375 protein-coding genes, 6 tRNA genes, 1 riboswitch and 3 other annotated features (1 of these 385 cut by a window edge) are annotated in these 461,373 nt (G+C 36.2%); of the genes, 289 read left to right on the top strand and 92 right to left on the bottom strand.

Features of this window, described 5'->3' with window-relative positions; genetic code table 11:
• The 11 genes from addB to HZI73_RS21670 all read left to right on the top strand — a co-directional run.
• A protein-coding gene (addB, locus tag HZI73_RS21720; RefSeq protein ID WP_212695448.1) for a helicase-exonuclease AddAB subunit AddB crosses the window boundary here: on the top strand, positions 1-1,807 show its 3' portion. 1,604 nt of this gene lie to the left of the window's left edge; 1,807 of the gene's 3,411 nt are visible here — the last part of the coding sequence; the start codon falls outside the window, past its left edge; it ends in the stop codon at positions 1,805-1,807.
• A gap of 72 nt (positions 1,808-1,879) precedes the next feature.
• Positions 1,880-2,182 carry an AbrB/MazE/SpoVT family DNA-binding domain-containing protein gene (locus tag HZI73_RS21715; protein ID WP_212695447.1) on the top strand — a complete coding sequence of 101 codons (303 nt, stop codon included), beginning with the start codon at positions 1,880-1,882 and terminating at the stop codon, positions 2,180-2,182.
• A 227-nt stretch (positions 2,183-2,409) separates the two neighbouring features.
• Entirely contained in the window at positions 2,410-2,721 is a 312-nt protein-coding gene (locus tag HZI73_RS21710) for a hypothetical protein (protein WP_212695446.1), read from the top strand.
• Between the two features lie 4 nt (positions 2,722-2,725).
• Positions 2,726-3,766 (top strand): V-type ATPase subunit, encoded by a 1,041-nt coding sequence (locus HZI73_RS21705; RefSeq protein WP_212695445.1) that lies wholly within the window; start codon positions 2,726-2,728, stop codon positions 3,764-3,766.
• 14 nt (positions 3,767-3,780) lie between these two features.
• The gene (locus tag HZI73_RS21700; protein WP_212695444.1) at positions 3,781-5,709 is read left to right on the top strand and encodes a V-type ATP synthase subunit I; all 1,929 of its coding nucleotides are present in this window, start codon (positions 3,781-3,783) and stop codon (positions 5,707-5,709) included.
• Positions 5,710-5,904: 195 nt separating this feature from the next.
• Positions 5,905-6,330: an ATP synthase subunit C gene (locus HZI73_RS21695; RefSeq protein WP_212695443.1), complete on the top strand. Its 426-nt coding sequence runs from the start codon at positions 5,905-5,907 to the stop codon at positions 6,328-6,330.
• Between the two features lie 18 nt (positions 6,331-6,348).
• Positions 6,349-6,657, top strand: a complete 309-nt coding sequence (locus HZI73_RS21690) for a V-type ATP synthase subunit F (RefSeq protein ID WP_212695442.1) — start codon at positions 6,349-6,351, stop codon at positions 6,655-6,657.
• A gap of 19 nt (positions 6,658-6,676) precedes the next feature.
• The gene (locus HZI73_RS21685; protein WP_212695441.1) at positions 6,677-7,276 is read left to right on the top strand and encodes a V-type ATP synthase subunit E; all 600 of its coding nucleotides are present in this window, start codon (positions 6,677-6,679) and stop codon (positions 7,274-7,276) included.
• 14 nt (positions 7,277-7,290) lie between these two features.
• Positions 7,291-9,078, top strand: a complete 1,788-nt coding sequence (locus tag HZI73_RS21680) for a V-type ATP synthase subunit A (protein ID WP_212695440.1) — start codon at positions 7,291-7,293, stop codon at positions 9,076-9,078.
• A complete protein-coding gene (locus HZI73_RS21675) occupies positions 9,075-10,505 on the top strand; it encodes a V-type ATP synthase subunit B (protein WP_212695439.1) in 1,431 nt (476 codons plus the stop codon). Before HZI73_RS21680 ends, HZI73_RS21675 begins: the two co-directional genes overlap by 4 nt.
• A gap of 19 nt (positions 10,506-10,524) precedes the next feature.
• Positions 10,525-11,133, top strand: coding sequence for a V-type ATP synthase subunit D (locus HZI73_RS21670; RefSeq protein ID WP_212695438.1), 609 nt, complete (start codon positions 10,525-10,527; stop codon positions 11,131-11,133).
• Positions 11,134-11,260: 127 nt separating this feature from the next.
• On the opposite strand, the gene HZI73_RS21665 is transcribed toward HZI73_RS21670, so the two are convergent.
• Positions 11,261-12,214: an alpha/beta fold hydrolase gene (locus tag HZI73_RS21665; RefSeq protein ID WP_212695437.1), complete on the bottom strand. Its 954-nt coding sequence runs from the start codon at positions 12,212-12,214 to the stop codon at positions 11,261-11,263.
• A gap of 201 nt (positions 12,215-12,415) precedes the next feature.
• Here HZI73_RS21665 and HZI73_RS21660 point away from each other — a divergent pair, with 201 nt between their 5' ends.
• Both HZI73_RS21660 and HZI73_RS21655 read left to right on the top strand, forming a co-directional pair.
• Positions 12,416-12,952 (top strand): TetR/AcrR family transcriptional regulator, encoded by a 537-nt coding sequence (locus tag HZI73_RS21660; protein ID WP_212695436.1) that lies wholly within the window; start codon positions 12,416-12,418, stop codon positions 12,950-12,952.
• Between the two features lie 111 nt (positions 12,953-13,063).
• Entirely contained in the window at positions 13,064-13,924 is an 861-nt protein-coding gene (locus HZI73_RS21655; RefSeq protein WP_212695435.1) for an AraC family transcriptional regulator, read from the top strand.
• Between the two features lie 67 nt (positions 13,925-13,991).
• Here HZI73_RS21655 and HZI73_RS21650 read toward each other — a convergent pair whose 3' ends face one another.
• Both HZI73_RS21650 and HZI73_RS21645 read right to left on the bottom strand, forming a co-directional pair.
• The gene (locus HZI73_RS21650; RefSeq protein ID WP_212695434.1) at positions 13,992-15,065 is read right to left on the bottom strand and encodes a uroporphyrinogen decarboxylase/cobalamine-independent methonine synthase family protein; all 1,074 of its coding nucleotides are present in this window, start codon (positions 15,063-15,065) and stop codon (positions 13,992-13,994) included.
• Positions 15,066-15,207: 142 nt separating this feature from the next.
• Positions 15,208-16,062, bottom strand: a complete 855-nt coding sequence (locus HZI73_RS21645) for an AraC family transcriptional regulator (protein WP_212695433.1) — start codon at positions 16,060-16,062, stop codon at positions 15,208-15,210.
• Between the two features lie 138 nt (positions 16,063-16,200).
• Between HZI73_RS21645 and HZI73_RS21640 the strand changes: the two genes are divergently transcribed.
• From HZI73_RS21640 to HZI73_RS21625, 4 genes are all read left to right on the top strand, one after another.
• Complete coding sequence (locus HZI73_RS21640; RefSeq protein WP_212695432.1) at positions 16,201-17,448, top strand: uroporphyrinogen decarboxylase/cobalamine-independent methonine synthase family protein; 1,248 nt, start codon at positions 16,201-16,203, stop codon at positions 17,446-17,448.
• A gap of 253 nt (positions 17,449-17,701) precedes the next feature.
• Positions 17,702-19,057, top strand: a complete 1,356-nt coding sequence (locus tag HZI73_RS21635; protein WP_212695431.1) for a diguanylate cyclase domain-containing protein — start codon at positions 17,702-17,704, stop codon at positions 19,055-19,057.
• Positions 19,058-19,191: 134 nt separating this feature from the next.
• Positions 19,192-20,103 (top strand): CobW family GTP-binding protein, encoded by a 912-nt coding sequence (locus HZI73_RS21630; RefSeq protein ID WP_212695430.1) that lies wholly within the window; start codon positions 19,192-19,194, stop codon positions 20,101-20,103.
• Positions 20,104-20,220: 117 nt separating this feature from the next.
• A complete protein-coding gene (locus tag HZI73_RS21625) occupies positions 20,221-21,261 on the top strand; it encodes a uroporphyrinogen decarboxylase family protein (protein WP_212695429.1) in 1,041 nt (346 codons plus the stop codon).
• Positions 21,262-21,378: 117 nt separating this feature from the next.
• Here HZI73_RS21625 and HZI73_RS21620 read toward each other — a convergent pair whose 3' ends face one another.
• Positions 21,379-22,146, bottom strand: a complete 768-nt coding sequence (locus HZI73_RS21620; RefSeq protein WP_212695428.1) for a helix-turn-helix domain-containing protein — start codon at positions 22,144-22,146, stop codon at positions 21,379-21,381.
• 304 nt (positions 22,147-22,450) lie between these two features.
• On the opposite strand from HZI73_RS21620, the gene HZI73_RS21615 reads away from it, so the two are divergent.
• Positions 22,451-24,691, top strand: coding sequence for a glycoside hydrolase family 3 C-terminal domain-containing protein (locus HZI73_RS21615; RefSeq protein WP_212695427.1), 2,241 nt, complete (start codon positions 22,451-22,453; stop codon positions 24,689-24,691).
• A gap of 161 nt (positions 24,692-24,852) precedes the next feature.
• Here HZI73_RS21615 and HZI73_RS21610 read toward each other — a convergent pair whose 3' ends face one another.
• On the bottom strand, positions 24,853-25,353 hold the full coding sequence (locus HZI73_RS21610) for a flavin reductase family protein (protein ID WP_212695426.1): 501 nt from the start codon (positions 25,351-25,353) through the stop codon (positions 24,853-24,855).
• A gap of 465 nt (positions 25,354-25,818) precedes the next feature.
• Between HZI73_RS21610 and HZI73_RS21605 the strand changes: the two genes are divergently transcribed.
• The 9 genes from HZI73_RS21605 to HZI73_RS21565 all read left to right on the top strand — a co-directional run bounded on the left by HZI73_RS21605 (position 25,819) and on the right by HZI73_RS21565 (position 39,754).
• Positions 25,819-27,321, top strand: coding sequence for an ABC transporter substrate-binding protein (locus HZI73_RS21605; RefSeq protein WP_212695425.1), 1,503 nt, complete (start codon positions 25,819-25,821; stop codon positions 27,319-27,321).
• Positions 27,322-27,460: 139 nt separating this feature from the next.
• Positions 27,461-28,345, top strand: coding sequence for a carbohydrate ABC transporter permease (locus HZI73_RS21600; RefSeq protein ID WP_212695424.1), 885 nt, complete (start codon positions 27,461-27,463; stop codon positions 28,343-28,345).
• 14 nt (positions 28,346-28,359) lie between these two features.
• Positions 28,360-29,211, top strand: coding sequence for a carbohydrate ABC transporter permease (locus tag HZI73_RS21595; protein ID WP_212695423.1), 852 nt, complete (start codon positions 28,360-28,362; stop codon positions 29,209-29,211).
• 13 nt (positions 29,212-29,224) lie between these two features.
• Positions 29,225-30,307 (top strand): ABC transporter ATP-binding protein, encoded by a 1,083-nt coding sequence (locus HZI73_RS21590; protein WP_212695422.1) that lies wholly within the window; start codon positions 29,225-29,227, stop codon positions 30,305-30,307.
• Positions 30,308-30,345: 38 nt separating this feature from the next.
• Positions 30,346-31,407: a LacI family DNA-binding transcriptional regulator gene (locus tag HZI73_RS21585; RefSeq protein WP_212695421.1), complete on the top strand. Its 1,062-nt coding sequence runs from the start codon at positions 30,346-30,348 to the stop codon at positions 31,405-31,407.
• 151 nt (positions 31,408-31,558) lie between these two features.
• The gene (locus HZI73_RS21580) at positions 31,559-34,375 is read left to right on the top strand and encodes an alpha-mannosidase (protein WP_212695420.1); all 2,817 of its coding nucleotides are present in this window, start codon (positions 31,559-31,561) and stop codon (positions 34,373-34,375) included.
• Between the two features lie 457 nt (positions 34,376-34,832).
• Positions 34,833-35,399: a DUF1697 domain-containing protein gene (locus HZI73_RS21575; protein ID WP_212695419.1), complete on the top strand. Its 567-nt coding sequence runs from the start codon at positions 34,833-34,835 to the stop codon at positions 35,397-35,399.
• 337 nt (positions 35,400-35,736) lie between these two features.
• A complete protein-coding gene (gene addA / locus HZI73_RS21570; protein ID WP_212695418.1) occupies positions 35,737-39,444 on the top strand; it encodes a helicase-exonuclease AddAB subunit AddA in 3,708 nt (1,235 codons plus the stop codon).
• Positions 39,445-39,556: 112 nt separating this feature from the next.
• Positions 39,557-39,754 carry an alpha/beta-type small acid-soluble spore protein gene (locus tag HZI73_RS21565; protein WP_212695417.1) on the top strand — a complete coding sequence of 66 codons (198 nt, stop codon included), beginning with the start codon at positions 39,557-39,559 and terminating at the stop codon, positions 39,752-39,754.
• A 78-nt stretch (positions 39,755-39,832) separates the two neighbouring features.
• On the opposite strand, the gene HZI73_RS21560 is transcribed toward HZI73_RS21565, so the two are convergent.
• Positions 39,833-40,705: an AraC family transcriptional regulator gene (locus HZI73_RS21560; RefSeq protein ID WP_212695416.1), complete on the bottom strand. Its 873-nt coding sequence runs from the start codon at positions 40,703-40,705 to the stop codon at positions 39,833-39,835.
• 316 nt (positions 40,706-41,021) lie between these two features.
• On the opposite strand from HZI73_RS21560, the gene HZI73_RS21555 reads away from it, so the two are divergent.
• The 4 genes from HZI73_RS21555 (at position 41,022) to HZI73_RS21540 (ending at position 44,960) form a co-directional block, all read left to right on the top strand.
• The gene (locus HZI73_RS21555) at positions 41,022-42,074 is read left to right on the top strand and encodes a Gfo/Idh/MocA family protein (protein ID WP_212695415.1); all 1,053 of its coding nucleotides are present in this window, start codon (positions 41,022-41,024) and stop codon (positions 42,072-42,074) included.
• Positions 42,075-42,143: 69 nt separating this feature from the next.
• Positions 42,144-43,214 (top strand): Gfo/Idh/MocA family protein, encoded by a 1,071-nt coding sequence (locus tag HZI73_RS21550; RefSeq protein ID WP_212695414.1) that lies wholly within the window; start codon positions 42,144-42,146, stop codon positions 43,212-43,214.
• Positions 43,215-43,223: 9 nt separating this feature from the next.
• Positions 43,224-44,078, top strand: a complete 855-nt coding sequence (locus tag HZI73_RS21545) for a sugar phosphate isomerase/epimerase family protein (protein WP_212695413.1) — start codon at positions 43,224-43,226, stop codon at positions 44,076-44,078.
• Positions 44,079-44,087: 9 nt separating this feature from the next.
• Complete coding sequence (locus HZI73_RS21540) at positions 44,088-44,960, top strand: sugar phosphate isomerase/epimerase family protein (protein WP_212695412.1); 873 nt, start codon at positions 44,088-44,090, stop codon at positions 44,958-44,960.
• A gap of 158 nt (positions 44,961-45,118) precedes the next feature.
• Here HZI73_RS21540 and HZI73_RS21535 read toward each other — a convergent pair whose 3' ends face one another.
• Positions 45,119-46,501, bottom strand: a complete 1,383-nt coding sequence (locus tag HZI73_RS21535) for an S-layer homology domain-containing protein (protein ID WP_212695411.1) — start codon at positions 46,499-46,501, stop codon at positions 45,119-45,121.
• A gap of 251 nt (positions 46,502-46,752) precedes the next feature.
• On the opposite strand from HZI73_RS21535, the gene HZI73_RS21530 reads away from it, so the two are divergent.
• From HZI73_RS21530 to HZI73_RS21485, 10 genes are all read left to right on the top strand, one after another.
• A complete protein-coding gene (locus tag HZI73_RS21530) occupies positions 46,753-47,508 on the top strand; it encodes a class I SAM-dependent DNA methyltransferase (protein WP_212695410.1) in 756 nt (251 codons plus the stop codon).
• Between the two features lie 65 nt (positions 47,509-47,573).
• Positions 47,574-48,449 carry an Hsp33 family molecular chaperone HslO gene (hslO, locus tag HZI73_RS21525; RefSeq protein WP_212695409.1) on the top strand — a complete coding sequence of 292 codons (876 nt, stop codon included), beginning with the start codon at positions 47,574-47,576 and terminating at the stop codon, positions 48,447-48,449.
• A gap of 337 nt (positions 48,450-48,786) precedes the next feature.
• The gene (locus HZI73_RS21520) at positions 48,787-49,548 is read left to right on the top strand and encodes a YdcF family protein (protein WP_212695408.1); all 762 of its coding nucleotides are present in this window, start codon (positions 48,787-48,789) and stop codon (positions 49,546-49,548) included.
• A gap of 270 nt (positions 49,549-49,818) precedes the next feature.
• A complete protein-coding gene (locus HZI73_RS21515; protein WP_212695407.1) occupies positions 49,819-51,141 on the top strand; it encodes an ABC transporter substrate-binding protein in 1,323 nt (440 codons plus the stop codon).
• Positions 51,142-51,182: 41 nt separating this feature from the next.
• The gene (locus tag HZI73_RS21510) at positions 51,183-52,982 is read left to right on the top strand and encodes a sensor histidine kinase (RefSeq protein WP_212695406.1); all 1,800 of its coding nucleotides are present in this window, start codon (positions 51,183-51,185) and stop codon (positions 52,980-52,982) included.
• A gap of 1 nt (position 52,983) precedes the next feature.
• On the top strand, positions 52,984-54,594 hold the full coding sequence (locus HZI73_RS21505) for a response regulator transcription factor (protein WP_212695405.1): 1,611 nt from the start codon (positions 52,984-52,986) through the stop codon (positions 54,592-54,594).
• A gap of 568 nt (positions 54,595-55,162) precedes the next feature.
• Complete coding sequence (locus tag HZI73_RS21500) at positions 55,163-56,131, top strand: ABC transporter permease (protein WP_246552244.1); 969 nt, start codon at positions 55,163-55,165, stop codon at positions 56,129-56,131.
• Positions 56,132-56,142: 11 nt separating this feature from the next.
• Positions 56,143-57,054 carry a carbohydrate ABC transporter permease gene (locus HZI73_RS21495; protein WP_246552243.1) on the top strand — a complete coding sequence of 304 codons (912 nt, stop codon included), beginning with the start codon at positions 56,143-56,145 and terminating at the stop codon, positions 57,052-57,054.
• A gap of 34 nt (positions 57,055-57,088) precedes the next feature.
• Positions 57,089-58,642 (top strand): ABC transporter substrate-binding protein, encoded by a 1,554-nt coding sequence (locus HZI73_RS21490; protein ID WP_212695404.1) that lies wholly within the window; start codon positions 57,089-57,091, stop codon positions 58,640-58,642.
• Positions 58,643-58,831: 189 nt separating this feature from the next.
• The gene (locus HZI73_RS21485) at positions 58,832-61,267 is read left to right on the top strand and encodes a GH36-type glycosyl hydrolase domain-containing protein (protein WP_212695403.1); all 2,436 of its coding nucleotides are present in this window, start codon (positions 58,832-58,834) and stop codon (positions 61,265-61,267) included.
• A 110-nt stretch (positions 61,268-61,377) separates the two neighbouring features.
• Here the strand turns inward: HZI73_RS21485 and HZI73_RS21480 are convergent, their stop codons facing one another.
• The gene (locus HZI73_RS21480) at positions 61,378-61,632 is read right to left on the bottom strand and encodes a DUF3243 domain-containing protein (RefSeq protein WP_212695402.1); all 255 of its coding nucleotides are present in this window, start codon (positions 61,630-61,632) and stop codon (positions 61,378-61,380) included.
• A 237-nt stretch (positions 61,633-61,869) separates the two neighbouring features.
• Between HZI73_RS21480 and HZI73_RS21475 the strand changes: the two genes are divergently transcribed.
• Complete coding sequence (locus HZI73_RS21475) at positions 61,870-62,352, top strand: hypothetical protein (protein ID WP_212695401.1); 483 nt, start codon at positions 61,870-61,872, stop codon at positions 62,350-62,352.
• Entirely contained in the window at positions 62,330-63,334 is a 1,005-nt protein-coding gene (locus tag HZI73_RS21470) for a CehA/McbA family metallohydrolase (RefSeq protein ID WP_212695400.1), read from the top strand. The genes HZI73_RS21475 and HZI73_RS21470 overlap by 23 nt, the downstream gene beginning before the upstream one ends.
• A gap of 130 nt (positions 63,335-63,464) precedes the next feature.
• On the opposite strand, the gene HZI73_RS21465 is transcribed toward HZI73_RS21470, so the two are convergent.
• Genes HZI73_RS21465 through HZI73_RS21455 form a run of 3 tightly spaced genes read right to left on the bottom strand, consistent with a single transcriptional unit; the run spans position 63,465 to position 66,185 of the window.
• A complete protein-coding gene (locus tag HZI73_RS21465) occupies positions 63,465-64,883 on the bottom strand; it encodes a sulfatase (protein ID WP_212695399.1) in 1,419 nt (472 codons plus the stop codon).
• Positions 64,884-64,930: 47 nt separating this feature from the next.
• Positions 64,931-65,548: a hypothetical protein gene (locus tag HZI73_RS21460; protein WP_212695398.1), complete on the bottom strand. Its 618-nt coding sequence runs from the start codon at positions 65,546-65,548 to the stop codon at positions 64,931-64,933.
• 58 nt (positions 65,549-65,606) lie between these two features.
• Positions 65,607-66,185 (bottom strand): TetR/AcrR family transcriptional regulator, encoded by a 579-nt coding sequence (locus HZI73_RS21455; RefSeq protein ID WP_212695397.1) that lies wholly within the window; start codon positions 66,183-66,185, stop codon positions 65,607-65,609.
• 214 nt (positions 66,186-66,399) lie between these two features.
• Positions 66,400-66,602 (top strand) — a binding site (T-box leader).
• A 132-nt stretch (positions 66,603-66,734) separates the two neighbouring features.
• On the opposite strand from HZI73_RS21455, the gene HZI73_RS21450 reads away from it, so the two are divergent.
• The 9 genes from HZI73_RS21450 to HZI73_RS21410 all read left to right on the top strand — a co-directional run bounded on the left by HZI73_RS21450 (position 66,735) and on the right by HZI73_RS21410 (position 76,171).
• Positions 66,735-67,139, top strand: coding sequence for a bacteriohemerythrin (locus HZI73_RS21450; RefSeq protein ID WP_212695396.1), 405 nt, complete (start codon positions 66,735-66,737; stop codon positions 67,137-67,139).
• 98 nt (positions 67,140-67,237) lie between these two features.
• Entirely contained in the window at positions 67,238-69,196 is a 1,959-nt protein-coding gene (gene thrS, locus HZI73_RS21445; RefSeq protein WP_212695395.1) for a threonine--tRNA ligase, read from the top strand.
• Between the two features lie 222 nt (positions 69,197-69,418).
• Positions 69,419-71,347 (top strand): threonine--tRNA ligase, encoded by a 1,929-nt coding sequence (gene thrS, locus HZI73_RS21440; protein WP_212695394.1) that lies wholly within the window; start codon positions 69,419-69,421, stop codon positions 71,345-71,347.
• Between the two features lie 123 nt (positions 71,348-71,470).
• Complete coding sequence (locus tag HZI73_RS21435; RefSeq protein ID WP_212695393.1) at positions 71,471-72,475, top strand: LacI family DNA-binding transcriptional regulator; 1,005 nt, start codon at positions 71,471-71,473, stop codon at positions 72,473-72,475.
• Positions 72,476-72,540: 65 nt separating this feature from the next.
• Positions 72,541-73,452 (top strand): metallophosphoesterase family protein, encoded by a 912-nt coding sequence (locus HZI73_RS21430; RefSeq protein WP_212695392.1) that lies wholly within the window; start codon positions 72,541-72,543, stop codon positions 73,450-73,452.
• 154 nt (positions 73,453-73,606) lie between these two features.
• Positions 73,607-73,732 (top strand) — a sequence feature (ribosomal protein L20 leader region).
• A 71-nt stretch (positions 73,733-73,803) separates the two neighbouring features.
• Positions 73,804-74,298, top strand: coding sequence for a translation initiation factor IF-3 (gene infC / locus HZI73_RS21425; protein ID WP_212695391.1), 495 nt, complete (start codon positions 73,804-73,806; stop codon positions 74,296-74,298).
• 29 nt (positions 74,299-74,327) lie between these two features.
• Positions 74,328-74,525: a 50S ribosomal protein L35 gene (rpmI, locus tag HZI73_RS21420; protein ID WP_212695390.1), complete on the top strand. Its 198-nt coding sequence runs from the start codon at positions 74,328-74,330 to the stop codon at positions 74,523-74,525.
• A 26-nt stretch (positions 74,526-74,551) separates the two neighbouring features.
• Complete coding sequence (rplT, locus tag HZI73_RS21415) at positions 74,552-74,908, top strand: 50S ribosomal protein L20 (protein WP_212695389.1); 357 nt, start codon at positions 74,552-74,554, stop codon at positions 74,906-74,908.
• Between the two features lie 183 nt (positions 74,909-75,091).
• Positions 75,092-76,171 (top strand): M15 family metallopeptidase, encoded by a 1,080-nt coding sequence (locus HZI73_RS21410; RefSeq protein WP_212695388.1) that lies wholly within the window; start codon positions 75,092-75,094, stop codon positions 76,169-76,171.
• A gap of 27 nt (positions 76,172-76,198) precedes the next feature.
• Here HZI73_RS21410 and HZI73_RS21405 read toward each other — a convergent pair.
• Positions 76,199-76,270, bottom strand: a tRNA-Gly gene (locus HZI73_RS21405).
• 432 nt (positions 76,271-76,702) lie between these two features.
• Here HZI73_RS21405 and HZI73_RS21400 point away from each other — a divergent pair.
• Both HZI73_RS21400 and HZI73_RS21395 read left to right on the top strand, forming a co-directional pair.
• Positions 76,703-77,680: a phosphotransferase enzyme family protein gene (locus HZI73_RS21400; protein WP_212695387.1), complete on the top strand. Its 978-nt coding sequence runs from the start codon at positions 76,703-76,705 to the stop codon at positions 77,678-77,680.
• 92 nt (positions 77,681-77,772) lie between these two features.
• Positions 77,773-78,771: a hypothetical protein gene (locus tag HZI73_RS21395; protein ID WP_212695386.1), complete on the top strand. Its 999-nt coding sequence runs from the start codon at positions 77,773-77,775 to the stop codon at positions 78,769-78,771.
• 344 nt (positions 78,772-79,115) lie between these two features.
• Here the strand turns inward: HZI73_RS21395 and HZI73_RS21390 are convergent.
• From HZI73_RS21390 to HZI73_RS21380, 3 genes are all read right to left on the bottom strand, one after another.
• Positions 79,116-79,200: transfer RNA gene (locus HZI73_RS21390), tRNA-Leu, on the bottom strand.
• Positions 79,201-79,972: 772 nt separating this feature from the next.
• Positions 79,973-80,986 carry a cysteine peptidase family C39 domain-containing protein gene (locus HZI73_RS21385; RefSeq protein WP_212695385.1) on the bottom strand — a complete coding sequence of 338 codons (1,014 nt, stop codon included), beginning with the start codon at positions 80,984-80,986 and terminating at the stop codon, positions 79,973-79,975.
• 407 nt (positions 80,987-81,393) lie between these two features.
• Positions 81,394-82,455: a uroporphyrinogen decarboxylase family protein gene (locus HZI73_RS21380; RefSeq protein ID WP_212695384.1), complete on the bottom strand. Its 1,062-nt coding sequence runs from the start codon at positions 82,453-82,455 to the stop codon at positions 81,394-81,396.
• Positions 82,456-82,642: 187 nt separating this feature from the next.
• On the opposite strand from HZI73_RS21380, the gene HZI73_RS21375 reads away from it, so the two are divergent.
• The 8 genes from HZI73_RS21375 to HZI73_RS21340 all read left to right on the top strand — a co-directional run bounded on the left by HZI73_RS21375 (position 82,643) and on the right by HZI73_RS21340 (position 96,526).
• Positions 82,643-83,446 carry a helix-turn-helix domain-containing protein gene (locus HZI73_RS21375; protein ID WP_212695383.1) on the top strand — a complete coding sequence of 268 codons (804 nt, stop codon included), beginning with the start codon at positions 82,643-82,645 and terminating at the stop codon, positions 83,444-83,446.
• Positions 83,447-83,665: 219 nt separating this feature from the next.
• Positions 83,666-86,434 carry a glycoside hydrolase family 2 TIM barrel-domain containing protein gene (locus HZI73_RS21370; protein WP_212695382.1) on the top strand — a complete coding sequence of 923 codons (2,769 nt, stop codon included), beginning with the start codon at positions 83,666-83,668 and terminating at the stop codon, positions 86,432-86,434.
• A 234-nt stretch (positions 86,435-86,668) separates the two neighbouring features.
• Positions 86,669-88,864, top strand: a complete 2,196-nt coding sequence (locus HZI73_RS21365; protein ID WP_212695381.1) for a helix-turn-helix transcriptional regulator — start codon at positions 86,669-86,671, stop codon at positions 88,862-88,864.
• Positions 88,865-89,106: 242 nt separating this feature from the next.
• Positions 89,107-90,063 carry an ABC transporter permease gene (locus tag HZI73_RS21360; protein ID WP_246552242.1) on the top strand — a complete coding sequence of 319 codons (957 nt, stop codon included), beginning with the start codon at positions 89,107-89,109 and terminating at the stop codon, positions 90,061-90,063.
• An 11-nt stretch (positions 90,064-90,074) separates the two neighbouring features.
• Positions 90,075-90,968, top strand: a complete 894-nt coding sequence (locus HZI73_RS21355; protein ID WP_212695379.1) for a carbohydrate ABC transporter permease — start codon at positions 90,075-90,077, stop codon at positions 90,966-90,968.
• 81 nt (positions 90,969-91,049) lie between these two features.
• The gene (locus HZI73_RS21350) at positions 91,050-92,738 is read left to right on the top strand and encodes an extracellular solute-binding protein (RefSeq protein WP_212695378.1); all 1,689 of its coding nucleotides are present in this window, start codon (positions 91,050-91,052) and stop codon (positions 92,736-92,738) included.
• A 100-nt stretch (positions 92,739-92,838) separates the two neighbouring features.
• Positions 92,839-93,891, top strand: coding sequence for a glycoside hydrolase family protein (locus HZI73_RS21345; RefSeq protein ID WP_212695377.1), 1,053 nt, complete (start codon positions 92,839-92,841; stop codon positions 93,889-93,891).
• Between the two features lie 103 nt (positions 93,892-93,994).
• Positions 93,995-96,526 carry a glycoside hydrolase family 2 TIM barrel-domain containing protein gene (locus tag HZI73_RS21340; RefSeq protein ID WP_212695376.1) on the top strand — a complete coding sequence of 844 codons (2,532 nt, stop codon included), beginning with the start codon at positions 93,995-93,997 and terminating at the stop codon, positions 96,524-96,526.
• A gap of 47 nt (positions 96,527-96,573) precedes the next feature.
• On the opposite strand, the gene HZI73_RS21335 is transcribed toward HZI73_RS21340, so the two are convergent.
• Entirely contained in the window at positions 96,574-97,389 is an 816-nt protein-coding gene (locus tag HZI73_RS21335) for an AraC family transcriptional regulator (protein ID WP_212695375.1), read from the bottom strand.
• A 122-nt stretch (positions 97,390-97,511) separates the two neighbouring features.
• On the opposite strand from HZI73_RS21335, the gene HZI73_RS21330 reads away from it, so the two are divergent.
• Both HZI73_RS21330 and HZI73_RS21325 read left to right on the top strand, forming a co-directional pair.
• Positions 97,512-98,993: an alpha-L-fucosidase gene (locus HZI73_RS21330; protein WP_330619616.1), complete on the top strand. Its 1,482-nt coding sequence runs from the start codon at positions 97,512-97,514 to the stop codon at positions 98,991-98,993.
• A gap of 27 nt (positions 98,994-99,020) precedes the next feature.
• Positions 99,021-100,490, top strand: a complete 1,470-nt coding sequence (locus tag HZI73_RS21325; RefSeq protein ID WP_212695374.1) for a sulfatase family protein — start codon at positions 99,021-99,023, stop codon at positions 100,488-100,490.
• A 65-nt stretch (positions 100,491-100,555) separates the two neighbouring features.
• Here the strand turns inward: HZI73_RS21325 and HZI73_RS21320 are convergent, their stop codons facing one another.
• From HZI73_RS21320 to HZI73_RS21305, 4 genes are read right to left on the bottom strand one after another with little or no spacing between them, the layout of a single operon-like run.
• Positions 100,556-101,653, bottom strand: a complete 1,098-nt coding sequence (locus HZI73_RS21320) for a GerAB/ArcD/ProY family transporter (RefSeq protein ID WP_212695373.1) — start codon at positions 101,651-101,653, stop codon at positions 100,556-100,558.
• Between the two features lie 14 nt (positions 101,654-101,667).
• Positions 101,668-102,798, bottom strand: a complete 1,131-nt coding sequence (locus HZI73_RS21315) for a GerAB/ArcD/ProY family transporter (RefSeq protein ID WP_212695372.1) — start codon at positions 102,796-102,798, stop codon at positions 101,668-101,670.
• A gap of 22 nt (positions 102,799-102,820) precedes the next feature.
• Positions 102,821-104,065 carry a Ger(x)C family spore germination protein gene (locus HZI73_RS21310; protein WP_212695371.1) on the bottom strand — a complete coding sequence of 415 codons (1,245 nt, stop codon included), beginning with the start codon at positions 104,063-104,065 and terminating at the stop codon, positions 102,821-102,823.
• A 10-nt stretch (positions 104,066-104,075) separates the two neighbouring features.
• Positions 104,076-105,551 (bottom strand): spore germination protein, encoded by a 1,476-nt coding sequence (locus HZI73_RS21305; protein ID WP_212695370.1) that lies wholly within the window; start codon positions 105,549-105,551, stop codon positions 104,076-104,078.
• Between the two features lie 182 nt (positions 105,552-105,733).
• Between HZI73_RS21305 and HZI73_RS21300 the strand changes: the two genes are divergently transcribed.
• The 15 genes from HZI73_RS21300 to HZI73_RS21230 all read left to right on the top strand — a co-directional run bounded on the left by HZI73_RS21300 (position 105,734) and on the right by HZI73_RS21230 (position 120,639).
• Entirely contained in the window at positions 105,734-106,489 is a 756-nt protein-coding gene (locus HZI73_RS21300; protein ID WP_212695369.1) for an IclR family transcriptional regulator, read from the top strand.
• Positions 106,490-106,715: 226 nt separating this feature from the next.
• Positions 106,716-108,701, top strand: a complete 1,986-nt coding sequence (locus tag HZI73_RS21295; RefSeq protein WP_212695368.1) for a DUF4962 domain-containing protein — start codon at positions 106,716-106,718, stop codon at positions 108,699-108,701.
• Positions 108,698-109,270 carry a hypothetical protein gene (locus tag HZI73_RS21290; RefSeq protein ID WP_212695367.1) on the top strand — a complete coding sequence of 191 codons (573 nt, stop codon included), beginning with the start codon at positions 108,698-108,700 and terminating at the stop codon, positions 109,268-109,270. Before HZI73_RS21295 ends, HZI73_RS21290 begins: the two co-directional genes overlap by 4 nt.
• On the top strand, positions 109,263-110,225 hold the full coding sequence (locus HZI73_RS21285; RefSeq protein ID WP_212695366.1) for an ABC transporter permease: 963 nt from the start codon (positions 109,263-109,265) through the stop codon (positions 110,223-110,225). The genes HZI73_RS21290 and HZI73_RS21285 overlap by 8 nt, the downstream gene beginning before the upstream one ends.
• A 10-nt stretch (positions 110,226-110,235) precedes the next feature.
• Positions 110,236-111,099, top strand: coding sequence for a carbohydrate ABC transporter permease (locus HZI73_RS21280; RefSeq protein ID WP_212695365.1), 864 nt, complete (start codon positions 110,236-110,238; stop codon positions 111,097-111,099).
• 37 nt (positions 111,100-111,136) lie between these two features.
• Positions 111,137-113,140: a type 2 periplasmic-binding domain-containing protein gene (locus tag HZI73_RS21275; RefSeq protein ID WP_212695364.1), complete on the top strand. Its 2,004-nt coding sequence runs from the start codon at positions 111,137-111,139 to the stop codon at positions 113,138-113,140.
• 84 nt (positions 113,141-113,224) lie between these two features.
• Positions 113,225-113,758 carry a hypothetical protein gene (locus tag HZI73_RS21270; RefSeq protein ID WP_212695363.1) on the top strand — a complete coding sequence of 178 codons (534 nt, stop codon included), beginning with the start codon at positions 113,225-113,227 and terminating at the stop codon, positions 113,756-113,758.
• On the top strand, positions 113,748-114,173 hold the full coding sequence (locus tag HZI73_RS21265) for a hypothetical protein (protein ID WP_212695362.1): 426 nt from the start codon (positions 113,748-113,750) through the stop codon (positions 114,171-114,173). Before HZI73_RS21270 ends, HZI73_RS21265 begins: the two co-directional genes overlap by 11 nt.
• A 10-nt stretch (positions 114,174-114,183) precedes the next feature.
• Positions 114,184-115,278, top strand: coding sequence for an ABC transporter ATP-binding protein (locus HZI73_RS21260; protein ID WP_212695361.1), 1,095 nt, complete (start codon positions 114,184-114,186; stop codon positions 115,276-115,278).
• Between the two features lie 11 nt (positions 115,279-115,289).
• Positions 115,290-115,691, top strand: a complete 402-nt coding sequence (locus HZI73_RS21255; protein WP_212695360.1) for a hypothetical protein — start codon at positions 115,290-115,292, stop codon at positions 115,689-115,691.
• Positions 115,692-115,703: 12 nt separating this feature from the next.
• Positions 115,704-116,180: a hypothetical protein gene (locus tag HZI73_RS21250; RefSeq protein ID WP_212695359.1), complete on the top strand. Its 477-nt coding sequence runs from the start codon at positions 115,704-115,706 to the stop codon at positions 116,178-116,180.
• A 15-nt stretch (positions 116,181-116,195) separates the two neighbouring features.
• A complete protein-coding gene (locus HZI73_RS21245) occupies positions 116,196-118,094 on the top strand; it encodes a heparinase II/III domain-containing protein (protein WP_212695358.1) in 1,899 nt (632 codons plus the stop codon).
• Positions 118,095-118,451: a cupin domain-containing protein gene (locus HZI73_RS21240; RefSeq protein ID WP_212695357.1), complete on the top strand. Its 357-nt coding sequence runs from the start codon at positions 118,095-118,097 to the stop codon at positions 118,449-118,451.
• Positions 118,451-119,200: an SDR family NAD(P)-dependent oxidoreductase gene (locus HZI73_RS21235; RefSeq protein ID WP_212695356.1), complete on the top strand. Its 750-nt coding sequence runs from the start codon at positions 118,451-118,453 to the stop codon at positions 119,198-119,200. Before HZI73_RS21240 ends, HZI73_RS21235 begins: the two co-directional genes overlap by 1 nt.
• A gap of 74 nt (positions 119,201-119,274) precedes the next feature.
• A complete protein-coding gene (locus HZI73_RS21230) occupies positions 119,275-120,639 on the top strand; it encodes an MATE family efflux transporter (RefSeq protein ID WP_212695355.1) in 1,365 nt (454 codons plus the stop codon).
• Positions 120,640-120,760: 121 nt separating this feature from the next.
• On the opposite strand, the gene HZI73_RS21225 is transcribed toward HZI73_RS21230, so the two are convergent.
• The 4 genes from HZI73_RS21225 to HZI73_RS21210 all read right to left on the bottom strand — a co-directional run bounded on the left by HZI73_RS21225 (position 120,761) and on the right by HZI73_RS21210 (position 121,122).
• Positions 120,761-120,834, bottom strand: a tRNA-Lys gene (locus HZI73_RS21225).
• 20 nt (positions 120,835-120,854) lie between these two features.
• A tRNA-Arg gene (locus HZI73_RS21220) sits at positions 120,855-120,931 on the bottom strand.
• Between the two features lie 7 nt (positions 120,932-120,938).
• A tRNA-Pro gene (locus HZI73_RS21215) sits at positions 120,939-121,013 on the bottom strand.
• Between the two features lie 37 nt (positions 121,014-121,050).
• Positions 121,051-121,122, bottom strand: a tRNA-Asn gene (locus HZI73_RS21210).
• A gap of 348 nt (positions 121,123-121,470) precedes the next feature.
• Here HZI73_RS21210 and HZI73_RS21205 point away from each other — a divergent pair.
• The 3 genes from HZI73_RS21205 to HZI73_RS21195 all read left to right on the top strand — a co-directional run bounded on the left by HZI73_RS21205 (position 121,471) and on the right by HZI73_RS21195 (position 125,518).
• Positions 121,471-123,000: an FGGY-family carbohydrate kinase gene (locus tag HZI73_RS21205; protein ID WP_212695354.1), complete on the top strand. Its 1,530-nt coding sequence runs from the start codon at positions 121,471-121,473 to the stop codon at positions 122,998-123,000.
• A 61-nt stretch (positions 123,001-123,061) separates the two neighbouring features.
• Entirely contained in the window at positions 123,062-124,780 is a 1,719-nt protein-coding gene (locus HZI73_RS21200; RefSeq protein ID WP_212695353.1) for an FAD-binding oxidoreductase, read from the top strand.
• A 159-nt stretch (positions 124,781-124,939) separates the two neighbouring features.
• Positions 124,940-125,518 (top strand): class I SAM-dependent methyltransferase, encoded by a 579-nt coding sequence (locus HZI73_RS21195; protein WP_212695352.1) that lies wholly within the window; start codon positions 124,940-124,942, stop codon positions 125,516-125,518.
• A gap of 185 nt (positions 125,519-125,703) precedes the next feature.
• On the opposite strand, the gene HZI73_RS21190 is transcribed toward HZI73_RS21195, so the two are convergent.
• Positions 125,704-126,270 carry a manganese efflux pump MntP gene (locus tag HZI73_RS21190; protein ID WP_330619614.1) on the bottom strand — a complete coding sequence of 189 codons (567 nt, stop codon included), beginning with the start codon at positions 126,268-126,270 and terminating at the stop codon, positions 125,704-125,706.
• A gap of 317 nt (positions 126,271-126,587) precedes the next feature.
• Between HZI73_RS21190 and HZI73_RS21185 the strand changes: the two genes are divergently transcribed.
• A complete protein-coding gene (locus tag HZI73_RS21185; RefSeq protein WP_330619613.1) occupies positions 126,588-128,336 on the top strand; it encodes an ABC transporter ATP-binding protein in 1,749 nt (582 codons plus the stop codon).
• Positions 128,337-128,399: 63 nt separating this feature from the next.
• On the opposite strand, the gene HZI73_RS21180 is transcribed toward HZI73_RS21185, so the two are convergent.
• Positions 128,400-128,690 (bottom strand): hypothetical protein, encoded by a 291-nt coding sequence (locus HZI73_RS21180; protein WP_212695351.1) that lies wholly within the window; start codon positions 128,688-128,690, stop codon positions 128,400-128,402.
• Between the two features lie 169 nt (positions 128,691-128,859).
• Between HZI73_RS21180 and pfkB (HZI73_RS21175) the strand changes: the two genes are divergently transcribed.
• The 4 genes from pfkB (HZI73_RS21175) to HZI73_RS21160 all read left to right on the top strand — a co-directional run bounded on the left by pfkB (HZI73_RS21175) (position 128,860) and on the right by HZI73_RS21160 (position 133,020).
• The gene (gene pfkB, locus HZI73_RS21175; RefSeq protein ID WP_212695350.1) at positions 128,860-129,795 is read left to right on the top strand and encodes a 1-phosphofructokinase; all 936 of its coding nucleotides are present in this window, start codon (positions 128,860-128,862) and stop codon (positions 129,793-129,795) included.
• 598 nt (positions 129,796-130,393) lie between these two features.
• On the top strand, positions 130,394-131,221 hold the full coding sequence (locus HZI73_RS21170; RefSeq protein WP_212695349.1) for a sugar nucleotide-binding protein: 828 nt from the start codon (positions 130,394-130,396) through the stop codon (positions 131,219-131,221).
• A gap of 155 nt (positions 131,222-131,376) precedes the next feature.
• Positions 131,377-131,829, top strand: coding sequence for an RNA polymerase sigma factor (locus HZI73_RS21165; RefSeq protein WP_212695348.1), 453 nt, complete (start codon positions 131,377-131,379; stop codon positions 131,827-131,829).
• Positions 131,830-133,020, top strand: coding sequence for a hypothetical protein (locus tag HZI73_RS21160; RefSeq protein ID WP_212695347.1), 1,191 nt, complete (start codon positions 131,830-131,832; stop codon positions 133,018-133,020).
• 93 nt (positions 133,021-133,113) lie between these two features.
• On the opposite strand, the gene lysA is transcribed toward HZI73_RS21160, so the two are convergent.
• Together lysA and HZI73_RS21150 are read right to left on the bottom strand one after the other, a co-directional pair.
• Positions 133,114-134,370 (bottom strand): diaminopimelate decarboxylase, encoded by a 1,257-nt coding sequence (lysA, locus tag HZI73_RS21155; protein ID WP_212695346.1) that lies wholly within the window; start codon positions 134,368-134,370, stop codon positions 133,114-133,116.
• Between the two features lie 45 nt (positions 134,371-134,415).
• A complete protein-coding gene (locus HZI73_RS21150) occupies positions 134,416-135,096 on the bottom strand; it encodes a TrmB family transcriptional regulator (protein WP_212695345.1) in 681 nt (226 codons plus the stop codon).
• A gap of 312 nt (positions 135,097-135,408) precedes the next feature.
• On the opposite strand from HZI73_RS21150, the gene HZI73_RS21145 reads away from it, so the two are divergent.
• The 5 genes from HZI73_RS21145 (at position 135,409) to HZI73_RS21125 (ending at position 141,089) form a co-directional block, all read left to right on the top strand.
• Positions 135,409-136,731 (top strand): replication-associated recombination protein A, encoded by a 1,323-nt coding sequence (locus tag HZI73_RS21145; RefSeq protein ID WP_212695344.1) that lies wholly within the window; start codon positions 135,409-135,411, stop codon positions 136,729-136,731.
• Between the two features lie 106 nt (positions 136,732-136,837).
• Positions 136,838-137,016, top strand: a riboswitch (cobalamin riboswitch).
• Positions 137,017-137,182: 166 nt separating this feature from the next.
• Positions 137,183-138,235 (top strand): ABC transporter substrate-binding protein, encoded by a 1,053-nt coding sequence (locus HZI73_RS21140; RefSeq protein WP_212695343.1) that lies wholly within the window; start codon positions 137,183-137,185, stop codon positions 138,233-138,235.
• A 48-nt stretch (positions 138,236-138,283) separates the two neighbouring features.
• The gene (locus HZI73_RS21135) at positions 138,284-139,330 is read left to right on the top strand and encodes a FecCD family ABC transporter permease (protein ID WP_212695342.1); all 1,047 of its coding nucleotides are present in this window, start codon (positions 138,284-138,286) and stop codon (positions 139,328-139,330) included.
• 29 nt (positions 139,331-139,359) lie between these two features.
• Positions 139,360-140,136 carry an ABC transporter ATP-binding protein gene (locus HZI73_RS21130; protein ID WP_212695341.1) on the top strand — a complete coding sequence of 259 codons (777 nt, stop codon included), beginning with the start codon at positions 139,360-139,362 and terminating at the stop codon, positions 140,134-140,136.
• Positions 140,137-140,489: 353 nt separating this feature from the next.
• Positions 140,490-141,089 carry a hypothetical protein gene (locus tag HZI73_RS21125; RefSeq protein ID WP_212695340.1) on the top strand — a complete coding sequence of 200 codons (600 nt, stop codon included), beginning with the start codon at positions 140,490-140,492 and terminating at the stop codon, positions 141,087-141,089.
• Positions 141,090-141,244: 155 nt separating this feature from the next.
• Here the strand turns inward: HZI73_RS21125 and HZI73_RS21120 are convergent, their stop codons facing one another.
• A complete protein-coding gene (locus tag HZI73_RS21120; RefSeq protein WP_212695339.1) occupies positions 141,245-141,448 on the bottom strand; it encodes a hypothetical protein in 204 nt (67 codons plus the stop codon).
• A 340-nt stretch (positions 141,449-141,788) separates the two neighbouring features.
• Here HZI73_RS21120 and HZI73_RS21115 point away from each other — a divergent pair, with 340 nt between their 5' ends.
• From HZI73_RS21115 to HZI73_RS21100, 4 genes are all read left to right on the top strand, one after another.
• Complete coding sequence (locus HZI73_RS21115) at positions 141,789-145,355, top strand: S8 family peptidase (RefSeq protein ID WP_212695338.1); 3,567 nt, start codon at positions 141,789-141,791, stop codon at positions 145,353-145,355.
• Between the two features lie 122 nt (positions 145,356-145,477).
• Entirely contained in the window at positions 145,478-146,737 is a 1,260-nt protein-coding gene (locus HZI73_RS21110; protein ID WP_212695337.1) for a tetratricopeptide repeat protein, read from the top strand.
• 60 nt (positions 146,738-146,797) lie between these two features.
• Positions 146,798-148,069, top strand: coding sequence for a GTPase HflX (hflX, locus tag HZI73_RS21105; RefSeq protein WP_212695336.1), 1,272 nt, complete (start codon positions 146,798-146,800; stop codon positions 148,067-148,069).
• Positions 148,070-148,376: 307 nt separating this feature from the next.
• Positions 148,377-150,755, top strand: a complete 2,379-nt coding sequence (locus HZI73_RS21100) for a ribonucleoside triphosphate reductase (protein WP_212695335.1) — start codon at positions 148,377-148,379, stop codon at positions 150,753-150,755.
• A gap of 144 nt (positions 150,756-150,899) precedes the next feature.
• Here HZI73_RS21100 and HZI73_RS21095 read toward each other — a convergent pair whose 3' ends face one another.
• Positions 150,900-151,364, bottom strand: a complete 465-nt coding sequence (locus HZI73_RS21095) for an SRPBCC family protein (protein WP_212695334.1) — start codon at positions 151,362-151,364, stop codon at positions 150,900-150,902.
• 183 nt (positions 151,365-151,547) lie between these two features.
• Between HZI73_RS21095 and thyA the strand changes: the two genes are divergently transcribed.
• The 18 genes from thyA to HZI73_RS21005 all read left to right on the top strand — a co-directional run bounded on the left by thyA (position 151,548) and on the right by HZI73_RS21005 (position 175,977).
• The gene (gene thyA, locus HZI73_RS21090) at positions 151,548-152,378 is read left to right on the top strand and encodes a thymidylate synthase (RefSeq protein WP_212695333.1); all 831 of its coding nucleotides are present in this window, start codon (positions 151,548-151,550) and stop codon (positions 152,376-152,378) included.
• A 107-nt stretch (positions 152,379-152,485) separates the two neighbouring features.
• Positions 152,486-152,977, top strand: a complete 492-nt coding sequence (locus HZI73_RS21085; RefSeq protein WP_212695332.1) for a dihydrofolate reductase — start codon at positions 152,486-152,488, stop codon at positions 152,975-152,977.
• A 339-nt stretch (positions 152,978-153,316) separates the two neighbouring features.
• Entirely contained in the window at positions 153,317-154,228 is a 912-nt protein-coding gene (locus HZI73_RS21080) for an ABC transporter permease (RefSeq protein WP_212695331.1), read from the top strand.
• A gap of 11 nt (positions 154,229-154,239) precedes the next feature.
• Positions 154,240-155,136 carry a carbohydrate ABC transporter permease gene (locus HZI73_RS21075; RefSeq protein ID WP_212695330.1) on the top strand — a complete coding sequence of 299 codons (897 nt, stop codon included), beginning with the start codon at positions 154,240-154,242 and terminating at the stop codon, positions 155,134-155,136.
• Between the two features lie 41 nt (positions 155,137-155,177).
• Positions 155,178-156,866 (top strand): extracellular solute-binding protein, encoded by a 1,689-nt coding sequence (locus HZI73_RS21070; RefSeq protein WP_212695329.1) that lies wholly within the window; start codon positions 155,178-155,180, stop codon positions 156,864-156,866.
• A gap of 112 nt (positions 156,867-156,978) precedes the next feature.
• Positions 156,979-160,137, top strand: coding sequence for a cellobiose phosphorylase (locus HZI73_RS21065; RefSeq protein ID WP_212695328.1), 3,159 nt, complete (start codon positions 156,979-156,981; stop codon positions 160,135-160,137).
• A gap of 118 nt (positions 160,138-160,255) precedes the next feature.
• The gene (locus HZI73_RS21060; RefSeq protein WP_212695327.1) at positions 160,256-161,272 is read left to right on the top strand and encodes a LacI family DNA-binding transcriptional regulator; all 1,017 of its coding nucleotides are present in this window, start codon (positions 160,256-160,258) and stop codon (positions 161,270-161,272) included.
• A gap of 152 nt (positions 161,273-161,424) precedes the next feature.
• Positions 161,425-162,657 carry an MFS transporter gene (locus HZI73_RS21055; RefSeq protein WP_212695326.1) on the top strand — a complete coding sequence of 411 codons (1,233 nt, stop codon included), beginning with the start codon at positions 161,425-161,427 and terminating at the stop codon, positions 162,655-162,657.
• Between the two features lie 60 nt (positions 162,658-162,717).
• Positions 162,718-163,467 (top strand): helix-turn-helix domain-containing protein, encoded by a 750-nt coding sequence (locus tag HZI73_RS21050; protein WP_212695325.1) that lies wholly within the window; start codon positions 162,718-162,720, stop codon positions 163,465-163,467.
• Between the two features lie 231 nt (positions 163,468-163,698).
• Entirely contained in the window at positions 163,699-166,176 is a 2,478-nt protein-coding gene (locus HZI73_RS21045) for a hypothetical protein (protein WP_212695324.1), read from the top strand.
• Complete coding sequence (gene bglB / locus HZI73_RS21040; protein WP_212695323.1) at positions 166,166-167,272, top strand: beta-galactosidase BglB; 1,107 nt, start codon at positions 166,166-166,168, stop codon at positions 167,270-167,272. Before HZI73_RS21045 ends, bglB begins: the two co-directional genes overlap by 11 nt.
• 164 nt (positions 167,273-167,436) lie before the next feature.
• Positions 167,437-168,798, top strand: a complete 1,362-nt coding sequence (locus tag HZI73_RS21035; protein ID WP_212695322.1) for a glycoside hydrolase family 28 protein — start codon at positions 167,437-167,439, stop codon at positions 168,796-168,798.
• Positions 168,799-168,954: 156 nt separating this feature from the next.
• Positions 168,955-169,524 carry an HAD family hydrolase gene (locus HZI73_RS21030; RefSeq protein ID WP_246552241.1) on the top strand — a complete coding sequence of 190 codons (570 nt, stop codon included), beginning with the start codon at positions 168,955-168,957 and terminating at the stop codon, positions 169,522-169,524.
• A gap of 4 nt (positions 169,525-169,528) precedes the next feature.
• Complete coding sequence (locus tag HZI73_RS21025) at positions 169,529-171,526, top strand: ABC transporter substrate-binding protein (RefSeq protein ID WP_212695321.1); 1,998 nt, start codon at positions 169,529-169,531, stop codon at positions 171,524-171,526.
• 227 nt (positions 171,527-171,753) lie between these two features.
• Positions 171,754-172,776: an ABC transporter permease gene (locus HZI73_RS21020; protein WP_281418824.1), complete on the top strand. Its 1,023-nt coding sequence runs from the start codon at positions 171,754-171,756 to the stop codon at positions 172,774-172,776.
• Positions 172,777-172,779: 3 nt separating this feature from the next.
• Positions 172,780-173,922 (top strand): ABC transporter permease, encoded by a 1,143-nt coding sequence (locus HZI73_RS21015; protein ID WP_246552238.1) that lies wholly within the window; start codon positions 172,780-172,782, stop codon positions 173,920-173,922.
• A 23-nt stretch (positions 173,923-173,945) separates the two neighbouring features.
• On the top strand, positions 173,946-174,980 hold the full coding sequence (locus HZI73_RS21010; protein WP_212695320.1) for an ABC transporter ATP-binding protein: 1,035 nt from the start codon (positions 173,946-173,948) through the stop codon (positions 174,978-174,980).
• Positions 174,973-175,977: an ABC transporter ATP-binding protein gene (locus HZI73_RS21005; RefSeq protein ID WP_212695319.1), complete on the top strand. Its 1,005-nt coding sequence runs from the start codon at positions 174,973-174,975 to the stop codon at positions 175,975-175,977. Before HZI73_RS21010 ends, HZI73_RS21005 begins: the two co-directional genes overlap by 8 nt.
• Positions 175,978-176,112: 135 nt before the next feature.
• Here the strand turns inward: HZI73_RS21005 and HZI73_RS21000 are convergent, their stop codons facing one another.
• A complete protein-coding gene (locus tag HZI73_RS21000) occupies positions 176,113-177,003 on the bottom strand; it encodes an AraC family transcriptional regulator (RefSeq protein WP_212695318.1) in 891 nt (296 codons plus the stop codon).
• A gap of 185 nt (positions 177,004-177,188) precedes the next feature.
• Here HZI73_RS21000 and HZI73_RS20995 point away from each other — a divergent pair, with 185 nt between their 5' ends.
• From HZI73_RS20995 to HZI73_RS20975, 5 genes are all read left to right on the top strand, one after another.
• Positions 177,189-178,400 (top strand): oligogalacturonate lyase family protein, encoded by a 1,212-nt coding sequence (locus HZI73_RS20995; RefSeq protein ID WP_212695317.1) that lies wholly within the window; start codon positions 177,189-177,191, stop codon positions 178,398-178,400.
• Complete coding sequence (locus tag HZI73_RS20990) at positions 178,393-179,562, top strand: glycoside hydrolase family 88/105 protein (protein WP_212695316.1); 1,170 nt, start codon at positions 178,393-178,395, stop codon at positions 179,560-179,562. Before HZI73_RS20995 ends, HZI73_RS20990 begins: the two co-directional genes overlap by 8 nt.
• Positions 179,552-180,376 carry a sugar phosphate isomerase/epimerase family protein gene (locus HZI73_RS20985; protein ID WP_212695315.1) on the top strand — a complete coding sequence of 275 codons (825 nt, stop codon included), beginning with the start codon at positions 179,552-179,554 and terminating at the stop codon, positions 180,374-180,376. The genes HZI73_RS20990 and HZI73_RS20985 overlap by 11 nt, the downstream gene beginning before the upstream one ends.
• A gap of 110 nt (positions 180,377-180,486) precedes the next feature.
• The gene (locus HZI73_RS20980; RefSeq protein WP_212695314.1) at positions 180,487-182,595 is read left to right on the top strand and encodes a hypothetical protein; all 2,109 of its coding nucleotides are present in this window, start codon (positions 180,487-180,489) and stop codon (positions 182,593-182,595) included.
• 160 nt (positions 182,596-182,755) lie between these two features.
• Positions 182,756-183,925: a glycoside hydrolase family 88 protein gene (locus tag HZI73_RS20975; RefSeq protein WP_212695313.1), complete on the top strand. Its 1,170-nt coding sequence runs from the start codon at positions 182,756-182,758 to the stop codon at positions 183,923-183,925.
• A 120-nt stretch (positions 183,926-184,045) separates the two neighbouring features.
• On the opposite strand, the gene HZI73_RS20970 is transcribed toward HZI73_RS20975, so the two are convergent.
• Positions 184,046-185,299 carry an MFS transporter gene (locus HZI73_RS20970; RefSeq protein WP_212695312.1) on the bottom strand — a complete coding sequence of 418 codons (1,254 nt, stop codon included), beginning with the start codon at positions 185,297-185,299 and terminating at the stop codon, positions 184,046-184,048.
• Positions 185,300-185,754: 455 nt separating this feature from the next.
• On the opposite strand from HZI73_RS20970, the gene HZI73_RS20965 reads away from it, so the two are divergent.
• The 20 genes from HZI73_RS20965 to HZI73_RS20870 all read left to right on the top strand — a co-directional run bounded on the left by HZI73_RS20965 (position 185,755) and on the right by HZI73_RS20870 (position 212,179).
• Positions 185,755-189,192: a DUF5702 domain-containing protein gene (locus HZI73_RS20965; protein WP_212695311.1), complete on the top strand. Its 3,438-nt coding sequence runs from the start codon at positions 185,755-185,757 to the stop codon at positions 189,190-189,192.
• A gap of 36 nt (positions 189,193-189,228) precedes the next feature.
• Positions 189,229-190,419, top strand: coding sequence for a TadE/TadG family type IV pilus assembly protein (locus tag HZI73_RS20960; protein ID WP_212695310.1), 1,191 nt, complete (start codon positions 189,229-189,231; stop codon positions 190,417-190,419).
• Positions 190,416-191,027 (top strand): prepilin peptidase, encoded by a 612-nt coding sequence (locus HZI73_RS20955; protein WP_212695309.1) that lies wholly within the window; start codon positions 190,416-190,418, stop codon positions 191,025-191,027. Before HZI73_RS20960 ends, HZI73_RS20955 begins: the two co-directional genes overlap by 4 nt.
• A gap of 31 nt (positions 191,028-191,058) precedes the next feature.
• The gene (locus tag HZI73_RS20950; protein WP_212695308.1) at positions 191,059-191,673 is read left to right on the top strand and encodes a TadE family protein; all 615 of its coding nucleotides are present in this window, start codon (positions 191,059-191,061) and stop codon (positions 191,671-191,673) included.
• Between the two features lie 61 nt (positions 191,674-191,734).
• Positions 191,735-192,676, top strand: a complete 942-nt coding sequence (locus HZI73_RS20945) for a hypothetical protein (protein WP_212695307.1) — start codon at positions 191,735-191,737, stop codon at positions 192,674-192,676.
• 58 nt (positions 192,677-192,734) lie between these two features.
• Positions 192,735-194,870, top strand: a complete 2,136-nt coding sequence (gene recQ / locus HZI73_RS20940) for a DNA helicase RecQ (protein WP_212695306.1) — start codon at positions 192,735-192,737, stop codon at positions 194,868-194,870.
• 75 nt (positions 194,871-194,945) lie between these two features.
• The gene (locus tag HZI73_RS20935; protein WP_212695305.1) at positions 194,946-196,724 is read left to right on the top strand and encodes a sensor histidine kinase; all 1,779 of its coding nucleotides are present in this window, start codon (positions 194,946-194,948) and stop codon (positions 196,722-196,724) included.
• Positions 196,725-196,732: 8 nt separating this feature from the next.
• A complete protein-coding gene (locus HZI73_RS20930) occupies positions 196,733-198,250 on the top strand; it encodes a response regulator (protein ID WP_212695304.1) in 1,518 nt (505 codons plus the stop codon).
• A 168-nt stretch (positions 198,251-198,418) separates the two neighbouring features.
• Positions 198,419-199,747, top strand: coding sequence for an ABC transporter substrate-binding protein (locus HZI73_RS20925; RefSeq protein ID WP_212695303.1), 1,329 nt, complete (start codon positions 198,419-198,421; stop codon positions 199,745-199,747).
• An 87-nt stretch (positions 199,748-199,834) separates the two neighbouring features.
• A complete protein-coding gene (locus HZI73_RS20920; protein ID WP_212695302.1) occupies positions 199,835-200,716 on the top strand; it encodes a carbohydrate ABC transporter permease in 882 nt (293 codons plus the stop codon).
• Positions 200,717-200,731: 15 nt separating this feature from the next.
• The gene (locus HZI73_RS20915) at positions 200,732-201,559 is read left to right on the top strand and encodes a carbohydrate ABC transporter permease (RefSeq protein WP_212695301.1); all 828 of its coding nucleotides are present in this window, start codon (positions 200,732-200,734) and stop codon (positions 201,557-201,559) included.
• A gap of 117 nt (positions 201,560-201,676) precedes the next feature.
• On the top strand, positions 201,677-202,117 hold the full coding sequence (locus tag HZI73_RS20910; protein ID WP_212695300.1) for a DUF523 domain-containing protein: 441 nt from the start codon (positions 201,677-201,679) through the stop codon (positions 202,115-202,117).
• A 242-nt stretch (positions 202,118-202,359) separates the two neighbouring features.
• Entirely contained in the window at positions 202,360-202,788 is a 429-nt protein-coding gene (locus HZI73_RS20905; protein WP_212695299.1) for a MarR family winged helix-turn-helix transcriptional regulator, read from the top strand.
• An 18-nt stretch (positions 202,789-202,806) separates the two neighbouring features.
• Positions 202,807-204,534 (top strand): ABC transporter ATP-binding protein, encoded by a 1,728-nt coding sequence (locus tag HZI73_RS20900; protein ID WP_212695298.1) that lies wholly within the window; start codon positions 202,807-202,809, stop codon positions 204,532-204,534.
• Complete coding sequence (locus HZI73_RS20895; protein WP_281418823.1) at positions 204,534-206,396, top strand: ABC transporter ATP-binding protein; 1,863 nt, start codon at positions 204,534-204,536, stop codon at positions 206,394-206,396. Before HZI73_RS20900 ends, HZI73_RS20895 begins: the two co-directional genes overlap by 1 nt.
• 160 nt (positions 206,397-206,556) lie before the next feature.
• Positions 206,557-207,609: a GNAT family N-acetyltransferase gene (locus HZI73_RS20890; RefSeq protein ID WP_212695297.1), complete on the top strand. Its 1,053-nt coding sequence runs from the start codon at positions 206,557-206,559 to the stop codon at positions 207,607-207,609.
• Positions 207,610-207,828: 219 nt separating this feature from the next.
• Entirely contained in the window at positions 207,829-208,653 is an 825-nt protein-coding gene (locus HZI73_RS20885; protein WP_212695296.1) for an AraC family transcriptional regulator, read from the top strand.
• Positions 208,654-208,889: 236 nt separating this feature from the next.
• Positions 208,890-209,555, top strand: coding sequence for a response regulator transcription factor (locus tag HZI73_RS20880; RefSeq protein ID WP_212695295.1), 666 nt, complete (start codon positions 208,890-208,892; stop codon positions 209,553-209,555).
• Positions 209,552-211,063, top strand: coding sequence for a sensor histidine kinase (locus tag HZI73_RS20875; protein ID WP_212695294.1), 1,512 nt, complete (start codon positions 209,552-209,554; stop codon positions 211,061-211,063). Before HZI73_RS20880 ends, HZI73_RS20875 begins: the two co-directional genes overlap by 4 nt.
• Positions 211,064-211,441: 378 nt before the next feature.
• Positions 211,442-212,179: an MgtC/SapB family protein gene (locus HZI73_RS20870; protein WP_212695293.1), complete on the top strand. Its 738-nt coding sequence runs from the start codon at positions 211,442-211,444 to the stop codon at positions 212,177-212,179.
• 103 nt (positions 212,180-212,282) lie between these two features.
• On the opposite strand, the gene HZI73_RS20865 is transcribed toward HZI73_RS20870, so the two are convergent.
• Together HZI73_RS20865 and HZI73_RS20860 are read right to left on the bottom strand one after the other, a co-directional pair.
• A complete protein-coding gene (locus HZI73_RS20865; protein WP_212695292.1) occupies positions 212,283-212,777 on the bottom strand; it encodes a peptidase M56 in 495 nt (164 codons plus the stop codon).
• A gap of 99 nt (positions 212,778-212,876) precedes the next feature.
• A complete protein-coding gene (locus HZI73_RS20860) occupies positions 212,877-214,094 on the bottom strand; it encodes an MFS transporter (protein WP_212695291.1) in 1,218 nt (405 codons plus the stop codon).
• Between the two features lie 487 nt (positions 214,095-214,581).
• On the opposite strand from HZI73_RS20860, the gene HZI73_RS20855 reads away from it, so the two are divergent.
• Positions 214,582-215,010, top strand: a complete 429-nt coding sequence (locus HZI73_RS20855) for a hypothetical protein (RefSeq protein WP_212695290.1) — start codon at positions 214,582-214,584, stop codon at positions 215,008-215,010.
• 85 nt (positions 215,011-215,095) lie between these two features.
• Here HZI73_RS20855 and HZI73_RS20850 read toward each other — a convergent pair whose 3' ends face one another.
• Together HZI73_RS20850 and HZI73_RS20845 are read right to left on the bottom strand one after the other, a co-directional pair.
• Entirely contained in the window at positions 215,096-215,962 is an 867-nt protein-coding gene (locus tag HZI73_RS20850) for a polysaccharide deacetylase family protein (RefSeq protein ID WP_212695289.1), read from the bottom strand.
• Positions 215,962-217,296: an MFS transporter gene (locus tag HZI73_RS20845; protein WP_212695288.1), complete on the bottom strand. Its 1,335-nt coding sequence runs from the start codon at positions 217,294-217,296 to the stop codon at positions 215,962-215,964. Before HZI73_RS20845 ends, HZI73_RS20850 begins: the two co-directional genes overlap by 1 nt.
• 265 nt (positions 217,297-217,561) lie before the next feature.
• Between HZI73_RS20845 and HZI73_RS20840 the strand changes: the two genes are divergently transcribed.
• The 5 genes from HZI73_RS20840 to HZI73_RS20820 all read left to right on the top strand — a co-directional run bounded on the left by HZI73_RS20840 (position 217,562) and on the right by HZI73_RS20820 (position 222,619).
• A complete protein-coding gene (locus tag HZI73_RS20840) occupies positions 217,562-218,476 on the top strand; it encodes a hypothetical protein (RefSeq protein ID WP_212695287.1) in 915 nt (304 codons plus the stop codon).
• Position 218,477: 1 nt separating this feature from the next.
• Positions 218,478-219,035 carry a hypothetical protein gene (locus HZI73_RS20835; protein WP_212695286.1) on the top strand — a complete coding sequence of 186 codons (558 nt, stop codon included), beginning with the start codon at positions 218,478-218,480 and terminating at the stop codon, positions 219,033-219,035.
• A gap of 99 nt (positions 219,036-219,134) precedes the next feature.
• Positions 219,135-219,833 carry a L,D-transpeptidase family protein gene (locus tag HZI73_RS20830; protein WP_212695285.1) on the top strand — a complete coding sequence of 233 codons (699 nt, stop codon included), beginning with the start codon at positions 219,135-219,137 and terminating at the stop codon, positions 219,831-219,833.
• Between the two features lie 175 nt (positions 219,834-220,008).
• Positions 220,009-221,478, top strand: coding sequence for a rhamnulokinase (locus tag HZI73_RS20825; RefSeq protein ID WP_212695284.1), 1,470 nt, complete (start codon positions 220,009-220,011; stop codon positions 221,476-221,478).
• Between the two features lie 40 nt (positions 221,479-221,518).
• A complete protein-coding gene (locus tag HZI73_RS20820; RefSeq protein WP_212695283.1) occupies positions 221,519-222,619 on the top strand; it encodes a GntR family transcriptional regulator in 1,101 nt (366 codons plus the stop codon).
• Between the two features lie 266 nt (positions 222,620-222,885).
• On the opposite strand, the gene HZI73_RS20815 is transcribed toward HZI73_RS20820, so the two are convergent.
• The 5 genes from HZI73_RS20815 to HZI73_RS20795 form a co-directional block, all read right to left on the bottom strand.
• On the bottom strand, positions 222,886-223,314 hold the full coding sequence (locus tag HZI73_RS20815; RefSeq protein ID WP_212695282.1) for a hypothetical protein: 429 nt from the start codon (positions 223,312-223,314) through the stop codon (positions 222,886-222,888).
• A 78-nt stretch (positions 223,315-223,392) separates the two neighbouring features.
• Positions 223,393-224,499, bottom strand: coding sequence for a GerAB/ArcD/ProY family transporter (locus HZI73_RS20810; RefSeq protein ID WP_212695281.1), 1,107 nt, complete (start codon positions 224,497-224,499; stop codon positions 223,393-223,395).
• A 31-nt stretch (positions 224,500-224,530) separates the two neighbouring features.
• Positions 224,531-224,722, bottom strand: coding sequence for a hypothetical protein (locus HZI73_RS20805; RefSeq protein ID WP_212695280.1), 192 nt, complete (start codon positions 224,720-224,722; stop codon positions 224,531-224,533).
• Between the two features lie 4 nt (positions 224,723-224,726).
• On the bottom strand, positions 224,727-225,902 hold the full coding sequence (locus tag HZI73_RS20800) for a Ger(x)C family spore germination protein (RefSeq protein WP_212695279.1): 1,176 nt from the start codon (positions 225,900-225,902) through the stop codon (positions 224,727-224,729).
• The gene (locus HZI73_RS20795) at positions 225,899-227,344 is read right to left on the bottom strand and encodes a spore germination protein (RefSeq protein ID WP_212695278.1); all 1,446 of its coding nucleotides are present in this window, start codon (positions 227,342-227,344) and stop codon (positions 225,899-225,901) included. The genes HZI73_RS20800 and HZI73_RS20795 overlap by 4 nt, the downstream gene beginning before the upstream one ends.
• Positions 227,345-227,729: 385 nt before the next feature.
• Here HZI73_RS20795 and HZI73_RS20790 point away from each other — a divergent pair, with 385 nt between their 5' ends.
• The 4 genes from HZI73_RS20790 (at position 227,730) to HZI73_RS20775 (ending at position 235,081) form a co-directional block, all read left to right on the top strand.
• A complete protein-coding gene (locus HZI73_RS20790) occupies positions 227,730-230,312 on the top strand; it encodes an FAD-dependent oxidoreductase (protein ID WP_212695277.1) in 2,583 nt (860 codons plus the stop codon).
• Positions 230,313-230,514: 202 nt separating this feature from the next.
• The gene (locus HZI73_RS20785; protein WP_212695276.1) at positions 230,515-232,101 is read left to right on the top strand and encodes a MutS-related protein; all 1,587 of its coding nucleotides are present in this window, start codon (positions 230,515-230,517) and stop codon (positions 232,099-232,101) included.
• Positions 232,101-233,675 (top strand): MutS-related protein, encoded by a 1,575-nt coding sequence (locus HZI73_RS20780; protein ID WP_212695275.1) that lies wholly within the window; start codon positions 232,101-232,103, stop codon positions 233,673-233,675. The genes HZI73_RS20785 and HZI73_RS20780 overlap by 1 nt, the downstream gene beginning before the upstream one ends.
• A gap of 284 nt (positions 233,676-233,959) precedes the next feature.
• Positions 233,960-235,081, top strand: coding sequence for a TMEM165/GDT1 family protein (locus HZI73_RS20775; protein WP_212695274.1), 1,122 nt, complete (start codon positions 233,960-233,962; stop codon positions 235,079-235,081).
• A 45-nt stretch (positions 235,082-235,126) separates the two neighbouring features.
• Here HZI73_RS20775 and HZI73_RS20770 read toward each other — a convergent pair whose 3' ends face one another.
• A complete protein-coding gene (locus tag HZI73_RS20770) occupies positions 235,127-237,112 on the bottom strand; it encodes an elongation factor G (protein ID WP_212695273.1) in 1,986 nt (661 codons plus the stop codon).
• Complete coding sequence (locus HZI73_RS20765; RefSeq protein WP_212695272.1) at positions 237,105-237,959, bottom strand: AraC family transcriptional regulator; 855 nt, start codon at positions 237,957-237,959, stop codon at positions 237,105-237,107. The genes HZI73_RS20770 and HZI73_RS20765 overlap by 8 nt, the downstream gene beginning before the upstream one ends.
• Positions 237,960-238,204: 245 nt before the next feature.
• On the opposite strand from HZI73_RS20765, the gene HZI73_RS20760 reads away from it, so the two are divergent.
• Positions 238,205-240,385 (top strand): alpha-galactosidase, encoded by a 2,181-nt coding sequence (locus HZI73_RS20760; RefSeq protein ID WP_212695271.1) that lies wholly within the window; start codon positions 238,205-238,207, stop codon positions 240,383-240,385.
• Between the two features lie 177 nt (positions 240,386-240,562).
• Here HZI73_RS20760 and HZI73_RS20755 read toward each other — a convergent pair whose 3' ends face one another.
• Positions 240,563-241,627: an alpha/beta hydrolase family protein gene (locus HZI73_RS20755; protein WP_212695270.1), complete on the bottom strand. Its 1,065-nt coding sequence runs from the start codon at positions 241,625-241,627 to the stop codon at positions 240,563-240,565.
• A gap of 186 nt (positions 241,628-241,813) precedes the next feature.
• Here HZI73_RS20755 and HZI73_RS20750 point away from each other — a divergent pair, with 186 nt between their 5' ends.
• From HZI73_RS20750 to HZI73_RS20740, 3 genes are read left to right on the top strand one after another with little or no spacing between them, the layout of a single operon-like run.
• Complete coding sequence (locus tag HZI73_RS20750) at positions 241,814-242,434, top strand: TetR/AcrR family transcriptional regulator (protein ID WP_212695269.1); 621 nt, start codon at positions 241,814-241,816, stop codon at positions 242,432-242,434.
• Positions 242,435-242,492: 58 nt separating this feature from the next.
• Positions 242,493-243,566, top strand: a complete 1,074-nt coding sequence (locus tag HZI73_RS20745) for a hypothetical protein (RefSeq protein WP_212695268.1) — start codon at positions 242,493-242,495, stop codon at positions 243,564-243,566.
• A gap of 59 nt (positions 243,567-243,625) precedes the next feature.
• Complete coding sequence (locus tag HZI73_RS20740) at positions 243,626-244,372, top strand: DUF2161 domain-containing phosphodiesterase (RefSeq protein WP_246552236.1); 747 nt, start codon at positions 243,626-243,628, stop codon at positions 244,370-244,372.
• A gap of 257 nt (positions 244,373-244,629) precedes the next feature.
• Here the strand turns inward: HZI73_RS20740 and HZI73_RS20735 are convergent, their stop codons facing one another.
• On the bottom strand, positions 244,630-246,240 hold the full coding sequence (locus tag HZI73_RS20735; RefSeq protein ID WP_212695267.1) for a glucan 1,4-alpha-maltotetraohydrolase domain-containing protein: 1,611 nt from the start codon (positions 246,238-246,240) through the stop codon (positions 244,630-244,632).
• Between the two features lie 923 nt (positions 246,241-247,163).
• Here HZI73_RS20735 and HZI73_RS20730 point away from each other — a divergent pair.
• The 5 genes from HZI73_RS20730 (at position 247,164) to HZI73_RS20710 (ending at position 250,800) form a co-directional block, all read left to right on the top strand.
• The gene (locus tag HZI73_RS20730; RefSeq protein ID WP_212695266.1) at positions 247,164-247,523 is read left to right on the top strand and encodes a carboxymuconolactone decarboxylase family protein; all 360 of its coding nucleotides are present in this window, start codon (positions 247,164-247,166) and stop codon (positions 247,521-247,523) included.
• Between the two features lie 143 nt (positions 247,524-247,666).
• Positions 247,667-247,843, top strand: a complete 177-nt coding sequence (locus tag HZI73_RS20725) for a hypothetical protein (protein ID WP_212695265.1) — start codon at positions 247,667-247,669, stop codon at positions 247,841-247,843.
• 243 nt (positions 247,844-248,086) lie between these two features.
• Positions 248,087-249,115 carry a LacI family DNA-binding transcriptional regulator gene (locus HZI73_RS20720; protein WP_212695264.1) on the top strand — a complete coding sequence of 343 codons (1,029 nt, stop codon included), beginning with the start codon at positions 248,087-248,089 and terminating at the stop codon, positions 249,113-249,115.
• Positions 249,116-249,164: 49 nt separating this feature from the next.
• Complete coding sequence (gene deoC, locus HZI73_RS20715; protein WP_212695263.1) at positions 249,165-249,833, top strand: deoxyribose-phosphate aldolase; 669 nt, start codon at positions 249,165-249,167, stop codon at positions 249,831-249,833.
• A 151-nt stretch (positions 249,834-249,984) separates the two neighbouring features.
• Positions 249,985-250,800: a purine-nucleoside phosphorylase gene (locus tag HZI73_RS20710; RefSeq protein ID WP_212698888.1), complete on the top strand. Its 816-nt coding sequence runs from the start codon at positions 249,985-249,987 to the stop codon at positions 250,798-250,800.
• 40 nt (positions 250,801-250,840) lie between these two features.
• Here the strand turns inward: HZI73_RS20710 and HZI73_RS20705 are convergent, their stop codons facing one another.
• The gene (locus HZI73_RS20705) at positions 250,841-251,815 is read right to left on the bottom strand and encodes a YbgA family protein (protein ID WP_212695262.1); all 975 of its coding nucleotides are present in this window, start codon (positions 251,813-251,815) and stop codon (positions 250,841-250,843) included.
• Between the two features lie 38 nt (positions 251,816-251,853).
• Positions 251,854-253,044 carry a DNA polymerase IV gene (dinB, locus tag HZI73_RS20700; protein ID WP_212695261.1) on the bottom strand — a complete coding sequence of 397 codons (1,191 nt, stop codon included), beginning with the start codon at positions 253,042-253,044 and terminating at the stop codon, positions 251,854-251,856.
• 329 nt (positions 253,045-253,373) lie between these two features.
• On the opposite strand from dinB, the gene ptsP reads away from it, so the two are divergent.
• The 12 genes from ptsP to HZI73_RS20640 all read left to right on the top strand — a co-directional run bounded on the left by ptsP (position 253,374) and on the right by HZI73_RS20640 (position 267,426).
• Positions 253,374-255,092, top strand: a complete 1,719-nt coding sequence (ptsP, locus tag HZI73_RS20695) for a phosphoenolpyruvate--protein phosphotransferase (RefSeq protein ID WP_212695260.1) — start codon at positions 253,374-253,376, stop codon at positions 255,090-255,092.
• Entirely contained in the window at positions 255,073-255,336 is a 264-nt protein-coding gene (locus tag HZI73_RS20690) for an HPr family phosphocarrier protein (protein ID WP_212695259.1), read from the top strand. Before ptsP ends, HZI73_RS20690 begins: the two co-directional genes overlap by 20 nt.
• A 129-nt stretch (positions 255,337-255,465) precedes the next feature.
• A complete protein-coding gene (locus tag HZI73_RS20685) occupies positions 255,466-257,484 on the top strand; it encodes a BglG family transcription antiterminator (RefSeq protein WP_212695258.1) in 2,019 nt (672 codons plus the stop codon).
• 63 nt (positions 257,485-257,547) lie between these two features.
• Positions 257,548-257,838: a PTS sugar transporter subunit IIB gene (locus HZI73_RS20680; RefSeq protein ID WP_212695257.1), complete on the top strand. Its 291-nt coding sequence runs from the start codon at positions 257,548-257,550 to the stop codon at positions 257,836-257,838.
• Positions 257,839-257,908: 70 nt separating this feature from the next.
• The gene (locus HZI73_RS20675; RefSeq protein ID WP_212695256.1) at positions 257,909-259,216 is read left to right on the top strand and encodes a PTS ascorbate transporter subunit IIC; all 1,308 of its coding nucleotides are present in this window, start codon (positions 257,909-257,911) and stop codon (positions 259,214-259,216) included.
• Between the two features lie 305 nt (positions 259,217-259,521).
• Positions 259,522-260,364 carry a sugar phosphate isomerase/epimerase family protein gene (locus tag HZI73_RS20670; protein WP_212695255.1) on the top strand — a complete coding sequence of 281 codons (843 nt, stop codon included), beginning with the start codon at positions 259,522-259,524 and terminating at the stop codon, positions 260,362-260,364.
• 36 nt (positions 260,365-260,400) lie between these two features.
• Positions 260,401-261,039, top strand: a complete 639-nt coding sequence (gene dhaL, locus HZI73_RS20665; RefSeq protein WP_212695254.1) for a dihydroxyacetone kinase subunit DhaL — start codon at positions 260,401-260,403, stop codon at positions 261,037-261,039.
• Positions 261,040-261,174: 135 nt separating this feature from the next.
• Entirely contained in the window at positions 261,175-262,167 is a 993-nt protein-coding gene (locus HZI73_RS20660; protein ID WP_212695253.1) for a dihydroxyacetone kinase subunit DhaK, read from the top strand.
• A gap of 37 nt (positions 262,168-262,204) precedes the next feature.
• A complete protein-coding gene (locus HZI73_RS20655; RefSeq protein WP_212695252.1) occupies positions 262,205-263,044 on the top strand; it encodes a class II fructose-bisphosphate aldolase in 840 nt (279 codons plus the stop codon).
• Positions 263,029-264,378 carry an L-fucose/L-arabinose isomerase family protein gene (locus HZI73_RS20650; protein ID WP_212695251.1) on the top strand — a complete coding sequence of 450 codons (1,350 nt, stop codon included), beginning with the start codon at positions 263,029-263,031 and terminating at the stop codon, positions 264,376-264,378. The genes HZI73_RS20655 and HZI73_RS20650 overlap by 16 nt, the downstream gene beginning before the upstream one ends.
• Before the next feature lie 65 nt (positions 264,379-264,443).
• A complete protein-coding gene (locus HZI73_RS20645) occupies positions 264,444-266,615 on the top strand; it encodes a beta-galactosidase (RefSeq protein WP_212695250.1) in 2,172 nt (723 codons plus the stop codon).
• A 13-nt stretch (positions 266,616-266,628) separates the two neighbouring features.
• Positions 266,629-267,426: an HAD-IIA family hydrolase gene (locus HZI73_RS20640; protein WP_212695249.1), complete on the top strand. Its 798-nt coding sequence runs from the start codon at positions 266,629-266,631 to the stop codon at positions 267,424-267,426.
• Positions 267,427-267,685: 259 nt separating this feature from the next.
• Here the strand turns inward: HZI73_RS20640 and HZI73_RS20635 are convergent, their stop codons facing one another.
• Positions 267,686-268,411 (bottom strand): type II toxin-antitoxin system Phd/YefM family antitoxin, encoded by a 726-nt coding sequence (locus HZI73_RS20635; protein ID WP_212695248.1) that lies wholly within the window; start codon positions 268,409-268,411, stop codon positions 267,686-267,688.
• A gap of 518 nt (positions 268,412-268,929) precedes the next feature.
• Between HZI73_RS20635 and HZI73_RS20630 the strand changes: the two genes are divergently transcribed.
• From HZI73_RS20630 to HZI73_RS20560, 15 genes are all read left to right on the top strand, one after another.
• The gene (locus HZI73_RS20630) at positions 268,930-269,997 is read left to right on the top strand and encodes a branched-chain amino acid aminotransferase (RefSeq protein ID WP_246552234.1); all 1,068 of its coding nucleotides are present in this window, start codon (positions 268,930-268,932) and stop codon (positions 269,995-269,997) included.
• A 463-nt stretch (positions 269,998-270,460) separates the two neighbouring features.
• Positions 270,461-270,955: a cysteine hydrolase family protein gene (locus tag HZI73_RS20625; RefSeq protein WP_212695246.1), complete on the top strand. Its 495-nt coding sequence runs from the start codon at positions 270,461-270,463 to the stop codon at positions 270,953-270,955.
• Between the two features lie 397 nt (positions 270,956-271,352).
• On the top strand, positions 271,353-272,021 hold the full coding sequence (locus HZI73_RS20620; protein WP_212695245.1) for a tyrosine-protein kinase family protein: 669 nt from the start codon (positions 271,353-271,355) through the stop codon (positions 272,019-272,021).
• 128 nt (positions 272,022-272,149) lie between these two features.
• A complete protein-coding gene (locus HZI73_RS20615; RefSeq protein ID WP_212695244.1) occupies positions 272,150-272,356 on the top strand; it encodes a 4Fe-4S dicluster domain-containing protein in 207 nt (68 codons plus the stop codon).
• Between the two features lie 153 nt (positions 272,357-272,509).
• Positions 272,510-273,577, top strand: a complete 1,068-nt coding sequence (locus tag HZI73_RS20610) for a 3-methyl-2-oxobutanoate dehydrogenase subunit VorB (protein ID WP_212695243.1) — start codon at positions 272,510-272,512, stop codon at positions 273,575-273,577.
• Positions 273,577-274,320, top strand: coding sequence for a thiamine pyrophosphate-dependent enzyme (locus HZI73_RS20605; RefSeq protein WP_330619610.1), 744 nt, complete (start codon positions 273,577-273,579; stop codon positions 274,318-274,320). The genes HZI73_RS20610 and HZI73_RS20605 overlap by 1 nt, the downstream gene beginning before the upstream one ends.
• Positions 274,321-274,371: 51 nt before the next feature.
• Positions 274,372-274,908, top strand: coding sequence for a 2-oxoacid:acceptor oxidoreductase family protein (locus tag HZI73_RS20600; protein ID WP_212695242.1), 537 nt, complete (start codon positions 274,372-274,374; stop codon positions 274,906-274,908).
• Between the two features lie 351 nt (positions 274,909-275,259).
• Positions 275,260-279,561 (top strand): 2-hydroxyacyl-CoA dehydratase, encoded by a 4,302-nt coding sequence (locus tag HZI73_RS20595; RefSeq protein ID WP_212695241.1) that lies wholly within the window; start codon positions 275,260-275,262, stop codon positions 279,559-279,561.
• Between the two features lie 299 nt (positions 279,562-279,860).
• On the top strand, positions 279,861-280,490 hold the full coding sequence (locus HZI73_RS20590) for a hypothetical protein (protein WP_212695240.1): 630 nt from the start codon (positions 279,861-279,863) through the stop codon (positions 280,488-280,490).
• 140 nt (positions 280,491-280,630) lie between these two features.
• Positions 280,631-280,948, top strand: a complete 318-nt coding sequence (locus HZI73_RS20585; protein WP_212695239.1) for a transglutaminase-like domain-containing protein — start codon at positions 280,631-280,633, stop codon at positions 280,946-280,948.
• Between the two features lie 54 nt (positions 280,949-281,002).
• A complete protein-coding gene (locus tag HZI73_RS20580; protein WP_212695238.1) occupies positions 281,003-281,245 on the top strand; it encodes a hypothetical protein in 243 nt (80 codons plus the stop codon).
• A gap of 665 nt (positions 281,246-281,910) precedes the next feature.
• Positions 281,911-283,239, top strand: coding sequence for an MATE family efflux transporter (locus HZI73_RS20575; protein ID WP_212695237.1), 1,329 nt, complete (start codon positions 281,911-281,913; stop codon positions 283,237-283,239).
• Between the two features lie 265 nt (positions 283,240-283,504).
• The gene (locus HZI73_RS20570; RefSeq protein ID WP_246552232.1) at positions 283,505-283,957 is read left to right on the top strand and encodes a DUF3795 domain-containing protein; all 453 of its coding nucleotides are present in this window, start codon (positions 283,505-283,507) and stop codon (positions 283,955-283,957) included.
• Positions 283,958-284,272: 315 nt separating this feature from the next.
• Positions 284,273-285,172: a helix-turn-helix transcriptional regulator gene (locus tag HZI73_RS20565; protein ID WP_212695235.1), complete on the top strand. Its 900-nt coding sequence runs from the start codon at positions 284,273-284,275 to the stop codon at positions 285,170-285,172.
• 171 nt (positions 285,173-285,343) lie between these two features.
• Positions 285,344-286,420 carry a hypothetical protein gene (locus tag HZI73_RS20560; protein WP_212695234.1) on the top strand — a complete coding sequence of 359 codons (1,077 nt, stop codon included), beginning with the start codon at positions 285,344-285,346 and terminating at the stop codon, positions 286,418-286,420.
• On the opposite strand, the gene HZI73_RS20555 is transcribed toward HZI73_RS20560, so the two are convergent.
• The 4 genes from HZI73_RS20555 to HZI73_RS20540 all read right to left on the bottom strand — a co-directional run bounded on the left by HZI73_RS20555 (position 286,421) and on the right by HZI73_RS20540 (position 292,021).
• Positions 286,421-286,924, bottom strand: coding sequence for a MerR family transcriptional regulator (locus HZI73_RS20555; RefSeq protein ID WP_212695233.1), 504 nt, complete (start codon positions 286,922-286,924; stop codon positions 286,421-286,423).
• Positions 286,908-287,891: an ABC transporter transmembrane domain-containing protein gene (locus HZI73_RS20550; protein WP_212695232.1), complete on the bottom strand. Its 984-nt coding sequence runs from the start codon at positions 287,889-287,891 to the stop codon at positions 286,908-286,910. The genes HZI73_RS20555 and HZI73_RS20550 overlap by 17 nt, the downstream gene beginning before the upstream one ends.
• Entirely contained in the window at positions 287,866-289,608 is a 1,743-nt protein-coding gene (locus tag HZI73_RS20545; RefSeq protein WP_212695231.1) for an ABC transporter ATP-binding protein, read from the bottom strand. Before HZI73_RS20545 ends, HZI73_RS20550 begins: the two co-directional genes overlap by 26 nt.
• 121 nt (positions 289,609-289,729) lie before the next feature.
• Positions 289,730-292,021, bottom strand: coding sequence for an AraC family transcriptional regulator (locus tag HZI73_RS20540; protein WP_212695230.1), 2,292 nt, complete (start codon positions 292,019-292,021; stop codon positions 289,730-289,732).
• A 313-nt stretch (positions 292,022-292,334) separates the two neighbouring features.
• Between HZI73_RS20540 and HZI73_RS20535 the strand changes: the two genes are divergently transcribed.
• The 3 genes from HZI73_RS20535 to HZI73_RS20525 all read left to right on the top strand — a co-directional run bounded on the left by HZI73_RS20535 (position 292,335) and on the right by HZI73_RS20525 (position 295,547).
• Positions 292,335-293,678 (top strand): ABC transporter substrate-binding protein, encoded by a 1,344-nt coding sequence (locus HZI73_RS20535; protein WP_212695229.1) that lies wholly within the window; start codon positions 292,335-292,337, stop codon positions 293,676-293,678.
• Positions 293,679-293,798: 120 nt separating this feature from the next.
• Complete coding sequence (locus HZI73_RS20530; RefSeq protein WP_212695228.1) at positions 293,799-294,698, top strand: carbohydrate ABC transporter permease; 900 nt, start codon at positions 293,799-293,801, stop codon at positions 294,696-294,698.
• 21 nt (positions 294,699-294,719) lie between these two features.
• Positions 294,720-295,547 (top strand): carbohydrate ABC transporter permease, encoded by an 828-nt coding sequence (locus HZI73_RS20525; RefSeq protein ID WP_212698886.1) that lies wholly within the window; start codon positions 294,720-294,722, stop codon positions 295,545-295,547.
• 135 nt (positions 295,548-295,682) lie between these two features.
• Here the strand turns inward: HZI73_RS20525 and HZI73_RS20520 are convergent, their stop codons facing one another.
• The 3 genes from HZI73_RS20520 to HZI73_RS20510 all read right to left on the bottom strand — a co-directional run bounded on the left by HZI73_RS20520 (position 295,683) and on the right by HZI73_RS20510 (position 297,772).
• Entirely contained in the window at positions 295,683-296,810 is a 1,128-nt protein-coding gene (locus HZI73_RS20520) for a hypothetical protein (RefSeq protein ID WP_212695227.1), read from the bottom strand.
• Between the two features lie 265 nt (positions 296,811-297,075).
• Positions 297,076-297,471, bottom strand: a complete 396-nt coding sequence (locus HZI73_RS20515; protein WP_212695226.1) for a DUF2752 domain-containing protein — start codon at positions 297,469-297,471, stop codon at positions 297,076-297,078.
• 1 nt (position 297,472) lies between these two features.
• Positions 297,473-297,772, bottom strand: coding sequence for a DUF4190 domain-containing protein (locus HZI73_RS20510; RefSeq protein WP_212695225.1), 300 nt, complete (start codon positions 297,770-297,772; stop codon positions 297,473-297,475).
• 225 nt (positions 297,773-297,997) lie between these two features.
• Here HZI73_RS20510 and HZI73_RS20505 point away from each other — a divergent pair, with 225 nt between their 5' ends.
• The gene (locus HZI73_RS20505; protein ID WP_212695224.1) at positions 297,998-298,894 is read left to right on the top strand and encodes a DMT family transporter; all 897 of its coding nucleotides are present in this window, start codon (positions 297,998-298,000) and stop codon (positions 298,892-298,894) included.
• A 170-nt stretch (positions 298,895-299,064) separates the two neighbouring features.
• Here HZI73_RS20505 and HZI73_RS20500 read toward each other — a convergent pair whose 3' ends face one another.
• Positions 299,065-299,661, bottom strand: a complete 597-nt coding sequence (locus tag HZI73_RS20500; protein ID WP_212695223.1) for a TetR/AcrR family transcriptional regulator — start codon at positions 299,659-299,661, stop codon at positions 299,065-299,067.
• 200 nt (positions 299,662-299,861) lie between these two features.
• On the opposite strand from HZI73_RS20500, the gene HZI73_RS20495 reads away from it, so the two are divergent.
• Positions 299,862-301,592 carry an amidohydrolase family protein gene (locus tag HZI73_RS20495; protein WP_212695222.1) on the top strand — a complete coding sequence of 577 codons (1,731 nt, stop codon included), beginning with the start codon at positions 299,862-299,864 and terminating at the stop codon, positions 301,590-301,592.
• A 4-nt stretch (positions 301,593-301,596) separates the two neighbouring features.
• Here the strand turns inward: HZI73_RS20495 and HZI73_RS20490 are convergent, their stop codons facing one another.
• Positions 301,597-302,529: a sugar-binding transcriptional regulator gene (locus tag HZI73_RS20490; protein ID WP_212695221.1), complete on the bottom strand. Its 933-nt coding sequence runs from the start codon at positions 302,527-302,529 to the stop codon at positions 301,597-301,599.
• A gap of 959 nt (positions 302,530-303,488) precedes the next feature.
• Here HZI73_RS20490 and HZI73_RS20485 point away from each other — a divergent pair.
• The 22 genes from HZI73_RS20485 to HZI73_RS20380 all read left to right on the top strand — a co-directional run bounded on the left by HZI73_RS20485 (position 303,489) and on the right by HZI73_RS20380 (position 328,676).
• Positions 303,489-305,528 carry a molybdopterin-containing oxidoreductase family protein gene (locus HZI73_RS20485; protein WP_212695220.1) on the top strand — a complete coding sequence of 680 codons (2,040 nt, stop codon included), beginning with the start codon at positions 303,489-303,491 and terminating at the stop codon, positions 305,526-305,528.
• Positions 305,525-306,049 carry a 4Fe-4S dicluster domain-containing protein gene (locus HZI73_RS20480; RefSeq protein WP_212698885.1) on the top strand — a complete coding sequence of 175 codons (525 nt, stop codon included), beginning with the start codon at positions 305,525-305,527 and terminating at the stop codon, positions 306,047-306,049. The genes HZI73_RS20485 and HZI73_RS20480 overlap by 4 nt, the downstream gene beginning before the upstream one ends.
• Positions 306,039-307,037 carry a 4Fe-4S dicluster domain-containing protein gene (locus HZI73_RS20475; protein WP_212695219.1) on the top strand — a complete coding sequence of 333 codons (999 nt, stop codon included), beginning with the start codon at positions 306,039-306,041 and terminating at the stop codon, positions 307,035-307,037. The genes HZI73_RS20480 and HZI73_RS20475 overlap by 11 nt, the downstream gene beginning before the upstream one ends.
• A gap of 24 nt (positions 307,038-307,061) precedes the next feature.
• A complete protein-coding gene (locus HZI73_RS20470; RefSeq protein ID WP_212695218.1) occupies positions 307,062-307,874 on the top strand; it encodes an FAD/NAD(P)-binding protein in 813 nt (270 codons plus the stop codon).
• A complete protein-coding gene (locus HZI73_RS20465) occupies positions 307,871-308,455 on the top strand; it encodes a hypothetical protein (RefSeq protein ID WP_212695217.1) in 585 nt (194 codons plus the stop codon). The genes HZI73_RS20470 and HZI73_RS20465 overlap by 4 nt, the downstream gene beginning before the upstream one ends.
• Before the next feature lie 4 nt (positions 308,456-308,459).
• Positions 308,460-309,092, top strand: a complete 633-nt coding sequence (gene mobA / locus HZI73_RS20460) for a molybdenum cofactor guanylyltransferase (protein WP_212695216.1) — start codon at positions 308,460-308,462, stop codon at positions 309,090-309,092.
• Positions 309,089-309,598 carry a molybdopterin-guanine dinucleotide biosynthesis protein B gene (gene mobB / locus HZI73_RS20455; protein ID WP_212695215.1) on the top strand — a complete coding sequence of 170 codons (510 nt, stop codon included), beginning with the start codon at positions 309,089-309,091 and terminating at the stop codon, positions 309,596-309,598. Before mobA ends, mobB begins: the two co-directional genes overlap by 4 nt.
• Before the next feature lie 21 nt (positions 309,599-309,619).
• Complete coding sequence (locus tag HZI73_RS20450; protein ID WP_212695214.1) at positions 309,620-310,828, top strand: molybdopterin molybdotransferase MoeA; 1,209 nt, start codon at positions 309,620-309,622, stop codon at positions 310,826-310,828.
• 95 nt (positions 310,829-310,923) lie between these two features.
• On the top strand, positions 310,924-311,985 hold the full coding sequence (locus tag HZI73_RS20445) for a LacI family DNA-binding transcriptional regulator (protein ID WP_212695213.1): 1,062 nt from the start codon (positions 310,924-310,926) through the stop codon (positions 311,983-311,985).
• Positions 311,986-312,393: 408 nt separating this feature from the next.
• Positions 312,394-313,191 carry an SDR family NAD(P)-dependent oxidoreductase gene (locus HZI73_RS20440; RefSeq protein WP_212695212.1) on the top strand — a complete coding sequence of 266 codons (798 nt, stop codon included), beginning with the start codon at positions 312,394-312,396 and terminating at the stop codon, positions 313,189-313,191.
• Positions 313,192-313,309: 118 nt separating this feature from the next.
• Positions 313,310-314,218: a 1-deoxy-D-xylulose-5-phosphate synthase N-terminal domain-containing protein gene (locus HZI73_RS20435; protein ID WP_212695211.1), complete on the top strand. Its 909-nt coding sequence runs from the start codon at positions 313,310-313,312 to the stop codon at positions 314,216-314,218.
• Between the two features lie 18 nt (positions 314,219-314,236).
• On the top strand, positions 314,237-315,238 hold the full coding sequence (locus HZI73_RS20430) for a transketolase family protein (RefSeq protein WP_212695210.1): 1,002 nt from the start codon (positions 314,237-314,239) through the stop codon (positions 315,236-315,238).
• 125 nt (positions 315,239-315,363) lie between these two features.
• Positions 315,364-316,542, top strand: coding sequence for an ABC transporter substrate-binding protein (locus HZI73_RS20425; protein WP_212695209.1), 1,179 nt, complete (start codon positions 315,364-315,366; stop codon positions 316,540-316,542).
• A 140-nt stretch (positions 316,543-316,682) separates the two neighbouring features.
• Positions 316,683-317,486 carry an ABC transporter permease gene (locus HZI73_RS20420; protein ID WP_246552230.1) on the top strand — a complete coding sequence of 268 codons (804 nt, stop codon included), beginning with the start codon at positions 316,683-316,685 and terminating at the stop codon, positions 317,484-317,486.
• Complete coding sequence (locus HZI73_RS20415) at positions 317,476-318,261, top strand: ABC transporter permease (protein WP_212695208.1); 786 nt, start codon at positions 317,476-317,478, stop codon at positions 318,259-318,261. The genes HZI73_RS20420 and HZI73_RS20415 overlap by 11 nt, the downstream gene beginning before the upstream one ends.
• Complete coding sequence (locus HZI73_RS20410; protein WP_212695207.1) at positions 318,240-319,007, top strand: ABC transporter ATP-binding protein; 768 nt, start codon at positions 318,240-318,242, stop codon at positions 319,005-319,007. The genes HZI73_RS20415 and HZI73_RS20410 overlap by 22 nt, the downstream gene beginning before the upstream one ends.
• Positions 319,008-319,033: 26 nt before the next feature.
• Positions 319,034-319,774, top strand: coding sequence for an ABC transporter ATP-binding protein (locus tag HZI73_RS20405; RefSeq protein WP_212695206.1), 741 nt, complete (start codon positions 319,034-319,036; stop codon positions 319,772-319,774).
• A 78-nt stretch (positions 319,775-319,852) separates the two neighbouring features.
• Complete coding sequence (locus HZI73_RS20400; RefSeq protein WP_212695205.1) at positions 319,853-320,599, top strand: sulfite exporter TauE/SafE family protein; 747 nt, start codon at positions 319,853-319,855, stop codon at positions 320,597-320,599.
• An 82-nt stretch (positions 320,600-320,681) separates the two neighbouring features.
• Positions 320,682-321,167: a VOC family protein gene (locus HZI73_RS20395; RefSeq protein ID WP_212695204.1), complete on the top strand. Its 486-nt coding sequence runs from the start codon at positions 320,682-320,684 to the stop codon at positions 321,165-321,167.
• A 388-nt stretch (positions 321,168-321,555) separates the two neighbouring features.
• Positions 321,556-327,231 (top strand): DNRLRE domain-containing protein, encoded by a 5,676-nt coding sequence (locus tag HZI73_RS20390; RefSeq protein WP_212695203.1) that lies wholly within the window; start codon positions 321,556-321,558, stop codon positions 327,229-327,231.
• Positions 327,232-327,255: 24 nt separating this feature from the next.
• Positions 327,256-327,468 carry a hypothetical protein gene (locus HZI73_RS20385; protein WP_212695202.1) on the top strand — a complete coding sequence of 71 codons (213 nt, stop codon included), beginning with the start codon at positions 327,256-327,258 and terminating at the stop codon, positions 327,466-327,468.
• Between the two features lie 356 nt (positions 327,469-327,824).
• Positions 327,825-328,676, top strand: coding sequence for a P-loop NTPase family protein (locus tag HZI73_RS20380; protein ID WP_212695201.1), 852 nt, complete (start codon positions 327,825-327,827; stop codon positions 328,674-328,676).
• 111 nt (positions 328,677-328,787) lie between these two features.
• On the opposite strand, the gene HZI73_RS20375 is transcribed toward HZI73_RS20380, so the two are convergent.
• Genes HZI73_RS20375 through HZI73_RS20365 form a run of 3 tightly spaced genes read right to left on the bottom strand, consistent with a single transcriptional unit; the run spans position 328,788 to position 331,994 of the window.
• The gene (locus HZI73_RS20375) at positions 328,788-329,948 is read right to left on the bottom strand and encodes an ABC transporter permease (RefSeq protein WP_212695200.1); all 1,161 of its coding nucleotides are present in this window, start codon (positions 329,946-329,948) and stop codon (positions 328,788-328,790) included.
• Positions 329,935-331,050 carry an ABC transporter permease gene (locus tag HZI73_RS20370; RefSeq protein WP_212695199.1) on the bottom strand — a complete coding sequence of 372 codons (1,116 nt, stop codon included), beginning with the start codon at positions 331,048-331,050 and terminating at the stop codon, positions 329,935-329,937. Before HZI73_RS20370 ends, HZI73_RS20375 begins: the two co-directional genes overlap by 14 nt.
• Positions 331,051-331,061: 11 nt before the next feature.
• Positions 331,062-331,994, bottom strand: coding sequence for an ABC transporter ATP-binding protein (locus tag HZI73_RS20365; RefSeq protein ID WP_212695198.1), 933 nt, complete (start codon positions 331,992-331,994; stop codon positions 331,062-331,064).
• Positions 331,995-332,160: 166 nt separating this feature from the next.
• On the opposite strand from HZI73_RS20365, the gene HZI73_RS20360 reads away from it, so the two are divergent.
• The 3 genes from HZI73_RS20360 (at position 332,161) to HZI73_RS20350 (ending at position 335,024) form a co-directional block, all read left to right on the top strand.
• Complete coding sequence (locus HZI73_RS20360; protein ID WP_246552229.1) at positions 332,161-333,225, top strand: sensor histidine kinase; 1,065 nt, start codon at positions 332,161-332,163, stop codon at positions 333,223-333,225.
• A 72-nt stretch (positions 333,226-333,297) separates the two neighbouring features.
• Positions 333,298-333,921 carry a response regulator transcription factor gene (locus tag HZI73_RS20355; protein ID WP_212695197.1) on the top strand — a complete coding sequence of 208 codons (624 nt, stop codon included), beginning with the start codon at positions 333,298-333,300 and terminating at the stop codon, positions 333,919-333,921.
• 815 nt (positions 333,922-334,736) lie between these two features.
• Complete coding sequence (locus tag HZI73_RS20350) at positions 334,737-335,024, top strand: hypothetical protein (protein WP_212695196.1); 288 nt, start codon at positions 334,737-334,739, stop codon at positions 335,022-335,024.
• A 39-nt stretch (positions 335,025-335,063) separates the two neighbouring features.
• Here the strand turns inward: HZI73_RS20350 and HZI73_RS20345 are convergent, their stop codons facing one another.
• The 3 genes from HZI73_RS20345 to HZI73_RS20335 form a co-directional block, all read right to left on the bottom strand.
• The gene (locus tag HZI73_RS20345) at positions 335,064-335,876 is read right to left on the bottom strand and encodes a peptidoglycan-binding protein (protein ID WP_212695193.1); all 813 of its coding nucleotides are present in this window, start codon (positions 335,874-335,876) and stop codon (positions 335,064-335,066) included.
• Between the two features lie 474 nt (positions 335,877-336,350).
• On the bottom strand, positions 336,351-336,575 hold the full coding sequence (locus HZI73_RS20340; RefSeq protein WP_212695195.1) for a BhlA/UviB family holin-like peptide: 225 nt from the start codon (positions 336,573-336,575) through the stop codon (positions 336,351-336,353).
• A complete protein-coding gene (locus tag HZI73_RS20335) occupies positions 336,565-337,092 on the bottom strand; it encodes an RNA polymerase sigma factor (RefSeq protein ID WP_212695194.1) in 528 nt (175 codons plus the stop codon). The genes HZI73_RS20340 and HZI73_RS20335 overlap by 11 nt, the downstream gene beginning before the upstream one ends.
• A gap of 1,152 nt (positions 337,093-338,244) precedes the next feature.
• Here HZI73_RS20335 and HZI73_RS20330 point away from each other — a divergent pair.
• Positions 338,245-339,057 (top strand): peptidoglycan-binding protein, encoded by an 813-nt coding sequence (locus HZI73_RS20330; protein WP_212695193.1) that lies wholly within the window; start codon positions 338,245-338,247, stop codon positions 339,055-339,057.
• Positions 339,058-339,096: 39 nt separating this feature from the next.
• On the opposite strand, the gene HZI73_RS20325 is transcribed toward HZI73_RS20330, so the two are convergent.
• The 5 genes from HZI73_RS20325 to HZI73_RS20305 form a co-directional block, all read right to left on the bottom strand.
• Positions 339,097-339,738 (bottom strand): hypothetical protein, encoded by a 642-nt coding sequence (locus HZI73_RS20325; RefSeq protein ID WP_212695192.1) that lies wholly within the window; start codon positions 339,736-339,738, stop codon positions 339,097-339,099.
• A gap of 706 nt (positions 339,739-340,444) precedes the next feature.
• Complete coding sequence (locus HZI73_RS20320; protein ID WP_212695191.1) at positions 340,445-341,125, bottom strand: NAD(P)H-dependent oxidoreductase; 681 nt, start codon at positions 341,123-341,125, stop codon at positions 340,445-340,447.
• Positions 341,119-341,697: a flavodoxin family protein gene (locus HZI73_RS20315; protein WP_212695190.1), complete on the bottom strand. Its 579-nt coding sequence runs from the start codon at positions 341,695-341,697 to the stop codon at positions 341,119-341,121. The genes HZI73_RS20320 and HZI73_RS20315 overlap by 7 nt, the downstream gene beginning before the upstream one ends.
• A gap of 325 nt (positions 341,698-342,022) precedes the next feature.
• Positions 342,023-342,718 carry an HAD family hydrolase gene (locus tag HZI73_RS20310; protein WP_212695189.1) on the bottom strand — a complete coding sequence of 232 codons (696 nt, stop codon included), beginning with the start codon at positions 342,716-342,718 and terminating at the stop codon, positions 342,023-342,025.
• Positions 342,719-343,063: 345 nt separating this feature from the next.
• Positions 343,064-343,957, bottom strand: a complete 894-nt coding sequence (locus HZI73_RS20305) for an AraC family transcriptional regulator (RefSeq protein ID WP_212695188.1) — start codon at positions 343,955-343,957, stop codon at positions 343,064-343,066.
• 309 nt (positions 343,958-344,266) lie between these two features.
• Here HZI73_RS20305 and HZI73_RS20300 point away from each other — a divergent pair, with 309 nt between their 5' ends.
• The 9 genes from HZI73_RS20300 (at position 344,267) to HZI73_RS20260 (ending at position 356,578) form a co-directional block, all read left to right on the top strand.
• The gene (locus HZI73_RS20300) at positions 344,267-345,400 is read left to right on the top strand and encodes a uroporphyrinogen decarboxylase family protein (RefSeq protein ID WP_212695187.1); all 1,134 of its coding nucleotides are present in this window, start codon (positions 344,267-344,269) and stop codon (positions 345,398-345,400) included.
• Between the two features lie 161 nt (positions 345,401-345,561).
• Complete coding sequence (locus HZI73_RS20295) at positions 345,562-347,064, top strand: sugar ABC transporter ATP-binding protein (protein WP_212695186.1); 1,503 nt, start codon at positions 345,562-345,564, stop codon at positions 347,062-347,064.
• A 1-nt stretch (position 347,065) separates the two neighbouring features.
• Complete coding sequence (locus tag HZI73_RS20290) at positions 347,066-348,055, top strand: ABC transporter permease (RefSeq protein ID WP_212695185.1); 990 nt, start codon at positions 347,066-347,068, stop codon at positions 348,053-348,055.
• A gap of 108 nt (positions 348,056-348,163) precedes the next feature.
• A complete protein-coding gene (locus HZI73_RS20285) occupies positions 348,164-349,219 on the top strand; it encodes an arabinose ABC transporter substrate-binding protein (RefSeq protein ID WP_212695184.1) in 1,056 nt (351 codons plus the stop codon).
• 153 nt (positions 349,220-349,372) lie between these two features.
• Entirely contained in the window at positions 349,373-350,548 is a 1,176-nt protein-coding gene (locus HZI73_RS20280) for a uroporphyrinogen decarboxylase family protein (protein ID WP_212695183.1), read from the top strand.
• Between the two features lie 91 nt (positions 350,549-350,639).
• Entirely contained in the window at positions 350,640-351,572 is a 933-nt protein-coding gene (locus HZI73_RS20275) for a DUF5107 domain-containing protein (protein ID WP_212695182.1), read from the top strand.
• 184 nt (positions 351,573-351,756) lie between these two features.
• Positions 351,757-353,544 carry a cache domain-containing sensor histidine kinase gene (locus HZI73_RS20270; RefSeq protein ID WP_212695181.1) on the top strand — a complete coding sequence of 596 codons (1,788 nt, stop codon included), beginning with the start codon at positions 351,757-351,759 and terminating at the stop codon, positions 353,542-353,544.
• Between the two features lie 17 nt (positions 353,545-353,561).
• Positions 353,562-354,767, top strand: a complete 1,206-nt coding sequence (locus HZI73_RS20265; RefSeq protein ID WP_212695180.1) for a response regulator transcription factor — start codon at positions 353,562-353,564, stop codon at positions 354,765-354,767.
• Positions 354,764-356,578, top strand: a complete 1,815-nt coding sequence (locus HZI73_RS20260; RefSeq protein ID WP_212695179.1) for a substrate-binding domain-containing protein — start codon at positions 354,764-354,766, stop codon at positions 356,576-356,578. The genes HZI73_RS20265 and HZI73_RS20260 overlap by 4 nt, the downstream gene beginning before the upstream one ends.
• Positions 356,579-356,767: 189 nt before the next feature.
• Here the strand turns inward: HZI73_RS20260 and HZI73_RS20255 are convergent, their stop codons facing one another.
• Positions 356,768-360,100 (bottom strand): DUF5107 domain-containing protein, encoded by a 3,333-nt coding sequence (locus HZI73_RS20255; RefSeq protein WP_212698882.1) that lies wholly within the window; start codon positions 360,098-360,100, stop codon positions 356,768-356,770.
• A gap of 155 nt (positions 360,101-360,255) precedes the next feature.
• Here HZI73_RS20255 and HZI73_RS20250 point away from each other — a divergent pair, with 155 nt between their 5' ends.
• From HZI73_RS20250 to HZI73_RS20240, 3 genes are all read left to right on the top strand, one after another.
• Positions 360,256-361,146 (top strand): AraC family transcriptional regulator, encoded by an 891-nt coding sequence (locus HZI73_RS20250; RefSeq protein WP_212695178.1) that lies wholly within the window; start codon positions 360,256-360,258, stop codon positions 361,144-361,146.
• Positions 361,147-361,264: 118 nt separating this feature from the next.
• Positions 361,265-361,723: a hypothetical protein gene (locus HZI73_RS20245; RefSeq protein WP_212695177.1), complete on the top strand. Its 459-nt coding sequence runs from the start codon at positions 361,265-361,267 to the stop codon at positions 361,721-361,723.
• Positions 361,724-361,897: 174 nt separating this feature from the next.
• On the top strand, positions 361,898-363,247 hold the full coding sequence (locus HZI73_RS20240) for a hypothetical protein (protein WP_212695176.1): 1,350 nt from the start codon (positions 361,898-361,900) through the stop codon (positions 363,245-363,247).
• A 278-nt stretch (positions 363,248-363,525) separates the two neighbouring features.
• Here the strand turns inward: HZI73_RS20240 and HZI73_RS20235 are convergent, their stop codons facing one another.
• Positions 363,526-364,392: a M15 family metallopeptidase gene (locus HZI73_RS20235; protein ID WP_212695175.1), complete on the bottom strand. Its 867-nt coding sequence runs from the start codon at positions 364,390-364,392 to the stop codon at positions 363,526-363,528.
• Positions 364,393-364,947: 555 nt separating this feature from the next.
• Positions 364,948-366,105: a cation:proton antiporter gene (locus HZI73_RS20230; RefSeq protein WP_212695174.1), complete on the bottom strand. Its 1,158-nt coding sequence runs from the start codon at positions 366,103-366,105 to the stop codon at positions 364,948-364,950.
• Positions 366,106-366,195: 90 nt separating this feature from the next.
• On the opposite strand from HZI73_RS20230, the gene HZI73_RS20225 reads away from it, so the two are divergent.
• The 4 genes from HZI73_RS20225 (at position 366,196) to HZI73_RS20210 (ending at position 369,611) form a co-directional block, all read left to right on the top strand.
• On the top strand, positions 366,196-366,987 hold the full coding sequence (locus HZI73_RS20225) for a MerR family transcriptional regulator (protein ID WP_212695173.1): 792 nt from the start codon (positions 366,196-366,198) through the stop codon (positions 366,985-366,987).
• Positions 366,988-367,451: 464 nt separating this feature from the next.
• Positions 367,452-367,841, top strand: coding sequence for a hypothetical protein (locus tag HZI73_RS20220; RefSeq protein WP_212695172.1), 390 nt, complete (start codon positions 367,452-367,454; stop codon positions 367,839-367,841).
• Positions 367,842-368,032: 191 nt separating this feature from the next.
• On the top strand, positions 368,033-368,959 hold the full coding sequence (locus tag HZI73_RS20215) for a nucleoside hydrolase (RefSeq protein ID WP_212695171.1): 927 nt from the start codon (positions 368,033-368,035) through the stop codon (positions 368,957-368,959).
• 13 nt (positions 368,960-368,972) lie between these two features.
• Entirely contained in the window at positions 368,973-369,611 is a 639-nt protein-coding gene (locus HZI73_RS20210) for a Crp/Fnr family transcriptional regulator (RefSeq protein ID WP_212695170.1), read from the top strand.
• Positions 369,612-369,805: 194 nt separating this feature from the next.
• Here HZI73_RS20210 and HZI73_RS20205 read toward each other — a convergent pair whose 3' ends face one another.
• On the bottom strand, positions 369,806-370,669 hold the full coding sequence (locus HZI73_RS20205; RefSeq protein ID WP_212695169.1) for a DUF2268 domain-containing protein: 864 nt from the start codon (positions 370,667-370,669) through the stop codon (positions 369,806-369,808).
• Between the two features lie 278 nt (positions 370,670-370,947).
• On the opposite strand from HZI73_RS20205, the gene HZI73_RS20200 reads away from it, so the two are divergent.
• From HZI73_RS20200 to HZI73_RS20145, 12 genes are all read left to right on the top strand, one after another.
• Entirely contained in the window at positions 370,948-371,496 is a 549-nt protein-coding gene (locus tag HZI73_RS20200; protein WP_212695168.1) for a GNAT family N-acetyltransferase, read from the top strand.
• Positions 371,497-371,968: 472 nt separating this feature from the next.
• A complete protein-coding gene (locus HZI73_RS20195) occupies positions 371,969-372,412 on the top strand; it encodes a PTS sugar transporter subunit IIA (protein WP_212695167.1) in 444 nt (147 codons plus the stop codon).
• Between the two features lie 12 nt (positions 372,413-372,424).
• Positions 372,425-373,195: a DeoR/GlpR family DNA-binding transcription regulator gene (locus HZI73_RS20190; protein ID WP_212695166.1), complete on the top strand. Its 771-nt coding sequence runs from the start codon at positions 372,425-372,427 to the stop codon at positions 373,193-373,195.
• Positions 373,196-373,208: 13 nt separating this feature from the next.
• Entirely contained in the window at positions 373,209-374,159 is a 951-nt protein-coding gene (gene pfkB, locus HZI73_RS20185) for a 1-phosphofructokinase (RefSeq protein ID WP_212695165.1), read from the top strand.
• Between the two features lie 35 nt (positions 374,160-374,194).
• Positions 374,195-375,556, top strand: coding sequence for a PTS fructose transporter subunit IIC (locus tag HZI73_RS20180; protein ID WP_212695164.1), 1,362 nt, complete (start codon positions 374,195-374,197; stop codon positions 375,554-375,556).
• A 69-nt stretch (positions 375,557-375,625) separates the two neighbouring features.
• Positions 375,626-375,886, top strand: coding sequence for an HPr family phosphocarrier protein (locus HZI73_RS20175; RefSeq protein WP_212695163.1), 261 nt, complete (start codon positions 375,626-375,628; stop codon positions 375,884-375,886).
• Between the two features lie 394 nt (positions 375,887-376,280).
• Positions 376,281-377,156, top strand: a complete 876-nt coding sequence (locus tag HZI73_RS20170; protein WP_212695162.1) for a DUF2268 domain-containing putative Zn-dependent protease — start codon at positions 376,281-376,283, stop codon at positions 377,154-377,156.
• A gap of 114 nt (positions 377,157-377,270) precedes the next feature.
• A complete protein-coding gene (gene surE / locus HZI73_RS20165; RefSeq protein WP_212695161.1) occupies positions 377,271-378,023 on the top strand; it encodes a 5'/3'-nucleotidase SurE in 753 nt (250 codons plus the stop codon).
• Between the two features lie 509 nt (positions 378,024-378,532).
• On the top strand, positions 378,533-380,731 hold the full coding sequence (locus tag HZI73_RS20160; protein WP_212695160.1) for a helix-turn-helix domain-containing protein: 2,199 nt from the start codon (positions 378,533-378,535) through the stop codon (positions 380,729-380,731).
• Positions 380,732-380,995: 264 nt separating this feature from the next.
• Positions 380,996-381,949 carry an ABC transporter permease gene (locus HZI73_RS20155; RefSeq protein ID WP_212695159.1) on the top strand — a complete coding sequence of 318 codons (954 nt, stop codon included), beginning with the start codon at positions 380,996-380,998 and terminating at the stop codon, positions 381,947-381,949.
• Positions 381,950-381,961: 12 nt separating this feature from the next.
• Positions 381,962-382,855 carry a carbohydrate ABC transporter permease gene (locus HZI73_RS20150; RefSeq protein WP_212695158.1) on the top strand — a complete coding sequence of 298 codons (894 nt, stop codon included), beginning with the start codon at positions 381,962-381,964 and terminating at the stop codon, positions 382,853-382,855.
• Between the two features lie 82 nt (positions 382,856-382,937).
• Positions 382,938-384,629 (top strand): extracellular solute-binding protein, encoded by a 1,692-nt coding sequence (locus tag HZI73_RS20145; protein WP_212695157.1) that lies wholly within the window; start codon positions 382,938-382,940, stop codon positions 384,627-384,629.
• Between the two features lie 247 nt (positions 384,630-384,876).
• Here HZI73_RS20145 and HZI73_RS20140 read toward each other — a convergent pair whose 3' ends face one another.
• Complete coding sequence (locus tag HZI73_RS20140) at positions 384,877-385,686, bottom strand: helix-turn-helix domain-containing protein (protein ID WP_212695156.1); 810 nt, start codon at positions 385,684-385,686, stop codon at positions 384,877-384,879.
• 292 nt (positions 385,687-385,978) lie between these two features.
• Here HZI73_RS20140 and HZI73_RS20135 point away from each other — a divergent pair, with 292 nt between their 5' ends.
• The 12 genes from HZI73_RS20135 (at position 385,979) to HZI73_RS20080 (ending at position 403,269) form a co-directional block, all read left to right on the top strand.
• Positions 385,979-387,463, top strand: a complete 1,485-nt coding sequence (locus tag HZI73_RS20135) for an alpha-L-fucosidase (RefSeq protein WP_246552227.1) — start codon at positions 385,979-385,981, stop codon at positions 387,461-387,463.
• 387 nt (positions 387,464-387,850) lie between these two features.
• On the top strand, positions 387,851-389,221 hold the full coding sequence (locus tag HZI73_RS20130; protein WP_212695155.1) for an ABC transporter substrate-binding protein: 1,371 nt from the start codon (positions 387,851-387,853) through the stop codon (positions 389,219-389,221).
• A gap of 196 nt (positions 389,222-389,417) precedes the next feature.
• Positions 389,418-391,139, top strand: a complete 1,722-nt coding sequence (locus HZI73_RS20125; RefSeq protein WP_212695154.1) for a sensor histidine kinase — start codon at positions 389,418-389,420, stop codon at positions 391,137-391,139.
• Positions 391,132-392,730 (top strand): response regulator transcription factor, encoded by a 1,599-nt coding sequence (locus HZI73_RS20120; protein WP_212695153.1) that lies wholly within the window; start codon positions 391,132-391,134, stop codon positions 392,728-392,730. The genes HZI73_RS20125 and HZI73_RS20120 overlap by 8 nt, the downstream gene beginning before the upstream one ends.
• 142 nt (positions 392,731-392,872) lie before the next feature.
• Positions 392,873-393,760: a carbohydrate ABC transporter permease gene (locus HZI73_RS20115; RefSeq protein ID WP_212695152.1), complete on the top strand. Its 888-nt coding sequence runs from the start codon at positions 392,873-392,875 to the stop codon at positions 393,758-393,760.
• An 11-nt stretch (positions 393,761-393,771) separates the two neighbouring features.
• The gene (locus HZI73_RS20110; protein ID WP_212695151.1) at positions 393,772-394,605 is read left to right on the top strand and encodes a carbohydrate ABC transporter permease; all 834 of its coding nucleotides are present in this window, start codon (positions 393,772-393,774) and stop codon (positions 394,603-394,605) included.
• Positions 394,606-394,880: 275 nt separating this feature from the next.
• Positions 394,881-396,188 carry an ABC transporter substrate-binding protein gene (locus HZI73_RS20105; RefSeq protein WP_212695150.1) on the top strand — a complete coding sequence of 436 codons (1,308 nt, stop codon included), beginning with the start codon at positions 394,881-394,883 and terminating at the stop codon, positions 396,186-396,188.
• An 86-nt stretch (positions 396,189-396,274) separates the two neighbouring features.
• Positions 396,275-397,150, top strand: a complete 876-nt coding sequence (locus HZI73_RS20100) for a carbohydrate ABC transporter permease (RefSeq protein WP_212695149.1) — start codon at positions 396,275-396,277, stop codon at positions 397,148-397,150.
• 21 nt (positions 397,151-397,171) lie between these two features.
• Positions 397,172-398,011 carry a carbohydrate ABC transporter permease gene (locus tag HZI73_RS20095; protein WP_246552226.1) on the top strand — a complete coding sequence of 280 codons (840 nt, stop codon included), beginning with the start codon at positions 397,172-397,174 and terminating at the stop codon, positions 398,009-398,011.
• Positions 398,012-398,155: 144 nt separating this feature from the next.
• On the top strand, positions 398,156-398,956 hold the full coding sequence (locus HZI73_RS20090; RefSeq protein WP_212695148.1) for a response regulator transcription factor: 801 nt from the start codon (positions 398,156-398,158) through the stop codon (positions 398,954-398,956).
• A 1-nt stretch (position 398,957) separates the two neighbouring features.
• The gene (locus HZI73_RS20085) at positions 398,958-400,712 is read left to right on the top strand and encodes a cache domain-containing sensor histidine kinase (protein WP_330619607.1); all 1,755 of its coding nucleotides are present in this window, start codon (positions 398,958-398,960) and stop codon (positions 400,710-400,712) included.
• Positions 400,713-400,782: 70 nt separating this feature from the next.
• Positions 400,783-403,269 (top strand): glycoside hydrolase family 2 TIM barrel-domain containing protein, encoded by a 2,487-nt coding sequence (locus HZI73_RS20080; protein ID WP_212695146.1) that lies wholly within the window; start codon positions 400,783-400,785, stop codon positions 403,267-403,269.
• A gap of 127 nt (positions 403,270-403,396) precedes the next feature.
• Here the strand turns inward: HZI73_RS20080 and HZI73_RS20075 are convergent, their stop codons facing one another.
• Entirely contained in the window at positions 403,397-404,947 is a 1,551-nt protein-coding gene (locus tag HZI73_RS20075) for an alpha-L-fucosidase (RefSeq protein ID WP_212695145.1), read from the bottom strand.
• A gap of 437 nt (positions 404,948-405,384) precedes the next feature.
• Between HZI73_RS20075 and HZI73_RS20070 the strand changes: the two genes are divergently transcribed.
• The 9 genes from HZI73_RS20070 to HZI73_RS20030 all read left to right on the top strand — a co-directional run bounded on the left by HZI73_RS20070 (position 405,385) and on the right by HZI73_RS20030 (position 418,396).
• A complete protein-coding gene (locus HZI73_RS20070; protein ID WP_212695144.1) occupies positions 405,385-406,647 on the top strand; it encodes a uroporphyrinogen decarboxylase family protein in 1,263 nt (420 codons plus the stop codon).
• 631 nt (positions 406,648-407,278) lie between these two features.
• Positions 407,279-410,575 (top strand): hypothetical protein, encoded by a 3,297-nt coding sequence (locus HZI73_RS20065; protein WP_212695143.1) that lies wholly within the window; start codon positions 407,279-407,281, stop codon positions 410,573-410,575.
• A gap of 202 nt (positions 410,576-410,777) precedes the next feature.
• Positions 410,778-411,953 (top strand): ROK family transcriptional regulator, encoded by a 1,176-nt coding sequence (locus tag HZI73_RS20060; RefSeq protein ID WP_212695142.1) that lies wholly within the window; start codon positions 410,778-410,780, stop codon positions 411,951-411,953.
• A gap of 21 nt (positions 411,954-411,974) precedes the next feature.
• The gene (nagA, locus tag HZI73_RS20055) at positions 411,975-413,123 is read left to right on the top strand and encodes an N-acetylglucosamine-6-phosphate deacetylase (protein WP_212695141.1); all 1,149 of its coding nucleotides are present in this window, start codon (positions 411,975-411,977) and stop codon (positions 413,121-413,123) included.
• A gap of 4 nt (positions 413,124-413,127) precedes the next feature.
• A complete protein-coding gene (gene nagB, locus HZI73_RS20050) occupies positions 413,128-413,868 on the top strand; it encodes a glucosamine-6-phosphate deaminase (protein WP_212698879.1) in 741 nt (246 codons plus the stop codon).
• Positions 413,869-413,920: 52 nt separating this feature from the next.
• Positions 413,921-414,547 (top strand): carbohydrate-binding family 9-like protein, encoded by a 627-nt coding sequence (locus tag HZI73_RS20045; protein ID WP_212695140.1) that lies wholly within the window; start codon positions 413,921-413,923, stop codon positions 414,545-414,547.
• A gap of 139 nt (positions 414,548-414,686) precedes the next feature.
• Positions 414,687-416,153, top strand: coding sequence for a spore germination protein (locus HZI73_RS20040; protein WP_212695139.1), 1,467 nt, complete (start codon positions 414,687-414,689; stop codon positions 416,151-416,153).
• Between the two features lie 12 nt (positions 416,154-416,165).
• Positions 416,166-417,275 (top strand): Ger(x)C family spore germination C-terminal domain-containing protein, encoded by a 1,110-nt coding sequence (locus tag HZI73_RS20035; RefSeq protein WP_212695138.1) that lies wholly within the window; start codon positions 416,166-416,168, stop codon positions 417,273-417,275.
• Positions 417,276-417,277: 2 nt separating this feature from the next.
• Positions 417,278-418,396: a GerAB/ArcD/ProY family transporter gene (locus HZI73_RS20030; RefSeq protein ID WP_212695137.1), complete on the top strand. Its 1,119-nt coding sequence runs from the start codon at positions 417,278-417,280 to the stop codon at positions 418,394-418,396.
• A 46-nt stretch (positions 418,397-418,442) separates the two neighbouring features.
• Here the strand turns inward: HZI73_RS20030 and HZI73_RS20025 are convergent, their stop codons facing one another.
• The 8 genes from HZI73_RS20025 to HZI73_RS19990 form a co-directional block, all read right to left on the bottom strand.
• A complete protein-coding gene (locus HZI73_RS20025; RefSeq protein ID WP_212695136.1) occupies positions 418,443-419,459 on the bottom strand; it encodes a nucleoid-associated protein in 1,017 nt (338 codons plus the stop codon).
• 219 nt (positions 419,460-419,678) lie between these two features.
• Positions 419,679-421,106 (bottom strand): ABC transporter permease, encoded by a 1,428-nt coding sequence (locus HZI73_RS20020; protein WP_212695135.1) that lies wholly within the window; start codon positions 421,104-421,106, stop codon positions 419,679-419,681.
• Entirely contained in the window at positions 421,099-423,516 is a 2,418-nt protein-coding gene (locus tag HZI73_RS20015; protein WP_212695134.1) for a COG1361 S-layer family protein, read from the bottom strand. The genes HZI73_RS20020 and HZI73_RS20015 overlap by 8 nt, the downstream gene beginning before the upstream one ends.
• 4 nt (positions 423,517-423,520) lie before the next feature.
• Entirely contained in the window at positions 423,521-424,198 is a 678-nt protein-coding gene (locus tag HZI73_RS20010) for an ABC transporter ATP-binding protein (RefSeq protein ID WP_212698878.1), read from the bottom strand.
• A gap of 422 nt (positions 424,199-424,620) precedes the next feature.
• Entirely contained in the window at positions 424,621-425,214 is a 594-nt protein-coding gene (locus HZI73_RS20005) for a DUF4825 domain-containing protein (protein ID WP_212695133.1), read from the bottom strand.
• A gap of 41 nt (positions 425,215-425,255) precedes the next feature.
• Positions 425,256-426,272: an ABC-2 transporter permease gene (locus HZI73_RS20000; RefSeq protein WP_212695132.1), complete on the bottom strand. Its 1,017-nt coding sequence runs from the start codon at positions 426,270-426,272 to the stop codon at positions 425,256-425,258.
• The gene (locus tag HZI73_RS19995) at positions 426,262-427,143 is read right to left on the bottom strand and encodes an ABC transporter ATP-binding protein (protein WP_212695131.1); all 882 of its coding nucleotides are present in this window, start codon (positions 427,141-427,143) and stop codon (positions 426,262-426,264) included. Before HZI73_RS19995 ends, HZI73_RS20000 begins: the two co-directional genes overlap by 11 nt.
• The gene (locus tag HZI73_RS19990; RefSeq protein ID WP_212695130.1) at positions 427,137-427,526 is read right to left on the bottom strand and encodes a GntR family transcriptional regulator; all 390 of its coding nucleotides are present in this window, start codon (positions 427,524-427,526) and stop codon (positions 427,137-427,139) included. Before HZI73_RS19990 ends, HZI73_RS19995 begins: the two co-directional genes overlap by 7 nt.
• Before the next feature lie 276 nt (positions 427,527-427,802).
• Between HZI73_RS19990 and HZI73_RS19985 the strand changes: the two genes are divergently transcribed.
• A complete protein-coding gene (locus HZI73_RS19985) occupies positions 427,803-428,285 on the top strand; it encodes a hypothetical protein (protein WP_212695129.1) in 483 nt (160 codons plus the stop codon).
• Between the two features lie 53 nt (positions 428,286-428,338).
• On the opposite strand, the gene HZI73_RS19980 is transcribed toward HZI73_RS19985, so the two are convergent.
• From HZI73_RS19980 to HZI73_RS19960, 5 genes are all read right to left on the bottom strand, one after another.
• Positions 428,339-429,475, bottom strand: a complete 1,137-nt coding sequence (locus HZI73_RS19980; protein ID WP_212695128.1) for an ABC transporter permease — start codon at positions 429,473-429,475, stop codon at positions 428,339-428,341.
• Complete coding sequence (locus HZI73_RS19975; RefSeq protein ID WP_212695127.1) at positions 429,468-430,385, bottom strand: ABC transporter permease; 918 nt, start codon at positions 430,383-430,385, stop codon at positions 429,468-429,470. Before HZI73_RS19975 ends, HZI73_RS19980 begins: the two co-directional genes overlap by 8 nt.
• An 11-nt stretch (positions 430,386-430,396) precedes the next feature.
• On the bottom strand, positions 430,397-431,332 hold the full coding sequence (locus HZI73_RS19970) for an ABC transporter ATP-binding protein (protein WP_212695126.1): 936 nt from the start codon (positions 431,330-431,332) through the stop codon (positions 430,397-430,399).
• A 246-nt stretch (positions 431,333-431,578) separates the two neighbouring features.
• The gene (locus tag HZI73_RS19965; RefSeq protein WP_212695125.1) at positions 431,579-432,211 is read right to left on the bottom strand and encodes a response regulator transcription factor; all 633 of its coding nucleotides are present in this window, start codon (positions 432,209-432,211) and stop codon (positions 431,579-431,581) included.
• Between the two features lies 1 nt (position 432,212).
• The gene (locus HZI73_RS19960; protein ID WP_212695124.1) at positions 432,213-433,349 is read right to left on the bottom strand and encodes a sensor histidine kinase; all 1,137 of its coding nucleotides are present in this window, start codon (positions 433,347-433,349) and stop codon (positions 432,213-432,215) included.
• Between the two features lie 211 nt (positions 433,350-433,560).
• Here HZI73_RS19960 and HZI73_RS19955 point away from each other — a divergent pair, with 211 nt between their 5' ends.
• The 5 genes from HZI73_RS19955 (at position 433,561) to HZI73_RS19935 (ending at position 438,545) form a co-directional block, all read left to right on the top strand.
• On the top strand, positions 433,561-434,319 hold the full coding sequence (locus HZI73_RS19955; protein ID WP_212695123.1) for a tRNA threonylcarbamoyladenosine dehydratase: 759 nt from the start codon (positions 433,561-433,563) through the stop codon (positions 434,317-434,319).
• Positions 434,320-434,528: 209 nt separating this feature from the next.
• Complete coding sequence (locus HZI73_RS19950; RefSeq protein ID WP_212695122.1) at positions 434,529-434,843, top strand: rhodanese-like domain-containing protein; 315 nt, start codon at positions 434,529-434,531, stop codon at positions 434,841-434,843.
• A 184-nt stretch (positions 434,844-435,027) separates the two neighbouring features.
• Positions 435,028-436,086, top strand: coding sequence for a [FeFe] hydrogenase H-cluster radical SAM maturase HydE (hydE, locus tag HZI73_RS19945; RefSeq protein WP_330619604.1), 1,059 nt, complete (start codon positions 435,028-435,030; stop codon positions 436,084-436,086).
• Positions 436,087-436,126: 40 nt separating this feature from the next.
• On the top strand, positions 436,127-437,419 hold the full coding sequence (locus HZI73_RS19940; RefSeq protein ID WP_212695121.1) for a glycosyl hydrolase family 18 protein: 1,293 nt from the start codon (positions 436,127-436,129) through the stop codon (positions 437,417-437,419).
• A 472-nt stretch (positions 437,420-437,891) separates the two neighbouring features.
• Positions 437,892-438,545: a hypothetical protein gene (locus HZI73_RS19935; RefSeq protein ID WP_212695120.1), complete on the top strand. Its 654-nt coding sequence runs from the start codon at positions 437,892-437,894 to the stop codon at positions 438,543-438,545.
• Between the two features lie 93 nt (positions 438,546-438,638).
• On the opposite strand, the gene HZI73_RS19930 is transcribed toward HZI73_RS19935, so the two are convergent.
• Positions 438,639-439,259 (bottom strand): DUF4397 domain-containing protein, encoded by a 621-nt coding sequence (locus HZI73_RS19930; RefSeq protein WP_212695119.1) that lies wholly within the window; start codon positions 439,257-439,259, stop codon positions 438,639-438,641.
• A gap of 148 nt (positions 439,260-439,407) precedes the next feature.
• Between HZI73_RS19930 and HZI73_RS19925 the strand changes: the two genes are divergently transcribed.
• The 3 genes from HZI73_RS19925 to HZI73_RS19915 all read left to right on the top strand — a co-directional run bounded on the left by HZI73_RS19925 (position 439,408) and on the right by HZI73_RS19915 (position 440,960).
• Positions 439,408-439,569 (top strand): hypothetical protein, encoded by a 162-nt coding sequence (locus HZI73_RS19925; RefSeq protein ID WP_212695118.1) that lies wholly within the window; start codon positions 439,408-439,410, stop codon positions 439,567-439,569.
• 87 nt (positions 439,570-439,656) lie between these two features.
• Positions 439,657-440,379 (top strand): Ig-like domain-containing protein, encoded by a 723-nt coding sequence (locus tag HZI73_RS19920; protein WP_212695117.1) that lies wholly within the window; start codon positions 439,657-439,659, stop codon positions 440,377-440,379.
• Positions 440,380-440,729: 350 nt separating this feature from the next.
• Entirely contained in the window at positions 440,730-440,960 is a 231-nt protein-coding gene (locus tag HZI73_RS19915) for a hypothetical protein (RefSeq protein WP_212695116.1), read from the top strand.
• Between the two features lie 149 nt (positions 440,961-441,109).
• Here the strand turns inward: HZI73_RS19915 and HZI73_RS19910 are convergent, their stop codons facing one another.
• The 3 genes from HZI73_RS19910 to HZI73_RS19900 form a co-directional block, all read right to left on the bottom strand.
• The gene (locus HZI73_RS19910) at positions 441,110-441,508 is read right to left on the bottom strand and encodes a DUF2177 family protein (protein ID WP_212695115.1); all 399 of its coding nucleotides are present in this window, start codon (positions 441,506-441,508) and stop codon (positions 441,110-441,112) included.
• 84 nt (positions 441,509-441,592) lie between these two features.
• Positions 441,593-442,375, bottom strand: coding sequence for a DUF1295 domain-containing protein (locus HZI73_RS19905; RefSeq protein ID WP_212695114.1), 783 nt, complete (start codon positions 442,373-442,375; stop codon positions 441,593-441,595).
• A gap of 22 nt (positions 442,376-442,397) precedes the next feature.
• Positions 442,398-444,173, bottom strand: a complete 1,776-nt coding sequence (locus tag HZI73_RS19900) for a DAK2 domain-containing protein (RefSeq protein ID WP_212695113.1) — start codon at positions 444,171-444,173, stop codon at positions 442,398-442,400.
• Positions 444,174-444,439: 266 nt separating this feature from the next.
• Between HZI73_RS19900 and HZI73_RS19895 the strand changes: the two genes are divergently transcribed.
• The 9 genes from HZI73_RS19895 to HZI73_RS19855 all read left to right on the top strand — a co-directional run bounded on the left by HZI73_RS19895 (position 444,440) and on the right by HZI73_RS19855 (position 452,880).
• Positions 444,440-445,429: an aromatic ring-hydroxylating dioxygenase subunit alpha gene (locus tag HZI73_RS19895; protein WP_212695112.1), complete on the top strand. Its 990-nt coding sequence runs from the start codon at positions 444,440-444,442 to the stop codon at positions 445,427-445,429.
• A gap of 187 nt (positions 445,430-445,616) precedes the next feature.
• Complete coding sequence (locus tag HZI73_RS19890) at positions 445,617-446,783, top strand: Ger(x)C family spore germination protein (protein WP_212695111.1); 1,167 nt, start codon at positions 445,617-445,619, stop codon at positions 446,781-446,783.
• 14 nt (positions 446,784-446,797) lie between these two features.
• On the top strand, positions 446,798-448,276 hold the full coding sequence (locus tag HZI73_RS19885) for a spore germination protein (protein WP_212695110.1): 1,479 nt from the start codon (positions 446,798-446,800) through the stop codon (positions 448,274-448,276).
• 34 nt (positions 448,277-448,310) lie between these two features.
• Positions 448,311-448,538, top strand: coding sequence for a hypothetical protein (locus tag HZI73_RS19880; RefSeq protein WP_212695109.1), 228 nt, complete (start codon positions 448,311-448,313; stop codon positions 448,536-448,538).
• A gap of 16 nt (positions 448,539-448,554) precedes the next feature.
• Positions 448,555-449,658, top strand: a complete 1,104-nt coding sequence (locus HZI73_RS19875) for a GerAB/ArcD/ProY family transporter (RefSeq protein WP_212695108.1) — start codon at positions 448,555-448,557, stop codon at positions 449,656-449,658.
• Positions 449,659-449,686: 28 nt separating this feature from the next.
• The gene (locus HZI73_RS19870) at positions 449,687-450,793 is read left to right on the top strand and encodes a GerAB/ArcD/ProY family transporter (protein WP_212695107.1); all 1,107 of its coding nucleotides are present in this window, start codon (positions 449,687-449,689) and stop codon (positions 450,791-450,793) included.
• Positions 450,794-450,827: 34 nt separating this feature from the next.
• Positions 450,828-451,919: a GerAB/ArcD/ProY family transporter gene (locus HZI73_RS19865; RefSeq protein ID WP_212695106.1), complete on the top strand. Its 1,092-nt coding sequence runs from the start codon at positions 450,828-450,830 to the stop codon at positions 451,917-451,919.
• A gap of 119 nt (positions 451,920-452,038) precedes the next feature.
• Positions 452,039-452,500: a VanZ family protein gene (locus HZI73_RS19860; protein ID WP_212695105.1), complete on the top strand. Its 462-nt coding sequence runs from the start codon at positions 452,039-452,041 to the stop codon at positions 452,498-452,500.
• A gap of 47 nt (positions 452,501-452,547) precedes the next feature.
• Positions 452,548-452,880: a DUF6142 family protein gene (locus HZI73_RS19855; protein ID WP_212695104.1), complete on the top strand. Its 333-nt coding sequence runs from the start codon at positions 452,548-452,550 to the stop codon at positions 452,878-452,880.
• A gap of 627 nt (positions 452,881-453,507) precedes the next feature.
• Here HZI73_RS19855 and HZI73_RS19850 read toward each other — a convergent pair.
• A complete protein-coding gene (locus HZI73_RS19850; RefSeq protein WP_212695103.1) occupies positions 453,508-454,290 on the bottom strand; it encodes an ECF transporter S component in 783 nt (260 codons plus the stop codon).
• A 119-nt stretch (positions 454,291-454,409) separates the two neighbouring features.
• Here HZI73_RS19850 and pdxR point away from each other — a divergent pair, with 119 nt between their 5' ends.
• From pdxR to HZI73_RS19820, 6 genes are all read left to right on the top strand, one after another.
• On the top strand, positions 454,410-455,816 hold the full coding sequence (gene pdxR, locus HZI73_RS19845; RefSeq protein ID WP_212695102.1) for a MocR-like pyridoxine biosynthesis transcription factor PdxR: 1,407 nt from the start codon (positions 454,410-454,412) through the stop codon (positions 455,814-455,816).
• 109 nt (positions 455,817-455,925) lie between these two features.
• Positions 455,926-456,432 (top strand): response regulator, encoded by a 507-nt coding sequence (locus tag HZI73_RS19840; RefSeq protein ID WP_212695101.1) that lies wholly within the window; start codon positions 455,926-455,928, stop codon positions 456,430-456,432.
• 204 nt (positions 456,433-456,636) lie between these two features.
• Positions 456,637-457,323: a Bax inhibitor-1/YccA family protein gene (locus HZI73_RS19835; protein ID WP_212695100.1), complete on the top strand. Its 687-nt coding sequence runs from the start codon at positions 456,637-456,639 to the stop codon at positions 457,321-457,323.
• Positions 457,324-457,455: 132 nt separating this feature from the next.
• Positions 457,456-457,800 (top strand) — a binding site (T-box leader).
• Between the two features lie 110 nt (positions 457,801-457,910).
• Entirely contained in the window at positions 457,911-459,101 is a 1,191-nt protein-coding gene (gene trpB, locus HZI73_RS19830; protein WP_212695099.1) for a tryptophan synthase subunit beta, read from the top strand.
• A gap of 452 nt (positions 459,102-459,553) precedes the next feature.
• A complete protein-coding gene (gene trpS, locus HZI73_RS19825; RefSeq protein ID WP_212695098.1) occupies positions 459,554-460,549 on the top strand; it encodes a tryptophan--tRNA ligase in 996 nt (331 codons plus the stop codon).
• Positions 460,550-460,725: 176 nt separating this feature from the next.
• Positions 460,726-461,286, top strand: a complete 561-nt coding sequence (locus HZI73_RS19820) for a phosphatase PAP2 family protein (protein ID WP_246552551.1) — start codon at positions 460,726-460,728, stop codon at positions 461,284-461,286.
• The last annotated feature ends 87 nt before the right edge of the window (positions 461,287-461,373 follow it).

Raw genomic sequence — 461,373 nt, 5'->3', positions numbered from 1 at the left:
CATTGTGGACATACTTGGTGATGAAGTCATGGTTTTACAAGAATATGCCACCATTTTAGAGTCTGGCTTGTCCCAGTGTGAAATGGGATTGGTTCCCCCAGGGCTTGACCAAGTCGTTGTTGGCGACTTTGAACGTTCCAGAATGCATGAAGTCAAAGCATTGTTTATTTTAGGTTTAAATGAAGGTAAAATACCCAAGACATCTATAAAAGCCAATATTTTATCAGATACAGATAAAGATGAACTCCAAAAAAACGGTGTTGAATTGGCACCTACAGGAAGAAAAAAAGCCTTTGAAGAGCAATTTCTCATTTATATGGGCCTAACAAAGCCCAGTGAAAAACTGTATCTAAGCTTTGCAAGAACCGATATGGAAGGTAAATCCATGCGGCCATCCATACTGATTAGTCGTGTTCGGAAAATATTCCGTCACCTTAAGATGGTGGATATTGAAACACTAAAAGAAGAAGCCTTGATGATGCCTCAAAAACCAACCTTCAAAAAGTTATTGGAAAAACTAAGAGACTATGAAACCTATGGTCTGAATGATTACTGGAAAGATATCTATAGTTGGTTTTATCGTCATGAAAAGTGGCAGACATCGGTTCATGCAGCAGTGAGAAGTCTCTATCATCTGAATGCAGAAGACCCCCTCCCAGAAGAATTGGTGAGAAGCATCTATTCAGATATTTTAATTAATAGCGTTTCAAGACTTGAAGCTTTTGCAAAATGCCCCTTTGCTCATTTTCTAGACTATGGTTTGGAAGTGGAGGAAAGGCGTGTCAGAGAAATATCCATGCCGGATATAGGTATACTCTTTCACCGCTCTATCGATGTATTCTCTAAGAAGGTGCATAACAGACAGTTAGAATGGGGACAGCTGGAAGATGGTATCCGTGATCAATTGGTAGAAGAAACCGTTTATGAAGTGGCAGAGAAATATGCCAACAGTATTTTTTATAGTACCAGTCGCAATACATATCTCATAAGGCGACTCACACGTATTACCAAACGTGCCATCTGGGCACTGCAATATCATATACGTAAAGGTGAATTTGAACCCACAGATTATGAAGTTGCCTTTAGTGCGGACAAGGCAGAGCTTGCTACCTTAAAAATTGATTTTGATGATGAGCGCACCATGAAATTAAAAGGACGCATTGACCGAGTGGATAAATATGAGGATGATGATACCGTTTATGTGAAGGTGATTGATTATAAATCTGGCAACAAGAAATTTGATATAACGGCATTATATTATGGGTTACAATTACAGTTACTGGTGTATCTCAATGCCGTAACAGAACTTGAACACCAAAAAACCACCAAACAGGTTATACCCGCTGGGGTGTTCTACTATCACATTGATGACCCGATTATTAAAGCAGATGGTGAGTTGAGTATGGATATGTTAGAAGCCCATATTTTAAAAAGTCTTAAGATGAATGGACTGGTTTTAAATGACCTGCAAATTATTGAAAAAATGGATCAGGATATTGACGGTTATTCGAACATTATTCCCGTGCAAGTCACCAAGAAAGGAACACTATCCAAAAGGTCTTCTGTAGCCTCTATAGATCAATTTGAAAAACTTAAATCCTATACAAGACAGAAAACAGAAGAAATAGGTCGTATGATCATGGATGGTAATGTTGGTATAGAACCCTATAAGACCCATAAAGAAGAGGCATGTAAATACTGTGGGTATGCTTCAATCTGTCAATTTGATGAAAACAATGGGCATAATGCCTATCGTGTATTAAAGGAATTAAGTAAGGAAGATGTATGGAATAAGATTGACAGATGAAGCAAAACAATGTATGATTAGTATTACTTGTTATACTAATCATACAAATAATATTTTTGAGTGGGAGGAACTATGAGTAAAAATCAAGATCAATACATGAGTACCGTCAAGGTAGGAAAAAAAGGACAAATAGTGATACCAAAAGAGATAAGGGGTATGTTTGACATTGAATCGGAAGATACCCTTGTTATCATGGCGGATTTAAAAAGAGGTATTGCCATACAAAAGGCCAGTATTTTAAACACCATTGCTGATGCAATCTTTGATGGGAGAGGTCAAGAAGTAATGCCCTATGAAAAAGATGAAGAATTAGAAGCCTATGCAAAAGAGATTAAAAAAAGTATCAACGCAGAAGATAAAAGTACCAATGACTAGTAATATAGAGGGTTAAGGAGTATCTCATGTTTCTTTTTTTAAAGTAAAATTTATGGTAATTGGTTAGAGAAAAGTTGAGATTCATGCAGATTTTTGGTATGATATAAATTAGGGTAAAAATTAGGCCTTTAAGTTGAGGCCATAAAGCAGGTATAAATGGAACGTGAATTTTGTACACAGAAATGCTTCTATAAGCATTCAAAGAGCAGGAAAAGAGGTGCAAAAAGTTGGAGGCTATTATTAATAAAATCATATCCATTGAGAATAAAGCCAGAGAAGTACTCGATGCAACCGACAAAGAAAAACAGCAGAAACAGCAGGATATGTTATCGCGAGCAGAAGCACTAAAAGAAAAAATCCTGCATGATGCTAATCGTAAGGTGAAACAATTAAGAGAAAGAGAATTGAATGAGGCAAGAGCAAAAGCGGAATCGCATCAAGCTGAAACACGTGAACAGCTTGAACAGATGAAAGCGTTAGTTCATGCACACAGAAAGCAATGGAAAGACGAACTGGTTAATACAGTATTAGAGAGGTGAGTCCATGCTATCAACGTTCAAATATAGCCATCTTTCAACGAAGGTACGAGCCATGAAAGGTAAGATGCTAAAAAAAGATGACTATGAGCAACTCCTCTTACGCCGTAGTGTTGGTGAAGTGGCTTTGTATCTAAAAAACTATACGTATTATAATGATGCGTTGCAAGGACTGCACGATGGCAATATTCATAGAGGACAAGTGGAAAATTTGTTGGCTCAATCCAAGATAAAAGAAGCTTTAAAAATTAGTCGTTATTTAAAAGGAACTGATAAATCTGTTTTTCGATATATTTATCGAAGGCAGGAAATAGAAGATTTAAAAAAAATGTTAAGAACCCTACAGATGGGTGGTAACTTAGAACAGATAGACAAATCCTTATTCTTTATCAATAAATATAGTGTCATAAATTTTGATAAATTATTGCAAGCAAAAAATATAGAATCTTTTGTTAACGGATTGGAAGGTACCAACTTCTATCCCATTTTGAAGCCTTTAGTTATTGATAAGCAAAGAATTGACCTGTTTGCCGCAGAAATGACACTGGATATGTACTATTATAAAAAGTTATTAACTCAGCTGGAATTGGTTAGTGGCACAGATAAAAAAATAGCTACCCACATTGTGGGCTTAGAAGCAGACCTTAAAAACATTATGTGGGTCTATCGTGGCAAGCATTATTATCATATCTCCAAAGAAATTTTGTATCGGTATCATATACCCTTTCGCTATAAATTGTCAAAAGAAGATTTGAAAAAGCTGATTAATGCAAATGACGTGGATGACATTCTTCAGATTCTAAAAAAGACATCCTATAATGATATCTTATCATCCGATGAGCATTATTGGGAAAAAGAGTTTTATGAATATATCCTTGATACCCATGATAAAAATATAGGTATGTATCCCTTCTCTATAGCACCTATTATGGGCTTTATGTTTGCAAAAGAGGTAGAAATCATGAATATTACCACAATCATTGAGGGTATTCGGTATGCCGTTGAACAGAGTAAAATCAAGAAATTCTTAATAGGATATGGAAAATAGGGAGGAGGCATGACATGTCAATAGAAAAAATGTTTTTCATCAATGTAGCTGGCCCCATCAAAGCACTGGATTACTTTGTCATAAAAAATGTTTTGCCTTATGACGTAGAGCTGGTAAATGCCATTACTATACTGGATTCTGTGAAAGGCTTATCGCCATTTTCCACAACGAATCCATATGAAAATATTAGAAAAAAATTGACTCAATTATCAACAGATCTGAATATAAAGTTAACCCCGGTGAACCTTAACGATCAGCAAATCAATTGTGCATTAGATGCTCTACCCATCATTGAAGATCTAAGCAATGAGGTGACAGAGCTTAAGAAAAAATATGAAATTTTAGATGAAAGAATTAAGCTGAAACAAAGAATAAAGAAACAGATTATACCCATACAGAATGTGGATATTGAGATTGATAGACTTTTTAGTTTTGAGTTTATGAAATTCCGTTTTGGAAAAATGCCAAAAGAGGGTTATGAAAGACTGGTACACTATGTGGAAGACTTAGATGTAGTGGTTTTTAAAGTCTTTGAAGAAGATGATCATGTGTTTTTACTCTACTTCATGCCAGGTCTTGTACAAAAGAGCATTGATAGCTTATTTGCATCCCTGTATTTTGAGAGGATTCGTATCTCTGATGAAGTAAAAGGACATCCAAGTGAAGCGTTAAAGCATATTGATGAAGCCATTGTAGAATTAGAATGTGAAAAAGAGATGATAGAAGGTCAGATTGAAGAGTTCTACAATGAAAATTACTATAAAATTGTGGACATATACAACACCATTAATCAATTAGACCAGGTCTTTGAAGTCAGACGGCATGTGGTTCATTCCAAAGATGCTTTTTACCTGACAGGATGGATTCCAAAAAGTCAGTTAAAATCGTTCCTTAAGACCATTAAAGAGGATAAGGATATTACATGCATTGTCGAAGAGGATGATGCCATTAAGAAAACAAAACCACCGACAAAGCTTAAGAATAATCCCATATTCCAACCCTTTGAAGCCTTAGTGCATATGTATGGTACACCATCCTACAATGAAATTGATCCTACACCTTTTGTTGCCATCACCTATTTACTGATGTTTGGTATGATGTTTGGGGATCTTGGACAAGGATTGGTGATTGCTTCCCTTGGGTATTTATTCTATAAAAAGTCCGGTAACAGTATAGGGAAGATTGCCGTATATGCAGGTTTTGTATCCGCTATTTTTGGTATATTTTATGGCTCTGTCTTTGGTAATGAAGAAATCCTTAGAGAGTATTTGTCCTTCATACCCATGTTCAGTCCTATGCATAATAAACAGACCAGTTTAATCATAGCTGTAGGCTTTGGTACCCTATTGATTATTCTAGCCATACTATTAGGTATATGGAATGCAGGTCGTAGGAAAAAAATTGGTAAACTGGTATTTGACCGTAATGGTCTTGCAGGGCTGGTTTTTTATCTTTCAGTGATCTACCTTGTGCTTTCAAAGGTATTAAGAAGTGATTTTGAAATCGCTTCATGGCAGATTATCGTATTAATCATTCTACCATTACTTTTGATTTTTTTAGCACACCCATTAGGTCATCTGATTGAAAAAAGAAAACAGGTATTACCTGAAGATAGAGGCGGATTCTTTATTGAAGCATTTTTTGAGCTCATCGAGACGTTATTAGCTTTTCTCAGTAATACCATATCCTTTATCCGGGTTGGTGCATTTGCGCTTAACCATGTTGGTTTTTTCTTAGCTTTTCATATGATGGCTAAGATGGTTGGTGGAGCAGGCAGCATCATCGTTATGATTTTAGGTAACATCTTGATTATCTGTTTAGAGGGTTTGATTGTTGCTATTCAGGGATTAAGACTGGAATACTATGAATTATTTAGTCGATTCTTTAGTGGTGATGGAAAAACCTTTAAACCATTTAAGATACAAGATAAACAAGTAACGTAAAAACGATTACATAACGTGGGTGGATGGAGGAATGAATGAAACAATCATCACGTAATGGTTGATGAACGTATTGGCGTTTTACGTTACACAAGATTAATATGACATTTGTTAGGAAGCGTAAGCTTAACGCATGATTAATATAAATAAAAGAACAGCGCGTCAGAGAATGACGAGTAAACAAGGAGGAAACGAAGCATGGATATCGTTATGATTTTAGTATTACTATTAGTGGGAGTAACAATAGGAACTGGCGTTTATGCCATTAAGAAAGGCATATCAGGCAGTAGCGTTAGAACCATACTTGGCGTCAATATATTAAGTTTTTTTGGTGTATTAATTGTATCAACCGTCATCTTATTAACAGGTGGAACAACAGCTCTAGCAGCAGCGCCAGCAGAAGCTGTAGCAGCTAGTGGAGAAGGTCTTAGGTATATTGCAGCAGCCCTGTCAACTGGACTTGCAGCCATTGGTTCAGGAATTGCCGTTGCTGTATCAGGCTCAGCAGCTATTGGAGCTATTAGTGAAGACTCAAAATTACTCGGTAAGACGGTAATCTTTGTTGGTCTTGCAGAAGGTATTGCCATCTATGGACTTATTATTTCAATCTTAATTCTAGGATAATAGAAGGGGCATGATTGCATGAAAATGTTTCTAATCAGTGATAATGTAGATACCAAAACAGGTATGCGCCTTGCAGGTGTGAAAGGCGTTGTTGTTCACGAGAGAGAAGAAGTACGTGCTGCACTTGATACAGCTCTAAAAGACAAGGATATAGGTATTATCCTCATTACAGAAAAGTTAGGGAAGCTCATAGCAGACGACATTAAGAACATTAAGTTAAACTATCATACACCTCTAGTGGTTGAGATTCCAGACAGGCATGGAACGGGAAGAACACCGGATTCCATTACAAAATACGTAAGAGAGGCTATTGGATTAAGAATATAACGCATGCGGAAGAAGGTTAATGATGAGAATTGTTGATGAGAAAATCGATAAATTTGCTCATGATATCATGAATGATGTAAACAAGCAGAGAAATAAGGTCATGGAGCAAACAGAAAAAGAGCTTGAAGCGATATATGAGGAAAAAGAATTGAAATACTTATCAGAAGCCTATGAAATTATTCAAAATGGCTTGAAAAGTATTCATCAAGAAAAAAATGAAATTTTATCAAGAGCCATAATGACCAGTAAAAGAGAAATTTTAAAAGCTAGAAACGATATGATTAAAGAGATATTTGCAGATGCTGAAAAAGACCTTATAGCCCATACAAAAAATGAATCATATTACAGCGAACTGTGTCAGTTGATTGAAAAAGGAATTCAAGAGATAGGTGATGGAAATCTTAAGATTTATATCGCTTATACAGACAAAGTGCATGTACATGCTCTTGAAAAGACATTCAATCACGACATCGTTGTTGAAGATAAACACGAAAAGATGATTGGTGGTTACAAGCTTTTTAATCAATCCAAGAATATCTTTTTGGATAATTCATTCTATACGAAGCTATATGGGCAGAAGGAATCATTTTTGCATCACTGCAAACTAGAGATTGAGTAAAGAAGGTGACATATTTGAATAAGGACGATAGAGTAGTAGGCGTGAACGGACCTGTTGTTACTGTTCGGGGTAGCAGTCAGTTCAAAATACTGGAAATGGTCTATATTGGTAAGGAAAGATTAATTGGTGAAGTTATTCATATTGAAAACGAAGATGTCATCGTACAGGTCTATGAATCCACAACAGGTATTAAAGTTGGCGAGCCTGTACAGGCCACAGGTGAACCCTTATCCCTACAGTTAGGCCCTGGTATCATTGGTGGGGTTTTTGATGGTATCCAACGACCACTTAAGAAAATGGAAGAATTGTCAGGACCTTTTATTGGTAAAGGTTTAGATATAGAGTCCCTTAATACGGAGAAAGAATGGGTTGTTGAGGTCATTGTTAAGCCTGGTGATAGGGTAACAGGCGGGGATGTTATTGCCGAAATTAAAGAAACAGATTTAATTGTGCATAAAGTTATGGTTCACCCAGATATATCAGGGACAGTAGAATACGCTGTAGAGCACGGAAAGTACAAAGTACATGATATTATTGTAAAGGTAAGAACAGAACAAGATGATTTAATAGAAATGGACCTCATTCAACGATGGCCCGTTAGAATGGCTAGACCTTTCAAAGTAAGAAGAAGATTGGATACCCCTCTTATAACAGGACAAAGAGTTATCGATACGCTTTTTCCTATTGCAAAAGGTGGAACAGCTTCTATCCCAGGGGGATTTGGTACTGGTAAAACTATGACCCAGCATCAGTTAGCAAAATGGAGCGATGCGGATATTATTGTGTACATTGGCTGTGGTGAGCGTGGAAATGAGATAACAGAGGTTTTGGAAGACTTTCCAAAACTGATTGATCCCAAATCAGGTAAACCTCTTATGGAACGTACGATTTTGATTGCAAATACATCCAATATGCCTGTTGCTGCCAGAGAGGCATCGATTTACACAGGTATTACCTTAGCAGAGTATTACCGTGATATGGGCTATCATGTTGCCATTATGGCAGACTCCACATCAAGATGGGCAGAAGCCCTTCGTGAAATATCTGGTCGACTTGAAGAGATGCCTGCCGAAGAAGGATTCCCTGCATATTTACCATCAAGATTATCCCAGTTCTACGAGCGTGCAGGCTACGTGGATAACCTGAATGATACAGAGGGCTCCGTCAGTATTATTGGAGCAGTATCCCCACAAGGTGGTGACTTTTCTGAACCTGTTACCCAGAATACAAAGCGTTTTGTAAGATGCTTCTGGGCACTGGATAGGCAGTTAGCTTATTCAAGACATTACCCAGCCATTCATTGGTTAAACAGTTATAGTGAATACATTGATGACCTTGAAACATGGTATGAAGCCAAAGTAGCCCAGGATTTTTTCTATGTACGAAGAGATATTTTGCGTTTACTGCAAGAAGAAAGTAAACTCATGGAAATTGTTAAGCTCATTGGTGCGGATATCCTGCCAGAAGATCAGAAATTAACACTGGATATTGCAAAAGTCATTCGTTTAGGTTTCTTACAGCAGAATGCTTTTAATGCTATTGACACTTATGTACCTCTGAAAAAACAATACAAAATGATGGGCGTTATCCTATACCTTCATAAACATTCAAAAGAATTGATTGATAAGGGCATTCCCATGTCTCAGATAAGGCAAACGGGTATCTACGATGAACTGATTAAAATGAAATACAATATTAAAAATGAGGATTTAAAAGCATTTGATACCTTGTATAAGAAAATTGATCAAGTAGTAGATGACGTGAGGGAAAGCTATAAGCATTTCGAAAGGAAGAAGCTATGATAGAATATTTGGGATTAAAAGAAGTGACAGGATCCCTTGTTGTTCTACAAGGGGTAAAAGATGTAGCCTATGAAGAAATGGTTGACATAAAACTAAATGATGGCCAGCTTAGAGCAGGTCGTGTCATTGACATAAAAGATGACATAGCTGTGGTACAGGTCTTTGAGGGTACAACAGGTATATCCAGTGCCAATACCCGCTCACGATTCTTAGGAAAAGCCCTTGAAATACCGCTATCCAAGGAGATTCTTGGAAGAACGCTAGATGGCCTTGGACGTCCCATTGATGGTTTAGGGGATATATTCCCGGATGCCAGTCGTGATATTAATGGTAACCCCATTAATCCCATTGCCAGAGAATACCCAAGGGATTATATTCAAACAGGCATTTCAGCCATTGATGGACTTACAACCTTAATACGTGGACAGAAGTTACCTGTTTTTTCTGGAAATGGTATTCCACATGATGCTTTAGCTGTTCAGATTGTGAAGCAGGCCAAACTTACAGGTGACGATGAAACGGATAATTTTGCAGTGGTATTTGCAGCCATGGGCGTTAAAAATGATGTGGCTGAATATTTTAAAAGAAGTTTTGAAGAAAGCGGTGTATTACAGAAAGTCGTTATGTTTCTTAATCTTGCTAACGACCCTGTTGTTGAAAGGGTGGTAACACCCAGGTGTGCACTCACGACCGCTGAGTATCTAGCCTTTGAACACAACATGCATGTGCTGGTGATCTTGACGGATATGACATCCTATTGCGAGGCCCTTAGAGAAATATCATCCTCCAAGGGAGAGATACCTTCAAGAAAAGGTTTCCCCGGTTATATGTATAGTGATCTTGCTTCATTATATGAACGTGCAGGTATGCTGAATGATCGAAAAGGGTCCATTACCCAAATACCTATTTTAACCATGCCTAATGACGATATAACTCATCCAATACCAGACTTAACAGGTTACATTACAGAAGGTCAAATCGTACTGAGTAGGGATTTACATCAAAAAGGCATTTATCCGCCAATTATTGTATTACCTTCCCTCTCACGATTAATGAAAGATGGTATCGGTGAAGGATTTACCCGAGAAGATCATCCTCAGATTGCCAATCAGTTATTTGCATCCTATGCCCATGTTCAAGAAGTAAAAGCATTGGCATCGGTTATCGGTGAAGATGAGTTATCCGATGTTGATAAGAAATACATGGAATTTGGAAAAATCTTTGAAGACTTATTTGTAGCACAAGCCAAAGATGAGAATCGCTATATGGATGCTACATTGGACCTTGGCTGGCGGCTATTAGGCATTCTTCCTAGAGAAGAGCTGGATCGTGTGGATGAAGCAGTGCTGGATAAATATTATAGACCTTACCATGAAGATGAAGGGCAAGAGCATCATCTAAATGAAAAGGATCAAGATAAGGATTAATAAAGGAAAGTGATTGCTTATGAATACAACATTATTTCCTACAAAAGGTAATCTCATTATTGCTAAGAATACCCTTCAATTATCCAAGCAAGGGTATGAACTGCTGGATAAAAAGCGAAATATATTAGTACGTGAAATGATGACGCTAATTGATAAGGCAGAAAAGATTCAATCCCTTATTGATTCCACCTTCACCCAGGCTTATAATGCCTTACAAAATGCGAACATTTCTATCGGCATCAGCACCGTTGAACAGATCGGTACATCCGTAGAAGAAGAGAGAAATATCGAAATAAAAGTACGCAGTATCATGGGCGTCGAGATTCCCATTGTTAATATTCCAGATAATGATATTTCCCCACAATATGGCTTTGCACGAACCACCCTATCCCTTGACGAAGCATTTAGCAGATTTCATAAGGTTAAACAATTGACAGTGGTGATGGCAGAAGTAGAAAATGCCATCTATCGGTTAGCCATTAATATTAAAAGAACCCAGAAACGAGCTAATGCACTGAAGAATATAATGATTCCAAGATACACCAATCTAACCAAACATATTCAAAATGCTCTTGAGGAAAAGGAAAGAGAAGAGTTTACACGATTGAAAATGATTAAGCGAAGCTAAGATATAAATTAATGACTGTTAGAAGGCTACCCACTATGAAAAATAGAGGTAGCCTTTAACTATGTATACATCGATGCAGATATAACCTAGAAGTGTGAAGCATTTTAAAACAAAATAATGTTGTGCATCAGCTTGATTTTTTCTTACAGCCATCTATTTGGTTATGGATATAAAAAGTGATTTGCTCAACCATATCATCCATCTGTTTAAAGATAGAACCATGGTCAGCTTCTTCATAGGTAATGTGTCGTCCACAATGGACTTCACAGACAACTCTATCAGCTATTGCAGAAGGGACGTTGCGATCTTTCAGACCAGATAATGCTAATACAGGTACTTTAATGGTATTGAGTTCAAAACCTAATGGCTGTGCATATAGAGCTAAATCTCTAATGTTAGCTTTTTGACCCTGTAATTGACCGGATAGAATGCTATTAGCCATCATATAGCTATACCCTGGTTTAACCACTTTATCCATTTCCTTAAATGCCTGGTCCGTATCTGATTCCAATCTTTTAATAAACTGTTTGCTAACAAGTTTATTTATGGCAAAACTTATAAGTGGTATATATTTTGCTGTAGGAAAGTTCAATCGTACTATCATGGATTGTAACTTTTTTTCATCTGGTGTTGTTGGCAACATACCTGCTATTAGAATGATGGTGTTCATACGTTTAGACACTTCTTCTATTGCCCCACACGCACAAGCGAAAGCCCCACCACCAGAAGTACCACAGACAGAGAAACGTTCAATACCTAATGCATCAGCTATCTCCACAACGATGGCAGGCCAGTCAATGAAAGTGAATGCTTTCATTGGGTCGGATAAGCCTACACCAGGACGGTCTAATCCAATTAGCCGCAAACCATTTTTTGCTGCATTTTCAGCAAGAATGCCAGCTTCAATACGTGAACTAAGGCCACCATGAAAATAAAATATGGGTATGCCTGAAGGGTCACCAAATTCCAGATAACCTATTTTTTTACCACTCTTTAGCATGATGGTATCCCCAAGTGTTGGATGTATATGGTGACCTAGTTCAACGACGGGTAGCCCTCTAAGTTGGGGTTTCAGTTGCATAAAAAATACCTCCTTTGTTATCTTAATGAGCAAACAAAAATATCTGTAACAATACTATCTAAACTATTATAGTATTATTAGTTTAGTTTGTCAATCCTTCCCAAGTCCATTATGGACAATCTTATGCAATTATAGTAAGATGTCTATAAGATAATTGGAGGTGATGTGTTGACTTCGCATTCAAAAAGATCAGCAGCTAAAATGGAAAAAATTCTGGATGCTGCAACTGGGCTGTTTGAAAAATATGGCTTTGATAAAGTAAGTGTTGATGAGATTGCTGAACGTGCTAATACGTCAAAAGCTACACTCTACAAATATTTTGAAAGTAAAGATAATCTGTATTTAGAAGTGTTAAAAAGAGTGATGGTCTATTTTATAGATGAATACGAAAAAGTAATCCATGGGTCATGTGATTTCAAATGTAAATTAACCCAATTAATTAAATTGAAAATTAAGGAGTGTAGATGTACAAAAAAATATGATGTAACCAACATGTACCAATTTTTAAACCATGAGCAATTAGATAAAATGAACAAGCTTACAGATCTATTTCATACGCAAGGTCGAGAAGAAGGGTATATTGATGAGACATTAAGCGATGAAGACCTTTACGATTACCTTGAAATAGTCATTTATGGTATTATTCACAAATATGGTTATAATTATAGTGACTGTATCAATGAACATAAAATTGAATTGATTATTCATTTAGTTTATGATGGTCTTTTAAAAAGATAATTAAGAAAGATATAAATAGAATTTATAGTACATGCAGTCATTGTGCTGCATTTCTTAAAAGAGCTATTATGGTATAAGCTATCTTATGTATATAGAAAGCAGGGTATGCCCATGAAAATCAAGAAATCAATCATTCAATTGGACAAGAAATTCCCTTTGGAGGTACAGCAACAAGAGCTGCTGCCTTATTATGATATGCATAAGATATTTCATTGGCATGAATGTTTAGAAATCTCATATGTAAAAGCTGGATATGGACAATATCATATGAAAAATCGATGCTACCAGATGGAGCCAGGGGATATTATTGTCATTAATAACATTGAACCCCACTATTTAGAAGTTTACGATAAACAGATGCTCCAGACAGTTCTTGTATTTAATCCCACGTTGGTATATTCAGATCTCAGTAATAGCCTCGACTATAATTACCTTCAACCTTTTCTAGAAAGAGGCAGTGATTTTAATAATAAATTGTCAAGAGACCATTCCTTTACCGCGAAAATAAGGGAACAGCTGATTGCCATTGAAGAAGAATACCAAGAAAAACCTAAGGGTTATCAATTGATGATAAAAGCAAGACTCTTAATGATTTTAACTTATTTAACACGGTATTTTAGAGACCCTGAAAAAAACAACAAACCCAATAAACAGAATCTTGTTCGGGTTGAAAAAGTCATAGAATACATCTATCAGCATTATCAAGACACAATTGCATTAAAGGATATTGCTGGTAAGTTGTTTATCACACCTCAATATTTTTGCACAATATTTAAAGAAACCACAGGATACACTTTCAATGATTATGTAAATAAAATCAGAATTAACCAATCCATGATACAGCTAAAAGAAAGTAATAAAAAAATAACCCACATTGCAACAGAATGTGGATTTAATAATACAACGCATTTTAACACTACATTTAAAAAATTTACGGGTAAAACACCATCCCGTTTTCGAAACCAAAGATGAGTTGCCCTTAAGGGTCAGTCTGACTTACCTTATATCTAATACTGAGAAAGATGAGTACATCCCTTAATCAGTATAACTTCTTTTTGTAGGCATTCTCCATTTTTTTAATAATGGCTTTTGCTTCTTCTTCGGTTTGGCGCGGTTTAGTGAAGTACATGACGCCTTCTGGATTTAATTCTTCTAACAAAACATCCAGATCCTCCGGCACAATTTCTACTTGAATAAGCTTTCCAGCATTCTGGATTTTTTTTAATATAGGCACCCAGTGTGCGGCAGTAGGCTGTCCAGCACCGTACACCCATTGAATACCTGATAGGTTAGGTATTTCCAATAAGCGGTCCAGATGCTTTAATGCCCCTGGTCCATCCAGATGGAAAATGGTTCTTTCACTTAGCCAATTAATTTCTTCTAAGAGTTCAGGAAGGACAAAATGCTCAAATTGCTCCTCTGAAATCATGCAGATAAAATCGCTGCTTGTGACGTACCACTTTTCAGGATGCCATACACCCATCCAATTGGAACTACCGGCCAAATTCTTAGTTGTCATGTCATAGAGGGTATCCAATTGTTTCTGAAAAACAGGCAGCAATTGAAAAAGGGCTTTTTTTACCACCTCAAGATGATCATATAAATCTAAGCAGAGATTCTCAGGTCCTCTAAGGGATACTAAGCCATCTGCTCCTGCATGCAGATCGGTTATACCTACAAAATAGTCCCCTTTTGCATCAGCAACCATGGCTTCTGTCATGTGCATCATTTTCTGCCACCATTTGTTCTGTGGGTCAAAAACCAACGGTTGGTCATGCCAGTTGTCTATAATCGGTTTAGCATAGCTGGTATCTTCTTCAAAGATAATATCACAGCCAAAGGTTGCCCCAAAAATATCCGGTCCAAGGTTAGGCCAGTTCATGGGAAAGGCTTCACCACCATAATAGGTAGCTGCCATATTTTCTCTGCCTCGCTTGATAACATAGTCAGTATCCAGCCATCGCTCTTCAAGCTTTTCAGGTGCTTTTGGCAGATTTTTTTTATAGCCATCACGGGGTGCCGTGATGCTGATTAAAGGACGGTCATGATTTTCTTTGGCCCAATATTCTTTAAACTTTTGTTGTGTCTTCTCCCAATCAAGTTTGTATAGCACAGGCTCACTTCCTTATCGTCGTTGATGATATTATTGTACACAATTTCATATTCACCTACATTAAGTATATTCATTACTTTTTAAAGGATATTAAGATGCAAGGGTTTATCTTCCTTGTTTCAAAGTAGTAATGTCTGTGTGCTTAATATTTTTTACCATGCATATGTTTGTATTCTCTAGGTGAAAAGCCTGTGAATTGCTTAAAAGTCTCTGAAAAATAATAAGGATTGGAGAAACCCAAGTGAGCACTAATTTCTTGAATACGGTCATCAGTTGTCACCAGTAAATGGGAGGCTTTTTGAATCTTCAAGCGGTTAAAGTAAGTCATGGGAGGAAGACCTGTTGCCAATTTGAACTGTCTTGAAAAATAATATTTAGATAGACCAATGGCATGACAGAGTTCATCCAGACTCAGGGAATGATGAAGGTATTGTTCCATGATGAGAATACTTTGATCCACATAGGCATTAGCCGTGATATTCTTAGACCTGTTTTCTTGAACATGCATCAGCACCTCACATAAACACACTTTTAGATAGCTGTACGCTGTTCGTCTTTTTAAGGGCTCATCAGGCGTATCTAGGAGCTTCAAAATCTGTTTCATGTATTGAACAATATGTGTATGATATCCGATGGATAAGGCAGTGCATTGTGCTTTTGCATGAAGGGCATTTGAAAAATAGTCTACAAAAGGACCTGTAAAATGAACCCATAATATGGTCCATGGATTAAGCCCATTAGACCCATAGGCATGAGGCGCTTTTTGGTCACAAAAGATAGCCATACCCTTATCCACAACATATGTTTTATTATCTGTTGTTAACCAGCCAGCCCCTTCAAGACAATAGATAAAAATAGCTTCATCAGCACATGTTGAACCTTGACGGGTTATTTGATGATTTTTAATGTGTTCATAGTAGCCTGTAATATTGATAATAACTTCTTCATGAGCATCTATTGGATGAGGCTTTAAATAAATGTTTGCTTTTTTATCCATGAGGACACCTCCTAAGAATAGTATAGAGCAATATTGTGTATCTTTCAAGCAAGGTTGTGGATTCTAGTGACCACTAATAAATGGTATAATACCTTTATAATAAAAGTATATACTCGTGTTTTGAAAGGAGAATACATCATGAAAGTGACAGTCCATGATAAAGCAATATTAAGAGAAGTGGCTCACAAGCAGCTTGAACATGCCAATTCAGAACGTAATATAGACATTCATAAAGAATGGCAGCGCCATAGCCGATTTGAGAAAGGTCGTCCCATGATTCATCTGGAACTTTGGACATTTGGTCATGAGCTCATACCCAAGAGGCTACGCTGTGAAACGGAAGCAGGAAGACGTCTAGAAACCTCACTTTACAGTCAGTTCTTAAATTTTGAAGTGTTTGGGGATGATCGGGTGGTTCCAGATTATTTCCCCATTGCTTGGGACACCTATTTTAATCTCTTTGATATGAAGATAGGGACTGTGCATGCTTCTGATGGCAAGGGCAGTGATTTGGGACATCAGTTTCAACATGTTATTTCCAATCTGAAAGAGGATGTGGATAAGCTTAAGCCCTCCACTTTTGGCGTACATCGAAAAGAGACACACCGCTATAAGGATTTTGTGGATGATATCTTTGGTGATATTCTGCCAACAAAAATGCAAATGGGAAGCTTAGATGCAAGTCCTACTCAGAAACTTGTCCATATGATGGGCATGGAAACCATGTTATTTTCCATGTATGATTATCCCGATCTATTTAAAGAAGTTATAGACAGAGTTGCTGATGATTACATTGCATACTTTAAATGGATGGAAAAAGAAGGACTCCTGTTTCCAACCACAGATAAAGAATTATTATGTCAAGGCAGTTTATGTTATACCGATGACTTACCCCATACAGCAGATAAGCCTCTAAGAACAGAAGATGTCTGGGGATACATGGATTCACAAGAAACGGTGGGCATATCCCCTGACATGTTTGATACATTTATTTTTCCCTGTTACGAGAAGATTTCTAAAATATTTGGTTTGCTCTCTTATGGCTGTTGTGAGCCTGTTCATTCTTTTTGGGAAAAAGATATTTCCAAGTTGACCAATTTAAGAAAAGTATCCATTTCACCATGGTGTGATGAAGCCTATATGGGTGCCCAATTAAAAGGGAAAAAAGTGGTGTATCTCCGTAAGCCAAGTCCTAACTTTTTAGGTGTTAATAAAACACTGGATGAAGGTGCTTTTCGACAGCATATTCAAAAGACGCTAAAAGCCGCACAAGGTTGTCAGCTGGAATTGGCACAGCGGGATGTGTATACCATTCATAACAGTGAAGATAAGGCTAGACGATATATTGATATTATTCGAGATGAAATTGAAAAGAATTGGCAATAAAGAAATGATAATTTGGTGTTGTATAAGTGGATACAGACCTCCCTGTTTTTATGGGGAGGTTTTTTTCATTTTCTTATAAGATAGCAGATGCGTATAAGGTAGGCATGAGCAAGGGAAATAGAGTTCGTATAAAATTTATGCTATACTATAGATAAGAAAATTAAATGATGGTATGATAAAGCATAAGTAGGACATCGTATAACAAAAGAGGCTCCCAATAACTGCTAGTAGGCTAACGAGTGGAGGTATAACCATGAATCTAAAGACAAAAAAACAACAAATTATATACGCGACGGGTATAGGGATTACAGTAAGTGTTATGATAATGATATTACTTTTTTTAGCTATTGATGTGGTAAAAAATAGGGATGACCAAAGGCAACGATTAGAAGTTTTAGAGAAATTCTTAAGCTTTCAGTCTAGGGTAGAGGCTACCATCAATGAGAGCACGAATTTGTTAGAAGGCTATTTAGCCTATATAAAAACCAATCCAGATATATCAGAGGACGAAACCAATAGGTATTTGGAACAATTGCTATCTAAAAAAACGACCTTAATCAGGAATATTGGTATGTTAGAGAATACAACGGTTATATGGAATTATCCAAGAGAGGGCAATGAAAAAGTTATTGGTGTGGATTTAGCAAAAATACCAGACCAGCGCGAAGGTGTTCTTAAGGTCAAAGAAACGCTCAAACGTTTGTTTGTTGGACCCATTAACTTAGTACAGGGTGATGTTGGGTTTATTGCACGAATACCTGTTATTATAGAAGACGAATATTGTGGTCAGATTAGCATTGTGTTGGATGCTGATAGATACCTAGAGAATATGGATACCATCATGAAGGAATTACATATCCATGCAGCTATTTATAATCAACGGGATTTTCCACAAAAGCCTTTTTATGGTGATAGCAGTATAATAGACCGTGAAGGTCTTACATTAGACGTTGAGATTCTTAATAATCAATGGAAAGTTGTTGTGGAACCCTTACATGGCTGGCAAAAGGGTGACAATAAAATCATAACGTTTAGGGTAGTAGCCATTCTGGTCAGCTTAATCATTGGCTTCTTTATCTATATGATCTTTCATACAAGGTATCAATTGCATGATCAAGCCATGAATGATCAATTGACAGGGTTAAATAATCGATATGTGCTAGAGTATTATTATCAAATGGTATTAAAGAAAGCGGAAGCCAATAATGGCTTAATTGGTATATTTTTAATAGATATTAATCGTTTCAAAGCCATCAATGATAATTATGGACATAAAGTTGGTGATTTGGTTTTAATTGCATTTGCTAAGCGTCTTAATGCCATTGCTATTCAAGAAAAGAGAGTCTTTCGATTAGGTGGCGACGAATTTCTTATTCTCGTTTCTGACATTCATCATATGAAAGATTTAGAAGATATTGAAGAACGTCTAAGAGCGAAAGCAGTATTTAATTTTAAACATGAGGATATGGATATACCGGTTATTCCAAGCATTGGGCTTGCTACTTATCCTATAGATGGGGATACCTTAGAAAAAGTCATGAATATTGCTGATACAAGAATGTATGAAGAAAAAAGAATGACAAAGGAAAATGGGTCTATCAATTCATAAATATTTCCAAATAATATTAATTTTATACAAGAAAAAAAGCCTGTGGTTGCTTATAATCTATAGTAATAACCTTATTAAATCCAGACAAAAGGAAAACAGGTATTTAACCCTGTTTTAAGGAAAGGGTTCATACAATGGTAAAGATAGATGTCATCACAGGTTTTTTAGGATCAGGGAAAACGACTTTTATTAAAAAAGTTTTAGAGCTTGGTTATTTCCAAAATGAAAAACTCATACTCATTGAAAATGAATTTGGCGAAATCGCCATTGATGGTTCATTATTTGCAGACGAAGATTTACAGGTGTATGAGATTTCCAAGGGGTGTATATGCTGCAGTTTGAAAGGTGAATTTATAGAAACCCTTGAGCGTATCATTAAGGCATATCAGCCAAAGCAGATTCTAATAGAACCCTCAGGTATTTTTGTTATTGAAGATTTATTTGACATACTTAAGCAACCACAAATTGCAGACAAATGCTACCTTAATGGTATACACACCATTGTGGATACCAAATACTATAGAGAAAGTAAAATGCGTTATTCCAAATTTTTTCATAGTCAAATCAGCGCAGCTAATAATCTCATTTTAAGTAAATGTGATGATTATCATGAACATGAAATCACCAAAACCATTAAAGGACTCAAGGAAGACAATCCAAAGGCGAATGTTTTTTCGATTCCTTTCAAGTCTTTGACAAATGAGGATTTGAAAATCATCTTTGAGCACCGTACCCACATCCAAAACCCACGTCATGAAGAGGGTGTAGAAAGTCATCATGCAGAATATGATATACAATCCATGGGTATACAAACGGTTTCAAAGATGACCATAGAGCAATTTGAAGGATTAATGGATACTTTACGAAGTGGTAAAGTGGGTTACGTCATCCGTTTAAAAGGCTATTTAATCGTTGATGATAAGCATTATTGTGTTAATTATGCTTATGGTGATTACAGTCTTGATGAAGTGTCTAAAAAGGCAGAACCACAGGTGAGCATCATTGGTGATCATATGGATAAGTCAAAACTGGCAATGCTTTTTTAAGTGTTAAAGCATATAGGTAAATGGTGTTAAATATCTCCAAAGAATATTAATTATATACAAGAATAATAAGCGTCTTTGTTCTATAATCTAATCAAAATGATTTTAGGAGGCGCTTTTATGAATGCAATAGAAAGAGTAGGGTTAGCCATACAACACAAAGAAGCCGATCGGGTGCCCATCTATCCGTTATTAAATAGCGTGGCAAGAAAACTTGTAGGAGCTACCTATGAGCAGCTGGCAAAAGATGCAGAAGTCTGTGCAGAAGCTTACATTAAGCTAACAGAGGATTATAATCTGGATGTTATATGTACATTAACGGATTTATCTGTAGAAGCTTCAGACTTTGGAGCTAAAATAGTTTATGAGGATGATGAAGCAGCCTACCCTGATAGAAACGACCGTTTGATTCGTTCACCAGAAGATTATAAAAAAATAAAACCCATTCAAGTAGAGTCTGGGGAACGCATGATGGAGCATATTAAGCTTTGTCAACTGCTTGTGGATGCAAAAGGTCAAGATACGCCCATTGTGGCTTTTGTCTTTGGACCTCTTGGTGTCGTTAGTATGTTAAGGGGACAACAGGAGATGTTCTTAGACCTTATTATGAATCCTGATGAAGTAAAACATGCGGTTGGAGTAGTCACCGAAACCTTATTGGACTATGTGGACCGCCTTATCGATACAGGTGTACATGCGATCATGTTTGATACGTTGTTTGCATCTCAATCCATTTTGAGTAAAGAAATGTGGGACGAATTTGAAGGTCCATTCATTGAAAAAATAGCAAAACATGTACACGATAGAGGGTGTATGGTCATGATTCACAATTGTGGTAATGGCATCTATTTTGATGTACAGATTAAAAGAATGCAGCCAGAAGCAATCTCCTTTTTGCATGTGCCAGATGATTGTAAGGATATGAAGGAATGTAAAGAAAAATATGGTCACCTGACCACATTAATTGGCTGTATTGATCCAGGCGTTATCATGACCAGTCCTGTAGAAACCGTTGTAGAATTGGCTAAGCGTGATATTGATACATTTAAAAAAGATGGTGGATTTATTCTTTCAACAGGCTGTGAATACCCATCAAGTCTAGATTTTGAGAAAGCAAAGGCCATTATTGAAGTAGGTAAAACTTATGGTAAGTATGTCTAATCCCTGTAGCCTATTAAGAATAACATCCTTTTAACCAATATTAAGGTAACGAGCAAAAAACTAGTCATGAGCTAGTTTTTTTGCTATATAAAAGGTGCACGACAATAAGTTATTTCTTTAAGCTTTTGATTCCTTGCTAGGTTCATGTAATAGGCTATGGGATTTTTGATTTTGCTTAAATTGATTGGGTGTAATGCCTGTTATTTGCTTAAAGGTTTTACTAAAATGACTTTGGGTGGTATAGCCTAATTTTGTAGAGATTTCGATTAAGGATAGATTGGAAAACAAGATCAGATGTTGTGCTTTCTTTATTCTGTTGGTATGAATGTATTGGGTAAAACTCATGCCGACATCTTTCTTAAACATTCTGGATAAGTAACTGCTATTGGCATTGACATGATTGGCTACATCCTTAAGGCTAAAATTCTTGTATAAATTTTTGCTAACATATTTAATAATTTTCTGAGTAAGTGGTGCGTAGTTATTCATGTGGGTAGCTACGCTATTTTTTGTATGGCTAATAAAGTCGAATATCATAACAGAGTTGAGATTTAAAAGGGTTTCTTTTTGATGAAGAGACTCAATTTTGTTAATATAGAGGTCGCTTAAAAAGAAGGCGTATTTTTCATCTAAGCCTGCTTCAATAGCAATTCTTGTAACCACTGTACAGTTACAGATTAAGTTGTTTTTTAGTGAGCGTAAAGAATTATTACGACATAAAACAGACGGCGAGTAAGTGCTATATGCATAGCCAAGATTTTCAATTTCCTCTAAGTTACCCTCTAGAATGGCTTGATAGAGCTTCTTCTCTAATGCATAAGGGTAATGGGATGTTTCCCCTATGTTTTGAAATGCCCGTTCTTCCTCTAATAACATATCGGTCATGTTAGATGTATGGAAAATTTGACTGAAGTTCATATTCCCTATAAACACATGATCCCCTCCAAAAGTAAAAAATGAATAAAAAACGGTAATAATCTTGATAGATTAACAGGTTACATTTTATTATAATAAAACCAGAATCATTAGTGTTATTATAGCATAGCGAGCTAAAAACAACAATGTTAGCATAACCCATCTTAAAGGAAAATCATGGACTATACGAAATATGTTAGCCTCGTTGTGTTTGATAAAAGTATGAATGAAGTAATGGAGCCATTTAAGCAAAATAATGTATTGGAGGGTCATTATGAAGGAAAACGTGAAAAACATCTTATCTCAACTGACACTTGAAGAAAAGGCATCCTTATGTTCTGGACAAGACTTTTGGACAACAAAACCCATTGATAGATTAGGTGTACCATCCATTATGGTATCTGACGGACCTCATGGGTTAAGAAAACAAGCTGTTGACGTGGACCACCTAGGTATGAATGAATCTGTACCGGCAACATGTTTCCCAGCAGGTGTTACACTTGCATCCTCTTGGGATCGGGATTTAATTGGAAAAGTAGGTGTAGCATTAGGGGAAGAAGCCCAAACAGAAAATGTGGCCGTATTGCTAGGTCCAGGAGCCAATATTAAACGATCGCCATTATGTGGCAGAAATTTTGAATATTTTTCAGAAGACCCCTACTTATCTTCTCAGATAGCAAAACATTACATTATGGGGGTACAAAGCCAAGGCGTTGGAACATCCATTAAGCATTTTGCTGCCAATAATCAAGAATACAAAAGAATGAGTGTGGATACACTTGTGGATGAAAGAACCCTAAGGGAGATATATTTGGCAAGCTTTGAAACAGCTATAAAAGAAGCAAAGCCTTGGACTGTGATGTGTGCTTACAATAAGTTAAACGGTACGTATTGCCCAGATAATTATCGTTTATTGACAGAAATATTAAGAGATGACTGGGGATATGAAGGTTTAGTTGTTTCTGACTGGGGAGCAGAAGATGACCGCGTTGAAGGCATAAAAGCCGGTATGGATTTAGAAATGCCTGGTAATGGTGGACGCAATGACAAAAGGATTATTGATGCTGTGAATAATGGCAAGCTGACCATGGAAGCATTAGACAAAGTTGTTGAACGGGTTTTATCATTAGCATTTAAAGGGACAGAAGAAGCTAAAGAAATGACCTTTAATAAAGAAGAACATGATACTTTAGCAAAAAATGTAGCTTCGGAGTGTATGGTGCTTCTTAAAAATGATCACCAAATCTTGCCTCTTCATAACAAACAAAAAGTTGCTGTCATTGGAGAGCTAGCTAAAACCCCAAGATTTCAAGGTGGAGGAAGTTCACATATTAACCCCATTTATTTGCACAATGCCTATGAGGAAATAGAAAAAATCAGTTCAATCTGTTACGCACAAGGTTATGATTTACAGGCCGATGAACCTTGTGAAACATTGGTAGCAGAAGCCATTCAATGTGCCAGAGACAATGAAGTGGTTGTTGTTTTTGTAGGGCTTCCTGACCGATATGAGTCAGAAGGCTATGATAGAAAACATATGCAAATGCCCAAAAATCAGGTGCAGCTAATTGAGGCGTTAAGTGAAGTCAATGAAAACATCGTGGTGGTATTGGCCAACGGTTCACCCATTGAAATGCCTTGGCTGAATCATGTCAGAGCTGTATTAGAAGGCTATTTAGGCGGCCAAGCAGGGGGAGCAGCAGTAGCGGAACTATTATATGGCATGGCGAATCCATCTGGAAAATTAGCAGAAACTTTCCCTATTAAATTAAAAGATAATCCATCTGCATTAAATTTCCCGGGAAAAGAAGATAAAGTTTCTTATCAAGAAGGCTTATTTGTTGGCTATCGCTATTATGATGCTAAGGAAATGAAACCCTTATTCCCATTTGGATTTGGACTTAGCTACACCACCTTTGAATACACCGATATACAAGTAGATAAAGACGAAATAGCCGATACAGATCAAGTAAATGTAACGGTTACAGTTAAGAATACCGGTGACCGAACAGGTAGAGAAGTTGTACAACTGTATGTGAGGGATAAGGTATCATCCGTTATCCGACCAGACAAAGAACTAAAAGAATTTGCAAAAGTGGAACTTGCCCCTGGAGAATCAAAAAAAGTGGTCTTTACATTAAGTAAACGTGCTTTTGCTTATTACCATGTTGGGATTAAGGATTGGCATGTAGAAACAGGTGAATTTGACATATTAGTAGGGGCTTCGTCCGCCAACTTACCACTTAGTACGTCCATTAAAGTTAATTCAACCGTTAACATCAAAAAAGTATACACCAGAAATTCTGTTCTTGGTGATATAGCCCAACATCCAGTAGGTGCACAAGTTGTACAACAGATTTTTGGCAAAATGAGAGACATGTTTGCTGGTAGTAATTTATTTGATGGTGACGCCATAGAAGAAATGGGCTCTACAAGTACCTTGAGAGCTATGATGATGTTTGGTGGCATGGATGAAAATGATCTGGAAAATTTATTAGAGCAGTTAAATGCATAGAAATAATAAAGTAACATTTGAAGCAAACTTGATCTTAATGATAAAAATGACCATAGGGATTTAAAGTTTATAACAGGTATAGAGCTATGGACTGCCAGAGTTTAACTACACAAATCTGGCAGTTCTTTTTTGGTTCATGGTTTGACATCTGAAACATAATCTTATCTGAATTTTATAATGTTTATTTTAGAAAAATCAAGTCTTCCATTTTCTTGGATGAGTTCTTCGTGTGCATGAATATATGCTACCTTGCCGACAAACATTTCATGGGATCCTGTTTTAATGGAATCAACGACGGTGCATTCAATGTTGACAGGACAATCTAAGAGTAGAGGGGCATTGACTTTTTTTCCCTCACCTATTTTCATATCTAATGCCTTTAATTTATCTTCATCTCTTCCGCTATGGCTTCCCAAATAAGCATATTCTTTTCTTAAGGCTTCCGTTACAAGATTTACAACAAAAACACCCGTTTCTTTAATCATATGATAAGAATATCGGCTGGGTACAATACCTACCATCACCATTGGTGGATCATAGCTGCAATTACAAGCATACGCTACAGCCAAAGCATTGTCTTGACCATCTTTGCTTCGGCATGAAACCAGTATATCTGGCATTGTCTTAAGACAACTTTTAAAATCCGTTACTTGTTTTTTCATGGATCTAATCCTCCCATATCATTTGTATATGTATCTAACTATAATTATACAAGATGTTTATTTCAAAATACAATATTAATTAAGACCTATAAAATAGAGTTAGTAACACCAATGCTACAAGTAGTATAGGCGTTTACAAGTTAATAACGGTTACCATAGAAAGAATAATAATTATAACTTAATAAACTTTTGTAAAAACGTTTTCTCATAAAATGAATTTTAAAAGCTTATAAATTAAAAAAATATACTAAAATTATTTTTAAATATGTTAATTATATACAAAAAAATAGATAAAATAAATAAATACTTGAAAAAACGTTTTTACAGTGCTAAAATAACACTATGCTCATGACAAAACACGTAGTCAATTGCATTATATTTCACAAATAAATGGGATGGTTAAACATTTTTCTAGTGTATTCACAGGGTTTATATTAGAAAAGTTAAATAAAAAGGAGGATGGTTATGCGAAAAATATTATCACTATTTATGACATTGTTACTTATGTTAAGTGTTGTGGGGTGTACAGGTGACAAAGAAAAGGGAGATTCACAGAAAACACCTTCATCATCAGATTCATCTCAGGGACAAGAACAGGATAAGGATACGCTTACCTTTGATGCAAAGGAAATGACCGTATATATCCGTATGATGGAGTCCCAAGACAAATGGTTTAGAGAAAATATCATTAAGAAGTTTGAACAGCAGCATGGTGTTAAAATCAATGTACGAACCTTTGAAAATGTGGTTGACTTACAGCAAATTTTAGAACTTGATAAAGAAAATACCATAGGACTCGTAAAAACTGGAGATTCTATGGTGACCCCATTGGCTAAAAAAGGCTTTATGATGCGTCTTAATGAGATTGACGGGGTTGATGTTGCGTCTGATTTAGGCGATTATCTGGAAGAAGCAGTAGCATTAGGAACCATTGATGGGGAACCTTATTACATACCTCGAAAACTTGAAACCAATACCTTGTTATACTTAAAATCTGCTGTAGAGGATGCCGTGGCTAACTGGGAACCGATGAAAGATGCTATACAGGCTATGTTTAAAGCAGAAAACGGTTTTGGCTTGCCTTCAGATTATACATTAGAAGCTGACCCTAATGCATGGGATTGGTACGATCTGGCAGTTGCTGGTTACTATTGGGCAAATACAGAAATGAATGGTATGAAAGAACCGCGTATAGCTCACCGGGGAAAAGATTATGCTGGTACCACAACAGAGCTTGTGACCAAAGCTTTTCAAGCAGGTGCTTCCCAAGAAGAAGTCCTTCACATGACAGGTCAAGGGATTGTTGATGCTTATGAATGGGAAGTGTTCATGAAAGAGAATGGGTTATATAACCCAGGTATGTGGGAAGAAGGCTGGTCTGGCGGTGGTATCTGGAAAGCTATGGCAGCAGGAAAAGTGTATTTAGCATTCATGCATCAGATTGACGCATTCTTTATTCATGGGGGAACAGACCCATCCATGACAGGTTTCTTAGCTAATCCTGATGATATGGGGGTTGCCATTATGCCAGCAGGTGCATCCCTTGACATGGCAGATGGAAAACCAGCACGTATGGGTAAACATGCATCACAGTTAGGTGGCTGGTGGTGGGGTATCCCCAAATCAACACCCGATGCCAAGTTATCCTATGCATTAGCAAGGTTTATCACCAATGCGGAGAATCACAAAGCAGAAGCTTCAACATTTGGCATGATGCCTGTTCGAAAAGATATTATGGATGACTTAGGCAGTTCTTTTGAAGAGGATTGGATTAAGGACGTATTTGAGAACGCTGTTAAACAGATTAATTCAGATGTGACGCCTTTACCAACGGATTTGAACTGGCCTGAAATTGCCCAATTATATAATGACGCTTGGTTTGACATTGTTGTATCAGGTAATCATGATAGCGTACAATCACAGCTTGAAACGTATACGAAAAAAGCAGCAGATATACTGAAGAAATAATGGATTAGCGATATTGGTACGAAGCTTCATAGGTGAGTAACATGGGTATTCATATATGAAGCATAATGAGAATGGGCTGTCTCATGGAATCTGTTTGCTTTCATGAGACAGCCTCATTTAAACCTTGTAGGAGGGAAACATGATAAAAGCAATAAAAAAGAATGCTTTCTTAATTTGGACACTCTTACCAGCCATACTCTTTTTATTAGGGTTCTTTTCCGTCATCGTTTTTTATTTAGTTAAATTGGCGTTTACCCATTATGAGGCTGGTATGGCAACATCCATGGGTATCCAAAATTTTATTGAGATGGCAGAATCAAAAGAATTTAAAGAAGCTTTTCTAAGAACTTTTTATTTTGTAATCTTCGCAACACCACTTCAACTATTAACAGGTATGGTTACGGCTATGCTGGTTAATAAAAAATTTCTGGGTAGGGGTGTTGTCCGAAGTGTGTTTTTATTACCACTGGCTATACCAACCATTGTCACCACATCCATTTTGTTATTAATGTTTTCGCAAGGTGGTCATATATCGTCCCTTTTATTAGGACAATACAGCTTTTTTCCAAAGGTTGTGAACACGGAGATTGCTTTTATCAGTAAGGAGCCTTTGGCGATTGGTCTATCGATATTTGGTAAAGTCTGGCGGGATACCCCCATTTCCATGCTTATTCTGTTAGCAGGATTACAGGCCATTAGTGAAGACCAGTATGAAGCGGCGAAGACCATGGGTGCTTCATCCATTCAAAACTTTTTTTACATTACCTTGCCATCCATGCTGCCAGCTATATCATCTGTACTTGTACTGCGTTCCATAGAAGCTTGGAAAGAGTTTATATTTCCTTACATATTAGCGCCTACGTTCCCTGTTTTAGGCGTTTTAATTGAGAAATACTATATTCAACTCCAAAACCCAAGCATGTCTGCAGCAATCGGTATGATTCTTATAGTCGTCATTTTAGTGGGGACATTCTTACTGAACAAATTGTTGAAATACCTAAATAATCTATTGGTTAAAGCATAAGGAGGCGAAGATCAATGAGAAAAAAATGGACAGTACAAAAAACAATATGGTTTTTCATGATCATCTTGAGCCTTGTGCTGGTGTTGTTACCTATTTATATTATGTTTAAGTATTCGATTTCCGATAGAGCCAGTTGGATTACAGGTGGTCAATATCCTGTACCTTGGTTTCCCTTTAAACCCAATCTGGATATGTATCGTTATTACCTATCGGATACCAGATTCTGGGCTAATGCATTCCTTAGTATAAAAGTTGCTTTATTAACGGTCACCTTATCCACTTTAATTGGTGCACCAGCTGCGTATGCATTAGCCAGGTTTAAGTTTAATGGAAAAGCCGTCTTACTGGTACTCATCTTATCCATTCGACTGATTCCAGATATTTCGGCGGTTATACCTGTAGCGACAATCTTTACAAATTCATTTTTATATCATTTACCCATCGAGTTAAAAGTGGCTTTATCCCACACCATACTGGGTTTACCCTATGTGGTGTATATTGCACAAGGTGTTTTTGAAACCATACCTGTGGATTTAGAAGAGCAGGTCATGATTATGGGAGGAAGCAAATTATATGCCTTTACCCGTGTCATCTTACCACTAGCTGTTCCAGGACTGGCGGCAGGGGCAATTTATGTGTTTTTATTATCGTGGAATGAGTTTATTTTCTCTTACTTTATAACATCCACAACATCAGCTAGTGTCTTACCATTACCTGTATACTTAAGAAGTGTATTTGGTGCATTCACACCAAGTCCAGTTTCTGTAGCCACCTTATCACTGATTGTGTCATTACCGGTAATAGTGTTTACGTTTATTATTCAAAAATACATGATTGCAGGGTCCACTGCAGGTGCAGTAAAATAGATAGGAGGATAACATGTTAGGTTTAACATTAAAGCATATTAAAAAAGTATATCCTAATGGATTTGAGGCAGTTAAGAAGTTGAGCTTGGAAGTTAGAGCAGGAGAATTTGTATCTTTTGTAGGACCATCAGGATGTGGTAAGTCAACAACCTTGAGAATGATTGCCGGACTTGAGGAGATTTCACACGGTGAACTGTATATTGGTGATAAAAAAGCCAACGCATTGTCCCCAAGGGAACGGGGCATAGCCATGGTTTTTCAAAGCTATGCATTATTTCCCCATATGACTGTAGCTGCCAATATTGGTTTTGGTTTAAAAATCCAAAAAGTCCCTGTAGCAGAGAGAAAGAAGAAAATTGAATGGGCACTGGATTTGTTGGATTTAGATGGCTTAGGTGACCGTAAACCTGCTCAGTTATCAGGAGGACAAAGACAGCGAGTAGCTCTTGGGCGGGCATTGGTTCTTGATCCAGATGTACTTTTACTTGATGAACCATTAAGTAACTTGGATGCCAAGCTAAGAATTAAGATGCGTCTAGAATTAAAACGCATTCATAAGGAACTGAATGCAACCATCATCTACGTAACCCATGACCAAGCGGAAGCCATGACACTGAGTGACCGTATTGCCATATTAAAAGATGGGGATTTAATGCAATGTGGCACGCCTACAGAAATCTATAACAACCCAGCCAATGAATTTGTAGCTGGTTTTGTAGGCAGTCCACCTATGAACTTTATATCCGGTCAATTGAATAGCGACAAAGAAAACATGACATTTGTGTCGGAATATGGTACATTTATATTTGACCATGTATTACAAACAAAAGTACAGGAAAAAGGGATAAGCGGTCCTATTACTTTAGGTGTAAGACCTGAAGATATAACCATATCAACACAAAAAGCTGACAATGCTTTTCAAGGCATGTCCATCGTCACGGAAACACTAGGTTCAGATGATTATGTATCGGTACTGCCTAGGGGTGTAAAACGTGGGGAGCTATTAACAGTACGGATAAAACCGGAAATGAACTTTCCTTTAGATAAAGAGGTCTGGATGGAGCCTAAAACTGAAAAAATACATGTATTTTCTTGAAAGTCTTTAAAAGAGCAAAAGAATAGAGGTGACAACCATTGAATGATGGTGATAAGTATCAGAAAGCTTCCATTAAAGATGTAGCCAGAGAAGCAAATGTTTCCGTATCGACGGTATCTAGAGTCATACGAAAGTACGATAATGTAACCAAAGAAACAGAAGTAAAAGTGAATGAAGCCATAAAAAAATTGAATTATATACCTAACGCTGCGGCTTCAAGACTTGGTTCAGGTTCTCTAGAAAATATAGGTGTTGTATTCACAAGATCAGCGGATAAAGCTTTTCAAAACCCTTTTTTCTCTGAAATGCTAATGGGTATTGGGCATATTTTAGAGCAATACGACTATAATATGCAACTTATCATGCATAATGATATCAAACAGGAACGAAACAAGGTGATGGCTAGTCTTGCCAGTGGTATGATTCAAGGTGTTATCATCCTTTCCACACGAAACTATGACATGCTCGTACAAGATTTAGCCAATAGTCTTTATCCATTTGTTGTGTCCGGTCGTGTTAAGGGGATTGAATCGGATAGACCTATTTACACCGTCAACACAGACAATCGAGCTGGCAGTTTTACGATGGTGGATCATTTAGCCAAATTAGGACATAAGAAGATTGCCATTATTAATGGTCCAGCAGAGTATGTGGTGAATATAGACCGCTATGATGGCTATCGCAGGGCATTATTAAATCATGGCTTGGCATTTGACCCGGATTTAGTCATCAATGGAGGCTATACCATTAATGATGCTAAGCAAGTCGTCGTTGAGAAGCTACGCGAGCGTCAGGATATCACAGCTATTTATGCCAAAGATGATATGAAGGCAATAGCTGCCATGCAAGGAATTAAGGAACTTGGGCTTAGAATACCAGAAGATATTGCTGTGGTGGGCTACAATGATTATGATTTGGCTAAGATTTCTGAGCCTCAATTAACCACCATGCGGGTTCCGATATATGATTTGGGTATGGAAGCAGCAAAAATGATTATCCAATTAATTCGAAATGAAGAAATTGAAAATAACACAAACATGTTAAAGACAGATTTAATCATCAGGCAGTCATGCGGATATGGATTAAACAACAATATATGAATAATAGAATAGAGAGGCTGTCACATAATACCACAAGATTATGTTACACAAAGGTGAAGTATATTTAGAACCGTTAACCTTGGTATGTATTATGAGACAGCCTCTGTAAGAATTATTCATAAAAACGTTTTCACAACTGGAGGAAAAAATAATGACTTGGAATGCTCAAATTATTTCACATACACATTGGGATAGAGAATGGTATCTGAATAGTCCCTATACCAATGAATGGTTGGTACCTTTTTTTGATCAGCTTTTTAAGATGTTTGAGAAAGAAGAAGCCTATCAGTTCGTTCTGGATGGTCAGATGGCCATGATCGATGATTACTTTGAAGAACTTGCTAAAGGAAACCGGCCAGTTTATAAGTATAGAAATAAGATTAGAAAATATGTTAAGGAAGGTCGTCTGTTTATTGGACCTTACTATTTACAGCCTGACTGGCAGTTACTCAGTGAAGAAGCTCTGGTTAGAAATCTACTCATAGGCCATAAGAAAGCTTCAGAATATGGAAAGTGTATGCATGTTGGTTGGCTGCTGGATAATTTTGGTCAGATTTCTCAAACTGCTCAGATTCATAAAGAGTGCGATATACAAGGTCTATATGTCTGGCGAGGTGTGGAGATGGACCCAAGGCAAGTAAGGTCTGAATTTATATGGGAAGCACCTGATGGTACAAGAATGCCCAGTGTCTACTTGCTTAATAGTTATCGAAATGTCATGCGCCTTGCAGAATACGCAGAGATTATGAAAAGAAGAATTTACGATGAAGTGGATAAACTTCAAGATTTTATGACAACCAGCAACATGTTGATGATGAATGGTTATGACCAAGAGATGGTGCCGGATGATATTCAACCCTATATTAAAACGAAGGAGTTGGATACAGAGCATATTAAAGTGACTCAAAGTAATCCAGAAAGATACTTAGCATCTGTCTTAGAAGAAGAACCTGACCTTATGACGTTGCAGGGAGCACTCTATAGCGGTCGATTCATAGCTGTATTTCCCGGTGTCATGTCATCTAGGATGTACTTGAAATTACAAAATGATGCATCACAAAAAGCCATTGAACACCATGCGGAACCCTTATCCATGTTGGATTACTTTTTAGGTGGCGATTATGAGGCATCTGTACTGGATAAAGCTTGGGAGCTGTTGTTGAAGAATCATCCTCATGATAGTATTTGCGGTGTAAGTATTGATGATGTGCATCAAGATATGGAGAACAGAACACGGGATTTTCATTTCCTCATGGATCATCAGATTAGAAAAGCTGTTATGCATTTAGCTAAGCGTATTAACACCAAACAGCTAGAGGATGAAAACTATTTTGTCTATAACCCAAGTCCCTATCCACGGTCTGAAGTGATTAGTATTAATGGTGAGAATTATTATATGGATCATATAGAATCTTTTGGATATACCCATGTGAAGAAAGAACAGGTTGTAGGTAAGATTAACAAAGAAGGTAACCATATTGAAAATAATAAGATAAAAGTGATTATTAATCCTAATGGTGCCTTTGATTTATACCATAAGGCAACCAATAAATGGTATGTAGGGCTAGGGATACTTGAAGATAAAGGGGATGCTGGTGATGAATACAATTATTCCTATCCAGATACAGATAAAAGTTATTACTCAACAGATAGTGATGTCACCATTACTGACTTAATGGTAACACCTGAAAAAGTGCAGGTAGAAATACGGTTTGACATGGACTTACCAACAGGCATAACAAAAGATAGAAAGAAGAGAAACCATGAAAGGATGAACATGCCAGTCCGACAAGTTGTCACCATGGAGGCGAATTCAGAGGTCATTAAAGTGAAGACAGCCATTAAAAATACAGTAAAAGACCATAGGGTTAGGGTTTTGTTCCCAACAGACATAACAGCTGATTATACATATGCAGGCAGTCCTTTTGATGTGGTAAAAAGACCCATTCACATGGATGACTATGATGAAGCCATGATTCCCGATAATGTAAAACGGGTTATTGTGGGGGCTAGAGAAGCAAAACCGAACACAACATTTCTAGGCCGAGAGCTGATTGATATCAATGATGGAGAGAAGGGTTTGGCAATTCTGTCCAAGGGGTTACCAGAGTATACGGTTTATCAAGATAAGAATACCATTGCATTGACACTGTTTCGTTCTGTTGGCTGGATTGCAAAAGACATTAACACACGTATTGGTGATGCAGGGCCAGAAATATTTACACCAGAAGCCCAATGCTTAAGAGAAATGTCATTCGAATATGCTGTCTATCCTCATGAAAAACATTATGACAAAGGCAATGTGTTACGAGAAGCAGATCGGTTTAATCATGACTTACTAACATTTGTTACAGATAAACATGACGGGAGCTTATCACCTTCACAATCCTTTATGAAAGTAGATGCCCCCAAAAACGTTGTTCGCGTCACCAGTATTAAACGGTCAGAAGATGGTAACGGCATAATCGTTCGCCTATATAACGGCTCAGACCAAGCGACCCACGCAACCATAGCATCAGCTTTTCATATTCATAACGCATACAGAACGAACTTCTTAGAACAACAAAAACAAGCATCAACACTATCTGTCCATAATAATACATTTGAGTTAAAAGTAGGCAAAAAAGCCATTGAGACGATTTACATACAAGTGACAGTCGATACAATAGACATGAACGAGGAAGCTTATGTCGATATCTACGAAAACGAAGAACCTTATGACTTCAGTAATTATGCATATGTACCACTGGTAACAGAAGAAGATATAGCATCAGAGGTGAAGCGAGCCGACAAGCTAAAAGATGGACTCCATAACCCCATGCTTAGAAGAACAGCTCTAGAAGCCAAACTCTCCGCAATCTTAACAAGGGACCGTTACCACGAAACACAAATACACAAACTAGGCTATCAACTCAACGAAGCCAGAGTATCCAGAAGGGTGCACGACTACATTAAAGACATCCACTAATACATGATAAGGGGACGTTTCGTCTGTCATGTTTTGATATAGATTTAGTCTTTTATCTGTAAATTTTTTAATGATATTATGATAAAATATAAATATGCATGACAAGGGGACGTTTCGCTTGTCATGTTTTATTACAGATTTAGTAGTTTATCTGAGAAATTTTTAATGGTACTATGATAAAATATAAAGATGAATAAACTATGTGATAGCATGACAAGGGGACGTTTCGCTTGTCATGTTTCATTATAGATTTAGTAGTTTATCTGTGAATTTTTTAATAGTATTATGATAAAATATAAGGATAATAAACTATGTGATAGTATGCAAGGGACCTTCATTTGTCATATATATAAAGTTATAGTTAACTATAAGTTTTCATGATTCTAACATGCAAATATAAATTTAATATGATATAGGTTTTGATGTTAACCTATTACATGACAAACGAAACGTCCCCTTGTCATATGAAAGAAGGGATTTAATGATATACTGCGCATTTTTTCGAGGTGTTAATGTAAATGGTGTTAAAATGACCATGGGGGTTATTAAGGAGCGGTTTGAGAAACTTGGATTTTGTGAGGTAACAACCGTATTAGCAACAGGGAATGTCATTTTTGCTGAGAATGAAGGTCTGCATGCATCCGCAATCGTTAAGCAAATTGAAGATGACTTGTCACTTTACTATAATAGACAAGTCTATATATTCTTGAAAACGGATGAGGATGTTAAACATATTATAGAATATGCTATGGACTACGATACCAAGAAATATAATTTATACTGGATGTTGGTTGATACGGCTATTCATAGAAAAAAGATTGTAGATGAGTATGATACCACAACAGCTATAGAAGGAGAACAGATTGCCATAAAAGGTGGTGAACTGTATTGGTTGGTGCCAAAAGGATATACATTGAAAACACCTTTTGGAAAACTACTAGGTAAGAAAAAATATCAAGCCCATTTAACAAGTCGAAATCTAAATACAATCAAGAAAGTATTGTCTAAAATGCAGTCATCATGACAAGGGGACACGTTTCGTTTGTCATGTTTTATCATAGAATTAGTAGTATTTGTAAATTTTCAATGATACTTATAAGAAAATCTAAGAGTGTATTAACAATGTGATAGTATGACAAGGATGCTTAATCTGTCATACATATAAAGTTATAGCTATATATAAGTTTTTAATGACTCTTGTATATAAATGATAATAACCAAGATGATAGAGGTCTTGATGTTAATCAGTTATATGACAAACGAAACGTCCCCTTGTCATATTTTTGCCGACTCTTGATAGGTTAGGGGAGATATCTTATAATAGTATAAAAGAGGCAAAGTACATACAAGGAGAACAGATTATGTCAGGTGTTAAATGGACGGATGAGCAGCAAAAAGTTATAGATACAAGAGAACGCAATCTGCTGGTATCAGCGGCAGCAGGTTCTGGAAAGACGGCGGTATTGGTAGAACGGATTATACAGATGATTACGGATGAGGAGAAACCTGTGGATATCGACAGGTTATTGGTGGTGACGTTTACCAATGCGGCAGCTTCAGAAATGCGGGAGCGTATATCAGAAGCGCTGGAGAAAAAAATTGATAACAACCCTGAAAATCGGTATTTACATAAACAATTATCATTACTTCCTAATGCGAGTATTATGACCATTCATGCTTTTTGTTTACAAGTCATTAAAAATAATTTTCATATGATACAGGTGGACCCGTCCTTTCGTGTGGCTGATGAAACAGAGTTAACGCTGCTTAAAAGTGATATCGTCAAAGAATTATTAGAGTCCTATTACCAAAAAGATAATAACGACGAGTTTTTGGCACTCATTGAAAGCTATGCCACAGGTAAATCCGACGATAGAATTGAGAGTCTTATTATGGAACTTCACAAATTTGCCATGAGTAATCCATGGCCGGTAAAATGGCTAAAGGAGATGGCAGATACCCTTCATGTGGTAGATGAAAAAGACTTGGATGATAAAGTATGGACGAAGATGGTGACCAGGGATTTGGAACAAGCTTTACCCATGTCGATACGCTTATTGGAAGAGTGCCTAAGCATCTGCCAAGAAGAAGGTGGACCCATTGGGTATGAAGACGCTATAGCACTTGATCTTAAACATATAAAAAGTATATATCATCAATTACAAGAGGGGTATCAACATATTTCCCAAGAAATAATGGGCATGAAATTTGGACCAATTGGACGTTGTAAAAAAGGTGTAGACCCTATAATGCAACATAAAGTGAAGGCTATTCGAGAGGATATAAAAGAGAGCTTTACGGCTATTCAAGATCAATACTTTTTCAAAGCTCAAGCCCATATAGCTCACGATATTGATCAAACCTACCCTGTTATAGAAGCTTTAGTTGACCTTGTGATAACCTTTATGGAAAACTACAAAGAAGCCAAAGCAGAAAAAAACATGATTGACTTTAATGATATTGAACATTATGCCCTTAATATTCTGGTAACAGATAATGAGGAAGGGGAAAAAGTACCTTCCAGTGCGGCGATTCAATTACAAGATAGATTCAGTGAGATTCTTATTGATGAGTACCAAGACAGTAACTTAGTTCAAGAAACCATTCTAACAAGTGTGTCTAAGATACATCAATCAATGCCTAATGTGTTTATGGTTGGTGATGTTAAACAAAGCATTTACAAGTTTCGACTTGCTAAACCAGAATTATTCATGGAAAAATATAAGACTTATTCAACAGAGGAAAGTAAATATCAGAAGATTGACCTTCATCGGAATTTCCGTAGTCGTGAAAATATCTTAGATTGTACCAATTACTTGTTCAGTCAACTCATGTCATTGGCATATGGTGATGTTGTCTATGATGAGCATGCGGCACTGCATCTGGGGGCGCCTTATAAGCCATGTGAAGAAGGTATACATGCAGGGCCAACAGAACTGATACTCATTGACCACGAAGAGGTAGAAAGTGACGAAATTATCGAGTCGAAAGAGGTAGAAGCTAAAGTAATTGCTGGTCGTATTAAAGAATTAATGAACCCAGATGAACCTTATTACATCTACGATAAGAAAAACGGTATTTATCGGCCTGCCATGTATAAAGATATTGTCATTCTTATGCGAAGTACCAGTACAACAGCCGATATGTTTGTTGAGACCCTGGGGAAATATGATATACCTGCCTATACAGATGCATCCACAGGCTATTTTGATACCGTTGAAATACGGACCATACTATCCCTGTTAAAAATAATTGATAACCCAAGACAAGACATACCTTTATTATCGGTGTTACGTTCGCCCATTGTGGGGTTAAAAGCAGATGAACTGGTTAGAATTAAGACACAATTACCAGAAGGCGAATTTTATGATGCGTATGAGCAGTACATCATAGGCACCATTGATGAAGATGACCTGAGTCAAAAATTAACAGCTTTTCATGAGCAGCTGACAGATTGGCGAGAAAAAGCGGTGTACATGCCTCTTCATGAATTGATTCTTCATATTTATGAGGTCTCTCATTACTATAATTTTATATCGGTGATGACAGGTGGACGTCAGCGACAAGCCAATTTGGATTTGTTAGTGGACAAAGCCATACGCTATGAATCTACCAGCTATAAAGGCTTGTTTAATTTCATTCGTTATTTGGAAAAGATCCATAAGTACGCTATTGATATGGGTGAAGCTAGTATCTTCGGTGAGAGTGAGAATTTAGTACGGATTATGAGTATCCATAAGAGTAAGGGGCTTGAATTTCCTGTTGTTTTTGTGGCAGGTATGGGAAAACAATTTAACATGCAAGATTTGAATAAACCCATTCTACTTCATCAAGACTTGGGATTTGGTCCCAAGTATGTCAATTATGAATTACGTTATGAAACAAAGACGTTGCCTCGATCTGTTATCAGTAAGCAGATTAAGAATGAGAGTTTATCAGAAGAGTTAAGAATATTATATGTAGCCCTAACCCGTGCACGGGAAAAACTTATTTTAGTAGGTAGTTGTAAAGATATCCATAAGAAGATTGAGAAGGTGAGTACGTATCTATTCTTACCAGATGTAACCTTACCCAATGCTTTGATTGGAAAAGGGCGCAGTTATTTGGATTGGATTATACCCGCTATATTGAGACATGCTGATGGGGAAACATTACGGGCATGTTGTCAAGGCTTAGTGATACAATCCCCTGAGGCATTATATCACCATCGTTCATTTTGGGAGGTAACATGTATCACACCAGAACAAACCATTGAGAAGGAAGAAGTTCATGCCCAAGAGCGAATGCAGTCTTACGAGGCTTTAACCCATTGGGCATCGGAAGTATCCTATAGCGATTATGATAAGGACTATTTTGACAAACAGCTTAACTGGGTATATCCAGCCAAGGATGCCATAGCCCGATCCGTTAAAGTATCTGTTTCAGAAATTAAGAGACAGAACATGCTCTTAGTCCAAGAAGAACATGAAGAGCTCTTCCATGATTTTGAACCTTACAAACCTGCTTTTATGGAAGAGAAAATTCGTTTAACACCAGGGGAACGCGGTACAGTCTTTCATAAGGTGATGCAGCATATTGACTTTAATCGGATGGATGAGCAGGATTATTTGGTCACCTATTGTGATCAACTGGAAAGAAATGGCATGCTAACAGAGAAAGAAAAGAAAAGTGTCTCCATTCAAGCCCTGTTAAGATTTAGTGATAGTGATTTAATAAAAAGAATGATTAACGCTGAAAAACAGAAGCAGTTAAAGCGAGAAATGCCTTTTGTCCTTGGTATTAATGCACAAGATATCTATGATGCATGTGATCTAAAAGAGACTATTTTGGTTCAAGGGGTCATTGATTGTTATTTCTTAGAACACGACGAAATTGTCTTAGTCGATTATAAGACAGATTATATCAAGCCACATGAAGAGCAGGTATTGATTGATCGATATAAAAAGCAAATGGAACTCTACTGCAGAGCGCTTGAAAATATTTCAGGTTTTACGGTAAAAGAAGTGATTTTATATGCTTTCAGTATTGGACAAGAGATTAAAATGGATCCATTTGGTCTTGGTGATTAGTCAATAAAAAAATTTTACAACCTGGTATAAAACCCGTGAAATAGCCTATAATCTAAAAGAAGGGTGAATAACACATGAACCTTGTGCTGAATATAGGAAGGGTGAATGATCTATGGCAAAGCATCTAAGAAAAGATGAAATAGATAAGACGAAACAGGCTGAAAATGAGAAAATGAAGTATGAAATTGCTGAAGAACTGGGATTAATTGATAAAGTTCACCAAGGTGGGTGGAAATCCTTAACAGCAAAAGAAACAGGACGGATAGGTGGTCTCATGACTAAACGCAAGCGAAGTGTTCAAACAAAATAGGTTAAATCAGGTGAAAATAACCTTGTTCTTAGGGAGCAAGGTTATTTTTTTGTTATTACTTCCCAATTTATTAGCTAATTATTTTTTACTCAACTTTCTTTTTTCAGAGGGGGATATTTCTTTAAACATTTTATAAATACGACTAAAATAACTGGTGTCATGAAAACCAACAGCATACGTAATTTCACTCATGGACATATCTGTATGGGTAATCAGATTGTCAGCTTCTTGTATTCTGACGGAGTTAATGTAGTGAGTGACCGTATGCCCTGTCATTTGTTTGAACATCCTGCAAAAATGATATTTACTCATGTGGGCTTGGTAGCTTAGATGATCAATGGTTAAATCGTCGGCGTAATGGGTTTCAATATAGTGAATGATATGATTAAAGCGATCTATATTTTTCATACGGTATTTAACTTGCACGTCTGTAAGGATTCTTGCTATATGATGGCGCATGAGTATGACGATAAGCTGATACAGGGAAGCTTTTAGAGCAAGTTCAAATCCCACTTCACGTTGGTTAAACTCCTTATTAATGGATGTAATACAAGCCTTAACATCTATATCTTGAGGGATATGATTGTTAAATAGAATCCTGTTCTCTATAATGGGTGTTATGTATTTTGAATCACATAGATCAATGAATCGACTATTAAGAATATAAGGATCCAGAATAATACAGTCGTATTCAAAGACCTCCGAGATGTTCTGACAATAATGTACCTCATTGCAGTTAACCACCACTAAGTCTCCAGGATGCACTTCAAAAACATGATTGTTGCAACGGCATAATCCTGATCCCTTGGTAATGTATAAGAGTTCCATTTCACGATGCCAATGGGCATAGATAGCTGTTTTTTGTACACCTGTTGAGCAAAGTTTGTTCAACTTCATGGGAAAGTTAGGGTCTGGCATGGTCATTTTTTCTTTTAATGTTGATTTATCCATGATGGTCACCTCCAATGGGATGAATACATAACACTGTCGTTTATGTAGGCATTTCATTTGTATTAACAGCATAAAAAACATAAGCAATATAATCCAAGTATCGAGCAATAGAATGCATGAGGATTATTGGTATATGTATTATAATAATCTACAAAATGATAAAAGTAAATACGAATTAAGAGCAACTTTTTCCAAATAATTATTTGGCAGGTAAGGATAGTATGTCTTACAAAAAACGGTAACGTAGTAAAAACGTTCTAGAACAAAGACACATTAGAGGTATAAAGAATAGTACAATATAAAACGAGGTGACAACATGAAACCATTAAGAATTGCCATGATCGGCTGTGGCAGAATATCACAAGTGTACAAAGAATCCTTCAAACATCTAGGTGATCAAGTTGAAGTGGTGTATGCTGTGGATATTAAATTAGAGCGAGCGAAAGCTTTTGCAGAAAGTTTTGAAGGGTGCGTGGCAACAGATGATTATCGATTATGCTTCCAAGGGCACGTGGATATCATACATCTGGCTACACCCCATCATATGCATCCGATTATTGCAATAGAAGCCATGAAACAGAAGATACATGTTTTAACAGAAAAGCCTATGGCCATCTATTTGCAGGATGCAAACCGTATGATACAGGTAGCAAAAGAAGAAGGGGTTCAATTAGGCGTTATTTTTCAAACCCGGTATGTGAAGGGGTATCAGACCATAAAAGAGATAATCAGAGAAGGTAAGCTTGGTAAGATTATAGGGGCCAGGTCTTATTTATCATGGGACCGTTCAGATGATTATTATCAGCAATCCGATTGGAAAGGTTCTTGGGATAAAGAAGGCGGCGGTGTACTCATTGACCAAGCCATACATAGCATTGACCGTGTTCAAGACCTTATCGGTGATGATGTAGAATGGATCGAAGCCTCTATGCAGAACAGAAACCATCATGTGGTGGACGTTGAGGATGTGGCAGAAGCCTTTATTCAATTTAAAAATGGCTGTATGTACCAACTCTATGCTTGTAATTGTTACAGTTATGATGCACCCATTGAAATTGAAATAGTGGGTGAAAAAGGTAAAGTTGGTCTTATTCAAGATTTGGCTTGGGTACGTCTTGATGATGATGAATATGTAGAGATAAAAGATGAGCGTAAGGGTGTCGCGGCTGGACCAAGCTATTGGGGATATAGTCATATCATGCAGATTCAGGACTTTTATGATGCAGTCCGTGAAAATCAGAAGGTTACAATTGATGGGGTTGAGGGAAGAAAAGCCCTTGAAATTATTCGAGGCATTTATCATGCAGCTACTTTAAATAAAAGAGTCTCATTTCCTTTTGAAGATTTAAAGGGTGCACTGATACAGTGAATGAAAAAATAGTGATGTTCAGAAAATAAACAACTCAATGATTAAATATTTTATAAGGAGGAATCACGTATGAACAAGATTAGAGTAGGCATTATTGGCGCAGGTAATATCAGTGTAATGCATACAGAAGGTTATAAAAAGCTAGAAAATGTAGACATTGTAGCAGTATGCGACCTTAATGAAGACAAGGCAAAAGCTTATGCCAAGAAGTATGCTATTCCACATGTCTTTACAGATTATAAGAAAATGCTTCAAATGAAAGAGTTGGATGCAGTCAGTGTCACCACGTGGAATGATGGTCATGCACCCATTAGTATTGCTGCCATGAAGGCTGGAAAAGACGTATTATGCGAAAAACCATTAGCCATGAATGCAAAAGATGCTCAGGTCATGGTGGATACGGCCAAAGAGACTGGACAATTACTGATGGTTGGTTTTGTGAGACGTTTTGAAAATAATGTAAAGTTTATAAAAGAAGCCATTGAAAATGATGAGTTAGGTAACATCTATTATGCGAAAACCGGCTATGTCCGTAAATGGGGTAATCCAGGTGGCTGGTTCTGCGATAAAAAACGTTCAGGTGGTGGTCCCGTTATTGACCTAGGTGTACACGTCATTGACCTTATTCGCTACCTGACAGGAAAACCAGAAGCTGTTTCAGTCACAGCGTCCACTTTTAAGCAGTTGGGCATTAAGCCGTATATAAAAGGAATGAGTAAATATAATGCAGTTGATTATGATCCTAAAAAGCCCTATTGTGATGTGGAAGATGCAGCCACAGCTCTTATTAAGTTTGATAACGGTATGACTTTGAACTTTGAAACCAGCTGGGTATTACACACCAAGGACGATAATAATTATCTCATGTTCTATGGGGATAAAGCTGGTGTAAAGATGGAACCTGAAATAGAATTTTATAAAGAACATAACCAATATTTTATCAATCAAACACCCTGTATCGAACAGGAAACAAACAAATTTGCAGAGATTTTCAACAAGGAAACGGCCCATTTTATCGACTGTGTAGCCAATGGTGTACCTTGTTTGAATCCTGGAGAAGATGGTGTGGCCATTATGAAAATATTAGATGCGATCTATCAGTCGGCAGAGGTAGGTCATGAAGTGAAAATTAAGGAATAAGGAGGCGTCATGATGCATAAAATTGGTGTGATTGTTGATTCCTTTCGATTAGGTTTACGAGAGGGTATTAAAAAAGCAAAAGAAGTAGGGGCAGAAGGGATTCAACTATATGCTGTTCGCGGTGAAATGGCTCCAGAAAATCTATCAGCAACAGCTCGAAAAGAATTATTGGACTTTATCAAAGCTCAGGGATTAGAAGTATCCGCACTATGTGGTGATTTAGGCGGGCATGGTTTTACCATACAAGAAGATAACGTTCAGCGTATTGAACGTTCCAAGAGGATCATGGATTTGGCTAAGGACCTTGAAACAAATATTGTCACCACACATATTGGTGTTGTGCCTCATGATGTGAACCAAGACCGATATAAAATTATGCAAGAGGCATGTAATATATTAGGCGAATACGGCGATGATGTGGGGGCATATTTTGCTATTGAAACAGGACCAGAGATTGCTGTAACCCTTAAATCCTTTTTAGATAGCTTGTCAAGTAAAGGGGTAAGGGTGAATTATGACCCAGCTAACCTGGTCATGGTAACAGGTGATGACCCTGTTAAGGGTGTCTATACATTAAAAGATTACATTGTTCATACCCATGCAAAAGATGGCATCCAACTACAAGAATCCAATCCAGAATACATCTATCGTTGCTTTGCAGAAGGTATGCCTGAGAACTTCCATGTGGATGAATATTTCTTAGAGAAACCTCTTGGCAAGGGTCATGTGCAATTTGATGCTTACATAAAGGCACTAAGAGATATTGGGTATAAAGGCTTCTTAACCATTGAACGTGAAGTAGGTGATAACCCAGAGAAAGATATTCGTGAAGCTGTAAAGTTTTTACAAAAAATAAGAGGTTAGGTGATACATATGAAAATAGGGGTGAGTTCATACAGTTTCATCCAATGGGTTCAATCTGGGAAGATGAAACAAATTGATGTCATAAGAAAAGCCAAAGAGATGGGATTCCATGTTCTGGAGTTCATTAATTTTGTATTGGAAGATGGTGAGACTGATGAAGCCTTTGCACAACGGGCTTATGAAGAGAGTAAACGGGTTGGCATCCCTATCGAAAGTTATACCATTGGTTCCGATTTTATTAATGGGAGTAACGGCGACTTAGAAGCTGAAATAGAGCGGGTTAAAAAAGAAGTGGATGTTGCTAAGTTATTGGGTGCAAAATCCATGCGACATGATGCAACCACAGGCTTTCATAAGGACCATCCTGGACCAAAATCTTTTGAAGCGGCTTTGCCTCGACTAGTAGACGGCTACCATGCCATAACAACCTATGCAGCTAATTATGGTATCAAAACCATGGTGGAAAATCATGGGTACTTCTGCCAAGACAGTTATCGGGTGGAACAACTGGTGAATGCTGTTAATCACCCTAATTTTGGGGTGCTTGTGGACATGGGTAATTTTGTATGTGTGGATGAAGACCCTGCTAAAGCAGTAGGGCGATTATTGCCATATGTTTTTCATGTCCATGCCAAGGATTTTCATATGAAATCAGGCATGCTGCCTAATCCTGGTAAAGGATGGTTTCAATCCAGAGCAGGTCATTATCTTAGAGGTGCCATTATCGGTCATGGGGATGTACCTGTCTTACAATGTCTAAAGCTTTTAAAGGATGCTAAGTATGATGGTGTTATATCCATTGAATTTGAAGGTCTTGAAGACCCTCAATTGGGTATAGCTACTGGACTTGAAAATTTAAAACGGTATCTAACATTAGCCTAAGCATTCGACATCAGTACAAATTTTGGTGGGAAATCTGTAAATAGATTATTAAGATAGGGACTATTTATAATACATGATGTGACTGTACACATGTTTTATAAATAGTCCCTTTATGATTATAAGTCAAGATGAAGCTTAGTTTACTTATTTCTGTAAGCTTAAGGTGTCACTTCAATACTTGGTGCAGTAATCTCAATATCTGCTCCAATATTGGTATAGTTGATATCCATCAATGTGGTAAAAGGTACGTTTTCATCTTCTATTTGAATTTGACCACCATAACGAATCACTTGCTTCACGACTTGGTTGGATTCATTTACATAAATGTCCATATCAAAGTTAAGTTCTGCGTCAACCAGTGTACCTTCTCCTAAGAACGTTTCAGGATCTAATGCTTTAAGTGTTTCCAAATCCAAGGATAAGGAATATTTTGACGTGTTAACACCATCCATTTCAACCAAGCCCCCAAATGTAATGGGCAGTTGATTGTAGATGTCTAAGAGTTTATCATTGGACATTGCGATGTCAGTATGTGTTGTTCCAAAAGTTAAAGCTTCTTCTACCTCTTCAGGAGTTGCTTCGTACCATTCAAGGTCATCTTCCTTCATATACGTTTTATCATCCACCGTAATCAATTCTAATGTGGATTCTAAAAGGGTTGACTCAGCTTCTTTTAATACTAACGTCATAGCTATCTGATAATTAGCGCCATTAACAGCACCATCTCCTGTAAGGTTAAAGGTTAAATCATTCTCTGGTACAAGACCAGAAAAAGTCATGGTTGTTTGGGTATTAAACTCACCTTTATAGGTGTTGTTATTTTCCAACGCTGTATAAAGATTTGCATATTTTACCATGTTGGTGTTCGCTTCGGCAAAGTCTAAAATACGCTCTTGGTCATTGATAAAACGATGGGTGAGTACGGCAACCTGTTGACGCTGAGCATTGCCTTTAGCACTAAAGGTGGTAGCCCCTGTCCCCTTCATTAATTCAGAAGCAAGAGAAAACTCCACGGCTTTTTTGGCCCAGGATGATATCGTATCTTTATCGCTAAGAGCATTGACATGAAGGAATTCACTCATATTAATGTCATCAGCTATACCAAGGGCACGTACAAACATAACGGTCATTTGTTCACGGGTGCATTGCTCCTTATCACCAAATATGTCCATGGACATACCGTTAACAATACCATCTCGATAGGCTGCTTCAACATATTTGTAAGCCCAATGTGTTTGAGGTACATCATTAAATGTTGGTGTTTCAGGGACATTGGTTGTATCTACTTCAAGAGCTTTTACGAGCAGTGTAATCATTTCAGCTCGGGTAACGGTGTTTTGTGGGTTAAAATATCCCTGAGCATCACCGGTAATAATATCTTTGTCAGCCAAATCTTTGATAGCATCCTTGGCGTAATCAGCACTTTCATCGATATCTAATAGGGTAGCGGCATGTGCGATGTTTGTAGGGATTACAGTGGTACTTGCGATGATTAAAAGTGTTAATAACGCTATGCTTTTTCTTATTCGATTAAACATCATCTTCCTCCTAGGGTTGTGTATTGTATTTGTTGTGGTCAACTCAAGTATACATATGTTATGTAAACTAGTCTACTGGAAAAGTTACGTAAAAAAATAAGTTTTTATTTCAAAATATCTAAAATCCGCGTCATCAATAAGTTATATAATAAGCAGGAAAAAGCAGGATGAAGTATTCTTGACTTAGATGAGGCTTGTCCTTTATAATAAGGTTTAATGAAATGCGCATAAATACAGAAGAGGAAGTGATAAGGATGCCTAGCTATAATTCATTTGCATGGATTTATGACCAATGTATGGGTCATATACCTTATGATGAATGGGTAGAATACCTTCAACAGCTTATACAAATATATTGTAAAAAAAAGCCCCACTTAATCTTGGACTTAGGTTGTGGGACAGGCAACATAACAGAACGTTTAGCCCATAAGGGATATGACATGATTGGGGTGGATAATTCATTTGACATGCTATCCATTGCTAAAGAAAAAGCTAGTCGGGACAACCAAGATATCTTGTATCTGTTACAGGACATGCGTGCATTTGAACTATATGGTACAGTGGATTGTATTGTCAGCATCTGCGATAGTATGAATTATATCATGGAAGAAGAGGATTTACTTCAAGTGTTTAAGTTGGTGAATAATTACTTAGACCCTGAAGGTATCTTTATTTTTGATTTAAATACCAAGTTCAAATATGAGCAGGTATTAGGTGAGCACACCTTTGCTGAGACTTATGAAAAGAGTGCTTATATTTGGGAAAACTACTATTATGAAGATGAGGCCGTTAATGAGTATGATTTAACCCTATTTATTGAAGATGATAAAAATCAGTATCAACGTTACAGTGAAACCCACCATCAAAGGATGTATACACCAGATACCATCAAAAAGATTTTACAAGAAGCGGGACTAATCTATGTGGATTGTTTTGACGCTTTTACCTTTGATAAGCCTACAGCAACTTCTGAAAGGGTTTATTATATCGCTAGAGAACAAGGAAAATAGGCTGTAGAAATCACCCTATTTCGTAAAATGATTAATGAAAATCAGCATTATAGAAGGAGTACATCATGAAAGACTATATCGCACGAGGAATAGCTGCAAATAATCAAATCAGAGCATTTGCAGCCACGAATAAGCACATGGTTGAAGAAGCCAGATTAAATCACCAAACATCACCGTTAGTATCTGCGGCTCTAGGGCGTTTAATGGTGGCGGCAAGTATGATGGGAAGCATGTTAAAGAATGATAAGGACTTGCTAACGTTACAAATTCGTGGTGACGGACCCATTGGTGGTCTGGTTGTCACATCCGATTCAAAAGCTAACGTAAAAGGCTACCCCTTTACACCAGATGTTGACCTACCGCTAAAGACAAATGGTAAATTAGACGTTTCAGCAGGGCTAGGCAATGGCATACTAAACATTATACGTGATACAGGGTTAAAAAAACCTTATGTTGGTCAAACCCATTTGGTTTCAGGAGAAATAGCAGAGGACCTTACCTATTATTATGCCACTTCTGAGCAAGTACCCTCAGCCGTTGCACTTGGCGTATTAGTGGATAAGGATTATCATATCAAACAAAGTGGCGGGTTTATTATTCAATTGTTACCGGATGCTGATGAAGCCATTATTAAACAATTAGAGGATAAAATCACAGCATTACCACCTATCACCACTCTATTAGATGAAGGGAAAACACCAGAAGAAATCTTAGAACTTTTACTTGGTGATATGGGTCTTCAAATAATGGATACAATACCTACCCAGTTTTATTGCAATTGTACCGAAGATAGGGTTGAAAAAGCGCTGATTAGTATTGGCAAAAAGGATATTGAAGAAATGATTGATGAAGGCAAAACCATTGAACTTAATTGTCATTTTTGTAATAAAAAATACCCTTTTACGGTGGAGGAGCTTGAAACATTAGTGAGGAATATCTAGTAAAAACACGTCATTAAGTAGTAGTCTTATTAAAAGCATTACGTCATTGTCATAGGATATTATAACGGGTTAAGCGAAAAGCGTAGCCATGGACGGCGGAGCGCAGACACTCTAAACACGGACGTTTAGGTGTCTGAAAAGCTTAACCCGTTATAATATCCAGAAACTTCTAGCCAATAACAATGCTTTTTTATAAGACGCCATTTGTCTTGGTTAATTTTTCTAATGTGAATCTAATTGAACGTTAAAGTAATCTTATTATGATTTTCAGAAATGGCAAGTATAATACTAAGTATAATCATAGATAACAAACAGAAGATGAATATATTTCATAGAAGTGAGTGATAGCATGGTGATTCTAGCAACGACATCCTTGATTATTGGGTGTTTTAGTATGGTGTATTTTATCTATTTAATGGTATATGGAGGGGGAGCAGGATTTTCATTCTTTTGGATTGTGTTAGGCATCATGGGATTTGTATGCAGGGGCATTTTTAAAAATTATCATCATGTAAAAACGGTTGTACCGAAGGTCGTTCGATATCCTGTTTTTGCATTAGGCATTGCTCTAATCATTGTCTTTTTAATTGTTCAAGGATTGATTATAAAAGAGAGTTTTAATAAAAAGGAGTACCCCGATACGGATTATGTGGTTGTACTTGGTGCAGGTATAAGAGGGACTCAGCTATCGTTGACATTATGGCGCCGATTAAATGTTGCTTATGATTACTTGATAGAACATCCAGAGAGTCAAGCGATTTTATCTGGTGGGCAAGGTCCAGGTGAAGACATAACAGAAGCAGAGGCCATGAGGCGGTACTTAAAAAACAAAGGGATTGATGAGCATCGTCTTCTATTGGAAGAAAGGTCTACAAGTACCCAAGAAAACATAGCATATAGTTTTGAGCTGATGGATCAAACCATTGATAACCCATCCATTACCATTGTAACCAGTGATTTTCATGTCTATCGGGCCAAACATATAGCTAAGCAACATGGTAAAGAAGTAGAAGGTGTATCCAGTCATACGTCTACACCACTCGTCCCCAATTATTATATAAGAGAGTTCTTTGCAGTAATGAAAGATGTTATCTTATAGTGGAAAGGTGTAATGGGTACGAGGGTTTGATATATAAGCACACAGGAGTGACTGTCTCTAAGAGGCAGTCACTTTTTGGTTCTAGCCAGCAGTATCCTCACATTTCTTAGTAGTTTATTTTGCATTTTTAGAACTTGATAAGGGATAACTAAAAAGTAGCATAATTGACAAATGGCTATAATTCATATAAAATTTTATAAAGATTAAGACAATGATTTTTCCACTTTTACATAGGTTTTTATAGGCAAATTACATAAAGGTAGGGATACAATGAAAAAGAAATATATGATAATATTCTATATGGCTATATTAGGTTTGATTTTTTTTCTTTCATGGCTGTTATCACAAAACCAGGCAGATATTAGCGTGCAAAGCATTGCGGATATACCCCAAAAAGTGAAGATAAGATTTTCCAGCAGCTGGGGTGGGTACGATACAAAAGCAGCTAAAATACAACAAGTGTTGAATAATTTTGAAAAGAAGCATCCCCATACAGATATTATTAACGAATCCATGAGTGGAGAAGAGTTTTTATTCACTTTAAAAACAGATTTTGCATCGGGTAATGACCCTGATGTGTTTGGATTATGGCCAGGTTCAGATTTTAAATTATTAGTTGAGAACGAAAAAATTGCGGATTTAACGGATGTGATTAAGGAGGACCTTGGTTGGTTTGAACGATTTGGAAAAGATGCTTGGAAATACGTAACAGTGGATGATAAAATCTATGGTTTACCATTTGAAATCATTTATGAAGGACTATTTATTAACACAAGTATCTTTACAGAATACGACATTAAAATACCCACAACCTTTGATGAATTACTGAATGCAGTAGATATTTTAAAAGAAAATGATATGATTCCCATTGCTTATAATAACTCACCAGAAGGCAGTTACATTTATCAAAACATGGTGATGAAATTAGGGGGCAAGGAAGATACGGAGAATCCTTTTGACGCTGATGGAGCCATCAAGCAATGCTACATTGATGCCATGTACTACATGAAGACCTTATATGATGCAGGTGCTTTTCCAGAGGATGCATTTATCATGGACGATAAGTCTAGAAATGATTTATTTATTAATAAGAAGGCAGCCATGATCGTTCAAGGAGCTTGGTTTATTGGGGATAAAGGATTAAGCCCATATGATTCAACGGTGGATATTGTTGGGTTCCCAAATATGGATGGGGGGAAATCCCATGATAGTGCGATTATTTATGGCTGTGGCAATGGCATCTTTCATATGAGTCAAAAAGCATGGGAAGATGATCAAAAAAGAGAAGTAGGTATTGCGTTATTAAGGGAGTTGACATCCATAGAGACCGTAAAAAAAATAACAGAGCATTCTGGTATTATTAGCAACATCTATTTACCTGAAAATATGCAGCATAGTCAATCCAAGTTGTATCAAAAAGGAGTCGATTTAGTCAATGCATCCAAAGAATTAATTGGTCCGCCTGACAGTTTTATAGAGCGAGGTATCTGGGATGACATTATCGTTAAACAAATGCCCAGAGTATTAGAAGGAGAAGTAACACCTGAGGAAGTATTTGATAGGGTTCAAAAGGAACACCTAAGTAATCAATAGAGGATGTTTATGCAATAAAAATCAGTAAGAGGGGGATAACAATGGCGTTATTCAAAAGCGTTACTCGATTTTATAAAAATATATCCATAAGGCAGAAGCTTTTATTATTATTTTGTATTCAGATTATCATACCTTTATTTTTCATGGCGTCCATTTTGTACCGAAAAGCAGAAGTGGTTATCCAAAATAAATCCATTAATTATACCAGTGATATTCTAAAAATGATTGAATTAAGGCTGGACGATTTTTCAAGAAACATGATGACACTATCCCAAGATATCCTTTATGACCAAGTCATCTACAATATCCTCACTAATCCCGATGTAAAACAGGATAAATTTGTATATTACAGCAGAATGGAAGACGTGGTTAATATATTAAGGAAAGCATGTTTATCCAGAGAAGAGCTACAGTCCATTGCCCTCATATCCGATAACAAGGAGTTTTATTCTTATGATTCCAATAGCGGGCGTGTCATTATAAAAGAATCATTACCCTATGATGACATGATTACTAAGGCAAGAGCATTAAAAGGTCAGCCCCTTTGGTATTTAGAAAAAGATGAAAAGGGCGTTGTTCAGAATATATACCTGACACGTGTCTTATACGATATTGCAGATTTTAAGGAAATAGGGTTAATGACATTGTTGATTAAAAAAGAATTTTTAGAATCTGTTTATCGGGACCTTTCCACGGATTCCATGCATAACATTGCCATAATTTCTCATGAGAATGAGTGGATTGTTGGCCGTGATCGCCAATCCAATGACATGTTAAAACAATTTGTTGCTATGAATCTTACATCCGACAATAACTATAAAATAAATACAAGAAAAAACATGTTGATATCCTATATTCAATTAGATAATCCAAGATGGAAAGTTGTCACCCACATTTCCTTAAAAAAACTCAATAAGGATATGGTGGATTTTCGCTTGTGGTTGATTATATTAATGATTGCAACACTTCTTATTATGTCCATGTTTAGTGTGCTCATGGGTGTGGATATTATTAATCCCATTAATCGCTTGGTAAAAAGTATTAAGAAAGTGCAGGAAGATAAAGTGTATGAAGAAATTGCCATTGACCGAATGGATGAATTAGGCTATCTGAGTAATTGCTTTAATAAAATGTCCCTTGAAATAGACATATTGGTCAATAAAGTTTATAAGGAGCAATTAACAAGGCGAGAAGCAGAATTAAAAGCTTTACAAGCCCAGATTAACCCTCATTTTTTATTTAACACCTTAGAATCCATTAATTGGATGGCCATGTTAAGCGAAGCACCTGAGATTAGTGATATGGTTACATCCTTATCCTCTCTCATTGAAGGAAGCATGGGTAAAGGGAATCCCCTTATTTCCATTAAAGAAGAACTAAGATATGTGGATAGCTATATCTTGATTATGAAAAATCGCTATGGTGAACGCCTGGTTTTTCATAAAGATGTGGATGAAGAAGTGAACATACAAGTGCCTCGCTTAGTACTGCAACCTATTGTAGAAAATGCCATATACCATGGTATTGACAAAAATAGAAAAACTGGGGAAATTAGTCTTTGCTTAAAAAAAGACAACAATCATGTCTATATTGCCATTACCGATAATGGACGAGGCATGCAGCAAGAAGAAGTAGAACAACTTAATGAAAAATTCAGGCGGGGCTGTGATCAATATTTATTAAGTAAAGATAAAAGAGGCATTGGACTTGAAAATGTGAATAGACGAATTAAACTTTTTTATGGACAAACCTATGGGATTAAAATCGAAAGTGATTATGGAAAGTATACAAAAGTAATTCTTACAATTCCAAGAAATACGCTGGGAAAAGGAGACCAATAAGATGTTTAGTGTATTAATCGTTGATGACGAGCTCTATATTCGAAAGGGATTAATGAACATTATTAATTGGAAAAAATTCCAATGTGAGATTTGTGGTGAAGCATGTGATGGTGTTGAAGGTTTAGAGAAAATTAAAGCTTTGAAACCAGACATTGTTTTTGTGGACATTAACATGCCGGAAATCGATGGTTTAAGTATGATTGGTCAAGTGAAAGATGAATGCCCTCATACCAAGTTCATCTTATTGACCGGTTATCGGGATTTCTCATATTTACAAGAAGCCATTAAATTAGGCGCTTTTGACTATCTATTAAAGCCTTCTAAGATTGAAGAAATATGTGAAGTGGTTAAGCGAGCCGTCCTAGAGCTTAAATATCAATCCGATGAAGAAAAAGAATTAATCAAGATCAAAGAATCCTATGAGAACAGTAAACCCATATTAAGACAAAAATTGTTATACGATATCATATTTAACATTACAACTAACTATGATGAAAATGAGCAAGAACTGCATATGTATGGCATTGAAATCCATAAATTCATCATGATGGTTGTGGAAATAGATGAAGAGTTAGAGGATTATGAACCCTATCAGAGACAGCTATACCAATTTGGGCTTACCAATACCATCGAAGAAATGTTTCAAGGCGAATTTAAAGTAGAAAAAATTGCCATAAACAGTAGAAGACTAGCCTTTATTATCCAAACCCAAGATGAACGTTTATCCATCGAGAACATCCATAAAAAAGTCAGTAACATCCAGCAGCTTGTAAAAAATTGCTTTAACTTTTCCATTACCGCATCCATCAGTAAAATTGGCGAAGGTATTCAAGCATTACCAGAGAAAATGAAAGAATGCGAGGAAGGTCTATCCTACAAATTTTACCTAGGTGAAAACGCCATTATTATCTATGAAGACCTGGCATCTTTTTATAAACCCAAAGACGATTCCTTACTGGAAGCCTATAAAAACAACTTAATTCGAGCCATTAAAACAGGTAATAATAAACATGTTGGGGCAGTATTACAGGAAATAAAAGTAAAAGTATTCGAAGAAAAAAAATGTGACCCTGAAATGATTAAAACCTTTTGTTGGAACGTGATTTATGCCATTAATAATATCCGCTTATCTATAAAAGCCATAGAAGATAACAATAAAAGTGTGGTAAAAGATATATCCAGCTTGTATCGATTAATTGAGCAAAGTAAAAGCATTGATGAACTCCATTGCTTACTAGTCGATGCTGCCCATAATGTGGTTAGCAGAATTAATCGGTATAACAAAGACAACATTCATTCCATGTTAAACAAGGCCACTCAGTACATCCAAGACAACTATCACAGAAGCATTACACTAAATGACTTAGCAGAATATACCTATGTCAGTACCTACTACATAAGTAGAATATTCAAAAAAGAAATTGGAAAGAATTTTGTGGATTACCTCAATGAAATTAGGATAAACAAAGCCAAAGAGTTATTGAATAATAAAGATTATAAAACCTATGAGGTAGCAGAACAAGTTGGCATCCAAGACCCTCACTACTTCTCAAAACTATTCAAAAAGTACACAAACATGACCCCAACGGACTACAGAACCCAAAAGCCATAGAGACAGCTATATAATCCAATCATTCGCTAAAGATGTATCTCTTATTTACACACGATCCCACACCTATAATACATAGACTAACAATCTATAGACCAAACCTACGCTCCTTACCCGCTAAAAAGTGGCACAAAAAAGATACCATATATCGTGATAATATACGACTTTTACGGCTTGTTGCCATCCTTTTAAAACAGATAAAAGCAACAAACGTAACAAGAGTATATTATCACGATATATGGTTTACTACCCTACCGTTGTCTCTTCTTCACTTTAACAATCTCTTATCTTAAAGATAGGAGATTTTTTTATACAAATATTTTATTTTTTCCCCTAAGATTCTTTTGCAATCAAGCAACCTATATTCCTTAACCATCTTTTAGTAGAATATTTTGTTGTCATATTTTGCATGGAAAAAAGCGTGGTAGACAAAATAAAAATACAACTTTATCTATTCAAAATGGACGCAATTAATCCTAAAATGGTTTTAGAAAGTCGTTAAAGAATCCTAAATAGGATCATAAGGCTGGAAGGCGGGGATAACATGCGTGAGATGCATACTGAAAATAGATTGAAACCAAATCAATCATTAGCAATCCGAAACAAGAAAAAATCAACAAACAAATGCAAGTCATTTTTTCGATACTTAAGAGACAAAAAAGTGTTATTTTTCATGTTAATACCAGGTTTAGCTGTCATGTTAGTAAACAGCTATATGCCCATGTTTGGGATTGTGTTAGCTTTCAAAAACCTTGATAATTACGGTAATATATTTGGAGGGAAATGGATCTGGTTTGATAACTTCAAATATCTATTTGGCTCAAGTCAAGCTTATTATATCACCAGAAATACATTACTGTATAACATTGTCTTTATATTAATTGGCAGTACCATCGCTGTTATACTGGCCATTGCACTCAGTGAAATACTCAATCGAAAGTTAGCAAAGTTTTATCAAAGTGTGTTCTTTTTACCCTACTTCCTGTCATGGGTTGTGGTCAGCTATTTAGTTTTTTCCATTCTTAGTTCAGATATGGGTGCCCTAAATAATTTACTGAAAAGCCTAGGATTAGAGCCCATTAACTGGTACGTTTCTCCAAAATTCTGGCCTGGCATATTGATTTCTGTCAACACCTGGAAATGGACAGGGTATGATTGTGTCATTTACTTAGCAGCTATTGTGGGCATTGATAAGTCATACTATGAAGCAGCAGCTGTTGACGGTGCAAGTCGCTTTCAGCAAATTCGAAAAGTTACCATACCCATGCTGGTACCATTGGTTATCATACTGACACTCATGAAGATTGGACGTATTTTCTATACGGATATGGGCTTATTCTATACCGTTCCTAGAAACATGGGAATCTTATATAAAGCAACCAGTACGATTGATACGTATGTCTATCGGGCTCTTTCTCAGACCGGCGATTTAGGCATGGCAGCAGCAGCAGGGTTTTATCAGGCTGTATTAGGGTTCATCCTTGTCATGACATTTAATACCATTGTTAGACGGATTGATAAGGAAAGTGCATTATTCTAGGAAGGAGAGTTATGATGAAAAAAAGATTAGCCAGTGCAACCCAGATATCTCAATCAGCCAATATTGTACTCAATGCCATAATGATTATTCTTGCAGCAGCATGTCTTTATCCGCTATTATTGGTTTTTGCTGTATCCATTACAGATGAATCGGTGATTCAAACGGCTGGGTATAATTTAATTCCAGGAAAAGTAACCTTGAATGCCTATGCATTTATCTTTAAAGATGCAACGATGATTTTAAGAGCATATGGTGTTTCAATTTTCATTACTGTGGTGGGAAGTATCCTCAGTTTAATCATTATTTCCATGTATGCTTATCCACTTTCAAGGCGTGATTTTAGATACAAAAGCTTTTTCACATTTATTGTTTTTTTTACCATGTTATTTAACGGAGGTCTTGTACCATTTTATATGGTCTATACCAATGTATTACATTTGAAAAATACCTTGTTTGCTATGATTCTCATGTGGTTATTTACACCTTTTTATGTGCTCATTATGCGAACTTTCTATACCACAACCATTCCCAGTTCCGTCATGGAATCAGCAAGAATTGATGGTGCAGGTGAGTTTAAGATATATGTGCGTATTGTTTTACCATTGGCAAAGCCAGCACTTGCGACCATTGCGCTGTTTAATATCTTATTCTATTGGAATGATTGGTATGCACCACTCTTATTTATTACAGATGAAAAACTCTATAACTTACAATACTTAATGTATCGTATTGAAAATAACATCAGCTTTATCACACAAAATGCAGGCTCCATGTCCAATACATCCGATGCATTAAAGAACATACCGGCTCAAACGGCACGTATGGCCATGGCAATTATCGCAATAGGACCGATTATGCTAGCCTATCCGTTTTTCCAACGCTATTTTGTAAAAGGATTAACGGTTGGGGCTGTAAAAGGATAATGGGTTTTAAAATAAAATTCAAGGGGGTAACACAATGAAAATTGCAAGAAAAATATTAGCACTGATGATGGTGACTGCACTGTTAGTAACCATCATGGTTGGATGTGGTCAAAAAGCGGAGACCAATAATCCAACACCAGCAACCGGTGACACTCAAGATAACACAAACGATAAAGACGATGATAAAGATGAACAACCAGATGAAACCGCTGACTCAGCATTAGAACATGTGACGTTAACATGGTACTTTATTGGTAATGGACAACAAGAAGATGTGAAGAAAGTTGAAGAAGAAGTCAATGCTTATATCAAAGATAAAATTAATGCCAGCATTAAATTACAATGCTTTGACTGGGGTAGCTATGATCAGAAAATGAGAACCATGATTGCGGGTACTGAAAAATTTGATATCTGTTTTACGTCTTCATGGACAAATAACTATTTCCAACAAGCGGCAAGAGGGGCTTTTATACCCCTTAATGACTATTTTGATGAGTACTTACCTAAGACAATTGAACAATTGGGTGACGACTTTATCAAGGGATCTCAGATTGAAGGCATTAACTATGCCATACCAGCTAACAAAGAGAAAGCTCACCAATGGGGTTTTATTATTAGAAAAGATATGATTGAAAAGTATAACATGGATATCTCTACAATCAAAACCCTAGAAGACATTGAGCCTTTCCTTAAAACGATTAAAGAAAATGAACCTAACATGTATGCCTTAGAAGCATTAAATGGGGAATCACCATTCAAGTTATTGGATTTTGACCGTATTGGTGATGATAAGTATCCAGGTGTGGTATGGAATGATTCTAAGGATATGAAAGTGTTTAACGAATTTGAAGCAGAAGAAACCATGACGTTATTTAAAACCATGCACAAGTTCTACAAAGCCGGTTATATCCGTGAAGATGCTGCTACAGTTCGAGATTATATGGCAGATGAAAAAGCAGGTAAAATCTTCGCTGCTGTAAAATCATTGAAGCCAGGTAAAGATGATGAAATGACCAACTCAACGGGTCATCCTTGGGTGCAAGTAGAAATTACACCACCTATTATCTCCAATAGGGATACAACAGGTTCTATGCAAGCTGTATCAAGGACATCTAAGAACCCTGAAAGAGCATTAATGTTCCTAGAGTTATTTAACACAGACCCTTATATCAATAACCTGATTAACTTCGGTATTGAAGGGGAGCATTATACAAAAGTTTCAGACAACATTATCGAGTCTACAGACAATACGGATAAGTATTCACCAGGGACTGGATGGATGTTTGGTAATCAGTTTATTAATTACTTGTTGCCTAATGAAGACCCAGAAAAATGGGAGAAATTTAAGACGTTTAATGATCAAGCAAGTGGTACCAAAACACTTGGATTCATGTTTAATGCAGATAGCATTAAAACTGAAATTGCACAATGCAACAATGTATGGGATGAGTATGTACCTGCTTTAGAAACCGGTACAGTTGACCCAGAAGAATATTTACCAATATTACTTCAAGGATTTAAAGATGCAGGTATTGATAAAATCATTAATGAAAAACAGAAACAGTTAGACGCTTGGTTAGGAAACTAAATAGAATCGTTGAGTAACATGGGCTTTCTCATAAAAGCAATGGTGTAGGTAAAAATATTTCCTACATGATTGAGTCAATTTACTTTTATGAGAAGGCCTTTTCATCTATAATAGATACATAAGCATGGTTAAGAAGGGGATTCCATACCATAGACAACACAAAGAAGCAGGAATAGAAGGAGGATTTACATGAAATACGGATACTTTAATGATAAGCGAAAAGAGTATGTCATTACCACACCTAAGACACCTTATCCTTGGATTAATTATCTTGGAAACAATGACTTTTTCAGTTTGATCTCCAACACAGCAGGCGGATATTGCTTTTATAAAGATGCCAAGTTAAGAAGAATATTAAGGTACCGCTATAACAATATGCCCATGGACACCAATGGACGGTACTTTTACATAAAAGATGGAGAAGATTATTGGACACCGGGCTGGCTCCCTGTTAAAAAGGAACTAGACGCTTATGTGTGCCGTCATGGATTAGGCTATACAAGAATAACCAGCAGTCGAAATAATGTTAAGGCAGATGTTACTTATTTTGTGCCCCTTCATTTTAATGGGGAAGTGCACCGTGTCCAACTAACCAATGAAAGCATAACAACCAAGGAATTAAAGATCTTTTCATTTGTGGAATTTTGTTTGTGGGATGCACAAGATGATATGACGAATTTTCAACGTAACCTAAACACGGGAGAAGTGGAAGTGGAAGACTCGGTTATTTATCATAAAACAGAGTACCGTGAGAGAAGAAACCATTATGCATTTTACGGGGTAAACACGCCTTGTGATGGATTTGATACAGATCGGGAAAGCTTTGTGGGTTTATACAACGGATTAGATGCACCCAACGTGGTAAAAGACGGCGCATGCACAGGCTCCATATCCCATGGTTGGTCACCAATAGCTTCCCATGAAATGCATGTGGTTTTGAAGCCCAATGAAACGAAGGAACTTATTTTTGTATTAGGCTATGTGGAAAATAATCGTCAAGAAAAATGGGAAAGCAAAGGCATTATCAACAAAACAAAAGCCAAGGATATGATGAAGCAAATGGGTACAAGTGATGCCGTGAGTCAGGCATTACTTGACTTGGAGCATTACTGGCAAGATCTATTATCCCACTTCCAGATTACCAGCCATGATGCCAAGTTAGACAGAATGGTTAACATATGGAATCAATATCAATGCATGGTTACCTTTAACATGTCACGCAGTGCATCCTATTTTGAATCGGGGATTGGAAGAGGTATGGGATTTAGAGATTCCAATCAAGATTTGTTAGGTTTTGTTCATCAGATTCCAGAACGTGCGCGGCAACGTATCTTGGATATTGCATCTACACAATTTAAGGATGGAAGTGCTTATCATCAATATCAACCCCTTACGAAACAAGGTAATCATGATATAGGGGGAGGATTTAACGATGACCCACTTTGGCTAATCTTAGGTGTTATAGCTTATATCAAAGAAACAGGGGATATGGACATATTGGATGAACAAGTGCCATTCGATTGTAACCCACATGATGTAGGCAGCTTGTTTAGTCACTTAAAGTGTTCATTCTATCACGTGGTGAATAACCGTGGACCTCATGGCTTACCACTTATTGGCAGAGCGGATTGGAACGATTGTTTGAATCTCAATTGTTTTTCCAATGAACCCGGTGAATCCTTTCAAACCTATGGTGATCCTGATGGGAGAGTAGCAGAATCTGTATTTATAGCCGGTATGTTTGTCTATATTGGTAACATGTTTGTGAAACTATGTGAACGGATGGGTAAGGAAGAAGAAGCCCAAAAGGCGAAAGCGTATGTTGATGAGATGTATGACACGGTTATACAGGAAGGGTATGATGGGGATTGGTTTTTAAGGGCTTATGATGCCTTTGGTGAAAAAATAGGCAGCCATAGCAATAAAGAAGGACAGATATACATTGAACCTCAAGGTTTTTGTGTCATGGCTGGTATAGGTTTAAAAGAGGGGTTAGCTGAGAAAGCACTAGACGCTGTAAAAGATAAGCTTGACACAGCATATGGCATTGTCCTGCATCAACCAGCTTATACAACCTATCACGATAACCTTGGAGAAATATCCAGTTATCCTCCAGGATACAAAGAGAATGCAGGGATATTCTGTCACAATAACCCATGGATTGCATGTGCAGAAACAGAGATTCATCGTGGGAATCGGGCATTTGATATCTATCGAAAAATCACACCATCTTATCTGGAGGAGATCAGTGACATTCATAAAACAGAGCCCTATGTCTATTCCCAAATGATTGCAGGAAAAGATGCGCCTACACATGGTGAAGCAAAAAATTCGTGGTTAACGGGAACAGCAGCATGGAATTTTATCACCATCACCCAATGGATACTTGGTATTAAACCAGATTTTGATGGTTTAATCATTGACCCTTGTATCCCAAAAGAATGGGGTGGTTTTAAAATTATTAGAAAATATCGAAACAATACTTATAGAATAACCATAGAAAACCCTCAACATGTATCCAAAGGTATAAAAAAAATATATGTTGATGGTCATCCTGTTGATGGTGCAACACTACCATCAGAAGGTACAGGAAAAATCTATCAAGTGGATGTACTAATGGGATAGGATATGCATGGTTTTGTCATGAGGGGGCTGTTTCATAAAGCAAATGGTTGATTTTAACTAGCTTTATGAAACAGCCCCCAATTGGCGTTATACAAGTTATTCTATGATATTTAATCCACTAACTTCACAATAAGATTAGCCATAACGCGTTTTTCTTCAGAAGTACCTTGATCCCATAGTTCCTTAATAACCCGATGTTCTCGGCTGTTGGGGTCCACATTATTGGATAAGAAGTCACCTACAACCGTAGCAATACTTGTGATGGTATGGTCTTCCATGCCAAGATTTTTACCTGTGTGAACAGCCGTGTGAAGGGTTTTCTTCCAACTTTCATAATCATTCATTGCTTGAATATCCAGTTCCATGAACATAACCTCCTTATGGACGATGATACTTTATTTTTTCCAGTGTTTGCATATATTATACAGTTAAGAACAGTATGAATTAGACTTTTAAAGGAGAAAGTTATTAAGGCATACGAAGCTTTATTTTTTAAAATATGTCTATACATTTGTTAAGTGAGCCATAAAGTGGTAAAATAGTCAACAAGTACACGTCATTGACTGATACAAATTAACTTGAATAAGGAAAGGAGTCCATGGATGCATACACGATATACAGCAGAAGGAACAGTAACACCATCTTGTTCAAAAAGCCATATCACTTATGTGGTTAACATCGATGACAAGATCACAAATCTTAATATTGATTTTTCCTATGAGCCTAAGTGCCTTGATGATATGGAGATATCAAAGCACTTGATTCAGGGGTGTTTGAATACATATTGTAAAGACGTCAATAGTTACAACCAAGAGGATTGGAAAGCCTATCTGCCTCTAAAAAATTTATTAACACTATCCATAGATGGCCCAGATGGGTTTCGAGGAGCGGCCCATCGCCTTGTTAACCACCAACAGATAAGTATAAGCAAAGAAAGTGCTACATACGGATTCATAAAAGGTGATATGCTGCCAGGGCGCTGGATCATCACCATAAGTGTTCATGCTGTTGTAACGGACCATTGTACATACAAATTACATGTTTGGGAAGGGGAGAGCCGAGATGAAGACATGGATACCTTGTGAGCTGCACACCCATACCCAACACAGTGACGGTCAATTTACAGTCTTAGAACTGGCAAGAGCTGCAAAAGAAACAGGTCGAGAAAGTATAGCCATAACGGATCATAATACCTTAGTACCTAAGGAAGAAATTGTAGAAGCAATGGAAGAAACAGGTATTCAGATTGTTAGAGGATTAGAGTGGACCACTTTTTATGGGCACATGGTTGTGTTAGGTATGTCCCATTATGTGGATTGGCGTAATATGGGTATGTACACCATTCATGAAGGGCTAGCTAAAATTCACGAGGCAGGTGGAATTGCAGGTATAGCGCATCCTTATCGTGTGGGAAGTCCTTTGTGTACAGGCTGCTTTTGGCAATATGATGTAAAAGACTGGCATGCTATTGATTATCTTGAGGTCTGGTCACAACAGTTTCCCCCTGAAAAGGAAAGCAATCAGCGGGCTTTAGCGTTATGGACGGATTTACTTAACAAAGGGTATCGTATTACAGGAACCTATGGACTGGATTGGCATGCCCCCTATCCAGAAGATGCTATCACAGCAGTTACATATCTGCAAGTGGATAGGGATGAGAATAGTTGCTATGAGGAGCAAGTTAAAGTGGCTATAAAGAATGGGCGAGTAGTGGTCACCATGGGGCCTCTTTTGCTTTTTTTCTTAAAAAATAACATGACTTCCCAAGAGTGGGGAATAGGAGACACGGTAACTCTTTCATCACATGAAAAACTTGATGTGAGCATAAGCCTTGATGAGCATAGGGGACAAGATAAATGGCAGCAAAGCAATAGACCTTCATACGTTGCCTTACAGAGTAACTTAGGCCTTTTGACAAAGCAAGCGTTAGGCATTGGTGAAAAGCATATGAACTGCACCCTTGATACACAGGGTTTAAAATGGGTTCGAGCTGAACTATTTGGTTATATGCATGACGATGTAGAGACAATGATTGGTTTTACAAATGCTATCTATTTTTCTCCTTAAATCTTAAATGACAGACCATAGGGTATCAACCTGCTTACTGGTATAATTATGTGCTATAATCTATTATGCTTGTTTACAGCTAATAGATCATACATATCAAGCATCTGGATACCCTATGGTTTTTATCTATTTATGCTTCTATTTGTTGATAAGTGGTGTTTGGCTGAGGCATTTTAGCTTCTACTTTCTCTCGCCAAGCCTGTAACATACTTTTCATGGTCATGGTCTGTTCTGGCAGCTTGTCGGAGAGGTCATAATGTTCTTCAATGTCGTTTTCTAAATCATAGAGTTCGCAAGCTCCTGTTTCAAAAAACTCAATAAGCTTATAGTTCCCCATACGTATGGAAGAACCAGGGGTACCGCCTTGGTTACCATAATGTGGATAATGCCAATAAAGGGCTTCTCGTTGAAGGGTTTTCTTCCCTTTAAAAAGGGGCATCAAACTCATACCGTCTGCATGCTGATTAGGCAATAGAGGTAAATGGCATGCTTCTAGGAAAGTGGGGTAATAATCAGGACCGTTCACAGGTACCTTACAGATACGATTAGGGGCAACGACTTTTGGCCACTTAACAAGGAGAGGTACACGGACACCACCTTCATACATCCACCCTTTTCCTTCACTTAGAGGGGCATTACAGGTTGGTGAAGACTCAGCAGTTGCAAGACCACCATTATCCGAAGTAAACACAATGAGCGTATTTTTTTCTAGATCTGTTTCCCGTAATGTATCCAATAAGCGCCCTATATTCCGGTCAAGATTGTAAATCATGCCCGCATAATCCGCATTGGATTGCAGACATCTTCGCATAATCCGTTCTTCCTTTTTGTGTTCACAAGGGAAATAATCACCTACTTCAAATTCCTGCATATGGGCTATACCCAGTCGTTCTCTTTTATTCATGAACTTATACACATCATCCTCTTTGGCTTGGATGGGTGTATGTACGGCGTAATAGCAGAGATTAAGAAAAAAGGGTTGTGATGTGTTGCGATTTTTAATGAGCTGGATGGTTTCATCTGTTAAGCGGTCGGTAAGATATTCGCCATCTGGACCGTTTTCAAGGGTAGGGATATCATAGGGGCTGAAATAGCCATTAGCAGGATGACCAAAGTGACAGCCTCCAATATTCTTGTCAAAACCATGTTTCTCTGGATAATAGTCTTCCTTGCCTAGGTGCCATTTGCCCACATGCCATGTTTGATAGTTGTTTTCTTTCAATACAGCTGCGATGCTCTTTTCTTCCAGTGGCAGATGATCAATATAAGGAGCATCCACCAATAGACCACGGGCAGGATGACAGTTGCCACTATGGTCAATCCAGTCTGTTACACCAACATTGGCCGGATATTTTCCGCTCATAATACTGGCTCTTGAAGGGGAACATACGGGACATGCGGCATAGGCATCTGTAAACAGCATACCTTCGGAAGCCAATGTATCAATATACGGTGTTTCATAAAAAGAACTGCCATAACAACTTAAATCTTTGTACCCCATATCATCAATCAGGATGAAGATAATATTGGGTTGAGTCTGTAGGGACATATATAATCACTCCTTTGACATGTATAGACGGTTATCTATGCTTTCAATTACGTTATATCTTTTCCCCAAGCTTTCGCAACGGTAGGGTTTTTTTTGAAAAACTCATGACGGGTTTCTTCCGGCACGTTATTAAAAGGACATGCAAAATTCATGCACCGTGAACAGAGAAACATGTGCAGTGTGTAGAAAAAGCTTGTGGTTAATACTAAATAAAGGAGGAGAAAAAACCAATCCTTTAATACAATGAGGAAGGGTACAGGGTAAAGAAAAACAGTAGCCATACCCGCTAAAAATACGATTTTTTCTGCTTTTGACATGGGTCCTGGATTGTACTTCCAAAGTTTTGGTGAGCTATAGTTAGCCCAGCATTTCAGTTTTTTAGTTGTTGGTTCTGCATAATGAGGGCAATGGGAACACATGGTTCTGATTTCAACAAAGCCAAAATAAGCAATAATAATGCCGATCCAAAGGATAAGAAATTTCCAATCGTAACCGTAGAGCTTGAAACCTCCTAAAAGAAATATTGGAAAGGCAATGGAAAGAAAATGGAGTAATTGCTTTACATTAAAATGGCAGCTGATATTATCGGATACATGGCATCCTTTACAGCTATTTTCACGACACGTATGTAGGGGTGTTTTGGGGTCAAGAAACATCTGAGACATGATTATAACCTCCTTTTCATCACTTATAAATAGATTCAGTTTTACCTCCTTTTTTGTGCTAAGCTTTAATGCTTTTGTAAAATTGCAGCATTATTTGTTGTGTATGATTTTCAATGGACGTTGGATAGATGCTTTGAAAAAGAATAAGACCGTCTAATAAGCTAACAAAATGTATAGCAGCACTCTCCACATCCAGCTGTCCATCCAGTTCTTTTTCTTCTATTCCCTTCTCAAAGGCACCAGAGAGTGCATTCATCAAGGCATCATAATTCTGACTGATCGTCTGTTTAATATCCGCACTTGTTTTCATCATTTCAAACATGTACAGACAGATGTTAATACTGTTTTTATAATTAATATTGGATAAGGCCGGCTGATAGATGTCAACCATTTGGTCCATTTTTTCTTTCACGCTACCAGAACCACAGGCAATGTTTATGACTTGTTGAAATTGAGCTTCATACAATGTTTGTGCGATGCTGACAGCTAACTCGTCTTTACTGTTAAAATGATGGTAGAAACCACCTTTTGACATACCCAGTGTTTTTAACAATGGATTTAAGCCTGTGCCCTTATAGCCATTTTCTAAAAAATAGGGTGTAGCTTTAGCAATAATTTCTTGTTTAGTAAGTGACATGGTTCCTCCTTCTTTAAACGTTAATGATTAAGACAATAAAGACCGACTGGTCTGTCTTTATTGTAACGTATACGTTTATGCATGTCAAGCATTCCCGTCAATTCCTATTAAGATTTGGAACAACCAAAGGATAGTTCGGAGGACAGGATGGTTATTTGGTTATATTTCTTGTTGACAAACCACAAAGTAGTGCTATAATTAAAATCAATAGTACCATAATACGATGACGAGACGAGTAAAATGAGAAAGTATACAGAGAGAAAGTCCTTGGCTGTAAGACTTTTATACGGCATCATTTGAAAACTACCTCTGAGTGGCTCTAAAAAAGTCCGTTGATGACGTTACAATCATTGAAAGTGGTTTCTAGAAGAACAATAAGGGTGGAACCGCGGGAAAAATAGATCTCTCGTCCCTTACTATGCAGACATAGTAAGGCGGCGAGTTTTTTGTATGTTGATTATTAGAACATATCAAATAACTTGCAGAATGAGCTTACGTTTTATGCTGTTATACTATGCTTAAATACAAAATAAATGTGGAGGTGTTACCATGATAAAATGGGATGACAAGTATGTATTAGGTATTGATGAAATTGATAAGCAGCATCAACATCTATTTGAAGTGACAGCTAAGGTTGCAGAATTGACAGAAGATATTGGTCAAGGCATTGATTGTTACGATGAATTTATGGAAATCTTGAAAGAACTAGTGGATTACACCCTATATCATTTTAATTTTGAAGAGCAATTCATGACTTCAAAAGGGTACGATGAAGATGCATATCAGATTCACCAATTTGAGCACAAATTGTTTGTGAAGAAGTTAAAAAAACTATCAGAAATTGATTTTGATGAAGACCAATATGAGAACATGAATAACATGCTTACTTTTTTAGTGGATTGGATTGTCCACCATATTCTCGTTGTGGATGCCAAGTATGTTAACATTGCTTAATGGGTATATAACATGATGGTCTTTATGTACAACAAGTAATTGAAAATAAAAGACCTCATGGATAGAAAAGTTATGATAAGAAAAGGAGACAATACACCATGATTATTACATTAAAAGATGGTTCAACAAAAGAATATGACAAGAACATGTCTGTCCTAGATATTGCTACAGATATTAGTGCTGGGCTTGCACGTGTAGCATGTGCTGGTGAAGTCAACGGAGAAGTGGTAGACCTTCGACACATGATTGATAAGGATGTAGAACTTAACATTTTAACCTTTCAGGATGAAAAAGGTAAAGATGCATTTCGTCATACCGTGGCTCATATTATGGCACAGGCTGTTAAGCGTTTATTCCCTCAAGTAAAGTTGGCTATCGGTCCATCCATTGAAGATGGTTTTTACTATGATTTTGATACAGAAAAACCCTTTACCAACGAAGACCTTATAGCCATTGAAAAAGAAATGAAGAAGATTGTGAAAGAGAATCTTCCCATTAAACGTTTTGAACTGCCTAAAGCTAAAGCCATTGAATTGATGAAAGAAAAAGGAGCAGATTATAAAGTAGAATTGATTGAAGACTTAGAAGAAGGTGCAGTCATATCTTTTTATGAGCAAGGTGAATTTATTGACCTATGTGCTGGCCCTCACTTAATGTCTACTAAGCCATGTAAGGCTTTCAAGTTATTGTCTGTAGCAGGCGCTTACTGGCGTGGGGATGAGAAGAACAAGATGTTATCTAGAATCTATGGTACAGCATTTACTAAGAACGCAGACCTTACTGCGCATATTGAAAAATTAGAAGATGCAAAGAAACGAGATCACAATAAATTAGGTCGTGAGCTGGAATATTTTACAACCTCCGAGCTTGTAGGGCAAGGTCTGCCATTGATTATGCCAAAAGGTGCAAAAGTGATCCAAACGCTTCAGCGTTTTGTTGAAGATGAAGAAGAGAGTAGAGGTTATGCGTTTACTAAGACACCTTTCATGGCTAAGAGTGATTTATACAAAATATCAGGACATTGGGATCATTACAAAGATGGGATGTTTGTCCTTGGTGATGAGGAAACAGATGATGAGGTCTTTGCCCTTCGTCCAATGACTTGCCCCTTCCAATATATTATTTATAAAGCCAAACAACGCAGCTATCGTGACTTACCTGTTCGTTATTCTGAGACCTCAACCTTATTCAGAAACGAATCATCAGGTGAGATGCATGGTCTTATTCGTGTAAGACAATTTACCCTTGCAGACGCCCACATTATCTGTACACCGGAGCAGTTAGAGCAAGAGTTTAAGGATGTTGTTGATTTAGTAAAGTATGTGATGACAGCTATTGGTATTCAAGATGATGTATGGTACCGTTTTTCTAAGTGGGACCCAGCAAAAACCGATAAATACATTAATAATCCAGAAGCTTGGGAGTCCACCCAGAACACCATGCGTGACATTTTAAATGATATTGGACTTCAATTTGAAGAGGCTGATGGTGAAGCTGCATTCTATGGTCCAAAGTTAGATGTACAGTTTAAAAATGTTCATGGTAAAGAAGATACCTTATTCACCATTCAGATTGATTTTGCACTTGCAGAACGTTTTGGCATGACCTATGTGGATAAGGATAACGAGAAGAAGTATCCGTTCATCATTCATCGCAGCTCTATTGGATGTTACGAACGAACCCTTGCTATGTTAATTGAAAAATATGCAGGTGCTATGCCTACATGGATAGCGCCAGTACAAGTAAAAGTATTGCCAATTTCCGACAAATATCAAGATTATGCCACAGATGTTGTAGCTAAATTAAAGGCTAATGGCATTCGCGTAGAACTTGATGATCGTGCGGAGAAGATTGGCTATAAAATCCGAGAAGGCCGTATGGAAAGAGTACCTTATCTCTTCATCGTAGGACAAAAAGAGGCTGAAGAAGGTCTTGTGGCTGTTAGAAGTCGTGTTCAAGGTGATGAAGGAGGCTTACCACTTGATGATGTGATAAGTCGCTTAAGAAAAGAGATTGATGAGAAAGTGATGCCTGTCACGGAGGAAAAAGAGCAATAGATGATTTGCTAGTCATTTTATAGCGTCTATCTAAGGTTGTTTCACCATACTTTTACGAAATAGTAAAGTTGGTGAGACAGCCTTTTTTTAACTTTATAAGGAAGTTCTCAATTTAACACATAAATATAGAAGCGTTATCATTGTGCTAAGAAACTTTCTTAACGGAAAAACTGTTTGCGGAAAGAGGCGTAGCCTCTTTTGAATTGAAGGGAGTAGAAGAAAATGAAAGTAACACTTAAAGATGGTTCAGAAAAAATATATAAAAAAGGTATGTCTGTATTAGAGATTGCAGCTGATATGAGTTCTTCATTAGCTCGTATGGCTTGTGCAGCAGAAGTTAATGGTCAATTAGTTGACCTTCGATACATGTTGGAAGAAGATGTTGACCTTCATATTTTAACATTTCATGATGCCAAGGGACAAGATGCTTTTAGGCATACAACAGCACACATACTGGCTCAAGCAGTGAAACGTTTGTATCCAGAAGCGAAGCTCGCTATTGGTCCTTCAATAGAGAATGGATTCTACTATGATTTTGATATAGAAAAGCCATTTACTTCTGATGATTTACCTGCTATTGAAAAAGAAATGAAGAAAATTATAAAAGAAAATTATGCAATTAGCCGTTTTGAGCTATCTAAAGACGAAGCCATTCGGTTGATGAAAGAAAAAGGAGAGGATTATAAGGTTGAGTTAATTGAGAATCTAAAAGAAAGTTCTGTGATTTCTTTCTATGGGCAAGGGGAATTTGTTGATTTATGTGCGGGTCCTCATCTCATGTCAACAAAATCCTGCAAAGCCTTTAAACTATTATCCGTAGCAGGAGCATACTGGCATGGAGATGAGAAGAATAAGATGTTGTCACGAATCTACGGAACATCTTTTACAAAGAAAGCAAATTTGGATGCTTACTTAGAGCGTTTAGAGGAAGCAAAGAAACGGGATCACCGTAAGCTTGGTAAGACATTAGAGTTGTTTGCCATGTTTGATGAGGGTCCTGGTTTTCCATTCTTTTTGCCAAAAGGCATGGTTCTTAGAAATACATTAATGGATTATTGGCGTCAGGTTCATAACAAAGCGAATTATCATGAGATTGCTACACCTGTGATGTTAAATAAAGATTTGTGGATTCGTTCAGGTCATTGGGAGCATTATCGTGAAAATATGTATACAAGTGAGATTGATCAGCAAGAATACGCCATTAAACCCATGAATTGTCCAGGTGGTATGCTCGTCTATCGAAATAAAATACATTCCTACAAGGAGTTGCCACTGCGTATTGGTGAGTTAGGTTTAGTACATCGTCATGAGTTATCTGGAACTTTACATGGATTAATGCGTGTAAGAAACTTTACGCAGGATGATGCCCATATTTTTATGTTACCTGAACAGGTTAAGGATGAGATTGTTCAAGTGATTCATCTCATTGATGAAATGTATAAGGTTTTTGGCTTTCAGTATCATATGGAGCTATCTACGAGACCTGATAACAGCATTGGTAGTGATGAAGATTGGGAGATGGCTACCCATGCATTAAAGGAAGCCCTTGACGAAAATGGGTTAGCATATGTAGTGAATGAAGGAGATGGGGCTTTCTATGGCCCCAAGATAGATTTTCATTTAGAAGATTGTTTAGGACGAACATGGCAGTGTGGTACCATACAACTTGATTTTCAATTACCAGAACGATTTGAGCTTGAATACATTGGTCAAGATGGAGAAAAACATCGCCCCGTTACGATTCATCGTGTTGTATTTGGTAGTATTGAGCGTTTTATCGGTATTCTTATCGAGCATTTTGCAGGTGTATTTCCCATGTGGTTAGCACCTGTACAAGTAAAAGTGTTGCCAATTTCAGATAAATATCAAGATTATGCCACAGATGTTGTAGCTAAGTTAAAGGCTAATGGCATTCGCGTAGAACTTGATGACCGTGCCGAGAAGATTGGCTATAAAATCCGTGAAGGCCGTATGGAAAGAGTACCCTATCTCTTCATCCTAGGGCAAAAAGAGGCTGAAGAAGGTCTTGTGGCTGTCAGAAGTCGTGTTGGGGGTGATGAAGGAGGCTTGCCACTTAATGATGTGATAAGTCGCTTGAGAAAAGAGATTGATGAGAAAGTGATACCTGTCACAGAGGAAAAAGAGCAATAGATGATTTGCTAGTAAAATAATACTAACATGAAAAGAGCGTTATCTGGATTATTGATACCCTTAATAGGTTATGTTATACTGTAAGAAGAAATTATCTAGGTGAAGAAATAGTCTGGAGGAAATATGAAAAAATCAAAACCAACCATGCAAGATATTGCAAAAGCAGCTGGTGTTTCAAAAGCAACAGTATCCATGGTGTTAAATAAAAAGGATGACTGTATCAGTGAAGGAACCAGAGCGCGTATTTTGGCTATAGCTGATGAACTAAACTATATACCTAATTCCATAGCTAGAAGTTTAAGTACAAATAAATCGGGGACTATCGGTATCATGTTGCCAGATATCACCAATCCATTCTTCTCTCAGATTGCTAGAGCAGTAGAGGATGCAGCTAGTGACTATGATTATAATGTTATTTTTTGCAACATGGACAATGATATAGCAAAAGAAGTCAAATATACAAAGTTATTAGTCAGTAAGTTAGTAGACGGTGTCATTTTTGTAACAGGTGGTAGAAGCCCAGAGAGTGTAAAAATCTTAGAAAATAATCATATACCTTTTGTGTTTGTTGATCGTCATGTTCAAGGATTTGAGCATTACTCGGGTGTCTATTGTCTCAATAAAGATGGCTCCTATGAAGGTGTCAAATACCTTTATAAAAAAGGAAAGCGGAAGATAGCTTTTGTTACGGGGGATAAAACCCTGAGTATATCCAAGTTGCGTCTAGAAGGTTTTATGGAAAGTGCTATGGAGCTTGGCATATATCGTGAAGACTGGGTGTTTTATAGTGATTTTACCATTGAAGGTGGCCGAAGGATAACAGAGAAAGTGGTTGCTACCTGTGATGAGATTGATACCATTTTTTATAGCAATGATCTGATGGCCATTGGTGGTATGCGCACATTAAGAGCAGCTGGTATTCGTGTTCCTGATGATGTGGGCGTTATGGGATATGACGATATTGCTATTTCGGGTATGATGAATCCAGCTCTGACCACCATTCATCAGCCTATATACGATATGGGCATACAATCCTGCCGTTTACTCGTCAAGCATATTAGAGGGCAGTTAAAGAAACAGAAAATCATCCGTTATGCACCAGAGATACTAGAAAGACAATCCATATAGACATAGACATTGTATGTAGAAAATGTGTTTTGCATGAATAACAGAGCTTGAAGGAGATATAACCCATGGAGCAAATAACGTTTGGCATTTTCACAGATTTACATGGTGAAATCATGCCTGATAGTAAGAAACGATTACAAGTATTTATGGACGATGCTAAGTCAAGAACATTGGATTTTATTATTCAAGCTGGGGACTTCGCTCCTCTTGGTTCTCATGATGCAAAAATGGTTCATATATATAATGCTTTTCAAGGCGAAAAGTATCATGTATTAGGCAATCATGATACAGATGATTGTGTGAAGGAAGATGCCATTCATAGGTTGCAGATACCTCACCCTTATTATCGTTTCAAATCAAAAGGCTTTAAGTGTATTGTATTGGACACCAATAATTTTTATTGTGAAGACACAGATACCTATGTGCCTTTTGATAAAAATAGCTTGGACATGAAGCGCTCCAGATCGTGCATACCGCCAGAGCAATTACAATGGTTAGAGCAGGAGCTACAAGAGGATTGCAAATGCCTTATATTTTCTCATGCAAGTCTAACAGGTGAAAGAACAGGTATCGCTGGTCAAGAAAGTTTTTGGAAAGTTATTGATGAGGTACATAAACAGGCAGGTTATAAGAAAGTGAAGGCATGCTTTCATGGTCATGATCATTTTGACAGCCTGCATGTGCATCATGGTGTTTATTCCATCGGTATACCAAGTATATCCAATCAATGGATTGGACAGCAACATGTAAATACGGATGTTCAAAAGGAATGTTTGACCCGTTACCCAGAATTGATACATGTTGTACCTTATGCACAGCCGTTGTATACATTTGTTACCTGTAACCATCAAGAAATCATCATTGAAGGTAAAGAAACCACATACGTTGGTGGAAAGCCCAGTAAGTACGGACGGGACATGCAGATGGGTTATGACCATATGTCCTCTTTCATGAAAAGGAAAGTATTGCCTTACTAATTCGAATGGTGTCTTTATGAATGGTTTATAAATGATGACATCTTCATTATATAAGATGGTTTTTTTGTATGAGTCCAAGTACAAAAATAAAAAAAATGTGAATCATAAATAAAATTGTTGACAAACCAGTTCATTAGATATATAATGATATGAGGTAAACAAGTAGAAGTATCCACTTCTCACCTTAGGGCATAAGCTGCTAGGGTTCATATACGAAAGCATGATCGATATTGTGTGAGTATTTTGAGTGGATATTTTATATGCACTTTTTTTGTTGTATACAATAGAATATAACAATGAAGGTTAAACTGTAAATTAAAATTTTGGAGGTGTCCTACTATTAGCGATTTAATGATTAATGAGCAAATTCGTGACAGAGAAGTACGATTAATCGATGACCAAGGTAATCAACTGGGGATTATGTCAGCAAGAGATGCTCAAAAGCTTGCTAGAGAGAGAAACTTAGATTTAGTTAAAATTTCTCCCAAGGCAAAACCACCAGTGTGTAAAATAATCGATTATGGAAAATTCAGATATGAACAGGCTAAACGTGAGAAGGAAGCTAAGAAAAAGCAGAACATCATTAGTGTAAAAGAAGTTCGTTTGTCTCCTAATATTGAACAACATGACATCGATACAAAGATGAAGCATGCTAGGAAGTTCCTTGATAATGGTGATAAAGTAAAAGTTTCTGTTCGTTTCAGAGGTAGAGAATTAGCTCATACTGCAATTGGTAGAGGAATCTTGCTTAAATTTGCAGAAAGCCTTGCAGACATCGCGGATATTGAAAAAAATCCAAAGATGGAAGGCAGAAGCATGGTTATGTTTATGACGAAGAAAAAATAAATATACTTTTATACAAGGAGGAAATCATAATGCCTAAAATGAAAACACATCGTGGCGCCGCAAAGCGTTTTAAGAAAACTGGAACAGGAAAATTAAAAAGAAACAAAGCATATAAGAGACATATCTTAACGAAGAAAACCGCTAAGAAAAAGAGAACTCTTAGACATGCAACTATGATGGATCCATCTAACGAAAAAGTAATGAAAAAATTATTACCTTACGTATAATATAGAAGAGCAGGAGGGAAAACCAAATGGCAAGAGTTAAAGGTGCTATGAACACACGTAAAAGACATAAGAGAATATTAAAGTTAGCTAAAGGTTATAGAGGCGCAAAGTCCAAGCAATTTAGAACAGCTAAACAAGCGGTAATGAAGTCAGGTGTTTATTCATATACAGGAAGAAAACTCAAAAAAAGAGATTTTAGAAGATTATGGATTGCAAGAATCAATGCGGCTACAAGAGCACATGGTCTATCTTACAGTAAATTCATGTACGGTTTAAAATTAGCTGAAGTAAATGTGAACAGAAAAATGTTAGCCGAAATGGCTGTTAACGATATGGATTCATTTGCTGGTTTAGTAGAAACAGCAAAAGCAAAAATTCAATAGTTTATGTCAACAGAGCTCTCCAACTTAGGAGGGCTTTTTTTATCGTATATGAAAGTTCTCAATTAAGCCTCTTTTGCTCTTTTGGGATATACTCCTTTGGGATATTCTGACAGATTCTTTTATAATATGTTGAAAGTCCTAGTTCTTCTGTGCTAGAATAATAGGGAAGGGTTAGGTGAGACGATGTATAATAGAAATGATAAGTTAACCATGTTAATGGGTAGTATTGGCCTTATTCTTGTACTCGCCTTTGGAAATGTTCATGAAGGATTGAGTCAAGATGTAGTGAATGCTTACGAAAATGTACAATTAGAAGAGAAAATGGCATCTAAAGAAGCAATTCAGGCTTTTGCATATATGGACAAGCCTTTAGCCATACAGGATATAAAAGTACCACGTGAGCAGCTTACATTAGCAGCAGGTTCACGTTATGCTCTTGAAGTAACAGGTTTAATAGATTGGGATAAGCAAATAGATCTAACGGCACATCCAGACATGATGTATACATCGAGTGATGAGAATCTAGCCGTGGTCAAAAATGGTCATATTACAATATTAGGTACAGGTATAACAGGTGATCAGGTTATCATAACATGTACATATCAAAACATAAGTCAAGACATACATATACGCGTAAAACAATCCCTAGCAGATACCGTAATCGTAGATAAAGAGGGACGTAGCATCATTACCAACTATGAGGCAGTGGATGCATTAGTCAATAAAGAAAGGGGTCTTCCTAGTGATTATGTACCAAGTGACTTGGTAGAACCGGATGTGCCATTTTCTTTTAGTGGTGACGATGAAAAACGCAATATGCGAAAAGAAGCTGCCATAGCTCTAGAAAAAATGTTTGATGCAGCAAAAGAAGAAAGTTTACACTTAGCAGCAGCTTCAGGATATCGTTCCTATTATCGTCAGAAGTGCTTGCACCATTATAAAATTAATCAAGATGGTAATAAGGCGACACAACGCATAAGTGCTGAGCCAGGTTATAGCGAGCACCAAACAGGATTAGCCATGGACATTACTTGCCGAAGTGTAGGTTTAAAGTTAAAAGAAAAATTTGGTCAAGAACCAGAGGGTATTTGGGTTGAAGAAAACGCCCATCGATTTGGATTCATTATTCGTTATCCACAAGATATGGAAGGTGTAACGGGTTATAAATATGAGCCTTGGCACTTAAGGTATCTTGGGGAGAATTTAGCCAAATTAGTATACGATAGCGGTCTTACATATGAAGAATTTTTAGAGACGTATTAGAAATTTATTATTTTTGGACATTAAAAAAGCGCGAGACGGGATTCGAACCCGCGACCCTCGCCTTGGCAAGGCGATGCTCTACCACTGAGCCACTCACGCATGTGCATTTATCATTTCTTAACGCAAGATATATTCTAGCATAATTAGAAAAAAAGTCAATACTTTTTTGGAGATTTTTTGAAATTATTCCTTTACTAATTATCTATACATACCACCATACTATATGATATAGTATAGAATAGGACCCATTGAAGGGAGTGAGTGACATGAAACGTCGAATGATACAAAACAAGGTGATTTCCAGTTAATTAAATAGTGCAGATGTATTGGACATCTGAATGTTTGTGTTTTTGTTGCTCATGAGAATGATCTATCCAGATGATTTGTCATAAATAGGTTGACCTTTTATTTATTGAACCTATTTATATGATTATATTAGAGAATAAAGTGTGCTCAATGGCATGCTTTTTTTGTGCGCAAAAATACGTATGTATCAGAGATAAAATAGAATAGAAAGAATGAGGAATAGACATGTTAAAATTAAAGTATTTAGAAGATAACCGTGATTTGGTCATGACATTGTTAGATTATTGGGTATATGATGAAGAAAGCCTTTCATTACTCAATGAGTTTCGTATTTCATCCAATGCTATATACCCCTATAAAGCTCAAGGTAATGTGCATTTGTTAAGATTTTCCCCAAATGCTGAGAAAATACCAGAGACTATTCTTGCAGAGCTTGAATATCTGGAATACTTACAGAAGAATAACTATTTAGTACCAGAAATTATACCATCCAAGAACGGAAATACTCTTGAAATCATAAACACATCATGGGGCGTTTACTCAGCTGCAGTTTTTAAGCATGTAAAAGGTGAGAAGTTAGACCGTATATCACTGACAGACCAGATTTTATTTGGTTATGGAAAAGCCCTTGGTGAATTGCATGTACTCAGCCAGAAATACAAGCCCAAGGTTTACAAGCGCATATCTCACGAAGAACAATTGGATGTGATGTTAAAAGCAATGACACCTTTCAAAGAAGAAGAGCAAATACGTTCAGCTATAAAAGCATTAAAAAAGGATATGAAAGCCTTGATAAAAACACAAGATAATTATGGCCTTATTCATTATGATTATGAATTGGATAATGTATTTTATGAGAAAAAATCCAATAAGTATTATATCATCGATTTTGATGATGCTGTCTATCACTATTATATGATGGATATTGTTAAATGTAAGGATAATATACTGGAGGAGCATCCAGAAATGGATGAAAAGCATGTAGTAAGCTGTTTTTTAGAAGGTTATACATCCGTAAAACCAATTGATAAGAGGATGTTGGACGATGAAGATGTTTTTAAGCGATACTATCAACTATATAGCTATGTACGATGCCGTCTTGCATTGGCTGAACCTATTGACAATCCTCCTGAATGGATGGTGGAATTAACGCATCGAATTGAAAATTATTTGAAGGAAATAAAGGGTTATTTAATCATATAAAAATTTAAAATATAATAATACTTATTGTAAAGTAGAAAAATAAGTTAAATAGTGTTAAAATAGTAATATTAATAAAGGGAAGGTAGTGAAAAATGATAAAAGGTAGCAAAATTTTGCCGTTCAAGTATCCACCGATAACATGCTATGAAGACCAAGCAAATACACTCTCAATATTACTCAATGATGAAAGGACATTACCTTGGATCTATAGTCATTATATCCATTCAGAAGTTTTTGAAAAAAATGGGCAACAAACAAAAGCTCATTTTTATAGAATGCCTTGCGATTGGATAAGAATAGATGCAGTACCATTTGTAATAGTAGAAAAAATGGGAATCGAGCTCCATGATTTTTTAATGCAATCCATTGATTTAGGCTACTATGTGAGATATCCTATTGATGCCTTTCACATTCATTCATATCAATCTAATTACCACTATCCTCATCATATTATGGTTTATGGTTATGATCAATCAAACAAAAAATATCATATTGCTGATAATTTTAAATTAGGAAAATACAGCTATGAAGAATGTACATTCAAAGAAATGAAAAAAGCCTTTATGTCTGGTGTTAAGAAAAAGGTGGTTATCAAAAATCCTGTTTTCAATTTACTGAGCTTAAAAAAGGATTTCAATTATCAATTTGATGTTGATTTTGTATCCGCTTCACTAAAAGCATATGTATCATCGGAGAATATTTCTGTATTACATTTACGCCAATATGAGCAACATAAGAAAAATTGGCAATATGGTCTAGCCCAATATGGTTTTTTACAAAACCAAATAGATGCCTTAATGAAAAATGAAGGTTATTTTGGGATCAGATCTTTTCATTTTCTTTTTGATCATAAGTCTATCATGCTTGATAGAATAGTATATATGTCTGATAAAGGTTACTTAAAGAATAAAGAAGCTTATTATAAGGATTATAGCATGATTAAAAAGGATTGCTTGACTATTAGGAATTTAATCATTAAATACACCATAGACTCAAACATAGATACATTAGAAAGAGTAAAATCATTACTATATCAAGTAGAAGAAAATGAAAGAAAAACTTTGCAGTCTTTAATTAAAGATTTACAGTGATTGTTTATAAGCATAAATTTTTAGCTTTGAGCCTAGTGTAATTTAGGTAGCTAATATTTCAAAGTATGCCTACATCCACCTTGTGTAAAACCAGTACATAATGAGAATAAGCCTATTTCCTAGTATGGAAGTAGGCTCTATTAAATAGAAGAATTCTTTCTTATAATACAATCTATACCAGTATATGGTAATGAAGTTTAGGAACTCAAGTCTGATAGCAAGTATTAAGATGTAAATCAGGGGCGTTTTAGCCCTTATGTGTCACTAGACCATGTCATAAAACCATCAAAAAAGGCTATTATCAAATATTGATATAGCCTTTAAAATCGCTTAAATTAGGGAAATGCAGTTGGGGGGACTCGAACCCCCAAGTCCAAAGAGGACACTAGATCCTTAGTCTAGCGCGTATGCCAATTCCGCCACAACTGCATATTTACTTGGTATCCATCAAATTTTTCATTAAAAAATACGCTAGATTACCTCGCTTGAAGATTATAGCACAGGACATTTTTTTTTGCAACCCTAAAATGTCAAAAAAACTTGAATGACTACATCATATGTTTAATTAATCTTGATGATAAATAATAGGACTGAACATATTTATATATTTGTGTATATTACGCATAGAAAATAGTCAAAGCCATTCAATAGAATCTAATCAAAGCATATTGATTTGGTATTATGTGATAAAATTTCTTTAAAACCATTGTTGTGTATTGAACTAGATGATAATTATGATATCATATAAAATAGGGAATAACACCTAATAAGGAGTTGATAATTATTTTATTACAAGCTATAGACAGTTCTTCTTCATCCAATAATCTAGATATAGCAGTAATATACATTGTAATATTACTACTATTTATGGCTTTTATTTGGATTATAATAAAGGTAATAAAAAATAGAAAGAAATACTAATAAATATAACCCCCTTGTAATAATTTATTACATTATGGGGGATATAGGTTTAGTTTTAAAAAGTCCCCCCAACTGCATCAACCATAATGACATAATTAAAGGCTATTTCGTAATAAAAATAGCCTTTTTTGATGCTTTTTTTAATTACTAGATTTTTTGTCTAGTGACGTTAAGGGGCACAAGTGCCTATGGTTTTTAGATTGAAATACTAGCTAATTAAATCTTATATAGGCTTCTTTAAAACACAATGAATAGTTTTCTTCTACTTGTGAGAGATTTTCTAACGACTAATCTGCAACCTTAAATCTTTTATTAATGACTGCAATATTTTCCTTTCACTTTCTTCTATTTGGGACAAAAGAGATTTTGCTTTTACAAGGGTTTTATTATTTGGAGATAATGCATACTTAATAATAAAAGATCTAATGGTCATACATTTTTTGTTGATAACAGTATAATCTTTATAATGGGTTTCTGAATCTTTTAAGAAACCGCTATTACCCATATAGGCTATTCTATCTAGCATCATTGAATTATGGTCAAAAAGGAATTGAAACGACCTAATACCAGAAAAATACTCATTGTTCATTAAGTTATCGATTTGGTTTTGTAAAAAACGATATTGGGCGAAGCCATACTGCCAATTTTTCTTATGTTGCTCATTTTGACGCATATGTAATAAGGAGATATTCGCTGATGTTATGTATGCCTCCAGCGCGTTAGATACAAATTCGATATCAAATTGATACTTGAAATCTTTTTTTAAGCTTATTAAATTAAAAACAGGATTTTTAATAACCACTTTTTCCTGAACACCTGATAAATAAGCATTGTTCATATCTTGGAATGTACATTCTTCGTAGCTGTATTTTCCTAATTTAAAATTATCAGCAATATGATATTTTTTCTTTGATTGATCATAACCGTGAACCATAATATGATGAGGATAATGGAAGTCAACTTCGTAAGAAGGAATATGGAAAGCATCAATGGTAAATCTTACATAATAACCCAGATCAATGGCTTTCATTAAAAAATCGTCTAGCGTAGTTCCCATTTTTTCTACTAATGAAAATGGTACTGAATCAATCTTTAGCCAATCGCAAGGTATTTTATAAAAATGTACTTTTGTTTCTTGGCCTTGATGTTCATACACTTCTGAATGAATATAATTACTATAGATCCAAGGTAAAGTTCTTTCATCATTAAGTAATATTGAAAGTATATTTGCTTGCTCTTCATAGCATGTTATTGGTGGATACTTGAGTGGTAGTACATTAGCACTTTTTATCATTTTTTTTATCCTCCCGTTAGTCATATTCATTTTTTAACAGGTTGCATTAACGTATTCTTTATAAATTATAATGATGCTTACTTGCTATTTTACAATTATTTTTTATGATAATGTTTTACGGAGATATTATATTACCATTAAATTCCATTATAATCTATAGAGTTAATGTTGTCAATATTCTATATATTTATGGTAACATTATTGTTTTGACTTATAGGTTTGTGTCTCTGATTTAGTTTTTCAAATAATTAACAATGAAATGTTATAAATAAAAAAAGGACTGCCGTAACAGTCCTTTTCTACATGCACATCACTTATTTCATCCCTTATCATCATAAACAGATTATTACATCCACTCAACTACCCTCTATCCTATACCCTCTCATCATATTGCGTTATGTATACCCTTATTTCCTTCTGGACAGCTCCTCATATACCTCATTATAGAAAATAGCATTTTCTACAGGTGTATTAGAAGGGATATGATTACCAACGGCCATAAAGAATCCTGGGCAGTTCTTACCAATATCCATACATCGTTTCACTTCATTATAAATTGCATCTTTATCACCTTTGAGAAGTATTCTTGTGTCTGCATTACCAACAAATGCATGGGTTTTGCCATACTTTTCAGCAATATAAGCCATGTCTGTCGTTGGTTCCATAACAAAAGCATTGATGCCACAATCAGCAATATCATCTATGAATTGTGTGAAGTTACCATCGGAAGTATAGATGATTTTCTTTCCAGCTTCTATGAGTGGAGCAAACATAATTTTATAGTTAGGGAAGACATATTTACGGTACCACTCTGGGCTAATGAAAGCACCAGATGTCCAAACAATATCATCATGTACCATAATAACATCTGAATCACAATCAGCTAGGGAATTAAAATAGGGCTGAATAAATTTTGCATAGCGATTAGCAGTTTCTCCAAAGCCTTCTTGGTCCATTCCAGCTGCCATAAGCAAGTAGTCCCAGCCAAACACTTCAAGAAGACCAGATATAAGTGTTACATAGATACCTGTCATCGCAACTGCATCTGGATTTAATATCTTTTGCTTTTGGAAATGTTCATTTTGTTGCTTAACGAGTGCTGCATGCGTTGGAACGGTGTAGGTTCCTTTAAAATCCATCTTGAGAACATCTTCATAGGATGAGAAAGGTGAGTAAACCTGGTTATTAAAATCGCTCCCTTCGGAAGCATATTCTGCGTGACCCATACTGGTTCTGTGTTCACCAAATATCCAACTATGATAAAGAATAGTCCATGAAAAATCGTAATTCCATTTTAATTTGAAGTCTGTGGAAGCTTTTTCCTTGACCTCATCAGGTGATGATGCAGTAACAGATGTTCCAAGGACTTTGTTAACAAGATCCCAGTGAGCATGAGCAGAATATTCAGTACGAGGAACTCTGTCTGGCATCTCTAGATTTAAGGCTGCTAAGCCGTCTGCATATGACATAATTAATTCCTTCCTTCAAGTCATTATTTATTTGATGACATGATACAATGCGTCATCTTATACTACTAGTGTACCAATTTCAATATCAGTTACCATTGATTATTAAATAAAATATATGGATTTTTATGCTTTTTATGTGTAAAATAGAAGTGAGCCAGTGGCCATAAGAAAGAATGAGGTGTGGATAATGCATGTACAGAAAATGAAAAGCAGTGTCTTATATAGTCAATATGTGAGTGTTAAGATAGTTGAACAGGGTATTGTTCATGGTGATACACGATGGTGTTATAAGGGGGTTACCTCACCTTTTCACCGTTTATACCATGTCATAGATGGTGAACTTACCGTTAGAGAAAATGGCCAGCGCTATGGTTTGAAAAAAGGTAATTACTACCTTATGCGACGGAATGCCACAATGGATTATTATGCTAAAGACAAATTTATTTTACACTACTTGCATATACAGTACCCATTAATTGGTGGTTTTGACATGCTTCAATCCATAGACAGTATTACACATTTTAAATTATTGGATGATCAGAAAATAAGATTTAACCGTTTGTTTCGAAAGTGCAATGTTGCGGGGTTTGCAGCAGGTGTCAGCTTGTTATATGAATTATTAGGACAACTAATCGATCAGAATGGATTGTATGAACATGCTCTTTTTTTTAGTCAAAATCATTATATTACCTTGCTTGAAAAGATTGAGCGAGAAACCAACGTGGGGTTAACAGTTGATGACATGGCCAAAATGTGTGAACAATCCACATCAGATTTTTCTCGTAAGTTTAAAAAAACGGTCGGTATGTCCCCTAAAGCATATCTTCATCATATTATTTTAGAAAAAAGTAAAGTTTTATTGGCGTCGACAACACTTTCCATGAAAGAAATAGCCTTTGGACTTGGTTTTAACGATAACCTTTATTTTTCTCGATTTTTTAAAAAATATTGTGATATGTCCCCTATGGCTTATCGGAAGAGTCAGATATAACATCATTATTTAATGTATGAAAAGGGTTCCAATTATATGGATGGGCTTAACATACAGTCGTTCTATAGAAAAGGTATGCATATCAACTATAAATACCATTCAAAACACAAAAAATTGAACATTAAAGTAAATAATTCATATTTATTTTCATGGACTGCTATGTTAAACTCCTAACATCACTGCTCATTTAAGCAGAACAAAGTATTAAGGAGCTAAAACATGAGAGAGAAATTAAGTTTAGATAAAGGATGGAAATTCTATAAAGGTGACCCAGCACCGCCGCCATTAAATGGTCATCAAGCGGTTTATATGGCATCAAAAACTGAAAGGGGCAGGGGCCTTGCAGCAAAAGACTATTATGATGCGGATTGGGAAGATGTGAATGTACCACATGATTATGTTATTCTTGGCGACTATGATAAAACGTTACAAGGTAGTCAAGGGTACTTAAAAAGAGAAAATGCTTGGTATCGCAGAAGTTTTACTATCAGTGAAGAGGATAAAGATAAACGCCTAACCTTAATATTTGATGGTGTTGCTACACATGCTACAGTTTGGGTTAATGGTCATCTTCTAGAGCGCAATTTTTGTGGGTACAATAGTTTTGAAATGGATATCACAGATGTCATAAGAATGAATGAAACAAATGTGATTGCTGTAAGGGTAGAGACTTCTGAACTAGAAGGTTGGTGGTACGAAGGTGCAGGCATTTATCGCCATGTATGGATGGTTAAAACAAATAAAACAGCCGTAGCCAATTGGGGTACGTTTGTGAACCCTACTAAAATGGGGGATACGTGGCAAGTAGCCATTAGTACCGAAATCAGTAACAGTAATTTTTCCAATAAAAAACTTACCATTTTACACGAACTTAAAGATCAAGAAGGTAAGTGTATAGCCAGTATAGATGATCACATAGAAACACACCATAGAGATAGGATTAGCCATAGCATTAACATACAAGACATACAACCTAGACTCTGGGATATCAATGACCCTTACTTATATCAAGTAACAACCTCCCTAAAATACGACCATACAATTGTTGATGTGTATGAGACGACCTTTGGTTTTAGAGCCCTGAAATTTGATGCGGATACAGGATTTTATCTGAATGACATCAATACTAAAATCAAAGGGGTGTGTGGTCACTTCGATCATGGCGGTCTTGGTGTTGCCGTACCTGACCAAGTATGGGAGTTACGCATAAAAAAGTTAAAGGCAATGGGCTGTAATGCTTATCGATGCGGGCATACGCCACCAGCACCAGAATTTTTAGACTTATGTGATAAGTACGGCTTACTGGTTATGGATGAATCCAGGTGGTTTGAGACGTCTAGAATTGGATTATTACAAGTTGAAAATATGCTGAGGCGTGATCGCAACCATCCATCTGTCTTTATGTGGTCTGTTGGGAACGAAGAACCTCTTCAAAGTACAGATACTGGGGAAAAATTAGCTGTGCACTTAAAAAGATTTGTTAGGACATTGGATACATCACGACCTGTCACAGTGGCTTTAAATGGAGGATTTTATGATTCCAAAGTATCAAAAGCCAGTGATGTGGTTGGGGTGAATTATAATTATGGCTGTTATGATAAGCTTCATGAACTGTTGCCAGACCATCCAATATGTTCACCAGAAGTAGGTGCTACATCCAACACAAGAAGTGTATATGTAAATGCGCCTGAGAATGGGCATTACTTAGCCTATGACGACATCCATGCCAAGTTTGGTTCCACCCATAGAAAAGCGTGGGAAGAAGTTGTAAATAGAGATTTTGTTTTTGGTGTTTTTGTATGGACAGGGTTTGAATATCGAGGCGAATCAACATGGCCTAAGTTGTTTGCAGGTGGCGGTGCATTGGATTCATCTGGTTTTGAAAAAGATAATTATCATCTATTTAAAGCACTCTGGACAGAAGAACCCATGGTACATGTGATGCCGCATTGGAATCTTGATATAGAGGAAGGTACAGAAGTTAAGGTGATGACATATACCAACTGTGAAGAAGTTGAGTTATTTCTAAATGGTAACTCCTTAGGTAGAAAAGAGAATCACCCTATTCATCAGACTGAGTGGACGGTTCCATATAAAGAAGGTACTTTAAGAGCAGTTGCCTATCATAAGAACAAGGAAGCAGCCGTTGATATAAAAGAAACCTTAAAGGCTCCGTATCATGTTGAAGTCAATGAAACCCCAACAGGCGGAAAAAGCCTAGAGCAGGATGTAAAAGTATTGGAAGTAAGCATTAGAGACAAAGAAGGAAGGCTAGCGACTCACCTGGATGAACAGATGACCTTTGAACTTGAGGGTATGACACTTCTTGGCACAGGGAATGGGGACCCGGCAGATCATGACCATAACAGAACGACTGACCGAAAGCTATTTAAAGGCTTATGCCAAGTTATTACAAGAATGAATGAACAAGTGGAGAATTGCAGGATTACCGTGAAGACACCGAACTATGGAGAAGCATCACTGGTTTTAGATACAAAAAATGTCACCACATATCCTGTATTACCTATAGCTAAAAGAGAATGGACCATTAGCCAGTGGTGGCGATCACCCGTTAAAGCCCATGGAATAGATTTAAATAAACCCATCAATATTCATGATGTAAATACCTGGGAGCCCATCACATTAGGTCATCAGGTCTTTGAGAAAGGAAAGGGTTATCGACACTATTATGTCAGTACAAAAATGCCAAGTTTCAATGATGCATTGAATATGGCTTGTATCAAATTAGTGGGTATTCAGGGGCCTGTGCAATTTAAAATTGAGCACAACAAAGATTATTGGCCATTACCACAACCCCAAGCATTTTTAGCCATTGAAGAGGCTTTCAAAGAGGACACAAAGGAACACCTGATACCACTGAAAGGTTTTTATAAAAATGAAGCAGTATTGTTGCACATTGTGGTTGAAAACCAGTTGAACCATATTGTTGGGTTAAAATCCGTACAGTGGGTTATCATAAAAAAATAATATGTATATAAAAAATTGAATACCTTTGGAAGAAAGACACTGTTGAAAAAAGCAGTGTTTTTCTTGTATAATAAGACATTAGATAAAAGCATAAGTTAAAAACATTCCTATTGCATGATAGGATTCCTATTGCTAAAAAAAGGCATACCATGCTAATCTGTCTTTATAAGTAAGCTTAAACGTAAAGGAGGGAAGTATTTTCCGTATTAATTCATTGTTTATTGGGGGACTAAAATGAAAAAGAATTTTACGAAGTTATTTATTAAATTTTTTATGCCTTATTTATTGATCATCATCATCATGTCTGCTCTGGGTTCAATTGCATATATAGCCGCTTTTAGAGAAATTGAAAGTAATGCGATTAAAATGCAGCAATCTTACATTGAACAAAGCAAATCTGTGTTAGATAGGCGTTTCAAAGAAGCAATGGATGCATCAATACAATTACAACAAATTCCAATTGTCAATGGATTTAAGAAAAGGACGCGATTTGATATTGAAGAAAATTATTACCCAGTGGTTGAACTATATAATCAGTTGAAGAATATTCGATTTGTGAATGACATTATCGAACAGTACTTTATCTTTTATGATAATTCAAAAGTAGTGGCTAGTAATGCTAATATAAATTATTACAATAAATTATCTCCTGATAATTTTAAAGTGGGTACCATTGATAAAGACGTATATTGGGAGAGCCTTTTTAAGAAATACTATAATGGTCACATACAACCTGTAGAAAATTATATGATCTATAAAAAACCAATACGAGGGATTTCAATCCTAACGACCATTGGTCATGAATTCAATAGTCCTGAAGCAGTTATATTAATGATACTGGATGGAGAAAAATTAAAGCAAAACATGACCGGTTTTGAACAAAACCTTGAAGGTAATTTCTTTGTGGCTGATGCAGAAGGTCGCATACTTATTAGTTTAAACGATGAACTTGGTATCACCGAGAATGGCTACGTGGATTTTGATACCATTAAACATCAATTCTTGACATTTACAACGCCTTCAGAAGTGACATCTTGGAATTACATCTTGATACAATCGGAAGATGAGGTGTTTCGAGAAATTTTTAGACTGAGGAATGCAGCGAGTATACTTATGGCGACTATCTTTGTTGTTGGCTTGCTTACATCACTTATATCAGCTAGATATAATTCAAAACCTGTCCATACTTTAATGAATAAACATGAAGATTTAGTGCAACGTGTTAAGAAGCAGATTCCATACCTTAGAATGACTTTTTTGGAAAGATGGCTCATGGGTAATTATACCAACATTGAAGAAATTATTTCCATGACGAAATATTTAAAAGCCAATTATATTGGAACTCTTTATTGTGTCATGGTTGTGGATTATGATGAGCGTATAAATATATTAGAAGATTTAAGTGAACATAACATTAATGAACTTGAAATGAAGCGACTTATTGTGAAGGATTTACTGACAGAAGAGATTTTATTACCTGAATATGTCCATGACATAGATCATGATAAATTAGCTGTTATATTTATAACAGATGGAACAGACGAAAATCAATTCAGAAAGCATATCGAAGAACAAATATGTCTATGCATCGATCTTATGGCTTCAAATTCAATTAAGGATGTTCGATTTGGTGTGGGTAATATCTATAAAGACATGGCTGAAGTATCGTCATCCCTCTCAAACGCAATGGATGCTTTAACAACCATCAATACAAAGAGTGAAAAAGGGTACGTTTGGTTTGATACATTAGAAGAGAACTTGGATAGCTATTATTACCCAGCAGAAATAGAGAATAGGCTGTATAACTGTACCCGAGCTGGCGATAGTGAGCAGGTAAGACAAATACTAAGAGATATTATTAAACGGAATATTTTTGATAAAACATTGCCTGCCAATATGATGAAAGTATTTATCTATGAGATATGGGGAACCCTTGCAAAAGTTCAAGAAAGAGCTGTAGGTGAAGATAATGTGGTGAAATCCATTATACTTGAAGCCTTTGAGAAAATGGATTCCATGTCAAACCTTGAAAAAATCCAATGCAGCAAACGAGTATTCTTGGAAGTATGTGAAGTCATTCGCAATGAAAGAGAAGACAAACATGACCATATAATGGATAGTATTAATCAATATATTGACGAGAGTTATCAGAATCCTGATTTTTGCTTACCCATGGTAGCAGAAAAGTTTAACCTATCCTACGCTTATTTATCACAAATATTTAAAGCGTTTAATAATGAGTGCTTTATTAACTATCTTCAACAGCTTCGTATGAAGGAAGCAGAGAGACTCCTTCGAGAAACCAATATGGCTGTAAAAGATATTGTCATTGCCTGTGGGTATAATTCAAGTAATACATTTGGAAAAGCTTTTAAACGTATGCATGGTATAAGTGCTTCCGTATATAGAGAAAAGCAACAGGCTGTGTAGGTAAGTGTACTGAAAATGTGATATAGATTTGACAATGTGATTTTTTTATGGTGAAGTGTTAAGCCGCACCAGCACTGCAACAAAGGAAAACTTTGTTGCGGTTTTTTTATGCTATCACATAACCTGAAAAAGTGATGATAAGGTGTAAACAGGAATTACCATTATCTAAAATTTATCCTATATACAAGATGTTTAGTCCCTTGTTATACTCAAATCATTCAAATGGGAAAGGACGTCATATTTTGAAGAGTACATCAAGAAAAAACAATAAAATAAGAAAAAAGGGCTTCTTTAAAAGAAGTTTAAAAAGAGACTGGCAACTATATGTATTACTGTTACTTCCATTAACATACATCATTGTTTTTAAGTATGTGCCGCTTTGGGGTGTGCAGATAGCATTTAAGAATTTTGTAGCTACCAAAGGGATTGGAGGTAGTGAATGGGCAGACCCATTATTCAAAAACTTCATTAAATTTTTTAGTGATTATAACTTCTGGCGTGTGATTAAGAATACGTTAGGTCTTAGTCTTTATGGCTTAATAGCTGGATTTCCATTGCCAATTATATTTGCGTTATCCTTAAATTATGTCAGGAATGTAAAATTCAAAAAAACCATTCAGATGATTACGTACGCACCGCATTTTATTTCCACGGTTGTTATCGTTGGTATGTTACTACAATTCTTTTCAACTAGAACAGGCATCATCAATCAAATAATTATGTCCATGGGATTTAATGAAATTAACTTTTTTGGTACCAAGGGGACTTTTCCACATATGTATGTGTGGTCCCAGATATGGCAGAGTTTAGGATTTAGTTCCATCATCTACATAGCAACCTTAGCAGGTATTGATCCTTCATTACATGAAGCAGCTATTATGGATGGGGCTAATAAAGTGAGACGTATGTGGCACATTGACTTGCCAGGTATTATGCCAACAGCTATTGTGCTTTTAACACTTAATTTAGGTCGAATTTTGAATGTGGGTTTTGAAAAAGTTTTGCTTATGCAAAATCCAGTGAACTTAAATCAGTCGGAGATTATATCCACGTATGTCTATAAAATAGGTTTTCAATCAGCGTTACCTCAATTTAGCTACTCTACTGCCATTGGTATATTCCAATCCATTGTAGGATTTATACTCATCGTAACGTTTAATAAGATATCGCGTAAAGTATCCGAATCAAGTCTATTCTAGGGAGGAAAAAAATGAATTATAAAGAAACAGGTGCTGACAAAGCATTTACATTTATTAACTATACGGTACTGACAATGCTCTTTATTGCTGTTGCCTATCCTTTAATCTATGTCATTAGTGCCTCCTTTTCGTCATCCAGCGCAATTATACAAGGTAAGGTATTCTTATGGCCGGTTAACTTTAATCTAGATGGTTACAAAGCGGTATTTAATTATGCATCCATTATGACAGGGTTTGCAAACTCATCTTTCTATATGATTGTTGGTACGTCTGTTAACATTGCATTAACGGTTATGATTGCTTACCCTTTATCCAGACAAAATCTTATTGGTAAGCGGGTCATTTCACTTATGTTAATATTTACAATGATATTTAATGCAGGACTTATTCCTAACTACTTACTCATCGATAAATTAGACCTTATTGATAAAAGAGCCGTTATGATTATACCAAAAGCTCTTAATGTATGGAATGTGATGATTACCATTACTTACTTTAGAAGAACAATACCGAAAGAATTGCTAGAAGCATCACAGATTGACGGATGTGATGATTTCAAATTCATTCGCATGGTCGTATTACCCTTATCCAAACCGATCTTAGCTGTCATTACATTGTTTTATGCCGTAGAACATTGGAACGCATTCTTTGACGCTTTTCTCTACATTAAGTCTGCGTCCTTAAGACCGTTACAGATTGTATTAAGGGAGATTTTAGTTCAAAATCAAATTTCCATGGATATGATTTCAAGTATTGACCCAGAAAATTTAGCAGTTAAAGAAAATTTGGCCACGCTGCTTAAGTATTCATTGATTATTGTTTCTAGCTTACCACTGATGCTTCTTTATCCATTTATTCAAAAATACTTTGTGAAAGGTGTAATGGTAGGTTCAGTTAAAGGCTAGACATTAATAATAGAAATCTGTTTGGTATAAAGCATAGAAAAACAAATACCAACACAAAAACTTAAAAGGGAAGGTGTAAAAATGAAAAGATATTTAACCATGTTACTGGCATTGATAGTAACCATGTCTTTAGTGTTCACAGGTTGTGGATCTAAGAAAGCACCAGATGAAGAAACTTCAGGTAATAATGCTGGAACAACATCATCGGACAAAGATAAGGATAATGGTGATACTGCAAGTGAAGAGAAGTTATCATTTCCACTTAAAGAACGTGTGAAATTAACAGCTTTTGTACATACACGTCCAAATGTCGATAATTTTGATGAAAATGCAATGACGAAGTATATAGAAGAAAAAACGAATATTGACCTTGAATTCGTTGTTGCAACGAATAATGAAGCCCAAGAAAAACTAAACTTGTTGCTTGCAACAGGCGATTATCCAGATTTAATTTTAACATCCCAATTGACTTCAGCACAACAATCTTTATATGGATCACAGGGTAGTTTAGTAGCCCTTAATGATCTTATAGAAAAATATGGTACCAATACTAAAAAAGTATTTGACTTGCATCCTATTGCTAGAGAGAGAGTGACCATGCCAGATGGCAATATTTATAACTTGCCAACCATTAGTGAATGTTATCACTGTTTATCAACACAAAAGTTATGGATTTATAAGCCATGGCTAGATAAATTAGAACTTGATATGCCACAAACAACAGAAGAATTTTATAATGTGTTAAAGGCTTTTGCTACACAAGATCCTAATGGGAATGGCATAGCAGACGAGATTCCAATGGCGGGAGCTTATAAGGGATGGGAAGCTGAACCAGAAGCTTTCTTAATGAATTCTTTTGTCTACAATCCTACACGTCAAGGTGGAGCTATGAGATTATTTGTTGACAATGGTACAGTAAAGGCTTCCTATTTCACCGATGGATGGAAAGAAGGTCTTAAATACATGCAGCGCTTACGTAAAGAAGGTTTACTTGCTGAAGAAAGTTTCACCCAAGCCCCAGATGGACTTAAGCAGATGGGTGAAAACCCAGATGTGGTTATTTTAGGAGCATTCCCTGGTGGTTTTCCTGGAACAGGTACAGACCTTTCAGGTGAGCGTTACAAAGATTATATAACGGTACCTCCACTTGAAGGACCAGATGGTGTAAGAATTGCTAAATATAGTCCTTATGCTTCTGTTAGAGCTGCATTTAGTATCACCAATGCATGTAAGCATCCAGAAGTAGCTATGATGTTAGCTGATTTACTATATGGAGACGAACTAAGTCTTTGGAATTCAAATGGACAGCCAGGAATTGATTGGGAATATATAGATGATGACAACAAACTTGGTATTAATGGTGAAAAGGCTAGTTGGGCAAGTCTTATCCAGCTTGCAGACCAAAAGCCAAATGGGTTATGGAATCAAATGGGTAACTACTACAATCCATCTCATGTGCGACTTGGTCGTTATCAAGAAGACCCAGAGAACATGGAAGTCATTCTTTACAGAGAAACAAAGAAGAATTATGAGCCTTATTGGCCATCGACAGATATTTTATTACCACCACTCACATTAACAGAAGAACAATCAGCGGAATTGCTAACCTATTCAACATCTATTAATGAGTATGTCTTAGAGAAAATTGCTGAATTTGTCCTTACAGATGTGAACATTGATGAGGTGTGGGACAGTTATAAAGCTGAGCTTGAAGGCATGGGTATTAACCAAATGTTAAAGGTATACCAAGAAGCATACGATACAAAATAACCTAAGCTTAGGTTGACTTTCAAAAGAAGTGTGTCATAATGAAGAAGCCGACGACTTGGTTCGTTGGCTTCATTTATAAGACAAGATAAGGAGTAAGTATATGATTGAAAAAAAACAGTCTCTAATCGGAAAACAACTGGAAGGCGTTGGGCGAATCCTTGAAGAAGAAAAGTATAATGTATGGGGTTGTTCGCCTATTTATGATGAAGATGGTCGTGTTCATGTTTTTTATGCACGATGGGAAAATAAGTACGATCATTTAGGTTGGGTGGCAGCTTGTGAAGTAGCTCATGCTGTGGCAGACTCACCAGAAGGACCTTATAAACACGTGGGTGTTGTCTTACAAGGTCGTGGTGGTCAACATTGGGATTCATGGTCCATACATAATCCATCTGTTTATAAAGTAGATGACAAATACATTATACTATATATGGGTTCAGATGGTTCAAATCTAGGAAAAACCTTAGACGAAATAGGTGAGATGGATGGGGATATGTATAAACCCTATTTTCATAAACTTGTCAACTCCAAAAGAGTAGGTATGGCAATCGCCGATTCCCTTGATGGTCCTTTTGTTCGTGTATCTGACCAAGAACCCATGATTCATGTTGGGGATGATACAGACTGGGATAGTTTCTGCACATCCAATCCCACATTTACCAAAACACCAGAGGGTAAATACCGTATCTATTACAAAGCATGGAGTCAGCAGACAGCAGCTAAATTCAATGGTAACCGGCAATACGGCTTTGCAGAATCAGACACATTAACAGGCCCTTACAAAAAATATGAGGGTAACCCTGTCATCGATTATTCGTATATTGAGGAGCGGGTTCAAGCAGAAGATGGCTATATATGGTATGAAGATAATAAGTATCATATGGTTATGAGAGATATGGGCGTCTTTAATCATGAGTATGGTTTATACATTGAATCAAAAGACGGTATTGAGTGGAGTGAGCCTAGTATTAGCTATTTAGATGCTCCCAGCTACTTTGATGAAGCCATGCCTGGACTAACACGTCAAGGACGATTTGAACGCCCTCAATTATTATTGAAAGACGGTTCCCCAACCCATTTATTTTGTGCTTATCGAGGCGGTAAATATAATACTTCCAGTGGCGTTGTTCTCAAAATTAATAAAAATAAGTAATGCATGGCTTCAACTATAGATATCAGGGTATCTTGAAGGGTAGTGGATATACCATAAAACAAGTTGCAGTGATAAGAAAAAACCATAGAGGGGAGCATTGGTTATGAAGAAAAGAATGGCCTATAACATGAATTTTGACTGGCAGTATCACGATGGTGATCTTGAAACAACGGCATATGAAAGTGTCCATGAAACACGATTCAAGTCACCTATTTGGATGAAAGCTGGTAATTGTGGCGTAGCAAAATGGGGCTACGATACCAGTCATTGGGATAACATCAATGTGCCCCATGATTTTAGAGTGTATCGTGGGGAATATGATCCAGAAAATGTACCAGAACCAGAAGGGTTCTTGAAAATGGGCATTGTTTGGTATCGAAAGGCATTTTTTGTGGATAAGAGCCATGAAGGAAAATGTATCAGCATAGAGTTTGATGGTGTCTACCGAGATAGTGAGATCTATGTAAACGGTCATTTTGTTGGCAGGCACTTAAGTGGTTACACCAGTTTTCATTATGACATATCCGATGTCATCCGCTATGGGCAACCCAATGTTGTAGCTGTTAGGGTAAATGCGACGAATTACGAAGGATGGTGGTATGAAGCAGCTGGCATCTACCGAGATGTAAGATTAGTCATCACAGAGCCAATTTATGTGAAAAAGGATGGTATTTTCGTTAGAACATATATGCCCATGAACAGTTCCAAGTTATTTAGAGAACGGAAAGAGATCCCTTCTGTCTTATTAAAAGCCGATATTGACATGGGTAATGATACGTCTTATGAAGGTATGCTAAAAGTAGAAATAGAAGTTGTCGATCCTTATGGTGTATCTGTCATGAGTAATTATGATACAGTGAAAGTAGATGCCTACGAAGACAAAATCATAACCCTTGAAGATGTTATCATTGGACCTAAATTATGGGACATTGATTCGCCTAGGTTGTACACACTTTTCGTGACAATCAAAAAAGATGATCAGGTGATGGATACACAGACATTGACCTTTGGTATCAAAGATGTGCAGTTTACATCCCAAAAAGGTATTTATCTCAATGGACGTTCTATTAAAATCCAAGGGGTATGCGTTCATGATGATTTTGCAGCCGTTGGCGGTGCACTTACCGAATCCACCATAAGGCATAAAATTCAAATTCTTAAAAACATGGGGTGCAATGCCTATCGATGTTCTCATAACCCGCCATCTCCCTATTTGTTAAAGGCCTGTGATGACATTGGTATATTAGTCATGGACGAAGTACGATTGATGAGTACAGCAGATGAATACATCCAACAAATGACGGATTTATTTAAAAGAGACCGTAACCATGCATCCATTTTTATATGGTCCATTGGTAACGAAGAAATGAATATTCATGGCACCCCAACAGGTGTTAGAATCATGAAGAAGCTACAAAGATTGGCTCATAGACTGGATGATACAAGACCCATTACCTACGGTAATAACTGCAATTGGTATGACATCACAAAGTTCCATGAGAATCATGACTTTCATATTGATGTTTTTGGTTTTAATTATTATGTCAACCGCCAATTTGATTTGTACGATAAAATACATGCAGAATATCCCGACCGATGCATACTCGGTACAGAGAACGGTTCGGGGCAATCCACAAGAGGTCAATATCTGCCAAGGGAAGAAGAACTGAATCCAGGCTATTACAGTGAACGATCCAAAACAACCAGCATATGGGCAAACCCTAAACGGAAGTACAATGTAAGTGCCTATACAGAATCCTACCCTTTATGGGGTTCTACGCCCCTTGAAACCTTAAAAGCAGCAGATAAAAACTATGTTGCAGGTTATTTCGTGTGGACGGGTTTTGATTATCGAGGGGAGATATTTCCATTTACATGGCCCAGCGTTATATCTAGATACGGTATTATAGACTTGTGTGGGTTTATGAAAGATTCAGGTCATCAATATAGGGTTCATTGGACAAAAGAGCCGTCTATTCATCTTATGCCTCATTGGACGTTTGACTGTGTTGGAGAAGAAATAGAAGTTGTCATAACAGCCAATACACAAGAGATAGAGTTTATCTGTAATGGTACGTCTTATGGACGTAAACCTATTGCACCCTTTGAAGCCGCTCATTACTTTGTGCATTATGAACCTGGTGAGATTATAGCACTTGGTTATAATGATGGGATTGAAGTGGTTAGAGAAAGTCATAAAACAGCTTCAGAGCCTAAGTGTATTCAGCTCCAATTAGTCAGTGACTATGCACTAAGAGCAAATGGGGAAGACACGATCATGGTCCAAGTGAAAGTTCTTGATGCCTTTGGTATAGATAACCCATCAGCTAGTAATAGAATAGACTTTCAGGTAGAGGGCGTTGGTGAGATAGTTGGTTGCGGTAATGGTGACCCATTATGCCACGATCACGATCATAACCACCATCGAGCATTATTTAATGGTCTTGCGTTAGTTGTTCTCAAAACCACAAGACAAACAGGAACCATAAGGTTAACCGCATCATCTGATGGCTTAATGTCCGATACCATGTACATTCAAGTGACAGAGAAAGCAGACGATCAATTGGTTCCAGCTGTCAAAGACGCTACTCTAGAAGTATACGATACGAAAGATGCGGCAGATGGAGGACTATGATACACCAGTAATCGAATAGGGTTATGAACGCGTGTACAAGAACCCTACTAGGTGATCCTTCGGTAGTCCTTAGGGCTATAACCCGTATGCTTTTTAAACACATAGGAAAAGTAATAAGGTGTATTAAAGCCAAGTTTGTCAGAAATGGAGCTGATGGAATCAACGTCCAATTTTAACAATTCTTTGGCTTTTTCTATACGCATTCTATTAAAATAATTCATAGGCGATGTACCAAAGGTTGTTTTGAAAAGCCGTATGAGATAGTTTGGATTAAGATTCATCACCTCTGCAAAATCTTCCGTTTGGAGTTTCCTATGAAGGTTCTGTTCCATAAAGGTAAGGAGGGTGTTTATCTTTGTAGAAGCCACTTGACGTGCCAAATTAACCTCATTTTTACAGATATCACTAAAATAGTAGTGAAGTAACTCCAATAATAAACTATTGGCTCGAATGGGGGAAAAAGCTTGTTGGTCATTGGAATAGCCCGACATCTTGGTAAAGAGGTCTTCAACATAGGGAATGTCATTTACCTTTTTTAACAATGGGAAGGATAAAAACTGGCTAATGGGAACTGTTCCAATATACCCATTAAAATGACACCAATGCTTTACATAACGCTTTGGACTAATGATGGCTAGGCTTTGAATGGACCCCTCAGGTATAAAAAGAATCTCACCAGGGCGAGGCATGTATTTTTTATGATTGATGGTAACAAGTCCTTCCCCTTTGTCGATAAAATATAGCTTGTTGTAACCCAGTTTCTCATTGTTTTCATTCCACGTTTCAAGGACTTTGCCATAATGGGATTGGAGCAAATCGACTTTTAGATGTGCCATATATTGCCTTATTATTTTATCATCCATATCAGTTCCCCTTTTCGTAAAAGTAGGTTAATATTTCGTATTTTTATTATACCATGAAAGCACTATACTAACAATAAGGTGGTAGTTAAGCCAAAAAAATATGTGCAATAGAAAAGGAGAGTATGATGAGTAAGTTAGCTGCGTATTTAAAGACAATTGATGAAGTGATTGAAAAAGGACCTTTTAAAGATGATTGGGCGTCTTTATCTCAAGTGCCAGAACCCACATGGTATAAAAAGGCTAAATTTGGTATTTTTATTCATTGGGGTGTTTATTCAGTACCCGCATTTGGTAGTGAATGGTACCCTCGTCACATGTATGATGTGGGTTCAAAATTTTATGAGCATCATATTAAAACTTATGGGTTACATAAAGATTTTGGCTATGCAGATTTTGTACCCATGTTTAAAGCTGAGAAATTTGATCCAAAAGCTTGGGTTGAATTATTCAAAGCAGCTGGTGCTAAGTATGTGATGCCAGTAGCGGAGCATCATGATGGGTTCCAGATGTATGACAGTGATTTATCCGAGTGGTGTGCAGCTAAAAAAGGTCCTAAAAGAGATATTTTAGGGGAACTTAAAAAAGAGATTGAAGCCAATGATATGGTATTTACAGCATCCAGTCATCGGGCTGAGAACTTTTGGTTCATGAGTGGGTGTAGAGACTTTGATTCTGGTATTCAAGACATTGAATATCAGGAACCTTACGGGTATGCCCATAAGCTTTTTGATGCAAAGAGTGTAGGCAGTACACACAATATCTATAATGAAGGACCATGTGAAGAGCACCTTGAAGATTGGCTTGTAAGGACATGTGAGTTAGTGGATAAATATCAACCAAAAGTGGTTTGGTTTGACTGGTGGATACAGAATATGGCTTTTAAACCCTATCTTAAAAAGTTTGCAGCCTACTATTATAACAGAGGCGTAGAGTGGGGCGAACAAGTTGCCATTAATTATAAAAACGATGCCTATGCAAAAGGGACTGCTATCTTTGATGTGGAACGTGGCCAGCTAGCCAATATTCGACCAAGGTTTTGGCAAACAGATACAGCAGTGGCTAAGAATTCATGGTGTTATACAGAAAATAATGATTTTAAAACCCCTGAATCCATTGTGTGTGACTTAATTGATATCATCAGTAAGAACGGTTGTATGTTATTAAACATTGGCCCAAAAGCAGACGGAACCATTGCAGAAGAAGATGAGAGTGTATTACGTGCTATTGGTAAATGGCTGGCTACCAATGGTGAATCCATATACGATACCTCTTATTGGAGTGTTTTTGGTGAAGGTCCTACAGAGATTGTGGAAGGTTGTATGAATGATGTTGCCCGTTCACCCTTTACAAGTGAAGATATTCGCTTCACTTATAAAGCCCCTTATATCTATGCCAATATCCTTAAGTGGCCAGATAACGGTGAAGTGGTGATTAAATCATTGGCTAAAGGCTCCAAGCATTTTGAAGGTCACCTTCAGGCCATTGAACTTCTTGGTTTTGATGGAGAAGTGACTTATGAACGCCTAGAGGAAGGTTTAAAAATAAACGTGGATCAGCCAATAAACACAACTTTCCCTGTTTGCTTTAAAATAACCATAGATTAAACAAGACATGGATGAAGGAGTATAAACATGCGTAAACAACCAAATGTATTATATATCATGTCGGATGACCATTCAGCTAATGCCATTAGCTGTTATGGTTCTATTCTGAGTGATGTTTTTAAGACACCGAATATGGACCGCCTATATGAAGAAGGTACGAAGCTTCAGCACTTTTACAGTACTAATGCTATCTGTACACCCGCTCGAGCATCCATTATGACAGGGCAATATGGACATATCAATGGTGTTCGGACCCTTAGTGACCATTGGGACCCTACCCAAGGACCTAATTTAGCCGCTATCTTCCAAGATAACGGTTATGAAACAGCCATGTTTGGGAAATGGCATCTTCATTGTGAACCCTTAGGCTTTGATGACTACAAATATCTTTCAGGTTGCCACGGACAAGGCACTTATTGGGACCCTGAATTTGAGGAAAAGGACCTTGGAAGAAAGGTGCATAAGGGTTATGTGACCGATGTTATTACAGATATGACCACCAACTTCTTAGACAACCGGGATACATCAAAACCATTTTTTCTCATGTGTCACCACAAAGCACCCCACGATTTTTGGGAATTTGCCAAGAGACATGAACATCTGTTTGATGGGAAGGACATACCTGTACCCGATAGTTTGTTTGAAGACCGTAGTCATCGAAGTGAAGCTTCAAGAGACTTTGGTTCATCGGTCACACCTAGAAGTAAGGTGAGAAGTTTATATCAAGATTTTCAAGCTGAGGATTATGTGACAGGACCCCTTAAGATTGATGACGATATGACATTTGAGCAGAAAGGTTTAGCTGCGTATCAGAAGTATCTAAAAGACTACCTTAGAACAGTAGCCGGTATTGATGATTCTGTTGGGGTACTGTTGGATAAACTAGAAGCCATTGGTGAGTTGAATAACACCATTATTATCTATACATCCGATCAAGGTATGTTTCTTGGTGAGCATGATTACCAAGATAAACGATGGAGTTATGAGGAATCACTACGTGCCCCATTTTTAATCAGGTATCCGGAAAAAATACCTTCAAAGGTGACCAATACCAATCTGATGGCCAATATTGATGTAGCACCTACATTGCTTGATTTTTGTGGTATTTCCGTACCAAAAGCTATGCAAGGTGTGTCACAAGTACCTGTATTGCTACAAAAAGAGCAAGAGGACCTACGATCTGTGATTTACTTTAGATACTGGATGAATTTAGCACATCGGCACCATAACCCTGCTCATTTTGGTATTCGGACGAAGCAATATAAGTTCATTTATTATTATGGCAAAGCCTTAGATGCTGCAGGTGCAGTCCATGAGGATACACCGACTGGATTTGAGTTATACGATATGGTCAATGACCCTCAAGAAATGAACAATATATATGAGGATGAAGCCCGTGGAGAATTAGTCCAATCACTTATGGAACAATTACATGATGCCAGAAAAACGTATATGGATTTAGATGAGAACTATCCCAACTTATTAAGTAAAGAATAGGCATTATGTAATAACCAACCCTTAAGAAGTCCATTCAAACATACAAGCATAAGCGCAAGGAGATGTCATTGTTTCTTGCGCTTTCTCATGATAACGGCTATGGATGCCATGATAAGTATAAGGAGACTAAAGGGAACAACCACATATGTGATGGTTGTTTTCATATAAACCATGGCAACGTTAAAGGACGTAATGCTGATTGCAATGGCATATATACCAATACAGATGATGCCAATCATAATTAAGCGAAACTTTTTATTGTGAGATAAAGAACATGCACTCAGAAAACTGCTGTAAGCATTATGACCTAAGTGGATGTATATAAGGGATAAGAAAGGGAGAATATGAAATATCTCTAAGCCTTGTATAAACTTCCCTAACCCAACCTGATTGGCTAAATTAACAATGGCAAAGGTACTATCTCTTGCAACTTCCTGACCCATAATCCCTATGGCAAAAAATAAGGATGTACTGATAATAGGAATGTATAGAATGGCGCCTTTAATTAACCCTTTCCGTGCAACTTTGTAATTTTTTAGTAACCCCATGATACTAAAAGATTTTAGAACCGTTTCATTGGTTGCGCCTAATAATAAATAAAAACCCAGTAAAAAATCAGACGCATCCACGTGAAAAACGGGCTTTAAATTATTCACATCAAATTTAATCACCATACCCACAACAATACCCACAAAATAGACAGACGTGGCAACAACTTGAAGGATTACATTCCATCTTGCAAATAGGTTAAAACTGTTGGTAAATAAGAAGATGGCAATGGCAATAACTGGCATTAATGTGATAAGCCATAAAGGCGTTAAATGTAACAACTGAACTTTTACAAATATCGTCATGGATAATCGTAAAATCAAAGCACCAGTAAAGATATGAAATAAGCTGTAGATCATGATTAAGATAGAGCTAACCATCTTTCCATAATAGGTTTTGATGATATCAAACATGGATTTTTTAGGCATGAATTTACCTAAGTATATGGTCCATAACATGAAAAGAGCCGTTACACATGATCCTAAAAAAGCGGCAACATAAGTGGCTCTACCAGCGTTTTGAATGACGTAGATTGTAATAAAAAGCATGTTGCCAACGGTACCAGAATAGATTAAAAATGCAAATTGTCGATCATTCAAATGCTGTTGATCCATCGAAACACCTCTTTTCAGGGAATATAGTGGTTACGAGGCGTAGCCTCTTTTTTTCTCTTATGTCGTATGAGGATAATGGCTATTCCTGCAAGTATTAAGTAAAGAATACAAAATGGTACAATGATGTATATTGCAAAGTTTTTTACATAAACAATACCAACATTAAAAGAAGGTATGTTTAGAACGAGAGCATAGATACTTGTACATATCATGATGGTATAGATCAAGCGATGTTTTCTATGATTAGCTACTGTAAATATGCCAATAAGGCTACAGTATGCTTTGTAGCCAATGTTATTATAAATGAGAGATAAGAATGGGACTAAATAAAATACTTCAAAACCTTGTATGAACCTACCTATTCCTATTTCCTGAGCTAAATTAACCACAGAAAAAACACGCTTACTTTCAATACCCAGGCCCAATATGCCTAAGGATACAAATAGCGTTGAACTAACAACGGTAATAAACATAATGGTGCCATACCAATAGGCTTTATATGAAGTTTTTTTATCGTTTATAAATCCTACCACACTAAAAGAATGAATTACAGTTTCCATCATACCAGCTGCAAGTAAAAATGCACCATATAAAAAATCCCATAATTTAACATGAAATATTGGAAATAAATGATTGATATTAAATTTTACTGCAATGCCTATAGAAGTTCCTAGGGCATATGCAGCAAATGCAATAACAACAATCAATACATTCCAACTAGCAAAAATAAAAATATTACCTGTGTATAGAAATAAACCAATAATTACAATGGGTATTAACTCAAGAAGCCATAAGGGTGTCATATGCAGTAAAAATGTTTTCACAAAAACAGATATGGACAGTCTTAACATTAAAGCAGCCGTAATAATATGAAATAAGCTGTAGAGTATAATAAAAAAACTGGCGATGCCTTGACCATAACCCATTTTTAATAAATCCAGCAAGGATTTTCCTGGAAACTTGTTTGTAAGATAGATAACAAGGAATAATAACAGAGCAGTGACCAGCCCTCCTAAAATTGCAGCGATATAAGAAGCTCTTCCAGCACGATTAATGGCAAAGAATAGTAAGAAAATAATATTACTTATTGTGCCGGTGTAGATTAAAGAAACAACCTGTCTTACGGAAAGCTTTTGCTGATTCATGATAAACACCACTTCCGTTACATTATTTAAAAGGTTCTAAGTTTGAACCTGTATTGAGTATTTTAGCTGTCACACGCACATCTGTGTCTACAATCAAGAAAATATCCTCCCATTTATCTTGTAACTCTTCTTGCCATTTATAAGGGTATTGTTGAAAAACACGATTACCAAAGCCAAAAATATCTGCTTCATAGTTTTTTTGCACATGATAAATACATGTTTGTATTTCATTTTTTAAAGATGCTGATAAATCTGCTTCGAAATTTTTGATGACATCAATATTAGCCAGTGCTTCATCACCTTGGTATTCTTCTATACTCGCTTGCAAATCGATATCAATATCAATTTTTATTTGATTATTGTTAATATGGGTATTGATCCTAGACCGATTGTGAAGAAAACGTAATCCCATCACATAGTCTTGATCATGTGTATCTTTGTCTTTTACCACATAACTGCTTTTAATTTTTTTTCCTGTGATAAAGCCATAGCACATGGTTTCAATTTCATCTAAAACGCCCACTTTCTTATTATCTTTAAAAACCACCATATTCCTTACTAAATGATAACCTTCTTTTTCGGGCACAATACTGGGATTCGTATCATTGACAACAGTTTTTTCACCACCTTGCTCTCCACTGGAAACCTGTTGATATTCTACCTGAGGAATAGCTGCGTTCCATCCATCGGTTAAGATAATATTATAATAATTGCTTAATCGAATCGGGAAAGAGACTCCGCTTCTAACCGATTTCTTGACCATGTTTTCTAAGGATTGGGCGCTAAGGTCACTATCATTAAGGTTAACCGTGCCTAATGTGTCATAAGCGGTGTTTTTTGCAATTAGAAGATAAGCTGACCCTCGAATACGAGGTGACATGTAGAAAAAAGCCATGATGTTATCCATGTCTTTCTTAGCAGCTTCTGCACCGATGATAATCACTTTAATATAACCGAAAAATAATTCCTTACCTGTAATTTGTTGGAGTTGATTAAGGGCATCCAGAACAGTTTTTCCAGAAGCTTTATACATGGTACTGTTTTGGCTGCCCATGGATGAACCGCTATCCCCTCCCATGGCCTGCATATTTGTTTTTTTAAAGCCGGAAGATTGTATGGTGACGATAACGTCACCATTCGTACCACTGTCAACACCAAGCCCAAAAATAAGCTGCATTTCTTCATATTCCGTATAGTCAAAGCAACTTGTTAGTAATATCATGTTAACACCTATCAACACAATAACGGCCATTTTTTTCAACCTCATCACTCCTCCACTAGCGCTTGACATTTTTTCTGAACTTTCCTAAAGGTCCCCTCATAAACACATCCAAGAGAGCAGAAGCTTTTCCTGGTTCTACAGGGTAGAGGAGAGGTACACCAAAGGAATGACAACGTACTAATTGCCATAAAAGCAGGATAGAAAGTAAATGTATCCCGTATATACCCAGCATACCTGCAGCCAGTATCATGGCATAATTAATAATCCTTATGGCGTTAAAGAGCAGGTTAGAAGGGATTGTAAAGTTAGCGATAGCGGTTATTGAAATAATAATCACAAGAGAAGCACTGACATATCCTGCTGATACCGCCGCTTGTCCAATAACCACAGCACCTAATATACCGATGGCTGACCCCATGGCTCGAGGGAGTCTGATACCGGCCTCTCTGAGCATATCAATAATAAAAGTCATCAATAATAGCTCCATCAGGGATGGGAAAGGAACGCCCGTCCTGCCATCAGAAATGGTAATAGCCAGGTCTGGTGGAACAATGGCGTGGTTATAAGTGGTAAAGGCTAAATAAAGAGGGGATAAATATACGGATATAAAAATACCAAAATACCGTATAATCCTAAAAAATGTTCCCACAATAGGCCGTTCATAATAATCATCAGGACTTTGAACATTATGAAAGATGCTCACAGGTAAGATTAAGGCAAAGGGAGAATTATCGCATAGAACAGCTACTTTACCTTCTGCCAGATGGTTTGCCACAATGTCTGGTCGCTCAGTAAGGACATATTGAGGCCATATGGACATGGGATTCTCTTCAATGACTTGATTGATCATGGAAACATCGTAGATATGGTCAACATCTATTTTGCCAATCTTTTTACAGATATCCGTTACAATTTTCTGAGAGGCAATGCCCCTTAGCCAGCATACGGTTACATCTGTATTGGATAGATGACCTAATACAAAATTTTTAAATAAGAGTTTATCGGTTTTGAAACGACGTCTAATAAGGACAATGTTTGTTTCCAAATCTTCATTAAAAGCCTCTTTGCTACCTAATACAGTTACTTCCGTTTCTGTCATGCCTACGTTCCGTTTTTCAATAATACGCGTACTAACGATCATGGCTTGTTTGGAATTATTGAATAAGATGCAGGTATTTCCACTCAGAATCTCAGTGATGATGTGGTTCATTGATGTGCTTTTTTTTATATGAATACTATCTAAAATATAATGGGATAATGTATCCACCCAATTATCATCGGTGGTATTTTTTAGAAAGCGATTGCTTTTATCTGTAGAACGTAACGTGGCTACAATGTTACGATTAATGGCATCTTTATTAGCCATATGATTCATATAGATAATGGCGTAATCCCCTAAAACATTAGAAACTTTTCCTACGACTAAATACTTATCACTTTTTAATGTTGATTTGATGGTGTGAATATTTCTATTTAAATTGGGTTGTAAACGATTAATGTTGTCACCTTGGAACGTCTTATTTTCGGACATATATAAACACCTCAAAACCTATAGTTACTATCGGTTTATTTTAACCAACTCTACTTTTTCATATACAATATCGAGTAATTTAATCGTGCCTTTTGCATAATTTCTTTGATATTTAGATGGAAAACTGATACAATAGTGTAAAACTCGTAACTAAGACGTAAAGACGTAAAAGGAGAATGATGATGGCAAAGAGCAGAGCGGCAATGCGAACAGTGGCAATACTAGAACTAATTGCTAATAAAACAAAAGGTATTACGTTATCTCAGATATCCAATAAGCTTGAAATACCCATTAATAGTGTAAAAGATATTATTCAATCATTACTAGAAGTAGAAATGATTGAAATGATTGATGAAAGAAGTAAAATATATGGCATTGGTGTAAAAGCATATTATATTGGTAATGCGTTTATAAGAAATAAAACCATTATTGATAAAGGTAAAGCAACCATTGAAGCATTAGGTTCAACACTCAATAAAACCGTATTTTTAGGCAAAGAAGTCAATGAAATGATTACTTATATATACAAATATGAACCTAAAAATCTATTAATAGCCACTTGTCCTATAGGAAGCACCACCAATCTGCATTGTACATCACTTGGAAAATGTTTTTTAGCCCATGACGATGAGTTATTTAAACGATTAGCTACCAAAACGTTGGTGAGAAAAACACCCTACACCATTACGGACTATCAACAATTATCTCAGGAAATTGAGAAAGTGCGAAAAAATGGGTATGCAGTGGATAATCGTGAACAGGCGGAACATCTTCTGTGTATTGGGGCACCTGTTTTTGATTATACCAATAAAATGGTTGCGGCTCTTAGTGTAAGTGGTTTATATCAAGAAAATATAGATATACAAGGGGAAGCCCGACTCGTTATGGAAAAAGCCTCTGAAATATCCATCAAGTTAGGATACACAGGAAGCATGTAATAAAATAAAAGAAGCAAATCATTGTTCTGACGATATAATGGTTAACGCTTCTTTTTTGTTTTTTATCGTCAAAATTACCAATCATTGAGTCATTTTTATGAAAAAAATGATAAATTAATAAAGAAAATCCTAGACATCGATGCACGAACATGCTATAATTATGTTACCGTAATAGATACGAATATACGCAAATACTTCGTTTTGTTAGCATGATAGGAGTGTCATAATGAGTCAAAACATGTTTATTGATCAGGATATTCATGATCTTCAAGAAGAAATTAAGAACAAGAAAGCATTTTTATTTAAACGTCTATATGAGCAATGTAAAGTGTATTTTGAAGAGCAATTGCCAGAAGAACACCCCCCCTTAAGCACCACATATATGGGAATAGCTGTAGCTAACTTATCCCTTGCTTATTTGCTTACAAAACAAAAGCATTATTTTGAAGAAGCAAAAAGATGGTTATTTACATGTGTCAGATACCCCCATTGGGGGAATGCTCATTTGGTGGATGTGGATTTATCGGCTGCTTGGCTTCTTTTTGGTTTGGGTCTGGCTTATGATTGGTTAAAAGAAGACTTAGACCCTGCACAAAAAAAGGTGTTAAGGGATAAACTTCTTCTTCAAGGCAGACGCATGTATGATTTTAAGGTTAAAACAGAGGGTTCTGGCTGGTCAACCAATTACTGGCAGAATCATAATTGGATTAACATGACAGGACTTGCAACAGCAGGATATGCCATTGTTGACGAGATTCCAGAAGCAGATCAATGGATTCAAAGCGCAAAAGATAATTTTGATTATATTTATGGTGTTCTGCCGAAAGATGGCAGTGATTATGAGGGTGTTGTTTATTGGCGATATGGCGCCATGTGGTTATTTATATATGCTCACTTGATAAAGGAACGAGAAGGTGTTGATTACTTTCAATCCTGTGATTTCCTAAAAAATACATTTTATTATCGACTCTACCAAGCGGCACCTAACCTGGAAGAACAAATTAATTTTGGGGATTGTCATGATCGAAAAAGTGGTCATTCTACAGCTATTTATTATAAAGTAGCCGCAGAATATGGTAATGGGCATGCTCAGAAAATGGGTCATTTGGTCACGAAAAAGTTTTTATACCGAGAGGCGTATGACTCTAAAGTAAAGCCAGGCATCTTACCAGAATGTTTATTTGAGTTATTGTTCTATGATCCAGAAGTTGGGGAACAAGCATTTGATAATCTTGAACCTGTAAAGTATTTTGAGGATTTGGGACTGGTGGTTATAAGAAGTTCTTGGGATATGGATGCAACCCATTTATCCTTTAAGACCAGTTATCCAGGAGGTAAAACCCAGTGGCGTCATTTATGGGAACTTAAACGGGAGAAAAACTATAATTGTTTTGGTTTATCCCATCAACATCCAGATAATAATTCATTTATCCTATGTTCCCAGAATACATACTTAGCCATTGATGATGGCTATAACAGAACAGTGAAAGCGTCTGACCACAACATTGTAATCGTTGATGGAAAAGGGTATACCAATGAGAATCAGAATAATATTTGGAAGCATTATACCCAAGATATGGTAGGCGAGATAGAAACGTTTAGAAATGAAGCGGCCTATGTCTATGTGGTTGGCGAAACATCCAAAATGTATCAAAAAGATTTGGCATTAGAACGTTTTGCACGGCATGTTCTATATACCAAAAAGTCCTATTTTATTGTATTAGATGAACTAAAGAGTTCAAAAGAACACATATACACATGGCTCATGCATTCAGATGTTTTTCCTACAGAGGATAAACATACATTTATCTATGAAAATGGTCCAGCTAGATTGATGCTATATAGTGTATCACCTATAGATGTCGATTATGATATGAAAGAAAATAATGTGCGTGCTGTCATGACAACCCAAGAACCAGATAAATTTAGAGAAACAAAAATGAAAACATTACATATTTCCAATCGGCATAAAGCGGCAAATCTTCACTTTTTACATGTGTTGGTGCCAGGACCTATTGATGGGAATCAATTGATTGTTAATCGAATTGATCAGGACACATTTTTTGGTGTGGAGATTATAAATGGTAGTGAAAAAGAGGTTTTTCTTCAATCGAAGGGTGAAGCCATAACCTACGATGGCTGCCAATACTTGGAACAACGTATATTACTTCAATATCGAAATAACAAACTCTATGAGGTGATCTCATTATGATTGATAGTGTTGAAAAGTACAGGTATTTTGATATGGTGTTATTATCGATTTTAGCTATTGTTGCACAAATCATGGGCGACTTATTACACTATGCATTACCAGGAGCAGGCTTTTACTTAAATTTCTCTATTTTAGTGGCACTTGTTGCAATCATTCGCTGGGGGAAATGGGGAAGTTTAGTATTTGTTATATCCGGGTTGCCCATGCTTTTTCTTCATCATGGAAACATCATTGAGAGCATACTATTATATCCTTTCGCGAATGCCTTCATTATTTTTACATGCCTTATCTTTCGTGTAGTGGATAGAGATCATATAAAAGACTCAGCATGGAACCTATTGGTTTATTGTGTGACGGCTTACTTATTTATTTCTATAGGTAAAGGAATCGTAACCTATTTTCTTGCAGGTGGATTCATCATCAAGAATATCGTTTACTATTTCTTAACTCAATTATTTAATATGATCATGGTATTTATTATTTTGCTTTTGATTAAAAGCAAAGCAGGCTTATTGGATAATATGCACATGTATCTTTTAAAGTACAATCAGGAGGAGCATTATGAGTAAAATGGACTTGAAACAACAAAATAAGTTGCTAAAGTATGGGAAAATCATTATAACTGATTGGCGATTATATGTCTTGCTATTGCCTATGGTTTTATGGTATGCCCTATGGATTTATAAACCCATGGGTGGTCTTCTCATAGCTTTTAAAAACTTTCAGCCAAATATGGGGATTCTAGATAGTGATTTCGTGGGTTTTTCTAATTTTATTTCACTAATTAATGGACCTTATGCCCAACAATTTTGGCAGGCATTTCGTAACACATTCATTATTAGTTTATATGGGTTATTATTTGGCTTTCCTATACCCATCATTTTAGCTTTGTTTTTTAGCGAAATTACAAACAATACATATAGAAAAATTGCCCAGACTTTTACGTTCTTACCTCACTTTTTGTCAGAGGTAACGATAACGGGTTTGGTGTTAACACTTCTCTATCATGGAGAGGTCAACACGGGTATTATCGCACAATTTTTACATACAATAGGATTTATTCCAGAGGGTACCAATATTATACAGAATGCTCAATATTTTAGGCCGATGTATATCATTACTGGTATATGGAAGGAAGCAGGCTATAGTTCCATTGTGTATTTTGCCGCAGTAATGAGTATCTCTCCTGTTTTATACGAGGCACTTAAAGTAGATGGAGGTAATAAGTTTCAAGAAATTAGGTATGTAACTTTTCCAGGGATGGCACCTACACTGGTGATTATGATTATTCTAAGGATTGGTAGGATGTTATCTGTTGGCTATGAGCGTATCATTCTGTTGTACAACGCTAATACATATGAGACAGCAGATGTTTTAAGCAGTTTTGTGTATCGAATAGGCTTAGAAGGGGGAAATCAATCCATTGGAGGCGCAGCAGATATGTTCAATGCACTCATAGGTTTTGCATTGGTCGTAGGAGCAAATTATATCAGTCGACAAATATCAGAGACTTCGTTATGGTAGGTGAATGAATATGGAAAGATTAAATAGAAGTGAAATTATTTTTAAATTATTATCCTATGTACTGATTGGTGTGTTTGCAATTATGGCATTATATCCTGTCATCTACGCTTTTTCTGCTTCTATTAGCGGTAAAATTGCTTATGAATCTGGAAAAGTAATATTGCTTCCTAAGAATGTAAACTTTCAAGTGTATAACAAAATATACAACGACAAAGGGTTTTGGATATCTTATATTAATACACTATTTTATACAACCTATGGAACAGCTTGGAGTATGTTTATTTCAATAACTGGAGCCTATGCACTGTCTAAGAAAAGACTAATATTTAGACGAAGGTTTAATTTTTGGGTTGTATTTACCATGTGGTTTAATGCAGGGATGATTCCCATGTATTTGAACTATGTGAACATGGGTGTTGCAAATAGATGGGGGATTGTTTTTGCTTTTGGTGTGCAGGCATATAATATTATTTTGTTGAGAAATTATTTTGAAGGTGTACCAAAAGAAATTGAAGAAGCAGCAAGGATTGATGGTGCCAATGAATTTCAGATGTTGCGGCGTATTTACATCCCAATGTCTAGAGCTGCATTAGCTACAGTGACATTGTTCTATGCAACAAGCAGATGGAATGGTTACTTCTGGTCAAGAATGCTCTTAACAGATTCCATGGAAAAACCATTGCAAGTTTATATGCGAATGTTGGTAGAAAACTATCAAAAAATGTTTGATGATATGCCCATTGATCTCCCTTATGCTTCAGATGCATTCATCTATGCGATATTGGTATGTTCCATTATCCCAGTACTCATTGTATACCCATATATCCAAAAATATTTTGCAAAAGGTGTTAATTTGGGTGGTGTAAAAGGCTAATTTTAGCTGATACAAATTAAAAAAGGAAGGTGTTTTTATGAAAAAGTTAATGGTATTATTATTAACAATTATTATGGTAGCAAGTTTTGCAGGCTGTGCCAGCTCTAATCTCAAAAAGGATGATAAGGAACCAGCAAACGCAGGTGAAGAACAAGGTAATGCAAATAATGGAGAGAAAGAAACAACAGATGAACTGAAAGTAGCAAAAGCTATTGATTTAAATATTGCTCTAGGGAACAACCAGCGAACAATTACGTATCAACAATCCACACCATTAAAATTGCCAGATGGAAGAGTCATTACCCAAGGTGAATTAAAGCCTGTATGGCAATTCATACAAGATAAGTTAGGTATCAAGCTTAATGATATTACTGTCCAAGATCAAAGAGCATCAGAAATGATGGATACGGCTGCGGCAACAGGTTTTACCAACAGTATCATTTATGGTGGTGATAATGTGGCTGAAAGACTTATGAACTTTGGGGCACAAGGTTATTTCATTAATCTGAAAGAACACTTGGACATCATGCCAAACTTTGCAAAATATCTATCGGATAATCCAGATATATCAAAAGCAATTACAGCTTACAATGGCGGCATCTATCATGTACCTTATGTTGCTGAAATTAATAATTATGCCCGTGTATTTAATGGAAGAGCGTCATGGGTTACAGCTTTGCTTGATTCAAAAGATGCATTAGAAAATGAGACAGCTACCTTAAAGGTTCACTATAAAGGTTACTGGACGACGAGACATGAAGATAACGTTATTGCTTTACAGAATGAGGCAGCTAACAATGGAACACTCAATAGAGAGACAGCACTCAATACCTTACTTACCTACATTACGAAAACATATCCAGATTTAGCGAAGCCATCGGATCTATTTTTAGGAGAGACAGCACAATACGATATTGATGAATTAATTGCTTTATTGCGTATCGTGGAGTTATCCCCTAATACATTATCGAAGGTTTCAACAGGAGCTGTGGTAAAAGACACTCAAATCTCACCATTTTTTGTTAGAAAATCTAGATATCGCGAAGATGTACTTCGTTTAATTACTTATTTTGGCGGACAACGTGTACATGGTTCAGACTCCTATAAATCAAGATTCTATCTAGATGAAAAGGGTGAATTACAATTCTCTTATGCACAGGATGATTTTATAGAAGGACTTGGCTATATCAGAGATATGTTTGATGAAGGCTTGATTCATAGTGAGTTTTCTGATGAAAGTAATCGTGATGATTTTAGAAAAGAATTATATACAAAAGATAAAGAAGAAGGACATCGACAATTTGGATTTATGACCTTTGACTGGATTGCATCCACAACAGCAAGTAATGAGGATGTTGTAGGTATACTACCACCAGTGACCACCATAGGTTCAGATGAGTTTATACATTTTGTTGAAAATACACGTGCTATAAAACCAGGAGGCTGGGGTATAGCGAGTGTTGCTAAAGAAGAAGAAATTAATGCAGCAGCTATGGTCATTGATTATTTCTTCACAGAAGAAGGGAATATTCTACAGAATTATGGTATCCCAGAGAATTTAGTTGAAGGGGAAATGTTTGTTGCACCAAGTGGTATTGAATATCCAAAATTCAATCAATGGTTATTAGATGCAGCGAATGAGTATAAAAATGGTGATGTTTCTGGATTCTTAAGAGATTTTATGGGTTCACATATTCCGATTGGTTATGCAAAAGAAATAGGTTTTGAATTACAATATACGAAGAATCATGGATGGGCAGCGTGGGATTTATATGAAACAGCAGATGTTTTATCCACTTCGTATGATGCTGAAAACCCACTTTTTAAGTTAATACCACCTGTATTTTCTTTAACAGAGCAAGATTCAGCTAAACTTGGCACAGTGTCTATTGGGGATGACCAAGTGGATACGATCTTCTTATATGTGACTGGCAATGAAAAGTTAACAGATGCTACAGATGTTAAAAAATATTATGAGGATAGTGGTCTTAATCAACATGTTCAAGTTTACCGAGATGCATATAAAAGAATGACGGAATAAAGAATGACTGGACGTAACTAGAACGTCGTTCTCACCTTCCCACTAGAGCCATATAGTGGGAAGGTATAAACTGGAGGTATAGAATTGAAAGCAGACATAGGGTTAAAGATTCAAAAAGGCGTAACCTATGCCTTAATAATTATAGCAATCATCACCTTTATACTTGGATTAGGTTTCATGACGGATTATTATCAGTTGTTTTATGATGGTTCTCAGGACATGTTTAATTATTATAAAGATTTACAGGTACTTAATAAGGTAATATTTCAGTCAACTGTTGCCTTTATTGTTTTATCGTTTTTATTATTAGCTTTTGATATTCACAAAAAGAAAGCAGGCGTGCTTGGGTGGCTGTTTGTGCTGGGATTTTCCGTTTATATGATTACCAACTCTTTGACTATAGTGAGTGCTATACCTAGCTATCAACAAGCGTATTTAGCTTTTGATTTTTCAATCATAGAGAATTACAGTATATCAACGATGAGTTTTTCAATGAGCAGGGTATTATTTACTGCTTTAACTGGTTTAGCTGTTATATTATTAAGTGTAGTTACCGTTAATAGTATTAAAAAAATAAAAGCAAGTAAAGGTTCAATGGGAGGTACTTATGGAGCATGAAAAAAAAGTATATCAAAAAAATAATACAGGTTATTATCTCCTATTAACATTTATTGCATTCAATACAGTTTATACAATTTTTAGGTTGAGAGATATGACCGTTGACTATAATATAGGTTTATTTATTATTGTAACAATTGTCTTATCACTCATTAGCTTTTTAGCTACTATTAAGATAAGAAGTTATTCTCTTCTATGGAGTTATCTAAGTGGTTGCATTGGTATCTTTCAGATCGTAAGATTTTTCTTAATGGATAATAAGTTTCAAGGAAATCTTAATATTTTTTTAAGTGTGATGTTAGTGATTTCGGCTGTATGTGCGGTAGCAGGAGGTATTATCTCAATGATAAAAACGAAGCAAAGAACTTCTTTTATCCAGCACAATCATATTAATAAAGAATACATGCATTCATAGGAGGATTGACATGAATAACTTGGAATTAAAAAATATTAACAAAATATATCCAGGTGGCGTTCAAGCTGTTTATGACTTTAATATAACCATTGATGAAGGCGAATTCATTGTCTTAGTTGGACCATCTGGTTGTGGCAAATCCACATTACTACGTATGATGGCAGGATTAGAAAAAATTACCAGCGGTGAGATGTTTTTTTATGGCAAAAAAGTCAACGATGTAGCACCAGCAGATCGCGATATTGCCATGGTTTTTCAAAATTATGCCCTATATGGTAATATGACCGTTTATGAAAACATGGGTTTTAGTTTGACAGTACGTCATGAAAATTCAGATAAACTGCATAAAAGAGTTATGGAAGTAGCAGATACCGTAGATTTGAAAGATTATCTGAATCGTTTTCCTAAAAATCTTTCAGGCGGTCAGCGGCAACGTGTTGCTTTAGGTCGTTCTATTGCTAGGGATGTAGGTATTTTATTGATGGATGAACCTTTATCTAATCTAGATGCCAAGTTAAGGAGTAGGACCCGTAGAGAACTGGTACAGTTACATAATCAATTAAAAGCTACAATCGTCTATGTGACCCATGACCAAGTTGAAGCCATGACAATGGCTGATCGAATTGTTATCATGAAGGATGGCTATATTCAGCAGATTGGTAAGCCAGAAGAGGTTTATTTAATGCCTGAAAACAAGTTTGTAGGTAGTTTTATGGGTAGCCCACCAATGAAGTTTATAGAAGGTGAGATAAGTGGAAAGTTTTTTATAGCAGAGGACATGAAGCTTGAAATACCTGAAAGTAGAAGAACAATGTTGAAGGACTATCAAGGAAAGGAAGTTATCTTAGGTATTCGACCAGAACATTTTGGCATTGACCCACATATGCTCATAAAGCATGAAGGTTCTCAAGTGGATTGTGTGGTAGATGGTATTGAGCTCTTAGGTGCGGATACGCTGGTTTTTTTTAATAAAGGAAAGAGTCAGTTAGCCGCTAAATGTGCCGCAAGAAAACAAAAGATTGCTTATAAAGATACCTTAAAATTAGCCGTAAATATGGATGATGTTCATTTTTTTGATATTGAATCAGAAATGAGAATCAGGTAAGGAGCCAAGTGATGAAAGAAAAACTTTTAAATTATACAATTATGATAATGGGATTTACCGCATTGTTCCAATTGGCTATTTCTCAAGTCCATATAAAAACCATTACTAAAATTTTTAGTCCTGAAATTGGATTTTATCTATTTTTATTTATGATATTTGGCCTCGTTACATTATTCAATTTAACATCCATTAAGAAAAGCCGTAATGATATTTTATTTGCATTTATTTCAGTGCTACTCGTTTTTGTTGGTGTCGTATATTCACGGATACTACTGAATAACTATCACATTCATGAGTCCATCACGTATAACGATATTTATTTTTCTTTATATATGATTATCATCAGTATGGTGATCTATGGCGTTGGAACCATCACAATCTTAGTGATTAAGAACAGACTAAAAAAAACATAAATGGGGGCCATCATGAAAAGAAAAAAATTTTTAACAGAGAATAGACTCGCCCTGTTAATCAGATGGTGGGTTGCAGGGGCTATGTACTTTTTTGTAGGTTGGGGCACCGGTTTAGGTAATCAGAGTAGTGTTATAGATTTCATTTTTTTCCTAGGTTTGAGTCTAGGTGTCATGAATATGTTAATTGTTAATCCCATATTAAGAAGAACGTTTAACTTGGATTCAAATCGCTACTATTTGGATAGTACAGTAGGACAAAAAGTTAGAATGCGTCTAAGTGAGATTTTCAAGTCTATGCTCATCGTGTTTATTATGGTATATATTTATGCAATGATAAATTCGTTACTCATTCAGTTATTATCATTGTCGGAGCAAAGTATACCCTTACCTGGCGAACCCATTACTTTTGGTATTATGTATACGGTGTTGTACTGGTTAATTGAACAAGTCATCAAACGACTAAAAGATAAAACCATAAAAGAACAATAATATAGGAGTTGTGCTATGGAATATTTTGAATTGAATAAGCTACAAAGTGTTCTGACACATCATGAAGACTATCAGCGAATGATAGAGACAATGGAAAAAGAAGTGCATGCATTTGGTACAAATTTTCATGACGACCCTTCAATCATATCCCGATGGGGACATCACTATTTTTGTAGTAAAGATGGAGGGTTGCTGATATATAATAGGGAAACACCCACTTCTCATCAATGTGAAATATGTGGGCATGTGTACGATAATAGTCCATTGCTAAATGGTGTATGGGTATACATGTATCGTAATGAGGCCATATTAAATGCCTGGAAAGCAGCTTTTTTATACAGATTAATGAACAAAGATATATATTTGGATTATGTTAAAAACATAATTGGCTTTTATGTCAAACATTATCAAGCGTTCAAATTACATAACAAAGAAGGAGCCGAATATGATCATATAGAGGAAATGAGCTGGGGTTGTGGAAGAATTATGCCTCAGGGATTGAACGAGTCCATTTTCATCATTCGCATGATTAATGCACTGGAATTAGTGAAAGATGACATTGGCGATGGATTTTTAGAAAATGTGTATTATGACTTATTTCAACCATGTTTCAAACTGCTACAACCTCAAGTGGATAAAATACATAACATATCATGCTGGTTAAACAGTGCCATTGGTATGATGGGATTATTTTCTCAAGATGATGACATGATTGACTTTGCTTTTTGCGGTACATTCAATATTAGAAGGCAGATACGAGAAGGTGTTACTGCTGATGGATTTTGGTATGAAGGGTCCATTCATTATAATTTTTTTACCTTAGAAGGCATAACGAATCTGCTGTTATTCAGTAGCGTATATGATTTTGATTTTGGACACGAGAAACATATCATTAAACGGATGTTTTTGTCTGCTTATATGTATAGTTTTGATAATCATCAGCTACCCAACCCCAATGATGGATGGCCTAATATCAATTTAAAATCCTATTCGTACATTTATTGTATGGCAGTCAAAGTCTTTGGTGAACAGAGTAAGGTGGGTAACTTACTTAAAAATGTATTACATGCTAATCATAAGCGAGGTACATTTCCATTATCGAAACCTTACTATTATCACAATGCTATATCACTAGAAAGGCTGCTGCATGTACCTGGGTTAGTGCCAAGTGGAGCCATGCCTATTCATCATGAAGCCACGAATTTTATAACGTCTCACTGCGCTATTTTAAAACATAAAACCATCAACATATTTTGTAAATATGGTCATAACGGTCCTTCTCATGCCCATCCTGATAAGATGAACATTGAAGTGGTCATTGGTGAGGACTGTCTTAGCCGTGATTTATCCAACTCTGGCTATGGTAATGCTTTGTGTAACGAGTGGCATCGTATGAGTGTGTCACATAATACGGTGGTTGTAGATGGAAAGAACCATGTGTCAATGGAAGCAGGGGAATGCTTGGCATTTCAATCAAATAGCATAGATACAAGGGTGAGAGATGTTTATCCTGGCGTGGATTATAGGAGAAAGCTTGAGCTCTTTGACAATGGGTACACAGATGAATTCCAAGTGGATTCAGAAAAAGAACATACCTATGACTTTTTTTTCCACGTAGAAGGGGAATTGATGTCAAAGCATACAACAGAACCAGCCTCCCTAGGCTATAAGGACAACGGTTATCAGCATATTAGAGATGTTCAAAGGGTGATAGCCGATGAATCCATGATACATTTGGATTGGAAAATAGGCAGCCAAATCCTAACAAGCAGCATCCAATTAAATCAACAAGCATTGTTTGTTGGTCGATCTCCCGATAACCCGGTTACATCATCAAGAACAACAATCATCATTCGTGCGAAGGCAAAACAAGCAAGGTATCAATTAAAATGGACCTTAAAGAAGGAGGTATAGATGGTGGATATAAAAAATTATTTTCTTCACGAAGAAGCTGAATTAGAGGATCTGGGCCATGGCATCAAAAGAAAAATTCTAGCTTACCATGACAATCTTATGGTAGTTGAAGTACATTTTGAAAAAGATGCTGTTGGCACATTGCATACACACCCCCATGAGCAAATCACTTATATTTTAGAAGGTGAATTTGAGTTCAATATTAATGGTCACAAAAAAATACTTAGAAAAGGAGACAGTACATTCAAAGAGCCAGATATTATGCATGGTGCTGTATGTCTAAAAAAGGGGAAACTATTAGATATTTTTACCCCTTGTCGTCAAGATTTTATTAATAAAAAGGAGGAACAGGAATAATGAATAGATATGCTTTAATAACAGGAGGAACAGGTGGAATTGGCTTAGAAACAGCCAAAAATCTAGGGCAAAATGGTTATAAAATTATTTTAAATGGTATTGATGAAGCACAGGCTGAAACAGCTTTAAAAACATTAAAAGATTGTAACATTGATGTGGATTTTTACTTATTTGATGTGACCAATGAGCAACAGGTGATTGACAGCTTTAAGAAAATCAGTGATACCTACGATAAAATTGATGTACTGGTTAATAATGCTGGTGGTCTTGGTGGCAGAAGTCGCTTCGAAGACATGGAAACAAGTTTTTATCGAAAAGTCATGGCTCTTAATCTTGATAGTGTGTTCTATGTAACAAGAGCTGCCATTCCATTACTTAAAAAAAGTGATGCACCTTCCATCGTGAACTTTACATCCATTGCAGGATGGAATTCAGGCGGACCTGGAGCTGGTATCTACGGTGCTTCAAAAGCGGCTGTAACAACACTTACAAGAGCTTTGGCTAAGGATTTAGCCGAGTATGGTATAAGGGTGAATGCGGTTTCACCAGGAACCATTGACACACCATTCCACCAAGCCACAAAAGAAAAAGATATCAACCTTTTCAATTCTTGGAAAAAGAACATCTTATTACAACGATTTGGTCAACCAAGTGAGGTTGCATCGGTTATTGAATTCTTAGTCAGTGAAAAGGCATCCTTTTTAACAGGTGAAATTATTCAAATTAACGGTGGGCAAGCATTTATATAAAAAATTGATGATGAATAAAAGGGGCTGGTTGCATCAAACGTATCAGCCCCTTTTTTTGAGTTGAGGTGGCACAATTGAGAAAAGGACATATACAAGAACGCAGGCATGTTATTATCAGTGGCTCCATGTGGCACGCTATATACCTTTTAGCCTTACCTGTAGCTATCAATAATTTTATCCATTCGGCTTACAACTTGGCAGATACCTTGTATGTGGCGCAAATAGGAGGGTTGGAGTTATCAGCCATCGCTTTTGTTGGTCCCATTAATAACTTGATTCGAGCCATAAGTGATGGTTTAGCAGTAGGGGGTACCAACCTTATTGCAAGAGAAATAGGTAGAGAAGACTATGAGAAATCAAAGTCCATAGCTGTTCAACTTATAGCTATTGCCTGCCTATTAGGTTGCCTCATTACAGTTATATGCTTTATGGGTTCTAGGCAGATATTAATAGCCGCCTCTATTACAGATAGCATGATGGGTGTAGCTAATATTTATTTCAAAATAACCCTCTTAAGTACCCCTTTGATGTTTATTAATTCGGCGTATCTGGCCACAAAGAGAGCAAATGGGGAAACATTAAGAGCAATGATAATCAATGGGATTGCCATCATCATTAAAGTTATACTGACGTATTTTCTGATTTTTAGATGGGGTATGGGTATTAGCAGTTTAGCCATATCCACTCTTGTAGGCAATGGTATTGTAAGCTTATATGCCTTTTATGATTTGTTTCTTAAGAAACACATGATGAGGTTATCCTTTAAGCATTTTGCTTTTAAAAGCCATGTTGTGAAATTACTGATGATCATAGGACTGCCCATTATATTAGAAAAATCATCCGTTGCTTATGGTTTTATCATGATGAATAAATATGTATTGGCTTTTGGGGAAAAGGTATTGGCTGGATATGGTATTACTAATCGAATCAACTCACTCATTTTTTCTTGTGTTGCTGGATTTGGAACAGGGCTTGCAGCCATTATTAGCCAGAATCTTGGTGCTAATCAACCTGACCGGGCTAGAGATGGTGTTAAAAAAACATTTATCGTGAGTGTGGTGTCGGCAACGGTGATTATTATTGTTATTTTATTGATGCGTTATAAAATAGCAGGACTGTTTGCGAAACAAGATGCAGACATCTTATACCATACCGTCAATGCAATGGGTGTATACTCCATTTCCGTCATTCCTTGGGCAGTTTTTCAAGTTGTCATAGGGGTTTTTCAAGGTACAGGGCATACAAAAATAAATTTAGGCATGTCCATCGTAAGGATATACGCTTTTCGATTACCCTTAATCATCCTACTCATGGAATTTTCAACCCTAGAAGAATACAGTATTTGGTACGCCATGTTATTCAGTAATATACTCACTGGCATTGTTGCACTGATCTTATATGCCCGACAGTATAAAGAATTAAAATTGGTTGGGGAATAATTTTGAAGAAGTAATTTAGGTTGTTTTAAGCAAGAAATCACTTTTGCTCAAACAGCCTATTTTTGGCGCAAAAAATGCTATATAAAAAGTAGCATCCTACCCTTAATATAGCTTGTACCAGTGAGTCACCCGGGACTCGAACCCGGGACACCTGGATTAAAAGTCCAGTGCTCTAGCCGACTGAGCTAGTGACCCATGAAATATAGTGTTTGTAATGGCGTGCCTGCAGGGACTCGAACCCCGGACACGTGGCTTAGAAGGCCACTGCTCTATCCTGCTGAGCTACAGGCACACACGAATCGGGGTGACAGGATTTGAACCTGCGACCTCTTGAACCCAAATCAAGCGCTCTAGCCAAGCTGAGCCACACCCCGATGTGCATCATCCCTTAATTTCTTAAGGTCTTCACAACTCCCCGAGTAGGACTCGAACCTACAACCCTTCGGTTAACAGCCGAATGCTCTACCATTGAGCTATCGAGGAACAGCAAGAAAAATTATACTGTAATATGCCATAAATGTCAATAGTTTTATCCAAAAAAAGATGTATCGTATCCTGTCTAAGCCTTTCTATGATTATCTATCCTTAGGCGGATTTGGTGGAGCAAGCGTGTCATACTAATTTAACCATATCAAGATGGATAATTCTTGAATTAAAGACCAAATGGTGATAGAATAGACATAGAGACATATGGACGACCGAATGACATGTGACTTCATCTCGGAAAGGAGGCTATTTTTTAGAACGGCATCATGACCATGTAGGAGTAGTTTTAATGTTTAACCTGTGTTAAAATATGAATAATAAAGATTGATACAGGAGGAGAATGGCATGGGGAAATATGTATTATCCATTGATTGTGGCACACAGAGCCTACGAGGAATAATCTTTGATAAACATGGTAATCTATTGGTGAAAGTAAAGAAAGAATTTACCCCCTATTATTCTGTTGAGCCTGGATGGGCCGAACAAGATCCAGATATATACTGGCAGCGTCTATGTGAGACCACCCAGGCCATAAAAGAACAAGAGCCAGATATATTTGGTGCTATTGACAGCATTGTCGTAACGACACAACGTGATTCTTGTGTGTTACTTGATAAACAAGGTCAGGTGGTAAGGCCAGCTATTTTATGGATGGATCAAAGAAAAATAAAAAAACCAAGAGAGATGAATTTGTATCATAAGCTGACCATTGCTGCTGTTGGTATGCTGCCCACAGCAAATAAGTTTAGCATGAATTGTAATGCCCATTGGATACAAGAATATGAACCTGAAAATTGGAAGAAAACTTACAAGTACCTACAGATATCAGGTTATTTAAACTACAAATTAACAGGTGAATTTAAAGACAGTATTGCGTCACAGATTGGTCATATTCCCTTTAATTATAAGAAGTTTAGATGGGACCATAAAAACGGGCAAAAGAGTCAGCTCTTCCATATTGAGAAGGAAAAATTATGTGATTTGGTAGCGCCAGGAAAATTAATTGGAACTATCACAGAAGGTACAGCAAAAGAGACAGGTCTTAGAGCAGGGATAAAGGTTATAGCAGGTGGTTCCGATAAAGGTTGTGAAACATTGGGGGTAGGGTGTTTTAATAATCATACGGCGAGTATCTCTCTTGGGTCCAATGCATCCATTCAGACCACTACTAAAAAATATTATGAAGCTTTACGGTTTATATGCCCATTTCCAGCAGTTATTATGGGAGCATACAATCCAGAAATCCAAATTTATCGAGGTTATTGGATGATTTCTTGGTTCAAAAAGGAATTTGCTCAGAAAGAAGTTCGTCAAGCAAAAGAACTCAATATTTCACCAGAAGAACTCTTGAATAAACGCCTGAATGATGTGTCACCTGGTTGTGATGGATTGGTATTTCAACCTTTCTGGGGACCTGGAGCAAAACGGCCAGAAGGTAAAGGTGCTATTATTGGGTTTGATGATTATCATACAAGGATACATATATACCGTGCAATCATTGAAGGAATAGGTTTTGGTTTATTTGAAGGGTTAGGGTACATAGAAAAGAAATCTGGTAAAACCATTGACCGCATTATGATATCGGGTGGCGGCTCTCAGAGTGATGCCATATGTCAGATTACAGCTGATTTATTTAATCGACCTGTATACCGTGTTCAGACCTATGAAACATCGGGTTTAGGTGCCGCTATTATAGGTTATGTAGCCCAGGGAGAATACAAGAGTTACAAAGATGCTGTTAAAAACATGGTGCGTATAAAGGACGCATTCCAGCCCGATGAAAAGAATGTGGCGATCTATAAAAACATCTACGAAGATATCTACCGTAAGATTTATAAAAAGTTAAAGCCTCTCTATAAAGCCATGCATGGATAGGTCTCTTGTTTTAAAAAGACAGCTAAGGAGAAGACAGAATTCATAGTAGAGGAGGGTTTGTATGACGAAAAAATATGACGGATTTATGCCTGAATGGGAACATACGGCACCACCTGAAAAAAGTTTTCGATCCATCTTTAAATGGGGAAGCCCAACAGAATATAAAAGTCCCAACGAACGCTTATATAAAGTGATGAAAGACACCTTTGGTCTCACAGATGACTATTTTAAGAAAAAGCAAGAAGAAGGACTTAAAACAGTTGATGTGGAAGTACCCATTCAACTATCCCAGGAGCAGATCGAGACATTTAGCAGCATTGTTGGTCAGGAACATATAAAAAAGGATACCTATACAAGACTAAAGGTATCTTATGGCAATACCATGATTGATCTTATGCGACTTCGAAAAGGCATCATTGAGCATCTGCCCGATGTGGTTCTCTACCCAAGCAATAAGACTCAAATTGAAGCCATTGTGCGTTATTGCAGTCAAGAAAAAATACCCATCTATTGTAAGTCAGGGGGCTCAACAGTAACAAGAGGTATGGAAGCCGTAAAAGGCGGCGTAAGCCTAGACCTTGCCGTTAACTTCAACAAAGTCATAGCATTTAATGAAAAGAATCAGACCATTACCGTGGAATCGGGAATGCAAGGTCCTGAACTTGAGCGGGTACTTAATGGTGCACCCGAGTTATTGGGGGCCTCCAAACCATATACCTGTGGTCACTTTCCACAGTCCTTTGAGTATTCCGGTGTTGGGGGATGGGTTGTTACCCGTGGAGCAGGGCAGAACTCCAGTTATTATGGTAAGATCGAAGATATTGTGATTTGTCAAGAATACGCCACACCAGTAGGTGTGATTAAGACCGAGGAATACCCAGCCATGGCAACAGGACCATCCATTGACCAGATCATGATGGGGAGTGAAGGAGCTTTTGGTGTACTTACCCATGTCACGTTAAAAGTTTTTCGTTATATGCCTGAGAATCGTATACGCTTTAGTTACATTTTCCCAAGTTGGGAAAATGCCCAAGCAGCCGCAAAAGAAATCACCCAAGGAGAGTTTGGCATGCCTTCCGTATTTCGTCTATCGGACCCAGAAGAAACCAGTCTAATGCTAAAACTTTATAACGTTGAGGGAACAAAATTAGGCTCTATTATATCCAAAAGAGGTTATAAACCCATGGAGCGTTGTCTATTCTTAGGTTTTACAGATGGTGAAAAAGGATTCTGTAAGAACATGAAAAAGAAGCTTCATAGAATATGTAAAAAATATGGTGCCATGTATCTGACAGGTTATCCAACAAAGGAATGGGAAAAAGGGCGGTTCAAGGACCCTTATATGCGTGATGCCCTTGGTGATTTTGGTGTCATTATTGATACCATGGAATGTTCCGTCACTTGGGACACCATGCCAGAAGTCCATCAAGGACTAAGGGAATATTGTAAAGCTCGCCCAGAAACCATATGCTTAACCCATATGTCTCATGTGTACCCACAAGGTGCGAACCTTTACTTCATCATTATCGCACGGATGGAAATGGAGGAATATCTGGATTATCAAGCGGGTATCTTGGATAACTACATTAAGTATGGAGCCGCTATTAGCCATCATCATGGTGTAGGTAAATCCTTTGGTCCCTGGTTAGAACATGATCTTGGTGCCAATGGTTATTCCATTATTAAGACACTGAAAGAACATTTTGATCCAGATAATATTATGAATCCAGGTGGAACTTTAGGTCTAGACGTAGAAAAACGAGAATTAAAATTTAAATAATATATAAACGATATAATATGAAATGAAAAATAGAAAATAGGTAGAATATATGATAAACTTAGAGTAAAGAAGTGTAAAACCATATAAATAAAGATATTCATATGGATATCACTAGGTAATTTGATGATAACTAAAAATTAATACAGGGGAGTGTTCAGTATGAGTCAAATTGATCCAAAGCGATTCTTGGAAAGTGAAAAAAAACACATTATGTTGAAAGAAGACTATAAAGATATGTTGATTTTAGACATTGGTGGTGGTGGAGAAGGTGTTATCGGAAGTCTTTATGGAAGAAATGTTATTGCTATTGATAGAAGGTTAGAAGAACTAAATGAGACCAATAATGATTCAATTAAAGTTATCATGGATGCATGTGATTTAAAATTTACTAATAATCAGTTTGACGTAGCCACCTTATTTTATACATTGATGTACATGAAAGAAGAAGAAAAAATAGAATGTATATCAGAAGTTAAAAGAGTATTAAAGCCAGGAGGTATATTTGAGATTTGGGATACGTACATACCTAGTTATGACGGAGGAGAGAAGGATATATTTGTCTTACGATTGGAAATTGATTTACCTCAAAAGGCCATTGATACTGGATATGCTGTAATGATGAAAGAAAAAGAACAGAAAATGTCCTGTATTAAGGATATCCTTATTGAAAATGGGTTTAAGATTAAAGAGTGTAATCAGTATGATAATGGATTATTTAACATCAAATGTGAAATGTAATCTCAATGTAAGATCAATTAAGCTTATTGTATGATTAAGACGCTAAATAACCATTTAATCATAATACTATAATGATTCTGGTAAGATCTTAGACCAGACGAAAAAAACATGAATTAGAATTAAATATAGTTTTAAAAACCTCAGTATGTCATGTGAAATGATTCTGAGGTTTTTAGTATATCATATTATATACCTTGAAGAAGATGGGCTATCAAAATTTTACATCCAATAAGAATAAGTATGATGCCACCTAGAATATTCATATGGGATTGAAGCTTTGTCTGGTGGCTAAGACCATGACCAATTGTAACGCCTAATACCGATGAAAAGTAAGTAATCTGACCAATAAGGGCAGCTGCTAAAGCTATATCCACATCCAGCAAGGAAAACGTAACACCAGTTGCTAAAGCATCAATGCTGGTTGCAATTGATAAAGTCAGTAATAATTTAATACGATCAATGGATAATCTTTTTAAACATGGTTCTTTTGACTCTTTTATAAAACTACAACCAATAGCACCAAGCAATAGAAAGGCTATCCAGTGGTCGATAGGGTCAATAATCTCTTTTAAGGAACAGCCCAAAAACCAACCCACTATGGCCATAACAGCTTGGAAAAAACCAAAAGATAAACCAGCCTTCAACGCGATTTGAGGAAAACGACGCTTACATGTTAAGCCTAAGGAAATTGATACAGCAAAAGCATCCATAGATAGGCTTAGTGCAATGAGGAGAATAGCATATAAACTCAAAATAATCGCCCTTTCTATCTAGAGTGGTATTCTTATGTAGGAGTTCAAAATAGAATAATAAGCATGTTTATAATCTACGACATAGTAAACGTATATGCGAGATATTCGTATATATGATAGAATTAAAGTAAGAAAAATTTATTTTAAAATAAATATTGTCATTTTAAGAAATAGTTGAACCCCTATTACAGATATGCTATAATAATTTGCTATACATATAATCATAAAGCAAATCGATGGACTTGCAATTAAGCGAGTTTTATTTAGGTTTGTGATGGGTAACTTGGGAATGAGAATTAAGGTGAAGAGGTGGTAATGTGAAAAAACAAGAGAGATTAAAGAAGTTTATCAGTTACTATAAACCCCACAAAGGATTATTTATACTGGATATGGTTTGTGCATTATTAATTGCAGTGATTGGATTAAGCATACCTATGGTATCTAAACATGCACTGGACTTAATTGCCGAAAAGGACTTCAATACATTCTTTTTAATCATTTTAGGTATTCTTGTTGCGCATATTATACGTGCAGCTCTACAATACATCGTGGACTACTGGGGTCATATATTAGGTGTGCGGATGGAATATGATATGCGTAAAGACTTGTTTAGACATTTACAATCCTTATCCTTTCGATATTATGACAAGACAAGGACAGGTCATATCATGTCAAGAATGGTGAATGACTTAAATGAAATGACAGAATTAGCCCATCATGGTCCAGAAGATTTATTTTTATCATTTATGATGTTAATTGGCGCCTTCTTTGCTATGGTATTTATGGAATGGCGATTGGCCTTAGCGGTCTACTTATTCATACCTTTTCTTATATGGTTTGCCGTTAAGCAACGGGTTAAGATGTCAGAAGGATTTCGTAATGTGAAGAAGAAGATAGCCAATGTGAATGCCCAGTTAGAAAGCAGTATATCTGGAATACGTGTGTCCAAGTCTTTTGCAAATGAAGAACATGAGATGGATAAGTTTACAGAAGGAAATAAAGCTTTTCGGGTATCGAAAAATACAGCCTTTAAAAACATGTCTATTTTTATGTTAGGTATGGGATTTACCACTAATATTTTGAATTTAGTGGTTATCGGTTTTGGAGGTTATCTGATTTACGGCGGCTATATGGATCTTAATACCTTATTAGCCTTTATTCTATACGTGAATGCATTTTCACAACCCATTAGAAAGCTTACGAACTTTGTTCAACAGTTTGAATCAGGTATGGCTGGATTTGATCGTTTCATGGAAATTATGGAAATTAAACCCCTCATTAATGATTTACCCCATGCGACACAACTAAAAGATGTAAAAGGACACATTCGGTTTAACAATGTTACATTCTCTTATAACGACCATGAGAAAGTATTGAATAATATAAAATTAGATATTGATGCAGGTAAAACGTTAGCCCTCGTAGGTCCATCAGGTGGTGGAAAGACAACATTATGTCATCTCATACCGCGTTTCTATGAAGTGGACGAAGGGGAGATTACCATTGATGACAAAGATATTAAGCATGTGAAAATAAAATCGTTACGAGAAAATATTGGACTGGTATCTCAAGATGTGTTCCTATTTGCTGGAACCATTAAAGATAACATCATGTATGGTAATGTGAATGCTAATGAAGAAGAACTCATACTAGCAGCTAAGAATGCAGAAATCCATGATTTCATAAAAGATTTACCCGATGGCTATGATACCAATGTGGGAGAAAGGGGCATACGTCTATCTGGTGGTCAAAAACAGCGTATTAGTATTGCCCGCGTATTTCTGAAGAACCCACCAATACTTATTTTAGATGAGGCAACTTCTGCTCTTGATAATGAAACAGAGATTAAGATTCAACGGGCTCTTGAAAAGCTATCCAAAGGTAGAACCACCCTTGTTATTGCCCATCGTTTATCTACCATTAAGAATGCAGATGAGATTGTGGTCATTACAGAAGACGGGATTAAAGAAAAAGGCAGTCACCATGATTTATTACAAATTGAAGGTACATATGCCAAGTTATATAAAGCTCAGTTCAAAGGATATATTCCAGATGAAATTGATTAAACATATACATGTCTCTATTTCTTTCTATTTGAAGGGGATAGAGACATTCTACAATTGATAGGATTAAACACGAACGGAAATTGTTATTGAAGATTCAATGCCATGCTTTCTTTTTTTATAAGCAGCTACAAGTTTATCATTTGTATATAGGTTATCAGGGCTTGTTACATGTATATGGTCCATATGAACGATCTTGAGGAGAGACCTGTTTAAAGATCGCATACTTTCCATGACCTCCTTAGGCGTAGGGGGTTTAAAATGTTTTTCTTTTAGGGATATATCGCATGTTGGCTTAATGAATTTTCTAATTTCATTCATTTGAATCCTTTTAAAATTATCGTTTGTATTTATCATAGATACCTGTCATTATTTATGTATTTTTTCAACAACACATTTCCTACTTGGATCATCTTTCATTTGTAGAACATCCCACTAAAAGTGTAGAGTGTATTTGTGAAGATTGTGTGAAGTAACAGCTTATTATGAAAAAAAATTATAGAAACACCTAGGAAGGAGTAAGGCAATGATCATAACCGTAACACTTAGTCCCACCATTGATAAAACAATCTTTGTAGATGGTTTAAAAATGGATGCTATAAATGACATGAAAGGTACCCGAGAAGATGCAGGAGGAAAAGGCATCAACGTATCAAAAATGGTCAAAAAGCTTCAAGGGGATACCTTAGCTATTGGATTGATTGGTGGAGAAGTGGGGCATATTATCAAGAAAAAATTAGACGATGACAATATTCCATGTGATTTTATACAAGTTGACCAGCCATCACGGTATAATATAAAAATTGTCGATAGACAAAGAAAAACATTTACCGATATTAACGAAGGCGGAGGGTACATATCGCCAGAAAAAATAGCTGAACTGGAAGCTAAGATTTTTCAACAAGCCTCAGAAGGCGATTTGCTCATCTTATCCGGCCGGGTACCAGATAATGTAGACAAAACCATTTATAGAAAATGGATTGATAAGGCTAATCGTAAAGGTATTAAGGTCATATTAGATGCTGACCACGAACCTTTAAAAGAAGCCGTACAAGCAGGTCCTTATATGATTAAGCCTAATATTCATGAATTAGAGCGGCTTCTCAATACAACATTTAAGTCCCTACAGGATATTACCAACCGCTTATCCGAATTATTCATATATGGTATCCAAGTCATTGTACTATCCTTAGGTAGTCAAGGAGCATACCTCTTCACAGCTCATGAAGCCTACTATACACCTGGTCTGTCCGTCCATGTAAAAAGTACCGTTGGCGCAGGCGATTCTATGGTTGGAGCTATGGCATTTTGCATAGCTAAAGGCATGCAATTAAAAGATGCATTTCATTATGCCGTTGCCACCAGCACGGCCACCGTTCAAAAAGAAGGAACCCTAATGGCTGATTTGGACACCATTGAATCCATAAAGGATAAGTTAGAAATCAAAAATATAAAGCTATAATCTAGAATGATATGACTAAGGCTGGGATTAATGCAAGTATTAATAATACATAAGATATGTATTGGTTAAGAATTTAATAATATCTTCCGTTAAATAGTGATTAAACGCTAAGATTAAATCAAGTCTTTCTAATTATTCTTCAAAAGCATTAACCCTTAATCACAGCCATATACAATTATAATAGCTAACTTATATACAAATTAACAATAGCCCAGTAGATGTATAGCTGGTGCTACAATACGTGATTTTTAAAGAATGAAATAGAAATACTTAATGAATGCTAAGGTAACTACCGTTAAGAAACTTAAGTGTCTGACCATAGGGAGTTCTTAAGTTTTAGGTCGTTACCTTAGCATGAATTTAGTATTTCCTTCATTCTTTAACAGGAACGTATTGTAGCACCAGCTATACATCTACGGAAAATCCACCCATACTTTAACCCACCCCCCCAATCTCTTCAACTTACCCCTATGGTAATATCATTGATAAAACAATTAAAATGGCGTAAGATATAAATACATAAGATACCTAATAATAAGTAATTAATAAAATCATATTATGACCATAACTGAAAACCATAGATAAGGGGTGTTAATACATGAAAAAACAAGTTCTTATACTAGGTGGAAGCGGATTAGTTGGCAGAGCCATTATGGGGCAACTTATGATGGATAAGCACGTCAAGATCTCTACTACCTATCATTCTTCAACACGATATACGATGGGTACAAGTTATCCGCTAGACGTAGACGATATAGAAAGTGTAAAGCAATTATTAAAAAAAGTCCAACCTACCCATGTCATATCCTGTCTCCGAGGCGATTTTAAACAACAGTTAGCCTGTCACAAGGAAGTAGCAGCCTATATAAAAAAACATAATGGATGGCTTTATTATTGTTCCACATTAAATGTCTTTGACCAAGACATCTCCCAAGGACATCATGAAGAAGATAAACCTCAAGCATCTTCAGAATACGGTCAATTCAAGATTGACTGCGAGAAGTTACTCTTGGATATCCTTGACCAACGAGCTGTTATACTTCGATTACCTCAAGTATGGGGGAAATCCTGTATACGATTGGATCAGTTAAGAGAAGCTAATAACCATGGTAAACGTATAACCCTATATCCAAAACTCCATTATAATGTAGCATCGGATCATATGATTGCTAAACAAGTAGCCCATATTATGGGTCATGAACTAACTGGAATCTTTCACTTAGCATCCATTGATACCATTTTATACAGTGAGTTTTACCGTAAACTTAGTGAAGCATTAGGCTTAAAAAAAATAATATGGGATGAGCAGGAAGATGAACAAGGACAATTTGTATTAATACCAAACCGTGTCAAACAATTTCCTAAGCATTTGCAAGAAACTTGTGATGATGTTATCTGTTATGTTGCAGGTGCAGACTTTGTATAACTGTATAATTGTTTAAATAGCTTTATCCGCAAACATGAAGCATTAAAAAAATTTCTTTAAAATTACAGGACACTTTTATAACTTCACCCGTTAAATAGATGTAAGGGCTAGCACTTATGATTCACCATAGAAGATAATACGGGAGCGAAAAAAGCATGATCTATCAAGTATATAACCGATATCATCATGATTTCATTCGATACGCTAAAAGTCTTGTTACACGAAAAGAAGACGCTTATGATTTGGTTCAAGAAACATATATCAAAGCCATTGAACGTGAAGAGATTTTTGAGCAGATGAATGAATACCAAATAAAAGGATGGTTTTTTCGGGTAATCAAAAATCAATTTATTGATCAAATAAGGAAAAATAAGCGAATTATCTTCTATGAAGAAGAACAGGTGTCAACACATGTGTTTATAGAAACCGATATTTTCTTCAAAGAGATGGTCGCCACTTTGCCAGATCACCTAAGGTTACCCATTATACTCAAATATCAAAAGGGTTTAAACAGTAAAGAGATAGGTAAGCTGCAAGGTATATCACCGTCAACCGTAAGGAATAGATTAAGTCTAGGCTTACAAAAATTAAAAATGGAGGCGTTATAAATGGGAATCATTAAGAATATTTCTTTTTTAGATGCTCGAAAAGCAACAGAAGAATCCCTGAAGCATATTACAAAAATAGAAAATGTTGCCTTACTTATTTGTACAGAAGAAACAGCCAAATTATTAGATCCTATTCATAAAAGCAATGTGGCAAGCTTTGTAAAAATTCCAAATGACTTGGAGCTTGAGTTTATTAATATTAATGGGAATGGTAAAATTGATGATACATTATTAGAGGGTATTCAAGAAAAAGCGTATGTTTTAATCAATGGTCAATGCTTAGTTAAGGAAATAAATCCTGAGCTATTTAAAGAAAAAATATATGCCTTAGATGTAAATGGGGAACTATATTGTCCACGCATATTAAAAGGATTAATTTTAGCAAAAGGTTCCATTAACGGTCCTATATTAGATTACAAAGAGGGTTTTAAACCCCTTAGCCATACATTGTATTTAACAGAGAACAATATATTACGATACAGTCATGAAAAATTATGTGTCAACAAATTAATCGCTATTGAACCTGTTGTAGAGGACTTTGAAGCATACATTAATAAGATTCAAATTCAAGAGCAAGCCTATATAACAAAATCAAATCTAAATCGTATGCGGCATATGCTGGATGAATTTGATGAAGTGGATGTATGTATTGTACCTGAACACAGTATCTATCATGAAGGGAAGGTTTGCCTAAACCCTGAAAACATAACAGATTATGATGATGCGACATTAGTGGTTGATGGTATGGTGCATATAGAGGACTTAACAGAAGATGCATTAAAAGAACATATCCAAGGTATCTATTCTCAAGGCATCTATTGTGATAAATCACTAATCAATGCGGCAAGAACATTATCCATGAATCAAGCAAGTGTAAAAGTAGAGTTGCCCAATATCATCCAGAACGTAGGGAAATTGGTCATTAATGAAGCCTATTTATTAGGGCTATCTGAAAAAAAACATATTGAAAATATGGGTAAATTAAAATTTGATGATTCTGTTAATCCAGAATTAGTCGTAGAAAAAATTAGCAGTATTGAAAACTTAGGAAAGCTTGTGGGCAACGCATCGGTGCTTAGTCAGATTGACATCAATAATTTAGGTGTCATGAAGATGTCAGAAGAAGATTACAAGGAAAAAGAACAAGAGAATGAGGTATACTATAAGAATTTAAGTAAGCTGGTTTTATAAGACACCAATCTGTGAAAAACATTATAGATGGGCTGTTGCATCAAGCACCAACACAACCATGTGGAGGTGCTTCTGATGAACAGCCCATTTTATCTATTCTTCAAAATTACGTATAAGATCTTCAAAGGTATCACGACGACGTATAAGTTTTGCTTCGCCGCTGGATGTAATCAATACTTCAGCAGGACGCAGGCGATTATTATAATTCGATGCCATACAATAGCCATAAGCACCAGCATCTAATACATTGATAATATCTCCTTCAAATATTTCGGGAAGTTCTCTTTCTTTAGCAATAATATCGCCACTTTCACAGATGTTACCAACAATATTAACCACTTCTGTATGGGTAGAAGGTCTGTTGGACTCACGATAGATTTCCACATCATGATGTGAATCATACAGGACAGGACGCTTAAGCACATTAAAACCAAGGTCAGTTCCCACATATTTCATACCGTAATTTTCTTTAATGGCATGAGCTGTACCCAGTAGAGAACCACTTTCGGCTACCACGTAACGGCCAGGCTCAATTTTAAACGTAATTTGTTTGCCGTATCGTTTTGTCCAGTCGAAAAGCACTTGATCCAGTTGTGTTGCTAACTCTTTTAGGTCCAAGCGTTTTTGACCAGCTTGTTTGTGGTATGGAATACCAAATCCTCCACCCATATCGACAAATTCAAGGTTTTCAAATTGCTCAGCCAGTCGAAGGACAGATTGAACACCTTCAACATAATGACCACCTTCCATGAAAAGTGACCCAATGTGTTGGTTGATACCAACTAATCGTAACTTATATTTCGCAAGAAGGGCTTTGACTTGTGGCACAAAATTGGGATCCACACCAAACTTTGTTTTTTTACCACCTGTCACTACTTTTTCATGATGACCAGCGCCAACACCTGGATTAAAACGCACGCAAACGCGACCACCTTCATTAATCTGACCAAACATCTCTAATTGAGACAGGGAATCCACACTTGTAAGAATACCATGATCAATTGCAAATTGCATTTCTTCTTTGGATACGTTATTGCTAATATATAAGATTTGCTCAGGTTTGAACCCAGCTTTTAATTCCACGTATATTTCACCTGGTGACATAGCATCCACACTGAGACCTTCATCACGTGCGATTTTTATTAATGATAGATTGCCATTGGCTTTAACAGAATAGTTAACGGAAAAATGAGGATAGGTTAATAAGTTTTTGAGTTCGCTGCATCGTTCTCTAAAAATATTTTCGTTGTACACATACAGTGGACTGCCAAATTCCTTGACTAAATCCACTGGATTAGTCTTTCCAAAAAAATTGGTAACTTCTGATACTTTATTATGTAATGATAGCATAATGTAAGCTCCCTTCTGTGGATGGATGGACCATGAGGTACATTTTTATTCTTTGTTGGTCCTTCTATTGATGAGTTCTATTTCGTTAATAATCGCTTCCCGTATGAGTCTTACCAATGTTTTATTACGGGAATAAAGTGCTTGGTTCAGCGTACCTGTAATGACTTCTTCCGTATCAACAATCAACTTTAATGATTCATGACTATACGTCGGATGATGTATATCATAATGACAATCAGGCTCTTCTGGTGACAAAATCACAATTTTAATCTGACGGTCAGCAGCATCCACCAGTTCATGATGAAACGTATGAATGATTTCGTTCGTTGCACTAAAATATAAGCGATGATTGGATGTCATAATCATATTTTTAATTTTATCGATAACATGGTTCGGATTGGTGATGGTTACATAGGGGTCATTGGTAATGGGGTTGTAATCTAAACTTTCTTTTATAATGCTAAGATTTTCATTAAAAGACCTTGTGGCATTGTTGATTAATTCATCTTTGGTAACCGCAATGTATTTAATAGAAGTTCCTTCTATAATATAAGCGCTTCCTTTATCAACAAGGCTAGATAAAGCAGCATAAGCATTGGAACGTGAAATACCGGATAACTTAGCAGCTTCATAACCGGTTAATTCACCGTGTTTACACAAGGTTATATAGATAATAGATTCTTGTTGGGTGAATCCAATATTTTTTAATGCTGTTATAAGTTCCATTTTATCACCTCGGATAGTGTTTCTATATAGAACTACTATAAAACAAGTTGATTATTTTGTCAAGTTAAAACATAGAAGGCATATTAATAGAACACCAACTTGTGGTATAATAAACCTATTATTGATAAGACTGTAAACATAAATATAGTAAAGGAAAGATAATATAAACTTTACCCTATAGTTTAATATATTTTACTTCATGGATAATTGGACATGTTTTTATGGAATTATTTACAGAATAAGGCCATTGCATATATTTCTAGAAAACATTGAATGAAGGGTGAAGGATTTTGAAGAATAGAGGCGATAGACATGGATTTATTTGATATGATGCGGGAAAAAACATTAGAAACAGAGTCACCCTTAGCTGCAAGATTACGACCTACCACCATTGAAGAGGTTGTGGGACAAGAACATATTATAGGAAAAGGAAAATTGCTTTATAGAGCCATCAAAGCAGACAAGCTTGGCTCCTTAATTTTCTATGGCCCACCTGGAACAGGTAAAACCACCTTGGCAAAGGTTATTGCCAACACAACAAAATCTGAATTTGTTCAACTTAATGCAACGGTGGCTGGTAAAAAGGATATCCAGAAAGTAGTGGAAGAAGCATCCAGCAGGTTAGGCATGACTTTAGGTAAGACCATCCTATTTATTGATGAGATTCATCGATTTAATAAAGCACAACAAGATGCACTATTGCCTTATGTGGAAGATGGTACCATCACACTCATCGGTGCAACCACAGAGAATCCATATTTTGAAGTGAATAATGCCTTGGTATCCAGGTCAAGGATATTTGAATTAAAACCACTATCCAAGGAAGCGATACGTATACTTATACGTCGAGCTGTCACGGATAAAGAGAAAGGGATGGGGAATATAGAAGCCCATATTGAAGAAGATGCCCTTGATTTCTTAGCTGATCGGGCTAATGGTGATGCAAGAGCAGCACTGAATGCTATAGAATTAGGTATCTTGACAACAGAGCCTAATGGACAAGGCATCATTCATATTGACTTAGATGTGGCCAGTGAATGCATCCAAAAGAGAGTCATTCATTACGATAAAGATGGCGATAATCATTATGACACCATATCAGCTTTTATAAAAAGCATGCGGGGGTCCGACCCAGATGCAGCCGTTTACTATCTGGCAAAGATGATCTATGCAGGAGAAGACCCCAAATTTATTGCAAGACGTATTGTCATCTGTGCGGCGGAAGATGTAGGTAATGCAGATCCTAACGCCATTCAAGTAGCCATGGCAGCGGCAGATGCCGTTAACTTTATCGGCATGCCTGAAGGACGCATTATTTTATCACAGGCAGCTACCTATGTGGCTTGCGCACCTAAAAGCAATGCAGCATATGTGGCCATTAACAAAGCATTAGAAGATGTAAAACGTATACAAGTGCATACCATACCGCCATATTTACAAGATGCCAGTTATGGGGGAGCCAGAGACTTAGGTCATGGCATTGGCTATCAATATGCTCATAATTTTGAAAACCACTATGTGGACCAGCAATACCTGCCCGATGAATTAGTGGGTAAGGAATATTACCATATAACTGAACAGGGTTATGAGAAGACGATTAAGGAACATTTTAAGAAGATAAAAGGGAATGATTAATACCATGCAGATATTGACAGGGTATATTTGTTGTCCTATTAAACAATTTCTTCTTGACATATTCTCATTACGGCTTATAATGAAGGTATCTAGTAAAACTAGAAGATACAATTTCATAGTAAAAGGTGCTTGTCAACACAAGTTAAAAGGGAAAGTGGTTAAAATCCACTACAGCCCCCGCTACTGTAATTGGTGATGAAATCTCATAAGCCATTGGGAAACCGAGAAGGCGAGAAAGTAAGATGAACCATGAGTCAGGAAACCTGCCTTTTAAACGTTTTAAGCTTTCGGTGGGAAGGTGTAGATAACATAAGAATGAATAATCTACTGTGCCGATGCACAGTTTTTTTATTGATATAATACGCTACTGTTACCTATGCTTTTCAATAACAAGACACTACCATGAAAGCAGTAAAATCAAAAAGAGGAAAGTATAAGGAGGACATGTAACATGAAAAAAGGGATAAGATTATGGATATCCATATTATTAATCGTTGGGCTAATGGTATTCGGTTTAGTTGCTTGTGGTGAGAAGAAGGCAACAGATGATACCTATCAAGATGCTAATAATCCGGTTGAACAAGAAGAGGATAAAGCGCAAGATGAGCAACAAGAGAAGGATACAACAGAAGATCAAGAAAACGCATCAGATGAAGCTGAGGGTGACTATTACCCCATAACCATACAAGATCGTTTTGGAAAAGATGTTGTCATTGAACAAGAACCAGAAAAGATCATCTCCATTTCACCAGAAATGACAGAAACCCTTTTCGCAATAGGCGTAGGTGATAAAGTCATTGGAAGAACAGATTATTGTGATTATCCAAGTGACGTATTATCCATTGAATCCATAGGGAGTTTAACTGAACCCAATATAGAGAAGATCATTGAATCAGGAGCCGATGTGGTATTTGCTTCTTCCCATGTGAATGATGAATCCGTTGCTCAATTAAATGAGCAAGGTGTAAAGGTGGTTGCCTTATCATGGAATGAAAATCTTGAGGGTGTATATGGTTATATGACAACCATTGGTCAAGTGGTTAATCGTACACAGGAGACAGAAGATTTGGTAACGAAGATGAAAGAAATCTTTGACCAATATACCAAAGCAGTGGCTGATCTTGAAAAGCCTACGGCTTATTTTATCACAGGATTTGGTGAATATGGTGATTTTGCAGCTACAGGCGATACGTTCCTTGGTCAACTCATTGAAATGGCTGGTGCAGAGAATGCAGCTGCAGACGGTACCATGTGGAGTTATAGTATTGAGAAATTAGTGGAGAAAGATCCTCAGTACCTGATGTGTTCTTCTTCATACAATAGTAAACAGCAAATTGAAGGATTAGAAGGTTATAAAACATTAACAGCTGTTAAAGAAGGTCATTTATATGAAGTGGATGAAAATCTATTTTTTAGACAAGGACCAAGGTTGGCAGATGGTTTTGCACGATTAGTAGAGATATTCCATCCAGAAGCAGCAAAAATTGATATTGGCAAAGAGTAATGAACATGCAATAAACGACTTAGGAAAGATAACAAAGTGGGTAGACATATGGTAAAAAAAAGCTACATGAATATGAACTTAATTATATTAACATTGGTTATGATGATATTGGTTGTGCTCTTGGCTCTTGGTTTTGGGGCGGTAAACGTTAATTTTATGAACACCTTAAAGATCGTGGGACATCATATTCCAAAACTTGATCAGATTATATCGTTAGATGGTATTAAAGCGTCTCATGTAACGATTATTATGGATTTACGACTGCCTCGTATTATCGTAGCCTTGTTTACAGGTGCTGCACTGGCTATTGTTGGATGTGCTTTTCAAGGTGTATTCAAAAATCCTATGGCAGACCCGTTTGTTATTGGTATTTCATCAGGTGCTGCCCTCGGTGCAACCATCGGATTAATCCTTAACTTGAGCAGTAATGTATTTGGGTTTACTGGGGTGAGTATATGTGCTTTTTTTGGCGCTTTGGTTACGGTACTTGTTGTGCTGAAGATAGCAGCCATACAAAAGAAATTACCCACCACCACTTTACTATTAGCAGGGATATCCATTAACTATCTATTTTCTGCATTGATTTCATTGTTGATGATTCTGAATCGGCATAAATTAGAGAGTGTCTATTTGTGGACATTAGGTAGTTTTAATGCATCCAAATGGAGTGAAGTCATGCTCATTATACCCGTTGTGGTGATCGGTTCTGCTATCTTGTGGATGTATTCTAAGGAACTTAACATTATGCTCCTTGGTGATGATGATGCAAGTACCTTAGGTATTCATGTCCATCGTACCAAGAAAATCATACTATGTGTCTCCTCGTTAATGGTAGCCGTAGTGGTATCCGCAAGTGGCATTATAGCCTTTGTGGGGTTAATTATTCCCCATACCGTTAGGATACTAAGTGGCCCTAACCATAAGCGTTTGATACCTCTTGCCATGATTGTCGGTGGTATATTTATGGTGATTTGCGACACCATTGCACGTACAGTTATTTCACCAGCAGAGTTATCTGTGGGTATTATTACATCGTTATTCGGTGTACCATTTTTCTTAGGTTTACTCTACCAGAGTAAGAAAAAAATGGTATAAATAAATAGGACATTAAAAGGGTGAAGTCTATGAATTGTGTGGTTCAAACAGAAAAATTAGATTTTAGTTACGGCGAAAGAAGCATATTGGAGAATTTGTCCATTCAGATGAAGAAAGGGTTATTCTATAGCATCATTGGTCCTAATGGCTCTGGAAAGACCACTTTGCTGAAACTCATTGCTCGTCTATTACCAACAGAACATAAGCGTGTATTTATTAATGGTGATGACATTGATAAGCTTAAGCCAAAAGATATGGCTAAACGTGTATCGGTAGTACCTCAAATAACAGATATGCAATATGAATTTTCTGTATATGATATTGTGATGATGGGGAGAGCACCCTACACGTCTCGATTTGGTAAAGCGAACACCGTGGATGAAGAGTCCGTTGTCAAAGCCATGAAAGAAACAGGTGTTTATGCCTTTCGCGATAAAAAAATAACTCAATTAAGTGGTGGCGAGCTACAGCGTGTCATCTTAGCTCGAGCCATTGCACAAGAGACAGAAATCATGTTACTGGATGAACCCATATCTCATTTGGACATAGGCTACCAATATGAAATCAGTGAATTGGTCTATGATTTATGCAAAACAAAAGGCATAACGGTTATTAATATTGTTCATGATCTGAATATTGCCATGCGTTATAGCGACCAGATATTTATGTTGAAAGATGGCGCAATCTATGGTGCAGGTAAACCGGAAGATGTCATAACCAAAACATCCATAAAAGATGTCTATGCCGTAGATGTAGAACTGATTGACCACCCTACAATGAAAGACAAAAAAGTAGTTGTTAAATAAATGCACAGATAGCCGATAATAATAGTAGATGGAAGTGAAAGGCCTATCGTGTCAAGACGCAACGTTAATGTGGAACAACATAATAGATGACCTATTATACTTTGAAAAAAACATTAACAACATGTAAAGCTTGATGTGATGGTCCTTTTTTAATAGGATATTACCTTTGATGAAGTTATTTTAGAAGTTGATTTGTATAATTACCTCATAAATTATTTTACTTTTGTGATGGATTAAACAGTAGCGAAATATTACAGTTATATATTATTTTTCAAAAAATTGTCATATTTTTATAGGGAATTGCATATATATAATGATTGTGACCCCTTATTATGGTTTCGATTAGAGAGGATATGTGTGCAGGAATGTTAAAGATTCGATTTAAACAGGTTTTACAAGAAAGTGAAGCGTTATTTTCAAGAGTACTTATGGAAGAAAATATGGCTACATATGTGGAAGATATTTATTGCATGTATGAAAAATTAAAAAATGAAACACATAGATTTCAGAACATATATATGGTATATTTAGATTTTGCACAGGCAATACATGCTATTTATAAGTACTTAAAAGAACATCAAGTGACAGAAGAAGATGCTCTTATCGTGCTTTGCGAATTATGTATTGAAACGACTCATATGGTATTAGATCGCTTTAGTTTTATTCAATTAGCTTACTATTATGCAGTAAAAAAAGCTTATTTAAAACTCATAATAACCCATGCGTTAACATCATTAGATAGTTTGCAAATGGCTCAAGAACTTGAAGAACAAGTCCTTGATGTTGAATTAGAAAAGAGCATGAAAGCTTGCCATATAGAAGAATATTTTGCGTATCATCATGTGGAAGAATTAATAGAAATCGTCTATATCATGGAAAGTTCATTTGACATTTTCTTGGATAGAGTCACATCCAAAGACCATGAAGACAGAATTATTGAACGCATTATATAAATAAGCAAGGGCTGTCCGAAAATCATCTCACGATACTACATGGGAGATATACAGTATTATGCGAAAGCGAAGTATATCTTCCTAGGCCATTAAGTATCCTAAAATGTATTTTCTGACAGCCCCTTTTTTTTTTGATTGACTAGCACGCTTTTTATTTAGCTGTCTTTTTGATCCAAATACTTTTTAACACGCAACAACACGGTAATAAAGACGGAAAGAACAAAAGTTGAGGCGAAACAATAGACAACAATTTCACCACTGTTTTTATTATTGGATAGCGCATAATATATAGCTACAGCATAGAGACCTAACAAGACGAAAACCACACTTAGGTATGCCAATCTTTTTAATTTGGACATATCATCACCTCAATCCATGTATTAATGGAGAAACTCATTTACTCATAAGTATATTTCATAAAAAAATGAAAGTCAAATTGTTTTATAGAGGATAAACGCGATCATTTCAAAAGCTGGAAATATCCCGTGTCTATTTAGATTTAATTATAAAACAGTAAAAAACGGCCAATAGGCCGTTTTTAAGGGAGGATAGTTATTTTGTATTTTTACCAGTGTTGGTAGGTCAAAAAGTGGACATAGGAACTATGTCTTTCATATTATTTAGCAATAACATGTATTTTATACAAATAAATTCTCTTTTTTTTCATAGACTTTAATGAAGATACTAAAAGGGGTCAATATGAATAATAGCCAAAAGGTTGATGATCGATTAAATCTTGCCATGAATTTAAACGAGCGACAAAGAGAATTTACAACGGACCTTAATGTTGGATATGATGTGGAAGCCAATATGTGGGATATTATTGTCAAGTATAACGGTAATATTATTGCTAACGAAGATATTAATGCCCTAACTGAGAATATTGAAATCCTGACAAAAGATTATGCGATTGTTACGATTTTACAGGAAAATATAGATGCTTTTGCAACTTTTCCTCAAATTGAATTTGTGGAGAAACCTAGTCGTTTATATTTTGCTCTCGATACAAGTCTCAGTTCTGCTTGTATTGCCACTGTTCAAAATGTTTACGGTCTACAAGGAGAAGGCGTGCTATTAGGTATCTTGGATTCAGGCATTGATTATTCCCATCCAGATTTTCGCAATGAAGATGGTACAACAAGAATTGCCAGTCTATGGGATCAAACCATACCAGGAAATCCACCACCAGGGTTTTCAGAAGGTTCTATCTACACTTCAGATGATATAAACAGCGCATTAGAAGCAGGGGACAAATTTGATATGCTGGAAGTGGTACCATCAGACGATTTCTCTGGACATGGTACCCATGTTGCAGGAATCGCCGGGGGCAATGGAAGAGCTAGTGGTGGCAGATACAAAGGTGTAGCACCTGAAGCAGAATTTATCATTGTTAAGTTAGGTAATACAAGGGACCCGTTCCCCAGTTCAGTGGATATTATGAGGGCATTGGTCTTTGTTATACGTGAGGCAGAAGCACTTGGAAAACCCATTGCCATCAATTTATCTTTTGGGAACAATGCAGGTCCTCATGATGGAAAATCCCTCTTTGAGACCTTTATCGATACCATGGCAGATGAATGGAAAAATGTCATTGTCGTAGGAACAGGAAATGAAGGGGATACGGGCTTACATACAAATGGAGCAGTAGAAGAAGATGAAGAGAGAACCATTGAAATTGCCATATTTACAGGTGAAAAAAACATGACGATACAGCTATGGAAAAGTTACTCCGATGAAATGACTGTTGAGATTGAAGCGCCAAATGGCACATCGTCTGGCCCCATTAAGCAGATTCTGGGTAAACAGCAATTTGTTCTGGATGGTACTCAGATTTTGCTCTACTATGGCGAACCTTCACCTTATAACCTTGATCAACAAATCTATATAGAGATGATACCAACATTGAGAGAATTTATTACGGAAGGTGTCTGGAAGATTAAGTTAAGAGGTATTAATATCGTATCAGGGGTTTTCGATATGTGGTTGCCCAGTTCTGTGGGAAAACAAACCAAGTTTTTAAAGCCTACCATTGAAAGAACATTAACCATGCCATCCACTGCCACCAAAGCCATTACTGTAGGAGCGTACAATTCAGCAACCAGCAGCCTAGCCCCTTTTTCAGGTAGAGGATTTACAAGACCTTCCAATGTCATGACCATAAAACCTGATTTAGTAGCCCCAGGCGTTGATATTACAGCACCAGTTCCTGGAGGTGGTTATGATACCTTTAGTGGCACAAGTATGGCTACACCCTTTGTTACAGGCTCAGCAGCCCTCTTAATGGAATGGGGAATTGTTCAAGGTAATGACCCGTATCTTTACGGTGAAAAAATAAAGTCCTATTTACAAAGAGCAGCAAGAAGAAATTTTCAATTGTTTGACTATCCAAGTATGGCAACAGGTTATGGGGTATTATGCTTAGCCAACGTATTTGATAACTTGAGTGGGCAGGCAGTAGATACCCTTGAGACCTATGCAAAGATGAACCAGTCCAGTCATTACACCCAATATAATCCTTCAGGGCTTGAGAAGCATCATGAGTTGAACGAGACACGTATTGATGACGACAGCAATTTAGAGGAATGTAAAACAGCCATTATATCCGATGACTATCTGGACCTGCTAGTTGAATATGAGGAATTAGATGATATATATGAGACCTATGAACCCACATGTGTTCAAATTATTAATCCAGCCTATGCCATTGTTCATATATCAAGAAATGGTGCGTGTCTCATTGATGCAGATCTCAGTCATATCCCGCAGATATATGGTCCCTATGCCCGAAGTGCTCTTGATACATCGGGTATTCTGACGTTCCATGACCAGCCTTTTGTGCCGTTACTAGGTTCAGGGGTGCTCATTGGGATTGTGGATTCAGGCATTGATTATAACGACGATATATTTAAATATGAGAACAATACCACAAAAATAGTAGGTCTATGGGATCAAACCATTGCAGAAGGACCTCCACCGGAAGGCTTCTCATATGGAACCGTCTATACAGAAGAACAAATTAATGAAGCATTGAATGCAGAAGACCCCTTATCCGTAGTGCCCTCAGTGGATACTTCTGGGCATGGGACCTTTCTTGCTGGCATGGCTGCAGGTCGTCAGGACCCCAACGGCAGTTTTGTGGGGGCAGCACCTGATGCCTCATTGGTTGTGGTTAAACTCAAGCAGGCGAAGCAATGTTTCCGTGATTTTTATTTAATTGATGACGATGTAGAAATCTATCAAGATACCGATATGATGCTTGGTCTAAAGTATATAACGGAAATGGCTGACAAACTGCACATGCCTGTGGCTATTATCGTTGGCCTGGGTAGTAATCAAGGTGCTCACGATGGTACATCCATCATGGAAACATATGTTCAATCCCTTGCCCAGCGTAACGGCAATGCTATCATTGTTGCTGCAGGTAATGAGGCTAACCTTGCCCATCACTATCGGGGGCAGTTTACAGAAGAAGAGGAAAGCAAAAATGTGGAAATAAAGGTAGCGCCTAATGAATCAGGTTTCACCATGACCATATGGAGTAATGCGCCGGATAAAATCTCATTATCCGTCACGTCGCCAACTGGGGAAGTCATTGAACGTATTCCAGCAACCTTAACAGCCAAAGAAGAAGTGAAGCTGCTGCTGGAAAGAACGGTCATCTTTATTGAATATCAGCTTTCAGAGGCAAGAACCGGTGATGAAGCTATTTTTATAAGGATGGTTGAACCCACCGAAGGCATCTGGACCTTTACCCTCTATGGTGACCTGATTATTAACGGTCGATTTGATATATGGCTGCCAAGAGAGGGGTGGATTGATAAAGAAACACAATTTTTACAGCCAGATCCATATACCACTGTGACGGATCCTTCTACAACCATTGGTGTCATTACAGTAGGTGCCTATAACCATCAGACAGGCAGCCTCTATCTGCCATCTGGAAGGGGGCTTACACGGGATTATGCCCAAAAGCCAGATCTTGTAGCACCAGGTGTGGGCGTTGTCGGTCCATTACCCAATAACCAATTTGGCCCCATGTCCGGTACCAGTGTCAGTACCGCCATTACAGCAGGAGCAGCAGCATTGTTGTTAGAGTGGGGCATTGTTCAAGGAAATGATTCGGTGATGGATACCAATGACGTGCGTAATTACCTGATCCGAGGTGCAACCCGCACAAGTGCAAGAGATTATCCTAATCGAGAATGGGGTTATGGGGAACTGAATCTCCTTGGTTCTTTTGAAGCTATAAGAGGAACCCGCCAGTAACCTCATAGAAAATTAATTTAATAATTGCCATGTATTATGGTATAATAAGGTTTAACTGCGGAAGTAAAAGCTTAACTTCTGTTGTTGAACCTTATTGTTTCAAAAAGAATGGAGTTAGCTATATGAAGAAAATACGACGGATAAGTACACTATTGATTCTACTGATTCTCATAAGCACAGGCTGTGGTTCTAAGAGCCCTGCTGTGGCCATTAATGAGGAAGGTTATAAGCTATATATCAGTGGAGATTATCAAGGTGCTTTAGAAAAATATAATGAGGCAATAACCGCAGATTCCAGTTATTCCACAGCCTATGCTAATCGGGGTATGATTCATTTTTACCTTGGAAAATATGAAGAAGCTTTAGCAGATATGAACAAAGCCATTGAGGTCAATCCAAAAGATCCAGTGGCCTACAGTAATCGAGGTTATTTTCAATTGGCTATGGGTCAAGTAAATGAAGCACTTAAAAACTTGGATGAAGCCATTGCCTTAAAAAAGAACTTTGATGACAAACAGCTTTTAGCCTTAACTTACGTTACCCAAGGTTCAGCTTATGGTATGATTGGTGCTTTTGAGAAAGGCATAGCGTCCTTTGATGAAGCTTTAGCCATTAACAAAAATGACAAAACCTTCTATAATGCAAAAGGTATTTTACTGAAAGATTGGGAAAAGTATGATGAGGCCATTGAAGCTTATAACGAAGCCATAACCATCGACCAATCCTATGCATACGCTTATGGAAACAGAGGGTTTGTGTTTTTTATAAAAGAGGAATACACCAAAGCACTAGCAGATGTGGACACGGCTATTGAAATAGACGCCAGTATTCCACAGGTGTATAACACCAAAGCACTTATTCACAGTGCAATAGGTGAAAAGGATACAGCCATTGAAATCTATGATTACATGATCACCAGATGGCCCCATTATAATGATGCATACATTGGCAGAGGCAATGAATATCTATTAAAAGAAGACTTTGCCAGAGCATTAACTGATTTTTCAGTAGCTGCTAGTAACGGGAATCTTGATGCCATGGTCCAAAAAGGATATTTGCATATGACATTGGAACAATATGAAGATGGACTTCAGGCATTTAAGCAATATAATGAGGTAAAACCTAATAATTACCTTGTTCTTGTGGAGATAGGTAATGGGTATCAACAATTAAGTCAGTATGAAGAATCGATTACCTATTATGATCAAGCCATTGAGATAGACCCTCAGCATTATTTAGCTTATTATTCAAAGGGTTTATCTTTAAAATATCAAGAAAAATATGAGGAGGCGTTAGACATGATGAATCTTGTTTTAACGAAACATGATTTGGAAGAAGCAAAAAAAGAAATTGAATGGATTGAAAAGAAACGAAAGGGATAGTGAGGTAATAAACGTTACCAAGGTAAACCTATCGTTTAGTTTCGATAGGAGGTATTATTTATGACGAAAACAGCATTACAAACAGAGAATGACATAATGGAACAAGTAATTTTAGTGGGTATAGCCACAAGAGACAATGAATATGATATCAAGGATTCAATGGATGAATTAGAAGAATTAGCTAAAACAGCAGGTGCAATGACATTAGAAAAAATCGTACAAAATCGTGAAGGGTTGCATCCAGGCACCTATCTAGGAAAAGGTAAGATTGAAGAAGTAAGCATGGCAGTTAAGACTTTAGGAGCTGTAGGTATCATATGTGATGATGAATTATCACCAGCTCAATTAAAGAATCTTGAAGAGATATTAGATTGTAAAGTCATCGATCGAACCATGTTGATTCTTGATATATTTGCCAAGCATGCCCATACGCGAGAAGGTATTATTCAAGTAGAACTTGCTCAGTTGCAGTATCGAAGCTCCCGGTTAATTGGTCTTGGAACATCTTTATCAAGACTGGGTGGCGGCATTGGTACAAGAGGTCCAGGTGAGAAAAAATTGGAAACGGACCGGCGACATATTAGAAAAAGGATGTCCCAACTGCGTAAAGAGTTATCCGAGGTAAAACATCACCGTGACCTTATTCGTCAGCGAAGAAAGAAACAAGGCAAGCTGCGCATCGCCATTGTGGGTTACACCAATGCAGGGAAATCCACTTTAATTAATGCTTTAACAGATGCTGATGTGTTATCAGAGGATAAGTTATTTGCCACACTAGATCCAACCACCAGACAACTGGTGTTACCCAATGGTACAGAGGTTTTTATGACCGATACGGTTGGTTTTATTCGTAAATTACCTCATCATCTGATAAAAGCCTTTCATTCAACCTTAGAAGAGGCAGTTGTAGCAGATATGTTATTGCATATCGTGGATACATCCAATGAGCAGGCAGAAAAGCATATTCAAGTTGTCTATGAAACTTTAGATAGATTAGGTGCAACAGGAAAACCTGTTATCACAGCCTTTAATAAAATGGATCAATGTGCAGAAAAGTACCTAACCGATGACAAAGCTTTTAAAACGGTGGAGATTTCAGCCAAAGAAGGTACAGGTCTTGACACATTGTTAGAGGCTATAGAAAAAAAGATTCAAGAAGATAAGATGTTATTAAAATCCACCATACCCTATGCTCAAGGTACATTACTGAATCAAATTCGTACTAATGGGCAAATTGTTCATGAATCTTATGAAAATGATGGGACTTACATTGAAGCTTATGTTGATGAACGGTTATATGGTGAATGGAAGAAAGTCATGGAGCTTTCATGAGTGTTTTTCTCTGAAAGACATGGTTTGTTGTAGGGAATAAAAAAATACCACAATATATTGTGTCAATAGGTAATTTTAAAAATACAATATGCTGTGGTATTTTGTAAGGCTAATGGGTTGAATTTTGTAGAAAAATGGATAAAAAGCCTTATAAATTATTTTTTTATAGGTACTTTAGACTAAAAGAAAAACACCATATGTTGTGTTTTGCTATGAGCATAACACATTATATAGTGTTTTTTATATTGACCCTGTTGGTGAATTGTGGTATATTATTAGTAATTGCCAATAGAGAGGAGCACAATGCATGTTTGAGGTTGTAAAACGAGACGGAAAGGTTAGTCAGTTCAATTTAGGTAAGATTAAGGAAGCCATCACAAAGGCATTCCGAGCTACAGATAAGGTATTTACGGACGACATATTAGACATTTTGGTATTGAGAGTAACATCCGATTTTCAGAGTAAAATTGAAGAAAACAAGATTACCGTTGAGGATATTCAAGATAGTGTTGAAAATACCCTTGAACAAACGGGATATACGGATGTAGCAAAGGCTTATATCTTATACCGTAAGCAAAGAGAAAAGATTCGTAACATGAAATCTACCATATTGGATTACAAAGACATTGTCAACAGCTATGTGAAAGAAGAAGATTGGCGTGTGAAGGAAAATTCTACCGTTACATATTCTGTTGGAGGACTTATCTTACATAATTCAGGTGCAATAACAGCTAATTATTGGTTATCAGAAATTTATGATGGGGAAATTGCAAAAGCCCATCGTAATGGAGATTTACATATTCATGACTTATCCATGTTAACAGGCTACTGTGCAGGTTGGTCATTAAAACAGTTAATAGAAGAAGGTTTAGGTGGCATACCTGGTAAGATTACATCAGCACCAGCAAGCCATTTATCAACACTCTGTAATCAAATGGTTAACTTCTTAGGTATTATGCAGAATGAATGGGCAGGGGCACAAGCTTTTTCATCTTTTGACACCTATTTAGCACCATTTGTCAAAGTGGATAATCTTTCTTATAAAGAGACAAAACAATGTATTCAATCCTTTGTGTTCGGTGTGAATACACCTAGTCGTTGGGGAACACAATCACCCTTTTCTAATATTACTTTGGATTGGATGGTACCAGATGATTTAGCCCATTTACCAGCCATTGTATCGGGTGTAGAGCAAGACTTTACATTCGGTGATTGTCAAGCAGAGATGGATATGATTAACAAGGCATTTATTGAGATTATGATTGAAGGTGATGCCAATGGTCGTGGTTTCCAATATCCAATTCCAACGTATTCCATTACAAAAGATTTTAATTGGGATGAAACAGAAAATAATAAACTCTTATTTGAAATGACAGCAAAATACGGTACACCATATTTCAGCAATTACGTTAACAGTGATATGGAACCAAGTGATATTCGAAGTATGTGTTGTCGTCTACGTCTTGATTTAAGAGAATTACGCAAGAAACAAGGCGGTTTTTTTGGCTCAGGTGAAAGCACAGGTTCTGTTGGGGTTGTAACCATCAACATGCCTCGGATTGCTTATTTATCCCATAATGAGGAAGAATTCTACGAGCGTCTTGATCATATGATGGATATATCTGCTCGTTCATTGAAAATAAAAAGAGATGTAATCACCAAATTATTGAAGGAAGGCCTATACCCTTATACTAAAAAGTACCTTGGTAGTTTCAGCAGCCATTTTTCAACCATTGGCTTAGTGGGTATGAATGAAGCTACACGTAATGCTAAGTGGTTACAACAAGATTTAACAGATGATAAAGCCAGAGCTTTTGCTCTTGATGTGCTGGACCATATGCGTAATCGCTTATCGGATTATCAAGAATTATATGGTGATCTCTATAACTTAGAAGCCACACCAGCTGAGTCAACCAGCTATCGCTTAGCAAAACATGATAAAAAGCGTTACAATGATATCCAATCGGCTGCAAGTGAAGGGGAAACACCTTATTACACAAACAGTACGCATTTACCAGTTAGTTATACCGTGGATGTTTTTGATGCCCTTGATTTACAGGATGAGTTCCAAAACAAATATACATCAGGTACAGTATTCCATGCCTTCTTAGGTGAGAAATTACCCGATTGGAAAGCAGCAGCTAACCTTGTACGCACCATAGCAGAGAATTACACATTGCCTTATTATACCATGTCACCAACTTACTCCGTGTGCAAAACCCATGGTTATATTGCAGGTGAAGTGTATACCTGTCCGGATTGCGGAGAAGTAGCCGAAGTTTACAGTCGTATAACAGGGTATTATCGTCCAGTACAGCATTGGAATGATGGCAAGGCACAAGAATTCAAACATCGAAAAGAATATGAACCACAAAACGCCAACATAAAAGTAACCCATCTAAAAACCAAGGCAAAAGAGGAAATAGCAACGACACATGATAAGAGTCGAGATGTGAGTAAACTGTTATTTACGACAAAAACATGTCCAAATTGTCATATGGCTAAATCGTACTTAGTAAACCATCAGATAAAAGTTGTGGATGCAGATGAACATGCAGAGCTGGCAACCCAATATAAAGTAAGAACAGCGCCCACATTACTGGTTATTGATAAGGATAAAGTCAATCAATATATGGGGCTATCCGATATTCGAAAGTATGCGGAATGTCAAAAATTAAATGCCTGATTTGTATATGATATCTTTTATTTAAAAGAATGCACACGTTATATGGGTTAGTCATGCATTAAAGCGGATAATGAATAGGATAACAGTTAGTCATCCAGTAGAATAAAGGGTGCCAATTGTTATCCTATTTTTAGTTCCATAGATCTAAAATGAATGAGTACCTTCTTCTGCTACTTTTTTTAGACGTGGTAATACAATGTCACCCCATGCACGAATAAAATAACGGCGAGCTTTTTGCCAAGATTCACTTTTGCCATAGCCAGAATTAATAAGTTTAAGGAGACACCCATCCTCTGTTGGTTCTAAATAAATGTGAACAACGGTCATTTGAGCGCGAATGTCCGGTATGGATGGAGGAGCATTCCAAGTAAAAGACAGCATGGATTCGGGTTCAATATTTAAGATAATCATACCTTCTGATCCTCGTAGTCCTGCTGGTTGATCCATATCAAACAGGATTTCAAACTTACCACCCACTTTGAAATTCACATCAATATCAGGTGCAAAGAAACTTTTTAATCCTTCCTTTGTACTTAATAGCTTCCATACAGCTCCAATGTCTTTTTGAATTGGGCATTCTAAATAGATAAGCGTCGTATTATCATGCATAAGAAAACCTCCTTGTGATCTATAGGTATTATTGATTAGCCTATATATACTATAACACGGCCATAGCCCATAATTCAAATCGTGTTAAGGCTATCTCTCAAAAAATCAATAGGAAGAGAGGTGGACAATCTTGTGCAAATCATGTAATATTAAACAAGAAAAAGCAGTTGAGGAGGGTTCATCATGAGTCAAGCAGATAGCATATTTATAGACATGTGTCGTGATATATTAGATAATGGATACAGCTCTGAAGGTCAAGAAGTTAGACCGCGATGGGAAGATGGTGCTCCTGCCCATACCATCAAAAAATTTGGTGTTGTTAACCGATACGATTTATCAAAAGAGTTTCCAATTCTCACATTAAGACCCACGTATCTTAAGTCAGCCATTGATGAAATATTATGGATCTGGCAGAAGAAGTCCAATAACATCAAAGAGCTTAAAAGTAAAATATGGGATAGTTGGGCTGATGAAGACGGTTCAATTGGCAAAGCTTATGGCTATCAATTAGGTGTCAAACACCAATACAAAGAAGGTTTGTTTGATCAAGTGGACCGTGTGCTTTATGATTTAAAACACAATCCTTATAGTCGGCGAATCATAACCAATATCTATAACCATGACGATCTACATGCCATGCATCTCTATCCATGTGCCTATAGCGTAACCTTTAATGTGACGGGTAATCGGTTAAATGCCATCTTACATCAGCGATCCAACGATGTTTTAGTGGCTAACAATTGGAACGTGGTTCAATATGCAGCCCTTGTCCATATGTTTGCCCAAGTATCGAATCTGGAAGTAGGAGAATTTGTTCATGTGATTGCAGATGCCCATATCTACGATAGACATGTACCCATAGTAGAAGAATTGATTGCCCGAGAGGCCTTTGAAGTACCTAAGCTTATCATTAATCCAGATGTAAAAGATTTTTACGATTTTACAGTGGATGACTTTAAGTTAGTGGGTTATAAAAAAGGTGAACCCGTAAAAGGCATACCAGTAGCTGTATAGTTAGTGCCAAAGCTTCCATACGTGGATAACTTAGACTTATAAACAAGCCATGTGCATGATACGTTATAGATTGTGGACAACATCTCAAAATGAAAGGGGACATGTGGATGAATTTCATTGTAGTGGTGGATAACAATTGGGCCATTGGATATAAAGGTGGATTGCTGACGTATTTACCAGGTGACTTACCTTATTTTAAAGAAAAAACAGCAGGAAAAGTAGTGATTATGGGAAGAAAAACACTTGCATCACTACCCGGAGGGAAACCCCTTAAACATCGAACAAATATCATACTGACACGTAATCCATCATTTGTACGTGATGATGCCGTAGTCTGTCATAGTAAGGAAGAAGTACTGGATTATGTAAAGGACTATGACGAGGAAGATGTTTATGTTATTGGCGGGGCAGAGGTTTATAACTTATTTATGGATGACTGTAAGAAAGCATACATTACAAAAATCTATGATGCATTACCAGCAGATACCTCTATCAACAGTTTGGATAAGCGCGATAACTGGGTTTTGACATGGAAGAGTGATATGCAAGAACATAAGGGATTAAGTTATCAATGGACCATTTATGAAAATCAAGCATAAAAGTTCATAGAGCATGGAAACATTTATTTAAAATGGATAAAACACATTGGATAACTACCAGTGTGTTTTTTAAACTCTTGGAAAGTATTATTATCCTATTTTACTAAAAATAGTATTGACAATACGTATACAATTGTTTATAATAATGACAACGAAAACGATTTCGATATATGCCTATATAGTTGTTACAAATGTAACGAAATTAATCATTAGAGCATGTCTAAACAATTTAGAATTTAGAATTTATAATTACTTATATAATAGTAAAAAGACAAATTTTTTTTACAAAAAACGAAAACGATTTCGTTATCACAACAACTCATGTGAAAAGAGGTTACTATGAAGACAAAACTATTTTTAAGACTGAGAAAAGAAAAGTATCTCCAGATGATGGCTCTTTTAGGCATTGCATGGATCATTGTTTTTAATTATGCGCCAATGTATGGCATCATTATAGCCTTCAAAGACTATAGCATCATTAAGAAAATCTCAGAAGTGGATTGGGTTGGGTTGGCATGGTTCAAAGAGGTTTTTACGGATGAAAATTTTATACCTATCATGCGAAACACCCTTGCCATCAGTTTCATGAAATTAATCATTGGGTTTCCTTTACCGATTCTTTTTGCCATTATGTTAAATGAAATTAGGCAAGTAAAGCTTAAGAGATTTGTTCAAACGGTATCCTATCTACCACACTTTCTTTCATGGGTTATCTTAGGTGGTATCCTCATGGCGTGGTTAGCAGATGTGGGTCTATTTAATGAGTTACAGACGATGATTAACCCAAGTCATACCCCCATTAATTATTTAGCAAAACCTAAATATTTCTGGTTGATCACTGTCTTTTCAGATATTTGGAAGGAATTGGGGTGGAGTGCCATTATCTATCTTGCAGCAATCAGTGGTATTGACCCACAGATGTATGAAGCTGCTACTGTGGATGGTGCCACAAGGTTTCAAAAGATCTGGCATATCACTTTACCGAGTATTAAAGGAACCATCTCCATTTTATTTGTCCTTGCAGTGGCCAATTTGCTGAATACCAACTTTGAACAAATATTGGTGTTGAAAAATGCGTTAAATGCCTCCATGGCAGAAGTTATTGATACATATGTATACCGTATGGGGGTTCAGTCTGGAAGATTTTCTTATGCAACGGCTATTGGATTATTTAAATCAATTGTTGCATTATGCTTATTGTTAACAGCGAATAAAGTAACCAAAAAACTAACAGGTCATGGTTTATACTAGGAGGTGGTTATATGAGACATGCAAATAGCATTCGTATAAGTAAAAAAGAAAGGCTATTTGATCGTACGAATGTAGTAATCATGCTCATCATTTGTTTTGTCACACTGTACCCTATATGGTATACGGTTATTCTGTCTTTTAATGATGGTGGAGATGCCATGAAGGGTGGCATATTCTGGTTTCCAAGGGTATTTACATTAGATAACTATAGAGCGGTATTTCGAAATAGTGGCATTATTACAGCCTATTCAGTAACTGTTTTAAGAACATTTATAGGAACAGTGACCAATGTGTTCTTTACAGCAATGGTAGCCTATGCTTTTTCAAAGAAGAATTTATTTGGAAGAAAAGTCTACATGACGTTGGGTACAATTACCATGTTTTTCAACGGTGGGCTTATTCCATTCTTCTTACTATTAAAAAACTTAAATCTGCTGGATAATTTCTTGGTTTATATTATACCAACCATGTTTAATTTTTTTAACTTGCTCATATTCATGGCTTTCTTTAGAGAAATACCTGATTCTTTAGAGGAATCAGCTAAAATCGATGGGGCTAATGATTTTGTTATTTTCTTAAGAATCATCTTACCCCTATCAAAACCTGTGTTAGCTACAATTGCCTTATTTACAGGTGTGTGGCATTGGAACGATTACTTCTTTGGTGTGATTTATATCAATAAGACCAGTCTTCAACCCATTCAAACGTATCTCTACAAGATTGTGGCTGAAGCAGGTTCTTCAAGAATGGCCATATCCAGTCCAGTTGGTGTCAGTAAGAGTAATATTACGTCCAACTCCATCAAATATGCAACCATGGTAGTGACAACACTACCCATTGTGCTTGTATACCCATTTTTGCAGAAGTATTTTGTAAAAGGCGTTATGCTTGGCGCTGTTAAAGGTTAGGCTAAAAATAAATAAGTTAAACAATTTAGGGAGGGTAAACAATGAAAAAGAAAAATTTGAGTAGATTTTTAACATGGTTATGTGTCGCTGTACTGATTGTATCAGTATTTACGGCATGTTCATCAAAAGAAGACAGTAATGAAAAGCAAAGCACCTCAACTGCAGATGCCAAAAAAGAGGACTCATCAGATGCAGTTGTAGAGGATTCAACAACAGGGATTGGCTGGAAAGATTATGCAGATGATGACGTAAAATTTACATGGTACCTGAACTTCTCATGGTTTCCAAATCAATGGGGTGTTGATGATACCAGTCAATACATTACTGAAAAAACAGGTGTTGATATTGAATTTATTGTACCAGCAGGTAATGAAGCTGAAAAAATTAACGCCATGATTGCTTCTAATACATTGCCTGATATTGTAACACTTGGTTGGTGGGAACCCCAAGTCAATACCATGATTGAAGGTGGCTTAGTACACGCTCTTGACACATTAGCAGAAGCATATGATCCCTACTTCTTTAAAGTTGCAGATCCAGCTAAGTTAGGTTGGTATGCAAAAGAAGATGGGCACACATATGGTTATCCCAATGCGTCTTATACACCATCAGACTATGAAAAATACGATACCATTTATTCCAATGAAACCTTCTTGGTTAGAAAAGACATGTATGAAGCGATTGGTTCACCTGATATGAGTACACCTGAAGGATTCTTACAAGCCTTGAGAGATGTTAAAGAGATGTTCCCAGTCATTAATAATCAACCCATTATTCCATTTGGATTGCAAGAATTTACGGATATTGGAAATGCATCCATTGATAAAATGCTTCCTAATTTCCTAGCCATTCCAAAAGAGAAAGATGGTAAGGTATATGAAAAACATGATAGAGCATTTGATCCAGACATGGTGACCTGGCTAAAAACCTTTAGACAGGCTTATAGCGAAGGCTTACTGATGGATGATGTCTTTATTGACAAAAGAATTCAAATGGAAGAAAAAATTGCTCAAGGTCGTTATTTTTGTATGTTATATCAAGGGCAAGATGCTTTAGCACCGATTAAATCCTTATATGATGAGAACCCTGAACAACAATACATCGCTATCCATGGGCCCAAAAACAGTAAAGGTGATGACCCAACATTGGGGGCAACAGGTGTTGCGGGTTGGACACTCACATTTATATCTAAAAACTGTAAAAATCCAGAACGTGCTATTCAATTCATGAGTTACTTAATGAGTGAAGAAGGACAGCATGATACGTACTTAGGTGCTCCAAGTAATTATCATACAGTAGATGGTAAGGATACATTTAAACCAGAAGTACTGGAACTTATGAACACGGATAGAGCGGCATTTGACCAACAATATGGCGGAGAAAATACCTTCTGGATGTTCATGGACTTAGCCATACAAAGTCAATGGAACCCACCACTAACAGAGCCAATAAAACAGTTTAAAGAATGGACGTCACCTTATGTCACATGGATGGGTCAATTTGATGATATTTACCCACCATCAGATTCAGATATTGGCGCTGATTATCTTAAGATAGATAATAAGTGGGGGCAAGTATTACCTCAATTACTGATGGCTAAAAGTGATGATGAACTTGATAAACAACTTGAAGCGTTTTTATCCTATAGAGATGAAAATAATTTTAAAGAAATTGTAACATATCAACAAGAGAAAGTAGATACCAATAAAGAAAAACTTGGTATAAAATAGTGCTCATATAATAAAAAAAGGGGCTGTTACAGCCCCTTTTGTAAAGACTACACACATTGGCAAGATGGATGTAGCAACCAAAATGAATCATAAGTTAATAAAGGAGCTCAATATGGAACCATACTATTTTGACAACAAAGAACGATTTATCATTCATAATTATCACAAGGCAAAACCTTTCAGCAGTTTTTTACCAGGTATTGCTGGTGAAAAGGGCATACCCATATGGGCATTTTACGTGAATAGAGGGCAAGGTATTAGCAGTTTTGGTATTGAAGATAAAAATCACCCAATCATGGAGTTTTTTCCAGCTAATAGTGCCTACCAATATGTAAGTACTTATGGCTTTCGTACATTCATAAAAATATTGGATAAACATGAAACCCGTGTTCTTGAACCTTTTAATCAGACAAGTGATGCATCCAATAGAAGCATGGGTATCGAGAAAGACGGCTTTTTTATACAAGAGAATATACTTGGAGAATCTTTAGTTATTAAAGTCACGTATTCAACACTTGTTAATCTTCCTTTTGGGGGACTTGTAAGAAGGGTTGAACTTCACAACCTAGGGGATGAAGAAAAACATATTGAAATGATTGATGGGATGCCAGCTCTTTTACCTTATGGTGTTGAAAACAGTGTTTATAAGGAAATGAGTAACTTAATGCGAAGCTTTATGGAGGTTAGTCAAACAGACCAGAAGATACCCTATTATAAATTTCGTTCCAGCTCCAAAGATGAATCCGTTGTAAAAGACATTCGAGAAGGCTATTTTTATATCAATGAAAGTATCCATGATGATTCAGTGTATACCATCTATGACCCAGATATTGTATTTGGTTATCGAACAGATTTGCAACAGCCTGTTGGTTTTATTCAGAGGGATTATTTGGACTTAACCTGTAAAAAACAAGTGTATGCCAACAAAGTACCATCAGCATTTCAATTAAAACAACTTCACCTTCAACCGAACAAAACAGCGTATATGGACAGTGTTTTTGGATTCTGTCATACTTACGAAGAAGTGGATCAATTTGGAAAAACAATGGATTTAAGAAACTTGGTAACGTTCCAATTGAAAGCAGCTAAGAAGGAAATTAATCAGCTATGCAGTTCTATTCAGATGACGACGGGCAATAAAGTATTTGATCAATATATGCGACAAAGCTATCTGGATAATGTCATGCGAGGTGGAAAGCCTTTATTATTTCAAGGAAAAGAAAATAAACATGTTTATCATGTTTTTTCAAGAAAGCATGGTGACCAAGAAAGGGATTATAATTTCTTTTCCATAGAACCATCCTATTATTCTCAAGGGAATGGTAATTTTAGGGATATGAATCAAAACAGAAGAAATGATTTAGTGTTTGAACCGGAAGTGTTTGATTTCAATATTTGGCTATTTTATAGCTTAATACAAGCTGATGGCTATAACCCACTAAGCATTAAAGGAACAAAATTCATCATGGACAGAAAGGGTAAAGGGGCTTGGGTGGATGCTCTTGAAAAGCAAGATGTCTTGATAAACCAAGGTCTTATGGATGCCATTTCTGATATGATTGAACAGCCATTTACCCCAGGTAGTCTAGCCCATGTTATCCAATCACATCTTAGGAAAGATGCGCATATCCGACCTGTTTTAGAACTTGTTCTATCCCATGCTTCCCAAGAAATCGATGTTGATTTTGCTGAAGGCTTTTGGAGTGATCATTTTACCTATAATCAAGATTTAGTAGACAGTTTTAAATATATGTATCCTGATAAAATGGAAGCATTATTGCTGGAGAGAAAAGATTATGGTTTTTATAATGCCCCCTATTATGTCTTACCCCGACATAAAAAATATGGACTTACTGATGACCATAAAGTTCGGCAATATAAGGGTATCGCTAAAAAGAAAAAATACCCATATGAATGGTTAGTTGATGGTCATGGAAAAAAAGTTCAAACCAATCTATTTAATAAAATGCTCGTGTTATGTTTAACGAAGTTTATGAATCTCGACCCTTTTGGCATGGGCATAGAGATGGAAGGGGATAAACCTGGATGGAATGATGCCCTGAATGGGTTACCTGGACTTTTTGGCTCAGGCATGAGTGAAACCGTTGAATTAAAGCGGTCCATTACTTTTTTAAAAGAAGAGCTGATGGCAATAGGTATAAACATGAGCCATATCCTTGTGCTAGAGGATATCTATGAGTTAGCTAAACAGATAGGGAATATCATGGACATTCAAGATGCTTTAACCTTTTGGGATCAATGTAATGGCATTAAAGAAGACTATCGTTATAAAACCAGGTATCAACTTTCTTCTCAAGAATGTGATGTTGAACTAAAAGAAATCATTCATATACTTAATGCAATGGAAATAAAACTTGAGCAGGGCATACAAAAAGCCTTAACTGTTGGGGAGGGCATATTGCCAAGTTACTTTATTATGGAAGTCTTGGAATATGACCTGTTAAACAGCCAAACAAACTTTGGATTACAAGCTGCCAAACCCTTAAAGTTTAATGCAAGAGCGTTACCTCTATTTTTAGAAGCACCAGCCAGATATTTGAAGACATTGGATCCAAAAGCCGCAGGTGTATTATATAAAAAAATGAGGTTGACAGATATCTATGATCAAGCATTAAGGATGTATAAAACATCTGAAAGTCTAGAAAATGAAACCATGGAAATAGGGCGTATTCGAGCATTTACACCTGGCTGGCTTGAAAGGGAATCCATCTTCTTACATATGACGTATAAGTACTTATTAAGTGTCCTTAAAGCAAAGTTATATGATCATTTTTATGAAGATATGACCACAAATCTCGTGCCATTTATGGACCCAATCATCTATGGTAGACCAACCACAGAGAACTCGTCATTCATTGTAAGCAGTGTTAATCCAGATGAGCAGATTATCGGGCAAGGATTCTTTGCAAGGTTAAGTGGCTCTACAGCAGAAGTGTTGAGTATGTGGCTGTATATGTTTGTTGGAGAAAAAGGATTTTCTATGAAGAAGGGTCACTTGATCTTTACATTTGCACCTGTTTTAAAAGGAAGTCTCTTTGACCATGAGGGTAAAATTACATTTCGGTTATTTAGTACTACAGATGTTACCTATATTAATAGAAAGAAGAAAGATACTTTTGGAGACGCCAAAGCTACCATCACTGAGATCATCATTGATGGTAAAAGATATCATAAAGCATACTTAGAAGAGGACATGGCAAAAGCGCTCCGAGATAAGAAAATAAAAGGTATAACCATTACATTCGAATAGAGGTTTGTACAGAGATAATCATTGGAAAGATGGTAATACATGGATTGACAAACGAGAATAGAAGATTTAACATAAAAGGGATAACTGTTAAAAAGAACATACAGATAAGTTGAGGTTAATGATGATTAAGATTGGTGATATTGCTAAAGCAACGGGTTATTCGGTTACAACCGTTTCTAAAGCCTTCAATAATTATACAGATATCAGTGAAAAAGCACGTAATACGATTCTTGCTAAAGCAGATGAGCTGGGTTATATACCTAATGCCCAAGCTAGAGGGTTGGTCATGAAAAGGTCGTTCACAATTGGGGTGATGCTGGATGAAATTTTGGGACTTGGCTTAACCCATCCTTTCTTTGCAGGTGTAGTACAAGCTTTTAGAGAAGTTGTGGAAGAACGTGGCTATAGTATGATATTAATATCCAATCAGATTGGTAATAGCCTTATTGGAAGCTATCTTGATCACTGCAAACAAAGAAATGTGGACGGGGTGTTTATTTTATGCACCAATACAGATGATGAGGGCATTCAAGCGTTAATTCATAGCGACATACCCACGGTACTTTTTGATATACCAGATGGGGATACCCACTCGGTTATTTCCAATCATTATGAAGGAGCTTTAGAAGCCGTTAACTATTTAATAGACAAAGGCCATCGTAAGATTGCTCATATCTATGGTAATACATTAACATTTGCTGGTGCAGAGCGAAAAAGAGGCTATATGGATGTATTAAACCAGCATCACATAAAGGTATTGGACGAATACCTTGTCTGTGGCGGGTATTTTGATTTTAAATATGGTAAAAAAGCCATGGTGGAATTATTAGCCTTAGAGACGCCGCCTACGGCTGTTTTTGTATCAGGTGACATTATGGCTCTTGGAGCTATTCAAGCGTGTTATGAGCGGCACATTAGAGTGCCAGAAGACCTTTCTATTATAGGTTTTGATAATGTCAAATTATTGGATTGGATTACGCCAGCCTTAACAACAGTGGCACAAGATTATAAAGAAATTGGAAAAGCTTGTTGTGATATTTTATTGAAAGCAATTAGTGATAAAAAGCTACCACCTATCCAAAAGATAATTAGTACACATATGATCAAAAGAAATTCTTGCGCCTCCATCAAATAGGAGGCGTTTTTTAGGATACACTATTTCTAGGAGCTGTTACCAAATAAAATGTTATAACGATCATGAAAAGAAACGTAATGGGGATGTTATTGATGCTATAATGTGTTATAATATATGAAAGTATAAATATCATATATGGAAGTGAATGTCTTTTGATAAAATTAAACACAAAGAAATTACAGCAGAAGGATACATTTTTATTGAGTATTACCATGCGAAGTATGTTTGAATTTTTTGCTAATCCAGGAGGATTGTTTTTAACCAGTTACATGCTTTTTCTAGGTTTAATGGACTATCAGATTGGGTATGTGGTAGGTTTTATTGCACTGACCAATGTGCTTCAACTATTTTCACCCATGTTCTATGAAAAATTTAAAAGTCCTAAACGTATGACTTTAGTAGCCAGGTCCCTACGATTTGTTATCTTTTATTTCATGATGTTACTACCTTGGTTTCAGAGTTATCGATATGTTATTCTCCTATTTATTATATTCAGTTCTCTATCCTTTACCGCATTTATGGGTGGGACATTTCTTGCATGGAATGATCAGATTATTCCATTAGAGAGAAAGGGAAGATATTATGCAACCCGTAACCTTATAGCAAATGCCATTGGTATATTACTACCAATTATACTGGGTAAAATTCTTGATCATTATGTACATACGTCTGGCTTATTTATGATTATTTTTTGCGTTAGTATAGTCTTTGCATTAGGCGAATTATGGATTATTACCAAGCTTCATGACCACCCTTTAGAAACAAAGAGTAATAGACCTCTGAATAAGTTATTGGTCATGCCTTTAAAGGATAAGAAGTATCGTCGTTTCATGATATTTTCACTTTTATGGATGTTTGCATGGAGTTTTGCAAGACCTTTTTTCAATGTCTATGCCATTTCACATCTACGGTTATCCTATAGTTACATTGCTCTTGTTTCAAGCATTACAGCTATCGTCAAGCTGTTACTTGCTAAGCTTTGGGGAGCAGGTGTGGACCATTATGGATGGAAGAAGATCATGGGCTACACGGGTCTATTATTTGCTGTATCTCACTTTTTATGGCTATTCATAGCCTTAGAAACCCACGTGATTTACTTTATTTTTATCTTTTTAAATGGTATATTTATGATAGGGTTAAATATTGCTAAATTTAATGTTAATCTACAATTAACAGACCATGCGTATCGATTATCCTATTTGGCTGTCAATGCAGCTATCATGGCTGTGTTTTCATTTGTAAGTACCAACATCAGTACCATGATTATTCGAGGTATTAATCAAGAATGGACTCTATGGTCTCTGGATATATTTCAAGTATTATTTGCTATAGCTGGGTTATTATACCTACTGGCTATTTTCTATATTATGAGAAGAAAATGGTAGATAGCATATGATCTTTCGGGGAAGAAATAAGTGGTATATGCGTACAAGAAGTAGAAAGGTATGGTGATATGTATGGCCATTACGCCAGCTCCTGCACTGGAAAAAGGACTTAAGATTCTAGAAATTATTGCTAAGGAAGAGCAGGTAAGTTTTAACCAACTACAAAGTTTAACAGGATACAATGTTAGTAGCCTGAATCGCTATTTGCATACCCTGAGACATGGTGATTATGTTCAAAAGAACTTGGATAATAAATATATTCTTGGTTTAAAGTTTTTTAGCTTAGCCCAGAAAAATAATCCATGGCAGCATCTGAAACAAATTGCAAAGCAATATTTAGTAGAAATTAGTGAGACATTTGGAGTGAGCCTTTTGCTCATTGTGTATACAGAAGATCAATATATTGTATTAACGAAACATGCTCATAAAGATAATTTGACCATGATGGCTATTGGGGAGAGCTATCCATATGCCCGTTCCATGGTTTGGGGGATGCCCTATGTGATGCATCTGAATGCATCCTTAAAAGAACAGATCATGGCAAGCTACCATGATGATACAAAGATGTCACTTCATGATTTACAGCGAATGGAAGCACAATTTCAGCAGGAAGGCATTATGGTGGATGATGGGTATCTGAAGAAAAATATCCTTCGTATTGGTATACCCCTATATGGTGGCGAGGAAAAGCCCATAGCCATACTGGGAGCAGGAACTTTCCAACAGCATCTTGAAGGTAGTCGCAGTGCTTTGATATGTAAAATGATAAAAGCAGTAGATAACATTAGAAGTCAGTGTTTTAAATCATAGCGGATGCCTTAATAACACGTTGCACATCAAGGGGCTGTCCTAAAATGTATTTTTGGATAGCCTCTTTTTAATGTCATCCATTCCATGTTTTAACGATTAAACCATGAGTAAAAAAGCAAAATATGCAATGTTTTAAATAAAGATAACATGTATATGCGTTGTTTTTGTTCCTTATTCCCTGTATCATTTAAGATAACTTAGGAATGCTATTATTAAGAAAAGAGTGATAAAATGCATCAGTATAAGTATGTAATTAATCAAAGTCAAGCAGTCAATCGTTGGTTCATCTCCAAGATAAAAAGAACCCCCTTTCAATCAGAATCCAAATGCTTTCATGAGGAGGTTAATCCAGGGGAAGAGTATATACCTGTTCTTTATCCTGTAAGAGAAGCATTTTTAGAGAAGATGCCAATTAACCAAATTTCTCTTGGCGATGTGAAGAAGGTATGTCTGACAGATTTTTATTTTCCATTTGAAAATAATCGTGTTGAATTTACAACCTTTATTCATACACCCCACTATATATCTTTTTCAGGTGAGACAAAGATTTATGTGGAAAGAGATTGCGAATTGGCATTTGAACTTTATACATGTGGTGGGGTAAAGCTTTGGGTCAATGATGAATTAGCAGCATCGTTTACCCCCTATTCTAGAAATATAGGGTCATTAAAGAAGATTAAGATTACATGCAAAAAAGGAGAAAATACACTCCATCTTTATGCCGATGAGCTGGCAGAAAGAGATGTTATTTTCTATATAGAATTAAGATATGTGGATACAGAGCCATTAGTAGGTATTGTTCATATGAATGAGGATGATACAATGGTTCAGCACATGGAAAATTTTCTGGAAAGCTTATATTTTGAGCGAGATGTTTATGCTGAAGGCCATATGATACTCAACTATAATCCTGATTTGGTCCAATCCGATATAGAGCTACAGATACTTGGTTTACCAAGCCCAGAAGATAGGCATAAGATACGACAATACACAGTGAAAAAAGGTACGCATTCGCTATGTGTAGGTCATGTTTTGGACGTAGCTGTAGGTATGTTTAAAGTGGATGTGAAGATTGACATTGGACGTTTAGCCATTAAGAGAAGGTTGGTGGTTGGTAATTATTGCCATAAGATATCTAATGATATGCAGGCAAACACCATTTATGAAAGAAAAAAACAAGCGCTTGTGTTTTTATCCAAGCATGGTGAAAATTTCCTTATGAAAACCATTGCTATTCTAGAAACCCAAGGTAGACTCACGGATGAAGCTCAAGAAATATTAGAAACAGCGATTAAAAAAATTGAAAAAAAAGAGGACTGCGCTGACTTTTATTTAGGTACGATGATTCATTTATTGAAACACTATAGAAACTTTTTATCCGATGAAACGGTTTGTCAAATAAAAAAGGTACTGTTGGACTTTAGATATTGGATTGATGAACCAGGTAATGATGTCATGTGGTATTTTAGCGAAAATCATGCCTTACTCTTTCATGTAGGACAATACTTGGCAGGTGATTACTTTGAAGATGACGTATTTACTGTAAGCGGTAGAAAGGGAAAAAAACAGAAAGAAATAGGTAAGAAAAGGCTAGTACATTGGTTTGATCATTTCTTTCAATATGGTCTGGGTGAATGGAACTCTGTGACCTATGTCCCCATTGATATGATTGGTTTTTTTAATCTATATGATCAGGCTCCTGATGACGATATAAAGCAATTGGCAAAAAAAGCCTTAGATTTTCTTTTTAAGCTGATGGCTTATCATAATTATAATGGCATTATATCTTCTTCTTATGGAAGGGTATATGAGGAAACACTAAAAGCAAGAGAATTATCAGAACCATCCTTTATTGAATGGATAACTTCAGGAAAAGGGTTTATGAATTTTAGAATCCGAGCAGTGGTCATGTACGGTATATCATCCTATGTGCCTCCAGATTACTATCAGGAAATAGCACTTGGTGATGATGAAGGTGCTGTGATCGAGCTCACCCAAGGTGAAAGCCATGCTCATTTGTATACGTATACGACCGATGATTATGCTCTGAGTTGTGTTCAAGGTTACAAACCCTTTACACAAGGACACCAGCAACATATCATGAACCTTGCAATGAGTGGTGATAGTACACAACTATTTATTAACCATCCCGGGGAAAAGCCTATGAGTGGTGAGGAAAGACCCAGTTACTGGGCAGGTAATGGCATGATGCCTCTAGTTAGACAATATAGAAATGCTATGTTAATGGTATTTAATATCGATGAAAGTCAGCAAGTTCATTTTATTCACACGTATATAATGCCTGAGCGAATGGATGAGATCATATGTCAAGAAAAAGAATTATATCTTCAAGTAAAGGATACGTATGTCTATATACGATTTAGTCATGATGTAAAGATAACCACCTATGGTGCAGCCACAGGAAAAGAATGTATATCCAATGGACGACATCATGGCGTATATATAAAATGTGGTGCAAAAAAAGAATGGGGTAGCTTTCATGCCTTTAAAAAATCAATGAAAGAAACAGTATTTGAATATAATGGCGAGACAGAACTTAAAATAATCGATCCTCATTATGGAACTTTGGAAATACGTGATGATCAGTGTTTATATCGTAATGGTAAGGTTATTGAACAAGCTGGGAAACATGAAATACATTTAGAAAAAGTTTTAAGAGTATATAAGGAGAGCAGTCATGAAGAATAACCTAGAAGAAAAAATCAACGTATTAAGTGAATCCTTTAAAAAGGTACTCTATACAGATGATGTTAAGTTTCTGGATAATATGGAGAACAATAATCTTGGTGGTGACGATATTTCAAAATATCGTTTCTGGGAGTGGACTCAGGGCGTGGGATTGTATGGATTTTGGAAACTGTTTCAGCATACAAAAAATACCTATTATCTGGAAACATTAGAGAAGTATTATGAAGAACGTTTTAAAGAAGGGCTGCCCTCTAAGAATATTAATACCACAACACCCATGTTAACATTAGCCAACTTATGTGAATTTAACAAAAACCCAACCTATTTAGATGCATGTATTTCTTGGGCAGAATGGATCATGCATGAACTGCCAAGAACCAAAGAGGGTGGTTTTCAGCATATGACGTCGGACACGTTGAATGACCAGGAACTCTGGGATGATACACTTTTTATGACGGTTTTATTTCTAGCTAAAATGGGTAAGATGACGGATAATCGGGCCTACATAGAAGAAGCAAAATATCAATTTTTATTACACATCAAGTACTTAGCGCATGCCAAAACAGGTCTATGGTATCATGGGTGGACATTTAATGGCAGTCATAATTTTGTGAAAGCTCTTTGGGGAAGAGGAAATTGTTGGGTTACCATGGCCATTCCTGAATTTATAGAGATGATTGAACTTGAAGACAGTATGAAAAAATACCTCATGCATACACTTGAAAGACAAGTCATTAGTTTACGTAAATTCCAAAATGAAGAAGGTATGTGGCATACCCTTATCGATGATAAGGAGTCCTATGCAGAATCCAGCGCTACAGCAGGATTTGGATACGGTATTCTAAAGGCATGTCGCTTAGGCATACTTGATGAAAAATATAGAAAAGTTGCATTAAAGGCTATAGAACCTATATTGAAGCGCATTGATAAAGATGGCGTGGTTAAGCAGGTATCCTATGGTACACCCATGGGAAGAGACCACAAAGATTTTTATAAAAATATACCCCTAGAGCCCATGCCATATGGTCAAGCCCTAGCACTGTTATTTTTTATTGAAGGCTTAATGTATCAAGATGCCAACAAGAAAGCCCAATAAAAAGCAAGGAGAGATGGGTTGTAATAAATAACCAAAGACGAAAGTTTATAGGATGTTATATAATATGAATGACATAAACGTACGATGAACATAGGTTAAACACCATGATTGCAAAATGTACTTTTTACTAATCCATTTTATATTGACCATAAGGAGAAATTGGCATGATAAATATATTAGAGCTGGGCGGCGTCAATGATGGAAAAACATTAAACACGGAAGTCTTCCAGTTAGCCATCAATCAAGCACATCATTCTGGCGGGGATATGATTTATATACCTGCTGGCAAATACCTCGTATCCAATCTTTATCTAAAAAGCAATGTACATATTCATTTTGAAGTGGGCTCTGAATTAGTGGCATCTGAGAATCTTCACCACTATGATGTCAATGAACAGGGACATAATAAGGATCGACAACCTTATCATTTATTTATAGGTGATCATTGTGAGAATATCCTCATTGATGGTAAAGGTATTATTAATGGACAGGGTCCTTTATTCTGGAAAGACAAACCAGATGCTAGAGGCTGGTATAAAGAGAAACAGCAGAGAGTCAGCCCCTTGTTTGAGTTGACCCAGTGCAGAAATATTACCTTTCATGATTTTACCATCTTGGATTCTCCTGGTTGGACCATTCATCTGAACGTCTGTAAACAGATTAACATGAGGAGCATAAGAATCTTAAACCATATCTTAGGACCGAATACCGATGCTATTGATATCAATGGTTGCCAAGATGTTATGATTAGTGACTGTCATATAGAAGCAGGCGATGATGCCATTGTCTTAAAAACCACCCCTGATGCTGGCGTTTGTGAAAGAATAACCGTAACAAATTGTTTATTGCGTTCAAATTGTGTGGGCTTTAAGCTTGGTGCAACGGAATCTTTTTATGATATGCGGCAGATTACATTCAGTAACAGTATTATCTATCACGCCACAAGGCCTATTGGTATCTATGCCTTGGAAGGCGGTTCAATGGAAGACATCACCATAACGAATATTGTTGCTGATACCCATGGTACACCATCCGTTGGTTTAGGGATTCCTATACATCTTGATTTAAGAAGAAGGAACGAAGATTCAAAATTAGGCAGTATTAACAATGTGCAGATCACCAATTTTATTGCTAGAACAAAAGGTAAGATTATGCTAACAGCTGAAAAAGGTGCTTATCTTAATCATATATTTTTAAGAGACATCCACCTGATCTATGATAAAGGCTTTTCGGATGCACGATTATACAAAGATTGGTCCAGTGCACAATTCTCCAATAAAAGCAAAGAGGCACGTGTGGCAAGAACCGCATGTGTCGCAGATGGCGTTCATCATCTCTATATGGATAATTTCATGGTGACTTGGCCAGAAGAAAGGGACCTGTTCGATATGTCAGCTCTTTGGTTAAAGAATATCCATAAGATGCATATTCATGCGCCCTTGTTAGAACCCTATAAAGAAAATCTAATCACCCTGGAAGGACAAAATATGCATAGTATTTCTGATTTATTAGCAAAAATTGAGTAGTAATTGTTATTGGATGGGTGTATGATGGAAACAAGGGCGTATTTGGTGAAAGTGATTAGTGATTAGATTGAAAGAATGTAAAAAATATATTAAATTTAGGTTAAGTTATACCTAAATATCGTATAGTATACACAAAAATGTTGGAGGTTGGTTGACGTGAAAAATAAAAAACTTGTCATCTTTATGGATAGTGGGGATACCATTATTGATGAATCAACAGAAACAAGAGATCATGAAGACGTTGTGCTATCTGCAAAAGTCATACCAGGAGCAGTTGAGACAATTAAAGCCCTCTATGAAGAAGGGTATACGTTAGTATTAGTAGCTGACGGGCTTGCCCAGTCTTTTAAAAATGTCCTTCAACAAAATGGGGTCTATGATTATTTTACATCCATGATTTATTCTGAGACGATTAAACAAAAAAAGCCCCACCCAAGTATGTTTCTGGCAGCAATGGGTGCAGCGGGTTTAACCCATGCAGATACCTCTAGGATTTTAATGGTAGGAAATAATATTAAAAGGGATATAAAAGGTGCCAATCACTTAGGCATAACAAGTATACTCCTTGATTGGTCGCCAAGATATGCTTATGCACCAAATTGCCAAGAAGAAGAACCAGACTATACCATTCATGAGCCGAAAGAATTAATCACATTGGTTCATGAGCTGGAAAGGAAGCTTCACAATAAGTATGGTGATTACACTTACAACAAAAATGGGAGGTAGAAAAATGAAAAAGAGTTTTTTAGCACTATTAATAGCTGTTTCATGCATGCTATCCATGTTTACAGGGTGTCAGTCAAAAGATACCGAACCAGAGGAAGATGTACCTGCAACCAGTGATGATGCTGTGGAAGAAGCATTAGATGAAGCCAAGGCAGTTGATATTACAGGAGCTGATATTGCAACCCTCCAAGAAGCCCCCATGCTTTCAGATATGGTGACAGCAGGTGACTTACCAAAAGTTGAGGAAAGACTTCCGGTTGCTGCGGATATGATGATTGAGCCTGTTTTTGATGCCATTGGAAAATATGGTGGTGACTTGCATTTTCCTTGGAGAGGATCAAAAGACAAGTGGACTTTAGAAAAGATTACAGAGGAAGCTTTATTTCGATTTAAACAAGACGGTTCAGGTATTGAGCCCAATGTAGCAAAAGGTTATCAGGTGAATGATGATGCTACAGTCTATACCATTTATTTAAGAGAAGGCATGAAATGGTCAGATGGGGTACCTTTTACAGCAGATGATGTTATCTTCTACTATCATGAAATGGTGCTAAAAGAAACATTTGGAAAATCCGTGTATAACTGCTACTATTCTGTTGATCCAGAGACAGGAGATAAGGCTTTAGCTGAAGTGACAAAAGTTGACGATTATACATTTAGAGTCATTCACAAGTATCCCAGTGTCATGTTCCTAGAGCGGTTAGCTATTGATAATAAGTGGTTATTTGCTCCAAAGCACTACCATGAGCAATTGCTCCCTCATATTGTTGGAGAAGATACAGCATTAGCTAAAGCTAAGGAGCTGGGCTATGAAGACATTAAAACCTTAGGAAAGCAAACAGGCTATTATTATTGGATCGAAGTGAATCGACCAACCTTAAGACCTTGGATTATTCAAAATGATCCGGATGATTCTAGAACAGTATTTGAAAGAAATCCATACTATTTTAAAGTAGACGAAGAAGGTAAACAATTACCTTATATTGACCGTATTGTATGTGACAAAGTAGAAAGCAAAGATCACTTTATTTTAGAGGGTATTGCTGGTAATATTGATATTCGTGGTTATGATTTCACGGAGTTTACCTTATTGATGGAAAACAAAGATGCTGGTGATTACCGCATCACAAAATGGAGTTCATCGGACTGGACAAGTATCGGTATCGTATTAAACCAAACTGTTGAAGATGAAAAGTTACGAAAGGTATTCCAAGATATTCGTTTTAGAGAAGCGTTATCTGTAGCTGTTGATCGAGCAGAGTTAACGGAATTAATAACCGATGGACTTGCTGTGCCACAACAGGCAAGTATTCCAGAAGGCTTAAAGTATTACAGAGAAGGCTGGGCTGATCAATGGAATACATATGACGTAGCAAGAGCAAATGAATTGTTAGATGATATGGGGCTGCCCATGAATGAGAGTACAGGTTTTAGAACCTATGCAGATGGTTCTGATTTTACATTCATCCTTTATCACAGTACGAAACAATCAGAAGGTCAAGCGGAAGAATTGTTAAAAATGTATTATGAAGCAGTGGGTATCAAAACCAATGTAAAAGCAGTGGATGAAACATTATATGAAGAATTAAAATTAAACAATGGCTTAGAAGGTGTATCTCAGAAGGTAGGTTCATTTGATTTAATTCTTCGTCCGGATAATTTAGTACCTGTTACCATTAATTCACCTTTGTTTGGGCAATATGCTTCCTATATTGCAAGTAATGGTGATCAGGGTATAGCTCCTGAAGGGGACATTGCAACATTGGTGGAGCATTGGGACAAGATTGCATCAGCAACGAAAAAAGAAGTGGCTCTGGAGTATGCTGAAAAAATCATTGACTTGCATCAAAAAAATCAATGGTATATCGGTTATGCCAGTCCAAACCCATTGGTTCTTCTGGTAAAGAATGATTTAAAGAACGTACCAAATACGTTATTATATAATGATCCATTTAGAGGATATGGACATGCGAAACCCGTTCAATTCTATTTTGATCGATAAGGGATAGGCAGTTGACTTAAAAAGTATTGGGTTTTGAAGCGTTTTCTGGGGCTGTCCTGTAAAAGTCATTTCGTTAGCTAGAGATTTCGCAAAATATAAGAGGTTATGCTTGATTTCAACCTCTTATATTTTACTGTGAGATGGACGTTTTTTACTTTTATGGATAGCCTTCATTAGGACGCTAATGCTTTTAATGTAACAGCCTTATCACCATATCTGATCAGGGTATGGACATAAGAAAGGTGATAATGGTGCTAAAATATATTGCAAGAAGAATGATTATAATGATTCCTATTATCTTGTTAGTATCCATGGTCGTATTTTTTGTGATACAACTGCCACCTGGTGATTTTGTATCAACATACATTGCGACGCTGCAAGAAGAAGGGGAAACAGTGGATATGCAGATCATCGAAGATCTGAGAGAACAGTATGGCTTGGATAAGCCTTTGTATGTGCAATATTATAAATGGATGAAAGGTATATTGACGGAGGGTGATTTTGGCTATTCGTTTTCTTATAATAAACCGGTGTTGGATGTCATCGGTGAGCGGATGGGTATCACGTTATTAATTTCATCCCTCACCATGCTGTTTACCTATCTCGTGGCTATTCCAATCGGTATTTATAGTGCGTTGCGTCAATATTCTTTTGGAGACTATGTTGCAACGATTATTGGATTTCTCGGTATGGCCACGCCTAACTTTCTCTTAGCTATTTTACTCATGTTTTTCTCGTTTAAGGTTTTTGGCGATCCCATGCTGGGTATCATGTCAGCAGAATATGTAGATGCCTCTTGGAGTCTTGCCAAAGTATTCGATTTAGCGAAACATCTTATTATTCCAGTCATTGTCATTGGTACAGGTAGTACATGTGGTTTGATTCGTGTCATGCGGGGACAGATGCTAGATGAACTGGATCAGCAATACGTTTTAACAGGACGTTCAAAAGGACTAAGTGAGAAAAAGATTAGAAATAAATATGTTGTCCGAGCAGCACTTAACCCCATTGCAAGCTCTATTGGGTGGTCATTAACAGGTATTTTTACAGGTTCTACCATAACAGCCATTGTACTTAATTTACCAACACAAGGTCCCGTTATGTATGCTGCCTTACGAAGTCAGGACATGTATCTTGCTGGAAGCTGGTTGTTAATGATGGCCGTATTAACCGTCATAGGAACGTTGATTTCAGATATTATGTTAGCTTGGTTGGACCCACGTATACGACTTATGGATAAGAGGATGTAGCCTATGAAAAAACAAATGAAATTATTTAATCGAAGACATAAACAATCGAATAAAGCAGATGAAGAGAAGTATTACTTTGCATCCCAGTGGTCATTAATGGGGAGGAAGTTAAAACGGCATAAACTGGCAAGAATAAGCATGTTTATTCTTGGTTTTCTGTACATACAAATGCTGTTGGGTCAATTCATTGCCCCTTATGGTTTAGAAAGCTATGATAGTCGATTCATGAATGCGCCCCCTACGAAGATACATTTTATCGATAAGAAAGGCAAGTTTCATATTCGGCCCTTTGTGTATGCCTATGATTCTGTTAGAGATAAGGAAACGTTAAGAAAAAAATACACAGAAAATACAGATGAAACCTATCCCATCAAATTATTTGTAAAAGGCGAACCCTATACCTTATTAGGGCTTTTTAAAACGGATATTCATCTTTACGGTGTGGACGATCCTGCAAGAATATTCCTATTTGGAACGGATGGTTTAGGGCGAGATATTTTTTCGAGAATTGTCTTAGGTAGCCAGATATCATTGACCATACCCCTTGCAGGTGTTGCTATCAGTTTTATACTGGGGGTTGCAATAGGCAGTATATCCGGTTATTTTGGAGGCTTCGTCGATACCATTATTCAAAGAATTATTGAAGTGATACGTTCCTTTCCTACCTTACCCCTTTGGATGGCCTTATCAGCCGCAATACCACCTAGAATTCCTGTGGTAAAGATGTTTTTATTGATTACCATTATCTTGTCTTTTATACAATGGACAGGGTTAGCCAGAGTTGTCAGAAGTAAATTCATGTCCCTAAAAACAGAAGATTATATTTTGGCAGCCAAGGTTTCTGGGGTAAGCGATTTTAAAATTATTGTGACCCATATGATACCTGGATTTCTAAGTTATCTTGTGGTGAACATGACATTAGCTATCCCTGGGATGATTATTGGTGAAACATCCATGAGTTTCCTTGGGCTGGGTATTCGGCCACCAGCAACAAGTTGGGGTGTTCTATTACAAGAAGCTCAACAAGTACAAAATATAGCCCTTTATCCATGGAAGTTAATACCGCTGCTGTTTGTTGTACTTACTGTACTTGCATTTAACTTTTTTGGTGATGGTTTAAGGGATGCAGCAGACCCCTATAAATAATTGGATTGAAATGAGGAATAGGTATGAAACAAGAGCAAATAAAGGATATTCTAACAATAGAAAACCTCAAAGTACAATTTGATACGGAAGATGGATGCATTAAGGCTGTTGATGGGATTAATCTTTCCCTTAAAAAAGGTAAAACCCTAGGTCTAGTGGGTGAGTCAGGTTGTGGTAAGAGCTTAACCAGTAAGACAATTATTGGTATTCAACCCAAAAATAGTGAAACCTTTGGGAAAATTAACTATTATGGCTATGATGACCAGGAGCCCCTAGACTTATTAAGTCTTGCCAAGAATGGTTCTGAGATTCGAAAAGTACGAGGTGGCCATATCTCCATGATATTCCAAGAACCCATGACAGCCTTTTCACCACTATATACCATCGGCAATCAGATTGTTGAAAATGTGTTGTTACACCGAACAAAAGATAAAAAAGAGGCTAAAAAAATTGCCATCAACATGATGGAAAAAGTAGGAATCGCCAACCCTGAAAAAAGATATAACCAGTACCCTATGGAATTCTCTGGAGGTATGCGTCAAAGAGCCATGATCGCTATGGCATTATCCTGTAACCCGGATATCCTCATAGCAGATGAACCAACAACAGCATTGGATGTTACCATACAAGCGCAAGTACTTCAAATGATGAAAGCCCTCCAAGAAGATTTAGGCATGGCCATACTTTTTATCACCCATGATTTAGGTGTCGTTGCTGAAATGTGCGATGAAGTCGCTGTCATGTATTTAGGTAAAATAGTAGAAACTGGTGATGCCATGAGCATCTTTCATCATCCCAAACACCCTTATACGAAAGGGCTGCTGCGTTCTATCCCAAAACTTGGTGATCGAAGCCACCATGTCTTAGAATCCATTGAAGGCACAGTTCCCATTCCCATTGATTTACCTAACCGCTGTGGTTTTTATGAACGATGTGAACACAAAATTGATGGTGTATGTGATTGCAAGCCTGTTGAACTATATGAAGTGAATGCCCATCAGGCTGTAAGGTGTTTTCTATATGACCAAGAAGTAATAAAGGAGGATAAAAATGTCTGAACATGTGTTGCAAATAAGAAATCTGAATAAAAACTTTTATTCAAAGAAAAAATTATTCAGCAAACCCATACCTCCTGTAAAAGCAGTCATGGATGTTTCTTTGGAAGTAAAAAAAGGAGAAACATTAAGCATCGTTGGTGAATCCGGTTGTGGTAAAACAACCCTTGGACGTTGTATCGTCAGGGGCATAAAGGCGGATTCTGGACAAGTATTATATCAAGTAAATGAGCATGAGCAAGTAGACTTTTTGAAGGTCAATAAGCAAGACTATAAACGGCTTCGAAAAGACATACAAATGATTTTTCAAGACCCTTATTCATCCTTAGACCCACGCATGACGGTATTCGATATTATTCGAGAGCCCCTAAAAGCCAATTTTAAATTATCTAAAAAAGAAATAGAGGAAAAAGTGAGACATATAGCCCAGTTAGTAGGGTTAAATGTAAACTATTTAAGACGATACCCACATGCTTTTTCAGGTGGTCAACGACAAAGAATCGGTATAGCTAGAGCATTGGTTACAAGACCGGATATTGTTGTTTGTGATGAAGCGGTTTCAGCATTAGATGTTTCCATTCAAGCACAAATTATCAATTTATTGAAAGACCTTCAACAAGAATTGGGCATTACCTATATTTTTATTGCCCATGATTTATCCGTGGTTGAACATATTTCAGATCGGGTTGCTGTCATGTATTTAGGTAATATGATTGAAATTGCCAATACGGATGATTTGTTCTTTTCACCTAAACACCCTTATACGGAAGCGCTGTTATCTGCTGTACCTAAGGCAGACCCAAGTCAGAAAATGAAAAGAATTATTCTAGAGGGTGAAGTACCAAGTCCCATTAACTTGCCATCAGGGTGTCTGTTTCATCCCCGGTGCCGTTATTGCCAAGACGTGTGTCGACAGGAAATACCCAAATTAAGAGAAATAGGTAAGGAGCATCAGGTTGCCTGTCATTTTGCTGATGCCTTAGATTTAAAAGGTGTTTGATGACCTTTTTATAGGGTTATAAATCAATGTGCCATCTATGTTTGGTATCCGTGAAAGGGCTGTTCCATGAAAGCAAAACCTGTCTATATGTAATAAAACCGCTAGACGCCATATTGCTTTTATGAGCGCCCTTTTTTAGTCATGAAGCTTATTCTCACTTCGGTATGAAGAAGGTGAACAATGAACAAGCTTATTAAATACACGGTTAAACTGTGACAAGCTTCCAAAACCACAAGCATCGATAATTTCTATTATCTTAAGATCCGTATCTAACAATAATTCCTGAGCCTTTTTGATTCTCGTTTCTTGAATATATTGGATTAAAGTAAAGGTCGTAACGGACTTAAATTGCCGTGATAAATAATGAGGGCTGATATAAAATTTCTTTGATAAAGATGCCAATGTTAAATTCTCTTTATAGTGAGTATGTATGTAGGACGTTATTTCATATATTTTATTGACCAAGGAACTATTGTTATTGGACCCAATAAAATATTTATTTGAACGACGAAAATCCGTCAGTTTAGCTAACAGTTGTATAAAGTAACTCAATATGAGGACATGACTGGTTGGTTTCTGTTCTTTGGAGGTTTTGTACATGTTATTAAATAACTCAATAAATGCATGGGTAATCTCTTCACCAAAACGAAAAACCGGTTGTTGCGCATTAAAAGGCTCTTTGAAGGCTTGGCTGGCCTCAGGAAAGAGTTTGTCAAATAAAGCTGAGTCAAATGTAAAAACCAGTCTTTTACAGGGCGTTTTTTCAAAATAGCTGGTTTTGTGTAAGCGATAGGGTTTAAGAAGTACAAAATCATGAGCCTGAATATCATAGACAGTACCTTCCACAAAATGAAGTGCATTTCCATTAAGCAAAAAGTAAATCTCATAATTAGGATGAAAATGTGGAAAATGCATATTAATCCTGTTGTAGCGTGTGCCATAATCAAAATGCAGACTAACTGCCGTTGACTGATCAAAATGAATATTATACTCATAGGCTTCATCATACAGAATCGTTTGTTTCATGGAATCATCACAGCTTTCTATCGTCGTTTTATTGAGTTATATTATAGCAAATAAGAACAATATATGCAATGTTACTCAATAATGTATCGAAAATAGTTGCTAATATTGCTTATGTAGAAAGTCTGGTATGAGGGAGCAGGGGACATGATAATCAATGGTTTTAGTTAAGGGGGACATAAAAGTTAATGAAGAAATTACATACAAATCATTTACATCGTGAATCAACATTTACCTATCCATTTGAAACATTTGAAGATACAAGTACAGGAAAGGGCTATCGGCGAATTTCTCCTAAAGGCATACTTGCTCATTATCCTTATTTTTATTTAAACATGTTTAACCAAGCAGGCAACACACTCCTGATGATTTTAGAGCATGAAGGTAATAGAAATATATTTCTCTTAGATATGGAGAAGGAAACGGCTAAACAAGTCACTTTTTATCATAAAAGCGATGGGTTTCAAGATTTTGGACCAAGATTTGGACCAGATGGTTCCACCCTGATCTATGTTGTCCATAATCAGGTGGTTCGTTTAAACATAGAAAGTGGTCATGTGGACGTATTATATGAACCAGAAGTAGGCTGGGAAACTTATAGTGTTGTTGATGGTTCATCCGATGGGCAGTATTTAGTCACCATTGATTTTCTAAAATCAGATTATGTCAATAAAGATAACAGCAATTGGGAAGATTTTATGCTTCAAGGACAAAGAGGCTTAAGATCCAAGTTATTAAAGATACATATTGAATCTAAAGAAGTAGACATGTTATTGGACACTTTTTATTATGAAGCATATGGTTTAAAAAAGAATCAATGGTTAGGTCATCCTCAATTTAAGCCAGGGGACAATCATATGATATCTTATTGCCATGAAGGATTTGGTGGTACAGTAGATGCACGGATATGGTTAATGAATACCATCACGAGAGACATTCATTGTCCAAGAAAACATACCTATGAAGGGGAGATTATATCCCATGAATTTTTTACACATGATGGTGAAAAATTGGGCTTTGTGAGAATTGCTCATGATGATTCAGATAAAGGTAGCCTACGATTTGTTAATATGAATACATTTAAGGAAGAGACCATCATGGACTTACCCAGATGTTCACATTTTATAACCGATGCAAAGGATAACTATATCATTGCAGATGCAGATTACCCTGCAAAGCCTTATCTTTATTTTATTGATATAAACAAGAAAAAAACAATCCCATTACTGTTACACAATTCTTCAATGAAAAGTTATGGTAACACACAAGATGCACATCCCCATCCTGTATTTACGCCAGATAGTAACCATATCCTATTTGTTTCGGATATGGAAGGATATCCAGCCATTTATATGGCATCTGTTGAAGAATTCGTTAGAGAGGATAAAAGGAATGAATAAACATAATGAAAAGTTAAAAAAACAATTATTTGAAAAACTTGACCGATTGGGAAGGTCATTTGAGCCTTTTCTATATGAATCCAATATGAACGTGGTACAATCCTTGACCAAGTTGGGGTATCAAGAAGATGATATTCGCCGTATCGAACTATTTGATTGGTTTCAAGGTGTAGGGTTATATGGTTATTATAAAATGTATGCACTAACAGGTAATCGGAAACATCTGGAGACAATCATAAAATATTTTGACATAAGGATTGAAGATGGATTGCCACCTAAAAATATTAATGCCATGGCACCCATGCTAACGTTGCTTTGCCTAACAGAAAACCCACATGTTGACCCTTCAAAAAAGAACGTGTATGTAGAAATATGTAAGGAATGGGCAAATTGGCTGTATGAAAAACATCCAAGAACCCATGAAGGAGGCTTATCCCATTTAACCTGTGAAGCTGATAACGCACAAGAATTATGGGATGATACGTTGTTTATGTCCGTATTATTCTTAGCAAAAGCAGGTGTGGTGTGGCATAAGCCCCACTATATTGATGAAGCAATCTATCAATTTTTATTACATAGTAAATACCTTCTTAATAAAGAAACAGGTTTTTGGTACCATGGGTGGACTTTTGATGGTTATCACAATTTTGTTAAGGCACAATGGGCAAGAGGTAACTCATGGATTACCATTTTTATTCCAGAATTTCTGGATATCTGTAAAGACTATGCCATCAGTCAATCGGTATATCGATACATGATTAACATCCTTACAAAACAACTTGAAGCATTATGCAAGGTACAGGATCAGTCTGGATTATGGCATACGTTATTAGATCATAAGCAGTCGTATGTGGAAACAAGTGCTTCAGCTGGGTTTACCTATGGTATCTTCAAAGCAATGAATAGTGCTATCATAGATCACGACCAAGCTAAAGATAAATACACCACCTGTGCCATGAAAGCAACAGATGGCGTATTGACTTACATCAATGAGGAAGGTGTTTTAGAACAAGTATCCGGAGGAACTGCAATGGGAAAAGATAGTTTGGATTTTTACTTAAATATACCCATTGAACCCAAACCTTACGGTCAAGCAATGGCCATGTTAGCATGTGTTGAAGCACTAGACTTTTTAGAAAGGAATGATTGCAATGATTCATAGTATAGGTATACGTGCCAGTGATTTTGGAAAACTTGAGAGTGATCAATTAGCAAAGATCGTTAGAAAAAATAATCTGAATTCGGTCCAATTGCCACTCCATAAGGCGATTAAAGGCATTGATAGTATCAGCGATTATATAGCAAAAGAAACGTTGCAAATGATAGCCAATCATTTTAAAAGGGAATGCGTCTCAATTGCTGTACTAGGTTGTTATCTGAATTATGCACACCCCAATAAAAGAATACGTGAACAACATCTAGAAACATTCAAAAACCATATAGCATATGCTAATGATTTGGATGCGCGTGTTATTGGTACGGAGACAGGATCAGTTTTAGCTGACTACGCCTTTCATCCAGATAATCATACCAAAGAAGCTTATTTAGTATTTGCAAGAAGTTTGGAAGCTTTATTGATAGAAGCGCAAGAAAAGGAAGTCACGATTGCTATTGAGGGCGTCGCAGATCATATCATTCATTCGAATAAAAAGATGAAACAAATTATAAAAGATATGCAGTCAAAATATGTGAAGGTGATTTTGGACCCTGTCAATTTATTGACAAGTGACAATTATTTAATGCAAGAATCTGTTCTAAAAGAGGCATTTGATTTGTTTGGAGATGATGTTTTAATTGTTCATTCAAAAGATTTTAGGGTTCAGGAGAACAAAATTATCGAAACATATCATGGTACGGGAGATTATAATTTTTCATATTTAGTCGAGGCGGTTTCAAGTTCGTCTCAATCCATTGATATTTTATTAGAAAATACGAACGTTAAAGATTTAGAGAATATCTTAACCTTATTTCAATAAATAAAAAAATAAAGGTGTTAATTTATCGTTTCAGCATGATTTATTTTGTGACGGAGTGTAAAATTTAAACGTTAGCAAAGGCTTTGAAAATAGTTATAAAGGAGAAATAGATGAAAATCAAGTATGTGAAGGAAATTGGTAACAGTAATCATCCTGAAATTCTCTATTGGTTTTGGACACCAGATATGATAAAAAATAAAACCTATATACAGGAATTAGAGCAGATATGTAAAACAATGCCTTTTGATTTATTATTTCTTACCTCTAGAGATGGGCTGTCCTTTTTTGATTACGATGATGTGGTAGTACCCTTTAAAGAAACAGTAGAAAGAGCACATGAATTAGGTGTGAAAATAGGTCTCCAATTATGGCGGAATGCCGAAGCTGTAGGTATGGATGATGCTTTAGCCTTGATTGTTGAAGGTGAAGCATTATTAGATGATGATGGCATGTTGGAATATGAAGCACATACAAGAGGTCATCGCAATCAAGAAAGTCTAAAAAGCGAATTATTTAGCGTTGTATTATTTGAAAAAGTTGGAGCAGGGTTTTATGCAGAGGATTCATTGATGGACATTACGCAACAATGTCAAGTCCTATACTCAGATGAAGAAAGAATAAAAATTAAGATTGATGAAGGGGTAAAATATGCAAGGTACACAGCCTATATCTTAACGGCTCATTATCATAGAAGTCCAGATTTATTCAGTCAGTTTTCGATTAATAGTTTTAATGACGCCATTAATAGGTATGCAGAGATTCCATTTGATGGCATCGGGTTAGATGAGTTCAAATCCATGCCAATAACGCCACCTTTTCAAGCCATGTGGAAACCTTTTAGAGAAAGACTTTACGGAAAGGCATTTGCAGAACGATTTTATGATAAAACAGGAATGGATTTAAAACAGGCTATATTTGAGATGAGATATGTGCCTGAGAATCATAAGGGTATGAGAATCAAAGCGATAAATTATTATTTTGATGTCTTAAAAGAAGGCCCCATTATGGTGGAAAATTTTGTTTATGAGTATGCCAAGAAGGTTTATGGAAAAGATATATTTATCGGACTTCATAATACGTATCATAATAAACTAACCAATGATGAAATATGGGAAACAGGGTGCATGTGGTGGGACTTACCAAGAGAGTATGGACAAACCGATGAAAATATGTCTTACCCAGTAAGAATGGGCATAGCATGTTCACATCCTAAGCCCATTGTGTACGATATGTATTATACGGAAGGCAGGCCATATCCAATCTATGAAAAAGCAATGATCGATGCAAGGTATAATAATCGCATTCATTATCATGCCTATAATGATCGTCGTGAAAATAGATTTAACATGAAAAATGAGCAGTTTTCTAAAACAATAACAAAGATAGAACAAAAAATTAGACTATTAAATGGGTTTAATGGACCACTGCCTAAATTGGATTTATTAGTGGTATTTGGTCGTCCTGCATTGGCAAATTGGTATCCTCATAATGAATATAGGAATGCATATGATATCAATGGTGGGTTATTTATATTAGAAAAATGCCAAGCCCTATGGGATGCTGGGGTTATGTGTGGGTTAGTTCCAAGTGACAAGATTGAAAAAGGTCAATTACGCATTAACAGTGAAAAACAAATAGAATACAATGGGCATGTATTTGATTCTATTCTATTCTTGAATCCTGAATACGCCAAGCAATCTACTTTAGATTTTCTAGAAGATTGTACGCATACAGATAGTACGGTTATGATTGATGGAAAAGCTAATTATGATTTTGAAGGGAAAAGTTGTAGTAGACAGTTCAGTCGTATTGCTCAAAAAGCAGAGCTTATAGAATTTTCAGTAGATAAAGTATTAAGCAAGGGTATAAAAACAAACCCTATCAAACAGGGGTGTATGCTGGAGGATGGTTCTGTTGTTATGACGGATTTGACTTCTATTTTAACGAATAAGCCATTGACGTTTAAAATAAAAATAAATCATCATGTTTATGAAGGACGTTATATAGGTGTAATGGCGATTAAAGTAGATGAAAAAGGCAATATCGTTAAATTCGTTTGTGGTGGATTCAAAGAATTACATAGAGATAGACAAGTCATCATATCTGTTTCTAAAAATACAGATATAATGATTAATGCATTTGATAAAGAGGCCAATATTATATTAAAAGGTGAAGAAAACCATGTAAGCATTGAATTATTGAAGCTATCATTTGATTAGTAAAAAATAAGTTTCATTTAGTAAAAAGTTATCATGTTACATCCTTTGAATTGATTTTTACCATGGAGCATAGTATAATAGTTTCATATAAAATAATCAAGATTCACATAGTGAAACAAAAATGAGTGCTGTATAGCCAAAATCAATAGGAGGACAATGAATGATGAAAGATTTCTCAAGCTATCAAGCTGTGACAGACCAAGAAGTAAAAAGCGCCATTCATCATGCAGTGGATATTGTAAAAAGCAGCTTACCAGAATTTACACATTTATTTAAAAAAGATGCCAGTGTGGATAATTTCTACAAACCTGAGTCTAACGACAGTTGGACCACAGGATTCTGGACAGGACAGATTTGGTTAGCCTATGAAAATACCAATGACGATAGGTATAAGCAAGCAGCTGACATCCAAGTAAAAGATTTTCTTAGACGGATTAAAGAAAAACAAAACGTGGATCATCACGATATGGGCTTCCTTTACAGTTTATCCTGTGTTGCAGCTTATAAGTTGACAGGGAATGAAATGGGGAAACAAGCGGCCATTCTTGCAGCGGACCAACTGATTAGCCGGTATCAACCAGTAGGAGAATTTATTCAAGCATGGGGAGCATTAGGAGCAGCGGATAATTACAGGCTCATTATTGACTGCTTACTTAACCTGCCCTTGTTGTATTGGGCAAGTGAGGTAACTGGTGATGATAAGTATGCTCATATTGCTAAGAAGCATATAACCACCTCTCTAAAAAACATCATGAGGGATGACCATTCCACTTACCATACGTTTTTCTTTAATCAAGAGACAGGTGAACCCCTTAAGGGCGTAACTTGTCAAGGTTATCGTGATGGTTCTGCTTGGTCAAGAGGCCAGGCATGGGGTGTATATGGTGTTGCTCTAAGTTACCGCTATACAAAGAATCCGGCTTATATACCAATCTTTAAGGATATTACCAATTTCTTCATTGAACACTTGCCACAAGACCTTGTGCCTTATTGGGATTTTGACTTTACCGATGGCAGTGATGAACCAAGAGATAGTTCCGCAGCAGCTATCGCTATCTGTGGTATGCTTGAGATGGCTAAGTACATGGATAAAGAAGACAGTGAGTACTACAAAGATGCAGCCCTTAAGATGCTCAAATCATTGATTGATCATTATAGTGTTAAAGATCCATCCAAGTCCAATGGACTAATTCTACACGGTGTGTATGGTAAACGTTCACCCTATAATACCTGTGGCAACAGCGGTGTAGACGAGTGTAATACATGGGGAGATTACTTCTATTTTGAAGCTTTAACACGCTTAATCAAGGATTGGGAGTTGTATTGGTAGATACCATGTGTGTGTAGGTGCCTACATAAATAAAGGAATAAGTTATTTTATAGTATAAGAAGAGGTGGTTTGCTAATGGAACAAATACTTCCATTGCAAATGGCCTCTTTTTCGTTATCACTAAACCAACCGTTTATTGCGTATAAAGAAAGCAATACTGCCAATCATACGCATGATAGCAACCACCACAAGAGCAAGATAGATGGATGTCATATCCTTAATCCATACACTTAATAGAGGCGCTATGGTTGCTGATATATTAATTAAAATATTGTAAACAGCAATATAAATGGTTCGATTTTCATTGGGTGTAACTTCCAACAGTAAATTAAACAACGTTAAGACAGTCCCTGCCACAAAGACACCAACGGACATGACAAAAAAGACCAGAACAAACAAACTTCTGGATATGGCATAAAAAATAGGTGTAATGGCCATGCCCATGGTAGCAATAGCCAAAGTAAAGCTATTGCCTTTTTTATCGGCTAATTTTGCCCAAAAAATAGAAGCAATAATGGAACTTATACCACTGGAGATGGTCATGATGCTCAGCCAAGACTCATTAGCGCCAAGGTTCTTAATGGTATAGATACTGAATAATGGCCATCCCATCTGCCAACCAAAATGAAAAAGAATGGAACATACAATAAAGGATACAAATTTTCTATTGCCAGGTATGCTTCTTATGGTATCTTTAAATAAGGTTAAATAGGCTATTTTATGTACATCTGGTAGGGCAACTTCTTCCTTATGGCTTTTGAACTTAAGTAAAGAGACCATTTCGATGATGCCAAATAAAAAAGCAATACCAAAAAAGATTTGATATAAGATCAGCGTATCTTCTGGCGTTTTGGGTACCAACGTGAGTACCTGCCCGGCTATAAAGGAAACAATTAGTCGGAAAAAATCCGAAAAACGATTACGAAGGCTCATGGCACGGCTCCGCTCACGAGGGTTGAATATATCACCAATGGAGGATTGATAGCCCATGATGGCAACGGAACCTGGGAAATTCATAAGTCCAATAAGTACAACAAATAAAAGGGGTTGATTAACAGTTCCTAAAAAGGGTACAAAAATAATGGATAAGTAGATGAGTTTTTGTACCAATAAAAACTTACTGGTTATTGTTGTTTTGCTCTTGGCTTTTTCTATCATCAGTGCCCCAGGTAAAAAGGCAAAAACACTTAGAAGAGCAGGAAGCGCATTGAGAAGTGCAAAATGATAGTCATTAGCACCTAAGCGTTCAGCAAATTTTGCATAATATGGTTTAACTAAGTTTAAGGATATAGCAAAGGCCACACCATTAAACACATTAATTTTTAAATTATAGTCTGATCGTTGTTTTTTTGTTACGACTTTATTTTTCATCATAAGACCCCTATACATTACCTTCATGAAGTGACTTAAATGTATACATATGACTGATTGTAAAACCATCTTAGCAAAATGTCAATACATGACCTTGCCTAATTATAGTAGATAGCCCTACCTAGATAGGTCATAAGTATTCAGAAAGCATCGTCACGAATCATAAAGACGTAAGACGCCCATGGTTTATTAATTAACCATAATCATAGAAAGTATATGATTTAAAGCAATATATAATGTTACCTTATCCTATTTTATAACGGTCACCTATGACACTTGAAAATATTATGATAAAAAACATGTTTTTGCTTACACGAAACACAATGATAAACATGGTATAAACTATCAATATTCATCAATCTTCATCATATTAATTCAAATAATTACAAAAAGTATAAAAAGTCATAGACAAATTATGGTAATTCCTTTATAATAAGAGCTACAATGAGGTGAGACACGTGATAAAAAACAGCAAAGCAGAAGGATCGGTGACGGTTTTTTTGAGTTGTATTTTACTGATTATTATCGTATTTACATGTACGGTCATTGATGGTACACGTATACAAATCGCTAAAATGCAAGCATTGAGAGCTCTACGGTCTGCCACCCAATCCGTTATAGCCAATTATGATGTAAACATGGCTCATGAATATGGTATGTTTGCCACGAAAGAGGATGAACAGACACCCATAGACGATCAAATAGAAATGTATGCTTTAGCAGCATTACAACCTAAGAAAAATCTACCAGAATTAAATCAAATGCATCAACTATTATATAAAGACCCCCCAAAAGACCCTTTTCAGTTATACGATTATAATCTGGAAGTATTGCATATAAAACCCACAAGTAACCTGGTTGAAGGCAATACCGATTACATACAACTCCAGATACTCGAATACATGAAATATCGCGCTCCTATGCTTCTGATTGAACCCTTTTTAGAAAAACTTCAGCTCATTACCAAGGCGACCAAGACAACAAAATATGTAAAGAAGAAGATGGAAGTGGAAAAGAGCGTAACAGAAATTGATGATTTATACCGAGAACTTGAAAAGTACATCGACGGTCTTCATATAACGAAAAATGGTCATATCACCTATGAGGACTATTTTGTTAAAAAGATGGCATACCAAAAAGAACAAGACAAAACCTTTCTTAACACAATTCCAGATGACGCTGTAAAACATACATTGAATCAGAAAATTTTTCGTCTCTATGAAAAAGAACCGCTAGTGACCACGTATATGCATCAATTTGACCGTCATCGTGGCAGTATGGTATCAACGTACAAACGTTTATACCATATCAGGCAGCAATTAAGTGAAAAAAGAAATGAGCTATCAAGTCTGCAAAGTGACATAAGCGCTAAGCGTTCTGAGCTTTCTCGTTTAATAGCGGCTCAGATGTTAGCCATTGATGATTTGAACGAGGATGGAAGTCACGAAACGGAAGATGCGTATACATCAGACGCAATAAGGCAGCTTGAACATATGGTTTCTGAGCTTCAAACAAGTATGGATGATGTTTCTGAGAGGATAAATACGCTAGAGCAAGAGGAACGCGCATCACATGATCATTTTCATCATGAGACAGAGAAAGTGTATCATGCTAGAGAGCGTATGCTGTATCATGTGCAGTATATCAACACTTTAGCCTTGTATCGAGCTGCTAACCACCATGCTTTAGATGTCATAGAACGGATAGAGAAGGAAAGTTTTCATATAAAACAGTCCATTAATGGACTTGAACAAGAGTTGAATCAGCATAAAGATGACTTAATTGAATCAGCTGTTACATCCATGGAAGGTGAACTAAAGACCTTGAAAGGGCGATTAGCCATCCCAGATGATCCTAAGAAAACCTATCATCTGACCAATAATGTTGTAGCCATGAAAGATGAGTTGGAAAAAAACATCAAGCAATTAGAAACCATAGTACCAGTGGGACAAGAACTGTTTCAATACATGAACAGGTATCATCTCTATTATATGCTCCATCAACAATTTGACCCACATACAGAAAACCAAGTGCTACGGGCTTTTATGCAAGAAGTCAATCAGCAAACAGGTCAACCCTATTTCTCTTATCCAACGAATTATATACAGAATTTAAGAGGTTTTACAGATCATGGATTTGTAGCCCATGTATCGCAACAGATGAAAATCATTCATACAGGACTTCAAGGTTATCATTATGACTACATGGCTTTTGACTACGGTGATATGAGGACATTGAGCAAAGAGGAAAAAGAAAAGCAAGACCCAAGAAATCACGTAACCAAGATATCCGAGAATAGCTTATCCATAGAGGCAAACCATGATGTAACAGGTGAAGTGAATACCACCATACGACCATCTATAGCCCATCCAGATGAGTCTCAGCCATTGGTTACAGATGAAAAAATGGATTTTATCAATGAGAAGCAAAATAAGTTTATGGATAAATCCTTGGATATGTTTTCTCGTATAGGGGATAAAATCAGCAATACCACCATGAACCTTAGAAATGAACTCTATATCAATGAGTATATTATGGGTCAGTTTGCAACGGCTACAGACCATGGACAAGGTGGTGACCCAGTAACCTTAAGTGGTTATCCTAAGGATACCCATTACCTCAACCATGAAGTGGAGTACATTCTTCGAGGAAGCCTTCATGAAAAAACCAACTTACAATACGTGTCCCATACCATCATGGGGATACGCTTTGTGATGAACTACCTACATCTACTTACCAATACGGAAAAACGTACGTTTATCATGGGGGTAGCTACGTCTATTGCAGGGTGGTGGACCTTTGGTCTGGGTGTTTACATTGTTGCAGCGTTAATGATGGCTGCGTGGAGTTATGTGGAGTCCCTTGTGGATGTGAGGTATTTACTTGAAGGTAAGAAAGTACCTTTTCTAAAGACGAGAACAGATTGGTATACAAGTTTTAATGGTATTGTTAAAGGCATTGTGGAAGAAGTAGGGGACTATGCTGCCGATCAATCGGTGCAACTCATCGATGCCCTATCAAATAGTGTTCAACATCAGGTGTCTTATGTGGCTTATCGATTTAACGATGATGTGGGGAGCTATGTTCAGAATAAAATGGGAGAAGTTCTAGACCAAGCGGAGCGAACAATTCAATATTCACTGGATGAAGTGGACAGGGTAGTTGATGGCATTATTGATGACACTTTTCATCATATCCGTGACGAAATAGGTGAAAAACCAACGGCTAAGGATTATCATCAGATAAAAGATAGTGGCTTAAGCAATCACCTTATAACCATCATCTATAGGGATTATGGTCATCAGATTATGGAGGCGTCTTACGCCGAATTACTCACCATAAAAAAAGAAATTCTGAGCAAAGCCAAGAGAAAAATTGAAAACACAAAACAAGCAATCGTTAGTAAGGTTACGGGGCAAGTTGAAGGTATATCCGATCAATTTGAAAATAAAGTGAATCAATTGGTAAAAGAGACGGCTTCTAAGTATAAAGATGTCACCAAGAAAGAAATTAACCGAATCACCACAGATATTCAGAAAAATATTGATGAAACATTAAACCAACGGTTAAATGAGGTATGGAGCCAGCCCATAGAAAAGAACTATGCATCGTTGATGCCAAGTTTTTCGTACAATGATTATCTGCGACTGATGTTATTGATTGGTATTGATGATGATTTAAAACTGTACCGTGTCATGGATTTGATTCAGTTCAATCTGCAAAAAAATAGAGAGGATTCGTCATTGGTTCTAACGGATTATGGGGCAGGTTATGAGGTGACTGCGGAAGTATCTGTTAATTATATGTTTTTTGGACTTCCTTTTATGCCAGAAAAATCAAGGGATAGAGCCAAAAACAGGTACACATTCACCATTCGTACAGCTATGACGTATTAAACATGAGACACCTTAAAGGAAATGAGGTATAACCCAATGAAAAAATTACAAGGGTCTTTAACCGTAGAAGCAGCCGTTGTACTACCTATATTTCTCATGGCCATCCTTTCCGTGGTATATATCATTAAAATCATGTTTATTCATGAAAGTATTCAATATGCTTTGTCTGAAACCGCTAATGAAATGGCAACCTACGCGTATCTATTAGAGAAAACAGAGCTACTAAACGCTGAACAAGATATCTATCAAACAGCCCTAGGGAAAGCAGGCAATGCTAAGGATAATCTGGATACCATGATACAACACTCAAAATACCTCTATAGTACCCTTGAAGGAGCACGTACCTATGTGCGGACACATGCTTTAAAACCTTCTAATGGTTATGAGGACATGGAGGGAAAGTCATCTCTAGGAGCCTACATTAAAGGCTATACAGAGCACGCGAAGCATATTAAAGATAATGTATTTCTTCAAGCAATAACAGCCTATGACAGCATAAACCATATCATCACATCTACAGAAACCCTTTTACACCAGATGGAGAGTACCCTTATGAATCAATGTCTTGTTGAAGGCATTGAAGTTACCAATAATGTTGTAGGTACGAAGATGGCGGAAGTGTTCATGAATCAATATCTATCGGAAGAACAATTGGATAAATGGTTTATTATAGGGGGAAAAAAGGGCTTAGATTTTAAGCGTTCCAGATTTATGTTAGCAGATGAAGATATTGATCTGATTGTATATTATGACCTTGCCATACCCATCCCTGTTCCTGGCTTAAAGAAAATAGCCATGTTACAACGTGTAAAAGTGCGAGGGTTTACTGGCAATGGGAACAGTGAACAAGTATATGTGAAACCTGAAGGTATAGCAAGTAGAAGCTCTGAAGGTGAAGATGAGCGGATTGTTTACGTTGTTGAAGGACGCTCAGTCTATCATTTCTATCGCAGATGTGTACAAAAGATAAGTTATCCCATGGATTACGTACCAGAACGGCATCAATCTAAGCTCTGTGATAGGTGTTCAAAAGGCATTGATAAGGATACATTACTTACGGTTTATCATATTCCAAGTGAGAAAGGTACCAATGGTTATCATGTGAAACCATTATGCTCTACCCATTACTCACAGAAAGTTTCAGCAATCAAACTCAGTGACGTAGGGGATAGGACACCATGTAAGGGACAATGTGTTCAAATAAGGGAGGCTTTAAATAAAAAATGACGTATATATGCATCATGGGTAGTATCTTAGGTCTACTAACAAGTGTGTATACACTTAAGATACATAGCATAAAAAAACAGAGCAGTTCTATCCTTGAAAAACAGAAATACCTGTATGCCATAGGGATAACAAGCATACTGACAGTCAGTATACTTTTCTTATATAACCGCTATGGGTTAACCAATCAATTTATTGCAATGAGTTTTATAACATGGCTATTAATGAGTATGAGTGTCCATGATATCAGGTATCGTGAAGTGCCTATGGATGCCCTTATTCTGGGTGGGGTTATTGGCGTATGCATGGTCATACTCAACCCTAATCTAGTATGGCAAGATGCACTCATAGGCTGTATAGCTGTTGGTGGAAGTTTAGTGGCCTTATCCCGTATAACCCGGGGTGCACTAGGTATGGGGGATGCATTCGTCATTAGCGTAGTGGGTCTTGTCTTGGGTTATAAGATGGCCATTGCTATTTTACTCTATGGACTTGTAATTAGTGGGGTAGTAGGCCTTATTTTACTGACTTTTCGTGTGGTTAATCGAAAGACCAGATTACCTTTGGTTCCTTTTTTACTGATGGCTTATATGCTCTTAATGGTCATATAAATGTATGATGCATGAAAACGAGGTGAGGAAATTGCAGACAAAATGGCGAGGAAGTCTAACCGTAGAAGCTTCACTTATATTCCCCATAGTTTTCTTTGCTATTGTTAGCCTTTTGTATATGAGTATCTACCTGCACGATTCAACCGTATTAAAAGCCATCACCAATGAAGCGGCAGAAAGATTTGAACTGGCTTATGCCAATCGGGTAGATATTCAATCAGGACATGTCTTGACACCAAAAGAGCGTCTTAGTAAAGGGTTATATTGGCGATGGGCGAAGCAAGGAGGATATGAAGATGACGTTAGCGCTTTTATCAAAAAAGAAGCACAGAGGCGATTGCTGTTAAAAGATGATCAGTTGCATATGACGACAGATATAAAAAATTATATCTTGAAACAGCATTTAACCATAGAAGTAAGGAAAAAATTCAGTACACCTCTTGATCCGGTTAATCAATTATTAGGTATAAGCACAGGCATAAACATGGTTGTTCAGAGTAAAACCAGCATGAGGGATCCGGCAGAAGTTATTCGAAACATGGACTACTTGGATGATTTATCGGATTATCTTGGTCCAGTAAAAGCAGCAAAAGAAAAATACAGAGAAAAAGTAAAAGACATTATAGGTTTCTTTGAAAACTTATAGTCTACATGATACGAAATGTTATCATGACATGGGATAAAGTTTAGTATATTGGAGGTTAAGCATGGAAGTCTTACATGAGAGATTACTTTATTTAGAAAATAAAGTAAAGGAACAGCAAAGACTGAATAAGCGATATCACAAAGTCTTAAAGGAACGGCACGAACTGATTCAAAAAAGAGACCAGCAACAGAAAAAACTTGAAAGAGATATGCAGCATAAAGAGAAACTGCATAAATTCACACTGGAAAATATTATCTATACCATCTTCTTGTTAAAAGAGAAAAAACGTCTAAAAGAAGAACAAGAAGCCATGGTAGCAAAATTAAAATATGACAGCTATGTAAAAGCAATCGGGTCGATAAATAGAGAAATAGATGCCATAAAGCATCAACTAAGTACATATGAAGTACTGATGGATGAATACAGACAAGCCGTAAAAATAAAAGAAAAAAAGATTTTATTACAAGAAACAGAAGAGGCGGATCGTTTATCGGCTGTGAATAATAGAATCGTTACCTTAAAAAGTCAAAATCAAGAAATGAAAGAAGCCTACATAGCAGGTGAAGATTTACGCTTTACCTTAAAAAAAGCAGAAGCCCTCATCGAAAAAGTTCAAAATTTAGGCTTTATTCAAATACGTAATGGTGGTATATTAGGAGATGAACAAAAAAACTCCATTGGTGAAAACTTAGGGATATTTTTTGATATTCAAAAGCTCGTGAGAAAATATCTAAGAGAATTAGGTGATATTGCTGAAGAGTTTTCAGAAGATGTACATATTGAAGATTATTTAACCTATGTTCATTATTGGTTAGATGGACTTTTTGAGGAAATGATTGCAGAAGGTAAGCTGGAAGGTATTATGACAAGGGTTGAAGGTACCAGGTGGGATGTCATTGACCTTAACCGTCAATTGCATCACAAGCGTTTATCCATTGAAGAAGAGATACTCAAGCGTTCAAAAGAGAGAAAGCTTATTATTGGGCATCAAGAAATCTTATAGTACATGACAAAATAATGATGGTGGGTAGATTACAGGAGAGTATAAAAAGGTGGCGCACATGATAGAGGAAGCACGAAGTATATTGAAAAAAGTATATGGCTATGATACCTTTAAACAAGGTCAAGAAGAAGCCATAACACATATTTTGAATAAGCAAGATACCATGGTCATCATGCCAACGGGCGGGGGGAAATCCATCTGCTATCAGATACCTGCTTTACTTTTTGATGGGGTTACGATGGTTATTTCCCCTCTTATATCCTTAATGAAAGATCAGGTGGATGCTCTTGATTCAGTAGGCATTCAGGCTACATACATCAACAGCATGCTGACGTATCAAGCCATTAACCAGCGATTAGATGATGTCATAAAGGGAAAATATGACATCATCTATGTTGCACCTGAACGGTTGGAAACAGAAAGCATTCAGCAGATGGCCAAGGAAATACAGATTGCTTTTATTGCTGTGGATGAAGCCCATTGTGTTTCCCAGTGGGGACATGATTTTCGTCCAAGTTATAGGGCCATCCATGACTTTATTGAGAAACTTCCGGAGCGTCCCGTTGTAGCTGCTCTAACAGCAACAGCAACGGAACGTGTACAAGAAGACATGATTCAACAATTAAAATTACAAAATCCTGCATTAATAAAAAACGGGTATAACCGTGAAAATCTTACGTTTACTGTCCTAAAAGGGGTTAATAAACATCATTTTATCGTGGATTATACCTCAAAACACCAAAAAGAAGCAGGTATTATCTATGCTGGCACCCGAAAAGAAACAGAAAAAATATGTAAATTATTGCTTAAGGAAGGCCTCCGTGCAGGTATGTATCATGGTGGTATGGGTCCAGAAGAACGAAAACAGAATCAAGAGAAGTTCTTATACGATGATGTGGATGTGATGGTAGCTACCAATGCATTTGGGATGGGGATTGATAAATCCAATGTCCGTTATGTGATTCACTATAATATGCCTGAGAATATTGAAGCCTATTACCAAGAAGCTGGTAGAGCAGGAAGAGATGGTTTGCCGTCTAACTGCATCCTTCTATTTGGTGCAGCAGATGTTCAGCTAAGGCGATATCTCATTGACCAATCCGAGGATTTGGATGATGTGCGAAAGCATATGAAGTATGAGAAGCTACAGCAGATGACCCAATATGCCCATGTTACGTATTGTCTGCGAAAGTATATTTTAGCCTACTTTGGAGATGAACAGATCGAGGATAACTGTGATAATTGCAGTAACTGTAATGGTCAGATTATCAAAGAAGACATGACCATCGAAGCACAAAAAATCCTATCCTGTGTGGTACGCATGAAAGAACGATTTGGCACCAAGATTATTGCAGAGGTTTTAAAAGGCTCTAAAAACAAACGGGTATTACAATTAGGTTTTCATCATTTATCCACTTACGGTCTTTTATCTAATTTAACCATTGATGCCATCAAAGACCGTATCAACCTATTAATTGCAGAGGAATATCTCCATATGACACATGATGAATTCCCTATTGTGAAATTAACAAAGCGTGGTGTGAAAGTCTTAAAAGGTATGGAACAAGTATACCGCAATGTGATGGAAGAAGAAGATGTTCAAGTAGAAGAAGTCTTATTTGAACAATTAAGGCAGCTAAGAAGAGATATTGCATCAAAAGAGCATGTACCACCTTATGTGGTCTTCAGTGATGCTTCTCTGAGGGACATGTGCAAACAATACCCCATGAACCAAACAGCCATGTTAAGGGTAAAAGGTGTTGGGGAAGCCAAGTTCAAAAAATATGGCCAGCAGTTTATAGATGACATTGCAAAGTATGTGGAAGCACACCAGATTCAAGTCGATGATATAGACATGTATAAACAAGCAGAACCATCAACCAAACCTAAGAAACAAAAGGAGCCATCTTGCTTCCTATCCGCTAAGCTCTTTTTGGAATTGCAAGATATTTCGGCAGTGGCCAAAGAACGTGCTATTCAAATAAGGACAGTGGAAAATCATATATTTGAAGCCTATACCATGGGGTTTGATCTGGATATGGATCAATTTATACCAGAAGGTTATGAAGAAACCATTCTAGAAACCATTAAAACATTAGGTACTGAACGGTTAAAACCTATTAAAGAAGCCTCAGAAGCATGTGTCACTTATAATGCCATCAAAGCGGTTATAGCCAAACACGGTTTAACATAATCATCATTTCATCCTTTTCAAATAGCAGAAAAAGGTTATAATAAAGATAATGATAAGTCTTGGGAGGTGTACGTGATGTTAGATAGAATGAAAAAAAATCTATATGAAATGTCCATCTCCACCAGAATACGGATTGTTTTTCTTCCCATTTTGATAGGCAGTATCTTTCTTATTACATTATTGGCCAACAACATTACCAAGGGTATCATTATTGAAAATGCGTCCCAGAATGTGAAACATGATTTAGAACTCATAGGAGCTAATATTGAGAATTTAATTGAAGAAGCAAACAGCTGTGCCAATGCGGCGATTATCAATGTGAATAATTATGTAAAATTTGGTGATGTGGATAACAAGAATCTTAATGATGTCCAACATGTGACCACAGCTCTTCTTATGTCAAAAATATTATTTAATCGAATAGATGCCATTACCTACGTGAATAATAAGGGAGACTATATCACCTCCATCCTATCAGTCAATGTCTATCGAGTAGGTAATATTAAGACAAGTGATTTTTTTCGTGACATACAGAAAGTGGATAGAAGGGGTGGATGGTTACCTGTTCATAAGAAAGAAGTTTTGTCTGCTGACCCCGATGAATATCATGTTTCCTTTGTAAAAAAATTAAGAAATATATTAACGGCAAAAGATATGGGATATATTGTATTAAATATTCATGAGAGTAATCTCTTTCAAGTGTATAAAAATGTAGGGTCATCAAAAGAAGTTGTCTATAGGATTGTGGATGGTAACAATAAGATTGTTTCATCGGATATTCGAGAGGAAATTGCCACAACATTTGATTTAGATGCCATAAACAACACTGTAGATACCAAATATCAAGAGATTCAGGTGGATGGAAAAACAGTTTTAGCCAATGCGATCCCCATCACCAATACGGATTGGAAAGTCATTAGTTTGACCCCCTTAGATGAACTGACGAGAGATGTGGATAAAATGACAAAAACACTGATGTTGATTGGTGGTTTTGTGTTTTTTATTGCACTCATAAGTGCCATGAAGTTATCCCAGACAATAACCAGGCCTCTAAAGGGCCTTACGGATCACATGAAAAAATTAAAAGATGGTATCTTAAGCAAGCATATAACAGCCAATCGAGGTGACGAGATCGGCATCCTTAATGATAGTTTTAATACAATGATAGACCGAAATCAAAGGCTGTTAAGACGTATTGATGAAAACGAAAAGAAAAAGAGAGAGTATGAATTAGCCTTATTGCAATCACAAATAAAACCCCACTTCTTGTACAATACACTGGATATTATTAATAGGCTTGCAGCACTTGACCGAAGACAAGAAGTCATGAAAGCAACAAAAAATATCGCAGACTTTTATCGTATTGCACTTAGTAAAGGTGATGAAATTATTCCTATAAAAAGAGAAGTGGCTTTAGTGGAGAAATATCTCTATATTCAAAGAATTCGTTATCCGGACGTTTTTGATTTTGAATTGGATGTTTCAGACGAGATTTTGAATGATGTTATTCCCAAATTTACACTACAACCCCTTGTAGAGAATGCAATTTACCATGGGTTAAAAGCAAAGAAGAAAAAGGGAATTATCCTCATTACTGGACATTTATATGAAAAAGGTATCATGCTCAATGTATCCGATAATGGTGTTGGTATACAACAAGAGCTCATTAAGAAGATTTTCTCCAGATCTTCAGAAATGAACCTGAATAAACCTTATGGGATTATTAATGTTGATGAAAGACTCAAACTATATTATGGACTGGATTATGGTCTGGAAATTATAAGTGAGATAAATAGAGGAACCACTGTACAATTAAGAATTGGCAGGGGTATTAAGTTGCAAAATCACAATTAAGGGGCGTTATGATGTATAAAGTGTTGATTGTAGACGATGAGCCATTAGCAAGGGAATATGTGCGAAAAATAGTTGATTGGGATAAATTATCCCTTGATGTGTGTGCAGAAGCTACCGATGGGGAAGATGCTTTGATGAAAATAAAGGCGTGTCAACCGGATATCATTTTACTGGATATGATTATGCCCTTAATGGATGGATTGGCACTAGCGGAGTTTATCAAAGAGCATCACATTAAAACATATATTATTATTATCACAGGAAGTGATGAAATAGAATATGTCAGGAAAAGTATGAAACTGGATGTAAGAGACTATTTATTAAAGCCTTTCGATGTAGAAGAGTTAGAACATGCGTTAGTACAAGCTAAAAAACAGATTCAAAAAGATGACATGAGCACCATGCGTCATAAGAAGTCCATGATTTACAATTTATTATTCAATCCAGTGGATGAAAACATAGCCATAGCAAAAGAGTACTTTGACTTAGATAAAAAAATGTATTTTCAAATAAGTGTGATGTATTGTTCAAAGGAACAAAGTCGCCAACGGTTAATAAAGCGCTTAAGATCCCACTTTTCCATGGATAACAGCATACTTTTTATTAAAAATGGCATCTCTCAGATCATTTGCTTTTATGAACTGGGGGATAAAAAGAACAAGACTGAACTGATGAACCGGTTTCAATGTTTCCTCGATAAATATGGGACCCCATTAGAACAGCCTTTGGTGGGAATTGGTCATGTGTGTGACACCATACTTGAGATTGGTAACTCCTATAAACAGGCATTAGAGATGGTTAATAACGGCATTATCTTTGGTGAAAAAGGTGTAAAACTGTATAAGACGAACCCGTCCGATATCGCCAAGTATTTTTACTCCATCACGGATTTAGAACAATTATTAGTGGCCCTACGAAGCGGTGACCAACAGAAGGTGATCATGCAGCTAGAGAACATCTTTGAACACCTGGAAAAAGAAAAGGTGGATTATGAGCATTTAATTACCATTAGCAATGGACTCATGTCAATTTGTTATTCCACAATCACAGAAAACACCAGTGGTAGATATGCTGATGGCGATAGCATGCACTATAACTTTAGACATAAAAAAATCAGTGAAATAAAAGAGCATGTGATACAATTTTATGTGGAATCCATTAAGCAAAATAAAACCGTTAAGCGGACCAAAGCACAAAAAGTTGCTGAAGACAGTGTTGATTTTATTAAGGACAACTATGCAGATCCTGCACTATCCATACGTATGATTGGTGAAGCCCTCCATTTGGATATCAGTTATGTAAGGCGTGTGTTTAAAAAAGTGATGGGTAAGACCATGAATAACTACATTATTGAGCTACGGATGCAGAAATCAAAGGAGTTATTGATGAAAAATGTGTATAAACATTCTGAAATAGCATCCATGGTAGGCTATATCGATGCCGCTTATTTTAGTAAAAGTTTTAAAAAATATGTTGGTATTACGCCAAAGGAATTCGAAATTTCTAGTCAATATAGAAGTGAATAGTTAAGAAATAAGACATTTTATGGTTGTTATATATAAAAAAAGGGGTCAATCTTGTGAAAAAGTAGCATATTATACAAGTTTGACCCCTATATTGCATTTACTGACTTTTATTAAGCGTCTATAATTTACTGTATGGTAAATAAAATTTATTTAAAAGGAGCGGGCTACATGAAAAAACTTTTAACATTACTTATGATGGTTGTTATGCTATTTAGTTTGGCAGCATGTGGAAGTGAAAAAGAAGAAAAAAAAGAAACAGACACTGGAAGTACCGAAAACAGTGCGGGGGATTCAAAAGACAATGAAGGGTCAGAAGAGAAGATACCTTTAAGATTATATACGTATTATGCAGATACAGATGTTGCTGTTGTTGATCAAGCGGTAGCAAGACTGGAAGAAAAATTCCCAATTGAAATTGAAATTATTCATCGTGTGGATGCTACAGGTGTGGAGTTAAAGACAATGGCAGCTGTTGGAAAATTACCTGATATTTATGAGGTTACGGGTGAAACCATCATCAATACGTTTTTAGAGTCAGGGGATATCGAACCACTTGAAGATGTGATGGAAGAAAATGGTGTCATGGAAAAAGTCAATCCCACAAGTCTTGGTTCATTGGTTAATGCTGATGGTCATACTTATGCCATGAACTTTGAACCACCTCGTAACTTTTTGATTTATTACAATCAATCGGTTTTTGATGAGTATGGTGTTAAATTACCTACAAATTACGATGAATTATTAGAAGCAACCAAAACATTTGCAGATAATAAAATTATACCTTTTGCTTTATTTGCAGCACAGCCATGGCCAGGTATTCAGTTCTATGATACCATCGCTTCACGTTACAACCCAGGTGGCGTTAAGGCTTTAATGGATGGTACAGCTGATATTACTGACCCAGGCTATGTAAGAGCAGCGGAACAAGTGGTTGAATTGGTCAATGCAGGCTTTATTGGTAAGAGTTCCTTTGCAACCAATGCATCACAAGCATTTGAATTGTTTAAAACAGGTAAAGCGGCTATGATTGGTAATGGAACGTGGTACTTACTGGATATAGCTGAATATGGTGAAGGCTATGGTTACTTGGATAACCCACTTGCAGAACCTGGTAAAGAAGCGGAAACTTTATATGTACGTTCTGGCGGCTCCTCTCAAGGTGGATGGACCGTTAATCCAAAAGGTGAACATGTGGATTTAGCTAAAAAAGTTGCTATTGAATATTGTATTGAACGAGCTGTTGCCAGTGTGGAGTTATTTGGTACAGCTAATCCTCTAACGTATGAAGTAACACCTAAAGAAGCCCGTCATCCAGCAGCACAAAAGTATTCCGATGAAATTGGCAAATTTGAGTCAACCACTTATTTTCCTTGGAACATTCCAAATCCTGAGATAGCAACGGCACTCAATGATAATCATCAGGCACTCTTGTCAGGTGGTATAACCGTTGAAGAGTTTATTGCGGATATGGATAAAGTAATAAAAGCAAATCGTTAAATGACATATACTTGTACTGGCAATAGAGTGTGCAGTCGTGTACTTTATTGCCAGTATCATGCGTTCAAGAATAGAAAGGAGATAAAATTGAATAGTTTTTTTAAGAATAAAAAAGCATTTTTGATTTTTACGGTTCCTTTATTACTCATCTATACAACCGTCATTGTCTACCCCGTTTTACAAACTTTTGTTATGAGTTTTTTTAAATGGGATGGATTAAACATACCTGAATATATAGGTCTTGAGAATTTTAAAAAGGTGTTTGAATCAAAAGACCTGAAAGTATCTTTTTATAATGGCTTAAAATATTCAGCTTTTATAGCCATTTATCAAATAGGAATTGCCTCAATCATTGCAAATATACTCAATTCAAAACGCCTAAGATTTAGAAAGTTTTTTAGAACAGCATATTTTATCCCTGTGGTATTATCCATCACGGTTGTGTCACAGTTATGGATAGCCATTTATCACGCTGAATTCGGTTTGCTTAACAAAGTATTTGAATCCTTAGGTATTGATTATCAACAATCTTGGTTATTTGAGAACAATACAGCTATTTATGCTGTTGCTTTTGTAGATGCGTGGAAAGGTATGGGTTATCATTTAATTCTTATCTACGCTGGACTACGCGCTATACCTGAAACCTATTTTGAAGCGGCTCAAGTGGACGGTGCCAATGCTTGGAAGAAATTTACAAAAGTGACCCTTCCCATGATGTCAGAAACCTATAAGATCTGTTTAACATTAACACTTACTTGGGGATTCAGGGCCTTTGAAGCCATTTATATCATGACAAAAGGCGGGCCAGGCAATGCAAGCTACACCATGCCGCTCATGGTATACAAAGGCATTTTCTCATTAAACAACAATGGATTTGCAGCGTCAACGGCTGTGATCTTATTGTTACAATGTGTTGTGGTGATGTTTGTTGTGGAAAAAATCTTCCATAGAAAATCATTTGAAGTGTAAAGGAGGGGATGACTTTTGAAAAAAATATTATCGGTTCTTAAATATGGTTTATTGGTTATTTATTCAGCTGTTTCATTGTATCCTCTTTTTTGGCTGCTGTTGTATTCCTTTAAAGATAATGAAGAAATATTGTCTACGAATCCCTATGGTTTTCCCAAGGTATGGCGGTTAGAGAATTACGTCAGGGCCATGACAGAATTTGATCTGCCCCTTTATTTTAAAAACAGTTTAGTGGTAGCGTTCATTGCTATGTTCATTGGTATTACAGTTGCTTTACTGTTTGGCTATGCCATTGCAAGGATGAAGTTCAAAATAGCATCACATTTACGTTTATATGTTATACTTGGTATGTTTGTACCTGTTCAGGTCTATATCATTCCATTAATCTTACAGGTCAACCGCCTTAACTTAACAGGTTCATTATGGTCTGTTATTATACCGTACATCGCAATGGGGCTGCCTTTTTCCATCCTTGTACTGTATGGTTTCTATCGCGGACTGCCCATTGAACTAGAAGAATCTGCATTTATGGATGGAGCAAGTATTTTTAGAACCTATTACAGCATTATATTACCGTTAATGAAACCCAGTATTGCTGCTTTGGTGATCTATCAATTTATGCAATTCTGGAATGAATTTACATTGGCACTGTTGTTGCTTCAAGACCCTGAATTAAAAACATTACCTCTTGGTCTTTCAACCTTTATGGGGCAATTTTCTACCCAATGGGGTCCAACAGGCGCTACATTAGTCATTGCAAGTACCCCTGTTATCATTATGTATATTCTATTTTCAGATAAAGTAGAAAAAGCCATGTCCGTTACTTCTGGCATTAAAGGTTAAAAACGGTCATTGACGCGTAAAAAGGAGCATGTTAAAATACCTAGTACACAAGCATTGTGTTGCTGGGTATTTTTAATGGTTAAAATAGATGATGTTAACTGGTGAGGAGGAAATACGATGGTTTTAGTAAGTGCATGTCTTGCAGGGATTAATTGTCGTTACAATGGCAGCAATAGTTGTCATCAACAGATTAAGCAACTCGTTGAAGATGGTAAAGCAATTCCTGTCTGCCCTGAAGTACTTGCCGGTTTAACCATACCAAGGAAATGCTGTGAGATGATTAAGGTGGATGGAAAAATAAAAATCCTTACAGAAGATGGGGAGGATTTGACTGATGCTTTTATTAAAGGAGCAGAGAAGACTTGGGAGATGGCCAAAGTATTAGAGATAGAGCGGGCAATCTTACAAACAAGAAGCCCTTCTTGTGGCTACGGCATCGTTTATGATGGTACATTCACTGGTCATCTCATTGAAGGTAATGGGTTCACGGCAGCCTTACTGGCTCAAAAAGGCATTCAAGTCTATACAGAGCTTAATTTTAAAGATGTAACCTGGTAAATGTCTACTCTAGATCATATAAAACCTGAAAGGGTTTTATTTTTTTTACGCTCTTCTAGGCTCAGGTTTATTTATTATATATAGTTGATAAAATAAAAGATTTAAATAGTGTTGACAAAACAGATAGTGGTTTTGTATAATAGTTATTGAGTATAACAATTGTTTTGTATAAATATTATGTTAAATAATTATTATACAGGCTAACTATTTATAACCATGTTATTTTTGAAAGGAGAAGTAAAATGAATGCAGAGCGCGATACATTAGTGAAGAAAATATTTACGTTCATGCCTTTAGTGCATCGAAAATTTTTTAAAGGCATGCACTTAAAGAAAAACATACACAAGATGCAATTGTTAAGATTAATAGCAGAGGCAGATGGTATGCCAATGAAATATTACGGGGAGGCACTCTATATATCCAAGCCAAACCTCACCAAGATGATCAATCGACTGATTGAAGCTGGGTTTGTAGAAAGAAAGCATAATGAGGAAGACCGTCGTATGATTACAATATTTATGACTCAGAAGGGCCGTAGCTACATGGAAGAAGAGAAGCAGGCCATGAAGGCAAAAATGTTAGAAAAATTACAGGTCTTATCCGATGAAGAAGTAAGCGCTTTAACGTACCATTTTAATGAGATGGAGAAAATTTTAGAGAAACTGAGTTAATCGGAAAGGGGAATTGTCATGATTAAGTTATTTAAAGGGATTAAACCTTATAAAATAGCCGTTATTGTTATACTTATTTTTACGTTTATGCAGACATTTACAGAGCTGTTTTTGCCAACAATAATGGCTAAAATTGTGGATGTAGGTATTGTCAATGAAGACATGGCTTATATTCTTAGAATGGGTGCTATCATGCTTGCTGTTGCTGGTATAGGCGGGGCATGTTCTGTCTATTCCAGATATTTATCATCCAAAGTAGCTAATGGTTTTGGTAGGAATCTCCGTCAGCAAGTATTTCAAAAAGTGGAAGGGTACTCTTTACAAGAGTTCGATCACATGGGTACATCATCTCTGATTACCCGAACAACCAATGATATTACTCAGGTGCAGAATGTATTGGTGATGTTGCTTCGTATATTTGTTATGGCACCTATAATGGCTATTGGCGGTATCATCATGGCCATTACGCGTAATCCTAATTTATCGGTTACCCTAGTAGGTGTTATTGTGGTATTAGCCATTGTCATTGGTATTCTAGCCAGTAAAAGTTTACCCTTATTCAAATCCATTCAAAAAAAATTGGATCGACTCAATCTGGTTTTAAGAGAACGCTTAACAGGCATTCGTGTAATCCGTGCATTCAATAAAACCACCTATGAAAAGAGTCGCTTTCAAAAAGCCAATCAAGATTTAACGGACACCACAAAGCGTGTGAATAAAATGATGGCTCTGTTACAGCCACTTTTAACCTTACTATTTAGTTTAACCACCATTGTTATCGTATGGGCTGGCGCATTTAAAGTCAATGAAGGGTCCATGTTAGTCGGGGATTTAATGGCCTATATTCAGTATGTGAGTTTGATCATGTTTGCCCTTATTATGTTAACCATGGTATTTATTATGGTACCAAGAGCATCTGCATCGGCTACAAGAATTCAAGAAGTATTGTCCATGGAAACACCCATTAAAGACCCTGTAAACCCTCAAAACACCCATACAAAAAAAGGCTACGTGACCTTTGATCATGTGACCTTTGGTTTCCAAGGTGCAGAAGGTCATGCACTCCAAGATATCAGCTTTCAAGCAAAGCCTGGTGAAGTGACTGCCATCATTGGCGGAACAGGTTCTGGTAAATCAACGTTGATTCATTTATTAGCTCGGTTTTACGATGCTACACAAGGTGCCATTATGGTTGATGGTATGGATATTCGTCACATGACACAAAAAGCTTTACGTGAAAAGATTGGGCTTGTGCCTCAAAAAGCTGTTTTATTTAGCGGTACCATTGCTGAGAATATTCGTTTTGGTAGTGAGAATGCTTCTGATGAAGACATAAAACATGCTGCAACCATAGCCCAAGCAACGGAGTTTATTGAGCAAATGGATGACGGCTATGATGCTGTTATTGCCCAAGGCGGTACCAATCTATCCGGTGGACAAAAGCAGCGTTTATCCATTGCCAGAGCATTGGTTAAGAAACCTGAGATTTATATATTTGATGATAGCTTTTCTGCCCTTGATTTTAAGACAGATGCTAAGCTTAGAAAAGCCCTCAAACAAGAAGTGACAGAGGGTACAGTGTTAATTGTTGCTCAACGGGTAACAACAGTCATGGATGCAGATCGTATTATTGTGCTGGATGATGGTGTTATGGTTGGTATGGGCACACATGAAGAATTGCTAAGTTCCTGTGAGGTCTATGAGCAAATTGTACGATCACAGCTATCAGAGGAGGAGTTGGCATAATGGGTAAACAAGAAAATAATAAAAAAATGTTTGGGCACGGTCCAGGAAGAGGTCATGGTATGTCCATGCCCGTTGAGAAAGCTAAAAACTTTAAAGGAACTCTCAAACGCTTATTAGGTTATTTAAAATATCAACGGGTGAAACTGATGATTGTTGTACTCTTTACCATACTGGGTACACTATTCACTGTTGTTGCACCTAAAATACTGGGAAATGCCACGACTATTCTGTATGAGGGTTACTTAGCATTGAGAAATGGTGTGCAAGACCCCATTGATTTTCAAGCCATAGGTAATGTGTTAATCTTACTGGTTGGACTGTATGTCATCAGCGCTATTTTTAATTACATTCGACAATACATCATGGTTAATGTGACACAAAAAACCATTTTTAATATACGACAAGAAGTCAGTGAGAAGTTAGAACGGTTACCGTTGCGTTACTATGATGCCTACACCCATGGAGAAATATTGAGTCGTGTTACCAATGATATTGACAACATGAGTAACGCTTTGCAACAAAGCGTAACACAGCTTATATCCGCTGTCATAACCATACTTGGTGTACTGGTCATGATGTTATCCATTAGTCCTCTTATGACATTAATTGCTTTGGTCACCTTACCCCTTAGTGTTTTTATCACCAAAGGTGTAGCGAAGCGATCACAAGCTTACTTTAAAAGCCAACAAAAGAATATTGGTGCATTGAATGGACATGTGGAAGAGATGTACACAGGTCACAAAATTGTAAAAGCATTTGGTTATGAAGAAAAAGCCATGGAGCGGTTTGATGCCATCAATGAGGAACTCTATGAGGCTGGTTGGAAAGCACAATTTATATCGGGTATTATCATGCCCATGATGACCTTTGTCAATAACTTAGGCTATGTGTTTGTCTGTATAACCGGTGGTATTCTGATGATTAGAAATGCCATTAAACTAGGGGATATTCAAGCTTTCATACAGTATTCCAGGCAATTTAGCCAGCCTATCGTACAGACAGCTAACATGGCCAATATTATTCAGTCAACCATAGCATCTGCAGAACGTGTATTTGAACTCCTTGATGAAGAGGAAGAAATTCCAGATACATCCATACCATCCCAAATTAATGAACCCAAAGGTAACGTGGCGTTTAAGGAAGTGGATTTCGGTTATAAAAAAGAAGTGCCGTTGATCAATAACATGCAATTAGATGTGCATGCAGGCCAAACAGTGGCTATTGTAGGTCCAACAGGTGCAGGAAAAACAACATTGGTGAATTTATTGATGCGGTTTTATGAGTTGGACAGTGGAAAAATTACCGTGGATGGAACAGATATTACCAAGCTAAAACGTAGTCATCTAAGGCAATTATTTGGTATGGTGCTTCAAGATACATGGTTGTTTAATGGCACAATTGGTGAAAACATTGCCTATGGCAACATGGATGCTACAGAACAGGAAATTATAGATGCTGCAAAAGCGGCTCATGCGGATCATTTTATCAGGACATTACCAGATGGATACGATACCATCCTGAATGAGGAAGCAAGTAATATATCTCAAGGTCAAAAGCAATTATTAACCATTGCAAGGGCTATACTAGCTGACCCTGCTATACTCATACTGGATGAAGCCACTAGCAGCGTGGACACAAGGACCGAAGTCTATATACAGAAAGCCATGCAGACCCTTATGAAAGGACGTACCAGCTTTGTCATTGCCCATCGTTTGTCAACCATCAGGGATGCAGATGTGATTTTGGTCATGAATGAAGGGGATATCATCGAAAAAGGAACCCATCAAGGGTTAATTGCTCAGAATGGTTTTTATGCAGAATTATACAATAGTCAATTTATGGGGAGTAAAGAGAGTGCATAATGGAGTCTTCAATTCATCTCTTATAATGTCATCATCGTATAAAATAATAAAGGATTCGTTTAAGTTATTGCACCATATCAAGGATAGACTTATAATAGGGGTTGTATAGCTATTATTGAAAGGGATATGACGAAAACATAAGAGAAATGGGGGGCTTAAGATGGAAAAGACATTGAAGCCGTGTACGAGAGATGATTATGAAGAGCTTCTTCGGTTCATTAACAAAGCTTTTGAAAAAGAAGAAGAGAATTGGTTCATTAAACATGTAGGTAACATCTACGAAACTATGGATACCATGTCTGACGAACGAATTGGTTACAATTATATCATGAAAGATAAAGGTCAGATTGTTGCCAGCATTGGTATTTACCCAATGCCTATGCAGTGTACCCTACATGAAGAAGTCATTCATTTTACCATGGCAGGTATTGGTTCTGTTGCTGTTGACAAAGCTTATCGTGGCAAAGGTATCATGACAGCTATGTTGCAGCAGGTAAATCAAAAGATGAGGGACCAAGGCTATCCTATATCATGGTTAGGAGGCGATCGTTTTCGCTATAAAAACTATGGTTGGGACATAGCAGGCATGCAGCATCAAATGACTGTGACCAGAGCTGATCTGAACAAAATGGATATTACCAAGGCCGCTGGTGTAGAAGCTACAGAGAAAGATATTCCTGTTCTACAAGAAATCTATAAAAACTATGACAATCGCCAGTTAAGAAGTGAGGCCTTATGGCTATCCCATTTAAGGAGGAAAGGACTTATAACGTCCATTCAAGGTGATAGTTATTTAATCCATGATGTAAGCCGACCTGAACACCTAAGTGAGTTAGTTGGTGAACGTGATATGTTAAGCTTATTATATGGGCATATGATGCATTATCAATTGGATAGTGTAACCATTGATTGCCCTAGAGATAACAGTGATTTAGTCAAAAGTCTGATGTCCATAGCGTCAAGATATCATATAACATCTGTAGGGGGTCCTTATGGACGCGTTCAGATTCTAGATGCTGATAGGATGTGGTCTTTGATGCAATCAGCAGTTGTAAAAGCGTTGGACACTTATTGTAACAAGGCCTACAAACATGAATTATTGCAGCAACCAAAAGAGGAGCTTGTAAAGCAGTGCTTGGATTTTGTGGATTATGGAAATAACGCTTTTATGCCCAAATTACCATTATGGCTTTCTAAAATTGATTCCGTTTAATGGGTAGGCTATGTAACCGGCTGTCTATTTACTTGGTAGATAGACAGCAAGGTTCATAGCCTTTTTGTGGACATGAGCCTATCATTTGCAGGAATACACGTTACCCTATAGGATAGGATTCATCATAGCATCTAATCATAAGATTTGATATAATGAATCATAAGGTGCAAGAGAGTGCCCAATGAAACAAGGCTGAAATCGATTAGGGATGTGAAAAAAATGGAGACAATGATATTCACGGTATTAAATGAAAATGAAAAAGCCTTGCCTATATACATTGAAGATATAGGGAGTGAACATGAACAAGAGCACATTATTCGGCCTCAAGGCTATTGGGCTTATCAGTGGATACAGTGTTATCATGGTGAAGGTATTTTATATGTCAATAACAAACAACACGTGGTAAAAAAGGATTCGGGTATGCTCCTATACCCCCATGAAATCCATGAGTATAAAAAGAAGACAGACACTTGGTTGGTGGATTTTATAAGTTTTAATGGCACCATGGTTATGGACACCTTATGCAATCACGGGTTTACAGAATCAGGTGTATACCTGATGCGCCAATCGGACATCCTATTAGGAAAAATAAGAAAAGCCATTGCTGTGCTTCAAACCACTGACTACATGAAAAATTATACCTGCTCAAGCATCGCTTATGCCATCTTGATGGATATCATTAAATATCGGTTTGATGGCCGGTCAAGTGAACAAGCATCACCCCATAGCCGTATACAGCCAGTCATTGAATACATTAACCATCATTATCAGGAACCTTTAACATTGGAAGAGTTGGCAGGGCTATTAAAGGTTACACCTCAGCACTTGTGTATCCTGTTCAAAAACACCTTGTCTATGCGGCCCTTTGAGTACATTACAAAGATTCGAATCAATCATAGCAAAGCCATCATGAATCAACAAAAGCACATTAAAATAGAAGATGTAGCCAGACAGGTGGGCTATGAAAGTACCAGTTACTACTGCTCTAATTTTAAGAAAATAGAAGGCATGACACCTAAAACCTATCAACGTCTCTATACTTAAAGGCAGGGTCACAGACATGTATGTATTTTTACATCACATAATTTCACATAATATGGTGATATTTCTTCCATATTATGCAACTATACTGTACGTAAGAGACAGTCTCATCCATATAGATGGCGATAAGAACAATAAGGGGTATGTGTTAGATGACCATGGACATTTAATGCATACTTTAGCGTATGTAAAAGTCAATCAGGCATCATGTATGGAAAGAGAAGAAAGTAGGGGAAGCCATGTATAAGGTCAATCTAGTCGAAGATGAAAAAAACCTCAATGATATCTTGGTGTTATATTTAAAGAATGAAGGTTATGATGTGCAGAGTTTTTTAACAGGTGCTGAGGTAGAGCCATGTTTAGAAGATGATGTACATCTATGGATACTGGACATTATGCTTCCAGATACAGATGGGTATGCATTGATTAAACGCATAAAAGAGCATAATGAGAACATGCCTGTTATTTTTATATCCGCTAGAGACACGGATCTTGATGTGATAACAGGCTTACAGATGGGTAGTGATGATTATATATCAAAACCTTTTTTACCCATGGAACTGATTATTCGAGCAAGAAAATTGTTGAAACGGGTTTATAAGTCCAGTGAAACTCACCATCAGCTTATTCATAACAAATACCACATTGATTTTGATAAAAGAATGTTATTTGAAGGGGATAGACACATTGAATTAACGTCAAAAGAATTTGATTTTTTGTGCACGATTATACGCAATAAAAACAATGCCATGTCCAGAGAATTTTTACTTAATGGTATATGGGGAGAAGACTACTATGGTAGTGACCGGGTTGTGGATGATTTAGTGAGACGTGTACGAAAGAAACTTCCTGAATTGCGCATAGAAACAATTTATGGCTATGGTTACAGGTGGTGTGAAGAATGAAAGGTAAATCCCTTAATTTTAAACTCATGGTGACCTTTATTGGTGTGATTTTGTTTTTTTCTTTAATCAGTTACACCTTACTTATCCAAGCTTTTCAAAACTACTACTATGAAGATATCTACAAAGTCCTTGAAGCGGACACCGATACCAATAAGGAAATTACAGATATTGATGCGTTTATAGAAAATAATGATGAAGACATCAGAAGTATTGAACAATTATACTGGGTCGTGGATAAAGGAAAGCTGGTGCGAAAACCACGTAACAGGCATGATAACAGCATCACAGAAGATGTTTTGAAAAAAATGGAGGAGAATCTACTGGCTCAAGATGAGGCATCAAAAAGATACAGTATGACTGTCAATGGACGACGTTTGTTTTATGTCATTACCATTCATACGACCCCTAGAAAAATGCCCAATCCATCACTTATGAAGATCATACCTTATCTATCCATTTTAAAAGGTAGGCCCTTGCTGGAATCAACAAACATGTTTGATCCTCAAAAGGATGAGCGCTTGAAGGCACCCAATAAGCCAGTAAGAGACAGATTAAATGCGTTATCAAAAGTTTCAGCTAATAATACGTTTTACAAAGTTGCCCTTCGATGGGCACCTCTTGATAATAGTTTAGAACAACAATTGTATATCCAACTGGGTATCGTTTTGATTATTACAGCAATTGCTACGTTAGCTGTGTTTTTTATTCTATCCAGGTATTTAACGTTACCCCTTAACCAACTGTCAAAATCTGTTAAGCGCATCTCCAATCGCAAGTTTGATATACCCATTACCATTAACCGGCAAGATGAAATTGGTTTTTTAGCCCAAACCATTGAAGAAATGCGAAAAGACTTATTGAGTTATGATGAAGAGCAGAAGTTAAAATTACACTCCATATCCCACGAATTAAAAACGCCCATTATGATTATTCAGAGTTATGTGGATGCCATAAAACGAGGGCTATACCCTAAGGGCACTTCAGAGGCTTCTTTGGACGTTATTGATGAAGAGTGCAGTCGTTTAGAAAAATTGGTTAAGAACCTGCTCTATATTCAACGGTTAGACTATTTTGATACAGAGATTAAACATACGACACCTATCAATCTTAAAGACCCTATTCAGGATGTGTTAGATAACATGGTTGTTAAGATGGGGGATATACAAACAGATGTACAGTTACAGGATGCTTTTATTTCAGCAGACTATAACCAAATAAAAATCATTGTGGAAAATATCATGAGTAATCAGATACGTTATGCAGATGCTTCCATTAAGATCAGCTTAACACAAGATGGAGAAAAAGCAGTGCTAGCATTTTATAATGATGGTGAACCCATTGATCATATGGAAAATATCTTTAAAATGTTCAAAAAAGGTAAAAATGGCCAAAGTGGTCTTGGGTTATACATCGTGAAACGTCTTGTTCGGATAAGTGAAGGTGAAATTTATGCTATGAATGAAGAGCATGGCGTAACATTTCGTATTGAATGGCCGTTAATGGCATAAGATAGCAAAAAATCCTTAGAATATATAGTATGATAAGTATACAGTTCTCAACATTCAGGCCTTTTCCGTAAAATATTCATAAAAAATTTGAATTTAATATTGAAAAAATATGAAAAGTGTATATAATTATTGTATACCAGGTAAAACCACAAAGGAGCTGAACACCATTTTTTATACAGCGGCTTTAGAAGGTCTGTGTAAAAGAATCATGTTCTTATCTTTTGTGGTTTAATCATATACTATCTAGTAGAAACTATTAGATAACTTAACTTACTATGAACGTCTTCATTACCATAGAAAATAGGTGATGAATGAAGGTGTTTTATATAAAGATAAGGTGAAAAAACAATAGATAAGTACCGTAGAAAGGATGAATATATGCAAGAGTATGAAATTATAATAAGAGTTGTTGTTGCCATTCTAGTAGGTGGGCTCATTGGTTATGAACGGCAGATGACCAATCGCCCTGCAGGTTTTAGAACACACATTCTTGTCTGTGTAGGAGCAGCAGTTGTTTCCATTATACAAGAACAGAATATCATCAATACCATTGCCTACATTCAGCAATATCCAGAACTGGAGAATGCGTTAAAATCAGATGTTGGGCGTATGGGTGCACAGGTTATTACAGGGGTTGGTTTTCTAGGAGCCGGAACCATTATTCGAGAAAAAGGGTTGGTAAAAGGCTTAACAACAGCTGCGTCTGTATGGGTTGTTGCTTGTATTGGTCTTGCAGTTGGACATGGTATGTATTTAATTACAGCTGTATCAACCATAGGGGTATTTATATCACTTGTTATTCTTAAAAAAGTTGAAGATCGGTTTATTGAAAAGGTGCAAACCATTGATTTAGAAATTGAATATCTCGGGGATAGAGATTTTATGAAACGCATTCAAAAATATTTCAACATGAAAAATATAGGCGTGAATAATATACGATTTATTCAAGTTGTAGGTGATGATAAAGGTGAAGCAGCAACCATTACGGAAGAAAACATGTGTACGAAAACCATCTATTCCGTAGATATACCTAAATACATCCAGAGCACCAAAGTTGTTCAAGACTTGTGCCGAAAAAAAGGTGTTGTGCAAGTGAAAGTTATTTCTGAGCCATAGTAGCGTAGATATAAGAGGTTCATGATGGTGATTGCTTGTTAATGGTGATGAATAAGAAGGAGCTCATCCATGAAGACATAAAGGTTTTCATGGATAGCTCCTTTTATATAAATGTGATCGTTTGACTGATAGGTAAAATATAGTCTTTGTGGGCCCACAAAATAAAATAACGGTACTCAACACCTGCTAACTGGATGGGCCTTGGATAAGTCACAATCAAACCCGCTTGGTTAGCTGTGATGGCAGGCTGATCTTGTGATGGAAGGATTAATCGGGCTTGTTGATGCTGAATGACTTTCTGAACAATTTGAGGTTTTGATCCATAGGGATTACCCGCGTGATAGGCATCAAGCTCTGTTACCTGATCAAGGGATAGATCATCACCTGTTATGGCATCAAAGCTAAAAAAGCCATCTTCATTACCATATCTAAAGCTGTATTTTGAGTTTTTTTGCCAATCACTGGGATACTTAAGAGCAACATGATAATCTTGATCCATATAGTCTTTCCAATCTGAAGTTTCCTGCACGCTTATCTTATGTTTTGAAAGATGTTCATATAAGAGATAGAGCATGAGGTTTTTGTAATAGGCTAACACATAAATCACCCCTCTTCATAACTATTATATGTAAGCCAGTGATTTATGCACCAGTATTTCCTGAATAATTCATGTGTCATTTTACATATCCGTCATTGTTTAATGATTGTTATCGTTACAATTGATGACCATTTTTTTATTGCACAACGTAAAGCTCATAATAGCAATTAAGATAATCGAAGCTACGATGGCAATTATACGGAAAGCATGAAGTAATCCATATAAATCACCCAGTTTACCGATAATCGGAAATAGTATAATCATGAATAGACTAAAAGCCATACTTTGAAAGGATAAGATGGTGGCTCGCTGTTCACTGGGTATCAACCGGTTGATGTAATCACTTGTTGAGACAAAGAAAATGGAATCGATGGCCAATATAAGAATAAGAAATAACTCGGTGTAACCTTTAAATGTGAGACCCCAGAAACAAACAAGTAAGGACAGAGGTAAAATTATAAACAGTCCTTTAAAGCCAACACGTTTTTCAATCTTATAGGTATAAGTAGCTGCAAAGGCTGCCACCAATCCGCCTAAAGCAAGAATAAGCCCAATTTGTAATTCATTTCTACCAACTGATTTCATGTAGTTCTGTACATAAAAGAACACCGTTGTAATAAACGTAGAACAGACTTCAACAGCTAGGATTAAAAAAGCAATGCGAAAATCATGACGAATAATCCTTACACTGGTGATAAATTGGTTAATGAATATCTTGCGTTTGCTAACATGTAGGTTTTTTTTCTCAATGATTGGCTCCGTGAAGGTAAGACTTTGAATAAAGGTCATGATACCGAAAGCTAAAGCTACGAAATACACATACGTATAATTAATGGTACCAAGAAATCCTCCTATAATTAATGCAGCAGAACTGGCACATTGAAAGAAGATTTCTTCTTTACCTTTTATACGCATAAAGGTATTTTCTTCCTTTAATGCCTTTAAGGAGTCGTAGATTAATGCATCACCTGCACCAGATTCTAAGTTGTTGCCAATAGCCGATAAAGCAAAACTTATACCGAATACAAGGCTATTAAAGCCAAGTAACATAGCACATGTACTAATAATAAAACATAGTCGACCAAGAGCTCTCGACATTTTCCTTCCAAAAACATCAGCTACCATACCTGTTGGTATTTCCATGGTAAATGACGTGATATGGTAAACGGATTCCATTAGTCCAATTTCAATTAAGCTTAGACCACGGAATGCAAGATACAACATCCATATTCCCCTGGTCACATTAAAGCTATTTAAAAAAGTAAACACATAATTTTTAGAGACATTTCTTTTTAATTGTTGTAAATAATTCATCATATATTCCTCCATAAGGGTTCGTGTAACAAGGATTAGCATTGTACGGATAAGCTCATGTAAACTAGATCAGTAATGGCCATAGATAAGCATAAGAAATATCTGAAATAAAATAATTATATACACGCAAAAGCTCAGGTAACTTAGTCACCTGAGCACATTTATTTAAATAGGTTATTCTAACTTACTTATACCATTACTATTAAATTTAGACGCACTTATCCTGTATCATGTCGAAAGTGAATATTTCACCAGACACTACAATTGGAAGACGGTCTAAAATTATAGAATGCATAAGTAAATTTTCCATTGTAATACTCCTTGTTTTTTATCTTTATCAGTATATCAAAATTATCATTGGATGTCAAAAAATAGTTTATTGTTGAAATAGTTTGCTTGTATTCCCCTATACTAGTTATTTCATTTCTATAATACACAAAGTTATAAATATATGTTATGCTATATCAAAAGGCTAAAAAGGGGTTGCCATATGAGAAAAGCACATCGTATATTAATTGGATTACATCTTTTTGTTGGTATTGGTGCAATGGCTGGAGGATTAGGTGCTATATTAAGTCCAAATAATCCTATGGGTATGACCACAGAAGCATTAAAAAGTTCACCTTTTACAAACTTCCTAATACCAGGTATATTTTTATTTGTAGTTATAGGTATGGGTAATGTTTTAAGTGCAATTGCATTGTACAGGTTTAAATATGGTAGTTATGTAAGTAATGTTATGAGTTGGATTTTGGTACTATGGATTATCGTTCAATGTATTATGTTAGACGCAATAAATATTTTACATGTTATTTACTTTGTAATAGGCATCATAGAAGCTATATTAGCTTTTGTGATTTTGTATAACCAACGTTATTTTCCTACAAATATTTTGAGACGTTTCATTCAATCATCATAAAATCTTATAAACTTTATAGATAGGAAATGAATCATAGTATCGATATTCCCTATCTATTTTTTATAGTAAAGTATTGTTATACGTACTATATTATCGTATTGAGATCTCCCCAGCCAATGACTTCAATACCTTCTCGGTCAATGGTATTCCATAACGCCTCTTCATAAAACAAACGGTATTCCATGACACGTTTTTCCCATGAAGGATTAATGTGTTTAATTTCGTTACATGGTATAGAAGGATGAATATAGAGTTCAGAGATACCAGGTTTTAGGTGTCTTATCTTATCAATGACCATCTCTTTTAAAGATGCATAGGTTTCATGCTCTTGCATATGGAAAGGATATTCCACCAAATGATCAATGAGTGGCACCCCTTTATGTTGGGCTAATGCACATAAACGTTCCATGTTCTGAACCATGGTAGGAGAGGTATTATTCTGTCTTGTATCCGGTAGGTGTTTTGGAAAACGAAATCCAAGCTGTAAATCACCGCACTTGGAGAACACATGGGGGAGATAACTCTTACCTGTCATTAAACCGTATAGACTGCCCATATGATTATCGATATTATTCAGTGTAATACCTGCTTGGGTTGCTTTATGTATCTGGGCTTCCATCTCATGCATAACGTGTTCTTGGTTACTGTTAGTTTCAAATGCCATACAATCCGTATAAAAGTAGCCGGCTTTATCCATAAGTGATGATGTATCCCTCTGACTAATTGGCCCCCACTTATACTTTTTCCACTCGCTGGTGAACGTAAGGTGTAAGCCAATATCGCATTCGGGATGTTCACGTAAAAATGCAGCAGCTTCTTCAAACCAAGGGCATACTACCATGACAGATGCGGAAGATATGACCTTATCGTGATACATGTTCATGATGGCTTCATTTGCACCATGGCACATGCCAAAATCGTCTCCGTTAATAATTAAATAACGTTTATTCATCAACTAACCTCCTTATAAGATGTAGGGTCATCGTGCTCATCATCTATGGTATCCATGGATTTTTTATAAAACATACCAATGATAAAAGCGATGGATAAGGCCATTAAGGGTAAGCCGACGATTAAGAACTTAAAGGCAAGACCTGGATTCGCACCGGGGTTGTCTCCATTTTTATAACCAAAGAGAATACCGATTAATGCGAAGGCACCCCCCTGAAATACACCGCTTATACGGATGATAAACCCATAGACACTTAGGTAAATACCCTCCCGACGTGCACCTGTTTTCTTGGCATCCCGATCAATGATTTCAGAAGTAACCACTTCACCTGCTACAAGAACACTGCAATACCCAAGTCCCAGTATCATACCCGCTATGATTCCAGAATATAAATCATTGGCAAAAGCTAAAGGTATAATGCTTATACCCATGACGACAATACCCACAAGCCATGTCTTGGAAGCCCCCCATTTATGAATGAGTTTCATCCAGACAAAAACAGATGGAACGGCTATGGCAAAAACAGACGCTGTGAGTAGGGTTGTTTTAGCATCATCCAGTTTTAAGGCGTATTTTGCGTAGAAAGGTAGTCCAGCTAATAATAAACCAAACACCAGCTGAATAAAGGTATAGGCTAAAGAGTACAGCCAAAAAGACTTATTTTGTAATGTTTCTTGAAATGCCTTAAGGAAAGGCAATTTTGGACTTTTAGCAAGCGCTAGGTTTTCGTGACTGCCAAGTACAGAATAGAAAAGTATACTACAACCTACCACACCGAATACAATAGCCATCCATGTAAAACCGATGGCTTTATAAACCATTGGTGTGAGTACGATACCAATAACCGTACCAATGATGGTGAAGATTTGCTTTAAACCGCTGGCACGGGCACGCTTTCTTTTGCCATGAAACAGTTCAGGAAATAGTGCACCATAGTTACCCCATAAGATGGTGGCAAATGTTTCATATAAGAATATGATAACGGTAAAATACCAAAACAACCGATTACCACTAGAAAAGGCATCGGGTACCGTATACACAAGAACAAAAAACAGCAGATAAAAAGGGAGAGCTAACATTAACCATGGCCTTCGTCTACCCCATTTTGTTCGGGTATTGTCGGATAGATAACCAAATAAGACATTGTCAACAGCATCCCATATGGAGAAAATGGTTCGACCGATAGCTGCCAAGCCTACAGCCAGGTTAAGGGTTTCTACATAATAAAAGGTTAAGTAGACGGTAAATGCCTGACTGGGTATTTGCAGTCCAAGCATACCTAAGGCATATCGAAATGTGGATACTTTTTTACTGTTTGTTTGAACAGTATTCATAAAAATACATCATCTCCTTTTTTTGCGTGCAATTAATGGGAATATTACTTACATTCATTATAAGAAAAGAGCTGTTATAAATCAATAGGACTTCCACGAATGTCTCCATATAATCATAGGTTGTCATGAGAGATTACATTCTAATGACAAATAATGAGACCACCTAGCAATCTTCTTTTTAAAATGCTAAAATATGAAATTAAGAATGTTAAGAAGCATTCTTAATGATTAAAAGAATTGATCATTTAACTGGAAGGGGAGTTATATGTTAAAGGATAAGAAAAAAGCTTTAGTCATTGGCTTAAGTCTATTACTGATGAGTGTAATAGGTAATATCTGGTATTATGAAGCACAAAGGATTGATGAGCCTATTGTACTTCAGCATTATTATGAAATCTCACTCAGGCAAGGTGAGAACATGATGGAAGTGTATTATATCACCAATAAAAACGACGGGGCTAAGCTCATAGATATTTATTTTCCAAAATACGATTTACAGATGTATGTTAAACATGATCAAATATACCAATACAAATATTATGATTTACATAACGATTATATGACCTTTTACATCAGTGAAGATATGGAGCAAGCCAACATAGATGACATGATACTTGATGAAGCTGTTGTTACATTTAATAATGGTATAAAACAAACCATCCATATCGGTAAAATCATGGCAGGTGGAAGAAAGGGTTCAGGGCAGATTCATGGTACCATGTCCGGTAGTTCCTCAACTGGCGAAGCTAAAGTGGTATATGAAGTACACAAAGATATAACCATTCATCACATATCAACAAATCTGTACGAAGAATCAAAAGGTCTTGTCAAGATGGCCATGTATACAGATCATGGCAGGGTTCAAGCCAGATCTAACGCAGGAAGCAAAGAAAAAATCCAAGAACAGGAACATTTTCATGGAAAAAATATAAAAACAATACCTTATGTGCCTATAAAAGACATTTCATTACCATTTAAAGCAACAAAATCTTTAGAAGTTTGTACCTATATTCCAGCTCCTGAAGATGAAAGAAAGTTTAACGTCTATAACCTAAGATATGCATTGCACTTTGAGGATGTTAATGGTGACCAGGGCATTGAATATCTATTAAACATCGATTATAGGCCCGATTTTGCAAATCGGTCATTAAAGGATTTCATTAAGAGTAGGGGGAAATAGGATGGGAAAATCGTATCAATATATTTTTTGGGGCATTGTATTTGTATTTATTGATATTAACATGGGTCCTCTTGATATCATGCCGGATATCATTGGTTATTTCTTAATCATAAATGGGTTATCCAAGCTGTATCATTTGACAGAAAATCGAGGATTTTTCATAGCAAAGTCTGCAGGTGTCATACTGACTGTTTTCAGTATCTTTAACCTTTTAGTAAGATTTAGTGGAGGGTTAGAGCATGCACCTATTGTTGGTATGGCTGTGGGAGTTATTGTACAGATGATTCAGCTTGTTATGGTTTTCTATATCTATGAAGGTACCATCACATCATTAGCACATGAAGATCATCACCTGACTGTTAGGATGAAAAGTGGACAAAAGTTATTTGCTTACCTTTATCTGATAACAGCATTTATAACACCGTTTATGCTTAACATAGAAGATACTTATGCAGGAGGTATCATGATCATGTGCATGATAGCCAATGTATGTGCCGTTCTAAGTTGGGCTGCCAACATGCATCGTGCTCATAAGTTTTATCAGGAAAAAGGCGTATAAAAATTGATTCGTTGTTATATTGGACAGTTTATCCCTCATATTATTATATAACGTAATAAGTTTGCAGTCAGTTGTGACATGCTTAGAGGGAGATAGAGTATGAGGTATACCTGTATCAAGATTATATTATGTGTCATATTAGCTATCTTAGTTGCCAACCTTATTTGCCTGAAAAGAACAGATGACCATCTCTTAGCTGTATTTTTTAATCAGAATAATAATCCTTATTTTATACATGTGGATCTTGATACCTATAAAATGTATGTATTTAAGGATAATGAGATTTATAAGGAATATCCTGTTTCTGGGGGAAAACCAAGCACCCCATCCCCTTTGGGTACTTGGAATATTGTCAGTAAAGCCAATTGGGGAGAAGGCTTTGGTGGTTCCTGGATGGGGCTTAATGTACCTTGGGGGAAATATGGTATACATGGCACCGATGAACCTTGGAGTATTGGTAAACCACTGTCCAAAGGTTGCATACGTATGTATAACAAAGAGGTAAAAGAGTTAAAAAAATACATACCCTATGGTACAAAAGTGACCATTGTAAAAGGACCTTATGGACCATTTGGTGATGGGTTCAGAACATTAAAACCTGGGGACACAGGATCAGATGTATATGCCATTCAACTTAGACTACAGGAGTTAGGGTATGATATTGGATGGGTAGATGGGAAATATGGCGAACATATGAAATCCATTATTTTTAAATTTGAAGATGATCAGGGGATACCAAGGACTTTTTATATAACGGAAAGTTTATATGAAAAGTTAGGCTTTACCATGAGTGAATAACATGTTGTGTGTGACACGAACGTCGTTCTATATAGGCTATCGTATGCGTTAGCCTGTATATTTTGCTGTGTCATGAAATTCGTTTTGACAAATCAGCCTATATCCAGTATAGTAAGATTACAACTTGTTATTACAAGTAAATACAAGTTGATCATGAACGATGGGGTGAAAACAGATGAAGATGTTAGCATTTGACTTTGGTGCAAGTAGCGGAAGAGGTATATTAGGTGAGCTAAGAGACAATAAGATTATACTCCATGAAGTTCACCGATTTGATAATGAGCCTGTAAAATTCATGAATCATATCCAATGGGATTTTTTAAGACTGGTTCATGAAATGAAGACATGTTTATTATTATGTAAAGTTAATCATGAAAGGATTAAGAGTATTGGTATAGACACTTGGGGTGTGGATTATGGTCTTCTTGATGGGGATGGCGAATTAATTAGCAATCCCTTTCATTATCGGGATAATCGAACAGATACCACTGTTGAAGCATGTTTTAAATCCATACCACAAGATGAGCTGATTAACAAGAGCGGATTACATTGTAACCGATACAATACCATCTATCAATTATTAGCTGAGAAATATTCAGCCAGTCATCGACTTCTTCATGCAAAAACCATGCTGTTAATGCCCGATTTATTTAATTATGCCTTAACAGGTATCATGAAAGCAGAATATACCATTGCCACAACCACACAGCTCTATGATTATAAAAAAGATGATTGGCATTATGCTTTAATAAAAAGAGTCGGATTACCAACAGGTCTATTCCCAGAAATTATCCATCCAGGCCATGTTATTGGACCTGTTAAAGCGCCCCTACGTGAGGAACTTCATCTTGAAACTTGTCAAGTGGTGAGCGTTGGTAGTCACGATACATCCTCAGCTATTGCAGCGGTACCTGCCCTTGAAGATGATTTTATTTTCATTGCCACGGGTACATGGGTCATGGTTGGTGTCGAGAATGAAGAACTTCTTGTGAACGATATCACCAAAGCTTATGAACTAAGTAATGAAGGCGGTGTGGGTGGAAAGGTAAACTTATTGAAGAACATCATGGGTTTATGGTTGATGCAAGCGTGTAGGAGGCAATGGCAACAAGATGGCCATGCCGTTGGTTTTGAAGACATGGTAAAGGAAGGATTAGAAGCAACAACATCAGCCATCATTTATCCAGATGACCCATGTTTTTACGCTCCTGATAACATGCCAAATAAAATCAAGCAATTCTGTCAGGATACCCATCAAAAAGTACCCGAAACCTTTGGCGAAATGGTACGGGTCATTGAAGAAAGCTTAGCTCTTTGTATCAAACATACCATAAAGGGAATTGAAAAAGCCACTAAAAAAGCGTATAATACAATACATATGTTTGGAGGCGGCATTCAAGATCCTCTCTTTTGCCAAATAGTTGCCAATGCAACAGGTAAGCTGGTGATAACAGGTCCAAAAGAAGCAACCGCCATGGGTAATATACTCTTACAAGCCATTGGGCTTGGTGAGATTAAGGATATAAAAGAAGGGCGAGAAATCGTACGCCATTCCATTGAGATAAAGAAATACATACCAGATCCACAGGCGGATTTTAGGGAGAAATACACTAAATACTTAACAATCATAAGGGAAACATCATGACATATTAAACCATAAGAAAAGATAGTGATGGGTGAGAATAATGACGAAACAACCGAAACACAAAATGCTGAAAGCTTATATCATTGAGCATATAGAAGATGGCTCTTATCCATCCCAAGAGGCTATACCCAGTGAAAATGCGTTATGCAGGCAATTTAATACCAGCCGTGTTACCGTAAGAAAAGCAATTGATGCTTTGGTCATGGAAAACTACCTGTATCGCTTGCAAGGGGTTGGCACTTTTGTTCAAGATAAATCCCTCAGGCTACAACAAGATACGCCCAATAGAATTGATATTATCTTTCACGATAATAACTTTTTATTCTCCGAGTTTAACTCCAATATTATACAAGGAGCAGAAAAAATCCTTCAACAAAGTGGTTTAACACTTGCCACTTACTATGCCATGAATCAAGTGAATAATCAATATGATAAAATACAAAATGCTATAAACGAAGGGGCTAAAGGTATTATTCTGTGCGGTTGTTTAGAAGATGAAAGGGAAACCATGCTAAAAGCATTCACCAATGCACCCATACCCATCGTGTGCATTGACAGATATTTTGAATCCCTTCCCTTTGATGCCGTTATTGGCAGAGATTACGAAGCCGGCTATGAAGCTGGACAGATATTTGCCCAAAAAGGCTATCAACACATCGGCTATTATTATCCTTATGCCATTGAATCTTCGGTATCTAAAGGTCGTGTAGAAGGTTTAATAGCAGCCTTAAAAAATCATCAAATACAGATAATTGAACCATGTCTCATCCGCCATACCAAGTCAACGAAACATCACATGTATGATTATCATCAAATAAGTAAAGACATCCAACACTATCTTCAAAGACATCAAGACCTGGATGCCGTCCTAACCTTCAACGACATAACAGCCCTCTTGTTCTACAAAGAAGCTTCCCGACTAGACATCCGCATACCCCTAGACCTAGCCCTAATCAGCTTCGGCGACTTCTACATCGATGCCATCTTTGAAGTAGGCCTCACATCCTTCAATCAACACCCCTACAAAATGGGTGAAGAAGCAGCCAAAATCATCATCAACCGCCTCATCAACCCATCCAATCAAACACGAAAGGTCATCCGCATTGACTATGACCTCATAAAAAGAAACTCATGCGGATGACAAATAATCTACCCCCTGAAAGGAATAAAATCGTATTTCTTTAAACTCATTAAACGGTTTTAACCAACTCAAACGTGGCAAGACTCAAAAAACCATATCGTGTCATCATGATCGACTTTTACAGCTTGTTGCCATTCCTATAAAACAAATCAAGCAACAAATGTAACGAGAGTGAATGATGACACGATATGGTTTCACTAAACTACCGTTGTCCAATCTTTTGCTACATAAACCAAATCCATAAAATAAAATACGAATAACCAACCTTACGACGTTTTCTTCTTCTTCCTTCTCCTCTTCTTAGCAGCAGGCTTTTTCACATACTTATTCAATTCTTTCTCCAACGTCTCCAATGAACAAGCCGCTTCATGCAACTGAATGGTTTCCATAGATGATTTGAAATTACCAACAAAGGTATCATAATCATTTTGAAAACTCAGTAACCGTTTCTTGGTTAAATCCAAGGCTTCCTTAAAATGTTCCAATTCCACAAGAGCGTTTTTTTCTATTTCAAAAGCATGGATTTCTGCTTCTTCCAGTATAGTCATTGATGCCATATGGGAGTCCACTAAAGCAGTTGAGATATAATGTTCTTTTGACTTGTATTGATCAATAACAGCTTCCAGTTCATCAATATAAGCTTGGACCTCTTCTGGTGCATAGCCTCGTTTGCTAATTTTGAACGATTTCGTCATTAGAATACCTCCCATTCCTGCGTCACTTTATTATTGTAGCACTAATTAAGAATGAAGGCAATCCTGTTCCATAACAAACTAGGCATTGGTTTTATTTTTGTTCAGTTTAAAGCGCACATAGATTTCCTCTGCAATAAAAATAATAAAAGGAATCAGCATATTTGCAACAAAAGCATAGGGCACGTAAACCTCTTTGAGGAATGGATGAAAAGATAAAAAATCATAGAAAGTGAGATAACCAAGTATGGCTAATAGTAGGCTGATAGGTATAACAAAAGGCTTAAAAGATTTTAGACTAAAAATGTGTTGAAAACTAACAAGGGCTGAGAAGTAAACAGCTGCAATCTTAATAAAACCTACATAGATAAAAACTAAGAGGAGCAGCATTTCAAACCGCTGAAAAAATGTCCCAATATGGAGCCTTCTTAACGTCATATATGGGGGAAACATAGAAGATGCATAAGCGTCTTTTCCAATAACCAGAAGGGTATCTACTGTCATGACCAATAATAAAAGAAAACCTAATAATGTACCAAAGGTAAAGACTTTATAATACGATTTTTTCTTAGAAAAATTATTAAAGAGTAATAAGAAAACAAAGGTTTGGGTCATGGGAAACGCAAGGATACTCATGCTGCCACTTATTAGAGGCTTAAAGCCGTCATACATAACTGGTACAACGTTAGTCAGCTGTTTAATGGGTGTTAAGAAAGTAGTTATGAAAACAAACGTGATGATGGTCAGATAAAGATAGAGTTCAGACCAACGGGCATATACTTGAATACCGCTTTTTAGGATTTGAATTAGAAAAATGGTAATCAGTGTCATAATAATCATTTCAGGTGTTAAATTAAGGTCCACAATAAAAATAAAGTCTTCAAACAATTTAATTAGATGTGCTCCAACAAAAATGGCATTCCATAGAAAAAATACCCCAATGATTTTGCTAATTACTTTCCCAAAAACCATATCCGTAATTTCTAAAATATGTTTACCTGGGAAATTGGCTAGCATTCTAGCATACATCAACTGAAAAGGAAGAGCTATAAGTGTAGCCAAGATTAAGGCAATCCATGCATTTTCACCAGCATCTTTCCCAATGCCTGTAATCATAGCAGTGCCTAATACAAATAGAGCAATAACGCTAATGGCTTGCCTTTCAGTAACAACATGTTTTTTCATCATTTTTACCTCTTTTAATGGATTCTAGACGCAACTACCAAAATTTAATAGCAAAAGATAAATTACGTTCAATTAAGCCCAATAATGTCAAGATACATAGCACCATAACCACTAAGAAAAGACCCAAATAGATCATAACAACTTTTGATTTGCCTTCTTTCTTATACAAGATAAAACATTCAACACCGCCCAATAAAGCATACAGTACCAAAAGACTTAATGTCATGTTATCACCTAGCTTTCATGTTATGGGGTTTGGTAATGATCTGCTTAAATAAACTGCTTCCATAGATTTTTATCTCCACATCCACATCCACATCGATGCCTTGAAAAATATTATGCCAGTTATTCGCTATATCCCGCCAAAGGTTAGGATTGACATCTTTGACGGTTTCACCAAAGCTGAATATATCGCTTTTAAATTCTTTTTGTGCTCTTACAATAAGTGCTTCAATATTCTTTTTAATATCTTCTGAAGCGGCTGCGATTAATTTCTTTTGACCCTCTGTACTGGTAACGATAACATGATTGTTCATGATTTCAGCAATCATGACATTCAGATGAACCTTGATACGTATGGTGATTGAGCCGTCTTCATGAAAATCGGGAAGTATGTCAGCTTTGTTATTGATGACTTCAAGGGTAACCTTAGATGTGTTATGGTCATCATGATAGATAATGGGTATTATACTGCTGCTACCTTTACCTAACATTAAAAGTAATATCTTGGATTCATCTCCACTAAGGGTACCTGTCATGACATTATTATTAAAAACAGCAGAACCTTCAATATGAGCGGTTTTACCTATATCTGATGATACCTTGCTGATGAGGGGGACGATGCCATCACTGCCCTTTTCATTGATGCATTTAACCAGTTCGTACATCTTAGCAGGGTAGAATTTTGCAATGTTCTTAGCATTACTTGTGGCATCTTCAATATAGGATACCAATTCTTTATAGGAAATACCATGTAACACATCCGAGGCTGAAAAGTTAGGCGTGGCCACAAAAATCCACATGTCTTCACGGCTTTCAATATCCCGCATAAAAAGATCCAGCACTTGGGTGATGCCTTCGCGAGCAATTTGTTCACTTACAATAATGTAATTAAGATGACCAAAATAAACTTTTTTACCATTTTCTAAGATCAGGTTTCTAACGGCATCAAAGATAGTGAGTCCTTTTGCATTCACCAAAAAGTGTTGAAGGGTACCTTCTGTTGGATTTTCTGTTGTGGCTAAAAGGAGTTTTCCTGTAATTTCATAATGATTATCCAATTTATCAATGGCAATGCCCTCAATTAAGGACATATCGCTAATTTCTCGATAATTCCAACAAGATGTGCATAGGACAGAGAGTGTCGTTATTAAGAGCATAAGTAAAAGGAATCTCCATGTTTTCATCGTTGCTTTAACCTCTTTTTTCGTAGTCGATTGACCCGATAGTCAATTAGGTTTTTATAGCTGTTATTAATGTTCCACCAAGGCATACGTAATTGGGTATCTTCAATATTCATCTTGTCCAGATTGACATAGAAAGTCATAAAATCCACACCAAAGCTTTTAATATTCATTAAATGCATGGTGACACTCATGACCCCAAAGATGTAACCGTATAAACCAAAAATGGTGGCTAGGACCAACAAATAAAACCTTATGATGATCACAGCTTCAAGTGCTTTTGGCAATGCAAGACTGGTAATACCTGTAATGGCAGTAATGATGACAATGGGGGCACTGATAATTCTAGCTGTAACGGCAGCTTCACCCAGTACAAGAGCACCAACAATACTGATGGTTTGACCAATACTCAGTGGCAAACGATTCCCTGCTTCTCGAAGAATCTCAAAGGTTAGTAGCATGATCCCTAATTCGATAAAGGATGGAAAGGGAACACCCTCCCGGCTGGCAAGAACACTAACCAATAGATGGGAAGGCAATAATTGCTGGTGATAGGTGAAAAAAGCAATGTACATAGCAGGTATACTGGTTGATAATAGAAAACAAATCATCCGTATAAGACGGTTCAAAGTGGCAAACCAAAAATGACTATAATAGTCTTCATTTACTTCAAACTGCTCAATAAAAAGATGCGGTATACTGAGTACCCTTGGTGACCCATCAATGATAACGAGAATTTTCCCTTCTAACAGCTTAGAGGCAGCCACATCTGGACGTTCTGTTGATCCAATGGTATTAAAAAAGGTATAGGTCCGATCTTGAATATATTCACGGACATACTCTGTTTCTAATATAATATCCACTTCAATGTCCTGTAATCTTTTTTTAACTTCTTTTAAAATTTGATGATTCACAGCACCTGACATATAGGAGATGCAAACCATGGTCTGTGTAATCTTACCAATGTGCATCATTTCAAATTTCAAATCAGAGTTGCGGATACGTCTTCGAATATACGAGGTGTTAATGATGAGGGATTCTGTAAAACCTTCCTTAGGACCTTTCGTAACCCTTTCTGAATCCGGTTCTGTGGTGGAACGTCTATCATACCCTTGAGTGTCCATGATGATGACTTTATCACAAGTATCCACCAAAAGAAGGGTAAAGCCGTAATTAATTTTTTGAACAATCTCTTGCACATCAGATGTAATACTGTGGTCACAGACCGTCAGAACTTTTGTTGCAATGTAATTCAAAAGCTCCTCACCTTTTAATGAACGGGCATAATCGGTCAGCATCAGTTGCTTGACAATATTCAGTGTTACATTTTCCATGTCAATCATGGCATTCATGTACATTAAGCAAAATCTTAAAGGATCATTTTTTGCTTCAAAAGTTCTTGACTGAAGTAAATCATCATGCTTAAACAATTGTTTGATCTTCATTATATTTTTATCAATATGGGTGGTAAACACGTGTATCAACCCTTACTTGTTTTTGAAGTGTACGTCACATATCCATAAAGGACAAGTCAGTTGATTTTATTTTTTTCCATTATGTACTAAAATATACATGTTTTGCAAAGGAATAAATGATGAAGAGTATTCTAATGCGTATTAAAATGCTCTATTAAATAGCCTACGATTATTCCATATGGTGTATGAAAATAGGAAATAGTCAAAATGAATTGAGATTGTTAAATAATTATTATTTTTACTTGACAATTATTATTAATAACGGTATGCTATATGTAAATCCAATATTGTGTAGAGAAGGATTTACTGATATATTAAAAGAATAGAAATGATTCACATGTAGGAGGTTAACGGTATGAACACATTGAAAATCACAGATGCAGTCACGTATGTGGGTGTACAAGATCATGACTTAAGGGTATTTGACATTATTATGCATACAGAATTCGGTACGAGTTATAACGCTTACGTTGTTCAAGGGTCAGAAAAGACAGCTGTTATTGAAACGGTCAAGCTTAAGTTTTTAGACGCATTTATCGACAAGTTAACATCAGAAATTAATGTAAAAGACATTGACTATATTATAGTAGACCATACAGAACCGGACCATGTGGGTTCAGTTGAAAGATTGTTAAAAATATCACCAAATGCAAAGATTGTGGGGTCAGCAACAGCTATACGTTTTCTAAAAGCTATTGCTAACACAGAGTTTGAGAGCATCATTGTAAATACGGGAGATGAAATTAGCCTAGGTGATAAAACATTACAATTCATATCTGCACCTTTTTTACATTGGCCAGATTCCATGTATACGTATCTAAAGGAAGATAAAGTTCTTTTTACATGTGATTCCTTTGGTTCACATTATGCCCATGATGACGTACTCAGCTCTAAGATTACCCGTCATGAGGATTATATGAAAGCATTAAAGTACTATTTTGATATGATTATGGGACCTTTCAAACCTTATATGCTGGATGCCATAGCTAAAATAGAAAATTTGGATATTGATTACATATGTAATGGTCATGGTCCAGTCCTTGATGATGACCCTATGGCGATTGTAAGACAATGTAAGCAATGGTCCACAGAAGAGAATCCGAATCATAAAAAAACAGTTGTGGTACCTTATGTGTCTGCATACGGTTATACCGGTGAATTGGCTCAGGAGATTAAAAAGGGTATTGAGTCCAGTGGTGATATCCAGGTTGAATTATATGACTTGGTGACTGCGGATCAAGGGGAAGTACTTAGCAGAATCAAATGGGCTGATGGTGTGCTCTTTGGCTCCCCTACCATTAATGGGGATGCTTTACCACCTATTTGGCAATTACTCATGAGTCTGTCACCTATTGGCAGTGATAAAAAAGTGGCGTCGACCTTTGGTTCTTATGGGTGGAGTGGTGAAGCTGTACCGAATATAGAAGCACGCCTTAAGCAGTTAAGAATGAAAGTGGTAAAAGGTTTAAAAATTAACTTCAAACCCAATAAAACAGAACTAGAAAAAGCCTATCAATTTGGAAAAGAGTTTGGGGGTTGTGTCTTGGATCATTCAAAGGTTGTAAAAGCGACGAAAGAGAAAAAAGAACGGGATAACGATGATGTGGATGGTGAAGTGAAATTATGGCGCTGTATCATATGTGGTGAAGTATACGAAGGTGTAGAACCTCCTGAAATCTGCCCTGCTTGTGGTGCAACTTCCGAGCAATTTGAAGTCTATCAGGAAGAGAAAGTGGCTTATCAATCCGAAACAAAGGAAAACATCGTCATTATAGGAAATAACGCAGCAGGTACTGCGGCTGCAGAAGCCATTCGGCAGAGGAATGAGAGAGCTAGTGTCCTTGTGATTGATAAGGATCCCAGTCAAGCTTATTATCGCCCAATACTATCCGACTATATCAGTGATAGTCATGATGAAGCCTACTTCTACTTACACGATGAGGCATGGTATGATGAACATGCTATTGATTTAAAGTTGGGAGTGGCTGTGACAAAGATAGAGAAAGAGGCTAACCGTGTGTTACTGGAGAATGGCGAAGCTGTCATTTACGATAAATTAATATTAGCAAACGGTAGTCATAACTTTGTACCCCCTCTAGCGAACATTAACACAAAAGGTGTCTTTACGATTAAAACCAAGAAAGATGCTGAGGAAGTAAAAGCCTATGCAAAGCAATGTAAGAAGGTAGCTGTAATTGGCGGTGGGTTATTAGGATTAGAAGCTGGATGGGAACTAAAAACATTGGGCCTTGATGTAACCATCGTTGAGATGGCACCGAGCATATTGCCTAAGCAATTGGATGAAGAAGGCTCACGCATTTTTGAAAAAGGTATTTTAAAAACAGGTATAAAAGTCTACAAAGGTGTCACAGCTAACGCGGTTCTGGGTAAAGACCATGTAACAGGTGTACAGTTGGTTAACGGCACCATGATTGATGCAGATATGGTCATTGTATCCGTGGGCATTAGAGCCAATGTACAGCTAGCAGATGAAGCTGGTATAGGCATTAATCGATGTGTTGTGGTGGATAACCATATGGCAACAAATAGCGATAACATCTATGCTGCTGGTGATATAGCTGAATATGATGGTATTAACTACGGTATCTGGCCGGAAGCCATTGAACAAGGTAAAGTAGCAGGTGCTAATGTTGTGGGTGATGCAATCACCTATACCAATATTGTACCGAGTAATGTATTTAACGGGATGAACATGAATGTGTTTTCCATTGGGGATTTAGGTAACAAAGACGATGTATCCTATAAGACCATTATGCAAGAAGATATGGAAAACATCACTTACAAAAAAATGTATTTTGACAATGGTAAGTTTGTTGGAGGCATCTTAATTGGTGATGTGTCCGGTTCTATTCACATGATTAAAGGTGTCAAACAAGGACTAAGTCTTAAACAAATGGTTGGTAAAGTGATTTTATAAAACCTATACAACATTCTCCTTTTAGGAAGCGGATGAGATATGCAACATATCTAATTCGCTTTTTATTTGTGTAATCTTCAATTTTTTTCATGTGATTAGCACAAACTATAGAGAGTTACACTTATACTTTTGACTTAATATCTTAAACAAGCTTAATGGTATAACACATGACAACGAGATGAACATAAAGGAGATGTCACCCATGTTTGATAGTTTACTATGGCTCCCAGAGTCACAATATAAAAAGATTCATCCCCAAGTGATTGAAGACCTGAACTTGCATCGCTTATATGACCGATTAATGGACATAAGTGAAGAAAATGAAGCCCTTATTTATAAAATCTGTATGGATGAAGAAACCATTCGCTATCGGCAAGCCATCTTAACAGATTTTATGGATTCGCCGGATTTTATTAAGGATTTGGAAATGAATCTGAAAGAGTTTTATGATCTCCAATCCAGAAATAGCAAGGTCACAGAAACACATTCCAATTTCTATTACTTAATTGATCTTGTGATGACAGTGGATATGTCCATAAGATGCGCTGAAAATTTACGCCAAACCTTGCTGTATCATCAGCCAACATCCCAAGGCTTATTGGGGTTGCTGGAAAATGTAGAGCATCTCATACAAGAAAAAGAGTTTAAAGCCATGAAGCAAGATCTTAAAAATATACAACATATCTTTCGTCAAATAAGAGGGCTGGAAGTATCCATTAATATGTCACCAGTTATGCGTGCTTACGAAGCACAAGTAACCCATATCACGGACCATACTTTTCGTTATCCAGGGGTTTTTCGAAAAGTTGCAACAATGTCGGACAGCGGGTTACAGTTTATGGGCAGGTACTTAAAACGCTATGATGCTGTTTTTAATATGGGTAAAGTCCATCTGGATCTTATGGATGAAATGGAATACGGTTTGAGAGAGCATAGGGACATCTTATTAGAATTTTTGGAGCGTTATCGTAAATTGGATACCAAGCCATTTGTGAGCCTATTACAAGAAGTGACCTTTTACAAGGCCAGTTGTGATCTCTTAAATACGCTAAGAAATCAGAATCTGCCCATTTGTAAACCCCAGATATTAGATGCATCCAAACGCACCATGAGACTTAAGGATTGCTATAATATAGCCCTAGCTATTCATGACCAAGAGAGAAGTGAGGAAACAGAAGCCATTATCTATAATAACATGAACATGGATGAAGATGGGCGTATCATCATCTTAACAGGTGCTAATCGAGGCGGTAAAACAACCATCACCCAAGCCATTGGTCAGATACAGATATTTGGTCAATTAGGGCTGTTAGTACCAGCACAAGAAGCAGATTTGAGTCTGGTAGATGGTGTATTCACCCATTTTCCAGTACTTGAAAAAGAAACGGTCCATTTGGGGCGCTTTGGTAAAGAATGCGAAGGCTTTAACCGTATCTTTAAACTGGCAACATCCAAAAGTCTATTACTATTGAACGAATCCTTTTCAGGAACAAGCTATCTCGAAAGCTTAAAAATTGCTGAAGAGGTGGTAAAAGCAGTCAAGTATAAACGCATGCGCATGATTTATAATACCCATCTCCACGAGTTAGCTACCCATACCCGTATACTCAATAAAGAACTTAACAATGATACACCTATTGTCAGTTTAGTTACAGGATTCCAGAACGGTCATAATACGTACAAAATCTATCAAGGTAACCCTTTAGGGATGAGCCATGGTATTGAAATTGCTAAGCAGCATAAGGTAACCTACCATCAATTAATTCGTCGATTGGAGGAGAAGGCGTAATGGACAATGTAAAAGAAATGAGCTTACTATGGACAACACCCGAGGATACTTATTTTCAATTAGAAGATAAAACGGTGGATGATTTGAATATGACTGCTGTATTTGACGATATAACGCCTACGTTAACAAAAGACATGATGGCCTTGTTACAAAAAATCCCCACCAGTATGGATACCATTAAGTACCGCCAAGGGATTATGCGGGATTTTGTGGAGAATGGGTTGTTACTGGATGGGATGAAAGTGAACATGGAAAAACTCATTAAAATGAAGCATTTAATTAAATATTCTTTTCAAAGTGAACCCAATATGTACAACCTATTATCCCGCATGGATGAAGTATGGGAAGTCATGTCTGTCACAGAGACATTGCATCAGCTGCTGCATGACGCAAACCTACATTCAGAGGGCTTAATCCGCATCGAGAAGTTATTGTACGATACCATTCATGGTCATGTGTATGAAGATTTTAAAGCAGATATCTGTCAGATTCGGTCCATGGATGAGGGGATACGTTGTGTCAAAATAGGGATTAATCTTGATGATTATTTAAAACCTCGAGAAGTGATGCTGCTTTCTGTAGAAGAGGAAGCCTTTAAATACACCCGGAAAATGAAGAAAACACGTAAGATCATGAGCATTGGCTTGAATCAAATTAAAGCCATACCAAGGAAAATATTTGCGCCGGATAGTTTGGCTTTACCCGATGCACTCAATAACTTGGAGTTAGTCATTGCACCTGCCATGAAAGCACTGATTGACTTTTGTGATGGTTTTAATACCATCTTGCTGGATATCTATGAACCTATTCTCACAGAGCTCATGTATTATGATATGGGTTTACACATTTACAGAAAAGCCACAGAGCATCATCTAGTATTATGTCAACCTGAATTAATAGATGCAGGGCAAACAAAAATAGAAGGTCTCTATAACCTTAATCTTGCTTATACCTTAATGCATAGTGATAAACTTCGTGATATGGTGGATAATGATTTTACCATGACCCACGGCAATCTGTTTATTTTAACAGGAGCAAACCGAGGAGGCAAGACCACTTTCACACAGAGTATCGGTCAGATTTATTGGTTCACACAATTAGGGTATTATGTACCAGCAAGAGGCGCATACATGGAAGTGATAGATGGTCTTTTTACGCATTTTCCTACAACAGAAGTAGAGACCATCTATAATGGGCGGCTAGGGGAAGAATGCGAAAGGTTTTCATCCATTTTTTCTAAGATGAGCGCCAGAGGACTTCTATTGATGAATGAGTCTTTTGATGGTACAAGTCATACGGAAAGTTTAATGATTGCTATGGATACCTTAAAGGCCATTGGACATCTAGGGGCTTGTGTTATATTCAATACCCACCTTCATGAATTAGGAAAACGTGTACAGGAGCTTAACGAAGGCTTGTCAAGAGCTCGGGCCATAAGTTTAGTTACCCATCTACACCGTCAGCAGGAGGCATTTAAAGTTTTTGAAGGTATTCCAGAAGGTAAAAGTTATGCCAAGGACATTGCTGTCAAGTATGGAGTAAGCTATGAACAACTGGTGGAGTTTCAATCATAAGCAGGCATTTTGTACAGCGTTACTATTTCTTATTTACAAATATCCTCACATATGGTACAATCTTATGAGTTCTAAAAGGGAGTAACTGTGACTTAGATCATGAATAGCGTCAACATAATGGAGAAATCCTGGTTCTATTCGCTTTAGATTAAAGGCTAAAGAAGTGAGACTTTTAGATTGGCATATTCCGTATGCTAATCTTGAGTTTGACTTCTTTTTTTATTGACGCTTTTCTTAGGTGCATCCAGTTGCTTACATAAAAATTAAAGCGTAAACAGGAGGACATGATGTTAGTAGAATTTATTCAGGCATTTGGGTTAATTTTTATCGCAGAAATGGGGGATAAGACACAGATTCTTGCTATGGCATTTGCCACAAAGTATAGCGTAAAGGCAGTATTAGTGGGTATCGGTTTAGGTTCATTATTTAACCATGGTTTAGCCGTTGTGTTAGGCAGTTACTTGTCAAACTTTATACCCATTTCAACCATTCAGATGGTAGCAGGATTTGCATTTGTTGCATTTGCCTTATGGACGTTGCAAATGGAAGAAGACCATAAGGAAGAGAAAAAAATGAAGAAATCTTTTGGTCCCATTATGACCATTGCCTTAGCATTTTTTATTGGGGAGTTAGGGGATAAGACCCAATTAACAGCCATTACCTTATCTGTGGACGCTGCCTATCCAGCAATTATTTTAATGGGAACTGTAATAGGTATGCTTGTGACAGGGGGATTAGGTATTTATGTGGGCAGGAAAATAGGTGATAAAGTGCCTGAATTAACCATTAAATTAGTGGCAGCAAGCATCTTTATGTTTTTTGGATTAACAAAACTTTATGGTACGGTACCAAAACAATATGTCAACTCCATATATGGAATTGTTTTTATAATCCTGATTGGGGTAATTGCTACTGTACGGGTTAAAAAATTATGGAAGATGCATAAAAGTCTAAACGCTAGTAAATATGTAGGTACATCCAAGCGTTTACAAGAATATTATCAAATGATGGATCAGGATATTAAGAATATTTGTCTTGGTAACAGATATTGTGGTGACTGTCAGAGAAGTGGTTGTGTAGTGGGAAGAACAAAAGCATTAATTAAACAAATGGAAGATTGGGACCAGCATATTTTAGTTTATGAAGATAAGAAATTAGAAGTTCTACGGGATGCAAAAAAAGAGCGTGTCTTAGAAGCGCTCGTAACAACTCTTAGGATATTAAGCAATGAACAGATTAAGCATAAAGAACTTAAGACCATCCATCAAATAAGACAAAACTTTGAAAAAATCTTATGGGGGACAAGTATCGATGTATTTACCAGTCTGAGAGCTTATAGAGAACAGGTAAAGGCCATTGCTCCTGAATTAGTCTGTTCACTGGATACAATGTTGGAAGACACATAAGGCAATGGCTTTTTATAGGGTGTCTGAATGTTTTATTTCTAAGGATTATCCATTAAGATGTGAAGCAATATCACAACCTTTAACCCCATAAGCCTTACCGTGAGAACAAAAGATGGATGTAGAGGTATAATCTTTATCAGCATCCTTGTTATAGGCGAGACGCGTAATGACTTCTTCTGTGTTGTGGCAGTTATCATAGCCTGCATAGATAAAAGAAACATGCCCTTTACCAGAAGTAAAAGAGGCTAAAGCAGTTGGATAGTGCATAGCTGTTGAAACAGGAACAAGACCTGTTATGATGGTATAGTTTCCACTTGTAACAGGTGGGTCAAATGTACCATCCATGGACGTTATATCCGTCATGACTCGTCCAGAAAGGGTTTGCTCAACTTTTATCCGAAATCTGTAGTAAGGCTCTAATAAGATGGCTTCCACTTGTTCAATACCCTGCCTCACGGCTCGGAAGGTAGCTTGTCTAAAATCACCGCCGCTGGTATGTTTCACATGGGATTTGCCTGAAGTGAGGGTAATGTGAACATCGGTCATAGGGGAACCGGTTAAGATACCTTTTTTACAAGCATCGGGTATATTTTTCTCACAAAGGCGCTGCCATCTTGTATGCAATGTATCCACACGACATGTTGTTGAGAAAGATATCCCTGAGTTACGGGGACGGGGTTCTATATCCAGTTCAATTTCTGCATAGTGTTTAAGGGGTTCAAAATGTCCAAAACCATGGGTTTTGGTATGTATGGTTTCTTTATAGAGGATTTCTGGGGAACCAAAGGTAATGGACTGGTTAAAACGTTCTGCAATAAGTGAAGTCAAGATTTCTAATTGTATGGTACCCATGACTTTAATATGCATTTCCCCTAGTGTCTCATTCCATAGAACATCCAGAGCAGGGTCTTCTTCTGTCAGCAGCGTAAAGATATGTAAAATCTCTTTCGGATGTACCTTCTCGTCATAGATAACTTTTGCTTGTAACGTGGGTATAAGGGAATAGCGTTTGTCATCTGGCAGGTTACCGATGCCTTCACCAACATAGGCATGATTTAAGCCTGTTACAGCAATTAACTGATTAGCCTGTGCGGATTCCACCGTGGTATATTTGGTACCGTGATAGAGACGAATCTGGTTGATTTTTTCAACGCGTTTTTCGCCATCTTGAAGGGTATGTTCAATGGTATCTTTTACATGTAAATGACCAGAATCAAGCTTAATAAAGGCTAACTTATGACCAGCCTCATCATGACGTATTTTATAAACACGGCCACTTAACACAGCATCATTCAACGCATGGTGTTCCGTATGTAGAAGGTCTTCTAGAATATCCAGCAGCGGCTTGATGCCCACACCTTGCAAAGCACTTCCACATAAACAAGGAAACAGTTGACCTTCATTAAAATGCCTTCCGATGACAGCCTTTAACTGATGCAGCGGTATTTTTTCATCATTAAGATAGCGTTCCATCAGTGTGTCATCACGTTCCGCTGCACACTCAATAAGTGATGTGGTGGGTTCGTTCAGTAAATTGTCGATACATTGTTGATCCCATGAAGGCTTTGTTAAGAGCACCACATCTTCTGTAAAATGTTCTTTTATATCCTGTATAACACCAGAAAGGTCAGCACCTACACGATCTAATTTATTGATAAAGAATAGGGTGGGAATCTGATATTGCCTAAGTAATTGCCAGACGGTTTCTGTATGACCTTCAATGCCTTCCACAGCCGAGAGAATAATCACGGCATAATCCAATATACGAACAGCTCTTTCCATTTCTGTAGAAAAATCCACATGGCCAGGGGTATCAACCAGTTGGAGTGTCATCTTACCATAAGTGGTTACTGCTTGGTCAGAAAAAACGGTGATTCCCCGTTCTTTTTCAATGGTATGGTAGTCAAGAAATGTATTTTGCTTATCCACACGGCCAGCTTCACGTATGGTATGTGTATGATAGAGTATTTGCTCAAGTAAGGTGGTTTTACCAGCATCCACATGAGCAACCATGCCAACGGTCTTATACATGTATATCGTGTCCTTTCTCATGATGCACAGCATGTTTTAGGCGATAATAAGTAGGTGAGAGATGGTACATTTTTTTAAAAGCTTTGGAAAACGTTAAGGCATCTTTGTAACCTACAGAACATGCAATGGCATGTATGGATAAATGGGTAGTTTGCAATAAAAAGCATGCTTTCTTAAAGCGGTAATGCATCATGTATGTTTTAGGAGATTGCTTGAGTTGCTGCATAAAAATTTTATAGACGTAACTTCGGTCTATGCCTAAATACTTGGCCAAATCCCTAATGGTTAAATCTTTGTAATAATGATTATGGATGTAGCGTAACGCTTCATATAAATAGATTTTGGGGATGCTTTCTCTGTGTAAGGATGCATCTTTGCTTACGTTATGACGAATGAGTGATCCGATAATCATATAAGCCAGTCCTGTTAAGAAGACTTCTTTTCCCTGTCCTAATAAGTTCAATTGATTAATCTGGTTAAAATAGTCAGTAAGTTTATCATCTTGATAATAATGAAAAATAGGGTTATGGCTGGATAATCCCGTTTGATTAAGGATAAACTTGATATCATCCCCATGAAAACCAATCCAAGCATAGTGCCAAGGATCGTCGTCATCAGCTTGATAATAAGTCACTTCATTTGGGCAGATAAGAAAACCTTCATGTCCTTGAAGATGGTAGGTTTTATCTTTGGTTTTAAAGATACCACTGCCATGAAGTATATAGTGAATGAGATAATTATCCCGAACAGCAGGACCATGATAATGACCACTGCTACATTGTTCTTCACCGTAATAATCCACTTGAAGATGGTAGGAGCTTTCGCTGGGACCCAATATATTTTCCATAGGCTTCACCTGCTTATGTTTAAGATTCATTGGTTTGTAAGTCAATAAGTAACGTCATGCTTTATCACTATCATACCCCATAAGGTCCTTGATGAAAAGCAAAAAATAAAAAAGATAGACAGCTATTGTCACCAAAATACCATATGCTTGATACAAAATACCATGTTTATCTTACCTATTCTAAGCTATACTGCTATTAGAATAGTCCCTATAAACATACATCTAAATCGGAAAGGAAGAATGTCATGAGTATCAATTATTGTGAGGATAAAAAACAGTTTCATTTACAAGGTAAAGATGTAAGTTATATCTGTAAAGTCGACCAATATGGTCGTTTGATTCATGTCTACTATGGCAAGAAAATAAGGCAGATGAATACAGTAGGTATGGAAACAACCAAACCTGTTACTTGGAGTCTGATGCCTGAAGAAGATGAACATTATGCACTGGATACAGCTCTATTAGAATATGCCACATATGGACATGTGGACCATCGTACACCTGCCCTTCACATTGAGCAAGCAGATGGTTCCACCATCATGGATTTCAAGTATGAAAGTCACCACCAATACAAAGGTAAAAAAGCACTAGATGGTCTTCCAGCAACCTATGCTGATGAAGAAGAAGCTCAGACGTTAGCCATTGTTCTAAAGGACAGTCTAAGTGGTGTAGAAGTGACGCTCAGCTATACGGTGTTTCATGAGGAAAATGTGATCACACGTTCTGTTCAAATCAAGAATGGTGGACAGGAACCCGTTCGAGTATTAAGTGCTCAGAGCTGCTGCGTGGATTTTGAACATGCAGATTATGATATGATGCATTTATCAGGAGCATGGACCAGAGAACGTCATGTGGTACGGCGTAAGATCGTTCCAGGTGAACAGAGTATTGGCAGTACAAGAGGAGCAAGCAGTCATGTGCATAACCCCTTCTTAGCATTATTATCACCAGATGCAACAGAAGATACAGGTCAGGTATATGGTTTTAACTTTGTCTACAGCGGTAATTTCTCCGGCCATGTATCTGTTCAGGAACATGACCGTACCCGGGTGTTAATGGGTATTCATCCTTTTAATTTTACATGGCAGTTAGAAGCAGGAGAAACCTTCCAAACGCCAGAAGTGGTCATGGTCTATTCCCATAAAGGATTAGGGGACATGTCAAGAACGTATCACCGACTCTATCGCAACAACTTAATGCGGGGTGTATGGAAAGACAAAGAACGGCCTATATTAATTAATAATTGGGAAGCCACTTATTTTGATTTTACCAGAAAAAGTATAGAAGCATTAGCGGAAAAAGCCAGCGAGATTGGTGTGGAATTATGTGTATTAGATGACGGTTGGTTTGGTAAACGGGATGATGACCGTTGTTCACTAGGGGACTGGATCGTTAATGAGGACAAACTTGAAGGTGGCTTAGATATATTAGCTAAGAATATTAATAAGAACAACATGGCTTTTGGGCTATGGTTTGAACCGGAGATGATATCGCCTGATAGTGAACTTTATCGAAAACATCCGGATTGGTGCCTGCATGTTGAAGGAAGAGACCATGTCCTGACAAGGTATCAGCTGACCTTAGACCTATCCAGACAAGAAGTATGTGATTACATTCTTGATGCTGTTTCCAGTATATTATCCACTGCGCCAATTACCTATGTGAAATGGGATATGAACCGTTACATGTCCAATGTATTTTCCAAAGGTCGTCTGCCTAAACAGCAGATGGAAACGTGCCATCGCTATATGCTGGGACTCTATGACATTTTAGAGGAATTAGTGAGGCGTCATCCAGATGTGCTGTTTGAAGGATGTGCAGGTGGCGGCGGACGATTCGATGCTGGTATGTTATATTATATGCCGCAAATATGGACCAGCGATGATTCAGATGCCATTGAACGGCTGAAAATTCAGTATGGTACCAGTATGGTTTACCCCATTTTGTCCATGTGTAGTCATGTATCCACTGTACCCAATCATCAAGTGAAGCGTGTCACACCACTTGATACCCGAGCTCATGTGGCCATGAGTGGCAATTTTGGCTATGAACTTGATATTACCCAGTACAGTGAAGATGAGATGGACGTGTTGCGTCAGCAGATAGCCTTTTACAAAGCCAATAGACCCTTGATTCAATTTGGCGATTTCTATCGTCTTAAAAGTCCTTTTGAGGATAATTGTGCAGCTTGGATGTTTGTATCAGCAGATCAAGAAGAGGCGATTCTATTCTATGTCAATGTACTTGGTATACCAAATCCAATGGATCGTCATGTAACACTTAACGGTCTTCATGAGTCATTCGATTATGTCATTGATGGCATGGAAGGTGTTTTTGGTGGTGACCAGCTCATGTATGGGGGATTAACCGTACCAGATTTAAAAGATTTTGAGAGTGTATGTTATACATTAAAAAGGGTAAAATAGGGCCAATATCAGTCATATAAGACATGAAGCGAAACATATAGCCATAATGGCAAAACATAAACCCTTGTTCATGCAGCCGTGCATCTTGCTTGAACAAGGGTTTTATAAGCTTAATTTTTTTATAGTTCTAAAAACCTCTCAATTATCAAAAAAACATGTTGAGACAGTAATAGCTTGTTATGATTTTAATCGATCAGCAAACCAATCACTGATTGTTGTCAGCACTTCAAGGTAATGATTGGATACACAATGGTTACCATCTTCCCATATTTTGATGGTTTTATCTGTAGAAGACGCTTCATCATGTATGCGTTGTACCCCTTCGACGCTGAATATGGGGTCAGGTTTTCCATGAATAATGAGAAGTGGCGCTGTTATGTTTTCACATCGATCTTTCATGTTCATTTTATCAAGCATCTTGAACACGTCTTCGTCATTTTTTCCTGTTAATGCCTTAAACACATGGGTAAAGTTAGGAAGGAAGATTAATATTTCTTTGGGGTTGTAAGAACCGCCGCTAAATGCAACAGCTTTTAATTTTTTGCTATAGGCTGCTGTTCTTGCTACCAGATAACCTCCAAAGCTCCAACCCACCATTCCAATGTTTATACCTACTCGATCATCATTGTACATGTACTCAACAACAGCATCCAAGGCTTTTTCAACATCTAAAGGCATATAGTTTTTATTAAAAAGCCGTGTTTCACCTTGACCTGGACCGTCTATCATTAAGACAGCCATACCTCTTTCTACATAAAATTCTGTATGGTTATGATGTTCCTCACGCCAGCCATCAGCACCGCCAATGGATATGATAAGTGGGCAGTTGTTATCGGCATCTTTGGGGAGTCTTAGCCATCCCACCATGGTATAATCACCATAAGGTATTTCCACTTTTTGAATAGGTGGATCAAATCCCTTAGCCGCTTCGGTGTAGCTATCAATCAATTTACGATACATACGAATTTTTGCCTCATTATCGGGAATAATGGTATATTGCCCGACACGATATACGGCAGTTGCTCTTAAATAAAAGGACCGAGCTGTTAATAAATGACCTTCTTCCACAGCCTTATCAGCTTTTAATCTCGCCTGATCACCCAGCTGTTCACATATTTCTGCAAAGTTCCCTCCGTTTTCATAGGCCTTCATAAGCACTTCATAGTCGCATACATCTAGACCAGATGGAATAATGCGGTTCATGGGCATGGTTCGAATCTGTTCATTGGGTTTATTATTCATAGCAAAGCCTCCTCATATTTTTTAGTACACATGTACTAATTTTATTTTAGCACATGTGTACTAATGTTGTCAAAGTAAAATGTTGCTAGGATTGAATTGAGATGATGGGATACATGAAATCCATTTTGATTTTACACATAAATATGCTATGATTAATTTTAGATAAAAAATGAAAGGACTATTTTAATGAACAAACAGCAAAACAAAAAGCAGGAATTAAAGATAAGCATATTAGAAACAGCCATTAAGTTGTATAATGAACATGGCTACAATACAGTTACAGTTCGTGATATTGCCCATGCATTGCAAATAAGTCCAGGCAACATCACTTACCACTATAAGAAAAAAGTGGATCTTATGAAAGCCATTTTTGAGCTGCAATACGACGATTACAAAAAAATGGATTTATCAAGCGATGTGGATGTGGAAGGATTAAACACGCTTTTTCACAAGATGATTAGCCATCAGCAAAAATACTATTTTTACTTTAACAACATTGTTGAGATACCTCGTTACTACCCGGAATTATCCCATATTCAGAAACAAATCATTGGTCAATTCTATGATTTATATAAAACGATTTTGCTGAACTTTCATAAGAAGGGGATTGTAAAAGACCCACTGATCCAAGATGCCTATGGGGATATTGCATTAGGGCTTCTATCCATTGTTCTGTTTTGGTTTGAACAGCATGAACTCCACGAAAATATTCCTAATCATACCATTGTTCAAGTACTATGGAATAACATATTACCAAGTTTTACCGATAAGGGCGTGGCTATGTACTTGGCCTTGGAAGAAAAATAAAAATTACTATAAGTCAACCCATGCATGACATATTTTCAGTATTGAAAGGAAAGAAAAGATGAAAAAAGTTTTACACCTGACCATCCTATCAGTTATGATGTTGACAATTGGATGCAGACATACAATGAGTACGGACAGGGATAAAGAAAAAGCAGACACATCAGAAATACAACAACATGCTAGTGGGGAAAATAAGCATGAAGAGACCACATTATCCCATGAGATTAGTGAAGCCAACGCTGACTTGGATGTTATTAGCTGTTTGAGCGATTTAGGTATCAGTGATATTCGTAAAGCAACCATGGACCAAGTGAAGGCATTAAAGATAATGCCTGTTGCAGATAATGCAGCTGAACAGATCCTTCCTACTGAAGTGTATGACTGGGAAGTTGACGATGGTCATTATAAACTGCTTCTTGGCATCTATAAAAAAACCAGATTTATGCTGCTCTATAGGGAATCTGGACAATATGCAGATGGTCTTTGCTGGTCCATTAAGACGGATGACTATCCAATAGCTACCTATAGGAGTAAACAGAATGCTTTTTCCGTAACATCTTTTTGTAAGGATTGGGGAACGGGTATATCACTCTTTGTAGGGCAATGGTTTGATGTTAATAAGGGTAAACTTATCAAGTACTTTGAATACCCATTGTATGGTTATGAGGGAATAACAACAAGAAGGGGATATCCTAAAAACTATCAAGTAGTAGATGAGGGATATGATGAAAAAACAGGAGATTTCCATGTGACTTATCAGTTAGCTCTTGATTTGGATTCAATGGAGCAGGAAATGGTAGGCACGAAGAAGACTGTTGTTTACAGATGGGATGATGTGAACAAAGTATTTGACTATCAACACGTGGATATCCATGATGTGTTAAAAGAAGTCTTGTTGACAGATGATGTAGAGGATGTCATTTTGAAAGAAAATCATGAGGCCATCAAAAGGATTGTTGAGCGTTTGAAAGAAGAAAATGAAATGGATATGGGTTGTATCGTTGCCTTCTTATCAAAATGTAGCCAAAGTAATGAAAGAGACCATATGCTAGAGATTCTAAGAGAAAGACTGGTTGAAAAAGAAAGTGCGTTCAGTGAAGATTATTTAAGAATGATTGAAAATGCGTTGTAGGTGACGAAAAATAATCCTATATGCGTAAACTATGCTAATACTACATATGGAGAATACCGATGAAAGATATAAAAGAAACGGATTTATACCCACCGATTCATAAGTACTTCACGGATCTAGGTTACCAAGTAAATGGTGAAGTTAAAACTTTAGATGTAACAGCGGTTAAAGATGATAAGCTGATTGTCATTGAGTTAAAAAAGAATCTCAATATGAAGCTCCTTATTCAAGGCATCAAACGGCAGCGTCTAACGGACCAAGTGTATATCGCTATCCAACGGCCTAAGAAAACTTTTTCAAGGGAGTGGAAAGATAAACTGCATCTTATTAGACGGCTTGAATTAGGTTTAATCGTGGTGTCGTTTACTAGGAAAACACCTCTTGTTCAAGTCATCTGTGACCCGAAACCATTTAGCCGCACCCAGAGCATGAACCGAGCTAAAAAAAGACAAAAGGGTATTTTGGATGAAATAAAAGAACGTAGTGGTAATTATAATGTAGGGGGGAGTACCCGTAAGAAAGTGATGACTGCTTATCGAGAAAAGTCCATACATATCGCTTGTTGCCTCCAATGCTATGGTGAGTTATCACCTAAACAGTTAAGAGCATTAGGGACAGGTGACAAAACCACATCTATTTTAAGTAAGAATTTCTATGGGTGGTTTGAAAGAATGCGAAGGGGTGTCTATGATTTAACAGATGGGGGTCAGCAAGCAATCAAGGAATATGCATTAATCGCGCAACACTATCAAGTATTGATTCAAGAGAAGGAAAAAGAAATTACGAAGTCTGAAAATAGTCTATAAGGTCACATACTTATGATGCGGCAGTCGATGTATCTGATAACTTAAAAAGATATACAATGAAAAAGTTTGCCATGCTATTGAAGAATCCCCTAGCTTGGCAAACTTTTCTATTAAGTGAGTTGTATAGCTAATCATTATACATAGCTTGTCCTGACGTCAGTACACAATACTGTAACATGCATAACTTGGATGCAATATGAGGTTATTGCTATAAGTTGACTTATGATTTACCCATGTATAATGGTTGTGCTTATGGTCTAGTTTTGGGGTAAAGAAGTTAATCGTATGTTGGCGTTGCTTAATAAACCAAATGTCATAAAGAGTTGTTCATCTGGTTTTAGCCCACCATAACCAAAGTTAGGATATATGTCAATGGTATCACCGCCATATACCCACCAATTTGAATCAGTAGCCCAATTCGAATCATTGATAAGTACTTTACATTCAAACTTTTGGCCTTTTGGAATAGCTGTTGTTTCCCATACCCATGTATCACTTCCGGTATTCGTCATTTGTATGCCGTTGTTCCAGTTTAATGGGCTGGTATCCCCTCGTATAGACATAGAATTACCATAGCCTACATCATAATGAGCCACAACTTTTGTTACCTCATTGCCACCATTGCCACCATTACCATTACCTCCGCCACTATTACCAACATTAGTCCAGACATTCATGTAGCCATTCCATCCAGATGCAGCAGCGTGGTGGTTACCATTTGAAGGCTTCCAATCTGGCCAGTCAAGTGCAATAGCAATATTATGGTTCGTGCCTTCCACGATGACTGCTCGACCCGTTCCACCATTGGTTTCGTCATAAAGAATCTTTGAATCTGCTCGAATACCGGCATTTTTACGTACCCAAATCATACTTTTCAGCCAATCATAACCTACGCCTCCACCAATCAAATCGGACCAAAAAATACAAGGTGTACCAGGTGTAGCAAGAATCCAAGCATAACATTTTGAACGTGCACCTTGAGAATCATCGGGTGCTTGGTTACCATTACCTCTAGAAATTTCACTATCATGGTTTTCCACAAATGTAACCGCTCTAGCACGTGCTTCTGCTCTAGGATTGGTGTGAAGACCACCAAATGTGGATGGGTTTCCACTGTTCAGATTCCACTTTTCATAGAAATCAAAGCCTGTACTTCCTGTTGCAGCACACCAGTCTTCTAAGTTCCCTGAAGTAGGATTATAACCAGACCAGTCATATTCACCAACCACAAAACTTGCGTTGGTATCATTGTTCCAGCCAAGAGCCCGATCAGAAGGATAGCCATGACACACATCATAACGCCAGCCTGCAGCTCCCTTATTTTTGAGTACCATCATAGCATCTCTTATGTAAGGATAGGCATTACCTGTATTTAATTCGTTTTCTTCTGAGAATGAATAACCTGGTTCCCATGCATTGGCTCGCCAAATATTAGAATATGTTGGCCATGGAGAATCAGGGTGGAATCTGTCTGCGTGATTGGCAACGATATCAAAAATAACGCCTATACCTTTTGCATTCATGGTTGAAATCATGTTGTTCAATTCACCCTCGGTACCATGAGCCGAATCAAGTCCAAAATCATGCCACCAATAGCCAGAACCACCTGTATTGGTACTATCGTCATCCCAAGGACCAGGACTCCAAATCATGGTAATACCTGCATCTGCTATCATGTCGGCTTTGCTGGACATGGTGTTATACCAGCTGCCTGGTGCATCCCAAGCACCCCAATAAAAACCTTGAAGAAGAATTTCATCCCCACCACCATTACGTGTACTTGGTGCAGCATGCATGGTTAAACTACTGATTGACAAGCTGATAATGATGAGTATACTTAATAAACTTACTTTTAATGTTCTTTTCATCTTTTGTAACCTCCACTTAATATAAAATATAGTCTTACTTCGTCTTATGAACAGATAACTGGTTTAAGGAAAATAATTGGTATAGGTACGCATAATGAGACCTCCTTCTATGGTATTAACGTTGAGTAGATAAAGATAAGTTCGTTGAATGTCTTTATGTTATTTTATAATGTTCTTTATAAGGGTGTTCATAAATAAGGGGGCATTGGCATGAAGACAATTAGCACTTATGAATAATATAAACAGTAAAAAAAGCATACAAATAACGCAAACGGTTGCATAATTTACCGTAAAATATGTAACCATTTATAGAGCCACATCCTGCACAACCTTCCATATCCAGTTCTATTCAGGTAGGGTTATTTCTTTTATATTAAACTATTTTTAGAGAATGTTTCAATAAAATATGAAGTTTTTTGAGTAAAAAGTATTATTTTCAATAAGGAGAATGATAGACAATGTATAGGGCAATAAAGAGCTGCAACGACCATAATAATGAGCAAACGATTGCATTGTTTATTAAAAAAATATAGGTGCCTGATTATATAATCTTATTAGGAACAGCATATGCTTCATCTAAGATGGAACATTCTGTTACCATATGTATATTAATTTGATGAAATTTATGGTACATTAATATTATACACGGATAATTCTAAAAAGTAAACAATTTTTTTAAATTATGATGTGTGTTAAAAAATTTGGACATAATTTATGAAGCAGAAGACTCAGACATAATGGATGGTTCATATACCACCTATATATAAGCATTGAATCCCATCTATTATTGACCATGAAATAGATAGAGCCACAAATAGACCTACTGAACGGAATAACGTAAAAAAATGTAACAAATGTTACTGATAATCATTATCAATATGTTATAATGAACATATATTAATCCATTGAAGGAGGTTTATCACATGTTAGATAAAAAAGATAAAGCATTATTTAAAGAGGAAGTTGGATTTGTACCACCTGGGGTTATGATTGCAGAAACATTTGGCAAACCATTTCAAGATACCATAACGGCGTACCATCATCAAATATGGGGGGAAGGTGTCATACCCCTAAAATATAGATATTTAATAGCTTTTGCAACAGCTATCTTTGATAACAATGAACGTCGGGCGAAGCTGGAAATGGTTAAGGCTGTTAAAGAAGGAGCAACGAAGGAAGAACTATTTGAAGTGATTAAACAGCAGATATGGATGAAAGGTGCACCTACCATGGTACAAGTAGCCCCTCTTATTGAAGCCATTCATAAAAAATTTAAAGTGTAACTTGCCTTTAAGCTTGAATAAGCTTACAATAGAATGAGTAGAACTAGAGAATGAGGGTGAGGCATATTTTTTCAGACATTAGAAAGCAGATTCGTCGCATTAAGATATTTTTCTTTGTGACATGTTGCATCTTTGGGTGGGCAATGATTAGATTTTTAGGGGGAGAGAATGAGCAAGTAAGCGTTTTCTTTATCTTTGTTTTATGTTGTGTGATGCTCACAACCATTGGTTTTCTTATAAGTGCTCTTAACGCTGTTTGTATAGAGTTGCGAGACTTACGAAGTGAATGTGTTAAAAAAGAGGATACAAAGCAAAAGTAACGGTTATAAAAAATACGTTGAATGAAGCAAATGAATGAGAAGGTACTGTCAAATAAGTAAAAGAGGCAGTGCCTTTTTCCATGTACAGTACAAAGATAGTATATACCATAAGCATAGCATGTTTAAAAAATCATGGACAAAAAAACGTCCTTCATGTATACTGAATGTGGAAACGCTAACATATCAGAAAAAAAGCGTGTTTAGCAGGCCATGGAAGAACAGTTGTTGAGGAGGAATGAAGCAATGTCCGTTACCATAAAAGATATAGCAAAAGCGGCAGATGTATCCTTAGCCACCGTCTCTCGTGTTCTCAATGGTTCAGGCTATGTAAAAGAAACAACGCGAGAAAAGGTTCATGATGCCATTAAACAGTTACATTATACACCAAGTGCTATTGCTCGGAGCCTTTCGACCAATAAGACCAATACCATTGGTGTTATTATTCCAGATATAAATAATCCCTTCTTTGGTGAAGTGATTAAAGGCATTACGCAAGTGGCCGATGAACATCAGCTTAATATCATTCTATGTGATACAGATGATTGTAAAGAAAAAGAGTTAAAAGCGATAAAGTTATTGCGTGAACAGCGTATTGAAGGTATTCTGATGACACCCACTTATGGTGAAGAAGCTCATGACAGTGCGTATATGAGCACACTGGACAATTTGGGGATACCTGTTATTTTAATGGATGGTCATGTTAAATACGCCAATTATAGTGGGGTGTTCATTGATCATGTACAGGGTGCATATGACGGTGTAGAAGCACTGATTCATGCAGGTCATGAGAAAATTGCTATCATAAATGGACGTCTGGATTCAAGACCTGCCAAAGAGAGGTTTTTAGGCTATAAAAAAGCGTTAAACAAGTACGCTATACCCCTTCACGAACAATACATTTTTAACGGTGAGTACGATCATGAGCGAGCTTATACCATGACAAAGAAAATTCTCCTATTGGAAGACAGACCGACAGCTATTTTTGTAAGTAATAACTTATCCATGTTAGGCTGTGTCAAAGCCCTGAATGAGCAGAGCTTAAGTATTCCAGATGATATGGCTATCCTAGGATTTGATAAGGTGGATGCCCTCAATATCATTGGTATGAATATCAGTTTTATTAATGGACCCACTACCTTGATGGGTAAAACAGGCATGAACATGTTAATAGAGAGCCTAGAAAAACAAAAAGATGTCCATATGCGTGAGCTTAAGCAAATAACCCTATTACCTGAATTGCACTTGAAAGGGTCTGAGAAGAAGAGTGTATAAAAAATATGTAAGCGATTACACATTAATATAAATTAAAGGAGTGTTGAAAATGAAATTAAACCGTTATATTGATCACACATTATTAAAACCACAAGCCACAGAGGAACAGATTAAGCAGGTTTGTGCAGAAGCTAAAAAATATGCCTTTGCATCCGTTTGTGTTAATGCTTATTACACATCCCTTGTAGCCAAAGAATTAGAGGGTACAGATGTGAAAACATGTGTTGTTGTTGGGTTTCCATTAGGTGCTACTACCCAAGCAGTAAAAGCTTTTGAAACAAAAGAAGCCATTAAAGATGGTGCAAAAGAAGTGGATATGGTCATTAATATTGGGGCATTAAAAGATAAGAAATATGATGAAGTAAAAGAAGATATCAAGGCTGTTGTTGAGGCAGCAGCAGGGCAAGCATTGGTAAAAGTTATTTTTGAAACATGTCTATTAACCGATGAAGAAAAAATCAAAGCTTGCGAGCTATCCAAAGAAGCGGGTGCAGATTTTGTTAAGACATCAACAGGATTTTCTACAGGTGGCGCAACGGTAGAAGACATTCAACTCATGAGAAAAACTGTTGGACCGGATATGGGTGTTAAGGCTTCTGGCGGTGTAAGAACAACGGAAGATGCAACAGGTGTTATTGAAGCAGGAGCTAGTCGAATAGGCGCTAGTGCAGGCATTGCTATTGTTGAAGGTTTAGGCGATACAGGATCAGATTATTAATCAACCCTATTCAAAAAATCTAACAGAGGTTTAGAACTTATGCCAAAGAAATCATTCTCAAGAAGAGATCGTTTATAAGATGTAGTCATATTATTTAAAGAAATGGGAAACATGATAGACGTATAGTTAACAACTGGAAGGCGTGAATAAAATGTATGACCAAGTACGTGAAACAGCAAAGTATATAGAAACCCAAGTCCATCGTAAGCCAAAAGTTGCAGTAATTCTTGGCTCTGGGCTTGGCTCTCTTGTGGACCAGCTGGAGCAAGTTGAAACCATTGCCTATAAGGATATACCTCATTTTCCACAATCAACAGTAGCCGGACATGAAGGCAGGCTATTATTTGGACAACTTGGTGGTGTGGATGTAATGGCCATGCAAGGACGATTTCATTACTATGAAGGGTATACCATGAAAGAAGTCACTTATCCCGTCTATGTCATGAAATTATTGGGGATAGAGAAATTAATTGTTACCAACTCTTGCGGGGGTATTCATACAAGTCTTGAACCAGGAAACCTCATGATCATTACAGATTTTATTAACCTGATGCATGATAACCCACTTATTGGTGTAAATGATGAGCGATTTGGACCAAGATTTCCAGATATGTCTGAACCCTATAAGAAAGATTTCATAGCCTTAGCAGAAGAAGTGGCTAAGGTGCTTCATATTGATTACAAAAAAGGTGTCTATGCTGGTTTTATGGGACCATACTATGAAACAGCAGCTGAGATTGTAGCATTTGGCAGAATGGGTGCTGATGCAATAGGTATGTCCACGGTACCAGAGACCATTGCAGCTAACTATCTGGGCATGGACGTTCTGGGGATATCCTGTATTACCAATATGGCTACAGGTATCCAGAAGAAGAAACATTCTCATGCACATGTGGTGGAGACTGCCCATAAGGCGTCCGTCACATTTAGTAGGTGGATTGCACATATTATTAAACGTTTACAATAGACGCCCTTGAATATAATGGTTGATGAAACAAGTGGTGAGCTTAATCTTTGCCCGAGTCTGCAGTATTGAGTAAATCATTTGGAAAGGGTTCAAAAATAATCTGATGCATCAAGTAGGGGTTTTCAAAACGTACAACCCATGCATGGATAATGCTTAGTGGTACGGAGAAAGGCACTTTTTTCTGCTGATACTCTTCAAGCACATCTAGAAAGTAAGCCTTTTCCTTGTTGGATAATTCTTTGGAAAAATAGCCAAACAGATGCAAGAGCATGTTCACACGACGCATGGGTTTTGGGTTCATACTTAATGCTTTATGAAGAAGAAACCTATATTGGCCAATCATACGGTTAAGATTATCTTTAGTATGATTGGCTACTATTTTGCCCATTTGTCGTAGATAGCCTGGACTATATGCCATAAGCAGGTATTTGTATTCACTATGAAAAGCAATCAAGTCTTTTAAATGCCCCTTTTCTTGAATATGGTTTAATCTTGCCAAAGCAAATATATGGGTAAAGAATCGAGATCGGATATTATAATTGGTAAGACGGCCTTCGTTTTCCATAGGTAAAGAGGGAAAAGCATCCATGAGGGCATCCGTAAACAACCCATTGTTATTTTTGGACAAGGTGCAACCCCCTTTTTCCATGCTTTTATAGTATTTTACATCTTTTAGACCACATGATGGGGACCTGCTTTTTAAAATAGCGCCATGCAGTTCATTGGCTTTTAAATCCGTGATGATCTGTTGGCTGTAAGTGTTCATTTTATCGGTATAGTCATGGTTGGAGCCACGCATAACCAGGCAGAGCTTTTGTTGATCTGGGGTTATGATGCGAAGGGATTGTCTAGGAATACCAAGACCCATTCCTACTTCAGGGCATACTTCAACCCAATTGACATGGGTTTCTAGGGCGTCCACAATAGGTGATGACTGAGCCGTACCGTCATAGCGACAAGGTATGTGATGAAGGCATTTACTTAAGAGTAAGGTTGGTTTTATAAATGGTTTCATAGGCTATTTCTCCTTAAAAATTTAGGGGTATGGTATGATTATTTTGGCTTGTATTTATTATGGACTAAAGAAGCTCTTTTGACAGCATGATACCCAAAACGCTCCCGTAAGGTATCCACCAACTGATCCACATGCTCTTTCTTACACACATCTTCTTCAGCTTCTTGTTCAAAGAGTGATAATTGCTCATAGGATTGATTGCCGAAATTACTGATGCCAATGCCAAGTAGACGTATAGGTTGAAGGGGTATAATATCCAGAAGGTCACATGCTTTCTGATAGATGATATCCGTCACATCCGTCGGATGGTCAAGGGTCATACTTCTGGTAATGACTTTAAAATTACTGTATTTGACTTTAATGGAAATGGTTCTCCCCTTAAGCAGATGTCGGCGTAATCGCCATCCCACGGAGTCGGCAATGAGTAAAGCTTCTTTTTTCAGTATGTTCAAATCTTTTAGGTCCGTTGAGAATGTAATTTCATTGCTAATGCTTTTTGTGTCACTTCTATGATGGGGATCCACAGGACGATGATCAATGCCATTAGCAGATTGATGTAAATGGGCAGCATGTTTTTGGCCAACAACTTTAATAAGGGATGCCATAGAACAATGAGCAAGGTCGCCAATGGTCTTAACCCCTATGCGCCATAATGCTGGGGTAGTCTTCCTACCCACACCATGCAATTCACCAACAGGTAAATGCCATAACATCTTAGGTACATCTTCCGGATAAATCTTAGTTATACCTAGCGGCTTCTTATAATCAGAACCCATCTTGGCTAATAATTTGTTAGAGGATATCCCTACAGAACAAGGAATATCCAAATCCTTGAGTAAGCGGTTTTGAATAGCTATAGATACATCATCTACTGTTCCAAATAATTGTTCTGTTCCAGTCATGTCCAAGAAGGCTTCATCAATGGATACTTGTTCTTTCAATGGGGTATACGTATCAAATATGTTCATGATTTCTTTGGAAATTTTTCCATATAAATGATGGGTTGGTTGTATAACGGTTGCTTGGGGACATCGTTTTACCGCTTCCCATATGGGCATAGCCGTTTTGACACCATAGGCTTTTGCATCATAACTAGCAGCCAAGACGATACCTCGCCGCTTTTTGGGATCTCCACCCACAATAAGAGGTTTTTCCTTTAATTTTGGCTGGAGTGCCTGCTCACATGATGCAAAGAATGAATTCATATCCACATGAAGTATTGATCGCATACTTACCATATCCTTCATTAAGACTTATTCATACAGGGTATTCGGGAATGGGTCAATTGGAATATATCACCCAATCCCATCATACATTGCCTATCAATGAAGATGCTGATCTTCTAAAAGTAAACCTGCACGAATGTATGTTCTATTATACCACATAATCCCTTTTCATGGTAGAGTCTAAACATTACCTTTTACTTTTATGCTAATGTTTAGAGTAATCTATCATCTTTTTTGCCACTATTTGTGCAATGTTTTGCACTTGTAGAAAATAGATACAAGTTTTATGATAGTAGTATATAAAATTGTTGAAAATAACGGGAGTGATAGGTGTGGTAAGAGGAATAGGCATATCACCAGGTATTATCTTTGGTAAAGCCAAAACCATGATAAAGAATCAAGTTAATCTTGAAAAAAAGAACATAGAGGATCGTAACGAAGAAATAGACAGATTAGTTCATGCCATAGCAAGCAGTAAACAGCAAATTAATGAAATTGCCATAAAAACCAGAGCCACTATTGGCGAAAGTGAAGCCAAAATATTCGAAGCCCATGAGTTGATACTGGAAGATGCTACGCTTATTGATGGTATCAAAGATAAAATCAATGAGGAAATGGTGAATGCCGAATATGCTGTAAGTGTTGTTGCAAAGCAATTCATGGACATCTTTGATAGCATGGATGATGCTTATATGAAAGAAAAGTCAGCGGATATTAAAGATGTGTCCGATAGAATCATTCGCAATTTATTAGGTATTGAAGCATGGCATTTAGCAGATAATGAAGATAAAGTCATTATTGTAGCAGAGGATCTTACACCATCCGATACGGCCTTACTGGATAAAAATAAAGTATTAGGTTTTGTTACAGCTGTCGGTGGTAAGACATCCCATACAGCCATATTAGCGAGAATATTAGAAATACCAGCTATTTCAGGTATCCAGGGAATCATGGAAAAGCTCCACGATGGGGACGATTTAATTCTCGATGGACAAGAGGGCATTGTGATTGTTAACCCAAGTCCTGATGACATACATGACTATCAAGAAAAGAAAAAGGTATATGATAACCAGTTGTTATTGTATAAAAAGTACCTAAATAAACCGTCTATAACGAAAGATGGCAAGGAAGTTGAGATTTTTGCCAACATCGGCTTGCCAGATGATACAGATAAAGTCATAGCCAATGGTGCGGAAGGCATTGGGTTGTTTCGAACAGAATTCTTATTTATGAATCGAAAAAACTTACCGACAGAACAAGAGCAATATGAAGCTTACAAAGATGTAGCAACTAGGCTAAAGGGCAAACCAGTTGTTATACGTACACTGGATATTGGCGGAGACAAAGAAGTGGATTACCTGCATTTGCAGGCGGAATTAAATCCTTTTTTAGGATACAGGGCAATCCGTCTATGCTTAGACCGAAAAGAGATATTCATGACCCAATTAAGAGCATTGCTAAGGGCAAGTGCTTATGGTAACATCAAAATTATGTTTCCAATGATTTCCAGTGTTCATGAATTACGTGAAGCGAAGCAGATGTTGCAAGAAGCTAAGAAGGCACTAGAAAATGAAGGCATCTTGTATAATGACACCATTGAACTGGGCATGATGATAGAAGTACCTTCCGCGGCTATGATGAGTGATCTTCTTGCAAAAGAAGTCGATTTCTTCAGCATTGGCACAAACGATCTTATACAGTATATGGTAGCTGTCGATCGAGGTAATGAGAAGATTGCTCATCTCTATCATGAATTTAACCCAGGTGTTTTGCGTATGATCAAGATGGTTATTGACAATGCCCATGAAGCAAATATATGGGTTGGCATGTGTGGAGAAGCTGCAGCTAATCCCTATATGTTACCTCTATTATTAGCTATGGGGCTTGATGAATTTAGTGTATGTCCAAGTGCTGTATTAGAATTACGTTATATCATGAGTAAACTATCCGTTGATGATATAAAATCAAAACTTGATACCATACTAATGATGGCTGAGGAGCATGCCATTGAAAAATACATGGAGGAATATTATGACAAGCATATCAACTAAACTATTAAACGAATCAGGATTACATGCAAGACCTGCACATTTATTTGTCACAACTGCACAAAAATATCAATCGACCATACATGTCATTAAAGATGATAAAAAAGTCGACGGGAAGAGTATTCTTGCTATTCTGACTTTAGGAGCATCAAAAAATGCCGATATAGTTATTGAAGCGCAAGGTGATGATGAAAAAGAAGCCGTTACAGAGTTAGGTGCTTTAATTGAATCAAACTTTGGTGAATAGAGCATGATAAGAATAAATGTATCGCACCTTCCTATGCAGTAAGTAAAAGGTAAAGGACATTATGTTTACGAACATCGATCTAGTCACAGCATAAAAATATGGATAATTCGTGCAAATGAGGGTGTGTTTATGTATTACTTAAACAAACGTCAAATTGAAATCATTTCATACTTATTAGAAATAAATAATCCTGTGTCTGTTAAGGATGTTGCTAAAAACTTCAAGGTCAGTGTACGTACGGTGCGTTACGACCTGGAGTTAATTGATGACTGGTTAAATGAAAATAATGCCACATTAGTCAAGATACCCAACCAAGGCATTAAGTTAAAAGTACCAGCTGATCGCACGCTATTATTAGAAAAACTGAAATTTTTGTCCATCGAAAATAGAGTATTATCCGATAGAGAAAGAATTCGATACATCGTCCTGGAGTTAATAACAGCAGAACGTGCATTAACCATTGAGGCCTTGAGTGAACATCTTTACTTAAGTCGTAATACGGTCATCAAAATACTAAAAGATGTAAAAACATATTTACAAACCAATGGTTTGGACATTGAAAAAATAAGAGGTAAGGGCATGGTGATTACAGGCCCTGAAACCATAAAAAGAAACCTGATGCTGGAATTATTCTTAGACACGGTTAGCATTAATAATGTATTGCTATCGGTTAAAAATAGAGATATGTACGAAGAATTAATTGAGTTATGGGAGAATAATTACAAGACCCTGAGTATGAAGCATGTGGAAGAGGTTTTTGCATTATTGTTACACTTGGAAAACGAGCATGAATTCTACTTAACGGACATTGCACTTACCCGTTTAGTTTTTTATTTAACCATCTCCATTAATCGTTTGCAGCATGGGCATAGCGTAAAAGAGAGCAAACCTCAGATTAGAGAAGAAAAAGAGTACCAAATAGCTAGGCTGATCGTACAAGCACTGGATCAGTACGATGTGGTATTTGATGAAGCGGAAATTGATGAAATAGCCATTTACCTTGTCGGGTCAAAATCATCCAGCACCATTAATGAGTTGAAAAATATCACGTTAACAGAGAGTTTTAGTGATGAAGTCATTGCATCTACCATGCATATTGTCAAGTATTTTGAAAGAGAACTGAAACTTGAATTTTCGTCGGACATGCAGCTGGTCAATGGATTAGCTTTGCATATTAAGTCGGCCAGCAGCCGCATAAAAAATAAACGTAAAATTGAAAATAAATACATTCACCAGATTAAAGAAAAATATCCTCTGGTATTTCAAATTGCACGAGAAAGTGTGATTTATTTAGAAACATTATACAATATGCACATAGATGATGAAGAAATTGGGTATATTACGTTGCATATTCGTGCAGCTTATGAACGGCTGTCTTGTAAAGAATCAAGGGCATCCGCTTTGGTCATCTGTACAGAAGGTATCTCCATACTGAGTATATTAACCACTAAGTTGAAAGAAGTACTGCCGGAGCTTAATATTATTGAGACATGCTCTGTGTACGATTATGAAAAGTATAAAAAAGATATTGATATGGTCATTACAACCAGTGATTTTAAGTTAGGAAACATTGACGTGATTAAGGTGAGTCCTTTTCTCGAAAATGATGAAATATATGAAATTAGACAATTTATCATACGTCTAAATAAATTCAGACAGATATATAAATACAGCAAAGATAAGCATATTTTGGGAGGTAAAGTTGTTATGTTACAAGATGTATTAAACGAAGAAATGATGGCATTAGATGTTCAGGTGGACAATTGGGAAGATGCCATTATCAAAGCAGGCGATTTACTCGTTAAAAAGGGGTTTGTTGAACAAGCGTATATCGATAATATGGTCAATGCAGTCAAGGATTTAGGACCATACATTGTCATCATGCCTGGTGTAGCATTTGCTCATGCTAGACCAGATCAGTCTGTAAAAGAGACATGCATGAGTATGATTACATTAAAAGAACCCGTTAATTTTGGGAGTGAGCAGAATGACCCAGTCAGCATTGTATTTGCCTTTGGTGCTCCTAATAATAATGAGCATTTAAACGCATTACAAGACCTTGCAAAATTCTTATCTGTAGAAAAAAACATAAACTTGTTGAAAGAAGTAAAAGACAAGCAGTTAATCTTGGATAAGATATTTGAATAAGTTGGTGTATAACTCACATATCTTAAGTTATACAGAATGATGAACATAGGGAGGTGACAAAACGTGGCAAAAAGACTTAAATTACTTACAGTCTGTGGGTTTGGTGTTGGTACCAGTTTGATTCTTAAGATGACAATAGAAAAAGTCCTTAAAGGTAACGGTATCGATGCCGAAGTAACCAATGGAGATGTGACAACAGCTTCAGGGGCAGGCGCAGATGTAATCTTTACATCCAATGAGTTATATTCTCAACTAAAAGGCAATGTCAGTGTTCCAGTGATTCAAATCGATAACTTTATGAGTAGTGATGAAATTTCAGAAAAAGCATTACCTGTTATTAACAAATTAATTTAGTCCAAGTTAAACATGAAATAAGATGTTACTTCAATCAAAAAAAAGGTTTAAGGGAGGAGAAATTAATCTTATGTCAGTTATTAATTATGTTACGACGAATATTTTTAAACAGCCTTCATTATTCTTAGGATTAGTTGCTTTTATTGGCTTATTGGTTCAGAGAAAAAGTATAGGTGATGTGATTAAAGGAACGTTTAAAACCATTATTGGTGTTATTATTCTCTTTAAAGGTGTTAACATCATAAGTACAGCTGTTTCCCCATTATCCAGTGCTTTTTCAACATTGTACAAGTTACCAGAAGCCAATCAGTTTAATCCAACAGGATGGCTTGATTTCTTAGGTAACTACGGTACAACCATTGGTATCGTTATTGTTTCCGCTTTCGCTATCAATTTGGTTGTAGCAAGATTTACACCCATTAAAAATATTTTCTTAACAGGACACATATTATTCTGGATGTCTTACATCTGTGTAGCTGTTGGTGTTGAAGCAGGACTAGACGGTACAGCACTCACGATATTTGCTACCATCTTCTTAGCATTATATATCATCATTGTTCCTGCATTACTTCGACCTTTTGTACAGAAAGTAACCGGAACGGATTCCTTTACCATTGGTCACTCTGCCTCTGTTTTCTGTTTAATTGGTGCAGGTGTTGGTAAATTAGTAGGTAACAAAGAAAAATCAACAGAAGATATGAACATACCCAAATCATTTGAATTCTTTAGAGACACAACCATTGCCACGTCATTGATTGTATTTGCTGTCTATATCGTTGTTGGTTTAGTGATTGGCAATGCTTCAAGTACAGAAATCTTTGGTGGTGCTCTAGGTGGTATTAATACGATTCCAGGTATGCAGTATGACTTATTTACATTTAGTTTAATGGCTGGACTTACTTTTGGAGCTGGTTTAACCGTACTTCTTACAGGTGTTCGTTTGATGCTTGGGGAAATCATTCCTGCATTCAAAGGTATCTCTGATAAAATCATACCTAATGCAATTCCAGCACTTGATATACCCATGGTATTCTCATTTGCACCGAATGCATTACTCATTGGATTTGTTGTGAGTATGATTACCAGTATATTAACCATTGTACTTCTTGCATCTACAGGAATGTTAGCGTATGCCGTTATTCCACTTGTTGTTGCTTGTTTCTTCGACGTAGCGCCAGGTGCGATCTTTGCCAATGCTACAGGTGGACGTAGAGGAGCAATTATTGCAAGTATTGTAAGTGGTATCTTAATCGTCTTCTTTGTAGCGATTTCTATACCTGCCGTATTTAATACAGCAGCAGGATTTAACCAATTATTTGGTGGTAATGACTTCTCCATATGGTCATCACTGGGTTCATTGATTGGAAAAATCTTTTAATCATCTTTTGATGATGTAGTCCTGTCATTATGGGATATCCATGCTAGACCAGAGCACGGATATCTCATAGGGGCAAGGCTAGGTTTGGCATATGATCCATGTTTTGTTTTCTATGGTGATGGGTGCCTATCATACTGGAATAAGTTATTTCATTGAAATAACAAGATGCTTAGTGGATACACATGATAATATCTATGGAAATATAGGTTACCTGGGGTGGTTTTGGTAATAGATATTAATATGTGTTATTTTTATAAAGAAATTGACTGAAAATTGATTGAATAGATAGAAAAGATGGTGATTTAATGAAGTTTGGTGTGCACTTATCCACATTTACAAAAACATGGAACGAAAATTATTATCCTTATTTTAAAGATGTAAAAGCATGGGGTTATGATGGTGTGGAATTTCCTTTAATGAGCCCAGATGATTTTGATGTACAAAAGGCTAAAGCACAATTAAAAGCCTATGATTTAGCCTGTACCTGCGGAACGGGTATGAATCCTGGGCGGGATATTGGATCAGCCCATAAAGACGTTAATCAAGAAGGTGTCAAGCACCTTAAAAAATGCATTGATATCTGTCACACATTAGAGTCTGATTGTTTAGGTGGTGTCCTATATGCACCTTGGGGTATGTGTATATCAAGACAAGAAGGAAAAGACAACATTCAAAGAAGCTTAGAGAATCTTTCCAGAATTGGTGATTATGCCAAGGAAAAAGGCGTATATCTTGCCTTAGAAATGATTAACCGTTATGAAAGTTATTTTTTAAACACAGTAGCAGATGGCTTAGATTATTTAAACCGTATTAACCACGACCACATTAAACTGCATTTGGATACATTCCATGCAAATATTGAAGAAAAGTCCATAAAAGATGCCCTTATATCTGGTGGAAAGGAAATCTATCATGTGCATTTTTGTGAAAATGACCGTGGTATTGTTGGCACAGGTTCCATTAATTGGGCACAGGTAAAAGAAGGTCTAGAAGCCATATCTTATGACCGATGGATTACCATTGAGAACTTTGTAATGGGAAATTGTGAAGTTGGGAAAGATGTGTTTATATGGCGGGATATAGAAGACAGTGGTTTGGTAGCTGTAAAAGAAAGTATAGGATTCTTGAAAACACTATTCAGTAGATGAATTTAATATATAAACCCAATTATAGGAGGCATAAGCATGTTAGATAGTATACACGTCAAGGCGTTATTAATCAAAATTGCAGATATGTTTATTGAAAAACAAGATGAGCTGGCTAAGCTTGATGCAGTAATAGGCGATGGTGATCATGGTGTAACCATGGCAAGAGGCGCTAAGGCTGCTAAAGCAAAAGTTGAGGCATTAGAAGAAGGCACATGTAGGGATTACTTTAAACTCTATGGCCGTACGTTGGTATCCACACTGGGAGGCGCCATGGGACCACTATTTGGCAGTATCTTTCTAGAGTTATCAAAAGCTTGCAAAGGTCAAGAACAGATAGGTTTACAAGCATTTACCCATGGATTAAAAAACGGTATGACAAAAGTCATGGACCTTGGTGGTGCCAAGCCAGGGGATAAAACCATGGTGGATGCCATGGATCCGGTGGTTCTATCCATGGAAAAATCACTTGATGATGGAAAAAGTCTTCAGGAGGCACTATCCCTTGCTGCTAAGGCAGGTGAAGAAGGTGTAAACCATACAATTCCACTGATAGCTAAGCGAGGACGCTCCCGTTACTTACAAGAAAAAGCCATTGGTCATCAAGATGCAGGAGCAACATCTTATTACTACCTGATAAAAACCATAGGTGAATATGTACAGGAAGTAAGTGCTTAAGAATGATAGGGATAAAAAGGATAGGAAGTTTTGAATGAGAACCAAGTGATAAAGACATGATGTATACACTTAGAACGGATTAAAACATGTCTTGCTAAGTAAAGACATCAAGGAAAGGAATGAGAGGGAATGGGAATGAAGAAAATCATTAATCACCCAGATCATATTGTAAAAGATACCATAGAAGGGTTTGTAAAGGCTTATAACGATCGTATTGAAAAGTTAGAAGGAAGCCAAGTTGTGGTCAGCAAAGACAGAAAAGACGACTGTGTCAGTGTCATTATCGGTAACGGGTCAGGTCATGAACCTGCCTGTATTGGATTTGTTGGTAAAAACATGTTAGCAGCCAATGCTTATGGCGGAATTTTTGCAGCGCCTAGTCCAGATACATTATATGATGCCATTGAAGCAACCCACACAGAAAAAGGTGTATGTGTTTTGATATCCAATCATGCGGGTGATGTGATTAACTCTAAGATGGCCATGGATATGGCTCAAGATGATGATATGGTTTGCAAAGGTGTTATTCTCTATGATGATATTGCATCAGCACCAAAAGGTGAAGAAGTTGAAAGAAGAGGTACAGCGGGTACACTATTTAACTATAAGATTACCAGCTCTTACGCTGCTGAGGGACATTCACTTGACGATGTGTTAGTTATGGCTGAAAAAGTTAGAGATAACACGAGAACGTTAACAGTTGCAACGGTACCGGGCACATCACCCATTACAGGCTATAAGATGTTTGAAATTGCAGACGATGAAATTGAGATTGGGATGGGTGTTCACGGCGAAGCAGCAGCTCATAATATGAAGATTGATACAGCAGAAGCCATTGCAAAGGTCATGTGTGCCAAACTCATTGAGGACAAACCCTATGTGTCTGGGGATGAAGTAGCTGTTTTGGTCAATGGTTGTGGACAAACCACCTACATGGAATTATTAATTTTCTATAAAGAAGTAGAGAAATTACTTGCAGAAGCTGGTATCAAGGCTTATAAACCTGCTATTGGGAACTTCATCACCACACAGGAGATGGGCGGTATCGCTCTGGCTTTTTGTAAAGTGGATGAAGAGATGAAGAAACAATGGTCCAAAGAAACCAACGCACCAGGATTTAAACTATAAATCATGATCAAGAAGAGCTGCAAGGGAGGTATGCTTCATGGAACTGGTTAATATGATGACACTACTAAATGAAGCCACAGATGACCATAAAGCAGTTGCTGCCATTAATGTCAGTAATATGGAAACAATCATGGGTGTTATGGAAGCTTCTGAGAAAACAGGCCAATCGGTCATTATGCAGATAGCCCCTGTCCAACTAGAAGCTCACGGGATTACCTATGAACAAATCGTAAGTATGATTAAGCTTTTTGGTAAAAGCTATCAGATAAAGACATGTATTCATCTTGACCATGCCATGGCTATTGATGACTGCTTTAAAGCCATTGATGCAGGATTTACATCGGTCATGTATGATGGTACATTGGTGGATTTTGAAACCAACATGGCCCATACAAAAAAAGTTGTAGACTATGCCCACGGACATGGTGTGACCGTTGAAGCAGAACTAGGTAAAGTTGGAGGATCAGAAGCTTCTGAGGATGAAGATATGGGCTATAAGACAAGGCCTGAAGATGTGGCTGTTTTTGTAGAAAGAACAGGGGTGGATTGCTTGGCAGTTGCCATTGGTAATGCTCATGGTTTTTATACATTAGAACCTCAGCTAGATTTTGCTTTACTTCATGCCATTAAAGACGTGGCTGATATTCCTTTGGTTCTACATGGGGGCACAGGCATTTCTGTAGCAGATATCCAGCAAGCCATTCAGATGGGTATAAGAAAAGTTAATTTTTTTACAGAAATTGATCGGGCTTATGTGAAAGGTTTTGTTGAGGCTTATGAAGAGAATAAAAAGATTTATATGATGCATGCCAGTGAGAAGGCAAGGCAGGCAATGATGCAAGAAATAATAAATAAGATAGGATGGATGAGACCATGAAAGTAGGACTTATAAGTGTCGGTTTTCCTAATTTTCGATATGATATTGCTCAAGAATATTTGGATAAATCCCTTAAGCGTTTAGAGGGAGAGGGACATCATATCATTAGCTGTGGTCAAGTGCTTATTGAAGAAAACGGCATATATGATGAATTGGAACGGCTTCGTTTGGCACATATTGACCTGTTGATTTTACAATGCGGTACGTATTCCTATGGAAGCGGTATGATGAAGGTTATTGAGTTATTTGAGCATACGCCTCTTTTAATGTGGGGATTTCCAGAACCCATCATTGAAGGATTCTATGGTTTGCCTCTTAACTCCTTATGCGGACTGAATATGTATGGAAGTTTCCTAGAAAAAGTGGAGAAAAAATATAGCTATGTCTATGGCTCCATTGATGATGAAGGCGTATATACAACCATTAATCACACCATTAAGGCCATAGATGTTCGGAATCGATTAAAGAAAAGCAAATTCTGTATTATCGGCGGGCGAGTACCAGGCTTTTACTTATCCAATGCAGATGAAATACGTTTTAGACAAGAAATAGGTCCAGAGCTTGTCTATTACTCCTTGGCATCCCTATTAGAAGACATGAAGAACGTGGACGAGACACAAGTTGCTGAAGAAATCGCTAAGATGAAGGGCGAGGTTGCAAAAGTAACCACCACCGATGAGATGCTAGAAAAGTCTGCCAGGTTGTATTTGGCTATTATGGCTTATAAAGAAGCGAAAGGTATTGATGCCTTTGCCATTAAATGCTGGCCAGAATTTCAATCTTTATTAAGATGCAGTGTATGTGGTGTGGTGTCTAGACTGAATAACCTGGGTATCATGACAGCTTGTGAAGGGGATGTAACAGGCCTTGCTACCATGTATATACAGCATTTGATTACAGATGGGCCTTGTTTCTTAGCCGATTTAGTCAATGTCAATGCTCAAGGTATTGCAAAAACTTGGCACTGTGGTCCTGCTCCGGTTTGTATGGCAAGAGATGCCAGTACAACAGAGTACCGTGAACACCCAACCATTAAGCAAGGCATGGGCTTTTCCGTAGAATTTAAGATGAAGCTTGGGCGATTAAACATGTTGAAACTAAAAGAAGCCAAGCATACCTATAAATTATTTATGGCAGCTGGTGAAGGTGTAGAAGAAGACCGCCACATGGTAGCTAATCAAGCAGATATTCGATTTGATGTACCCATGACGCAGGTCCTTGACTGCATCATGACACACGGCATTGAGCATCATTATGCGATCGTTTATGAAGATATTCAGGCTGTCTTGGTTGAATTCTGTAAATGGATGGGGATTAAAGTGGTGACACCTTAAGCTTAGACATATTAGATGTAGACACGACAACAAGTAGGTAACCTTTCAAGAAGGGAGATAGCATAATGTGTAGTGAGTTTCTGTATGGAGCTGGGTATTACCCCATGATGCATGATGAAGCGGAATGGGAGCGGGATATTCAGTTGATGAAGGACTCCGGTATTAATTTGATTCGTACGGCAGAACTTTTTAATACTTGGGATCGTATAGAACCGGAAAAAGGGCAGTTTAATTTTGGATTTTTAGATAAATTTTTTGATTTATGTGAGAAGCATGGTATGAAGATTTTATTAGGTACGGGTACAGCATCACCGCCTTATTGGTTGCATGAAATGTATCCCGATGTGAATATTCTAAATAACCATGGTGAGCAGTATCCCAATAATGTATCCTATACCTGGGCTTGTATTGATAATCCAGGATATCTCAAAGAGACGGAGCGTTATTTAAAGACATTGGTGAATCGTTATAAGTCCCATAAGGCATTATATGCCTATCAGATTCATAATGAAGTGAGCTTTCCTTTTATGCCACTACGAAGTGGCGATATTGATATGTATTGTTATTGTGATCATTCTAAGCGTCATTTTAGAGGTTGGGTTAAGGATAAGTATCAAACCCTTGATCAGTTAAACCATGTCTATCGATGGGGAGCTACCAATACCTGTCATACCTCATGGGAGCAGGTTGAGCCACCTAAAACAAAGCCTACCAGTTGGTCCAGTGTAACCAGATGGCTTGACTGGCGTCTCTTCTGGATGGAAAATTTTGTGAAGTTTATTGGATGGCAGCACGACATTATCAAAGAACTGGACAAAGAGCATATCACATCCACCAACATTTTCTTCTTAAAGTCACAAGACCCATTGGGTGTTCTAACAGCTCTTGACCAATTTGAGATGGCAAAAGTTGTGGATATGATTGGTTATGATTTATATCCTGGTAGTGGAGAAAAGCTAGAGAAGAAGCCGGAGTTTTCTTCCATGTTTTTAGATATGTCCCGTAGCACAGCTAAACCACTAGGCAAAAACTATTGGTTAATGGAGACAGATAGCGGACCAATTAACGGATGGGTATTAGGTCCAAGCCGCAATGTGAAAGGGTTTGACCTGATTCGCAATGTGTTTGAAGCCGTTGCTCACGATGCTAAGCTGACGTTGTACCAAGGATGGCGTGAGTGGGACTTCCAGCCTCTACATTGGGGTGCCATTGTGGATCTTGATGGCCATCCTACAGAACGAACAGAAGCAGCTAAGGTCATTGGTGATACCATGAAAGCTTATGGCGAAGAACTTGTTCAAGCCAATAATCCAAAAGGTGAAGTTGCCATTCTCATATCAAAAGAAAATGCCATTGTCCTCAACGGTATGGGACAAGATGATTTTCTTATGAAAGCCATGCGAGGAGCGTATACGTACTTCTGGAAGAAAGGGTACATGGTGGATTTTGTGACGCCAGAACACATCATAGATGGCTATGCTGATGATTACAAAGTGATATATATGCCATTCATGGCAGTTATTCATAAACAATTGGCAGAAGGTCTGGATGCTTATGTAAGACAAGGAGGTCACCTTATTGGAACAGCCCGCTGTGGCATGTTGGGTGAGTACGGCTGGTACAATCATCAGATTCCATGTTTTAAGCTAGGTGACACATTTGGTGTGAGTGCTTTTGATGCCTATAGCAATACACATCCTCAGATCACGTATAAAATGAAACCTTATCAAGGTTATTGGCATAAAGAAGAGGTAAAAGTCATAGACGATAATGTTGAAGTTCTCGCACGTTTTAATGACGATTCACCTGCTATAACCTTGCATCCACGAGGTAAAGGTACGGCTATTTACTTTGGTACCCATCCAGAAGTAGCTTATCTGGAAGACAATAGTTATCTGTTGTGGGATTTGATGGATGATGTGTTAGAAAGAGCAGGTATTGAACCTAAGCTTCAATTGGATTATACCAATGAGAAATATAATGAAATTGATGGTCATTATTTAGAAGGGGATAAGGCGGATTATCTGATTGTGACCAACTATGTGAATAAAAAGCATGGTGGATTCTTTAATGGCAAAGAAAAATGTGTTAGAATAACCATAAATACAGATAAAGCATATACCATGTGCCAAGACCTTATGACAGGGAATGATTTTTCCGTAAAGCAAGATGGCAAGAAAGTGCTCATTGAAACAAAAATTACCCAAAATAAGGTACAGCTTTTGAAACTGACTTGAAAGGACGGAAGTCATGGTGGATATTAAGAAGATTAAGTGTTTTTTATTGGATATGGATGGCACCTTTTATTTAGGAAATGAGTTGATCGATGGTGCATTGGATTTTTTAGAGATATTGAAAGAGCAAGGCAAGGATTATTTGTTTCTCACGAATAATTCATCTAAGAACAGTATGGCTTATGTGGAAAAATTGGGTCGTCTTGGGTGTAAAGTTACAGAAGATAAAGTCTTTACTTCTGGTGAGGCAACAACGATTTATTTGAAAGGGCTTAAGCCAGGGGCTAAAATCTTTCTTCTTGGCACACCTTATTTGGAAGAGGAATTTGAAAAAGCTGGTTTTACGTTGATACGGGATAGAAGTGAGCGGCCTGATTATGTGGTGTTGGGTTTTGATACCACATTAACGTATGATAAGTTATGGATTGCTTGTGATCTTATTCGAGATGGGGTAACGTATATTGCAACGCATCCGGATTATAACTGCCCATTAGAAGGTGATAATTGGATGCCGGATACAGGGGCTATGATTGAGCTTATTGCGGCTTCTACAGGTGAAAGACCTTACGTGGTTGGGAAGCCTAATGCTATGATAATTGATGCCATTTGTGATAAATATGGTTTTGAGAAAGATGAGATTGCCATGGTTGGTGATCGTTTGTATACGGATATTAAGACGGGTATTAATGCTGGGATAACGACGGTTGTTGTGTTGTCGGGTGAGACCAGTATGGAGGATTATGAGGCTTCAGATATTCGAGGTGATTATGTGTTGCCTTCTATTAAGGAGTTGGGGGAGGCATTGTTGAAATAGCAAGAACAACACCCAACGGAAGGGTTGTATAACCATATATCGTGATGATTAACTCATGTTGCATTTGTTGCTTGAGCTGTTTTATAAGGAATGGCAACAAGCTGCAAAAGTCGTTTATCATCACGATATATGGTTTGTTTTTGTGGTGCCACTTTTTAGCAGGTGAAACCGTTTCGTGTGCCTTTGGGTTGGTATGTGTTTTGTGGTGATGGAATGGGTGGTATTGCTAATAATCTTTTGAATAGGTAGGCTTTGTTGTTTAATTTTGAAATACTTGTTGCATATTGACTTTTAGGTCTTCGAAGTGGTAAGATACGGCTTCTTCTGAGAGATTGAAGGTACGGTTTGCGGTGATGGTTTTGTTGGTAAAGGAGAAGATGGTGATTTCTTGGTTAAAGGGATTGACGATCCAGTATTCTTTTACGCCGCAGTCCATGTAGAGGTCTAGTTTTTTGATGTAGTCCTTTTTTCTGGAGGATTGTGAAATGATTTCTACAGCAAGGGTGGGTACGCCCATGTAGTAATCTCGGTCATTGAGATGTTCTTCTAGGTCGCAGATAATCATAAGGTCGGGTTGTACGATGTTGATGTTTTCAGCATTTCTTTTGAGTGTAATGTCAAAGGGAGCAAAAGCAGGTTGACAGGGTTTACCATTGAAGAAATTATAGAAGAGTCCTACTAACTCCATGAGTACATTTTGATGGGTTACTTTGGGTGAAGCTAACAGGTATATCTCCCCATCGATGTATTCAAATCGATCGTCGGAGTTCTCGGATATCTTTAGGAAATCTTCATATGAGATTTTGGTGCCTGATGTGGAATAAGCAGGTTCAGCTTCCTTGATGACATCATGCTGTATGTTGTCGTCATAGGCAATAAGCTTAGCCACATCGCTGCCGTTTTTGGTAATGATGATATCCTCTTTTGCTGATAATCTTAGGTATTTTCCAAAGTTATTTTTGATTTCTGTTGAATTGACTTTCATTATAATCACCTCAGTTAAATTATAGCTAAAATGGCTAAAATAGTCAAATGGTATTCATGAATGCGTATTACTAGTGATCCATTATAAAATTGTAGCTTAAAACATGATAGGGATGGCTTATACAGAAGTAGATGTATAATAGGTGTTTTAACATGGTATAATGGTATGTTTTCGTCGTTTTTTGCATAAAATTATGATTTTCTTTCAAAGACATATTGCATTTAGATTTCAATACGTATATAATGTATCTTAAAATATTTTGTTGCATATTATAAACCATTATGACTTAATATAATTAAGTGGATATATAATAATACGTTTAGAAATTAAAAAAATACTTAAGAGTACGCATCTAATCTAATTTTATGCTATTATCTTAGTATAAGAAGTACCTCTTGTTATAGGCGTCTGTTTTTATTAGAACTGTATATAATGGTAGGACCAAGAGAATGCTTCTGGGTTTAGGCGTGGTTTATGATTTTCCTAAATATTCAATATTTCAAAGGGGGCTTATTCAAGTGCTTAATATTAAAGTAGAAAAGGCGAAAGAGCTAAAACAAAAACCAGATTTTAATAACTTGGGTTTTGGAACAGATTTTACAGATCATATGTTTATGATGAATTATACAGAAGGTCAAGGATGGCACGATCCTAGAATTGTACCTTATGGACCGATTACATTGGACCCATCAGCTATGGTACTCCATTATGCACAAGAAATGTTTGAAGGCATGAAAGCTTATAAAACAGAAGATGGCCGTGCCCTTCTATTCCGTCCTGAGAAGAACATACAAAGAACGAATGTAACCAATGATCGTCTTTGTATACCTAAGATCAATGAAGAAGATATGTTACAGGCGATTAAGGCATTAGTATCCGTTGAAAAAGATTGGATTCCAACTGCTTCGGGTACTTCTTTATATATTCGTCCGTTTATTTTTGCCACAGACCCATTTCTTGGTGTAAGAGCTTCAGCCACTTACCTATTTATGATCATTCTATCACCTGTTGGTGCTTATTACAAAGGTGGTATTAATCCAGTTAAGATATGGGTTGAGACAGAGTATGTACGGGCTGTAAAAGGCGGCGTAGGTTATGCTAAGACTGGGGGCAACTATGCGGCAAGTATCAAAGCTCAGATGAAAGCCAAAGAAAGAGGCTATGCTCAAGTATTATGGCTTGATGGTGTTGAGCGTAAATATGTTGAAGAAGTGGGCACCATGAATGTTTTCTTTAAGATTGATGGAGAAGTCATTACACCTGCTCTTGAAGGTAGTATCTTACCAGGTATTACACGAAATTCTGTTATTGAATTATTACATTCATGGGGTATATCTGTTACTGAAAGAAAGTTATCCATCGATGAAATCTATGAAGCAGCAGAGAAAGGAACCCTTGAAGAGGCCTATGGAACGGGCACAGCAGCTGTTATCTCACCTATTGGTCAGTTAAACTATAATGGTAAAATCATTACCATTAATGATGGCAAGATAGGTGAATTATCTCAACGCATCTATGATACAGTAACAGGTATTCAGACCGGTGCTGCTGAAGATTCCTTTAATTGGACAGTAGAAGTGGAGTAGTGTGAGTGTATAAAATAACCGTTGATTGGCGTCAAGTCAGTCAACGGTTTTTATAATGATATAGATAACGTTACGATTGAAATAAATGGTAGCACTAGCCTTATTGGTTAGTGCTTCTTTTTGGTATAGGAACATCTATGAAATGCGTACAAAATGTATGATGAAAAAGAATACTAAAAGGTTGATGTCATATAATACGTGTCATGATGGAGATCATAAGAGCTTTTTTTCTTATGGATTCATTGTTATTTTTTGACATATCTGACTACAATATTTTTGTTTGATATGATATAATGCATGTAATGATTATAGCTTATAGAAGTAGATCATAATATAGATAGAGATAAGCCTGTAAAGGGGATCGTTTCTATGATCGTTGATTGTCAGAACATTGTGTATGAAAATAAGGTAATGGTGGCTTAAACCAAGTATCAACCACCATAGATACGAAAGGTGATGTAAGATGAGTATAGCTTTATTGATTGTTGATATGCAACAAGCTTATGATGAAATCAAAAAATGTCATGAATCCATAAATGATGCACTGGAATACATTAATGAAGCCAGTAAGTTATTTCGTGAGGCTGACAAACCCGTTATCTTAATTCAAGATGAAGAAGCAGGCGAGGGACCCGATTCAGAGGGTTACAAATTAATGGACCAATTGGTTGTAAAAGATACAGATTATAGGATTTCTAAGGTTTATAATAGTGCTTTTTGGAAAACAGGATTAGATGAACTCTTAAAACAATTAGAAGTTGAGTTCTTAGTTGTTAGTGGATTTGCAGCGGAATATTGTGTGCTGTTCACATACAATGGTGCTATGGAAAGAGGGTATAATGCCTCTCTATTACAGCATGGTGTAGCGGACTATAACCCTGGACAAGCAAAAGAAACACAATATCTAAGACCTGTGGTTAGCATAGAGACTTTGACGTATATTCTAAAAAAAGTGTAATGCCTCAAGCATACACATAAAAGAGTTTTATACAGTATCTATGGATGATGTATAAGGCTCTTTTGAAAGTTGACTGTCTGCACTTTACTGAACATCATTGTTTCAATTAGAGCAATAAGGGAACATTTTACCGTATTAATGTGTTCGGGTGGTGGACTATAGACGTAAAATGTAAAATGCAAGATGTTAGTAAAAATGCACAAAAAACACCCGTAAAAATTGGCATGTATTTACGAGTTATTTGTAATTTTATATTGGAAAAATTAATTTGTTATGTTATTATATAAGTGAATCAACAAAAAATATATGCTATTTATGTAAAAGAGATAAGACGGCTTAATATTTAAATGTTTTTCTGGGAAAAACATTAACTTAATAAATTGAAAAGGAGTATGCCATGGTGAAGGGACCAAAAATAACTGTCCTAACGGGAAATTTTGGTAGTGGTAAAACAGAGCTGGCCATTAATATGGCACTTAAGGCTGCCAAAGAAGGCAAGAAAGTAGTACTTGTTGATTTGGATATTGTAAATCCGTTTTTTAGAACCGCAGAAGTCAAGCCATACTTAGAAGAACAAGGGATTCAGGTGATTGTACCTAATTTTGCAACAACGAATATGGATATACCTTCCTTGCCAGCAACCATTTACAGTGTGTTCAATATGGAAGATACATATGTATTTTTTGATGTAGGCGGAGATGAAGATGGCGCCATAGGTCTTGGGCAGTATAAACCGTATTTTGACAAATGTGATTATCGCATGTATTTTGTGATTAATACAAGACGACCATTTACGCGACACTCAGAAGATATTCAAGAGTTGATGACACGGGTAGAGAATCGGTCCAGATTGCATATAACGGATTTGGTTAATAATACCAACCTTTCTTATGAAACAACGCCAGAAGTTGTATTAGAGGGACAAAAGATTATCGAACACGTAGCCCAAGAAACAGACTTACCCATCACCTATATAAGTGCTAAAAAAGATGTAGGCGAGGGTTTACCTAAGGCATTTTCAGAGAAGTTATTTACATTGGAATTATTTATGCAACCTAAGTTTTAGTCTGTATTATGGTCAGGTGATACCATAACGCATAAACACATATAAAAAATGATAAGATACGCTCCTTTTTTCATCAATAATATAGATGAGGTAATGGGACGTATCTGAAGGTGAAAGGAGAGCATACAATGGCAAAAGTAACATTTAAAGAGGATTTATGTAAAGGTTGTGGGTTGTGTACCACCGTATGTCCTAAAAAGATTATCCACCTAGCTGAGGGGAAAATTAATGGTAAAGGCTACCATCCAGCTACAGTCATAGAAATGGATAAATGTATTGGATGCGCTTTTTGTGCCACAATCTGTCCAGATGTGGTTATAACAGTTGAAAGATAGACAACATAACATATTTTAACTATACGTAAGCATCAGCACATAATCATAGTCAATGATGAAAATATCATCATATTTAATCAAGGGAAATATTGAATTAGGCAATAGACTTGATGAGGTTGTTTAATTGAATATATACAGAATGGAGGAGTAAGGATGGAAAAGGTTTTAATGAAGGGTAATGAAGCCATTGCAGAGGCTGCCATTCAAGCCGGATGTAAGTATTTCTTCGGTTATCCTATCACACCACAGAACGAAATACCAGCCTATATGGCTAAGAAATTACCTAAAATTGACGGTGGTGTCTTTCTACAAGCTGAATCAGAAGTATCAGCCATTAACATGGTATATGGTGCTGCAGGAGCAGGCGCTCGTGTGATGACATCATCTTCTAGCCCAGGAATAAGCTTAAAGCAAGAAGGTATTTCCTATATTGCAGGAGCAGCTTTACCCTGTGTTATTGTGAATATTGTTAGAGGAGGTCCAGGATTAGGCGGGATTCAGCCAGCACAATCGGATTACTTCCAATCTGTAAAAGGCGGCGGACATGGTGATTATCACTTAATCGTTTATGCACCATCTACATTGCAAGAAATGGTGAGCTTAACCATGGAAGCTTTTGATATAGCAGATCTATACCGTAATCCTGTCATGGTACTTGGAGATGGCATGCTTGGGCAAATGATGGAACCTGTATCCTTTGAAAAACCGCCTGCAAGAGAATTACCTGAAAAAGATTGGTCGACAACAGGTTGTGACGGCAGTAGAAAGCCAAACGTCATTAATTCATTATATATAGACCCAGAAGAATTAGAGATCGAAGTAAACAAAACATATAAGAAATATGAAGTCATTAAAGAAAATGAAACCCGCTATGAGACCTATAATTGTGAAGACGCAGATATCATTGTAGCTGCTTATGGAACAACAGCAAGAATTGTAAAGAGCGTCATTGATATGGCAAAAGAAAAAGGTGTGAAGGTTGGACTTATTCGACCTATTACCATATGGCCTTTCCCATATGCACCTGTAGAAGCCTATGCAGATAAAGATCATGTCAAAGCTTTTTTAACCGTTGAGATGAGCATGGGACAAATGGTGGAAGACATTCGTCTTGGCGTTAAGAATAAGAAACCTGTGCATTTTTATGGTCGAACAGGTGGTATGGTTCCAACACCTGATGATATACTATCAGAGATTTTAAAAATTGTGGAGGAGGCATAATGATGAAAGTTGTATTTGATAAACCAAAAGCACTCAGCGACACGCCTTTTCATTATTGCCCAGGTTGTACCCATGGGATTATCCATCGTTTAGTTGCAGAAGCGATGGATGAGTTGAACATAAAAGACAAAGCAATTGGTGTGGCACCAGTAGGATGTTCTGTATTTGCCTATAAATATTTTAATTGTGATATGCACGAAGCTGCTCATGGACGTGCGCCGGCTGTTGCTACAGGTATTAAACGTGTACTTCCAGATAATATTGTCTTTACGTATCAAGGGGATGGGGACTTAGCTTCCATCGGTACGGCTGAGATTGTTCATGCAGCTGCTAGAAATGAAAACATAACCGTTATATTTGTTAATAATGCCATCTATGGTATGACAGGGGGACAAATGGCTCCAACAACACTCATCGGGCAAAAAACCACCACGTCACCCTATGGCCGTGATCCTAAAATGACAGGGTTACCTATAAAAATGTCAGAGATGTTAGCCACTTTAGATAGTACGTATTACATCGAAAGAGTATCTGTACATGATGTTAAACACATCAAACAAGCAAAAAAAGCCATTAAAAAAGCTTTTGAAAATCAAGTAGAGAACAAAGGATTTTCTCTAGTAGAAGTGTTATCCACATGTCCAACAAACTGGGGGTTATCACCAGCAGAGTCTCTTGATTGGGTAAAAGACAGCATGATTCCAGTTTATCCTTTGGGCGTTATGAAGGACAGCGACGAATAGGGATGATCATGGTCCACGGGTCCTTAATTGAAAATGAAAGGAATGAATAAAATGACTGAGCAAGTAATTATTGCTGGTTTTGGTGGTCAAGGTGTCATGTCCATTGGACAGATATTAACTTATGCAGGTATGACTGAAAACAAAGAAGTATCATGGTTACCATCTTATGGCCCAGAGATGCGAGGCGGAACCGCCAATTGTAATGTGATTGTATCGGATAAAGCTGTTGCTTCACCGATTGTAACAGGTGCTACTGCGGCGTTAGTGCTTAATAAACCGTCATTAGATAAATTTGAAAAATCCGTAAAACATGATGGACACTTATTAATTAACAGTTCTTTAATCGATAACAAAGCAACCAGAGAAGATATTCATGTACACTATATTCCAGCCAATGAAATAGCTGTTGAACTTGGTAATACACGTATCGCCAATATGGTCATGTTAGGTGCTTATCTTGAATTAACCCATGTTGTCAGTATAGAGTCTATTGCTAAAGGTCTAAAAAAAGTCCTTGGTAAAGCAAAAGAACATCTTGTTGACATTAACATTGAAGCCATGAAGCGCGGCGCAGCATGTGTCGCTTAAACCGATAAACGATAGAAATAAAAGGACTTTTTTCTTCTGTATTTATTCATCTGGATAAGTGCAGGGGAGGAAGTCCTTTTTTTTCTTCTTACAGTAAAGTTCTCCTTTAATAAATGAGATAGGAGCGTTTATATAACCAATATTTTCTGTTCAGATGTCTATAAGATGTTTAACATATTTATTGCATAAATTTGTTTTATACTTTATACTTATTTTATATAATTTTTAGCATATATTTATATCAAAATAATATAATTATTAAATGAAAAAAAGCATAGCTTGTATGAGCGATGGTCTATTTTACATTAGTAAAATTTTATATAGATAGCATGTTTTAGGGAGGGAAATACATTGGAGAATCATACGGACAACGTTTTAAATATAGGACTAGACATTGGGTCAACAACCGTTAAAATCGTTGTATTGAATAAGTACGGTGAAATTCTATATAGTAAGTATAGAAGACATTTATCAGATATTAAACTTACAGTAGGCAAGCTCATCAAAAAAGCGTATGCACATTTTCCCAATAGTCTTATTACCATCATGACAACGGGTTCAGGTGGTATGGGGGTATCCAAATGGATGGATATTCCATTTATTCAGGAAGTGATAGCAAGTACAAAAGCTGTAAAAACGAAAATACCTCAGACAGATGTGGTCATTGAACTTGGCGGTGAGGATGCTAAGATTACATATTTTGAAGGGGATACCATTGACCAGAGAATGAATGGTACGTGTGCAGGTGGTACTGGAGCTTTTATTGATCAGATGAGTGCATTGCTGCAAACGGATGCTGAAGGGTTAAATGAACTGGCTAAAAGTTATAAGGTCATATACCCCATTGCTGCAAGGTGCGGTGTATTCGCCAAGACAGATATACAGCCATTGTTGAATGAAGGGGCTTCAAAAGAGGGTATTGCTGTATCCATTTTACAGGCCATTGTGAATCAAACCATAAGTGGCCTTGCCTGCGGGAAACCATTAAGAGGTAATATTGCCTTTTTAGGTGGACCATTATACTTCCTATCGGAACTACGTCAACGTTTTATTGAAACCCTTAATCTAAGCAAAAGCCAAGCCATTATACCACCATTTTCACAATTATATGCGGCTATTGGTGCAGCCATGGCATCCAAACAGGAAGAGGCAGTATCTTTTAAGGGCATATACGAGAAACTAGCATTCTTTGAGAATGCAACCAGTCATGAAGTACCAAGACTTGAAGCATTGTTTAAGGATAATGAAGCTTTACAAACCTTTCATGAGAGACATGGTGAAAATAAAGTCGGTCGAAGTGAACTGTCAACTTATCAAGGTAAATGTTATATAGGCATAGATGCTGGGTCCACTACCACGAAAATAGCCGTTATTGATGTAGAAGGTAAATTGTTATATGCCTATTATGGCAGTAATGAAGGTAAACCTTTAAATCGTACTGTAGATATTCTAAAAGATATTTACGATAAACTACCTGAAGGGGCTCATATAGCCCATGCAACGGTAACGGGTTATGGTGAAGCTATTATTAAAGAAGCTTTAGGTGTGGATATTGGTGAGATTGAAACAATTGCCCACTATAAAGCAGCAGAGTTCTTTTTACCAGGTGTGGATTTTATCTTAGATATCGGCGGGCAAGATATGAAGTGTCTTCGTATAAAAGACGGTGTCATTAACAATATTTTATTAAATGAAGCTTGTTCGTCAGGATGCGGCTCTTTTATTGAGACTTTTGCTAAATCCCTTAACATGGATGTGGAAAGCTTTGCAGAAGCAGCCTTACAATCCAGAAATCCAGTAGACCTTGGTTCAAGATGTACGGTGTTTATGAATTCAAGAGTGAAGCAGGCCCAAAAGGAAGGTGCTACAGTTGGGGATATATCTTCAGGGTTAGCTTATTCTGTTATAAAAAATGCATTACAAAAAGTCATTAAGATTCATGACCCTAAAGACATGGGTGAAAAAATTATTGTACAAGGGGGTACCTTCTATAATGATGCTGTTCTAAGAGCATTTGAAATGATTTCAGAAAGAGAAGTGGTGCGTCCGAATATTGCAGGACTCATGGGTGCCTTTGGTGCGGCACTTATTGCCAAAGAAAGAGATCAAGATACAGGTACCACGCTTATTCCAGCTCAGGATTTACAGGACTTTGTCTATGAGACAGAGATGAAGCGTTGTAAGCTGTGTAATAATAATTGTTTATTAACATTGAACAAATTTCCTGGTGACAAATGCTATGTATCGGGTAATCGATGTGAACGCGGCGCAGGAAAAGAACTATCGAAAAAAGATGTACCTAATCTCTATGATTATAAATACAAAAGAATCTTCCAATACAAGTCTTTAAGTGAAGACGATGCAAAACGTGGTACCATTGGTATACCAAGAGTACTGAACATGTATGAGAATTATCCTTATTGGTATACCTTTTTTACTGAGCTTGGGTTTAAAGTTGTTCTTTCACCAAGATCCAGTAAAAAGGTTTATGAAGCAGGTATAGAAACCATACCTTCAGAGTCTGCCTGTTATCCTGCAAAGATTGTTCACGGACACGTGATGCATCTGATAAATCGTGGTATTAAGCATATTTTTTATCCCTGTGTACCTTATGAAGTGAAAGAGCAAAAAGGTGCGGATAATAACTTTAATTGCCCTATTGTGACCTCCTATCCAGAGGTGATTAAGCACAATATGGAAGATTTGGATACAAAAAAGGTGAACTTCATTAATCCTTTCCTTCCTATGCATGATGAAAAGGTATTAGCTCAACGTCTGGTAGAAGAGTTAAAGCCCTATGGTATTTCTGAAGACGAAGTACTAAAAGCATCTCAACTAGCATGGAAAGAGAAGTTACAAGTATTAGACGATATTAAGGAAAAAGGCGAAGAAGTCATTCAATACCTAAAAGAAACAGGTAAAAAAGGTATTGTGCTGGCAGGTAGACCTTATCATATTGATCCTGAAATTAATCACGGTTTAACCAATATCATTACCAACTTGGATATGGCAGTTCTAACAGAAGATGCAGTGGCTCATCTTGGTCATGTGAAGCGGCCTCTTCGAGTGCTTGACCAATGGTCATATCATTCCAGACTCTATGCAGCGGCAGAATGTGTAGGTAACTATGATAATCTGGAATTAGTCCAATTAACCTCTTTTGGCTGTGGGGTTGATGCAGTAACAGCGGACCAAGTTCAGGAGATTCTTGAGCGACATGGTAAAATCTTCACCATTATTAAAGTGGATGAAGGCAATAATCTAGGTGCTATTCGTATCCGTATGCGTTCCTTAAAAGCAGCCCTAGATGAACGGGAAAGAAATGGCATCGTGCCAACAAAACAAAACATCTCCTATGAAAGACTTGCATTTACGAAAGAACATAAAAAGAATCATACGGTGTTAATGCCGCAGATGTCAGCCATACATTTTGATTTTCTGGAAGTTGCATTTAAGAAGCTGGGGTATAATGCCGTTATGCTGCCTGAAGTAGACCCTGGAGCAGTGAATGAAGGCCTTAAACATGTGAATAATGATGCCTGCTACCCTTCTATCATTGTGGTTGGCCAGATATTGAATGCCATTCAGTCTGGAAAATATGATTTGAATAATACATCGGTTTTCATCACCCAAACAGGTGGTGGATGTCGAGCATCCAATTATATAGGATTTATCCGAAAGGCTCTTACGGATATTGGGGTGACAACAGTCCCCGTTATTTCCGTTAATGCATCAGGTCTAGAGAAAAATCCAGGTTTTAAAATAACACCTACCATGCTCAATCGATCCCTTATGGCCATCCTATATGGTGATATTTTCATGCGTGTCCTCTATGCCACCAGACCTTATGAAAAGGTAAAAGGTTCTACGGAACAGGTGTATCAAGCATGGAAGCAAAAGGCGTATAAAAACTTAGAAAATGGTAACATCATTCAGTTTAGAAAAAATATGAAAGGCATCGTACGGGCATTTGATGACATTGAAAGACTGGATTTGAATAAACCTAAAGTAGGCGTTGTAGGTGAGATTCTTATTAAGTATCACCCAATGGGCAATAACAACTTAGTGGAAGTGTTAGAAAAAGAAGGGGCAGAGGTCTGCGTCCCAGACTTAATGGATTTCATCTTGTACTGTGCATACAATCGAAAGTTCCAGTATGAAAAGCTAGGAGGCACGAAAAAAAGCTGGAAAATCAGCAAATGGGTCATCAATGTGATTGAGTGGTATCGAAAAGCAACCAAAGTACCTTTAGCAGAGAGTAAGCATTTTAGACCACCTACATCCATTGAAGAAAAAGGCAAGCATGCCTCAGAACTCATATCCTTAGGTAATCAAACAGGAGAAGGATGGTTTTTAACCGGTGAGATGATTGAATTGGTAAAAGAAGGCTTTGAAAACATTGTGTGTGTTCAACCTTTTGCATGTTTACCGAATCACGTGGTTGGGAAAGCCATGATGAAGCCGATTAAAGCAAGCTATCCTAAGGCTAATATTGTAGCCATTGATTATGACCCTGGTGCTAGTGAAGTCAATCAGCTTAATCGTATCAAGCTCATGCTTGCAGTGGCCAGTGATAGCATAAAAGATAAAGAGATTTCAGAGAACAATGAGCCCGAAGATTTAGAGAGTGATAAAATGGTGTCTAATCTATAGGCATAATCATCAACGTTATGTAAGCGTGCATTGAGTGTTTATCTCAAATGTACGCTTTCTTTATCTTATATTAAGGAAAGTTTTTCATTAACAAATGAGATAGGAACATTCTCATTTGGGTTAATGAAAGTTTCCTAACGGATAAATCTTCTTTGTGAAATGAAGTGTAGCCTCTTTTGATAAAGATGACTATTGATTAGGGGGGTACACATCCTTTATAATAAGGATGATGTGATTGGCTCAGATGCCTAGTATCATTAGGCTACTTTAAAATAGAATAATACATGAGGAGGAGCGATATGCAAGCTAAAGGAATTGAAATGTATCATGAATATGTAAGTAAAGCTGGTGATCGTTATTCAATTTTTGAAAGTATCTCCCAATATGATGTGATCAAAAAAGCCCTTTATCCGGGTTCGTATATCCATATTACCCCATCCCTAATCATCCCAGAAGTCATTTATGTGGATACAGATAAAAAAGCCATAAAGTTCTTTCAACAAGAAACAGGTATTAAAGACTTTGTGACGTCTAATAAGGTATACCCTGAGCCTTGTTCTATTCAGTTTGAAGCAAAAGACTATTGGGAAGAGCTCTCTATTCCCCTTGGTTATGTGGATTTATTAATATCCCAATATGCAGGATTCGTTTCTCAAGCATGTAAGAAGTATTTAAAAAAAGGTGGCATCTTATTAGCCAATGATAGCCATGGGGATGCCACATTAGCAAAGGCTGATAAAGCATTCGAATTTATTGGGACCCTACAACATAAACAAGGCAGTTACAAAATGGAAAGCAAAGACCTTGAACAATATTTTACCCGTTATCAGGGAAGACCTGTGGATCTGGATAAGGTCAAACAAACAATGAAGGGACCCAAATACTTAGTAGGCTCGGATTATTATGTGTTTAGAAAAATAAGAGATTAGGATGGGACTGGCTAAAAATATTTAGTATGCATTATGGACATGTTTTATGGGATTAGAAAATATTGTCATGGTAAATATAACATTTAGAAAATTATTGTTATACAATAGATAATACTTAAAATATGATTGGAGATTATATCATGAGCTTAAAATTGAAATCTAGTAATAAAAAAGATTATCTAGTTTCATCATCAATAGTTGATTATCATCATGATGCTATAAAGGAGCTAGCAGAGCAAATTAATCATGAAAAATTATCTGAAATAGATTTAGTAAAAAAGACATTTGAATTTGTTAGGGATAATATTAGTCATTCTGCTGATATAAATGGCGAAATAGTAACGTGTAAGGCATCGGACGTATTACACTACAAACAAGGGATATGTTATGCTAAATCCCATCTTCTTGCAGCCTTATTAAGGTACCATGGTATCCCTACAGGGTTTTGTTACCAATAGTTGATATTATGTGAGAAAACATCACCTTACATCATACTACATGGTCTAAATGGAGTGTATATATCAGGCATAAAAAGATGGATAAGGTTAGATGCAAGAGGGAATAAAGAAGGTGTAAACGCACATTTTTCAATAGATAAAGAGCAACTGGCATTTTCAGTCAATCCAGACTTAGGTGAAGAAGATATTCTTGTCGTATACAATGAACCTGATATGAATGTTCTTGCAAGTATGAATCGATATGAGCTTGTTAAAGAACTATTTGATAACCTCCCCACAACATTATTAAATCAATAATGATGACATGGGGACGTTTCGTTTGTCATATTATCTTATCAAAAAGAATCACATAATTATCCTTATTTAATTGGAATAAGGGTATTATTTGGAGTATATTTGATAATGATTTTCATTATTGACAAATAAATAGAAGTACTATATACTATCAAGCAGTTAGACGAGTCTAAAATCTGCTTCTGCTGTATACATATAAAATTAATAAATCGTTATACGTATATAATTTAAAAAATGATATATAAAACCGTCACAATATACGATTCCTTTTGGACTCTGACCCTGCTGAAGTTGCTCTAAGAGTTAACCAACACCAGTGATAGCAGATGAATTATATATACTAGATAACGCAACAGATAATTATATAAGATTACTTGTTGAAAAAACAAAAGTCGTTATGAAGCAGTATCGACATGTCTTAGGAGGTTTTTAAATGGTTAAAGTAAACAACCTCTATATGCATTTGCTAAAACCATTCAAGAAAAATATAGCTTGACCTACATATTTATCACCCATGATTTAACATCCGTCACATATTTATGTAATAAAATTATGTTCTTATATAAAGGAAAAATAACTGAAATCATAGATGTAAAAGACATTTCAAAATCCACAGATGCATACGCTAAAAAATTACTTAATACGGTGATACCCATATAGGAGACCATATGAAAAACAATATCGATGTAACAAAAGGAGTTATATGGAAACAAGTCATTATATTTTTTATACCTATCGTAATCGGAGGATTTTTTCAGCACCTCTATGCCATTGTCGATGCCATTATTGTAGGTAAAGGTCTTGGGACATTAGAGCTTTCGGCTGTTGGTGGTTCCGCGTCCAAGTTAATTGTTATGATAACTAATTTTTTTATCGGCGTGTCTTCGGGTATCACAGCATATGTGTCCAGATATTATGGTAAAAAAGATTTTAAGATGTTAAAAAGTATCACATTTAATGGCGTGATCATGTTTGCTGTTTTGGGAATTCTATTATCGGCAATAGGTATTGTATTTTCTAATAGATTTTTGAATCTATTACAGACGCCAGTAGAAACAATGGACTTATCGAATACATATTTAAAAACCTATCTTTTTGGTATCGTGTTTTCCATTCTTTACAATGCTTTTGCAGGTATATTACGTGCCCTAGGGGATTCTAAAAGACCACTATATGTACTTATATTTTGTAGTTTTTTAAATATCGTATTAGATATACTATTTGCTCTCGTTCTTCGTATGGGTGTATTTGGCGTTGCATTTGCCACTGTCATTTCACAGACTATCAGTGCCATTATTCTAGCCAGAATTATTGTGAAAGAAATCAATATAAGCATGAAACAAAAAGTGAACATTGACTTTAGAATCATGCGAGATATAGGGGCTATTGGCATTCCAGCAGGGTTGCAAAGTATGATGTTTAGCTTATCCAACATGGTTGTACAAGGTGCCGTTAACACATTTGGAGCAGTATCCGTTGCTGCTTGGACAGTGTATGTGAGGGTCGATAGCATCGTTGATATTTTAGTTACATCCCTTGGAAACACCGTGATCACATTTGTAGGTCAGAATTATGGTGCCGATAAGCTCCATAGGGTTAAGCAATCGGTAAAGCAAATTATGGTAATCAGCTATGTTATTGTGGCTGCAGTAATAGTTGCGTTTATGCTGACACGTTATTCATTGTTTTCATTATTTACTAATGATATTGCCGTGACTAACATCAGCATCAGCCTTATATTTGTCATCATGCCCATGTACCTATTAACCATCCCACAACAAGTATTTTCTCAGGCACTTAGAGGTCTCGGCAAATCATTTATACCCATGATATTAACACTTGTTGGTGTGGTAGGAACCAGGCTATTGTGGGTGAATTTTGTTTTACCTATTAAGCCTAGCTTAACGTTGCTAGGTGCATGTTATCCTGCTAGTGCACTGCTTATGTCCATTATTTTTGCAGTGTATTATAAAAGAGTTTTGGCTAAAATAGCGTAAATATGAAAATGATAAATAATGTATGCATAAAAGCTTCAGTTCTATACTGGAGTTTTTTTATACTACTTCTTTTTAAATAAGACAGAGAGTTGTCATGTTTAGCATGTTAGAATAGAAATAAAAGGGAAAGAGATGATAACATGGCAAAAATTAATCGTTTTCAGCATGTAACAGGTAGACACTTTGAAACAACAGCAACAATTGAAGCATTTTCTAATAATGGCCCTTTAGCACATTCTAACTATAAGCTGTGAAGGAGAAGAAAATGAAAAAGGAAATGATTGCACCTTGTGGCATGAACTGTGAACTATGTATAGCCTATCTGGCACAGAAAAATGATATAAATAAGCAAGGCTTCCATCGCACTTACTGCCCTGGATGTAGACCCAGAGGTCAACATTGTCTGCATATGGCAAATAAATGTGAAAAGATAGGCAAAGGGCTTGTAGAATTTTGTTATAGGTGTGATGATTTCCCTTGTACCAGACTTAGGGCTTTAGACAAAAGATATCGTACCAAATATCACATGAGCATGATTGAAAACCTAGAATATATTCAAAAACATGGTATGAAAGATTTTTTACAAAAAGAAGAGGATAAATGGCGTTGTCCTGAATGTAAAGAGAATATCTGTTGTCATAATGGTCTATGTATGCATTGTCATTTAGAAGTCTTAAAAAATAATAAGAAATATTGTTGGGACGATTCGGTTAAGTAGATTAAATGATAAGAAACCATATATCGTGATAATACACGCTTGTTCGTTTGTTGCTTTTATTTGGATTAAAGGAATGGCAGCAAGCTGTAGTTGTTCATTATTACGATATATGGTTTTTCTCTGTCTAGCCACTCTTAAGCAATAAAAAACGCCGTTCTAGCTTGTAAATATTACTTACTATATTACAAAATTAATGGGTTAATGATATAATTTTTATAGGTTGATTTTTGGAAGTTTGACTTACTTATAAAAAAGGCTTATGGAAGACAGATGGATATAACTGCTTAGCTTAAATAGAATAGGGAGCTGATTAGGATGAAAATAGATAGACTCATGGGGATATTACTTATATTATCGCGGGAGAAGAAGGTAACAGCCCCATATTTAGCGGAATACTTTGAGGTATCCAAAAGAACTATCAATCGGGATATTGAAACCCTTTGCATGGCAGGGGTTCCCATTATTACGCAACAAGGGCACCAAGGTGGTATATCCATTCAAGAGGGTTATAAATTTGACCAAGCTATGTTAAGCAAAGAGGAGTTAACCAAGGTATTAACTGGCTTAAATGCAATTGGTAGTGTTGATTTTACAGGAGATACAGGTAGGATTTTAGCTAAACTGCGTCATGGTTGTTCTGATGATGACGATATTTTTGAGATTGAACTTGGCTCTTTTTATACGGAAAGTATTTCGAAAAAAATAGAGATAATTAAAAAGGCAGTGAAATCATCTAAAAAAGTAAGCTTTTTGTATTATAGTATGTTAGGAAAATCATGTAAAAAAGTTGAGCCTTATAAAATCATTTACAAATGGCAGAACTGGTATTTATACGCTTTTTGTGACGAAAAAAATGACTTTAGAATGTATAAGATGAATCGGTTCTGGGACTTAAGGCTAACCCATGAGGGTTTTGAATCGAAAAGGATTACGGAAAGTATTGTGAAAAAGATGAACGATATCTTTCCGTGTCATTATATGCTGAGGGCATCTTTTGATAAAAGTGTTGAATATATTTTAGTAGAGAATTATGGACATGAAAGTTATTCGAAACGTGATGATGGCATGTTGTATTTTGAAATGGATTTTACCAACTTTGAATTTATGCTGAGTTGGATATTAAGTTTTGGCGATAAAGTGATTGTACACGAACCTGTTTGTTTGGTTGAACGCATTAAAGAAATAGCAGCATTTAATCAAAAACATTATCAATGATTCAAACACGACATACAGGCGTCATGTTTGTTATGTTATAATCAATGCAAACATAAAAGATGGAACTTTACGCTTATACATGAATCATAGCCAAGTGTAACCGCTTTATGATATGTATGTAGCATTCCCGTTTTTGGTGTAGATGTAAGATGAAGAAAACAGTGATAAAAAATGAGAAATGGAGTGGATAATGTGCAATATAGCAAAAAAATCATTGCATTGATGATGGAAAGACAGTATTTATCAAAGTCAGTAAGCATAAATGATTATGACCAACTCTATAAGGATACAAGTCCCGGTCAAAATGTGTATTGGTCAGGATTTGGTGAACCACCAACATTATCCTTTCGCACGTCCTTTAATGATATAGACTATAATCGACAAAGACAATTACAAAGAAAATTATTAAAAGGAAGATTTCAGGGTAATAATTTAGGATGGATTGATCGAGACGACTTGGAATTATTTGCTTCTCTATTTAAAAAATCGATAAATAATCTTAATGCAAAACAGCAGATGCTTCTTGAACTTATTGAGAGAGAAGGACCGCTAACGATACAGTTAATGAAGGAAATGACAGGTCTATTGGTTAAAGAAATTACACCTGTTTTACATCAATTACAAAAAGCATTTTTAATCTACGAAGATCAATATGATAATGAGTGGGATAGAGGCTGGTATATATTTGGCCAGATGTTTCCAAATGCCAATATTGAAAAATATTCCATGCTAGAAGCCTTAAAGATTGTATTACAACGCTTTGCCTATAGAATCGTCTTATTTGACGAAGAAATGGTTAAATCCTTTTATAAATTACCGAAGAAAATCATTCGTAGTGCCATTCAAGAATTGGTTCAAGAAGAAGTTCTAATGCCATATGATGATCAATACATGTTGAAGACCGATGAGGTGGTTGTAAACAACACGGATTTTTATATGGAAGAGAGTATCTATGTCCTTCATCGGAATGATTTTCTTGTGAAAGCCAATGAGCATTGGTTAAAAGAACACTTTAAAAGTGAACAATTTAAGACCTTACAATATATCCTAGTAAATGGAGAATTTAAAGGAGCTGTAATGGGGCAGTTTAAATATGGACCTTATATTATAGAAGATGTTATACTTGAGCTAGACGATGATGAATGGCATTACTATAAAGAAGGTATCCTACAAGCTGTTCATCAAGTCAATGACCCCATTAAAAGTCCCATTAAGAAAATAAATGGTATAAAGTGTTATGAACGATAATCACAACCAGAGAACTTCGGACAGAAGATGACTCACCTTCAAATTTTCCAAACAAACAAGTTTAGACATTTTGTAAGCATCAGGTGTATCATCTGATGCTTCGCACTTTAAGCCTACTGCTGATTGGATGTTTTCAATGCTCTCCAGATTGTACTTTGCAATCTCGATTTGATTTTCCCAATAGGCTTGTTTTTGCTGTAATAGATGAATAAGTTCATCAGGATCAATGCCGTTTTCCATGAGTTTTTTAATATCAATCAATCGAATACCAATAGACTTAAATACAAGAATGGTATTTAAAACTGGAAACTGGTCTATCGTATAGTATCTGTAGCCTGTTTGTTCGTCTGTGTATTCAGGTTTAAATAAATCCATCTTATCATACAGCCGTAAAGCTCTAATTGAGGTATTATACATATCCGCTATTTCACCTATTTTAAAATGCACATCCACGTTCCATTCCCCCTTAGCATTATTATACTTTAAATCATATGTTTTCTTCAATAGCCTCATCCATAAAAGACATAATCTTTTTCATACCTGTTATAGCTGGTTGCATGTGTACGGTGTAATGACCTAATTTAAGTATGCCTTGGACCATCATTAGTCTCATCTGTGTGACAAACAATAAATCAGGAATTGTCAATTTATTAGCACTTATTAGTAGGCTACCTAAAATCAATACCAATATATAACCAAGCAAACCAAAGCAGACATTTATACCTAATATAACGGCATTAATCCTATGGAGCTTTATTTTTGATTGATACAATCTTTGACTCATTTGACTGCTTATTTTCATATAGAAATTTTGGGAGCAATATATACGTATGCTCATGTTGTTTTCAAGGATGTCAGAAAAAGTCATGGTCATTTGCTTGGTGTTTTCTCGAATTGTGCTGCTTTGCTTTTGGAGAGGTTTAACAACAAATAAATTGATAAGCAATTGGATACAAGCTAATATCCCTATCATAACGCCTAAGAATAGCGATGTATTAAAAACCAAAACTGTCGATATAATCCCCATCAACAAGCTGCTTAAGATTAGTCTAATATTGGCGTATAAGAATTGAGAATGATTTACATCACTTGTAAGGATGGATATTATATCACCACTATGATGGTTTTCTATAGAAGATAAACGCAGTAAACAGAGCTTACTTAGAATGAAGCCTTTAATAGTTCCACTTATTTTTGCTACAGAGCTTCCATGTAAGCACCAACACACATAGTTATACAAGAAAATTCCTGCAATAAAAAGTATAAAAAAGAGTATTGTTCGGTTTAAGGATACAATGTTCCTTTCAGTAACAGATGCATACACATTTTTGAGTATAAACGCAAGCAGTAAATTAAAAAAGGAGTCTGATAAGCCAGCAAAAAAGGCTATTATGACATGTCTTTTTTTATCTGGAATCATGTGAGCAAAAAATAGTATGATATCATTATATTGCTTTAGAATCTTTTTCATGAGCGATCACCTCTTGCATGTTTTGCAGCATAAACAGTTTGGAATAATAACCATTAGACTGTAACAAGTCATCATGGGTACCCGATTCACATAGTTGACCATTCTTCATACAGAGTATTAAATCAGCATTTACAGCATGTTTGATTTTATGTGTGACATAGATAACGGTATGCTCATTTTTTAGCCCATTAAAGTAATTTAAAACTTTTTCTTCCGTTTCACCATCTAGTGCTGATGTAGCTTCATCCATCAGAAATACAGGTGCATTCTTAGCAATTGCTCTTGCAATGGATATGCGTTGACGTTCGCCTCCTGACAACCTACTCCCATGTTCACCTATATTGGTATAAATACCATCAGGAAGCGTGTTTAAGAAATCCATAAGCTGTGCAGCCTTGCAGGCATCCATCACCCTATCCATACTAATGGAATGACCACAGGTTATGTTTTCAAAGATACTGATGGGAAAAAGCTGAGCGTCTTGGGGTATATAGGATATCTGACTCCTTACATGATCAAGCTGTGTATGTCTAATACTGTCACCAAAAAACAAGATTTCTCCTTGATCTGGATGATATAAACCGGATATTAACTTCAAGATAGTACTTTTACCACAACCACTTTCGCCCACTACTGCAATGTTAGTGTTTCTATAGATTTTAAAGCTTATGTTCTGAAGACTGTTTGTTTCTTTTGAATACCCAAAACTTACATTTTGAAATTGGATAACATTCTTTTTTGTCATGTCTTGTTTAATCCTCCCATGATGATGAACAGACTTAAATTGTGTTAGCATATCCATTAATCTTGATGTATTAGCCATAAAAGCTCTAATGGAACATATTTTTGCAGGTAGATTAACAAGTGGATTTCTAACAAAGCTTGACATATTGGTAAAGGCAAGGAGTGTTCCAGCTGAAAGGTTTCCCTTGATAACCATGTAACCGCCATAACCCCACATGATAGATGTAGGTATGTATGCGAGAAAGCCGTTTATAGACATTAATTTAGCTCGAATGTTATTCGCCTTTATCTCCGATTGGATAGACAGGTTTATTTTCTTATCAATCTTAGATAATAAGTTATGTGTCATTTGAAAAATTTTTAGAATAGAAAAAGCGTCAACTATACTCTTGGCAATAACGTTTACATCAGATAAAGTCTGATTCTTCTTCTTTTCAATGGACGTAATAGGTTTGCTTAACAGATATGCACCTATAGAAATGAAGGGTACGGGAAAGAAACTAACAACTGTTAATTTCCAATTCATCATCAATAAAGCTGTCAGAACAATAATCATTAATAGACTATCGGATAGGAGTGGGGACAGTTCATTTTTGATCCATTCGATTATACCTGATAAATCCGTGTTTAATTTGGACAGACTTCCGCCAGTACTTAGATGATTGACGGTTACATAATTACTTTTTAGTATACCATCAATTGCATCCGTTCTCAAAGCATATCCCGTTTTCTCTGCCAGCTTAGATGAAATCAAACTTTGCGTTACAAGAACAACAACTTGAACAATACCAGCACACACGATGAGCATTGCAGTGTTATTTATAAGGTCATAAGAACCTTTCAAGATATTATCAATGAGTTCTGCATAACCCTTGTTCAACCATAATACTAGTATACCGCGACTAATGCATAGAGTGAATAATGCTATTAATAAGGTTCTCTTTTGCCATAATACGACCACTAACTTACTCAAATACGTCACCCCTTTTATAGTCATCATAAACCATGACGCATGTGTAGAGTCAAGAAGAAAAAACCTGACAAGGGGACGTTTCGTTTGTCATACATTATCTTTTTAACACAAAAAAACCATGTTACCTGGCCATCTTTCTATAATTTCCTGGTGTAATGCCCTCAGCAGATTTAAAATGCCTCATGAAACTATGGACATTATTATACCCAAGTTTCCCAGCAATGTCACCAATCGTTAAGTCCGTGTTTATCAATAAAGTTTTACCTTCTTCCATTCTCTTTTCAGTGATATACTCTAATACTGTTTTACCTGTCTCTTGTTTGAAGATGCGGCACATGTAGGTGGCATTTAAGTTGACATAATCAGCAATGATATCGATGAAGATATCCTTTTTATAATTATTATTGATATATGAACGAATTTTTTCCACATAATGATTGCTGTCAGGATTGTTTGCATGAATAAAATGGCAGCATTTGCTGAATATCTCTTTCAACCAATCATTAATGCTATCAATGGATTTCTGATTAGACAACTCTTTATAAATAAAATAATTTTCACCAAGGACTTTATCAAGAGGTATTTGCAGCTCCTGCAATGTCAGGATAAGCGAATCTATAACTTGGTTAAATATACGATATATATTTTCATAAGTGAGATTATAATTTTTCTTAATGTCATCGGTTATCTTATCCAGATAACGAGCAATCTTGTTAGCGTCACCAGTCTTTAAATTATTAATGATATGGCTTATGGTGTGTATGGGATAATGATAATTCATGCGTACATCATTATTATAGTGCTCATAGAACATGATGTTTTTGGATAGGACAATCTTATAGTTCATAATATCATGAGCTTCTCTATAGGACATGTCCAGTTGCAAAATACTATCATATATATTACCAATACTAACAGTAACTTCTATTTTCAAGATACTTAAAATTACCTGTATGAGCTCTTTGGACAAGTTGTAAAGGTTTTCGCAATGGAGCAGGTGTTCATTGGTATTCACATTAACAATAAGGCAGAGTCTTTTCATATCCACATCTACAGTAAGTATGGTATAGTTCTTGATGAATATTTCATGGATAATATTGTCCATTGCAAATTTATGCAGGTTAATATCCTCGATATTGTTATGCTCAAAGATAGCATCAAAATTATCGATTTCTATTAATAGAACCACATAATCATGAAGCGATAACTGGAGTTTAAGAAAGGTAATTTGCTCTTTAACATCTGCAAGTGATGTATATTTATGATGGATTAAATCATAAGCAAATTTTTCTTTGAGAGCTGGTGCACTTAAAAAGATATCTTTTTTAAGATTCTTATTATGAATGGTAATATGATCAAAAACACCCGATAAATAAGAGAATTCATTTTTGCTATTTTCTTGAGGTTCTGCATCAACCACATGGGCTTTAGCCATGAGCTTAATAATGGGTTTATAGAGCCTAATGGATAAATAGTAAGCTGCAATGATACCAAGTATAATAATGCCTAGGCATAATGTGAGTGTTGTAAAAAGAATCTTATTGGTTTTGTAGGTGATATAAGTATAAGGCACTTCTGATATGATAATCCAATCGTTTACATTGTTTTTGATATAAAACACAAGGGATTCACCATTTGGGGTGGTGAGTTGGCCTTCCATTTTTGTATTATTGACAATACGCTCAATAAAAACTTGGTCGTTTGCTTGCTTAATAAGAGACTTATCCAAAGAAGAAATAATGCTTTTGGTGGAATCAATCATGTAAGTCCGAGCATCTTCGTGGATGTTGAATGTGTTAATGATGGAGGAGATACTTTGCTCGTCAATATGCAAGGTAATATAGCCAAGGCGAAGATTATAACCTATGGGTAGTTTCCTAATAAATGAAATAATATTGATTTTTTTATACTCAGAATTAATATGTTGTCCAGATAGAAGCCATTTTGTCTGAGCCTTGCTGTTTTCCATTTTGCCAATCCACTGATATGATATTTGATTATTGAATAATTGTGTGGCTCCCATGGACGATATAATATGTTTATTTGGCTTTGCATATAATTCAATGGATTCAATATAGTCATGAGATTGTTTATAACTTTTTATAGTATCGTGAATGGCGTTTAGAAGAAATCGGTTATCCGTATTATAGAGATAATTTGAAACACTGCCATTAAGTCCTATCTGAAAGGTCACATCATTGATTTCATTTAAAGTGCTTACTAATGTGGCATTGGTTTGCTGCAATGCATTGGAAGATGACTTAATGATTTCATGCTCAAGGGAACCCACAGTTAGTTGATATGAGACAATACCTAGGATGATGACGGAGAACACAATGGATAATAAAAAGGATAAAAAGTAGAGTATAAAAGTGCGTTGTTTTATTAAGTGAATGGGATGATTATTGGCCATAGTTAACCTCCAAATGTCAAAGATAACAATTATTGTTCATGATACATTCATCCATTATAGACAGTTCAATGTATAGATATTATGACATATATCTATCTAGATGTGAAGCCTATACAAGGGCTTCATAATAATTATACATGGATGTAAAGAATGTATCATGTAAAAGCAAAGATACATACAGCGGGTAAAAATATGAAAATAGACAATAAAACATTGGGATTGTATACTAGGGTTATGCAGCCAATAGGATCCGTTGGTTGATAATCAGATTTGCAGATGTTTGATTTAAAATAGAATAATGGAGGATTACATTATGAAGAAATACCTATCAATCATTCTTATCACATTGTTATGTTTGAACATATTTGTGGGGTGTAGTAGAAAAGAAGACAATAAGCAGATAGATAATGAGAATAATTCATCTAAGGATACATTGGATAATAACGAAACGAATCTTAAAGATATAACATTAACATTTGCATCCTGGGGTGTTAGTGAAGATTCTACAAAAGATATTTTTGAAACAATGGCAGCTGAATATAAAAAGATTAATCCTCATGTTACCATTGACTATATCAGTATTCCTTTTGGTGATATCAAAAAGCAAACCTTTATTATGTCAGCATCCAATGATGCGCCTGATATCATTCAAACACATACAGCATGGTTTTCAACATATGCTGCTTCGGATATTGTTGTGCCTCTTGATGATTTATTGGGTAAAGCATATGTGGATGATTTAATTACATCACTACGAGATGACTATACATACAGAGGCCAACTGATGGGTGTGCCATGGGCGCCATCTCCTTACATCTTATATTGGAATAAAGAATTATTTGAGCAAGCTGGATTAGATCCAGAAACACCACCTAAGACTTATGATGATATGATAGCATATGCCAAAAAGATTGCAAAGCTGAAGACAGATAATGGGGATAAGATATATGGCTTTGGTGAAGCCGCTGATAAATTACCGATTAATGGTCTAGTAGCCTTAAGGAACTTATATAGTTTCGGTGGATCTATCTATGATAAGGATGGTAACGTAAACATTAATACACCAGAAGTAAAGGCCATGTTTACATTTTACAAAAAACTAGCCAATGACGATTTAACACCTACATCAGCTAAGTTAAAGGACCTGAGAAACTTATTCTCAATTGGCCGTTTGGGCATGTATATGGACGGATATTATGGAAAAGCTGTTTATCGAAATCTTAGTGGCAAGGGGGAAGCATTTGATAAAGTATGGGGAGCAGCATTGGTGCCACATAATGCAACAGGTGAAAGTGTTTCCATTGGAGAAGCACATGGGCTAGTCATATCGAAAGACTGTAAAAATCCCGATGTAGCCGCAGATTTTATTAAATTTATAACCGATAAAGAAATGATTACAAAATATCATCAATCCAATGATGTGCTATCAGCAAGAAAGTCATTCGCATCCGACCCTGATCTGAATGATAATGAGATTGCCAAAATATTAGTGGATCAATTAAATAACCATAGTCATGCATTACCTCCTAATAATAAAGGTATGGAACAAGGGTTTTTAGAGATAGCTGGTGCACTTCAAAAAGTGATGCTGGTAGATACGAATGTTGATGATGTAATCGAAGAACTGAATAATAAATTAAAAGGATTGTTAGAGTAATATAAGGTAGGAAGATAAAGGATTGAAGGGGCTGTCTCAAGGATAACTAGCCGGAAGAGTATTATGCATGAGGCAGCCCTTCAAAGTTGAGTCCAATTTCTTGCAAAGGAGCGATGACATATGGAACGAATACTAAGACATGGTATTTCTGAACGTATAAAAGATAAAATATTTCTAATAACCATACTATCACCTGCCTTATTGTTATTATGCTTTTCAATATTTATTCCAATATTAAAGTCCGTCTATATGAGTTTTTTTGATCTGTCGTTAACCAATATGACTAACCCGGTTTTTAATGGGTTAAAGAATTACCAGGAGGTCTTAACAGAGGGAGCATTTCTTCACGCATTCAAAATTACGGTCACCTATGTTATGTTAATTGTCAGTATACAATTTGTACTTGGTATGCTACTATCACTGTTACTTAATAAAGAGTTTAGAGGAAGACGTGTATTAAGGTCCATTGTATTGATCCCTTGGATTGTGCCGACAATTGTTGTGGCTTTACTTTGGATGTGGATTTTTCAGGCGGATTATGGATTGATGAATTATGTGTTGATGAAAATAGGTATTTTAGCGGAACCCACAAAATGGGTGGCAGATCCTAACTTAGCATTAGTAGCAGTTATTGTTGCAGCTTTATGGAGGCAGTTACCTTTTATGGCGACCATGCTTTTGGCAGGCATGCAAAGTATTCCTCAAGAATTGGTCGAAGCAGGAACCATAGACGGTGCGAATAAGTGGCAATTGTTTAGACACATAACCTTACCCTTTCTTAAGAATGTGATTAAAACAGTAACGTTAGTAGCTATTATAGAAAATTTTAAGATGTTTCCTCTATTTTGGATTATGACTGCTGGTGGCCCTATGAACAAAACAACAACCCTTGCGGTATTGAGTTATCAGACGTCCTTTATTGAACTGGATATAGGAAAAGGTGCTGCAATTGGGACATTATGGCTCATAATACTTATGATAATATCAGCTATTTACAATAAATTACTGACAGAAAAATAGGGAGGTAAAACATTGAAGAAAATGAGTAAATTCAATAAAATAATAACCATTAGTTGTCTTATTTTATTTTTGATTTTTTTATTATTTCCTTTTTATTGGATGATTAGCACGTCACTCAAGGATATGCGTGCCATATTTAAGTTACCACCAGAATGGCTCCCATTAAACCCAACACCAGAGAATTACGTGAAGCTCTTACAAGAAAACTATTTTATAACCTATTACACCAATAGCATTAAAGTAGCTTTTAGTACAACTTTCATTTGTATGATAGCCTCTATGTTCGCAGGGTATGGCTTTTCAAGATACTCATTTAAAGGAAAGAACACATGCCTAATGCTCATCTTATCGACGCAAATGTTTCCAGTTATTTCATTGTTAATATCACTCTATTCAATATACAATCAATACCACTTACTAAACACCCATTTTGGGCTTGTCATAGCCATAACAACAGCATCATTACCTTTTTGTATATGGATGATTAAAGGATTTTTTGATGAGATATCCATTTCACTTGAAGAAGCCGCAAAAATAGATGGATGCAGTCGATTTGGTATATTGTTTCGTATTATATTCCCCTTATCAAAACCGGGGTTTTTAGCTGTAGGTATGTATACATTTTTATTATCTTGGGATGATTTTTTGTATTCTATTACATTGATCAACAAGGACCACTTAAGAACATTACCTTCAGGAATTTCCATACGATATCTTGGAGAGTTTGCTTATGATTGGGCTAATGTAATGACGGTTAGTGTAGTAGCAACATTACCCATCTTATTCTTGTTCTTATTTTGTCAAAAATACATGGTGGCAGGATTAACTGCTGGTGGGGTAAAAGGATAATGTAGTGTAAGAAAAAACCTGACAAGGGGACGTTTCGTTTGTCATAATCTCACAAGGGGGACCATGTAGTTTGGCATAATAATAGAGGTGCTGCATCGTACATTCCGTCAATGCATAACCCCTATCAGTTGAGAATTACATACTTAAAGCCTGCATTATAAAATCAATAGAACCATCTATTAAAGGTAAATGCCACCATTGACCATGGCATAGGGCATACTTCTTTCCATCAGCAGTAATCATGGTTCGGGTGGGACAATTTTTTCGACATCCTCGACATTGAGGAATATTTGAGCGATATTCTTTTGGGATGCTTTCGATTAACGTTGTCCCTTTATCTATTTTATTTCGAAAATCAAGCACAAGGTGAGGTAAAATGCCATGTTCCATATTTTGAAGAACTCTCACCTTATTGCGATAGTTATATTGACATGGTAATGTACCATGGTACCAACCTTTTTCACATTTACCATAGCGTATGTTCTTTTTTTCTAATGATTTGTTGAGTAAAAGTAAGAAATTCTGGTGTTCTTCAGGTAAAAGGCAAACACTATATAAATCTTCCATGGGAATTGTTGCGTGTATACCATGTGCAAATATACGATAATTAAATTTGGCATAGTCAAAGCCAAAACTAATACGGCATATGCAAGGTCTAGAAAATGCTTTGATGATGTTGATAATAGGTGGATTACTGGGGAAGGTTATCTCCAGTTGCTGTAGCTCACTAAATTTTTTATCTTCTATAAACCCATCAATTACAAAACCAAAAGCAGTCAAATACTTAAAAATAGATGATACATGTTTAGTGCTATAAAATTTATCAAATGTCTCGCTATCAATGGTTTTAATTTTATCAGTTAATGCAGTGGAACTATTTGAGTAAAATACGGCATAACTTTCTCGAAAGGCTTTCATATCTACGCATAGTGTATTATTTTCTAATTTGGATGTGAGACCAATTGTATAGATAATTTTCTTGATGCTGCTTATATTTTGTGATGTTTGGATTTTCATTTCACCACTTTTTTTATGCTTAGCCAATAAGCCTATTGCTTCTGGGTGTTTTTCTAGATAGGTATACATATGTATCACCAGATCTCTTAAAGCTTTAAAGGCTATACAAAATTGTTTTTGTGTTAAACCTTGTAGATGTTCTTTAAGAACCATAAAATCATCTGGTATTTCTGACATATAGTCATTATAGGATTTTATTGCAAAACGCAATTCTTGAACATTGTTATAACTTAATACATTAGCCATGACACGATCCTCCTTATCATTTATCATTAAACATGTATATATGATTCATATTATCAGACATAATTTTCTAATGCAAACAAAATATTATTTACATAATTAAGTAAAGAATGCTTTATATGAAAAATTGTAAAAAATGATAATCTAGCAGATAGGTTGTATGATGATGATGAAGTTCAATATCGAAGTGTAATAGAATATGACAGACGAAACGTCCCCTTGTCATAAAAAAGGGTGAAGCTGTGTGAGCTTTACCCTTGTGTGTGTGTTAAAATAAGTGCAAAATCCAATTTATGATAAGGATAATGCATGTGCCGATGCCCAAGATCCAATTAAAACGGCTTAAATGAGGACTGTATTTTTTTCTTATGAGAAATAAGCTGCTATTGATCATTTGACTTATGAGTAGTATGTAAAGAAGCAGTCCGGCAATATTATAGTGGAGAGACTTTACTAACTGACCGTGACCAATGGATACAAAACTTCTAGTTAAGCCACATGATGGGCAATCATACCCTGTCATCTCTTTAATCACACATTTGCCAATAATAAACTGGTCCGATAAATAGACCAGGTCTCCTTCAATATAAGCGATTACAGAAATGATGAGTATGCTCAATAAGGCAATAATAATGGCAACATTTAAGAAAATAGAAAACTTCATCTTACATAAGATTACTTAGTTGATAAGCACCTGACGCAGCAAATAGAGATAATATAATTATTAATCCAATGGTAATAATGCCAAGAACAAGACCAGCAATGGCCATGCCTCTGCCTTCTTTATTAGGATTAGTTTTATTGGCATTGATCATGATACCTCCAAATATGATAGCCAATAGAGCTAAAGGTATAGATAGGTAAACGATACATAATGTAACGATCCCAACAATACCACAAACCATCGATGCAATAGCAAGCCCTTTATTGTTGACAGGCTGGTTTGGGTTGTTTATTTCTGACATTGTGACATCCTCCTTCATATTATTGGGTTCATTATAGCATATAAAACTAAATATTTCCACAAAAAGACACAGACATTGACCTATTCCCCTATGCCGTCTTGCCTAGAAAATGAACCATGGATGAATGCTGGTTGTAAAAGCCAAAAAAATATGTGATAATGATTGCATATGATTTAGCAACACGTTTTTATGCATTGACCAAGTTGTAAAACAGAAAGGGTTTTCATGGAAAATTATACAGGAGAAATTGCTGCACTATTCACTGCTATTTGTTGGTCAATTACTGCAACATCCTTTGAATATGCTGGAAAAAAAATAGGGTCTCTTGCCCTGAATATTATTAGGTTATTTATGGCATTCATCTTTTTAGGTCTATTTACTTGGATTACAAGAGGACTTATATTACCTGTGGATGCAAGCTTAGATACTTGGATATGGCTTGGGTTGTCTGGGGTGGTTGGGTTTGTCATGGGTGACTTATTCTTATTTGAAGCTTTTGTGAGAATTGGATCAAGAATATCCATGCTGATTATGGCAAGTGTACCACCCATTACGGCTGTTTTAAGTTTTTTTATACTGGGTGAATGGATGAGTGTTTCACAGATTATAGGGATGACCATAACCATATTAGGTATTGCTATTGTGATACTTGTTAAAGGGGATCATAAAGGAAATATTAAGCTGTCTCATCCTGTAAAAGGCATTTTATTTGCATTTGGGGGGGCATTAGGTCAGACATTAGGACTTATACTAAGTAAGTTTGGTATGGCAGATTATAATGCTTTTGCAGCAACACACATTCGGGTTATTACTGGAATATTGGGATTTGCTATTGTCTTTACAGTTAAGAAGAGGTGGGGTTCTGTTGCACGAGCTTTTAGACAACGAAAGGCCATGATGGTCTTAACCATTGGAGCCATATTTGGTCCCTTTATAGGCGTATCGCTGTCACTGGTTGCCATACAACATACTAATCCTGGTGTTGCGTCAACCATTATGGCCATTACCCCAGTGCTTATCATACCTTTTTCAATTGCCGTACATAAAGAGAAAATTACACTAAAAGAAGCTTTAGGTGCCTTGCTGACTGTTGTGGGTGTAGGCTATATTTTTATGGTGTAACATGCCTGAGAAAAGGTGCAACAAGGTGGTATACCATTGAAAAAATCCACTCTATAACATAAGAGTGGATTTTTTGATTAATGTCCCACAGCCATCTGTACTTCATAATAATTGTAAAAATTTTTAACGAACCTATATACATACTATTTTAACCAGTCTGTTATACATACCTATTCTCTTTTGTTAATAAGACCAAAGAAATAGAGGTCAACCAGTTTATCATAGGATTGCTTATGATTCATTAGGGATTCAAAATAAGTGTATTTAGCGTTTAACCCAGCTCTAAAAATTTCTGTATAGGCATACAAAATATCATTGGATATGTTGCGATTAATGTAACCAGCAGCTTTTCCTTCATTAAAAAAATCAAACATCAGTTTTTTGACTTGCCTGTCATAAATGTCAACCATATACTGCTCACATTCAGCATCCATGCGACGGACTTCTTCAATAAATTTACCATTTAGTATGGATTGGGACTGTTCTTTTGAAGAAAGAACACATTTTAGCTTGGATAAAAAATCTTCTTTACAATTAAATGTTTCTTCTACCTTACGGACCATGTTGGTAAAAATCATTTTTACCACTTCACGATAAAGACCTTCTTTGCTTTCAAAATATTTATAGATGGTTACCTTTGAAACATTTGCTTTGTCAGCAATCTCATCGATACTTACCTTTTTGATGCCGTATGTATTAAATAAGGTAAATGCTGTATTTTTTATGACTTCAATTTTATTATTTCGTCTTCTTTCATGACCGTTCAAGATTACATCTCCTATTCCTATTCTTGGTTAATGCGTTCCATAAATATTATAGTAGAAATAATCTATAAAGTCAAAAAGAATGAACGATATGAACATATAGGGTTCATTAAACTTGACAGTAATGAATGGTTATGTTAAAATGAACTTAATTTAATAATAAAGTTCATAAAGTACATAAAATTAAGTAAGGAGGTCGTAGCATGGGATATTTTAAGTATGAAAAATGGGATGTGCATCATCACATAAGTCCAAAATTTTATTCAGAACAGTTGGAAAGAATAGGCATGACCAAAGTGTGGGGGATAAATCAGACAACATGGTCGGAAAAGGCGCAACGAAAGATGATGAAAAAACATCATATAACACGGGCCATTATGTCCATATCTACACCTGGTGTTTATTTCGGGGGAGATACATATAGCAGAAAATTAGCTAGAAGATGTAATGATTTTATGGCGGATCTTATTAAAAAACATCCTGACCAATTGGGTGCTTTTGGAGCAGTACCACTGCCTGATGTAGAGGGTGCTGTAGAAGAGTTGAAGTACGTATTGGATGTATTAAAATTTGATGGTATTGGTTTATTAAGTAATGTTAACGGCAATTATCTAGGGCACCAACAGTATGAACAGTTCTTTGAAGAAGCCAACAAAAGATGTGCCACCATCTACATACATCCAACAGCAGCTCCAAATAAAATAGATCATGGGTTACTCAACTATATGTACTATATGAAACTAGATACAACACGTACAATCATGGACTTTGTCAGAAGCGGTTATCATAAGCTTTTCCCGAATATTAAGTTTATACTTTCCCATGGAGGAGGGGTTCTACCAGCTATCTATCCAACACTCATGGAACGTTTAAGAGATGAAAATCCTCATATTGAAGCAGAATATGATCATTGGAAATCGCAACTATACCTTGATACATCATTAGTGGCGTATCATGAGATGTTACCTAAGATGATTGATTTTGCGGGCATACGTCATACACTATACGGCAGTGATTATTGCTGGGCAAAGTCAAATTATGCCTACTTTATAAAACAACTTAGTACATTTAATATAAATCACAGTTACCTTGAAGGTATATTTAAACATAATGCAGAAAGAGCATTGAAGGCTAAAGCACCTGTTAAACAAGTCTTAGTAGACAAGATGCAACCCATAACCAATCACAATAGAAAGGGTAAGATTAAATATCATTATCATTGTACCCCCAAAGCAGTTTATGAACAGCTAAAAAGAATAAAACCTTCATATTGTAATGGTGAAGTGAAACTTTGGGATATGCAAGAAACCTTTAATTGGATGTGTAAATGTGGTTATGATAAAATCATGCTGTCTTTGGATATGCCTCAGCTATGGCAGTTAAAAGATAGTGAGAAGACTGCCATGCTTAAGACATATAATAATGAAGTGGTAGGCATCAGGAACAAGAATCCTAAAAAGATAGGGGCTTTTGGGGCTATTGACGTGGAGAATACAGAACATGCCCTAAAGGAAATTGATTATTGTTTACATGATTTAGAGTTAGATGGACTATGCATTTATACGAGAATCTATGATCAAGAGTTAGAGGAAGTATTTGATGTAAACATATTAGATAAACTAAGGAAATCAGGTGTACCCATTTTGGTTCATCCAAAAGATACCACGGGCATACCCATTTTTAATGAAAACTATCTGGATGCTGTATTTTTTGTGGCTAAAATGTTGTATCTGGATAAATACGAGTACTTAAAAGATACCCGTTATGTTTTAACCCACACTGGTGGATTAGTGGATTTTCTAGCTAAACCGCTGGGTATGTTATACTATCTACAGTTACATAAGAGAAAAATGGTGCAGTTTATATGGGATTGGTTAATCACAAAAAAAGAAAAAGGGTATGCTTATTTGCAAAGTGTCCATGTTGAAGATTAAGTGATTACAAGAGTTCTTTGGCAGTATCCTCATCCGTAAGTAATATGTTTACAAGCCTTCCTACAAGAGCTGCTTTAATGGCAGGAATCTTATTATCGCCATAGGCAATAGCGGCTCTTACTGGAACGGTCAGAAGGTCTTCAATAGAAGCACCGACTAATCGGTCACTGATATCATGCATGGAAAAATGACCTTGTTCATCAAAGAAATGATAACTGATATCCCCCACGCTGTTCTTCTTGAGTTTATCGGAGGTAAGGTCAGCAATGGTACCCAGTTGCAGAATGGTTGCCTGCCTATCGGAGGTACCAATAGCCACAACCAGCATATCCAGTTCTTTAATTTCGTCAAAGCTTTTTTTGATTTGCATTTGTTGCATAAAAATCTCTTTTGTTGCTTTATCGTTGGCAAAAGCTGGGGCATGGATGTATACAGGTTCAGCTTTTAGGGCCTGTGACCAAGATTGAATCACGGATGTTGATGGTAAGTTGCCAGCATTTCCTGATAATTGTACCAACTTTAAGTCAGGTCTTGATTCGCATGTATGCATATGTTGTCCTACTTGGTATAATGTATGACCTCCAGTTAAGCCAACCCTTCCTTGGAAGGGTAAAATACTGTTCATATAGTCAACAACAATGTTTTCAAAGTTGTTGCCTGGAAGTCTTTTCACTACAACGGCGTCTTTGAGATTGTATTTATCGATGAGCGTGTGTTCGGAGTCTGTATTGCGCAACACATTGGCGTTATAGCCAATCTGAATTTGTACAACCCCTTCATTTCGGGCTTCACTTAGAAAACGACCTACGGAAGAGCGTCCTATACCAAGCTGCTGAGCGATTTCTTTTTGGTTCATACCGAGTATATAATACATTCGAGCAACTCGTGCTAAAAATTCTTTTTTCGTTGTTTCGTTGGTGTGGCTATTTTTTTTCATTTGCTTCCTCCAATGTATTATGATAGTGCAAGTATATCATATACAGGGGAATGGCTCAATATAGAAGTGTTTTAAGTTTAGGTGTTGTAGGGGTTGGTAGCTATGCTAAGTTAATGTATGAAGATACTATTGGTAGAGGTGTGGTGATGGCAAGACGTTCGTAGATAGGCGATAGGTAACGGTAAGTTGTTCAGGTTAAAAGAGTCTAAGAAAAGCTAGAGTTCGTTCCAGAAGTATTTCCTAAAGCTTATAACTCCCTACGGTCAGACAGATAAGCTTCTGAACGGAAATACTTCTTCCACTAACTAAGCTTTACTAAGACTCTTTTAAAAATCACAGCTTACCGTTACCTATCGCCTATCTACTAGGCTAATGCTTGGGCTAGTGGTGAATAAGGTTATTCAAAAGGTATCTTTATAAAAAAATGCTTAAGAGCCAATGGCCAATGAGAGGTATTTAGAACAAGTTATTTAACAACGAAAGCTAGTAAATAACCACAAGACTAATAAATGTCATAGCTTTAATCTTCAACGGAAAGGAAGTAGTAAGGTGTTCTAGGTGTTACGACAAGTGAACCATGGACGGTGAACGCCTTTCATTTAATCAGGACGATTAAGAGAAAGGAAAAGTAACACCTAGAACACCTTACAAAAGCCACAAGCCATAAAGAAAGATTAAAGCTATGACATTTATGGAATATCCCCTGTAAAGCCACTTCGGTGTCTACAGCTGAAATTTATAATGGAGATAACCATTTGCGTGAATAATAGGTTTTCATGGTGTAGTCGTCATATACCATCCTTCATAACTTGACACAAGGAGATGTGCAAGATATAATATAAATGAGCAAAAGGTTATATTATGAGCATATGCTCATTGAACAAAAACATGAAGATACTAAATTGATAATAATGAAATAAATGAAAAGGCTAACGGGTTGTAGTAGGAGGGAGGATTATATGGCTGATGAGAAGCTGCGGATTGTAAATACAGTATGTCCAAGAAATTGTTATAGTGGTTGTGGCATGCAAATTCACTTAAAAGGCGATAAAATCATTAAAGTAAAAGGTAATGAGAATAATCCAGCTACACGGGGCAAAATCTGTTTAAAAGGATTGAGCTATCCTCAAATGATTGATCATCCAGACCGTTTGTTGTATCCATTGAAACGTACGGGTGCTAGGGGTACATCTCAGTTTGAACGCATTACATGGGATGAAGCAATGGATTTGGTGTACGACCATTTTAAGCCTATGGTGGAAAACTATGGTCCAGAATCAATTTTGTATTATGTGGGGTCAGGTAACCATGGCAGTATCATGCAGCAATATGCTTATGGGTTTTGGTATCAATTGGGAGGGTTTACAGGTACAAGAGGTAACCTGTGTGATTCTGCGGCAACCGAAGCCATTCGCTATACGTTTGGTGCTATTAAGAACAGTGCTTTAACGGAGATTGAACATACAGAGTTAATCATACTATGGGGCAAAAACCCATCCTTTACCAATATGCATTCCATGTATCATATCCATAAAGCTCTTGAAAAGGGTGCGAAAATGGTGACCATTGACCCACGATTAAACGAGTCCAGTAATCGCAGTGACTTACATCTCTATCCCCGATGTGGAACAGATGGGTTACTTGCTATTGGTGTAGCAAAATGCATGATTAACAAAGGATTAGTTGATGGAGACTTTATCAATAAGCATGTGTTAGGTTATGAAGCTTATAAGACCATGCTTGATGACTATTCCATGGAAGAGATTGCAAGACTAACAGAAGTAAGTGTGGAGGCAATACAACAACTAGTGGACATGATGGCAGCAGTGAAAAAATTCACCATTATCTTGGGAAAAGGTTATCAGCGATACAGTAATGGGGGTCAGACAACACGTGCCATATGTGCTTTACCTGTTATAGCAGGAGCTATAGGAAAGCGTGGAGTTGGTTTGTATTTCAATGATTCTCAAAGGCCTATGCAGAAGTGGTCTTATTATCCGCCAAAACCTCAACATATACGCACAACGCTGAATATGGGGAAATTGGCTGAGATAGACCATATGCAGGAGCCACCCATAAAAGGTATGTGGATAGAAGCGGCTAATCCTATGACCAGTAATCCCAATCGTCATAAATTGGAAAAGGTACTTCATGGATTGGATTACATGGTTTGTGCGGAGCATTTTTTAACGGATACGGCAAAGATGGCTGATTTGGTACTGCCAGCAGCTATGTTCTTAGAAGAAAATGATATTATACGCTCATATGGTCATTCCTATTTACAACTGAAACAAAAAGTAATGGCCTGTCCTGGAGAGGTCAAAACAGATAAAGAAATCTACCATATGCTAGGCAAACGATTTGGTTTTGATATGGCATATCTGCCAGAAGATGATGCCACAATTCTTCGACAAGTTATTTCAGCCAGCGGCTATGCAACAACTTTAGAAGAAATGAAAGAGACACCCTATCTATTTCCCGAATATGATGCTATAGCTTATGCAAATAAGATTTTTCCAACAGAAAGTGGAAAAATTGAATTATATGCTGAGTCATTACAACGGGATTGGGGAGTTCATCCGTTACCTATTTATGTAGAGCCAAGTGAGAGTAAATATTCTAATCCAGAAGGATTCAAAAAATATCCGTTACAATTCATGACTGCCCATGCAAAAGAAAGAATTAATTCCCAATTTACCCAACCGGATTGGCTATCTGAAATGGTTGAACCAGAAATGCATATCCATACAAAAGATGCTTTGGCAAGGAAGATTAGAAACGGTGATCGGGTTCGAGTCTTTAATCAACGAGGTGAAATCTATGTGAAAGCTCTTGTAGGGGAAGCTGTACAGTCTGGTACTGTCAATGTTTTTGAAGGCTGGTATGACCATACCCATGCTTCTGTAAACAAGCTGACAGAAGACAGGGCAACAGACTTCGGTCATGGAGCCGCTTTTCACAATTGTCTGGTAGAAGTAGAGAAGGTGAATGGGCCATGAAGGCAAGAAGGTTTAAATTTGAATACGAAAAGTGTCTTGGTTGTCAAGCCTGTGTGCTTGCCTGTAAACAACAGAACAACACCCAGAAAAGTCAGGGATTAAGAAGGCTTAGGGCGATTAATCCATCACGCCATCAAGGATTACCAGCTTATCATCTATCCATGGCTTGTAACCATTGCAAAGACCCCAAATGTATGGAAGTGTGTGAAGCACATGCCATTGAAAAACGAAAAGATGGTCCTGTTGTTTTCCACCAATCAATATGCAACGGTTGTAAGATGTGTGTTGGTGCGTGTCCGTATGATGCAATTACCTATAACCATGAAAATGATAAGATTAACAAATGCAACATGTGTATTGAAACCCTGGGCAGTCAAGAGGTTCCTTTCTGCGTAAGCAGTTGTCCTACAGGGGCATTATCCGTGGTGGATGATTGTTGCGGGAATGATACAGAACATGCATTGGATAGGATTTTAAAGGATATGGATAAGAGGATTGGAGGAAAGCACCATGAGGTTTAAGCTATTAAAAGAAGACGTTTCTTTATTGATTAAGGGGTTTCTGGACAGAGACATAAAGGTTATTGGTACCATGAAGAAACAAGACCAATATGTCTTCACCCAGATTCATGACCCAGATGCTTTCACAGCGAACTATGTGCCCACCATCCTTCCTCTAAAGAAGTATTTCATCCCCCAAAGAGAAACCTTATTGCATTACGATAAAAAACAAGAGATGTTTGAAAACCCTGACATACTGGAACATGAAAAGCAACTGACGATTTATATGGGAATACGGGGGTGTGACTTTGAGTCCATTAAAATATTGGATGAGATGATGTTAACCAACGAGACAGACCTCTATTACCATGCCAGAAGAAAGAACAGCTTATTCTTTGTGTTCGATTGTGAAAAACCTGTTGATAAGGATTGTTTTTGTTATATGCTTCATAAAAAAGATATGACAGGAGCGGATGCTGTTTTTTATGATCATGGAAGCTATTATTTATTGGAAATCCTCCATGAAACAGCCATTAAAATCCTCAGCCCAATGATAGATATACTCCAAAAAACAAATGAAAAAATACCTAATCAAGGCATGGATACAGATGATTATGATTGGCTTATGAATAGACAAGAGGACCTTATGGATGATCACAAGGTAGAAAAGGTGTGTCGTGAAGAAGCTGAACAATGCTTAGATTGTGGTTCCTGTGTCATGGTATGTCCAACCTGTTATTGTTTTACCATTCAAGATGAAGATGATGTGAATATGGCTAAGGGAAAAAGGGTACGTGCTTGGGATGGCTGTATGTTAACAGATTTCTCCTTGGTAGCAGGAGGGCATCATCTTGTTTCTAACGGTGTAGAAAGAGCCATTCACCGTTTTAGCCGTAAGTATAAAAATGCCCTAAAACATCATGACCGTTTTCTATGTGTTGGATGTGGCAGGTGTTCAAGAGTGTGTCCTGCGAAGAATAATATCAAGACCATGTTAAAAAGTCTATAGAAAAGAATGGAGCTGATGGACGTGATGAATCCTTTATTACCGGTCAATGCCATGATAACTAAGATTATAAAGGAAACAACCCAAGAGTACCGATTTCGACTTAAGCTGGTTAATAATCAGCCTTTTCACTTTAGACCAGGGCAATTTGTGATGTTATCCATGATGGGTGTTGGAGAAGCACCTTTTTCCCTTACATCGGATGCCCATATCCATGATACATTTGAAATTTGCGTGCGTAAAGTGGGGACTGTATCGAAGATGCTCCATGAGAAAAAGATAGGTGACATGGTTGGTATAAGAGGACCCTATGGGACTTATTTTGATACAAAAGATTATGTGGGTGACCATGTTTTTTTTATAGCTGGTGGTTTGGGGCTTGTACCTTTAAGACCTGTGATATTGGCTTGTCTAGGTAATCGAGAAGCTTATGAAAACATAACGTTGCTGTATGGTTCAAAGAATATCAAAGATATGGTCTATAAGAACTTTGTAAAATCCTGGGAAAAACAAGAAGACATAGATGTTGACATCATTCTTGATAATCCGGAGGGTACAGCCTATCCACAAGGGTTAATTACAAAACTCATAGCCGATAAAGTCTTCCATGACCAAACAACTTTTATTATTTGTGGACCCCCTATTATGTATAAATTTGTCATTAAACTTCTCAAGGAAAAGAAAATCATGGATCATAAAATCTGGATTTCCCTTGAAAGGCATATGAAATGCGGTGTGGGACTATGCGGCCACTGCCGTATGGATGATGTATGTGTATGCCAATCAGGGCCAGTCTTTCGGTACGATCAGGTTAAAGGTAAACGAGGTGCTATCGCATGATGAAAATGAAAATATATCACTTTGATGGGTGTGGTGGATGTCAACTGGCTATTATGGGTATGCAGCATGATATGCTTCAGCTGTTTGAGCTTGTCCAGTTGATAACCGATAATCATAAAAATGAACAGGTGGATATAGGGCTTGTTATTGGGCATTATACAGAAGGAATGATAAAAAATATCCTTGGGTGTTGTGATAAGCTTTTGATAATAGGTGCTTGCGCCCATCAAAGCTATACAGCCATCCATGAAACATTAGGAATAGAAGAAGAAAGATTGTACTTTGTAAAAGGCTGCCCATTAAGTGTGGATGAACTAATCCATGTGATTCACTGCATCATCAATGGTGTTCGACCGAAAGAAAAAAACTACCCTGTATGCGTTTCTTGCAAAGAAAATGAAAATATATGTCTTTTGCTAAAAGGCATGCCATGTAAAGGTCCCATCACTCAAGCCGGCTGCCATGCAAAATGTATTGGGAAAGGGGTCCCTTGTCGAGGGTGTAGAGGTCTATTGAAAGATGCACGATTAGATGTATATGAAACCATTAAAGAGAATGTTGCTGAGGGCATGAAGGGGTGAACCCATGACAACCAAAGAGCAAAAGATGGATACAGCCATCGTTTTAAGTGGTGGCAAAAGTTCCAGAGCAGGTTTTGATAAGCAATTAATGCGTATTCATCATGAAAGAATTGTGATTTACCTTGCTAATAAGCTAAAAACCTTGTTTTGTCAGGTGATTATCGTGACCAACAAACCTAAGCTCTATGCTAACACCGAGTACCTTGTGGTAAGTGACAGGGTAAAAGATTATGGACCTGTAGCTGGTATCTACACAGGTTTATATTATGCTAAGAGCGATTATGCCTATGTGATGGCCTGTGATATGCCTCATGTCAGTTTGCCTTACATTCAGTGGTTAAAAGGTAAGGCTCATAGGGATCATTATGCCCATGATATCTATGCTGTGAAGAAAAATGATGGGAAAATAGAACCTTTTCATGGCTTTTACGCCAAAAGAATAGAACCAGTCATGAAAAAAATGATACAGGATAATATACAAAAGTTAACGGCCGTTTACCCACGTGTCACTGTTGATTATGTGGATGAACAAGCCATTAAAAGGTTTGCATCTCAGGGTGACATGTTTGTTAACTTAAATACTAGAGATGACATCAGAAAGTATTTTAAACAGGAAAGGCAGGGTGAAGACAGATGATGGTCTTTTCAGTGATAGGTTATAAGAACTCTGGTAAAACCGCCACAGTGGTTAAACTGATAGAAGCCTTCAAGCATAGAAACTACCGTGTAGGCACCATTAAGAACATTCATTGTGAGGATTTTGCAATGGATCAGCAAGATACAGATACCAGCAAACATCAGCGTGCTGGAGCAGATATTGTCGCAGCAAGAGGTAGGACAGAAACAGATATCATGATTCAAAAGCAGTTAGGGATTGATGAGATTATAAAATTATACGATGTGGATGTCATCATCATTGAAGGTGCAAAGTCCTATAAAACACCCCATATTGTTACAGCTTCTACTGTTGAAGAAATGGATGCATTGGTCAATGATCAGACCCTGTTTGTGTCTGGTGTTGTGGCTAATGACATGGATGTATATAAGGATAAGTTGGTGCTAAATCCATTTAAAGATATGGAGAAGATGGTGGCAATACTCATGGCAAGTTATGGCAGTGATGTATACGCACAAATTGTTTAATGGACTAAGTAAAGGATGATCATGATGGTAGAGCATATTGAACTAGAAAGAGCTCAATGCATACTGAAGGATGTGGTATTGCACCTAAGAGAAGAAGCGATACCCATTATGGATGCAATGAATAGGGTGATATCAAAAGATGTGATGGCAAAGCATTGTCAACCACCTTTTGATAGGTCACCACTGGATGGTTATGCCATATATGGTGAAGACACTTTGGACATTAAGCCCCAACAACCTGTTAGGTTACAAGTGGTTGATGAGGCATATGCAGGTAGACCATCCAAAAGAAAACTCTTAAGAGGTGAAGCCATACGCATCATGACAGGGGCTGTTATACCACAAGGAGCCAATGCTGTCATTAGACAAGAAGATACCACTGATATAGGAGGTTATGTTCAGATCCATCAACCTGTCATGCCTAACACCAATATATGTTATGCAGGTGAAGACTATCTTGAAGACCAACTTTTAATTGAAAAAGGTCAGTTGCTTAATGCTTACCATATAGGTGTTCTAGCAAGTGCTGGGTATGAAAAAGTATGGGTTATATGTAAGCCTAAGATTGGAATTTTGTCAACGGGTGATGAGTTAATTCAACCCATAGAAAATCTCAGTTATGGTAAAATCTATAACAGTAATCAATACACCATAGGAGCTAGACTAAAGGCTCTCGGTTGTCAACTGATATGCTTAACTTGCTATGGTGATGATATGTCGAAAGTGGTAAATGTCATCAAAGAGAATAGCCATAAGTTTGATGCCCTTGTTACCACAGGCGGTGTATCTGTCGGTAAGAAAGACATCATCCATGATGTGATAAAAAGGCTAGGTGCAGAACAGCTTTTTTGGCGAATCAATATAAAACCGGGTTCACCTGCAATGGCTTCTAAGTACAGAGGTAAATTGATGCTGAGTTTATCCGGTAACCCGTCGGCAGCAAGTATAACCTTTGAACTTCTTTTTTCACAATGGCTTGGACATAAATTAGGGTGTCAGGCTTTGGGCTATAAGAAGCTAAGGAGTACTTTTTGCGGTGAGTACAACAAGCCTAGTAACACCAGAAGATTTTTGAGAGCGATTCATGACCAAGGAAAAGTACGTTTACCTAAAGGTAACCTATCATCTGGCGCCTTGTTGTCCATGACACAAGTCAATGGTCTCATTGATATAGAAGCAGGTTCCCTTGGGCTTAAACATGGACAAGAAGTAACCATTCTCACATGGTGACGGATAGGTCATGTAAAAAAATTCTCTTGACGAACCAGATGTGCTGATATATGATAAAGATATCCAAACGTTTGGAAGAGGAAAGAGGGATTTTTATGTCAGTGACATTAAAAGATATTGCCCGTATGGCAAATGTATCGATTTCTACAGTGTCTCGGGTAATAAATGACGATAAAGCAAAACCAGCAAGTAAAAAAACAGCAGAAAAAGTATGGGCCATTGCGAAAGAAGTAGGCTATGTACCCAATCAGCATGCAAGAAATTTGATAAAAGGTGAAGGCGTAGCGTGGGAAAGAAAAAAAACAAAAACCATTGGCTGTGTCTACACATCCACAAAAGATAGTATGAGCGACCCTTTTTTCTCGTATATGGGTATGGGCATTAAAGAACAATTGACGAAAGATGGGTATACACTGGCTTTTGTCATGTCCATTTATGATAAATCCTTTGAGGATATGTACCAGTATCTTCAAAAGAATCCTGTTGATGGCATCATTGTGATGGGACGATTCAAGCAAAAAACATTAGACTATCTGAAAGAGAATTGTGACCATATTATCTATGCTGGTGTTAATTACGTCAATGCTGGATTTGATGAAGTCATTTGCGATAGCTACAAAGGTGCAAGTGACATGGTGGACTATTTAATTAAAATCGGTCACTCTAAGATTGGTTATATTGGTGATGGTATCAGTCACGGGGAAGAGGACGTGGTGAATGAGCATCGCTTTGAAGCCTATCGGGATACGTTGAACAAACATGGTTTGCCATTGGTAGATGATTACATAGTAAAGGCTAAACCCTATATCCAATATGCCTACGATACCATGAAAGCCTATTTAAAAGGGCGACATAAAAATCAGCTGCCTAGTGCATTCTTTTGTACCAACGATATGACAGCAATTGGTGCCATGAAAGCCATCTTGGAAAAAGGCATCAAAATACCAGAAGATATTGCTATTACAGGCTTTGACAATGTTGAAACGTCTTCCTTTGTTAATCCTCCCCTAACCACAATTGATGTACCAAAAGAAGAACTGGGTAGAATGGCAGTGCGTATACTCATTGATAAGATTGAGCAAGGGCGCCAATACCCTATTCGTGTAGACTTACCTTATGCATTAATTATTCGAGACAGCTGTTTAGCAAAAAAATAAATAACCAACACAAAAGCCATAATTTCTATGTATGGCTTTTTTTATTGAAAAATATGGGTATAAGGCTTAAACCACCTGTCATGAAGCCCGTTTTATTTAGGTGAAATAAGAGTAATAACACAGTATATGGAACAAAATAGGATGGAAGGAAGGAAAATTCCTTGGATGACTTGTGTCAAAAATACCCAAAATCCAAACGTTTGGAAACGATTAATGCCTTGATTTTACTGGCTTTCACTGCAATGGGTTACTCTATGTGTGTAAAAAAATACTGATAAAACCGAGAAAAATGTATAAAAATTATTGATTTTATACAATGATGATGGTATCATAGAATTACATTTAGTACAAACGTTTGGAAATGTTGGTTTGGATTTTGGAAGTACAAGAAGTAGAAAGAGGTGCAAAATGAAAGGTTTAGAAGGAAAGGTTGCAATCGTTACAGGTAGTGCAAGAGGCATTGGTAAGGCAATCGCTACAGCATTAGCATCCTACAAGGTAAAAGTTGTTATTGCAGATATTTTAGAAGAATTAGCTATAGAAACATCCAAAGAGCTAAATGATCTTGGATTAGAGACTTCTGTTTATAAAGTAGACTTACGACAAATAGAAGAAATTAATAAGTTGGTTGATTTTACTGTTAAAACATATGGTACAGTAGATATTTTAGTGAACTGTGCAGCCATTCAAATTAGAAAAGCTTCAGCGAACTTTGAAGAAGACGATTGGGATTTCATTAATGATGTTAATCTAAAAGCACCATTTTTCTTATCCCAAGCAGCAGGAAAAATCATGCTTGAAAAAGGTAAAGGTTCCATTGTATGCATCTCATCTGGAACAGCTATCCGTTATACGTCAAGAAGAGTACCGTACAATGTAACAAAAGCAGCAGTAAATGCCCTTGCAGGAGCTCTTGGGAACGAATGGGCAAGATTTGGTGTAAGAGTGAATGCTGTTGCTCCAGGATGGAATGCAACAGAGATGGTGAAAGATGGATTAAAGATGGGCATTATAAAAGAAGATGAAATTCTGCCAATGGTGCCAGTTAATCGATTCATGGATCCAAAAGAAGTTGCCAATACCGTTTGCTTCTTAGCATCGGATGAAGCATCGGGTATCGTTGGTCAAACCATCTATGTGGATGGTGGCGGAAGCTTAAGATGCATACCTGAAACCAATGATTTTGCCTATGATCAAAACGACTAAGATTAAAAAACACAATGAAAACAATAACCCATGGTATGGTAGAGTGAAATTCATGACTTTGTCAAACCACAATGCACGATAATCTAAAAAGATAACTAGAATTATTAGGAGGTAGCTTATGAAAGTAAACAAAAATGACCTTGATCCTCGTCAGGTTGCTAATGGTATCAGAAGCCGTGTATTAGACCTATCCATTAAGCGAGGTGGAGGAAATCTAAGCCAAGCGTGTTCTTCAGCGGAGATTATGGCAGCACTATATACAAGAATGATGAACATTACAGACCTGGAAGAGCCCTTAACACCTAAAAAATTCGTAGGAGCGCCAAGTGCCACCAACAAAGACTCGTTTACAGGTGATGATTATAACGGTATACGAGGACCACAGTATGACAGATTTTATCTTTCACCTTCACAGTACTCCATCGTATTATACGCTACATTAGCTGAAACAGGACGTATGACCAATGAAGGTTTTAATCTTTTTGGTGAAGATGGTTATGTGATTGAGCATATTGGTGAATCCCATTCACCAGGGATGGACATTAATGGTGGATCTCTGGGACAGGCTATTAGTCAAGCCGCAGGTATTGCACTTGCTAGAAAATTACGTGGTGACACAGGCAGACAATTTGTTTTTCTAGGTGATGGTGAGTGTCAACTGGGACAAACATGGGAAGCGGTACAAGCGATGTGCTATCGACAACTTGACAACATGGTGGTCATTGTTGATGAAAATGGGCAGCAATGTGATGGTAAAATTGATGACGTGTGTGGCTGTGTTCAATTGGATAAACGATTTGAAGCTTTTGGCTGTAAAGTTGTAAAAGTAGATGGTCACGATGTTGATGCATTAATAGAGGCAGCAAAGGTAAAAGAAGAAGGTAAACCACTTGTCATTATGGCTAAGACGAGTCCTTATCAAGGTATGGATGTCTTAAAAGAAAAGGGAACAAGAATTCATTATGTACGCTTAACACAAGATGATAAACCAAAATTCCAAGCATGCCTTGACAAATTACAGGCGTAACACGAAAAGGAGGACATTATGGAAAGACTCGTAAAAGTTTATGATACTAATTTTGTCAAATGGGCAAAAGATAAACCAGAAGTATTATCCCTATCAGCAGATTTAACAGGTGGATGTGAAATTAGAGATTTTCAAGCCACATACCCTGATCGATTCTACTCCATGGGTATAGCAGAACAAAACATGCACAGTTTTGCAGGAGGTCTAGCCAGTGAAGGCTATGTACCTTTTATCCATACATTTGCTGTATTTATTTATAGAAGATCTTTAGACCAGGTACATATGTCCATTGCGCACCCTAATGCAAAAGTGCGTATGGTTGGATCTGTACCAGGTGTTACATCACCAGCTGGCGCAACCCACCAAGCCATGGATGATATTGGTGTTATGCGAACAGTACCCAATATGACCATTATTGAATGTGGTGATGCAACAGATGTGGAATCCTTTTTCCCATTAAGTGAACAGGTGGACGGTCCTATCTATGTCCGTGTACTTCGTGGTGAGATGCCTAGATTATTCAATACACCTATGGCCATTAACAAATCAAGAATGCTCAGTGATGGTGACGATATCGTCCTTCTTTCATCAGGTGTTTGTACAGAAGAAGCCATGCGTGCAGTGCATGCCATACAAAAGCAAGGCATTACAGTACATCACAGACATGTGACTTGTTTAAAGCCTTTTGATGATCAAGAATTGATGGACGCTATTAAAAAGTCCAAACACGGTGTGTTGACCATGGAGAATCACAATGTACTGGGTGGGTTAGGTTCCATCGTAGCCGATAAGATGGCAGAACAAGGTATTGCTCAGAAACTCTATAAGATTGGTATTCAAGACGAATACATGCATGGTGGATCAAAACTTTATTTAATGAAGCGTTATGGTCTTGATGCCATGGCAGTTGTTAAGAAAGTTGAAGAAATGTTGGATAAAACATTGAACATTACAGAAGATATGCTGGAAGATTTCCACTTTGAATTAATGAATGATGATACAAGAGCTTTAGGGGTTTAGCACTTGTTCATGAAACCTCTGTAACATGGTGACAATGAAATGATTTATGTCATTTCATTTAATTAATATTTTTATAATCATGAAAAAGATAGTATGGTTTCGTAAATAATAAGGAGGATTAGGGCATGAAAAAACTGATTGGTTTATTATTAGTATTGGTAATGGTAACAGGTGTATTTACAGCGTGCGGTAATGCTGAAAAGGATGACAATGGTGGATCTGGAACAGGTTCAGAACAAAATGGTAATCCCCTTGCAGAAGAGGCATTTGCTGGTATTGAGAAGTTGGATAAAGAAACAAAGCTTAATATTGGTATATTAGCTGGTAGTACACATGGATTTACCAACTACTTAATTGGCAAATTAGGAGGTTATGAGAAAGTAGGTCTTGATGAGAACATTATCATCTTCGGTAATGGTCCAATCATGGTTGAATCCGTATCTTCCAATGCTTGGGATGTAGGTATCTATGGTCTTGGTGGTACATTATCAGGAACACTTGGACAAGATATTATTAACCTTGGTGCTTGTTCCAAAGACTATCATGGTTTAATGGTATTCGCAGATCCAGAGTCCGATGTTGTGAAAGCAGGAAAAAATATAGATGAATCACCATTATTATATGGTACTGCTGATACTTGGAAAGGCAAAGAAATCTTTATTCCAGTTGGTACAACACTTCACTACGCATTCAGTAAAGGTCTTGAAAAGTTTGGCTTAACGGATAATGATGTGAAGTTAACCCATATGGATGTTCAGAACGTTAATACAGCTCTACGTGCTGGTAAATGTGAACTTGGTGGTGTTTGGGGTAATTTCTGTTATGGTGATTTGAATGACAAATTTATTCCAGTGGTACAGGCAGAAGATGTAGGTGTCCGCTTAGTAACTGTTTTTGCGGCTAATCCCAGATCTTATGAAGATGCTGAGAAGAAAGAAGCCACTAAGAAATGGATGGAAATCTACTTTGCTGCAGTTGAGTGGTTATACGCTAATGATGAGAACTTAAACCAAGGTATTGAATGGTTCTTAGAGTGGAATGAAGAAAATGGCGTTAAAACAAATGCAGAAGAAATTAAAGCCCATTTAACGTACAATGGTTGTTATACACTTGAAGAGAACTATGAAATGGTTACAACAAAGTCAGCAGATGGAAAAATGAACTTAATTGAAGAATATAACTATCTTCCATTATTATTCTTTATTGAGAATGGTAACTATAAACCAGAAGATGCAGATAAGTTAATTGATGGTTATTTCTATGATGAAGTAATTACAGAATTATACGATAAAAAGAATAAATAGTTAACCCCCATATGACTCGGCGTGAGGACAATGTACCATCCCCTTTTATAATAACTCGCAATAATCCTCATGCCGAGACATGTGTATCATCGTTTGTTTTGTCATCTTGTTTTTGTAGTAAAAATTAGGAGGTTCATACAGTGAAAAATGCAAAGAAATTTTTCTCTGGTAATATGCAAAATTTTTTATTACCCATTGCTACTGTATTTGTATTTTTATTGATTTGGCAGATTGCGGCAGCAACGGGAGCAGTTCCAGAGAGTAAATTACCTCAACCGACAAGGATATTGAATACCTTTTTTGAAAAGATGCAAAGTCCAGATCCAGATGGATCGACGTTAATACAGAACGCTTTGGCCAGTTTGAAAGTGACCTTAGCAGGCTTGTTAATGGGTATATTTTTAGGTACCCCCATTGGCTTATTGATGGGTTGGTATAAACCCGTTGATAACTTTGTTCGTCCATTGTTTGAGATTATACGTCCTATTCCACCTATTGCTTGGATTCCTTTAACCATTCTTTGGATTGGCGTTGGTATGTTTGCAAAAGTGATGATTATCTTTTTCTCAGCGTTCATTCCGTGTATTCTTAATTCTTATGCAGGTATAAAAGGCACCAGTAAAACCTTGATTAATGTATCCAAAACATTTGGTGCTACCAATTTTGAAATATTTTATAAAATTGGTGTCCCTTCTGCTATGCCAATGGTTTTTGCAGGTATGCGTATTGCCATGGGTGGTGCATGGGGAACATTGGTTGCAGCTGAACTTCTAGCAGCAAATACTGGACTGGGTTATATGATTATGATGGGACGACAATTTGGTCGACCTGATATTATTGTTTTAGGTATGGTTGTTATTGGTATCCTGGGTTATCTCTTTACGCTAACCTTTGAAAAAATTGAGAACTACATAGTAAGAGGGAGGGCAGAACATGAAAAGTAGACAGAAAAAAACGATTGCTGTATTAACAAAGATTATGCCCTATTTATCCATATCCCTATTGGTTCTTCTATGGTTCTCAGCTTCTAGCGTGAATGCTGAACTGGTGCCAAGTCCTGTTATGGTTTTTGAAAGATTAGCTTTATTATTCAATAAACCTATTATGAAGTTAAACTTATTTGGTCATATTTGGGCTAGTTTACAACGTGTTTTACTAGCCATGTTATTTGCCACAGTCATTGGTGTGACCCTTGGTGTAATGATTGGCTGGAATAAGAAATTAAGATTAACCGTTGGTACGTTATTTGAATTGATTCGTCCAATACCACCAATTGCTTGGTTGCCTATCGTTATTATGTGGTACGGCATCGGCGAATTTCCAAAGGTACTCATCGTATTCATTGGTGCGTTAATGCCCATTGTTATTAACACATATACAGGTATTAAGATGGTCGATCCCAACATATTAGATATGGGTCGCGTATTTAATGCTAAAAATAGACAGTTATTGTTTGAAATTGCCATACCGTCAGCAGTACCCGTTATTTTTGCAGGTATTAAAAATGCAATGGGTGTGGGCTGGATGGTTGTGTTAGCAGCAGAAATGATAGGTGCAAAAGCCGGTGTAGGTTTCTTAATCACACGAGGTATGGAGTACTATGATGTTGCGTTGATACTTGTTGGTATGTTATCCATCGGTATCATAGGTGCGTTATTGTCAGTAGCGACAGATTATGTTGAAAGGTGGGTATGCCCATGGAATCAGAAGCTCGATTAAGTATAAGAGATATTCATAAGACATTTCATTCAAAAGATGGGCTACACAAAGTAGTTGATGGTGTTTCATTAGATGTGAAAGACAATGAATTTTTGGTTATTCTAGGACCAGGGTATTGTGGAAAATCTGTTTTGATGAACATGATAGCCAATCTTATGAAGCCGGATTCAGGTGAAATTGTCATTGATGGCAACAAACAGAAATTCAAAGATGGTACCAGTAAGAAAGTGGGCATGGTTTTCCAAAAGTTGAGTCTTGCCCCATGGAAAACAGTCATGCAGAACGTTGAATTTGGCTTAAAACTTAACGGGGTGGATAAAGAAAAACGACGTAAAGTGGCGCAAAAATACATCGACCTTGTAGGTTTAACAGATTTTGAAAAGCATTATCCCCATGAACTTTCTGGAGGTATGAAACAACGTGTTGGTATTGCCAGAGCTTATACCAATAACCCTGAGATTCTTATTATGGATGAGCCCTTTGGTCAACTTGATGCACAGACAAGGTACAGCATGCAGAAAGAAATCATTCGTATCTGGGAAAAAGATAAACGTACCATCGTTTTTATTACCAACAACATTGAAGAAGCTTGTTACCTAGGCGATAGAATCGTTCTATTAACAGAATGCCCCGCCAAAGTGAAGAAAGTATATGAACTGAATATGCCAAGACCTAGAAACATGGTCGATAAAGAGTTCCTTGAAATTCGTAAAATTATATCTGACAATACGGATCTTTCACTCTAGTGAAAATCATATAGAAAGGAAAGATTATGGAAGATTATAAAGTAAGAGTTGAGCATTTAACGAAGAATTTTGGAGATGTTCATGTTCTAGATGATATCTCTTTCAACATAAAAAAAGGTGAATTCCTTGTGGTGGTAGGGCCAACAGGTTGTGGAAAGACAACGTTCTTAAACTTGTTAACCAAAATCATTGATCCCACATCGGGTGATATTCTCATTGATGGTGAGTCCGCTGATCCAAGGAAACATAACCTTGCATTTGCTTTTCAAGAACCGTCAGCCATTCCATGGTTAACCGTAGAAGACAACTTAAAATTTGGCTTAAAAATTAAAAAGATACCAAAAGCTGAGATGCAGACACGGGTTGAAAAAATCATTAAATTATTAGGTCTTGAGAAGTTCAGACATCAATACCCTAACCAATTATCCGTAAGCTGTGAGCAAAGGGTTATCATTGGTCGTGCTTTTGTGATGTATCCTGACCTTCTCCTCATGGATGAACCTTATGGTCAGATGGATATTAAGATGCGTTATTATTTGGAAGATGAGGTTATTAAACTTTGGAAAGAGCTAGGCAGTACCGTTGTGTTTATTACCCATAATATTGAGGAAGCGGTATACCTTGCTCAGAAAGTTCTCATTTTAAGTAATAAGCCTACAACCGTTAAAGAAGAGGTTACCATTGATTTACCTAGACCTCGTGATTTCACATCACCGGAATTTGTAAAATTAAGACAATATATAACAGATCAGATAAAGTGGTGGTAAGGTCCCCATTAATAAGCGTTGTAAGCGCATATCAGATGATACCGTTGCAAACATCAATTGCGTTATAAGGAGTCGTGTATGGAATATCTCATAATACTGATTATATGCACTATAGGCGGTTTTGCAGCAGGCATGACTTCTTTTGGATATGCAATCATCTGTATGGTTTTAATGCCCCTATTTGTGAGTGTGAAAACTGCAACCTTGGTGACATTAACCACGTCCTTTGTGATTTACATGGTGATACTCTACGGGTCCATCATTAAAATGAAGGTGCGCTTGAGCATCAGCATGATTATGATCCCCATGCTGGGGTCATTGGTAGGACGCTTCATGGGAAACAGGCTGTTTCAAAACTTAACTAACCTTCAATTAGTCCTGTTATTATGTGTATTTATGGTCTTGCTTAATATTTACTTTTTTGCCTTTTCTAATGGCTTTTATTTGAAAAAGAACAACAAAAATGCTCTAATTGCAGGAACTATATGCGGCTTATTTGGCGGTCTTAATAATGTGGGAGGACCACCCATGGTGGCTTACATGTATTCCGTAGAACAAGACCGCATCAAATATACATCCTATTTGCAAATTATCTTTTTAGTTGGTGCCCTCTACTCCCTACAGTATCATATACGTTTAGGGAACATCACACATGATATCCTGTCCTATACATTGGTAGGTGGTGTTGGTGTTGCACTAGGGACTTATGCTGGGTATAAGTATTTTAAAGTCATTAATAAAGAGAAGCTAACCGTCTATATTCGAAACTTTATATTCGTCACAAGTGTTGTCTTAATTATAAAAACCGTGGTGGATATATTATAAGGACATAAAATGATAGTTGACTTGCATAAATGCGTCAAATGATTGCTACAAACAGAAGAAATTCAAGAAAGGATGGGTGTTCATGAATCCAATAAATGAACCAACTTCAGTTTTTAATAATCCTATTCAGATTGGGATTATTGTAAAAGATTTAGATAAAACCCTGGAAAACCTACAGAATATATTAGGCATAGGACCTTTTAGAATCGTGGATTTTCCACCAGCAGGCGAAGAAGATGTAAAAATGATTTATAAAGGTGAACCCGCTAAGTTCACCGCCAAATTCTGTTTTTATGACCTGGGCAACATTGAGCTTGAGCTGATTCAACCACTCACAGGCAAAACAGTTTGGCAAGATTTCTTAGATAAGAAGGGACCAGGTATTCACCACATTAAATTCAATGTACCAACCCATAAACCAACCGAAGACTATATGAAGAGCCAAGGCATCAATATATCACAAATGGGTGCTTCCGTTGGTAAAAATGCAGGTAAGGAATGGGTATTCTATGATACAGATGATTTAGTAGGTTTCGCAGTGGAGACCATGAATGAGATTGTGGAATAGTCAAGGTTATCGTGAAAGAATGAGCTGAGTGACTAATTGAATAACATGCATTTCTAAAAGACGTTTACAAAGAATTTCTTGTTGTAAATGTCTTTTTTATTATAGAAAAGATATGATCAAATATATTAATATATTAGGTAAAAATAGAGATAAGAGAAAGTGTAAAGAATAGACAAAAAAAGGTTCAATTTAAATTTTATTAATGAAAGACGCTATAACATTTATGATGAATATAGAAAAGTGTTCGAAAATTTAATATGAATATATAAGAAAATATAATATTTGTAAATAAAGCACCAAAAAATAGCAATTTATGGTATAATTAGTTAGAATAAATCAAAAATATAATATAAAAATATGAATTTAAAAGAAAAGGGGAAAAGATAAAATGTCAAAATATAATTCGTCAATTTCCAAATCTATATCATTTATTTTAATATTCATGATGTTATTCAATTTCTTAGGAGTTACTTTAGTACAAGCTGTAGAATCAGCTTTAATAAATTATGAAAAAAATAGTTTTCAAGCAAAAGTTGGAGAACTTCCTAACAACGCACCTAAAACAAAAATAGAACTTAAAAGTAAAAGAAGTAAATATTCAACACGTTATGTTAATCCTGATGGAAGTTTTTCTGAAGAAGTTTATCTTGAGCCAAAGTTCTATCAAGATCCATTAGATAAGACATGGAAGGTTATAGATAATAATTTACAGAACAGTACTAAAGCTGGAATAATTGAAAATAAAGCTAATGATTTCATAACTAGATTTACAAATGAAGTAGGAACATGCGAAGTTGTATCAATTAGTAAAGATGACAATAAAGAAGTTGGATTTATTCCCGTTGCTGCTAAAAAGGTTAATGGAAAAATAAAAGATAATAGTATTATATATAGAAACATCTATGAGGATACCGATATACGTTATACCGTTATAGGTTCAAAGATAAAGGAAGATATTATTTTAAATAGCTTTACTGGAAAAAATACTTTCTCATTTGAGCTAAAACTTAAAGGGGTAAATGTAATAGAAAATGAATCAGGCATTATAACTTTTGAAAATAGTAAAGATGGTAAAATATGGTGTATTGAGCCTCCTTTTATGGTCGATGCAGATGGAAAATATTCTGAACAAGTTAATCTTGTTTTAAGAAAAGACAAAGAAAAAATATTTATAGATGTAGTTGCAAATAAAACTTTTCTTGAAGACCCTAGTACGAAATATCCCGTTATCATTGACCCTACTGTTAATGACTGGGATATTATGAGGGATACCTTTATATCAAGCGACTTCCCAGATTCATCTTATTTTGGTCTAAATAAAATGTATACAGGTTCAGATCCATATTATTATGGTACTATGCGTTCATTTGTCCAATTTTATCTACCAAGTCTTCCAAGTGACAGTAAAATTCTAACTGCTGATTTTAATGCTTACCAAACACAAGTCAATACAACAGCATCTTCGATTGATTTGCATCGTGTAACTAGTAGCTGGTCAGGTTCTACTACATGGAATACACAACCATCAATTGCTGCTATAAAAGAATCTACAGTAACAAGCAATGCAGATAATGTTTACTGGCAGTGGGATATTACTCAACTTGTTAAAGACTGGTATAATGGAGAGCATGCAAATCATGGAATTATGTTAAAACAACAAAATGAAGATATATCTCCATTTAGAACTTTTAATACAGTTAACAGTGGAAACAATACTCCTAGACTTACCATTAACTACTGGGTAGATCCAATGGGTCTCGAAGATTTCTGGGGGTATACAAAAGATGGAATTAATCCAGCTAATGGTAATCTTGTACTTCAAGTAAACGATGTATTAATACCTAGTATTGGAGTACCGATTAATATAACGAGAACATATAACAGTAGAAAAGCAACTTTTGCGGGCATGTTTGGATATGGATGGACAAGTGATGCAGAAACACAGCTTGCTGATGCAGGAAATGGACCTATAACTTTAATTGATGGTGATGGTACGCGTCACATCTTTGGTGAGGAAATCGGTGGTGGATATAAGGCGCATGGAGGTATATATCTTGACCTTGTAAAAAATAGTAATGAAACGTACACAATCACACAATCAGATGGTGCTAAAATTAATTTTGACAACAATGGTAAAATCAGTTCTATTGTTGATACAAATGATAACCAAACTAATTATGGCTATACTAATGGTAAATTAACATCAATTACTGATTCTTCAAATAGGATAGTAACTATTATGTATGGAACAAATGGTTATGTTTCAAGTATAAATATGCCTGAAGGGCGTACGATAAGCTATGAATATGATTTAAATGGTAATCTTACAAAAGTAATTGATCCTGAACTAAAGGAAGTGTCTTTTGATTATGATGCTGAACATACCTTAACATCTATAAAAGATCAAAGAAATATTACTACAACAATAGAATATGATACTGGAAGTGTTAAAAAAATTAGCACACCAATTACAGTTGATGGTGTTCAAACTACAAGTAATACTAGTTTTTCTTATGATTTTAATTTAAGCGTAACATCAGTAATTGATGGAGAAGGAAAACGTATTGATTATCAATATAATCCCAATAAAAATATAATTCAAATTACTAAAAACCCATTAGATGCTCAAAACAACGAGGTTACTACTTTTGAATATGATAATAATAATAACTTGGTTAAGATAACAGATGCTAATACTAATGCTGATTCTACTAGAACAGAAGCATATATTTATTCTTATGATGAAAGTGGTAATATTACAGGAATGCAACTTCCAAAAGGACAGAATTATAGTTCAGCTTATGATGAAAGTAATAACCCTATTAGTGATATAGATTTTAATGGAAATATGAACCAAAACACTTATGATGATGATAATAATCAACTAGAATCTATTGATACATATTTACAGTCTAAAGCTGCAAGATATCTTACTAATGGTAACATCGAATATGATACTAAAATGATATCGGCAGCCGATAATCTAGTAACTAATTCAAGCTTAGAAGATGGGAATAACTGGCCAGATAATTGGAGTCAAGCAGTTGAACCAGGGAAAATAGCTACATTTACTTGGTCAGATGACGCTAAATTAGGAAATAAATCTATTAGCATCTCTAATCCTACGGGGTGGGCAATAATATCTTCTGATATGATAGAGCATATAGTAGGTACTAATTATGTTATTAGTGGTTATGTAAAGACTGAAAACACAACAAGTGGAGCTATTATAAAGCTTGAATTTTTTAATTCAAATAATGAATGGTTGGGTCAAGAATTTGGTAATGCATTAAAGGGAACACATGATTGGACTAGAATTCATTCAATAATAAATGAAATTCCAGCTGGTACATCTAAAGTGCGTGCCTCAGTAGGATTAAATGCAGGAACTGGTGCTGTATACTTTGATGGTATACAGCTTGAAAAAGGCAGTATTGTTAGCAAGTATAACTTTATTGATAATGCAGGATTTGAAAAGGATGTTGATAGTGATAATATTCCTGATAAATGGACTGAAAGCGGAAATTTATCACCAAATGATGGCATTTATACAAAAATATCATCTGAAGATGATAAAGTTTATATAGGAAATAATTCTTTTAAAATAACTGGTGAATCTGAGAAAACTAAATATATTAAGCAATCCATAAATATATCTGGTGATTCTAGTACAAAACTTACTCTTTCTGGTTGGTCTATGCAAGAAGGAGCAAATATAAGTGGTGGTAATTATACTTTACAGGTACAAATAAATTATAGTAGTAATCCGCCTGAAATTTTTGCTAATGATTTTGATACCACTTCAATTAACTGGCAACATGTTGCGGCTAAGATAGATCCCAAATATCCATTTGATTCAATAGACGTATATTATGTATTTGATGACCAAACCGGAACGGCATATTTTGACGCTATGCGACTTGAAGAAGCCTCTTCCTTTACCTCATATTATTATGATGTGAATAATTATGAGAACAAAATAATAGACCCATTAGGAAACGAAATTTCATATGTTAATGATTCATATGGGAATAAGACAAAAACTACAGATGGTAAAGGTAATTTTTATACTTTTGAATATGATAAAAGAAATCTTGTAACTAAAGTTACAGATTCAAAAAACAACATAACACAATACGGTTATGACAATGCAGGCAATCGAACTACAATTACTGATGCCAGAAATAATGTTACAACGATTAATTATAATGAGTATGGTCAGCCATCTAAAATAATAAATCCACTAAATCAATCAACAGAATTTGGATATTATAAAAATGGGAATAAAGCTAAAATAATACATCCTAACGGAGATGAAATCTCTTATACGTATAATGCAGTTAATCGTTTAGATGGGATATTTTATAACGACGTTAAGAAGTGGAATTTTGAATATGATCCAAATGGAAATATAACTTCAGCTACAAAAAGTGAAACTGCAGATACAACTAGTTACACATATGATATTAATAATAGACTTACAAAAGTAGAAGAAGGCTTATCAAATAGCTTCGAATATGGATATGATGATAATAGTAACGTTACTTTATTGAAAATTACTGCGGGTTCAGCTACTTTTACAAATGGCTATACATTTAATTCACTTGATAAAATAGTAGGTTTAAGTAGAGATGGTGCTATCCTTGAAAAATTTGCATATGATGAACAAGACAATTTAATTTCTATAGCACGTACAAACAGTACCTATACTTCACTTAAGTATAGCGATGCAAATCATCTTAAGGATATAACTAACTATGATGCTTTAGGAGAAATATTAAACTCATATAGTTATAGTTATGATGCAAATGGTAATAGAACTAGTGTTATAACGAATAGTGGGATAATAAGTTATCAGTATGATGAATTGAATCAATTAACACAAGAAACGTTACTTGATGGTACTATAATTGCGTATGAATATGACGCTGTAGGTAATAGAACAAAGAAAATAGTAACCAATGGAACTTCAACTACAACAAACTATACCTATAACGATGGTAACGAACTTATATCCGTTGATGGTCAAGTATACACATACGATCAGAATGGTAACTTAATAAACAACCAGGAAAAAACATTTATCTACGATGAAGAAAATAGATTAATAGAAGTCAAAGATTCGACTAATCAAACTATAGCTAATATAACATATGATAGTCAAGGAAAAAGAACTAGCATGACTACATCAAATGGAAAAATTAATTACCATTATAGCGGAAATAAGCTAATATATGAAACAGATTCAAATAATAACATCATATCTGAATATACTTATGATGCAGTAGGTAATCCAGCTACTATGACAAAAAATAGTACAACTTTTTATTATCATTTGAATGGTCATAGTGATGTCGTGGCATTAACTGATGCAAATGGTGATATTGTGGCAGAATATAAGTATGATGCTTGGGGCAACATTATTTCACAAACAGGTTTAATGGCTTCTGAAAATCCTTTTAGATATGCGGGGTATAAATATGATGAAACGATAGGTCTTTATTATTTAATGGCAAGATATTATGATTCAAAAATTGGTAGATTTATTACTAGAGATACATTCTATGGATTTGATGATAATCCTTTATCCTTAAATCAATATTCTTATACTCAAAATAACCCAGTAATGTTTACTGATCCAACTGGACATTATTCTTTTTATATCTCTAAAAGTTTTTATTTTGGAGCTGGATCAAGATTAAGTGCAAGAATAAGAGGTTATATTACTAATTGGGGAAGAAAGGGTAATATTTCATATTCTTTATATTGGAATATAACGGCTGGTGGATTAGGAATTGCTATTGGTACAGTTGTAGGCGGGGGATATCTATATAAAGTTACACTCTCGTGGGTAGGAAGAAATTTTTACTTAAAAGAATTAATTGCAGATGTAGTTAAGTGGTCATGGTTAGCTGGATATGTTTATAAGAAAATTATAGGACAAGTAAAAAGGTTTGTAAAGTGGGCCTTTAGGAAAGCAGATAATCTGATTTTAAGAATACCATATGCTTCTTATTCAATATGGAGAAAATCTATTTATAAGCGACTATATTGGAACTGGTAGCAAGTAATTTGAAAGGAAGTTTTGATGATGGAAGATATGATGAAAGGTCTCATACTAGGGTTACCATTTTTAATGTATGGTGTATGGGGAATAAGAAAACAAGCAAAAAAATATTTTAGAAATAATGCATATAAATCCATGGATCGATTAATTTTCTTTTTATTAAAAACACCATTTTCATGGTTATCTGTTATAATAGGTCTTCTATTCATTTTATTAGGCTTATTAAGTTTGTAACTATTTGCTAAGTATTAATAATAAACAATTATAAAATAGAATGAAGCAAATTCAATTTGAAGCACTATGAAGCAGTAAGAAAATTCCAAGGCATGTTGGCTGTATTGTTTTTACACCTGTATGGGACTATAGCTCAGTAGAAGGATTAGTAGCGTATAATGATATAGCACCTAGGTATCAATCAAGTGATTATAGATAAAGTAGTAACACCAAAAAAGAGAATAGATTTCTGTTCTCTTTTTTAGCTTTATAAAAAATCATAGTATAAAATGAGAGGTAATGAATATAGATATTGCTATTTATTTCAAAAAAGTTTAAAGTATAATAGAACTTAATGAATAATAGGGGGGAGTACTTTGAAAAATAGGCTAATATTAGTAGAAGGGATACCAGGTTCTGGGAAAAGTACCATAGCTCAGAAAATTAATGATTTCCTTAAATCAAAAGGCTTAAAGGTTAAGTTATACAGTGAAGGCGATCTTCATCCAGCAGATTTGGCTTGGCAAGCATGTTTAACCCTTGATGAGTATCACCAAGTAGTTAAAGAAAATCCTGATCTTAAGACAGTATTAGAACAATACTCACAAATTGAAGGAGAGCAGGCGATTGTTGCATATACCAAGTTAGGTATACCCATGAAAAGTAAGGGGATTAATGAATACCTTAGTTCAAAAGAAGTGTATGATGGTAAAGTTAACTTAGATACCTTCAGAGAGCTTCATTTTAAAAGATGGCAAGCTTTTGGAGCAAACTCTCTAAATGATGACCATGTGTACATATTTGAATGTGCCTACTTGCAGAATCATATAAACGAGTTAATGGGAAGCTATTGTAAAGATACAGATGATGTTATAAGCTATATGTTACAACTCATGGATACGGTTAAGTCATTGAACCCGAAGCTTATCTATCTATCACAACCAGATGTAAGACAAACCATACAACGTGTTGCAGAGGAAAGGGTTTCTTCAGACAAAAGCAAATGGGATGATTGGATTGACTTAGTCATCAAGTATGTTGAAAGCTCTAAATACGGACAGGTTAAAAAACTAGAGGGTTATGAAGGGGTTATAAGCTTTATTGAAGATAGGAAGCGGTTGGAAGAAATGGTTATGGATAGGTTGGATATTGAAAAAGCGACCATATGTAATAGGGATTATGATTGGGATAAGGTGTTTGATGAGGTTATAGCGCAGTTGGTCTGTTAGTCATGGGGACGTTTTATCTGATAGATATATCCACTTAATGAATCACTAAATCACCACTACTCGTTTTACGAGTGGTGGTGATTCTACTCATAGCTATAAGTACTAGTTTTTTTAAAGTACTTGTCGTTTCTGTTTTATGATGACTAATGCTATAGCCAAGAAAGCAGTAGCAAAAGCTAACTGAACGAGTATCCCATAAATGATAGGTTCAAGTGTAGACTGAGTAATAATACCAAGACTTCCGATGGTATCATTAACCTTTACATACCAGAATATAGGATTGAACTCGCCAATGGTTTTTAGTTGGTCACTTAAAAAAGCCTGAGGTACAAAAGAACCACCTAATAAGGGCAATCCAATCGCTAAACAGCTTCCTATAGGGTCAATAGATTTTTTTGTTACAAAAGTAGAAACAAGAAAACTTATACTTAAACAAAGAATTGTTAAAACAAATGAATTGACTACAAATAATAAAGAACCAGTTTGGTTAAGGGAATCATTATTAATAACAAAGGCCAATATCACAAAGATTATCCAAACAACAAGGGCAATTAATAGGTTGCTGAAAACAAGTTGAAAATTATAGTTTTTGCTACTCACAGGTGAACAATAATTACGCATTTTAATTTCCTTATTATTAAAAGTCAACATAATACGTCCTATCATGGATATAAGCATTGCTAATAATATATAGGATAAAGTATTAAAATAGGTGTTAAGGTTAGATAGGTTATTACCTGCTATTCTATCGAGAAAGGATACATTGGCCTTCGTTGAAATATCCGAAAGGACTTTTTCATTAACCTTTTCAATAGGCATTTCAGAATAGGCTGAAATATAGAGTCTAGCAATGCTTAAATATCTATCTATGATTGTCTTTGCATACTCAGAACTGGTTAAATCGGGAACAGATATCGTATTTATCTTTTGATCATCCGACGAAGCAAAACTATTTTGAAACCCTTCAGGAATGATGACAATAATTTCTGTTTCTCGGAAAAATAGTGCATCTTTGATACTTTCCTCATTACTTTTAATTTCTACTGGTTTTGCAATGTGGTTCATATAGCTTTCTAGCCCATTAGCTAGGGGTGTATTATCTTCGTTTATAACAGAAACCTTAACCTTTGAAAGCTCAAAGGCATCCTCTGTCTGATTAAATCCGCTTTTTGACAAAAAGGCCATAAGTCCAACAAAAATAATAGTGTGGATTATAAATGCTGCCATAAACTTTCTTTGTACAATTTTACAAAAAAGTTTAGATACTTTCATATTTTTGCCTCCTTAATACCAATATGGTAATGGTACAAAAGATGATTCCTAGGATGCCCAACAAGGCAAGATTAAGGAAATATCTCTCAAAGGTATCATAATAATATAGTGCATAAAGTCCATCAGTAATTAGATTTGCAGGATTGATATAGGCGATAATGGGAGCTTTTTCTTGAATAATATATTTTACGTTTATAACCACCAAACCTGATAAAAAGCACATTATCATAGTTGTATTAACGACTAACATACCCTTGACTTCAGCTTTGAAATTCGTAAGTGAGCCAAACATCGCACCAAACATGGTTCCTGTAAAACATCCAACTAAACATAAGGCTCCAATATGAAGGATTCTGTCACCCAAGTCTACTTTTAAGACTTGTGTAATATAGGTAATGACAATGATTGACGACATAAACTGAAAAATAACAGTTGCAGATATCATAGATAAAAAGGCCTTCAGTTTATGTGTTGGTGCTACATTAATCCTTGCAGCTAGTGTAGATTGATTTGCCTGAGTTATATAGGTGGCATAGCTCCCTGCAACAGATGAGAATAGGCAGGTCATAGCCAATAGGGCATAATAGTAAACAACAGCCATATTCATGGAACTGCTTACAGCGTTTTCCTTTGTAAAACTCTCATGAAAGTCAATAGTATCTAAAAATCCCATTTGGATTAGCTTAGGATTTCCTTCAGTAATATTATAAATAGTGGTTGAAACCTGAACATAATTATCTAGGAAGACCTTAGCAATGGATTGATTAAGACCAGAATCTATTATAACAAGCTCAAGTCCATCCGTATTTTTTAAATATCCCACAATTTCTTTTTCAGATAAGCGTTCTTTTGCCTCTACTTCCGTTGTGTAGGATATAATGAAAAGATTACTCTCATCCATTGTCTGCTCTAGCCCCTCAGGCATTTCATTATCGGTGGTTATGGCGATTTTAACCTTTTCAAAACTTTCCCCTGACATAAGATTATCAAATGCTAGATTAAAAAGAGTGGATAAAATCAGAGGGAAGAGAAGCATCCAAAATAAGGCCATCATATCCTTAAACTGGGATTTAATGCTATATTTTAAAATATGAAAAGACATAGTATACCTCCTTAATCTCTTAATTCTTTCCCAGTTATTTCAAGGAATACATCGTTTAGGGTTGGCAATTCAGAGTAAATTTTACCATAACTAATAGCATTTTCAGTGATAAAATTCATGATATTAACAAGGTTGCTTGCGCCATTTTTTTGCCTTATGGTTAAAACATTTTCTTTTAGTTCAACATCAATAACATGAGGAATCTCACGAATTCCATCCATATGATTGTCACTTATATTAAAGGTTTCTACAACAATCTTTTCACCTAGGGATATCATTCCTTTGACTTCTTCCTTCGTTCCGGAAGCAATGACCTGACCTTTATCTAAAATAGCAAGTCTTGAGCAAAGTTGTTCAATCTCCTCCATATAATGTGAGGTATAAATAACAGTTGCACCCTGTTCATTTAGTTTTTTTATACCTTCTAGAATGTTATTTCTACTTTGAGGATCAACAGCAACGGTTGGCTCATCTAAAATGATTAGCTTTGGTTTGTGAGCAATTCCGCATGCAATGTTGAGTCTCCTTAAAAGACCACCACTTAATTTTTTTGGATAAAACTTGACAAAGTCTTTTAATGACACAAATTCAATGGCCTGTTTTACTAGCTCTTTACGTTTTTTCTTATCTGTGACATAAAGACCACAGAAGTAATCAATGTTCTCATATACATTGAGCTCGTCGAAAACTGCTACATTTTGCATAACAATACCAATGTTACGTTTTATGTCATAGGCGTATGGCGTCATTTCTTTACCGAAGATTTTGATGCTGCCTTTATCAAATTTTAATAGAGAAAGTAGGCAATTTATAGCCGTAGTTTTCCCTGAACCATTAGGTCCTAGAAGGCCAAATATTTCACCCTCCTTAACTTCAATGTTTAAATGGTCAAGAGCAATTAGATCGCCATATCTTTTAACTAAGTTTTCAATTTTAGCTATCATATTAACATCCCCTTTCCTGCAATTCTATTGTATTAGAAATTTTTAGAAAAAGGCAGTGTTATCTGTCACAAGATTAAGATGATAAATGTCATAAATCTCATTTTAATCTTGATAGGAGCATTTGTTATGCTATAATGAAAGTAATTTAAGCAAGTAGGGATGAGTCATGGGAAATATACTAAATAAAATGATTATTTTTGTGGGAACATCAGGGATTCTTTTGTTTGAGTTTACGCCTCATACAGGGATTGTTGTTATGGCAGTAGCCATTACTATAAGTGGGCTGTTAGAATATTTCAACAGTGAGAGAGTGACTAAAGGGTTATTTATCGTTTATTTAATCTTGTCAACATTATATCCTCAGTTTGTATTCTTTTTACCCTTAATAGTTTATGACCTACTAAGAACAAAAATTGAAATACTAACACTTATAGCCCTCATTCCTTGCGTGTTGCACTTTGATGAGTTTTCATCAGGTACCATTGGTGTTTTAATCGTCATCTGTTTTATTGTTTATTTATTAAAAGTACGAGCAACGAACGAAAACAAACTTAGAGAAAATTACATCAATCAAAGAGATAACTTGACAGAACTTTCTATTTCTCTTGAAGAGAAAATTAATGAGCTCGTTATCAAGCAAGATATAGAGGTTAATCTTGCTACATTAAATGAACGAAATAGGATTGCGCGAGAAATACACGATAATGTAGGACATCTTCTTTCAAGCTCAATCTTACAAATTGGAGCCATCATGGCTGTGAGCAAGGAAGAAAGCACCGTAAAAAGCCTTGAAGTCGTTAAAGAAACGTTGAATGAGGGTATGAACTCCATTAGAAAAAGTGTTCATGACCTACATGATCATTCTATTGATCTTTACTCGGAAATCAATAAGATATTCAAAAACTTTACCTTTTGCAAAGCAACATTAAATTATGAAATAACTGGAGAGATGCCTGCAAAAGCTAAATATGCCATCATAGCCATCATTAAGGAAGCACTATCCAATGTTATGAAGCATTCTAACGCTGATTATGTTACCATAAGTCTATATGAACACCCTAAGCTTTTTAAGCTTATTATTTATGATAATGGGAAGAAAAAAGGGGATGTAGAAAACTTTAAAGGAATGGGACTTGAGAGTATAAAGCAACGAGTTGGATCACTTAATGGAATTATAAATATTGATCAATCAAAAGGGTTTAGAATATTTATCTCATTTATGAAACCGTAATTTTACAAAACATCAACTATGGATTCTCTGCATAGATTCACAATTGATTGAAATTTGATACGGAGGGGTAATATGAAAATAGTAATTGTAGACGACGATGTTCTCGTCTCATCGTCGTTAAAAACAATCATAGAAGCAAAAGGTTTTGAAGTTTTAGCAACAGCCAATAGTGGAGAAGAGGCCATAAGACGCTATAAAGAGCATCAACCTGACATTCTTTTAATGGACATAAGAATGGGCAAAATAAGTGGGTTGGAAGCGGCTGAAACAATATTGAACACCTTTACGAAAGCAAAGATTCTTTTTTTGACCACTTTTGCAGATGATGAATACATCATTACAGCCCTAAAGATAGGAGCAAAGGGTTACATTTTGAAACAGCATTACAATAATATCATACCAGCACTTAATGCCGTTTATTCCGGACAGAATGTTTTTGGTGAGGAAATAACGAGTAAACTTCCATCCTTTATGTCTAACCAAGTAAATAAAAAGGACTATGGAGACTATGGAATTTCAGATAAAGAATTTGAGATTATTAATTTGCTTTCAAAAGGTTTCTCAAACAAGGAAATGGCAAATGAACTGTATTTAAGTGAGGGTACAATAAGAAACTACATCAGCGTTATTTTAGAAAAGCTTAAATTAAGAGACAGAACCCAACTGGCTATTTTTTACTTTAAACATTTGGTTTAACAAAGCTCAGAGGCACTGTCACCTCGTCACCTCGTATCTCTATCATTTTTATTTCCTTTCTTTTGGACAAAAAGAAAGACCAGCACAAGATTTCTCCCATGCTGGTCTATTCCTTTGATTTAGTTTTAATTTGCACTAACTACAGAATTTAGATTATGCGGTAAGTTAATTTACTGTTAATCATTTTTAAGGCGATGAATTAACTAGAAAATGTTTTCCATCACCCTCTAAAAGATAATTTTGCAGCTAGAAAACCACTTATTTTTGAAGTTAGTTTAATTGAAGTTTCAATAAGCTATATAAAATATTATTTGGCTTTACTAATCAGCTCTGAACAAATTGTTCAATACACATCAATATCACTTAAATCTAAATTTAATACATCATCAGTGTCCCCTAAAAACAAAGATACTTTGTATCCAATACATTGCTTTTTTATGTCTCTATCATCAACATCTTCACTTCATTTCTTGTAAAAAGAACTTGCTAAGCTTGCATCATGATATTCTGTGATTTCAAACTCACTGAATTCCTCTTGGCGTACATCATATCCACATCTATTAGACAAGTAGATTATAAACTTTTATCATAGTCATCCATCATCCTTTTAATCAGTGGCTTGACAAACCCTACATTGGAGATATCTGTAGGTGTTATGATATAACTGATAGAAATACCACTTATAGTGTACCAAAGTATCTATTTTGTATCCGTTATAAAAATTTAAAACAATTTAATAAATAATTTTATATTGAAAATTATTTATTTATACTATATACAATTTTCTTAATATTGATAACATTGACTTAGAAAATATGCATCATACCATTAAACCTGTTAAGTATAAAAATGGTATGTACTATAAGTTTCCACATCAGTATTATGAAGCTACTATACTAAAAATAAGTAGTTTCATTACTAAAGTTAATTATATTAGTGATGATATATATCAAGTATATGTAACTGATTATGTAACATTTCCAGTAGATAATCAAGAGTTCGTTTATGGTAATATAAAAAGCAATATTAAATATAACGATAAAAAAGGGATATATCAACTTATTGAATATAAAGAAATATTGAAAATAGAAGGTTGGAGATAAAAAAATAAGGGGCTGTTAAAATAGCCCCTTATTTTTTACCTATGGTCGTTGTCCATTTAAAAGTTGCGTTATTGTTAATCCAAAGGGCATTTGAAGATGTGGGCGGTCTTTTTTTACCCAATCTCCTCCCCATTCAAAACCATTGTTCTTTCCAATTGACCCTACTTTATTAAATGCTGATAAATCAGACCATAAACAATTTCCATTCTCATCGACAGGAACAAAATCAATTGCTAGTCCATAATTATGATATGATTTTCCAGGAGCTGCAGCATAAACGTTTGGATCTTCATACAATTTTTTTTGTTCTTCAAGAGAACGAAAACCACATGTAATCAGAATATCGATACCTTGTTCTAAAGCATCAGCTACAACAGATCTAGCGGCTGATTTAATTGTACTATTATAAAGTGTATTGATTTCTGTTTCATTTCTTGATTCATAATAGTTTTCAAGTGGAGCGGTTTGGCTCTCAAATAATTTTTGGCGAGTAATATAATCTACAATGCCATTACTTGTAAGTCCCTTACTTGTTTGAAAATTTTTAACAGCGCGTTTTGTACCTGTTCCAAAGTAACCATCAGGTGTCCCACAGTTAAAACCAACCTTATTGAGTTGTGATTGAATTGCTTTCACTTCACTTTTTAATTTAGACCAAGTATATGTACCTACTTCACCATCTACTACAAGCCCATAATCGCCCTGAAATGACTTAACAGCTTTTTCAGTGGTTGTTCCAAAGTACCCATCCTCTTCTCCGGCATTATAATTTAGTCCATTTAGAATTCTTTGTAAATCAATCACATCTGAACCATACATAGGTGGATTTTTTAATAATAAAACTCTTGCCATAATAAAACACTCCTTCTAATTTTTTAATAACACGTGTTATACTTATAAAAGAGCAAATATAACGTTATTTGTAAACCACCTTTATTCTTTTAATACTATTTTATTGAAAAAGTAGGTTTAGAGTATTGGGATCCGCTGTGTTCTAAATCTAAAAATGGTTAGTGACTTTTCGAATTATCACATAGATGGCGATGGAGAAGCTGTTTAGTACAGGGTGAAATCCTACTATGCTGACAGAATTAAAGAGTAGTGTATTAAAACAAATTCAGATATTCCACATAATGAAAAAAGTATCAATAGGTTATAACTAAATTTCGATAAGAAATCCATTCACACTAAACTATTGATACTCCCCTTTTAATTAAATTATGCTACAGTAACATTTTGAACTTTTTATATGATCATTTATCATTGGCAACCTCTCTTTTGAATCTTAAAATAAAAAGTGTATTTTCTTTTATTTTCAACTAATACTCAAGAAGTAATATAATTTTTTATTTCCTCAACATCTTCCTTTAACTCCTTGACGATATATAATTGTTCTGTTAGCTTGGTGACTATTTCTTGATATTTTTTTTCTCTTTCCGCTTGCTTCATATCTCTTTTTTCTTGAGACTTCAAAATATAAAAAATCAAGGAAATTGCAATAGTTGCCCATATACCCTGAGTCGCTGCAATTTTAATTATTTCACTTTCCATACCCTTCACCTCCCAACATACATCGTAAAGCAGTAAGTGCTTTTTTTCTTGCTTTATGTACAGCTTGTCTTGAAATAGATACCTTGTTGCTGATTTCCGTATCTGAATACCCCAATATATAACGATAGCATATTATTTTCCTAGCTTTGTCTTCTAATGATTTTAATGCACTTTCCATATCTATTGAAAGACCATTTATCCTTAATTCACTTTGAAAATACTCCATTTGATCATTTAATAATATATTATCTTCATAAGTTGATGATCTCTTAGATAATTTAATGCTAATATTTCTTATTGAATTATTAATATATTTGATTTCCTTTCCTTCCGACATAAGTGGCATTTGTTTAATGATCCTAATAAAATGCTCTATAATATCGTTTTTCGCATCTTCATATCTAAGTATTCTAGAATACTTACCTATTAGTGGGCTAAATCTTTGAATAAGCTTCCAAAGGCTTTCTCTATTTCCTATTTTACTTTCTTCGACTAATTCTGATATATTTTCTCTCATGATTATTCCCCCTCATAAGAATAAAAGAGAAATTTATCTTTTATTTGTAAACCAAATAAACATAATATTTTTGTTTTTATACTATTTTTTCAGTATTTTTTAATGTTTAGAGCAAATTATAACATTTATAAATACGACATTACCATGACATAAATATGTTTATTTTGTTACTAAATGGTCATTTATTAGAATTATTTAGCAAAAAATTAGCATTAAATACTATTGTTTGGATAAGGCATTAATAAAGAAAAAGAATTAGAGCGACTGAAATTATTAGCATTTTCAGTTACCTTTATGTGCGCCCAGGTATGGGCGAAAGCGACGAGGAATCTGAACGAAGCTCTAGGCAAACTTCTGGTCTGACAAACAGAAATTACATCAGGCATATGTAAACTGGGTAAGCATAACAAATTAAAGCCCAAACTTTCCGGAAGACTACAGTGTAAGTGTAGCAGATATATTGTAGGAAAGGTGCGTTCTTACCTGGGGATATGAAGTCAACAGGTGCCATAGTACCTTATATAATCTACAATAAAGGAAGAACTGAACTTTAGTAGGTGAGTCAATAATGTTACTAAAGATGGAATAAATATTCACAACATTAAAATGAAGGCTATCCATAAAGGAATCTACTGAATAGAGAGAATATAAAGAAGCATATAATTTATCAAGGATAACTTAAAACAACATCACCAACAATCATTTATACAAAAACATTACTGGGAAAATTCTTAATAGAGATGATATTAATAAATTATTTAAGAAGGTTAAGAAGAACAAGGGAGCAACTGGAATTGATGACATGAAAATAGATGAACTTCTAGACTGTCTCAAAGAAAATGGGGAGGAAAGATAAGGGATTGAGAATACCAAAAGTGGTAGAGAATGGTAAAACAATCAATAGCTCAGATACTATACCATTTATTAAAAATAGTTTTCAGATAATAGCTTTGGATTTTGACCTAGGAGAAGTGCACGTGACGCTAAATGTAGCTATAGAGAGTTATTCGACTACAGCGGATCCCAATACTCTAAACCTACTTTTTCAATAAAATAGTATTAAAAGAATAAAGGTGGTTTACAAATAACGTTATATTTGCTCTTTTATAAGTATAACACGTGTTATTAAAAAATTAGAAGGAGTGTTTTATTATGGCAAGAGTTTTATTATTAAAAAATCCACCTATGTATGGTTCAGATGTGATTGATTTACAAAGAATTCTAAATGGACTAAATTATAATGCCGGAGAAGAGGATGGGTACTTTGGAACAACCACTGAAAAAGCTGTTAAGTCATTTCAGGGCGATTATGGGCTTGTAGTAGATGGTGAAGTAGGTACATATACTTGGTCTAAATTAAAAAGTGAAGTGAAAGCAATTCAATCACAACTCAATAAGGTTGGTTTTAACTGTGGGACACCTGATGGTTACTTTGGAACAGGTACAAAACGCGCTGTTAAAAATTTTCAAACAAGTAAGGGACTTACAAGTAATGGCATTGTAGATTATATTACTCGCCAAAAATTATTTGAGAGCCAAACCGCTCCACTTGAAAACTATTATGAATCAAGAAATGAAACAGAAATCAATACACTTTATAATAGTACAATTAAATCAGCCGCTAGATCTGTTGTAGCTGATGCTTTAGAACAAGGTATCGATATTCTGATTACATGTGGTTTTCGTTCTCTTGAAGAACAAAAAAAATTGTATGAAGATCCAAACGTTTATGCTGCAGCTCCTGGAAAATCATATCATAATTATGGACTAGCAATTGATTTTGTTCCTGTCGATGAGAATGGAAATTGTTTATGGTCTGATTTATCAGCATTTAATAAAGTAGGGTCAATTGGAAAGAACAATGGTTTTGAATGGGGAGGAGATTGGGTAAAAAAAGACCGCCCACATCTTCAAATGCCCTTTGGATTAACAATAACGCAACTTTTAAATGGACAACGACCATAGGTAAAAAATAAGGGGCTATTTTAACAGCCCCTTATTTTTTTATCTCCAACCTTCTATTTTCAATATTTCTTTATATTCAATAAGTTGATATATCCCTTTTTTATCGTTATATTTAATATTGCTTTTTATATTACCATAAACGAACTCTTGATTATCTACTGGAAATGTTACATAATCAGTTACATATACTTGATATATATCATCACTAATATAATTAACTTTAGTAATGAAACTACTTATTTTTAGTATAGTAGCTTCATAATACTGATGTGGAAACTTATAGTACATACCATTTTTATACTTAACAGGTTTAATGGTATGATGCATATTTTCTAAGTCAATGTTATCAATATTAAAAAAATTGTATATAGTATCATTCACTGTTTCAGCATTTATATAGTAATCATCAATCACCGTTTCTTCTTGATTATTCATAAGATTATACTTAATTGCAAAAGTGATCATAGAGTCTTTTTTTAGTTGACCTTGTTCAAAATAATTCAATCCTGACCGCTGTAAGTCTTCAAAATAATTAACTGCTAATTCTTTTAAATTATCTATTTGATTATTTTTATTTACCAAAGCAATTTTAGCGGTGCTATCTTTAAATATTAGATTGTAACTTATTAAAGATATAATAAATAATATAAATATAGATAAAATTATATATTTTTGTTTCATTAATAATGACACCTCCCTATTTTATATTATACTATAAATAAATAATTTTCAATATAAAATTATTTATTAAATTATTTTAAATTTTTATAACGGATACAAAATACATACTTTGGTACACTATAAGTGGTATTTATATCAGTTATATCATAACACCTACAAATATCTCCAATGTAGGGTTTGTCAAGCCACTGATTAAGAGGATGATGGATGACTATGATAAAAGTTTATAATCTACTTAGATGTGGATATGATGTACGCGAAGACGAATTCAATGAGTTTGAAATCACAGAATATCATGATGCAAGCTTAGCAAGTTCTTTTTACAAGAAATGAAGTGAAGATATTGATGATAGAGACATAAAAAAAGCAATGTATTGGATACAAAGTATCTTTGTTTTTAGGGGACACTGATGATGTATTAAATTTAGATTTAAGTGATATTGATGTGTATTGAACAATTTGCTCAGAGCTATTAGTAAAGCCAAATAATATTTTATATAGCTTATTGAAACTTCAATTAAACTAACTTCAAAAATAAGTGGTTTTCTAGCTGCAAAATTATCTCTTAGAGGGTGATGGAAAACATTTTCTAGTTAATTCATCGCCTTTAAAATGATTAACAGTAAATTAACTTACCGCATAATCTAAATTCTGTAGTTAGTGCAAATTAAAATCGCAAAAAGCGTCCCTAGACGCTTTTGCCCCTCTATACCTCATATGGCTTAGAGTATAAATATTTCTTGGCACCAAATTTTTTAGCCCTTTTCTTCAAGATTAAACTTGCAAAGACTGTATAAATCCGTGGAGGTATAACGGGTTTTTTCATCAATTCCACAGCCTCCAGGGGAATTGAAGTATCATTATTTAAAGCTGCTGCTGTTATATCTAAAGCTTTAATAATATTTCTAACTTTACCTCCTAAATCTTCAAGCCGGCGACCACGTATCGCACCTCCAGCTCCAAGGGCAAGAGATCCCATACAAATAAATCCCGCGTGACTTGCAAAACACTTGCAAATATCAAGGGCTACATCGTTGTGGAGAGCTTGGGGAAAACCGCAATTTGCAATAAACATTATTTTCTGTTTGTTGATTAATTTTCTTTTATCTCGATGTTCAGCGATTAATTCAAAGGATTTAATAGCACCTGCAGGTAGAGAATCTACGTATGTAGGAGAGGATAAGATAATGATTTCGGAATTATCCACCGCTTGTAATAATTTTTCAATACCTGATTTAGTTTTAAGAGATGATGCTATTTTTATTTTTTCTGTAGTGAAGCCTTCTAGCTCTAATTTGCCAATTAAATAACTTCCTAAGGAAGCTGATGTACTGTTATTTTTCTTTGGGCTTCCAATAAGTAATAATGCATTTTTAGAATTTAACACACCTTTACCCCCCTGTCTTTAATCAAAGTTTCAATCTTATTCTCTATTTCAACTGTTTCACAACAACTGTGAAGTACAGTTCCTGAATATTGAGGGTTAAACCAATTAAGAGCATTACGTTCAATAAGTTTTTTGAAAGGAATCTCCATTGCTTCATTCTTTTGAGGAAGTACACCTAAGACTATTACTCGAGGATATTTGTCATAGCGAGGTTTATGATGAACTTCGCCATTGACCCTTGTGAAAAAAGGAAGTACTAAAGGAATTATTCTATCGACTACTTTCTTTAATTCAGAGGATACACCACCAAAAACAATTGGAGTAAGATATACCACTAAATCACTCTGGATTATTGACTTAGCAATATCTCTACCCAAATCATCTATAGTACAAATTCCAGGCGTTTTTAACCAGCAACCATAGCAACCTATGCAGTTCTTAATATCCAGCTCATGTAATAGAAAAGAGGTGACTTCATAATTACTTTCCTCAAGAAGCTTAGTGGCAATACTATGTGGAGTTTCTATGTGTGTTTCTCCCTTTCTAGATCCATTTAAAATCAAAGCTTTCATAAAATATCCACTCCTTAAAAAAATCTATGATTATTTATTTTTCAATATATATAGTGCAATTGTAACACAATTAGACTTTTTCAGCAATAGTATCCATTAATAAATAATGAATTTTGATAATTGGAAATCTAAATAAAATAGAGGTTTCGTAAGTGAGGGGTTTTATTGACATGCGATTAACATATCATATAGTTAAGATAGGCATGAATACTAGCAATTCTAGCACCATGCCATCAAATGAGCATAGAAAGCTAATTTACAGAGATAATTTCACACTCTGGAATTAATAGCAAATCTACATTTTATATACCTTCTTCTTATTCACTCAGTGAAAAGTTCTATATGTTTTATTGATATGTACTAATGCTTCTACTAGATTATGACATATACCTAATGGTTGTATGTCTGAGTTATATTCTTTCATTTTTCGATTAATCCATATGCTATCTATACCTACATTGTTAGCTCCAACAATGTCTGCACTCCAAGAGTCTCCAATGTGGATAACATCTTCTTTATTAAACTTATGTTTTTTTAATGTTAAAGTGAACATTTCTGGTCTAGGTTTATAACTCTTTACATCTTCACTTGTAACAATATCTTTAACATTAATTCCATTCTTTTTAATAGATAATAATATATCTTGCCTATCTATATTTGAAAGGATGATAACTGGAAGTGATACTGTTCTAAGAAACTCTACACTATCTGAATACATCATAGCATTTTGACTATGCTCAAATAATATAGAACATAACGTAATAGCATCACTGTCTGCTTGAAAATATTTTATTGTATTTTCTAGTGATTGTATTTGTAGCATGCGTTGTTTGCTAAAATTTTGGTTATAACTATTAGTAAACATTGACATAAATTCTTTCCACCAGAAATAGCCGACATCACTTGCACTTGCCTTTATTAAGGATGATTTGGAAACATTATGGCAGATTTGATGAATATATTTATCATCTTCTTCAACAACCGTTCCATAAAAATCTAGGAAAATACCTTTTTTGCTCATAAATACCTCCTTTCCAAAGATAACATTTTAATCATATTCTGTAGTATCATTTGAATAAACAGATTTAGATTTCTTTAAACTATGAATTTATTTTAACTGTGTTAAAGTGAATTAGTTAATCTTTTTTCTATCTCGAGCATTTCCCATTCTGCACATTGACCAATTTAAAGAAGTTTTCGTTATTTCAACACATAAACTCCATATCTTTCCTATATGGATTTATAGGTACAAACTTCTCTATATTGCTTTCTTGGCTTACATGAAACAATTTCATAACTGATCTCCTAGAAAGTTTATAGCCACAATCATACCACCTTTACATTACCTTATAAATGGTTACTATTATTATAGCTTTTCAATGGGTATCCATAATTCAATGTACCCTTCATCCTCTGTACCCCCATATATTTCAAACTCAGCACCATTCATTTTTTCATAATCGGTTGTAGGTAACCATTCATTATAAATGCGTTCGTTCATTTCACTAATAACCGTTCCTATATGTTCCCACTTAAATGGTTTAGAAGGAAAGACAGCATATGTTGTAGCCGGTATTTTAATAACAGAGCAATCTTTAACATTGCTTTTGTCTGAAAGTAATGCGCCAATCATATAAGCATAAGAATGGGCAGGGGTGTCTTTATAGTTCATGATTGCATGAATGTTGCATAAGGTTTTAAACTCTGGGTGTTCTTTATATCCAGTAGCCTCAAGCAATTGGTCATATAGCCCTTTTTCGTGTATTTCATTCCAAAATAAACCAGGATGGTCATAGTGATTGTTATCACCTGTAGTGGAAATAAGTGCCTCATATCCAAAAAATGACATCTCCTTATTCTGTTCAATACGATAATCCATTTCAACATCTCCTTTAATTTTAATTTGGAAGGTCATCTTTGGAAATGCTTTAAGTTGCGTTTTGCTTTTATAAACCATAGATGGCGATATGCCATGCATTGCTTTAAAGGCTCTTGAAAATGAAACGGGTGAATCATAGCCATATTTAAGAGCAACATCAATTACTTTAGTATGAGTTTCTGCCAGTTCTAATCCTGCAAGTGTTAAACGTCGACGTCTAACGTATTCACTTACAGATATACCGCAGATAAAGGTAAACATGCGATGAAAATTATATGGACTACAATGGACAAGCATTGCTATGTCATCATAATCAATGGTATTTTCAATGTGACGTTCAATATAATCAATGGTATCACTAAGCCTTTTTAGAATTTCCATATCAGTCCCTCCTTAATGACAAGTCTACCTTATTAGCAAAATCCTTGCACAACATCTTTTGCACTATAATGTTTAACAGAGATATGGATTACATTACTTTCTTTCATGACTATCTTATACTAATCCTATCAAACATGGTAACAACTTACAAGATGCATAAATAGATATCTCAGACATTATAAAGTTACCAATCTAGTATTTATGTCATATTTTTATAAATAATCCACCTTCATTGTAAATACAAAATAACAAATGTGTAGTATCGTTAATAATAAGAGAGCTAATCAATAACGAAAGGTGTGATAAGACATGACAAATTATTGTGAACGATACAAAGAGCGATTTGATAAAAGTTATGAGAAAATATTGCATGCTTATGAATACAAGAGTACCGATGAGGTACCCTTTATTGTTTCAGATGTGAGTTATTGGATGGATGGGGAGAATCCTAATAAAATTCCAGCCGATTACTTTACCAATCCAGAAACAATGACGGACTATCAATTGAAGAAAATTGACAATCATTTAGAGCGGTACGAAGATGACTACATACCCATGTTATTTCCATGGTATGGTACAGGTGTAATCCCATCAGCTCTAGGATGCAATATCCAATTTCATGAACATAGTGATCCATCTGTTGAAGGTACCGTTTTGAAACGACCAGAAGACATCAATAAGCTGTCCATGCCAGACCCATATAAAGATGGTTTAATGCCAAAAGTTTTAGAAACCATTGATTACATGAAGGCACATACGGATTTACCTGTTTCCTTTACGGACCCTCAAGGACCATTAAATATTGCTCTATGCCTATGTGGGGTAGAAAACTTATTTATATGGATGTATGAGGCACCTAAATATGTTCATGAAATCATGGCCTTTAGTACAGAGGTTTTTATTAACTGGGTGAAGGTTCAAAAGAAACATATGGGTAGGGAATTAAATGCAGGGGCATTTCCTCATGGTATCCTATTGCCTGAAGCTTTTGGCGGCATTTGGCTGGCTGATGATGATTGTACAATTATGAGTGCCGAGCTATATAAAGAATTTGTTGTCCCTTATAATGCAACAATATTCAAGGCCTTTGGTGGAGGTACCCTTCATTTCTGTGGTAGTGCTGAACATCAATTAGAGAATATTTTACACACGGATGGCTGCACAGGTGTGAATAATTTTTGCATGGGTAATTTTAAGCAGATTTATAAAATGCAGGCATTGTATGAAGATAAGTTAGCACTGATGGTCTGTGACTTTGCACCATTACACGTTAATACATATTATAAAGAACTGTTTAGTGGTCTTAGAAAAAAAGGAACCATTGTGGCTTCTTTCTTAAGTGAGGTATATGCGCTAAATCAATCGAAATATGATCACGTTGCAAGAGATACGGATGTTTTAGGAAAAGAAGTATACGAGGTTTTTCAACGCTATTGTAGATAATTTTATTGCATCATCAGAAGTGTATATGATTCAAGATAGATAGACATGGATGATGAATAGCATATTATTATACATAATGCTACTTTATTGTAAATACAGAAACCAGCAATCCTTGTATAATACCTTGTATAAGCCAGGTATGACTGAAAGGAGGATGAGACGTGACGAATACGCTGGAATTTAGACATATAACCAAATATTTTCCAGGTGTCAAAGCATTGGACGATATCAGTTTTAAGGCTGAAAGTGGAGAAGTCTTGGCTTTTCTTGGTGAAAATGGCGCTGGAAAATCAACTTTATTAAAGATACTTAACGGTGACTTTCAGCCCACCAGCGGGGAATATGTCCTTAACGGAGAAGTGAAACATTTTAAGTCACCAAAAGAAGCCATAGATGAAGGTATCAGTATTATTTATCAAGAACGCCAGATTATCTTGGATTTAAGTGTTGCAGAGAATATATTTTTAGGGCATCTACCTGTTAAAAAAAATGGTATGATCGACCATAAAAAATTATATCAAGATGCTCAAAGAATCATTGAAGAATTTGGTATCCCCATTGATCCAAAGGCACGGGTGAAGAACATCAGTGTCGCCCATCAGCAAATGGTTGAAATCATGAAAGCTTATAGCAGAGACTTGAAAGTTGTAGCTTTTGATGAGCCTACTGCAAGTTTATCGGACAGTGAGATTGATGCACTGTTTCGTATCATTAAAAAGTTAAAAAGTGAGAATAAAGTCATTATCTATGTATCCCATAGAATGAAAGAACTTGAGGACATTGCCGATAAAGTTGTTGTGTTCAAAGATGGTAAGTATGTGGATCTAGTGAAACGCCATGAGGTGACCAATCAGCAGTTAATTACCATGATGGTTGGTCGGGATTTAGGTGATATTTTTAAAGCTTTGGATCGAGAAAAAACATATGGTGATATACTGTTAGAAGTGGAGGGACTTACAACGAAGGATGTGGATGATGTATCCTTCACATTAAGGGAAGGAGAAATCCTTGGTTTTTCTGGACTGGTTGGTGCTGGGCGAACAGAAGTCATGCGAGCTATTTTTGGTGCAGATAAGATTACGAGTGGCAACATACGTTTAGAAAACAAAGATGCCTTGAGTAATTCTCCAAAACAAGCCATTAAGAGAGGCATTGTATTGTGTCCAGAAGATAGGAAATTACAGGGTATATTGCCCAACTTATCTGTTGGCATGAACATCAGTATTGCTGTGATGGACCAACTGGTTAATAAGTTAGGCTTTGTGAACAAGCAGCTTGAAAAAAAGATTGTTCATGACAACATTGATAAGTTTGATATTAAAACCCCCAATGCCCTTAAAAAAATAGTGGAGTTAAGCGGTGGTAATCAGCAAAAAGCTATTGTTGCAAGATGGTTAACAACCAATCCTAAAGTGCTTATTCTGGATGAGCCTACAAAAGGTATAGACGTAGGTGCAAAAGCAGAATTTTACAAGTTAATATGTGACTGTGCCAAACAAGGTATGGGCGTTATTCTCATATCCTCAGAGCTTCCTGAAGTGATCGGTTTAAGTGACCGCATTCTTGTGATGAAAGAAGGACGCATGACAGGTGAAGTGATGAGAGAAGATGCAACAGAGGAAAAAATTCTTGCTTATGCCATGTTAGAAGGAGAGGTTAGTTAAGATGAACAAAGAAAACTTGAAGAAGCTCAAAGAGAGTATACCCAGTGACCGTATAGGGTTGATGATAGCACTGGTTATCATTGTAGGTGTGTTTTCCTATTTCAATAGGTACTATTTTTCTGCAACCAATTTTATTAACATTCTTGTTGCTGCTTCACTAATCGGCTTAGTAGCTATCGGTGAGACCTATTTAGTCATCGCAGGTTTAGTGGATCTATCAGCAGGTTCTGTAGCTGCTTTTGCCAGCGTCTTATCCGCAGTGTTGTTAATCAATGGTGTCCCCTTTATTTTAACCATTATTCTTGTTATGATAGCAGGGATGATTGTTGGTGTATTTAATGGATTTTTTGTCAATCAGCTGCAACTGGAACCATTTATTGCAACATTAGCATCCATGTCCATTATGAGGGGAATCGCCTATATTATATGTGGTGGTAAGCCGAAATTTATCGTGAATGAAACGTTCATCAAGATGGGAAATTATAGACTATTAGGCATACCGATTCCTGTTTATATTTTAATCATCGGTTTTATTATTTTTGGCATCATCTTAGCAAAGACAAGATTTGGAAGAAGTATATATGTCATTGGCGGTAATAAAACAGCCGCCAGATTAGCTGGACTGAATCCAAAAAGAATAACCATTATCCTTTATATGATTTCAGGTGCTCTAGCAGCTCTAGGTGGTTCATTATTAGCAGCCCGTATGAGTTCAGGTCAACCTTCAGCCTCTGTTGGTCTGGAATTTGATGCCATCACTGCAGCGGTATTAGGTGGGACAGCGTTTTCAGGAGGAGTCGGTACCATATTTGGGACTGTCCTTGGGGTGTTGATATTACAAGGGTTTAATACAGGATTAATCATGCTGAGTGTACCAGTGTTTTGGCAGTACGTAGCACGAGGTATGCTGTTACTCATTGCTTTAGCGTTTGACTATTATCGAAAAAAGGTAAGAAATAGAAAACTGCTTCAAGAAAGTATGGCAATATAGCTAATAGGGCAATACATAGAGGAGTGTTTACTAAGGACCACTTATGCATAAGTCTTGTATTATCCTACATGCCATAGAGCAAAAATAAGAAAAGTGGAGGGTTAGGTAATGAAGAAGATTATAGGTTTAATGTTGATTTTGGTTGTGTTAACGGTATCAGTTGCAGGGTGTAGCCAAGGGAACAGTGCTGACAAGAACAATGATAAAAATGCATCATCATCCAATAGTACAAGTGATGCACCTAAGAAAAATGCGGATGATAAAATTGTTATAGCAGGTATTTACAAAGCTGGTGACCAAGTATGGTTTATTGACGAAGGAGCAGCAGCAGAAAAAAAAGCCAAAGAAATGGGTGCAGATGAATTTATTTATATTGATGCCAAAATGAACCCGGATACTTATTTACAAGCCATTGATAATGTGATTGCCCAAAAGGTTGATGGTGTCATTACATGTATTCCAGATCAACAACTAAGTCAAGTTACGGTCAATAAATTAAAAGAAGCTGGTATTCCTGTTATTGCCGCGGATGATGCTTTACAAGATGAAAATGGCAATAAGTTAGCACCATGGGTTGGTATTAGTGCCTATAAAATAGGTTATTCTGTGGGTAAATGGATGGCAGAGTATGTTGTGGAAAATGACTTGCACAATGATGAAGAAACAGGGGTATTGTTTTTAACAGCCAATACCATATCCAGTTGTGTACCTAGAACAGAGGGCCAATATAATAAATTTAAGGAACTCATTCCAGATTTTAATGAAGAGAAGTTTTTCTATGGCGATTACACCGGTTCAACAGAAGAAGCATTTACCGTATCATCGGGTATTATAACAGCCAATCCAGCGATTAAGAAATGGATGGTCATGGTGATTAATGATGAAGGTGGTATCGGAGCAGTTAGAGCTTTAGAACAAGCGGGTTTGGACAAAGAATCCTGTGTAGTTGGACTAGGCGCTTATCTGGCAGTTGGGGAATATGAAAAAGAATATTCAGCCATGAAAGCGGCGTCTTACTTCTCAGCAGCAGATGTGGGCAGCAGTTCTGCAAAATTTTTAATGGAATATATATTAAATGGAACAGAGATGCCCATGGAATATGCAGTAGACGCTGTTATTGTCACAGAGGATAATTATAAAGAAATCATGGACGAATACAAGTAAATAAAGGCCAGAAGGGGTTATCTCAATCAATAGTATGAAGCTTACATTTTTGGAATAAGTCATTATATTTTTCTACCAATTATGTTATGCTAAAAGAGATAACCCCTTGATTAACGTGAAATGTGTAATAATAAGAATAAGGAGATGGATGGGATGACAGGAAGAGAACGTTTTTTAAAAGTAATGGATGGTGAAAAGGTTGATCGGGTTCCCGTAACCCTATTTATTCAGGGGCAGGGACACTTTATTTCGCAAATGTATCCAGAAGTGGACCCATGGGATTTCGAGACCATTCAAACCAAAGTTATTGAAATTCAGAGACAAATAGGTGTGGACCCTTTTGTAAGAATGCTTTTCTTTGATCAAGATGAACCCATGTTGTTAACCATGGGAGGCTTGAATATCTATTGTGAATCCGATAACTGGGAAGTAACCACGAAGGAAATACATAAGGGCGATACCCTCATCAAGAAATCCACAATTCGAACACCAGAAGGTACGTTGACACAAGATTTTTCCATTAATACCATAAGGGAAGGGACTTTGATGTATGCATGTACAGAAAAGCCCATAAAGAACATGCGGGATTTAGAAATAGCCAGCAAGTATGAACCCCCTATTTCCGATTCCGTTAAAAAGAAGATGAAAAAAATAGTCAGTAACCTTAAGAAAGTTATGGGTGAAGATGGTCTGATTGGTGCATGGACTCCTGGAGGACTATTTAATAATATATCCACGCTCATTGACCATACAGAATTGTATTCATTATTTATCACCGACTATGCATTTTATAAGGGCTTAATGGAATTTGCTATGAAAAGAGTATCGGATGTAACCAGTGCAATGGAAGCATCTGGTATCGATGCCTTTTGTATTGGTGGGAATGTAGCAGGTGGTTTTCTTGGGGCTCGATTTTTTGAAGAATATGTGTTACCATTTGAAAAAGAGTACATAGCATTTTGTCAGAGAAACGGCATTCCTGTTATTTATCATAATTGTGGGGAGCTTATGAATTTGGTGGGGTCTTATAAACAGTTGGGCTGTAAAGTTGTAGAACCTTTTTCACCAGCACCCCTAGGAGATGGGGATCTTGTTAAAGCACATGAAATCGTTAATCAAGCGTACACCATTACGGGTGGTGTCGATCAAGTTAATGTATTGAAAAACGGCACCGTTGACTTGGTGAAAGAGGTAACAGAACGGACCATCCAACAAGGTAAGCTCATTGAAAGGTTTATTTTACAAAGCGCTGACTTTCTAGAATATGGCACACCATTAGAGAATCTACAGGCCTATTGTGATACAGCTATGAGCCTTGCTAAATATTAGATAAGATGAAAACAACGTTTTATCATAAGGTCAAGTTGAATGGATTAACATAGCATGATAAGGCAGAAACGATGAAAAGGATATGAGATGTATGAAGATAAGAACGTGTGAGTTTAAAGGAACAAAAGCAATTGAAATGGAAAATGATCAGATTAAAGTGGTGATTTTGCCAGAGATAGGTGGTAAAATTGCTTCCTTTTACCATAAACATAAGCAATTTGAACTGCTCTATCAGAACAAATACGATGTGTATAAGAAGGCAAATACCTATGACGTATTTTCAGAATATGATGCTTCAGGTTTTGATGACTGCTTTCCAAGTATTGATGCAGAGACCGTTTATTATGGAGACCAAGAAGTCAAGTACCCAGACCATGGAGAAATATGGAGTGCTGCCTTTGATTATGTGATAGAGGATAACCATATCAAAATGGCTTTTACCAGCACCATACTGCCTTATCAATTTGAAAAGGTCATAAGAGTAGAGGGGTACAGCCTCTTGATAGACTATACCATTACGAATCATGGTAACAGCATCCTCTATGGGTTATGGGCTATGCACTGTCTCATTCATTGTAAAGAAGATATGTTGATTCAATTCCCTGAAAATACAAAAGAAATCATTAATGTCAGCCCTAGCACCATATTAGGTGATGTTGGAACCATCCATCCCTATCCCATGACAGAAACACTAAAAGGTGAAAAGTATCCGCTCAACAAGGTTTGTCCTAAATCAGCCAATAAATGCGAGAAATATTATATTAAAGACCAGATTACAGAGGGTACATGTGGGGTATTCTACCCAGAAGACGATGTACGATACACCGTTAAATTTGACAAGGAAAAGCTGCCATACATAGGATTTTGGATAACCGAAGGTGGTTTTAGAGGTGATTATAATTGTGCATTAGAGCCAACCAATGGGTACTATGATAGTGTAAAAACAGCTAAGACCTATGACCGTTTGTTGGCATTAAAACCTCAGCAAAGTGTTACATTTGATATCGCATTAAGTCTTGAATAATGATAAGTAATGTTTAGAATATGCAGCTATTCATAGCATAATCATTAGATCATAACTGCTAAGCAACACCTAGAAAGCAAATAATAGAAAAACGGGTAAATCCAACCCGTTTTTTCGGTGTGTATGTTATACTATTAGAAAGTATAAAAAATGGGGTATAGCACATAAGACTCGATGTGATGACATGGAGGTGACCATTATTAAAAACATGATTGCATTCTATCGAAATAAAAGCATTCGTTATAAGATGATGTTGAATTATATCGTTGTGATTCTACTGACTGTTGTCACACTGAGTATGCTAAATTTTAATATGGTTACAAGGTCCCTTGAGGAAGTCACCAACAACCACACACGTCAAATGGTACAACAAGTACAGACCAACATTGAGTTCTATATCATGAACATGGAAAAAAATATACACATTATATCTGAAGATACATCTCTTTTAAAATACATTAATCAAGAATACGAATCCGATGAAAATAAGCAGGTATTAGAACAAGAAATTCTTCATACGTTAGATGTTTACTCCCAGGTTGAGTTGGCTATTTCTGGTATGCTCTTTGCAGATGCCTATGGAAATTATCTGAGTCATAACATGGAAAAAATTGAAAGCACACCATTAACCATGGAGTTCTGGTATAGGCAAGCAGTCACCAATCCTGATGAAGTGCTTTTATTTAGTAAACCCATCAGAAGGAATGTGCGAAGCGTCTATGATTACTACAGTGCAGATAATGTGATTTCCATTGCAAAAGCTGTTAAAGACGCACAGGGTACCGTTAAAGGTGTTCTGATGGTTGATATGAAATTAACGGTGATTAAGGATATCATCGACAGTGCAGTCCTTGGTAAAAGCGGGTTTTTATATGTAGCGGATGTTCATGGAGACGTGGTGTATGCGCCCATTAACCCTATTGTCTATCGTATACATCCTGATTTAATTCGATTGAATCATCAAAGCAGTATCCATATGATTGGTAACCACTCCTATCAAATTTTAAAAGAATTTTCTAAGTATACCCAATGGCATGTGATTGGTATTTTTCCAACCAATGAAACCTTAAGCATCATCATAGAGGTCATTATGTATATTATTCTATATGGAATACTGATCTTACTCTTTGCTATCCTGTTTTCAGGATTCCTGACAAGGAGTCTCACAAAACCCATTAGTAAATTACGGCAATTAATGGCTAGGGCTGAACATGGTGAGCTGGAGGTACGATTCGACAGTAAGTATCAGGATGAAATCGGTAAGCTTGGCAACAGTTTTAATCATATGATTGAATCCATGAAAAATCTAATTAATCTTGTATATGTGGAACAGCAGAAGAAACGTGAGGCTGAACTAAAGGCTTTCCAAGCCCAGATAAAACCTCATTTTCTATACAATACCCTAGATACCATTAATTGGATGGCAAGCGATTATGAAGCGGATGATATTTCCGATATGATCACGTCTTTGACCACGTTGTTTAGAATTAGCCTTAGTAAAGGGAAAGAAATGATACCATTAAGGGAAGAAATAAAACATGTGGAAAGCTATTTAACCATACAAATGGCTCGATATGAAGATAAATTTGATTACGTCTTGTCCGCTGACCATAAGCTTAGGGACTGTAAAGTAATCAAATTAATATTACAACCGATTGTTGAAAACGCTATTTACCATGGCATAAAAGAAAGTGAAGTAAAAGGCAATATATGGATCAACGTAGAACAACAAGGTCATATATTATGTTTAAGCGTTAAGGATAATGGCAGGGGCATCGATCACGAAACCATTAAAGAAATGAATCTTATTTTTAACGGAGAAAAAAGCAAACCCAGTCACTATGGTATTGGTATGTTTAACGTGAACGAAAGGTTAAAATTATCTTTTGGCCATGGGTATGGTATACAGATTGAGAGTATTGAGGGTGAAGGAACGACGGTTTATATAAGGCATCCCATCATACGTGACTAAAGGAGGAGGACTTCATCGTGTATAAACTTTTAATTGCTGATGATGAACCAAAGATTCGTAGAGGATTAAGTAAAATGGATTGGAACGCCATTGGCGTTCAAGTGGTGGGTGAGGCAGAAAATGGTAAGGCAGCACGTCAATTGGCCCAAGAAAAAGAACCGGATATTATGTTTGTGGATATATGCATGCCATTTTTAAGTGGCATCGAACTCATTCGTGAACTTAAGGCAATCTTACCTCATTGTATGATGATTATTATATCAGGATATGATGAATTTGATTATGCTAAAAAAGCAGTTAATCTGGGGGTCTTTGATTATGTATTGAAGCCAGTCAATAAAAAAGAACTCATTGAAACGGTCACAGATGCTATTAAAGTCTTAGAAACGAATCAAAAAAACAATGCTTATATAAATTGGGCCAAGTATCAAGTGAAAAAAAATAAACACACCATACGTCAGCAATTATTGTCAGATTGGATCCATGGTCGAATGGATAATCAAAAGATTTATAGTCAATTAAATGTATTAAATGTGGATTATCATCGTATTCGTTTATTACTTATGATTAAGCCTCTGGATATTCAAAATGAACATACCGTTAAAATGGAACATGATTTGTTAAATTTCTGTATCGAAAACATGTTGCAAGAAATATTGGGGACCTACACGCAAGCTTTAACCTTTCACACCAACACCAATGTGGTGGTGGCTTTACTACCTGATGTCCAACAAGACGACTTATTGCAAGTGGAACATCGATTAAAAAAGATGGTGAGTCAGTATCTGGGAAGAGAATTATTAATGGACTATGAGGAGATTGGCGAAGATTTCTATGAGCTGCCCATGTACTATCAGCAGTTATATGAACGTCTCATGACACATAGTCAACATACACCCATTGTTCTCTTGGCAACATGCTATATTGAAAAGAAATATTATCATCAAGCATTAAGTTTGGTGGAAGTGTCCAAAGCATTAAATGTAAGTCCTGCTTATTTAAGCCGATTAATTAAGAAAGAATTAGGCATGACCTTTAAAGAGTATTTGACCAAAGTCCGTATTACAAAAGCAATGGATTTCATGCTTAATCCCACCATTAAGCTTTATGAAATAGCCGAAAATGTAGGGTATAGCACACAACATTATTTTAGTTCAGCATTCAAGAAAGTGACAGGTGAATCACCGACTGCTTTTAGACAGAGGAAGGATGAGCGTATGTGAAGGAACAGTGGAAAAAGTACCATTATATCCTCTTTTTCATGCCTTTTGTTGTGGCAATAATCCTGATACTATCCTTTACAAACAGAGGAGAAAAAGGACCTCAGATTGAGTATTTAATCGGTATGTCTCATCCTAATCTGAGTGAAGAATGGCAGATAATTGCACATGAAGAAATAAAGGAAGAAGCAGATAAAATCAGTCATCTTAGTGTCATTTTTACCAATGCTGGTTCAAGTACCTACAAACAGATAAAAGACATTAATCAGTTAATGGATTATGGTATAGACCTCTTAATCGTAACAGTGAACGATGTGAATGTCCTTGGACCCTTACTGCATACCATTAATCAACAGATACCAGTGATTGTGCTGGATCGGAATGTCAGCCAATATGACTTATCGCTATTTATTGGTCCTGACTATTATTCCATTGGTAAAAAAGCAGGTGAAAGAGTAGTAAAACTTTTAGGACAAGCAGGAGGTAAAGTAATAGAAATACGAGGTCCCCTAGAGTCACCTTCCGTTGTTGACATGAGTCACGGCTTTAATCATATCATTCAGCAACACCCCAACATTAAGCTTATATCCAGTTTTTCAGGAGAATGGCTAAGAAGTCAATCCGAAGAAAAAATGCGTCAGCTGTTAGAGAGGACCAAGGATTTTGATATGGTTTTTGCCCATAATAATGCCATGGCTCTTGGGGCTTATTATGCTTCAAGGGATAACAATATCCATGTGGATTGTATCGGTGTTTCAGGGTTAATGTCCAATCAATATCAACATTATATCCAAGAGGATATTCTGAATACCACTTTTTTATGTCCGATCGGTGGTAAAGAAGCCGTTGAATACGCCATGGATATCCTACATGGCGAAGAAGATATGCCTAAAAAGATTATTTTGGATACCATACCCATTACCAAGGACAATGAGGAATACATTGCCAATACACCTAGGCAATTACCCGCTATGAGGGTTGGTTATATCGAATCACAGCAGGTTCAGGACTTGAATTTAGATATGTTCTTGGGTTTATTCCAACAAGAAAACATAGACATCATCTATAAGACCATGGATACAAATTTATCCCTAGAAGAGCAACAAGAGCTGCAATTAAAGCAGATGAGAGCATTAATTGATAAAGGCGTAGACATGATTGTCTTATCACCTGTTGTGAGTACAGGTTGGGATGGTATACTGAATCATGCCAAGGGTCATAACATTCCTGTGATACTATTAGAGAATGAAGTCTTTGCAAAAGATCATTTATGGTCCACCTATATGGGTTCTGATTATTATGATCAAGGGAAAATAGCAGCCAGATATTTGGTCAACCATGTGTATAACATGGAAAGGGATATGGTTATCGTTGAACTGAGAGGTCATGCGGCATTAGCATCAACCATTCAGAGAAGCGAAGGTTTCAATCAAATTATTAATGGCTACTCTAGAATTAACATTGATTATACCTGTGAAGCAGGCGAGCATCTAGATGTGGTCAAGGAGAGCATGTTCAACATACTTGAAGATAGCAATGGTCAAGTGAATGTGGTTTTTGCTCATAATGAAGCTATGGCCATAGGAGCCATTAAGGCTATTGAAGATTATGGATTAGAATCAGGTAAAGACGTGACGGTAGTGTCCTGCTATAATGCTTATGATGACATGATCAATCATCCACAAATTAGCTGTCAAGTACAGTCCGTACCCATTAACCAACAGCAATTAATAAGAGTTATTAAAGACTATATGGCAGGTAAGCAATTACCTAAAAAGGTTATTAGTAAGGATAAAGTAGTGACCAATAAATAAACGCTACGTAGTCCCTTTGTTCTAATATATCATAGATAGGTTTATCAATAAGTTACTGAACTAATACAATAGGTTTACATAGGATATCATCATAAAAATATAATAGGTAAGTCGTACAATGGCGTTTTCATAACCCCTAGCGACTTCACCTATTATATTTATATAAACCTATAGAACATGGTAGTATGATTATGACTTAAGCATACGAAGATGGGTCATAATACCCTGATGATTAATATCCAAAGAAAAGGCTTCTTCTAATGTATATTCTGCTTTATCATAGTTTTCCTTACCTAAATGGGATAAGCCCATTAAATAAAGACAATGGATGTAATTCTTTTGATTTAAATCTTCATCAAACACAAGGAAATCCGGTAATGAAACAGCAAAGTAATCAATGGTGATGTGATCGTGAATATGTTTTTCACCATAATCATAGAGTTGATTAAACTTACTTTGCGCCAGGTCAACTTGCCCAAGTTTCAGTAATGCCATGCCTTGATAAAACATCATATCAGCAGGCTGATCATTATAAAACATCATATTCGATAATTCCTGTATGCCAACGGAGGCACGTTCAAAGGCTTGCGTGGCTTCATGGGTCTGACCAAGTTTTTCATAGGCAATGCCTAAATAGTAGTCAATATGGTTTTCTGCTGTTCCTTGCAGTTTTCCTTCACCAAGATGATGAGGGTAATGTTTTGTTTGTTCTAAAAGTGCAATTGCTTCATGATAAGCACCTTCATCCATAGCTTTCTTTGCCAGTTCCATATGGGTATAGATATATTGGGCAACTACTTTTCCTTCGCCCCCTTCCCAAGGATGAAACTTTCGAGCAGCTATAAGTTCTTGTGCTTTATGCATCATACCTAAATTATTTAGTAAAGTAATGTATTCCAGGTATAACACATCTCTTTGGGTAACAACATCCATATGTTGCTCCAGTTTTTCCAACCTTTCTTCATGAGGCACACCAGTTTTTTTATACAATTGGTCCAGTTCAAACAAGACACGAGGGTCTTCGGTGTTTAAATCAAATGCTTTTTCCAAATACACTCTTGATTGCTTGGCATCATGATGTTTATTGAAGTAAGCTAAAGCTAGATTTCTATAAACTGTTGGAAATTGCTTATCCAAGGACACGGATTGTTCCCATAAGGTAATGGCAGCATCAAATTGCTTTTTGTCGTAATATAAGTTAGCCAAATAATAAGGCGCTTTTGCATCTTCAGGCTGACTTGTTATAACATCTTTAAGAATGTTAATGGAGTGTAAACGGTTAGGAAAACAATAATCACCATTGGCATCCTTGCCCAGACGATAATACCTTTCGCCTTCCTCTAACTTATTATTTTTCTTACAATAATAGCCTAAGTAATAATAAATCATAGGGTAGATGACATCGTTATCTGTTTGATGAACATGATGTTTCAGCACATCAATGGCTTCATCATATAAGCCTGCATTGCCATAATCAATGGCTAATTCCAAATAGTTATGATAAGCGTTTCGCATTAATTGCATTAACGCTGCAAGGGTTTCTTTTGCCTTAGTGGCTTGTCTTGAGGATAGAGTAAGGTATGTTTCATATCTTGAACCAAAATCAAGCTTATCAATAGCAATGGTTTCTTGAGCAAATTTCTCAGCTTCTTCTAACCTGCCAAGGTGGCGTAAAATAGTGCATTTTAGATTTCTTGCTTTTGTATGATGATAATTTTTAATAATGGCGTGATTTACTAATTCTAGGGCTTCACGGTACTCTTTTCTCATACAAGAAATAAGTGAAAGATGATAATACCCGCTGTCTTGCCAAGCATGATTCCATGTGCTCTTATAAAAAGCATTAAAAGCTTCTTCATAACGCTCTTGCATCTTTAAACATAATCCTAGGTTATAATAAGGCTCACCATCATATGGATTAGGGTTTTTCCATGTAATTTTCTTAACGGCTTCTCTAAAGTATTTTTCGCTTTCTTTAAATTGGCCTCTTCTGTATAAGAGTAAGCCATAGGCGTTATTCAATCGACTATCACTTGGGTCCCGTTTTAGTCCTTCAAGGTAATAAGTATCAGGTTCATAAGTGGCATGACGGTACTGTTCCAGATGCAAGCCCGTTAAGAACAATTCTTCGTTACTTTGTATCTCATGTGGTTGTAATGCCGGCTTAGCAGGATCAGGTGTTTTAAGTATGGATTCCTCTGCTGGTTGATATGAGATTAATGGGGTTTTATCCATTTGTAATACAGTTAGTTTATAATGATGTTGATCCATCACTTTGTCTAAGGAAACTTTTGTAACATATGCTTTTTCAGGGGATATGTGGCCCATGGTTTCCGTGAAGATTACCTTGGAATTTTCAGTAAGCTGTATAGTTAAATGATCAAATGCCGATGTTGTATAGAGAGATATGATGACTTCATTATCGATAAATTCTAAATTAATAGCCGCGTCGATGGTTGCATTTTTGACTTGACCTACTTGTTTGTAAGGCATAAAATACTGGGTAAATGTTTTTTCTTCATAAGGTTGTAACCAAGAAAAATCAGGTTGATTATCTGTGTGTACACCTGTCATTAATTCAATATAGGGACCATCTTCATCGGTTAAGTTTCTATCCCATGCTTGACCAAAATCGCCACAACCCCAAGTCCATTGTTTTTTACCAGGGGATATATGGTGATTAGCAACATGAAGGATACCAGCGGATTTAGCAAAATCATAGCCGCCGATAAAGTTGTAATCCGAGTGATACGCCATATAGGAAGTAGGCACAGGCAGGTTTTTATAACGTGAGATATCAACGCCAGACGAATAATCCACTTTATAATACGTACCTGTCGCTATAGGAAACTTGGATACATCTCTTTTACCATGATCAAAAACAGCATGGACATCTGGTGGAAATATAGATTGGGTATGATCATTTACTGCAACAGCTGGATTTGCCCACCATAAGAAAGTCTGTGGGGTATCGGTACCATTATAGAGCTGTCCTTTTATTTCTAAATAAGCTTTATCCGGGTAGAGTGTAAAACCTGCCATGCCCTTTGTACCATACATTCTATCGATTTCACTGACCCATACAGTTTTACTGCCATCCTGGTTATCTTGCAGACAATAATCCACAGGAGAGAAGGTTGAGGGTCTGTGATGTTGCGGCCAGTTAAATTCAATACCTCCAGAAATCCATGGGCCAGCAAGACCGACCAATGCAGGTTTTATGACTTGATTATAGTAAACAAAATCGTAATCATTGGTCTTATCATAAGCTCTCTGTATCCTTCCACCTAGCTCTGGTAGTATGGCAATTTTTAAGTACTTGTTTTCAAGATAAACCATATGATAGGATTGCATGATCTTGTTATCCATAATATTGTCGGTGAATGGCAGGGGATAGACTTTGCCCGAACTGCCTTGGTAGACTCTTTTTTCTAAAAACATGGGGTTTTTATCTGGTTCTCCTACTGGATAAGTTGGAATGGTAACGTCTTCTTCCCACATCTTTACATAAAAATCGTTCATCATATCACTCCCTTTTATTTTGACTGTATATGCGTTAGCTTATGTATCTAGCTTACAATGTCAAGGGGTGTGAGACAATAGCATATGTTTTGGGAGAGATGGATTATATTACGATGTCATTGACAATCGTATAGCCATTTTATTATAATGAGTATATGAAAAGAATACGTATTCCAGAGGGTTTTCATAATCAGAAACACGTTGTTTTACCAAGAATATTTATTGATGAGGTTCGTATGCATCCATTAATACAGCCCTTGTATATAACGGATATTGGGTTTTATCCTAATGCACAATATCACTTTCGAGAAAGAAATGGAGGGTGTGAGCAAAACATTCTTATATTATGTACCAAAGGGTGTGGGTGGATTGATATGCATGGTAGGAGGGAGCATATTGAAGCCAATACATGTTGCATCATCCCCAAGGGGATACCCCATAGCTATGGAACAAGTGATGAACATGCATGGGATATCTATTGGATGCATTTTGACGGCTATCATGCATCAAGCTTTTATGAAACACATATGCTGACCAAAAACTACTTCCTCACCATCAATGAAAAGCAACAACGTCTATTAATTGACCTTTTTAATACCATGTACAGTGCTTTGGAAAACGGAAACAGCATGGACCAAATGATCTATGTTTGTTCCGTGTTAAACCACTTTTTATGCGAGATATTCTTTCGTTATAAAAAACGTATGACATCATCCAATAAGCAGATTGAATACATTGAAACGGCCATTGAATATATGAAGGAAAACGTTGAAAATAACATAACACTTCATCAACTAACAAAAGAAATGAATCTGTCCAAGAATCATTTGATTTATTTGTTTAAAAATAAAACAGGCTATACGCCCATTGATTACTTTATTCGACTCAAGATGCAAAGAGCCTGTCAGTATCTAGATTTAACCAACATGACTATTGCACAGGTTTCAAAAAAGATGGGTTATGACGACCCGTACTATTTTTCAAGGCTATTTAAAAAAATCATGTCAACATCCCCATCTTATTATCGGAAAAATGGGAAGGGATAAGATAGTGATTCACGAAAGATATTAGGACGTATTCGTAACATTGGGGAATGGCTGATTGAACAGCTTGGGAGAAATCCTAATATAATAAAGTAAAAGGTAGTAGGTAAGGGGAGTAGTGATGAAAAAATATATATCGGTAGTATTACTAGGATTAATTGTGATTATTAGTCTCATCGTCAATCGACCGCGAACTTGGAAAGATATATCCGAAATATCATCAAAAGAGAAAATAAATGGCGGTTTTTGTGTTGTCTTTAAAACGAATCAAGGCAATTTAGGTGATACCGATGTCCAGATTCAGCTGTCACCAGAAGCTATAAATACAATCTATGACATGATGAATCAAAACAAATACCGTAGAATAGCATCTAAGAAAAGTTTTTTAGTCAGCCAAGAAGATAAATTTTGGTCCATTCAATTATATTTTAGAACCCATAAACATATGGAGGTAACCTTTTATGTTAGTGGGTATTTAGTCATTGATGAGAAGGCTTACGAATTAGCAACGGGTAAAACAAATACCGTTAAAAAGATACATGACATTTTTGAATATCTTGATAGTCAATCACAAAGTTAAGCAGTCGCATAGGCTGCTTTTTGCATTTTTAAAAATCTTATACCTATATTACGCCATACAAGCATGCTTCCACATGTAAAACATATACTTATATAAAGATAATGATGAGGGGGAAATACCATTAAAAAAATTATCATTCTTTCATATAAAAAACTGAGTTATCCTGTAATCATTATGTCCATAATATTAGCACTAGCAGTCTTTTTATTTCTAAATAGCACGGACGAACAAGCCACACGAGAGGTGATGGAGATTGAAGATAACGGTATAGCGTCACAGTTAAAAAAAGAAAATGAAGAATTGCAGCGTGTTTTAACCAGCATCTTACCCAAAGAACAGAAAATAATGTATGAAAACACATATCGTTTAGACGATGACAGATACTTTTCTGCAAAAACCCTATCATTACTGGATGTCCTTGACAAAGGGAAAACAATTAACTTCACCAAACCTTATTCGGATAATCACTATAAACGCCCTATGTACGATTCTAGTTGGCGAGATTTTTACTTTAGACATTGGCTATATCTACCAGATAAAATAACCGATGCCCATCATCGCATGTTTATTTTTCCGTTTGGGGGTAGCAGTATTTTCGATTTTATTGGACAGCAAGGTATCTCTCCACTAAGTGTTGATTATCACAGTCATATTAATCTCTTAATCTACAATTTTCAAGTAGAAGCCATCAAACACTATGACAATCAAGTGGCTCTAATTGGAAAACCCAGAAGAGAGGGTTTACAAGTCATAACCATGATTCAAGATGATCTATTGGATGAAGGCGTTTCTAAAAAGGATTTATTATTCCAATTAGCAACCCCAAAAGGCTATGAAATAGATTATATTGTAGGTCAGGTCAGAAATTATAACGACATGATGGAAGAAATTAAAAAGAACACTGTCAGTCAAACATGCATTCATGTCAGTATTCATAAAACCATAGAAGAATTAGAACAAGATAACATGGATTTAAAAAAAGACTTATCCTATTACATACCCATGGACCAACAGGTTGTCATAACGAATCAGAATTGTAGGCCACCTATAGATAACATGCCCTCTAAGAGCCTTGATATGGCTTCTGTTAAAGCACAAGGAACTCCCATTGAATATGGAATAATGTACCAAAACACTGCTTTCAAGAGACCTATATATGATCCCATATGGAAAACCACGATTCAACAAAACGGGACCTTGGTACCTTATCAAATATGTCAAAACATGCACAATTTGTTTGTCTTACCAACTAACCCAGAAGAACAGATATTATATCTTCAGAGCCTAAGCATACACGATAAAATAAATCTAGATGCATCCAAGGATAGGTATATATTGTTATTTAACTTTCAACCTGAACAGATTTTACAGTATGAACAACAGATTATCATTCTAGGTACACCCACAAGAAAAGGAGCATATATTCTATCACTTCATCAAGATAATTTAAGCAGTCATAAGGAATATATGATTCAATTGGTAACGCCTGATTTGATGGAAGTAGATTATATACTGCTAAAATAGTCGTTGTGTTAGTATGAAACAGATATCTCTCACATGGTATAAGAATCTCGTTAATACTATGAATACCTCTCATGTTAGCAGAGATGACTAGGGTGAACATCGTGATTGGGTTATAACCGAAAAATTCGTTTACCTTAATTAGTTATCATATATATTTGATCAAATATATATGATAAGAGAGCGAAATTTAATTTCCGCTCTCTTTTTCGTTAGAGGGGGCTTTGCATTTCCCGACTGCCCCTTGTTTGACAAAATAGTATCATTTTTCTATACCCTAATTATTGCCACCATGCACTTTTTCCTAGATCACTTCTTATGTCGATATGTACAAAACTACCCTCACTATATCCACCTGTAAAACCACAAGTTTTTGCCATATTTTTCAGTGAGGTATTACTATAACCGCTTACATATATGTCGGCAGCAGCACCATATAAATGCATAGAGTTAAGCGTTACATTACTCGTATTACCACCATATACATTAGGACTTCTAAAATGATAGTTCCAATATCTGAAACCTGATGTAAGATTAATAGGTTTACTTCCTATTTTTTTTCGTAGTGCTTCTAGCCTCCACATCACTCGCCTTACATTTTCTTTAATTTCTGTTTGGCTTGCATACATCCACTTAAGAGAAGTGTAACTAATATTTCTGTTGTCAGCGATAGTTTTGATAAGTGCCTTCTCAGATGTGATATTGGTTATTTCATGCCATACATTCCAAGTAAGGGTACTACTACCTTTACATCTAAATTCATTCCAAGAAAAATGTGAGGTTGAATCATCACTAGATTCTAAACTGTTAATTGTATTTAATGTGGTTTGATTAATGGTCCCAGTAGCACTAATGTTATAGGCACTTTGAAAGTTCTTAATAGCCTGCCGTGTATTAGGACCCATGATACCATCAATGACTAAACGAATAGGGGATCCAGTATAGTTTGCATCCTTAACCCATCCTCCCACTCTTATCTGCAATTCTTTTACAGCATCCTTCGTGTTAGAAATTCCAAAAGCATTTTTAAGAAGAGTTTCTTCACTTGATGTCAAACTCGTGCTAGCTTCAACAGTATTAACCATTAATAAGTTGCACGATACGCTTATCATACAAAAAATGATAAGTGTATTTAACATTTTTTTCATAAGTAAAACCTCCTATTTTTTATCAAATTATTATTGATTTATTAACGTAACTTTCTTGTGTGCTGACCTCCTTTGAGATGCTTAACAATCGAACGGACGATATAAATTGATATATTCTGGAAAAATACCCTAAGTCATGTTAGCCAGATTATTAATATTGTAAATAAACAATCAAATAAGTTATGAAATCTATTTCATATTACTTTTTTGACCTATTTACTTCATCTATGGCTATTATACAACTTTATTAGAAGCAATACAAGATTAATTTCTAAAAATACAAATAATTAAACAAAAAACAATAAAATATCAAATAATAATTAACAATTTTTGATAAGGGCTTAATATTATAAGATTAAACAATATTGTATATATTCATTTGGTTATTTTTGCATCAGTATTATGGTTCTTAATTGCTTATTATTCAAATAAGCAGCTATATTAGTTTGCAACAAGTTAATATTTAGCTATAAAGTATAATTCATTAGCTGTTCGATAGAAGTAGCTAATACACTATTAGGAACCCATAGTTGTATTTGAATAAGTTTCAGATGGTTATCTACGTTTTACAAGACATTTTAACGCCACTGGTGAAAAGATAGCCGACATAATAACCAATAGGATAATAGATGTGAAGATATCCTTACCGATCATGTCAAGTCTTAAGGCAAGGTTGGCCACAATCAAGGTAACTTCTGCCCGAGGTACCATACATACGCCTATTTTAAGGGCTTCACCAGCACGAAAGCCCGATAATTTGGCTCCCAGCCCTGCACCAATTATCTTGCTGGCGATACCAATAACAGTTATAAGAATAGCCAAAGGAAGAAACTGTGTGACTTCACCTAAGTCCAGTCCAATACCAATATTGGTAAAAAATATGGGGATGAAGAAACTACTGCCAAACTTTGATATTTCGCCCTTTATATTCTTTTTAAGACTTGTAGTGGAGATAATAAGTCCTATGAAATACGCCCCAAGGATAGCTGCCATGCCTAGATTGCTGGCGTAAATGGCAAAAATAAAGGTGGTACATAATACAGTTCTAAGCATATATACAGGTTTAATTGCTTTTAGATAACGTCTATTTTTGGAAATAAATTTTATTAAGATATGACCTGCAACAACCAATAAGATAAAGAAAATAGCAATCTTAAAGACTAGTCCACTTACATTGGTATGCTGACTGCCAAATGCTCCTAATGCAAGGGTCAGTATGATAACACCTGCAATATCGTCAATAATTGTAGCGCCTAAGGTACACATACCTAATTTAGTCGGTAACAATTTCGTTTCACTTAATAGCTTGACCGCTATACCAATGCTGGTAGCCGTTAGTATGATGCCTAAAAAGATGGCTTCTGATAAGACAACAGATGGCTTAATAAGGAATAAGGCACCAGCACCTAAAACAAAAGGCACGAGAATACCACCAATAGCAATCAAAAATGATTGATTAAAAGAGTCTTTCAGCTTCTCATAATCCGTTTCTAGACCAGCAATAAACATAAGTAGGATGACACCAATTTCTGATAGATTGGACACGAATTCTGTCTGACTAATGATGCCTAATAGAGATGGTCCTATAATTACACCACCAATTATTTGACCCAGTACCATGGATAAACGAAGTTTTTTAAATATATATGAACCAATTCCAGTAGCTAATAAAATAATAACTAAGTCTTGAATAAAATGAGTATCTGTATGCATTGACTTGTCCTCCTTGATAATATAAAATGTATTATAAACTATGAACCTAGTTTAAGGTCAAGGATGATTTTCAATAAAAGAGGTAAGTTGATGAGGAAATTAATTACAATTGGTGAATTAGCGGATATATATGGTATTAACATATCGGTTATTCGTTTTTATGAAAGAAAAGATGTACTCAGCCCGGCATATATGGATGATAATGGCTATCGGTTATATGGTATTGATGAGATTGAACGTCTGGATACCATCTTGTTTCTAAGGCATATGGATATTCCCATGAAAGAGCTGAAGAAAATAATAAAAGACTATCATAAAGAAGATTATCAGAAGTTATTGATGGAGAAGAAGCAGAGTATACGGAATAAGATAGAGCGTCTACAAGCGTTAGAAAAAGATGTAGAGGAAAGGCTTGATTATATAACCAAAGGTATTGATAGCACTGCATTGGTCAAAAACACATATGCTGATAGACGTTATCTGAAAGTCATAGATGTTGATGAAATGACCTATTCATTAAAAGTCATACATGATACGATGAAAACATTAGGGAAGAAATGGGACAAGACTATTTTAGATATGTTTAAGAGTATGGTCATGGTACGACAAGATGAAGAGCGGTATACCATGGCGCTTCCCTATCGTGAGGAAACGGATTATGAAGCTATTCTTTTAACGGAAGGAACCTATGTGTCTAGGGGGTATTATTGTAAGCAGTATATGGAGATATTTAGTCAGGCAGAGGTGTTTATGCATGATGTGAGGCGGGAGTATGTGATAGAGGGGCATGTAACGATACGAGAAGAACATCTTAATTCTTATTTATATCCTGATAGGAGTTATTATGTGTTTGAAGTGAAGGTAAGTGAGGCATTATCATAGGGTTGTTTTATCTTTAGGTTATAGGGTTATTTTATGGAAAAATATAAAATACAAATGATATGCAAGACGACCGTAGGTAGATGGGTAGCGTCAATTTGCTCAGGTTAAATAATGCGAGAAATACTAAGCCCACGAAAAGCTGAATGCCTAAAACTTAAAACTCACTAACGTTCAGACACTTAAGTTTTTTTACGGCATTAAGCTTTTCGTGAGCTAAGAATTTCTAGGTATTATTTAAACATCACAAATTGACGCTACCCATCTACCTACTAGATAAGGGAGGGGACGAGGTAATACTTTGGATTAGGTATGAAATAATAAGTGTAATGTTGGGTTTTTTGAGTTGCAATGTTTCATATTATGAATGGATGAGGTAAAAGATTAAATTTTGTGATATACTGTTCTTGTTATAGAAATAATAAATCTTTAGGGAATGAATAAGTATACAATTAATGGAGGTACCAATGATAACAGCATATTTAGTCGGTATTTCGACATACCAAGAGAATGAAGATATTGAGATTCGTTATAGTATTTTTAAAGATGATGTATTGATATGTAAAGATTCCGAGTGGCAAAGTTATAAGAAGCCTTATATTGTAACCCATGTTGCCTTGATGGTTCTATTGAAGAGATTAAAGAAATACAAGGATGAGGAAATTACAATTGTGATTAATGATGGCGCTTTATATGAGCAAATAAGGGGAACATCTTCTACCCATAAGCAAGATGTGATAAAAGCTGTAAAAAAGGTTAAAGAGGCGTTAGACCGATTTGGTGGTCAAGTGACCATTAAGAATGTGAGTACGAATAGTGAAGCCATGAAAGAGTGGAACAAAAAGTTAAATGCATAGAGTAGTTAATGGATCTGAAAGGATAGCATGTTCCTTTCAGATTTTTTATTGGGGTGAATGGTGTAGGATGTCAAAATAAGTGACAAATAAAAGGATAAGTGTCTTGTTATGATGCATATGGCTTTGGGTCAAATGACCCTGACAAACAGTGAGTATCGTTATAAAATGGAGCTAGGAAGGAGATGATAACCATGAGAAAGATAATCATTGATACCGATACAGCATCTGATGACGCAGTGGCTATTATTATGGCACTAAGGGAAAAAGAGGTATGTGTAGAAGCAATTACTGTGGTAGCTGGTAATGTACCTATTGATTTAGCAGTTAAGAATGCATTAATTTCTGTTGAGAAGGCAGGAACCTATACGCCACCTGTCTATAAGGGGATGGCTAAACCGGTCATGAGAGAGTTATATACATCGGAATTTGTACATGGAGAAGATGGTATGGGGGATATGGATTTAGAAGAACCTGTTTTACAGGTTGAACAAGAGCATGCAGTGGATGCCATGTTACGTATTATTGAAGCTAGTGATGAGCCCATAGAACTCATTACACTTGGTCCATTAACCAATGTTGCCATGGCATGTTTGAAAGCGCCTGACACCATGAAGAAGCTAAAGAGGGTTTCCATCATGGGTGGTGCAGGTTTGGCATCAGGCAATATAACGCCCGTTGCGGAGTTCAATATTTATGTGGATGCGGAAGCTGCTCAGATTGTTATTAATGCAGGGTTGAATCTATATTTTGTGGGATGGGATGTAAGCATGGGAACATCTTTCATAAACAAGGAGGATATGGATTACCTTATGAAGTCAGGTTCCGATATTGCAAAGTTTTGTGTGCGGTGTAACAAGGCTTTAGAAAAATTCAACCTTGAGCGATTGGGTCATATTGGGTTTGATTTACCAGACCCAGCAACAGTTGCAGCTGCCCTGTATGGGGATATGGTAGAGAATTACGATGCTTATTGCTATGTGGATTATACCAGTGAAAAAGGCTATGGACAATTGGTTATTGACTATATGCATATTGAGCAAAAGACGCCTAATGCTACCTTTTGTTCTCAACTTAACGGCCAGCTCTTCAAAGAAAAACTATTTCAACTCATCATATAAGGGGAAATCATACATGATTCAATCATTATGTCAATTATTAAAAGAATGCCCAGCAGTTATTAAGGAGAGCATGGTGGATATGCATGTTCAAATAGGGGACTATATCATGTGTCAAGGAGATGAACCAGCTTATGCCTATTTTCTTATAAGCGGGCAGGTACAAGTTTACCATATTGCAGGTAATGGTATTCAATACCTTGAATACATGTATAAAGACAACGAGATGTTCGGAGAAGTGGAAATTATTAACGATAGAGAAGTTTTATCTTTTGTAAAAGCTGTAACAGATGTGTGCCATCTTAAGAGGATTAGTAAAGTCAACTTCATGGAATGGATGAAATTAAGTAAGGATTTTAACGATTACGTCATGTACCAATTGGCTAACAAGCTCTATGATGCGGCTCTTGTCTCGGTGGTTAACATTTTATATCCCATTAAATATAGGGTTATGAACTACCTAAAAAAACAAATGGAACAAGGGCATCATTACATCAGTAAAGAGCAGTTGTTACTTGCTATAGGAGGAAAAATGCGGAGCCTTAACCGTATCCTTATGGGGCTGGTTCAAGAAGATATTATTGATTATGATCATGGTATGCTTAAAATAAAAGATATGAATAAAATGCTTTATGAGATGGAGAATTATGAATGATAAGGTATAAAAACTAGAAGGATGGCTTAAGCCTGGCTTCTAGTTTTTAAATACTTAAAATGAAGATGTAAAATTAAAAAAATGTGTTGATAAAGAATAACATCCTATATACTATGAGATGCAAAAATCGTAAATGTGGCTGAGGCTAATAGAAACGTTAGCCACATTTACGATCGTTGATTAATGATACATATCTAGTTGTTAAAATAAAGAGATTTCTCAATAATTTCATCAGAGCTTTTAGTCATGGCATCAAGGGTTGTTAAGCCTGTTTGTTGGCAGTAAGCCTTAACGATATTATATCCTATAGCATACCCTCCTGTTGACGGCATGGTAACAGATTGTCCATTAGAATCCGTTACGGGTTGACCACCAAATATATAGGGCATGACAGCTTGAAAACCTTGGCGTTCCAATGCTGGAGCTATGAGTGATTTTGACAGCTTACAATCTTCTTCAGAAACATGAGTCACCCAAGGACCCACCATGGATTCACCATACATTTCTTCAGCAAAATGCTCTGCCATTCCTTCATAGAGAAGGTAATCTTTTAACAAGATTGTCATAGGATTAAAGGGTTTCATTAAAAACATGCAGTTATGATGGAATTCATGACATACTGCTCCTGGGAGTTTCCCCAAATTTTCGGGTGTTGGTGCAATGACCATTTGTATATAGCCAGGAATACCACCAAAACCTGTATATCCTTCACTGTGCGCTAAGGCTTTCGGGTCCCCAAGATATACACCGAAGGTTAATTGGTCAGGAACGTTAATGCCTTTTTTCCTGCATGCTTCAGCAGATTTATTTAGTGCATCTAGACATTTTGCTTCAATATTTTCTTGCTCCATCAAGTGTAAATAATGATAATAGGTTTCTTCCCTTTCTGATACAGATAGAAAACTCCTTAATAGTTGTTCCATGGGCATACCCAGCATGTTAAACATGGGCTTAAAATCCTTAAATAGTTCATTTTCCAGATAATCTTGTCTCAGAGAAGGGTCTTTTCTTAGCATATCTCTATAGCTTTTAATGGTATTAATCATAGTAATGTTCATTTCATGACCTCCTTTTTATTCTTTTAGTAAAATTGTCAATGCAACAAATAAGATAAGAGCAATCTCATTTGTGCTAAGGGAAACTTTCTAAGTAGGATTATAAACTATCACACTGTGTAAGGGTCAAGGATTATTAATATTTTATTTGATGTAAGAACTGGAAAATGATAAGATAATTTTAGAAGCAGTTAATGGATAAGCACATCAAAAATTTCATACATCATCTTACGTTATCCAGAAAAACATCTATTAAGTTTATAAGAAAGGAGATACATGGTATGATACAAGGAAAAAACATCAGGCTAAGAATGGTAAGAGAAGGTGACCTGGAAGAAATCCTTAACCTGAAGAATAACTTAACTGAAAGAGGAGAATATGGACATGTTAGCTTATCATCCGAACATAACTTCAAAAAAAAGTTTATGGATACAGGGCTTTGGGATGATAACGCAGGGGTACTACTTATTATGGATAAAAACGATAAATTAGTAGGGGAAATTGCATACTTTAAAGGTGTATTTTACATGGCGGGTTATGAAGTTGGGTATCAATTGTATCGAAAAGAAGATCGGGGCAAAGGCTATATGACCGAAGCGCTGACTATTTTTTCCGCTTACTTATTTGCATTAAAACCCATTGAACGGCTTGAAATTTGCGTCAGTAAAGGGAACATTCCTAGTCGTAAAGTTGCTGAAAAATGTGGTTTTAAATTTGAAGGTATAAAAAGAAACGCGGTATTTAATTCAGGATCCTATGACGACCTAGAACTTCTTTCACTCCTTAGAGGTGAATGCCCAACATTTTCAGAAGTCTGGGACAGAGGCTAGTTATGTTATAGGTAGGGTATTACTATAGAAAGTAAGTATTATTGAGGTATACATAGGTCATTCTTGTAACCCAAGGTAATGGGTTTATATGTAGAGGAATAACAATCTCTTTGGCTAAAGATAACAATAAGCCAAAGAGTTTTTTTATAGAAAAATTCTCTGAGTTTATGTATGAAATAGAAGTGTTTTATATGCGTTAACGATACTTTCTTAACGAAACAACTTGATTTTTGTTTGTGATTGTATTATAATAAAATCAATCATAAACAATCATTCAATGATAATATGATGATTGGAAATGAGTGATATAAGAATTGTATCCTTAGCATTAGATAGGATAAGAAATAAGTGAAGATGAAGTCATTATGAGGATGTTCATGTTTTGTAGTTTTGTACGGTAGATAATAGGTTAATATGCATCCTATTGTCAAACAATATTAGGTAAAAGAAATGTTGAATTGGGAGGTATCATATGTTAATCAATGAAAATTTAATCGATATGCATTGTCAAGCAGCCACTAAGGAGGAAGTCATCAGGCGTTTAGCGCTATTGGCGGCAGAAGCAGGAAAAGTAAATGATGTAGACAAATATGTTGAAGCAGTACTAAAACGTGAAGAAGAATACAGCACAGCAGTTGGCTTTGGCGTGGCAATTCCCCATGGTAAAACAGATGCTGTAAATGAACCATTTTTAGGATTTGCAAGGGTTAATCAGGTTGACTGGAAAGCTTTAGATGGGCATACGGTTGATATCGTCTTTATCATTGGTGTTCCGTCTGCTCAAGCAGGTTCAGAACATCTTAAAATTCTAGCTTTGATTTCAAGAAAGCTAATGAAAGAAGACTTTAGGGAGCAATTAAGAAGTGCAAAAACAGAAGATGACTTGTTAAGTGTACTAAGAAAAGCAATAGGATAAGAGGTGAGGCTTATGTTTGCAGAAGAACGCAGAAAAGAAATCCTGACACTCCTTAAGGCAAATCAAAGCATATCCGTTAAGGAATTATGTGATACATTAATGGCTTCTGAAGCCACCATACGTCGGGATTTGACCTTTTTAGAGGACGAAGGGACAATCCAAAGAACCCATGGTGGTGCCATGCTTAGCAACAATATTAATGTCACAGAGGAGCCCACTTTCTTTCAAAAAGAGTCCATTTATCATGAAGAAAAAATAAGGATAGCAGAGAAAGCATTTGCATACATTGAAGAAAATGATAGTGTTGTTATCGATTCAGGAACCACAACCTTAGCGTTAGCAAGATTAATCGGAGAATCCAATATTCCGTTAGTGGTGGTTACGAATTCATCTATGGTAGCCCATGCAATAGCCAAGAATGAGCAGGTTGAACTCTATACTGTTGGTGGCAAAATTCGTTTAAATACGTTAGCAACAGTGGGTAATTTGGCCATTGAGAGTTTAAAGAAGTTCAATGTGAATAAATCCTTTATTGGAAGTAACGGTATTACCATTGAAAATGGCTTAACGACCCCTGATTTAGCAGAAGCAGATGTAAAGCGAACCATGATACATATTGCTGCTGAAGTATTTGTATTAGCTGATAGCAGTAAGTTCAATAAGGTAGCTTTATGTGAAGCAGGTCCCATTTCCATGATTGATCACATCATAACAGATACAGGATTGGACGCGGATATGATGGATCGATATTTACGTCATGACATTGACGTGGTTCGCGTCTAGAAGGGGGTAGGATATGATAACGACTATCACCTTAAATCCAGCTATAGATCGTACGATTGTCGTCGATGAATGTACACTTGGGAAAGTCCATCGGATAAAATCCAGTAGAGAGGATATTGGTGGAAAGGGTATTAACGTAGCAAAAGTGATTAACCTTCTAAAGGGTGACACAACAGCTATTGGCTTTTTAGGTTATGAGAATAAAAACAAGATAGAGGCATTCTTACATCAAGAAAAGATTCAGGCAGATTTTATACACATTCACGATAGAACCCGCGTCAACACAAAAGTTGTTGATTTAAAACATAGGACCACCACTGAATTTAATGAAAGCGGTTTTCGTATTCATAAAGACCACATTGAGCAGATTAAACAGAAGGTTGTGGACTATGCTAAGTCATCGGATTATATGATATTTAGCGGAAGTATGCCTGAAGGATGTCCTATGGGGCTGTATAAGGAGCTCATAGCATTAGTAAAAGGGGATACAAGAGTGGTTCTTGATGCAGATGGTGCGCTATTGCGTGAAGGTGTGAAAGCAAGCCCTTTTCTGATTAAGCCTAATATCCATGAATTACAAAATACGTTTGGTATTAAGGTGGAATCCATAAGAGACATTGTGAAGGGTGCACTTGACATTGTGACAACGTTCCGTATCCAGTGGGTTTTGGTTTCCATGGGTAAGGATGGAAGTATTCTTGTTTCTAGAAATAAAATATTATTGGCAAAACCTATAAAAGTGGATGTCAAAAGTTCTGTAGGTGCTGGAGACTCTATGTTAGGAGGATTTATCTATTCTTATTCAAGAGAAGAAGATCCCATGAAAGCGTTAAAGGATGGAACGGTATGTGGCACACTAGCAGTAACCAAAGAAGGTACTCAATTATTTAACTTGGAACAAGTGAAAGCTATGCAGTCAAAGGTAATCATTAATGATGTAAGTCAACACTACTTACATGATTAATCTATAAACAACATGTATAACGAGGAGGGTTTTATATGAAAATTTTAGGAGTAACTGCATGTACAACTGGCATCGCTCACACTTACATGGCAGCAGAAGCCATTGCTGAAGCTGCTAAGAAAAAAGGTTTGGATGTCAAGGTAGAAACACGAGGTTCTATCGGTGTAGAAAATGAATTAACAGCGGAAGATATTCAAAGTGCTGATGCCATTATCTTAGCGTGTGATACCACTGTACCCATGGAAAGGTTCAAAGGAAAAAAAGTACTAAGTGTAGCCGTTGCTGAAGCACTAAAGAGTACAGAAGAACTCATTGAAAAAGCGCTACAAGCACCTGTATACCGTGGAGAAGATTTAGTGGATGAAGTGGCTAAAATCAAAGAAGAGAGAAAAGGGCAAAGAAAAGGAGCTTATAAGCACTTACTTAACGGTGTGTCTTTTATGATTCCTTTCGTTGTTGCTGGTGGTATTGCAATTGCATTAAGTTTCTTATTTGGTTATGATGCTTTCCAACAGGAAGGCACTCTAGCGGCTTATTTAATGGGTATAGGTGGTGGAGCAGGAGCCTTTGGATTAATCGTACCCATTCTTGCAGGTTATATTGCTTATTCCATTGCTGACCGTCCTGGCTTAGCACCTGGTATGATTGGTGGAATGATAGCCGTTCAACTAAACGCCGGTTTCCTTGGGGGTATCATAGCCGGTTTTCTTGCAGGATATATTGTTCTATTAATTAAGAAGTATATTAAGTTACCAAAATCACTACAAGGTATCATGCCTGTGTTGATTATCCCCGTACTTGGTTCATTATCTGTTGGTTTAATTTTATTTTATATCGTTGGTACACCTGTAGCAGCCATTAACGATGCCATGAATAATTTCTTAGCAGGCTTATCTGGAACCAATGCCGTTGTACTAGGCTTAATCATTGGGTTAATGATGGCATTCGACATGGGTGGTCCAGTGAATAAAGCGGCTTATGCATTTGGTACTGGTACTTTAGCGGCTGGAGCAGGGTCCATGACCATGGCAGCTGTGATGGCAGCTGGTATGGTACCGCCTTTAGGTTTAGCACTAGCCACTGTATTGTTTAAACAGAAATTTTCTAAAGCTGAAAGAGAAGCAGGAAAAGCAGCTTGGGTATTAGGGGCAAGTTTTATCACAGAAGGTGCTATTCCATTTGCTGCAGCTGATCCAGTACGTGTTATTCCTTCTATCATGCTAGGCTCTGCAATAACAGGTGGATTATCCATGTTTTTTAAAGCCACATTATCTGTTCCACATGGTGGTATATTTGTTTTCTTTGCCATTGAAAATGTTGTAGGTTACTTAGTAGCAATAGTTATAGGAACAGTGGTGACAGCTTTAACAGTTGGTACAATAAAAAAGGTGGTTTAATGCATATACTAGTATGGAATGGTGTAGCGTAACATTCCTAGGATTAGAATCATGTGAGGAGGTAACAAAATGTTGACAAAGACATTCACAATTCAATTTCCAGAAGGATTACATGCAAGACCAGCTTCTGAGCTTACAAAGGTATGCCAAAAGTTTAAATCAGAAGTGGTCTTAGAGAAAAGTGAAAGAACAGTTAACCCCAAAAGTATCATCGGTATCCTTAGTTTAGGTGCAACGAAAGGAGATGCCATTACAGTAACAACTGAAGGTGAAGATGAGCAAGAAGCCATGCTTGCCATAGAAGCATTCATGCATAAGACGGAAATATAAAGATGGTGGAAACAGCCATTACACGAATTAAAACACTAGATTAATGGCTATAAACAAAAGAATTAAAACCTAGAAGTTAAAGTCAAGTTACCTGTCCATACAGATGCTTGGCTTTTTCAATATCAGTTTTTTTTGACGCCATTGTTATTTAAGATTATAATTAAAAAGATGACAATAAGCGAAATTTGGAAATCATTAAGGTAAGCATCAATAGCGTTAATAGACACATGCAATAAGGTTAATGCGTTGCATGGTGTATGTTTAATTTAACTAAATATATAATAAAAGGAGTTGATTGTTCATGAGAATCTTAAGAATAGGGTGGCTAAAAGCTTAATCGTTATAGGCTTAATTCCACCAATTAACAAGAAAAAAAATAAACAGAGGTGGAAAAATGAAAGAAGTAAACACATGTCATAACAAGAATTTTAACATGATTTATCCTTATAAAAACGCATGGAAATATATAGAGGAGATTCAACAATCAGAAAATGCTGATCATCAAGCGTTATGGAATCAATATCTTATAGAACCTTATTGGGACAAAATTTCTGAGTGGGCACCAGTAGCATGTGAATTTATGAAACCAAAACCCATAAAAAACATTGAAGCACTGAAACAGCAATTACTTATTTTGGATACAATTGATTTTGAGCGTATACAACAAGAATTTATAAAAATTAGTCAAGCATTACCTATATATGATGATGATCCCATTACCGTTGCCATTTATCCAATAGATGACGATGATAGTATTGTAAAAGAACGACAAAATGGAGTGGTTGGGGCGTGTGTATTTGGAAACATCATTATGCATGTAAACCCCTTAGCTCAAGACTATATAGAATGGATACCTTATGTTTTTGCTCATGAATATCACCATACCGTATGGGGTCATAATTGGTATGTCCTAAAAGGCGGATTAAAAGGTTCTTTGCTTGAACATCTGATAAATGAAGGTGAAGCGGACACTTTTGCAAAACATATGTATCCCCATTTAAATCCAAGTTGGGTAAGCAATATTTCAAAAGAAGAACAAAGGAAAGCATGGGCAAAAATAAAACCTGTATTAGATAGCACAGATAGAAATGTTCATGCTCAGTATGTGTTTGGGAGTGAAGCATTAGATTTACCATGGTGTATTGGCTATTATTTTGGTTACACCTTTATCAACAGTTTTTTAGATCATAATCCAGAAATAAGTTTGAATGATTTACTTGATATGCATCCCAATGATATATTTACAAGGAGTGGGTGGGCAAACAAGTAAATAAGCATAGGCTCCATTGCTTTAGCTGAAAGTGTAGGATTCAAAAAAGATTATATGTATTCATTATATGAATTTAAGTTTGCCTAGCAATGACGATTAAAAAGGAGGAAAAATATGAAATTACTACTGACCAATGACGATGGTGTTCATGCAAAAGGCATCTATGCTTTATGCAAAGAACTAGAGAAATATCATGATATTATTGTAGTAGCACCAGAGGATCAAAGAAGTGCTACCAGTCATTCTATTACCATAAGAGAGCCGCTTATTGTTAAAAAAGTTGAATTACCTGGATTAAAATCAAAAGCTTATTCTGTTAGTGGTACACCAGCAGATTGCGTGCGCATGGGACTGGATCAATTAGTTGAAAGTGACATAGATATGGTGATTTCAGGTATTAACATTGGTTATAATCTGGGGACAGACGTACTCTATTCTGGTACCGTATCAGCGGCAGTTGAAGCTACATTATGCGGTCTTCCAGCTATAGCTGTTTCTACCCATCATGATGCTGAAATATCCATGTATGACACAGCAGCAACATATGTACATCAAGTCATTGAAAAAGCCGTTAAGAATAAGTTGCAAAACGATATCGTATTAAACGTCAACGTACCATCCATTGAGAAGCAATATATTAAGGGATTGAAGGTTTGTAAGATTGGTACATTACAATATCGCGCCTTCTATAGAGAAAGCAAAAGAGAAGATGAAAGCAGGGTCTATACACTAGAAGGGGAAGAAATTGTTGATCAGATTGAAGAGACAGATGCATATTATGTGGGGAAAGGCTACATTACCATCACTCCATTGCATTATGATTTAACGAATTTCAGTATACTAAAAGATGTTACAAAGTGGTTTTAACAAGGAATAGCTTAATTGATACCAGGAGAAAAGTGTAGGTATCAAGGTGTAAAATCTTCTACAGGATTATGCCATATCTATAAAATATTATATATATCCTTAGGGCTATACAGGTCTATAGACCCTAGGCTAAGTTAAGTAAAATCCTAAACATATAATGATCTTAGGATTTTATTTTGTGTTTTCGAAATAATAGCGTAAGAATAGGGTAGGGTCTTGATAGACTGAATTTTGATTCTAAAGAATAAGAAACATCAATAGGAGTCATTTTATTGTTTAAAACGATAAGTTTACTAAGTTCTTTAATGAATACGAAGCAAATATTGCAGCTTTTGCAGAAATGATATAAAATATAAGAAATGAAAACTGGATAGCAGTATGTAACATATACGTTTTAACCTTAAAGGTTTCATGTGATCGGTAAGGTATTTTTTTATTGATTACATTTTGATGGTATTGTTGCTTATGTAAAAACCATATAATAATGAATTATACAAGAGGAGGACATAATGAATAAAAGATTTTTACGACAGCTGCTAAAACTTTTTATACCCTATCTGTCTATTATTATCTTCATATTTGTATCGAGTGGCATTATGTATTTCATTGCATTTAAGAAGATTGAAAGCAATGAATTGAAGATGCAGGAAGAGTATATTGAACAAAGTAAGTTGGTGCTTGATCGACGATTTGAAGAGGTATTTAATGTGATATATCATTTGAAAAATACACCTATTATAACCACATTCTCAGAATATAACGAGAACGATATAAAAAACAATTACAATCTAGCAGTTAAGCTGCATAATGCCTTGCAAAATTTACGTTTTGTTAATGAAGTCATTGATACATACTATATATTTTATAAGAATTCAAAAATTGTTGCCAATACAGACTCCTTAAGTCGCTATGAATACTTTGAGGATGAAAGAATTTTAGATGATTACACAACCAAATCAGATTTTTGGGATAGTCTGTTTGATGATTATTATAATAATGACATACTAAGTGTGGAGAATCAATATCGCAAGAAACTTCAAACAATACCCATTAAAGCAACTGTTGGTTATGAAATTAATGACCAAGATGCTACGATTTACTTACGCATTAATAGTGAAAAAATTCGTGAAAACATGATTGGTTATTCTCACATGTTCGATGGGAACATTTTTGTTGTTGATAATCAAGGTAAAGTATTAGTCAGTTTAAATGATAAATATGGCATCATAGAAAATGAATATATGGATATTGCAAACTTCAAAGATGATTTAATAACGATAACAGCTGATTCAGAGGTGATTCCTTATACTTATGTATTAACCCGATCTTCAGAGCAAGTCTTTAAAGAAATTAAAGCATTTAGAATTGGAGCGAATACAGCCATTTTGATTATCCTATTAGTAGGGTTGATGGTATCAGCTCTCCTAGCTAGACATAACACGATGCCTTTAATAAAGCTTATGGATAATAATGCTCTCCTCGCTAAACGTGTTGAAAATCAATTGCCGTATCTTAGAATGACATTTTTAGAAAAATGGCTTAAAGGAGACTATGTTGCCATAGAAGAAATTATTTATATCACCAAGTTTTTGAAAACCCAGTATGTGGGCAACTTTTATACGGTCGTAGTCATAGATTACAATGAGCAGATTGATATTTTTAATGATATGAATGAGTCGAGAATCCATGAAATGGAAGTTAAGAGAATGCTTATTCATGAGTTACTTACCGAAGATATATTGAAGGAAGAATTCATGCATAACATTAATAGTAACAAATTAGCTGTCATATTTGTTGCCGATTGTAGTGAAATAGATACGTTTAAAGGGATGATCAAAGAGAAGATATTACAATGTGATAACATTTTAACTGAAGCAGGAATGAATGAAGTTTATTTTGGCATTGGTAAAATTTATAAGGATATGTCGAGTGTGGCGATCTCTTTGACAAATGGCATGGATGCTATTTCTTTTGCATGTACTAAAAGAGGAGAAAAAATAACATGGTACGAAGACATAGTGATTAATCAGGATATATGTTATTATCCTCCTGAACTTGAATCTAGATTATATAATTGTACACGTGCTGGCGATCAAGCCCAGTTAACACAAGTGCTTCGTGAACTGCTGCAAAAAAATGTGATTGAAAAAAATCTAAATCATCAAATGCAGAAATTATTTATTAATGAATTGTGTGGAACGCTGGTTAAAATACAAGGAAGAGCTTTAGGGAACGATGGTGTTGTGAATGAAATCATAAAAACCGCTTTTGAAAAAATCAAAGATATGACAGACTTAGAGAAGATTCAATACTGTAAACATATTTTTATTAAAGTCTGTGAAGTTTATAGTGCAAAACGAGAGGAACGCCATACCCATGTGATGGAAAAAATTGATGCATTTATTAAAGAGAATTTTGCGAATCCAGATTTTGGTTTACCGATCATTGCGGAGGTATTTAATGTGTCATACACATATTTATCTGAAATCATTAAAGAATATAAAGATATGAGCTTCGTTAATTATCTGCAATATCTTAGAATGGAAAAAGCTAGAGAGTTATTGGTAGAAACGGATCTACAGGTTAAAGATATATTTCTTGCCAGTGGGTATAATTCAAGTAATTCCTTTGGAAAGGCTTTCAAAAGAAATCATGGCGTGACGGCGTCAGTTTATCGTGAAAGGCATAGATCTGATTTTGGCAGCTGATAGTAATGTCACCAATTGACATAGATGTATTTAACAAGTAGGTATACGAAAGGGAGCGAAATTTTAGTTAATTTCTGCTCTCTTTTATTATTAGACTATTTATCTATAGACTGCCCCTTTTTCTAATTTTCCACTTATCCGAAAAATGGAATATTCATAAAAAAGCTGATTTTCTCATCATCCGAAATCAATCATATTTACAGATAAAAGTACCGTAGCTATACTGAATGTGCAGTAAAAATTCATATGAAAGGAGGATGAAAAATGATACATTCTATATCCAACATCAAAAGAAGTAAGCGAGATTATATAGTAAAATCATTTAAAAGAGATTGGCAACTTTATTTATTGATGGTTCTTCCTCTTATCTATATAATCGTTTTTAAGTATGTTCCCATGGGGGGGATAATAATTGCGTTTAAAGATTTTATTGCTAAAAAAGGGATTTGGGGCAGCGAATGGGCTAATCCTTTGTTTAAATACTTTATTGCTTTTTTCAATGACTTTAATTGCATGCGCATCATAAAAAATACATTGACATTGAGTTTATATGGATTAATTGCAGGATTTCCATTACCAATTATATTTGCATTATGCCTTAATTATTTCAAAAACCGTAAAATCAAAAAAGCCATTCAAATGATAACATATGCACCACACTTTATATCTACAGTAGTTATTGTAGGGATGTTAATGGCTTTCTTTCAAACGAGAGCAGGTATTGTCAATCAGTTACTTAGCTCTATCGGCATAGCAGAGATAGATTTCTTTGGTACAAGAGGAACTTTTCCTCATATGTATGTTTGGTCACAGATTTGGCAGAGTCTAGGCTTTAGTTCAATTATTTATATTGCTACTTTGGCTGGGATTGACCCGTCCCTTCATGAAGCAGCAATTATGGATGGTGCCACTAAGTTAAAGAGAATGTGGCATATTGATTTGCCTGGAATTATACCCACAGCTGTTATATTACTAACATTGAATCTTGGAAGAATATTATTTGTAGGATTTGAAAAAGTATTATTAATGCAAAATCCTATAAACCTTAATCAATCAGAGATTATCTCAACCTATGTATACAAAATTGGTATGACATCGGCACTTCCACGGTATAGTTATTCAACTGCAATAGGTATTTTTCAATCTGTTGTTGGATTTTTATTGATTATCATATTCAACAAGATATCTAGAAAGTTTACAGATTCCAGTTTGTTTTAAGGGAGGAGAAACATGAATTATAAAGAACGAGGCAGTGATAAAGTCTTTACTATGGCTAATAATATTTTGTTAGGTATTCTCTTTTTGATTGTTGCTTACCCTTTACTGTATGTTATAAGTGCATCTCTTAGTGATTCTAATGCAATTATTCAAGGCAGGGTCAAACTGTTTCCAGTAGGATTCAATTTGGATGGGTATAAGGCTGTATTTTCACACGGCAGTATTATGACAGGATTTTTTAATTCTTTTTTTTACATGACAGTAGGGACATTGGTAAATATTATCTTAACAATTATGATTGCTTATCCTTTATCTAGACAAAAGCTGATTGGAAAAAAAGTTATTTCATTAATGCTTGTGTTTACGATAATGTTTAATGCGGGATTGATACCCAATTACTTGTTAATTGATACCTTGGATCTTATTGATAAAAGAGCCGTTATGATTATACCCAAGGCACTGAATGTATTTAATGTGATGATTACCATTACATATTTTAAAACAACCATTCCTAAGGAGCTGCTTGAATCTGCAAGGATTGACGGATGTGATGACATTAATTTTATTTGCAAGATTGTTTTACCTTTGTCAAGACCTATTATTGCAGTTATTACGCTGTTTTATGCAGTGGAACATTGGAACTCATTTTTTGATGCATTAATCTATCTAAATTCTAAATCGTTGTTACCATTACAAATTATTCTAAGAGATATTTTAGTACAAAATCTAATTTCATTAGATATGGTTTCAAGTATTGACCCTGATACACTTCAGTCTAGTGAGAAATTGGCGGTATTACTCAAATATTCATTAATTGTAGTTGCAAGTGCCCCTCTCATGGTTCTATATCCATTTATTCAAAGACATTTTGTAAAAGGTGTAATGGTAGGATCTGTAAAGGGTTAAGAGTATCACATTCATTGTACGTATATCAGTGATATTATGACAATGAATAACATATAAAACAAAAGGAAGGTATGGTGTAATAATGAAAAAGCTCGTTTCAATGATTTTAGTGCTAATGATGGTTAGTACAGTAATTTTATCAGGGTGTGGTCATGATTCAGAAAAAGAGAAAAAAGTAAACAAAGAAGTCACAGAGCAAAATAATGGTGATACTGGTGCGGGTGAAAGTGAAGATGATGGTACAGATGAAAGTGTAGATGGAAAGATTACTTTTCCTCTAAAAGAACAGATAACGTTAACAGCATTTGTTCATACAAGGCCAATGGTTGATGATTATGATAATAATGCTTTTACTAGAAAAATTGAGGAAATGACGAACATCAATCTTGAATTTATAGTTGCCTCAGCCAATGAAGCTACTGAAAGATTGAATCTATTATTGTCTACAGGGGATTATCCAGATCTTATTTGTGTGACACATTTAACTGCTGAGCAGCAAGGAGCACATGGCGCACAAGGTTCATTAATACCACTTAACGATTTAATTGAAAAATATGGGGAGAATACACAATATATTTTTGACAATTATCCTGAAGCAAAGGAAGTATCTGTACAGTTAGACGGTAGTATATACAATCTACCTCAAGTGACGATAATTCCAAATGTATCTATGATTAAAAAGCTGTATATATATAAACCATGGTTAGATAATTTGGGTCTAGAAGAGCCTAAGACAACAGAAGATTTCTATAAAGTTATGAAGGCTTTTGCTACAGAAGATCCAAATGGAAATGGTAAACCTGATGAGATTTCTTTGGCAGGTGCCTATAGAGGTTGGGGCACGCAAGTACAAGATTTCTTTATAGGCTCGTTTACTGAACTTGGGGGCGGAAGATATATTGTTGATCATGATAAAGTAATAGCTAGATATACGACAGATGGATGGAAAGAAGCAATGAAATACTTACAAAAGCTTCGTCAAGAAGGTTTACTTGCACCAGAAAGTTTTACCCAAACTGGAGATGGATTAAAACAAATGGGTGAAAACCCAGATGATGTCATACTTGGAGCATTTACATCAGGTTATCAAGGTTGTGCCCTTAATCTTGCTAATGAAAGATGGAAGGATTATATTGCTCTTGCTCCTTTGGAAGGACCAGAAGGCATTAGATCTGCGGAATATAATCCATACGCCTATTATATTCCAGGACTTAGTATCACAGATAAGTGTAAACACCCTGAAATTGCTATGGCATTAGCTGATTTATTATATAGTGAAGAAATGACCATGGATAACGGTTTTGGTCCTAAAGGATTAGGTTGGGATTATATAGATGATGATTCCAAATCAGGATTTATTGAAGGAGAGAAAGCAATATACGAACAACTGATGCCACTTGCTGATCAACCACCTAACTCATACTGGAAATTGGGCAATCAGTTCTTAACAGAGAAAGTTTTCAAAGGTGGTTATACAGAGAATCCTTGGAATATTAATAAAGTCGTTTATGAAGATACAATCAATAACTATTTCCCATATGTTGGTGGGCCAGAAGTTCGTAAACCAGCACTAAAATATACGGAGGAGCAGGCTGCTGAATACGCAACATATGATTTGACTTTTAGAGATCATATAGACCAAATGGTGGCAGAATTCATCGTTACAGATGTAGATATTGATGCTGCGTGGGATGATTATCTAAGTACGCTAAAATCAATGGGATTAGATAGATTCTTAGAATTACAACAAGAAGCATACGATGCAGTAAAATAAGTGTTATTTGTCTATATAATTGTAACTTACTAGTTATTGAAAATAACGATTAGTGACAGATAAATAAAGTATATTGGAAGAAGCGCTCTTTTTCACAGGAGAGTCTCTTTTGGTTATGTGCTCAGCATGTTCTGTTTAGTCATCTTTTTGGATAAAAGAGAGTCGATGATTTGTTTTATAAAAATAACAGATGTGTATCTGTTAATAGAATAAGGATATTTTTTTATAAAGTGTATAGAGTGTAATATTATGGTCGGCAAGTATTTTTCGTTAAACGATACTGAGATGGTGTCAGTCCATAACGTTTTTTAAAGATTCTACCAAAGTAACGGTAATCTGTAAAACCACTTTTAGAAGCAATGAGTTCAATACTTAGCTGGGGGTTTGACGAAAGAAGGATTGCTGCTTTTTCTAAGCGTAAAGTATTAATGTATGTAATGGGTGAAACATGGAAAATTTGCTTAAATAGATTGATAAAATAATTGGGCTGTAGGTGAACAATATCAGCAAGGTCCTGAATGTGTATGGGTTTATCAAGATTATCCATGATATATCGATTGATCGTATTGTAAAAGGCATTGTCAGATTGCAATTGAATATTACTTAAATCAATATATTGAAAAAAAATCGCCATAAGTTGTAGAATACATGATTTTCTTGTAAGGATATTCACAAGAGAGTTATCAACGGTGCTAGCAAGGAGATTATCAAGTATTAGAACCATATTTTCTTTTTTGGGGATGCATTTAACGGTTTTGCTTGAAAAAACAAAGATTCTATTCAGTACAGTAGATAATTCTATATGACACCAATAGAGGTATATTGGATGCTTAGGGTTATGAGAGTAACTGTGTTTTGTATAAGGGGGGATAATATAAAGTTCTCCAGGTTGAGGATAAAATGTTTTATTAAACATGCTAATGGTTGCTTCACCGTCTAAGAAATAGTAAAATTTGTAAAAATCATATACAAAATCTTTACCGCTCCAGTCAGTCATAACAACTTCAAGATTCCCAAGCAGGAACTTAGGAGAAATATAATCTAATAAATTACTCATATCAGTAAAGAGGTTATCGGACATTTCGAATATCCTTTCTATAAAAATTACTTTAGAACAAGCATTACTTTTACTTAAAAAAAGTTGACTTTATAATAGGTCAGAATACAGTATGGTAGTGATTACATGGATAGTAATAAATGTTTTATATTAAGAAAACTTTATAGTATCATCGTACAATAAAACCTTAATTTTGTCCACATATATAATATGATTAACCATGGTTCTCTATATAAGAAGATGATAAATTAGTATAAATGATAATAATGATTTTAAAGAAATGAGGAGCATTATGAAAAAATACAAAGCTAATTTTGAGTCCCTAAGAAATTATGAAGTGCCCGAATGGTTTAAAGATGCAAAATTTGGAATATGGAGTATATGGAGTCCCCAGACTTTAGCAATGTGTGAAGACTGGTACGCAAGAAACATGTATATACAGGATACACCTCAGTATCTGTATCATCTAAGGACATATGGACATCCATCGGAATTTGGTTTCAAAGATATGTGTGACTTATGGAAGGCAGAAAATTTTAATCCAGATCAATTAATGGAAAAGTATTACAAAGCTGGAGCACGTTATTTTTGTAGTATGGCTATGCACCACGATCACTTTTTCAACTATGATTCAGACATTAACCCTATGAATTCAACGAAGGTTGGTCCAATGAAAGATATATGTGGCATGTGGAAAAAAGCAGCGGAAAAATTTAATATGCCATTTGGGATAACAGAGCACTATGGTGCAACATTTTCATGGTGGACAACGAATAAAGGCTGTGATAGTCATGGTCCATACAAAGGCATCCCTTATGATGGTAACAATCCTGAGTACCGTGATTATTATTTTGACAATTATGAACATGTTAAAAGAGATGAAAAGGGGTGTCTGTTGGATGTAGATAAGATTCAATGGTATACCGATAATAAAAAGTTCCACAAAGAGTGGGTAGCTGTCATGAAGGAAATCATTGATAAATATGAGCCAGAGTTATTATATACAGATGGTGGATTACCATTTGGTGATGCCATTATTGATGCAGAAGGGGTTATGCTTAATGAAGATGATGCACTATTCAAACCAGGTCTTGAAGCAGTAGCTTATTACTATAATAAGTCAATCGAAAAATACGGCAAAAACAATTATGTATATACACAAAAAGACAGAAGAGAAAAAGTCTATTCCATTGGTGTGTTAGATCTTGAGAAGAGTCAGTTAAAAGATGCTCTACCACATGTGTGGCAGACAGATACCTGTATTGGTGCTTGGTATTATGGAAAGACAACAGTATACAAAAGACCCGGTCACATTATAGAAATGCTGGTAGATATCGTAGCTAAAAATGGAACAATATTGATGAATATTGTTCAGCGACCAGATGGAAGCATTGACAGAGAAGCAGAGTTCATTCTTGATGAGCTGGCAAAATGGTTTAAGATATGCGGAGAAGGTATTCATGGAACTAGACCATGGGTTATCCCTTCTGAAGGTAGTAGCCATGCAAGTGCAGAATTATTTAACGAAAATAGAGTAGAATGGAAAAGTGAAGATTTCCGTTTTACGAAAAAAGGTAATCATGTCTATGCCTTTATGTTAAGTGCTCCAGAAAATAGAGTAGCGATATTAAAGAGTTTTATGAAAGAGGACATTAACAAAGTTACTTTATTAGGATATGGCGACGTAGAATTTTCGCATACATTTGGTCTTCTTACAGTACAACTACCTAAAGAGTTACCAACAGAATATACGAACTGTTTAATGATAGAAGTGTAGAAATTTTTCTTGGCATTTAACAAAACAAGCTTATTTTAAAATAAGCTGTAGCGCAAATCATATAATCAGTAGGTGTCATATTAGTAATATTTCTTAAAAGTACAATTAAAGGATATACCCTAGAAAATAATGTCAGTTATAATAAATAATGAAACTAACAGTAGTATTTTAATATGTTTTTTTATAATAAAGGCATTAAATATGAAAGTTTTTAGGAAATGAGATTATTTTGTTTACGCATTAGGCATGATATTATTGCTATACATAACAAAACTCGTTTTTAATTCTTTATACATAAGATATAGATTCTTAGTATTATTTGTTAAAGAATGAGGTGGTGCTGTTCCACAGATGCTTAAATAACAGATAATCTGAAAGGAGATTATAATGAAAAAACTTTTAACTTTATTATTTGTATTGACACTTATGGTAAGCCTTTTTACAGGATGTGGAAAAGATGATGGTAAATCAGATGGTGATTCAAATGGGGGAGATAAAAACGTAGCTTCAGATAACAAAAAAGAACGACAAAAAATTGTTATTAATCTAGCAAAAATGTTGGATACACCAGAGATTGTACAGGCAATAGAAGATGTACAAAAATTAGAAAAATATAGTCATGTAGATTTTGTTTTATTAGAGGATTCTGGTGACTATGAAACAAAAATAGCTGTATCCATAGCTGGTGGAGAACAGGTGGATATACTTGCTATGTACAATCCTATTATGAAAGATCAGTTTGCAATGAGTGGTACAATTCAGCCAATCGCTAAGTATTTAGATGAAATTGGTTTAGATTTTGAAGAAGAATATGGTCCTTATGCTGCACAATCTCTATATAATGGTGAACCAGTTATGTTACCTAATTCACCAACAAAATGGGCACTTTATTACAATAAAAAGATTTTTGATGATGCAGGTGAAGAATACTTGGATCCAAACGAACCCATTACATGGGATGAATACAGAGCATTAAGTAAGAAACTAACTTCTGGCGAAGGTGAAAATAAGATCTATGGTGCATTACAATTAACTTGGCCAATGTTCTGGTATGGTGAAGCTTTAATGAAATTAGGTGGAGGTGAGCAATTCTATAACGAAGAAGGTTTATCTAATATAGAAGATGCAGCATTTGCAGAAGCTCTTGAAGCCACATACAAAATGATGCATGAAGATGAGAGTATACCTACACATGCGGATAATGTTGTATCAAAAAGACCTGCAACAGCTTTTATGAACGGTCAGTATGGCATGTTTCTTCAAGGCTCATGGTTGCTAAGCTGGGCAACGGATAATGAAACGTTCCCACGTGATTGGGATCTTGGTGTAGCTCCTATGCCAGTAGATGAAGGTTCTGCGACTACAAAGACTTGGGGTGTTGTAGGTGGTATTGGAATAGGTGGAACGTCAGCTAATCCCGGACTTGCCACAGAAATTGTAGTGGATCTTATAAGAATGAGTTCTGAAAATTCATCGGTTATGGTGCCAACGAGTCAAGCCGTTGAAGCCAAAAATTTATTTGGTGATGTTGGAGACCAATTAGGTGGAGAAGGTTTAACCAAAGAAATATTATCGACAGTATTCTCTAATCCTGAAACCGTCATGTTAACAGAAAAAGTATCTGGTAAGAACGCAGCTAACTATGACAAAGTGATGGATGAAGAAGTAGAAAAATACTTTGTTAAAGAACAAGATTTAGAAACAACAATTAATAACATTAAGAAGAGAGCAGATAAAGTGATTCAAGAAGAAGACTAGCCCTTTTGCTTTTATCATAAGAAGTTTAATTAAATGTTTATGCGGCATCGTTCTATGTCACCTTAATAAAGATGATATATGGAACGATGTCTTTTGTCGTGCTATCATACACCTAGAAGCAATAAGTGCATATAATAACCCAGTTTGTGGGACAATTGATTTAAGATATTTTCTAAAAGGAAGGGGAGAGTTGTTTATGGGTCTTAGAAAAAAATTCTTTTTATTAGTTATTCTAGTCGTGATTATACCTTCCGTTGTAATGGGCATCATGTCCTATCTATTAACAAAACAAATACTTAAAGAGAAATATGAAGTGCTTATACGAGAGAATACGGTATATATAGCAGGCATTATAGATCATGAGTACATACAAGTTGAAAGTATTTCTGACTATTTTTTTAGTAATGAATGGGTCATTAAGAAAATAACGAATAGTAATCTTTTTGAAGACCATTATGAAAGAATTCGAACCGATCAGCGCCTAACCCAGGTATTTAATTCTTTTATTACGTTCAACATATTTAATGCTTTTGAAGTATTCTACATGTCTGGTTATTACGGGGATGATTTCTGGTATCGTATTGGCAGCGATTTTGTATCCAAAAAAGCCATTCATGAACGAGTAGGTGATTTTAGAGATGACCGTATACGCAAACTCACATACAAAGGGATTCAAACAAGCCTTGACCAGACGTTGGCAGGACAACAAGTACTTGCGTATAATAGAATACTTGTTGATAAGGACTATGAGAATATAGGTTTTTTATATTTTGAAATTGATCCAAGTTATTTTGGTAATATGCTCAAAAACAATACGAAAGTATCCGATACCGTGTTCACCCTTCTTGATGACCAGTATAATATTATATACAGCTATGACGAAAGTCTTATTGGTAAACCGTATCATGATGATACATTGGGTCCAATTCATGTAAATATAGCATTAAATAATGGCTGGCATTTAATCAGTGATTCTTCAACGGTTAATATCAATGCAGAATATAAGGCGTTCTTTTATATTATTATCCTTACAACGTTATGTACTTTTTTATTATCGTCAACCATTCTATGGTTTATAACAAAAAAGGTTGTCGGACCTATTAAACAGCTTGTCGAAACAATGGATAAAGCTGTATCCAGTGATTCACTAGAGATGGTTTATTATTACAGTCATGATGAAATTGGCAGGTTAACAGATAGTTTTAATAAAATGACAGTCAGGGTAAGGGAATCCCGTGAAAAAGAAATACAAAAAGATAAAACCATTAAGGAATTGGATTATAAAGCCCTTCAATCACAGATTAACCCTCATTTTTTATATAATACCCTTAATACCATTAGCTGGATGGCTCAAATGCAAAAAGCGTACACCATTAAAGACATGATTGATCAGTTATGGAAAATGCTTAGGAAAGTTAGCAAAGGTAGTGAGATATCTAATCTTAAAGATGAAGTGGAATTAATACAATCTTTCTGTAAAATACAGCAAATAAAATACAATGGGAAGTTTGAATTACAATTGGATATTGATGAAAAGTACTATGGAACAAGTTGTCCTAAGTTTATCTTACAGCCCATAGTTGAAAATGCAATATTCCATGGTATTGAACCCAAAAAGGGAACAGGTGTGATTATTATTTCAGTCAGTGGTCATGATAACATGATGACAATAGAAATCAGTGATAATGGAATAGGCATGTCGGCTAAACAGGTAAAAGAAGTATTGGATAAATCCCATCACATTTATGGGAAAAAGGGTTTTAATAATATTGGTATCATCAATGTCCATGAAAGATTGCAGCTTCTATATGGTAAAAAATATGGTTTATCAATTGAAAGTACAGTGGATGAAGGAACGACAGTAGTGATAAGAATACCTATGAATTATCCATTGAATGAAGGAGGAGAACATGTATAAAGTTATCATTGTTGACGATGAAGTTATAAGTAGAATTGGAATAAAGGGTCTTATTGATTGGAAAAAATATGGTTTTACATTAGCTGGACAGGCAACTAACGGTATTGAAGCTCTAGAGCTTGTGGAAAAAGAAAGACCGGATCTTATTCTCACAGATATGAGGATGCCAAAGCTAGATGGTATAGGATTAATGAAAGCGTGTCGTGAAAAGGGTGAACCGGTTGATTTTGTTGTTATAAGTGCTCATGATGATTTTATGTACCTAAAAGAAGCCATGAAGCTTGGAGCTATTGACTACATCCTTAAGAATAATATTAATGAAGAACAACTGGTAACAGTTTTAAGTAGATGTAGACATAAATTGGATGAGCAGACCGATAGACCCATAAAAAAGAGTGAATTCATTGAAACGGAAGTGTTACATGCTGTACAGCAGAATTTTCTAAAGATACTGTTATACGGCAAAGATAAAGAAATACCAGATGTGAATACAATATGGAAGCAGTATCAGATTAATTTTAAAAAGTCAATGTTTGTATGTTTCTTAATAAGAGGCGGTCAGCAAATTGAAGAAATTGATTTCACTACAATCGTGGATCTTGTTAGTAATGTCGCTAAAGATTATGAAAATATTTATCTGTGCCAAACAGGCTACAAGGAATTAAGCATATTACATAACATGGATAATATGAGCGAAGCTGAGAACAAAGACTATCTTATGCGATTAGCCAACAGGTTTATTTTTGTGATTAACCAATATCTGAACCTCAATATTAGTGTGGGTATAAGCGAGCTTTTATCTGGCATAGGGAGTATACCGCTGACTTATTTAGAAGCGTATCAAGCCAGTAGCAGCGATTATAATATTAGCCGAGAAATTGGTGCAGTTTTTTATAAAGACATAAGAGAAATCATGGATAAAGTGCAACATACTACAGTAGAAAAATCCATTCGTACTTTTAGAAGAGCTATTGAAAGTGAAGACCATAAAGTGATTAACGAGGAGTTCATTACAATTATACAGACGTTTAAAGGTGACGAACGCATTACAAAAGGTCAAGTGCAGTATTATATATCCGCTTTTATATACGATATTAAAGAATATGCCCATAGAAAGTCTTATTATCGTATTATTAAAGCAATTAGACAGATTGAAGAAACAGATATACTGCATAAGCACCTTAGAAAAAATGATATGGTAGATTTACTCAAGGATTTAAAAATAAAACTTGAAGAAGATATGAAAGACCGAGAAGATACCAGTTTGTATGTTGTTAAAATCAAGGAATACGTTAGAAATCATTATATGGACAGGCTCAACATTGAAGACTTAGCCCATAAAGTTGGTTTGTCCTATACGTATATGAGTTCCCTTTTTAAGAAGGAAACAGGTCAAACAATACAGGAATATATTATAGGCATTCGTTTAATGCATGCAAAAAGGTATTTAAATGAAACCAACTTACAGATTAGTCATATTGCAGCTCAAATAGGTTATGATAATGAACATTATTTTAGTAGGATGTTTAAAAGCCGTACAGGAATGACGCCAACAGCTTATAGGCATAATAAATCATGGACACAATCTTGAATCAGTGCACTTATCTTAGTATAAGAAACATAATCTATCGGTGATCTTGAAAGAAAATGGTAAATCAGTTCATTGGATAATACCTTCTATTTTGTTACATTATAGTTAATCACGATATTAATTATAATGAAAGGAAATGGGTATGAAAAAATCAGCCATAAAAAGAAATGTAGAAGCATACATGTTTATTTTGCCTTCTCTTGTGGGATTTATCGGGTTTATGATTTATCCAATAGTGTATTCTTTTGTCATTAGTCTTATGAAGTGGAATATGGTGAAAGGCTTTAACGCGTCAAAATTTATTGGATTTAATAACTATCTGAAAGCAATAAAGAATGATTATTTTATTGAAGGTATATTCAACAATTTTAAATTCTCGCTTATGGCAGTACCTTTACTTATTATATTATCCTTATTAATAGCAGTATTACTAAATAAGGAAATATATGGTAGGAGTATGCTTAGAACCATGTATTTTATGCCTTATGTTGCTACAGTAACAGCAGCAGCAGTTGTTTTCTCAGTACTTTTCCACCCAGTTTTTGGTCCTGTTAATGGTTTTTTAAGATTTATTGGCATTAAAGATCTACCCCAATGGATAGCTAGTTCTAAATATGCATTGCCTACCATAGCACTTTTTTGGGTATGGAAGCAGCTTGGCTATTGTATTGTTATTTATTTAGCTGGACTCCAAGGTATACCAAAGAGTTATTATGAAGCTGCCTCTATAGATGGTGCCAGTGGGTTCAAGAAGTTTTGGCATATCACAATGCCTTTGGTATCCCCTACAACCTTCTTTTTAGTTATTACCAGTGTTATTGCATCATTACAACTGTTCCCAGAAGTCAAAATAATGACAGATGGAGGACCAGGTACAGCAACAGTTACTGCCGTATATCATATTTATAGAAGTGGATTTGAGGATTATAAGATGGGGTATGCATCTGCAGTAGCATGGTTGTTCTTTGTCATTGTTACAATTGTCACATTAATACAATGGGTAGGTCAAAAGAAATGGGTCAAATACTAGGGGGTTACAAAATGAATGCAAAAACGAAAAAGAAAATAAAAAAAATGATAACATCTTTGGTGTTGGCAGGAATTGGTCTCATGATGATGCTGCCTATATTATGGATGCTCTCATCATCTTTCAAATATGAAAGTGAAATCTTCAAAGTACCTATGCAGTGGATACCTACGAAAACTCATTTTGGTAATTATCGTTTTGCTATAGAAAAGTTTCCATACATGACATGGTATCTGAATACGGCAAAGATAACAGGTGTTATTGTTATGATGAACCTTGTCTTTAGTTCCCTTTCCGGTTATGCTTTTGCTAAGTTAAAATTTCGTGGAAAGGAAATCATTTTCTTTATCTTCATCGCAACATTAATGATACCTATTCAAGTAAGGATTATTCCTCAGTTCGTTATATTCAGTAAACTAGATTTAATTAATAAGCATTCAGCGGTGTATCTTCCATGGATGTTTAATGGATTTGCTATTTTCCTTATGAGACAGTTCTTCTTTACTGTACCTAACGAAATGATTGAAGCATCAAAAATAGATGGGTGTTCCACATTCCGAACTTTCTTCCAAGTAGCACTGCCTTTAGCAAAGCCTTCTTTGATTGCATTAACGATTTTATCATTTACTTGGGGATGGAATACGTATTTACCTGCTCTTGTTTATATTAATCAAACACAGAAACAAGTGCTTGCGGTGGGTATTTCTATTTTTAAAGACCAGTACAACAGCAACTACGGACCCCAGATGGCAGGCGCAACATTAGCTTTAATACCTGTTATAATTGTTTATCTATTAGCACAGAAGCATTTTATTGAAGGTATTGCTATGTCAGGCATAAAAGGTTAAAAAAACGCTCAATGAAACCTATCAAGATTCCAAAAAAATATCTAAAAATCATTCTTTTATCCTATCTGTTATTAATGCATAAAAAAACAGTGTTATCATGCATATACATGTAATATTTCAGTATTTGGTACAAGTGCCTAAAGATCATTTGGTGATAATAGTGAATAAATACATGGATAGAACAAAAAAATAAACATTTTAGACAACAATAGCCGTATAAGTGATAGTGCTCATCCTTTATAATATAAGTACAACATGTGAAGGAGGAATTTAAAGTGAGAAGAAGGTTACTTATGTTAATGGTTTTTGGGATGTTTATATTATCAGTCCTATTAGTGGGTTGTGGTAAATCATCAGATGAAGGTACTGGAAAAAATCAAGCGTCTGAAAAAGTCAAGTTAACCTTTATGGCAGTTGGGGGATCCAATCAACAAGCTTATACAAACCTAATGGAGTCTGTAGCCGAACAATTTAATAATGACAATGCATATCATGCAGAAATAGAAATGGAATGGTACGAAAATCAACAATACAAAACCAAGCTTGCTACATTGATGACACAAAATAGTGTGCCGGATATATTCTTCACTATGGAAGCTGGTTTTATGAAAGATTATGTTGAAAGTGGTAAAGTTTTTTCTTTAAGTGAAGCATTTGCATATGACTCAGAATGGTTTGAACGCTTTAATGATGGTATCTTTAAGGCTACCACTTTTGATGATAAGATATATGCCATGCCTATGGGTCAAGAAATTGTAATTACCTATTACAATAAGAAGATATTTGCAGACAACAATCTGGCTGTACCAAAAACGTGGGACGCGTTCATGGGGAATATTAAGACATTAAAAGAAAAAGGGATCATACCTATTTCCATGGCTACGCAAGATGCATGGGTATCAGGTAATCTAATGCTTGAACTATCTGGCGGAATTGGCGGCGTAGAATTATTTGACGCTATTGTTGACGGCACGACCACATGGGATGACGAACGGTATGTTGAATCAGGTAAAGCTTTTCAAGAAATGGTGAATGCCGGTGCATTCCCTGAAGGATTCTTAGGCTTATCATATGACGAAGGTCGGACACTATTTACAACTGAAAAAGCGGCTATGTATGCAATGGGAACGTGGGAAACAAAAGCAATCATTGGAGCAATGGGATCCGATGAAAATGTTGGGGTATTTTTACAACCACCTAAGAAACAAGAATATGCGGACACCCATGTGGGTACACTAGCCAAACTGTATGCAATTAGTGAAAGGTGCGAACACAAAGAAGCAGCACTTGCATTCTTAAAGATGTTATCCGATCCAGACGTACAGGAAAAATATGTTGTGGATTGTGGAGGGATTGCATCTACTAAGGTTACAATTGATGAAAATAAATTGGATAAAGTAACACAGCAAGTACGCCAACTACAACAAGAAGTGAAGAACCCACTCATTGCCATCGACCGACAATTTGGAGCAAATATTGGAGGAGAATTTAATAATATATCTGTATATATTGCTTCTGGGGCTGACCCAAAAGAACAGTTCACTGCACTTCAAAAATATGCAGAGCAAGAGACGAAGCAGTAATTGCTATTATAAAGAAACTAACAAATGCTGCATAGAAACAGTGAGCCTATGTGTTTTCAGTGCAACATATTATTTGGGGTGTGACAATGGATAGAATATTAAGGCAGAAGCGCTATATTTTTATTTTCGTAGGTCCAGCATTACTTTTATACGTAGTCTTTGGACTTATTCCTATTATCTATAATACCTATATTAGTTTATATAAGACTAACTTGCTAGGTAAAAAAGTTTTCGTAGGTTTTCAAAACTATATAAATCTCTTTAATGATCAATTTTTTACAAAAGCCATTACAAACAACTTAAAATTTGTACTGGGATCCTATATAGCACATATGGTTATTGCCATGCTTATTTCCTATATATTGTTTCAAAAAATTAAAGGAGCAAAACTATTTCAAAGTATTTATTTTATGCCTTCAGTGATATGTGGCACTGCAATTGGTATGCTATGGAGTTTTATTTATCATCCTAATTTTGGACTAGTCAATTCATTTTTAAATGCTATTGGACTAGAAAAATATACTAGGATTTGGCTTGCTAATGAGCATACAGTACTGCCAAGTTTAATTGTTATTAGTATGTGGCAGTTTGTAGGCTATCATATCGTTATTCAGTTAGCTGGTATGAAGAACATTGATGGGACGCTCTTTGAAGCAGCTGCTATAGATGGGGCTAGTAAGTGGCAGCAGTTTATCAAGATTATCTTTCCATTAATGAAAAAGATATTGATGATTGATTCTGTTTTGATCATTACCGGTTCATTAAAGTTATACGATCTTGTTGCAGTAACGACTTCTGGGGGGCCTAATCATGCAAGTGAAGTTATGAGTACTTATATGTATTATCAAGGGTTTCGAGCTTTGAAGTTTGGCTATTCAAGTGCAATTGGTATGATACTTCTTTTACTATGTGCAGGTGCAACACTTATCATTCGTCTTGCTTTTTATACAAAAGATGAATAAGAATAACAGGAGGGAAATGCGTTGAGAAATGAAAAAAAGAAAACAATCATAAAAAACGCAACCATCTACTTTTTGCTCATCATGTTTTTGGTTGTCTGCATGTTTCCGCTTTTGTGGTTAATACTCAATTCGTTTAAAACCCAAGAAGACTTATTCACAAACACTTGGGGTTTACCAAAGAGCTGGACGCTAAATAATTATGTCAATGCCGTGATAGAGGGTAATATAGGTAATTACTTCATCAACTCTCTACTGATTAGTGTTGTATCAGTAAGCATTACAATCTTTTTATCAACCATGACATCTTATGGTATTACACGCCTAAAATGGAAGCTTTCAGGTATTGTACTCAGTTTGTTTTTGATGGGTATGATGATTCCAACATACGGTTCCATCATACCCCTTTACTCCATTTTTAATATGACCCATATATTAGGAAAATACATAGCCGTTATTATACCCAATGTCACTTTTGCTATACCCATGTCCATCTTTATTATGACAGGTTTCTTTTCTACATTGCCAAGAGAACTTGAGGAAGCTGCAATCATTGATGGGTGTTCGTTATTAAAAGCCTTTTGGAAAGTAATCATGCCATTAGTAAAACCCGGTATTATCACCATAGCTGTCATTTCATTTATTAACGCTTGGAATGATCTGCTCTTTCCACAGATTTTCTTATCGGATCAAAATAAGATGACGTTACCTGTTGGACTCATGGCGTTTAAAGGCATGTATGCAACGGATTATGTTGGTATGATTGCAGCAATTGTCATTACGGTTATTCCAGTCATTGTAATCTATTCTTTACTCCATCAACGCATCATCGGTGGTTTGGTATCTGGTGCTGTAAAAGGGTAGTTTACCGTGTAAAGTATATCCATAGTAAAAATACCATAAAGGTTGTATAATAGAAATAGGAAAATCCCTATGAAATGATTATACTACGACCTTGTAATTCACATTTCATCTGGGTAAGGATAGACCTAATAGCATTGGAGTGATATGATGAGACTTTTAATTGCCGATGATGAAAAAATTATTGCTAGAGGATTGTTACAGTTAGATTGGAACAGCATTGGTATTCAAGAAGTGAGAGCAGTTGATAATGGTGTGGATGCATTACAAGTATTGTCACAATATAACCCCCACATTGTTCTGACAGATATTAAAATGCCGGGTATGAATGGTCTTGAATTAGCAGGAGAAACTTCAAAGATAAAAAATTGTAAGACCATTCTGTTGACAGGGTATGGTACATTTGAGTATGCTAAAACTGCCCTAAAAAATGGTGTGTTTGATTATTTATTAAAGCCCGCAAGCCCCGAAGAAGTGTTAGAAGTTGTAAAACGAGCAAAATCTAGTTTGGAGAATGAAGGCGTCTCATTGATAGAAGCCGAGTTTGGCAAGATTATTAAAAAAATAAATGATGTGGATGGGCAAAATGATACCATACATGCTATTTTAGATTACATTGAAAAACATTATATGGAGAATATCACATTAGCCACATTGAGCGAGTATATGTATTTCTCTACCGCATACCTGAGCAAACTTATAAAGAAAAGTACCTCTTATAATTTTTCCAAAATTCTTACAACCATTAGAATGATAAAGGCAACAGAATTATTAAAGCATACTAATCTTAAAATCTATAGTATTTGCGAAAAAATAGGTATGAATGACCAACGTTATTTTAGTCAGTTGTTTTCAAAAACATTTGGCAAAACCCCTATGGCGTACAGAAAAGAAAGTCATGAACAGAACGTCACGCATCTAGTAGATGTTATAAAGCGGATAGATTAGCATGAAAAAACTTACATTAAAAAAAACATGGGGGAATTTACCAATCCAGTCTAAACTTCTGGTTAGTATGTTAGGTGTATTATTCTGTTCCATATTGATCTTAGGTCTTTATTTTTACAATGTGTCGTCTAACCTTATTATGGGACACCAAAAAAATTACATAAAAAATACCATGAATCAAGTAGCAAAAAATCTGGAGTATCGTATAAAAGATATTGAAGATATACTGTTTGAACTTTCTCTTAATCCTACCATTCAAGATCATTTATTAAAAATAAAACGTAATACGGTTATTAACCATCAAGAAACTCAGGTTGCAATAAGCTTAAACAATAGTATGATTACTGAAATGAGTAAAACGAATGCGATAAAAGGTGTGTTTTTATTTACCCCGTCAGGTCGTGTTTATTCTGCCGGTCAGAATGATTATGATGTGCCGGATATGTCTAATGAGGTAATTCTTCAAGGAAAAGGCAAAAATATTTGGATGCTGCCCAATAAAAGGTTAAGGGTGATACCTATTGGAAAAGCTATCTGTCATCTAAGTAACCAGCAGATACTCGGTTACTTTATTATATACGTGGATATGGATTATTTTAGTAAGGTTTTTGATAACATTTCTTTTACGCAGCATGATGATATCTTTATAACTGATACGCAAGGCAACATTGTTTCTGGACAACATGATTTATTTCCAAATTTATTTCAGCATATCGCCACTTATCCAAATAAGATTGTTCAGAATGTGTCAACGCACCAAGGGGAGAAACAGCTCTATATTGTACCTCTTGAAAAAGTGCCTTGGCAGGTGATAAGTGTCTCTCAAAATGCAATGGATAACGAGGAACTAAAACAATTAAATGTTGTAACAGTTTTGGTATTAGGTGGTGTTTTTGTATTAATCACTGCTTTAGTTATTGGTATATCAAAAGGGATATCCTACCCCATAAAAAAATTAGTAGGTTATATTGAACAATTTTCAAAAGGTGATTTTTCCATTCAGGCAAGTGTAAAGTATGATGACGAAATTGGGAAACTACATGCAGCATTTAATAAAATGGTATGTAGTATGGATACCCTTGTTCATCATGTAAGGGAAGAACAATCCTTAAAACAACAAGCTCAGATTCAAGCTCTGCAAATGCAGATCAATCCTCATTTTTTGTATAATACGCTGGATACAATCAATTGGCTTGCTTTTTCTCAAGGCGCAAAGGATATAGGTGTTGTAGCAAGAAGTCTAGGAGCATTAATGCATTTTTCATTAGGTAAGGAAGAAATTATTAGTTTGGAAGAAGAATTAAATGCTATCGACAATTATACTCGTATTCAGAAATATCGTTACTTTGATAGCCTTCAAATTGAAATGGATATTGAAGAAGAAGCGCTATATGAAAAAGTTCCAAGACATGTGTTATTACCACTTATAGAAAATGCCATTGAACATGGTTTTTTAGATAAAATGACAGATAAAAAAATATGGGTTTCTGCTAGGATAGTCGAAGAAGAAATTGATATTGAGATTATTGACAATGGTGTGGGTATTAAAAAAGAACGTTTGACACAAATCATCAATACTTTGGAAGAAACAAACTCATTAGAGGTTCAGCCAAAAAACAAACATCTATCCATAGGACTAAGAAATGTCCATAAGAGAATCAGGCTACGCTATGGCATGCAGTATGGTATTCATATCCATAGCCAATATGGTCAAGGAACGTGTATTCAGTTGAAGATTCCAAGAGGAGACCAGTAGGTACAAAATGAACGCCTGGACCACTACATAGCAGCTATAAAGCAATAACAAATTAGAAAGGAAAAGACATATGAGAGGACTGCCTTTACTAAAAGATTGGAAATTTATATTAGGTGAACCAGAAGGTGTGCATTTATTATCTACAGACGATAGTCACTTCAAAACAGTTGATCTTCCTCATGACTGGAGTGTAGCCTTTTCTTTTGACCAAGAAAAAGGCGAGTCATGCACAGGTTATTTACTTGGGGGCATAGGCTGGTATAGAAAATATTTTATGACAACCAAAGACATGGCGCATAATACGATAATCATCAATTTTGATGGTATTTATAACAGGGCGACAATCTATTGTAATGGTAAACGTGTTACATTCCATCCTTATGGATACAGCCCTTGTCTCGTAGATGTGACAGACTATCTTAATCCATTGGGGGAAGATAATGTGATTGCTATTAAGGTGGATCATACAAGGTATGCAGACAGTCGCTGGTATACGGGATCTGGTATATATCGTAAAGTGTCCATGCATATCCTCCCAAAGATTCATATTCCAGTATGGGGTATTTCTGTGACAACGCCAAGAATCGAACAAGACTTTGCAATCATCAGAAGTCAAGTGACTCTTCACAATACAACTCAAGAAAAGAATGCCATTGATATAGTGGGTAAAGTCTATGATGGCAACCAATTGATAGGAAAAAAGGTGATAGCATGTGACATAGAAAAGCAGACATGGTCAGATGTTGTCATTGATTTTGAAATTTCAAATCCTGTGAAATGGGAAATTCATCATGGGAAGTTGTATGATGTTAAGGTGGAAGTCGTACTCGATGGTTGTATCATTCAAACGGAATCGACAAGAACAGGTATAAGAGAATTCTATTTTGATGCAGATAAGGGGTTTTTCTTGAATGGGAGCAATAGGCTAGTTAAAGGTGTTTGCCTTCATCATGATGCAGGACTTGTAGGGGCTGCTGTACCCCTTGATGTATGGAAAAGAAGACTGAAGTTATTAAAAGAATGCGGTTGTAATGCCATTAGAACCGCACATAACCCAGCTTCTGAAGATTTTCTAGATTTATGTGATGAGATGGGATTCCTAGTACAAGAAGAGTTTTTTGACGAGTGGGACAATCCAAAAGACAAACGTAAAAATGGTGTAGAAAAATTTGTGGATGATCTATCACGGGGGCATGCAGAGTTTTTTAGAGAATATGCGAAAGAAGATGTACAAAATATTGTCAAACGAGATCACAACCACCCATGTATCTTCCAGTGGAGCATAGGCAATGAAATTGAATGGACCTATACGAAATATAATAATGCCACAGGCTATTTTGGTAAGGATGCCACAGGCGTATATACTTGGACTTTACCTCCTTATAGTAAAGAAAAAATAAGAGAAAACATCAATAAAATACCAAGGGATTACTACGATGTGGATACTACAGCACGACAATTAACACAGTGGACAAAGGCAGTAGATAGGACAAGACCTGTATTAGCTAACTGTATTTTACCCACTGTAAGCTACGAAACAGGCTTTATTGATGAACTGGATATGGTCGGATACAGTTATAGGAGGGTCATCTATGATTACGGTCATGAAAATTATCCTAAAAAACCGATCATGGGAACAGAAAATATGCCTCAATGGCATGAATGGAAAGCCGTACTTGAAAAAGAACATATCCCTGGAATTTTTATATGGACAGGTATTGACCATATGGGAGAAGGCTGGGTGCAAAAGCTCTGGCCACGTAGAGGCTCTAACTTAGCTTTATTAGATTTTGCTGGGTTTAAAAAACCAGCGTATCATATGTTCAAAAGTTTATGGCGAGACGAACCGCATATAAAGATGTTTACACAGCGATTAGAACACTCCCTATACGAACAAAATGATGCAGCCCAGTTACAAGAGAAAGTACAAGGTGCATGGCAGACGAGAGATTGGTTCTGGCACGATGTGAATCCATATTGGAACTATCAAGAGGGTGAATCAATTGTTGTGGAAGCATATTCCAATTGTGATCACATAGCCTTATACTTAAATGATGCGTTAATCGCTACAAGATACTTAAAAGACTTTGAGGATCATATATATAAGTGGCATGTACCTTTTGTAAGGGGCACATTAAAAGCTATCGGAGTAAAAGATGGTGAAACCATTGAATCCGTGATTCAAACGGTAGGAGCAGTGAAAGCAATTGAGCTGGAAGTGGATAAAAATGTAATAACAACAGACGGTGACAGTGTAGTTCACGTGATAGCAAAGCTTGTGGATGAAAAAGGTAATGTAACAACTAATCAGGAAGCACGGATCGATTTTGCGATAGAGGGAGCAAACAAGATACGGGGTGTTGATAACGGATGTTCAGATAATGTACAGGATTATCAAAGCACATCAATCGTAACCCACCAAGGAAAGTGTTTAATGATTGTACAAGGGCTAGAAGAAGGAACACTTCATATTCAAGGTAAATGTGTCACCATGGATTTAGTTTCTAATCAATGCACAGTAGAGGTACAGCAGTTAGGTAAAAACGAAACTTGCTGAAAGGGTGATGTTGCTTTATTAGGATAGTATACAAAAGGACATCAGAATAACTGTTTTATCATACATATCATTGCCCCGACAAGTGTGTCGGGGCATCATGTGAAGTAACTATCGGTTTTACGTATTATTATGCCATGAAATTACTATCTGATTTCTTGTTGTTAGGATGTTCAGATACAAAATCATCCGTAACATCTATAGCCATTACATCATTTTTTGTTTCAATCTTGATAACAAACGTATCATCAACTTTCGTATCAGGTAATGTAATGATTAGTCCGTTATCGTTCTGTGTCCAGCTGATATCATCGTCATAGCCAATAATGCTGATGCGTTCAACTGTAATTGAAGGAGATATCATCCCTTTGGAGAAAGCATTCAATGTGACTTGCTTATTCTCGCCAGGCCAAGCTAAGACGGTTGCATAAAGTGTTTTATTATTCTTTGACCGGGTATAGCGTATATCTTCAGGTGAATATTTAAACCCTTTTGTTTCATTAAAACCACCAAATGGTTTGTCAAGTTTTGTGGGTCCTTCACCGTATATTTTCCAAGGGCGGGTATTGTAGACAGCTTCTCCATTTTTTCTTAACCAATTCCCAATGTCCGTTAACGTGTCCTTTAAGTATGGAATGATTTCTCCATTTTCATTAGGTGGCACATTAAGTAGAAGTGAACCATTTTTACTGATAATGTCAATTAACATGGTAATGATGTCGTTGGCTGTTTTAAGTCCGGTACCATCTTTCATTTGATCTTGATAGAACCAAGGACCAAATGATGTGTCAGTAACCCAGAAATTATCAAGGAGTTGGTCGCTTCTTCCCAACTCAAAATCTAATATACCTGTTTCTGGTGGCAAAGGTGGATTTGACTTTATCTTGTAACATACGCCCACATCTTTTTGCCAGTCATTGGATAGGTTAAAATATCTAGCCATGAATTTCTTTCTGGATGTATCACTAATATTTTCAAAACCCATGTCAAACCAAATCAAATCAGGTTGGTAGTTAACCATTACCTCATTCAGTTTCTCGTACCAGATGTCTTCAAATTCTTCACTAGGCGGCTCAATTCTTTCATGAGGCACACAGTATAGATCGGCATATTGTGGGTCTTTTGCATCAAATTTATAAGCCTCAATGAAGAAATTCCATGAATAGGAATGATGAAAAGTAGTGATAAGCTTCATACCGCGGCCTTTAATTGCTTTTTCTAATTCACCAAGTGCATCAAACCCAGAATTTTCTTTAATGTTCCATCGAGTGATTTTAGAGTCCCACATCGAGAAATTATCATGATGAACAGCTACAGGACCTGCAAATTTTGCACCTGCTTTTTCAAATATGTCAGCCCATTCTTGTGCATCAAATTTTTTGGGTTGAAACAATTTGATTAAATCTTTATAACCAAACTTATCAGGGCTTCCATATTTTTCTACATGGTACTTATAAGCAGCATGGGGTTTGTTTTGCACTATTTCCCCATTCCAGCCTAGAGTATGTTTATCCATGTACATGGTGTAGCCATACCAGTCACCATGATTATCTTTTGTTGCAACAGTTACTGGTGTCCAGTGTGTATAGATACCAAACTTACCATCCATCATCCATTCAGGTGTTTTATGTTGTTTGAGTGATTGCCAGTCTTCGTTGTACTGCATTGGATCTTTGTTCATAAATTACACTCCTCATATATGTTTTCTGTTGATAAAAAAATAACCCCTCATAAAGAATATAGTACTAGTATAATTCTTTGGAACCATATTGACATACAAAATATTAACCTAGTTTTATAAAATGTTAATGAAAACTAAAGGACACGAATGAAGACAGATTATCTATAATGCTCATAAATCCATATCCTATTTGTCAAGTTTTGAGAATTCATATAAATTTATCTAAGTAATCTATAAAATATATGCATATGGTACTAAAAAAATAAAAACATACTTGAATAATTATAAAAAATCGCTATTGCAGTGCATTTATTATTTGGCTAATTCAATCTATAATAATGATTCATAGATAAAAAAAGTTGCTTATATTTGTTAAGATGTAATTGCACATGCTATTACAGATTATGATTGGTTAATCTGTAGGAAAGGAAGGACGGATGACAGGAAGAGAAAGGCTACAAAAAACCCTGAATCATGAAGTACCCGATAAGGTGCCAGTTGATATTGGTGCAACTATTGTATCAGGTATTTCTGCTAAAACGTTAATAGAGCTTAAAGAACACTTAGAACTTAATGGTGAGACCATTAAAATTCAAGATCCCTTCTTTATGATTGGTCAGATGCAAGAGTCTTTAAGAGAGGTTTTGCAGGTGGATGTTGTCGGTGTTTTTACACCTTATACGAAGCTAGGATTTGAGAATAGAGACTGGAAAGAATGGGAATTTGAAAAAGGCAGAGTAGGAATGGTTGGTGGGGGATTTAATATTACAGTTGATGAAAACGGTTATATATATGCCTATCCACAAGGTGACACATCTGTACCCCCTAGTGCAATGATGCCAAAAGATGGTTATTACTTTGATGCTATTGTAAGGCAAGGGGACATATCTCCAGAAAGCTTGAATGGTAAAAAAGATTTTGAGGAACAGTTTGGTATATACTCTGAACAGGTGCTTCGAGATATTGAAAGAGATGCTGACCATTTTTTTAAGCATACAGATTACGGTATCATAGGTAATTTTACGGGTACATCTCTTGGTGATTTCTCTAGTCTGCCAGGGCCTGGGCTGAAAGAAACACCTGGTATCCGAAGCATTGAAGATTGGTTAATGGCTCACGTGATTAATCAAAGCTATATTAAGGAAGTGTTTGATTATCAGACAGAAGTAGCAATAGAAAATTTAAAACATTATAAGCAAGCCGTAGGGGATAAGATACAAGCGGTCTATGTCAGCGGAACAGATTTTGGTACACAGCATTGCGAACTCATATCACCTAAAGTATTTAGAGAGCTGTACAAACCATATTTTACAACGCTTAATAAATGGATTCATGATAATACGTCTTGGAAAACATTCTATCATAGTTGTGGTTCTATTCCAAATCTCTTAGATGATTTTGTGGAAATGGGTGTGGATATACTTAATCCAGTGCAATGTTCTGCTAATGGGATGGATCCTATTTTTCTTAAAGAAAAGTATGGTGATAAGCTCGTCTTCTGGGGTGGAGGTATTGATACACAACATGTTCTTCCTTTTGGTACACCAGAACAAGTTCGACTCCAGACACTAGAGCGATTAGAGATATTTGCAAAAGGTGGCGGGTATGTTTTCAATGCTATTCATAACATCCAAGCCAACACACCCATAGCTAACATGATGGCTATGATTAATGCTGTAAAAGACTTTAATACAAAGTAACGGGATGAGACGAGAAAGTTGTAATAATGGGTTATATAGATGTTTACATAATTAAATAGTAATTACCTTAGAAAGACTGTTAATAACAGTTTTTTTTTGTTGTGTGCTCAGTAGGGTTATAGTACCAAGATAAGTTGCGTAGGACTGAACATTACATAGCAAGAGTTCAAAACTTAAAATTGTTTAAGCACAATTAAAATCTTAATTTTGTCCACATATATAATATGATTAGCCATGGTTCGTTACAAAGGAAAATGATAGAATATTAGTGCAAATAATAATAATTACTGTTTTTTATATAATCTAAATATAAATTGAATTAAAACAAAAAAAGTAAGTACATTAACCATAAGATAAATATGAGCAAATTATGATTTTTATATCTAAAGCTATAATGTATAACATTATCGGTTCACATTCTATTACTAACCTGGATTGAATTGCAACAGTTTTTTCACTATATATAAAAAGTGTTGTTAATTTAATACATTTTTTTCACAAGCAATTGATAAACCACACGAAGTTGATCCTTTAACACAAGATATTGAGTTCCTAAAATAGCTGGATTTTGTGTATAAAGCATTATAAAAAGGTTTGCAATTGCAATTTATTAATTTTAGGAGGAAGTACCATGAAAAAAAGAAAGCATGTAAAACGATACAAAGGAGGAGTTGCATATGTAGCATCTTGGATTTTGGTTTTTTCCATGTTGTTTTCATTAAATGTAATGAAAGTATCAGCAGAAGAGACACGATACGTATTGCCTGAAAACATACGCATCAACAAAGAAGATTATGATACGATACCAGCTGTAATAGAAAAGTATAAAAACCTTGATCCGAATAATGTGGTCTTTATTGAACAAGTCAATGGGTCAAAACTGATACAAAGAATTAACTTTATTGACTTCAAAAATCAACATGTTCAAATCAATGGCAGTATGACTTTTGATATCCCTGAAGAAATAGCCAAAGTAGCAAGATTCTTTGGTGATGTACGATTTGAAGGTGAGATTGCACAAGATCTACAATTAAGCATCATTAACCCAAAGGGACAGTCTTTTGATTGGCAAATTCTATCAGGACATTACTGGAATTCTCCACTTGGTTTACCTACCACATATACGAAAACAAGTTGGTTATCCAATCTAAATACAGGTTTACTTGAACCATGGGATATGAAAGACAGTAACGGTAACATCATCTATGACGGGTACAAACTTGTTCTAAAAGGACATGGGAAGTTAAAAGATATCTATCTTTGGGAAGAAAAAGGGTTGTCAGAGGAGTATGATGTAACAGCTTATACCGTTATTGGTGAAGACAAACCTTGGCTTAATGTGACACTAGACGTAGACGCTACAAAGAATCTAAGTATGAACGGTGTGAATAAATTAGATGAAGATGTCTATAAAAGATATCATGTCAACAGTGGGCCCATTGATATCGGTACCACGGATTCATCGGTTACTTTACTCGACAAAGCGTATCACATGGTAACAAAAGACTACGGTTTCTTACCAGGACGTGGTGCATTTCATTTCTATGGATTAGAAGAATGGTTTGGTCTAAAAGAAGATGCGAGTAAACCGGGCTATACGGATTATTCACTCTTCGATCAACAATATCAAAAAAACAAGGCATTCATTGATAAGTATGATAAGCTGTATCCTACCATTGGGAATAATTATGCTTTAACGTTAGATGCATGGCCAAGCTGGCAGATACTTCCAGGTGGTAATCCACATTACGGTACACCAGAACTTGATAAATTTGAACCTGCAGCAGAATTAGCAGGAAAACTTGTAGCTGCAATTGAGAGAAAGTTAGATGGACGAGGTCCCAAATATTTAGAAGTGAAAAATGAATCGACTATTTCTATTGAGTGGCCATACCTTCATACACATCCAAACAACGCATGGAACTATCTGTCAGACTTCCATAATCAAGTTGCTACGAAGATAAAAGCAGAGTCTCCTGATACATTAGTAGGAGGACCATCCAGTGCATTTATGTATTTGGAACAAAATAACTTTGATGAAGCAAGAAAACAACTCAAGTTCATGGACGATACCAAACATAACTTAGATTATTATAGTCATCATTTCTATGAAAATGGTCATTTACTTATTAATGATGAAGATAGTAACCCAGATGGATTCTTGTGTGGACGGTTAGAAGCAGTCTTTGGTTTATTAAAAAACCATATGGCGATAACAGGTAATGATAAGCCAATCATCATTACTGAAGAAGGTACATATAACATTGGAGGAACTGAAATTGATTATTTCAAGAAATTAAGAACTTATCATGGTTATATGCTTCGTTTTATGAATCTAGCGGATTCTGTGGATATGATTGTGCCTTTCTTGTACCCTATTATCAATTGGCGACCTGATTCAAATGATACATTCTATAAGTATAATGCCACACAGACAGGTCTTGACGGTACAACACCTTTGATTCATTATCTTGAAATGTGGAAAGATTACAGAGGTGCTTTTATACCTGTTCTTTCTAATAACAATCGAGTATTCACTCACGCTGTACGTCATGGTAAAAAAATCTATGTTGCTGTACAAAACCTAAGTTTACATCGAGCATATATTGATCTTAATCTTAATACCGGTAATGCTAATATAACAGATGTTAAGAGAAAACACACTTATTTAGAATTAGGTCATCTTGTCAATGAAGAAATAGGTGTACCTAATATGAATAGAGTACCTATGCGTGCGGAAGAGACCTGTGTTTTTGAGATTACATTAGATAGAGAGCCAGAATTTACACATACATTATTGAAAAAAAGCTATTATGGTAATAAGACACTACAACCAACAGGAGGAGCACCAGCTACATTTAGTGTTGGCTGTGATACCAATGGATTAGAACGTTCTGTATTACGTGTTGGCTTTGGTAAGTCCGATACTGGGTTCAGTCAAGATATGACTATTAAAGTGAATAACTCTGTATATAATAAAGATCTTGAGTACACCAATAAAAATGGAGATTTCTTAGGTTATGTGGATATTCCAGTGGACAAGAATAATATTCAAGGCCAAAATACAATTACTGTATCTATACCAGAAAATGGAGGATATATTACCCAAGTTACCTTGTATAATGAATACTTAAAAACAAAGCCAATAGGTGTATCCACTACAGCATTGAAGAATTTAGTCAATGAAGCAAAACAAAATTGCCAAGGCATTACCATTTCAAATGATGGTTCAGGTGTAACACCAGGTCAACCTTGGGTGACACAGTTAGTATATGATTCTTACCAAGTGGCTATTAAACGTGCAGAGGTAGTTGCAAACGATTCTATAGCAACTAGGGAGGAAGTGGATAAAGCAAGTCACGATCTCACCGCCATGGGAAATATATTTAGCCATAGTATCATTAAGTTCCCACACATTTCTTTTGAACATGGAGAACCTGTCATGTATACCCTATCTGATGCAAGTAAAATGAGCACAGAGGTTCAAGGACAAGGTGCAACACACGGTACTAAAGCACTCAAAGTAAATGTTAATACACTTAATAAAGTGAATTATGGACAATATAGTGAAGTTATTCTTGATAATCCAAATATGTGGAGTATTGGTAAGAATAAGTTAGCTTTAGATGTTACGAATGCAGAAAGCTACTCAGTGCAGGTACGTGTGTTGGTGACAGATGAAGCAGGTACAACAGGTACATATTACTTCAATATTGAACCGAACCAAAACCGTACACTTAAAATAAGTCAATTTGAAAAATGTGATGATTTTTTTGACGGAGCAGATGGCTTCTGGGGACTTAGTCAAAACGGGCTGGATACTGGGAAGTTAAAAACAATCAAAGTGTGTTTATGGGAAGGTCACAGTGAGTTGGCAAATAAAAGCAATGCATCATTTATCATGGATAATATCCGTATCACAGAATAATAAGTACGCATACAGATAACCCCTAAAAATAAAGAATATCATTAAGAAAAAGTCAAGTTTCAGTTTTTGAAGCTTGGCTTTTGTGGTATGCGTAAGATTAAGATGAAAAGGGTATATTTTTATGTTGACATTCCCCTACAAACTGGGTACAATTGAATTAAGTAAAGAAACTTTACTAACTTTATTTGAAGGAGACCACATTATGGTAAGGGCAGGCAATCAATCCATGGTAAAAAAGAATAACCAAGAAGCCATTATTACCTATTTAATGGACCATGGGGGAACATCACGGGCTGATTTAGCCAAACACTTACAAGTCAGTAAACCAACCATTTCAACCAATATCAGCGAACTTATTAAAAAAGGGATTGTTATAGAAGAAGGTAAAGGTGATAACGAATTAGGTAAGAAATCTATTTTGGTGAACTTTAACAGTTGTTATCGATACGTCCTTGGCATTGATCTATCCAAAAGACGATTCAAAATTGCCCTTGGGGATCTACGATGTCATATACACCATACACTGGATATGGCATACAACCATCCTGATGATATGGATTGTGGTGTGGTCATTAAAACATTCTTACAAGAACACCAGATTAATGAAGCATCCATTGAGTGCATCGGTATTGCTTATCCAGGTATTATACATAATGGGGAATTTCCCAATATATTGTCTGAGAAAGTGAATCAAATTAAGCTGGAGAAATTAACAAGGGCTATCCATGAGATATGTACTGCTAAGTCCTTGATTAAAAATGATATTAACTTAGCCGTTATCGGCGAACGGATAAAAGGTAATCTTATGGGCATTTCGAACCTTCTCTATATCAGTGTGGATGTAGGGGTAGGTGCAGGTCTCGTCATTGATGGGAAACTCTATGAGGGCGATCGAAAAAGTGCAGGAGAAATTGGCTTTACAGTGCCTCATATTCATATAGATGGTCATTATGTTAATATTGAAGAGGTGGCTTCCAAGACGGGTCTATTTAAGATTATACGCAGTGATTTTAATAAAATAAAAGAGAGTTTATTGTATAAATTATGTCAAGGTCATGTGGATCATCTCTCCATATCTGTTTTTCAAAAAGCATTGGAAGGGGAAGACCCTTATTGCATGGCTTTAATAAAAAAGGTCGCTGAATATTTGGGGATTACCATTGCGAACATAACAGCTTTATTAGATATTGAACATGTTGTTATCGGCGGTGATATCCCCAAGCTTCATGAATCTATATTAATGGATATTAATGCAGTGGTAGCTAGGCTAGTACCGCTTCATACAACGGTTAATTTGGCTCAGATTAAACATTCCAGTCTAATAGGAGCAGTAGAAATAGCTGTAGAACAGACCATGGATGATTTATTAAATGAGTAGCATAGTGAAAGGGTGAGTTTGATGAAATGTATAGAGAATGGACGTATGCTCCTAGATGGCCAATTTGTAGAGGGTAAAGCCATCTTATTTGAGGATACGATTCAGAAGATTATTGATCAAAAAGATGTAGCTAAGGAAGTCATTGATGAACATATTGATGCAGCAGGTAAATACATTGTACCTGGTTTTATAGATGTGCATATTCACGGTTATAAAGGATACGATACCATGGATGGAGATCTAGAAGGGCTTCGTACCATTAGCCGTCTCATTCCAGAGAACGGCGTTACGTCTTTTTTACCCACTACCATGACCATGGATGCTCCCATTATTCGTCAAGCATTACACACCATCCAAACCATTATGGATGATAAAAGCTACGGGGCTGAGGTGCTAGGTACCCATTTAGAAGGACCATTTATCAGTGAAACATTTAAAGGTGCTCAGTCAGCAACGTATATCCAAAAACCGACTGGGGCAGTAATTGAAGGTTATGAATCCATCATTAAGATTATCACCATAGCGCCAGAGTTAGAAGGAGCACTTCCTTTCATAGAAGCCTATAAAAACAAATATGGTATTCAATTTTCTATGGGACATAGTGAGGCAACCTATGATGAAGCCATGAAAGGTGTGGAAGCAGGTGTATGTTCTTGTACACATATGTTTAATGCCATGACAGGGTTGCATCATCGTCAACCTGGAGTAGTTGGAGCAGCCATGAACTCAGATGTTTACTGCGAACTAATCGCAGATACCATTCATGTTAACCCTGCATTGTTCAGCTTAATTGCTCGTATAAAAGGCATGCATAAAATTTTGTTGATTACAGATGCTATGATGGGTGCAGGACTTGAGGATGGTGAGTACAACCTGGGTGGTCAGAAAGTCTATTTAAAAGGTGGGAAGTGCATGCTAAGCAATGGAACCATTGCTGGAAGCTCATTAAAACTTAACAAAGCCGTGTATCATTTCACCCAATATACCGAGTATGATTTAGCCAAAGTCATTGATCTAGTTACCATTAACCAAGCCAAGTATATAGGTGTAGAAGATCGAAAAGGAACTTTGGATACAGGGAAAGATGCAGATATTGTTATATTAGATGATCAGCTGGATATATATTACACAATGGGGAAAGGAAAGAAGCTATATGAAAAATCAAATTAGAGGTATGCGCATAATTATCACAGATAATTATCAAGAAATGAGTAAGAAAGCAGCAACCCTGGTAGCATCTCAAGTGAATATCAAACCAGGTAGTGTCCTTGGACTTGCTACAGGTGGAACACCAGTGGGTATGTACAAGGAACTGGTTAAGATGTACCAAGATGATGAAGTGGACTTTAGCGAGGTGACCACCTTCAATCTAGACGAGTATTATCCCATTGATCAAACCAATGACCAAAGTTATGCTTATTATATGCAAGAGCATCTTTTTCAGCATATTAATGTAGCCAAAGATAGCATGCATATTCCCAATGGTAAAACAAAAGACGTTGACCAAGAGTGTTATGGATATGACCAAGCAATCTATAATGCAGGTGGTATTGACTTACAGGTTCTTGGTATAGGGACCAATGGACATATTGGTTTCAACGAGCCTGATATTACATTTGAGTCTGGTACACATAAAGTTACACTAGATCAAGAAACCATTGAAGCCAACGCCCGCTTTTTTGACCGTATTGATGACGTACCCAAAGAAGCCATTAGTATGGGCATGAAGACCATTATGCAGTCTAAGAAAATCTTACTTCTTGCCAATGGTGAAAGCAAAGCTCAGATTATCGATAAGATGTTATTTGGCGAGATTTCCCCTAATGTACCTGCATCTATTTTGCAGCTGCATCCTCATGTGATTATCGTAGTTGATAAAGAAGCAGCCCAGTATATTGAACATAAAGTAAAATAAGCTTGAATGCAATCATTATGCATTGAGAGCATAAATTGAGGAGGTATTGTTATTGCATACATACCAGGTTAAAAAGGTAAAGGAGAAGGAAGTACCTTGGCATCAGATTAATGCACTGGACATTAAGTGTTATCCTTGGTATCAAAGTGGACTTAAACAGGCCACATATGTGAAAATGGTGATTCACCAAAATTGTATTAAGATACAGGCTTATTGTGAAGATATCCATAGCTATAGTCGAGAAACTACATTGAATGGTGATGTATATTTAGACAGTTGTTTTGAGTTCTTTGTAACACCTGAGAATCATGTTGGTGGTGCATATTTTAATGTTGAAGTAAATTGTTGTGGTGTTTTGCATATGAGTTATAAGGATGGTCTTGGTAAGACAGTTTATATAAGCGAAGCGCAAGCAAAAGGTATTCGCATAACACCAAGTATTAAGACACCTACCAAAGATGAAAGGACAGATGATACAAGTTGGGAAATCGGTCTGGAGATTCCCATAGACATCTTGGAAGACATGTGTGGAAAGCGGATTGAACAAACATGTTGGTATGGAAATTTCTACCGTTGCGGTGGTAAGACAGATGATCAATATGCTACATGGAATCCCATTGTATGGGAAAAACCTAATTTTCACCTGCCTAAGCAGTTCGGAAAACTACAAATTGTATAGCGTTAGTACAAGACCGAGCAAATGAGTTGCACGGTTTTATTTTTTTATCTTATAGATAATAGCCTTACATAAGCATAAAGTGAATAGTTCCAGCCCTGCAAGCTCATAATATACTATGCATTTTATAAGGAGTATATATATGTTTAAAGCACGTATAGATGAGATTTATCAAATGTTAGGTGACAGTAGTCAAATAACCGTAAAAGAATTTTATATTGGTGAGGGTAAAGACAGGTTAGGAGCAGTTGTTATCTTTGTGGGCAGTTTGGTGGATGTTGGCAGAGTTGATAAAGAACTGATTCATCCTCTCATTAATCATACGAGTCTTAAAGGATTAAAGAAAGAGGAAGCGTTAGTTGATGAGTTGTGTAAGCGCTTTATACCCATGAGTACCCTTGAGACTACTAATGATAACCAGAAGATTCAGTATGCTATGAAAAGAGGCCATGCTGTGATACTCTTTGATGGTCTAGAAACATGTATTGTAGCTAATGTAAAAGGCGGGCAGTTTAGGAGCATCAAGGAACCCACAGATGAGGTATCCATTGGAGGTACAAAAGAGGGTTTTGTAGAGGATTTAGATACCAATATCAGCATTATGAAGCGAGGGCTACGAGATAAACATTTAATAATTGAGAAACTAATCGTAGGCACACGTTCTCAAACAGATGTTGCCATACTCTACCTTGATGATGTAGCCGAAGAAAAGGTTGTTAATGAAATTAGAAAGCAGATTAACGCTATTGATACAGATGTCATATATAGTGCTGGACAATTTATACAGTTCTTAAATATCAATGTCTATTCCATATTCCCACAGATCTATTCAACAGAAAGAGTCGATACAGTTCTATCAGATATTGCTCAAGGAAGAGTCAGTATTATCATTGGTGGAACGTCCTATGTATGTACTGCTCCCAGTTCCTTTATTGATTTTTTTCAAGGTGTTGAAGATTACAATCAATTACCTGTTATAGCTACTTTTAATCGATTACTTAGGTTCTTAGCATTTATTGTCATAACCACTTTATCCGCATTATACCTGACCCTTTTGGAGTATAATTCCGAGTTATTACCATCGGACTTTGCAACAGCTATTATTCAGTCAAGGAATGAGATTGAGCTATCACCTTTCATGGAAATACTCTTCATGCAGCTAAGTGTTGATTTTCTAAGAGAGGGCGGTTTAAGGTTGCCCAGAAAAATCAGTCAGACCCTGAGTGTTGTAGGAGGTATTATTATTGGTGATGCCGTTATTCGAGGAAAGATTGTAAGTCCTACAACGTTACTTGTTATAGGTATCACCACCATAGCAACATTCTTGGTACCTAATTATGAGATGAGCTCGGCTCTAAGGCTACTCAATTACATCATGATTCTAGTCACCAATGTCTTGGGTATATTTGGTATTACACTTGTTTTGTTTTTTACAATTGTTCATTTAACCACTTTAAAAACCTTCGGTATACCCTATTTTTCTTTTTCTTTAGAACAGATGAAAGATATGTTTGTCAGAGTACCTCTTAAAAGTATGAATAAAAGAAGCAGTACCATACCCAATAAAAATCCAACCAGACAGAAAACACAACAAACGTCACAAAAATGAGGGTGAGCATACATGAAAAATAAAATCATTATTATGGTCATCATTTTTATTATATCGACGGTATATGGTCATAATCTTAAGTCCATTGAAGATCTGAACCTACCCATTGGTCTAGGTATGGATATCGATACAGAAAGTGGGATTATACCTATCTTAAAGTATTATACGGTGGTATATAATTATAATACGCCAGGTGTCACCAACTTTATTTATAAGGGTGAAGGCACTAATTTTAATGAAATTAAAACCCGTTGGCAAGCTCAAATGAATAAAAAATTTGTAATAGGAAGTGAGAAAATATATTTAATCAGTCAAGCCTTTGCTTCATACGGTATTAAAAATTTTATTGATGATTTTGCCAAAGAGCCTATTGCTCAAGATAGAGGTCATGTACTTATATGTGATGGTGACCCAGAGGCTTTTTTAGAATACAACATTGAGGGCTACCCCAGCAGTGTTGATTATATAGAAGAAATTCTCAATAACATTGGGGATATGGATTTTTTTTATTATGATAATTACAAACTCATTGACGTCTATGTCAGATACCATGCAGAAGGTAGGAGTATTGTACTGCCAAGAATACGTATAAAGGATGAGTTCTTTGAACTATCCGGTTTGGCTATCTTTAAAGAAGATAAAATGATTGGCAAAATAAATATGGATGAAGCACGATGGTTTAATATGTTAAGAGATGATTCAACAAAGGGTATCTATATCATGGATTATGATGAGGGTGAGGGTCAGTCCATTGATTATCAACTGAGTACCATAAAAAAAGTGGATGTGAATAAAAATGAAGAAGGGGAATACAGTTTTATTATTACATTAGATATAAGCGCAGATGTTATATCCAATAAAACCGATCGGGATATCTTTGGTGATTTAAAAGAACAGGACAAAGCAGCTAAAGAATTGGAAGTCGATATACGTAAACGTTGTACAAAATCTTTATATAGTACCGTCTATCGTTATAATGTGGACTGTTTATCTTTGGGAAAGTATGCTGCTGCCTATTACGGAAGGAAGATTGTTGACGATTGGGATGCCATGGTAAGCCAATCCGATATTGAAGTAAAAGTTAATGTGAAGATGGATAGACAGGGTAGGAGTGATTACTAACAATGGCTTCGGATAACAAGCAGACAACCACATTAACCCCTAGTGAGTTTTCACACACCATTATAGCCATTATTATTGGAATCGGTATACTTGGTTCCACAGGTCCAATTGAAGCAGCTGGAAATGATGGATGGTTAGCTGTATTAATTGGGGGACTGTACCCATTATATATGGTCTGGCTAGCTACGATTATTAGCAAACGATTTCCTAAGGACAACATTATTAGTATCAACGTTAAGATTTTTGGGCAGTATTTAGGTTCTTTATTTAATCTTTTACTCAGTTTCTTTTTTATATATTATATCATGACCGTTTTGGTTTCTTTTACATTTGTCACACGCATATTTATTGCAAGTTTTATTCCCTCTGCAGTTATTACAATCTTAACCATGCTTGCCGTTTTCTTTTTAACCATAAAAGGGTTGAAAACCATTGCTAAGGTGAATGTTTTTATTTTTTATCTCACATTTATTATTGTTATTTTACCAGGTTATGCTCTGGTAAAGGGTTCTATCATCAATCTGTTACCTGTTTTTAACAGCGGAATAGGTGAAATCGCCAATGGTGGCTTGCAAGCCTTAGGCAGGTATACAGGCATTGAAGTTATTTTCTTGATCTATCCATTAATCAGCGACAAGAAAAAACTGAAGGGATCCATGTTAAAAGGTACAATCATTGTCATAGCCATTTATGTGTGGTTAACTTTTATTGCTATCTATTATCTTGGGGATGTAACCATTAAGTTTTATTGGCCTATTTTGGTGATTGCTGATAGTGTCCAGATACCCATTATTAATTTGTTTCGATATGTCTTTATGTTATTTTGGAGTTTGATTATCTATCGTATTAATGGGAATTTATTATATTTCTCAAGTATGATTATTAAGGATGTCACCCATGTTAAAGAAAAATATACGTATGTGATTATAGGTGTCATAGCAGCCCTGGCATGTTTTTCCATTGTATTCATCTATAATGAAACCATAAAGCGGGAAATTGCAAAATCAGAGCCTGCAATAACCTTAGCTGTTATCGCCTACTTTACCATTGTAACGTTATTGGTTGTATTGCTAAAGAAAAAAGAACCACCCCCAGACAGCAATGAAACGTCAAAAGGCTAGCTTATCAAATGACAGCGTCATGTTTTTGAATAAGCTAGCTTTTTACTTAATGAATGATCTTCTTAATGTTTTTAATGACGATGGATATATTGCCATCTGGATTCGTGATAAATTCAATATTATCCGGATCATTATAGAGTTCCATGGGAATTTTAAGTTCAATACCTGTGTCTGTTTTTAGCTTCTGCTTTTCAAAAGACCTTGTAATGGTCTTTTCAGTTAAATGAATAACAGGCTCTTCAAGACCTTTCTCGTTAATGGTCTCCATAAATTCCTTTTTAATATCCACATGATTTTTAAAGGCTTCATTGGCAAATGTATCCAGATTAATGTCGCCACTTTCTTCAATGTTGTGGTAGAGTTCTTGTTGAATATCCATTTTCTTTTCTACATCTTCATCAAAATACTTCTTCGTTATCGTATCCGTCGCTTTTTTTACGATATTATACTGTTCTTTTGACGATAAATTCGTTTGACATTTTAAAAAATGCAGGGAAAGATAGAATTCCTTTTGACCATCAATTTCATATTTTTTCTCAAGTATATCGATACCTAAGGTAGAGAGATTAATCACGATGACTTCATTAATTTTTTGACCTGAATTAGGTAATGTTGTGCGATGCTGAATAATTTGATTCACATTAGCATTGTTGTTCGTTTCTGTATAGTGAATAAAGGAGTTTAAATAATTAAGCTTTAATAAAGCCAGATACTTGGTACCACGACATCCAAAGGCAACAACGGCTAAATCTGCTGATGGTATGTTGCTGTTTGCATTCATAATGGAGAAGAGCTGGTTAGCAATATTAATGGACATTTCTACAAATCTGCTGTCATCTTGGGTGTACTCTTTGATGTAGTTATACACCATGTTATAATCTGTTTGAAATTGACACTGTTTTAGGCTATCATCATTAAGGGTTTTCACAAGATGATTGGCAAAGAATTCCTTAATGTCATAATTACTTTCCATTTCTTCCATGGACAGTACAGGTACACTTAAGCTTGAATCAAGTATATGTACAATCATGTTATAGAGTTTAATGTCTTCTAACGTATACATGGTTATCTCCTTCTTATCTATTGTATATCATACTGGTCTTTTTATATCTAGCATTCTAAAAGGTATGCATAGCATCATGATGTAACGTATTTCATTATTTTCTTATCATGTAACCTCAATTATTATAGCATACTCTCATATAGAAAAAGAAGAGAAAATAAAAGAAAGTTTAATCCCTTAGAGATTAAACTTTCTCATGTAGCTTGGTTGTATTAGGTATTAATCGGTTTTAATTGCTTCCAAAGCACTTAGCTTCATAGCTTTACGAGCAGGCAAGTAACCGGACACAAGCCCTATGATTGTCGTAAATACTAAAGACAGTAGAATGAGCCATGATGGAATAATGGAGAGGGTTACATCAGCCTCATCACTATATATTTGGAACATCCTGCTTAAACTTTGGTTACCATCAACAATTTTATTGATGATAACAGATAAACCAACACTCAAGCCAACACCAAATACACCACCAAATAAACCGATAGAAGCGGATTCAAATAAGAAAAGTTTTTTGATATCCTTCAAGGAAGCACCAATAACCTTCATAACCCCTATTTCTTTTCTTCTCTCGTAAATGGCCATAACCATGGTATTGGTAATACCGATTGCAGCTACCAGTAATGCCACACCACCGATACCACCAAAAATCATCTGTACCATGTTATTCATGGATTCGGTTTCTTTAATAAATTCCGTATCACTGCTGGCCTCAAAGCCAAGCTTTCGTACTTCTTTTAACACATTATCCACATGTTTTCGATTAGGTACATAGAGCATGGCTTGGTCAAAACCTTTTTTAGGTTTTTTACCACCATAATCTTTATAGCCTGTCATTTTATCGTATTTATCACGAAGTTTCATTAAAGTGTTAAGCTCCATGTAGGCATACTCGGCTTTTTCATAGTTTTCACTTGCTGAAACACCCACAACCTTAACTGTAATGGGTCTAACAGGCCGGGTGTTTTCTTCAACGCCACGCCCACGATATTGTTGTTTTCGACCAAAACTCCAGTCAAAAGACATCTTCATGCTGGTATATTCCATGGGTTTGAACTTAGCGGGTTTCAATTCCCCTGTTTCTTCATCGTACATATCCCACCAGCCGCCGCCTTCTTGGTTATCACTAAAATTATAAGCAACCCGTTGACCAAATACCAGGGCGTTCTTATCATCTTCTGCCAACAATCGACCTGTTTCAATGTCAAGATCGTATTTTTCCATAAATTCAAGTGTTAGACCTTTAACTTGTATGTATTGGCCAACAAATTTTTTGGCAACCATGTTTAAATTCGTTTGATACACAGGTGATACTGCCTCAACACCTGCAATTTGTTTCATAAGTGTTATATCATCATTTTCAATCTTAGCTTTTTTTTGAACATTTGTATCCTCATTATTATCAGAAGAACTATCTCGCATTATACGCATACCGTGACGACCACCATTTTCGGTATATACTTTAACAATTTTCATGTTACCCCACTTATTCATACGTTCGTTAACATTCTGTTTCATCCCCAAACCAAGGGATACCATGACAACAATGGATATGGTACCTATAACAATACCAAGGGTTGTCAGCAGGCTACGCATCTTTCTACGGAGTAAGTTCTTCAAACCCATACGAATCAGATCGAGACTATTCATCAAACTCTAATTCCTTTTTCTTTTTTCTTTTTCTGATGATAACGATGATAATAATGAGAATGATGATACCGGCGATACTACCGCCGATGATGTATAACATTTTATTGGATTTTTTTTCTTCAGGCTTCATTTGATCGAAATTGCCAGTTTCCATTTCGCTCATATCAGGCATCTGCATTTCTTGTGCCATGGTTTTGATTTCTTTCTTAACGATTTCGTCACTGCCATCTGGCTTGGTATAGGAGAATATCAGATTTCCAGTAACATCTCCTGGTTGTTCTGCAAAGATATCCACATCATAATAGGTTGTATTACCAGGTTCAAGGTTACCTAAGTATTGGCGGCTATTGGAAGAACCAAAACCTTCAACAGCAACGGTAAAGTTATCAAGGGTTGTTTTACCTGTATTACTGATTTCAAGTGAAATGTTAACAGGTTCTTGAACAAACACCGTTTCAGGTACGCGAATATCACTTGTGATAAAACGAGAAGGTTGAACAACGGTAGCTCTTACAGCATCGTAGAGGGTTTCCGTTAGGATCTTCCCATCAGCCCCTTTGTATTCATAATAAAAGGTTACATCTAAATTATGTACTTTGGCAGGTGCAGATGGTATGGTGAAGAATGTGACTTCATGTTCGGCTGTTTGCTTTGGTCCTATTTCTTCAATATGGAACGTACTACTTGTATCCACTGGTGTAAAGACACTGCCCACTTTTTGAGCATCTGTATCAGTGGTTTTCTCTGCCGAGAAGGACACTTTAATGTTTTCTATTTTCTTATCGCGATGGGTGTTCATAAACGTTAATTTCACATCAAACGTTTCACCAGCATTGACGATCTTAGGGTTGATGACAAAATCACTGATAATAATAATGGGCTTACTTGTTGTACTGTTATCATCTTCTTTTTGTTTACCTTCTACACTGACACCCACGTATTGAGAGAAAGTAGGTGTTTCTTTATCTTTATCGCTTTTTCCTTTTACTTCAAAATTAATTAAGTAATTCTTCGTTTCTGCAAGGTCCGATGCTTGAAAGAGGAAGGTTAAATGTTGTGATGCACCAACTGCTAAGTTTTCCACAACTTGAACATTTTGTGACATGGGCATCATCACCGTGTTATCCACACCAGTAGCTGTGACCACCACATCTTTCAGGTCAGCTTCTCCTGTGTTTTGTATATCAAGACCTACTTTAAAGGATTTGCCATAAGTAATCCTACCTGTAGGTGCTGCCACATTCTGTATGGTAATATCAGTCGATTTATCGCTGTCGCTGTTGACATTAATGTAGATTTCTTTTTTGATTTCTTTTTCTTCATGTTCGGTATCCATATATTTCATCACAAGGGTTAATGGATAACTACCTTTTTTCAAGTCTGATCCAGCAAGAAGAGAGAAAGTGACTTCATTGCCTTTTTCTTGAGGGGATAGATTCAGTATATCCTTACTGTTAACACCGTTAGTCATGGAGAAGCCAGATACACCGTCTTTTGCTAACCCTTCTAAGGATAAGGTTACTTTATTGACTGTTTTCATACCTGCATTATTATTGACTTTTAGCGTAAGATTTACTTCTTCACCAGCATTGACAACAGCAGGTGTTGTTGTAACATCTGTAACCGCAAGATCAATAGCAGGATAGCCTTTTGTTACTTTAATATAGATATCTTGCTCATCTTTCGTTACATCCCCATATAGATTAGAATAGGTATATTTAATGGTACACTTATATGTTTTTGGGGGTGTAGTGGATTTTACAGCAATTGCATAACTGAGCTTAGCTGTTTCTTCTTTTTTTAACTTAGCCACTTTATCCACCAAGCTAATGGTACTGATTTCATATTTGAAATTTTCATCTGTAGGTGGTACGAATTCTACTACGATATCTTTAGCTGTATAAGAACCTGTGTTTTTAACTTCTAGGTCAAGCTCCAGATTGTTACCCGCCATGGTTGATGGTACGGATTCGTTTACGATGGCTAGTTTAGGCGCGTACTTTTTGGTGTCTGTAGGTGTAGAAGAGGAGTCGGAGCTATTAGGGAGTAAATCCAAACTAAGAGTTTCTTTAGTTGATGTATCATTTGGATAATCGAATGTTATGGTTATTTTATCATCATCAAGATTTTTACATTCTAAAGGAATGGTGACACTTGCTTTATTTTTTACGCTTCGAGATATCAAACCATCTCTAACATAGAAGCTACTTGCTGAAATAATTAGTTTCGTATCATCTGTAGTAGCAGTATTTAACTGTAATGTTAAGTCAAATTTATCACCTATGTTAATATTGTCTTTGCTTGTTACTTGAGTTATGTTTAGGGCTGTATCAGCTGATACCTCCACACTACCAGCCACTGTGCATACCAATAATGCACATAAATAGATCAATAGTCTTGCTTTTTTCATTGGGTTAAGCCTCCTGTTTCTTTTCTTCAACTTCTTCAATTTCATTCATTTCTATACTTTCAATCAGTCCGTCTCTAACATGTATAACACGGTTAGCATAGACAGATGTTTCCACGTCATGGGTGACGATAATCAATGTTTGATTATTGTCTTTAGCAATCGTCGTGATTAATTTCATGACTTCCATGGTCGTTTTGGTATCTAAGTTACCTGTTGGTTCGTCGGCAAATACAATCTCAGGGGTGCCAACAAAGGCTCGGGCGATACTGACACGCTGTTGCTGACCACCACTCATTTGAGATGGTTTATGACGCAGACGGTCACCTAGCCCTACAGCACTAAGCATACGTTTGGCTTCTTTTTCCCTTTTTTTCTTAGGCATGCCCGTAAAGATGAGAGGCATGGCAACATTTTCAAGGGCGGTTAAGTTGGGTAATAGATTATAAGATTGAAAGACAAAACCTACATGTTTTTGACGAAATTTCGTTACTTTCTTTTCATTCATTTTATCAATGCGATTACCTTTAACATTAATAAGGCCTTTTGTTGGTTTTTCAAGACCAGCAATCATGTTCAAAAGTGTTGACTTTCCAGAACCTGATGTACCTAGAATGCAACAACACTCACCTTTATTAATATCAAGACTAATGTTATCAAGAGCTACAACCCGTTCGTTGCCCATACGATATACTTTTCGTAAATCTTTGATTTTAATAATTGTGCTCAATATACTCCTCCTTTCTCCAAATATAACCTCGAGAATCTCCTCATCATAAAAAATATAAACACATGACAATTGTCTGGTTGGGACATGACATATTGTGTTCTGGTGTTATCATATAGGTTGAAAATGAAAATTCCCCATAAGCAATGGTAAAACATATCACTAAAAATTATAGCATTTTTTGCTATAAATGACTATATATAAAAAATATGGGTTTTAATGTCAGTTGATATTTTAACAAAATGTTAATAAAAGAAAACCACAATATCTTGTGGTCTTCATCTTGGGTCAACTATATATGGTATGTCGGTGTGAGCAAATGTGATTTATTGAACCTGTCTTTTAATAAAAAATTAATAATTCAAAACGAAGCCAGAGAATTATTGCGTATGGTCTTGAATCCATTGAATCGTATCATCTGATAAGGCTTTAATCTTTTGGTCAATGAGCTGTTGCCATGCTTCTATGTCTTCAGCATAATGTTGCAAGTCATCCACTTCCAATAAGTTATGCATATCATCACGGTTTACAGTAAAGGTAACAGGTGTTTGCGTATCAATTTCAAAGGTAACCACATCCACATTCTGAACGAGAATAAATAGCGCAAGGGCATTGTTAAAAAACAATTGGTTACCATGATCTTCAACGTAACCTTCTAAAGCATCTTCAAGTTCAGTTTTTTCCTCTTCTTTTGTGGAATCACTTAACCCATAGTGTGATGTGATGCTGTCCTCAGTTAAAGAAAATGTTTGCCGGTACTTGTTACCCAATAGCCTGTCAAGGATATTACCAACAGCGCTGTTATCACCAACATAGGATTTCTTATATGTTGCAAGTTTCTCAAGGTCCATGTTCTCTAAAGTAACGTCTTCATTGATGGTTTCTCCCCCTCCAGAGTAGCACCCAACAATGACCACGGTTAGCATGATGCCTATTAGGCCAACCAGGCATGATTTTAATACAGATAATTTCATATACAACCTCCTTGTAAATCTTTCATAATTGATTCATGTTATTATTTGGGCCGGTGGCTGAGTCTTTTCAAGAGTTTAATCAAGATAATAGAAAAGAGTAAGCCAACGGCAAAACCAAATATTAATAAAAACAAACTGCTGATACCAAAATAACGGAATGAGCTGGACATGCTCAAAATAACAGTCACTAATAAACTTGTGCATATAGAGAAGCAAACAACGAAGACTTTTTCCAAAGGCAGAAACATGGAAAATTGGCCATTTTTCTCAAATTGATTACGTGAATAAGCCAGGTATGTTATTTCTGTAAATACAATGCTCAAGAAGACAAGTAAAATAACTTTAAAAAGATAATCTCGATGAAAGCCGGCTATATAGTCAACAATGGTTAATTTTTGACCTAGATGATACAGGCTGTACGCTACCCCTCCAGTTAATTGATTAATTAACAGTTGAATCATGCCTAAGAACCCAATAGGGAAGATGAGCATAATTCCTGTAATCACTGCTGCGATAATCTGATTCCCCAAGAGGGATTGAAACATCATGGCCATTAAAAATATGGTCAGGTAGACAAGGAGTACCATTAAAAACCATTTGGCTAAATTAAATAGAATGTCAGGACTTCCAACCACGGTATTGTTGATGTACGTATAGTAGATACCTATGCCGAATAACAGTAAAAAAACATAAGGCATCAAAATGGATACAACGCCGGATACCAATTTCGTTACAATGATTTCTTGTCGGTTAAAAGGCATAGACGCCAACAAGGAATAAGAACCACTACGAGAATCATAAAAAAGTATAAAGGCTGTAAGGATAACAAAAGCTACATTAATGAGTGTATGACTTAAGTTCACATTTAGAAGATTAACTCTAAAAATATCCCATAATGTATAGGGGTCACTGACATGAGCAGTACCTTTCGTATGGGTATAGGCATAGAGATGGATATAAGCTGGAATAATCCTTACAGTAAACAGTATAAAAAAGAATAACAGGCTATTCCATTTCAAAGTTTTCCAATCTTTTAGAAATAAGGTTTTATTCACCATGTTCTATACCTCCTGTAGAATAAATAAACATATCTTCAAGACTTAAATCAATTTCTTCTATGAAATGCGTATTAACATCACGCATGGCTAGCTCAAACTTATCATTATCCTTGGTTACAAGATAATGGACACGCCCTTTTTGTTTATAACTAATGGTACCTTCTATGGACGAAAAATCTGTTGGTACATCTTCTTTTAATACAAACTGGTATTTTCGAATGTTTTTCTTCATGTTTTCTAAGGAGTTGGTGTATTCAATGGTACCTTCTTTTAGTATGCCGATAACATCACAGATACGTTCCACTTCGCTCAGGTTATGTGAGGCAATCAATATGGCAATTTGCCGTTCGCATACTTCAGTTAACAGCATATCCAGTACAGCTCGACGACTTGCAGGATCTAAACCAGAGGTGGGTTCATCCAAAATAAGCAAGTGTGGGTGAATGGATAGGGCCAGCATCAAAGATAGTTTTGTACGCATACCTTTTGATAATTTGCTAATAAGCATACGCTTATTAATCTTGAACAGTTCGTTCATCTGGCGAAACCGTTCAGGGTCAAAGGTAGGGTAACTATCATGAAATAAATTTATCATTGCTTGCACCGTATAAGTAGCATAAAAGTGATTGTAATCGGCAACGTAACCAATCTTTTCTTTAATAAACGTGTTGTCAAATATAGGCTGCTCATTAAATTCAATAATGCCTGCATCCATCTTGTAGATGCCTGTAATACATCGAAGCAGTGTGCTTTTACCGGAACCATTAGGACCAATGAGACCGAAGATAGACCCAGGTTGAATGGTAAACGTTATATTTCTTAATATGGTATTGTCATCGATAAGTTTATAAACACCTTGAACATTTAACATGAATGACTACCTCCAATTTCATTATAGATTGTCTCAATGATCCCAATGAGTTCTTGTTTTCCTATACCGATATAATGGGCTTCTACAACAATATTTTTTAGGTTATTTTTCATAATGTTAATTTTAGTCGCTTCTTTTGTAGGGTTATAGTCCATGGAAACATAAGTCCCTCTGCCTTTTAAGGTTTGAATGACCTTTTGACGCTCTAGTTCCATATAGGCTTTGCTTACGGTATTGGGGTTGACAATGAGATTCTTAGATAGTTGACGCACTGAGGGTAATTTATCGCCTGGAACTAACATGCCTTTTAAAATAGAAGTCTTAACTTCATTGATGATTTGCTCATAGATAGGCGTGCTGCTTCTTGGGTCAACGTTAATCATGTTGCCACCTCCATTTATGTAGGGTTGGTGTACTAAGTGTACTAGGTGTACTACTTGTTATAGTACAGTAATAGTATACGCTTCTTCACTGTTTTTGTAAAGGATGTTATCTAATTGTAATATTTTACCATTATTAGTAGAATAGAAGAGTCCTGTGATAGCCCATTTTATCAAAAACTAACATTATCTTTTAATTTTTTTGTGGACAAATATGCTATAATAATATAAAGGTAATATGTGATTAAACCACTTGTTGGTTTAACCAAGATAACTTCAATGAAATTCAATGTAAGAGAAGGTGATATTATGGGAAAAGTAACTTTATGTACAGATAAATACTTAGATGTTAAGCCCATTGTGGCGCTTCTAGAGACAGAATTTTATGATATTAAGTTATTTTATAAAACAGAATCCATTCGGGAACTCAAGCCCAAATATCTAAAATACATGACCATGGACAAGTCATTTAATGTCATTTACAGTTTAATTAAAACAAGAGAAACCATGGTGAAATCGTACTTTTTTAAGATTATGGATTGGCTATGCCATGATTATGCCATTGATATTAGCGATTATGCCAAGTACAAGGTGTGCGAAAAGACATTTTATTTTTCATATGAAGATATATTAATTGATCTAGAAAAAACAGGGATTCATTGTCCACATGATTTTGTAACATTGTTTTTATCCAAGGAAAACCACGATGCAATTTTGGACTACATATCTGCCAATGATGGACAAGCTCAAATGAATGCATAAACATCATCCTTAAAGGTAACACGCTATAAACCGAATACATGCCTTAAAACCCCTTAATCATTAAGGGGTTTTAAGCTATGTGTACCAAAGGTGGCAAAAGCCAGTCCAAACAGAAGGATAACACCTATATGCAGCAACACAGCATGAAGAGGTTCCCCACCTAAAATTTTAGTTAATGACGCCATGACCCATTTCTGAGGAACAATATAGGCAATCTTGTTAATCGTATCCGGCATCATGGAAGCAGGTATAAATGTACCTCCAAGGATTGACGTAGGAATAACCACTGTGGTGATGATGAGCAGAGGATTGAAATTGTTCTTAATAATACCTATTAACCCGATACCCAGTAAAGTAGTCATGATTAGGAATGCCAATAAGATGATGGCCATACCAATAAACACATTCCCCCAAGGTATTCCAAAGACTATTTTTAGTGTGATGAGTATGGGTATAAGCTGGAGCATACCAAGGGATAAGCTCCCTAATAGATTACCTGTGACAACTTCCCACTCTTTAACAGGATGGGAAAAGATCCGGGCTAAGGTTAATCTTTTTTTATCTTCTATAAGGGTATCCATGGTGATTAATATCAGCATCATCATAAAGATGGTGATAAAACCTATGGATATGAGGAGCCCTTCATAACCTACAGATGGTGTATCTGCTTCTAGGTCATCATTGGTAATAGGTGCATTGGCAGGCTTGGTATCTTCCATGCTGGTTAGGAAATGTGGTATGACGCTTGTATCTGCCAATTTGTCAATAACGTATAAACTGGTCATGTAGTGATTGGTTTCTGCCTTAAGTGCTTCATAAACAGGTATGGATTCAGTAGACTGAAGCGTTACGTTTCCCATCTGTGGTTCACTGATTCCCTGTGAAAAATCTTCTGGAATGTGTAGGGTCACATTAACTTTTTGCCCTTGAATAGTGGCTAAGTCTTTTTTACTCAGTTCAATAAAGTCTGCATTCACATGGCTTTTCAAATAATCTATAAGGGAAGCACCCATAACGCCATGGTCCAGGTTGACATAACCCACTTGTGAGACCCTTTTGGTCCCTTGCTCATCAATAAGCTTGGTCATCATACCGATTATGATAATCGGAAGCAGTATTAAGATGAGGAGTTGTTTTTTATGTCTAAAAGCTCTTTTTATGACATTTTCCGCAATACGTAAACTATTCATGAGAAGCTCTCCTATCATATAATGCTAGACTTATACTCCATAGAACCATAGCAACACCAAGCAGCACAACGAAATGAAGGATAATATCCTGTAATTTGCCACCAGCCATTAGGGTAGCAAGGGAGTCAAAAGCCCAATGATTAACGGTTAATTTGCTAACAAAACCCAATATGGGATAGCCCGTAAAGCCCCCACTGATAAAGGCCATAAACCACAGAATAATGGTAAGGGTTGCAGTAAGTGCTCCACTGGAGTGCATCACAATGGATAAAATGATACCTAAGCCATAAGCGATAAAAAGCAGTAGAAGGAGTATGAGGGTTATACCTAGATACTGATTGCCCCAATGCACATCAAAGACAACATGTGTGATGAAGATGATGCTAAGAGCTTGAAGTATAGCAATGATGCCATTACCGATTATTTTACCTAAAAGGTACTCACTTTTTTTTACGGGAAAGGCGTAAATTCTTTTTAATGTCTTATTCTTTCTGTCATCAATTAAGCTGGAACCAATGCCCATGCCAGAAGTCAAGGCAAAGAAGACGAACATACTGGCAGAGAAAAATTGAAAACTTGTAAGATGGTTATGATTAGTGCCCTCATGGATACGTTCCTCAATAATAAAGTCATGTTGATCCACTTCTTGTAGGGTATGGGTTATGGTCGATTCCTTTATGGTGTCATCATGTTCCTGAATGACTTCTGTGAGAATACGTTGGGTATGAGCAGGTAAAAGGTAGGAATCCTCCATGTTATTTTCCATTGTATTAAACGTATCCTTCATCACATTTCCCATAAGCAAGACCATTAAAAAGGGCATGATCAAAGTTAAAGCCAAAGCTACGGTATTTCGAACAGTTGTTAAGAGCTCCAGCCATGTAATGGTTAATAGCGTTCTCCAGTTCACTTATATTCCCCCTAATCCCTTAAAGTTCTGCCAGTTAACGACAAAAAAACGGTCTCAAGATCTGGTGACACCACCTGTGTCTCTTTAATCCGTACATCATGCTGTGACAAAATAGAAAAGATATCCTGCAAAATGATTTGTATATTTTCAGCAACAACCTCAAGGGTATTGTCATGGGTATCAACAGCTTTGATGCCTTGTAATTTTTTTAAATCTGAAAGTAAATTATAGTTAAGATTGGTACAGTTAATTCTAATTTTTTCTTGTTCGCTTACTATTTTTTTTAGTGTTTCTTTCGTACCAGAAGCAATGATACGACCATGGTCCATAATGGCGATTCTGGAGCATAGATTTTCCACTTCTTCCATGTAGTGGCTTGTATAGATGATGGTAGACCCCATTTGATTCAGCCGTTTGATTGCTTGTAAGATATTATATCTTGACTGAGGATCAATGCCCACAGTGGGTTCATCCATCAGTATAATTTTTGGGTGATGCACTAAGGCACATGCAATATTGAGTCTGCGTTTCATCCCACCTGAGAAATTTTTGGGGAAAGCATGGGCTTTTTCAGTCAGCCCAACAAATGCCAGAGCCTCATTGGTTCGTTCTTTTAACCGATGACCTTTAAGGCCTGAAAGTTTACCAAAAAATACAATATTTTCTCGGGCTGTCAGGGTATCATATAAGGCAATTTCTTGAGGGACTAAGCCTAGTCGTTTTTTAGCTTCCAAGGGATTTTGATGAAGGTGTATACCGTCAATAACAATATCCCCTCGGTCCATTTTTAGTAAACCACACAACATGTTAAGGGTTGTACTTTTCCCAGCTCCGTTAGGTCCAAGTAATCCAAAAATATCCCCTTTATTAATGTCTAAGCTCATATTATCCACAGCGATATGATGACCGTATCTTTTGGTGAGATCGTGAATTGTTACCAAAGCCATATGCAACATCCTTATACATGATATTTAGATTTGTAAAGGCAATCTATAAACCTTATGATGGTATGGATTGACAAGTAAGTCATTCCTTTAATCATTAAAAAACATAGCTTATGTCATAGTATACCAAAGTTTAGACGTAAGGGCTGGTATCATAAGTCATGATGTATCAGTACAAAAGTACTATTGGTTAAAGATTAGAAGAAATCATAGAAAAAAAAGTAGCTTAAGCTACTTCATAAGATTTTTTTATGTGCGGTTTTTTAAATAAAAAATGGCAATTTGGGTTCTGTCTCGTAGTTCTAATTTATTGAGGATACCCGAAATATAATTTTTTACGGTACTTTCTCCAAGATATAATTTATTAGCAATCTCTTTATTGGAATAACCTTCGCTTATGTGTTCAATGATTTCAATTTCTCTAGGGGTTAGCATATAATCCGAAAGATCTTTCCTCTCTTCTTTACGGAGCATGCCAGAAAGCTTATCGGTAATGTCTGGATGAATCAGCATGGTACCTGTATAGGCAAGTTTGATTTGTTCGCCAATTTTGGTAGAGGGTGTGTTTTTTAAAAGGTAGCCATTTGCACCATTTTTTAATGCTTGAAAGATATAGTCATCATCCTGAAAGGTGGTTAAGATAAGGATGTGTATATGCGGGAATGCTTGTTTAATTTTTTTGGTACCAACGATGCCATCACATACAGGCATGCGTATATCCATTAAGATCACATCAACGGTTACTTCCATACACAGTTTGTAGACGTCATCTCCATTGGAACAAACCCCAACCACTTGAATATCTTCGTCTAAGTCTAATATCATCTTAAGACTATCTCGTATTAAAGCATCATCATCTGCGATGGCAACTCGGATAGGCATATTACTCAACTTCCTTTCTAGGTATTGTCATATGAATGTGAAATCCTTTATCACCTGAAAAAGCAATGGTACCTCCTACAAGCTCCAATCGTTCTTCCATACCCTTTAAACCCAAACCCTTTTCTAGATTGGAACATCCCGTCCCATCATCGTCAATGGTCAGTTGAATATGCTGGCTGTTATAGTGCAGGAGAATGTGGATGTGCTCAACATGTCCATGGCGCACAGCGTTGGTTAACGCTTCCCGTATGTTTTTATAGAGTACAATTTCTATGTTGGGATGCAATGGGTACGTCATACCAGTGGTCTTGAATGCAATAGGAACACCCGTGTCTTTTTGAAATTTTTCAATAAGTGCGTTCAAAGCATGCATATGATTGGTGGTAATAGGATGCAGTTTCCGTACAGTCTGACTTACATTATCAATACTGTGACGAATATTTTGGTAGGCAGAGGACAGCATGTCTAATCCTTTTTCTTGATTTAATGGGATGATGTGCATGGTGGCATCCACTTGCATAAGGATACCTGTCAGATCATGACCAATCGAATCATGCAGTTCTCTTGATATTCTGTTTCGTTCCTCCAATTGGGAAATCTTTTTCACTTGTTTAGCGTAATTTAATAACCGAACTTTGGCAGATTCTAATTCATAGTTGTTTTTTCGTATCTGATCATAAAGTTCCTCTGTATTGATCCGTTTATCCAATTCCAGTCGAAGTTGACGCAGCAGTAGGCAAGTGATAAGAAAGAAAAACAGGGTGATGATGACCCATTCCATTGAGAATGAGCGGTATACGGTATATAAAAGTGCAGCAGCTATTAAAATCACCATATAATAGGATTCTTTTTTAAGACGTAAGGCAACATCGATTAATGTGGCGAATAAAACAAGGTGAACATAGCCAGGTGCAAGAGCATGAAGATACAACACTAGCAGCACTTCAAGACCTAAGGAGCATAAAAACAGACGGTTTTTAAACAACCTTATTCTTAGTTGTGCATTAATAAAAAGACATAATGAAAGAAATACTAAGGGTGGATATACGGAAACAGATGTGTTAAGTATCGTTCCGATAATGGGTCCCAGCAGCAATACATAACGGCATATGGTTAAATGGTTAAGGGGTTTTGACATAAGCACTTCTCCTTAACGGACATATTTTATGAACGTTTTGACATCATTATACATCATTTCATCCCACTAAACAATGATTAGCATTTTACCATAGAACGGGTTCATAAACTGCCTGTAGTGTTAGATGATTAAAGGATTGATTTTTCGATTTATTTACGATATGATGTCTTAGTAGTTGGAAGTGATTATAGGACTAGAATGAGGTGTTAGTATGCTACATGCATTTTCACGTACAGAAATGTTAATTGGTACAACAGGTTTAGAGCAGTTAAAAAGTAGTACGGTAGCTGTATTTGGTGTTGGTGGTGTAGGCACATATGCCATAGAAGGCTTAGTACGCAGTGGGTTAGGTCGAATTGTATTAATTGATGACGATGATATTTGTCTAACCAATGTGAACCGTCAGGTCCATGCCACAAGAAAAACAGTAGGGCAGGCAAAAGTAGCAGCCATGAAAGAAAGAATCCTTGCTATTAATCCCAAAACAGACGTGATTACCCATCAAGAACTCTATACGTCTATTAGTGCAGAACGTTTACTATTAGATGATTATGATTATGTGGTAGATGCCATTGATATGGTTTCAGCTAAGCTTGATCTCATAGAGCGTTGTAAAACCAGAGAGATACCCATTATTAGCAGTATGGGGGCTGGTAATAAGTTAAACCCTGCCATGTTTGAAGTAGCAGATATCTATGAGACAACGGTGTGTCCATTAGCTAAAGTTATGCGTAAAGAATTACGAAGCAGAGGCATCAAGGATTTAAAAGTTGTTTTTTCTAAGGAAAAACCTTTGAAACCTATTCAACTGGACAGCAATTGCAATACCAATTGCATCTGTACCAATAAAGACCGTACATGTGTAGAGCGAAGGCAGATTCCAGGCAGTGTAGCTTTTGTACCATCTGTGGTCGGTTTAATTATAGCATCGGAAGTGGTAAAAGATCTTGTAGGCATATCGAACGTTTAAGCGCATGACGTGATACAAATAAATAACATGGTATAACACAGGGCTATCTCACATAGGATAATGGGATAGCCCTTTGTATTGTAGAATGAATGGTTTGAAAAAACGATAAAACATTTGACATACACATAGCAGTCGCGTTATAATATCCATATATTTAAATATTACAATATATAGATATAGATGAATCGACTATAGAGAGGAAGATTAATATGTTAAACTTATTTACAAAAAAGTTTAAAAGTGTAACAGTGGCACAAGCAAAAGAGATGATGAAAAATAAAAATACCATGATTGTAGATGTAAGAGAACCTTATGAATATGCATCGGGTCATATCAAAGGGGCTAAATTGATACCCTTAGGTAGTTTACCTGATCAATTACAACAACTGGATGAAAACAAAGACATCATTCTTGTGTGTGCCAGTGGGGCAAGAAGTGGTCGAGCAGCATCTTTTCTTGGCAAGAGAGGATACCGTGTTCATAATCTTATGGGCGGCATGATGGGGTGGTCAAGGGGTGTGTGATAATCAATACAAAGTTAGAATAGGTTCTATTGAAATATCCGCCAGAATTTGTTAAACTATTAACGAGGGACGCGTAAAAGCAGCCCTTGTTAATCGTTTTTTTTGTTTTGCTATCGATACAAATAAGTTAAGGGATATGCTAACCTAACAGAAAAGAAAATTCTAATCTGAAAGGAGAAAAAGAGTGAATAAAGAAGGCATAAAAGCATTAATCGATGAACTGGATACCCATCATATATTATCAGGAGAAAATCTCTTAAGTCTGCTGGAGAATTTAGATGAAGAGAATAAGCAGTATTTACATACCAAAGCAAATCGTAACCGATTACAACACTATGATGACCGTGTCTACATGCGAGGACTTATAGAATTTACCAATTATTGTAAGCGTGATTGTATCTACTGTGGTATAAGAAAAAGTAACAAGGAAGCTGACCGGTATCGTCTGTCCAAAGATGAGATTCTTCATTGTTGTGATGTTGGGTATCAATTAGGCTATCGGACGTATGTATTACAAGGTGGTGAAGACCCCTATTATACCGATGATCGAGTAGTTGATATTGTCCGTTCTATTAAGGAAAAGTATAAAGATGTTGCAGTGACACTATCCATTGGTGAAAAAAGCTACGCAACCTATAAAAAATATTATGATGCAGGTGCTGACCGTTATCTATTACGCCACGAAACCCATTCAAGAACACTGTATGAGCGTTTACACCCTCATATGAGCTATGATAATCGTATACGATGTCTAGAGGATTTAAAAGCCATTGGTTTCCAAGTGGGAGCAGGTTTTATGGTGGGTTTACCCAGTCAGACCAACGGAGATTATGTAAAGGACTTGCTTTTTCTAAAGCAGTTAGAGCCCCATATGGTAGGTATTGGTCCTTTTATACCTCAGTCGGATACACCTCTTGCCCATGAAAAAGGCGGAACCGTTGAAAAGACGTGTATTTTATTATCCCTTGTCCGTTTGTTGCTACCCGAAGTTTTATTACCTGCAACAACTGCTTTAGGTTCCTTACATAGTAAGGGACGTGAGATGGGATTAAAATCAGGTGCTAACGTGGTGATGCCTAATCTATCGCCTACAAATGTACGAGAAAAATATGCCTTATATGATGGTAAAATCTGTACAGGCGATGAAGCGGCTCATTGTCGCAAGTGTATTGAAAATCGCATAGAAAAGTCAGGCTATCATGTGGATATGAGTCGTGGGGATCATGTAACGCGAGCCATGTAGATTGAATATAATTTACTAAAAGGTTAAAAGGAAGTCGTATATGCAGATATATACTGTCAGATCTGGTGATTCAATCAATGCCTTAGCTAGACGTTATGGTGTTACTCAGAATGCTATTGTTACGGCTAATCAATTAGATGCCCCTTCTAATTTAGTGGTTGGTCAAACGCTTGTTATTCCTACCGAAGGTACGGTTCATGTTATAAAACCTGGCGATAGTTTATATGGACTAAGCAGACAATATGGTGTTTCCGCTTCTGCTATACAGTTAGCTAACGGTATTACTAATCCCCTTGACCTTCAAGTAGGCATGAGCATCATCATACCTGATGAAGAAAAGTCTATTGTTGAAGTAGCCGCTTATGTTGATCCACTTATATCAGGTGATCAATCGGCTCGTTATGTAGAGGAAGTTGGAGATTACTTAACGTATGTGAATATTTTTAGTTATCATGTCAAGGAAGATGGTTCCATTGAACCCATTCAAAATGATGAACCCATTATCAATGCAGCCTATCAAAAAAGGGTAGCACCTTTAATGGTACTTACAAATTTTACAGAGGGACAATTCAGTAGAGAAGTTGCAACAGCCATACTTAGTGACGAAGCTATACAGGATAAGGTCTTGGATGAAGCCATTCGTATTATGAAACAAAAAGGTTATTTGGGATTGGATTTTGATTTTGAATATCTAGGCGCTGAAAATCGGATACCCTATGTTAATTTTTTAAAAAAAGCAAAAGCACGTCTGAAAGCAGAAGATGAACGTTATATTTTAACGGTTGCTCTAGCACCAAAGATTAGAGATGATCAGGTGGGCGTTCTCTATGAAGGCCATGATTATCAAGCCATAGGGGAAGTAGTTGACTTTATCTTCTTCATGACTTACGAGTGGGGATGGTCTGGAGGACCACCAAGGGCTGTTTCACCCCTTAATGAAGTCAGAAAAGTCATGGACTATGCCATGTCACGGGTACCGAGTGATAAAATTATGATGGGTATGCCCTTATACGGTTACGATTGGACGTTACCTTTTGTAAGAGGTGGTAAATTTGCAAAATCCATTGGTTTTGTGGACGCTGTTGATTTAGCCCGTAAGTATAATCAAAGCATCCAATACGATACAGTAGCTCAGTCACCATTTTTTAGATACAGGGACGAAGAAGGTAAAGAACATGAAGTATGGTTTGAGGATGCCAGAAGCTTACAAGCTAAGTTTAATTTGGTGAAAGAGTTGGGACTTAGAGGCTTCTTTTATTGGGTACTTGCAAGAGAAGCACCACAAAATTGGTTGTTAGTTGATAATAATTTTGTTGTCAATAAAATTATATAAAAGGTCTATAACAAAGGAGTCAGTTGCATTGGTGGTGCACTTGCCAAGTAGACAATCAAAAAAATAAACAGTATTTTCTGTCAGTAGGTTATGAACCACTGGCAGTTTTTTTAAGCTGCATGAAATATAGTGCGTGTTTTTCCATAGGTGTTAATACCAAGATGTCTTGAAGCTCTAATTATTATTATAATAAATATACCTTTTAACAATGATGTAAGAGAATTTAATTCATATATTGAAGTTATAATAAAAATAGCGATAAATACCTATATTTGCTAATATAATAGTGTTTTATAATATATTTAGTAGCTATAGTTAATCTTTAATTATGTTGATTGATTTTTTTAAGTCAATTGGAAATGACCTAGTTCCATACTACCTTAAAGGAGCTTGGAATATTTATTCAAAGTAATACTTATCATCATACTAACTATTTTAATCATTATTGTAAAGAAGATTGAAAGGAAAAATCATGAAAAATCAAAAATCACAACGCTATATTATCTTTCTTTTACTTGCTGTTGCTACTGCTTCTATACTTTTTTTTATCTTGAGGAATAGAGAAAATATGTATGATGACATCATTGAGGCTGATCTCTTAGCAAGTATTACCTCAAATGAAGGTTTCAAATTTCGTGATTGTCCTTGGTTAGCTTCACCAGAAACGCTTCAAGATTCTAATTTAGTACCCAAAATCGAACCAGTAACGGTTGGTATTCGGGGTAATCAAAGCATCATAATCCCTAAATATTCAATTAAGTTTACAGAATTAGACAGTACAGCTAGAGTAGAATATATGTTTGATAAAGATAGATTTTATAGAGGTACATATGTGTTCCAGTTTGAAAGATACGATGAATATGAAAGAGTCACTAAATTAGTCTTAAAAATGATCATTAATAAATATGGTGAATCACCAATTCGAAGTAATATTAACGAATTTTTTAGTGGGAGTTTAGATTCAGATGGCAAATCTTGGCGTTCTGAAGAAGATGGTAGTTTCATTAAAGTTTCTAATTTTCCAACGACAGAAGGTGAATTAGCGGTAGATTCTGATTCCGGTTATTATTACTTGGGAATCAGTGTCTATTACAAGATGGCAGGTTTTGATGAGTATAATAGTTGACTTTTTTCTAAAAAGAGGCTGTTGCATTAACAGGAATTTCTTCTGCTAATGCAACGGCCTCTTCATTACATGTTTTATAACGTTCTGATGGACTTAGGTTTCAATATACGTATTGCCATCTAGTGGAATAAGCAGTTGAATATAAGGTTCATTTTCTCCTACTAAACCAATGGCATACAACGAATAAAAGGCATCAGGACGTAAACGTATATTAGGTACATACAAGATGGCTTCATCTGAACCAGAGGGTTTAAGATTTACCGTATATGTCTTTGGTGATAGGACTCTATAACTGGATACACCTTTGTAGGGTACGGTGTTAAAGAGTGTTGTACCTTCTTCAGCTACAACGTCTAAAGGTGTTGAATTGGGTGAGAGATTCACAAATCTTAATTTACTTTCGTCGGATCTTAAAGGCTCAATAGGGTCTTCAATTTCATAGAGTTCCACGTTAGGTGCTTCGCCAATTACCGCAAAGGTTGCTATATATTTTTCTGGGATCATAACCTCTTCACTAATGAGTGCATCATTAGCATCATCGGCTAAATAAACTTCGATCAAATGCGAGCCTGGTGTTATAGGTAGATAAGGTGTAAATTCTCCATAAGATAATTCATCAGCCAAAATATTATCCTCATCAGAATAGATATCTACGGGAGGTGCTTTTGGAGACGCATGCAGTAGCCTAATGTAAGATGTTGGTTTATCGTACACAAAGTCACCACCTAATTATTAAGTTAATATAATATATGACCATCTGGGACAAAGGGTTACTATAAAAGCTTGATAAAAAAGTTGAAATGTCTATTACAAGAATGGTATAATGACAGAGTATTTACTGTAAGAGAAAGGAGATAGACATATGCTACAATATGATGATAAATTATATAAGAAGGTAAGTGCGTCAGGTAAGGCAGGCATTGCCCTTGGTGTTATAACCATTGTAACAGGAGTAGCTATTGGTATTATTTCTATTGTCTTTGGTGGCATACTCCTCAATGCTCGTCATAAATTAATTGACTAGAACCTTTATGAAATTCTTAAACAAACACTACAACTTATAATCTGTATTCGCATATAATAGTATTAAGTTGCTAGTAGGGGTGAGAATTTGAGTACTAAAATTAAGGTTCATAATTATAGTATGGTTATGAAACAGGGTTCGAGAATGGATGGACGTATTCTCATTAAAAATATATCAAGAGATCAGATTCAGTGTTCATTTGATAAAGAACCAGAACATGGTAAAGCGGAATTAACCACCAATGGTTATTGGTCTTATGTGCCTACTAAAGATTTTGTTGGGCAGGAACAGTTTCGTATAAAAGTAATGATTACAGATGTTGGTGAAAAATACTCCACCATTACCATAGATGTAGAGGAACAGGAACTCAGCACCAAGATATCCAAGTTTCTACAGTTTGAAGAGAGACTTATGATTGAAAATTATGAAGATGAAATTGTTGAAATAAGTCATATTGCCATCATAACAACCATTAAAAAGCAGGAACAGATTAACAATCATTTTAACCATACATCCAAGTTGAAATTAGAAGGTTCAATAAAATATGTGATTTATTGTGAAGTAGGGCTTGTTCCAGCTGAGAAAAGGTCTTTTTGGATGGATGAAAGTATACATGAAGGTGACTTTATAGCAGAAAAACAAGTACAAGTGGAGAAGGAGATTCCATTTGAAACAGAGATGGAATTAGGCGATTACGTTGTAGATGATGATGTAGAGATTCTAAGCGAAATAAAATATCAAAGCTTCCGTTTGATTAATTATGATGAAGTGCATCATTATTGTGCCGTTGAACTCTATATCGATAAATAATAGACATACATACTGTAGATGAAGTGGTCTGTATGACAGCTTTTTGAAAAGCGCTTAGTTCTAACCATAGGAAAAAACCAAGAATTGTTATCGCGTCGTATACGATAAGATTCTTGGTTTGAAGTAGTCGTGTAGAAATCAGCGTTTTTCAATGCGCTGAAGTAAGGTACAGTATTCACTGTACCTTACTTACAATTCTGAGGAGGATTTTGCTTGACAAGTTTTACTTGTCCGTCTAATTGACTAGCAATTAAGTCTAATATATGTTGTCCTAATTTAATATATGTACTTGTCTATATATGTGTTACAGTTTATATAAAATTAATGGATAAATTTTTTGAGGTGAACACATGCAACAAAGAAAATTAGAAGGGTTGTTGTCCATTGTGTTAGGAAGCTTAGGATTAATCTTATGGTTACTGCCTATTGCAGGAATCGGTGTCAGTATTCTTGGCTTAACATTGGGCATCATAGCTTATGGGTCCTATAATAAATATTTAGGTATTTCAGGTATTATGATTAACGTCATTGTTCTTCTACTCATCATTATAAGAAGTGGTTTAGTGGCTTTATTGACCTAAAAGATGCTTAAGTCACTAGAAAATGATAGCGATTAAACGATATAAGATATTGTGGTTTTCACAGTAACAAATAACATTTGCTCTCTTATAACATAAGGAAAGAGGTTAAGCTAAAGCTTAACCTCTTATATTTTTTTGTAAACACATGATTAGCTTATTCTTTTTACGATAAGATAGCTCAGTAGTGTGGTTAGACCACCCAGAGTCGTTCCCCAAGCCAAGTCGATGATGGTAATGGCTAGTGGCCAGTCTTTTAAGGTGGCAAGGTTTGTTAAATCATAAGTAGCATAGGTAATTAACCCAAAAAACATACCAAGGAATAAGGCATGCTGCCAGCTATTTTTCTCAAGGGCTGGATTAAGGGCAAAGACCAATAAACCTACAATATAGAGTAGATAGAATAAAATAGCCGCTACCCAATTAACATGGGTTTTCATGATAAATCCTATCTGACTGCGATATAACTTTTTAGCCACAAAGCCCAACCATACCAGGTCAATGGACATGAAGACTAAAAAAGTGATAACATACGTTTTTATCATTTGCATAAAAAATACCTCCAATCTTTTCATAGACAATCATGTATGGCGTTATATGTCACCCACAAAGAGGGGGTATTGTATAGAATACCCCTAAATGGATGTTTTGGTTTTTTTGGGAAACCAAGGTATAAAAATATTTGTCTGTTGTGTATAGGCAATGAAGTCAGGTCGACCGGCATATTTTTTTTCAAGTAATGGTACACCGGATACAAAACGAAGGAAAAAGGTAATGGTGATTGGACTGATAATCATGATGAGGGGTTGTTCAATGGATAGCCCTATGATGAAGATGCCCCACCACATGACAGCCTCTCCAAAGTAATTAGGATGTCTTGTGTATTGCCATAGTCCTTTGTTCATGATTTTCCCTTTGTTAGCAGGGTTCTTCTTGAATTGTTTCAACTGATAATCGCCTACCACTTCAAAAGCATAACCCATAACCCATACAGCTAAACCTATGTAATCAAGAGCTGTGGTTGTGGAATTCTGAGATTGATTAATCATGATAATGGGTAAACCAATAATGTACATAAGTGCCATTTGAAGAAAATACACGTTGAAGAAAGCTTTTATATAGGCATATCTGGTTCCCCATCTTTTTCGCATATTAACGTATCGATAATCTTCCGGTTTCCCAATGTTTCGACGTGCTAGATGATAAGTGAGTCGAAGTCCCCATAATGCAACTAAAACCGTTATAATGGTGCTTCTAAAGGTATATGTCCCTCCTAATGCATACATAAACCCAGCTAAAATCACAAAACCCAAGCCCCATCCAATGTCTACGATAGAATTATTCTTGATGATCTGGCCAATGATAAAAAAGATTAAGAAATAGGCCAGTAAAATGATAAATGCTTGTAAATAAATCATGGTAACACCTCCTAATTTGTTGCTATTTTGCTATATACGAAATGGCAATAGCACCTTGCCCTGCATTCATAGCAGTAATAGAAGATATTTCTTCAATGTAGAGTGCTTCTTTGCCTATAATCTCTTCAAATTTCTTAGCATACGCTTGAGCTCTGGTTAAGTCGTTGGCATGAACGATGGCGTATGCTTGAATGTCTACTTGCTTAATGTGTTTAATGAGCTTTTTTAAACAGCCTTTTTCACTAAAAGCGATACTGCCAATGGTTCCTTTGCCTTGGTCGTCAAGGGTAACAATGGGTTTCAAGTTGAAGAAATTAGCCAACTTACCTTGTTTTACACTCAAACGTCCAGATTTAATCATATTATCCAGTGTTTTAACACTTACGAGTATTTTACTTTTTTCAATGTTGTTTTCTAAGTCTTTCACAATGTCATCATGACTTTTTTGAGAACGAATAGCTTCAGCACATGCTCTAACCAATAAGCCTTGTGCACCTGAATTTTGCTTAGAATTCACAACGGATATTTTCTTATTTGTTTTTTCAAAGGTTTTAGCGACTTGGTGAATGATGTTATACGTACCGCTTAATTCTTTGGATACGGTAACAACAATAACTGATTGATAATAAGTAAGCAAAAAGGAAAACAAATGTTCAATGGTTTTATAGTTCGGTTGTGAAGAGGTCGGCAGTTCGCGATGATGATGCACATAATCCAATATTTTTTCATTTTTAATGGTGAGCTTATCAAAATAATTGGTATTCTCCATCAGTATATTAAGATTAATGACATGAATCTGATGTTCATCAATAAAGGACTGAGGTAAATCAGCGATGGAATCGGTAACCAATGCGATATCACTTTTTCTATTTTGTACCACATCTTTTTCTATTTTCATATCGTCTACTTTTTGAAACGTAATCCTTGATATCTTACCAAGTATATCAAATACTTTATAAGGTTCATCGGTATGTATATGTATTCTTGTCTTCCGTTTGTTACCAGCAATGATTAACGAATCACCTAAATGAGAAAGCTGGTATTTGATGGTATTGTGGTCTAAGGATTGACCTTCTATCATGGCTTCGGTACAATAACGGTAGAGGATTTCGGTATCATGATGATGAGGTTCTGCAAAGGCAATATCATCAAGGTTATCTTCCAAATCATCTAATTCTACATGTTCATGACCATTTTTTAAAAATTCCAAGAAACCTTTTATAAAGTAAACAAAACCTTTTGCACCAGAATCAACGACAGATGCTTTTTTTAAGACCTTTAACTGATTAGGTGTGTTTTTGAGTGACGTTTCCAGTTCTTTAAAAGAATGCGTAAGGAGTTCAATGAAGTCATTGGTTTTTTTATGCCATTCATGGAGGGCATCTGCCCATGCTTTGATGACCGTAATCATGGTACCTTCTGTGGGATTAGATATGGCATCATAGGCATATTGAACAGCGTTTTGATTAGCCACGGTGAAATTGTGTATGGTTAATGTTGAATTGTGTTCCATTTCACTGCTTAGACCGTTTAAGTATTGAGCAAAAATAATACCGGAGTTACCTCTAGCCCCACTTAAAGCGGCGTCCGCAATGGATTCTAATGTGACTTTAACGGAAGTATCCACTTGAGAGTCTTTAATAATGGAATGCATGGTTGAAAATAAGTTGCTGCCTGTATCCCCATCAGCAACAGGGAAAACATTTATTCTATTTAAAAGTGATTTATGTAACATAACTTCTTTTGCACCGGATAAATAAGCGTTGTACATTTTCTTACTGTTCATCATATTTAACATAAGCTGTCCCCCAATCTAGTTTATTAATATTAATTATTAAGTAATAGTACTTCTTATCTAATAATAACAGATAGTCGACAAAATATCAATCATTTCTTCAAAATATATTTTCCTAAATTTTGCAGGGTAGGGTTTAATATAAATAAACTATACAAACTACTTATTTTATAGTAATATGAAGCTATCGGATGTTTATGACATTTATAACAGATCTATTACCTACTTTTATATAGTTCTCATATAAAGCGTTTAGAAAGGGTGTTCGTATGATTCGTAATCAATGGTATGTCATCGCTTCATCTGACGAAATCAAGGAAAAACCAATCGGGATGAAAAGGTTCAATGAAAAACTTGTATTATGGCGCGATAAAGCAGGTAAGGTCGTGTGTTTATTTGATAAATGCTGTCATCGAGGGGTTGCACTAAGTAAAGGCAGTATTGTCCATGATCATCTTCAATGTCCATTTCATGGCTTGGCATTTGATGCAGAAGGAAAATGTGTGCTTGTGCCAGCCAATGGTAAGGAGGCAAGTGTTCCAAAGCATTATTTTGTGAATAAGTATACCACTCATGAAGCTCATGGCTTTATATGGATTTTCTGGGGTGATACAGACAAGATTCAATCGGAACCTTCCTTTTTCAATAATCTTTACGGTATGCATTATGCCACCAAGAAGGACCCTTGGAAAGCACATTACTCTCGTGTCATTGAGAATCAATTAGACTGTGCTCATGTCCCCTTCATCCATAAAAAGACCATAGGACGAGGTAATAAAACCATGGTGGATGGACCTAAGGTTGTCTGGAAAAAGGATGATCAATTTTATATGTATGTGTATAATAAACTGGATGATGGGTCACAACCTAAAAAGCCTAATGAATTAAAGGAGAAGCCAGAAGGCAGTCAGCGGTTAGAATTCATATTCCCTAATTTATGGCAGAATTACATTACTTCCAAAATGCGGATTGTTGGTGCATTTGTTCCAATCGATGATGAACATACCATACTTTATCTAAGATTTTATCAGAATTTCATTAATATACCCCTTATACGTCCTCTCGTTCATTGGCTATTTATGAAGTTTAATATCAAAGTAGCTCACGAGGACCGGAGAGTTGTTGAAACTCAGCGACCCATCATAAGCAGGTTAAACATAGGGGAAAAATTATTTCAGGCAGATTTACCTATTATTGAGTACAGAAAATTACGGGAACAACTTCTTAAAGAAGCGGATAAGAGTGCCGAAGTGAGTTAAGGATTGCAAAATTCTACATTTAATTTTTATATGCGAGCCGTTATATTCCAAGTGTGAATATATCGGCTCTTTTGGTGCATCCATCCTTATGGTCGTTTTAATAAAATAGAATAATACAAACATATTTTGGGATAATAGTAATAATTACGTAATAGCAAAATATTGGGCTATGGAGGATGAAGCGAACATGAACAAACGTGTAGTAGTGTGTTTACTCATAGCAGTAACTTGCTTGACAGGGTGTTGGAATTACCAAGAAATTGATGAAATAGAGATTGTGTTAGGTTTAGGACTCGATACAGAATATGAAGTGAACCAAAAACCCGATAACCAATATCGTCTTACATATGAAGTTGTTGGCATAGAAAGTAAAGAAGGTCAGCTTGAAAGTAAGGCTTCTGAAGATATTGGTGATACGGTATTCCAAGCTATTCGTAAGATCATAGAGAAAAATGGAAAAAGGGCTTATTTAAGTCATATAAAAGTTCTAGTTATTAGCGAAAAACTAGCCATGAAGGGTATAACAGAAATATTGGATTATACCATGCGTGATGCAGAGTATCGACCAGATGTGAATATCTTGGTAAGTAATAATGCAGATGCAGGACAACTATTCTTAAAAAAACCAAAGGATACGGTTGTGAGCATGGTGTTAAATGACGCTTTACAGAATCAGAAAAAGATAGGTACATTCGAATCCACTACGGTATGGAATGTAATCGAGAAAATATCTAAAAAGGGTTTTGAACCTGCAATACCCTTAGTAAACATGGAAGAGGTGGATGGGGAACAGACCCATAGAATCTCTGGAACAGCAGTGTTTAAAGGTGCCAATATGGTAGGGAAATTAACAGCCAAACAAACCTTATATTACTTATTCATTGATAATGAAATAGGCAATCAACCTTTATCCATGGAATATTCCTTTGGTGAAAATCAAAGACTGGGTCATGTATCCCTGGAAATACTTAAGAATTCAACGAAAATGACACCTGTTGTTGATGGGGATAGCCTTCTTATGAAGATAGATGTAAAGTGTGAGGTGGCTATTAGCGAACTAAGCTCTACAGATTTTGATATTCTAAGCGAAAAAGACCGAAAAGATTTGGAAGATGCTGCTGCCGAAGAGATAACGGAAGGGATTAATCAAGTCATTGAGCATGTACAAAAAGAGTATAATAGCGATATTTTCGGTTTTGGTGACCTGATTAAAAGAAATAGAAATAAGGTATGGAAAAAAATAGAGGACGATTGGGACGTACTGTTCCCTACGTTACCTGTTGACATACAAGTAGATGTTAAGATTAAGCGTTCAGCATTATCAGCAGAACCTATAAAAATAGATGAATTTTAGCTAGGAGTGATCAGATGAATAAAAAATCCAAACCCCTCAGCAAGATATTAAGCAAGAGTATTAAGTTATTTAAGGACGATTTTGTGGATGATGACAGCATTGTCTATCGTGAATTTGAAAATGAAAACAGTCGGAAAAAATTTTGCTTACTTTATGTAAAAGGCATGATTAATGATGAAGTCATGACAGAAAATATATTTAAACCCCTCATGAGTGAAAAGTTAAAAAAACATGAAAATAACCCTGATTTTGTGGAATATATCATCAATCGTATTACGACGGTGAATGAAGTGAAGAAATGCAGCGATTATACGCAATTGGTTGAGAATCTATATATTGGCAAAAGCATTTTACTCATCGATGGATTTGCAGATGCAGGTATTCTCAATACGTTGGAGTGGAAAACAAGGAATATTACAGAACCTATTTCAGAAACCATTATCAGGGGGCCAAGAGAAGGGTTCAATGAGGTGATCTATTCCAATCTTGCCCTCATTAGACGGCGGATCGTTAATAAAAATCTGAAATTTAAATTTCGAGAAATTGGGAATGTGACGAAGACCAAGATTTGTATATGCTATGTGGATGGCATCGTCAAAAAAGACATCATTAAAGAAGTTGAGAGAAGACTCGATAAAATAGATATTGATGGTATTTTAGACACGGGTTATATAGAAGAGTTTATCACAGATGAACCCATGTCTCTTTTTAAAACCCTTTACAGTACAGAACGGCCAGATACGGTTTGTGGCAAGTTATTAGAAGGGCGTGTTGCCATCATATGTAATGGGTCGCCAACGGCTATCACCGCACCTTTTTTATTTCTTGAATATTTTCAAGTGGATGAAGACTATTATCAAAATTACTATTTTGCTACATTTAATCGTTTATTAAGGTATTTATCATTTTTTCTTACAACCAGTGTACCCGCATTGTATATTGCCCTTATTAATTACCACCAAGAACTGGTACCAACACCGCTTTTACTGAGTATCTATGAAGCACGGCAAGGTATTCCGTTTCCTACATTTTTAGAAGCTCTGGTGATGATTATTATCTTTGAATTGATACGTGAGTCCGGCATTCGGATTTCCAAATACAGTGGTTCTGCTATTAGTATTGTTGGTGCCCTTGTTGTGGGTCAAGCAGCTGTTCAAGCCAGGTTAGTTAGCCAGCCTATGATCATCATCATCGGTATTACAGGTATATCCAATTTCTTATTGCCCAAAATGGCCAATGCAACCATATTTATCAGAATTGCTTTTGTATTATTAGCATCGTTCTTAGGGTTATACGGCTATATTTTTGGCGTGATTTATTTATACTTGCATCTATTCTCCATTCGAAGCTTTGGTATGCCCTATATGTTGGACATGAACTCTATTGAAGATTTATCAGGGGCTAAAGACAGCTATATTCGAGCACCCTGGTGGTATTTAGACATTCGAGGCAAGCTTATTTCCAAAAAAAGAAATCGAAAAAAATCCATATAATCTGTGACATGATGGATGAGAAAAAGGTGATTCAATGTATATACAAATAATAATTGTCATCCTTATATTTGCGTATATTGGGGTGACAGAAATTGTACCATTAGTCCGAAATAAAAAAACAAAGGAATTGGTCATATACGTTATCTTCTTTGGCACAACATTCATACTCAGTATACTCTACAGTGCAGGAGTCCCATTGCCACAGGTATCCAAGGGTCTTGATGCTGTAATTGGTACCTTATTCAATATCGAACCAAAATAGAAAATGTGGTGATCAGATGAAAAAGGAAATTCTGTCCAGTCGTCAAGGCATTAGTATGCTGATATTGTTTATATCTGGTAGTTCATTGGTGCTTGGTTCAGCACAAGCAGCAAAAAATGATATCTGGATTGCGTTAATAATTGGACTTACCGCAACTTTTTTAATTGTTTTCGTCTATATACGTATATTAAAACGGTTCCCAAATAAAAATTTATACGATATCCTGCTAGCTGTATTTGGTAAAATCATTGGTCGTTTCGTATGTGGTATATATATTCTCTATACCTTTTACCTTGCAGCTTTGGTTTTGGTGAATTTCACCATGTTTATAAGTGTCATTGGTCTGGAGTTCACACCTGTAGAGATTTTATCCTTCTGTGTTACAGTCCTTGTTATTATAGGTGTTAAAAAGGGAGTGGAGGTTCTGGGGAGATGGTCAGAATTTTTTATTCGTATTTTATATCCTATTCTCCTTATTATTATTCCATTTATGTTAGCCATGGTTGAAGTGAACAATTTAAAGCCTATCTTGGCAGATGGCATGAAGCCAGTTCTAGACGGTGCTTTGAGTGTTTTGGTTTTTCCATTCGCCGAAATTGTTATTTTTACCATGATTTTTGGTACAAAAGATGTTATTCGTCATCATAACATTAAGAAAGTTTTTTTATTGGGATTGTTATTAGGTGGTACTTTAATCATTATTACGGATATTGCAGCCTTTCTAACCTTAGGCGGGTTTGCTTATACAAGCAGCTATTTCCCCATTTACTCAGCTGTAAGCCGTATTAATGTCCATGATATTTTAGAACGTGTTGAGATTGTCATTGCGGTATCTTTTTTACTTGGTGGTTTTATTAAGATATCAGCCTGTGTATTAGCATGCAGTAATGGCCTTGCTGCTATAATGAATTTAAAAGATTATCGTTTATTGGTGACACCACTGGGATTATTGATTATGATTACTTCTTTGACAACGTTTCACAATATTATGGAGATGGTTACTGCCGTTATAACCTTTCAGTATTATGCGTTATTTTTTCAGATTATTTTACCCTTATTTGTATGGATTGCTTTAGAAATTAAGCTTTTGATACAAAAAAAGAAATCCATTCAAGCATGATGGATTTGGGTGTGGGAATGGTGAATCAATGAAAGATGTGATAACAAGTCGACAAGGGATGAGTATGATTATTATATTTATGGCTGATGCAATTGTTCTAGGAACAGCTAAAGAAGCAAAGTCGGATATATGGATAGCCATTTTATTGGGACTAGCCATTGTTATCATGCTTGCAACCTTATACAGCTGGATTCTATCAGCATATCCAGGTAAAAATCTATATGATATTTTAACAACCGTATTTGGTAAATGGGTGGGGAGTGTTCTTGGGGTATTGTATCTGGTATATGCATTGTATGTAGGGGCGCTGGTACTTGTAACCATGTCCTGCTTTGTTTGTACAGTGGGTCTTGTGTATACTCCTAATATAATTATTGCAGCTTTAATAACTGTTCTTATTATAGGATCCTTAAAAAAAGGCATTGAAGTCATGGGAAGATGGTCGGAGTTTTTTACTAGAATCATCATACCCATATCCATCGTCACCATCATTTTTATGTTTCCAATGGTTGAGGCCAATAATCTTCAACCCGTTTTAGCTAATGGGTGGCAGCCTATATTAGAAGGGGCTTATGGTGTTGTTGCATTTCCCTTTGCGGAGATTGTCGTATTCATGCTTATTTTCAGCACCAAATCTGTTAGGCACTTGAAAAATATCTATTATATTTTTATAGGTGGGTTGTTACTGGGTGGTTTATTTGTATTTTTAGCCCACGTGGTTGCTTTTAATGAATTAGGACAATTTTCTTATACCAGAAGTTATTTTCCCATATATGCAGCCATTAGCCGTATTAGTATTCACGATGTTCTTCAGCGAATAGAGATTATTGTAGCCGTAGGTTTTATCATAGGAGGATTTATGAAAGTTGCCCTTTATGTATTAGCTGGTTGTGAAGGTATCCGTAAAGTAATGAACCTTAAAGATTACCGTTTTGTGGTAACACCTATTAGTATTCTGGTCCTCATTGTGGGCATTACAACTTTTGATGATATGATGGATGTGGTCAATCATGTACCCTACTATAATGTGTTAGCTATTTTTATGCAAGTTATCTTACCCATCATCATAACCCTTGCTATTCTTATTCATCAAAAGCTCCAAAAACATCATAGTAAAAATAAAATGATAGGATAGTCGGCTATGATGGCGGTTAGAGGATGGTGAATATATGAAAAATGTAATAACAAATCGACAAGGAATGGGATTAATTGTATTGATCATGTCCGAAACACTGGTTCTTGGAGCAGCGAAAGAAGCAGAGTCAGATTTATGGATTGCACTCATATTAGCTTTAGGTGTGGGTGTGTTATTTGCATTGTTGTACAGTTGGATTTTATCGCAATATCCAGGTAAAAATTTGTATGATATTTTAGTTATTACCATGGGCAGATGGTTAGGAAGTATCATCGTATTATTCTATGTCTTATACAGTTTATATGTTAGTGCTTATATTCTGATCGATTTTGTTGTTTTCACAAACACAGTGGGTCTTGAAGCAACCCCTAATGTAATTATAGGTGCTATGGTCATGGTGCTTGTCATATCCGCATTAAAGAAAGGCATTGAAGTTATGGGCCGTTGGTCTGAGTATTTTGTGATATTTATATTGATTACGTCAGCAATCACTGTTATTTTAATGTTTCCCATGATAGAAGTAAATAACCTTAAACCTGTTTTGGCCAATGGGTGGGGACCTGTGTTGGAGTCGGCTTACGGTGCTATCACATTCCCATTTGCTGAAATCATCGTTTTTATGGTTATTTTAAATACCAAAATGATAAAAAAAGAGAAAGATATCTATCGTATCTTCGTTGGTGGCTTACTCATCGGGGGCATCTTCGTATCTGTCATGCTTGTGGTATCCTTTGTTGAACTTGGTCATTTTGCATACATGAGTAGTTATTTCCCTGTTTATGCGGCCATAAGTCGTATCAGTATTGGTGAAGTGTTACAGCGTATAGAAATTATACCAGCCATAGCTTTTATCATGGGAGATTTTATGAAAATTGCTTTGTATGTGTTAGTTGCTTGTGAAGGTGTTAAAAAACTTGCTTATGTCAAGAACTATAAATTTATCGTCACACCCATCTGCATTTTTGTACTGTTATTATCACTTACCATGTTTGACGATATCATGGATTCGATTAATCAATTAGCTAATTATAACTATATAGCTAACTTCATGCTGGGCATTATTCCTGCAACCCTTGCCATCATCACCGTCATTCGAACAAAGTTTCTTCACAAAAATACTTCATGAATAAATCCGTTGATGCCATTAAAATTTCTACACCCTATACTGGTTAATGTTAGGGTGGTGTGGTATAATAACACGTAGGTTTAAAAGTCAGATAGGCACAATAGAAGCTGGGGGTTTCAATGAGAACGAAGGATTCAAATATGAAGCATAAAGTATTTTTATTAATCGGTTATATATTATTTGCTCTTTACTTAATGTTATTAATAGATTTGTTATTTTTTGATGGCAGAAGTGGTGGTGTGAAAGACTATAATTTAGTACCCTTTAGAACCATTAAAAATTATATTAAATATCGCCATGTGATTATGAATGTCTCCATAACCAATATTGTAGGGAACATACTTGCTTTTATTCCATTAGGATTTTTTGTACCCACTTTGTGGCGATGGGCCAGGTGGATGATCATTACGACCATATTCTGTGGTTTGATGAGTTTTATTGTTGAAATCACGCAATATCGATATTCTGTAGGCCGTTTTGATGTGGATGATATTATTTTAAATACACTTGGTGGACTTATTGGCTATATGGTATATAAACTATGCAGGCTTTTCTATACCTGTTTCCTCAAGGGGACTTAGCTTACCACGATAAATAGTTCATATAATAAAAAGTAGGAAGATGAAAGATGGATGATAGAAAAATAACGTTACGGCTTAATAGCAAAAAACAATCAGGATTTGGTATCGTATCCTTTGTGCTGGGTATACTGGCGTGCATTCTGTTTCTAGCTGCTGTAAGTATGTCAGCCTTTGCAGACAGAGGTCATAAGGCAGTTGTTTACGGTATAGGTATTATGGGCATCTTAGGAACCCTTGTAAGTGTCATTGGTATCCTTCACGGCTTAATTGGTGAATCATCAAAAGATACCTTCAAGACATTTGCTCACATTGGGATAGGTATTAATCTAACCATGCTGATTATACATGGGTATATCATATACAGTGGGTATTTTAGTTAAGTGACGTATGTACATAGTGTTATTAAGTGTAAGCGATAAGGAATGATAGGATTTCTTATCGCTTTATTTGTTGTGGCGTCATTAGTAAAATTTTTTTTAGTGGGGAAATAGTGGCTAGGGGTAAGGTAATATAGTAGATTTAGCTTGCCTTTCCTTGGGGGGCGAGCCGGTCTGCGCTAAATCTACTATATTACCTTTGTTTTGTAGGCTAGAGGATATAGAAGCATATTGACACTAGTGGTTCGAGATAAATAAAATAGGTAATTTAATAGTTCATTAAAACTTAACATCAAAGGACTCTACCAAGATATTTAGAAAAGCCTATCACCAAAAGGAACAACTAATCAAAAAACACGTATGAGAGAAAATGGGGTATATAATAGGTTTAACGCAGACCGGCTAGCCCCCCAAGGAAAGGCAAGTTAAACCTATTATATACCCCTGGTCCTACCCAAAAACTCAAAAACTCCATAAAACTTGGTAAATAGTTTTGCATTACCCCTGGTACTATCTTAAACTTAAAAACTCAATAAAGCTTACAAAAGTAGTTTTCCATTATTGAACCCTTGGCACACCCTAAAACTCAAAACCCATAAAGCTTACCCAAAATCTTTTATATAATACCCTCTACTGAATAGCCTTCGCTTTCCGAAGCCCAGCAATCACAATTTCAGCAATCAATAAACCAACAACAAATTGCACCACATTCCATGGAATAGAAAAAATCGGTATAATATAATTGCCTATCATCAAATAATAGGCTATGTAATACCCAAATACCATGATAGTACCAGCAATCACAAAGCTAAACGTATAAGATGGTCTGAATTTTATATGATTATATTTGGCAATGATAAACGATGTCAGTAAAATACTCAAAGGAATAAGCAATGTCACCACTAATAATTGCATTTGAACTTTATCCGTCAATTGAAGTAATTCACCGTGGGATGAAACTTCTAACTCTTGTAAGACAAAGTCACTCACTTTAGAGGCATTTTTTACATCCTTTGTTAAGATATAGTGAAGAAACCCATTAAACCCAGCAAAACTACCTGCAAAAATAACCCCTAGAAGGGTGTACATGCCTTTTCGGTTTTTTTGGCTTACGCATAAGCCGATGATGGCACCCATAAGAATTTTTATGATGAGGGTTGGAAGAGCCCAGTGGGGGTATCCACCAAGTATATCAGCTAAAGCAGAGCCTACCCCTGCTGCAAAAGCACCACCTTTCCAACCTAAAAGTATAGCAGCAACAAATATCATACTGTCCCCAAGATGGACATAACCATTGGTAAATGGTACGGGCACCTTAAAAAACAGTGTAGCTATAAGCACAAGGGCTGTCATAAGTCCTGTATAGACTATTTTAATGAGCAAGCGGTCTGTGCCGTTATATTGTGTGTTCATTTGTAGAAATCACCTTGCCTTTTCACATTGTTTTATATATACTATAAGATATGAGTGGATATATTGAAAGTGACAGTTTAAGATAAAACAAAAGGGACAGTTTGGAAGGAGGAATATGGATGATGGACTTAATGCCAAATTTGGGTATGGAAAATGGGCAGCCACTCTATGTGCAGTTGTATCGGTATATCCGTGAGGAAATTATACAGGGACGGTTAGAACAAGATGAGAAACTACCCTCTATTAGACGACTATCCAAGAGTTTGGCCATTAGTCGAACAACCATAGAAAATGCTTATCAACAGTTGCTGGTTGAAGGATATCTCTATAGTTTACCTCAAAAAGGGTATTATGTGAGCGCTTTTGATAAAACATATGTCAATCACCAAGAAACCCAAGTAGTAGGTCATCCCCAAGCCCGTATAGAAGACTCTATTCAATACGACTTCAAAAATGAATACGTAGAGGTACATAATTTTGACTTTAATTTATGGCGAAAGTACATGAACAGGGTTCTTAATTATGATTCCCATAAACTCTATAAAGCCAATCACATTCAAGGAGAGGAAGAGCTAAGGCAGGAAATCGTCCGATACTTGAGACGTTCCCGAGGTGTAACAGCTGAACCTCATCAGATCATTGTCGGTAGTGGTGGACAGTATTTATTAAACATTCTCAGTACACTCCTTAAACAAATGCATATCAGAGAATGTGCCTTTGAAGACCCTGGCTTTAACCGAGCAAAGAATATATTTATCCACAATGATTTTAACATTGTACCAATACCTGTTGAAGCCCAAGGGCTTAATCTGGAAGTACTAAGACAATCACAAGCGAAACTGTGCTATGTAAGTCCTTCACACCAATTCCCAACAGGTATGGTCATGTCCATTGACCAAAGGATACAATTACTAAAATGGGCCAGTGACAATAAGGGCTACATCATTGAAGACGATTATAACAGTGAGTTAAGGTATTCCGGTAAACCAATACCTTCTATGCAAAGCTTTGACAAGGATAATCGTGTGATTTATTTGGGTTCTTTTTCCACGGTACTTGTACCAGCCATTCGCATTAGTTACATGATCTTACCCAACGGGCTGTTTGATTTATATCATCAGAACAAATACCGTTATACCCAAACCACATCAAAAACAGAGCAGTTAGCTTTAGCAACATTTATGGGAGAAGGTATGTTTGAAAAGCATATACGACGGCTGAAAAAAAATTATGCGAAAAAAAATGCAGCCATCATCCAAGCTGTAAGAACATACATGGATGAACACGTTACCATTGGTGGTATGGACTCAGGGTTACATTTGCTGCTAACCATCAAGACGTCACTTACGGAACAAGAAATTGTTAAAATGGCTTATCATAAGGCTATGCTGTTGTTTAGTATGTCCGAATACCGTATAGCACCTAGGGAAGATTCGAATCCCATTATGATTTTATCCTACCGTGGTATACCTTCTGAAAAAATTGACGAAGCCATTAAGTTGCTAAAAGAAATAACAATAAAATAAACCAATAATTTATCATAATTTGAAAAAATACCCTAATAATATGCCATTTAGTGTGCTATACTATATGTATGTGGGTAAAAAGAACTTTTATAAAATTGGAGCGATTAATATGGATAAAAGAGCACTTCTAGTTAACGATTCAAGATTTGAAAGTCTTATATTAAAAGATATGTTAAACGGTCTAGGCTATGATGTAGAATTGGCAGATGAATTTGATGCAATTTATGAAGCAGAACAATTTGAACCTCATCTTGTTATTGTGAATTATATTATGCGAAAAATCAAAGGTGATGAATTGATTAAAGATATCAAGAGCAGCATCCCTGAGAGCAAGTGTCTATTATCATCCAATGGAACTGTCAATAGAGAGCAGTTAGAAGATACGGTGGATGGTGTGCTTCATACACCCATTTCCATGTTTACATTGAAGGATAGTTTAAGAAGAATTGGTGAATATGAAGAAAAAATTAGTTTTCTAGATCAAGACCAACGCCAATCTAAAATGCTGCATTTTTGCCCTTATTGTGCAAGCAGTTTAAAGGGCTTTAGTGAAGAAATTGTATTTTGTCCTTACTGTGGAAAGTCCATGCAAGAAATACTCATTAAAAGCAATTAAGAAGTATCATGATGGGGTAGCTTACAGGGCTACCTTTTTGTGTAAGGACTAATCACATGCTTTCTATAGCCATGAAAGTTTGTATGGTCGAAAGGGACTTTATATGTTAAAATAATTAGAAGATAGTTCAGTATACCAATTAAAAGAATTTTGACGATACATATCATGTCTAGTTTTAGACATATTATACCTAGGAGGGATTATATGGAAGACCGCACTTTGTCCGTACAAGGACTTAATGCATTTTTATCAAAAGTATTTATGTGGATGTTCTTAGGACTTTTAACAACCGCCGCTACAGCTTATTTTGTAGCTGGATCGGATCAATTATTGAGTTTTGTGTACAGTAATCCAGTGATTTATATTGGTTTAATTGTATTTGAGTTTATCTTAGTTGTGGTAATTGGTAAGAATGCGCTGAAGTATACTTATCAGAAAACAGTATCCTTATTTTTATTATATTCTTTCATTAATGGAGTGACTTTATCCATCATTGTTAGATTGTATGCAGGGGAATCTGTATCAACTGCCTTTGTTATAACAGCAGCTCTTTTTGGTGTTATGGCATTATATGGTACTTTTACGAAAACGGACTTAACACCCTTTCGCTCATTCTTAATTATTGGTGTTGTAGGTATCATCATTGCTACCGTTGCTAACATGTTTATGGGTAGTAGTCAAATGAGCTATTATATCAGTATCGCAGGGGTTGTTATTTTTGCTGGTCTTACTGCTTATGATATGCAGAAAATGAAACAGTACTATGCTTATAGTGTCAGTGAAGGTGGTTCAAAAGAAGGCAATATCGCTGTGAGAGGTGCACTAACACTGTATTTGGATTTCATTAATCTATTTATTTTTGTATTACGGTTAGTAGGTAGAAGAAGATAAAGACCATATAGGGGCTAAATAGCCCCTTTATGATGTCACTTGGGTTTATACTTACAAGTGGATTGTTATGGAAAAATGATTTTACAGTTGACACGCTATTCTAGATGGTGTAAAATAACAGTAATTTAATAATTAAATTCGATGATTGAAAGTAGTAAGAATTAATTGTGATTATAGAGAGTCGGGGCTGGTGGAAACCTGATATTGACAATGATTCTGAATGGATTCATGAGAAGTATGGTGAACGCTTATGCAGTTAGTAGCTTGTACCGTTTTTCCTACGTTATAAGGATAGGATATGTTCGTATCTGAAAAAAGTTAAGCGCTTGGGTGGCATAACGATGTAACTTCGTCCTAATTAGACGGAGATTTTTTGTTTTTAGGAGAAAGTTATGCATGAGAAGTATCGGTGATATCGACTAGATATTATAAGTGCTTAAAGTTGGGTGGTACCGCGAGTAACACTTCGTCCCAATAAATGGATGAAGTGTTTTTTTGTACCCTTTTATAACAATGAGATAGGTTAACATATCTAAGACACTTTCAAGGTCTATTTAATTAATCCATTAGAGAAAGGAAGTTATAAGATGAAACATGAATTTGGAAAATTTGGAGGACAATATGTACCAGAGCCAGTTATGCATGCGTTATCGGAATTAGAGAAAGCCTATCATGAGGCCATAAAAGACCCATCATTTAAAGAAGCGTATCTTCACTATATGAAAGATTATGTAGGACGTGAAACACCTTTATATTTTGCAAAAAATATGACGGAAAAATTGGGTGGTGCTAAGATATACCTTAAGCGAGAAGACCTTAATCACACAGGTGCTCATAAGATTAACAATGCTATAGGACAGATTTTATTAGCAAAGCGTATGGGTAAGAAGAAAATTATTGCAGAAACAGGAGCAGGACAACATGGTGTAGCGACAGCAACAGCAGCGGCCATGTTCAACATGGAATGTGAAATTTATATGGGAAAAGAAGATATAGAGCGTCAGAAATTAAATGTGTTTCGGATGGAATTATTAGGGGCTAAGGTGGTGCCTGTAACGAAAGGAACCATGACCTTGAGTGATGCAGTGGATGCGGCTTTTGAAACATGGGTGCATCGATTGGAAGATACTTTTTATCTCTTAGGTTCAGCAGTTGGACCACATCCTTATCCAACTATGGTACGTGAGTTCCAGAAGATTATTGGAGAGGAAGCCCTTCGACAAGTTAAGGATAAAGAGGGACGTTTACCGGATTATTGTATTGCTTGTGTCGGTGGAGGTAGTAATGCTATTGGGTTATTTCATGCGTTCTATCCACACGAAGAAGTGGCACTTATTGGTGTAGAGGCAGCTGGTAAAGGTATCGATACAGATCAGCATGCGGCAACCATGACACTTGGTAAGGAAGGTGTTATTCATGGGATGAATACTTTCTATGTTCAAGATGATGATGGTGAGATTAGTCCGGTGTACTCTATTTCGGCAGGGCTTGATTATCCTGGTGTAGGACCTGAGCATGCACATTATAAGGAATCGGGTAGGGCGAAGTATGAAGCGGTGACAGATGATGAGGCTGTAAGGGCGTTTTTATATTTGACTCAGACAGAGGGTATTATTCCTGCTATTGAGAGTTCGCATGCTTTAGCTTATGCGATGAAGTTAGCGCCTACTTTGAGTAAGGATAAGGTGATGGTGATTAATTTATCGGGTAGAGGGGATAAGGATGTGGAGTCTATAGAGAAGTATTTGGAGGCTCATGATATGCCTATTCAGATTTAGTTGGGGGTAGGTTTAGGTTTAGTGTTAGGATGAGGGGGATGGTGGTGCAAGACGGCGTAGCTGTATATTAAGCTATAAATTAGCTTCTGTTAAATGGTTGCAGAACATCTAAGTTCATGAAAATAAATAGGACTAAACCTTAAGAACTCCCGTTGGTCAGACACTTAAGGTTCTTAACGCCTTTTTATTTTCATTCACTAAGGTGTTCTATGCAACCATTTAAAAGTCGCTATATTTATAGCTTAATATACATCTACTTGGCTACGTTGGTTAGGGTGCCGTATTAGGATGCTATGTGGATATGGATGACATGCATATAAGATAATTATGTTACGTTATAAAACATTTTTTTATAGTCGAGATGAATTTTTAGTAAGACGTATAGGTAGGTCGCTACTACGGGGTGTAGCTAGGAGATTAGGTTTATAGAGAGTTGTTAAGGAGGGGTATGGATGGATGTTGTGTTAACGGGTGATAGGCCTACGGGGAAATTGCATATTGGGCATTATGTGGGGTCGCTACGGAAGCGTGTGGAAATACAGGGGCAGTTTGATGAAAGTTTTATTATGATTGCGGATACGCAGGCTTTGACGGATCATGCTCTTACGCCTCAGAAGGTTCGGGAGAATGTGTTGGAGGTGATGTTGGATTATTTGGCAGTGGGATTAAAGCCTGATTTGAATCGTTTTTTTATACAGTCTCTTGTGCCAGAGCTTGCAGAATTGACCATGTATTATATGAACTTTGTGACGTTGTCTCGTTTGATGCGTAATCCTACGGTGAAGAGTGAGATGCAGCAGAAAGGGTATGGGCAGCAGATTCCGGCGGGATTTTTGTGTTATCCGGTTAGTCAGGCTGCTGATATTACGGCTTTTAAGGCGAATCTGATTCCGGTAGGGGATGATCAGTTGCCTATGATTGAGCAGACCAATGAGATTGTCAGGCGTATTAACCATCATTTTGATAAGGCGGTTTTATGTGAGTGTAAGCCTTTATTGTCAAAGGTTCAGCGTTTACCTGGGATAGATGGAAAGGGTAAAATGAGTAAGTCCTTGGGGAATGCTATTTTTTTAAGTGATAGTAATGATGAGATTCGTAAGAAAGTCATGCAGATGTATACGGACCCTAAGCATATTCGTGTTGAAGATCCTGGTCATGTGGAGGGGAATGTGGTTTTTATGTATTTGGATGCTTTTGATCCTCAGGTGGATGAGGTCGAAGTATTGAAAGAAGATTATCGACGAGGTGGGCTTGGTGATGTGGTCATTAAGAAACGACTTATTCAAGTGTTGGTAGATATCATTACACCTATACGAGAAGAAAGATTGCGTTTAGAGAAAAATAAACAGGAATTGTTAAGCTTATTAAAAGATGGTAGTGTTTATGCAAGGCATATTGCGGCGGATACGCTTAAGCAGGTAAGGGATGTATTGGAAATAAATTATTGAGTTGATGGAGAGCAACAACATGAAAAGAAAAATAATGAGATTAGTATACTAATCCATGGAAAATTATATAAATATGCGTTATAATGTAAGAGTTAACTTATAAGGAGTTAACTCTTTTTCTTATCTAATAGTAAGGACATGTTAAAGTTAATGGAAAATAAAGAGAAAAGCAGGTGATGCGTATTTTTGATCTTATTAATAATCTAGACCAAAATATTATTCAGTACACATATAACCATCTGAGGACACCATTATTAGACGATATAATGTCCTTCATTACCCATTTAGGGGATGCAGGTATTATATGGGGTGTGATTTGTATCCTTTTGATAATCAATAAAAAGTATAGAAAAGTGGGTATAATTGCATTAATCGTACTGTTAACCAACATCATATTAGGTGAGTTGATACTCAAAAACGCCATAGGCAGAGTTCGTCCATATGATGCATTGAACTTGGATATAATCATCAATAAATTAAACAGTTTTTCCATGCCGTCAGGACATGCCCTTACCAGTTTTTCAGTGGCTTTTGTTATTCTATTTTTAGTGGATGACTGGAAAATCTATGTCCCCATTTTGTTACTAGCGACAGGCATATTGCTTTCTCGAGTATATCTAACGGTACATTACCCTTCGGATGTGCTAATGAGTGTGGTGATTGCTTTTATTGTGTCATGGATTGTTATTAAGATAGCTTATCATCGCGGTTTTTTACATAAAAGAAAGTACGAATAGAAGCTAGAAGCATAAATAAAGCTCTTCCTTATAGGCCGGATGAGACAACACATTGACATGTATCATTTGGCATATAATGAAAGAGTA

Origin of the sequence: Vallitalea pronyensis (genome assembly GCF_018141445.1) — a bacterium.
Classification (GTDB): Bacteria; Bacillota; Clostridia; order Lachnospirales; family Vallitaleaceae; genus Vallitalea; species Vallitalea pronyensis.
The sequence above is the reverse complement of the archived record's forward strand: the minus strand, read 5'-3'. Positions and strand labels throughout refer to the sequence as shown.

Bases quoted from the DNA above. Each gene is read 5' to 3' on its own strand.
- HZI73_RS21715 (WP_212695447.1), top strand. From the start codon at position 1,880: ATGAGTAAAAATCAAGATCAATACATGAGTACCGTCAAGGTAGGAAAA.
- HZI73_RS21705 (WP_212695445.1), top strand. From the start codon at position 2,726: ATGCTATCAACGTTCAAATATAGCCATCTTTCAACGAAGGTACGAGCC.
- HZI73_RS21700 (WP_212695444.1), top strand. From the start codon at position 3,781: ATGTCAATAGAAAAAATGTTTTTCATCAATGTAGCTGGCCCCATCAAA.
- HZI73_RS21695 (WP_212695443.1), top strand. From the start codon at position 5,905: ATGGATATCGTTATGATTTTAGTATTACTATTAGTGGGAGTAACAATA.
- HZI73_RS21690 (WP_212695442.1), top strand. From the start codon at position 6,349: ATGAAAATGTTTCTAATCAGTGATAATGTAGATACCAAAACAGGTATG.
- HZI73_RS21685 (WP_212695441.1), top strand. From the start codon at position 6,677: ATGATGAGAATTGTTGATGAGAAAATCGATAAATTTGCTCATGATATC.
- HZI73_RS21675 (WP_212695439.1), top strand. From the start codon at position 9,075: ATGATAGAATATTTGGGATTAAAAGAAGTGACAGGATCCCTTGTTGTT.
- HZI73_RS21670 (WP_212695438.1), top strand. From the start codon at position 10,525: ATGAATACAACATTATTTCCTACAAAAGGTAATCTCATTATTGCTAAG.
- HZI73_RS21665 (WP_212695437.1), bottom strand. From the start codon at position 12,214: ATGCAACTGAAACCCCAACTTAGAGGGCTACCCGTCGTTGAACTAGGT.
- HZI73_RS21660 (WP_212695436.1), top strand. From the start codon at position 12,416: ATGGAAAAAATTCTGGATGCTGCAACTGGGCTGTTTGAAAAATATGGC.
- HZI73_RS21655 (WP_212695435.1), top strand. From the start codon at position 13,064: ATGAAAATCAAGAAATCAATCATTCAATTGGACAAGAAATTCCCTTTG.
- HZI73_RS21645 (WP_212695433.1), bottom strand. From the start codon at position 16,062: ATGGATAAAAAAGCAAACATTTATTTAAAGCCTCATCCAATAGATGCT.
- HZI73_RS21640 (WP_212695432.1), top strand. From the start codon at position 16,201: ATGAAAGTGACAGTCCATGATAAAGCAATATTAAGAGAAGTGGCTCAC.
- HZI73_RS21635 (WP_212695431.1), top strand. From the start codon at position 17,702: ATGAATCTAAAGACAAAAAAACAACAAATTATATACGCGACGGGTATA.
- HZI73_RS21630 (WP_212695430.1), top strand. From the start codon at position 19,192: ATGGTAAAGATAGATGTCATCACAGGTTTTTTAGGATCAGGGAAAACG.
- HZI73_RS21625 (WP_212695429.1), top strand. From the start codon at position 20,221: ATGAATGCAATAGAAAGAGTAGGGTTAGCCATACAACACAAAGAAGCC.
- HZI73_RS21620 (WP_212695428.1), bottom strand. From the start codon at position 22,146: ATGACCGATATGTTATTAGAGGAAGAACGGGCATTTCAAAACATAGGG.
- HZI73_RS21615 (WP_212695427.1), top strand. From the start codon at position 22,451: ATGAAGGAAAACGTGAAAAACATCTTATCTCAACTGACACTTGAAGAA.
- HZI73_RS21610 (WP_212695426.1), bottom strand. From the start codon at position 25,353: ATGAAAAAACAAGTAACGGATTTTAAAAGTTGTCTTAAGACAATGCCA.
- HZI73_RS21605 (WP_212695425.1), top strand. From the start codon at position 25,819: ATGCGAAAAATATTATCACTATTTATGACATTGTTACTTATGTTAAGT.
- HZI73_RS21600 (WP_212695424.1), top strand. From the start codon at position 27,461: ATGATAAAAGCAATAAAAAAGAATGCTTTCTTAATTTGGACACTCTTA.
- HZI73_RS21595 (WP_212695423.1), top strand. From the start codon at position 28,360: ATGAGAAAAAAATGGACAGTACAAAAAACAATATGGTTTTTCATGATC.
- HZI73_RS21590 (WP_212695422.1), top strand. From the start codon at position 29,225: ATGTTAGGTTTAACATTAAAGCATATTAAAAAAGTATATCCTAATGGA.
- HZI73_RS21580 (WP_212695420.1), top strand. From the start codon at position 31,559: ATGACTTGGAATGCTCAAATTATTTCACATACACATTGGGATAGAGAA.
- addA (WP_212695418.1), top strand. From the start codon at position 35,737: ATGTCAGGTGTTAAATGGACGGATGAGCAGCAAAAAGTTATAGATACA.
- HZI73_RS21565 (WP_212695417.1), top strand. From the start codon at position 39,557: ATGGCAAAGCATCTAAGAAAAGATGAAATAGATAAGACGAAACAGGCT.
- HZI73_RS21560 (WP_212695416.1), bottom strand. From the start codon at position 40,705: ATGGATAAATCAACATTAAAAGAAAAAATGACCATGCCAGACCCTAAC.
- HZI73_RS21555 (WP_212695415.1), top strand. From the start codon at position 41,022: ATGAAACCATTAAGAATTGCCATGATCGGCTGTGGCAGAATATCACAA.
- HZI73_RS21550 (WP_212695414.1), top strand. From the start codon at position 42,144: ATGAACAAGATTAGAGTAGGCATTATTGGCGCAGGTAATATCAGTGTA.
- HZI73_RS21545 (WP_212695413.1), top strand. From the start codon at position 43,224: ATGATGCATAAAATTGGTGTGATTGTTGATTCCTTTCGATTAGGTTTA.
- HZI73_RS21540 (WP_212695412.1), top strand. From the start codon at position 44,088: ATGAAAATAGGGGTGAGTTCATACAGTTTCATCCAATGGGTTCAATCT.
- HZI73_RS21535 (WP_212695411.1), bottom strand. From the start codon at position 46,501: ATGATGTTTAATCGAATAAGAAAAAGCATAGCGTTATTAACACTTTTA.
- HZI73_RS21530 (WP_212695410.1), top strand. From the start codon at position 46,753: ATGCCTAGCTATAATTCATTTGCATGGATTTATGACCAATGTATGGGT.
- hslO (WP_212695409.1), top strand. From the start codon at position 47,574: ATGAAAGACTATATCGCACGAGGAATAGCTGCAAATAATCAAATCAGA.
- HZI73_RS21515 (WP_212695407.1), top strand. From the start codon at position 49,819: ATGAAAAAGAAATATATGATAATATTCTATATGGCTATATTAGGTTTG.
- HZI73_RS21510 (WP_212695406.1), top strand. From the start codon at position 51,183: ATGGCGTTATTCAAAAGCGTTACTCGATTTTATAAAAATATATCCATA.
- HZI73_RS21505 (WP_212695405.1), top strand. From the start codon at position 52,984: ATGTTTAGTGTATTAATCGTTGATGACGAGCTCTATATTCGAAAGGGA.
- HZI73_RS21495 (WP_246552243.1), top strand. From the start codon at position 56,143: ATGATGAAAAAAAGATTAGCCAGTGCAACCCAGATATCTCAATCAGCC.
- HZI73_RS21490 (WP_212695404.1), top strand. From the start codon at position 57,089: ATGAAAATTGCAAGAAAAATATTAGCACTGATGATGGTGACTGCACTG.
- HZI73_RS21485 (WP_212695403.1), top strand. From the start codon at position 58,832: ATGAAATACGGATACTTTAATGATAAGCGAAAAGAGTATGTCATTACC.
- HZI73_RS21480 (WP_212695402.1), bottom strand. From the start codon at position 61,632: ATGGAACTGGATATTCAAGCAATGAATGATTATGAAAGTTGGAAGAAA.
- HZI73_RS21475 (WP_212695401.1), top strand. From the start codon at position 61,870: ATGCATACACGATATACAGCAGAAGGAACAGTAACACCATCTTGTTCA.
- HZI73_RS21470 (WP_212695400.1), top strand. From the start codon at position 62,330: ATGAAGACATGGATACCTTGTGAGCTGCACACCCATACCCAACACAGT.
- HZI73_RS21465 (WP_212695399.1), bottom strand. From the start codon at position 64,883: ATGTCCCTACAGACTCAACCCAATATTATCTTCATCCTGATTGATGAT.
- HZI73_RS21460 (WP_212695398.1), bottom strand. From the start codon at position 65,548: ATGTCTCAGATGTTTCTTGACCCCAAAACACCCCTACATACGTGTCGT.
- HZI73_RS21455 (WP_212695397.1), bottom strand. From the start codon at position 66,185: ATGTCACTTACTAAACAAGAAATTATTGCTAAAGCTACACCCTATTTT.
- HZI73_RS21450 (WP_212695396.1), top strand. From the start codon at position 66,735: ATGATAAAATGGGATGACAAGTATGTATTAGGTATTGATGAAATTGAT.
- thrS (WP_212695395.1), top strand. From the start codon at position 67,238: ATGATTATTACATTAAAAGATGGTTCAACAAAAGAATATGACAAGAAC.
- thrS (WP_212695394.1), top strand. From the start codon at position 69,419: ATGAAAGTAACACTTAAAGATGGTTCAGAAAAAATATATAAAAAAGGT.
- HZI73_RS21435 (WP_212695393.1), top strand. From the start codon at position 71,471: ATGAAAAAATCAAAACCAACCATGCAAGATATTGCAAAAGCAGCTGGT.
- HZI73_RS21430 (WP_212695392.1), top strand. From the start codon at position 72,541: ATGGAGCAAATAACGTTTGGCATTTTCACAGATTTACATGGTGAAATC.
- infC (WP_212695391.1), top strand. From the start codon at position 73,804: ATGATTAATGAGCAAATTCGTGACAGAGAAGTACGATTAATCGATGAC.
- rpmI (WP_212695390.1), top strand. From the start codon at position 74,328: ATGCCTAAAATGAAAACACATCGTGGCGCCGCAAAGCGTTTTAAGAAA.
- rplT (WP_212695389.1), top strand. From the start codon at position 74,552: ATGGCAAGAGTTAAAGGTGCTATGAACACACGTAAAAGACATAAGAGA.
- HZI73_RS21410 (WP_212695388.1), top strand. From the start codon at position 75,092: ATGTATAATAGAAATGATAAGTTAACCATGTTAATGGGTAGTATTGGC.
- HZI73_RS21400 (WP_212695387.1), top strand. From the start codon at position 76,703: ATGTTAAAATTAAAGTATTTAGAAGATAACCGTGATTTGGTCATGACA.
- HZI73_RS21395 (WP_212695386.1), top strand. From the start codon at position 77,773: ATGATAAAAGGTAGCAAAATTTTGCCGTTCAAGTATCCACCGATAACA.
- HZI73_RS21385 (WP_212695385.1), bottom strand. From the start codon at position 80,986: ATGATAAAAAGTGCTAATGTACTACCACTCAAGTATCCACCAATAACA.
- HZI73_RS21380 (WP_212695384.1), bottom strand. From the start codon at position 82,455: ATGTCATATGCAGACGGCTTAGCAGCCTTAAATCTAGAGATGCCAGAC.
- HZI73_RS21375 (WP_212695383.1), top strand. From the start codon at position 82,643: ATGCATGTACAGAAAATGAAAAGCAGTGTCTTATATAGTCAATATGTG.
- HZI73_RS21370 (WP_212695382.1), top strand. From the start codon at position 83,666: ATGAGAGAGAAATTAAGTTTAGATAAAGGATGGAAATTCTATAAAGGT.
- HZI73_RS21365 (WP_212695381.1), top strand. From the start codon at position 86,669: ATGAAAAAGAATTTTACGAAGTTATTTATTAAATTTTTTATGCCTTAT.
- HZI73_RS21355 (WP_212695379.1), top strand. From the start codon at position 90,075: ATGAATTATAAAGAAACAGGTGCTGACAAAGCATTTACATTTATTAAC.
- HZI73_RS21350 (WP_212695378.1), top strand. From the start codon at position 91,050: ATGAAAAGATATTTAACCATGTTACTGGCATTGATAGTAACCATGTCT.
- HZI73_RS21345 (WP_212695377.1), top strand. From the start codon at position 92,839: ATGATTGAAAAAAAACAGTCTCTAATCGGAAAACAACTGGAAGGCGTT.
- HZI73_RS21340 (WP_212695376.1), top strand. From the start codon at position 93,995: ATGAAGAAAAGAATGGCCTATAACATGAATTTTGACTGGCAGTATCAC.
- HZI73_RS21335 (WP_212695375.1), bottom strand. From the start codon at position 97,389: ATGGATGATAAAATAATAAGGCAATATATGGCACATCTAAAAGTCGAT.
- HZI73_RS21330 (WP_330619616.1), top strand. From the start codon at position 97,512: ATGATGAGTAAGTTAGCTGCGTATTTAAAGACAATTGATGAAGTGATT.
- HZI73_RS21325 (WP_212695374.1), top strand. From the start codon at position 99,021: ATGCGTAAACAACCAAATGTATTATATATCATGTCGGATGACCATTCA.
- HZI73_RS21320 (WP_212695373.1), bottom strand. From the start codon at position 101,653: ATGGATCAACAGCATTTGAATGATCGACAATTTGCATTTTTAATCTAT.
- HZI73_RS21315 (WP_212695372.1), bottom strand. From the start codon at position 102,798: ATGAATCAGCAAAAGCTTTCCGTAAGACAGGTTGTTTCTTTAATCTAC.
- HZI73_RS21310 (WP_212695371.1), bottom strand. From the start codon at position 104,065: ATGAGGTTGAAAAAAATGGCCGTTATTGTGTTGATAGGTGTTAACATG.
- HZI73_RS21305 (WP_212695370.1), bottom strand. From the start codon at position 105,551: ATGTCCGAAAATAAGACGTTCCAAGGTGACAACATTAATCGTTTACAA.
- HZI73_RS21300 (WP_212695369.1), top strand. From the start codon at position 105,734: ATGGCAAAGAGCAGAGCGGCAATGCGAACAGTGGCAATACTAGAACTA.
- HZI73_RS21295 (WP_212695368.1), top strand. From the start codon at position 106,716: ATGAGTCAAAACATGTTTATTGATCAGGATATTCATGATCTTCAAGAA.
- HZI73_RS21290 (WP_212695367.1), top strand. From the start codon at position 108,698: ATGATTGATAGTGTTGAAAAGTACAGGTATTTTGATATGGTGTTATTA.
- HZI73_RS21285 (WP_212695366.1), top strand. From the start codon at position 109,263: ATGAGTAAAATGGACTTGAAACAACAAAATAAGTTGCTAAAGTATGGG.
- HZI73_RS21280 (WP_212695365.1), top strand. From the start codon at position 110,236: ATGGAAAGATTAAATAGAAGTGAAATTATTTTTAAATTATTATCCTAT.
- HZI73_RS21275 (WP_212695364.1), top strand. From the start codon at position 111,137: ATGAAAAAGTTAATGGTATTATTATTAACAATTATTATGGTAGCAAGT.
- HZI73_RS21265 (WP_212695362.1), top strand. From the start codon at position 113,748: ATGGAGCATGAAAAAAAAGTATATCAAAAAAATAATACAGGTTATTAT.
- HZI73_RS21260 (WP_212695361.1), top strand. From the start codon at position 114,184: ATGAATAACTTGGAATTAAAAAATATTAACAAAATATATCCAGGTGGC.
- HZI73_RS21255 (WP_212695360.1), top strand. From the start codon at position 115,290: ATGAAAGAAAAACTTTTAAATTATACAATTATGATAATGGGATTTACC.
- HZI73_RS21250 (WP_212695359.1), top strand. From the start codon at position 115,704: ATGAAAAGAAAAAAATTTTTAACAGAGAATAGACTCGCCCTGTTAATC.
- HZI73_RS21245 (WP_212695358.1), top strand. From the start codon at position 116,196: ATGGAATATTTTGAATTGAATAAGCTACAAAGTGTTCTGACACATCAT.
- HZI73_RS21240 (WP_212695357.1), top strand. From the start codon at position 118,095: ATGGTGGATATAAAAAATTATTTTCTTCACGAAGAAGCTGAATTAGAG.
- HZI73_RS21235 (WP_212695356.1), top strand. From the start codon at position 118,451: ATGAATAGATATGCTTTAATAACAGGAGGAACAGGTGGAATTGGCTTA.
- HZI73_RS21205 (WP_212695354.1), top strand. From the start codon at position 121,471: ATGGGGAAATATGTATTATCCATTGATTGTGGCACACAGAGCCTACGA.
- HZI73_RS21200 (WP_212695353.1), top strand. From the start codon at position 123,062: ATGACGAAAAAATATGACGGATTTATGCCTGAATGGGAACATACGGCA.
- HZI73_RS21195 (WP_212695352.1), top strand. From the start codon at position 124,940: ATGAGTCAAATTGATCCAAAGCGATTCTTGGAAAGTGAAAAAAAACAC.
- HZI73_RS21180 (WP_212695351.1), bottom strand. From the start codon at position 128,690: ATGATAAATACAAACGATAATTTTAAAAGGATTCAAATGAATGAAATT.
- pfkB (WP_212695350.1), top strand. From the start codon at position 128,860: ATGATCATAACCGTAACACTTAGTCCCACCATTGATAAAACAATCTTT.
- HZI73_RS21170 (WP_212695349.1), top strand. From the start codon at position 130,394: ATGAAAAAACAAGTTCTTATACTAGGTGGAAGCGGATTAGTTGGCAGA.
- HZI73_RS21165 (WP_212695348.1), top strand. From the start codon at position 131,377: ATGATCTATCAAGTATATAACCGATATCATCATGATTTCATTCGATAC.
- HZI73_RS21160 (WP_212695347.1), top strand. From the start codon at position 131,830: ATGGGAATCATTAAGAATATTTCTTTTTTAGATGCTCGAAAAGCAACA.
- lysA (WP_212695346.1), bottom strand. From the start codon at position 134,370: ATGCTATCATTACATAATAAAGTATCAGAAGTTACCAATTTTTTTGGA.
- HZI73_RS21150 (WP_212695345.1), bottom strand. From the start codon at position 135,096: ATGGAACTTATAACAGCATTAAAAAATATTGGATTCACCCAACAAGAA.
- HZI73_RS21145 (WP_212695344.1), top strand. From the start codon at position 135,409: ATGGATTTATTTGATATGATGCGGGAAAAAACATTAGAAACAGAGTCA.
- HZI73_RS21140 (WP_212695343.1), top strand. From the start codon at position 137,183: ATGAAAAAAGGGATAAGATTATGGATATCCATATTATTAATCGTTGGG.
- HZI73_RS21135 (WP_212695342.1), top strand. From the start codon at position 138,284: ATGGTAAAAAAAAGCTACATGAATATGAACTTAATTATATTAACATTG.
- HZI73_RS21130 (WP_212695341.1), top strand. From the start codon at position 139,360: ATGAATTGTGTGGTTCAAACAGAAAAATTAGATTTTAGTTACGGCGAA.
- HZI73_RS21125 (WP_212695340.1), top strand. From the start codon at position 140,490: ATGTGTGCAGGAATGTTAAAGATTCGATTTAAACAGGTTTTACAAGAA.
- HZI73_RS21120 (WP_212695339.1), bottom strand. From the start codon at position 141,448: ATGTCCAAATTAAAAAGATTGGCATACCTAAGTGTGGTTTTCGTCTTG.
- HZI73_RS21115 (WP_212695338.1), top strand. From the start codon at position 141,789: ATGAATAATAGCCAAAAGGTTGATGATCGATTAAATCTTGCCATGAAT.
- HZI73_RS21110 (WP_212695337.1), top strand. From the start codon at position 145,478: ATGAAGAAAATACGACGGATAAGTACACTATTGATTCTACTGATTCTC.
- hflX (WP_212695336.1), top strand. From the start codon at position 146,798: ATGACGAAAACAGCATTACAAACAGAGAATGACATAATGGAACAAGTA.
- HZI73_RS21100 (WP_212695335.1), top strand. From the start codon at position 148,377: ATGTTTGAGGTTGTAAAACGAGACGGAAAGGTTAGTCAGTTCAATTTA.
- HZI73_RS21095 (WP_212695334.1), bottom strand. From the start codon at position 151,364: ATGCATGATAATACGACGCTTATCTATTTAGAATGCCCAATTCAAAAA.
- thyA (WP_212695333.1), top strand. From the start codon at position 151,548: ATGAGTCAAGCAGATAGCATATTTATAGACATGTGTCGTGATATATTA.
- HZI73_RS21085 (WP_212695332.1), top strand. From the start codon at position 152,486: ATGAATTTCATTGTAGTGGTGGATAACAATTGGGCCATTGGATATAAA.
- HZI73_RS21080 (WP_212695331.1), top strand. From the start codon at position 153,317: ATGAAGACAAAACTATTTTTAAGACTGAGAAAAGAAAAGTATCTCCAG.
- HZI73_RS21075 (WP_212695330.1), top strand. From the start codon at position 154,240: ATGAGACATGCAAATAGCATTCGTATAAGTAAAAAAGAAAGGCTATTT.
- HZI73_RS21070 (WP_212695329.1), top strand. From the start codon at position 155,178: ATGAAAAAGAAAAATTTGAGTAGATTTTTAACATGGTTATGTGTCGCT.
- HZI73_RS21065 (WP_212695328.1), top strand. From the start codon at position 156,979: ATGGAACCATACTATTTTGACAACAAAGAACGATTTATCATTCATAAT.
- HZI73_RS21060 (WP_212695327.1), top strand. From the start codon at position 160,256: ATGATGATTAAGATTGGTGATATTGCTAAAGCAACGGGTTATTCGGTT.
- HZI73_RS21050 (WP_212695325.1), top strand. From the start codon at position 162,718: ATGGTGATATGTATGGCCATTACGCCAGCTCCTGCACTGGAAAAAGGA.
- HZI73_RS21045 (WP_212695324.1), top strand. From the start codon at position 163,699: ATGCATCAGTATAAGTATGTAATTAATCAAAGTCAAGCAGTCAATCGT.
- bglB (WP_212695323.1), top strand. From the start codon at position 166,166: ATGAAGAATAACCTAGAAGAAAAAATCAACGTATTAAGTGAATCCTTT.
- HZI73_RS21035 (WP_212695322.1), top strand. From the start codon at position 167,437: ATGATAAATATATTAGAGCTGGGCGGCGTCAATGATGGAAAAACATTA.
- HZI73_RS21025 (WP_212695321.1), top strand. From the start codon at position 169,529: ATGAAAAAGAGTTTTTTAGCACTATTAATAGCTGTTTCATGCATGCTA.
- HZI73_RS21020 (WP_281418824.1), top strand. From the start codon at position 171,754: ATGGACATAAGAAAGGTGATAATGGTGCTAAAATATATTGCAAGAAGA.
- HZI73_RS21015 (WP_246552238.1), top strand. From the start codon at position 172,780: ATGAAAAAACAAATGAAATTATTTAATCGAAGACATAAACAATCGAAT.
- HZI73_RS21010 (WP_212695320.1), top strand. From the start codon at position 173,946: ATGAAACAAGAGCAAATAAAGGATATTCTAACAATAGAAAACCTCAAA.
- HZI73_RS21005 (WP_212695319.1), top strand. From the start codon at position 174,973: ATGTCTGAACATGTGTTGCAAATAAGAAATCTGAATAAAAACTTTTAT.
- HZI73_RS21000 (WP_212695318.1), bottom strand. From the start codon at position 177,003: ATGAAACAAACGATTCTGTATGATGAAGCCTATGAGTATAATATTCAT.
- HZI73_RS20995 (WP_212695317.1), top strand. From the start codon at position 177,189: ATGAAGAAATTACATACAAATCATTTACATCGTGAATCAACATTTACC.
- HZI73_RS20990 (WP_212695316.1), top strand. From the start codon at position 178,393: ATGAATAAACATAATGAAAAGTTAAAAAAACAATTATTTGAAAAACTT.
- HZI73_RS20985 (WP_212695315.1), top strand. From the start codon at position 179,552: ATGATTCATAGTATAGGTATACGTGCCAGTGATTTTGGAAAACTTGAG.
- HZI73_RS20980 (WP_212695314.1), top strand. From the start codon at position 180,487: ATGAAAATCAAGTATGTGAAGGAAATTGGTAACAGTAATCATCCTGAA.
- HZI73_RS20975 (WP_212695313.1), top strand. From the start codon at position 182,756: ATGATGAAAGATTTCTCAAGCTATCAAGCTGTGACAGACCAAGAAGTA.
- HZI73_RS20970 (WP_212695312.1), bottom strand. From the start codon at position 185,299: ATGATGAAAAATAAAGTCGTAACAAAAAAACAACGATCAGACTATAAT.
- HZI73_RS20960 (WP_212695310.1), top strand. From the start codon at position 189,229: ATGAAAAAATTACAAGGGTCTTTAACCGTAGAAGCAGCCGTTGTACTA.
- HZI73_RS20955 (WP_212695309.1), top strand. From the start codon at position 190,416: ATGACGTATATATGCATCATGGGTAGTATCTTAGGTCTACTAACAAGT.
- HZI73_RS20945 (WP_212695307.1), top strand. From the start codon at position 191,735: ATGGAAGTCTTACATGAGAGATTACTTTATTTAGAAAATAAAGTAAAG.
- recQ (WP_212695306.1), top strand. From the start codon at position 192,735: ATGATAGAGGAAGCACGAAGTATATTGAAAAAAGTATATGGCTATGAT.
- HZI73_RS20935 (WP_212695305.1), top strand. From the start codon at position 194,946: ATGTTAGATAGAATGAAAAAAAATCTATATGAAATGTCCATCTCCACC.
- HZI73_RS20930 (WP_212695304.1), top strand. From the start codon at position 196,733: ATGATGTATAAAGTGTTGATTGTAGACGATGAGCCATTAGCAAGGGAA.
- HZI73_RS20925 (WP_212695303.1), top strand. From the start codon at position 198,419: ATGAAAAAACTTTTAACATTACTTATGATGGTTGTTATGCTATTTAGT.
- HZI73_RS20910 (WP_212695300.1), top strand. From the start codon at position 201,677: ATGGTTTTAGTAAGTGCATGTCTTGCAGGGATTAATTGTCGTTACAAT.
- HZI73_RS20905 (WP_212695299.1), top strand. From the start codon at position 202,360: ATGAATGCAGAGCGCGATACATTAGTGAAGAAAATATTTACGTTCATG.
- HZI73_RS20900 (WP_212695298.1), top strand. From the start codon at position 202,807: ATGATTAAGTTATTTAAAGGGATTAAACCTTATAAAATAGCCGTTATT.
- HZI73_RS20895 (WP_281418823.1), top strand. From the start codon at position 204,534: ATGGGTAAACAAGAAAATAATAAAAAAATGTTTGGGCACGGTCCAGGA.
- HZI73_RS20890 (WP_212695297.1), top strand. From the start codon at position 206,557: ATGGAAAAGACATTGAAGCCGTGTACGAGAGATGATTATGAAGAGCTT.
- HZI73_RS20885 (WP_212695296.1), top strand. From the start codon at position 207,829: ATGGAGACAATGATATTCACGGTATTAAATGAAAATGAAAAAGCCTTG.
- HZI73_RS20880 (WP_212695295.1), top strand. From the start codon at position 208,890: ATGTATAAGGTCAATCTAGTCGAAGATGAAAAAAACCTCAATGATATC.
- HZI73_RS20875 (WP_212695294.1), top strand. From the start codon at position 209,552: ATGAAAGGTAAATCCCTTAATTTTAAACTCATGGTGACCTTTATTGGT.
- HZI73_RS20870 (WP_212695293.1), top strand. From the start codon at position 211,442: ATGCAAGAGTATGAAATTATAATAAGAGTTGTTGTTGCCATTCTAGTA.
- HZI73_RS20860 (WP_212695291.1), bottom strand. From the start codon at position 214,094: ATGATGAATTATTTACAACAATTAAAAAGAAATGTCTCTAAAAATTAT.
- HZI73_RS20855 (WP_212695290.1), top strand. From the start codon at position 214,582: ATGAGAAAAGCACATCGTATATTAATTGGATTACATCTTTTTGTTGGT.
- HZI73_RS20850 (WP_212695289.1), bottom strand. From the start codon at position 215,962: ATGAATAAACGTTATTTAATTATTAACGGAGACGATTTTGGCATGTGC.
- HZI73_RS20845 (WP_212695288.1), bottom strand. From the start codon at position 217,296: ATGAATACTGTTCAAACAAACAGTAAAAAAGTATCCACATTTCGATAT.
- HZI73_RS20840 (WP_212695287.1), top strand. From the start codon at position 217,562: ATGTTAAAGGATAAGAAAAAAGCTTTAGTCATTGGCTTAAGTCTATTA.
- HZI73_RS20835 (WP_212695286.1), top strand. From the start codon at position 218,478: ATGGGAAAATCGTATCAATATATTTTTTGGGGCATTGTATTTGTATTT.
- HZI73_RS20830 (WP_212695285.1), top strand. From the start codon at position 219,135: ATGAGGTATACCTGTATCAAGATTATATTATGTGTCATATTAGCTATC.
- HZI73_RS20825 (WP_212695284.1), top strand. From the start codon at position 220,009: ATGAAGATGTTAGCATTTGACTTTGGTGCAAGTAGCGGAAGAGGTATA.
- HZI73_RS20820 (WP_212695283.1), top strand. From the start codon at position 221,519: ATGACGAAACAACCGAAACACAAAATGCTGAAAGCTTATATCATTGAG.
- HZI73_RS20815 (WP_212695282.1), bottom strand. From the start codon at position 223,314: ATGACGAAATCGTTCAAAATTAGCAAACGAGGCTATGCACCAGAAGAG.
- HZI73_RS20810 (WP_212695281.1), bottom strand. From the start codon at position 224,499: ATGATGAAAAAACATGTTGTTACTGAAAGGCAAGCCATTAGCGTTATT.
- HZI73_RS20805 (WP_212695280.1), bottom strand. From the start codon at position 224,722: ATGACATTAAGTCTTTTGGTACTGTATGCTTTATTGGGCGGTGTTGAA.
- HZI73_RS20800 (WP_212695279.1), bottom strand. From the start codon at position 225,902: ATGAAAACATGGAGATTCCTTTTACTTATGCTCTTAATAACGACACTC.
- HZI73_RS20795 (WP_212695278.1), bottom strand. From the start codon at position 227,344: ATGAAGATCAAACAATTGTTTAAGCATGATGATTTACTTCAGTCAAGA.
- HZI73_RS20790 (WP_212695277.1), top strand. From the start codon at position 227,730: ATGAACACATTGAAAATCACAGATGCAGTCACGTATGTGGGTGTACAA.
- HZI73_RS20785 (WP_212695276.1), top strand. From the start codon at position 230,515: ATGTTTGATAGTTTACTATGGCTCCCAGAGTCACAATATAAAAAGATT.
- HZI73_RS20780 (WP_212695275.1), top strand. From the start codon at position 232,101: ATGGACAATGTAAAAGAAATGAGCTTACTATGGACAACACCCGAGGAT.
- HZI73_RS20775 (WP_212695274.1), top strand. From the start codon at position 233,960: ATGATGTTAGTAGAATTTATTCAGGCATTTGGGTTAATTTTTATCGCA.
- HZI73_RS20770 (WP_212695273.1), bottom strand. From the start codon at position 237,112: ATGTATAAGACCGTTGGCATGGTTGCTCATGTGGATGCTGGTAAAACC.
- HZI73_RS20765 (WP_212695272.1), bottom strand. From the start codon at position 237,959: ATGGAAAATATATTGGGTCCCAGCGAAAGCTCCTACCATCTTCAAGTG.
- HZI73_RS20760 (WP_212695271.1), top strand. From the start codon at position 238,205: ATGAGTATCAATTATTGTGAGGATAAAAAACAGTTTCATTTACAAGGT.
- HZI73_RS20755 (WP_212695270.1), bottom strand. From the start codon at position 241,627: ATGAATAATAAACCCAATGAACAGATTCGAACCATGCCCATGAACCGC.
- HZI73_RS20750 (WP_212695269.1), top strand. From the start codon at position 241,814: ATGAACAAACAGCAAAACAAAAAGCAGGAATTAAAGATAAGCATATTA.
- HZI73_RS20745 (WP_212695268.1), top strand. From the start codon at position 242,493: ATGAAAAAAGTTTTACACCTGACCATCCTATCAGTTATGATGTTGACA.
- HZI73_RS20740 (WP_246552236.1), top strand. From the start codon at position 243,626: ATGAAAGATATAAAAGAAACGGATTTATACCCACCGATTCATAAGTAC.
- HZI73_RS20735 (WP_212695267.1), bottom strand. From the start codon at position 246,240: ATGAAAAGAACATTAAAAGTAAGTTTATTAAGTATACTCATCATTATC.
- HZI73_RS20730 (WP_212695266.1), top strand. From the start codon at position 247,164: ATGTTAGATAAAAAAGATAAAGCATTATTTAAAGAGGAAGTTGGATTT.
- HZI73_RS20725 (WP_212695265.1), top strand. From the start codon at position 247,667: ATGATTAGATTTTTAGGGGGAGAGAATGAGCAAGTAAGCGTTTTCTTT.
- HZI73_RS20720 (WP_212695264.1), top strand. From the start codon at position 248,087: ATGTCCGTTACCATAAAAGATATAGCAAAAGCGGCAGATGTATCCTTA.
- deoC (WP_212695263.1), top strand. From the start codon at position 249,165: ATGAAATTAAACCGTTATATTGATCACACATTATTAAAACCACAAGCC.
- HZI73_RS20710 (WP_212698888.1), top strand. From the start codon at position 249,985: ATGTATGACCAAGTACGTGAAACAGCAAAGTATATAGAAACCCAAGTC.
- HZI73_RS20705 (WP_212695262.1), bottom strand. From the start codon at position 251,815: ATGAAACCATTTATAAAACCAACCTTACTCTTAAGTAAATGCCTTCAT.
- dinB (WP_212695261.1), bottom strand. From the start codon at position 253,044: ATGCGATCAATACTTCATGTGGATATGAATTCATTCTTTGCATCATGT.
- HZI73_RS20690 (WP_212695259.1), top strand. From the start codon at position 255,073: ATGACAAGCATATCAACTAAACTATTAAACGAATCAGGATTACATGCA.
- HZI73_RS20685 (WP_212695258.1), top strand. From the start codon at position 255,466: ATGTATTACTTAAACAAACGTCAAATTGAAATCATTTCATACTTATTA.
- HZI73_RS20675 (WP_212695256.1), top strand. From the start codon at position 257,909: ATGTCAGTTATTAATTATGTTACGACGAATATTTTTAAACAGCCTTCA.
- HZI73_RS20670 (WP_212695255.1), top strand. From the start codon at position 259,522: ATGAAGTTTGGTGTGCACTTATCCACATTTACAAAAACATGGAACGAA.
- dhaL (WP_212695254.1), top strand. From the start codon at position 260,401: ATGTTAGATAGTATACACGTCAAGGCGTTATTAATCAAAATTGCAGAT.
- HZI73_RS20660 (WP_212695253.1), top strand. From the start codon at position 261,175: ATGAAGAAAATCATTAATCACCCAGATCATATTGTAAAAGATACCATA.
- HZI73_RS20655 (WP_212695252.1), top strand. From the start codon at position 262,205: ATGGAACTGGTTAATATGATGACACTACTAAATGAAGCCACAGATGAC.
- HZI73_RS20650 (WP_212695251.1), top strand. From the start codon at position 263,029: ATGGATGAGACCATGAAAGTAGGACTTATAAGTGTCGGTTTTCCTAAT.
- HZI73_RS20645 (WP_212695250.1), top strand. From the start codon at position 264,444: ATGTGTAGTGAGTTTCTGTATGGAGCTGGGTATTACCCCATGATGCAT.
- HZI73_RS20640 (WP_212695249.1), top strand. From the start codon at position 266,629: ATGGTGGATATTAAGAAGATTAAGTGTTTTTTATTGGATATGGATGGC.
- HZI73_RS20635 (WP_212695248.1), bottom strand. From the start codon at position 268,411: ATGAAAGTCAATTCAACAGAAATCAAAAATAACTTTGGAAAATACCTA.
- HZI73_RS20625 (WP_212695246.1), top strand. From the start codon at position 270,461: ATGAGTATAGCTTTATTGATTGTTGATATGCAACAAGCTTATGATGAA.
- HZI73_RS20620 (WP_212695245.1), top strand. From the start codon at position 271,353: ATGGTGAAGGGACCAAAAATAACTGTCCTAACGGGAAATTTTGGTAGT.
- HZI73_RS20615 (WP_212695244.1), top strand. From the start codon at position 272,150: ATGGCAAAAGTAACATTTAAAGAGGATTTATGTAAAGGTTGTGGGTTG.
- HZI73_RS20610 (WP_212695243.1), top strand. From the start codon at position 272,510: ATGGAAAAGGTTTTAATGAAGGGTAATGAAGCCATTGCAGAGGCTGCC.
- HZI73_RS20605 (WP_330619610.1), top strand. From the start codon at position 273,577: ATGATGAAAGTTGTATTTGATAAACCAAAAGCACTCAGCGACACGCCT.
- HZI73_RS20600 (WP_212695242.1), top strand. From the start codon at position 274,372: ATGACTGAGCAAGTAATTATTGCTGGTTTTGGTGGTCAAGGTGTCATG.
- HZI73_RS20590 (WP_212695240.1), top strand. From the start codon at position 279,861: ATGCAAGCTAAAGGAATTGAAATGTATCATGAATATGTAAGTAAAGCT.
- HZI73_RS20585 (WP_212695239.1), top strand. From the start codon at position 280,631: ATGAGCTTAAAATTGAAATCTAGTAATAAAAAAGATTATCTAGTTTCA.
- HZI73_RS20575 (WP_212695237.1), top strand. From the start codon at position 281,911: ATGAAAAACAATATCGATGTAACAAAAGGAGTTATATGGAAACAAGTC.
- HZI73_RS20570 (WP_246552232.1), top strand. From the start codon at position 283,505: ATGAAAAAGGAAATGATTGCACCTTGTGGCATGAACTGTGAACTATGT.
- HZI73_RS20565 (WP_212695235.1), top strand. From the start codon at position 284,273: ATGAAAATAGATAGACTCATGGGGATATTACTTATATTATCGCGGGAG.
- HZI73_RS20560 (WP_212695234.1), top strand. From the start codon at position 285,344: ATGAGAAATGGAGTGGATAATGTGCAATATAGCAAAAAAATCATTGCA.
- HZI73_RS20550 (WP_212695232.1), bottom strand. From the start codon at position 287,891: ATGAAAAAGATTCTAAAGCAATATAATGATATCATACTATTTTTTGCT.
- HZI73_RS20540 (WP_212695230.1), bottom strand. From the start codon at position 292,021: ATGGCCAATAATCATCCCATTCACTTAATAAAACAACGCACTTTTATA.
- HZI73_RS20535 (WP_212695229.1), top strand. From the start codon at position 292,335: ATGAAGAAATACCTATCAATCATTCTTATCACATTGTTATGTTTGAAC.
- HZI73_RS20530 (WP_212695228.1), top strand. From the start codon at position 293,799: ATGGAACGAATACTAAGACATGGTATTTCTGAACGTATAAAAGATAAA.
- HZI73_RS20525 (WP_212698886.1), top strand. From the start codon at position 294,720: ATGAGTAAATTCAATAAAATAATAACCATTAGTTGTCTTATTTTATTT.
- HZI73_RS20520 (WP_212695227.1), bottom strand. From the start codon at position 296,810: ATGGCTAATGTATTAAGTTATAACAATGTTCAAGAATTGCGTTTTGCA.
- HZI73_RS20515 (WP_212695226.1), bottom strand. From the start codon at position 297,471: ATGAAGTTTTCTATTTTCTTAAATGTTGCCATTATTATTGCCTTATTG.
- HZI73_RS20510 (WP_212695225.1), bottom strand. From the start codon at position 297,772: ATGTCAGAAATAAACAACCCAAACCAGCCTGTCAACAATAAAGGGCTT.
- HZI73_RS20505 (WP_212695224.1), top strand. From the start codon at position 297,998: ATGGAAAATTATACAGGAGAAATTGCTGCACTATTCACTGCTATTTGT.
- HZI73_RS20495 (WP_212695222.1), top strand. From the start codon at position 299,862: ATGGGATATTTTAAGTATGAAAAATGGGATGTGCATCATCACATAAGT.
- HZI73_RS20490 (WP_212695221.1), bottom strand. From the start codon at position 302,529: ATGAAAAAAAATAGCCACACCAACGAAACAACGAAAAAAGAATTTTTA.
- HZI73_RS20485 (WP_212695220.1), top strand. From the start codon at position 303,489: ATGGCTGATGAGAAGCTGCGGATTGTAAATACAGTATGTCCAAGAAAT.
- HZI73_RS20480 (WP_212698885.1), top strand. From the start codon at position 305,525: ATGAAGGCAAGAAGGTTTAAATTTGAATACGAAAAGTGTCTTGGTTGT.
- HZI73_RS20475 (WP_212695219.1), top strand. From the start codon at position 306,039: ATGAGGTTTAAGCTATTAAAAGAAGACGTTTCTTTATTGATTAAGGGG.
- HZI73_RS20470 (WP_212695218.1), top strand. From the start codon at position 307,062: ATGAATCCTTTATTACCGGTCAATGCCATGATAACTAAGATTATAAAG.
- HZI73_RS20465 (WP_212695217.1), top strand. From the start codon at position 307,871: ATGATGAAAATGAAAATATATCACTTTGATGGGTGTGGTGGATGTCAA.
- mobA (WP_212695216.1), top strand. From the start codon at position 308,460: ATGACAACCAAAGAGCAAAAGATGGATACAGCCATCGTTTTAAGTGGT.
- mobB (WP_212695215.1), top strand. From the start codon at position 309,089: ATGATGGTCTTTTCAGTGATAGGTTATAAGAACTCTGGTAAAACCGCC.
- HZI73_RS20450 (WP_212695214.1), top strand. From the start codon at position 309,620: ATGATGGTAGAGCATATTGAACTAGAAAGAGCTCAATGCATACTGAAG.
- HZI73_RS20445 (WP_212695213.1), top strand. From the start codon at position 310,924: ATGTCAGTGACATTAAAAGATATTGCCCGTATGGCAAATGTATCGATT.
- HZI73_RS20440 (WP_212695212.1), top strand. From the start codon at position 312,394: ATGAAAGGTTTAGAAGGAAAGGTTGCAATCGTTACAGGTAGTGCAAGA.
- HZI73_RS20435 (WP_212695211.1), top strand. From the start codon at position 313,310: ATGAAAGTAAACAAAAATGACCTTGATCCTCGTCAGGTTGCTAATGGT.
- HZI73_RS20430 (WP_212695210.1), top strand. From the start codon at position 314,237: ATGGAAAGACTCGTAAAAGTTTATGATACTAATTTTGTCAAATGGGCA.
- HZI73_RS20425 (WP_212695209.1), top strand. From the start codon at position 315,364: ATGAAAAAACTGATTGGTTTATTATTAGTATTGGTAATGGTAACAGGT.
- HZI73_RS20415 (WP_212695208.1), top strand. From the start codon at position 317,476: ATGAAAAGTAGACAGAAAAAAACGATTGCTGTATTAACAAAGATTATG.
- HZI73_RS20410 (WP_212695207.1), top strand. From the start codon at position 318,240: ATGGAATCAGAAGCTCGATTAAGTATAAGAGATATTCATAAGACATTT.
- HZI73_RS20405 (WP_212695206.1), top strand. From the start codon at position 319,034: ATGGAAGATTATAAAGTAAGAGTTGAGCATTTAACGAAGAATTTTGGA.
- HZI73_RS20400 (WP_212695205.1), top strand. From the start codon at position 319,853: ATGGAATATCTCATAATACTGATTATATGCACTATAGGCGGTTTTGCA.
- HZI73_RS20395 (WP_212695204.1), top strand. From the start codon at position 320,682: ATGAATCCAATAAATGAACCAACTTCAGTTTTTAATAATCCTATTCAG.
- HZI73_RS20390 (WP_212695203.1), top strand. From the start codon at position 321,556: ATGTCAAAATATAATTCGTCAATTTCCAAATCTATATCATTTATTTTA.
- HZI73_RS20385 (WP_212695202.1), top strand. From the start codon at position 327,256: ATGATGGAAGATATGATGAAAGGTCTCATACTAGGGTTACCATTTTTA.
- HZI73_RS20375 (WP_212695200.1), bottom strand. From the start codon at position 329,948: ATGAAAGTATCTAAACTTTTTTGTAAAATTGTACAAAGAAAGTTTATG.
- HZI73_RS20370 (WP_212695199.1), bottom strand. From the start codon at position 331,050: ATGTCTTTTCATATTTTAAAATATAGCATTAAATCCCAGTTTAAGGAT.
- HZI73_RS20365 (WP_212695198.1), bottom strand. From the start codon at position 331,994: ATGATAGCTAAAATTGAAAACTTAGTTAAAAGATATGGCGATCTAATT.
- HZI73_RS20360 (WP_246552229.1), top strand. From the start codon at position 332,161: ATGGGAAATATACTAAATAAAATGATTATTTTTGTGGGAACATCAGGG.
- HZI73_RS20355 (WP_212695197.1), top strand. From the start codon at position 333,298: ATGAAAATAGTAATTGTAGACGACGATGTTCTCGTCTCATCGTCGTTA.
- HZI73_RS20350 (WP_212695196.1), top strand. From the start codon at position 334,737: ATGCATCATACCATTAAACCTGTTAAGTATAAAAATGGTATGTACTAT.
- HZI73_RS20345 (WP_212695193.1), bottom strand. From the start codon at position 335,876: ATGGCAAGAGTTTTATTATTAAAAAATCCACCTATGTATGGTTCAGAT.
- HZI73_RS20340 (WP_212695195.1), bottom strand. From the start codon at position 336,575: ATGGAAAGTGAAATAATTAAAATTGCAGCGACTCAGGGTATATGGGCA.
- HZI73_RS20335 (WP_212695194.1), bottom strand. From the start codon at position 337,092: ATGAGAGAAAATATATCAGAATTAGTCGAAGAAAGTAAAATAGGAAAT.
- HZI73_RS20330 (WP_212695193.1), top strand. From the start codon at position 338,245: ATGGCAAGAGTTTTATTATTAAAAAATCCACCTATGTATGGTTCAGAT.
- HZI73_RS20325 (WP_212695192.1), bottom strand. From the start codon at position 339,738: ATGAAACAAAAATATATAATTTTATCTATATTTATATTATTTATTATA.
- HZI73_RS20315 (WP_212695190.1), bottom strand. From the start codon at position 341,697: ATGAAAGCTTTGATTTTAAATGGATCTAGAAAGGGAGAAACACACATA.
- HZI73_RS20310 (WP_212695189.1), bottom strand. From the start codon at position 342,718: ATGAGCAAAAAAGGTATTTTCCTAGATTTTTATGGAACGGTTGTTGAA.
- HZI73_RS20305 (WP_212695188.1), bottom strand. From the start codon at position 343,957: ATGGAAATTCTAAAAAGGCTTAGTGATACCATTGATTATATTGAACGT.
- HZI73_RS20300 (WP_212695187.1), top strand. From the start codon at position 344,267: ATGACAAATTATTGTGAACGATACAAAGAGCGATTTGATAAAAGTTAT.
- HZI73_RS20290 (WP_212695185.1), top strand. From the start codon at position 347,066: ATGAACAAAGAAAACTTGAAGAAGCTCAAAGAGAGTATACCCAGTGAC.
- HZI73_RS20285 (WP_212695184.1), top strand. From the start codon at position 348,164: ATGAAGAAGATTATAGGTTTAATGTTGATTTTGGTTGTGTTAACGGTA.
- HZI73_RS20280 (WP_212695183.1), top strand. From the start codon at position 349,373: ATGACAGGAAGAGAACGTTTTTTAAAAGTAATGGATGGTGAAAAGGTT.
- HZI73_RS20275 (WP_212695182.1), top strand. From the start codon at position 350,640: ATGAAGATAAGAACGTGTGAGTTTAAAGGAACAAAAGCAATTGAAATG.
- HZI73_RS20270 (WP_212695181.1), top strand. From the start codon at position 351,757: ATGGAGGTGACCATTATTAAAAACATGATTGCATTCTATCGAAATAAA.
- HZI73_RS20255 (WP_212698882.1), bottom strand. From the start codon at position 360,100: ATGAACGATTTTTATGTAAAGATGTGGGAAGAAGACGTTACCATTCCA.
- HZI73_RS20250 (WP_212695178.1), top strand. From the start codon at position 360,256: ATGAAAAGAATACGTATTCCAGAGGGTTTTCATAATCAGAAACACGTT.
- HZI73_RS20245 (WP_212695177.1), top strand. From the start codon at position 361,265: ATGAAAAAATATATATCGGTAGTATTACTAGGATTAATTGTGATTATT.
- HZI73_RS20240 (WP_212695176.1), top strand. From the start codon at position 361,898: ATGTCCATAATATTAGCACTAGCAGTCTTTTTATTTCTAAATAGCACG.
- HZI73_RS20235 (WP_212695175.1), bottom strand. From the start codon at position 364,392: ATGAAAAAAATGTTAAATACACTTATCATTTTTTGTATGATAAGCGTA.
- HZI73_RS20230 (WP_212695174.1), bottom strand. From the start codon at position 366,105: ATGCATACAGATACTCATTTTATTCAAGACTTAGTTATTATTTTATTA.
- HZI73_RS20225 (WP_212695173.1), top strand. From the start codon at position 366,196: ATGAGGAAATTAATTACAATTGGTGAATTAGCGGATATATATGGTATT.
- HZI73_RS20220 (WP_212695172.1), top strand. From the start codon at position 367,452: ATGATAACAGCATATTTAGTCGGTATTTCGACATACCAAGAGAATGAA.
- HZI73_RS20215 (WP_212695171.1), top strand. From the start codon at position 368,033: ATGAGAAAGATAATCATTGATACCGATACAGCATCTGATGACGCAGTG.
- HZI73_RS20210 (WP_212695170.1), top strand. From the start codon at position 368,973: ATGATTCAATCATTATGTCAATTATTAAAAGAATGCCCAGCAGTTATT.
- HZI73_RS20205 (WP_212695169.1), bottom strand. From the start codon at position 370,669: ATGAACATTACTATGATTAATACCATTAAAAGCTATAGAGATATGCTA.
- HZI73_RS20200 (WP_212695168.1), top strand. From the start codon at position 370,948: ATGATACAAGGAAAAAACATCAGGCTAAGAATGGTAAGAGAAGGTGAC.
- HZI73_RS20195 (WP_212695167.1), top strand. From the start codon at position 371,969: ATGTTAATCAATGAAAATTTAATCGATATGCATTGTCAAGCAGCCACT.
- HZI73_RS20190 (WP_212695166.1), top strand. From the start codon at position 372,425: ATGTTTGCAGAAGAACGCAGAAAAGAAATCCTGACACTCCTTAAGGCA.
- pfkB (WP_212695165.1), top strand. From the start codon at position 373,209: ATGATAACGACTATCACCTTAAATCCAGCTATAGATCGTACGATTGTC.
- HZI73_RS20180 (WP_212695164.1), top strand. From the start codon at position 374,195: ATGAAAATTTTAGGAGTAACTGCATGTACAACTGGCATCGCTCACACT.
- HZI73_RS20175 (WP_212695163.1), top strand. From the start codon at position 375,626: ATGTTGACAAAGACATTCACAATTCAATTTCCAGAAGGATTACATGCA.
- HZI73_RS20170 (WP_212695162.1), top strand. From the start codon at position 376,281: ATGAAAGAAGTAAACACATGTCATAACAAGAATTTTAACATGATTTAT.
- surE (WP_212695161.1), top strand. From the start codon at position 377,271: ATGAAATTACTACTGACCAATGACGATGGTGTTCATGCAAAAGGCATC.
- HZI73_RS20160 (WP_212695160.1), top strand. From the start codon at position 378,533: ATGAATAAAAGATTTTTACGACAGCTGCTAAAACTTTTTATACCCTAT.
- HZI73_RS20155 (WP_212695159.1), top strand. From the start codon at position 380,996: ATGATACATTCTATATCCAACATCAAAAGAAGTAAGCGAGATTATATA.
- HZI73_RS20150 (WP_212695158.1), top strand. From the start codon at position 381,962: ATGAATTATAAAGAACGAGGCAGTGATAAAGTCTTTACTATGGCTAAT.
- HZI73_RS20145 (WP_212695157.1), top strand. From the start codon at position 382,938: ATGAAAAAGCTCGTTTCAATGATTTTAGTGCTAATGATGGTTAGTACA.
- HZI73_RS20140 (WP_212695156.1), bottom strand. From the start codon at position 385,686: ATGAGTAATTTATTAGATTATATTTCTCCTAAGTTCCTGCTTGGGAAT.
- HZI73_RS20135 (WP_246552227.1), top strand. From the start codon at position 385,979: ATGAAAAAATACAAAGCTAATTTTGAGTCCCTAAGAAATTATGAAGTG.
- HZI73_RS20130 (WP_212695155.1), top strand. From the start codon at position 387,851: ATGAAAAAACTTTTAACTTTATTATTTGTATTGACACTTATGGTAAGC.
- HZI73_RS20125 (WP_212695154.1), top strand. From the start codon at position 389,418: ATGGGTCTTAGAAAAAAATTCTTTTTATTAGTTATTCTAGTCGTGATT.
- HZI73_RS20120 (WP_212695153.1), top strand. From the start codon at position 391,132: ATGTATAAAGTTATCATTGTTGACGATGAAGTTATAAGTAGAATTGGA.
- HZI73_RS20115 (WP_212695152.1), top strand. From the start codon at position 392,873: ATGAAAAAATCAGCCATAAAAAGAAATGTAGAAGCATACATGTTTATT.
- HZI73_RS20110 (WP_212695151.1), top strand. From the start codon at position 393,772: ATGAATGCAAAAACGAAAAAGAAAATAAAAAAAATGATAACATCTTTG.
- HZI73_RS20100 (WP_212695149.1), top strand. From the start codon at position 396,275: ATGGATAGAATATTAAGGCAGAAGCGCTATATTTTTATTTTCGTAGGT.
- HZI73_RS20090 (WP_212695148.1), top strand. From the start codon at position 398,156: ATGATGAGACTTTTAATTGCCGATGATGAAAAAATTATTGCTAGAGGA.
- HZI73_RS20085 (WP_330619607.1), top strand. From the start codon at position 398,958: ATGAAAAAACTTACATTAAAAAAAACATGGGGGAATTTACCAATCCAG.
- HZI73_RS20080 (WP_212695146.1), top strand. From the start codon at position 400,783: ATGAGAGGACTGCCTTTACTAAAAGATTGGAAATTTATATTAGGTGAA.
- HZI73_RS20075 (WP_212695145.1), bottom strand. From the start codon at position 404,947: ATGAACAAAGATCCAATGCAGTACAACGAAGACTGGCAATCACTCAAA.
- HZI73_RS20070 (WP_212695144.1), top strand. From the start codon at position 405,385: ATGACAGGAAGAGAAAGGCTACAAAAAACCCTGAATCATGAAGTACCC.
- HZI73_RS20065 (WP_212695143.1), top strand. From the start codon at position 407,279: ATGAAAAAAAGAAAGCATGTAAAACGATACAAAGGAGGAGTTGCATAT.
- HZI73_RS20060 (WP_212695142.1), top strand. From the start codon at position 410,778: ATGGTAAGGGCAGGCAATCAATCCATGGTAAAAAAGAATAACCAAGAA.
- nagA (WP_212695141.1), top strand. From the start codon at position 411,975: ATGAAATGTATAGAGAATGGACGTATGCTCCTAGATGGCCAATTTGTA.
- nagB (WP_212698879.1), top strand. From the start codon at position 413,128: ATGCGCATAATTATCACAGATAATTATCAAGAAATGAGTAAGAAAGCA.
- HZI73_RS20040 (WP_212695139.1), top strand. From the start codon at position 414,687: ATGTTTAAAGCACGTATAGATGAGATTTATCAAATGTTAGGTGACAGT.
- HZI73_RS20035 (WP_212695138.1), top strand. From the start codon at position 416,166: ATGAAAAATAAAATCATTATTATGGTCATCATTTTTATTATATCGACG.
- HZI73_RS20030 (WP_212695137.1), top strand. From the start codon at position 417,278: ATGGCTTCGGATAACAAGCAGACAACCACATTAACCCCTAGTGAGTTT.
- HZI73_RS20025 (WP_212695136.1), bottom strand. From the start codon at position 419,459: ATGTATACGTTAGAAGACATTAAACTCTATAACATGATTGTACATATA.
- HZI73_RS20020 (WP_212695135.1), bottom strand. From the start codon at position 421,106: ATGAATAGTCTCGATCTGATTCGTATGGGTTTGAAGAACTTACTCCGT.
- HZI73_RS20015 (WP_212695134.1), bottom strand. From the start codon at position 423,516: ATGAAAAAAGCAAGACTATTGATCTATTTATGTGCATTATTGGTATGC.
- HZI73_RS20010 (WP_212698878.1), bottom strand. From the start codon at position 424,198: ATGGGCAACGAACGGGTTGTAGCTCTTGATAACATTAGTCTTGATATT.
- HZI73_RS20005 (WP_212695133.1), bottom strand. From the start codon at position 425,214: ATGAAATTATCTGTATTAAAATCATGCCTGGTTGGCCTAATAGGCATC.
- HZI73_RS20000 (WP_212695132.1), bottom strand. From the start codon at position 426,272: ATGGTGAATAAAACCTTATTTCTAAAAGATTGGAAAACTTTGAAATGG.
- HZI73_RS19995 (WP_212695131.1), bottom strand. From the start codon at position 427,143: ATGTTAAATGTTCAAGGTGTTTATAAACTTATCGATGACAATACCATA.
- HZI73_RS19990 (WP_212695130.1), bottom strand. From the start codon at position 427,526: ATGATTAACGTTGACCCAAGAAGCAGCACGCCTATCTATGAGCAAATC.
- HZI73_RS19985 (WP_212695129.1), top strand. From the start codon at position 427,803: ATGAAATTCAATGTAAGAGAAGGTGATATTATGGGAAAAGTAACTTTA.
- HZI73_RS19980 (WP_212695128.1), bottom strand. From the start codon at position 429,475: ATGAATAGTTTACGTATTGCGGAAAATGTCATAAAAAGAGCTTTTAGA.
- HZI73_RS19970 (WP_212695126.1), bottom strand. From the start codon at position 431,332: ATGGCTTTGGTAACAATTCACGATCTCACCAAAAGATACGGTCATCAT.
- HZI73_RS19965 (WP_212695125.1), bottom strand. From the start codon at position 432,211: ATGCCTATCCGAGTTGCCATCGCAGATGATGATGCTTTAATACGAGAT.
- HZI73_RS19960 (WP_212695124.1), bottom strand. From the start codon at position 433,349: ATGTCAAAACCCCTTAACCATTTAACCATATGCCGTTATGTATTGCTG.
- HZI73_RS19955 (WP_212695123.1), top strand. From the start codon at position 433,561: ATGCTACATGCATTTTCACGTACAGAAATGTTAATTGGTACAACAGGT.
- HZI73_RS19950 (WP_212695122.1), top strand. From the start codon at position 434,529: ATGTTAAACTTATTTACAAAAAAGTTTAAAAGTGTAACAGTGGCACAA.
- HZI73_RS19940 (WP_212695121.1), top strand. From the start codon at position 436,127: ATGCAGATATATACTGTCAGATCTGGTGATTCAATCAATGCCTTAGCT.
- HZI73_RS19935 (WP_212695120.1), top strand. From the start codon at position 437,892: ATGAAAAATCAAAAATCACAACGCTATATTATCTTTCTTTTACTTGCT.
- HZI73_RS19925 (WP_212695118.1), top strand. From the start codon at position 439,408: ATGCTACAATATGATGATAAATTATATAAGAAGGTAAGTGCGTCAGGT.
- HZI73_RS19915 (WP_212695116.1), top strand. From the start codon at position 440,730: ATGCAACAAAGAAAATTAGAAGGGTTGTTGTCCATTGTGTTAGGAAGC.
- HZI73_RS19910 (WP_212695115.1), bottom strand. From the start codon at position 441,508: ATGCAAATGATAAAAACGTATGTTATCACTTTTTTAGTCTTCATGTCC.
- HZI73_RS19905 (WP_212695114.1), bottom strand. From the start codon at position 442,375: ATGATTTATTTACAAGCATTTATCATTTTACTGGCCTATTTCTTAATC.
- HZI73_RS19900 (WP_212695113.1), bottom strand. From the start codon at position 444,173: ATGTTAAATATGATGAACAGTAAGAAAATGTACAACGCTTATTTATCC.
- HZI73_RS19895 (WP_212695112.1), top strand. From the start codon at position 444,440: ATGATTCGTAATCAATGGTATGTCATCGCTTCATCTGACGAAATCAAG.
- HZI73_RS19890 (WP_212695111.1), top strand. From the start codon at position 445,617: ATGAACAAACGTGTAGTAGTGTGTTTACTCATAGCAGTAACTTGCTTG.
- HZI73_RS19885 (WP_212695110.1), top strand. From the start codon at position 446,798: ATGAATAAAAAATCCAAACCCCTCAGCAAGATATTAAGCAAGAGTATT.
- HZI73_RS19880 (WP_212695109.1), top strand. From the start codon at position 448,311: ATGTATATACAAATAATAATTGTCATCCTTATATTTGCGTATATTGGG.
- HZI73_RS19875 (WP_212695108.1), top strand. From the start codon at position 448,555: ATGAAAAAGGAAATTCTGTCCAGTCGTCAAGGCATTAGTATGCTGATA.
- HZI73_RS19870 (WP_212695107.1), top strand. From the start codon at position 449,687: ATGAAAGATGTGATAACAAGTCGACAAGGGATGAGTATGATTATTATA.
- HZI73_RS19865 (WP_212695106.1), top strand. From the start codon at position 450,828: ATGAAAAATGTAATAACAAATCGACAAGGAATGGGATTAATTGTATTG.
- HZI73_RS19860 (WP_212695105.1), top strand. From the start codon at position 452,039: ATGAGAACGAAGGATTCAAATATGAAGCATAAAGTATTTTTATTAATC.
- HZI73_RS19855 (WP_212695104.1), top strand. From the start codon at position 452,548: ATGGATGATAGAAAAATAACGTTACGGCTTAATAGCAAAAAACAATCA.
- HZI73_RS19850 (WP_212695103.1), bottom strand. From the start codon at position 454,290: ATGAACACACAATATAACGGCACAGACCGCTTGCTCATTAAAATAGTC.
- pdxR (WP_212695102.1), top strand. From the start codon at position 454,410: ATGATGGACTTAATGCCAAATTTGGGTATGGAAAATGGGCAGCCACTC.
- HZI73_RS19840 (WP_212695101.1), top strand. From the start codon at position 455,926: ATGGATAAAAGAGCACTTCTAGTTAACGATTCAAGATTTGAAAGTCTT.
- HZI73_RS19835 (WP_212695100.1), top strand. From the start codon at position 456,637: ATGGAAGACCGCACTTTGTCCGTACAAGGACTTAATGCATTTTTATCA.
- trpB (WP_212695099.1), top strand. From the start codon at position 457,911: ATGAAACATGAATTTGGAAAATTTGGAGGACAATATGTACCAGAGCCA.
- trpS (WP_212695098.1), top strand. From the start codon at position 459,554: ATGGATGTTGTGTTAACGGGTGATAGGCCTACGGGGAAATTGCATATT.
- HZI73_RS19820 (WP_246552551.1), top strand. From the start codon at position 460,726: ATGCGTATTTTTGATCTTATTAATAATCTAGACCAAAATATTATTCAG.